We start from the raw sequence: 423,562 nt of genomic DNA on the forward strand, positions 1-423,562 counted from the left end.
TCCTGGCCTGCTGCCTGGCGCGCCTGCTGCTGATCACTGACCCCATGGCCTTGCCCGAGATCGGAGCGCCACGAGCGGCCTGGGAGATGTACCAGCGCACCTGGCGACCCGGGAAACCGCACCCTGATAGCTGGCCCGCGCTCTACCAGCAGGCCGTGGAGGCGGTGCAGTGACCGCTATGCAGGTTCGTCTGCTGGCGTTCGTGGTGGCCGGCGCTATAGCGGCCGCCGCCGGCGCGCTGGTGAACGGCTGGCGCTGGGAGGCGAAACTGGCCTCGGCCAACCAGGTGCACGCCGACGCCCTGGCCGAGATCGACCGCGCCACGGCGAGGAAGCTGCATGCGCAGCAGGAACAGCAGGCGGACCTGCAGCGCCGCCTGGAACTCACCGAGCAACAGCACTACCAGGAGCTGGCACATGCCCAGGAGAACACTGATCGGCTGCGCGCTGATCTCGCTGCTGATCGCCAGCGGCTGCTCGTCAAGGTCCGAAGTCCGGCCAGTTGCAGTGGAGTGCCCACCACCCCCGGCGCCGCCGGCGTGGATGATGGAGCCCGTTACGCCGAACTTCACCCCACGACTGCAGCAGATCTTGCCGCCCTCGCCGGAGATGCCGACCGCTGCGCCGTGAGGCTGAAGGGGCTGCAGGCGTGGGTGATCGAGTTGCGAAAAGAGGGAGAATAGTTGCCCAGAACGGGCGGGGATGGCTGTCTAATTCTAAGTACCGCTATCCCGATTTATGCGGTCTCTAGGAGGCCTATCTCTGGATTTTGAATTAGACAGCCGAACGCGGAAACGCAGATGAATAAAGGCTCTGAGCTCTCAGACCACCATACTGCTGCATCATCGGGGTGTGGTCGGAGAGGTCCTGGGTATCTTTGGCCATCTGTCAGCGCATCTGTCTTGAATGTGGGGCGGCAAGGCGCGTTCGGGAGGAGGAATCCATGCCCGGCCTTGCACGCAAAAGGCGCTAGTGTACGGTATCCCGCTGGCCCGCTTTAACCCCGGAGTGCACATGTCCGATATCGATTCACGGCTGACCGAGCTCGCTGCCCGCCTGGGCGATTCGTTGCGTGGGCTCGGCGCCCAGGCGACCACCGCCGAATCCTGCACCGGGGGAGGTATCGCCGAGGCGATCACTCGCATTCCCGGCAGCTCGGCCTGGTTCGAGGCCGGCTACGTCACTTATTCCAATCGTCAGAAGACTCGGCAACTGGGTGTGCCCGAGGAGCTGTTCGGCCGCGTAGGCGCCGTCAGCCGTGAAGTGGTCGAGGCGATGGCGCAGGGTGCCCGGCTCGCCAGTGGTGCGCGTTTCGCCGTGGCGGTCAGTGGCGTGGCGGGGCCTGATGGTGGCTCGGTGGAGAAGCCGGTGGGCACTGTCTGGCTGGCCTGGGCCGATGGCGATTCCTTGTCTTCGTGTCGTTGCCGCTTCGATGGTGATCGGCAGGCTGTTCGCCAGCAGACGGTCTCCAGGGCCCTGGATGGGCTTATCCGACTAGCTGCAGGAGAAAAAGCGTTCGAGGGGTAGGCGTGGGTCTTGCCCTATGGAATAATACTGGCTACTTATACAGTTGTTGGTGGCCTGTCAGGCCCTCTTGATTAGCGAGGACTTCAATGGACGAGAACAAGAAGCGTGCTTTGTCGGCTGCCCTGGGCCAGATCGAGAAGCAGTTCGGCAAGGGCGCGGTCATGCGCATGGGCGATCATGATCGCCAGGCCATTCCGGCTATTTCCACCGGCTCCCTCGGCCTGGATATCGCTCTCGGCATCGGCGGCCTGCCCAAGGGCCGTATCGTGGAAATCTACGGTCCGGAGTCTTCGGGCAAGACGACCCTCACCCTGTCCGTGATCGCCGAAGCCCAGAAGATGGGCGCCACCTGCGCCTTCGTCGACGCTGAACACGCACTCGACCCGGACTACGCCGGCAAGCTCGGTGTGAACGTCGACGACCTACTGGTTTCCCAGCCGGACACCGGCGAACAGGCCCTGGAAATCACCGACATGCTGGTGCGTTCCAATGCCGTTGACGTGATCATCGTCGACTCCGTCGCGGCCCTCGTGCCCAAGGCCGAGATCGAAGGCGAGATGGGCGACTCCCACGTTGGTCTGCAAGCCCGCCTCATGTCCCAGGCGCTGCGCAAGATCACCGGCAACATCAAGAACGCCAACTGCCTGGTCATCTTCATCAACCAGATCCGTATGAAGATCGGCGTGATGTTCGGTAGCCCGGAAACCACCACCGGTGGTAACGCCCTGAAGTTCTACGCCTCCGTCCGCCTCGACATCCGCCGCATCGGCGCGGTGAAGGAAGGCGAGGAAGTGGTGGGTAGCGAAACCCGCGTCAAGGTCGTGAAGAACAAGGTCGCTCCGCCTTTCCGTCAGGCCGAGTTCCAGATCCTCTACGGCAAGGGCATCTACCGCAACGGCGAGATCATCGATCTGGGCGTACAGCAGGGCATCCTGGAGAAATCCGGCGCCTGGTACAGCTACCAGGGCAACAAGATCGGCCAGGGCAAGGCCAATTCCGCCAAGTACCTGGAAGACAACCCTGAAGTGGGCAAGGCCGTCGAGAAGCTGATTCGCGAGCAACTGCTCAATCGCGATGCGGTCAAGCCTGATGCCGCTTCCGCCAAGGAAGTCGCTGAAACCGAAGCCGACTTCTAATCCCCATGCCCATCGTGCTCGACAGCCCCGCCGCAGTGCGGCGGGCTGCCATGGACCTCCTGGCACGACGCGAGCACGGGCGAGTCGAGTTGACGCGCAAGCTGCGTCAACGCGGCGCCCCTCCTGAGTTGATCGACAGCGCCCTTGACCGCCTTGCGGACGAGGGCCTGCTCGACGAGTCCCGTTACCTGGAAAGCTTCGTGGCCAGCCGAGCCCGTGCAGGCTATGGGCCGCAGCGTATCCGCGAAGATCTCGCCCAGCGTGGCCTGCCTAGGGATGCTATCGAATCCGCCCTGCGTGAGGCGGGCATCGATTGGGGCAGCCATCTGCGTGATGTCTGGCAGCGCAAGTTCGCGGGTGAGCGGCCAAGCGATGCGCGTGAGCGCGCCAAGCAAGGGCGTTACCTCGCCTACCGTGGCTATTCCATGGACATGATCGGCCGCCTGTTGCGCGGCGCTTCACTGGACGACTGAGTTCTCGCCGGCCCTGAGCCATGCGCTGATTGCGCATGGCTGCTGGCCGTTTGGGAGGAGGTAGTCGGATGTCCAGGTCAGCTGGCCCAGTGTTGGCGTTCGTTGATGAAATCGATCAGTTCACGTAGGCGCCCGTGGTCGCGGCCATTGAAGGTGAAGGCCAGGCGGACGAGGTCGCAGAACTCGGGCTCATCCTTTTCCGACTCGCAATACGGGCGCTGTTCGAAGGTGCCTTGCAGGCAGAGGTCGCCGAAGGTTTCGCGGACGGTCGTCAGGGCTGCCTCGTTCAAGCCATGGTTCATGCGAACCAGGAAGCTGCCCTTGAGCCAGCGGCTTGAATGGTAGTTGCCGTAGAAGCGGGCGATTTCGTCGGCGGCCTCTTCGGCACTGCTGACCAGGCGCATCAGCCTCAAGTCGGTGGGCAGGATGTAGCGGTTTTGCGCCAGCTGGCGGTCGAGGAAATCCAGCGCGTCCTTCCAGTAGCTACCGTTGGGCTCATCGAGCAAGACGATCGGCACCAGCGGACTCTTGCCGGTCTGCACCAGGGTGAGCACTTCGAGGGCTTCGTCGAGGGTGCCGAAGCCGCCCGGGCAGAGCACCAGTGCGTCTGCTTCCTTGACGAAGAACAGCTTGCGCACGAAGAAGAAATGGAAGGACAGCAGGTTGTCCGTGCCGTCTACCGTGGCGTTGGCGTGTTGTTCGAAGGGCAGGGTGATGTTCAGCCCCAGGCTGTTCTCCAGGCCCGCACCCTCGTGGGCCGCCGCCATGATGCCGCCACCAGCGCCGGTGATCACCATCAGGTCGAGCTTGGCCAACTCCGCGCCCAGATCCCGGGCCAGGGCGTAGATCGGATGTTCGGCCGGCGTCCGCGCCGAACCGAATACGGTGACCTTGCGGCGACGCTTGAACTGTTCGAGAACGCTGAAGGCATGCTCCATTTCGCGCAGCGTCTGCAGCATGATCTTGGCGTCCCAGCGGTTGCGGTCGGCCTGGGCCATGCGCACCACGGTGATCACCATTTCCCGGTACAGCGCGAGGTTGCGGCTGTCCCCCGGGACCGTAAGGCTGATCAGTTCATCGACCTTCTGGTTGAGGTCGATCCCACTGGTCTGGAAGTGTCTCGACAGGTAGTCGTCCGGTTCGTACGGCATAGTGTTCTCCTTGCTCATCAACTGCATCGCAGTGCGTCGAACATCGAGGCCGTCGCATCGCGCAGAGCGTCATCGATTGTCCGGGCCGCATCCACGCGGGCCGCTGAGCGCTCATTTACAGCTTGCTTCAGCCCCGGGATCTTTTCCAGTTGGCGCCCGCCGATACGCGGAGGATAGGAGGGGGATTGTTTCGTCGTGGCTATCGGTCGCGTTTGTCGGAATCTGTCGGCGCCTCCCTTCAGGGCAGTGGCACCGCTCCAGGCCTCACCTAACCTGCCACTGTAGACACACGAAGTTAAAGGGAGGCCCGGGCAAGCCCGGCTTGCGCGGACCGTGCAGGAATAGGCGGAGGAGGGGCAGGCATGCCAAAGCTGAGTCTGGAGATCGACCTCGAGCTTTATCACATGTTGCAGCAGGCCGCGCGCACCAACGGCCTGAGTCTGGAAGAGGAGTGCCAGCGCAGGCTGGACGGCGGCCTGCGCCGGTCACGTTATATGGAGGCGCTGCTGGCGGAGCTTCGCGCCGACGACGAGCAGCGGCGTGCCGCCAAGGATTGAGCGGCGGAGTTTCAGTTCGCAGGCTGGCTCTTGAGGCCGCAATCGCTGGCAATGAAGCGCTCGCTGCCCACCGGGCGATTGGTCTTGTATTCGCTGAACTCGTAGCGCAGCGCGGCACCGCGGGCCAGCAATTGGCGGTAGCCATTGTTGCGACACACGCTGTTGGCCAGTTGCGCTCGCATGGAGTCCGGGTTGGCGCGCATTTGCGCGGCATGCGCCTCGCGCACGCTCAGGTGGTTCACCAGTTCCGCTCCCGACACGGTGTAACCCTGGTCGAGGATGTCTTCGTTGATCGCCCGCGGCGTGCCGACACTGCTTTCTTCCGCCACCTTTTCCAGCATTTTGGTCAGCTCGAAGTCCTTCAGCGAGGCGGCCTGGGCGGTGAAGGGCAAAGCGAGTGCGAGTGCGAGTACGAGGTGGCGCGGCATGAAAATCTCCAACGGTTGGCAGCCTTTGACCCGAGGTTGGCGCAGGTGTTCAGCGTCACCTTGAAATCGCCCGGCCTCATCGTTGGCGCATCCTGAACAAGCGGGCGAGGCAGATCAAGAGGCAATCGGTCCTTCCCGCAATCTCCCGCCTATCAAGGCTTTCCTCCTGTGCGGCAGCGCGCGGACCTGTCTGCCGTGCCCCGCACGAAATCTCCCTTGAATCAAATTCCAGCGTACCGGTCTGTCGCTTCAGAGGCGGATGGCGATTGGCCAGTTCGCACGGGTTCTATTGCCGTTTTTCGTGAATTTCCCCATGGCGGCGAAATGCTGGCCGCGGCGGGCCTTCGTCGGGAGGTGGCTTCAGGCGGACGGGGCAATCGGTAACAGCGCCATGCGGAGAGGCCCCGGGCCGTTATCCGCCGTGACAGGCGGCGGCATGCCACCCCGCTGCGGATAAGCGAAGCGGCGGTTTTTCGTCGACCAGTCGGTCATCTGTCCTTGGGTGTTACCCCCGTCGCCGACCTTGCGGGTCACCACGACTAAAGGTTGGGGATAGTGCGGGAAACACGAACTGTCACAAAAAACGGACGTCCCCCGGCGTCCAGTGAGGTTGGCCGGCCAAACCCCAGAAACACGTGCGTGCGGGCCAAAGAGGAAAGCTGCGTCAACGGTGCTCCCGAGTGCCGTCTTAAAAAGTTGGGAGTCGAGAACAATGACAATAACTCGTCCTGCCGGCTGGCTTACCGCGTTTTGCGGCGGCAGCCTGGTGCTTACATTCACCCCCCCGGTCCTGGCGTCCGGGTACCACTTCGGTTCGCAATCCGTCTCTGCCCAGGGCACCGCCCATGCCAATGGCGCGGAAGCGGCGGACCCCTCCGTGATTTTCTACAACCCCGCCGGGCTGGCCCGCTTGAAGGGCACCCAGATGACCTCGGGAATGAGCATCCTGATCCCCAAGGGCGAATACGAAGACAAGGGTTCCACCGACCTGTTCGGCAACCCCACCGGCACGGGTGATGGCGATGCCGGTTCCTACCTGCCCGACGCCGCGGCGGCGCCGAACTTTTACTTCTCCAAGGAGATCAACGACAACGTCACCATCGGCATGGGCATCTTCGTGCCCTACGGCGCCAAGCTGGATTACGAGGAGGACTGGAGCGGCCGCTACGGCATCCAGTCGGCGAGCCTGGAGACGGTCAACTTCAACCCCAGCATCGCTTACCGCTTCAACGAGCATCACAGCATCGGCTTCGGCGTCTCGGCCCAGTACATCAAGTCGATCCAGCGTGGCGCGGCGGATGTGAAAGGCGCGTCGAGGCAATTGGCCGGGCAGTTCGTCGCGGCCAACCAGGATGTCACCGAACTGGCGGCGTCGCCTCTCGGGCAGTTCGCGATCCCGCTGCTCTATGGCGTCAACGTGCCCACCGAAATCAGTAGCTGTGACGGGCAGACCGGTGACTCCTTCGTGGACTGTGTGGCGTCCAATTTCTCGGACAACGTCCAGGGCGATGGCTACTTCCGCGCCAAGGGCGATGACTGGGGCTTCGGTTGGAACATCGGCTACCTGTGGGAGCCCACCGAGTTCACTCGCTTCGGTGTCTCCTACCGCTCTCATATCAAGCATACGCTGGAAGGCGAATCGAAATGGAGCTTCGCCGGTGTCCAGGGGGCCGTTCCTTCCCCCACGACAGACCTGAGCGGCGGTATCGATCTCGGGATCATCACCTTGCCGCCGCAGGATGCGCTGGAGCAGGTGCTCGATCCATCCAACTGGATCAACCCCGGCGACTTCGCCGCCAGCCGCCTCCACCCCAACTCCAACGCCAGCACCTCGATCGACACCCCCGAGTCGCTGTCCATCAACGCCTTCCACCAGCTCAACGACAAGGTCGCGCTGATGGCCGACGTCACCTGGACCCGCCACTCGCGGCTGGGCACCATCGGCGTGGGGCTCGACCAGGTCGCCGGCTATCCCTACTTCAACGGCGTCACCGAGGGCGACCTTAACGTCAAGCAGGACTGGAACGACACCTACAAGATCTCCCTGGGGATGAACTACCAGTACAGCGACGACCTGCTGCTGCGTACCGGCGTCGCCTACGACAAGAGCCCGGTCAGCGGCTCCACCACCCGCCACCCGGGCTTCCCCGATGCGGATCGCTACTGGCTGTCCTTCGGCGCCAACTACAAGCTGTTCAAGGACACCTCGGTGGACCTCGCCTACAGCTTCGTGCAGTTCGACACCGGCAAGATGGACTACACCGACAACTGCTCCCCGGCCGGCTGGGTTCCCGGCAGCGGTGGCCCCTATGTCGACAGCGGCGTGCGCTGCACCGGCAACGGCGGCAACTACAAGGGCGAGTACAAGACCCAGATCCACTTCATCGGCCTGGCGCTCAACCACACCTTCTGAGTGCGGGCGCGGACAGAAGGGCGGCTGCGGCCGCCCTTTTCCGTGGAGGCGCAGGTAAACTGCGCGGCATTCCCCCGCCCTTCAGGAGCCCGCCATGCCAGGCCCGGAAACCGCCCTGCCGCTTGCCCAGCAACGCCGCCCCATGCGTGTCGCCACCGTGCAGTGGGCGCTCGGCCAGAGCAGTGAGCTGCCGGCCCTGCTGGATGCCCTGGAACACACAGTGGCGACCCTCGCCGGCTACGGTGTTGACCTGGCGGTGTTCCCCGAGTTCTTCCACGTCAACCTGCTCAAGGGCGCACGTTTCGCCCAGGGCCCTGCGCAGATGCGCAAGCTCGCCGAGTACACCGAGCCGCTGCTGGCCGCGTTCTCACGCCTGGCCCAGCGTTACCGGGTCAATCTGTGCCCGGGCAGCCTGCCGCTGGAAGAGGGTGGGCGCATGCTCAACATGAGCTGGTTGTGCCACCGCGATGGCAGCCGGGATCGCCAGCCCAAGCTGCACATCACCCCCAACGAGCGTGAAGCCTGGTGCCTGGAAGGTGGCAACAGCCTGCAGGTGTTCGACAGCGATGTCGGCCGGGTCGGCATCCTCGTCTGCTACGACGTGGAGTTCCCCGAGCTGCCGCGGCTGCTGCGCGAGCAGGGGCTGGAGATCCTGCTGGTGCCGTTCTGGACCGACACCCGCCACGGCTACCTGCGCGTGCGGCTCTGCGCCCAGGCCCGCGCGGTGGAGAACGAGTGCTACGTCGCCATCGCCGGCGGCGTCGGCCTGCTGCGTGGCGTGGACAACGTCGACACCCAGTACAGCCAGTCGGCGATCTTCAGCCCGGCCGATCTGTCATTCCCGCCCGACGCCGTGCTGGCCCAGGCGGACGCCAATATCGAATCCTTCGCGATCGCCGACCTGGACCTCGCCCGCCTTGCGCAACTGCGCCAGCAGGGTGCCGTGCGCAACGGCCAGGACAGGCGCCACGACCTCTATCAGTTGCACTGGACCGTTACCCGATGAGTCACGCCGTTTCCCGCCTGCGCGCCGAGTGCCTGGCGCGCAGTACCCGCCCCTTCGTCGCCCGTGGCGCCCGTTCGCCACGCTGCCCGGGTTGCCGGGTGATCGCCGAATACTGCTTCTGCGCGCTGCGCCCCCAGGTGGATGTGCGTTCGGGCGTGTGCCTGTTCATGTACTGCTCGGAGCCGATGAAGCCGAGCAACACCGGCTGGCTGATCGCCGACATCGTGGCCGATACGGCCGCATTCGGCTGGTCCCGCACCGAGGTCGACCCGGCGATCATCGCCCTGCTCGACGACCCGCAATGGCAGCCCTACCTGGTGTTCCCGGGTGAGTATGTCGAGCCGCAATCACGGGTGGTCAGCGACGTGCAGGTGGAGGAGGGCAAGCGCCCGCTGTTCATCCTGCTGGACGCCACCTGGAGCGAAGCCCGCAAGATGTTCCGCAAGAGCCCCTACCTGGATCGCTTCCCGGTGCTCAGCCTGCAGCCGGAGCAGATTTCCCGCTATCGCCTGCGCCGCTCCAATCGCGAGGAGCACCTGTGCACCGCCGAAGTGGCGGCGTTGTGCCTGGAACTGGCCGGGGATGAGCGTGCAGCAGGGGCGCTGAACGCCTACCTGGATGTATTCACCGAGCACTACATCGGTGCCAAGCGCGCCCTGCCGCTGGACCTGGCCAGCCCGGCCCACCAGGCACTCAGCCCCTATCTCTGAGAGGCCGCCTCTGGGCTTGCGGCCGCAGCCTGGCGTTGCGGCCACAGCTGCGCGATCAGCATGCCGACGAACATCAGGCCGCAGCCCAGGTAGCCACGGGCATGCAGTGATTCGTCCAGCAACAGGGCACCGGCGATGGCGGCGAACACCGCTTCCAGGGACAGGATGATCGCCGCGTGCGAGGCGATGGCATGTTTTTGCGCCACCACCTGCAGGGTGTAGCCGATGGCTACGGCGATGACGCCACCATAGAGGATCGCCGGGCCGGCCGCGAGGATGGCGTCGAGGCGGATCTCTTCCAGCACCACGGCCAGCACCATGCTGATCACCGCGCAGGTGACGAACTGCAGGATGGCCAGGCGGATCGGGTCATAGCGGCTGGCGAAGAAGCCCACCAGCAACACATGCACGCCCCAGACGAAGGCGCCGCACAGCTGCAGCCAGTCGCCCGAGGCGACCTGGAAGTTCTCACCGACGCTGAGCAGGAACATGCCCGCAACGGCCAGGCCCGCGCCCAGCCAGGTGCCCATGCCGGTGCGGTGGCCCAGCAGCAACCCCAGCAGCGGCACGATGATCACGTATAGCCCGGTGATGAAGCCCGAGTTGGTCACGCTGGTGAACAGCAGGCCCACCTGCTGCAGGTTGATGCCCAGCGACAGGGCCAGGCCCATCAGTACGCCGCCCAGCAGCATGCCCCGGTTCAGTGGCGCTTTCGGTGCCGGGCGTGGCAGCAGGAGTAGCAGCGGTAGCAGCACCAGCGCGCCGAGGGTGAAGCGCAGGCCGGTATAGAGGAAGGGGCCGATGGCATCCATGCCCAGGCGCTGAGCGACGAATGCGGCACCCCAGATGGCGGCGGTGATCAGCATCAGGATATCGGCGCGCAGGGCATGGCTTCGCATGGTGATTCTCGGCGGGCAAAGGCGCAGACTTTGCCGTAAAGATGCCTGCTTGACCACCCCGTTGCGGGTCGGCATGCTGAGCGCCGCTTTACGGCCAACCCGTAAGCAGTTCAGGGCTTGGCAGAGGCGGCACCTCCCCCGTGCCGGGTGTTTCCGACAAGATCGGCAGCATCTCTGGGCCCACAAGAAAAAGGACACGCCCATGGCCGCATACGAAATCCTCATCGCCGACGATCACCCCCTGTTCCGCAGCGCCCTGCACCAGGCGCTGACCCTCGGGCTCGGCCCGGACGTGCGCCTGGTCGAAGCGGCGAGCATCGCCGAGCTCGAATCGCGCCTGGCCGAAAAGGCCGACTGGGACCTGGTCCTGCTGGACCTGAACATGCCCGGCGCTTACGGCTTTTCCGGCCTGGTGCTGCTGCGTGGCCAGTACCCGCAGATTCCGGTGGTGATGATCTCCGCCCAGGAAGAGGCGGCGGTCGTGGTCCGCTCCCGTGAGTTCGGTGCCAGCGGCTTCATCCCCAAATCCAGCCCCCTGGAAGTGATTCAAAGCGCCGTGCGCGCGGTGCTCGATGGCGATGCCTGGTGGCCGCCGCAGGTCGAGGAGAATGTCGCGGTGTCGGCCGAGGCCAAGGCTGCCAGCGCCGGCCTCGCCAGCCTGACGCCGCAGCAGTTCCGCGTGCTGACCATGGTCTGCGAAGGACTGCTGAACAAGCAGATCGCCTTCGAGCTCAGCGTTTCCGAGGCGACGGTCAAGGCCCACGTCACGGCGATCTTCCGCAAGCTCGGCGTGCGCACCCGCACCCAGGCGGCGCTGCTGTTGCAACAGATGGAATCGATTCCGTCGGCCTGAGCCGGCGGTTTTCACGCAAATTTGATTCGTCGCGGGTTAGCCTGCGGCCTCCTTCCCTAGCAGTCCCTCAATCTATGTCATCGCCATTCAAGGGCCAGACCGGCCTCAAGCGTATCCTCAATGCCGCCGGCTACTCCCTGGACGGCATGCGTGCCGCCTTCACCGGTGAAGCCGCGTTCCGCCAGCTGGTGCTGCTCAACGTGGTGTTGATCCCCATCGCCTTCTTCCTCGACGTCAGCCGTGGCGAGCGTGCGCTGATGATCGCCGCCTGCTTGCTGGCGCTGATCGTCGAGTTGCTCAATTCGGCGGTGGAGGCGGCCATCGACCGCATCTCCCTGGATCGCCACCCGCTGTCGAAGAACGCCAAGGACATGGGCAGCGCGGCCCAGTTCGTCGCCCTGAGCCTGATCACCGCCGTCTGGGCCACCATCCTCCTGGGTTGATCAGGCGATCGGTGGCAGCACGATCTCGTCGCTGCGCCGTACGCCCGCCGTCAGCTCGCGGCACTGGTCGAGGAACTCGCGCATCGCTGCCGTCTGGTACTTCTGCTTGTGCCAGATGAAGTAGAACTGCCGGCGCAGGTCGATGCCCGGCGTCTCCAGCGCCACCAGGCTGCCGCGGCGGAAGGCGTCGCGCAGCGCCAGGCGCGAGATGCAGCTGATGCCCAGCCCCGACTCCACGGCCCGCTTGATGGCTTCGGTGTGCTCCAGCTCCAGGCGGATGTTCAGCGGCGTAGGGTGGTGGCGCATGGCCTGGTCGAAGGTCAGGCGCGTGCCCGAACCCTGCTCGCGGAGAATCCACGCCTCGCGGCTGAGCTCGTCCAGCGAGGCCTGGCCGCGAACCGCCAGCGGATGCCCGGGCGCACAGAACACCACCAGTTCGTCTTCCACCCAGGGCAACACTTCGATATCCGGGTGCTGGCAATCGCCTTCGATTAGACCCAGATCAAGTTCGTAGTGGGCGATCTGCTGGACGATATTCATCGTGTTCTGCACATGCAGGCTCACCTGGCACTCGGGGTGGCGCTGCATGAAGCTGCCGATCAGCAGGGTCGCCAGGTAGTTGCCCACGGTGAGCGTGGCGCCGACGGACAGGGAGCCGAAGCCGCTCTTGCCGTTGAGCAGGTCTTCGATCTCCCGCGCCTGGTCCAGCAGCCCCACCGCCTGGGGCAGCAACTGGTGGCCCAGGGCGTTGAGGCTGAGGCGCTTGCCGACGCGGTCGAACAGCTGGCAGCCGGATTGGCGCTCCAGCTCGGTCAGCGAGGTGCTGGCGGCAGACTGTGACAGCGACAGTGATTCGGCGGCCCGGGAGACGCTGCCTTGCTGGGCGACGCTGACGAATACCTGCAATTGACGGAGAGTGAATCGCATATCGATATAACCGATAACCTATATCTTGATAATCCAGTTAACAGATATTGTGGCTATCAATACAATGTCGCGCAATTGCGCCCCGCGTGGCGCTGGCGACATCCCAATTTTCGGAGCCCCCGTAAATGAGCAACATGAACTCCGAGCGCGTCCTCAGCGTTCACCACTGGAACGACACGCTGTTCAGCTTCAAGTGCACCCGTGACCCGGGCCTGCGCTTCGAGAACGGCCAGTTCGTCATGATCGGTCTGCAGCAGCCCAACGGCCGCCCGCTGATGCGCGCCTATTCCATTGCCAGCCCGAACTGGGAAGAGCACCTGGAGTTCTTCAGCATCAAGGTGCCGGACGGTCCGCTGACCTCCCAGCTGCAGCACCTGAAGGAAGGCGACGAGATCATCATCAGCAAGAAGCCCACCGGCACGCTGGTACTCGATGACCTCAACCCCGGCAAGCACCTGTACCTGCTCAGCACCGGCACCGGTCTCGCGCCCTTCATGAGCGTGATCCAGGACCCGGAAACCTACGAGCGCTTCGAGAAGGTCATCCTGGTCCACGGCGTGCGCTACGTGAACGAAGTCGCCTACCGCGAGTTCATCACCGAGCACCTGCCGCAGAACGAGTTCTTCGGCGAGGCGCTGCGTGACAAGCTGATCTACTACCCCACCGTCACCCGCGAGCCCTTCGAGAACCAGGGCCGCCTGACCGACCTGATGCGCAGCGGCAAGCTGTTCGCTGACATCGGCCTGCCGCCGATCAACCCGCAGGACGACCGCGCGATGATCTGTGGCAGCCCGAGCATGCTCGACGAGACCAGCCAGGTGCTCGACAGCTTCGGCCTGAAGATCTCCGCGCGCATGCGTGAGCCGGGCGATTACCTGATCGAGCGTGCATTCGTCGAGAAGTAAGCGTTCCCCGCGCCATGAGAAAGCCCGCTGATCAGCGGGCTTTTTCGTTTCTGTGTTTCGTCGATGGCAGGCGACAGGGGCTCAGATCGGCGAGCCGAAGCGCTGGCCCGAAATCGCCGGGTGGTAGATCGGCTGGATCTTGTTCCCCGCCGGGTCCAGCACGTGGAAGCTGTGGGCGCCGTCGCCATGGGCGAAGGGGCGGTCGAGCAGGGTCACGCCGCTGGCCTTGAGGTAGTCGTACCAGGCCCGCAGCTCGTCCAGGCTGTCCACCACGAAGCCGTAGTGATCCACCGCCTGCATGCCGCTGCTGGGCACGTCGGAACGGCCCAGGGAGAGGTTGTCGTTACCGCAGGTGAGGTAGACCAGGTCTTCGTTGGCGCGGTTGAGCACTTGCATGCCGAGGATGTCCACGTAGAAACGTTCGCACTCCTCCAGGTTGGGCACCACGATCGCCAGGTGGCGAAGACCGTTGAGGCGGCTCGGACGGACAGGCATGAGCGGGATTCCTTTTTTGTATACAATTTTCACTGAATATAAAACAAAAGGACTCCAACGTGTATTGCCTTCTGCTCAAGACCCAGCTCAAGCCCGGCAGCCTCGATGCCTTCATGGACGCCATGCGCGTCAACGCCGCCGCTTCCGTGCGCGACGAGCCCGGTTGCCTGGTGTTCGACGTATTGCGTGATCGCCGCGACCCCGACCTGGTGTGGCTCTACGAGGTCTACACCGACGAAGCGGCCTTCGAGGCGCACATGGAAACGCCGCATTTCCTCGCCAGCCGCCCGCTGGTGAGCCCGCTGATCGTCCAGCAGGACGTCATCGAGGCGGATGTGCTGGCGCTCAACGCGGCGCGTTAGTTGATCGAGGGGAGGGTGGCCATTCAGGCCGAAGGGCTGATTTCCAGTACGCGGATCAGCCCCGGGCGCGGGTAGTGCCAGCGTACGTCCAGGTCCCAGAGGCGCGCACCGTAGCGGCGCTCCGGCTCCGGCTGCTGGTAGGCCGGGCGCGGGTCCTGGGCCAGGCACTGCTCGACCAGTTCCACCAGCGGCTCGCCCAGGCGCAGGGCGTGCTCGCGGGCCTGGGCCAGCGCTGCCTCTTCCCACTCCACCGGAATCGGCTCCGGCGCCGCCTCGGCGATGCGGTTGGTGGCGCCGTCCTGGCGGTCGACATAGGGCACGTAGGGCTTGATATCGAGCACCGGGGTGCCGTCCAGCAGGTCGATGCCGGAGAGCCAGAGTCGCCCGTGCTCGACCTTGTCCAGCTTCACCACCGACTGGCCGATGCCGTTGGGCCTGTGGGTCGAGCGCGTGGCGAACACCCCGAGCGAACGATTGCCGCCGAGGCGAGGCGGGCGCACCTTCAGACGCGGCTTGTCTTCCAGTGCCTGGTGGAAGAGGAACAGCAACCAGACGTGGCTGACTTCCTCCAGCCCCTGCACCGCATCGCCGCTGTCGAAGGGCGGCAGCAGTTCCAGCACGCCACGGGCGGCGGGCGCCAGGTGCGGCTGGCGGGGGATGGCGAATTTTTCCTTGAAGCAGGAATGGACGATGCCCACGGGCGAGACGGAGTACTGCATGACGGGTGGGCTCAGCGGCTGCGAATCGGGGCGTCGAGGGGCACACGGCAGCCCGCGTCGCGATAGGGGCCGCTGTGGCGCAGCCAGCCTTCGCCGGGTTGTACCTGGGCGCAGCTGTAGTGGCCGTCCAGCTTGCTCTGCCAGAGGTAGAACGGGGCCGGCGCGGCGAAGGCCGGGGCGGCGAGGGCGAGCGAAAGGAGCAGGGACAGCAGGCGCATGGTGCGGAAATCCGGGGCGGTGGCGCGGCTACCCTAGCGCCCCGGCCCGGCCTTGCGCAAGCCGCCGTTGCCCGGCGGCCCGCACAGTGTCATCAGAGGTGGAAGCCACCGTCGATGGGGATGATGTTGCCGGTCATGTAGGCGCCGGCGGTGCTGGCCAGGCTCAGGGCCAGGGCGGACATTTCTTCCTCTCGGCCCCAGCGCTTCATGGGAATGTGCGCCACGTCGGTGGCCAGGGCCTCGCTGTCGTTGGCGATGAACTGGGTCATCTTGCTGGGGAAGCGGCCGGGGGCGATCACGTTGACGTTGATGTGGTCGGCCACCAGCTCCTTGGCCAGCATGCGCGAGAGCTGGTGCAGTGCCGCCTTGCTCGGGCCGTATGCGTAGGCTTGCTCGCCGAGGGAGCTGATACCCGCCACCGAGCCGATGTTGATCACCCGCGCCGGGCTCTCGGCATTGCCGGCCTTGCGCAGCAGCGGCAGCAGTTGCTGGATGCAGCTGAATACCGAGGTGACGTTGAGCTGCATGACCTTTTCCCAGCCTTTCACCGGGTAGCTTTCCAGGGGCGCGCCCCAGGTGGTGCCAGCGTTGTTGACCAGGATGTCGAGGTGCTCGATGCGCCCGGCCAGCTCGTTGGCCAGGGCCTTGGCGCCTTCTTCGCTGGAGAGGTCGGCCGCCAGGCCGATGCACTCGCCGTAGGTGGACAGCTCGGCGGCGGTCTCGGCGCAGGCGTCGGCATTGCGGGCACAGATGAACACGCGGGCGCCGGCTTCGAGGAAGCCCTGGGCGATCATCCTGCCGATGCCGCGGGTGCCGCCGGTCACCAGGGCGGTGCGGCCCTGGAGGCTGAAGTAGTGGTGCATGGAAACCTCGTCGCTGATCGGGTGAGGTCCATACCCTAGCCCGGCGCCACCGGTCGCGGCGGCATTATCGAGGCGCGGAATGCGCCGCCATTCCGCCGCTGCGCTTCAGCCGGCTTCCTGCGCTGCGGCCAGCTCCGCGTCCTTGGCCCTGGCCTTCTGCACGGCGGGGCGGGCGAGGAAGCGATCGACGTAGGCGCGGAACACGGGCCGCTCGGGGATCAGGCCGTAGGCCATGGTCCAGTTCAGTGCAGTACCCCAGAGCACGTCGGCGGCGCTGAAGTCATCCCCCAGGACCCAGGTGCGCCCTTGCAGGTGGTTGGCAAAGGTATCGAGCACGGTGGCGAAATCGCCGTAGGGCGAGCGGGAGGGTTCTACGGGCGCGCGTTGCAGCGCGTGGTCCACCACCGCCGGTTCGAAGCAGGTACCGGAGAACACCATCCAGCGCAGGAAGGTGCCGCGTTGCGGGCTTTCCAGCGAGGGCGTGAGCCCGGCGTCGGCATAGAGGTCGGCGAGGTAGAGGTACACCGCGACCTGCTCGGTGACGATGGTTTCGCCGTGGCGAATGGCCGGGACCTTGCCCATGGGGTTGATGGCCAGGTACGCGGGCTGGCGCTGCTCGCCCTTGTGCATGTTCATCAGGTGCAGGTCGTAGTCGGCACCCAGTTCCTCCAGCAGGGTGAGGATGCCGGAGGAGCGGGTGTGCGGGCAGTGGAACAGGGTGATGTGGCGGTTCATCTCTACTCCTACTCGAGCGATCAATAGAGGTGGGCGTAGCCGTACTGCGGGCCGATGCCCAGGCTCGGCTTCATGCCCAGTTCGATGATATGCACCTGCACGTCGGTGAAGGTCTGCTTGAAGGCGTTGATGCTATGGGGCACGCAGGTACCGCAGCAGTCGATCTCGCTGACCAGGGTGACGTCGGTGAGGTGGCCGATGAAGCCCGGGCGGCCGTGGATGTAGTTGATCAGCCGAGGCTCGGTATGGAACTGGCCCATGCCGCCGCAGGCGAAGGTACGGATATTGGTCGCCACGTCGGGCACGAACTCCACGCCCCATTCGTGCACCAGCTTGTTCAGGGCCGTCTTGCTGAAGGAGCTCATGGCCGAGAAGGAGAACAGGTTCAGCGGCGGGGCGTTGTTGAAGGTGCAGTGGGCGATGCACAGGTTGTGCGCTTCGGGGTTGAAGTTCGAGAGCTTCTGGTTCTTCTCGAAGGACTCGTTGACGGCGTAGCGCAGGGTGGCGATTAGCTCGTGGGCGTCCTGGTGGTTCATGGCGGGCATGGAGGGGTCTTCCTTGGTCGAGAGCTTCCTGTATAGGCGAGTCTCGCCGCGGCGCAAGGTCGAACCGACAACGGGTGCCGGCCAATGCCAACCGCATCCCACCCTAGCCCGGGATTCAGCTCCGGGGCTGATCGGCACCCATAAAAAAGCCCCGCATCGGCGGGGCTTCTTCATGGCTCAGGGCGTACTTAGACGCGCTCGGCCCAGAGGTCGTACTCGTCGGCATCGACCACGCGCACCATCACCTTGTCGCCCGGCTTCAGGTCGGTGCTGTCGATGAACACGCTGCCGTCGATCTCCGGGGCGTCGGCGAAGGAGCGGCCAACCGCGCCTTGCTCGTCCACTTCGTCGATCAGCACTTCGATTTCCTTGCCGATCTTCAGCTGCAGGCGCTCGGCGGAGATCGCCTGCTGGTGCGCCATGAAGCGATCCCAGCGGTCTTGCTTGACGTCGTCCGGCACCGGCTCCAGGTTCATGTCGTTGGCCGGGGCGCCGTCCACCGGGGAGTACTGGAAGCAGCCGACGCGGTCCAGCTGGGCTTCGCTCAGCCAGTCCAGCAGGTACTGGAAGTCTTCCTCGGTCTCGCCGGGGAAGCCGACGATGAAGGTGGAGCGGATGGTCAGCTCGGGGCAGATCTCGCGCCACTTCTTGATGCGGGCCAGGGTCTTGTCCTCGAAGGCCGGGCGCTTCATGGCCTTGAGCACTTTCGGGCTGGCGTGCTGGAAGGGGATGTCCAGGTAGGGCAGCAGCTTGCCGGCGGCCATCAGCGGGATCACGTCATCGACGTTCGGGTAGGGGTACACGTAGTGCAGGCGCACCCACACGCCCATGCTCGACAGCGCCTGGCACAGCTCCAGCATGCGGGTCTTCACCGGCTGGCCATTCCAGAAGTCGGTCTTGTACTTCATATCGACGCCATACGCGCTGGTGTCCTGGGAGATCACCAGCAGCTCCTTCACGCCGGCTTTTACCAGGCGCTCGGCTTCGCTCAGCACATCACCCACCGGGCGGCTGACCAGCTTGCCGCGCATGGAGGGAATGATGCAGAAGCTGCAGGTGTGGTTGCAGCCCTCGGAAATCTTCAGGTACGCGTAGTGGCGCGGGGTCAGCTTGATGCCCTGCGGCGGCACCAGGTCGATCAGCGGGTTGTGCTCGGTCTTCGGCGGGATCACCTCGTGCACCGCGTTGACCACCTGCTCGTACTGCTGCGGGCCGGTAACGGCCAGCACGCTGGGGTGCACGTCGCGGATGCTGTCTTCGGCCACGCCCATGCAGCCGGTGACGATGACCTTGCCGTTCTCGGCGATGGCTTCACCGATCACGTCCAGGGATTCGGCCTTGGCGCTGTCGATGAAGCCGCAGGTGTTGACCACCACGACGTCGGCATCCTGGTAGGTCGGGACGATTTCGTACCCTTCCATGCGCAGCTGGGTGAGGATGCGTTCGGAATCGACCGTGGCTTTGGGGCAACCAAGGGAGACGAAACCGACTTTGGGCGTTGCGGTGGACATTGGCGGCTAACCTCGAAGGGCACCTCGTTGGGTGCCTCTGATCAAAAAGTGCGCAATTCTAGCGGCAGCCCGCGCGCTTGACCAGCCTCTTCGGGACAAGCTGTCACAGGGCGTGGCAAGGCGCGTGAAGCCCGGTAATTGTAGGCGGCAGGCTCTATAGTCAGTCAGTGCGAACTTGTCCGACGCTTGCGTCGACGAATGGGTCGGAGCAGGATGCGCGGAATTTTTCTGAGGAATCTTGTTACATGTCCGATGCAAGCGCTGGCGCCGTTGAGCATGAACAGCCCCATTCCAGCTCCGCGATCGGCCTGATGGTCGGCGCCGTGGGTGTCTGCTACGGCGATATCGGTACCAGCCCGCTGTACACCCTGAAGGAAGTCTTCATCGGCGGTTATGGCGTGCAGGCCAACCACGACGGCGTGCTCGGCGTGCTCTCGCTGATCTTCTGGTCGCTGATCTGGGTGGTGTCGATCAAGTACGTGATCTTCGTCCTGCGTGCCGACAACCAGGGCGAGGGCGGGGTCATGGCCTTGTCCGCGCTGGCCCGCCGCGCCGCTGCCGGGCGTCAACGCCTGCAGGCGATGGTGGTGATCGCCGGCCTGATCGGCGCCGCGCTGTTCTACGGCGACAGCATGATCACCCCGGCCATTTCGGTGCTTTCCGCCATCGAGGGCCTGGAGATCGCCTTCGATGGGCTGGAGCACTGGGTGGTACCCCTGTCGCTGATCGTGCTCGTTGGCCTGTTCCTGATCCAGAAGCACGGCACCACACGCATCGGCATCCTCTTCGGGCCGGTGATGGTTGCCTGGTTCCTCGCCCTCGCGGCCCTAGGCATCTACGGCGTGTCGCAAGAGCCGGAAGTGCTCAAGGCGATGAGCCCGATCTGGGCGATCAACTTCTTCATCTCCCACCCGGGCATCGGCGTCGCCATCCTCGGTGCCACCGTGCTGGCGCTGACCGGCGCCGAGGCGCTGTACGCTGACATGGGCCACTTCGGCCGCAAGCCCATTGCCCGTGCCTGGTTCGCCCTGGTGCTGCCGGCGCTGGTGCTGAACTACTTCGGCCAGGGCGCGACCATCCTGGTCAACCCCGAGGCTGCGCGTAACCCCTTCTACCTGACGGCCCCGGGCTGGGCGTTGCTGCCGATGGTGGCGCTGTCCACCGCCGCCACCGTGATCGCCTCCCAGGCGGTGATCTCCGGCGCCTTCTCCCTGACCCGCCAGGCCATCCAGCTCGGTTATGTGCCGCGCATGTTCATCCAGCACACCTCCAGCCACGAGCAGGGGCAGATCTACATCCCGGCGGTGAACTGGGCGCTGATGGTCGGCGTGGTGCTGCTGGTGCTGGGCTTCGAATCCTCCGCCGCCCTGGCCTCGGCCTACGGCGTGGCGGTGACCGGCACTATGTTGATGACCACCCTGCTGATGGGCGTGGTGATCTGGTTACTGTGGAAATGGCCGCTGTGGCTGGCCATCCCCTTCTTCCTGCTGATGCTGCTGGTGGATATCCTGTTCTTCGCCGCCAACCTGCCCAAGGTCATCCAGGGCGGTGCCTTCCCGGTGATCGCCGGTATCGCCCTGTTCATCCTCATGACCACCTGGAAGCGTGGCCGCCAGTTGCTGGTGGATCGCCTCGATGAAGGCTCGCTACCGCTGCCGTTGTTCATCGCCAGCATCCGCTCGCAGCCGCCGCACCGCGTGCAGGGGACTGCCGTGTTCCTCACCGCGCGTTCCGACGCCGTGCCCCACGCGTTGTTGCACAACCTGCTGCACAACCAGGTGCTGCACGAGCAGGTGGTGTTGCTCACCGTGGTCAACGAAGACAGCCCGCGCGTGGCGCCGGAGCGGCGCTTCGAGGTGGACGCCTATGGCGAGGGCTTCTTCCGCGTGGTGCTGCACTTCGGCTTCATCGAAGACCCGGACATCCCCCAGGCGCTGAAGCTGTGCCACCTCAACGAGCTGGACTTCAGCCCGATGCGCACCACCTACTTCCTCAGCCGCGAGACGGTGATCCCCTCCAAGCTGATCGGCATGGCGATCTGGCGCGAGGCGTTGTTCGCCTTCCTGCTGAAGAACGCCAACGGCAACCTGCGCTACTTCAACCTGCCGCTCAACCGCGTGATCGAACTCGGTACGCAGGTGGAGATCTAGTCGGCGACGGGGTTCGCCATAACGAAAAAGCCCGGGCATGGCCCGGGCTTTTTCATGGGGTGTCGATCAGTCGCGGCCGGGCAGCATGCGCCGCACGGTGTCGTCCTTGCTGATGAAGTGGTGGAACAGCGCGGCCACCGCGTGCAGGCCGATCAGCCAGTAACCGAGGACGGCCACGGTCTCGTGCACTTCCTTGATCTGGCCGGCGAGGTCGGGGTTCTTGTCGATCAGCGGCGGCAGCTCCAGGCCGAAGAAGGGGATCGGCTTGCCGGCGGCGCTGAGGATCAGCCAGCCAGCGAACGGCAGGCCCAGCATCAGGCCGTACAGCGCCAGGTGCGCCAGCTTCGCCAAAGCGTTCTGCCAGGCCGGCGGGTTCGGGGTGATCGGCGGAGTGGGGGAGAGAAAGCGTGCGGCGATGCGCACGAATACCAGTGCAAATACCGAAAGGCCCAGCATGAAGTGCCATTGCTTGAGCAGTTCGCGGGTCTCGCTGCCTTTGGGGAAGTTGCCCTTCAGCTCGATGGTGGCGTAGACGGCGGCGATCAGCAGCAGCATCAGCCAGTGCAGGGCGATGGAAAGTTTCCCGTAGCGGGAGGTCTGGGTGGTCATCACGGCTCCTTGTTGTCCCGCATCGTGGCGGCGGGCTTGTCCTCAGTTTAGCGGCCGTGGCTTAAGTGAAAATGAAGCAGATCAAACGTCGCGCCACACGCCACACGCCACCTGGCGGGTGGCGTGCAGGTGGCGTCATGGGGCAGGCTGGCGCTTGGCGATGGCGGCGACCAGGCGTTCCGCCAGCGCTGGGTAGTTCTCGTCGTAGTGGTGGCCGCCGGGCAGCGCCAGCACTTCACCTGGGGCGCCGGGCTGGGTACAGCCGCTCTCGCTGGCCTCTTCCTTGCCATAGACGCAAAGCACCTTCTCGGCCGGCAGCTTGATCAGTTCCGGGCCGGTGGGCGCTTCCTGGCCGGCCTTGCCGAGCCAGCCCTGCACCTCGATCTCGAAGCTGCCGCTGCGCGCCAGGGCCAGCAGGAGGATGGCGTCCACCTGCTGCTGGTCGGCCTTGGGCAGGCGGTTGTAGAAGGCCGGCAATACATCGGCGCCGAAGGAGTAGCCGGCCAGTACGAAGCGCTGGGCGCCCCATTTCTCGCGGTACTGCTTCATCAGCCGGCTGAGGTCGGCGGCGCCCTGTTCGGGGCTTTTGTGCTGCCAGAAGTAGCGCAGCGCATCGATGCCGACCACCGAGTGGTCGCGCTTGGCCATTTCCTCGGCCACGGCGCGGTCCAGGTCACGCCAGCCGCCGTCGCCCGAATAGAACAGGGTGACGGTGGAGGAGGGCTTGGCGGCGGGCACCTCGACCACCGGCATCGGTGTGCCTTCGCCTTGAAGCAGGGCGCGCAACTGCTCGTTGAGCAGCTGGGGCAGGGTGGTGTCGTAGTCGCTGATGCTGGTGTCGGCGTTGGCCTGGTCCCGGGCGAAGGCGGCACTGGGATCGTCCGGGTTGTCGTTCCAGGCGATGCTCCAGTGGCCGTGGGGGGCGGTCTTGGGCAGCGGGGTCGGGCAGTCGGCGTGTTCCAGGCTGAAGTCGATGGACAGGGCGCGTGCCTCGTCCTTGTCCTGACCGGCCAGCCAACGCCAGGCGAAGGCGGCGCCCGGGCCTATGCCCGCCACCAGGGTGGGCTCGCCCTGGAGCAGGTCACGGGCCTGCTGCAGCAGGTGCTGCTGGGCGTCGCAATCATTGGCCGGCAGAGCCAGTTGCACGATGCGGGCGGCGCTGTCGTGAGCCAGGGCCAAGAGCTCGGCTTCCTTCAGTTGCTGCTCGGCATCCACCAGCACCAGCACCCGCGCCTTGGCATCCGCTGGTGGGGTCGCCAGGGTGGCGGGGCTGCCGTCCGCCAGCTGCTTCTGTTCGACCCGTGCCTGGGGCGCGGGGCGGCTCCAGAGCGCCAGGCCGACGCCGATGGCGAGAAGGATGACGACCAGCAGGATGCGCTGCCATTTATGTTTGAGCATGGTTCCCTCAGCGTTTGACCAGTCCGGTGAAGCCGCCGGCGATAAGCGCGGCGGTATCGGCCAGCGCCACTAGCGGGTCGAGGCCGGCGGGCACTGCCATGTAGCGTGGCTCCCACTCGGGCTGGAACTTGTCCTTGAAGCGGCGAAGGCCCTGGAAGTTGTAGAACTGCTCGCCACGGCGGAACACCAGGGCGCCCAGGCGCTGGGTCAGCGGCGCACCACGGCGCGGCTGCAGGCCGGCCAGGGGCACCATGCCCAGACTGAAGCGTTCATGCCCGCGCTCCTTGAAGTGCAGCAGCAGGTTGAGCATGAGGAATTCCATGGTCAGCTTGGGTGCTTCGGGGTGCACGCGCATCAGGTCCAGGCTGGCCAGGTCGCTGCTGCTGGTCTCCAGCAGGTTGGCGAAGGCCATGGCCTTGCCTTCGAAGGAAACCACCGCAATGCGGAAGTGCTTGAGGTAGTCCGGGTCGAAGCGGCCCAGGGAGAAGCCCTTCTCGCGCACCTGCTTGCCCTGCATCCAGGCTTCGGAGATGGCTTGCAGCGTCTCCAGGGGCGCCAGCCCGGCGTCGAATATCTCCATCGACAGGCCGTCACGCTGGCCCCGGCTGAGGGTGTAGCGCAGATCCTTCATGGCCTTGTTCTTGGCTTCCAGGTCGAAGCGGCGCAAGTCGACCCGCGCCTCTTCGCCGAGCTTCAGGGCGCTGAGGCCGATATCCATGTAGTAGGGCAGGTTCTCCGCACGCACCTGGTAGAACACCGGGCGCGCGTGGTGCACGTCGCAGAGGTCGCGGAACTGCCAGATCAGCTCGGCGCGGTGGTTGGCCTTGCCGATGGGGTCGAACAGCGCCACCAGGCTGCGGCCGCGACGGGCGAACATCAGGAAGGCGTCTTCCTCGGGGTGGAACAGCAGCGCCTTGTCGCCGGTCAGCACCAGGCCGCCGTCGGGCTGGCCGGATGCCTTGACGATCTCGCTGGCCTTGAGCAGTTCTTCCTCGGTGGGCTCGTGGATCACCAGGGGGATCGGTCGCAGCAGCCAGATCAGTGCCAGGCCGGCCAGCAACAGGCCGCTGCCCAGGGTCGCGCGCAGGGTGCGCGGGGCGTCGGCGTCCACGGCGAACTGCCAGAACAACTCATGGCTATAGGGCACGTCCTGGTAGGCGAAGAACATCAGCCACAGCGACGCCGCCAGCACGCAGGCGCTGGCGCCCAGGTTGACCGGCGAGAAGGGCATCTCCAGCAGGCGGCTGGGGCGGTAGAAGGCGTTGCGGAACATCGCCAGGAGGATGGCGGTGAGCACCAGCAGGCTGGCCTCTTCCCAATCGAAGCCCTTGAGCATCGACAGGCCGGCACCGGCCAGTAGCAGGATCACCGTCAACGCCCAGGCCGCCGACAGGCGCCGGCGCAGGCCGTGGGCCAGCAGCAGGCAGAGTACGCCCACCAGGCTGGCGGCCAGGTGCGAGGCGTCGATCAGGCGATGGGGGATCAGGAAGCTCAGGTGCTCCAGGCGGGTGTCGATGGCCGGGGTGGCGCCGGAGAACAGCAGCACCACGCCGGAGAGGAACACCATCAACGACAGCACCGGCGCGGCCAGGCCGGAGGCGGCGCGTACCGCCTGGCGCCCGGCGGGCAGGAAGCGCTGCGCCTCGTTGGCCAGCAGCAGCAGGCAGGCGAGGATCAGCGGCAGGCCCACATAGATGAGGCGGTAGAGCAGCAGCGCGGCGGCCAGGGGCGCGGCACCGAGCTGGCCGGCAAAGGCTGCCAGCAGTACGGCCTCGAACACACCGACGCCGCCCGGCACGTGGCTGAGCACGCCGGCGGCCAGGGCCAGCAGGTAGACCAGCAGGAAGGCACCCAGGGGCGGTGCTTCCGGCAGCAGTACATAGAGCACGGCGGCGGCAGCGCAGACATCGATCAGGGTGATCAACAACTGCAACGCCGACAGCTGCAGGCCCGGCAGGCGCAGGGTGCGATGGCCGATGCGGATGTTCACGCAGCCCGGGGTCGGTGCCACCGGCTCGCGCAGGCGCGACAGCCAGAGCACGGCGATGACGGTGGCCGCGATCACCGCGCTGGCGATGATCGCCACCAGGGTGGTGGAAATGCGCAGGGCCTGGGCGGCGGCCGGCAGGTCGCTCAGCGCGGCCACGGCGGCCAGGGGCGGCAGGGCGCTGCCCAGGGCCAGGCTGGCGAACAGGGTGATGCGGGCGATATCCCCAGTGCCGACGTTGTCGCGGCTATACAGGCGGTAGCGCACCGAGCCGCCGGTGATCACCGACAGGCCGATGGCGTTGCCGATGCCGGTGGCGCAGAAGCTGCCCAGGGCCATGCGCGGGAAGGGCAGCTTGACCCCGGCGAAGCGGCAGCCGGACCACTCGTAGCCCATCAGCGCGACGAAGCCGATCGCGGTGGCGCCGATGGCCATCAGCAGGCTGGTGCCGGGAACGTCCCGCACCGCCGTACGCAGCGCATCGGGGTCGAGCTCGCGCAGCAGGTGCCAGCAGGCGACCAGGCCGATGGTGAACAGCAGAAGGGTAAAGGCCAGCCCGATGGGCTGTCGGTAGGCGCTTATGCGGTCGAGCCAGCGCAGTTGCGCAGGTTCGTCCTGCAGGGTGGGATCTTCGGGGAGCGGGTTTTCAGCGGTGGAGTTGGCGCGCATCGAGCACCTCATGCAATGTGCGCCACAGGATGTGGGCAGCGCGGGCAAGTTCCAAGCCCCGTCATGCAATATTTTCCATGGCTCATGGCCTGACCGAGGGAGGAGCGGCTATAGCCTAAGAAAAGACGCCCAAACGAAAAAGGCCACTCTTTCGAGTGGCCTTTCCGTATTTGGTTGCGGGAGCTGGATTTGAACCAACGACCTTCGGGTTATGAGCCCGACGAGCTACCAGACTGCTCCATCCCGCGTCTGTGGGTCGGCATTCTAGCGATTTAATTCACCCTGTCAACGCCTGACTCAGAAAAAAATGTTTTTTCTTCAGATGCTTAGCGTGGACCGCGCGGTCAGGTACCCGTGCAGCCTTAGTGGCGTGCAGTTTTACAGGGCTTTTACAGGGGGATTACAGGTAAAGGAGAGCAGTTGGGGGAAACCTCGGGGCCGGAACGGGGAACCAGCCCCGAGGGCGACAGGAATTCCCTTTCCTGGTCGCCGGTCGAGAGTACCGGGCGGTGCCTGTAGGAAACTTCCAGCCACCGGTAGGCTCAGGCTGATTCCGGTTCGAGGGCGTTGTAGCGGGCAGGGTGCTGGCGATACTGCCCCGGCTTTCGGGGCGCACCCTTCGGCGCGCCGGCCTTATACCTGCCGCCCTGCTTCATCGGGCGCTTAGTTGTGGAGTTCCCATGACCCTCGATTTCCTTCGCCGCCTCGTCCTCGAGCCGGCCCTGTCCCTGCTGCCCGATGAGATGAATAGCCCCGAGGCGCAGGTGATGCTGCTCGCTATTGCCTTGCAGGAGAGCGGCCTGGACAAGCGTTCCCTGGCCGAAGGCGGGCCCCACAGTTATTGGCAGTCGGGTTCGCCCGACGAGATGGTCCACTTTGTTCTGCGTTGCCCGGTGACCCGCGACCTGGCCGTGGCGGTGTGCGATGCCCGCCAGGTGCCGCCGGTGGATGAGCGGGTGCGCGCCGCGCTGGAGCATGACGACGTGCTCGCTGCCGCCTTCGCTCGCCTGCTGTTGTGGACCGACCCGGCGCGCCTGCCTCCTATCGATGAGGTGGACGCCGCCCATGACCTCTATATGAGGACCTGGCGCACGCCCGACCCCCGCCCGGAACTCTGGTGTGAGCACCACGCTCGAGCCCTGAAGTCCTGGCTGTCCGCCCCCTGAAACCCGCCGGACAAATCAGCTAGAATTCGTCGCCTCCCGTTCGCGGAGGCCCCCGGCGGCATTCGCCCGCCCGAGCGTGCTTCCTTCGCTCCATCGGTATCAGGCGTTCATGAGTCAAAGGAAGATCATCCATATAGATTGCGACTGCTTCTATGCAGCCATCGAGATGCGTGACGACCCGTCGCTGGCTGGCCGGCCCCTGGCGGTCGGCGGCTCGGCGGATCGGCGCGGGGTGATCGCTACCTGCAACTACGAGGCGCGCGCCTATGGCGTGCGTTCGGCCATGTCGTCGCATCACGCTCTGAAGCTGTGCCCGGACTTGCTGATCGTGCGCCCGCGCTTCGACGCCTACCGTGAGGCTTCGCGGGAGATCCACGCCATCCTTCGTGATTTCACCGAGATCATCGAGCCGTTGTCCCTCGATGAGGCTTACCTCGACGTTTCCGAGAGCCCACACTTCAGTGGCAGCGCCACACGCATCGCCCAGGAGATCCGCAAGCGGGTCTGGCAGGAGCTGCGCATCACCGTCTCGGCCGGGGTAGCGCCGAACAAGTTCCTGGCCAAGATCGCCAGCGACTGGCGCAAGCCCAATGGGTTGTTCGTGATCACGCCCGACCAGGTGGATGACTTCGTCGCCGAGCTGCCGGTGAGCAAGCTGCATGGGGTGGGCAAGGTCACGGCGGACAAGCTCGGCCGCCTCGGCGTCATCAACTGCGTGGACCTGCGCGAGTGGAGCCGCGTGGCCCTGGCTCGCGAGTTCGGCAGTTTCGGCGAGCGCCTGTATGGGCTGGCGCGGGGCGTCGATGAGCGCGCGGTGCAGGTGGACAGTCGCCGCCAGTCATTGAGCGTGGAGAACACCTTCGATCAGGACCTGCCCGACCTGGGCGCGTGCCTGGAGCGCCTGCCGGAGCTCTACGAGGAGTTGCAGCGGCGCCTGCAGCGGCTGGATTCCAGCTACAAACCGGGCAAGCCGTTCGTGAAGCTGAAGTTCCACGACTTCTCCCAGACCACCCTGGAGCAGGCGGGCGCGGGGCGTGACCTGGACAGCTACAAGTTGCTGCTGGGGGCGGCCTTCGCCCGGGGCGATAAGCCGGTGCGGCTGATCGGCGTCGGCGTGCGCCTGCAGGACCTGCAAGGCGTCGCCGAGCAACTCAATCTCTTCTGAAATTCAGCGTTCCGGCCACAGGCGCAGCGGCTTGCCTTCGGCGGGCCACAAGCGCAGCTGTTCGATCGCCGAGAAGTCCCAGCGCTGCACGCCCGGCAGGGCGTCGAGGAAGCGCTGTTCCTGCTCCATCAGCGCCGGTGCACACATCTTGCGGGTGCTGCCGACCGGGCCGAAGCTGATCCTGTCGTCCTTCAGCTCGTAGGAGGCAAACCAGTGGTTGCAGCCGCCGTTGCCATAGGCACGGCCGTCGCGGCCCAGGGTGATGGTCAGGTGGCTGTTGTCGATCAGCGGGCGTTCGCCGATCCACTCCACCTGGTAGGTGCGTTCGGTCTCGATGCTCGGGCCATCGCTGGCGCAGCCCGCCAGGGTCGCGGCGGCGAGGCCGAGGATCAGCGCATTGTGGTTCATGGGGTCTCCTTGCGGCATTGCGGGCAGAGGTGCTTGCCGTCCCTGTTCACCCAGCCCAGCTCGGTGATGCGCGCTTCGGCGGCGGGGGCCTGCGCGGCCTTGCCCAGGCTGGAGTCGACGGCGAACTCGAAGTCCAGGCGCTTGGCGCAGGCGTCGCAGTCGACGTGCCAGTTGAGGATGGACAGCTCCTTGAAGACCGGGCCCTTGGCCACGGCCAGCCATTGGCCGGGCGGGTTGATCAGGTGGCGGACCTTCTCCACTTCCAGGCGCATGGCCAGGTCACGGCTGCCCTTGAGGGTGACGACCAGGGTGTCGCCGTTCTGGATCGAGCCACCGGTGCCGGTGACCTGATAGCGGCCCGGCGCGAGCGCGCGGCATTCGCTGAGGGTGTGAGCGGGGTTGAGCAGGTTGTAACGGAAATCGTGTTCGGCCATAGGTCCTCCAGAAGCGCCGCGCATCCTAACACGGCCTAGGTGTCGACCTGGTTGCACGGCCGCCCGGCGGCCCAGGCGGCGATGTTGTCGAGGGTGGTGCGGGCGATGGCCGCCAGCGCCTCGCGGGTGAGGAAGGCCTGGTGCGCGGTGACGATGACGTTGGGAAAGGTCAGCAACCGCGCCAGCACATCATCCTGCAGCGGCAGGTCGGAACGGTCCTCGAAGAACAGGTTCGCTTCCTCTTCATACACATCCAGGCCCAGGTAGCCGAGCTGGCCGCTTTTCAGCGCCTCGATCAACGCCGGGGTCTCCACCAGGGCGCCGCGTCCGGTGTTGATCAGCATCGCGCCGGGTTTCATCTGCTGCAGGCTGGCGGCGTTGATCAGGTAGCGGGTGGCGTCGTTGAGCGGGCAGTGCAGGCTGATGATGTCGCTCTCGGCAAGCAGCTCATCCAGGGGCAGGTAGCGCGCGCCCAGGGCTTCCACCGCCGGGTTGGGGAAGGGGTCGTAGGCCAGCAGCTGGCAGCCGAAGCCGGCCATGATGCGGGCGAAGGTTTCGCCGATCTGCCCGGTGCCGACCACGCCCACGCGCTTGTTCACCAGGTCGAAGCCGGTTAGGCCGTGCAGGCTGAAGTCGCCTTCGCGGGTGCGGTTGTAGGCGCGGTGCAGGCGTCGGTTGAGGGCGAGGATCAGCGCCACCGCATGCTCGGCGACGGCGTGGGGCGAGTAGGCCGGCACCCGCACCACGGTGAGGCCGAGCTCGCGGGCGGCCTTGAGGTCGACATGGTTGTAGCCGGCCGAGCGCAGGGCGATCAGGCGCGTGCCACCGGCCACCAGGTGCTCCAGCACCGGCGCGGATAGATCGTCGTTGATAAAGGCGCAGACCACGTCGAAGCCGTTGGCCAGGGCCGTGGTGTCGAGGGTCAGCCGGGCCGGCTGGAAGTGCAGTTCGATACCGGCGGCGACGCCGAGGAAGCTGTCGCGGTCGTAGTTCTGGCTGCTGAAAAGGATGGTACGCATCGGCTCTCCTTGCGTTGCCCGGCCGCCAGGGTGGCCAGGCAACATGCGCCTTGCATCAGGTCGGTTCAGGCATTGACCCGGGTTTCACCGGCCAGGCGGACGATGGCCACGTCCAGGTCGTCCAGGGCCTGGCGATAGGCCGGGTCGTTTTTCTTCAGCAGGGTTTCGCTGCGCTGGCAGGCCGCGCGCAATTGCGGTACGCCGCAGTAACGGGTAGCGCCATGCAGGCGGTGCACGCGCTCCAGCAGCGTGGCGTGGTCGTCGCTGTCCAGCGCCTGGCGGATGGCCTGGCGGTCGGCGGCCAGGGAGGCCAGCAGCATCGCCAGCATGTCGGCGGCGAGATCGGCCTTGCCGGCTGCCAGGCGCAGGCCTTCTTCCGGGTCCAGCACGCTGGGCTCGTCGTCGTTGGCCGGGTGTTCGGTGCTGCGGTCGGGGCTGGGGCTGTGCAGACTCAGGCCGGTCCACTTGAGCACCACCTGGGCCAGCTGGCGCTCGCCGATGGGCTTGGTCAGGTAGTCGTCCATGCCGCCTTGCAGCAGGGCGCGTTTCTCGTTGGCCAGGGCGTGGGCGGTGAGGGCGACGATGGGCACCGGGCTCAATTCGCTGCCGGCTTCCAGGCGGCGGATTTCCTCGGTGGCTTGGCGCCCGTCCATGCCGGGCATCTGCACGTCCATGAGAACCAGGTCGAAGTTGTGCTGTTGCGCGGCCTCGACGGCGGCATAACCGCTGTCCACCGCCGTCACCAGTGCGCCCATGTCGCCGAGCAGGGTTTCTACCAGCAGCAGGTTGGCCGGGTTGTCGTCCACACAGAGGATCTTCGGCGCGCGGGTGCTCTGTGGCTGCGGCGCTTCCAGGCGGGGTTGCTGGCGCGGGCTGACCAGGCCGGTGAGGGCGCGGTGCAGCTTGCGCGTGCAGGCCGGCTTGGCTTGCAGCTGGTTGTGCGAGTCGGGCAGCACCTGGTGATAGAGCGCCTGTTCGGTGGTGGGGCAGAGCACCAGGCTCTTGCAGCCCAGCTGCTCCAGGTCCCAGATGTACTGGCTGAGGCGATCGGGCGGCAGTTCGCGGGCGGTAACGCCCATGACGGCGAAGGCCACGGCCCGGGGGCCATTGCGCTGGGTTTCCACCGCCTCCAGCAGGGCATCAAGGCTGGGATGGTCCTGCACCTCCAGGCCGCAATCCTCCAGTTGGTGGTGCAGGGCCTGGCGGGCCAGCTCCTGGGGTTCGAACACGGCGGCGTAACGTCCGGCCAGCAGGGCCTTGGGCAGGTCGTCGGCGTCATCGCGGGCCTTGGGCAGGCTGACGCTGATCCAGAACTCCGAGCCTTCGCTCGGGGTGCTGGCCACGCCGATCTCGCCGCCCATCTGCTCGATCAGGCGCTTGGAGATGACCAGCCCCAGCCCGGTGCCGCCCGCCTGGCGCGACAGCGAGTTGTCGGCCTGGCTGAAGGCCTGGAACAGCGCGCGCAGGTCTTCGTCGGAGAGGCCGATGCCGGTGTCCTGCACGCTGATGCGCAGCTGCACCAGGTCGGCATCGCTGTCGTCCTCGAGCATGGCACGCACGGCGATGGTGCCTTCGCGGGTGAATTTGATGGCGTTGCTCACCAGGTTGGTCAGCACCTGTTTGAGGCGCAGCGGGTCGCCCACCAGCTGCAGCGGGGTGTCGCGGTAGACCAGGCTGACCAGCTCCAGGCGCTTCTCGTGGGCGGCGGGGGCGAGGATGGTCAGGGTGTCCTGGATCAGGTCGCGCAGGTTGAAGGGGATGTTCTCCAGCACCAGCTTGCCGGCCTCGATCTTCGAGAAGTCGAGGATCTCGTTGATGATGCCCAGCAGGTTGTCGGCGGATTTCTCGATGGTCGACAGGTAGTCCTGCTGGCGCGGCGACAGCTCGCTCTTCTGCAGCAGGTTGGTGAAGCCGAGGATGCCGTTGAGCGGGGTGCGGATCTCGTGGCTCATGTTGGCGAGGAACTCGGACTTGATCCGGCTCGCCTCCAGGGCCTCCTTGCGCGCCAGGTCCAGCTCGATGTTCTGGATCTCGATGGTTTCCAGGTTCTGGCGGACGTCTTCGGTGGCCTGGTCGATGTTGTGCTGCAGTTCTTCCTGGGCGCTTTGCAGGGCCTCGGCCATGCGATTGATGCCGCCGGCCAGCTCGTCCATCTCGTGGTTGCCCAGTTGCGGCAGGCGGGTTTCCAGGCGGCCTTCCTTAAGCAGCGCCACGCCTTGCTTGATGCGCCGCAGCGGTTCGTTGATCTGGTGGCTCATGCGCAGGGCGAGCAGGGCCGTGACGGCGAGGCCGGCGGTGATCAGCAGCAGGCTGGCGAACAGGCTGCGATAGCCCTTGAGCAGGGTGCCGTGGTGGGACATCTCCAGCTCCACCCAGCCCAGCAACTGGTCGTTGCCGAGTTTCGCAGTGTCGCCGGAAAGCACCCGGTGGCGCTCGAACACCGGCTGCATGAAGCGCGTGGCGTCGGTGTTGCTGGTGAGGCTGAGGTGGCTGCCGTCGTTGTCCGGGCTGCTGTTGAGCATGCTCGGGCCAGCGTGGGCGAGGCGCGCGCGCTCGAGGCTGAGGAAGCTCACCGCACGCACATCGGGTTGATCCAGCGCGTGGTCGGCGATGCGCTCCAGCAGCACCGCATCACCCCGCACCAGGGCGGGGGCGGCCAGCGGTGCGAGCTGTTCGGCGATCATCTGCCCGCGTTGCAGCAGTTGCGCCTGCATGTCGGAAAGCTGCGCCCAGATGAAGTAGCCACCCAGCACCATGGCCAGCAGGCTGGTGGGCAGGAGGGTGAGCAGCAGAACGCGGCCCTTGATGCCTAGATCCTTGTACACGCTCATTCCTTGCGAAGGTGAATGCCGGGAGTGTAGCGACTCGGGCGGTCGGAATCCTCTCGCTTATAGATGGGAATCCCGCTTGCAATTTGCCAAAATGCGATTCTATTAGCTAATTATTCGCATTTGCTGGTGGTTCCCATGAACGGCAGTACCCCTCAGAGCGCCCGCATCCTCGCCATCGAGGACGATCCCGTACTGGCTGCTCACCTCTGTGATCATCTCGGCCGTCGCGGCTTTGACGTGACCTTGCGGCAGAACGGCGACGAGGGACTGGGCCTGGCCTGCGCCGAGGATTTCGACCTGATCCTCATGGACATCCTGCTGCCCGGCCGCAGTGGCCTGGAAGTGCTCGCCGAGCTGCGCCGTCGCCGTGGCGTGCCGGTGATCCTGATGTCGGCGCTGGGCGCCGAGCAGGATCGCATCGCCGGTTTCAGCCAGGGCGCCGACGACTACCTGCCCAAGCCCTTCAGCATGGTGGAGATGCAGGTGCGGGTGGATGCGGTGCTGCGTCGCGTGGCCTATGAGCGCCGCGAACCCGAGCAGCCCAGCGAAGAGCTTGAGCTGAAGTTCGACGAAGCGCGCTCGGACGTGGTCTACAAAGGCCAGTGGGCTGATCTGACGCCTACCGAATTCCGCCTGTTGGTGACCTTCTCGCGGCACATGGAAGAGGCGCTGAGCAAGGCCTTCCTCTATCAGCATGTGCTGCATCGCGCCTATTCGCAGCACGACCGCAGCCTGGACATGCACGTCAGCCACATCCGCCGCAAGCTGGCGCGGCTCGACTATGCCGATTGGCGGCTCGAGACCGTCTGGGGCAAGGGCTATGTGCTGACCAACGGGAAAAGCTGATGCCTGGCCGCCATTCGCTGTTCTGGAAGCTGGCGATCATCCTCGTCGGCTTCTGCCTGGTGATGATCGCCCTGACGCTGTCGTTCGGCCAGATGATCGGCCAGCGCACCTCCTTCCTCTCCGATGATGCCCGCAAGGTGCTGCGGGGCTATGCACAGGAGGCCGAGCTGGCCTGGAAGCAGGGCGGTGCCGCGGGTGTCGACGCCTTCCAGGCAAGCCTGGAGCAGCGCGAAGGCAGCTGGGCGTTGCTGCTCGATTCGCACCTGTTCCCTCTCGGCAGCCGCGCCATCACCGATGACCAGCGCCAGCGCCTGAGTTTCATGCGTCGTCTGGAGTGGCCGATGGGGCGCCAGTCGGCTGAGCCGCGCACCCTGAGCATCCCCTTCGACGAGGGGCGTGCGCAGCTGGTGATGCTGCTGCCCGAGCGCTTCAGCCCCTGGGGGCCGCGACCGGTGCTGTTCTTCCTTGCGCAGAAGGTGGTTCCCGGTTTGCTGGCGCTGCTGCTGTGCCTGCTGCTCTACCGCCTGCTGATCTCGCCGTTGCGCCATCTGCGCGAACAGGCCAACGCGCTGCGTGGCGACCAGTTGTCCACCCGCGTGGCGCCCAGCGTCAGCCGCCGTCGCGACGAGCTGGGCGAGCTGGCCCGCGCCTTCGATCACATGGCCGGGCGCCTGGAGAACACCGTGTCCTTCCAGCGCCAGCTGCTGCGCGACCTGTCCCACGAACTGCGCACCCCCCTCAGCCGCCTGCGCGTGGCGGGGGAGAGCGAGCTGGACGTGGAAGGCCTGCGCCAACGCCTGGAGCGCGAGGTGCAGTGCATGCAGCAACTGGTGGACGACACCCTGGAACTGGTCTGGCTGGACACCGAGCGCCCACAGCTGCCCCTGGAGGAGATCGAGGTGCGCTCGCTGTGGGGTGTGATCTGCGAGAACGCCTGCTACGAGAGCGGCTGGCCGGCCCGGCAGCTGGTGTGCGACCTGGGGCCGGAGTGCCGGGTGCTGGGCAATCTCAATGGTTTCGCCCAGGCGTTGGAGAACATCCTGCGCAACGCCATCCGCCATTCACCGCCGGGCGGGGTGATCCGCCTCGGTGGGCAACTGCAGGACGGTTACTGGGAGCTGTGGCTGGAGGACCAGGGCGGCGGCGTCGGCGACGGCCAGCTGGAAACCATCTTCCGCCCCTTCACGCGACTCTGCGCGGCGCGCCCGGGCGGCGAGGGATTCGGCCTCGGCCTAGCCATCGCGCGGGGCGCCATGCGCTCCCAAGGCGGCGACCTATGGGCGGAGAATACTGGCGAAGGGCTGCGCCTGAACCTGCGGTTGGCAACTGTATAGATTGTAAATGAGCTTTACTCTCAAATAGGAATAAATACCATTTGCGCCGACCCGCGCGGACTGCGTGGCATGCCGAATGGTTCCAGGCTCCATGGCCCACCCGCCACGAGCCGTTCGTCCCGCCTGCTGTCCTGCGCTCGCCCTTGCAACAGGAGTGCTCGACATGCAACCCCGATTCAAGCTCAACCACCTGACCCTGGCCGTGCTGGCCGCTTCGGCCCCGATGCCGGCGCTGGCCGACACCGTTGAACTGGATAGCGATGAGCAGGCTGTGGCGACCAGCGACCAGCCGGTGGAACACGGCCAGGCCCTGGAGCTCGGCGAAACCCACGTGCTGGGTACCGCCGAGGAAGAGCTGAAGCAGGCACCGGGCGTGTCGATCATCACCGCCGAGGACATCAAGAAGCGCCCGCCGGCCAACGACCTGTCCGATATCATCCGCCGCGAGCCGGGGGTCAACCTCACCGGTAACAGCACCAGCGGCAACCGTGGCAACAACCGCCAGATCGACCTGCGCGGCATGGGCCCGGAAAATACCCTGATCCTCATCGATGGCAAGCCTTCGACCTCGCGCAACGCCGTGCGCTACGGCTGGAACGGCGACCGCGACACCCGTGGCGAAACCAACTGGGTGCCGGCCGAAGAGGTGGAACGCATCGAGATCCTCCGGGGCCCGGCGGCGGCTCGCTACGGCTCCGGGGCCATGGGGGGCGTGGTGAACATCATCACCAAGCGCCCGACCGAAGAGCTGCGCGGCTCCATGACCGTCTACACCATCCTCCCCGAGGACGATGCCGAGGGGGCCGGCCGCCGCACCAACTTCAACCTCAGCGGCCCGCTGACCGATTCCCTGGCCTTCCGCCTCTACGGCGGTGCCAGCAAGACCGACGCCGACGACGCCGACATCAACGCCAGCCACCAGAGCGACCCCACCTCCCTGGTGGCCGGCCGCGAAGGGGTGCGCAACAAGGACATCAACGGCCTGCTCAGCTGGCAGTTGAACCCGGAACAGACTCTTGACCTGGAGGCCAGCTACAGCCGCCAGGGCAACATCTTCGCCGGCGACACCATGCTCAACAATGGCGCGGCCTTCGTCAGCAGCCTGGTGGGCTCCGAGACCAACGTGATGCAGCGCAGCGCCTACGCGCTGACCCACCGCGGTGACTTCGAGTGGGGCACCTCCGAGGCCAGCCTGGCCTACGACTACACCCGCAACTGGCGCCTCAACGAAGGCCTGGCCGGCAGCTCCGAAGGCGCCCCTTCCGATGGCGCTGGCGCCTTCACCTCCCGGCTGCGCAACACCCGCGCCAGCGGCGAGGTGAACCTGCCCTTGAGCCTTGGTTTCGAGCAGGTGCTGACCCTGGGCGGCGAGTACCTCTACGAGACCCTCAACGACCCGGGCTCCCTGCGCACCCAGAGCTTCGACCCCGGCAGCTCGGGCCTGCCGGCCCTGGCGGGCTTCGCCCGGGGCAACACCAAGACCGACGCCCGCAGCTTCGCGCTGTTCGCCGAGGACAACATCGAAGTGGGCAGCCGCACCATCGTCACCCCGGGGCTGCGCTACGACGAGCACGAGGAGTTCGGCGGCAACTGGAGCCCCAGCCTCAACGCCTCCCACAAGCTGACCGACGTGCTGACCCTCAAGGGCGGTATCGCACGGGCCTACAAGACGCCCAACCTCTACCAGTCCAACCCCAACTACCTGCTCTACAGCATGGGTAACGGCTGCAACGCCGGCCAGACCAACACCGGTGGCTGCTACCTGGTGGGCAACCCGGACCTGAAGCCGGAAACCAGCATCAACAAGGAAATCGGCCTCGCCCTGGACATGGGCCAGTGGCGCGCCAGCGCGACCTACTTCCGCAACGACTACAAGAACAAGATCATCGGCAGCAACGACTTCCTCTACCGCCTGAGCAACGGCCGCCGGGTGCAGGAGTGGGAGAACGCCGGCAAGGCGGTGGTCGAGGGCGTCGAGGGCAACTTCTTCATCGCCCTGACTCCGAGCCTGGACTGGAACACCAACTTCACCTACATGATCGAGTCCGAGGATCGCGACACCGGCGAGCCGCTGAGCATCATCCCCGAGTACACCCTCAACAGCACCCTGGACTGGTACGCCACCGAGCAGCTGTCCCTGCAGCTCAACGGCACCTACTACGGCAAGCAGGAGGCCCCCGCGCTCAACCAGCGCACCAACCAGGCCTATGCCACCGCCGCGCAGAAGGACGTCGACCCCTACGGCCTGATGGGCGTCAGCGCCGGCTACGAGTTCAGCGAGAACTACAGCGTGCGGGTGGGTATCAACAACCTCTTCGACAAGCGCATCTACCGTGAGGGCAACGCCGCTGACGCCGGTGCCAACACCTACAACGAACCAGGCCGCGCTTATTTCGCATCGGTCACCGCCTCGTTCTGAACCGCGCTCCTTGCCCACCCCCGTGGTGGGCGTTCGGCTCTGCCAGGCCTTGCCTGGCGGAGTTTTTTCATCAGGGCTCGAACATGAAGTTATGGAATGACGGCTACCTGGCCGACTTCCCCTACCCGCACCAGGTGCACCCGGAGCTGTCTCCCACCTGGCTGGCGGCAGTGCTCACCGCCCTGGGCCAGCGTGTGCCCGAACCGGGAGCGTGTTTCAGCTACTGCGAGCTGGGTTGCGGCCAGGGCCTGAACAGCCTGCTGCTGGCGGCGGCCAACCCCGCCGGGCGCTTCCTGGCGGTGGATTTCAACGCCCGTCACATCGACCACGGGCAACGCCTGGCGCTGGCCGCGGGGCTCGACAACCTGGTCTTCTGCCAGGCTGGCTTCGTCGAGCTGGCGGACGAGGAGGGTGGTGAGGCCTTCGATTTCATCGCCCTGCATGGGGTGTTCTCCTGGGTGTCGCCGGCCAGCCGCGCGGCCATCCTGCGTTTCGTCGAGCGCCGCCTTAAACCGGGTGGCGTGCTCTACCTCGCCTACATGAGCCACCCCGGGCTGTCGGCTTTCGTCAGCGCCCAGCGCTTCATCTGGCAGGCCGCGCAGCGCGCCGAGGGTGACCCGGTACAGCGCCTGCGCATCGCCCTCGACGCCCTGCAACGCTGGCAGGTGGCGGGCGCCGGGTACTTCATCGAGCACCCCGACGTGGCGCGGCGCCTGGCGTCCGGCCGCGGGCAGGACCTGGCCTTCCTCGCCCACGAACTGCTGTGTGAGCACTGGGCGCCCCTGCATTCGGCCGAGGTGATCGAATCCCTCGCGGCCGTTGGCTGCACCTTCGTCGGCAGCGCCACGCCACTGGAAAACATCGACGAACTCGCCGTGCCCGGCCATTGCCTGCCGCTGCTGGCCGAGCTCGACGATGTGGCGCAGCGGGAGTCGGCACGGGACATGGCCTGCAACCAGTCGCTACGCCGCGACCTCTATGTGCGTGCCCCGCGCGCACTGAGCGCGGACGAACACCGCCAGGCGCTGCTGGATGGCTGCTGGGCCGGCATGCCCGATGCGCCGGATCAGGGCGCGCTGCGCTTCGATACCCGTATCGGCCCGGTGGAGGGCGAGGCGACGCTGTTCTCGCCGCTGCTCCAGGCCCTAGCCGAAGGGCCGCAGCGCTTCACCGAACTGGCAAGTCGCCCGGCCCTGGCCAGCCAGCTGTCCGGCCTCAACCGTGCCTTGCAGATGCTCGCCTGGGCCGGCCACGCCCACCCCATGTTGACCGGCGCGGTGGCCGCCGAGCGCTGTCAGGGCCTCAACCGTTTGCTGGCCGAGGGTGCACTGCTTGGCGAGGGCTATGGCCACCTGGCGGCGCCCAGCCTGGGTGCCCCCGTAGCGGCCAGCCCCCTGGAAATGGCCTGCGCCCGGGTGCTGCTGGAGCACCCGCAGCTGCGCGGCAGCCTGTTGCGGGAAACCGCCCTGGCGCTGTTGCGCCGCCACGGCTGGCAGGTGGAAGACGCCGCCGGGCATTGGCAGCGCTTTGAAGCCCGCACGCTGCCAGCCTGGCTGCAACTGGGCGTGGTGGCCGGAGATGCCCGCCCGCCGGAGAACCAACGATGAGGAACGCACCATGACCCTGCCCACCTGGTTGCCCGTCACCTCCCGCGTGCTGGCCGCGCTGGTGGGTGGCTACGCCTTCACCTATGCGCTGACCGCCGCCCTGGGCCGCCTGCTGCCGCTGCACCCGATGGACGCCATGGTGGTCGCCACCCTGCCGAGCTTCGCCCTGTACACCCTGGCCATTCTCTGGGCCTTCGCCGCCCGTGATGCCTGGCGGGCCTGGGCCGGCGCCGCGCTGGCGCTGCCCCTGGCGGGCATCGGCTTCTGGCCGCAACTGCTGGAGCGCCTGGGATGAAACGCACCCTGACCCACTCCATGTCCTGGCTGCACACCTGGAGCGGCCTGGTCTTCGGTTGGCTGCTGTTCGCCATCTTCCTCACCGGCACCCTGGCCGTGTTCGACAAGGAGATCGATACCTGGCTGCGCCCGGAGATACCGGCGGTCGAGGTGAGCCAGGTGGATGCGGCGCGTACCGCCCTGGCCTGGTTCGCCGCGCATCACCCGCAGGCCGAGGTCTGGAACATCGCCCTGCCCACCGAGCGTGCGCCGGGCCTCGGCGTGGCCGTCGGCGAGCAGCGCCGTGGCGGCGGCCTCCAGCTCCACCCGCGCAGCGGCGAGCCCATCGAGGCCCGGGATACGGCGGGTGGGCTGTTCTTCTTTCGCTTCCACTTCACCCTCGACCTGCCGCGCGACATCGGCATCTGGCTGGTGGGCCTGGCGGCGATGGCGATGCTGGCGCTACTGGTGAGCGGGATCGTCATCCACAAGAAATTCTTCAAGGAGTTCTTCACCTTCCGTCCGGGCAAGGGGCAGCGCTCCTGGCTGGATGCGCACAACGCGGCGGGTGTACTGGTGCTGCCCTTCCACCTGATGATCACCTACACGGGGCTGGTGATCTTCTACCTGATCTACATGCCTGCAGCGCTGGATGCGCTGTTCGACGGCAACCGCGAGGCGGCCTTCGGGCGCGGGCCACAGGGTGGCGAGCAGCACCAGGGGCGCGGGCCGCAAGGGCAGGGCGACGGGACAGGGCACGAGGTTGTCGCGCGCGCCGAGCTGGCCGACCTCGGCCCATTGCTGGAGGAGGCGACCCGGGTGCTCGGGCCGGTCGCCGGTCTGTCCATCCGCAACCCGGGGCGGGCGGATGCGCGCATCGAGGCGCGACCGGTGCTGGGCAACCGCATCGAGTTGACCAAGGGCCAGAGCATGCTGTTCGACGGGGTAAGCGGCAAGGTGCTGCGCATGCCCAGCGAGAGCCGGCCGGCGCCGCTCACCCAGCGGGTGATGGCAGGGCTGCATTTCGCCCAGTTCGGCGGTTACCCGATGCGCTGGCTGTACTTCGTCTGTGGCCTGGTGAGCAGCGCGATGATCGCCACCGGGCTGGTGCTGTTCACCGTCAAGCGCAGTCGCCGCCCCGATGCCGAGGGCGCGCTGGCGGCTGCGTTCTACCGGGTGGCCGAGCCGGTGAACGTGGCCGTGGTGGCGGGCCTGACCCTGGCCTGCATCGGGCTGTTCTGGGCCAACCGTCTGCTGCCGGTGGAGCTGGCCCAGCGCGGTCACTGGGAAACCCGGGTGTTCTTCGCCATCTGGACCCTGAGCCTGGGGCATGCCTGGCTGCGTCCGAGCCTGGCGGCCTGGCGTGAGCAACTGGGGTTGGCCGCGCTGCTCTGCCTGGGCCTGCCCCTGGCCAGCGCCATGACCCTAGAGACGCCCTGGGTCGAGCAGACTCGGCTGTTGCTGGAACTCACCGCTTGTGGCTGCGGCCTGCTGCTGGCCTGGACCGCGCTGAAGGTGCACAGGAAAGCCGGGCAACCGGTGGCAACGCGGGCGGCACACAAGCTGGCGCAGGTGAACTGAGATGGCGACTGTTCTCTTCGCCGGCCTCTGGCTGGCCTACGGCGGGATGCTGGCGCTGTGCATGGGCATGGAGCGGCACTTCAAGCAGGTCTGGCAGCGGTTGCCTGCCCCCCTGCTGCGTCGCGGCCTGCGCGTTGGCGGTTGGCTGGCGCTGGGCTTGAGCTTGGTCGCCAGCGTTGCCGCCTGGGGTTGGGCGATGGGCCCGGTGGGCTGGTTCGGGATGCTGTCCGTGGCAGGGTTCGGACTGGTGCTGCTGCTGCCGTACCGGCCACGCCTGGCGGTCTGGCTGCCCCTGGCCAGCGCTCCGCTGCTGGCGCTGGCCTGGTTGCTGACCTGAACGTTACCGGGTAGTAGCCAGGGCTTCAGCCCGGGAGGGGCGTTGCAACGGCCGTGCTCGGTGCCTGGTAATCCCGCAGTGCCTGCCCGTCATGTTCGTCACCCAGCTCCGCCGCGCGCTGGTGATAGGCCAGGGCCAGCTCGCGCAGCTCGGCCTGTCGCGCGTTGGCCAGGCTGGTGCGAGCGACCCGAAGGAAATTGAGGTTGCCGCCGACCAGGGCTTCGCGCAGCCAATGCAGGGCTTCGTTCAGCTCACCGGCTTCGGCCAGTACCGCGGCATGGCTGAACTGACCGCGGAAATCACCCGCCAGCGCCGAGCGGCGGTACCAGTCGCGCGCCTGCTGGGCGTCCACCGGCACGCTGATGCCTTCTTCGAAGTAGCGCCCCACCAGGTTCATCGACTTGGCGTGCCCGGCTTCGGCTGCCTGCAGGTAGAGGGCGAAGGCGGCGGCCTGGTCACGCTCGACGCCACGCCCGGTGGCCAGCAGCCCGGCGTAGTTGTAGGCGGCCCAATCGAGGCCTTGCTGCATCGCCAGGCGGTAGTGGCGGGCGGCGCCGGGCAGGTCCTGGTCACCCCCCCAGCCGTGCTCCAGGCAGCGGCCGAGCATGTTGCGCGCCATGGCGTGGCCTTGTTCGGCGGCGATGCCGAACCAGGTGCGCGCCAATGCCGGGTCGCGCTCTATGCCCTGGCCGTCGAGGAGGATCTGCCCCAGCAGCGCCTGGGCTTCCGGCGCCCCCTGGCGGGCGGCGGCGAGCAGGCTGCGGGCGACGTCACGGGGTTCGCCGGCCAGGCGCTCGCGCAGGGCCTGGGCGTCCAGGGTCTCCTGGCGGCGCAGGACGAAGGCCATGCTCAGAGCTCCGCCCAGCGGCGCAGCAGGTTGTGGTAGTTACCGGTCAGCTGCACCAGTGCGGGGTGGTCCGGTACGTCGCGGGTCAGGCTCTGGATGGCCTGGTCCATCTCGTAGAGCAGGGTGCGCTGGCCGTCGTCGCGGACCATGCTCTGGGTCCAGAAGAACGAGGCGATGCGCGCGCCACGGGTCACCGGCTCGACCTTGTGCAGGCTGTGGGATGGGTAGATGACCAGGTCGCCGGCGGCGAACTTCACCCGTTGGGTGCCGTAGGTGTCCTGGATCACCAGTTCGCCGCCGTCGTAGCTGTCCGGCTCGCTGAAGAACAGCGTCGCTGAGACGTCGGTGCGCACCTGCTCCGGGCTGCCCTGGATGCGGCGGATGGCGTTGTCGATGTGGTAGTCGAAGGTGCCACCACCCGAATAGCGGTTGAACAGCGGCGGGTAGACCTTCAGCGGCAGCACGGCGGAGACGAACAGCGGGTGGCTCCACAGGCGTTGCAGCATCGCGGCGCTGATTTCCTTCGCCAGGGGGTGGCCTTCCACCAGTTGCTCGTTGTGCTTGGCCCTCGCCGACTGATGCCCGGCGGTGATGCGGCCGTCCATCCAATCAGCCTGTTCCAGCGCCTCGCGGATGCGGGCGGCCTCGTCGGGGGTGAATACGCCGGGTATGCGCAGGAGCATGGTCATCGGCCTCCGGATGGGAAAATGGCGCGGATAGTAGTGATTTTCATTTGATACTTACAAGCGGATTCGCGAGGGCTGCCGACGACCCGTCATGACAAGTGTAAATATTGTAAAAAAGACGCAAATGAGAATTCTTGGCAATTGCTACTGTAAATATTTTGAAATAGATTCCGCGACCTCTGAAATCCCTGGGGAGGGAAAACGATGTCGCGTCAGCTGCTCGAGTCCACTGTTTCTGCCCAGCGCCTGCTGGCTTCCGCCATCGGCGTCGCCCTGTCGGCCGCCTCCATGGCGCCGGTCGTCCATGCCGCACAGCCGGAAAAGAAGGACGGCGAGAAGGATGGCGTGATTTCCCTCGATGCCACCTCGGTGGTGGGCGAGCAGATCGAGAGCGAGGACTACCAGGTCCAGCGTTCCGCCTCGCAGAAATACACCGCGCCGCTGGTGGACACCCCGCGCTCGGTCACCGTGATTCCGCAGCAGGTGATCAAGAACACCGGCGCGCTGTCCCTGCAGGATGCCCTGCGCACCGTTCCCGGCATCACCATGGGCGCGGGCGAGGGGGGCAACCCCCAGGGCGACCGCCCCTTCATCCGGGGCTTCGATGCCCAGTCCGATACCTATCTGGACGGCGTGCGTGACACCGGCGCACAGACCCGCGAGATCTTCGCCATCGAGTCAGTGGAAGTGAGCAAGGGCCCGAACTCTTCCTTCGGCGGCCGCGGCTCGGCCGGCGGCAGCCTCAACCTGGTGACCAAGAAGGCGCACCTGGGCGACTCCATCGACGGCGGCTTCACCTGGGGCTCCGACCAGACCCAGCGCTACACCGCCGACATCAACCAGCAGTTCCTCGACACTGCGGCGTTCCGCCTCAACCTGATGAGCCACGAAAGCAACGTCGCCGGCCGTGACAAGGTCAACTACGACCGTTGGGGCGTCGCGCCCTCGCTGGCCTTCGGCCTGGGCACCGACACCCGGCTGAACCTCGATTTCTACCACATGGAAAGCAACGACCTGCCGGACTCGGGTATTCCCTATGGCTACTCGGTGGGTACCACCCACACTGCGGCCAGCCCCGACAAGCCGGTCGACGGCGGCGACAGCAGCAACTTCTATGGCCTGACCAACCGTGACTTCCGCAAGACCCGGGCGGACATCGCCACCATCGCCATCGAGCACGACCTGACCGACTCGCTGACCATCAAGAACACCCTGCGCCATGGCAACAGCATGCAGGACTACATCCTGACCCAGCCGGACGACAGCAAAGGCAACGTGCGCAATGGCAACGTATGGCGCCGCGCCAACACCCGTGTGGGCAACACCGCCACCACCACCAACCAGACCGACCTGTTCGGTGACTTCCAACTGGCGGGCTTCAAGAACAGCTTCTCCACGGGCATCGAACTGTCCCGCGAGGAGTCCGATCGTTCCACCTACACAGTGGCCAACTCGGTAGGCACCGGTAACCTCAACTGCCCGACCACTGGCGCGAGCACCGGTTACAACTGCACCTCCCTGGGCAACCCCAATCCGGATGACCCCTGGGCCGGAAGCGTGGCGCGCGACTATTCAGGAACCGTCACAACGGGTGACACCCGCGCGATCTACGCGTTCGACAGCATCGAGCTGGACCCGCAGTGGATCCTCAACCTGGGCCTGCGCTACGACAGCTTCGAGACCGATGCCAAGACCAAGGCGGCCTCGGGTGCCACTACCTTCAAGGCGTCCGACAAGTCCGAGTTCGTCAACTACCAGGTGGGCCTGGTGTGGAAGCCGGCCAGCAACGGCAGCATCTACGCCTCCTACGCCACCTCCGCGACCCCGCCGGGCGCCATGCTCGGCGAGGGCACCGAGGGCAACGGCCTGCCGACGTCCGTGGGCACTCCGACCAGCATCGTCAGCGACCTGGAGCCGGAAGAGACCGTCAACTACGAGCTGGGCACCAAGTGGGACCTGCTGGATGAGCGCCTGTCGCTGACCGCTGCGATCTTCCGTACGGAGAAAGAGAACACCCGCATCCTGGTGAGCAACTACACCTACGAGAACGCCGGCAAGACCCGTGTCGACGGCTTCGAGCTGAGCGCCAGCGGCAAGCTGACCGACAAGTGGCAGGTGTTCGCCGGCTACAGCTACCTGGACAGCGAACTGGTCGACCCGGGCGCGGTGGGCAACCGTACCGGTGTGGTCACCAGCATCACCAACGCCGCCAAGGGCAACGAGATGCCCAACACGCCGAAGAACAGCTTCAGCCTGTGGACCACTTACCAGGTCCTGCCGCAGCTGACCGTCGGCGGTGGCGCCTTCTATGTGGACGACGTGTTCGGCGACAACAACAACTCCGTGTACGCCCCGTCCTACTGGCGCTACGACGCGATGGTCGCCTACAAGCTGACGAAGAACGTCGACCTGCAGCTGAACGTGCAGAACCTCACCGACGAGACCTACTACGACAAGGCCTACTCCAGCCACTTCGCCAACCAGGCGGCGAGTCGCACGGCACTGCTGAGCACCAACTTCCACTTCTGACCGGTGCGGCCCTGGCCGCTCCTTCAGCCAACGAAGCCCCGGCCGCACCCGCTGCCGGGGCTTCGTCGTTCAGCGGCCTCTATATAGAAGAGGGCAAGCGATGCGTCGGCCATAGCCGCTGGTTCCATGCTTATAGCCTCATGGCATAACGCGATACGTTCCTGCGATATGGCCTCCGCCGGTTTGCCGGTATCATGTGCACCCCCTGCGTCTGGATTGCGAACCTCGCCATGACCCTGCAGTACCCAACCATCGCCGACTGCATCGGCAACACTCCGCTGGTGCGCCTGCAGCGCCTGGGCGGAGATACCAGCAATACCCTCCTGGTCAAGCTCGAAGGCAACAACCCCGCGGGTTCCGTGAAGGACCGCCCGGCCCTGTCGATGATCACCCGCGCCGAACTGCGCGGCGCCATCCAGCCCGGCGACACCCTGATCGAGGCGACCTCGGGCAACACCGGCATCGCGCTGGCCATGGCAGCGGCGATTAAGGGCTACAAGATGGTCCTGATCATGCCGGACAACATGAGTGCCGAGCGCAAGGCCGCCATGACCGCCTACGGCGCCGAGCTGATCATCGTCACCAAGGAAGAGGGCATGGAAGGCGCCCGCGACCTGGCCGAGCGCATGCAGGCCGAAGGCCGCGGCAAGGTCCTGGACCAGTTCGCCAACGGCGACAACCCCGAGGCCCATTACGTGGGCACCGGCCCCGAGATCTGGCGCCAGACCCAGGGCAGCATCACCCACTTCATCAGTTCCATGGGCACCACCGGCACCATCATGGGCACCTCGCGCTACCTCAAGGAGCAGAACCCCGAGATCCAGATCGTCGGCCTGCAACCCCAGGAAGGCTCGGCCATTCCCGGCATCCGCCGCTGGCCCGAGGAATACCTGCCGAAGATCTACCAGGCCGATCGCGTCGACCGCGTCGTCGACATGGCCCAGGTCGAAGCGGAGCAGACCATGCGCCGCCTGGCCCGCGAGGAAGGCATCTTCTGCGGCGTCTCCTCCGGCGGTTCGGTGGCGGCCATGCTGCGCCTGTCCCGCGAAGTGGAGAACGCGGTGATGGTGGCGATCATCTGCGATCGCGGCGACCGCTACCTGTCCACCGGCGTGTACGACCCGATCCCGTGAAACTCGTCATTCCCCGTCCCGATGGCTGCGCAGGCCGTTACTCGCTGCGCGCCTATCGCATTCACCTGCACCCCGTGAGCGGCAATGGCCGGGGCATCGCCCTGGGCGCCGCTCCGGCCGTTTCCCGTTATGCGCCGTCGGTTTTGCTGCAGCGCCCCTGGTTCCTGCCCAAGAGTGTGAAAGATGGCCAAGCGTAGTGGTGGCCTGCGGTTCCAGCCCAGTGGCGGCTCGCGCCCGGCGCAGCAGGTGCCCACCGGCAAGAAGCAGCGCCTGGCCATCGAGCGCCTGGCCAACGATGGCCGCGGCATCGCCTTTGTCGACGGACGCACCTGGTTCGTTTCCGGCGCGCTGCCGGGCGAAGAGGTGGAGAGCCGTGTGCTCGGTGCCCGCGCCCAGATAGTCGAAGCCCGTGCGGAGAAGGTGCTGGTCGCCAGCCCGCTGCGCCGCGTCGAGCCTTGTGCCCACGCCGGCCAGTGCGGCGGTTGCACCCTGCAGCACCTGCCCCATGCCGAGCAGCTTGCCCTGAAACAGCGCACGTTGGCCGAACAGCTGGCGCGCTTCGCCGGGCTCGAGCCCGAAGCCTGGGCCGCGCCGCTGGTGGGGCCCGAGTTGGGCTACCGCCGCCGCGCGCGCATTGCTGTGCGCTGGGACGCCAAGGCCGCGCGCCTGGATGTGGGCTTCCGCGCCGCCGCCAGCCAGTCGATCGTCGGCATCGACGATTGCGCCGTGCTGGTACAGCCCTTGCAGTCCATCGTCCGTGCGTTACCGCAACTGCTGCGCAGCCTGGAAAGGCCGCAAGCCCTCGGTCATGTCGAGCTCTTTCACGGCAATGCCTCGTCGCTGCTGCTGCGCCATACCCAGCCCCTGGGTGAGGCGGACCTGCAGCGTCTGCGTCATTTCTGCGCCGAACACCAGGCCCAGCTGTGGCTCCACGGTGCGGGCGAACCGCAGCCGGACGATGCCGCCGCGCGCCTGGGTTACCGTTTGGAACAATGGGGTCTGGAGCTGGAATACCGACCGGGGGATTTCGTCCAGGTCAACGCCGCGGTCAACGAAGCGATGGTCGCCCAGGCGCTAGACTGGTTGGCACCACAGGCTTCCGAGCGGGTGCTGGACCTGTTCTGCGGGCTCGGCAATTTCGCCCTGCCACTGGCGCGCCAGGCGCGCGAAGTGGTGGCGGTGGAAGGTGTGGACGTCATGGTCCAACGCGCCCGCGGCAATGCTGTAACCAATGGTTTGGAGAATGCGCACTTTTTCCAGGCCGACTTGTCGAAGCCGCTGGCCGAGGCCCGTTGGGCTGCCCAGGGCTTCGATGCGGTACTGCTGGACCCGCCGCGCGATGGCGCGTTTGAGATCGCCCGTCACCTTGGCGAGCTCGGCGCGAAACGCGTGGTGTATGTGTCTTGCAACCCGGCGACGCTGGCACGTGACAGTGCCGAGCTGGTCCGACAGGGTTATCGGCTCAGGAGAGCCGGCATCCTCGACATGTTTCCGCAGACGGCCCATGTCGAGGCCATGGCGTTATTCGAGGCGGGCTAGGATGCTCGCGTAATCCGACTGGCCCAGAGAGGCTGGCGAACATTCGGCGTGACGGGCGTACGTCGTAGGGAAGGTAAGGCAAGATGGTACAGGTCAGAGCGCAACAGCCGGTCAATACCGACGGCAGTATCAACCTCGAGGCGTGGCTGGACCATGTCCTCAGTCTCGATCCGGTGCTGGACCGCGAGGTGCTGAAAAAGGCCTGCGAATTCGCCCGGGACTCCGAGCAGCAGGCCAATGCCGCACAGAACCTCTGGGCCGAAGGCACCTCGAGTTTCCAGACCGGCCTGGAGATCGCCGAGATCCTCGCTGATCTCAAGCTGGACCAGGAATCCCTGGTGGCTGCGGTCATCTACCGTGGCGTGCGCGAGGGCAAGATCCCGCTCCCCGAGGTCAACCAGCGCTTCGGCCCGGTGGTGGCCAAGCTGATCGAGGGCGTGCTGCGCATGGCCGCCATCAGCGCCAGCCTCAGCCCGCGCCAGTCCCTGGTGCTGGGCACCCAGGCCCAGGTGGAGAACCTGCGCAAAATGCTGGTGGCCATGGTCGACGACGTGCGCGTTGCCCTGATCAAGCTGGCCGAGCGGACCTGCGCCATCCGCGAGGTGAAGAACGCCGACGACGAGAAGCGCCACCGCGTCGCCCGCGAAGTCTTCGACATCTACGCGCCCCTGGCCCATCGGCTGGGCATCGGCCATATCAAGTGGGAGCTGGAAGACCTGTCCTTCCGCTACCTGGAGCCGGACCAGTACAAGCAGATCGCCAAGCTGCTGCATGAGCGCCGCCTGGATCGCGAGCAGTACATCGCCGATGTGATGAACCAGCTGCGCGAGGAGCTGGCCGCGACCGGCATCCGCTCCGATATCAGCGGGCGTGCCAAGCACATCTATTCCATCTGGCGGAAGATGCAGCGCAAGGGCCTGCAGTTCAGCCAGATCTACGACGTGCGTGCCGTGCGCGTGCTGGTGCCGGAGGTGCGTGATTGCTACACCGCGCTCGGCATCGTGCACACCCTGTGGCGCCACATTCCCAAGGAATTCGACGACTACATCGCCAACCCCAAGGAGAACGGCTACCGCTCCCTACACACGGCGGTGATCGGCCCGGACGGCAAGGTGCTGGAGGTGCAGATCCGCACCCACGCCATGCACGAGGAAGCCGAGCTCGGGGTCTGCGCCCACTGGCGCTACAAGGGCACCGACGTCAAATCCAGCTCCAACCATTACGAAGAGAAGATTTCCTGGCTGCGCCAGGTGCTGGAATGGCACGAGGAACTGGGTGATATCGGCGGCCTGGCCGAGCAGCTGCGGGTGGACATCGAGCCCGACCGGGTCTACGTCTTCACCCCCGACGGCCATGCCATCGACCTGCCCAAGGGCGCGACACCGCTGGACTTCGCCTACCGCGTGCACACCGAGATCGGCCACAACTGCCGGGGCGCGAAGATCAACGGCCGCATCGTGCCGCTGAACTACAGCCTGCAGACCGGCGAGCAGGTGGAGATCATCACCGGCAAGCAGGGTTCGCCCAGCCGTGACTGGCTCAACCCCAACCTCGGCTACATCACCACCTCCCGCGCGCGGGCGAAGATCGTCCACTGGTTCAAGCTGCAGGCCCGCGACCAGAACGTCGCCGCCGGCAAGGCCATGCTCGAACGCGAGTTGGCCCGCCTGGCCCTGCCGCCTGTGGACTTCGAGAAGCTCGCCGAGAAGTGCAACCTGCGCACCGCCGAAGACATGCATGCGGCGCTGGGTGCCGGCGACCTGCGCCTGGCCCATGTGGTCAATTGCGCGCAGCAGCTGGTGGAGCCGGAACGTGGCGCCAGCGAGCAGTTGGAGCTGATTCCCCGCCGCGCGACCGGCCAGTACAAGCCGGGCAAGCGTGGCGACATCCAGATCCAGGGCGTGGGCAACCTGATGACCCAGATGGCGGGCTGCTGCCAGCCGCTGCCGGGCGACCCCATCGTCGGCTACATCACCCTCGGGCGTGGCGTCAGCATCCACCGCCAGGATTGCGCCTCGGCCTTGCAACTGGCCGGCCGCGAGCCGGAGCGGATGATCCAGGTCAGCTGGGGGCCGGTGCCGGTGCAGACCTACCCGGTGGACATCGTCATCCGTGCCTATGACCGTTCCGGCCTGCTGCGCGACGTCTCCCAGGTGCTGCTCAACGAGCGCATCAACGTGCTGGCGGTGAACACCCGCTCGAACAAGGAAGACAACACCGCGTCCATGCTGCTGACCATCGAGATTCCCGGGCTGGATGCGCTGGGGCGCCTGCTGGCCAGGATCTCGCAGCTGCCCAATATTATCGAAGCCCGCCGTAACCGCGCTGCCTGAACTACTGCGCTCGGTCTGGCGTTGTTGGAACGGGGTCAGAAAATGCTCATTGGCAATAGCCAACTCCGCTTTTCTGGCCCCATTCCGCCTAGCCAGTCCTTCGCTCGTCACGCTCAGAGCACCTTGGGCATTCACAGGATTCCGCCATGTACCGACTCGACGACCTGCTGCACCTGATGGCCCGGCTGCGTGACCCGCAGTACGGTTGCCCCTGGGACCTGAAGCAGGACTACGCGACCATCGTCCCGCACACCATCGAGGAAGCCTACGAGGTGGCCGATGCCATCGAGCGCAGCGACTTCGAGCAGTTGCCGGGCGAGCTGGGTGACCTGCTGTTCCAGGTCGTCTACTACAGCCAGCTGGCGCGGGAGGAGGGCCGTTTCGAGTTCGCCACCGTGGTCGACGCCATCACCCGCAAGCTGGTGCGCCGCCATCCCCATGTGTTCCCCGATGGCGACCTGTACGGCGCGCCGGACATGGCGCGCCTGGAAGAGGCCGCCATCAAGCAGCGCTGGGAGGAGATCAAGGCCGAGGAGCGCGCCGAGAAGGCCGCCGCGCCGGAGCAACTGTCCCTGCTGGACGATGTGCCCGCCGTGCTGCCGGCCCTGAGCCGCGCGGCCAAGCTGCAGAAGCGTGCGGCCCAGGTCGGCTTCGACTGGCCCGAGGCGCTGCCGGTGGTGGACAAGGTGCGCGAGGAGCTGGACGAGGTGCTGGAGGCGATGGCCGACAACGACCCCGCCGCCGTCGCCGATGAGATCGGCGACCTGCTGTTCGTGGTGGTGAACCTGGCGCGCCATCTCAAGGTGGACCCGGAAACCGCCTTGCGTGGAGCCAACGGTAAATTCGAGCGGCGCTTCCGATTCATCGAACAGGCATTGCGTGAAGCGGGTCGTCCCATTGAAGATTGCACCCTGGACGAACTGGATGCCCTGTGGGGCGAAGCCAAGAAACAGGAAAAAGCCGCCCTTGGCTGCTAAGCAGAGAGACTGAATTACCCATGAGCCTTTCCCTCCGTGACCAACTGCTGAAAGCCGGGCTGGTCAATGAAAAGCAGGTCAAGCAGGCCGGCAAGCAACAGCAGAAGCAACAGCGCCTGGAGAAGAAGAACCAGGTCGAGAAGGATGACAGCCAGCGCCAGGCCGCTCTTCAGGCACAGGCCGAGAAGGTCGCCCGTGACCAGGAACTGAACCGCCAGCAGCAGGAAAAGGCCGAGCAGAAGGCCCGCTCGGCGCAGATCAAGCAGCTCATCGACAGCTCGCGCCTGCCCAAGCTGACCACCGAGGACTACTACAACTTCGTCGACGACAAGAAGGTCAAGCGCATCGCCGTCAACGACATGGTCCGCGACAAGCTGAGCCGTGGCTCCCTGGCCATCGTCCAGCATGGCGGCGGCTACGAGATCATCCCCCGCGATGCTGCGCTGCGTATCCAGGAGCGCGACCCGCGCCGCATCCTGCTGCTCAACACCCCCACCGAAGAAGCCGATGCGGACGATCCCTACGCCGCGTACAAGGTGCCGGACGACCTGATGTGGTGAGTGCGGTGCAGGCATGAAGAGAGCCGGGCGATGCCCGGCTTTTTCATGGGCGTTTGGCGGTGACGGTAGGGCGGGTGAAACCCGCGTAACCCGGTGCCCGCTGCTTGTCGGGTTGCACCCGACCTACAAGGAGTTGGGGCGGTGCAGCCTGTAGCCCGGGCTTCAGCCCGGGGCGTGGAGGCGTCAGCAGATCTGGTTGCCCAGCAGCACCCGGCCGAAGCTGGCGCCTTCGGTCAGCGGGGTGATGGCGGTGATGTGGTCCAGGCGCAGGCGCTCGGGGCCGGCCTCGCCCTGGACGAGGAAGAACTCTTCCTTCGCCGGTGTGGTCTCGGTGTTCACCGCGCGGGCTTCCAGGCTGGCGCCGTCGTCCAGCTCGATCAGCAACTGGTAGCGGTGCAGGCAGGCGATCTCGATGAAGTCATAGAGTTCGCAGGACAGGGGCAGGTAGTGGCTCATCTCGGTCTCCTCGGGCGGGAGTCTCGATCCAGGGTTGCCGATCATCCTATACCCGTGGAGGCGTGCTGCCAGCCCACCTTTGTAAGGGCATGAAAAAGCCGGGCAATGGCCCGGCTTCTCGGCAACGCTGGCGCCTTACTGGGCGCCTTACTGGGCGCCTTCGACCTTGCGGCCGTCGACCGTGCCGTCCTTGAGCATGATCTGGTATTCCTTGCCGTCCTTCTCCACCTGGTTCAGGCGCACCAGCAGGTAGCCCCAGTCCTTGGCGAACCAGAGGGTGGTCTTGCGGTTGCTCTGGGTGGGGTCGCGCACGCGCTCGACCTTGATGGCATCGACCGTACCGGCCTTGGTCTCGACCTTCTCCTCGCCGAGGACGCGGAAGTCATAGGTCTCGACCTCGTCGCCGTCGATCACCTGGTAGCTCATGCTCTTCTTGCCGGCGGCGACATCGTGCTGCAGCACCAACTGGTAGGTGGACTTGTCCACCAGGCCACGGTTCAGGGGCACGCGCACCTGGTCGCCGCGATCGCTGCCGATCACCTGCTTCTGGCTCCAGTCGAAGTCCAGTTCGATCTGCTTGCTCTTGCCCAGGCCGCTGCGGTTGAAGCGGTAGGTCTGGGGCAGGAAGGCGTTGTTTTCCAGGCGGAATACGCTGGTTTCAGTCAGGCTGGCCACCAGCATGGAGGCCTCGAAATCCAGCTGCCAGCGGCCGTCGTCCAGCTTCTTCAGGCTGCGGCCGGCGGTGCCGCTGATGGGCATCGTCTTCCAGTCGGCGGTGTAGCTGGCCTCGAAGGGTTTCAGCTCGGCCGCGGTGACCGGCAAGGTGAACAGGGCGAGGAGCAACAACAGGGCACGACGCATCGGCAAAATCTCCTAGTTACGCAGTTGCTGCCCGCAGGGGGGCAGCGCTTGGCCATCCAGTAGCGCGCCTTGCTCGCCCAGGCTCAGGCGACCTTCGGCGAACCAGCGCATGGCCAGCGGGTAGATACGGTGTTCCTGCACATGCACCCGTCTGGCCAGGCTTTCCGGTGTGTCATCAGACTCTACCGGGATTACCGCCTGTACGACCAGAGGGCCCCCATCGAGTTCCTCGGTGACGAAGTGCACGCTGCAGCCATGCTCGGCATCACCGGCTTCCAGCGCGCGCTGGTGGGTGTGCAGGCCCTTGTGCAGGGGCAGCAGGGACGGGTGGATATTGAGCAGGCGGCCCTGGTAGTGACGTACGAAACCAGGGGTGAGGATGCGCATGAAGCCGGCCAGCAGCACCAGGCGCGGGGAATAAGCGTCGATGGCTGCGACCAGTGCCGCATCGAAGGCCTCGCGGCCTTCGTACTGCTTGTGGTCGAGCACCTGGGTGGCGATCCCCGCCTGGCGGGCGCGCTCCAGCCCGTAGGCATCGGCGCGGTTGGAAATCACCGCGCGGATGCGTGCCGGGCTGTCGGCTGTGGAGCTGCTGTCGATCAGGGCCTGGAGGTTGCTGCCGGAACCGGAGATCAGCACCACCACATCACAGCGGTCGGACATCAGTGGCTTTTCAGGTTGTTCAGGACGACGCGTTCGCTGCCTTCGACGCCAGCGGCGATCTGGCCGATGACCCAGGGTTGCTCGCCAGCGGCGCGCAGGGTTTCCAGGGCCACGTCGACCTGCTCGGGGGCGATGCAGATGACCATGCCGACGCCGCAGTTGAGTACTCGGTGCATCTCGTGCTCATCGACGTTGCCTTTTTCCTGCAGCCAGTCGAACACGGCCGGACGCTGCCAGCTGGCGACGTCGATCACCGCCTGGGCGCCTTCGGGCAGCACGCGCGGGATGTTCTCGGTGAGGCCACCGCCGGTGATGTGGGCCATGGCCTTCACCGCGCCGGTGTCCTTGATCAGCTTGAGCAGCGGCTTGACGTAGATGCGGGTCGGCGCCATCAGCAGGTCGGCCAGTGGCTTGCCGTCGAGTTGCACGCTCTCGATGTCGGCGCCGCTGACTTCGATGATCTTGCGGATCAGCGAGTAGCCGTTGGAGTGCGGGCCGGAGGAGGGCAGGGCGATCAGGGTGTCACCGGTGGCGACCTTGGAGCCGTCGATGATTTCGGCCTTTTCCACGACGCCGACGCAGAAGCCGGCCAGGTCGTAGTCTTCGCCTTCGTACATGCCGGGCATCTCGGCGGTCTCGCCGCCTACCAGGGAGCAGCCGGCCAGTTCGCAACCGGCACCGATGCCGGTGACCACGGTGGCAGCCACGTCGACGTTGAGCTTGCCGGTGGCGTAGTAGTCGAGGAAGAACAGCGGCTCGGCGCCGCAGACCACCAGGTCGTTCACGCACATGGCGACCAGGTCCTGGCCGATGCTGTCGTGCTTGTTCAGGTTCAGCGCCAGGCGCAGCTTGGTGCCGACGCCGTCGGTGCCGGAGACCAGCACGGGCTGCTTGTAGCCAGCCGGGATTTCGCAGAGGGCGCCGAAGCCACCCAGGCCGCCCATCACTTCAGGGCGCGCGGTGCGCTTGGCCACGCCTTTGATGCGTTCGACCAGGGCTTCGCCTGCGTCGATGTCCACACCGGCGTCCTTGTAGCTCAGGGAGGGTTGCTTGCTCATAAATCCAGGCCTATAGGGGAAATTCGAGGATCAACCGGCAAGTCTGGCTGCCGGTTTGCGAAGGCGCGCGATTTTATCAGGCTTGGCCCATAGCAGCCATCGGCAGCGGTCGGCGTTGGCGAAAAGCGTTCAAATAAGTGCTCGCCCGGCCCCCGGCCCGTTGCCCGTGAGGTTGGGCCTGTTTAAGGTATAGCCCTTCACTCGCGGCCAGCCGCCGCCCAACAGAATGTCGAGAGTCTTCAATGCGCCTGATCGCCCGCCTGCTCATGGTCTGCCTGCCGTTGTCCAGCCTGCCGGCCTTCGCCGAAACGGTCAGCGGCCTCTACCAGGTGCGCGAGCCCGTGGCTTCGCAGCAGCCGGCGGACCGTGACCAGGCCCTGAACCGCGCGCTGGAGACCCTGGTGATCCGCCTGGCCGGCGATGCCAAGGCGTTGGACAACCCGGCCCTGGCCGAGGCGCGCAAGAACCCGCAGCAATTGATCAGCCAGTTCGGCTACGAAGGCCAGTCCCTGCTGGTGGATTTCGACCCCGTGACCACCGAGCGCACCCTGCGTCAGGCCGGCGTACCGCTGTGGGGCGCCAACCGCCCAGCGATCCTTGGCTGGTGGCTGAACCAGAGCAGCGAAGGGGCCAGCCTGGTGGGCGATGCCCAGGAAGCCGCCAAGCCGCTGCGTGATGCCGCCCAACACCGCGGCCTGCCCCTGCGCCTGCCGCTGGCCGACCTCAGCGAGCAACTGGTGGCCACCCCGGAAGCCCTGGTGGCGACCGACCCCGAGGCACTGCGCCCGGCCTCCGAACGTTATTCCGCCGATGCCTTGCTCGCCGTGCTGGCCAGCGAAGCCGATGGCAAGTGGAAGGCGCAATGGCACCTGTGGCTGGGTGACAACCGCGACCAGGGCACCCTGGAAGCTGCTAACCAGGGCGCCCTGGCCGACGCCGTGCTGCTCGCCGTGAGCCAGCGCCTGGCGCCGCGTTTCGTGGTGGCGGCGGGTGTCGGCCAGAGCCAGATCCTGGAAGTGAAGGGCGCTGACCTTGCGCGCTACGCCGAACTGTCCCGCGCGCTGGAGCCGTTCGGCGCCCGCCTGGTGCAGGTCGAAGGCGATCTGTTGCGCTACCAGGTCAACGCCAGCAGCGAACAACTGCGTGCCCAACTGGCACTGAACGGTTTGCAGGAGTCGCCCGCCGAGGCCGCTCCGGTGGATGCCGGCCAGGCTCCGGCCACCCCGGGCGCTGCCCCTGCGCCGCAGGTGCAGCCGCGTGACCCGGTATTGCGATTCCACTGGTGAGGGCCCGGACGGCCACTCCCGTAACTCAAGGCTGAGGATTTCCCATGACCGATTCGCGTCGCTGGCTCTGGCTGGGGGGCGTCCTGCTTCTTTGCTGGCTGCTGTATCAGCTGCACCCCATTCTTTCCCCGTTCCTGGTGGGCATGCTGCTGGCCTACCTGGGCGACCCGCTGGTGGACCGGCTGGAGCGCCTGGGCCTGTCGCGCACCTGGGGCGTGGTGGCGGTATTCACCCTGTTCAGCCTGATCCTCCTGGCGTTGCTGCTGGTCCTCGTGCCCATGCTGGGTCGCCAGTTGGTGCGCCTCTATGAGCTGGCGCCGCAGATGCTCGACTGGCTGCAGAACAGCGCGCTGCCCTGGGTCCAGGCCAAGCTGGGGCTGCCCCAGGGCTTCTGGCGTTTCGACAAGCTCAAGGAAGTGATCAGCGGCCACCTAGGCCAGACCACCGATGTGGTCGGCGTGCTACTGGCCAGCGCCACCGCATCCGGGCTGGCGCTGGTGGGCTGGATCGGCAACCTGCTGCTGATCCCGGTGGTCGGCTTCTACCTGCTGCGTGACTGGGACCTGATGATGGCCAAGCTGCGCGGCCTGTTGCCACGCAACCGCGAGGGGTTGGTGCTGAAGCTGACGGGCGAATGCCATGAAGTGCTGGGTGCCTTCATTCGCGGCCAGCTGCTGGTGATGCTGGCGCTGGGCGTCATCTACTCCGTCGGGCTCATGGCCATCGGGCTGGACCTCGGCCTGCTGATCGGCCTGCTCGCCGGGCTGGCCAGCATCGTTCCCTACATGGGCTTCGTGGTCGGTTTCGGCTCTGCCGTGGCGGCCGCGCTGTTCCAGTTCGGCGGCTTCGATCTGTACCCGCTGATCGGCGTCGCGGTGGTGTTCGGCATCGGCCAATTGCTCGAAGGCATGCTGCTGACGCCGCTGCTGGTGGGCGATCGCATCGGCCTACATCCGGTGGCGGTGATCTTCGCCATACTCGCTGGTGGCCAGTTGTTTGGCTTCACCGGCGTGCTGCTGGCGCTGCCTGTTGCAGCGGTGATCATGGTTTTGCTGCGTCATGCTCATGATTTATATAAACTTTCCCAACTTTACGGAGAGACCGGCAGCGGTTCCGACGAACCCAGCGATTCGGCATGAAACCCATTCAGCTTCCCCTCGGCATTCGCCTGCGTGACGACGCGACCTTTGCCAACTACTACCCCGGCGCCAACGCCGCGGCGCTCGGCTATGTCGAGCGCCTCTGCGAGGCCGATGCCGGCTGGACCGAAAGCCTGATCTACCTGTGGGGCGGGGAGGGTGTTGGGCGCAGCCACTTGCAGCAGGCGGCGTGCCTGCGCTTCGAGCAGCGTGGCGAGCAGGCGGTCTATCTGCCCCTGGCGGAGCTGGCGCAATACGGGACGGCGATCCTCGACAACCTTGAGCAGTGCGAGCTGGTCTGCCTCGATGACCTCGACGCGGTCGTCGGTCGCGCGGATTGGGAAGAGGCGCTGTTCCACCTGTTCAACCGCCTGCGCGATTCCGGCCGCAAGCTGCTGCTGGCGGCCAATACCGCGCCGCGCGGGTTGCCGGTGAAGCTGCCGGATTTGAAATCACGCCTGACCCTGGCGCTGATCTTCCAGCTGCAGTCGCTGTCCGACGAGGACAAGCTGCGCGCCCTGCAACTGCGCGCCTCGCGCCGTGGCCTGCACCTGACCGACGAGGTCGGGCGTTTCATCCTCACCCGCGGGTCACGCAGCATGAGCGCCCTGTTCGAATTGCTCGAACGTCTCGATCAGGCCTCCCTGCAGGCCCAGCGCAAGCTCACCATTCCCTTCCTCAAGGAAACCCTGGGCTGGTGAGCCCGGCGCGGCTCACGGCCGCGCCGTTTTGCATTTCCCTTCAGCTTTCCCCGGCCAGCTTGCGGTTGTACTGGAAGCGCCAGCGCGTGTAGAGCAGCGCGGCGCAGAACAGCAGCAGGCTGAGCCCGCCCATCAGCCAGCCGAACAGTGCGCGGTTCGGGTCGGTGGCCGCCAGCACGCCCTGGATGAAGTACAGGTTGATCACGAAGCAGGCCCAGGCATGGGCGCGGGCGTTGCCGAGGACCATGCCCGGCGCCAGCAGCGCCAGCGGCAGCAGCTCGATGCTCAGCACCACCCAGGGGCGGGCGCCGTTGAGTTCGGCGTAGACCAGGGTCCAGACCACCAGCAGCAGGGCCAGGCCGAAGAAGGCGAACAGGCTCAGGGCGCGGCTGATGGCCAGGCGCGGGGCAAGCCAGCTCAGTTCGGGGAGGATCTTGGGTTGCTTAGCCACGGGGGTTCTCCAGGCGGATCGCAGTCGTCGCCAGGCGTTGGCCCAGGGCGCGGCAAAGGGTGATTTCCTGTTCGTCGAGGGCGCGCTTGCCGTCGGCTCCGGCGTAGTGGCTGGGGCCGTAGGGCGTGCCGCCACCGCTGGTGGAAAGCAGGGCAGGCTCACTGTAGGGCAGGCCGGTGATCAGCATGCCGTGGTGCAGCAGCGGCAGCAGCATGGACAGCAGGGTGCTTTCCTGGCCGCCGTGCAGGCTGGCGGTGGAGGTGAAGACGCCAGCGGGTTTGCCCACCAGTTCACCGCTGAGCCAGAGGCTGCTGGTGCCGTCGAGGAAGTATTTGAGCGCGGCGGCCATGTTGCCGAAGCGGGTCGGGCTGCCGAGGGCCAGGCCGGCGCAGTTCTTCAGGTCGTCGAGGCTGGCGTAGAGCGGGCCGTCGGCGGGAATGTCGCTGGCGACCGCCTCGCATTCGGTGGAGACGGCGGGCACGGTACGCAGGCGCGCCTCCATGCCACCCAGTTCCACGCCCCGGGCGATCTGTCGGGCCATCTGCTCGGTGGCGCCATGGCGGCTGTAGTAGAGAACCAGGATGTAGGGCGCGCTCAAGGCAGGATCTCCAGGATCTTCTCCGGCGGGCGACCGATCACGGCCTTGTCGCCCACCACCAGGATGGGGCGCTCGATCAGCTTGGGGTGAGCGCTCATGGCGGCGACCAGTGCGGCGTCATCGAGGCCGGCGTCGTCCAGGCCGAGGCTCTTGTATTCGTCCTCGCCGGTGCGCAGCAGTTGGCGCGCGCCGATGCCGAGGCGGCTGAGCAGGGTTTCGATTTCGGCGACGCTGGGTGGGGTTTCCAGGTAGCGCACGACATGCGGTACGAGGCCGCGTGCTTCGAGCAGTTCCAGGGCGCCGCGTGATTTCGAGCAGCGGGGATTGTGATACAGCGTCATTTCGGTCATGGCGGGGGTCGCAAGGCCTTGTGGGAGGCGGCTATTCTAACCGCGTCCGGGCGCAGGTCTGAACCTTGCGTGTCGAGTCGGCCAGCGGACAGGGCACCCAGCAACTAAGGAGATGGAATGCGCCAACGCATCAAAGACGTGGAAGAGTTCTGGCGCTTCCTGTTGCATCGCTTTCTCAGTGACCACGGCATGAACAGCGCAGCCGCGCTGACCTATACCAGCCTGTTTGCGGTGGTGCCGATCATGACCGTGACCTTCACCATGCTCTCGGCGATTCCGGCCTTCCAGGGCATGGGCGAGCAGATCCAGCGCTTCATTTTTCATAACTTCGTGCCCTCAAGTGGCGAGGCGGTGCAGGAGTACCTGCAAGGCTTCACCCTGCAGGCCCGGCACCTGACCTGGGTGGGCGTGGCGCTGCTGGCGGTGACCGCCTTCACCATGCTGGTGACCATCGAGAAGGCGTTCAACACCATCTGGCGGGTGCGCCAGCCGCGCCGGGGCGTTTCCAGCTTCCTGCTGTACTGGGCGATCCTCAGCCTGGGGCCGCTGCTGCTGGGCACGGGCTTCGCGGTGAGCACCTACATCACCTCGCTGTCGCTGCTTTCCAGCCTCAACGAGATTGCCGGTACCCGCATCCTGCTGGGCTTCACGCCGCTGCTGTTCAACGTCGCGGCCTTCACCTTGCTGTATGCGGCGGTGCCCAATGCCCGGGTGCCGATCCGCCATGCGCTGATCGGTGGCGCCTTCACGGCCCTGCTGTTCGAGTCCGCCAAGGCGCTGTTCGGGCTCTATGTGAGCTTTTTCCCGGGGTACCAGTTGATCTACGGCGCCTTCGCTACCGTGCCGTTGTTCCTGCTGTGGGTCTATGTGTCCTGGGTGATCGTGCTCTTCGGTGCGGAACTGGTGTGCAACCTGGCCGGTTCGCGCCATTGGCGACGTCGGCAGATGCCGCGCCTGCTGTCCCTGATGGGCATCCTGCGGGTGATGCATGACCGCCAGATCCGCGGCCTGCCGGCACGGCACCTGGATGTGCAGCGTGCCGGTTGGCTGCTGCCGGAGGACGAGTGGCTGGAGTTCATGGAGCTGCTCGAAGGCCAGCACCTGGTCTGTCGGGTGGGCGGGGGCTCCTGGGTGCTTTCCCGTGACCTGAACAGCTACAGCCTGCATCAGTTGCTCAGCCACTGTCCCTGGCCGTTGCCGCGCCCGGCGCAACTGCCGGAGCACCTCGACGAAGCCTGGTACCCGCCGCTGAAGGCTGCCCTGGAGGCCTTGCAGCAGGAGCAGCAGGCGCTGTTCGACGGCAGCCTGGCGGGCTGGTTGCGGCCTGCATCGGAGTGACAAAAAAGGGCAGTTTGCGGCATATTGCCAGCTGTCATTTCCGTCTCTACCTGGCGCCAGAGCCAGAAAGCGCGGGGAGGTGGAAAATGGCACGTTTCTGGCAATCTCAGGGAGAGTTTGCTGTCACTCTGCCATTAGGCAGGGATAAGCCAAGGAAAGAAGTGTTCTATGAGTAAGGCCAAGGGCAAAGTTGTCCATCTCCATGAGCGTGATCCGCAGGAGGCGCTCGAGCGCCTGAACCGGATCACCGGCCTGCAGTTCTCGCAATGGCCCGAATCCCTGGTTCCCCCCGCGCCCGTACCCGAAGCCCGTCGGGAAGAGGACCAGGAGCCGCCAACCCCCAGCAATGGCGCTGCTCGCGCCTGAGTGAAAATGAAAAACCCCGCGACAGGCGCGGGGTTTTCGTATTCAGCCCTTGTGGCCGATCAGGCGAGCGCCTGGCGGCTGTCCGCTCCGGCCTGCTCGACGGCCTGGACGAAGAGTTCTTCCACCAGCAGGCCTTGCACGGTGACCGCCGATTTGAGGCGCACCTGCATGTCTTCGATCTTGTGCTTCACGGGCATGCGGGCGATGCCTGAGAGCAGGATCTTGCCGTGGGCGTTGACCTTGCCGTGGTCCACCGCGACTTCGCGACGGATTTCGCCATCGCGGTAGCTGACCAGCAGCGATACCGGCAGGGTGGCTAGGCCAGGCAACTGCAGCCAGGCGGCAATATTGAATTCGGCGACCCGGCCCTCGTAGGGGGTCACGATCGGGCGTGCCGCCTCGACGATGCGGGACGGCACGGGGCCGATCAGCTTGTCTTGATTCTGGGACATTAGGGGGGTTTCCAGGCTGATAGCGGAACGTTCGTACGGTTAGTGCGGGGAATTATAGGGAGGGTGCCCGGATGAAACTGTGCGCTTCGCCGATGAGCGGCGTGACCCGTCTCGCACTTTCGCCGATCAGGCCATTTTCAGCGGATAGCGCGCGACCATGGCGGTGCTGAGGTTGGGCTCGGGCAGCGGCAGGATGGCCTGGTTGTGCACGCTGGCGAGCTGCAGCCATAGGTGTTCGCCCCCCACGAACTGATCCTTGGGCAGCCACAGGCCGTGATGCCAGCCATTTCCAGGGGCCGGGGTGCTTTGCAGCACGCCGGGGTGGGTCTGCGAGTTGGGGGCCCGGCGCAGCCAGACCGGCCGTGGCAGGCCCTTGAGGTAGCGCAGGCCGAGATGCAGGCCTTCCTGGTTGGTGTGCCGCCAGCGCACCAGTGCCAGGGTCGGCGTGCCACTGTTGAGCAGCAGGGTCAGTTGGCCTACCGGCAGTTGCGCGCCCTGGTCGGCGTGGCACAGCAGCCGGGCGCCACCGGCGCTGGAGTCGAGCATCTGCGCATCCAGGCTGGCCGGGCGTTGCGCCAGCAATTGGGCGTGGATGGCGGGCAGGCCCACCACCATGCTGCAGGAGCCTTCGTATTCGGTACGCGGATGACGTCGCTGCTGGCGGCCCAGCCAGTTCTGCCGCACACGCTCGAGCAGTTCGTGCTCGGCGCTGCTTTGCAGGGGCGCGGGTTCATGCAGGGCGATCAGCAGGGGGCCCAGTTCCAGGCGACGCAGGTAGGGGCCGGCGATGATGCTGTCGAGGCGGTCCTGGGGCACATAGGGTTGCGCCTCGGTGAGGTCGATCGTTGCACCGTCGCTATCGTCTTCCTGATCCCAGGGCAGCAGGTGCGCCAGGCCGGCCAGGGGCGCAAGGGCGCCGAACAGCAGCGTGCATTCGCCTTCGGTGAGGTGGAAGGGGTTGCTCAGGGCTAGCAGCAGCACCTGCTGGTAGAGGCCGCGCAGGGTGCTGGCGGGCACCGGGCGGAAGGCTGCGGCGACCGGCTCGTCCAGGCATTCCTGGTGCTCGCCGATCCAGAACAGCAGATGGCTGTCGCGCCACAGCGAGCCGGGCGGCTCCTGGTAGTGCTGGTAGTGGCGCATCAGCGTCTGCGCGATGAAATGCTGGGCCATGTACAGGCACCATGCCAGGTGCGGTCGGGAAGGCTGTCGACCCTGGAGTATCTGCAGCAGCAGGCGCTTGAAGCCGGCGGCCAGTTCGCTGCACAGGCGCAGGAACAGCATCGGCGGCAGGGCGCCCTGTTCATAGGCCGTGGCGTAGTGGCGGTATTCCTCGCTGAAGCTTTGCAGCGCCCGTTGCCTTTCGAGTAAGGTCACCGCACTCCGGTTCAGTCGGAACAATCGCCCGAGCACCTCCTGCAGCGCGCCATCCTGGGGCTGCAGGCGCGCTTCGGCGAGGAACTGGTTCAGGCCCGCCAGGATAGGGGTGTCCTCTTCGAGGATGTCCGGCACTTCCAGGCACAGGGCATCCAGCGTCATATCAACCCTGCGTACACGAGGATCGATTGCATGGGATCACGACTCCAGGCTGTTTTCGGGGCGCTCATTCTCATGGGTGCCGGGCTGTTGCTGGGAGGTTGTTCGGATGACGTCGGCCTCGATCAGCATGGACAGAAGGTAGCGACTGACGGCCTCGAAAACCAGTGGTTGGTGATTAATTACTGGGCGGAGTGGTGCGGGCCCTGTCGTACCGAGATTCCCGAGCTCAACGCCCTGGCCGGGCAGCTCAAGGGTGGCAGTGCGCGGGTGCTGGGCGTCAACTTCGACGGCCTGCAGGGGGCCGAGCTGGAAAAAGCTGCCCAGCAGATGGGCATCGACTTCACCGTGCTCGCCCAGGACCCGGCCGAGCGCTACAAATTGCCGCGCAGCGAGGCGCTGCCGGTGACCTATATCATTGACCCCCAGGGCCAGGTGCGTGAGCGCCTGATGGGCGAACAGACCGCTGCCGGGCTTTCCGGGCACTTGACCAGACTGAAGGAAGGAAAGTAAGCATGGCGCGCATCTGCCTGCACGGTTATGTCAGCGGCAAGGTCCAGGGCGTGTGTTTCCGCCAGTCGACCCAGGAGGAGGCGGACCGCCTCGATCTGGACGGTTGGGTGCGTAACCTTGCGGATGGTCGCGTCGAGGTGCTGTTCGAAGGCGAGGAGGGCGCGGTTCGCGAGCTGGCCGCCTGGCTCGAGCAAGGCCCGAGCGGGGCGAAGGTCGATGCGGTGGAACTGACGGAGCAACCCTTGCAGGGTATCGCCGGGTTCATCGTGCGGCGCTAGGTCAGGGGCGCACGTACCAGATGTCCTGCCAGAGCCCGACCACCTTGGCCGGGTACCAGTTCTCGCCGAGGCTGCCGTTGTAGCGGGCCAGAGCCCGGTTGATATCGCCCCGTTCCTTCTTCAGGTAGTAGCTGAGAATGGTGCAGCCGTAGCGCAGGTTGGTGGCGTTGTCGGTGAGGTTGTCCTGGGGGCGGCCCAGTTCGGCTTTCCAGAAGGGCATCACCTGCATCATTCCCTGCGCGCCTACGGATGAGATGGCGAAGCGATCGAAGCGGCTTTCAGCATGGATCAGCGCCAGTACCAGGTCAGGCCTGAGCCCGGCCTTGCTGGCTTCGTGGTGCACCAGCCTGAGCAGGTCGAGGCGCTGCGCCGGGTCGGGCACGTAGCGTTTCAGGCGGGTGGACATGTCGAGCAGCCAGACTTCGGCGTCGAAACGGTCGCCGAAGCTATCGGCCTCGGCCACCGTGTGTTGCAGCAGTTCCCGCAGCTCGGGTTCCGGCGCCTGGCGCAGATTGCCGGAGGCGGGCAGGGCCAGCGCCAGCAGGCCGCTCAGGAGCAGGGTTCGCCAGGGCGCGGGCACGGGGTGGCTCAGTCGCTTTCGCCAGGATCGGCTGCCAGGCGGCCGGCGTCCTTCATCAGCGCCTTGAGGAATTCCTGCTGCAGCTCGGGGTCATTGCGGGTCAGTTCGATCAGGCTTTGTTCGAGCTCGCTGGCTTCCTCTTCCAGGCCCAGCTCGGACAGGCGTTTGACCCGGTGCACCCATTGCGGCACCTCGTCGTCTTCGAGGTCTTCGAAGATCAGCGCATGGGCTTCCTGCAGTTTGCTGCGCAGGCTGCGGCTGACCATCAGCGTGGCTTCGGCGCGAGTGGTGTCCAGCGGGTCTTCGACGCTGAGCAGGAGCTTGCCGATGCGGCTGGTGTCCTGTTCGGCGAAGGGGCCATCGAGCAGGTTCAGGCGCAGCACGCCGTGGCGGTCGGTGAGCAGTTCATTGCTCTGCTTGCCGGCGGTCACCAGTACCGGGCGTTCGGCCCAGGGCAGGCTGGAGTATTCGACGCGCTTGTCGCGCTGCTGCTCGTCGAGGCTGGCCAGGTTCTGCTCGGAGCGGCCATTGGACTCGACGTTCATGAAGGGGTTGAGCCCGGCGAAGCCGTAGCTGATCCAGTCCTTGGTGGCGGTATCGGGCAGGCTGCCGAGAAGCACCACGTTGAGTACGTTGGCGCCGACGCCTGCCACTACCGCTACTGCGCCCAGCGGTACTTCATAGAGTTCGCGCCAGGGTTGGTAGGGCGTGTAGCGGTCGTAGCGGCGGGTGACCTCGAACTCGGTCACCTCGAAGGTCTTCTGCTCGTTCACGCGCACGCGGCGCTGCGGCAGTTCCAGCACGCGGGGCTCGCCGACGTCGATCTGCAGCTCATGGTTGAGCAGCTTGCGCTCGACGCGCTCCTCGTGTTCCGCCCGCTGGGGCAGGTGGTTGGCGCAGCCGCTGAGGAAGAGGGCGCCGCCAAGGGCGGCGCCGGTGAGGCGGATGGAACTACGCTTGAACATTTCTTCTCGATCAGCGACGGACGCGGGCTGTGATATAGGACAGAACCTCGTCGACGGCGACAGCCTGGCTGTCGGTCTCGCGGCGGTTCTTGTATTCCAGGTTGCCTTCGGCCAGGCCGCGCTCGCTCACCACGATGCGGTGGGGGATGCCGATCAGTTCCATGTCGGCGAACTTCACGCCGGGGCTGGTCTTCTTGTCACGGTCGTCCAGCAGCACCTCGATGCCAGCGGCAGTGAGCTCGGCATAGAGCTTGTCGGTGGCTTCCTTGACGGCGGGCGTTTCGTACTTGAGCGGTACCAGGGCAACCTGGAAGGGCGCCAGGGCGTCCGGCCAGAGGATGCCGCGTTCGTCGTAGCTCTGTTCGATGGCGGCGGCGACCACGCGGGATACGCCGATGCCGTAGCAGCCCATGATCAGGGTGACGGGTTTGCCGTTCTCGCCCAGTACGCTGAGGTTCATCGCTTCGCTGTACTTGGTGCCGAGCTGGAAGATATGACCCACTTCGATGCCGCGCTTGATCACCAGGGTGCCCTTGCCGTCGGGGCTCGGGTCGCCGGCGACGACGTTGCGCAGGTCGGCGATTTCCGGAACGGCCAGGTCGCGTTCCCAGTTCACGCCGAAGTAGTGCTTGTCATCGATGTTGGCGCCGATGGCGAAGTCGCTCATCAGGGCCACGGAGCGGTCGATGATGCAGGGCATGGGCAGGTTCAGCGGGCCCAGGGAGCCGGCGCCGGCGCCGATGGCGGCACGCAGTTCCTCTTCGCTGGCGAAAACCAGGGGGCTGGCGACCAGGGCCTGGTTGGCAGCCTTGATTTCGTTCAGCTCGTGGTCGCCGCGGACGATCAGGGCGACCAGGGTGCCTTCTTCGGCGCCGTGCACGACCAGGGTCTTGATGGTCTTCTCGATGGCCAGGCCGAAGTTCTCGACCAAGGCAGCGATAGTCTTGGTGTCGGGGGTGTCCACCAGGCGCAGTTCCTCGGTGGCGGCGCCACGGGAGGTTTCGCGCGGTACGGCTTCGGCCTTCTCGATGTTGGCCGCGTAGTCGGAGCTGTCGCTGAAGACGATGTCGTCCTCGCCCGAGTCGGCGAGCACGTGGAATTCATGGGAGCCGCTGCCACCGATGGAGCCGTTGTCGGCCTGCACGGGGCGGAAGTTCAGGCCCAGGCGGGTGAACACCTTGCAGTAGGCGCCGTACATGACGTCGTAGGTGTCCTGCAGGGATTCCTGGGAGGCGTGGAAGGAGTAAGCGTCCTTCATGATGAATTCGCGGCCGCGCATCAGGCCGAAGCGCGGACGGATCTCGTCACGGAACTTGGTCTGCACCTGGTACATGTTGATGGGCAGCTGGCGGTAGCTGTTCAGCTCGTTGCGCGCGAGGTCGGTGATGACTTCCTCGTGGGTCGGGCCGACGCAGAACTCGCGACCATGGCGGTCCTTCAGGCGCAGCAGCTCGGGGCCGTACTGTTCCCAGCGGCCGGATTCCTGCCAGAGTTCGGCGGGCTGGATGGCCGGCATCAGCACTTCGAGGGCGCCTGCGGCGTTCATTTCCTCGCGCACCACGGCTTCGGCCTTGCGCAGCGCGCGCAGCCCCATCGGCAACCAGGTGTAGAGACCGGAGGCCAGCTTGCGGATCATGCCCGCGCGCAGCAGCAGCTGATGACTGATCACCACCGCGTCGGTGGGGGTTTCCTTCAGGGTGGAGAGCAGGTACTGACTGGTACGCATGTTTGGCCGTTTCGTCGGTTGCGATGGGTTTTATAGGCTCGGCATTGTACGGCGCTCGTTGGGGCGCGTACAGGTTGCGGCCCGGTAATCGGCAAGGGGAGAGGTGATGGGCGGTTTGAGTGCAAAACAGGTGGAGGCGCTGATCCGCCAGGGCGTGCCCATGGCCGAGGACATCGATCTGCGCATCGAGCGCCTCGACGAAGCGGGTGCACTGGCGCGGGTCCCCTTCCAGCCCAAATTGGTGCGGCCGGGCGGCACCCTGTCCGGCCCGACCATCATGGCGCTGGCTGATGCGGCGATGTATGCAGTGGTGCTCGGCAGGTTGGGGCGGGTGGAGATGGCGGTGACCAGCAACCTCAACATCAACTTCCTGGCGCGGCCGCAGGCTGTGGATCTGCTCGCTGATGCGCGGATACTCAGGTTGAGCAGAAGGCAGGCGGTGTGCGAAGTGTCGTTGTATTCACAAGGCGGGGAAGATGAGCTGGTGGCACATGTAACGGGGACTTATGCATTGCCAATCTGACTGAGGCGACAACTTTTATTTGGTAATAACAATCAACTCCGTATGTATAGGCATCTATATAAAGAAAGAGCCCGGCATAAGCCGGGCTCTTTTGTATCGAAGTAACAGCTGGGCCTGTGTTACAGGATGTCCAGCGGGTACTCGGTGATGACGCGAACTTCGTCCACAGCGCTGCTGCCGCTAGAGTAGAAGCCGCCCATGTCGTTGTTGGCGCGCCAGGTGGAGTGACGGATGCGGACAGAAAGGTCCTTGGCCGGGCCGTCCTGGACTACGTACTTGGCTTCCAGGTTGCGTTCCCACTCTTTGCCGTCTTCACCGAACGCACCAGCGTAGGCGCCATTCGGATCGGCTTTGGTGCCGTCTGCATCGGAACCGGTGATGTAGCGAGCCATGAAGCTCAGGCCCGGAACGCCAAGGGTGGCCATGTTCAGGTCATAGCGCAGTTGCCAGGACTTCTCGCCCGGGGCGTTGAAGTCGGAGTACTGCACGGAGTTGGCCAGGAAGATGGAGTCGCCAGAGTTGCCGCCATCCATGCCGATGTAATCGAACGGTTCGTCGCCATTAACGCGCTGGTGAGCAAGGGTCAGCTTGTGAGCACCGATCGAGTAAGAGGCTGCGAGGGAGAATGCAGTGTTCTCGATCTCGCCAGCTTTCGACTGGCCTTCGTCGAGGGTGCGGTAGATGTTGAAGTCGAAGCCCAGAGCCTGGTCATCAGACAGGGGGATGCTGTAGTTGGCGTTGGCGTAGTACTGGCGATAGATATCTTCCAGCTCTGCACCGTAAAGGCTAACGGACAGCTGATCAGAGATTGCGTAAGTGCCACCTACGTAATCCGCGCTCTTAGCGTCGATTGCGCCGCCATAAGCCAGGGTGATGTCGCCGTCTTTGTTGGTAGACAGGCTGCCGTCACGAATCGAGGTGAAGTGGCCGGCGTCGAGGGTCAGGCCTTCGAGCTCGCTGCTGAGGATCTGGAAGCCTTCAGCGGAGCCGGGGAACAGGCGAGCCGTGCCAGTAGCAAAAACTGGAGCAGTCGGAATCAGGTTGCCGTATTTCAGTTCGGTGTTGGATACGCGAACTTTTACAGCACCGCCAGCGTAGGAGTAATCGTCTTGAGCCTTGCCGTCGCTGCCGATCGGCATCAGGCCGGTACCGGAGGTGCCACCACCGCTGTTGAGCTTGATGCCCAGCGCGCCGTGAGCATCGACGCCGAAGCCGACGGTACCTTGGGTATAACCCGACTGGTAGTTGGCGAGGATGCCGTGGGCCCACTCGTTACGGTAGTTCTGATTGGTAGCACTGCCGCCGTTGTTTACGCCATTGTTGCGGAAGTCGCGGTAGAAGGCGTAGTTCTTGTTCAGAACGGACAGCTTGCTGTCTTCAACGAAGCCCTTGGATTCGTCCTGGGCGCTGGCGAATGCCAGTTGGGTGGTACCGGCGGTCACGGCCAGGGCCAGTGCGCTCCACTTCATCACTTGCATTGTGATTGCTCCTTTGGTTTTTGAAGATTCTCGCCGCTTTCTTATATGTTGAAGGCGGTTCTTTCTTTTTGTGTCGGCGCTAACTTATAGCACGACGTCTATGTTGGCGATAGTTCAACTCTATTCCTTACGAATTCTTCACGGCCATGTCGCAAATTCAGTGTGAGCATGTCGCATATTCGTAGTTTTCGCCTTGCAATCCCTTCGTTTCGTATTTTTATGCGGTCTGGGCGGGCACTTAGCACAACTAAGCCTGCACTTCCGTCCTACATTCACTGCACGCTGCTGATGGCTGTTTGACAGCCTGTTGCCGGCACTTCGAAGGCGGGGTACGGGCAATTGCAGGTGCCTGCTACGACCTTGTTCCCTCTAAAGCAACAAGCGTGCTCAAAGTGGGTCCTTTGCCTGGAAATTTTGCCGCAGTGTGGCGGATGGCTCGTTCGGGGCGGGCCGGTGTTGCCCGGCGGCTCTGCCGTGCAGCCTGTCAGCCTGGGGGATGGCGGGTGTTCTCATGCTTTCCGGGGGTTGCGGTGTGGCGTTGGCTTCGCTAGGGCCATGCCCCGTGATGGGGCGAGTGTGGCGTGGGGTAACGGTCTTTGACTCTGTGTGCGATTTTGGTGCGTTGCGGTAACCGCTGCGCACTTTCAGGACGCAGGGCGCCAGCATGCGTGCGCCTCCTTATATAGAAGGGCTTACGGTTCCGCCGGAATCTTTCCTTGGGTATCCTGCGCGCCGTTTCCTGTCTCGCGCTGTTTTGTCTGTCGCCGGGGCGGGATTAAGCTTGGGTTACACCCGGAAGAACAGGAGAGGTCGTTATGTTCGCCCTGGATCAGAGACTGCAGCAGGATTGCCTGCAGGTCGGAGATTTCCCGCTGTGCCGTCTGCTACTGATGAATGACGTGCACTACCCCTGGTTCATTCTCGTGCCCCGTCGTGAGGACGTCAGCGAGCTGTTCCAGCTCGATGCTGATGACCAACTGCGCCTGTGGAGCGAAACCACTCGCCTGGCGGAGGTGCTCAAGGACAGCTTCGGCGCCGACAAGATGAACGTCGCCACCTTGGGCAACGTGGTCAGCCAACTGCATATGCATGTGATCGCGCGTCGTCGTGAAGATGCCGCCTGGCCCGCTCCGGTGTGGGGGCGGCATCCAGCGCAGCCCTATACGGCGGAGCAGGTCGACGAGGTGATGGCCAAGCTGCGCCTGGTGCTTACCGATGATTTCCGTTTCGCTGAGGTTCAGCCATGAGTCTGGAGGAGCGCATCAACGAACTGGAAACCCGCCTGGCGTTCCAGGACGACACCATCCAGGCGCTCAACGATGTGCTGGTCATGCAGCAGCGGGTCGTGGAGCGTTTGCAGCTGCAACTGGCTGCCTTGGCCAAGCGCCAGGAGGAACTGATCGGGCAGTTTGGTGGCGGTGGTGATGACGACGTGCCGCCCCCCCACTATTGAATCGAGTGCATGAAAAAGCCCGCCATCTGGCGGGCTTTTCTTTGGTGGCTGACTTAGCGGCGGCCAGGCAGTGCGGCGATAACGTCTTCGGCTTGCAGGCCCTTGTCGCGTTGCATGACGGAGAACTCGACGCGCTGTCCTTCGATCAGGACGCGGTGGCCTTCGCCGCGGATGGCGCGGAAGTGCACGAAGATGTCATCGCCCGAGTCGCGGGAGATGAAGCCGAAGCCCTTGGAGGTGTTGAACCACTTGACCGTGCCGGTCTCGCGGTTGGACATGTCCTGGGGCAGGGGGGCGGCCTGGGTGACCTTGCGCAGGTTGATCGCCAGGTGCAGCAGCACGGCGGCGATGGCGGTCAGCAGGCTGAGGAGAATGGCCGGCTGGTTGCCGATGGTGGACAGCGGTGCGAGCAGGTTCAGGGTCTGCAGGACCACGGCCAGGACCAGCAGGGCGGATACGACGCCTTGCAATTGGTTGCGCAGGCCCTTGGCCCAGGCCGGTACGACGGGCGCGAGCAGCAGGTTGAGCAGGCCGAGCAGTGCCAGATAAAGGGCATCGGGTTGTTGCAGGTAGGGCAGGGCGTCGGTGCGCAGGCTAGGGACGAAGGACAACAGGAGCGCAGCAGCGCCCGTCAGCAGATGGACGATCTTCAACATATTCAATGGACTCACCTTGATAACGCTCGCGTCGGAAGGACCATCCGGGTAGCGGTTCCGGTTTACGGAAGGCTGATCTGGGGGTCGTTTCCGGGCCTCGGCAACTTGAGGCCGGGAGCACCGGGCCGTATTTAACAGCAAAGAGGAGGGCTACTCAAATCAAGCGGTTAGCGCCGCTTCCGGGGCTTGGGGGTGGACCTGATTGCGGCCGTTGCGCTTGGCCTGGTAGAGGGCGTCGTCCGCCCGGGTGAGCAGGCTTTCCAGGTTGTCGCCGGGCTCTGCCAGGGCCAGGCCGAAGCTGGCGGTGATGGTGTCGAGGACCTGGTCGGTACGGCGCACCTTGACCCGCAGCGACTGGAACTTCAGGCGCAGGTTTTCGGCGAATTGGTGAGCGGTGGCCAGATCGTAGCAGTCCCGCAGTACTACGCAGAACTCTTCGCCGCCATAGCGGGCCGCCATGGCACGGGGGGGGAGCAGTTCGCGGAGCAACTGGCCGACGTGCTGCAGCACCCGGTCACCCAGGGGGTGGCCGAAGTGATCGTTGAACTGCTTGAAGTGGTCGATATCCAGCATCACCAGGGCCAGCCCGTCGTGGCTGTTGGCCAGTGCCTGTTCCAGCAGGCGGGTGAAGGCGTGGCGGTTGAACACCTGGGTGAGGCTGTCCAGGGTGGCGGCCATCTGGGCTTTTTCCAGTTGGTTGCGCAGGTTCTGGATCTCCGATTGGGCGGCGCGCAGTCGATAGAGGAACTGTTCCTGCTGCTCTTGCATCAATTGGGTGCTCTGTTGCAGCTCGCCAAGGACACCGGGCAGGTCGTCGATGATCGGGTCATGCAGGGCGGCGAGGCCGAGGGTCAGGCTGTGCTGGTAGGCGGTGCTGCCGACAACGCTGCGGGTAACGCCGGATTCGATGTCATCCACCAGTTCGATGACCTGCTGTTGCCCGGCGCGGGCGGCGTCCAGCTCGCCACGGATGATGTAGTCGCGGTACAGCTTGATCGCGGATTCCGGGGGGAAGCTGTCGAAGTCCTTGACGATCTTGTCGAGGCGCCGGTTGAGGTCGGGCTCCAGGCCTTTGCTGTAGGTGTACCAGAGGGCGTAGTGCACCGGATTCGGCGGAATGTCGTGGCGCACCATGAGGGGTACCGCCTGCTTGAGCAACTCGGCTGCTTCGCGGGTTTCTTCAGGGAACAGCTCGATGAGCAGGGGTGGTTTCGGCGGCTGACTCATTCGCGTCACTGTGTCGGGAGCGGATTGCCAGAGCATAGTTCAGGCAGGCTTTTGCGCATAGCGAAAGGCCCGGAGAACCGGGCCTTTGCTGGAGATTTTCCGTGATCAGCTGGCGAGCAGGCTACGCAGCATCCAGGCGGTCTTTTCATGGACCTGCATGCGCTGGGTCAGCAGGTCGGCGGTCGGCTCGTCGCTGACCTTGTCCAGCAGTGGGAAGATGCCGCGGGCGGTGCGTACAACGGCTTCCTGGCCCTGCACCAGTTGGCGGATCATGTCTTCGGAAGCGGGTACGCCTTCTTCTTCCTTGATCGACGACAGGCGCGCATAAGAGGCGTAGGTGCCTGGTGCCGGGAAGCCCAGGGCGCGAATGCGCTCGGCGATGGAGTCCACGGCCAGTGCCAGTTCGGTGTACTGCCCTTCGAACATCAGGTGCAGGGTGTTGAACATCGGCCCGGTGACGTTCCAGTGGAAGTTGTGGGTCTTGAGGTAGAGGGTGTAGGTGTCCGCCAGCAAGCGGGACAGGCCCTCGGCGATAGCTGCGCGATCCTGTTCGGCGATTCCGATATTGATTTCCATGCCTTTACTCCTCTCAGTGGCCAGGGCCTGGCTAGGGCCCGTGATGCGGCAGAGCCTAGCATAGAGCGCCCCATGGTCTGCCTTGGCTTATATCAATCGTTGCGATGCGTTGAGGCTATCGGCCGTCGATAACGTCAGCGACGGCCGAGCAGTTTCGCCAGGATTCGCGGGTAGCTGGCCGGCAGCAGCCGCTGGATGCGGTCGAGCAGGCGGGCGTCGGCGCCGATCAGGATGCGCGGGTGCTGCCGACGAATGCCGTCGAGTATCACCCGGGCGGCTTCGTCGGGTGTGGTGCGGGCCACCTTGTCGAACTGCGCTGCTGCACGGGCGGCGTCCTGGCGGCCGTCGGGCCCCTGGTAGAAGCGTGCGGCCTTGGCGATATTGGTGCGGATGCCGCCGGGGTGCACGCAGGCGGCTTTCACTCCCGTGTGCGCCAGCTCCTGGCGCAGGGCCTCGGTGAAGCCGCGGACGGCGAACTTGCTGGCGTTGTAGGCGCCCTGGGTGGGCAGGCTGATGATGCCGAAAATGCTGGAGACGTTGACGATCTGCCCTTCGTTGTTCTTCAGCAGGTGCGGCAGGAAGGCCTTGGTGCCGTGTACCACGCCCCAGAAGTTGATGTTCATGATCCATTCGAAGTCGTCGTAGCGCAGCTCCGCGATCGTTTGCGAAAGGGCGACGCCGGCATTGTTGATCACCAGTTGCACGCTGCCGTGGGCGGCCAGCACCTCGTCGGCGAAGGCGTAGACAGCCGCGCGTTCGGCGACATCCAGCAGGTGGGTGGTGATCTTCAGCCCGTCGCGCTGCAGTTCACTGGCCACCTGGCTGAGGTTTTCCCGGTCAAGGTCGGCCAGCGCCAAGTGGCAGCCTTCGGCGGCCAGTTGGTGAGCCAGTGCGCGGCCGATGCCTGATCCTGCTCCCGTCACCACTGCGACTTTCCCTGCTAGCGCCTGCATCTGGACTCCTTGTTGGTTCTGCCCCGTCACGGGTGGCCGGGCTGCGTGGGCAGCTTAGTCAGGGGGCGAGGGGGCGACAACCGAATCAAAGGTGGGCGAGGGCGGGGTCTTCCTGCAGGCAGAGGTTGAACATATTGACCCAGTAGGCGCTGAACTGGCTGCCGCCTAGGCCGTTGATCTCCAGGATGGCGCGCAGCAGTGGGCGTTTGCTCAGTGTCTGGTGGGCACGCTCATGGGTGCGGGCGTCGAAGGTGTCGACGATGTCGAGGATCAGTGCGCCGGGGCTGATCTCCGTTTCATGCAGGCCCTTGGGGTAGCCGCTGCCGTCGGCGTGCTCCTGGTGCTGCAGGATGATCTCGGCGGCGTCTTCCCATTGCGGCATGCGCTTGAGTAGTTCCGCCCCCATGCGCGGGTGGGATTGCATGCGCCGGCGCTCGTCATGGTTGAGTGGCTCCTGCTTGTGCAGCAGCTCCAGCGGTAGCAGCGCCATGCCCAGGTCGTGCAGGCACACGGCTGCGGCCAACTGGCGGGGCGATACGGGGCGCCCGGCGCGCTCGTTCATCGCCAGGGCGAGTTCCAGCTGGCGCTGGCCACGGCCCAGCCAGAAGCGCGAGCGGTTCTCCGCCGCCAGCATCAGCTCGGCGAAGAACCGCAGGTCGGGTTCGTCTTCCAGGCCGTGGCGGGCCAGGGGGCCAGTGTTCTTCGCTTCGGGTTCGGGGGGCAGCAGGCGCGTGCTCGGGTCCAGGCGATGCAGCAGCGCGCTGCGCAGTTCCGCCTGGCGCTGTTCGGGGGCATTGGCCAGTGCCTTGAGGGCTTTGCTCAGTGGGCGGATGTCCTCCGGCTCGCGGTTGTCGCCCTTCAGCGCCTGTTCGATCTGCAGGCGCAGGCGGTCCTGCAGCAGGAGCAGGATGTCGCCCAGCAGGCTGTCGAACACCAGGGTGCCTTCGCGCAATTGGGCGAGCACATCCTCCAGGGCCTGGGGCAGGGTGTTCAGCCGGTCCAGCCCGACGTAGCCGAGGTTGCCCTTGAGCGTGTGCACCAGGCGGAACAGCTCGCGCAGGCGCTCGTCGTCGTCGGGATGGCGCTCGAGTTCGATCAGCAGGTGCTCGCAGCGGGAGAACTGCTCGCGTGTCTCCTGGCGGAAGTCGTCCAGCAGGTCCGTGGTGATGTCGACGGGGCGAGGCGTGGCCATGGATGGTCCTCCACCGGCTTGGGCCCTTCAGTATAGAGAGGCTTCCGGCGGGCGGCTGCGCGGTGTCGATTAACCATATATAATCCGCCCCTTTGCCACCGGTCCCCGGCCAGCGGCAGTGTGGTCCCGATGCCCGGCGGCGATTCGCAGCCCGTTCGCGGTCATCGACGGCACGCACACTGGCGGCCCGACGAATTCAAGACTCAAGAGAAGCGAAACACGACCATGATGCGCAGCCACTATTGCGGCCAACTGAACGAGAGCCTGGACGGCCAGGAAATCACCCTTTGCGGCTGGGTCCACCGTCGCCGTGACCATGGCGGGGTCATCTTCCTCGACATCCGTGATCGTGAAGGCCTGGCCCAGGTGGTGTTCGACCCGGACCGCGCCGAGACCTTCGCCAAGGCTGACCGCGTGCGCAGCGAATACGTCGTCAAGATCACCGGCAAGGTGCGTCCGCGCCCGGCCGGTGCGGTCAACGCCAACATGGCGTCCGGCGGTATCGAGGTGCTGGGCTATGAGCTCGAAGTCCTCAACCAGGCCGAGACCCCGCCCTTCCCGCTGGACGAATACTCCGACGTGGGCGAAGAGACCCGCCTGCGCTACCGCTTCATCGACCTGCGTCGCCCGGAAATGGCCGCCAAGCTGAAGCTGCGCGCGCGCATCACCAGCAGCATCCGCCGCTACCTGGACGAGAACGGCTTCCTCGACGTCGAGACGCCGATCCTCGGTCGCCCGACCCCGGAAGGTGCGCGTGACTACCTGGTGCCGAGCCGCACCTACCCGGGCAATTTCTTCGCCCTGCCGCAATCGCCCCAGCTGTTCAAGCAGCTGCTGATGGTTGCCGGCTTCGATCGCTACTATCAGATCGCCAAGTGCTTCCGCGACGAAGACCTGCGTGCCGACCGTCAGCCGGAATTCACCCAGATCGACATCGAAACCAGCTTCCTCGACGAGAGCGACATCATCGCCATCACCGAGAAGATGGTTCGCCAGCTGTTCAAGGAAGTCCTCGACGTCGAGTTCGACGAGTTCCCGCACATGCCCTTCGAAGAAGCCATGCGCCGCTACGGCTCGGACAAGCCCGACCTGCGCATCCCGCTGGAACTGGTGGACGTTGCCGACCAGCTGAAAGACGTTGAATTCAAGGTCTTCTCCGGCCCGGCCAACGACCCGAAAGGCCGTGTCGCCGCACTGCGCGTTCCGGGCGGGGCGAGCATGCCGCGCAAGCAGATCGATGACTACACCAAGTTCGTAGGCATCTACGGTGCCAAGGGCCTGGCCTACATCAAGGTCAACGAGCGCGCCAACGGCATCGACGGCCTGCAGTCGCCGATCGTCAAGAACATTGCCGAGCCGAACCTCAACGTGATCCTCGATCGCGTCGGTGCGGTCGATGGTGACATCGTGTTCTTCGGCGCCGACAAGGCCAAGGTCGTCTGCGACGCCCTGGGTGCCCTGCGCATCAAGGTCGGCCATGACCTCAACCTGCTCACCAAGGAGTGGGCGCCGATGTGGGTCGTCGACTTCCCGATGTTCGAAGAGAACGACGACGGCAGCCTGACCTCGCTGCACCACCCGTTCACCGCACCCAAGTGCAGCCCGGAAGAGCTGGAGGCCAACCCGGCCGGCAAGCTGTCCCGTGCCTATGACATGGTACTCAACGGCACCGAACTGGGTGGCGGTTCGATCCGTATCCACGACAAGGCCATGCAGCAGGCCGTATTCCGCGTATTGGGCATCGACGATGCCGAGCAGGAAGAGAAGTTCGGCTTCCTCCTCGATGCGCTGAAGTACGGTGCCCCGCCGCACGGTGGTCTGGCCTTCGGCCTGGATCGCCTGGTCATGCTGATGACCGGTGCTGCGTCGATTCGCGAAGTGATCGCCTTCCCGAAAACCCAGAGCGCCGGCGACGTCATGACCCAGGCTCCGGGCAGCGTGGATGGCAAGGCACTGCGCGAACTGCACATCCGCCTGCGCGAACAGCCCAAGGCCGAGTAAACCGTTCCATCCCGACGGTGGCGCCCGGTGCGCCGCCGCCACCTAGCAAGCACGGAGTCAGATATGGCTGGTCATTCCAAATGGGCCAACATCAAGCACCGCAAGGAGCGCCAGGACGCCAAGCGCGGCAAGATCTTCACCAAGCTCATCCGTGAGCTGACCGTTGCCGCCAAGCATGGCGGTGGCAACCCGGCGGACAACCCGCGTCTGCGCCTGGCTGTGGACAAGGCGCTCACCGCCAACATGACCCGCGACACCATCGATCGCGCGATCGCCCGTGGCGCTGGCTCCAACGAAGCCGACAACATGGTCGAGCTGAGCTACGAGGGTTATGCGCCGAGCGGCGTGGCGATCATCGTCGAAGCCATGACCGACAACCGCAACCGCACCGCCGCTGAAGTGCGTCACGCCTTCAGCAAGTGTGGCGGCAACCTCGGCACCGATGGTTCGGTGGCCTATATGTTCGATCGCAAGGGCCAGATCAGCTACGCCCCTGGCGTGAACGAAGACGCCCTGATGGAAGCCGCGCTGGAAGCGGGTGCCGATGACGTGGTCGCCGCTGAAGACGGCTCGGTCGAGGTGTACACCTCCTTCGCCGACTTCCTCAGCGTCAACGAAGCGCTCACCGCCGCTGGTTTCAAGGGCGACGAGGCGGAAGTGGCGATGATCCCCTCGATCAGCGCACCGATCACCGATGTGGAAACCGCACAGAAGGTGTTGAAGCTCATCGACATGCTCGAAGACCTCGACGACGTGCAGAACGTCTACAGCAACGTGGACATCCCCGACGATGTGATGGCCCAGCTGGGCTGACACGAAAAAGCCGGAGCCGACGCTTCGGCTTTTTTACTTGGGCACCTGATATAGAGCGCCAATGACCCTGATCCTCGGTATCGACCCTGGTTCGCGCATCACCGGTTACGGCGTGGTTCGCGATACCGGGCGCGGCTGTGAATACATCGCTTCCGGCTGCATCCGCACCGGCAGCGGCGAGCTGCAGGAGCGCCTGCTGATCGTCTTCCGTGGCGTGCGCGAGGTCATCCAGACCTACGGGCCGGTGACCATGGGCATCGAAAAGGTGTTCATGGCGCGCAACGCCGACTCCGCCCTCAAGCTGGGCCAGGCTCGCGGTGCCGCCATAGTCGCGGCCAGCGAGGAAGGGCTGGAGGTTGCCGAGTACAGCGCCAGCCAGGTCAAGCAGGCCATTGCCGGCACCGGCGGCGCTGACAAGCAACAGGTGCAGATGATGGTCATGCACCTGCTCAAGCTGGTGCAGAAGCCGCAGATCGACGCCTCCGACGCCCTGGCCATCGCCCTGTGCCATGCGCATCACCGGCAGAGCCTGATTCCCCACGGCCTGGCCACCGCCAAGCGCCGTGGCGGGCGGCTCCGTTTGTAACCCCATATAAGGACGCACTTCGTGATTGGACGTTTGCGTGGCACCCTGGCGGAAAAACAGCCGCCGCACCTGATTCTCGATGTCAACGGCGTCGGCTACGAGCTGGAAGTGCCCATGACCACCCTCTACCGCCTGCCCTCGACCGGTGAGCCCGTGACCCTGCACACCCATCTGGTGGTGCGTGAGGATGCGCACCTGCTCTACGGCTTCTTCGAGAAGCGCGAGCGTGAGCTGTTCCGTGAGCTGATCCGTCTCAACGGCGTTGGCCCGAAGCTGGCCCTGGCGCTGATGTCCGGGCTGGAAGTGGATGAGCTGGTGCGTTGCGTGCAGGCCCAGGACACCTCGACCCTGGTGAAGATCCCCGGTGTGGGCAAGAAGACCGCCGAGCGCCTGCTGGTGGAGCTGAAGGACCGTTTCAAGGCCTGGGAAACCATGCCGAGCATTTCCACCCTGGTGGTGGAGCCGCTCAAGGCTGCCGCCTCCAGCGCCGAAAACGATGCGCTCAGCGCCCTGATCTCCCTGGGCTTCAAGCCCCAGGAAGCCAGCCGTGCCGTTGCAGCCATCAAGGAAGAAGGGCTTTCCAGCGAAGAACTGATCCGCCGTGCCCTGAAAGGAATGGTGTAACACCGCATGATCGAAGCAGACCGCCTGATAACCGCCAGCAGCCGCGACCGCGACGAGCAGCTGGACCGGGCCATCCGCCCGCTGAGCCTCGCCGACTATGTCGGCCAGCCGACCGTGCGTGAGCAGATGGAACTGTTCATCCAGGCGGCCCGCGGGCGCAGCGAGGCGCTCGATCACACGCTGATCTTCGGCCCGCCGGGCCTGGGCAAGACCACCCTGGCCAACATCATCGCCCAGGAAATGGGCGTCTCGATCAAGAGCACGTCCGGCCCCGTGCTGGAGCGCCCGGGTGACCTGGCGGCGCTGCTGACCAACCTCGAGTCCGGCGATGTGCTCTTCGTCGACGAAATCCACCGCCTGTCGCCCATCGTCGAAGAAGTGCTGTACCCGGCGATGGAGGACTTCCAGCTCGACATCATGATCGGCGAGGGGCCGGCGGCCCGCTCGATCAAGCTCGACCTGCCGCCCTTCACCCTGGTCGGCGCCACTACCCGCGCCGGCATGCTGACCAACCCGCTGCGCGACCGCTTCGGCATCGTCCAGCGCCTGGAGTTCTACAGCACTGCGGACCTGACCAGCATCGTCACCCGCTCTGCCGGCATCCTCGGCTTGCACATCGAGCCGGAGGGCGCCTTCGAGATCGCCCGCCGCGCCCGTGGTACGCCGCGTATCGCCAACCGCCTATTGCGACGGGTGCGCGATTTCGCCGAAGTCCGTGGCCAGGGGCAGATCACCCGGGTCATTGCCGACCAGGCGCTCAACCTGCTGGACGTCGACGAACGTGGCTTCGACCACCAGGACCGGCGTCTGCTATTGGCGATGATCGACAAGTTCGACGGTGGCCCGGTAGGCGTCGACAACCTGGCGGCGGCGATCAGTGAGGAACGTCACACCATCGAGGATGTTCTCGAGCCCTATCTGATCCAGCAGGGCTACATCATGCGCACGCCGCGTGGGCGTGTGGTCACCCGTCATGCCTACCTGCATTTCGGGTTGAACCTGCCCAAGCGCATGGTCGAGCCGCCCGCTGATGATTTCTCCGGGGCGGGGGACGAATAAGGGAAATCGCTGTCGAAGCGAGCGGCGGGGGCCGGGATGAAAAAAAACAGTTACCCGGCCCGATTGGCAACCTTTGGAGTAAGCACTAGAGTATGCGCGCGCAAAATGGGGCCCAGCCTTTCGTGCATCGGAGCCGCGTCTATTACGAAGACACCGATGCCGGTGGCATCGTCTATTACGTCAACTACCTCAAGTTCATGGAACGGGCTCGAACCGAATGCCTGCGGAGCCTGGGCTTTGCCCAGTCCGAGCTGGTCGGGGAGAACCTGTTGTTCGTCGTGCACTCGGCCGAGGCGCGTTATCACGCCCCCGCCAGGCTCGACGACGAGCTGACCATCAGCGCCGAAGTGATCGAATTGAACCGTGCCAGCCTGCGCTTTCGTCAACAGGTGAGGCGGGCTACGGATGATGCGCTGCTCTGTGAAGGGCAGTTCCTGGTGGCCTGTGTGCGCGCCGACAGTTTGAAACCCCGGGCGATCCCCGAAGCGCTGCGTTCAGCCTTCGCCGCCGTACCGGGCCAATCCCCTGCAGGAGACTAAGCGTGGAAGCCAACGTCGTCGACCATACCTCCATGTGGAGCCTGATCAGCAACGCCAGCATCGTGGTGCAACTGGTCATGCTCACTCTGGTGGCCGCCTCGGTCACCTCGTGGATCATGATTTTCCAACGCAGCAATCTGCTGCGCGCGGCCAAGAAGTCCCTCGTGTCCTTCGAGGAGCGTTTCTGGTCGGGCATCGACCTGTCCAAGCTGTATCGCCAGGCCGGTAGCAACCCGGACCCGGATTCCGGCGTCGAGCAGATCTTCCGTGCCGGCTTCAAGGAGTTCTCCCGCCTGCGCCAGCAGCCTGGCGTAGACCCGGATGCGGTGATGGAAGGCGTGGCCCGCGCCATGCGTGTGGCCATCTCCCGTGAGGAAGAGAAGCTCGAGCAGAGCCTGCCGTTCCTCGCCACCGTCGGCTCCACCAGCCCCTACATCGGCCTGTTCGGCACCGTCTGGGGGATCATGAATTCCTTCCGCGGCCTGGCTCAGGTGCAGCAGGCGACCCTGGCCACCGTGGCCCCCGGCATTGCCGAGGCGCTGATCGCTACAGCCATCGGCCTGTTCGCGGCGATCCCGGCGGTCATCGCGTACAACCGCTTCGCCGCGCGTGGTGAGACCCTGATCAGTCGCTACTACACCTTCGCCGACGAGTTCCAGGCCATCCTGCACCGCAAAGTGCACACCAGCGACGAATAAGACGCAGGTTCAATAGAGGACAGGTTTCACGCCATGGCCAGAATTCGCCACAAACGCAAGCCGGTTGCCGAGATGAACGTGGTGCCCTACATCGACGTGATGTTGGTGCTGCTGGTCATCTTCATGGTGACTGCGCCCATGCTCAACCAGGGCGTCAAGGTCGACTTGCCGAAGGTCTCCAGCGAGGCGCTGCCCCAGGACAACGATTCCCGGGTGCTGACCATCTCCATCAAGGCCGACAAAAGCTACTACTGGAACATGGGCGAGGAAGTGGACCCGGACCAGGGCAAGGCCAGCGAGACGTCCAGCACATTGCCGCAGCTGGTCCAGGCGGTCACGGCGATCATGAGCCAGAACACCAGCCAGGGTAAGAAGGTCCAGGTCTTCGTGCGTGGCGACAAGGCCGTCGACTACGGCTCCGTGATGGCCGTCATGGGCGGCCTGCAGCAGGCCGGCGTGGGTAATGTCGGGCTGATCACCGAGGCGCCCTGATGCAGCAGCAGAGCGAACGCTCCCCATCGGAAAGCTACTTCTGGCCCGCGGTCTGGGCCATAGGCTTGCACGTGCTGATCTTCGGCACGCTGTTCGTCAGTTTCGCCTTCACTCCTGAACTGCCGCCGGCGCGCCCCATCGTGCAGGCTACGCTGTATCAGCTGAAATCGCAGAGCCAGGCGACCACCCAGACCAACCAGAAGATCGCCGGCGAAGCCAAGAAAGCCGCTGCTCCGCAGTACGAAACCGAGCAGATGGAGCAGAAGAAGGCCGAGCAGCAGAAGCTGGAGCAGCAGAAGGTCGCTGCCGCCAAGGCTGCGGAACAAAAGAAAGCCGACGAAGCTCGAAAAGCGGAAGAGGCGGCCGAAGCCAAGAAGGCCGACGACGCCAAGAAAGCTGAGGAGGCCAAGAAGCAGCAGGCCGACATCGCCAAGAAGAAGTCCGAAGAGGAAGCCAAGAAAAAGGCTGCCGAAGAGGCCAAGAAGAAAGCCGCTGAAGAGGCGAAGAAGAAAGCTGCAGCCGAGGCCGCCAAGAAGAAGGCTGCCGAGGATGCGAAGAAGAAGGCCGCCGCCGAAGCCGCGAAGAAAAAGGCAGCGGAGGAGGCCAAGCGCAAATCGACCGAAGACAAGAAGGCTGCGGCGCTCGCCGACCTGCTGTCCGACACCGTGGAGCGTGAGCAGACCCTGGCCGATGAAGTGGGCGACCAGGTTGCCGGCAGCCTCGATGACCTGATCATCAAGCTGATCAGCGAGAACTGGCAGAAGCCGCTGTCGACCCGTCCGGGCATGAGTGTCGAGCTGCTGATTCAGATGCTGCCGGATGGCACCGTCACCAACGCCAGCGTCACCCGTTCAAGTGGCGATGGGCCCTTCGACAGCTCCGCGGTGGCCGCGGTACGCAGCGTCGGGCGCATCCCTGAAATGCAACAATTGGATCGCGCTACCTTTGACAGGATGTACAGGCAGCGTCGCGTCGTCTTCAAACCGGAGGATTTAGGTCTGTGAACACTCTGATACGTATCGTCCTGCTCGGCCTGACCATGCTGGTCGGTACCGTGCAGGCCGCTGATCCGCTCGTGATTACTGGCGGTCGGGACAGTGCAACACCCATCGCCGTCGTGCCCTTCGGCTGGCAAGGCGGTAACGTCCTGCCCGAGGACATGTCCGAGATCATCGGCAATGACCTGCGCAACTCCGGCTTCTTCGAGCCCATCCCGCGGCAGAACATGATCAGCCTGCCGACCCAGGCCAGCGAAGTGATCTACCGCGACTGGAAAGCCCTTGGCGCCCAATACGTGCTAGTGGGCAACATCGCTCCGGCTGGCGGCCGCCTGCAAGTGCAGTTCGCCCTGTTCAACGTCGCCACCGAGCAGCAGGTGTTCGCCGGCAGCGTCAGCGGCTCCACCGACCAGCTGCGCGACATGGCGCACTACGTGGCCGACCAGTCCTTCGAGAAGCTCACCGGCGTGAAGGGTGCGTTCTCCACCCGCATGCTCTACGTGACCGCAGAGCGTTTCTCGGTGAACAATACCCGCTACACCCTGCAACGCTCGGACTATGACGGCCAGCGCGCCGTGACCCTGCTGCAGTCGCGTGAGCCGATCCTCTCGCCGCGCTACGCGCCGGATGGCCGCCGCATCGCCTATGTCTCCTTCGAGCAGAAGCGTCCGCGCATCTTCATCCAGCACGTCGACACCGGCCGTCGCGAGCAGATCACCAACTTCGAAGGCCTGAACGGTGCGCCGGCCTGGTCGCCGGAGGGCAATCGCCTGGCGTTCGTGCTGTCCAAGGACGGCAACCCGGAGATCTACGTGATGGACCTGGGCAGCCGTCAGCTGCGCCGCGTCACCAATCACATGGCGATCGACACCGAGCCGTTCTGGGGCGCCGATGGCCAGACCATCTATTTCACCTCGGATCGCGCCGGCAAGCCGCAGATCTACAAGACCAACATCAACGGCGGCGAGCCGCAGCGCGTGACCTTCGTGGGCAACTACAACGCCAACCCGAAGCTCTCAGCTGATGAAAAGACCCTGGTGATGATCCACCGCCAGGACGGCTTCACCAACTTCAAGGTGGCGGCCATGGACCTGGTGCGTGGCGGTGCTCCGCGCATCCTTTCCGGCACCACTCTGGATGACTCGCCCACTGTTGCGCCAAACGGCACCATGCTAATCTACGCCACCCGCCAGCAGGGCCGGGGAGTCCTGATGCTCGTGTCCACAAACGGGCGCGTGCGACTCCCGATTCCAACCGTTCAAGGCGATATCCGCGAACCGTCCTGGTCGCCGTACCTGAACTGACGCGGTATCCACTATTGTTTTGCTAAACACACTGGGGCTCATTAGGAGTTACATGATGGAAATGATTAAATTCGGTAAGTTCGCTGCTCTGGCTCTGGCCATGGCTGTTGCAGTTGGTTGCTCCTCCAAGGGCGGCGACGATTCCGGCCAGGGCGCTGTAGACCCGAACGCTGGCTACAACAGCGGCAACAGCGGTGTTGACGGCAGCCTGAGCGAAGAAGCTGCTCTGCGCGCCATCACCACCTTCTACTTCGAGTACGACAGCTCCGACCTGAAGCCGGAAGCCATGCGCGCTCTGGACGTACACGCCAAGGACCTGAAAGGCAACGGCGCTCGCGTCGTTCTGGAAGGCCACACCGACGAGCGCGGCACCCGCGAGTACAACATGGCTCTGGGCGAGCGTCGTGCCAAGGCCGTTCAGCGCTACCTGGTTCTGCAGGGCGTTTCCCCGGCTCAGCTGGAACTGGTTTCCTACGGTGAAGAGCGTCCGGTTGCCACTGGCAACGACGAGCAGTCCTGGGCTCAGAACCGTCGCGTCGAACTGCGTAAGTAATTCGATATGCGTAAGTGCCGTCATGCTTTGACTGTATTGGCCCTCAGCAGCCTGCCCCTGGCCGCCTTTGCTGAGGTTCCCGTGGTGGACGGAAACGATGCCGGTTACGGCAACAGTTACCCGCCCGCTGGTTATGGCACGACTGGCGCCTATGCCGGATCCGGGGCTTCGGCCCCGGTGTCCGCGCAAGGCGAGCTGTTCATGCAGCTGCAACAGATGCAGGAAGAGACTGCCCGCCTGCGCGGGATGGTCGAAGAACAGCAGAACGAGATCCAGCAGCTCAAGCGTGAATCGCTGGAGCGATACCAGGATCTGGATAGCCGCTTGAATGCGGGCGCAGCGGGCGCACCAGCCGCACAACAGAATCCCCCTGCCGATGGCGCGATCAACGCCGCCGGCACCCCCTCGGCTCCGGCACAACAGCCGGCGGCCAGCACCGAACCGGGCGATCCGGCGAAGGAAAAGCTGTACTACGACGCCGCCTTCGACCTGATCAAAGCCAAGGATTTCGACAAGGCCAGCCAGGCCTTCGGCGCGTTCCTGCGCAAGTACCCCAACAGCCAGTACGCCGGCAACGCGCAGTACTGGCTGGGTGAGGTGAACCTCGCCAAGGGCGACCTGCAGGGCGCCGGCCAGGCCTTCGCCAAGGTCAGCCAGGTTTATCCGCAGCACGCCAAGGTGCCGGATTCCCTCTACAAGCTCGCCGACGTCGAGCAGCGCCTGGGCAACACCGACAAGGCCAAGGGCATCCTCAAGCAGGTCGTCGCCCAGTACCCGGGCAGCTCCGCCGCCCAGCTGGCGCAGCGGGACCTTCAGCGCCTGCCCTGATCCACGCCCCGAGCATCGATTAACCCGCGCCTGTCGCGGGTTTTTTCGTTTAGAATCGCCGCCCTCATATTTTCTTCCAGCAACGGAGGCGGATGGCCTGTTTAGCCGTCACGCCCGTGGCCCTTATGCAACAGACCCTGCGACTGACCGAGATCTTCTACTCGCTGCAGGGGGAGACGCGTACCGCCGGCTTGCCGACGGTATTCGTGCGCCTGACCGGCTGTCCCCTGCGCTGCCAGTACTGCGACACCGCCTACGCCTTCAATGGCGGCCAGATCCACACCCTGGACGACATCCTCGCCCAGGTGGCCGCCTACAAGCCCCGCTACGTCTGTGTGACGGGTGGTGAGCCGCTGGCGCAACCCAACTGCATCCCGCTCCTGCAACGGCTCTGCGATGCCGGCTACGAGGTTTCCCTGGAGACCAGCGGAGCCCTGGATATCGCCCCCGTGGACACCCGCGTCAGCCGTGTCGTCGACCTGAAGACGCCGGGCTCCGCCGAAGTCGGGCGCAACCGCTACGAGAACATGGCCCAGCTGACCCGCAACGACCAGGTGAAGTTCGTCATCTGCTCCCGCGAGGACTACGACTGGGCCGTGTCCAAGCTGATCGAGTACCGCCTGGAGCAACGCGCGGGTGAAGTGCTGTTCTCGCCCAGCCACCAGCAGGTGAGCGCGCGGAACCTGGCGGACTGGATAGTGGCCGACAACCTGCCGGTGCGCCTGCAGCTGCAATTGCACAAGATCCTCTGGAATGACGAGCCGGGACATTGATATGAGCGACAAGAAAGCGGTAATCCTCCTTTCCGGCGGCCTGGACTCCGCCACCGTAGTGGCCATGGCCCGCGCCGAAGGCTACGCCTGCTACACCATGAGCTTCGACTACGGCCAGCGTCACCGTGCCGAGCTGCAGGCGGCCGAACGCGTGGCCCGCCAGTTGGGTGTGGTCGAACACAAGGTGATTGGCCTCAATCTCGATGGCATCGGTGGCTCTGCCCTGACCGACAGCAGCATCGATGTGCCGGAAGCCCCTACCGAAGGCATCCCGGTCACCTACGTGCCGGCACGCAACACCGTGTTCCTGTCCCTCGCCCTGGGGTGGGCCGAAGTACTCGGCGCGCGGGATATCTTCATCGGCGTCAATGCCGTGGACTATTCCGGTTACCCGGATTGTCGCCCCGAGTTCGTCGAGGCCTTCCAGCGCATGGCCAACCTGGCGACCAAGGCCGGGGTGGAAGGGGATGGTTTCCGCATCCAGGCGCCGCTGCAGAACCTCAGCAAGGCGGATATCGTCCAGGCGGGCATGAAGCTTGGCGTCGACTACGCTTTGACGGTGTCCTGCTACCAGGCTGATGACGAAGGCCGCGCCTGCCGCAAATGCGACAGCTGCCGCCTGCGTGCAGCCGGCTTCGAAGCGGCTGGGGTGCAGGATCCTACGAGATATTTCTGAAATATTTTCGGTGGGGTGTTGAATTCCTGAATAAAATCAGTATTATGCGCTCCGCGTCGGGTCGTTAGCTCAGTCGGTAGAGCAGTTGGCTTTTAACCAATTGGTCGTAGGTTCGAATCCTACACGACCCACCATACAAGGCTCCGCGAGGAGCAATGGAAGCGGGAAGATCGAAAGGTCTTCCCGCTTTTCGTTTGTCCGCCGAAAAGTATGGTCCCCCCTCATCGGGGGACGGATGGCCTCTCCCGCAGCCATGCCCATTGGCGTTAATCTGCGTTATCATCCGCGCCCCGAACCGCATGGCCCCTGGCTTGGCGGGGCGGTGACCCAACAGGCTTTCGCGCAGTGCGCTCGCAGGTCCCGCAGACATGTCTCATCTCTCCGAACGTTTTCTCGTCCAGGCCCATCTCGCCGCCAAGCAGCCCCGGCAGCTTTCGGCCGATGAAGAGGCGCAGCTGCGTGCAGACATCGCCGCCGAGCTGAAGGCGCAGGATGCAGTGCTCGTTGCCCACTACTACTGCGACCCGGTGATCCAGGCCCTGGCCGAGGAAACCGGTGGTTGCGTGTCCGACTCGCTGGAGATGGCCCGCTTCGGCAACCAGCATTCGGCGAAGACGGTGCTGGTGGCAGGCGTGCGCTTCATGGGCGAGACGGCGAAGATCCTCAACCCGGAAAAGCGCGTGCTGATGCCGACCCTGGAAGCGACCTGCTCCCTGGACCTGGGTTGCCCGGTGGACGAGTTCTCGGCGTTCTGCGACCAGCATCCGGAGCGCACCGTGGTCGTCTACGCCAACACCTCCGCGGCGGTGAAGGCCCGGGCCGACTGGGTGGTGACCTCCAGCTGTGCGCTGGAGATCGTCGAGAGCCTGATGGACAACGGCGAGAAGATCATCTGGGCGCCGGACCAGCACCTGGGCCGTTACATCCAGCGCGAGACCGGTGCCGACATGCTGCTCTGGGACGGTGCCTGCATCGTCCACGAGGAGTTCAAGGCCAAGCAGCTCGAAGACATGAAGGCGCTGTACCCGGAGGCGGCCATCCTGGTCCACCCGGAATCGCCCGAGGCGGTCATTGAACTGGCCGATGCGGTGGGTTCCACCAGCCAGCTGATCAAGGCCGCGCAAACCCTGCCGAACAAAATGTTCATCGTCGCCACCGATCGCGGCATCTTCTACAAGATGCAGCAGCTGTGCCCGGACAAGCAGTTCATCGAAGCGCCTACCGCCGGCAATGGCGCTGCCTGCCGCAGTTGCGCGCACTGCCCCTGGATGGCCATGAACACCCTGGAGCGCACCCTGCAGTGCCTGCGCGAAGGCAGCAACGAAATCTTCGTCGATGCCGCGCTGGTGCCCCGGGCGATCAAGCCGCTCAAGCGCATGCTCGACTTCACTCAGGCCGCACGGTTGAAGCTCGCCGGCAACGCCTGATCGGCACGCACAAAAAAGCCCGGACCTGTCCGGGCTTTTTCGTGTGCGCTTGCTGTCAGCGCATCATCTGCTTGATGGTCTTCTGCTGCTCGATCATCTCCTGCTGGCGTGCATCGATGCGCGAGGCGAGCGGGAAGTTGTTGGTGGCGCGGCGCTTGGCGAAATCCAGCTGTTCGATGGCCTGGTCGTAGTCGCCGACCAGGGCGAAGAACTCTGCGCGCGCCTGGTGCAGGCCGATGGTGTTGCCGGCCAGCCCGCGTACTTCGGCCACCTGGTACCAGACGTCCGGGTCGTTGGGCCGGGACTTCACCAGGCCGTCGAGGATCTTCTCCGCTTCCTGGGGTTTGTTGAGCTTGAGCATCAGGTCGCTGCGCGCCTGCTTCAGCGGGTAGTTGTTGGGGTACAGGCCCAGCAGTCGGTCGACCCGTTTCTGCGCGTCCGGCAGGCGGTTGGCGGTGATGTCCAGGTCCACCTGGGCGAGGTTGTAGACGATCTCGTTGGGCGACTTGGCCAGCAATTGCGCCAGGCCTTCACGCGCCTCGTTGAGCTGGCCGTTCTTGATCTGCGCAATGGCCAGGCCGTAACGCGCGGCATCCAGCTTGGGGTCGGCGTCGAGCATGGCGCGGAAGCGCTTGGCGGAAATCCCCGGGGTTTCCTCGAACATCAGTTGCACGCGGGCGCGCATCAACTGGTAGCGCAGGCTGTTCTCCACGCCGCCCGGCGGCGCCTGTTCGGCACGGTTGCGGGTGTCGGCGATACGCGACTCGGTCACCGGGTGGGTGAGGAGGAATTCCGGCGGCTTGGAGTCGTAGCGGTACTGGCGCATCAGGCGCTCGAACATGTTGGGCATGGCGCGGGGGTCGTAACCGGCCTTTTCCAGGTTGAGCAGACCGATGCGGTCGGCTTCCTGTTCGTTCTGCCGGGAGAAGCGGCGCTGCTCCTGGATCGCGGCGGCCTGGGTCGACATGATCGCCGCCATGCCTGCGTCACCGGCGCCTGCAGCGGCGGCGACGATACCGGCCAGCATGGCCGCCATCACCGGGATCTGCATGCGTTGCTGGGCTTCGATGCCGCGTGCGAAGTGGCGTTGCGACAGGTGAGCCAGTTCGTGGGCGAGAACCGAGGCGTACTCGGCTTCGTTCGGTGCATAGAGGAACAGGCCGCCGTTGACGCCGACGATGCCGCCCGGCGCGGCGAAGGCGTTGAGCTGCGGGCTCTTGAGCAGCACGAATTCCAGGCGACGGTCCTGCAGCTGGCTGGTTTCGGCCAGGCGGTAGACGCTGGTTTCGACATAGTCCTTGAGCTGTGGGTCCGGGAGTTGTTCCACCTGGCCGCGCAGCAGGCTGAGCCAGGCGCGGCCCAGCTGGTGTTCCTGTTCCGGGGAGACGATGGCCGAACTGGAGTCGCCGAGGGACGGCAGGTCATCGGCCATCACGGGCGATGCGAGGAGGCAGGCAAGCGTCAGCAGAGTGGGGCGCAGCGGATTCATGCACAGGGCTCTTGTCGGCAAAGCGCTAACTGTAGCCTCCCGCCCGGTCGGCTGGCCAGGGTTGCGCGGGCTTCTGTATCCTAGGCGCCCTCCTGGAGAACACCCATGACAGACGCCACCGGCGCTCCCGATACCTTCGACGCCGAACTCGACGCCAGCGGGCTCAACTGCCCCTTGCCGCTGCTCAAGGCCAAGCTGGAACTCAACCGTCTGGCGAGTGGCGCAGTGCTCAAGGTCACCGCCACCGATGCCGGTTCGCAACGCGACTTCCGCGCCTTCGCCCGCCTCGCCGGCCACTTGCTGCTGCACGAGGAAGAGCAGGGCGGAACCTATCGCTACTGGCTGCGCAAGGCCTGAATTTCTCCGCTTACCAAGGAACTCCGATGTTCAAGGTGCTTCGCGATTGGGTGCAGCGCTACTTCTCCGATGAAGAAGCGGTGGTACTGGCGGTCTTCCTGGTCCTGGGCTTCACCCTCGTCCTCACCCTCGGCAACATGTTGGCGCCGGTCCTGGCGGGTCTGGTGCTGGCCTTCCTGATGCAGGGGGTGGTGAATTTCCTCGAGCGCCTGCGCATGCCCGAGACGCTGGCCGTGTGGCTGGTGTTCGCGCTGTTCATCGGTGCCCTGGCGCTGTTCCTGGTGGTGCTCATGCCGCTGCTCTGGCAGCAGCTCAGCACCCTGTTCAACGAGCTGCCGCGCATGCTCGGCGAGTGGCAGTCGCTGCTCCTGCTGCTGCCCGAGCGCTACCCGCACCTGGTCACCGACGAGCAGGTGCTCAATGCCATCGAGGTGACCCGCAGCGAGATCGGCAAGTTCGGCCAGTGGGCGTTGACCTTCTCGCTCTCCAGCCTGCCGCTGGTGGTCAACCTGATGATCTACCTGGTGCTGGTGCCGATCCTGGTGTTCTTCTTCCTCAAGGACCGCGAGCTGATCCAGCGCTGGATGAGCGGCTACCTGCCGCGCGAGCGGGCGCTGATGACCCAGGTCTGGCGGGAAATGCACCAGCAGATCGCCAACTACATCCGCGGCAAGGTGATCGAGATCGTCATCTGCGGCGGCGTGACCTACGTCGCCTTCGTCTCTCTCGGGCTCAACTATGCGGCGTTGCTGGCCCTGCTGGTCGGCCTTTCGGTGGTGGTGCCCTACATAGGCGCGGTGGTGGTGACCGTGCCGGTGGCCCTGATCGCGCTGTTCCAGTGGGGCTGGGGCGACCAGTTCATCTACCTGATGGTGGTTTACGGGGTGATCCAGGCGCTGGATGGCAACATCCTGGTGCCGTTGCTGTTCTCCGAAGCGGTGAACATGCACCCGGTGGCGATCATCTGCGCGGTGCTGCTGTTTGGCGGGCTCTGGGGCTTTTGGGGGATCTTCTTCGCCATCCCCCTGGCGACCCTGTTCAAGGCGGTGCTGGATGCCTGGCCGCGCAGCGGACCCCTGCGGGAAGGGCCATCACCGCTGATGTGAGTGCACATGAAAAAGGCCGCGATCGCGGCCTTCTTTCATTGCGTCTGCATTACGCCTGGACTCAGCCCTTGTTCAGCGCCTGCGCGGCGGCGAGCACGGCATCCACATGGCCGGGGACCTTCACGCCACGCCACTCCTGGCGCAGCACGCCGTCCTTGTCGATGAGGAAGGTGCTGCGGTCGACGCCCATGTATTCCTTGCCATAGAGCTTCTTCAGCTTGATCACGTCGAACAGCTGGCAGACCGCCTCGTCCTTGTCGGAGATCAGCTCGAAGGGGAACTCCTGCTTGCACTTGAAGTTCTCGTGGGACTTCAGGCCATCGCGGGAGACGCCGAAGATCACCGTGTTGGCTGCTGCGAAGGCGCCATGCTGGTCACGGAAACCCTGGCCTTCGGTGGTGCAGCCCGGGGTGCTGTCCTTCGGGTAGAAATAGATCACTACCTGCTTGCCCTTGAGGGCGGAGAGGGTCACCTGCTGGCCGCTGGTGGCGGGGGCGGTGAAGTCGGCGACCGGTTGGTCGATGGCTACGGCCATGTCTTGCTCCTTACGGGTGCTGCGGGCGCCAGGGCTCGATCAGCGCGTCGAGGTTCAGCGCGTCGGCGAAGTCGAGGAACTGATCGCGCAGCCAGCTGATCTGGGTGCCGGCGGGCAGCGTCACGGTGATGGTGGCGTTGAGCATGGTGCTCATGGTCTGCGGCGCCTGGTAGGTGTCGCAGGTGAGGCTCTCCAGTTCGACACGGTGATCGATGAAGAACTGGCACAGCTCGTTGAGGATATCCGGGCGGTACGCGGCGCTGACGTAGGCGACGTAGGGCAGCGACTGCGGGCGGGGCTCCAGCGCGGCGCTGCGGGTTACCTGGGTGGTGAACTCATGGCGCTTGGCCAGGGCGGGCAGGCCGGCTTCGAGGCGGGCCAGGGCATCCCAGCTGCCGGATACCTGCAGCACCAGGGCGCAGTACTCGCCGTGGCGGGTCAGGCGGCTGCTGACCACTGCGCAGCGGTTTTCCTGGCTGGCTCGGCACAGCACGTTGGTCAGCTCCATCGGGTTGACGCCAAGGGCACTGATCACAAGGAATTGTTCGCGGAGCGGGGTGGTGGACATGCAGCATTCCTAAAGCGAGAGGAGGGCGGGCAAAGCCGCGCCGATCAAAGCGGGAAGGTTAGCGAAAAGCGCCGCCGAGGGGAATGCTTGAGGCACCCTCGTCAGCTTGTGCTGGGCAATGGGCACCAGTACCATTACGGCTCTCTTTTTCCGGCAGGAGCGGTTGCATGATTGCGGGCAGTATGGTGGCACTGGTCACGCCCATGGATGCACAAGGTCAACTGGACTGGGCGAGTCTGACCAAGCTGGTGGATTTCCACCTGCAGGAAGGCACCAACGCCATAGTCGCAGTCGGCACCACGGGTGAATCCGCGACGCTGGACGTGAACGAACACATCGAAGTCATCCGCCGCGTGGTGGATCAGGTCAATGGCCGCATCCCGGTCATCGCCGGCACCGGGGGCAACTCCACCCGTGAGTCGGTCGACCTCACTGCCGCCGCCAAAGGCGTTGGCGCCGATGCCTGCCTGTTGGTGACCCCGTACTACAACAAGCCGACCCAGGAAGGCCTGTACCAGCATTTCCGCCACATCGCCGAATCCGTCGCGATTCCGCAGATCCTCTACAACGTCCCCGGCCGCACCGTCTGCGACATGCTGCCTGAGACCGTCGAGCGCCTGGCGAAGATCTCCAACATCATCGGCATCAAGGAAGCCACCGGCGACCTCAAGCGCGGCCAGGAAGTACTGGATCGCGTGAGCAAGGACTTCCTCGTCTATTCCGGTGACGACGCCACCGCCGTCGAGCTGATGCTCATGGGCGGCAAGGGCAACATCTCCGTGACCGCCAACGTCGCCCCCCGCGAGATGGCCGAACTCTGCGCCGCCGCCATGCGTGGCGATGCTGAAACCGCCCGTGCCATCAACGACAAGCTGATGCCGTTGCACAAGGCGCTGTTCATCGAATCGAACCCGATCCCGGTGAAATGGGCCCTGCACGAGATGGGCCTGATGCCCGACGGCATCCGTCTGCCGCTGACCTGGCTCAGCCCGCGTTGCCACGAACCGCTGCGTCAGGCGCTCCGCCAGTCCGGTGTATTGGTTTAATCCGAGGAATTACTACGCATGAAGCGACTGGCCGGACTTTCCGCTCTCGCCCTGATGATCTCCAGCACCAGCGGCTGCGGCTGGCTTTGGGGCGAAGATGGCTATTTCCGCGACCGCGGCAACGACTACCTGGAAGCGCGCCAGACCGCGCCCATGCAGCTGCCTCCGGATGCCCAATCCAAACGTCTTGATCCGTTGCTGCCGGTGCCGGTGAACGTCGCCGACAGCCGCAACGATGCCGACTACGAAGTCCCGCGCCCGCAGCCCCTGCAGGTCAAGGGCGAGGTCAGCGACTACAGCCTGCAGAAGAGCGGCGACTCCCGCTGGGTGGTTGCCCAGCGCGTCCCGGCCGAAGTGTGGCCGGTCGCGCGTCAGTTCTTCGAAGACGGCGGCTTCAAGGTCGTCGACGAGCGCCCGCAGACCGGTGAGTTCAGCACCGGCTGGCAGCGCCTGGACCAGCTCTCCGCTCCCCTGGCACGTCGCCTCGGCAGCCGTGTGAGCGGTGTCGAGCCCGACAGCGAAGTGCGTGCCCGCGTGCGCATCGAGCCGGGTGTGCAGCGCAACACCAGCGAGATCTTCGTCCTCACCACCACCCGTCCGGCAGGCAGCACCGCCGACACCGGTTGGCCGAGCCGTTCCGACAGCCCGAGCCTCGAGGCCGCGCTGATGGACGAAATGCTCGCCACCATGGCGCGTAGCGCCGAGCAGGGTGGTTCCGTGTCCCTGCTGGCAGCCCGTGACTTCGATGCGCCGAGCCGCGTGACCCTGTCCGAAGACGGCAGCGGTAACCCGATCCTCAACCTGGGCGCCGACTTCGACCGTTCCTGGTCGAGCGTGGGCCGTGCCCTGGAAGTGGCCGACGTACGCGTCGACGACATCAACCGCAGCCTGGGCGTGTACTACATCAACCTCGCCGAAGGCGCGGAGAAGGACCAGGAACCCGGTTTCTTCAGCCGCCTGTGGGGCAGCGCGCCCAGCAAGGAAGAGATCGAAGCCCGCGCCGACCGCTATCAGGTCCGCCTGACCCGCGTCGGCGACAGCGTGCAGGTCACCGTGGAGAAGGACATCAACACCGTGGCACCCGCCGATGTGGCGCGTCGCGTGCTGGGCCTGATCCAGGAAAACCTCGGCTGAGGCCGGACCGACCGGGTGGCGGGCAACCTCCACCCGGGCTCCAGTCGACGTGCCCCAGGGCGCGGCGGCAAGACAATAGGCGAAACCCCGCAGGTTTCGCCTGTTTCGTTTAACAGAGGCGGAAAATCCACATGACCACTCCCAGCACCCTGAGCCTGAAGAAGATCTACTCCGGTAAAGTCCGCGACCTCTATGAGATCGATGCCAAGCGCATGCTCATGGTCGCTACCGACCGGCTCTCGGCCTTCGACGTCATCCTCGAACAGCCGATCCCGGACAAGGGCAAGATCCTTACCGCCATCTCCAACTTCTGGTTCGACAAGCTCGCCGACGTGGTGCCCAACCACTTCACCGGCGACAAGGTCGAGGACGTGGTCCCCGCTGCCGAGCTGCCGCTGGTGGAAGGCCGCGCCGTGGTCGCCAAGCGCCTCAAGCCCGTTGCCGTCGAAGCCATCGTGCGCGGCTACATCGTCGGTTCCGGCTGGAAGGAGTATCAGAAGAGCGGCACCGTCTGCGGCATCCAGTTGCCCGCCGGCCTCAAGGAAGCCTCCAAGCTGCCCCAGCCGATCTTCACCCCCTCGACCAAGGCCGCCGTAGGCGACCATGACGAGAACATCTCCTTCGAGCAGTGCGAAGCCATCATCGGCAAGGAGCTGGCCGCCAAGGTCCGCGACACCGCCATCGCCCTCTACAGCACCGCCGTCGAATACGCGGCCACCCGCGGCATCATCATCGCCGACACCAAATTCGAGTTCGGTATCGACGAAGACGGCACCCTGACCCTGATGGACGAAGTGCTGACCCCCGATTCCAGCCGCTTCTGGCCGGTGGAGAGCTACGTCGAAGGCAGCAACCCGCCCAGCTTCGACAAGCAGTTCGTCCGTGACTGGCTCGAATCCACCGGCTGGAACAAGGAGCCGCCGGCTCCCGCTGTGCCCGCCGACGTCGCGCAGAAGACCGCCGACAAGTACCGCGAAGCCCTGACCAAGCTCACCGCCTGATCCCAGCGGCAGGTCCGCCAGCCCGGGCAATACGCAAGCATCTGAATGCACGCGAAAAAATTGCCTCGGCGGGCTTCGCCAAACGCCTTTCAGCTGGTATCATGCGCGCCGTTCGGGAAGATGCCGGAGTGGCCGAACGGGACGGATTCGAAATCCGTTGTGTCAGCAATGGCACCTAGGGTTCAAATCCCTATCTTCCCGCCATATACAGCAAAGCCCCTGGTTCGCGAGAGCCAGGGGCTTTGTGCTTTCAGGCATGCCCGTGCGCGCCTTGCGCTAGCAGGGTGCGCTGTACCAGCACCTTCATCCGGCGGATGTCTGACCAGAACAGCTCATCCGGGAACGGCCCCGGCGCCAGCGCGTTCTTCACCAGGAAGTAGCCCTCCTCGCAAATACCCTCCACCGGCACCACCACGCCCACGATGTGGTAGCAGCAGAACAGAGGGGGCGGCACCTCTTCCCAGTGCAGCTCCATTACTACCGTCTGTCCCAGGTTTGCCAGGGCCCTGGCGGTATTCAAGGGCTGGTTGTTCATGTTTCTTCCCCTTCGGAATCCCAAGCGCCGACTAGACCCGTGCACTTTCCGTGGATGGGCAGGGGAGCCGTAAAGAAGTCTTTCGGGTGCATGAGTCGACTCCGAGTGCTCTTGATAGGATCACGGTGGTTTATTTTGTTGGGTGGGACCACGGTGGTTCTATTGCTGTCAATACCACGGTGGTACATCCTCCCGCGGATGAGCAGAGAAGACCCCCAATTCAAACTGAGAATGCCTATCGAGTTGCGCGCCCAAGTGGAGCTGGCAGCAAAGAATTCAGGCCGATCACTGAACGCCGAGCTAATTGCTCGCATCGAAGCCAGCTTTCTTGGAGAGTTCGCCACCGAGAAGCTGATGCCAGCTGCCAGAGCAAGGGAGTTGGCGCTGATGGCGAGAGCGGGATTGCCGGACGAGATTCGTAGAAGAGCGATTGAAGCCATCTCGCACGCCGTCAGGCTTGGTCATGACGGTGCGAAGGTTGATGTCGAAGACCTGGGATTGAACTTCGGGCTTCCGGAGGCTCACCTGTCTCTCCTCATGAGCGGTGTCCTGCAAGAGCTGTCTGAAGCGGGCTACAAGGCGAGCTGGAAAGACGCAGCCTCTATTAGTATTGAGTTTTGAGACGGTAACGTTAAAGACGTTTTATGCAGACAGCGGGCGATAGAGCACGAGCGTTGATCAAGCGGCTGGGGCCGAAAAAGGCCAGTGAACTGGGTGGAGGCAACCACGACCGTTGGCGAAGCGTCAGCAAAGGTGCGGTGAGAGTCAGCACGGAAGAGATCGACGTGCTTGTGAAGGCCTATCCCCAGTACGCGTTCTGGCTGGCTTGCGGCCAGATTGCACCCGAGATCGGGCAGACAAGCCCGGCCTATGACGACACCCATCCAGATTTATCGCCATCCAGCGCTGAGTGACCACGGGCTGTGACCCGCAGCTTTCCGCCCAGCGCTGTATCGCTTCTGCCTAAGCGCCTGGCTTCTCCAGTCGTGCTCCCGGCAGCTGAGACCGGACGAACGCTAGCGCATCCACTGAATAGTGGATGCCATGCTTCGCCAAGTTCATGGGCAAGGGAATGCCCGACAAGCAGAGCTGCTCATCGCCTAACCTCGTATTCCATCGGATAGTCGCAAGGCTCCCGCTCAGCCTGTTCCGGCCACAACCACTGCGCATCCACACAACCCTGACGCTGGTAGAACCGCACCGTCTCCCTCGCCGAGTGGGACGAGACATACAGGCGCTGGATGCCCTTGTGGCGGGCCTCTTCGAGACAGCGGGCAAACAGCAGGCGCCCGACGCCCCTGCCACGCTCGGTGGCCTCGACATGGAACTCCTTCAATGGCCGGTAGCGCCCGGTGGGTTCTATAGGCGCGCCGTCCACACAGACGAAGCCGACGACCCGCCCCAGGCGGGTCGCCAGGCAGACCAAGCCGCCGTTGGCCAGAGCGGCCCGCAGCGTGTCCTTCACTTCCTGGCGGTCGGCCGGGGACCAGTCGTCGATGAAGGGGTCGGCGCTTTCCACCGCGTGGCTCGCCTGCAAGCGAATGACCCGGTCCACTACCTGCCGCCGCTCGAAGGTGAACACGAAGTCGAGGTCCGAATCGGCTACCGGTGCGGTGTGAAGGGTGATGTCCGGGGTGCTGCTCATGGGCTTCCTGCAGTTGATCCAGGGTGTGGGGCCGGGATGGTAGCGCGCCCGGCTGAAAACCGAGCAGGAAGCCAACGAGATCGAGGTACTGCCGCTGTACAAGGCCTCTGATCCGGCTTACGCCTACGGGGACGACACCGTCGTGCCGAGCAGGAGCTCAAGGGCCACAGATTGGTACCTGGTCAAGCAAGGCCCCTGAATCCTTCTTCGGTGCTCCGTGATCCTTCGGAGCCGTTGCCGCGTCGGTCACCTTGCACCGCTCCCGAAATGATGGCCAAAAGACATTTTATTGATATCAAAATGAGTTCATTTTCCGAAACGTTCGTCGCAGCTTGCGCCTTTTTGTATCGAAAAAGCGACAAAGCGCACGTTTTCCCCGTCACGCGCGAAGAACCCCGGCTACACCCTCCAGTCTAGGTTTTAGGTCGTCCGAAGGATGAAGTACCGGACAGTGGCGCAATGCCATTTCAGGCCTGCCTACAACCACTTCAAAAGGATTGGAGTCAGCATGAAAAATAATTTCAGACGTGTTGTCGGTTCCCTCGCTTTCGCCGTTTCCACCGCTTCCTTCGCCAGCCCCGCCGCAGACGCCGAATTCAAGGAATTCTGGAGTCCCGGCAAACCCAACCCTTCCATCTGCAACTCGCCCTTGCTGGTCGGCACGCCGCTCGGCCTGCCGCGCTGCCTGCAGGCGAGCAACATCTTCACCCGGCTCCAGGCGCTACAGGACGTCGCCAGCCTCAATGGCGGCAACCGCGCCGCTGGGCAGCCTGGCTACCAGGCGTCCATCGACTATGTGAAGAAGACCCTGCAGAAGGCCGGCTACAAGGTGACGGTGCAGCCGTTCCCCTTCACCGCCTACTACCCGAAAGGGCCGGGCACCCTGAACGCAGTCACACCAACCCCTGGCAACTACGTCTGGGATACGGACTTCACTTACCTCTCGCAAACCGAAGCCGGTGACGTGAGCGCCAAGGTGGTGCCCGTGGACGTGGCCCTGGGAGCGGGCAACAACTCCTCCAGTGGCTGCGAGGCGGAAGATTTCGCCAACTTCCCCAGCGGTTCCATTGCGCTGATCCAGCGGGGCACCTGCAACTTCGAAATGAAGGCCGAGAACGCCGCCGCCGCCGGTGCCGCCGGGGTGATCATCTTCAACCAGGGCAACACCGACGACCGCAAGGGCCTGGAGAACGTCACCCTGGGTGATGGCTACGAAGGCGGCATCCCGGTGATCTTCGCCACCTACGACAACGGCGCCGCCTGGGCCGGTACTGAAGGCCTGCAGCTGCGCATGGTGGTCGATGTGGTGCGCTCCAAGACCCAGACCTACAACCTGGTGGCCGAGACCCGCTACGGCAACCCGAACAACGTGGTGATGGTCGGTTCGCACTTGGACTCCGTGTTCGAGGGCGCAGGCATCAACGACAACGGTTCCGGCAGCGCCGCGCTGCTGGAGATGGCCGTGCTGCTGCGCAAGGCCTACCCGCTGAACAAGGTGCGTTTCGCCTGGTGGGGCGCCGAGGAATCCGGTCTGGTGGGCTCGACCTACTACGTCAACAATCTCACCCCCGAGGAGAAGAAGAAGATCAAGGCATACCTGAACTTCGACATGATCGGCTCGCCGAACTACGCGAACTTCATCTATGACGGCGACGGTTCTTCCTTCGGCCTGAAGGGGCCGGCCGGTTCGGCGGCGATCGAGCATCTGTTCGAGGCCTACTTCAAGCTGCGCCGTGCGCAGTTCGAAGGCACCGAGATCGACTTCCGCTCAGACTATGCGCAGTTCTTCGAGGATGGCATCGCCTTCGGTGGCCTGTTCACCGGCGCCGAGGACATCAAGACCGAAGAGCAGGCGCAGAAATATGGCGGCGCAGCCGGCCAGCCGTTCGACCCCTGCTACCACAGTGCCTGTGACAGCACGGCGAACATTGATCTCGATGCACTGGAGATCAATGGTGACGCCATGGCGTTCGCCACCAGCTGGTTGTCGATTTCCACCAAGATCATCGACGACGAAATCGCAGCGGCGAAGAAAGCTCAGGGCGCGACCCTGCGCAAGGCGGCGGTACGCGATATCGAGCGTTGGGGTGATGCCTACATCAAGTAACGCCTGATCGAACTTGCGCCGGGTATCCCGGCGCAAGCTCCCCATTGACGAAGCCCGGGTGCGCAAATACTGTATGTATGAACAGTATATGGAGGCTCCGCCATGGGTAACGTCCGCATCATCGGCCGCTTGGGGCCGTCATTCGCCAAACTTCCGCTTTACACCCTCGCCATCGATGAAAACGCCAAAGGGCCGGTGCGCTTGCGCCTGGAAGGCTGCGTCAGCCTGGACGAGCTCCTGGGCATCGATATTCCGCAAACCTTCACCGTGCGCCTGGAAGACGACAGCATGGATGGCATGGGCCTGGTCGCCGGTGACCTGCTGCTGGCGGATCGCTCCCGCGTAGCCGTCGACGGCAGCCTGGTGGTGGCGGTCATCGATGGGGATTTCTACATACGCCGATTGCGCCACGAGGACGGGCGCCGCGTGCTGCTGGCGGAGAACGCCCGTTACCCCGCGCTGAACCTCTCGCCCGAGCAGGATTGGATGATCCGCGGCGTGGTCACCCACAGCTTCCGTCGACCGGAGCGCTGGCAGCCATTGGCGTGAGGGGGGGAGGCCGTACCTCAGTGATGGGGTACGGTCGCTTGCCGGGGTTTGCGCCCGCTGGCCGGGTGTTCGACCTGCTCACGTGGCGCTCGGGTGGTGGGGTGATGGTGGTGGTGGGTGATTCTGAGCATGGCCCAGAGCATCGCAACGGCTACCAGCAGCCAACCCAGGATCAACAACACGATAAAGGCTTCAGGACTCATCGCTAACCGCCTCGGTGCCCGCAGATGGGCACACATCTGGAGTTTAGTCCGGCATCCGTGACGCTTCCCTGACAGGCCCCGCCTTCGGTCGGCTGGCCGGTTCCTTTGGGCGAAATGCGCCGGTGCTTGAAAACTTCGGCAGCAGGGGCGCAATAAAGTGCGGGTCGAACGACGTGCGGCGGGGTGCCTCAGTTGCAGAAGCGCTCCATGTTCTGCCGGGCTTTCTCATTGGGGGCGTTGCGCTGCTGGGCGGTCCAGAACTGGCACTTGGGGCTGGCCAGGCGTTCCGCCTCTTCGATACGGGCGTTGTCGCGCTGCTGGGCGGCACCCTGGTTCTGCTGGTAGCGCTCGAACATCTGCGCGTTGCTTTGTGGGGCGGGTGCAGGTGTGGGGGCAGGCCCCACCGGCGAACCCAAGGGTGCGGTGGCGCTCTGGCCCACTTGCTCCCAGGCGGCACTCACCAGGTGGCGATAGCCGAACCAGGCGGTGCCGGCAACGGCGACGAAACCGAGCCAGATGCCCAGGGCGATGCACAGCACCAGTTTCACCGGGTTGAAGCTGACGTGGAGTGTGCGGCTACGAGTGGGCATGGGACCTCCTGTGTGGCCAATGGACCGATCCGGGCGTGCCAGGTTCGATCTCAATGGGCTGCTATCACCTCATAGCATTGCCGAGTGCCGCCGATCACCAGGGTGATCTCCGCGCCGGCGCCCTTGCCCAGCAAGGCCTGCCCCAGCGGGGAGCGCGGGGTGATCACGGTGACTTCTCCGTCTTCGCCCTGCACTTTCAGCCCGGCAGCTTCCGGGCCGAGGAAGAGTAGCTGGCCGCTTCCGTTCTCGGCCTCCAGGTGCACCAGTGCGCTGAGCTGGATGCCGAGGGCCGGGTCGTGTTCACGCAGCACCAGGTTCTGGAACAGCCCGATCGCCTGCTTGATCTCGGCCGCGCGGCGGGCTTGCCCGGTAGCCAGGTAGGAGGCTTCCAGGCCCAGGGTGTCGTACTTGTTCTCGGCGACGTTCTCTTCATGGGTCGCTGCTTCATAAGCCGTCTGTGCGGCACGTTGCAGCAGCTCCAGATCGTGCGTGAGCGTGTCGATGATCAAGTGCTGGATACGGGCTTTGTCCATGGCGGAGATTCCTGCGGCGAAGGGTGCATTCTACGGCTGCCAATCGGTGAAGAGGAGGGGATTGTATTTTGTGTGTTTGCAGCATATTTGCTTTATATTGATGCAAACGCACGGAGGAATCCCATGAGCGCCCTCAGCCGCCCCACCCTCGATCCCGATGCCGTACTGGCCAAGGCCCTGCTCAATACCCGTGAGCAACTGGGGCTGACCCAACAGCAACTGGCCGATATCGTCGGGGTGCACCGCACTGCTATCACCCGTTGGGCGGACAGCGGCGGCATCCGCCCGCAGAGCAAGACCGGCGAGCTGGCGCTGCTGTTGATCCGCGCCTACCGCGCCCTGTTCGCCCTGTTCGGCGGCAACCTCGATGACATGCGCCACTTCCTGCGCACCGAGAACCGCCATCTGGGTGCCGTGCCCCTCGAACTGATGGCCCAGGTGCAGGGTCTGGTAAGGGTGGTGGAGTACCTGGACGCCATCCGCGGCAAGATCTGAACGTCCCCCGATAACAACAACGAAGGAAGGCTGGACATGGATATCTGGACGACCTGCCAAGGCCCGGAACGGATCAGGCCCTTGCGTGGCCGCCTGGTGCGCCTGGTGGAGAGCCAGGAGCAGGTGGCCACCCTGCAACTGGTGGACAACCTCGCCGAGCAGGCGCTGCTGGAAGAGCTGATCGAGACCAGCAAGCCGCCACTGCCCCGTAGCGCCGAACCGCTGCACTACTTGCTGAAGACTCCGTTCCGCTACCCGCCGCTGCGCTGGGGTTCGCGCTTCGGCACCGTTCACGAGCCCAGCCTGTTCTATGCTGCCTCGCGCCTGGAAACCGCCATGGCCGAAGGCGCCTTCTACCGCTTCGTGCTGTGGAGCGGCATGGCGGTGCCGCCGCCCAGCGGGCGCATCCTGTCCGAGCATTCGTCCTTCGAGGCGCGCTTCCAGGTCGAGCGCGGTGTGCAACTGCAATTGCCGCCTTTCGATGCCCACGACGAAGCACTCGCCGACCCGGTGGACTACCGCACCAGCCAGGCGCTGGGTGCCGCCATGCGCGCTGCGGGGGTCGAGGCCTTCGAGTACCGCTCCGCGCGTTGCCCGTTGCAGGGCACCAATATCGCGCTGTTCACCCCTGAAGCCTTCACCGACCGGCGGCCGCGCAATCTCACGCCCTGGCTCTGCGAAACCACGGCCGAATACGTCGCCTTCAAGCATGCCCAGGCACCGGACACACCGCGTCTGTTCCGCATGACCCAGTTCCTCGTCGACGGTCGCCTGCCGCAGCCGGCATGAGCCCCCGCCCGATGAGCGAATCCTGGCCACAACAGCTGCTGTCCCTGGTCGGTTCCCCCGCCGGCATCGCTGCGAGCTACGTGGAGTCGCTGCTGCCTGCAGCGGCAGAGCGCGGCCTGGATGTCAGCGAGCTGCTGCGGGTTGTGGATATCCCGGCGGAGCAGCTGGCGTTGCCGGGCTATCGCTTGCCGCTGTTCAAGGCCTTTGCCCTGCTGTTGCAGGCCGAGCGCCTGGGGGGCGACCCGCTGATCGGCCTGCGCCTGGGCCTGGCCGTGCGCCCGCGTTCGTTCCAGGTGCTCGGTTATTCGGCCATGAGCTGCGCCACGCTGGGTGAGGCCATCCAGCGTCTGCAGCGTTTCGAGCAACTGGTCTGGGACATCGGCGAAACCCGGCTGGAGGAGGAGGGCGAGCAGGTTGCCCTGACCTGGCGGCCACGCTTGTTGCCCTGGGTGCCCCGTCAGGTGGTGGAAATGGCCCTGGCCGGCTGGCTGGCCTTCGGTCGCTGGCTGAGTGACGGGCGCGCGCAGCCCTTGCAGGTGGAGTTCCGCCATCGCCTCGACACGGCTGCCGACGTCTATGCCGAGGTGCTTGGCTGCCCGGTCCAGGGTGGTTGCACGCGCAATGCGGTGATTTTCCACAGGGCGCTGCTGCAGACGCCGTTGCGAGAGGCCGACCCCCACCTGCGCAGCCTGATGGACGCCCAGGGCGAAGCCTGCCTGGCGGCCTATCGCCTCGACGCCAACCTGGCCAACGAGGTGCGTGCGGCGCTTTGTACCGGCCTGGCGCAGGGGCAGATCGGCCTCGATGACGTGGCCGGGCATCTGGGGCTCACTGCACGCATCCTGCGTCGCCGCCTGGGGGAAGCCGGTTTGGCCTTGCCCGGTCTGCTCGATGAAGTGCGCAAGGATCTGGCGCAGCTTTACCTGCAGCACACCGACTTCGCCCTGCTGGAAATCGCCTACGTGCTGGGCTTTGCCGAACAAAGCTCATTCTCCCGAGCCTTCCGTCGCTGGACGGGCTTGCCGCCGACGGCTTTTCGCCGGGAAAAGCGGCCGAAGCGCCCTGAAACGGGGCGCTGCAGGGGTTGACAGGAATGAGTTGTGCACAATGGCGAGGCAGCTTGTCATTTCGCAGTCACATTCGCGCGTAACCGCTTGATTCTTCGTGGCGCTCTATTAAAGCAATGAAAAATAAAGGGTTTTCAGGTTGGTGAAAAAATCGTCAATTTGACGGGAGCGCCCGTTTCATCGGGTTTGAAGGGGATTTCTCGCTGTTTTCCCACAGAGTTATCCACAGCTTCTGTGGATTGTCCCGAGCGCTTGCTCTAGAACGCCGCTCCCAGGCTTGGCAAGACTTTACCTGCGGCGAAAAAGGAGTAGAGTGCGCGACCTTCCCGGCCGCCACACCCCTTTACATGAAGTCCAGAGCACTCGTCGAAACCGCCCAGCAGAACCAACGCTTGCCCCTGCGCATGGCCCTCTGGTTGCTCGACAACCCTCGCCTCGGCCAGGCCGCCAGCGTCAAGCGGCTTGCCGGCAAACTGCTCAAGCAACCGGCCCGTCAGGGCGTGGTGGCTGCTCAGAGCCGCCTCGGCCAGATGCTCTGCCGCGACTGTGGCAACACCCGTGATCGCCGTATCGGCTTCGACATGCTGCGCCAGGCCGCGCGTGCCGGTGATCGCCGCGCCCAGCTCGAACTGGGCCGCCTTTATGCACAGCCCCGCACCCAGGAATTGCAGCAGGCCCGCCACTGGCTGGAGCAGGCAGCCGCCCAGGGTTCCCACGAGGCCAAGCGCCTGCTGAGCCGTCTGCCCAGCGCCTGACCGCCGCCTGGGCGCTGGGTATACTGCCCGGCATCCTTCCGCGGAGCCCCCCATGCCCTTCGACCTGCCCAATCTGCTAATCGGCCTCGCGCTCGCCGCTGTTCCCCTGTTGGGCCTGGCCTGGCATCAGCAACGCCGCATTGCCGCCGGCGAACTCGAACGGCTGTTGCTCGACGAGCGCCTCGCCACCGCTCAGATGGCCCAGGACGGGCTCGGTGCCCAGCTCGACGACAGCCGCGTGGAAATCCGCGAACTCACCCAGAACAACGCCGCCCAACAGGCCGAACTGGCAGCGTTGCGCCGCGAGGCCGAGCTGCTCGGCGTCGAGCGCAAGGCCGCTCGCGAAGCCCAGGCGGCCTGGAGCGAGGAGCGCGAGCGCAAGGAGGGCGAGCTGCGTCGCCTGGATAGCGAGCGTGCCGCCCTGGCCGCGGAGCTGCGCGAGCAGCAGGATTCCCACGCCCAGCGCCTGGCCGACCTGCAGGCCGCTCGCGATGATTTGCGCGCCCAGTTCGCCGATCTGGCCGGGAAGATCTTCGATGAGCGCGAGCAGCGTTTCGCCGAGACCAGCCAGCAGCGCCTGGGGCAGCTGCTCGACCCGTTGAAGGAGCGCATCCAGGCCTTCGAGAAGCGTGTCGAGGAGAGTTATCAACAGGAGGCGCGCGAACGCTTCTCCCTGGGCAAGGAGCTGGAGCGCCTGCAGCAGCTCAACCAGCGCCTGGGGGATGAGGCCACCAACCTCACCCGCGCGCTCAAGGGCCAGAAGACCCAGGGCAATTGGGGCGAGCTGGTGCTGGAACGGGTGCTGGAGCATGCCGGCCTGGAGAAGGGCCGCGAGTACCAGACCCAGGTCAGCCTGAACAGCGCCGATGGCCAGCGCTTCCAGCCCGACGTGCTGATCCAGCTGCCCGGCGACAAGCAGGTGGTGGTGGACGCCAAGGTCAGCCTTACCGCCTACCAGGCGCTGATCGCTGCTGAAGACGAGGCCGTCCGTGCCCAGGCGCTGAAACAGCACGTGCTGTCCTTGCGTAATCACCTCAAGGGGCTGTCGGTGAAGGATTACCAGCGCCTGGAGGGCCTGCACAGCCTGGACTTCGTGCTGCTCTTCGTGCCCATCGAGGCCGCGTTCGCTGCCGCCTTGCAGGCCGATCCGGGGTTGTTCCAGGAGGCTTACGACCAGCACATCGTCATCGTCAGCCCGACCACCCTGCTGGCCACCCTGAGGGTCATCGACAGCCTGTGGCGCCAGGAGCGGCAGAGCCAGAACGCCCGGGAGATCGCCGAGCGCGCCGGGGCCCTTTACGACAAGTTCGTCGCCTTCGTGCAGGACCTGGACGAGATGGGCAGCCGCCTGCAGCAGCTGGACAAGGCCTACGCCGCCGCCCGCAACAAGCTGGTGGACGGGCGCGGCAACCTCGTCAGCCGGGTCGAGAACATCAAGCTGCTAGGGGCCCGCGCCAGCAAGAGCCTACCCACCGACCTGCTCGAGCGCGCGGCAGGGCTGCCGCTGCTGGATGAGCTGGAGGAGTGATGCCTTCGTTCTGGGCCCAGCTGGTGGGCCTCATTCCTCGGTGCCGGCCGGCGGGTCAGGCGCCCGCTTCCGCCGCGGCACGCTGCGCTGCCGGCGAGCGCTCCAGGTAACTCAGCGCCACTGACAGATCGCCTTCGGTACGCGGGTGGAAACCCGGCTCGTAATAGCGCAGCACCGCGCGGCCTATGCTGGCGGGCGTGGGCAGCGTGTCGCGGGCGCCCAGGCGACGCCAGTGGCGGAGGAAGCCGGCACGCTTGCGCGTAGCCGGGTCCTGGCGCATCAGGCTGGCGGAGCCGACGCTGAACAGGGTGATCAGCGCGATGCACGCCACCACCATGTAGAACCCCCGCGCCAGCAGGCTGCCGCCCAGGTGCACATGCAGGTCATGGGCGACGCAGCGGTGCTCCACTTCCTCGGCACCGTGCCAGCGCAGCAGGTCGAGCATCACCGGGTCGGCTTGGTCGAGGCTGCGGGTGGTGATGATCCAGTTGCCCAGCACGCAGGTGAAATGTTCCACGGCGGCGATCAGGCCGACGCGCTGGCGCAGCCACCAGGGTTGCAGCCAGCGGCTCAGGCGGTGTTCGCCCAGCGGGTGGTCGCAGAGCACCTTGTCGAACAGGCGGTAGATGCCGGCGGTGACCGGCGCTGGGTCCAGCCCGTGGCGTTCCAGGTAGGGTTTCAATGCGCTGTCGTGGGCGCGGGCGTGTTGCGCCTCCTGGCGCACGAAGCCGCGCACGTCCTCGGCCAGCAGCGGGTCGGTCACCTGGGGCAGGGCCTTGTTGTAGACCCGGCAGAACCAGAACTCCCCGGCCGGCAGGATCAGGTGCAGGCTGTTCATGATGTGCGAAGCCTCGGGTTCGCCCGGTACCCAGTGCAGCGGCGTGTCGGCGAAGTCGAAGCGCACCTTGCGCTGTTCGAGGCGGTGGTGCTCGGTGCTCATGAGGCTCTCCTGGCCGGTTCCTCGCGGTCGACGAATTCACGCAGCCAACCGGCCAGCCGCTGCGGCTCGGCCAGCAGTTGCCAGTGGCCGGCGCGCACTTCGCGGCGCCACAGGGTCGGCGCCCAGCGGGTCAGCTCGTCGAACAGCTGCGGACGCACGAAGCGGTCGCGGGTGGGGATGACCAGGTGCACGGGCAGGTCGGTGTGACGTTCACGGGGGCGGAACAGGCTGCTGATGAAATTGGCGCGGTAGAGCCTCACCCCACGCTGGCCGTCGGTGAGCTGGGTGCTGCTGACGTGTGGCTTGGCGATGCCTTCGACGCGGCGCAGCAGGCCTGGCCAGGCGCGGGCAAGTCCCAGTTTCCAGGTGAGCTCCGGCAGCAGCGGGGTGTGGAAAAAGGCGATGTACCAGGAGCTGAGCAGTTGCCCGATCATCTGCAGGTAGGCGCCGACGCGCTTTTCCCGCAGGCGGCTGCGCATCCAGTGGCCGACGTGGTCCAGGCAGGGGCCGGAGATGCTGGTGTAGGACGCCAGCAGGGGTTGGATACGCGGCTCGGTCACCGCTTCCCAGCTCTGGATCGAGCCCCAGTCGTGGGCCACCAGGTGCACGCGGCGATCCGGGCTGAGGGCACGCAGCACCGCTTCCAGGTCATTGGCCAGGCGCGGCAGGCGGTAGTCGCGGATGCGCGGCGGCACCCCCGATGCGCCGGCGCCACGCACGTCGTAGGCGATGATGCGGTAGTCCGCCGCCAGTTCGCGCACCAGCGGCAGCCACACCTCGTGGCTGTCCGGGTAGCCGTGCACCAGCAGCAGGGTCGGCCCCTTGGCATTGCCCCACTGGTAGGTGGCCAGGCGCACGCCGTCGCCTTGCACCGTCACGCGCTGGGGTTCGAGGGTGAGGGGCGCGTTCATCGGCTCGCCTCCCGGTGCGGGCGAAGGGTGGCGGGGTGCGTGGCGGGCATGGCGGATCTCCTGCGGGCCTGAATCGTTACATCATTCGATGTCATCGATTGTCGGCCAGGGATGCGGTGCTGGCCAGATGCAGGGGCGCTTTCGCCGGTGCGCCTGTTACCGCGTTACCGCTGCCCGCAAAGTGCCGTGGCAGGGGGCTTGCGTGGTGTTATCCGGGTTTTGGCGGGCCCTCTGTGCCGGCAGTTCCAGCCATAGGTTGGGCCTCCGGCGGCGCTGTTGTTGGCCGTCGGGGCGCGGAGATATGATCCGCCCATGAAGAATTCCCCCAGTTTCCTGCAGCGCCTGCTCGCCCAGGCGCCGCACATCCCCGAGCCCGTTCCGGGCGAGGAATACAGCGTCGACGAGCTGGCCCGCGAGGCCGGTACCACCGTGCGCAACCTGCGTGCCTACCAGGATCGCGGGCTCTTGCCGCCGCCCGAGCGCCGGGGGCGTGTGGGTATCTACAGCGGCGAGCACCTGGCGCGCCTGCGCCTGATCGGCCAGTTACTGGAGCGCGGCTACAGCATCGCCAGTATCCGCGAGCTGTTCGAGGCCTGGGAACAGGGCCGCGACCTGGCCCATGTGCTTGGCCTGGAGCAGGCCATAGTCGGCGACTGGACCCAGCTTGAGCCCACGCCCCTGGGCTTCGACGAGGTGCAGGCGCTGTTCGGCGACGAGCTCACCGATGAAGCCATGGACATCGCCCAGGCGCTGGGGCTGATCGAGTTCGCCGGGGACCACCTGCGCGTGCTCAACCCGCGCATCTTCAATGCCGGGGTGCAGCTGCACCGTTCAGGGATTCCGCTGCTGGTGCTGCTGGAGCAGTTCGCCACGATCCGCCAGCAGGTGGAGCCGGTGGCGGAGGGCATCGTGCGGATGATCGTCGATCACCTGGTCAACCCGCTGCTCAGCACCAGCCTGCCCCATGTCGCCGAACTGGAAGGCCTCAACCGTCAGTTGCTGGCGCTGCGCCCGCTGGTGGAACAGGTGGTGGACAGCGAGCTGGCGCGCGGGCTGCAGCTCTCGGCCAACCAGGAGCTGGGTGGCCGTGTGGGCGAGCTGCTCAGGGGCTTTCTCAAGGGCTGAAGCCCGCGCCTTCAGTGCACGGGGGCGAGGAGGGTGGACTGCCCGCGAAAGGCTTCCACCCGGTTGCGCCCGGCGTGCTTGGCCGCGTAGAGGGCCACGTCGGCGTTACCCACCAGGGCCTCCTCACTGATCGCCGTGCCCTGCTCGGTGGAGGCCACGCCAATGCTCACGGTGAGGTGGCCGCGCTCGGCACCGGCATGGGGCTGGTCCAGGTCCTCCACGGCCGCGCGAATGCGTTCGGCGATGGCGCGGGCGGTTTCCAAGTCGGCCCCGGGCATGACCACGGTGAACTCCTCGCCGCCGAAGCGCGCGACGAAATCGCAGTGCTCGCGGATGCTCGCGCGCATCGCCTCGGCGACCTGGCGGATGCAAATGTCGCCGGCGAGGTGGCCGTAGCTGTCGTTGTAGAGCTTGAAGTGGTCGATATCCAGCATCAGCACGCCCAGGTGCTCGTGGTTGCGCGCGCAGCGGTGCCATTCACGCTTCAGGGTTTCGTCGAGGTGGCGCTTGTTGGCGATGCGGGTGAGGTCGTCGGTGCGGCTGAGGATGGCCAGCTCCTGGTTGGCCAGCGCGTACTTGTGCGCCAGCACCTGGTGTTCCCAGGCCAGCTTCAAAGCCTCGTTGAAGCGGATCTGCAGGCGCCGGCCCATCTCGGCGATGAAGGGGCAGACCACCCAGGCGGAGACGGCGAGGAACATCGCCTGGGGCTCCGGGTCACGGCCGTAGGCGATGCCGAGGAAGAAGAACATGGGCACATGGAAGGCCAGGTGTGCCGGCCAGTAGGAGACGTTGCTCATGGCGACCATCACCGAGGCCAGGGCGATGCAGCCGAAGATCACGTCCTCGTAGGGCGTGCCATAGCCCATCAGCCAGATTGCGCCGACACCCCAGGCCACGCCCACGGCGCCGCACTGGCACATGGTCATGCGCGCCCAGGTCAGCGGCGGGAAGCGTTGCGGATCACGACGCCAGGCGCGCACCAGGGACAGGCGCACCACCATCAGCACCACCAGGATGGCCAGCCAGATGCACAGCCCGCGCAGTGGCGCGCTGGCGTGGTAGACCCCGAACACCATGGAGCCGGAGAAGACGTTGCCGACTGCCGTCGAAGGGCTGGTGGAGAAGAGCGTGGCGACCCGTTCGGCGAGGTAGTCCTCGGCCGGGCGCTCGGGAAGGTGGGTCGGCACCGGGCCCGACCCACTGGAAAGATTCATTGCGAAGACTCCTGTCTCTACGGCGTGGCGGCAGGTGCGCCAGGCACTTCTTATACCGGGCCGCGCCGTCGAGGTGAACAGCGGCCTCTCGACGGCTGCGCGGATGGCGGAAGTCTAGACGCTGGCCGTTGACGGATTCGCCATCGGCGCCGAGCGATGGATCAGGCAGGGAGGCGGGCGCGAGATGACTGCCGGGTTGCGCCCGGGGTTGCCAGAGCGGGGGGCGAACCGCTCAGCGCAACACCAGGTGTCGGCTGAGCAGGGCACGCAGGGCGGCGGGCTTGACCGGCTTGGCCAGGTAGTCGAGGCCGGCGGCGTGGACTTCGGCGATCAGTTCGGCGCGGGCGTCGGCACTGATCACCACGCCCGGCACCGGTGCGCCGAGGCGGGTGCGCAGCCAGGCCATCAGCTCGGTGCCGGTCTCGCCTTCATCCAGGTGGTAGTCCACCAGTGCCAGTTGCGGGCGCACGTCCTCGGCCAGCAGGTGTTCGCACTCCAGGCGGTTGCGCGCCGTCCACACCTGGCAGCCCCAGCGCGAGAGCAGGCTGTGCATGCCGGTGAGGATGCTGTCTTCGTTGTCGATGCACAGCACCTGGGTGCCATCCAGGGCGTGGCCGTTGGCTTCCTTCTGCGGCACGACGGGGGCCGGTGCTGGGGTGCGCGCCAGGGGCACGCTGACGCTGAAGACACTGCCCTTGCCCGGCCAGGAGCGGACTTCCAGGTGGTGGCCGAGCACGCGGCAGAGCCCGTCGGCGATGGCCAGGCCCAGGCCCAGGCCTTTCTCGGCGCGGGTCTGGTGGCTGTCCAGGCGCTTGAACTCTTCGAATATCACCTTGCGCTTGTCTTCGGGGATGCCCGGGCCACGGTCCCAGACTTCCAGGCGCAGCAGGCCGCCTTCGCGGCGCACGCCCAGCAGCACATGGCCCTTGGCGTAGCGGAAGGCGTTGGTGAGGAAGTTCTGCAGCACCCGGCGCAGCAGCTTCATGTCGCTCTCGATGCGCAGTTTGCTGCCGCTGACGCGGAAGTCCACGCCCTGCTCCTGGGCCAGGGCCTTGAACTCGGCGCCGAGGGCGTCGTACAGCGCGGCCAGGGGGAAGGCGGCGCGGTCGGGGGTGATGCGCCCGCTTTCCAGGCGCGAGATGTCCAGCAGGTCGGTGATCAGGTCTTCCGCCGAGCGCAGGGAGCTGTCGAGGTGGCCCACCAGCTCGCGGGACTCCGGCGGCAGCGCGTCCTGCTGGTGGGCGAGGGCGGCGGAGAACAGCCGCGCGGCGTTGAGCGGCTGCATCAGGTCATGGCTGACGGCGGCAAGGAAACGGGTCTTCGATTGGTTGGCCGCTTCGGCGGTGCCCTTGGCCTCGATCAGCGCCTGGTTGAGCTGGGACAGTTCGAGGGTGCGCTCGGTGACCCGTTGCTCCAGCCCCTCGTTGGCGTCCTTGAGGGCCTTTTCCCCTTCGCGGAACGCGGTGATGTCGGTGAAGCTCATGACGAAGCCACCGCCCGGCATCGGGTTGCCGATCAGCTCGATGACCCGGCCATTGGGGAACAGACGCTCGGAGGTATGGGCGTTGCCCTGGCGCATCCAGAACAGCCGGCGCGAGACGTGGGCCTCGGCGTCGCCCGGCCCGCACAGGCCGCGCTCGGCGTTGTAGCGGATGATGTCGGCGATGGGCCGGCCGACGCTGATCAGCCCGTCGGGGTAGTCGAAGAGTTCCAGGTAGCGGCGGTTCCAGGCCACCAGGCGCAGGGACTGGTCGACCACGCTGATGCCCTGGGTGATGTTCTCGATGGCCCCTTGCAGCAGGGCGCGGTTGAACTGCAGCACCTCGGAGGCTTCGTCGACGATGCGCACGACGTCCTCCACCTGCATCTCGCGGCCCTCGATGGCGGCCTTCACCACCGCGCGGGCGGACGAGGCGCCGAGCACGCCGGCGAGCAGGCGTTCGGTGTGGGTGATCCAGTCCTGGTTGGCGTTCTGCACCGGGTTGAAGCTGGTGCCCTGGCGGTAGGCGAAGCGCACGAAGCTCTGCCGCGCACGTTCCTCGCCGACGAAGCGCGCCGCCAGCATCAGCAGGTCTTCCACCTGCACCGCCAGCAGCGAACGGTTGCTCGGCCGCGCCGAAACGATCTGGCCGATGAAGCGGCTGGCCTGCCAGTGCTCGGACACCCGGGTGCGGGAGAACACCGAGACCCAGGCGAACAGCAGCCAGTTGCCGGCCAGGGACAGCACCACGCCCTGGGTCTGCGGGTCGATGGGCAGGTTCAGCGGGTTGGCCATCAGCCCGGCGAGACCGGGGAAGGCCTCCAGCGGCCAGCCGAGCCCCCGGGCCACTTGCGGCAGCACCAGGGTGTAGGCCCAGAGCAGGGCGCCGGTGGCCAATCCAGCGAACACGCCGCGCCGGTTGGCCTGTTTCCAGTAGAGGGCGCCGGCCATGGCCGGGCCGAGCTGGGCGATAGCGGCGAAGGCGATCTGGCCGATGGTGGCGAGACTCGCGGTGGAGCCCAGCAGGCGGTAGCTGACGTAGCCGAGGAGGATGATCACCACGATGCTGACCCGGCGCACCGAGAGCATCCAGTGGCGGAACACCTCGAAGGGGCGCTCGGCGCTCTGCCGGCGCAGCAGCCAGGGCAGCAGCATGTCGTTGGAGACCATGGTCGAGAGCGCCACGGCTTCGACGATGACCATGCCGGTGGCGGCCGAGGCGCCGCCGATGAAGGCCAGCAGGGCGAGGGAGGGATGGGCCTCGGCCAGGGGCAGGCTGATGACGAAGGAGTCGGGCATCACGCCGGCGGGCAGTAGCATCTTGCCGGCCAGGGCGATGGGCACCACGAACAGCGCCGCCAGCCCCAGATAGAGCGGGAACACCCAGCGCGCGGTGCGCAGGTCACGGGGTTCGATGTTTTCCACCACCGCGACATGGAACTGCCGGGGCAGGCAGACGAACGCCACCATCGCCACGCCGGTCTGCACGATCAGGGTCGGCCAGTCCACCGGCTGCAGCCAGAAGCTCTCCAGGTGGGTGGCCTGCATGGCGCGCAGGGTCAGGTCGTCGAAGCCATCGAACAGGCTGAAGCTGACGAAGATGCCGACGGCGAGGAAGGCCAGCAGCTTGATCAGCGACTCGAACGAGATGGCCAGCACCATGCCGCGGTGATGCTCGGTGGCGTCGAGGTTGCGGGTGCCGAAAAGGATGGTGAACAGCGCCAGCACCAGGGACACGATCAGCGCGGTGTCCTGGGCGCGGGTGCCGGTGGATTCGGCGCCGGAGCCGATCAGCAGGTTGACGCCCAGGACGATGCCCTTGAGCTGCAGGGCGATGTAGGGCAGCACGCTGACCAGGCAGATCAGCGCCACCACCACCGCCAGGGCCTGGGATTTGCCATAGCGTGCGGCGATGAAGTCGGCGATGGAGGTGATGTTCTCCTGCTTGCTGATCAGCACCATCTTCTGCAGCACCCAGGGGGCGAAGACCATCAGCAGGATGGGGCCGAGGTAGATCGGCAAAAAGGCCCAGAGCTGGCCGGCGGCCTGGCCCACGGCGCCGAAGAAGGTCCAGCTGGTGCAGTACACCGCCAGCGACAGGCTGTAGACCAGGGCACGGCCCTTCGGCGGCATGGGCGCGCGACGGCGGTCGCCATAGAAGGCGATGGCGAACAGCACGGCCATATAGAGAAGGGCGACCGCGGCGATCAGCCCGCTGGACAACGACATGCAGACTCCGAAGTGAAAGCGGCGGACGGATGCGCCCACCTGTGTCTCGATGCGGCAGTTTCGCACCAAAGCCGGTTGTCCGTCAGGCAGCTGCGACCAAGGTCGCAGGCGGGGTTGAGCGCTGCTGGCGGGGCTGCTAGCGTGGCAACCTTGCCGGCGGACTCCACTCGTCCAGGCCGGCGCCCTGCAGGGCACTTCCGGGTGCCCGGACGCTCTGATCAGCAGGGGTCTTTCGCCTGAGGAGGCGCAGATGTTCAATCCGCAACCGGTCATCCTGCAGCGTGGCGCCTTGCGCCTGGAACCGCTGACTGAGGCCGACATCACCGAGCTCTCGGCCCTCGCTGAAGCCAACCGCGACGAGCTGGTCTACATGAGCGGCCCGCTGCGCCCGGACTGGTACCGCCAGGGCCTGGCCCAGCAGCGCGAAGGCCTGGCCGTGGTGTTCGCCATCCGCCTGGGCGACCGCCTGGTGGGCACCAGCCGTTTCGCGGATTTCATGTCTGCCCTGCCGGCGGTGGAGATCGGCTGGACCTGGCTGGCCCGCAGCGAGCACGCCAGCGGCCTCAATGCTTCGATCAAATACCTGATGCTGCGCCACGCCTTCGAGGAGTGGCAGGTGGTGCGTGTGCAACTGAAGACTGCGGGCAGCAACCTGCGCTCGCAGAAGGCCATCGAAAAGCTCGGTGCACAGCGCGAAGGCGTGCTGCGCAACAACCGCCGCCTGGCCGATGGGCGCCTCGACGACAGCGTGCTCTACAGCATCACCGACCGTGAATGGCCAGCGGTGAAGCAGGCCCTGGAAGCCTCCTTCGGCAACTGAACATGAGTGGCATCGGCGGCGAACAGACGCATTTCTGGCAGGCCAGCGAGCTCGGCGGTGTCGAGTTGCTGCATGCGCGCTATATCGAGCAGCGCTTCGCGCCCCATGTGCACGAGGGCTATGTCTTTACCGTGATCGAGTCCGGCGCCCAGCGTTTCCGTCATCGTGGCAGCGACCACCTGGCGGAGCAGGGCAGCATGGTGCTGATCAACCCCGACGAGCTCCACACCGGCTCCAAGGCCCACGACGAAGGCTGGCGCTATCGCGGTTTCTACCCCGATCTGCAGCGGGTGACCGAGGTGCTGGAGGAGCTGGATATCTCCACGGGCGGCCTGCCCACCTTCGCTGACAGCGTGCTGCATGACCCCGAGGTGACCAATCGCTTCCTCGCCCTGCACCGTTTGCTGGAGCAGGGCGCCACGGCGCTGGAGCAGCAGATGGCCTGGCGCGAAGCGGTGCTGCTGCTGTTTCAACGCTACGCACGCATCGGCACGCCCCGTGCCGCCGGGCATGAGCCCCAGGCGGTGACCCTTGCCCGCGAGCTGTTGGCTTCGCGCCTGGCCGAACCGCCGTCCCTGGAGGAGCTCGCCGCAGCGGTGGGGCTCTCGCCCTTCCACTTCGCCCGGGTGTTCCGCCGGGCCACCGGGTTGCCGCCGCATTCCTGGCTCAAGCAGCGTCGCCTGGAGCAGGCGCGGGCATTGCTGCGCGAGGGCTGCGCGCCGCTGTCGGTGGCCATGCAACTGGGCTTCGCCGACCAGAGCCATTTGAGCCGGCAGTTCAAGCAGGCCTATGGTGTGGCGCCGGGTGAATACCGCAGCGCCTGCGCAAGATCGTTCAAGACTCACTGAAACGCCTCTTCTAAGCTGCGCGGACAAGGAGAACCCATGTCCCGCTCAACCGAATTCCTCCGCGCCTGGCGCGATATGGTGCCGATGCTCATCGGCGCCGTGCCTTTCGGCATCATCTTCGGCACCCTCGCCGCCGGCGCCGGGCTCAGTGCCTGGCAGACCCTCGGCATGTCGTTGCTGGTGTTCGCCGGCTCCGCCCAGTTCATCGCCATCACCCTGCTCGGTGGTGGCGCGGGCATCGCGGTGGTGCTGCTCACCACCCTTGTGGTCAACCTGCGCCACGCCCTGTACAGCGCCAGCCTGCAGCCCTTCGTCAGCCACCTGCCCAAGCGTTGGCGCATGCCCCTGGCCTTCTGGCTCACCGACGAGGCCTTCGCCGTGGTGCAGCACCGCTACGCGGAGACGGACGCCTCGCCGCACAAGCACTGGTACTTCCTCGGCGCGGCGCTGGCCATGTACCTCAACTGGCAGCTGTGCACCCTGGTCGGCGTGGTGTTCGGCCAGGCCGTGCCCAATCTCGCCGCCTGGGGGCTGGATTTCGCCATGCTGGCGACCTTCATCGGCATCGTCGTGCCCATGCTGCGCAACCGTCCGCAGGTGGCGGCGGCGCTGGTGGCCGGCGCGGTGGCGCTGCTGTGCCACGGGTTGCCCTACAAGCTGGGGCTGATGGCGGCGGCCCTGAGCGGCATCGTCATCGGCATCGTGCTGGAGCGTCGCTATCGGCTCGGCCAACTGGAAGAGGTGCTCTGATGGAAACCTGGCTGCTGATCCTCGGCATGACCGCGATCACCTTCTCGATCCGCTACAGCCTGTTCGCCTGGCCCGACCTGCGCTTCCCGCCCGTGGTGCGCCAGGGCCTGCACTACGTGCCCACGGCGGTGCTCACCGCCATCGTGGTGCCGGGCATGGTGATGCCCGATGGCGTCCACGCCGCGCTGGCACTGGATAACGCCTACCTGCTGGGGGGCCTGGGCTGCATCCTTATCGCCGCCGTCACCCGCCACCTGCTGGCGACCATCCTCGGCGGCCTGCTGCTGTTCTTCGCCCTGCGCTGGGGGCTGGGGCAGTTGCCCATCTGAGGGAAGAGGGCGCCGCGAAAGGCGCCCTTTTTATGTGGGGATTCGGCATTTTTCGTCTCAAGGTGTGGCCTGGAGCTGGCCAGTTGCTGTCAAATCAGCGACGTGCTTCGTGCACCGGCTTTACCCCAGCCATTACCCAGGTACCAAGGAAGATGAGCCAACATTCGCAATTCGCCCTGCTGGGCAAGCGACGTTTCCTGCCGTTCTTCGTGACCCAGCTGCTCGGCGCTTTCAACGACAACATCTTCAAGCAGTCGCTGATCCTCGCCATCCTCTACAAGCTGGCGATCTCTGGTGACAAGACGGTCTACGTCAACCTGTGCGCCCTGCTGTTCATCCTGCCGTTCTTCCTCTTCTCCGCCCTCGGCGGGCAGTTCGGCGAGAAGTTCGCCAAGGACTCGCTGATCCGCGCGATCAAGGCGGCCGAGGTGGGCATCATGGCGGTGGGCGCCCTGGGCTTCTACCTCGACAACCTCTGGTTGCTGCTGGCGGCGCTGTTCGCCATGGGCACCCATTCGGCACTGTTCGGCCCGGTGAAGTACTCGATCCTGCCCCAGGCGTTGCGCGAGAACGAGCTGGTGGGCGGCAACGCCCTGGTGGAGATGGGCACCTTCCTGGCCATCCTCGCCGGCACCATCGGCGCCGGGATCATGATGTCCGCCGAGCGCTACGAGCCCATAGTCGCCGCAGCCATCCTGATCACCGCCTCCCTCGGCTACCTGGCCAGCCGCGGCATCCCCCGCGCTGCGGCGGCGATGCCGGAGCTGAAGCTCGACTGGAACATCTTCAGCCAGTCCTGGCGCATCCTGCAGTTGGGCCTTGGCCAGCGTCCCTCGGTGTCGCGCTCGCTGGTGGGCAACTCCTGGTTCTGGTTCCTCGGTGCGGTGTACCTGACGCAGATTCCCGCTTATTCGAAGGACCTGCTGTTCGGTGACGAGAGCGTGGTGACCCTGATCCTCACCGTGTTCTCGGTGGGCATCGCCATGGGTTCGATGCTTTGCGAGCGCCTTTCCGGCGGCAAGGTGGAAGTGGGGCTGGTGCCCTTCGGCTCCATCGGCCTGACCGTCTTCGGCATCCTGCTCTGGTGGCACTCGGGCGGCTTCCCCCAAGGCACTACGCCCCATGACTGGCTGGCGGTGATCAGCGTGCCCCAGGCCTGGCTGATCCTCGCCGACATCTTCGGCATCGGCCTGTTCGGCGGCTTCTACATCGTGCCGCTGTATGCGCTGATCCAGTCGCGCACCGCGGAGAACGAGCGGGCACGAGTGATCGCTGCCAACAACATCCTCAACGCACTGTTCATGGTGGTTTCGGCCATCGCCTCGATCCTGTTCCTCAGCGTCGCCGGGTTGTCGATTCCGCAGCTGTTCCTGGTGGTGTCGCTGATGAACATCGCGGTGAACAGCTACATCTTCAAGATCGTCCCCGAATTCAGCATGCGCTTTCTCATCTGGCTGCTGGGGCACTCGATGTACCGCGTCGAGCACAAGGGCCTGGAGGCGATTCCGGACGAGGGCGCCGCGCTGCTGGTGTGCAACCACGTGTCCTTCGTCGATGCCCTGCTGATCGGCGGTGCGGTACGGCGGCCGGTGCGTTTCGTCATGTACTACAAGATCTACAACCTGCCGGTGCTCAACTTCATCTTCCGCACGGCGGGCACGGTGCCCATCGCCGGGCGCAACGAGGACCTGCTGGTCTACGACCGCGCCTTCAAGAAGATCTCCGAGTACCTGCGCGCAGGGGAGGTGGTGTGCATCTTCCCGGAAGGCAAGCTGACCACCGATGGCGAGATGAACGAGTTCAAAAACGGTGTCGAGCGCATCCTCGAGGAGAACCCGGTCCAGGTGATTCCGATGGCGCTGCAGGGGCTGTGGGGCAGCTTCTTCAGCCGCGACCCGGGCAAGGGCCTGTTCAAGCGTTTCTGGTCGCGGATCAACCTGGTGGCCGGCCAGCCGCTGGCGCCGGAAGGTGTCGACCGCCTGAGCCTGCAGGCCTCGGTGGCGGCCTTGCGCGGTGACCAGCGCTAGGTGCCGCAGGCATGAAAAAGCCCGCCATATCGGCGGGCTTTTTTGTGGGCGGCGGCTTCGTCAGGGCACTCAGGTGCTCAGCTTCAGCCCGATCAGCCCGCAGAGGATCAGCGCCACGCTGGCCAGGCGCATCAGCGCCACGGATTCGCCGAAGAGGATGACGCCGGCGATCACTGTGCCGATGGCGCCGATGCCGGTCCAGATCGCGTAGGCGGTACCCAGCGGCAGGTGCTTCATGGCCAGGCCCAGCAGGCCGAGGCTGATGGCCATGGCCAATACGGTGAGCGCGGTGGGAATGGGCCGGGTGAAGCCCTCGGTGTATTTCAGGCCGACGGCCCAACCGACTTCGAACAGGCCGGCGAAGAACAGGATGATCCAGGACATGGTGACCTCCAAAGGTACGACTGATTGGATCGGGGCCGTCCCCGGAATGGTCACTCGGTGAGTGGCAGGGCCGTCCCTGCACTGCGCAGTATTTTGCACATCCTGGCCGCCCGGACAAGTTGCATGGGACGGGCGGCCTGACAGATGTCAGACGGCAGGCTTGTCGGACTCATCCTTCATGCGCCGGAACAGCGCAGCGAGCAGGGAGCCCGAGAGGTTGTGCCAGACACTGAACAGGGCGCTTGGCACGGCCGCCAGGGGCGAGAAGTGGGCACTGGCCAGGGCGGCGCCGAGGCCGGAGTTCTGCATGCCCACCTCGATGGCGAGTGTCTTGCGTTGGGCCAGCGGCAGGCCGAAGACCTTGCCGGCGAGGTAACCCAGGGCCAGACCGAGGCCGTTGTGCAGCACCACCACGGCCATGATCAGCAGGCCGGATTCGGCAATCTTCGCCTGGCTGGCGGCAACCACCGCCGCGACGATGACGACGATGCTCACCACCGAAACCAGGGGCAGGACCTCGACCAGGTGACGCACACGCACGCCGAGCAGGCGCTGGGCGATCAAACCGAGGGCGATGGGCAGCAGCACGACCTGAAGGATCGACGTGAACAGTGCGCCGAACTGCACCGGCAGCCAGGCAGAGGCCAATAACCAGATCAGCGCCGGAGTCACCAGGGGAGCGAGCAGGGTGGTGACGGCGGTGATGGCCACGGAGAGCGCCAGGTCGCCACGGGCGAACCAGGTCATCACGTTGGACGCGGTCCCCCCGGGGCAGCAGCCCACCAGGATCACACCGACGGCCACTTCCGGCGGAAGGCGCAGTACCTGGCACAGCAGCCAGGCGAGCCCGGGCATGATCAGGAACTGGGCGAGCACGCCAATCAGCACGCGCAAGGGGCGGCGTGCGACTTCGCGGAAGTCTTCGGTCTTCAGGGTCAGGCCCATGCCGAACATGATCAGGCCGAGCAGCGGCACTATCCATTTCACCAGCGGCAGGAACCAGGCGGGTTGGTAGAACGCCAGCACGGCGAACAACAGGATCCAGAGGGCGAAGGTGTTGCCGACGAAGCGGCTCAGGGCGGCCAGTGCGCGCATGCTCGTTCCTTAGGGAGGGGCGCCCGGCATCTGCCGGGCGCGGGGGCGTCAGATACCTTGCGGGATCTCTTCGCCGCCGAGGGCGTCGATCAACTGGGGCAGGAACTCCACCAGGGTTAGCATCATCAGGGTGAAGCTGGCGTCGAGCTGGCTCAGGGCGTCTTCGCCGCCGTCCTGCTCGGCCTTGTCCTGCAGCAGGTCTTCGAAGCGCAGGCGCTTGACCACCAGCTTGTCGTCGAGGATGAAGGACAGCTTGTCCTGCCACGCCAGGGACAGCTGGGTGACCAGCTTGCCGGAGGACAGGTGCAGCTGGATTTCGTCGCTGGTCAGGTCCTGGCGCTTGCAGCGCACCACGCCGCCGTCTTCGTCGGTGTCGCGCAGTTCGCACTCATCGAGCACGTAGAAGTCCTTGGCGGCTTCCTGGGTCTTGACCCACTCGGTGAGGGTGGCGGTGGGGGCGATCTTCACCGAGACCGGGCGCACGGGCAGGGAGCCGATGGCCTCGCGCAGGGTGGAGAGCAGGTCTTCGGCGCGCTTCGGGCTGGAAGCATCGACCAGGATCAGGCCCTGGGCCGGAGCGATGGCGGCGAAGGTGGCGGACTTGCGGATGAAGGCGCGGGGCAGGAAGGTCTGGACGATCTCGTCCTTGAGCTGGTCGCGCTCCTTCTTGTAGACCTTGCGCATCTGCTCGGCTTCGATCTCGTCGACCTTCTCCTTCAGGGCGTCACGCACCACGCTGCCGGGGAGGATGCGTTCTTCCTTGCGCGCGGCCACCAGCAGGAAGCCTTCGCTGGAGTGGACCAGGGGCGCGTCGGGGCCTTTGCCGAAGGGCGCGATGAAGCCGTAGGTGGTCAGTTCCTGGCTGGCGCAGGAGCGGGCCGGCTTGGTGGCCAGGGCGGCTTCCAGGGCCTCGACGTCGAAGGGCACATCCTGGGTGAGGCGGTAGACGAGCAGGTTACGGAACCACATGGGGGAATTCTCTCCGGACACAAAGCGCGCATTATTCTCCCCCGGAGCACTCAGGCCAACCCTGAGCTAAGCCTTTGGAACGGCTAGCAAAATTTTTTTAAAAAGGGGCTTGCCAGGGTCGGGATACCACTCTAGAATGCGCCCCACTTCGAGAGTGAAGGGTGATTAGCTCAGCCGGGAGAGCATCTGCCTTACAAGCAGAGGGTCGGCGGTTCGATCCCGTCATCACCCACCAATCTTGCAGTAACGCGCAGCGGTAGTTCAGTCGGTTAGAATACCGGCCTGTCACGCCGGGGGTCGCGGGTTCGAGTCCCGTCCGCTGCGCCATACTATAGAAAGCCCTCAGGTAGCGATACCTGGGGGCTTTTTCTTTGCCTGCGAAAAAGCCCCCTGACGTCCTGCCCCGCCTCTGCGAAAAAATGCTGGCAATTCATGCGTTTCTCGCCGCCCAGCGCTGAACTATTTGCCTGTTCTCCGATCCTATATGCCCATAGCCACTGGTCGCAGGGGCCTGCTAAGCTCGCGACTTCATAGAACATGCCATCACGGCGGACAGACAAGGAATCAGCATGAAACAACATCGGTTGGCAGCGGCTGTGGCTCTGGTGGGCCTGGTGCTCGCGGGCTGCGATTCGCAGACCAGCGTCGAGCTCAAGACTCCGGCACAGAAGGCCTCCTATGGCATCGGCCTGAACATGGGCAAGAGCCTGGCCCAGGAAGGCATGGACGATCTGGATTCCAAAGCTGTCGCCCAGGGCATCGAAGATGCCATCGGCAAGAAGGAACAGCGCCTGAAGGACGACGAGCTGGTTGAGGCCTTTGCCTTCCTGCAGAAGCGTGCCGAAGAGCGCATGACCAAGCTCAACGAGGAATCCGCCAAGGCGGGCAAGAAGTTCCTCGAAGAGAACGGCAAGCGTGAAGGTGTGACCACCACCGCCTCCGGCCTGCAGTATGAAATCGTCCAGGCTGCCAAAGGCGCTCAGCCCAAGGCCACCGACGTGGTGACCGTTCACTACGAAGGCAAGCTGACCGATGGCACCGTCTTCGACAGCTCCATCCAGCGTGGCAGCCCGATCGACCTGCCGGTCAACGGCGTGATCCCGGGTTGGGTCGAAGGCCTGCAACTGATGCACGTTGGCGAGAAGGTCAAACTGTATATCCCGAGCGAGCTGGCCTACGGCGAGCAGAGCCCGAGCCCGGCGATCCCGGCGAACTCCGTACTGGTGTTCGACTTGGAGCTGATCGGCATCAAGGACCCGGCTGCCGCTCCCCAGCAGTAAGCCGTTGTCTTTCGAGGCGCCCCGCATTGCGGGGCGTTTTCGTTTCTGCGGCCGGGGCCACTCTTTCGGATAGCCGCGCTGCGTTTCGGTAACCGGTATTGCCGATGCGGTCACGGAGCGAACCTGGTGCTGACTGCCGGGTCTGAACGAAGGTGTTCCGGCATCCTGGTGTTACGGTTATGCACATGACCGAGTAACCACGGGACTTGTCACTGCGGTTTGCTGTCGCAGGCGCTGGTCGATTTTCAACCAGTTGATTTTGTTGGTGTTTTTAGCTTGGCCAAAAAATCGCCGATCTGTAGCGAAGCCGCGTGGCGCGGGCTTTTGCAGGTTGTCGGGATAAACTGCTAACAAGGTTATCCACAGCTTCTGTGGGTAACCGCCCATAGGCCCGTTCCCATGCGGTTTGCCGAGGAGCGACCATGAAAATACCCCCGAATCTCGAGCGTTACCTGCCCATTGCACGGCGTTTCCTGGCGCGCGGAAGATTGCCTGCGCTGTTGCTGGCGGTGACCCGCAAAAGCACGAAACAGAGCGGCCGCCTGGGTGCGGTGAAGGACGACCTGCAGGTGTTACTGGCCCTTTGCGTGGCACGCCTGCGTGGCCAGTACCGTGACATCAGCCCCAAGGCGTTGCTCTCCATCGTCGCCGGCCTGGTGTATTTCCTCACCCCGGTGGATGCCATCCCTGATTGGGTGCTCGGTGTCGGCCTGATCGATGACCTCGGCGTGCTCGCCTGGGTGCTCAAGACCTGGAGCGCCGAGATCGACGCCTTCCGCCATTGGCGCGAGGCGCAGACGCCGGAAGTGAGCGCTTCCCTGGAGCGCATACCGGCTCGTGAAGAGGTGATCGACGAGGTGCTCTGAGACCGGCGAAGTGCAGGCGCACACGGGTTCACAGCTTATTCACTGATGGCCCCCGGAGGCTGATTCGCCCTGTTAATATGGCGATCTGCAAGGAAAGTGCTGAAGCTGTCGGCACTGCTGTCCACGGGAGTTTCAATGAACGTGCAAGTGATCATGCGTGACGGTGAAGCAGAGTACGCAGTGTTGCCCTGGGCTGATTACCAGGCACTGCTACAGGCTGCCGGACAAGCCACCCAGGCGCCCAGCAGCGCCGCCACCACCCCTGCTTTCTCGCAGCTCCAGGCATTGCGCGAGGCGCAGGGGCAGAGCCAGGAACAATTGGCCCGCGCCGTTGGCATCAGCCCGGTTTACCTGGCCCTGATCGAGAGCGGCGAGCGCGAGCCGGATACGGCGATCAAGCGCTCGCTGGCCCATATTCTGGGTGTCGCCGGTTGGGAGTCCGAATCTTGAGCGTGCGCATCAGCCGCCAGCACTGGCAGGCCTTGCTCGGTGAGCTCGAAGATGCGCGCCGCCAGCGCCACCTGCTGACCTATCGCGCGCTGGTGGAGCGGCTGCAACTCCCCACCCCCGCGATGCAGACCCTTACCGCTGCGCTGGAGCACCTGGCTGCACTGGATGCCCGGGCCGAACGCCCGCTGCGCAGCTCGCTGGTGATCAGCCAGGGCGCCAGCCGCCTGCCGCGCACCGGCTTCTTCGAATGCGTGATACGCCTGGGGCGTTTCCCCGGTCCTCCGGATGGCATCGCCGCGGCGTCCTGGCATGCCGCAGAAGTGGTCCGGGTATTCGAGTTCACTTACCCCGAGGAAGTCTGATGTTGCTGTGGAAGCTGCGAGCCCATGTCGGTTACCGGGTCGCCCGCTGGTTGCTGCGCTGGCCTTCGCTGGTCCGTCAGCCCCGTGCCTGGAACTGGATGCAGGGCCAGTACGCGCGCATGGCGAACCTCGGCGATGTGGCCGCGCAGAGCTTCTACGGTCATCTCCTGCTGCACCGTGGCCAGGGCTTCGGTGCTCGGGAGGAGGGCATCCGCATGCTGCGCCTGGCGGCCCGCGCCGGTGACGGGAAATCCGCCTACCAGCTTGGTGTGGTGGCCTTGGCGGGTGATACCCGTAACCCGCCGGACGCCGGTGAAGCCGCGTCCTGGTGGGTGATTGCCGAGGCCGCCGGGCACCCGTTGGCGGCCAAGCGCCTGGCCGACCTGTACCGTGATGGCGGGCCTGGCCTGGCACCCGACCCCGCCGCTGCCGAGCGTATGGCTGCCAGCGCCGTGCAACGGGGCTTCTGACCCACCGCCGATCGCCTTCTCTCGGATCAGACCGCGTCGATGATGTGCAGGCTATAGCCGGGCACTTCCTTGGCGTGGCGCTTGGCTTCCGAGGCGAGGGCGGCGAGCTGACTGGCGTCCAGGTGGGCGCAGGCTTCGGCCCTTAGATTGACCACGCCGATGGACAGGGACAGAAGCGGGAATTCCTCGCGCTCGCCCCGGCGGTTGTGGGCGATGAAGCAGCCCGCTTGCAGGTGGTCGTTGCGGTAGAAGCGCCGGCACTGGCCCTGGAAATCCTCCAGCAGGTAGTTGAGCTTGGCGCGCCAGTCTTCCGAACCCAGCACCAGCATGAAGTCGTCGCCGCCGATATGGCCGACGAAGTCCCGCGCGGGGTCGACCCGTTCGTTCAGGCATTGCGCCAGGCACAGCAGTACTTCATCGCCCTTGGCATAGCCGTAGAGGTCGTTGAAGGGCTTGAAGCTGTCGATGTCCACATAGCAGACCATCGCCGGGCGGCCTTGCTGCAGCAGGCGCGCCAGGCACTGCTGGATGGGCACGTTGCCAGGCAGCAGGGTCAGCGGGTTGGCGTGGCGGGCCTGCTGGATCTTCATCTCGGTGATCAGCTTGAGCACATCGATCACCCGCCCCAGGCCCAGGTAGCGGCCTTCGGAAACGATGATGAAGTCTTCCTCGATACGCTGGCGCGCGCGACTGGTGAGCAGGCGGCTGACCCGCTGCAAGGACTGGCTCAGCTCCACTGCAAGGAAGTCGTCGCTCATCAGCCGGCTGATGGGCTTGCGGGCGAACAGGTCAGTGGCAAAGGGCTTGAGCAGGGCATCGGAAAGCAGGTGGCGATGGACGATGCCCACCGGTTGCTGCTGGGCGTCGATCACCGCCAGGGAGTTGAGGTTGGCCTGGGCGCGGAAGGCTTCCAGGACCACGGCGATGGGGGTGTTCTGGTCCACCGCTGCCTGTTCGTTGAGCAGGGCTTGCAGATCGGAGCCATCGTCGGCGATGGGGCTGGTGCTTTCCAGTTGCGGCAGCAGCGGTCGGGCATCCCGAGGTGGCTGCTCCTGGGGGCGGCAGAGCAGGTAGCCCTGGACCAGGTCCAGGCCCATTTCGGCGAGTACTGCGAGTTCTTCAGGCAGTTCGATGCCTTCGGCGATCACCTGCGCTCGCGAGGCCTTGGCCATCTTGAGGATAGAACCGACGAATTCGCGCTTCACCGCGTCCTGGTGGATGCCGTCGATGAAGTGGCGGTCGATCTTCACGTAATCGGGGCGCAGCTCCGACCACAGGCGCAGGCTGGAGTAGCCGGCGCCCAGGTCATCTAGGGCGATGGAGAAGCCCATGGCGCGATAGTGGTGCAGGGCAGTGTCCAGCAGGCCGAAGTCCTCGGTGGGGGCGTGCTCGGTCAGCTCGATTACCACTTGGCTGGGCGGGATACCGAAGGACTGCAGCAGTTGCAGGGTACGACCGGGCTGGTGAGCCGGGTCGAGCAGGGATTCGGGGGACACGTTGAGGAACAGCTTGCCGTCGAGCTTCAGCTCATGGAAGCGCGTGCACGCGCGTTTGCGGCAGGCCATTTCCAGCTCGCTGAGGCGCCCCGCATGGCGGGCGACGGCGAACAGGGTGACGGGGGAGTGCAGGGGGCTGTTGGAGGGGCCTCGGGTGAGGGCCTCGTACCCCAGGATGCGGCGTTCGGAAAGCGAGATGATCGGCTGGAAAAGGCTGTTCAGGTCGCCGTGAGCGAGGATCTGGCCCAAGGCGCTCAACTGCTCGGTGACTGTCATGTTGGCTCTCGTGAATGCGGCTCAAAAGCAAAGGGGCCGCATCAGCGGCCCCTGCATTTCACGACAGTTTCGTGACGTTCTGATGACGTTCGATCAGTGCTTGGCGACCGTCGAATTCAGACCCAGGTAGTCGAGCAGGATCTGCCCGGTCTCGGTCAGGTAGGCGTCGTCTTCCGGCTTGGTCTTGTCATCGTCCAGCGGCAGCGCGTCCTCGTCTTCCTTCTTCAGTTCCTTCAGCGGCTCCTCACCCTTGCCCTTGCGACGGGTGTTTTCCATCGCCAGTTGCTTGGCTTCGATATCGGCCTGCTGGGCGCGACGCTTGGCCTCGTTGAGGGTGATGGTGGTTTCCTTCATCAGCTTCTGGGCCAGGGCCAGGCGCTCGCGGCTGTAGACGAAGTCGGGATTGTGCGCGGTGCGCGAATCGTGACGGGCCTTGAGCTCGGAGAGGAAGGGCTTGAAGGGGTCGACCTCGGGCTTGATTGCCGGGCGGATGCTGTCCCAGGGCATGGCCTCGGGCAGCGCGCTTTCGCCGATTTCCTTGGTGTCGACCACCGAGGGGTACTCGATGTCCGGGATCACGCCCTGGTGCTGGGTGCTCTGGCCGGAGACGCGGTAGAACTTGGCCAGGGTCAGCTTCAGCTCGCCATGGTTGAGCGGCTGGATGGTCTGCACGGTGCCCTTGCCGAAGGTCTGGCCACCGATGATCAGCGCACGGTGATAGTCCTGCATGGCGCCGGCGAAGATCTCCGAAGCCGAGGCGGACAGGCGGTTGACCAGCACGGCCATCGGGCCCTTGTAGAAGATGCCGGTGTTCTCGTCGGCCAGCACGTCGACACGGCCGTCGCTGTTGCGTACCAGTACGGTCGGGCCCTGGTCGATGAACAGGCCGGTCAGCTCGGTGGCTTCCTGCAGGGAGCCGCCGCCGTTGTTGCGCAGGTCGATGACCACGCCGTCGACCTTCTCCTTCTGCAACTCGCCGAGCAGCTTCTTCACGTCGCGGGTGGTGCTCTTGTACTCGGGATCACCGGCGCGGAACGCCTTGAAATCGAGGTAGAAGGCCGGTACTTCGATCACGCCGAGCTTGAAGGTGTGGCCTTCATGTTCGAGGTTGAGCACGGACTTCTTCGCGGCCTGCTCTTCGAGCTTCACCGCTTCGCGGGTGATGGAGACGATCTTGCTGCTCTGGTCGTTGGGCGCGTTGTTAGCGGGGACCACTTCCAGGCGTACGACCGAGCCTTTCGGGCCACGGATCAGCTTGACCACTTCGTCCAGGCGCCAGCCGATCACATCGACCATCTCGCCAGTGCCCTGGGCGACGCCGACGATCTTGTCGGCCGGGGCGATCTGCTTGCTCTTCTCGGCAGGGCCGGCAGGCACCAGGCGCACCACCTTGACGTGCTCGTTGTCGCTCTGCAGCACCGCACCGATGCCTTCCAGCGACAGGCTCATGTTGATGTCGAAGTTCTCCGCGTTATCCGGGGAGAGGTACTGGGTGTGCGGGTCGTAGGTCTGTGCGAAGGCGTTGATATAGGCCTGGAACACGTCCTCGCCACGGGTCTGCTCGAGGCGCGAAAGCTGGTTTTTGTAGCGTTTGACCAGCAGTTCCTGGATCGCCTTCGGCTCTTTATTGGCGATCTTCAGGCGCAGTACCTCGTCCTTCACGCGCTTGCGCCACAGGTCGTCGAGGGCGGCGCTGTCCTTGGCCCAGGTGGCCTTCTCGCGGTCGGTCTCGAGGCTTTCGTCGGCGCTGAAGTCGATCTTGTCCACGCCCTTGTCGAGCATCGCCAGGGCGAAGTCCAGGCGTTCCTTGAGACGGTCGAGATGACGCTTGTAGATGGTGAAGCCCGGGTCCAGGTCGCCGCTTTTGAGAAAGTCGTCGAACTGGGTTTTCCACTGGTTGAATTCGGCGATGTCGCCGGCGGTGAAATACATCTTCGCCGGGTCGAGAAGCTTGAGATAGCCCTCGTAGATCTTCACCGAGCGCTCATCGTTGAGTGGCGGCTTGTTGTAGTGATGGCGCTTGAGCAGCTCCACCACATTGAGGCTGGCTATCACCTGCTCACGGTCGGGCTGGATGGAGTCCCAGCTGTCGCTTGCCGAGGTGGTGGACGCATGCAGCGGCAGAACGCTGATGCTGAATACAAACGCAAGGGCGGAGCAGATCAGTGAACGCTTCATGCTTATTCGACGTCGGGGGAGGTGATAACGCATATTAGGCCGTATTTGAGGGCGCCGGGTTCCATCGGCGCAAAGCAAAAGCCCGGCGGTCAGCCGCCGGGCGAGTCCTGGGTCACTATGGAGGCAGCGTGAAAGCATTGCAAGGCGTGGAAGGGCGCGTGGAATGGGCTGAATACCCCATTCCTGACTGTGATGTGGGGCAGGTCCGCATTCGTGTGGCGGCCGCGGGATTGAACCGCGCCGATCTGTTGCAGGCGGCGGGGCATTACCCTCCGCCTCCCGGTGCGAGCGACATTATCGGCCTTGAATGTTCGGGCGTGATTACCGAAGTGGGGGCGGGTGCGGCGTGGCAGGTGGGCGATCGTGTCTGCGCGCTGCTGGCTGGTGGCGGCATGGCCGAAGAGGTGGTGGTGGATGCCGGTCACGTGCTGCCGGTGCCCGAAGGCCTCAGCCTGGCGGAGGGGGCTGCGCTGCCGGAGGTGTACGCCACCGCCTGGCTCAACCTGTTCCAGCTGGCCGGCCTGAAGCCCGGTGAGAAGGTGCTGTTGCACGCAGGGGCCAGCGGCGTCGGCTCCGCCGCCATCCAGCTGTGCAAGGCCTTTGGCAGCCCGGTCTGGGTCAGCGTCGGTTCCGCTGAACGCCTGGCCTATTGCGAGGGCCTCGGCGCCCAGGGCGGCGCACTGCGCGGCGAAACGCTGGAGAGCCTGCGTGACTTCGGCCCGTTCGACGTGATCCTCGACCCGGTCGGTGGTAACTACGCCGCGCTCAACCTCGACTTGCTGGCCCGTGATGGCCGCTGGGTGAATATCGGCCTCATGGGCGGCCGCAAGGCCGAGCTGGATATGGCCCTGGTGCTGGGCAAGCGCATCCAGCTGATCGGCTCGACCCTGCGCAACCGCGACGACGCCTTCAAGGCCGACCTGCTGCGTGATCTTGGCCAGCATGCCTGGCCGCTGTTCGCCGAAGGCCGCCTGAAGCCGCAACTGGAACAAAGCTTCGCGGCCAAGGACGTGGAAGCCGCCTTCGCCGCTCTGAACAGTAACCAGGTGTCGGGTAAAGTGGTTGTCGTACTGGACGAATCCCTCGTCTAGTTTCCTTTCGATACCTTGCGTGACAGGCTGGAAGGCCCGTGGCTACTGGGCTTCAGAGCGATATAGGAAATCAATGAGGTCGATTCCTTCAATCAATAAGCTCTTTACAGCGCAACCACCTAGTATTCGTCTGGTAAATTTCTCAACCCACACTTCCAACTCATAAGAGGTCCACTCGATGTCTCTGATCAACACCGCAGTTCAACCTTTCAAGGTCAACGCTTTCCACAACGGCAAGTTCATCGAAGTCACCGAAGAATCCCTCAAGGGCAAGTGGTCGGTCCTGATCTTCATGCCGGCAGCCTTCACCTTCAACTGCCCCACCGAGATCGAAGACGCCGCCAACAACTACGGCGAGTTCCAGAAGGCCGGTACCGAGGTCTACATCGTGACCACCGATACCCACTTCTCCCACAAGGTTTGGCACGAAACTTCCCCGGCAGTGGGCAAGGCTCAGTTCCCGCTGATCGGTGACCCGACCCACCAACTGACCAACGCCTTCGGCGTGCACATCCCGGAAGAAGGCCTGGCCCTGCGCGGCACCTTCGTGATCAACCCGGAAGGCATCATCAAGACCGTTGAGATCCACTCCAACGAAATCGCTCGTGACGTCGGCGAGACCCTGCGCAAGCTGAAAGCTGCCCAGTACACCGCTGCCCACCCGGGCGAAGTCTGCCCGGCCAAGTGGAAGGAAGGCGAGAAGACCCTCGCTCCGTCCCTGGACCTGGTTGGCAAGATCTAAGCTACAAAACGCAGTACCTCCCCCCGGTGGTCGGCCTCATGCCGACCACCCTGCAAAAAGCCCGAATCCGAGCGAGCAGGGCGGACGCGCATGCGTCCGCCGCGGGGTCCCCTTTGCCCGAAACAAGCAGGAGCCGAATCATGTTGGACGCCAATCTTAAAACCCAGTTGAAGGCCTATCTGGAAAAGGTCACCCAGCCGTTCGAGATCGTCGCGTCCCTCGATGACAGCGACAAATCCAAGGAGCTGCGCGACCTGCTGCACGACATCGTCGGCCTGACCGACAAGATCACCCTGCGCGAAGACGGTGGCGATGCCCGCACGCCTTCCTTCTCGCTGGAACGCCCCGGTGCGGATATCAGCCTGCGTTTCGCCGGCATCCCCATGGGCCACGAATTCACCTCCCTGGTGCTGGCACTGCTGCAGGTCGGCGGCCACCCCTCCAAGCTCGAAGCCGATGTGATCGAGCAGGTGAAGGGCATCCAGGGCGAGTTCAACTTCGAAACCTATTTCTCGCTGTCCTGCCAGAACTGCCCGGACGTGGTCCAGGCGCTGAACCTGATGGCCGTGCTCAACCCCAACATCCGTCACGTCGCCATCGATGGCGCGCTGTTCCAGGATGAAGTCGAGCAGCGCCAGATCATGTCGGTGCCGAGCATCTACCTGAACGGCGAGCTGTTCAGCCAGGGCCGCATGGGCGTGGAGGAAATCCTCGCCAAGATCGACACCGGCGCATCCGCCCGTGATGCCGAGAAGCTCAATGCCAAGGATGCCTTCGACGTCCTGGTGATCGGCGGTGGCCCGGCCGGTGCCTCGGCTGCCATCTACGCCGCCCGCAAGGGCATCCGTACTGGCGTCGCGGCCGAGCGTTTCGGCGGCCAGGTGCTGGACACCATGGCCATCGAGAACTTCATCTCCGTGCAGGAGACCGAAGGTCCGAAACTGGCCCGCGCGCTGGAAGAGCACGTCAAGCAATACGACGTCGACATCATGAACCTGCAGCGTGCCAGCCAGCTGATCCCGGCCAAGGCCGAAGGCGAGCTGCATGAAGTGAAGTTCGAGAGCGGTGCCAGCCTCAAGGCCAAGACCGTGATCCTCTCCACCGGTGCCCGCTGGCGCGAAATGAACGTACCCGGCGAGCAGGAATACCGCGGCCGTGGCGTTGCCTACTGCCCGCACTGCGACGGCCCACTGTTCAAGGGCAAGCGCGTGGCGGTGATCGGTGGCGGTAACTCCGGTGTGGAAGCAGCCATCGACCTGGCCGGCATCGTCGCCCATGTCACCCTGATCGAGTTCGACAGCCAGCTGCGTGCCGACGCAGTGCTGCAGAAGAAACTGCGCAGCCTCGGCAACGTCGACATCATCACCAGCGCGCTGACCAGCGAAGTGAAGGGCGATGGCCAGAAGGTCACCGGCCTCACCTACAAGGACCGCAACTCCGACGAGTTCAAGGCCCTGGAACTGGAAGGCATCTTCGTGCAGATCGGCCTGCTGCCCAACAGCGATTGGCTCAAAGGCACCGTCGAGCTGAGCCAGCGTGGCGAGATCATCGTCGATGCCCGTGGCGAGACCTCGCTGCCCGGTGTGTTCGCTGCCGGTGACGTGACCACCGTGCCTTACAAGCAGATCGTGATTGCGGTGGGTGAGGGTGCCAAGGCCTCCCTGAGCGCCTTCGACCACCTGATCCGCACCACCTGATTCACCCTGCTCCAACAACAAAGGCAGCCCTCGGGCTGCCTTTTTTCATGGTTGTTCTGACCTCGTAGCCCGGGCTTCAGCCCGGGGCGGTGATGTCCGTCGCTCACCCCTCCCGCTTGAGGTAATCCACCGGTACCCGCGCGGTCAGCCACACGCCGTTTTCCGCCTGGTGGAATTCGAAGCCGTCCTCGTGCATGGCGCTGGCCGCGATCTCGAGGATCACCGGCTCGCCATAGCGTTCGCCCACCTGGGTGGCGGTTTCGCGGTCTTCGGAGAGGTGCACGTGGTGACGCGAGCCGGCGATCAGGCCCTTCTGCAGGATGCTGTCGACAAAGCGGCTGGCGGTGCCGTGGAACAGCCGCTGCGGCGGCACCACGGCGTCGTACTGGCGCTGCACCGAGGCGGTCGAATGGCCTTGTACCGCGCGAATGCGCCGGCCGTCTTCGGAAATGGCGAAGCGCTTCTTGTCGTTGTTCGCCACCACGCGACGGATCGCCAGCTCATCGAGTTCCTTGCCCGTGCGTGCGGCACCGGTGATCAATGCCTCGATATCGGCCCAGCCTTCGCTGTCCAGCTGCAGGCCGATGGCCTCGGGTTTGTGCCTCAGTACAAAGCTGAGGAAGCGGCTTATCTCGACATCCGGTCCATTGCTCATGGTGAGCTCCTGCATCCTGCGTGATTGAGGGGCAGATTCTGCCACGACGGCACGACCGACCAAATACCTCGAACCTTCATCGGCCAGCTCCCTCACAACTCCTGACGACCACGAAACCACGAGGTGGAACATGCCCGTCAAACATGACCCGAGCCAGGGCATCGGCCTCTCTGAAGTACGGCACCTGAGGGAGGACGCGCCATGATCGACAGCGACCCGAGCGTTACCGAGGACGGCGAGCTGCCCGAGATCACCCCCGACGAGGAAGCGGAGAACCAGGCCGAGGTGGAGCGCCTGCAGAAACCGCGCGACCCTGAGCCCGACCTGCGACCACGCCATCACCAGCCGGAGCTGCCCGGCGAGGGCGACAATAGGGTGCCTTGAGCGTCACTCGGGCCGGTGGCAGCAGACGCACAGCTTGTTGCCATCCGGGTCGCGGAAATAGGCGCCGTAGTAGTCGGGGTGATAGTGCGGCCGCAAGCTTGGTGCCCCTTCGCACTGGCCGCCATTGGCCAGTGCCAGGGCGTGGCAGCGGTCGACGCTGGCGCGGTCCGGCGCCAGCAGGGCGACCATCTGGCCATTGCCCACGGTTGCCGCCTCGCCATCGAACGGCGCGCCCAGCACCAGCAACGGGCGCGGTGCATCCGCCGGCATCCAGCCCGCCCAAGGGCGGGACGGGTCGCAGAATTTCTGCGGCAGCCCCAGTGCCCCCATCAGCGGCGTGTAGAAGGCCAGGGCCCGGGGGAAATCGTTGGTACCGATGCAGACGTGGGACAGCATGAGCGACTCTCCTAGGCGGCTACGAACGGCGATTATGCTCGGCCCTCTTTCTTGCCGGCCAGCCGGCGCCTAGCATGTCCGCCTTCGCGCCTCGGCGCCAACACCCCCTGAAAGGAATTCCCGTGAGCCTGCATATCCGCGATGCCGTACGCAGCGATGCCCGCCAGATTCTCGCCTTCATCACCGAACTGGCCATCTACGAGAAGGCCGAACACGAAGTCATCGCCACCGTTGCCGACATCGAGCAGAGCCTGTTCGAGGGCGACACCCCGGCCCGTGCGCTGATCTGCGAGCTGAACGGCGCGCCCATCGGTTTCGCCGTGTATTTCTACAGCTACTCCACCTGGCTGGGCCGCAAGGGGATGTACCTGGAAGACCTCTACGTTTCTCCCCAGCAACGTGGCGTCGGTGCCGGCAAGGCGCTGTTGCGCCATCTTGCGCGCCTGGCCTGCGACAGCGGCTGTGGCCGCCTGGAATGGAGCGTGCTGGACTGGAACGAACCCGCCATCCAGTTCTACCAATCCATCGGCGCCAGCCCCCAGGACGAGTGGGTGCGCTACCGCATGGCCGGTGACGAGCTCAAAGCCTTCGCCCACGGCGATAGCTGAGTCCTCGGCAAACCAGGCACGCGGGTTTCACCCGCCCTACGTCATACGCAGGGCGGGGTGACTCAACGCCAGTCGAGGATCGGCCAGCCGGCCTGTTCGGCGTGTTCGCGCAACGCTGGGTCGGGGTTGACCACGCGGGGGTTGCTGACCAGCTTGAGCAGCGGCAGGTCGTTGCGCGAGTCGGAGTAGAAGTAGGCGCCGTCGAGGCTTTCACCTTCGGCCTCGAGCCAAGCGTGCAGGCGGGTGACCTTGCCCTCGCGGTAGGTGAGCACGCCGCGCGTGTTGCCGCTGTAGTGCCCGTGTTGCTCTTCCAGGTCGATGGCCAGTACTTCGTCGATCTTCAGGCGCTCTGCGATGGCGCTGACCAGGAAGTGCGCGGAGGCGGAGATCACCAGGATGCGGTCGCCGGCTTCGCGGTGGCTGGCCAGGCAGCGGGTGGCATCGCTGTGGAAGATGGGTTCGATCACGTCCTCGACGAAGGGCTCGACGACGAAGGCCACTTCCTCCGGCGTGCGGCCCACCAGGGGCGAGAGGCTGAAGGCCATGTAGTCCTCCATCGCCAGCTCGCCTTCGGCATAGAGCGCCATGAGTTCGTGGTCCTTCTTGATGAAGGATTCACCGTCCACCCAGCCGATGGCGGCCATGTGTTCGCTCCACAGGCTGGCGCAGTCGCCGTCGATGAGGGTGTCGTCGAGATCGAAGATCGCCAGGGTCATCACGCCACCTCCCGGATCGCGTTGTCGTCGATGGACAGGCCGATGCGTTGGCCCTTGCCATGCAGGTCGTCGGCGCTGCGGTTGAGCACGTCCACCACCAGTTCCACACCCCGAGCTTCCACACGGTAGCGGATGACGTTGCCCAGCAGGCTGTGGCTGCGTACTTCCGCTTCGATGGCGCCGTCACGGCTCAGCGAGATGGCTTCCGGGCGGATGGCGATGCGGCTGGCCACCGGGCGCGCCAGCAGGCGTGCGGCGTCTTCGGCTTCGAGCAGGTTGTAGTTGCCGATGAAGCCGGCGGCGAAGGCGTCCACCGGGGCGGTGTAGAGGGTCTCGGCGTCGCCGCTCTGGACGATGCGCCCGGCGTTCATCAGGAAGATGCGGTCGGACATGGTCAGCGCCTCCTCCTGGTCGTGGGTGACGAAGATGGTGGTTAGCCCCAGTTCCTGCTGGATGCTGCGGATCTGCTCGCGCAGGTGCTTGCGGATGCGCGCATCGAGGGCCGAGAGCGGCTCGTCGAGCAGCAGCAGGCGCGGGCGGGTGACCAGGGAGCGGGCCAGGGCCACGCGCTGGCACTGGCCACCGGAGAGCTGGTGCGGGTAGCGGTCGGCGTACGTGTCCAGCTCGACCATGGCCAGGGCTTCCTGCACGCGGCGGGCGCTTTCTTCCTTGCTGGCCTTCTGCATGCGCAGGCCGAAGGCGACGTTCTGCGCGGCGGTCATGTTGGGGAACAGCGCATAGCTCTGGAACACCATGCCGATGCCGCGCTTCTGCGGTGCCAGCGGCACCAGGTCCTGGCCGTCGAGGACGATCTTGCCGCCATTGACCTCGGTGAGCCCGGCGATGCAGCGCAGCAGGGTGGATTTGCCGCAGCCGGAAGGGCCGAGGAGGGTGACGAATTCACCCTGGCCGATCTCGCAGTTGATGTCGCTGAAGATCGAGGTGGCGGCATAGCTTTTGTGCAGCCCCTGAATGCTCAGAAAACTCATGATTTGTCCTTGTTCAGGCGGTTGGCTGCCCAGGTGAACAGCAGCACGAAGAAGAAGTAGGAGATCACCAGGGCGCTGTTGAAGTGGCCGCTGCTGTTCTTCATGTTGTTCAGGTAGACCTGCAGGGTTTCGTAGCGCGTGCCCACCAGCAGGTTGGCGAAGACGAACTCGCCGAAGAGGAAGGAGAACGACAGGAATAGCGAAACCATCAGGCCCTTGCGCAGGTTGGGCAGCACCACCAGCAGAGCGGCCTTCCAGGTGCTGGCGCCGAGCAGGTGGGCGGCGTCCATCAGGTCACGCAGGTTGATCGCCTGCAGGTTGTTGGTGATGGCCCGGTACATGAACGGCAGCGCCACGGTGAAGTAGCAGCCGATCAGGATCCACGGCGTACCGACCATGGCCAGCGGGCCGGAGCCATAGAGCTGCAGCAGGCCCACCGAAGACACCACCGGCGGCACCGCGAAGGGCAGCAGGATGAGGATGTTCATCAGCGCGTCCAGCTTGGGGAAGTGGTAGTGCACCACGAACAGCAGCGGCAGGATCAGCACCACCGACAGCGCCAGGGCGCCGAAGCACACCAGCAGCGATTGGCCGAAGGCGTTGAGGAAGCGGGCATCGCTCCACAGCGCCAGGTACCACTTGAAGGTCAGGCCATCGGGGAGGATGGACGCCGACCAACTGGTGGACAGCGAATAGAGCAGGGTGCCGGCCAGGGGCAGCAGCAGGATCAGGAACAGCAGCCAGACCACGATGCGGTGGTAGAGGCTGGCGACCGGGGCTTCAGCGCGCGACATGGTAGCTCCTCTTCAGCAGCCACTGGTGGACCACGGTGATCAGCGCCATCAGGCCCACCAGCACCATGGCCAGGGCGCTGGCTAGGTTGGGATTGAGGGCGATGTCGCCGGCGACCATGGCGGCGATGCGGATCGGCAGCACGTTGAAGTTGCCGGTGGTCAGGGCGTAGACGGTGGCGTAGGCGCCCAGGGCGTTGGCCAGCAGGATGATGAAGGTGCCCAGCAGCGCGGGGGTCAGCACCGGCAGGCCGATGTGCCGCCAGAAGTCCCAGGTGCTGGCGCCGAGCAGCGAGGCGGATTCGCGCCAGTCCGCGCGCAGGGCGTCGAAGGCGGGGTAGAGCAGCAGCACGCCGAGGGGGATCTGGAAGTAGGTGTAGAGCACGATCAGGCCGGTCTTGGAGTAGAGGTTGAAGTCCTCGATCAGCCCGCTCTGTTTGAGCAGCAGGGTCAGTGCACCGTTGAAGCCCAGGAGGATGACGAAGGCGAAGGCCAGGGGCACGCCGGCGAAGTTGCTGGTCATGTTGGAGAAGGCCATGACGAAGTCGCGCAGGCGGCTGTCCACCTGGCGCAGCGAGTAGCTGCCGAGGATGGCGATGAAGATGCCGATCAGGCTCGACCAGAAGGCGATCTGCAGGCTGTGCTTGATCGCCTGCAGGTAGAACTTGGAGGCGAACACCTTGGCGTAGTTGCCCAGGCCCCAGCCTTCGGGGCTGTTCAGGCTATTGATCGCCACCCAGGCCAGCGGCGCGATCTGGAAGGCGATGAAGAAAATGGCGAATGGCAGCAGGCACAGCAGCGCCAGCCATTTGCCGCGGTTGGCTGAATTCACTTCAACAGCTCCCGGCATACAGGTTTGTCGTGGGGCACGCCCAGCAGTTCGCAAAGGGTGCCGCAGAGGTCGGTCTGCTTCGGTTGCGCATAGCCGTCGAGGCTGAAGGCGTCGCCGAGGACGAACAGTGGTACTTCGCGCTCTTCGGTGAGCAGGCCGTTGTGCGAACGGTCGTTGTTCATGCCGTGGTCGGCGGTCACCAGCACCTGGTAGCCGGCATCGAGCCAGCGCTGCAGATACTCGGCGAGGATGATGTCGGCGATCCGCGCGCTGTTGCGGTATTGCGGCGTGTCGAGGCCGTGCTTGTGGCCGGCGTCGTCGATGTTCATCGGGTGCACCAGGAGGAAGTCCGGCGCGTGGCGCAGGCGCAGGCTCTCGGCATCGGCGAACAGGTGCGCGTCCGGGTAGTGGTCGGCCCAGTAGAAGTGGCCATGCTGGATGGGCAGTTCGGGCGCCTCGGTGTGGCGGTCGCGGGCGGCGTCGAAGGGCGAGCGGTTATACAGCTCGCTGAACCAGTGGTAGGCCGCAGCGGCGGTGGTCAGCCCGGCATCGCGGGCGTGGTGGAACACGCTGCGCTGGTTGGACAGGCGCGAGACGTCGTTGTGCACGATGCCGCTGTCGATCGGCGGCACCCCGCTGAGAATGCATTCGTAGAGGGGGCGGGACAGCGCCGGTAGCTCGCACTCCAGTTTGTACAGCGCAGCACGGCCGGCAGCGCAATAAGCCTGGAGGTGGCCCATGGCGTGTTGTGCGACGCCGTAGTTGAGGCCGTCCAGCAGGACCAGGATTGCTTTGTGCTTCATGAGCTGGCACCCAGATGTGACGAGGCGCCGGCCAAGGCCGGCGCCCGTGTGTCACTTATTCCATGTTGATGATGACGTTTTCCTGCCACAGGCTCGGCAGTGCCTTGGAGGTTTCTTCCCAGGCCTTGGCGTCCTTGATCGGCTGCACCTTGGCGTACTGCTCGTTGGGCAGCAGCTTGGCCTGCACTTCGGCCGGCAGGGTCAGGTGCTCGGCGCGGATCGGGCGGGCGTTGCCCTTGGCCAGGTTGATCTGGCCGGCGTCGCTGAAAATGTACTCGCGAGCCAGCTTGGCGGCGTTCGGGTTCTTGGCGTACTTGTTGATGATGGTGGTGTAGCCGGAGATCACCGAACCGTCGGAGGGGATCAGCACCTCGAAGCGGCTGGGGTCGATCTGGTCGCGGTAGGACAGGCCGTTGAAGTCCCAGACGATGCCGACTTCGACTTCGCCTTTCTCCAGGGTCTGGATGGTCGGGTTGGACAGGGACAAGCGGCCCTGTTCGGCGATCTTGGCGAAGAGGTCCAGGCCCGGCTGGATGTTCTTCTCGTCACCGCCCTTGGCGATGGCGGCGGCCAGCACGCCGTTTACGGCCTGGGCGGCGGCGCTGACGTCACCGATGGCGACCTTGTACTTGCCTTTCTCCAGGTCGGCCCAGGATTTCGGCGGCTCTTTCACCAGTTGCTTGTTGATGATGAAGGCGATGGAGCCGGTGTAGGCGAGGGCCCAGTGGCCGTCCTGGTCCTTGGCCCACGCGGGGACCTGGTCCCAGGTGCTGGGCTTGTAGGCCTGGGTGACGCCCTGCTGGGTGGCGATGGGGCCGAAGGCCGCGCCGACGTCGCCGATGTCGGCGGTGGCGTTGTCCTTCTCGGCGGCGAACTTGGCGATTTCCTGCGCCGAGCTCATGTCGGTGTCCATGTGCTTGAGGCCGAACTTCTTCTCCAGGTCGACCCAGGTGTCCTTCCAGTTCGCCCAGCTGTCGGGCATGCCCACGCTGTTTACCGCGCCTTCCTTGCGGGCAGCGTCTTCCAGGGCCTTCAGTGCAGCGTCATCCGCCATGGCCTGGGTGCTCAGGGCCAGGGTGGTTCCAATCAGTGAAGCCAGCAGCAGGCGTTTCATATGAAGCTCCTTAGCAGGGTTGAGTATTGGTCTAGATCAGCAAGACCCAGGCCAATCTAAAGGCCATAGATGACGGTTTCATTGCACCGCGTGGCTCTGCGGGCCCCGTTCTTCCGGCGTCAGCAAGCGTAGACCATGGCTGCACGTCCCATGGCGCTTGGCGCGGAACCCTGTCGCTGGCACGCACCCTGCAGGTCGCAGGTGCTGTCACGGGACAGTCATCTAGGCTGCATAGGATGGTCACACCACCATCGGCATCGCACTTTTATGGTGCTGGTCTATTCCAGATTGGAGTTTTTCGATGCGCGAAGAGGCGCCCCGTACCGTTACCGCCATCTGCCGCGCCCTGCAGGAGCAGATCGAGCATGGCCTGTTGCCTCTGGGCGGCAAGCTGCCGGCCGAGCGCAAGCTCAGCGAACTGTTCGACACCACCCGCATCACCCTGCGTGAGGCGCTGGGCCAGCTGGAGGCGCAGGGGCTGATCTACCGTGAAGAGCGTCGCGGCTGGTTCGTCTCGCCGCCACGGGTGGCCTACAACCCCCTGGTGCGCAGCCACTTCCACGCCATGGTTGGCGAGCAGGGCCGGGTGCCGGCCACCGAAGTGCTCAGCGCACGGCTGATGCCGGCGACCGTGGAAGTCTGCGAATTGCTGGAGCTGCCGGCACTGTCCAGCGTCTACCAGATCCGCCGGGCGCGGCGCATCGACGGGCGCCTGGTGCTCTACGTCGAGCACTACCTCAACCCGCAATACTTCGCCGGCATCCTCGATTTCGACCTCACCCGCTCGCTGACCGACCTCTACGGCAGCGAATACGGCATCCGCTACGGCCGCGTGCGCTTCGACATGGTGCCCACGGCGCTGCACCCCGAAGCCGCCTCGACCCTGAAGGTCGCCCCCGGCAGCCCGGCGCTGCGCATCACCCGGGTCAACCGTGACCAGCACGGCCGGCTGATCGACTGCGACCTGGAGTTCTGGCGGCACGATGCGATCCACGTCAGCGTGGAGGTGCCGGAATAAGGGCAGCTGGAAGCCAGAAGTTAGAAGCTGGAAGTGAAGGGCAGAGCGGGGGCTGTAGGTTGGGCTGAGGTACGAAGCCCAACATGGCGAGGGTGAAGTGTGCGTCGTTGGGCCTCGCTGCGCTCGGCGCCAACCTACCAATGCGTTCTGAGGCGGGCTGAGTTGAACAGGAAGCTGGGCCTGGCACGCTGACTGGCTTCCAGCTTCCAGCTTCCAGCTTCCAGCTTCCAGCTTCCAGCTTCTTTAAGCGTAGTTTTCAGGCGCGAGCTTGCGTTCCACCAGCTCGATGAGGATGTGCACCACCTTGATGTGCAGCTCCTGCACGCGGTCGGCGAAGTCGCCGCCGGGGGCGCAGATGCACACGTCGGCGAGGCCTTCGAGCAGCGAGCCGGGCTTGCCGGTGAGGGCGACGACCTTCACCCCCAGCGCCTTGGCGGCTTCGGCGGCCTTGATCACGTTGGGGCTCTTGCCGCTGGTGCTGAAGGCCAGCAGCACGTCGCCTTCGCGACCGTGGGACTCGATGTAGCGCGAGAAGATGTGGTCGTAGCCGAAGTCGTTGGCCACGCAGCTGATGTGGCTGGCGTCGCTGATGGAGATGGCGGCGATGCCCGGGCGGTTCTTGCGGTAGCGCCCGGTCAGTTCCTCGGCGAAGTGCATGGCGTCGCACATGGAGCCGCCATTGCCGCAGGAGAAGGCCTTGCCCTTGTTCTCGAAGCTTTCCACCAGCAGTTCCGCCGCGCGCTCGATGCTGCGCAGGGCCTGCTCGTTGGCGATGAAGTTGTCCAGCGCCGTCCGGGCTTCCTCGAGGCTGTTGCGGATGTGGCTGAGCATGCGGCTGTCTCCGTTCAGGGCAGGTCGTGGCTGGAGTAGAAGGCGGCCAGCACCTTCACCAGGTGGGCGAGGTCATGGCTGCCGGCCAGTTCGCGGATGGAGTGCATGGCGAAGGTCGGCAGGCCGATGTCCACGGTGCGCACGCCCAGCTGGCTGGCGGTGATGGGGCCGATGGTGGAGCCGCACCCCATGTCGCTGCGGGTGACGAAGCTCTGCACCGGCACTTCGTTTTCCAGGCACAGGTGGCGGAAGAAACCGGCGGTTTCGCTGTTGGTGGCGTAGCGCTGGTTGCTGTTGATCTTGATCACCGGGCCGGCGTTGAGCTTGGGCCCGTGGTTGCCGTCGTGCTTGTCGGCGTAGTTGGGGTGCACGCCGTGGGCGTTGTCGGCGGAGACCAGCAGCGAGCGCTGGATGGTGCGGGCGAACGCATCGCCCTCGGGCATCAGGCGGCGCAGCACCTGCTCCAGGAAGGGGCCGTCGGCGCCACAGGCGGAGCAGGAGCCCACTTCCTCGTGGTCGGTGCACACCAGCACGCAGCTCTCGTCGCCTTCGGCAGCGAGCAGGGCCTGCAGGCCGGCGTAGCAGGAGAGCAGGTTATCCAGGCGCGCACCGGCGATGAAGTCGCCGCCGAGGCCGATCACGGCGGCGCTCTGGGTGTCGTAGAAGCTCAGTTCGTAGTCCAGCACCGCATCGGCGCTGACGCCGTGCTCCAGGGTCAGTTGCTCGGCCAGCAGATCACGGAACTCGCGGGTCTCGCCGGTGGCCAACTGGGCCAGGATCGGCGGCAGCTCGGTCTGGGCGTTGATGGCCCAGCCCTGGTTGGCTTCACGGTTGAGGTGGATGGCCAGGTTGGGGATCACGGCGATGGGCGCCTGGAAGTCCACCAGTTGGCTTTCCACCTTGCCGGCGGCGCGGTAGGTGACACGGCCGGCCAGGGACAGGTCGCGGTCGAACCAGGGCGCCAGCAGGGTGCCGCCGTAGACTTCGACGCCCAGTTGCCAGAAGCCCTGGCGGTGCAGTTCCGGGTTGGGCTTGACTCGCAGGCAAGGGCTGTCGGTGTGGGCGCCGACCAGGCGCAGGCCGCCGTCGAGCATGGGGCGCTTGCCCAGTTTGATGGCGATCAGCGAGGAGTCGTTGCGGGTCACGTAGTAGCGCCCACCGGCCTCGGCGCGCCAGGCATCACGCTCGTCGAGGTGCACGTAGCCCGCTGCCTCCAGGCGCTGGGCCAGGCTGCGGGTGGCATGGAAGGGGGTGGGGGAGGCCTTGAGGAAATCGATAAGGCCCTGGTTCAACTCTTCGCGCATAACGGACTCCAGACAGCGATGGGCCGGAGTTTATCGCATCGGGCTTGGTGATTAGGAGGCGCAGGCCGGTGAATTTTCACCATGGCGGCGATAGCCCGGTTCTTGTGCCGGCCGTCATGGATTCAGCGGTGCCGCGCGACCACTGAAAACAGGTGCCAGCGCTTGGTGCGGCCACGGGCGGTGCTGCCTTCGCGGTCGATCACCTCGAAGTGCAGCAGCTCCCAGTCGGCGAACAGCTGCCGTACCTGGTCCTCGCTGAAGATGCTCAGCTCGGGGCCGGCCCAGTCGTCACGCTCGCCGAACAGGTTGCCGCAGAAGATACCGCCGCCTGCCAGGGCATCGTCGATGCGTTGCCACAGGGCGGGGAAGTCCGCCGGGGCGCAGAAGGGCAGGGCGAAGGCGCTGTTGACGATGTCGGCGGGCGGCAGCTCGCAGTCCTCGAAGCGGGCGCAGAGCGGTTGCAGGCGCGGCAGTTGATCGGGCGTTACCTGGCCGAGCAGGCGTTCGATGGCTTCGGGCTCGCGGTCGATGGCCAGCACCTCCCAGCCACGGCGGAGCATTTCCAGGCTGTCGCGGCCGACGCCACAGCCGAGGTCGATGCCAAGGGTGCCGGGGCGGCCGAGGGCCTCGATGGCCATCAGCAGGGCCGGCCAGGGCGGGGCGCCCTGGGTAGCGTTGTAGTAGGTGGTCTTGGGCAAGGTCATGGCTCCTGTGTCGGCGATGCACTGACTGAGGGCGCGATGGTGCCACGGCTGGGCGGGGGAAGGGCGCTGCCGGAGCGCAACGCCCTGTAGGCGGTATCGTTCGGCTCAGAACGGAGCGGGGCACTCGAAGCGCAAGCGCTCGCCGGTCACCGGGTGACTGAAGGCGAGCATGCTGGCGTGCAGGCACAGGCGCTCGTGGGCGGCCAGGGCTTCGTCGTGGGCGTAGAGGCGGTCGCCCAGCAGTGGGTGGCCGATGGAGAGCATGTGCACGCGCAACTGATGGGAGCGACCGGTGATGGGGGTCAGCTCGACGCGGCAGTGGTTGCCGCAACGCTCCAGCACGCGCCAGAAGGTCAGGGCGTGGCGGCCCTGCTCGTGGTCGACCACATGGCGCGGCTTGGTCGGCGGGTCGTAGCGCAGGGGCAGTTCGATGCGCCCGCTGTCCTGTTCCGGCTGGCCCCAGCAGAGGGCGGTGTAGGCCTTCTCGGTCTCGCGGTCGTGGAACTGGCGGGACAGCTCGCGGTGGCTGTCGGGGTCACGGGCCAGGAGGATGATGCCCGAGGTCTCCCAGTCCAGGCGGTGGACGATCAGCGCTTCCGGGTAGCCGTTCTCCTGCAGTCGGGTGATCAGGCAGTCCTTGTTGTCATCGGCGCGGCCCGGCACGGAAAGCAGCAGGGTCGGCTTGTTGATGACCAGGAAGGCCGGATCCTGGTGGAGTATTTCGATCTGCGAGAGAGGCATGGTTCTATATCCGGAAATGAAGACGGCGGCCGCAGCCGCCGTCCAGCACACCAGCCCTGATCAGCGATCGGGCAGGGTGATGTTCAACTCGAGGATGGAGCAGTTGCCCTGGTCCTCGAGCAGGACCTGGACCTGATCCTGGTCGATGTTGACGTACTTACGGATCACCTCAACCAGTTCCTTCTGCAGCGCCGGGAGGTAGTCCGGCTGGCTGCGCTGGCCGCGCTCGTGGGCGACGATGATCTGGAGTCGTTCTTTAGCGATCGAAGCGCTGTTCTGCTTCTTCCGCTCGCGAAAGAAGTCAAGAATATTCATTCACGGCCTCCAAAAAGGCGTTGCAAGAGTCCTTTCTTCTGCACGTCCAGGAACCGGTGGGGCAGTTCCTTGCCGAGCAGGCGATCGACGGCATCACTGTACGCCTGGCCGGCGTCGCTTTGCTCGTCGAGGATGACCGGAACACCCTGGTTGGATGCCTTGAGCACCGCCTGGGATTCCGGGATGACACCGAGCAGGTGGATGGCGAGGATTTCCTCGACGTCCTCGACACCGAGCATTTCGCCCTTGGTGACGCGCTCCGGGTTGTAGCGGGTGAGCAGCAGGCGCTCCTTGATCGGCTCCTCGCCCTTCTCGGCGCGGCGCGATTTGCTGGCCAGCAGGCCGAGCATGCGGTCGGAGTCGCGTACCGAGGAGACTTCCGGGTTGGTCACGACGATCGCCTCATCGGCGTAGTACATGGCCAGGTGGGCACCTTTCTCGATGCCGGCGGGGGAGTCGCAGACCACGTATTCGAAGTTCTGCGCCAGCTCTTCGATGACCTTGCCGACGCCTTCGAGGGTCAGCGCGTCCTTGTCGCGGGTCTGGCTGGCGGCCAGGACGTAGAGGTTCTCGAGTCGCTTGTCCTTGATCAGGGCCTGGGTCAGGGTCGCTTCGCCGTTGATGACGTTGACGAAGTCGTACACCACGCGGCGTTCGCAGCCCATGATGAGGTCGAGGTTACGCAGGCCGACGTCGAAGTCGACGATGACGGTTTTGTGCCCGCGCAGAGCGAGGCCGGTGCCGATGGCGGCGCTGGTGGTGGTTTTGCCCACGCCACCCTTGCCGGACGTGACAACGAGGATCTTGGCCAAGGTGATTCACCCCAAATAATAAGAAAAGCGGGAACTTGCAGGCCTTGGTCGGCCGTCCTGGCTCCCGTTCAGGTCCCTGAAAATTCGCGGCAGTATCCGTTAAAGGCGGGTGATGTTCAACACATCTCCCGACAGGCTGACCTGCACCGAATGCCCCCAGAGCGGCTCGCGCCGGAGGTCTTCGGCGACCTTGTATTGACCGGCTACCGACACCAGTTCGGCGGCCAGTTGCTGGCAGAAGATCCGGGCCTTGGTATCGCCCTTTATGCCTGCCAGTGCCCTGCCACGCATGGGACCGTACACATGGATGTTGCCATCGGCGAGAAGTTCCGCACCCGGGCTCACCGGGGCGACCACCACCAGGTCGCCGCCGGGAGCGTAGATCTGCTGGCCGCCGCGTACCGGGGTAGTCACCACCTTGGTCGGGCGGGTCACGGGCTCGGCGGGTTTCTCCGGGACTTTCGCCGCCTTCTTGGCTCCGGGCTCCACCGGGTCGATGACCCGCTCGCGAGCGCCCGAGGGCGGCAGCACGGGGATGTCGAGGGTATTGGCGGCGGCGATGTGCTGTTCGTTGCTGGCGCGGATGGCCAGGGTGCGCAGGCCATGGCGGCGGCAGACGTCGAGCAGCGCGGCGAGGTCCACTTCGCCTTCGCTGGCCGGCAGTTTGTCGAGGGCCATCACCAGCGGGGTGTTCTGGAAGAAGTTGGGGGCCTGGGCGACCTTGTCGGCCAGTTGCCGGTCGAGGCGTTCGAGGTCGTTGTGCGCCAGCTCCATCACGGTGATGGCGAGCATGCTGCCCTTGAGCTGGAACACGGGATCTTGGTCGAGAAGGTCAGCTTGGCTCATGGTCTTTCTGCTGGGTCTGATGGGCAGGACTTATAGCGAGAACGCCGGGCCGTCGCAAGACGCGCGGGGCGGGATGGGCGCCGGCCGGCAGCTATTTCTGTAGAATGCCGGCCTTTGCCCACGCAGCCCTACGGATCCACCGATGGAACGTCCCCGCTTCCGCGCCGCCTTCCTCCACCCGCGCTTCTGGCCCCTGTGGCTCGGCCTGGCGGTGCTGTGGCTGATTACCCTGTTGCCCTACCCGGTGTTGCTACGCCTGGGGCGCGCCCTGGGCTGGCTGATGCTGCGGGTCGCCGGTTCGCGTCGACACATCGTCCGGCGCAACCTGGAGCTGTGTTTCCCCGCGTTGTCCGTTGCCGAGCGCAAGCGCTTGCTCAGGGAGAACTTCGCCTCCACCGGCATCGCCTTCTTCGAGATGGCCATGAGCTGGTGGTGGCCGGCCTCGCGCCTGCGCAAACTCGCCCATATAGAAGGCCTGGAGCATCTGCGCCAGGCCCAGGCGGACGGCCAGGGCGTGATTCTCATGGCGCTGCACTTCACCACCCTGGAGATCGGCGCCGCGCTGCTCGGCCAGGTGCACACCATCGACGGCATGTACCGCGAGCACAAGAACCCGCTGTTCGACTTCGTCCAGCGCCAGGGGCGCGAGCGCCACAATCTCGACGCCACGGCCATCGAGCGTGAAGACGTACGCGCCATGCTTAAGGTGCTACGTGCCGGGCGTGCCATCTGGTACGCACCGGACCAGGACTACGGGCGCAAGCAGAGCCTGTTCGTGCCGCTGTTCGGCGTCACCGCCGCCACCGTCACCGCCACCACCAAGTTCGCCCGCCTGGGCCGCGCGCGGGTGCTGCCCTTCACCCAGGAACGCCTGGCCGACGGCTCCGGCTACCGCCTGGTGATCCACCCGCCGCTGGCCGACTTCCCGGGCGAGAGCGAGGAGGCGGATTGCCTGCGCATCAACCAGTGGATCGAACAGGCCGTAAGCCGCCTCCCCGAGCAGTACCTCTGGGCCCATCGCCGCTTCAAGACCCGGCCGGAAGGCGAGCCGAAGCTCTACTGAGCAGCGCCGGGCCCACGCGGGCCCTATACTCGCGGAAAAAAACGGAAGCCTTTCATGAGTGAACCCGCCGCAACCAAGCCCGTGACCGGACTCATCCTCTCGGGCGGCGGCGCGCGAGCGGCCTACCAGGTGGGCGTGCTGGCGGCGATCGCCGACCTGCTGCCCGACTCGATGCACAACCCCTTCCCGGTGATAGTCGGCACCTCGGCCGGCGCTATCAACGCCGTGGGCCTGGCCTGCGGTGCCCTGCATTTCAGCGAGGCGATCCGCCGCCTCACCGCCGTCTGGCAAGGCTTCCACACCTCCCAGGTGTACCGCAGCGACTGGCCCGGTGTATTGCGCCAGAGCGCGCGCTTCCTCGGTCACAGCCTGCTGGGGATGAACCGCCACGCGCCGGTGGCGCTGCTGGACAACGCCCCCCTGCGCGGCCTGCTGGAGCGCGAGCTGGACTTCACCGGCATCGCCGCCGCCGTACGCCTGCGCCAGTTGCGGGCCGTGGCGGTGACCGCCTTCGGCTACGAGTCCGGCCAGGCGGTGACCTTCTACCAGGGCCGCGCCACCATCGACCCCTGGTTCCGCCACCGCCGCGTCGGCGTGCCCACGCGCCTGGCGCTTGACCACCTGCTGGCCAGTGCGGCCATTCCGCTGATCTTCCCGCCGGTGCGAATCAACCGCGAATACTTCGGTGACGGCGCGGTGCGCCAGTCGGCGCCCATCAGCCCGGCGCTGCACCTGGGGGCCAATCGCATCCTGGTGGTGGGGGTGAGTGGCAACCCGCGGGTGGGCAACGTCAACGATGGTGTGGTGCGCGCCAGTACGGGCAACCCGCCGAGCCTGGCGCAGATCGGCGGGCACATGCTCAACAGCACCTTCATCGACAACCTGGAAAGCGACATCGAGCTGCTGGAGCGCATCAACCAGCTGAGCCAGGCGATCCCCGCCGGGCAGCGCCCGCGAAACCTGGGCCTGAAGCCTGTGGAGGTGCTGGTGATTTCGCCGAGCCAGCCGCTGGACACCATCGCCGCGCGTCACCGCCGCGAGATGCCGCGGGCGATCCGCACCTTCCTGCGTGGGCCGGGAGCGACCAAGGCCAGTGGTGCCGGAGTGATCAGTTACCTGCTGTTCGAACCCGGCTACTGCAATGAACTGATCGAGCTGGGCTACCAGGACGCCATGGCGCAGAAGGCCGACCTGCAAAGCTTCCTCGGCCTGGAGACGGCGTCGGTGCTGCCGACGCCGGTGGCCTACTAGCCCGCCAGGCGGCCGTCGCGGTAGTCGCGCAGGGCCTGTTCGATTTCCTCACGAGTGTTCATCACGAAGGGGCCGTACTGCACGATGGGCTCCCCCAAAGGGCGACCGGCGAGCAGCAACACACGGGCACCCTCGGTGCTGGCCAGTTCCAGCGCACCCTGCTCCGAGAGGCGCACCAGGCGACCCTTGGCCACCGGGTTGCCGTTGACGTGCACCTCGCCCTCGTAGACGTAGAGCAGCACCCGCAAGCCATCCGCCAGGCGCGGGGCCGCGTGGCTGCCGGCCTGCAGGTGCAGGTCGAACAGCTGCGGTTCGGTGTGCGGGCGCTGCACGGCGCCGTCCTGTTGCTGCTCGCCGTCATCGAAGTGCCCGGCGATCACCAGCGCGTCGACGCCGCCCGAGGTGCGCAGGCGCGGGATTTCATGTGGTGCGAAGTCGCGGTAGCCCGGGTCGCCCAGCTTGTCCTTGCCCGGCAGGTTGAGCCAGATCTGGAAGCCGCGCATCACGCCCTCCTGCTGCTCCGGCATCTCGCTGTGAATGATGCCGCGCGCGGCGGTCATCCACTGCACGCCGCCGTTCTCCAGCAGGCCGACGTTGCCCAGGTGGTCCTCGTGGCGCATGCGTCCCTCGATCATGTAGGTGATGGTCTCGAAGCCTCGATGGGGGTGGGGCGGGAAGCCGGCGACGTAGTCGTCCGGGTTGGCCGAGCCAAACTCGTCGAGCATCAGGAAGGGGTCGAAGCGCGGAATGCCCTGCTCGGCGAAGACGCGGGTCAGGTTGACCCCGGCGCCGTCGGATGCGGGCTGGCCGGGGCGTTGTTCGATGATCTGGCGATAGCGGTTCATAGGAGCCTCCCTGGAAAGAATGGGGCGATGCTAATCCAGGGAATCGAATCGATGGTGCGTGATTTTGCGTGGTTCCTATCGAGCCGTTGGATGGGTTCTAAGCCCCCGGCTGGCGCCATGGTCGGCGCCAGCCGGGGGCTGCATCACTCGGCGATCTGCAGCTTGCGCGACTCGGTGTACACGTAGCGGATCTTCTCGTACTCGAAGGGCGAGTTGAGCTGGCCGTAGCGGAAGCTGGTGGTGTAGCGCTTGTCCACCGCCCGCAGCAGGCTGATCTCCGGGTGGTCGCGGCTGACCTCGGGCACGTTGAGGAAGTTGATCTGGTTGTCTGCCACGAAGTCCACCACCAGGCCGCCGGTGTCGCGCAGGTTGGAGGGGCCGAGGATCGGCAGCATCAGGTAGGGCCCGGCACCGAGGCCGTAGAAGCCCAGGGTCTGGCCGAAGTCCTCGCTCTGCTTGGGCAGGCCCATCATCGTGGCCGGGTCCCAGAGCCCGGCCACGCCTAGGGTGGTGTTGAGCAGCAGGCGCCCGGTGACTTCCATCGAACGCTGGCCCTTGAACTGCAGCAGGCTGTTGAGCAGGTTGGGCACATCACCCAGGTTGCTGAAGAAGTTGCTCACGCCACTGCGCACGAAGCGCGGGGTGACGTAGGTGTAGCCGCGCACCACGGGCAGGAACACCCATTGGTCGAAGCGGTAGTTGAAGTGGTAGACGCGTCGGTTCCAGGACTCCAGCGGGTCGTAGACCTCCAGGGCGTCGAAGGTGGAGCGCTCGAATTCGCGCTGGTCGAGCCCGGGGTTGAACTGCAAGCGCTGGAGCGGCTCGGTGAAGCCATCCGGCTCCTGGCGCTCGTCGGCGAGAAGGGGGGCGCTGGCCAGCAGCAGGGCGAGGAGGAGAACGTGCTTAGCCACGGAAGAACTCCAGCATGGCGTCGCTGTTGACGCGGTAGTTGAGGTTGCCGCAGTGGCCGCCATGGGGGTAGACGGTCAGGCGGTCGCCGAAGGTGCGGCGCAGGAAGCCCAGGTCGCCCGGGCCGAGGATGACGTCGTCGGCGTTGTGCATCACGGCGATCTTCCCGCTCTGTTTCAGGTAATCCTCCAGGCCGTAGAGGCTCACCTGGTTGATCAGTTGGGTGAGGCTGCCACCGTCGAAGCGGGCGCGCCAGAAGGGAATCAGCTGCTCGGTGATGTAGCAGTCGAAGTCGCACTGCAGCGCGCGCTTGAAGAAGGGCGTGAGGCTGGTGCCTTCGGTGATCGGCAGTTTCACCGGGGTGATCAGGCCGCGACGGTTGATCAGGTCCGAGGTGAAGGCGATGTCCGAGGAGGAGAAGCGGAAGGAGGTGCCGATGAGCATCGCCATCTGCTCGTCCGAGAGCTTCTGCTTGGATTGCTGGAAATCGTAGAGCAGGGCGTCGTTGAGGTCGACGTAGCCGCGCTGCTGGAAGTAGCGGGTCAGCTTGCCCAGCACCACCTGGTAGAAGGTGGTGTTGTCGTCGATGCCCTTGACCCGGGTCTGCACCAGGCGGTCGAGGTTGGTGATGGAGGTGTAGAGGTTCACCGGCGGGTTGAGCAGCAGCACGCGCTTGAAGTTGAAGCTGCGGCGGGTCTCGTCGAGCTTGCTGACGAAGGCCGCCTCGAGGGCGCCGAGGCTGTAGCCGGTGAGGTGGTACTCGGTGACCGGCAGTTTCGGGTGCTGGGCGCGCACGGCCTGCATCACCCGGTAGAGGTCGTCGGCGTCTTCGTTGGAAAGCCCCGGCGTGGCGAAGCGCGAGGCGGCGGCCATGAAGTCGTAGCTGGTGGGCGAGGACAGCTGCACCACGTGGAAGCCGGCGCCGTAGAACAGCCGCTTCAGGTACTCGGCCTGGCTGCTGGAATAGTGGGCCCCGGTGCCAGCGATGATGAAAATCAGCGGCGCGGCGTGGTCCTGCTGGGCCAGGCGGTAACGCAGGGTCTTCACCGGCCAGAAGTTGTCCGGCAGCTTGAACTCGCGCTCGGGGCGCAGCTTGAGGTCGTAGTCGGCCTGGTCGATGTCCTCGTCCGCCGGCAGGTCGGGGCGCAGCTCCGGTGGCGTGGTGGCGATGGTCGCCTCGAACGGGTTGGTCAGCGGGAAGCCATAGCCGGCAGCATCTATATCGGCCGCCCACAGCGGGGCACTCAGAAGCAGGCTGCCGAGCAGGGCAGCGAGGCGGAGACGGAGCATGAGGTTCAAGTCCCTTTGCAGGAAGTCGGGCTGAGGGGATACCGATGCTATGACAAGTGCGGGCTCGCCAAAGTGCCATGAGGGAAGGCGAAATGCCTTCACGGGGCGCCGGACAGCATGCACCCGGCGCAACGGCGGGTCCAGGCCTCCTTGTTAGCGCTGTTTACAGACTTTGTCTTGCATACGGCGAGCGTGCGTTTATCCTTGGCGCCGCTTTCAATTCTTCGGAGAGAACCATGTCACGCCGTCTGCCCCTGATCATCCTGCTGGTGGTCCTGTCGCTCTGGCTGGCGGCCAGCTATGGCCTGCGCTACGGCCTGATGGAGGACGGCCAGTGGGTCGGCCTGTGCGTCGATAATGCCCAGCGCTGGGAATGCCAGGTGCGCGCCAACCTCGGCCTGCTCATCCACTTCCGCGTCATCGCCTGGAGCGCCCTGGTGCTGTCCCTGGTCGCCTTCTTCGTACCCGGCCGCGCCGGCTGGGGCCTGGGCGTGGCGGCCATGCTCTTCGCCCTGCCGGCCCTGGTGCTCTACAGCGCCAGCCTCGGCGTGTTCGCCATCGTCATCGCCGCCCTGCGCCTGGTGCGCGCACCGCGTGGCGGGCTGAGCATCGCCTGAAGACGCGGCGCGGAATGAAAAAGGACGCTTCGGCGTCCTTTTTTTCGCCTGTGGGTTGGGGCGGCATGGCCGGGTTCGGCTTCGTTGCGTCGGGCTGTGTAGGGTGGATGGCGCTCTTCTCATCCACCAGGCGGTGCTGCCGGGGAACACCCTGCAGTGGCAGCCCTGCGGCCTGCTTGGCGACTGAAGTCGCCCCTACATGGCGTGGGTGAGCCTGTAGGTCGGGTGCAACCCGTTGTTTGTGTGCGGGATGCCCTGGGGCGTTGTCGTGGGCGAATTCATTGGCTCTGTCTGCGTTAAGTGTTGCTAGAAGATTTGGACCCAGCTGATTGCCGAGTTTTGTTGGTGCTTCTGATTTCGCCCCCCCGGGCGAGTCCCTTTTAACAATCGTCGGAATGCCGAACCACTTAAAAGGAACCAAAAGGGCTTGCCCCATCATCCGGCCCCGGCTTCGCCGGGGTTCCCTCACTCCATCGTTGCTCTGGGGGCCGGCGCGATGGGCCATCCATGGCCTGGCGCGCCTCTCGCGGCATCCATGCCGCTCGTCCCCCTAACGGCGGCTTTCGTAGGATGGCGTAGAGCGAAGCGAAACCCATGCTGTGGCGGTGGCAGAAATCCTTTGGTGCCCGGAAAGCACCGTGCTTGAGCACTTGCATTAAAACCACAACAGCTAACGCCGACAGAGCCAATGAATTCGCCCCTACAGGGAAATCATTGCCCCCCGCACGCCGGCACGGCTTCACAACGGCCGCCGGCCTTGGCTGCGTCACCGAGGGGTGCGGCCATGCGCGTGTCGTCCGGGGCCAGCTGGCGGGCGCAGGCGCGGGCCTGTTCGGCCTGACCCGGGCAGCCGCGTTCGACCAGCAGCTCGGAGAGGTTGAACCAGCCCAGGGCATAGTCCGGCTTGCGGGTGATGCTCTGGCGCAGGGCCTTCTCCGCGCCCTCGCGGTCGCCCTCGGAGTAGCGCGCATTGGCCAGGGCGAACAACGGCAGCGGCTCGCGGTACCAGTGCCCGGAAGCCGTGAGGTAGGCCCGTTCGGCGCGTTCGCGCTGGCCGGTCTGTTCCAGGTCGCTGGCACCCTGCATCCAGGCTTCCAGGCGCGGCTCGGCCGGCAGTTGCTCGGGGGGCAGGGTCACCACCGCCCAGCGCTCGGCGCGCGCCCAGGTGCGATCGAAACTGCGCAGGTCGGTGATCCAGCGCCGTGTGGTGGCCGAACGCAGCACCAGCTCGTCCTTCGCACGGTCATAGCCGACCACCACCGCGAAGTGCCATTGCGGGTACCAGTCGAGGCCGAGGTTCTGCATCACCAGCACCGGGTTGCCCGCCGCCACCTGGGCCAGCAGGGCATCCAGGCTGGGTTGCAGCGGGTAGACCAGCATGCCGCTCTGCCGCGCCGCCGCCACCAGTTCCAGCTTGAGGCTGCCGCGCCGCTCGGGCAGGTAGACCTTGGGCACCAGCGCCTCCGGCGAGGTGGCCACGCCGCGGTGCACCAGCACCGTGGCCAGCGCCGCCGGGCCGCACTGGTAGTCCTCCTGCGGGTAGAAGGGCACGTCCACCAGCTCGATGCGCTCGGGCAGCCGCTCGCTCTGCGGGGGCAGCAGCGGGCCGCTGGCGCAACCGCCGAGCAGCACGGCCAGGGCGAGGAGCCCCGGCCGCAGCACACGCATCAACGGATGCACTTGATGAAGCTGAAGATATCCGTGGCGCAGAGCATGTCGGTGATGATGAAGATCACCAGGAACAGCACGATGATGCCGACCACGCCGGCACCGGCGGGCTCCTGCTGCAGCTGCTGGTTGAACTGCGCCAGCTCGGCCGGGGTGAGGCTGTTGATGCGCGCCTCCACCTGCTCGCGGGGCACCCCGTACTCCTGCAACTTCTTCTGCACGTCCTGGTTGTCGAGCATGCCGCGCAGCTGCGCGCGGTCGACCTGCTGCTGCTGTTCCTGCAGCGCCTGGGGCGTACCGATCATGGCGGCCTGGGCCAGCGGCACCTGGGCGAAGAAGGTGAGTTGGCTGGCGACCAGCACGGCGGCGAGTCGGCGGTTGATGGCGGGATTGAGCATGGTGGTTCTCCTGGATTCTGTTGTTGTGATCGATTGACCCGCGCCTCGCTTCCCGGGTTCCACCGTCCGATCGCCCGGTGTTCACCGCCGCATTGCGCAATGGCCACGGCACAAATAGAATGCGAAGCATTCCTATTTGATCCATTGCCGAATCCCCCTTCCGGAGCCCTCCTTGACCCACAGCCCGGCAGCCCCCGAGCAGGCGTTGCACAAGCTCTACAGCGACCACAACGGCTGGCTCCGCCACTGGCTGCAGCGCAAGCTCGGCTGCCCGCAGAGTGCTGCCGACCTGGCCCAAGACACCTTCCTCAAGGTGCTGCTGGGGCGCGAGGCGCACCGCATCCTCGAACCCCGGGCGTTCCTCACCACCCTCGCCAAGCGCGTGCTGGCCAACCACTACCGCCGCCAGGACATCGAGCGCGCCTACCTGCTGGCCCTCGCCGCGCTGCCGGAGGACGAGGCCCCCAGCGAGGAGGCCCGCGCCATCATCCTGGAGACCCTGGTGGAGCTGGACCGCCTGCTCGACGGCCTGCCGCCCCAAGCCAAGAAGGTCTTCCTGCTGGCCCAGGTGGACGGTTGCACCTACGCCGAGATCGCCGAACAGCTCGGCCTCTCCCTCTCCAGCGTCAAGCGCTACATGGCCAAGGCCGCCGAGCGCTGCTACTTCGCGGAGTGCCTCTGATGGCCCTGCGCAAGAGCGGCGAGCACCGCATCGCCCCCGCCGTCGCCGCCCAGGCCGTGCAGTGGCTGGTGGAGCTGCAGGACGGCACGCCGTCGCGCCAGCGCGAGGAGGACTGGCAACGCTGGCGCGCCGCCGACCCGGAGCACGAGCGCGCCTGGCAGCGTATCGAGTCGGTCAACCAGGGCCTGCGCGGGTTGAACACGCCCACTGCTCTTGCCGCCCTGGATGCCCCCACCTCGCGCGGCCGTCGCGACGCCCTGAAGCTGCTCACCCTGCTGGTGATCGCCGGTGGCGGCGCCCTGGCGGTGCGGGACAGCGAGCCGCTGCTGGCCCTGCGCGCCGACCAGAGCACCGCCGTGGGCGAGCGGCGGAACCTGACCCTGGACGATGGCTCGACCCTGTCACTGAACACCGACAGCGCGCTGGATATCCGCTTCGACGCCCGCCAGCGCCTGCTGCACCTGCACCAGGGCGAGATGCTGGTGGACGCGGTGGACGAGGCTCGCCCGCTGCGGGTGGAAACGCCCCAGGGGCTGGTCCTGCTCAACGGCGGTCGCCTCGCCGTGCGCCTGCAGGACAGCCGCAGCCAGGTCAGCCTGTTCGCCGGCGATGCCCAGGTGTTCAGCCATGGCCAGCGCCTGGCGTTGCACCCCGGCCAGCGCCTGGACCTCGACGCCCGTGGCAGCGGGGCGGCCCAGGCGGTGGACGAGAACAGCGTGGCCTGGATCAACGGCATGCTGGTGGCCAGTTCCATGCGCCTGGGCGACTTCCTCGCCGAACTCGGCCGCTACCGCCACGGGCGCATCGGCTGCGACCCGGCCATCGCCGACCTGCGCCTGTCCGGCACCTACCCGCTGGACCACACCGACCGCATCCTCGCCCTGCTGCCGCGCACCCTGCCGGTGGAGGTGCGCAGCGTCACCCGCTACTGGATCAGCGTGCATCCCAGGGCCGCCTCCTGAGCCGCGCATCGGCCCTGTGAAAAAAAATTCCACCGACCTGAACCTTTTTCCCGGCCTCGCGTGACAGGGAAGGCAGAACCCCCTTTCCCTCTCTCGACGAGTGCCGCCATGAACGCCGACCCGACCCTCCGCCGCTTCACCCGCACGCCCCTGGCCCGCGCCCTGCAACCACTGCTGCTGGGCCTGAGCCTGGCCGCCACCGGGCTGCCCACCGTCGCCAGCGCCCAGGAGGCGGTGATCGGAGCCGACCAGCGTCAGGCCTTCGACATCCCGGCTGGCGCCCTGGAGCCCGCGCTCAACCGCTTCGGCCGCGAAGCCGGCGTGCTGCTGGCCTTCAGCCCGGAGCTGACCCAGGGCCGCAGCACTCAGGGCCTGAAGGGCGAATTCGCCGTGGCCGAGGGCCTCGACCACCTGCTCGCCGGCAGCGGCCTGCGCGCCGAGGCCGGTGAAGGCGGCTTCAGCCTGCACATGGCCGCCGAAGGCGCGGCCCTGGAAATCGACCGCCAGGTGGTGATCGGCTCCCGTGCGCCGGTGAGCATCAGCGAGCTGCCAGGCACCGTGTGGGTGATCGACAGCCACCAGTTGCAGGAACAGACCAAGGCCGGCGTGCCCTTCAAGGAAGCCCTCGGTCAACTCATCCCGGGCATGGACATCGGCCCCCAGGGGCGCACCAACTACGGCCAGAACATGCGCGGCCGCAGCGCCCTGGTGATGATCGACGGCGTGTCGCTGAACAGTTCCCGGGGCATCAGCCGCCAGTTCGACTCCATCGACCCGTTCAACATCGAGCGCATCGAAGTGCTCTCCGGTGCCAGCGCCGTGTACGGCGGCGGCGCCACCGGCGGCATCATCAACATCGTCACCAAGCGCGCCGAAGCGGGTGATGTGCGCTTCAACAGCGAGGTCGGCGTGCGCACCGGCTTCGAAACCCATCAGGACCACGACTGGCGCGTGGCCCAGTCGGTGAGCGGCGGCAGCGAAGAGGTCAAGGGCCGTCTCTCGGTGGCCTACCAGAAGAACGGCGCCGCCTACGACGGCAACGGCGACCAGGTGATGCTCGACATCACCCAGACCGACCTGCAGTACAACCAGGCGGTGGACGTGATGGGCAGCCTGGACTTCGCCTTCGCCAACGGCCAGAGCCTCAACCTCGGCATGCAGTGGTACGACTCCGGCTACGACGGCGACAAGGGCGTGAACCTGGGTCGCAACTTCCAGGGCCTGCGCGGCCAGACGCCCTTCGAGGTGGAAGGTGGCGCCAGCTTCGACCGCGAACCGCACACCGAGCGCCAGCAGTTCAACGCCACCTGGCACGTGCCCGAAGTGCTCGGCCACGATTTCTACCTGCAGGCCTACTACCGCAGCGAGGAGATGGCCTTCCAGCCGTACCCCTCCATCACCTTCGCCAGCGGCGCCATCGACACCAACCGCTCCTACTATTCCGCCTCGCAGCAGGACACCGATTACTTCGGCCTCAAGTCCGTGCTGGTGAAGGAGTGGGACCGTGTCAGCCTGACCTATGGCGCCGACTTCGAGTGGGAGAGCTTCGACTCCGACCAGGCCATGTTCAACCTGACCACCGCAGCCGCCACCGGCGGGCTGGTGGCCGATGAGTACGCGCGCATCGGCCGCTACCCGGGCATCGACACCGACAGCAAATCGCTGTTCGCCCAGACCAGCTGGAAAGCCACCGACGACCTGACCCTGTCCGCCGGCATCCGCCACCAGCGCATCGGCAACGACGTGGGCTCTTTCGTCGCCGCGGCCCAGCAGGTGCAGATCAGCAAGGGCAACGGCACCAGCGCCGACGCCGTGCCGGGCGGCTCCAAGGATTACCAGGTGGACCTGTACAACGCCGGCGCCGTCTACAAGCTGAGCAAGGCGCAGCAGGTGTGGGCCAACTACTCCGAGGGCTTCGAACTGCCCGACCCGGCCAAGTACTACGGCCAGGGCAGCTACACCCTGGTGGGCAACCACTGGACCCTGGGCCGCCACGTCAACGTCAAGGACTCCGCCCTGGACGGCATCAAGACCAAGCAGATCGAACTCGGCTGGCGCCACTACGCCGACGGCCTGGACGCCCAGCTGGCGGCCTTCTACGCCTGGTCGGACAAGAGCATCACCTACAACCGCACCACCCTGCTGGTGGAGCAGCTGGACAACAAGAAGCGCAACTACGGCCTCGAAGGCCAGGCCAACTACTGGCTGAACGACAACTGGCAGATCGGCGCCAGCGCCCTGGCCATCCGTTCCCAGCAGAAGATCGCCAACCGCTGGCAGAAGCAGGACGTCACCGCCGCCAGCCCGTCCAAGCTCACCGCCTTCGCCGGCTGGCAGAACGGCGAAACCAGCCTGCGCCTGCAGGCCGTGCGCAGCTTCAACCTCAGCGACGACGGCAACGTCCTGGCCAGCGGCACCTTCGACGGCAACGACCACAAGATCGACGGCTACACCACCTTCGACCTCCTTGGCAGCCAGGTCCTGCCGGTGGGTACTCTCAACGTCGGCATCCAGAACCTGCTGGACAAGGACTACACCACCGTCTGGGGCCAGCGCGCCCAGGTGTTCTACGGCACCGCCGCCACCGCCGACCTGTTCGACTACCACGGCCGTGGCCGCACCTACAGCCTGAGCTACAGCGTCGAGTTCTGATGCTCCTTGCAGGCCCCGGGCTGAAGCCCGGGCTACGCGTGTAGGTTGGCCACACTTCGTGGGAGCGAATTCATTCGCGAAAAAGCCGGCACTTAGCCGGCTTTCAAAACAGCATGGGTTTCGCTGCGCTCTACCCATCCTACGGGCTGTATGTAGGTTGGTGCCCAGCGGGCCCGCCAGCGTCAGACCATCAGAGCAGCGCCATCACCCCACCGCCCAGCGGCAGTAGCGCCACCAGGGGCAGCACCCAGCGGCTTTGCCAGGCCAGCAGGGCCACCAGCAGCAGAGCGGCAAGCATCACCTGGCAGAGCCAGAGGATGGTGCCGATCTCGCCGCCCTGGTCACTCACCGCCAGGGCCAGGCCGATGGCAAAGGCACACACCGCGACGACACGCAGCAGGCGCACCCGCGCCTCGGGCAGCGGGCCCAGGAACAGCACCTTGTGGTGGCGGGACATGGCCAGGCTCAGCGCCGTCATGGCCAGGTAGCAGAACGCGAATCCGAGCAGCAGCATCAGGCGCCCTCCTCTGCCAGTTGGCGGCGCACGCGCGGGGCGGGCACGGCACGGGGTTGCGAGCGGCGCCAGGCCAGCGCTGCGCAGAGCAGGCCGCAGCCGAGCAGGCTCAGGTCGATGCCCGCCAGCGCCCAGTCGCCACGGGCGGCGCTGGCCAGCAGGCTGGCCTGGTCACCGGTGAAGGCATTGAGCAGCGGCAAGCCGAGAGCCAGCAGGGCGAAGACGGCGAGCAGGTCGCGCGCCACCTGGCCGCTGTTGCGCCGCAGCACCGCCCAGAGCGCCACCAGCAACCAGGCGCCGACGAAGACATAGGCCTCCGCGCTGGCGCGAGCGGCCAGGTCGGCGGGGAGCAGGCGGTTACCGCAGAGCAGCGCCAGGCTGGCGATGGGCAAGCCGCCGATCACCGCGCCATTCAGTGCACGCACCAGGCCGATACCCCGGCTGCCGCGCGCCTCACGCTTGGTCAGCCACACCTGTAGGCCGCCCACCACCATGGCGCAGCCCATCAGGCCCAGCAGCAGGTACAGGGCGCGGACGATCTGCCCGCCGAACTGGGCCATGTGCAGGTTGCTCAGCCAGACGAAGCTCTGGTAGCCGGCCAGGTAGGGTTTCTGCTCGTGCAGCAGCTCGCCACTGCCGGCGTCGTAGGAGAGGGTCCAGAGGAAGTCCACCACGCGGCTGCGCTCATAGCGGCGGATGTCCACCACCGCCGCTTCGTCGCCCGGGTGGTGGATGCTGATCCAGCCCGGCTCGCCACCGCCCCAACGCTGCTTGGCGTCCAGCACCAGGCCGTCGAGGGATACCGGCGGCGGTGCCGGGCGCTTCACATCCTCGCGGCTGTACTGGCCGATCACCTCGTTGAAGAAGGTGGTGGTGTCGCCCTTGTAGGCCACCTGCATGCCGGCGGGCATGTAGTAGATGACGAAGATGGCCAGCCCGGTGTAGGCGATCAGCAGGTGGAACGGCAGCCCCAGCACACCGAACAGGTTGTGGGCGTCGAGCCAGGCGCGCTGGCCGTTGGCCTTGGGCCGCAGGGTGAAGAAGTCCTTGAAGAAGCGCCGGTGGATGATGATGCCGCTGATCAGCGCCACCAGCATGAACATGCCGGCGAGGCCGACGATGTAGAGGCCGGCCATCCCGGCGTGAAGGTTGTAGTGCAGGACGAACCAGAAGCTGCCGCCGAGGGTTTCCGGCAGCACCTCGCCCGTGGCCGGGTCGAGGGCGAAGCGCTGGAACTCGCTCTCGTCCGCCGGCTCGTAGCCGGCCCACCAGAAGGGCTCGCGCTCGCTCGGCGGGCGCATCCACAGGGCGTGGGCATCGGGCGCCTTGGCCAGCAGCCAGTCACGCACCTGGTCGATGGACAGCGCGTGCTCGCCCCCCTCGTGCAGGGTCGGGCGCATCCAGCGTTCCAGCTCCTTGTCGAAGCAGGCGACGCTGCCGGCGAAGAGGATGACGAAGAGCAGCCAGGACGGCAGCAGCCCGCCCCAGGTGTGCAGGCCGGCCATGGATTGACGCAGGCTCATGGGCGCACCCCGTAGCCTTCCGGGACAAAGGCGGCGAGCGCCAGCACCAGGGTCAGGCCGCCGAGCACCAGCCAGGCACGCAGGGCCGAGCGGGCACCGAAGGCGTAGAGGATGGCCACCGCGTACACGGCGAAACAGCCCAGGCTGGCGAAGGTGACCCGGTCGGCACGGATCAGCGGCAGATAGACGGCGAGGAAGGCGGTGGCCGCGTAGGCCACCGCATATCCGCCGAGGATCGCCGCCAGCACGCGCGAGGCGACGGCCCAGGGCGCGGAGGGGTTGGCTTTGCTCACGTCGTTCCTTTCATCAGTGGTCAACCGGTTGGAGGTGGCGCCGGTTGTCGGAGGCTGGGCAGGCCTGGAGGCCGGGTGAGACCGGAGAGCCTGCAGAACTACCTGAGAATTATTTTCACCTGTTAAGGAAATGCAATTCCTTTCTGCAGGATTGCCGCAGATTCTTCGTCGATCACGTACGGAGGCGCCTGGATTCGGCAATGGCAATGGGGGAAGGCGGGATACACGCAACGGCAGGCGTACGACCCGGAGTTGGCCATTCACGACGCCGGTCAGGTGCCCGGCTTTCCGTTCGTCAACACGGATCGAACTTTGCAGAGCCACACCCAGTCAATCGCTCCATGCGTCAACAACTCAGGTAGCTCGCCATGTACAACCCCTTTCAGATTCTGACCGATGCCTTCCAGGCCGATTACCGGGTCAACCTCAGCCTGGAGCGCCTGGACGGCAACATCATGCTCACCCTCACGGACGAAAGCGGCGTGGTGGCGCGGCGCATGATCAGCCCCGCGCAGCGCAACGACCAGAAGCGCCTGGAGCGGGTGATCGAGAGCATCCGTTTCGGGATCGCGATCGAAAAAGGGCACAACGTCGGCGAAATGCTCAGCGCGATGACCAGCGGCAAAAGTATTCCGCCCATCGCCAACCGCCAGCCCGGGCGGGTCACCGGCCCCCTCGCCGTCGGCATCTGAGCGCCCGGACGGGCGCTCGGGCTCAGGCCTCTTCTTCGCCGCGCGTGACCTGCAGGCGGCGCCGCGGGTTGACGCTGTCGCTGGCTTCCGAGGGGAAGCGTGACGAGGCGAAGCGCACCACCAGGATCGACAGCGCCAGCAGCAGGATCGCACCGCAGACATACACGATGCTCTCGTCGGGGCGGTTATGGTGCGAAACGTCGGAGATCAGCAGGCGCGTCAGCGCGGTGATCGCCACGTAGATCAGGAAGCGCACCGGCATGTGGTTGGTCTTGAAGTAGATCCCCACCATCGCCCCCAGCTCCAGGTAGATGAACAGCAGCAGGATGTCATCGACCGTGATGTGCCCCTTCTCCACCATCCCCAGGAATGCCACCACCGCCGCCCAGGCGGTAATCCCCCCGATGGCGAACAGCGCCAGGTAGTGGAAGCTCTCCACCAGCAGGTTGCCCAGCGACTCGGCCAGCCCATGCACGTTGCCGCGCAACTCTTCAGCCCATTTGATTTTCACGATCCAGCTCCTCGGTACGTCTTGGTGGCGATGGTGAATCACCGGGATGACGATCAGACCTTGCAGGATGGAGGCCAGCGGTCCCGGCCCCATGAGATGCGCGGGTGCGGCCTAACGCCACGGGACAGGTTGTCGCAGGGGGCGACGAGGAGCAGGACAGCGGCGCTGGCATGGCCTATGAATGAGAGCTGTTGACGGAGAAATCCGACCCATATACTGTACGCACATCCAGTATCTTACAGACCGATTTCAAAGGTGAGAGGTGATGAATGGCCGTCGAAGTGGTGTACCGCAGCAGCCGCGACCCGGAGCGCTTGTTCATGGATAAAGCCGAAGCCGACCGTTACGACAAGATGCTCGAACTGGCCGAATCCCTGGCCACCGTTCTGAACAAGGCCGTGCCCTCGCTGAGCGAGCAGCAGGTCGAAGAGCTGGGCATCTTCATGGCCCGCAACCGCGATATCTTCGCCCGTGCCTTCAAGAACCAACCCGATGCCCTCGCCGAGCTGGACGCCCCTCCCGCCGACGAGTGACCCGAACACCCCTCATTGCAGGCATGCCCGTCCTGCACCGAGCCCGCTGCCCCAGCGGGCTTTTTTTATGCCCGGCAAAAGCCCGCGCCGGCACCTTGCGCCGTTTGTTCAAGCCCCTGGCCACCGCCCGATCGCATGCTGCAAGCCCCTTGTGAAGGAGCTTCGCCATGCGCCGTCTGTTCGCCTGCCTCTATGCCCCGGTCTTTCTCCTCGGCTTCCTCGCCCTGGCCCTGTGGATGACCGAGCACCTGCCCTTGCCCTGGTTGCTGCTGGTGCTGCTACCGGCCATCACCGTCTGCTTTCTCGCCGAAGCCTGGCTGCCCTATGAACGGGCCTGGAACCACAACCACGGCGACCGCCTGCGCGACTCGCTGCACGCGCTGGTCAACGAAGGGCTCAACTGCCTGGGCATCCTGGTCATCCCCCTGAGTGCGGCGCTGCTGCCCGACATCGGGTTCTGGCCCCACCACTGGCCCCTGGCGCTGCAACTGCTGGTCGCCATCCTCGCCGCCGACCTGGGCATCACCCTGATGCACTACGCCAGCCACCGCATCGGCTTCCTCTGGCGCCTGCACGCGGTGCACCACAGCGTGAAACGCATGTACGGTTTCAACGGTCTGATGAAGCACCCGCTGCACCTGGGCTGCGAGGCTCTGGCCGGCACCTTGCCGCTGTTGCTGCTGGGCATGCCGGAACAGGTCGCCGCCCTCCTCGCCCTGGCCATCACCCTGCAACTGCTGCTCCAGCACAGCAACGTCGACATGCGCATCGGCGCCCTGCGCCACCTGTTCGCCTGGGCATCGGTGCACCGCTTCCACCACATGAAATACGGTCGCGCGGGCGACGTGAACTTCGCCCTGTTCTTCAGTTTCTGGGACCGCCTGCTGGGCACCGCCTTCCACAGCGACTACCGCATGCACGGCGACGACCTCGGCATCGGCAGCCGCCCCGACTACCCCGACGCCTACCTCGCGCAACTGGCCGAACCCTTCCGTGAAAGCACGGGCGAACACCCCGCCCCGGAGATTCCCCAGGGGTTGGTGCGTTCGTAGGGCGGGTGAAACCCGCGAAACCATGCGTCGCAAATGTCGGGTTGCACCCGACCTACACGCCTGTCCGACGATCCTAAAAGCGGGCGAATGAATTGGCTATGTCTGCGTTAGCTGTTGCAGTGAATAGCTGCCGAGCGATTCCTTTATACAAATCAACGGGTTGAGATCATTTCCATAACGCTCAAGCAGGCGTCGCCAGCCCAGGTAGTTCTCCAGGTACTTGGTCGCRACACCGTTGAAGCGCTTCATCCAGAGCTTCARGCGGCCGTGATAGGCGTTGACGTTCTGGATRTGAAAGGCGCCRTCGGTGCGGCGYTTCTGGCGCAGRTTCACGCGATGGTGGGTAATGCCCTCTGCCTTGGCGAAGCTCTGGTAGATCGCGGCGCTGTCCGTGCACAGCACCGCGTCGGGATCGAGCAACGGCCGTAGCACTTCACCTATGTGCGCGGCATTGAGTTGTTTCAACTGGAAGTCGGCGTGCTGCCCACTCCGATCACGTACCACCAGGACCGGGATCTGCTCGGCCGTGAATCCTTTGCGCCGTGCTCTGCCCCCGCGCTTGCGGGCCTGACGTGACAGTTTKCGCTGACCTTTGAATGACTCCAGGAAGAAAGTCTCGTCGGCCTCGACAATCCCTGATTCATGCTGTGCTCGATGCTCGGCGATCAAGCGCAAGAAACGGTGCCTCCAGCGGAATGCGGTGTTCTTGTGAACCTCGCAATGTTCAGCGGCTTTGCGCACCGTCAGGCTTTTCACCATGGCTTCGGCATAGCGCCCCCAACACTCCCGATGACGCAGTCGAGCCAATGGCGTGCCCGTCAGCGCATTGCACGTGCGCCTGCAGGTTCGGCATCGGTAGCGGGCCAAGCCGTGACTGGAMCCCCATGGGCGTAAGGCYGTGGCTTGGCAGTGGGGGCAATGCTCGGGAGGCTCCAGCGCCTCCGCCAGCATGCCCTGGGGGCAGGACAGCTGCGTTTGAAGCTGATCCCGCTGGGTTTGRTTGAGCTGAGTCAGGCGAGATAGCCAGCTCCGAAACTCTGTCGCACGCATGGCAGACCTCCTGAAAGAGATGCCGTAACGACAAGTCTAGAAGCTAGCAACACTTAACGCAGACAGAGCCAATGAATTCGCCCCTACGGGTACGGCCTGCCGCAATGAATTCCGTCGGGTGGGCTTCAGCCCACCAGCAAGAGCACCGCGTGGGCTGAAGCCCACCCTACGGGCACGGCGYTTCCCGGTGAGTCCGTAGGGCGGGTGAAACCCGCGAAGCCATGCACCGCAAATGTCGGGTTGTACCCGACCTACACGCATGTCCCGTCGTCCCGAAAAGCGGGCGAATGAATTCGCCCCTACAGGTGCGACCTGCCGCAATGAGCTCCGCCGGGTGGGCTTCAGCCCACCAGCAAGAGCACCGCGTGGGCTGAACAGCGCTTCCCGGTGAGTCCGTAGGGCGGGTGAAACCCGCGAAACAATGCCTCGCAAGCACGGCCCGTAGGATGGCGTAGAGCGCAGCGAAACCCATCACTGGCAGCCCCAGGATGCTTCCGCTCAACCGATCAAACGCAGTTGCAGGTTGCCGAGGTTGCGGTCGGCGCGGATGCCGAAGGTGGTGCGCATGGTGCGGGAGAAGTGCGCGGCGTCGGCGAAGCCGGCGCCGTGGGCGGCCTGGGTGAGGGGTTGGCCTTCGAGGGCCAGGCGCAGGGCCAGACGCAGCCGGCGCCAAAGCACCAGGCGGCGGACGGAGAGGCCGACCTGCTCGCCGAACAGGCGCTCCAGCTGGCTGAGGGAGAGGCAGGCGCGGCTGGCCAGGGCCTGGGCGCTGACCTTGTCGGCCAGCAGCTCGTCCACCTCGCCTAGGGCCCGTTGCAGGCGAGCGTCCAGCATCGGGCGCGGCGCGGCGAGCAGGCGTTCGGCCAGGGTGTGCAGATCCGTACCGGCGTCGGCCAGCAACGCCAGCAAGGCCTGCGGAGCGAACGCCAGGGGTTCGGCATAGATGGCCACCAGCGCCTGCCCGGGCAGGGTCAGCGCGTGCTCGCGCATGGACTCCACCAGCACTGCCTGGCCGCTCACCGGCTCGCCTTCCACCAGCAGTTGCAGGGGCAACTGGCGCGCCAGCAGCACCTGGTGGGCGTAGTGGGCGTGGGGCCGGGCATCACCGCTGGCGCCGTCGATCAGGCAGAAATCGCGGGCCAGCCAGAGTGCGCCTTGCCAGGGGGATTCGGTCATCACGGCGTCCTGCCGGTTGCGGGGCGGACAGCATTGGGGGCGGAGGCCGATAGGGCAAGAGGAAGCTGCCGAGCCCAAGCCCATTGCAGTTCGAAGGTCGTCTGCCTAGGGTGCTGTCCTTGTCGATTTGCCTGGCGTTATGGCGGGTCGCGTGAGGAGACCTTCGGGTCTGCCGGTTCGCTAACCTCACGCGCTCCGCCTCCTTTCATCGCCATCTTCTGACATGCAAACGGGACGATCTCCCCAGCAGTCCGATTGTTCGAGTGGCCCCCCCTTCCTATCCTCCGGCGGTCGCGGTCAATCCCGCGACCGGGCGTTGACGGCCCGAAGAGATGGCGCATCGTGCCCACTGGCACATGTGGAAGGCGGCGTATGCCTGTTGTGCCTGCAAACCTCCACATCGCTCAATGGCGGACTGCGCGGGGAGACCCTCAGGTCTGCCGGTCTACATCTCACCGGTTCGTCAACCCCGCGTGGTCCGCCACCCTTACCTTGACGAAACAGAGTGGCGGCTCCTGTACCCGGAGGTGGAGCTTCACCATGCACGATGCATTTATCCCCCTCACCTTCTACCGCCACAACCGCCCGCTGCGCGCCTTGATGCTGGATAACCAGCCCTGGTTCGTCGCGGAGGATTTCGCCCGCCTCCTGGGCATGCAACACCCGCAGCAGTTGCATCACCGACTTGGCAGCGGCCATGCCCGGCAGGTGCTGATCGAGTGCGCCAGCGGCCATGCGGAGCCGGTGGATGTGATCAGCGAGGCCGGCCTGTACAAGGCGCTGGTTCGCTTCGGCCACCCGGAGAATCCGCAGCTGGAGCGCTGGCTCAATCGCGAGGTGATCCCCACCCTGCGCGATGCCCATGAGCACGACGGCCAAGTGCCGCGCCGGGTGTTGCTGGCCTGGCAGGGTACGCGGGTGGTGATGCTTAACTGGCAGGGCGAACTCTGGGTGCCGCTGGGGGATATGCCGAGTCTGGTGCGGCTGGGCTAGAGGCAGGTCGCTTTTGGTGGAAGCGGTTTCAAGCGCAAAGTCCCGTGCCCCAGGCCTGATCGCGAATGAATTCGCTCCCACGGGGAAGGCTCGTACCGCTCGGTCTTTCCCCGGCTGAAGCCCGGACCACGGGCACGCCGCCTGCTGTGGGAGCAGTCTGGAGCCGCCTGGTCTAGTCGTCGTGGAAGCGCCGGGCGATGTCCTGGAACCGGGGGTGGATGCGGGCGAAGGCGTCGGTGATGTCCGGATCGAAGTGGTTGCCACGTCCCGCGAGGATGATCGGCACCACTTCGTCGTGGGGCATGGCGGCCTTGTAGCAGCGTTTGCTGATGAGCGCGTCGTATACGTCGGCCAGGGCCATGAGCCGAGCGGAAAGGGGGATCTCGTCACCGGCCAGCCCGGACGGGTAGCCGCTGCCGTCCCATTTCTCATGGTGGTAGCAGGCGATCTCCTTGGCTAGGCGCAGGAACTCCACTTCCACCCCCAGGGCCTCCTCCGCGTGGACGATGGCCTCCTTGCCCAGGATCGGGTGGTTCTTCATCTGGGCGAATTCCTCGGGCTCCAGCTTGCCCGGCTTGAGCAGGATCCGGTCCGGCACGCCGACCTTGCCGATATCGTGCAGGGGGGCGGATTTGAACAGCAGGTCGATGGTCTTGGGCGTGAGTTCGTCCTGGAAGCGCGGGTGGTCGCACAACTCCTCCGCCAGCAGCTTCACGTAGTGCTGGGTGCGCAGGATGTGGTTGCCGGTCTCGTTATCGCGGGTTTCGGCGAGGGATGCGAGGGAGTGGATGGTGATGTTCTGGATCAGCTCGTTCTCCCGGGTGCGCCGCTCCACCTCCTGTTCGAGGTAGGCGTTCTGGTTGTAGAGCAGGTCCCGCGCGGTCTTCAGCTCCAGGTGGTTGCGCACCCGGGCGAGGACGATGGCGGGGGTGATGGGCTTGTGGATGTAGTCCACGGCCCCGAGAGCCAATCCGTGGGCCTCGGCGCTCTCCTCCACCTGGGCGGTGAGGAAGATCACCGGCACGCCGCGCGCCTGGGGGATCTCCTGCAGCGCCTGCATCACCTGGTAGCCGTCCATGTGGGGCATCACCACGTCGAGGAGGATGAGGTCCACCCGGGTGCCCGAGGTGAGGATGTCCAGGGCCCGCTGGCCATTGATGGCGACCTTGACCCGGTAGTGGGGCCCCAACAGCGCGCTGAGCAGCGAGAGATTCTCCGGCGTGTCGTCGACCACCAGCAGGGTAGGTTTGCTGTCGGGATCCATCAGGTTGAGCATCGAGGGTGACCTCACTCCATATTGAACAGATCGGGCCGTGCGGTCCGGAGTTCGTGTAGATACGCCAGGGCATCGGTGAATCGGAACTGCGTCATGGCCTCCGCCATCGGCGGCGCAGCGCCGCCCAGCGCCTCGGCCAGCGGCTGCCGATGCTGCTGGAACAGGGCCAGGGCATCGGCGTCGTCATCGGCCAGCAGGGCCATCAGCCGGGCCAGCAGGCCGGGCATGTCGGGGGCTTTCTGTCCGGACGGGGCGGCGTCCTCCGCCGGCAGGAGCGCTCGCAAGCCCTCGGCCAGACGCTGCTGCAACTGCGCGCCCTCCTCGGCCAGCGCCAGCAGGCCGTCGAGGTCATCCTGCCCGGCCAGGGCGCCTTCGAGCCGGGCCGAGAGTTCCCGCAGCGATTCGGCCCCCAGGGTGGCGGCGATGCCCTTGAGGGTGTGGGCGTGACGGTGCGCCTCCTCCCGCTGGCCAGCCCGCAGGGCGGCGACCAGGTTCTGCATGGGCTGGCTGCCCTGGCGGGCGAAGCTGCGCAGCAGGTCCTCGTACCACTGCCAGTTGTGCATCAGGCGCTGCAGCGCCGCCTCGGCGCTCAGGCCCAGTGCATGCAGCGGTTCCAGCCAATGCTCCGGCGAGGCCGGTTCCGGGAGCGGCGGCTCATTCGGCGCCTCGGCCTGGAGGGCGAAGGCGGGTAGCCAGCGCAGCAGGGCGGCATAGAGTTTCTCGGGGTCGATGGGCTTGGCGATGTGGTCGTCCATGCCGGCCTCCAGGCAGCGCTCGCGGTCACCGGCCATGGCATTGGCCGTCATCGCCAGGATCGGAATGCGCGCCCCGCCCTGCTCACGCTCGCGCAGGCAACGGGTCGCAACCAGCCCGTCCATCACCGGCATCTGCATATCCATGAGGATCAGGTCGACGGGCACCTGGGCGGCCATTTCCACCGCAATGGCTCCGTTCTCGGCTACCACGACCTCGGCGCCGACCAGTCGCAGCAGCCCCTTGGCGACCTGCTGGTTCAGCTCGTTGTCCTCGGCCAGGAGAATCCTCGCGCCGTCGAAACGCTGGGGCACGGACGGGGCGGCGGTGCGCGGGGGCAGTGAGGTCACCTGCTGGCCGAACAGGCCGATGAGGGTGTCGAACAGCACGGAGGCGCACACCGGCTTGACCAGCACCCGGTCGAACCCGGCGCCTTCGGCCTCGCGGAGCACCTGTTCGCGGCCGTAGCCGGTGACCATGATGCGACGGGGCCGGCTGGTCATGCCGCGCGCGATCAGCCGGCGCCCGGTCTCGATGCCATCGAGCCCCGGCATGTGCCAGTCCAGCAGTACCACGTCGTAGGGGCGCCCGTCCTGCTCGGCGTCGGCGATCATCTGCAACGCCTGCTGGCCCGATTCGGCCGTGTCCACGGCAAAGGTCATGCTGGCGAGCAGGGTGGCGAGGATGTTGCGCGCGCTGGGGCTGTCGTCAACCACCAGCATGCGCCGGCCGCGCAGGTCCAGGCTGGGCAGGTAGCGGGCGCGGCGCCGCCCCCGGCCCAGCCTCGCGGTGAACCAGAAGGTGCTGCCCTGGCCCGGCTCGCTGTGCACGCCCACCTCGCCCCCCATCAGTTCCGCCAGGCGGCGCGAGATGGCCAGGCCCAGCCCGGTGCCGCCGTATTTGCGAGTAGTGGAGGTGTCGGCCTGCTGGAAGGACTGGAACAGCCGCTGCTGCTGCTCCGGGCTCATGCCGATTCCGCTGTCCTGCACGGAGACGTGCAGCAGGACCTCCTCCGGCCAGGTCTCCAGGCAGCTGACCTTGACCAGAATCTCGCCCTGCTCGGTGAACTTGACCGCGTTGTTGGCGTAGTTGATCAGGATCTGGCCCAGGCGCAGCGGATCGCCGAGCAGCAGCGTGTCCAGCCGGTGGTCGATTTCGAACAGCAGTTCGATGCCTTTGGCTTCGGCCTTCTCCCCCACCAGGGTGGCGAGGTTCTCCAGCACGTGGTCGAGGTCGAACTCGATCCGCTCCAGGTCCAGCTTGCCGGCCTCGATCTTCGAGAAGTCGAGGATGTCGTTGATGATCCCCAGCAGGTGCTGGGCCGAGCGCTGGATCTTGCTGAGGTAGTCGAACTGCTGCGGGTCGAGGGGGCCCTGCAGGGCGAGGTGGGCCATGCCGAGGATGGCGTTCATCGGCGTGCGGATCTCGTGGCTCATGTTGGCGAGGAAATCGCTCTTGGCCCGGGTGGCGCTTTCCGCCAGGACATAGGCCTGTTCCAGCTCCTGATTCTTGGCCTGCATCAGGGCGAAGAGTTCGTCACGGGAAGGCTCGGCGAACTGCTGGCGCATGCGCTGCTGCAACTCGGTATCGGGCCAGCGCGGCAACAGGCAGGACAGGACGAGGCTCCCCTCCGCCAGGACGAGCAGGCGAACGCCGCCCTGCAAGGCCCTGGACAGCCTGTGCTGCAGCGGCTGGTCCGCCGACAGGCAAAGCCCCACCTCCTGGGTCCTGTCGTCCAGCCAAAGCTGCAGGTGCAGGGCGGGCACGGTGGCCGCCAACTGGCGCACCAGTTCGGAGGTGGTGCTCGCCAGCGGCGCCATGAAGGCGGGGGACGGGTCGATGCAGGCGAGCACCTGCGCGACCTTGCGCCGGGCCGCCAACGCGGCGCTCGGGCCGTTGAGGGTGATGTCGCCGACCACGTGCCGCATCTAAACGCCCTCGCCTGCCAGCACGCGCAGCACGATGCAACTCGCATCGTCGGTGCTGCGCCCGCTGTGGGTGATCACCTGGCGAGCCAGGACTGCGGGATCGGCGGCCAGGTCGAGCAGCCCGTCGCGCAGGTTCAGCGTCTCGCTGATCCCGTCGGAATACAGCATCACGACATCCCCGGAATCAATTGGCTGGCGTTGCAGCAAGGGCGTGGGATAGCGCTCGCCGAGCACGCCGTCGCGGGAGACACCACGCCAGGCCTCGCGACCGCGCAGGCAGATGCGGGTGTTGCCGATGCCGGCATAGCTCAGCTCGCCGCGCTCGCCGTTGACCAACGCCACGCCGGCCGCCGCCCCCCGGGTGCCGATGCAGTGATGGTGCAATACCTGCAGCAGGCGGGTGGGTTCCTGCTCCGGGGTCTGCTGCAGGACCGCCTCGAGGGCTCGGGCCAGTTGGTGGGCCGAGGCGCCATGGCCGCTGACGTCGATCAGCACCAGCGACACCCCGTCCGGCCCTGCCCGCGTAAAGGCCAGGTCACCGGAAACGCGCTCCGGGTGGCAGGGGCGGTTCTCGCTGGCCCATTCCAGGTGCAGGCGCGCCCGCCCCGCTCCCGGCAGCGGCAGGGAGAGGCGTGCGGTATTCGGGGCCGGCCCCAGCCACTTGCGCGCCAGTACATGCGTGCCGCCCTCCGGCGGCAGGGTGATGGACAGTTCGGACATCATCCGGCGCACGCCGGGCAGCCCCAGCCCCAGGGTGCCCGAGGTGCTGTAGTGGTCCTGCACGGCCTGCTCCACATCGGCGATGCCCGGGCCCTGGTCACGGGCGACGATGTCGATGCAGGGACGCCCCTCGGCCTGGTTGAGGGCTAGCGTCACCTCGCCCTTCACCGCGTACTTGAGGATGTTGCTGCCCAGCTCGGATACCACGGTGGAGAGCATCGCGCGGTCCACCTCGGACAGGCCGGCTAGGAAGGGCAGCCGGCGCACCGACATCACTGCCAGGTGCAGGTCCACGTCATGGCGCAACGGGTACCGAACCTCCCTGGCGACCCGTTCCCCGGCCATGGCCTAGGCCGCTCCCTTGCAGTGGCGCACGTGGGCCAGGGCGTCGTCCATGTCGATGAAGCAGCGCAACGGGCCGGGGTCGGCATCGGCCAGTGCGAGGAAGGCAGCGATCCCTGGATTCAGGCCGACCAGCAGGCAGTTCGCGCCAAGCAGGCGGCATACGTCCGCCACCTTGCGCACTTCCTTGAACTCGTGATGGTCGAGCAGCGTGACCGCAGAGAAATCCAGCAGCACGGCATGCGGGCGCCCCGAGAGCAGGCGTTGCGACAGCACCTGCATGAAGCGCTGCATGCCCTCGTCGCCCAGGTCCGGGCGCATGCTGACGACGATGCAATCGGCGACGTCGGCGATGCCCAGGTCGTTGCTTTCCAGCTCCATGACCGCCTCCTAGAGCGCGGACCCGACTCGCTTGAGGGCGATCTCGAAGGCGTCGCGCAGGGTGGCGGTAGTGCGGATGTCGCCCACCGAGACGCCCAGCTCCACCATGGTCCGGGCGATGGCCGGGGACACCCCGGAGATGATTGCCTCGCAGCCCATGAACTGGGTGGCCTTGGTGATCTTGATCAGCTGGTTGGCGACGCCGGTGTCCACCGTGGCGACCCCGGCGATGTCCAGCACGAAGACCCGGGCGCGGGTCTCGGCGATCTTGGTCAGCGACTTGTTCATCACGTCGGCGGTGCGCATGGAGTCGATGATGCCCACCAGCGGCAGCAAGAGGATGCCGTCCCAGATGGGGGTGACCGGAGTGGACATCTCCTGCAGCGACTGGTGCAGCTCCTCGCGTACCCGGGCGGCTTCCTCGGCCTCCTCCATCGCCTGCTTGAGGCGGCGGTTCTGCTCGACCTGGGCGGTGATGTCGGTGGCGAACTTGACGATCTTGCAGGGCTTGCGGTCCAGGTCCAGCACCGGGTTGTAGGAGCCCTGGATCCAGACCTCGTGCCCATCCTTGGCCACCCGGCAGAACTCGCCGGCCAGGTATTCGCCGCGCCGCAGGGTGTCCCAGAAGGCGCGATAGTCCGCCGACTGGGCGTAGTCCGGGTCCACCAGGAGGCGGTGGTGCTGGCCCTTCAGCTCCTCCAGCTGGTAGCCGACGGTCTCCAGGAAGCGCGGGTTGGCGTCGAGGATGGTGCCGTCCAGGGCGAACTCGACCTTGCCCATCACACGGCTCAGGGCATCGATCTGGCCTTCGAAGTTGGCGGTGGCCTGCTTCTTCTCGGTCAGGTCGATGGCGTACTCGAGGATGCGCTGGGTGCGACCCTCAGCGTCGCGCAACGGGCAACAGCCGCCACGCAGCCAGACGTCGCGCCCCTGGCTGTCGCGGTAGTGAAGCTCCCCTTCCCAGGCCTGGCCGTTGCGCAGGTTTTCCCAGAGCGCCTCGTAGGCCGGGGAGTGGCTCTCGTCAGGAGGAAGCAGGATGCGATGGGACTGACCGCGGAGGTCGGCCAGGTCGTACCCCGTGATACGGAGGAAGTGTGGATTGGCGTCCAGTATCCGACCGTCAGGGGAGACCTCCAACCGGGTCATCACCTGATCGACGGCGCCCAACTGGGCCTGAGCAAAGGCAAAAGCAGAAGCAGAGTCGAACTGATCAGAGGAAGCTTGAACGTCCATGGTCTCTCCGACAGGAAGAGGTGTTGACTCAGGGCTACAGGAGTTATAGCCCAGCGGCGCGGATTGCGAGGGGGCAGTGCCCAACGATCGACAAGCGCTTCGCCGGGGGCGACGGAACGGGCCCCGAACCGGGGGCATGCGGTGCTCGGGCGCCCCATCCCTGGGGCGCGATGGGTCAGGGTTGCTCCAGCGCCACCACCAGGGCCTTGAGGAAGCGCGCGGCTTCGCCGCCGGTGACGGCACGGTGGTCGAAGGTGAGCGACAGCGGCAGGATCGGGTGCACTGCGGGCTTGCCGTCCCAGGCCACCACTTCGTCGCGGATGCCGCCGGCGCCGATGATCGCCACCTGGGGCGGCACCACCACCGGGTTGGCGTAGCGGCCGAACAGGGTGCCGAAGTTGGACAGGGTGAGGGTCGCGCCCATCATTTCCTGCGGCGGAATCGAGCGCGCCTGCACGTCGGCGCGCAGCCGCGCCATGCCTTGCTTGAGGTCTTCGGCGCTACGCCCGCCGACATTCCGCAGCACCGGGACGAAGAGCCCGTCCGGCGTGTCGACGGCGATGCCGAGATCGAGTTTGTCGTGCCGGCGGATGGAGAGCACGCGGCCATCGAACCAGCTGTTGAGGATGGGCTCCACCTCGCAGGCGGCGGCGATGGCCTTGCCGAGGCGGATCAGCGGGTCACGCGCCCGTTCCCAGCGGTGCAGGTCGGCGTCGCCGTAGATCGTTACCGGCACCACTTCGGCGTGGGAGCGGGCCATGTTGATCGCCATGCTGCGGCGCACCCCGCGCAGGCGTTCGCCGCCGAAGCGGTCGCGGGCACTCTGCGCCGCCGCCTCGACATCGGCGCGGGTCACCAGGCCTTCGGCACCGCTGCCCTGCAGGCCGGCCAGTTCGACGCCGAGCCGCTGGGCCAGCTGGCGCACCGCCGGGGTGGCGCGGGGGGCGAGGTGCTCACGGGTGGAGGGAGCGGCGCCGACGAAGAAGGCATCGGCGCGGGCATCACCACCGCCTTCCAGGCGCCCGACCACGGTGCCGGCGTCGCTGTCTTCGCCGTCGTAGGCCAGCAGCGGTTCGCCGACATGGAGGATGTCGCCTTCGCGGCCGAACAGCTTGGCCACCAGGCCGTCGTAGGGGGCGGGGATGTCCACCAGGGCCTTGGCGGTTTCCACCGAGACCACGATCTGGTCGGCGTGCACGGTGTCGCCGGCCTTGATGTGCCACTCGACGATTTCGGCCTCCTGCAGGCCTTCGCCAAGGTCGGGCAGTTTGAAGTGTTTCATGGTCGTCTCCTCGGCTCGTCAGGCGTAGTCCAGCACCAGTTCGCAGGCCGCGAGGATGTCCTCGGGGCTGGGGATGTAGAGCTGCTCCAGGCGGTACAGGGGCGGCGGGATGTCCGGCGCGGTGACGCGCTGGATGGGCGCCTGCAGGTCGAGCAGCGCGCGCTCGTAGAGGCTGGCGGCGATCTCAGCCCCCACCCCGCAGGAGCGCGGCGCCTCGTGGACGATGACGCAGCGCCCGGTCTTGCGCACCGAGGCTTCGAGGGTGTCGAGGTCCAGCGGCTTGATGCAGGCGACGTCGATCACCTCGGCGCTGATGCCCTGCTCTTCCAGGCGCTGGGCGGCCTGCAGGGTTTCGTGGACGCTGGCGCCCCAGCTGACCAGGGTGATGTCGGCGCCCTCGCGCAGGGTGAAGCAGCTGTCCAGGGGCAGGCGCTGGCCGTCGTCCACCAGGGGTTGCGGGTTCATCCGGTAGAGCCGCGTGGGTTCGAGGAAGACCACCGGGTCCGGGTCGTCGATGGCCGCCAGCAGCAGGCCGTAGGCGCGGGCCGGCGATGAGGGGATGACCACCCGCACACCGGGTATCTGGGCGAAGATCGCCTCGGTGCTTTCGCTGTGGTGCTCCGGCGCGCGGATGCCGGCGCCCATGGGGCTGCGCAGCACCATGGAGCAGCCGAGGCGCCCACGGGTGCGGTTGCGCATGCGGCTGGCGTGGGACACCAGGTGCTCCATGGCGGCGTAGATGAAGCCGAGGAACTGGATTTCCATCACCGGCTTGAGGCCCTGGGCGGCCATGCCGACGCAGAGCCCGGCGATCATGGTTTCCGCCAGCGGCGTGTCGATCACCCGCTTGAAGCCGAAGGCCTCGCGCAAACCGAGGGTGGCGCGGAACACGCCGCCGTTGACGCCGACGTCCTCGCCCAGCACCACGACGTTGTGGTCTTCCTCCATGGCGCGGTGCAGGGCCAGGTTGACCGCTTCGAGCAGGGCGCGCTTCTCGATCACTTCGGGCTTATTCATGGCGGTTCACCTCGCGACGGGCGGCGCGCTCGAGGAGCATTTCGCGTTGCTCGGCCAGGGCCGCCGGCCAGCGGGCGTAGACCTGGTCGATGATGGATTCCACCGGCTGGGTGCCGGCCGACTCGAAGCGCTCCACTGCGGCCTGGACCTCCTTCTGGCACTCGGCGATGAGCGCCTGCTCGCGGCCCTCGTCCCATACCGCGTTGGCGGCGAGGTAGGCCTGCAGGCGCTTGATGGGTTCCTCCTGCCAGGCCTTCTTCACCTCGTCGGCGCTGCGGTAGCGTGTGGCGTCGTCGGCGGTGGTGTGGTCGCCCAGGCGGTAACTGATGCACTCCAGCAGCACCGGGCCCTTGCCGTGGCGGGCACGGTCCAGGGCCGCCCGCATGCGGTCGTAGACGGCGAGCATGTCGTTGCCGTCCACCTGCTCGCCGGGGAAGCCGGCGCCGATGGCCTTCTGCGCCAGGGTGGCGGCGCCGCACTGGATGCTGCGCGGCACCGAGATGGCCCATTGGTTGTTGTTGACCACGAAGACCATGGGCAGCTGCCAGGCGCCGGCGACGTTGAGCGCTTCGAGGAAGTCGCCCTTGCTGGTGGCGCCATCGCCGCAGGTGGTGACGGCGACGCGGTGTTCGCCACGGATCTTGAACGCGGTGGCCACCCCGCAGGCATGCAGGGCCTGGGTGGCGATGGGCACGCAGAGGGGAAAGTCCTGCGCCACGGCCGGATCGGCGTAGGCGCTGCCGCGTTCATCGCCGCCCCAGTAAAGGAGGATTTCCTCCATGCGTACGCCACGCATGAGCTGCACGGCGGTGTCGCGGTAATAGGGCACCAGCACGTCTTCGGCGCCCATGAGGCTGCCGATGGCGACGCCGATCGCCTCCTGCCCGAGGGTGGGCGCATAGGTGCCGATGCGGCCGGTGCGTTGCAGGGCCACGGCCTTCTGGTCGAACAGGCGGGTCAGGACCATCTGCCGGTAGAGCCGGGTCAGCAGGTTGAAGTCGTCGGCCCAGGCGGGCAGCTCGCCGAGCAGGCGCCCTTCGGGGTCCAGGTGGCGCGTGTAGGGGATGTCGATCCTGGGGTTGTGCATGTCACTCCTCCTCACCTCGTGGGTGCTTCAAGGGTGGCGGCGTTCGTGGCGCCGCATGGTGGGACGGTGGGCCGGATCACGGCCCTGGTCCCGGCTCCCGCGACAGGCGCGGGAGGCCCTGCTCAACGGTAGAGCAGGCGCTCCGCCAGGGCATCGGCAACGCGCGCGGGTGAGCGCTTGTCGGCCTGGGCGTGGGCGTAGATTTCGGTCAGGCGCTGACCAATGCGCGACAGGTGCGCGGTGATGGCGGGCAGCTCGTCGCCCTTGTGCTTGAGGGCGACATAGATCAGCCCGCCGGAGTTGATCACGTAGTCGGGGGCATAGAGGATGCCGCGGGCCTCCAACCCGTCGGCGCTGTCGGCGCTGGCCAGCTGGTTGTTCGCGGCACCGGCCACCGCCGCGCAACGCAGCTGGGGGATGGTCTGCGGGTTGAGCACGCCGCCGAGGCCGCAGGGCGCGAGGATGTCGCAAGGCGTGGTGAGCAGTGCTTCGCTGGCCACCGGCTGGGCGCCGAGCTGCTCCACGGCGAGCTGCACGCGGCCGGGGTCGAGGTCGCTGACCAGCAGTTCGGCGCCGGCCGCCACCAGTTGCTCGGCCAGGGCGTAGCCGACATTGCCGAGGCCCTGGATGGCCACACGCAAGCCTTCGAGGTCATCGCTGCCGAGGCGCGCCTGGGCGCTGGCGCGGATGCCGGCGAACACGCCCATGGCGGTGTGCGGCGAGGGGTCGCCGGCGGAGCTCGTGCTGGTGACATGGCGGGTGTGCTGGGCGATGCAATCCATGTCGGCGCTGGAGGTGCCGCTGTCGACGGCGGTGACGTAACGCCCACCGAGGGACTCGATCATGCGGCCGAAGGCCTCGAACAGCGCGGCGCGGTTATCCACATGGGCAGGGCGCATGATCACCGCCTTGCCGCCCCCCTGTTCGAGGCCGGCGAGCGCGGCCTTGTAGCTCATGCCCTGGGCCAGGCGCACGGCATCGCGGATGGCGCTTTCTTCATTGGGGTAGGCGAGGTAGCGGCAGCCGCCGAGGGCCGGGCCGAACCGGGTGTCGTGGATCGCGATCACGGCCTTGAGCCCGGTGACCGGGTCCTGGGCGAGATGCAGCGCTTCGAGCCGCGCGGTCTCCATCATGTTGAACATGGCGAGCCCCTTGGTGAGGTTAGGAGCCAGTATAGGCGGCGGGCGCGGCACCGGGTCGCCGCCCGCCCACTGGACGAAAATCCGGCCGCCAGCTACAACCGTGGGGCGAACCGGAGATGCGCCATGAACCCTCGCCAACGTTGCCTCGCCTGCCTCGAAACCGACCCGCCCGCCCCCCTGGAAGCGGCGCTATGGGTTGCCGCCGAGCATGACCCGACGGTGAACCCGGCAACGGTGCTGCGGGATGTGGCGAGCCTCACCCAGCAGGTGGCGGCGGGCTTGCCGCAATTGCCGGCCATCGAGCTGGCACAACCGCTGTTGCGCCGCCTGAGCGAGCTGGACTTCAACGAGGACGACGACCAACCGCTGCGCCCCCGTGCCGCGCTGCTGGACCAGGTGCTGCTGCGCCGCCGCGGGCAGCCGTTGTCCCTCGCGCTGCTGGCCTTGGAGCTGGCCGCACGCCTGGATATTCCACTGGTGGGGGTGAACTTCCCCGGGCACTTCCTGCTGCGCGTACCCGGTGCCGATCACCTGCTGGACCCTTGCGGCGGTCGCCGCCTCTATACCCGCGACTGCCGCGACCTGCTGCTGCGCACCCTCGGCCCCAAGGCCGAGCTGCAGGCTTCGCACCTGCGCCAGTGCGACGCCCGCGAGCAGTTGCAGCGGCTGTCACGCAACCTGCGCCAGCTGCACCTGCAGGCGGAAAAGCCGCTGGAAGCCTTGAAGGACGCCGAGCGGGTGCTGGAACTGGGCGTTGCCAACCTGGTGGACCACCTGGCCCGCGCCGATATCTACAAGCAGCTGGAATGCCCCCAGGCCGAACGCTTCGACCTGCAGCGCGCCCTGCTGCTCTGCGAAGACACGGCCCAGCGCCTGCTGCTGACCCAGCGCCTGGAACAGCTCGGCCACGAGGCGACGCCGGCGTTGCATTGAGTGGGCCTGTCGCTCCGTGGTGATGGGTTTCGCTTCGCTCTACACCATCCTACGAACTGCAGGAACGACCCCGAACCGCCGAGTGAACGCGACCGCTGCGTAGGATGGGTAGAGCCCCACGAAACCCATCGTTACACGGCAAGGCATTTCACTCCCCCACCCAACGACCACGCGTTCCCGGCCTACATCAGGCCCAGCGCCTTGGCGTGGGCGACGGCCTGGGTGCGGCGCTTGACGCCGAGCTTGCCGTTGATGCGCCGGGCGTGGGTCTTGACCGTGTGCAGGGAGATGAACAGGCGCTCGGCGATTTCCTGGTTGGAGCTGCCCTGGGCGATGAGCCCGAGCACTTCCAGTTCGCGCTGGCTCAGCGGGCCACCGACGATGCCGTCTTCGGGCTCCTCGCCCGGGTCCATGTCCAGCGCCTTGAGCATGGCCGGCTGGCGCAGCTGCAGTTCGCGCAGGGGCTGGTGCAGGTTGAACTGCTCGGCCAGGGTGAGGCCGTCGCGCAGGGTGGTGGCAGCCTGCTCCAGGTCGCCGCCTAGGTACTCCGCCTCGGCCAGGGCCAGGTGGATTTCCACTTCCAGGGCGTGCATGCCGTTTTCCCGGGCCTTGTGCAGCTGGCCCAGCAGGCGCTGGCGGGCGTTGAAGGCTTCGCCCTCGTAGAGCTCGGCCAGGGCCAGTTGCCATTCGATGCGCGGGATCAGGTCGAGGGTCGCCGGGGGCGCCTGCACCGCGTGCTCGCCCCGGAAGTGCCGCAGCACCCGCAACAGGGCATGGCGCGCCTGGCCGGCGCGGCCCTGCATGAGCAGCAGGCTGCTGCTGACCTGCAGGAGCACGGCGCGGTAGACCCGCTCGGGGATATGGCGCATCTGCATCAGCCGTTCGGCTTCACGCAGGCGATCGAAGGCGCGGTCGAATTCGCGGCGGTTGGCGTCAAGCGTGGCCAGGCCGAGGTAGCCGAACAGGGCGCGGTAGTCGCCACAGTTGCGCGCTTCCTGCAGCCCGTACTGGTAGTGCTTGCGGGCTTCCTCGTCCCGCCCCTGACGCAGGGCCAGGCGGCCACGGCGCAGGGCCAGCCGGCCCAGCAGCGGGCTGGCGTTGCGGCCCTGCCCCATGAGGAACTCCTGGGCGCGCTCCAGCACCGCATCGGCCCGCAACAGGGCGCCGCGATGCTCCAGCAGTTGCGCGTGATCGAGCTCGAGGAAGGCTTCCAGCAGCAGGCTGCCGTGGCTGCGCGCCAGTTGCAGGGCCTCGCGGCTCAGCTCCTGGGCGGCGTCGAGATCACCGGCCAGCAGCGCCTGCTGGGTGAGGCCGGAGTAGCAGATCAGCTTCTGTTCCCAGGCGTCGTCGGCCAGGGTCGCCAGGGCCTCGCCCAAGTGCAGGCGGGCACCGGGGCCGTCGCCCTGGAGGTGGGCGAGCAGGCCGTACTGGGCCTGCCAGTAGGACACCAGGTCACGCTGGCGCTCGGCATCGGGCTGGGGCAGGAAGCGGCCCTGCTCGGCGATGCAGCGCGCGGCCTCATCGAGCTTGCCGGAGAACAGCAGCGCACCGGCGAGCAGGCGCAGGGAATGCGGGGAGACCAGCAGCAGGCTTTCTTCCACTTCCTGATGCAGGCGCAGCAACAGGGCGACGTTGCGCCCCTGGAACAGGTGCTGCACGCCGAAGTGCTGCAACAGGCTCACGGCCGCTTCGGGCTGCTCGGCTTCCAGGGCGTGTTCGGCGGCGGCCTGCCAGTCGCCTTCGGCGGCGAACCATTGGCAGGCGCGCAGGTGCCAGCCACGCCCGGAGTGGGCATCGCGGTGGCGCATCTGCACCGCCAGCGGCGCGAAGACGCGGAACCAGCCGGGGGCATCCCCCAGGGGCTCGATGAAGCTGCCCAGGGCATCCAGCTCGCGCAGCAGCCGGGCGCCTTCGCCGGGGCCGAACAGGTATTCGCAAAGCGCCGCGTTGAAGCGCGGCAGGTGCGCCAGGGCGAGCCAGGCTTCGGCCTGCTCGGGGCCGAGGCCGGCGAAGAGTTCGTGATCGAGGTAGGCCGCCAGGGTGGCGGAGTGGCCGCCGCGCTGCAGCGGGTCGGCGAAGCCCCAGTCCACCGGTTCCAGCAGCGCCATGCGCACGCCGGCGCACCAGCCACCGGTGCTTTCCAGCAGGCGCGAGGGGGCATCGTGGGGCCAGCCGTGGCGCGACAGCTCGAGCAGGCGGGCGAGCTCGTCGGTTTCAAGGGTGAGCTGGGCGGCGTCCATCTCCAGCAGTTCGCCGTCGATTAGCAGCCGGGGCAGGTTGCAAGCCGGGCGCCGTCGGCCGCTGATCCACCACTGCAGCGCGGGGCTGCTGGTGGACAGCAGGCGGTCGAGGCAGGCGTCCAGCTCGGGGTTGGGCTGCCGGCAGTAGTCGTCGAGGATGATCCAGCCGGGCATCGCCCATTGCGCCAAGGCGCGCTGCACGCTGGCCTCGTCGGCCTCCTCCAGCCCCATCACCGCGGCCAGGCCCGCACAGAAGCCGGCGGGCGAGAGGGTGACGCCACCCAGGGGCAGCCAGTGCACCGAGTAGTCGGCGGGGCAACGCTGCACGCACTCCATCAGCAGCACGCTCTTGCCGCTGCCAGCGGGCGCGCAGAGCAAGCGCAGGCGCGCCGTGGAGCTGACCAGGGGGCCGCTCAGGCGGGGGCGCTCCACATGCAGCGCGGGCAGGCGCGGCAGGTAGGCGTGGGAATCGAAACGGGTCATGGCGGACATGCGGCACGCCTCATTGTTCTTGTTCGGCTGCTCAGGGCGCCAGCCTAGGTCTCTGGCCCGGGCCTCTTGAAGGATCATTCAGGGCAATGATCCAAGCCCATAAAAAAGGCGGCCAATGGCCGCCTCGAATGTGGGAGCGTCGCAATCACAAGATGGGGGCGCGCACGTCCCTGTGCGCGCGGGACATCAACGGACGCCGGCGTTACGCAGCGCGGCGGGGGTGTAGTCCGCAGCCTTGCCGACGAAGCCGAACTCGAAGCTGTGCTTCTCTTCGTTCTTCATGCCCAGGGCCAGGTAGCGGCCGGCGATGATGTCGTACAGGGCTTCCAGGGTGTAGGCCGGAACCTGCTGGTTGTAATAGAACTGGGCGTGGCCCTCGGCGACGCGCCACAGTTGGCCGCGACCGTCGTAATGGTCCACCAGGGCTACCTGCCAGCTGTCTTCGTCGATGTACATGTGGCGCTTGGCGTAGATGTGGCGCTCGCCGCTCTTCACGGTGGCGACCACTTCCCAGACGCGGTGCAGCTCGTAACGGGTCAGGTCCTGGTTGATGTGGCCGGCCTTGATCACGTCGTCGTACTTGAGCGAGGGCGAGTCCAGCTTGTAGCTGTTGTAGGGGATGTACATCTCCTTCTTGCCCACCAGCTTCCAGTCGTAACGATCCGGGGCGCCGGAGAACATGTCGAAGTTGTCGGAGGTACGCAGGCCGTCGGAGGCGGTACCCGGGCCGTCATAGGCGACCTGGGGCGCACGGCGCACGCGGCGCTGGCCGGCGTTGTAGATCCACGCCAGGCGCGGCTCCTTCACCTGGTCCAGGGTTTCGTGCACCAGCAGGACGTTACCGGCCAGGCGCGAGGGCGCGGTCACCTGCTGCTTGAAGAACAGCAGCACGTTTTCACCCTTGCCCGCCGGCAGGTCCGGCATCTCCTGGGGCACGGCCACTTCTTCCTCGAAGCGGATCGGCGTGTAGGAGCCGTTCACCTGGGGGGTGGCCTGGGTGATGATCCGGCGCAGGTTGCCGCCACGGTAGCGGGTGACGTGGTTCCAGATCACTTCCACGCCGTTCTTCGGAATCGGGAAGGCGTAGTAGCGGCTGTCGGCGAAGTTGGCCAGGCCGTTGCCGTCGTTGATCGGCTGTACGGTGACGGCGCTTTTCTTCGCTGCCTCGTTGACCGCGGCAGGCACGGCGACGGTGCGGTGGGTCGGGTACACCGGGATCTTGTAGGTCTCGGGGTAGCGTTTGAACATCGCCACCTGACCGTCGGACAGCTTGTCCTTGTACTGGTCGACGTTGGCCGCGGTGATGGTGAACAGCGGTTTCTCGCTGGCGAAGGGGTCGGCGAGGAAGCCCTTGGCGTCCACCGCGCCGGCGTCCTTGCCGATGCCGCCGGTCCACTCGGGAATGCTGCCGTCGGCGTTGCCGGCCTTCTCCGCACCCAGCGGGGTGAGGCTGGTGCCGAGCTTGGCGGCTTCATCAGCGGACACGGCAGCCATCACGTTGGCGGCGAGCAGGCTGAGAACCAGGGCGGTGCTGTGCAGGATCGTCTTACGCATAGTCATGTTCTCTGTTCACTCAGAAGTTCATGCCGAAGCTGACGGCAAGGAAATCGCGGTCGACCAGGGTGTTGTACTTGCCACCGAAGAAGTCCGTGTAGCTGAGGCTGGCGGTGTAGGTGTTCTGGTAGTCGGCATCGACACCGATGCTGAGCGCCTTGGCACCCTCGTTGAACAGACCGTTGGGGCCGTAGCCGTCGACGTCATGGGACCAGGCCACGTTCGGCTTCAGGTTGATGCCGGCGATGACGTTGCTGTAGTCGAGGATGGCGCGGGTGCGGTAGCCCCAGGAGGTGCTGGTGACGAAGCCATGGGTGTCGCCGCCGAAGCCGTAGGCGCCATACACCGAGTCGCGGCCGTAGCGCAGCTCGCGGGCGTTCTCCAGGCCACCGACGTGCACCACGCCGACTTCGCCCACCAGGGTCAGGCGCTCGGCGCCCAGTACCTGGTCGATGAAGTGGGTCAGGGTGGTCTGTACCTGGGTGATTTCCTTGCGCTTGTAGCCGGTGTTGTCGGCGCCCGGCGCAGTGGCGATCGGCGAGGCGGTGCCGCCGGCGATCGGGTTGACCAGGGCCAGGGTCACGTCATTGGTGTTGAGCTGGACCGGGGCGTTCGGGCGGTAGCTGATCTCGCCGCTCCAGGCCGTGCCGGTGGGCAGGGTGGTGGAGAAGCTCAGGCCGTAGAGCTGGATGTCCTCGGGGTATTCCAGGTAGTACTGGCCATTGCCGAGCATGGTGCTCTGCGCCAGGCCTGCTCCGGAGCCAGGGACGATACCGTTGGCGGTGGAAATGATGCTGGGCAGTGCGGCGAGGGTCGCGGCGCTGGCCGTCTTGGTGCCCACGAACGGGGTGCGGCTGTGGTAGTTCATGAAGTAGGCGGCGTATTCGGTTTCGTCGCCCAGCCAGCGCAGGGCTGTGCCGAATTGGCCGCTGTCACGGGCGTCACGGTCGCCGCCACGGGGCAGGATCACACCCTCGGAGGTGACCTCGAAGCCCTGGCCGAAGGCAGCCGCCACAGGCTGCAGCGGCGCGATGGCCGGGGAGCCCACGGTGTAGCCGGTTTCGCAGCCATCGGAGGCCACGTCACCACCGAAGAAGGTGCCGCAGTTGTCCAGGACCGTCTGGTCCCATTCCAGCTGGTAGAAGGCCTCGACGCTGAGCTGGTCGGTCAGGGTCTGGGAGACGTAGAACATGTTGACCGGGATGAGGCCTTCCTTGATCTCCGCGCCGGGGCGGCGGAAGGCGGAGACGTCGACCGGGTTGATCGAGTTGATGCTGTTGCCGATGAAGGTGCTTTCGCCCCAGCTCACCACCTGCTTGCCCACGCGCACGTTACCCGGCAGGTCGGCGATGCTGTAGTTGTGGTAGACGAAGGCGTCCAGCAGTTGCGCGCCGGAGGACTTGGAGCCTTCCTTGCGGTTGTGGTCGCTGATGTCCTTGAATTGGCGGTTCTCGTCCTTCAGTTCGAAGTCGTGCCAGTACTTGCCACGGACGAACACGCCGGTGTCGCCGTACTTGAGTTCGAGGTCGTGGATGCCCTTGAAGATCTTCGAGAAGGTTTCGCCCTTCTTGAAGTTGAGGCGGCCATCGTCACCGGTGGACGACTGGCCCTTGCCGCCATTAACGGTGCTGACCAGATCCGGGTCGGCGCCGCGCATGGACCAGCTGGCACCCACCGACAGCGAGGAGTCGAACTGCCCTTCGATCTCGCCGATGTTGAAGTTGACGGCGTGGGCCTGGGTGGCAAATCCCAAGGCTACGGCGGCGGCCAGCGCGTGCGGCCGGAAAACTGCGCGCATTGTTGTTTTTGTCATGCGGCTTTCCTGGTTGGTGAAGGAGGAGCACACCCTAACCAGTCACCCGCACAGGCGATAAGCGCACCAAGGAGGGATTCATCCTGTAGCTCGAAAGAGTGAATCCATGCTCTGGAACACTCCTTGCCGGGCCATTATCCGGCAGCGCTATGGCGCACCATCGAGAGCATGGATGGAACCTTCGCCTCCCCCTACCCTCAGGGCCATGGCTTTGGCATCCTGAGCCACTTGCCGACTATCGAACGACCATGACCGAGCCCGACCACGACACCGCCGCCACCCGCGAAGTGGTGATGCGTTACCACCTGAGCTGGAAGGCCCGCGATATCGACGCGGTGCTGGCGCTCTACCACCCGGACGTGGAATACAACGACTACTTCCAGAACCGCTGCCTGCACCGTGCGGAGCTCGGCGACTACGTGCGCACCACCATGCCCAGCGGGCCGGACGAGTACCTGGAGCACAGCGACCGCATCCGCGTGGACGGCGATACCGCGTTCATCCAGTACAGCCTGCGCCTGGGCCACAGCGGTACCTTTCGTACCAGCGAGGCCATTACCGTCCGTGACGGCCTGATCTGGCGCATCAACGAATACGCCCTGCTGATCCAGGGCAAGCGCGAGGCCGGCGACCGCCTGCAACGCCCCGCCGCCAGCCGCCTGGGGCTTTCGGCCCGGCAGTTGAGCCTGCTGGCGCGGGACCTGGAAGACTACTTCCAGCACAGCCAGCCCTACCTCGATCCGGCGCTGGACCTGCACCAGGTCGCCGCAGCCACCGGTTACACCCGTAACCAGATTTCCTACCTGCTCAACCAGATGCTCGGCCAGAGCTTCTACCAGTACGTCAACCAGGCCCGCCTGGACCACCTGCTGGCGCAGCTGGAGCAAGGGCCGGCATCGCCGCGCATCGACGAACTCGCCTTCGCCGCCGGCTTCAATTCCCTCTCGGCCTTCTATCGCTGCTTCCGCCAGCACACGGGGTTGTCGCCGAAGGCTTACCTGAAGCAGCTAAAAGCCTCTCTCTGAGCGGCACGCCGAGTCCCGGCGTGCACGCACACACGACAGCGCCCGCGCCAGCTTCTAGTCTTGCCGCCATCCGAACCTTTCCAACTGGGAGCCCCGCTATGCCGGCCTGGCAATCGATCAGCCTGTGGATGGACCAGCTCGACGAGCCGCTCACCCCGCGCCCCGCCCTGGGCGGCAGCCTGGAGGTGGATGTCGCCATCATCGGCGCCGGCTACACCGGCCTGTGGACCGCCTACTACCTCAAGCGCCAGGCACCACAACTGCGCATCGCCATCCTCGAAGCCGAGATCGCCGGCTTCGGCGCCAGCGGGCGCAACGGCGGCTGGCTGATGGGCAACCTGCTGGGCGAAGACCGCGCCCTGGCGAAGCTTTCCCGCGACGAACGCCGCGCCTCCCTGGACCTGCTCCACGGCATTCCCGACGAAGTGGCCGAGGTGCTGCAACGCGAAGGCATCGACTGCGACTACCGCAAGGGCGGCGTGCTCTATTGCGCGGCCCGCTACCCCGAGCAGGAAGTGCGCCTGCGCCAGCAACTGCGCGACCTGCACGCCGAGGGCCTGGGCGAGGACGACTACCGCTGGCTGACCCCGCCGGAGCTGGGCCGGCAGATCCGCGTCGCCGGCGCCCTGGGCGGAATCTTCACGCCGCACTGCGCCACCATCCAGCCGGCGCGCCTGGTGCGCGGCCTGGCCCGCGCCGTCGAGCGCATGGGCGTGCAGCTGTTCGAACAGAGCCGCGTCACCGATTGGCAGCCCGGCCGCATCACCACCCTGCAGGGCGAGGTGAAGGCCCACTGGGTGGTGCCCGCCATCGAAGGCTACGCCGCCGCCCTGCCCCCGCTCGGCCGCTACCAGCTGCCGGTGCAGAGCCTGCTGGTGGCCAGCGAGCCGCTGCCGGAGTCCACCTGGGCCGAGATCGGCCTGGAACGGGGCCAGGCCTTCAGCGAGAACAGCCGCCAGGTCACCTATGGCCAGCGCACCACCGACAACCGCCTGGTGTTCGGCGCCCGGGGCGGCTACCGTTTCGGCGGCAAGCTGCGGGAGAACTTCCAGCTCGACGACGACGAGATCGCCCTGCGCCGCTACCTGTTCGGCGAGCTGTTCCCGATGCTGCGCAACGTGCGCCTGACCCACAGCTGGGGCGGCAACCTGGGCATGGCGCGGCGCTTCCAGCCGCACATGCTGGTGGATCGCGCCAGCGGCATCGCCCTCTCCGGCGGTTACGGCGGTGAAGGCGTGGGCGCCACCAACCTCGGTGGCCGCACCCTGGCCGACCTGATCCTCGGCCGCGAGACCCTGCTCACCCGCCAGCCCTGGGTGCTGGGCGACGGGCCGCTGAACCGACTCTCCGCCTGGGAGCCGGAGCCCTGCCGCTGGCTCGGCTACAACGCCATCATCCGCAGCTTCGTCCACGAGGACCGGGTGCTGGCCAACCCTCAGAGCGCCCCCTGGCGCCGCGCCCTGGCCAGCCGCCTGGCCGGGTTCATGGAAAGCCTGATGCGCTGAGCCGGGCGACGCCCGCTCACGCGCCCCCAAACCAAAACCCGACTGGAAGCCCTTGCATGAAAGCCACCCTGCTGAAGAACACCCACGACCTGCCACTCTCCGAACCGGCCCCGGTACCCGTGCCCGTGGGCGAGCCCGTGCCGCACACCCGCGTGCACTCGGTGGAGCGCACCGACGGCGTGGAAACCGGTGTCTGGGAATGCAGCCCCGGCAAGTTCCGCCGGCAGATCGTCGAGCAGGAGTTCTGCCACTTCACCCACGGTAGCTGCACCTTCACCCCGGACGGCGGCGAGCCCATCGAGATCAAGGCCGGCGACGCCCTACTGCTCCCCGCCAACAGCCTGGGCATCTGGGATGTGAAGGAAACCCTGCGCAAGACCTACGTGATCATCAGCCGCTGATCCTGGCGGTACGGCCTGGGAGCGCGGCGCGCTCCTGGGCGAATGAGCCCCATGCCGTAGGTCGGGTGCAACCCGATGCACCCAGCCTACCCATTCGCGAATGAGTTGGCTCTGTCTGCATTAAGTGTTGCTAGAGGATTTGAGTCCAGCTGATTGCCGAGCTCTGATGATGTTTCTGGTTTCGCCCCCCCGGGCGAGTCCCTTTTCCAATCGTTGAAAAGGAACCAAAAAACTTGCCCCATCATCCGGCCCCGGCTTCGCCGGGGTTCCCTCACTCCATCGCCGCTCTGGGGGCCGGCGCGATGGGCCATCCGCCGCTCGTCCCCCGGCGCAACGACTGCGTTCGGCCTCCTGGAGGGGCGTTGGCGGCTGCCCCACCTTTCTTCGTCCAGCGCATCGCGCACGTGGTGCGCACGGGCTTTCGTAGGATGGTGTAGAGCGAAGCGAAACCCATGCGGTGGGGGGGAACGAACCCTTGGGTGCCCGAAAATAGCCGTGCTTGAGCGCTTGCATTAAAACCACAACAGCTAACGCCGACAGAGCCAATGAATTCGCTCCCACAGGGCGGCGCTGTGCGCCGCTTGGCGACTGAAGTCGCCCCTACAAAAAACGCCGCCCGCCCCAGGGTACGCAGCGCCCAAAGAAAAACCCGCAGCGGCCAGGCCGTTGCGGGTTTTCTCATTGCGGCGTCCGTGGAGCGGATCAGCGCACCGCTTCGAACAGCCCGGTGGCGCCCATGCCGCCGCCCACGCACATGGTGACGATGCCGTAGCGCTTGCCCTGGCGCTGCAGCTCGCGCACCAGGTGGCCGACCTGGCGCGAGCCGGTCATGCCGAAGGGGTGGCCGATGGAGATGGAGCCGCCGTTGACGTTGTACTTCTCGTTGTCGATGCCCAGGTGGTCACGGGCATACAGGCACTGCGAGGCGAAGGCTTCGTTCAGCTCCCACAGGTCGATGTCGTCCACCGACAGGCCACGGGCCTTGAGCAGCTTGGGCACCGAGTAGATCGGGCCGATGCCCATTTCGTCCGGCTCGCAACCGGCCACGGCGAAGCCACGGAAGAAGGCGCGGGGCTTGAGGCCCAGCTCGATGGCCTTGTCCAGGCTCATCAGCAGGGTCATGGAGGCGCCGTCGGACAGCTGCGAGGAGTTGCCGGCGGTGACCGAGCCGTCCTCGGAGAACACCGGCTTCAGCGAAGCCAGGCCTTCCAGGGTGGTGTCGGCGCGGTTGCAGTCGTCGCGGTCGACCACGCCGTCGAGGATCTTCTTCTCGCCGGTGGCCTTGTCCTCGACCCCGTACTTGACGTTCATCGGCACGATTTCATCGTCGAACAGGCCGGCGGCCTGGGCACGGGCGGTGCGCTGCTGGCTCTGCAGGGCGTACAGGTCCTGAGCCTCGCGGGAGACGTTGTAGCGACGCGCGACGATCTCGGCGGTCTGCCCCATCGGGTAGTAGATGCCGGGGTGTTCCAGCTTCAGGCGCGGGTTGACGAAGTTGTCCTGGTTGATGCTTTTCAGCGTCAGGGTGATGGACTCGACGCCGCCGGCGACCATCACGTCGCTGCAGCCGGAAGCGATCTGGTTGGCGGCGATGGCGATGGCCTGCAGGCCCGAGGAGCAGTAGCGGTTCAGGGTCATGCCGGCGACGCCGATGCCCAGACCCGAGAGCACGGCGACGTTACGGCCGATGTTGTGGCCCTGGGCGCCTTCGTTGGAACCGGCGCCGACCACGCAGTCGTCCACCAGCGTCGGGTCCAGGTCATTGCGCGCCAGAAGGGCGTTCACGCAGTGGGCGGCCATTTCGTCCGGCCGGGTCATGTTGAACTTGCCGCGGAAGGACTTGGCCAGGCCGGTCCGAACGCTGTCGACTATCACCACTTCACGCATGACGCACCTCTTTCTTGTGGGTTTGAGGACGGGTGTCCATTGACGATGGCCGGAGCATAAATCCACCCAATGTCGCAGGGCGACGATCATTCACCCTGCGTATGCGCGGCCATCGCCCGCCGGCTCAGCCCTTCTTGAAGGCCCGCTCCAGCGCCTCGTTGATGGTGCGCAGCACCTTCACCCGGGCATAGCGCTTGTCGTTCGCCTCGATCAGGGTCCAGGGCGCCAGCTCGGTGCTGGTGCGATCCACCATGTCGCCCACGGCGTCGACGTAGAGGTCCCACTTGTCGCGATTGCGCCAGTCCTCGTCGGTGATCTTGTAGCGCTTGAAGGAAGTCTCCTCGCGCTCCTTGAAGCGGCGCATCTGCTCGTCCTTGTCGATGGACAGCCAGAACTTCACGACTACGATGCCGTGGTCGTGGAGCTGCTCCTCGTAGTCGTTGATCTCGCTGTAGGCGCGCAACCAGTCGGCCTCCGAGCAGAAGCCCTCGACCCGCTCCACCAGCACGCGGCCGTACCAGGAGCGGTCGAAGATGGTGAACTGCCGGCGCGGCGGCACATGGCGCCAGAAGCGCCACAGGTAGGGTTGTGCGCGCTCTTCCTCGGTGGGCGCGGCGATGGGCACGGTGCGGTACTGGCGCGGGTCCAGGGCCCCGGTCACCCGGCGGATGGCCCCTCCCTTGCCGGCCGCGTCGTTGCCCTCGAACACCGCCATCAGCGCGTGCTCGCGGAAGCGCTTGTCGCGCATCAGCCCGGCCAGCCGCGCCTGCTCGGCGTCCAATTGCTCTCGGTAATCGTCCTTGCTCAGTTTCAGGCTCAGGTCGAGGCTGCTGAGCAGCCCGCGGTTGTCCAGGCTGGAAACCAGCGGCGCCGCGTGGGGCTGCAGCACCGGGCGGTCCTTGCGCTTGAGCGCGGCCTGCAGCCCCTCGAGGATGATGCGGCCGACGCTGAGGCTGCGGTAGTTCTCGTCGACGCCCTCGACCACGTACCAGGGCGCGTAGTCGCGGCTGGTGCGGCGCAGCATGCGCTCGCCGAAGCGCACGAAGCGGTCGTAGGTCTCGCTCTGCTTCCAGTCCAGCGGGTTGAGCTTCCAGCTGCGCTGCGGGTCTTTCTCCAGGTCCTTGAGGCGCTGCTTGAGCTGCCTCTTGGACAGGTGGAACCAGAACTTGAAGATCAGCGCACCCTCGTCGCAGAGCATGCGCTCGAAGCGCTCGGCGAAATCGATGGCCTGGTCGAAACGGCCGTCCTTGATGTCGCCCTCGACCCGCGCATGGAGCATCTGGCTGTACCAGTTGCCGAAGAAGATGCCGGTCTGCCCCTTGGCCGGCAACTTGCGCCAGAAGCGCCATTGAGGCGGCCGCGACAGCTCCTCGTCGGTGGGCAGCAGGAAACTCTCGACATGGATCAGGCGCGGGTCCATCCACTCGTTGAGCAGCTTCACCGTCTCGCCCTTGCCCGCGCCCTCGATGCCGTTGATCAGGATGATCACCGGGAAGCGTGCCTGCTGTTTCAGCTCGAACTGCGCCTCCAGCAATGCCTCGCGCAGCTCCAGCACCGCTTTCTCGTAGGTTTCCTTGTCGATGGAATGACCGATTTCCGCAGATTCGAACATGCGACTCTCCCAGGTTGGTGGAGAAAAAATAGCGGAAGACGGCTCCGCACGGGGTGAAAGATTCGACGAAGTCACAGGTTTCCCCAAGCCGACGCACTCTCTTTCCTCTAGGAGCGAGCCCTGCTCGCGAAGCGCCCGACGCCGCAACGCAGCGCCCCAAGCGTCCCCCTGTCGCACGCTCCTGCCCGGCTTGATCGGCTACTATTCGCGCTTCGTTCCGCCGGGGTCCTCCATGTCCGATTTCCATCACGCGCTGCTCGCCTGGGACGAGCAGGGCCAGCCGTTGTCACGCGAATTCGACGACGTCTATTTCTCCCCCGTCTCGGGGCTCGACGAGACGCGCCACACCTTCCTCGATGGCAACGAACTGCCCCGGCGCTTCGCCGAACTGGCCGCCGGCGAGCGCCTGGTGGTGGGCGAGACCGGCTTCGGCACCGGCCTGAATTTCCTCAGCACCTGGCAGCTGTTCGACGAGCTGGCGCCGCCCGGTGCCCGCCTGCACTTCGTCAGCGTCGAGAAGTACCCGCTGGCCCGTGAAGACCTCGCCCGCGTCCTGGCGCTGTGGCCGCAACTGGCGCCCTTCTCCGGCGCCCTGCTGGACCAGTACCGCGCGGTGAACCCCGGCTTCCAGCGCCTGCTGTTCGCCGCAGGGCGGGTGACGCTGACGCTGCTGCTGGGCGATGCGCTGGACTGCCTGCCCGAGCTGGATGCCCGCATCGATGCCTGGTTCCTCGACGGCTTCGCCCCGGCGAAAAACCCGCAGATGTGGTCCCCGGAACTCTTCGCCCAGCTGGCGCGGCTGAGTGCACCGGGCGCCACCCTGGCCACCTTCACCAGCGCCGGTTTCGTACGCCGCGCACTCAAGGAGGCCGGCTTCCAGATCCGCCGTGCCCAGGGCTTCGGCAGCAAGTGGCACATGAGCAAGGGCCGCTTCCTGGGCGAGCCCGCCAGCGCCGGCAAACCCTGGTTCGCCCGCCCCGCGCCCTTCGCAGGCGAGCGCCAGGTGCTGGTGATAGGCGCCGGCCTGGCCGGCTGCGCCAGCGCCGCCAGCCTCGCCGCCCGTGGCTGGCAGGTGACCCTGCTGGAGCGCCACGCCGGCGTTGCCGAGGAGGCTTCCGGCAATCCCCAGGGGGTGCTCTACCTCAAGCTTTCCGCCCACGGCACCGCACTGTCGCGCCTGATCGTCAGCGGCTTCGGCCATACCCGCCGGCTGCTCCAGCACCTGCAGCCGAACCAGGACTGGCAAGGCTGCGGCGTGCTGCAACTGGCCTTCGAAGCCAAGGAAGCCGAGCGCCAGGTGAGCCTGGCCGCCGCCTTCCCCGCCGGCCTGCTGCGCCGGCTCGACCGTGAAGAGGCCGAAGCCATCGCCGGCGTCGCCCTGCCCGCCGGTGGGCTGTTCTACCCCGAAGCCGGCTGGGTGCACCCGCCCGCCCTGTGCCGCTGGCTGGCCGGGCAGCCCGGCATCCGCCTGCTGCCCCACAGCGAAGCCTTGCAGCTGCGCCGCGAGAATGGCCGCTGGCAGGCGCTGGACGGTGAGCAGGTGCTGGCCGAAGCACCGATCGCGGTGCTGGCCGGCGCCGCCGAAATCCTCCGTTTCCCCCAGGCCAACGGGATGCTGCTCAAGCGCATCCGTGGGCAGATCAGCCGCCTGCCGGCCACCGCCAGCAGCCGCGCGCTGGCCACCGTGGTCTGCGCCGAAGGCTATGTCGCACCGGTGCGCAACGGCGAACACACCCTGGGCGCCAGCTTCGACTTCCACAGCCAGGACCTGGCGCCGACCACCGCCGAGCACGCCGGCAACCTCGAGCTGCTGCGGGAAATCTCCCCGGACCTCGCCGAACGCCTGCAGGCCGAACAGCTCGACCCGGCGCTGCTGGAAGGCCGCGCGGCCTTCCGCTGCACCACGCCGGACTACCTGCCGCTGGTAGGCCCGCTGTGCGATGCCGCCGCCTTCGCCGAAACCTATGCCGTGCTGGGCCGCGATGCGCGCCAGGTGCCGGATGCACCGGTGCCCTGGCTCGACGGCCTCTACGTCAACAGCGGCCATGGCTCACGGGGCCTGATCACCGCGCCGCTGGCCGCCGAGCTGCTGGCCGCCTGGCTGGACGACGAACCCCTGCCGGTGCCCCGCGATGTCGCCGAAGCCTGCCACCCGAACCGTTTCCCGCTGCGCCAGCTGATTCGCGGCAAGAACGCCAGCCGTACCTGACAGGTACGGCAGGGCTTCGCCGCCTCGGCCAGCGGAAAGCACCAGCAAGGGTGAGCGCCGCATTCCTAAATCTCTATAACTTCATATAAATCATGTAGTTATAGAGCATATCCACACCACCTCGCGCGCCCCCGTCCTGCTGCGATTCGCCGTGGACCGCCGCACAATCCGCCGGCTGGAGCCTGTGCTCCCGCCGCCCCGCCCGGGGCGACCGCCCCCGAGGATGCGAGGAACCGCGGATGCCCCTCTCCCAGAACCAGGAGCCGATACGGCTGCCACTCGACCCCAGCCCCAGCCTCTATAACGACGACCTCGCCCCCAACAGCCCTGAAGCCCGGCATTGGGGCAGCTACAGCCTGTTCGCGCTGTGGACCAACGACGTGCACAACGTCGCCAACTACAGCTTCGCCATCGGCCTCTTCGCACTCGGCATGAGTGGCGGCCAGATCGTCGCCGCCATGGGCCTCGGCGCGCTGCTGATCTACGGGTTGATGAACCTTTCCGGCTATATCGGCCAACGCACCGGCCTGCCCTTCCCGGTGATCTGCCGGGTCGCCTTCGGCATCCGTGGCGCGCAGTTTCCGGCGTTGATCCGCGCGGTGATCGCCGTCGCCTGGTTCGGCATCCAGACCTACCTCGCCTCCCTGGTGCTCGGCGTCCTGCTGCTGACCCTGGCACCGGGGCTGGCCGCCTGGAGCGGCGGCGATGTGCTCGGCCTGTCGCCCTTCGGCTGGGCCTGCTTCATCGGGGTGTGGCTGCTGCAACTGGCAATCATGGCCTACGGCATGGAAATGATCCGCCGCTACGAAGCCTTCGCCGGCCCGGTGATCCTGCTCACCCTCGCGGTACTCGCCGCCTGGATGTACTGGAAGGCCGGCCTGCGCATCGCCTGGGCCAGCAGCGAACCCGCCAGCGGCGCCGCCGGCTGGTTCCGCGTCTGCTCCGGCGCGGCCCTGTGGATCAGCCTCTACGGCACCATGCTGCTGAACTTCAGCGACTTCTCGCGCCACTGCCCCGATGCGCGCACCATCCGCCGTGGCAACTTCTGGGGGTTGCCGGTGAACATGCTGCTGTTCGGCTGCATCGCCGCGGTGCTCGCCGGCAGCCAGTTCGCCATCGACGGCCAGGTCATCACCAGCCCCACCGACATAGTCGCCGCCATTCCCTCCAAGCCCTTCCTGGTGCTCGGCTGCCTGGCGCTGCTGATCGTCACCGTGGCGGTGAACATCATGGCCAACTTCGTCGCCCCGGCCCTGGTGCTCTGCAACCTGGCGCCACGGCAGCTGAACTTCCACCGCGCCGGGTTGCTGGCCGCCGCCCTCGGCGCGCTCATCCTGCCGTGGCACCTGTACAACAGCCCGGAGGTGATCCTGTACTTCCTCGGTGCCCTGGGGGCACTGCTGGGGCCGCTGTACGGGGTGATCATGGTGGACTACTGGCTGGTGCGCCGGGGCCGGCTGGATATCCCCGCGCTCTACAGCGCCGCGCCCGACGCCGCCTACCACTACCGCCACGGCGTCAACCCGCGCGCCCTGGCCGCCCTGCTGCCGGCCGCCATCATCGCCATCGCCCTGGTGCTGCTGCCCAGCCTGGAGGCCCTCTCCAGCTTCAGCTGGTTCATCGGTGCCGGCCTGGCGGCGGTGTTCTACCTGCTGGTGGGCAACCGTCGCTACCGCTTCGATGTCTGGAAGGAAGCCTTCAAGCGCCACTGACGACGCCAGCCGGGCACTCATCCGCCCGGCGGCAACGCGTCGCAGCTGACAGCCCTACAAGGCGAATCTATACTCCCCCCGGTATAAACCCCAGGGAGTATTCGCCATGCCCTTCAGCCTTTCTCCAAGCCCCCGCGCCCGTGGCCAGGCCGCCAGCGGAGCGCGCGAGCCTTTCCCCTTCGCGCGCCCGGCCGTGGCGCCGGTGACGCCATGAGCGGCCCCACGCCGGAGCGCCAGGACGCCATGCTCAAGCGCCTGGCCCGGGTCGAGGGGCAGGTGCGCGGCATCCAGGCGATGATCCGCCGCGGCGAGTCTTGCGAGGCCATCGCCCAGCAGTTCTCCGCCGCCCGCAAGGCGCTCGACAAGGCCTACCAGGAGATGCTCGCCTGCCTGGTCGAGGAAACCGTTCTCGACCCGGATCGTGACGATGCCGAGACCCTGGCGCGGGTGCGCGCGATCTTCACCAAGTACACCTGACCCATACTCCACGGGAGTACCCGACATGAACGACACCATCCGCCTGATCGACGCACCGCGCTTCGCCGAACTGCACCAGCGGGGAGCGGCCCGCTTCCTCATCGACGTGCGCAGCCCGGCGGAATACCGCGCCGGGCACATCGCCGGCGCCCACAACGAACCGCTGGGCAACCTGGACCCCGTGCGCCTGGCCGAGCGCCTGCGCGGTGAGGGCCTGAACAGCGGCGACGAGCTTTACCTGATCTGCCAGAAGGGCCAGCGCGCGCGCCAGGCGGCCGAGCGTTTGAGCGCCCTGCTGCCGGGCGTGCAGGTGATCGAGGGCGGCACCGACGCCTGCCTGGCCTGCGGCATGCCCCGCGAAGGCAGCGGCGGCGGCCTGGAGCTGCAGCGCCAGGTGCAGATCAGCGCCGGCAGCCTGGTGCTGCTGGGCGTGGTCCTCGGCACCTGGGTGCACCCCGGCTGGTACCTGCTGAGCGGCTTCGTCGGCGCCGGCCTGACCTTCGCCGGGCTGAGCGGCACCTGTGGCCTGGCCCTGGTGCTCGCCCGCATGCCCTGGAACCGCTGATGCTTCTCGAAGCCCTCGCCATCGGCACCCTGCTCGGCCTGCTGCTCGGGCTGACCGGCGCAGGCGGCTCGCTGGTGGCCCTGCCCTTGCTGCTCAGCCTGCACCTGCCCCTGCGCGACGCGGTGGGCGTGAGCCTCGGCGCGGTGGCCCTCACCGCCCTGGTCGGCACCCTGCTGCGCCTGCGCCAGGGCCTGGTGGCCTGGCCGCCGGTGCTGCTGCTCGCCGCCAGCGGCCTGCCCGGCAACGCCCTGGGCCAGTGGCTCGGGCACTGGGTGCCGGAGGGCCTGCTGATCACCGGCTTCTGCCTGCTGGTGCTGTGGTCCGCCTGGCGCCTATGGCGCGGCGCCCAACAGTCACGCGCCGGCACGGGCCCACTGCGTTACCTGCCGTTGCTGGCCATCGGTCTGGGCGTGGGCGTGCTCTCGGGGCTGATGGGCGTCGGCGGCGGCTTCCTGGTGGTTCCGGCGCTACTCTGGTTCACGCCGCTCTCGGTGATGGCCGCCACCGCCACCTCCCTGGCGGTGGTCGTGGTGGTGTCCGGTGGCGGCTTCTTGCTCTACCTGGGGCAGGCCCAGCCCCCCGCGCTGCTGCTCGGCGCCCTAGCCTTCGGCGGCGCGCTCGGCATGCTGGTCGGCAACCGCCTGGCGTACCGCCTGGGCGGCCCGGCGCTGCAACGCCTGTTCGCGGTGCTGCTGGTGATCACCAGCCTGTCGGTGGCCCTGCAGAAACTGATCTGAGGAGATTGCACCATGCTGCTGCGCCAGCTCTTCGATGCCGAAAGCTCCACCTACACCTACCTGCTCGCCGACGCCGGCGAGGCGGTACTGATCGACCCGGTGAAGGAACAACTCGACGCCTACCGGCGCCTGCTCGACGAACTCGGGCTGCGCCTGGTGCTGGCCCTCGATACCCATACCCACGCCGACCACATCACCGCCCTGGGCGACCTGCGCGAGGCCACCGGCTGCCAGAGTGGATTCGGCGCCGAAAGCGGCAGCACCTGCGCCAGCTTCACCTTCACCGACGGCACGCGCCTGCGCTTCGGCGCCCGCGAACTGATCGCCTGGTACACCCCTGGGCACACCGCGGACTCCTACTGCTTCCTGCTGCCCGCCAGCCCCGCCGATGGCACTCCGGCGCGGGTGTTCACCGGCGACACCCTGCTGATCCGTGGCACCGGGCGCACCGACTTCCAGAACGGCGACGCCCGCGCCCAGTGGGCCAGCCTGGGGCGCCTGCTGGCACTGGCGGACGACACCGAGGTGTGCCCCGGCCACGACTATCGCGGCTGGACCCGTTCGAGCATCGCCGAGGAACGCGCCCACAACCCGCGCCTGCAGGTGGCCAACGCCGAGGCCTATGCGGCGCTGATGGCCAGCCTGCGCCTGCCGAACCCACGCCTGATGGACATCGCCGTGCCCGCCAACCGCGCCTGCGGCCGCCCCTGAGGTGAGTTCCCGGTGCCACAAAGCGGCTCTTTGGCTAATAACTATTTGATCTAAACCATCCGCAAAAATACCGGTCGGACTCTTACTGCCTGCATAAAGCGGGCGGTATCCCCAACGGCAGAACCGGTAAGGACTTATGTGCGGCATTTCTGGAGAGTTACGCTTCGACAAACGACCCGCCGACCTGGCTGCGGTCGAACGCATCACCCATCACCTCGCCCCTCGCGGCCCCGACGCCTGGGGCTTCCATAGCCAGGGCCCCATCGCCCTGGGCCACCGCCGGCTGAAGATCATGGACCTGTCCGACGGCTCGGCGCAGCCGATGGTCGAGCCCGACCTGGGCCTGGCGATGAGCTTCAACGGCGCCATCTACAACTTCCCCGAACTGCGCGAAGAGCTGCAGGGCCTCGGCTACCGCTTCCGCTCCGGCGGCGACACCGAGGTGCTGGCCAAGGCCTGGCACGCCTGGGGCAAGGACATGCTGCCCAAGCTCAACGGCATGTTCGCCCTGGGCATCTGGGAGCCGGGCAGCCAGCGCCTGTTCCTGGCCCGCGACCGCCTCGGCATCAAGCCGCTGTACCTGTCGCGCACGGCCAGCCGCCTGCGCTTCGCCTCCAGCCTGCCGGCGCTGCTCAAGGGTGGCGACATCGACGGCACCCTGGACGCGGAGGCGCTCAACCACTACCTCAACTTCCACGCCGTGGTGCCGGCACCGCGCACCCTGGTCAAGGGCATCGAGAAGCTGCCGCCGGCCAGCTGGATGATGGTCGACGCCGACGGCAACATCGACCAGGGCACCTGGTGGAACCTCGACTACGGCCACCACGCCGACGAGGCCGGGCTGCAACTGGCCGACTGGCGCGACCTGCTACTGGGCAGCCTGCGCGATGCTGTCGCCGTGCGTCAGCGCGCGGCCCGCGAAGTGGGCGTGCTGCTTTCCGGCGGCGTCGACTCCAGCCTGCTGGTGGGCCTGCTGGCCGAGGCCGGCGTCGAGGACCTGCTGACCTTCTCCATCGGTTTCCAGGATGCCGGCGGCGAGCGCGGCGACGAGTTCGAGTACTCCGACCTCATCGCCCGCCGCTACGGCACCCGCCACCACCAATTGCGGGTCGGCGAGCACGAGATCATCGAGCAGTTGCCCGCGGCCTTCCGCGCCATGAGCGAGCCGATGGTCAGCCATGACTGCATCGCCTTCTACCTGCTCTCCCGCGAAGTCTCCAAGCACTGCAAGGTGGTGCAGAGCGGCCAGGGTGCCGACGAGCTATTCGCGGGCTACCACTGGTACCCGCCGCTGGCCGACACGGCCGACCCCTTCGCCACCTACCGCGCGGCCTTCTTCGACCGCAGCCACGCCGACTACCGCGACACCGTGCAGCCGGCCTGGCTCACCGGGGACGTGGCCGGCGACTTCGTCCGCGAGCACTTCGCCCGCCCCGGCGCCGAAGACCCGGTGGACAAGGCCCTGCGCCTGGACAGCACCATCATGCTGGTGGACGACCCGGTCAAACGCGTCGACAACATGACCATGGCCTGGGGCCTGGAGGCCCGCGTGCCCTTCCTCGACTACCGCGTGGTCGAGCTCTCCGCGCGCATCCCCTCGCGCTTCAAGCTGGGCGATGGCGGCAAGCAGGTGCTCAAGGAAGTCGCCCGCCAGGTCATCCCCCACGAGGTGATCGACCGGCCCAAGGGCTACTTCCCCGTGCCCGGGCTCAAGCACCTGCAAGGCAAGACTCGCGACTGGGTGCGCGAGCTGCTGCTGGACCCGAGCCAGGATCGCGGCCTGTTCAACGCCGCCACCCTCGAACGCCTGCTGGCCAACCCCGCTGAAGACCTGACCCCGCTGCGCGGCTCCAAGCTATGGCAGATGGCGGCGCTCAACCTCTGGCTCAACGAGCAGGGGCTCTAAGGAGAGATTCGCGATGAAATTCTTTACCAGCCAGCAGTACGTGCAGAGCCAGCGTCTGCTGCGCGGCCAGGCGCCCTCCTACGAGCGCCTGCAGGCACGCCTGGCGGAAGAGCACAAGGATGAACAGCCGGAGCAGGTCCAGGTGTTGCACTGCGGCTGGGGCCGCCTGCTGCTGGGCCACACCTACCCAGACCCGGCCAGCCTGGCCCGCGAGCTGCTGGCCGAGAGCCCCGGCGAGCGGGACATCGCCCTGTACGTCGCGGCGCCCCAGCAGGTGCTGGCCCAGGCACCGCAGCAGCTGTTCCTCGACCCCTCCGACACCCTGCGCCTGTGGTTCACCGACTACCGCCCGGCACGCCGGGCCTTCCGTGGCTTCCGCATCCGCCGTGCCCACAGCGAGGACGACTGGCAGGCCATCAGCCAGCTGTACCGCAGTCGCGGCATGCTGCCGGTGGATCACGACGCCATCACCCCGCGCCACCAGGGCGGCCCGGTGTACTGGCTGGCCGAGGATTCGGCCAGCAACCAGGTAGTGGGCAGCGTGATGGGCCTCAACCACCGCAAGGCCTTCCACGACCCGGAAGGCGGCTCCAGCCTCTGGTGCCTGGCAGTGGACCCGCAATGCAACCGCCCCGGCGTCGGCGAGGCGCTGGTGCGCCACCTCATCGAGCACTTCATGAGCCGTGGCCTGGCCTACCTCGACCTGTCGGTGCTGCACGACAACCGCCAGGCCAAGGCGCTGTATTCCAAGCTCGGCTTCCGTGACCTGCCGACCTTCGCCATCAAGCGCAAGAACGGTATCAACCAGACCCTGTTCCTCGGCCCCGGCCCGGAAGAGGACCTCAACCCCTATGCGCGGATCATCGTCGACGAGGCCCACCGCCGCGGCATCGAGGTGCGCGTCGACGACGCCCGCGCCGGGCTCTTCAGCCTCAGCCAGGGCGGGCGCAGCGTGCGCTGCCGCGAATCGCTATCGGACATGACCAGCGCCGTCAGCATGACCCTGTGCCAGGACAAGACCCTCACCCACAGCACCCTGGCCCGCGCCGGCCTCAGCCTGCCGGCCCAGCGCCTGGCCGGTACACCGGAGGAGAACGCCGCCTTCCTCGCCGAGCACGGCGCCCTGGTGGTCAAGCCGGTGGACGGCGAGCAGGGCAATGGCGTGGCCGTGGACCTGCGCAGCGCCGCCGAGGTGGAAGCGGCCATCGACAACGCCCGGCGCTTCGACAGCCGCGTGCTGCTGGAGAGCTTCCACCAGGGCCACGACCTGCGCATCGTGGTGATCGGCTACGACGTGGTCGCGGCGGCGATCCGTCGCCCGGCCGAGATCGTCGGCGACGGCCAGCGCAGCATCCGCTCGCTGATCGAGGCGCAGAGCCGCCGACGCCAGGCCGCCACCGGTGGCGAAAGCCGCATCCCCTTCGACGACGAGACCGAACGCACCCTCAGGGACGCCGGCTACGGCTACGACGATGTGCTGCCCGAGGGCACCCACCTCGCCGTGCGCCGCACCGCCAACCTGCACACCGGCGGCACCCTGGAAGACGTCACCGGCATCCTCCACCCGCGCCTGGGCGAGGCGGCCGTCCGCGCCGCCCGCGCCCTCGGCATCCCGGTGGTGGGCCTGGACCTGCTGGTGCCCGCCGCCGACCAGCCCGACTACGTGTTCATCGAAGCCAACGAGCGGGTCGGCCTGGCCAACCACCAGCCGCAGCCCACCGCCGAGCGTTTCATCGACCTGCTGTTCCCCCTCAGCCAGCCGCTGTCCTGAGCCCCGGGCCTGCGGGCCCGGCACCTCGCCAAGGAGACGCCATGACTGCCAGAAAACTCCCCGAACCCGATATCAACTACCTGCGCCAGGTGCTCCTGGAGATGCTCGCCATCCCCAGCCCCACCGGCTTCACCGACACCATCGTGCGCTACGTCGCCGAGCGCCTGGAGGAGATGGGCATCCCCTTCGAGCTGACCCGTCGCGGCACCATCCGCGCCACCCTGCTGGGCCGGCAGAAGAGCCCCGACCGCGCGGTGGCGGCGCACCTGGACACCATTGGCGGCATCGTCCGCCAGATCAAGGACAACGGCCGCCTGGCCCTGGCCCCGGTGGGCTGCTGGTCCAGCCGCTTCGCCGAAGGCAGTCGCGTCAGCGTGTTCACCGACACCGGGGTGATCCGTGGCAGCGTGCTGCCGCTGCTGGCCTCCGGCCACGCCTTCAACACCGAAGTGGACAGCATGCCCATCAGTTGGGACCACATCGAACTGCGCCTGGACGCCTACAGCTCGACCCGCGCCGACTGCGAATCCCTCGGCGTGTGCATCGGTGACTTCGTCGCCTTCGACCCGCTGCCCGAGTTCACCGAAAGCGGCCACATCAGCGCCCGCCACCTGGACGACAAGGCCGGCGTCGCCGCCCTGCTCACCGCGCTCAAGGGCATCACCGAAGCCAAGCTGGTGCCGCCCATCGACTGCCACCCGCTGTTCACCATCACCGAGGAGATCGGCTCCGGTTCCGCCGGTGCGCTGCCCTGGGACGTCAGCGAATTCGTCGGCATCGACATCGCCCCGGTCGCCCCTGGCCAGCACTCCAGCGAGCACGCCGTCAGCGTCGCCCTGCAGGACTCGGCAGGCCCCTACGACTACCACCTCTCGCGGCACCTGCTGAAGCTGGCGGAGAAGAACGTCATCCCCGTTCGTCGCGACCTGTTCCGCTACTACCACAGCGATGCCCAGTCGGCGATCGCCGCCGGCCACGACACCCGCGCCGCCCTGCTGGCCTTCGGCTGCGACGCCACCCACGGCTACGAGCGCACCCACATCGATAGCCTGGAGGCCATGACCCGACTGCTGGGCGCCTACATGATGAGCCCGCCGGTATTCGCCAGCGACGCCGACAATGCGCAGAACTCCCTGGAGCCATTCAGCCACCAGCTGGAACACACCGCGCAGATGGAAAACGACACGCGCGTACCGACTGTCGGAAGTCTCGTAGGCAAGGGCGAAAGCGACGCTTGAAGGCCACCTCACATAAAGGCAAAGTGCCAGGCCACAGGTCATAAAAACCACGGGGTGAAAGGATGCCTCGCCTCTGTCTGGCGCTCCTGTTGTTCTGCCTTGCCGGCCAGGCCTGGGCGCTTCCGAGCGCCCCCCTCGACCGTGACGACCTGCGCCTGTCCCTGAGCCCCTTCCTGGGTTACCTCGAGGATCGGGACGGCACGCTGCAGGTCGGCGACCTGCGCAAGCTGCCCGACGAAGCCTTCACCCCGGTCCACAGCGAGCACGCCAACCTGGGCAAGAACAGCTCGGTCTGGTGGTTCAAGGTGCGCCTGGTCAACAGCCGCCAGCACCCGCTTTCGGGCTACCTGGAGGCCAACTACCCGCTGCTGGACCACATCAAGGTCTTCCTCTTCGACCCCGACGGCCACCTGCAGGAGCAGGAAAGCGGCGACAGCTTCGCCTTCGCCCAGCGCCCGGTGCAGGTGCGCAACTTCTGGTTCCCCCTCGACCTGCAACCCGGCAGCAACACCCTGCTGCTGCGGGTGGAAAGCACCAGCACCCTCTTCGTGCCGCTGTTCTTCAGCACCTATGGCGCCAGCGCCGCGGCCCAGGAAAACCTCATGGGGTTCAACGGCGCCTTCTACGGCGTGCTGTTCGCCATGTTCTTCTACAACCTGTTCCTCTACATCTCGCTGCGCGAGTCGGCCTACCTCTGGTACCTGGCCTACAACCTCAACGTCGGCCTGCTGGCCGCCTGCTTCGACGGCATGCTGTTCAAGCTGCTGCCCGAGCACGTGGCCTTCCAGTCGGTGAGCATCTACATCCTCATGTACCTGCACTGCCTCACCGCCGTGCAGTTCAGCCGCCACTTCCTCCACGCCAAGCAGTACTTCCCGCGCCTCGATACGGCGCTGCGGGTGGCGATGCTGGTGACGATGGCGATCTTCCTCTCGGCGCCGCTGATCGGCCTGCAGGCCTGGAACATCCTCGCCAGCCTCACCGTCTCCGCCGTCTCGCTGCTGCTCCTGCTGGCCGGCATCTACGTCTGGCGCCGCGGCGTGCGCTACGGCTCCTACTACACGCTGGCCTGGGGCATCTTGCTGTTCGCCTTCATCCAGGCCACCACCGGCTCGCTGGGCGTGGAGGTGCTGGGCATCTTCGGTGCCACGGTGGTGAAGATCGGCGTGACCATCGAGCTGATCACCCTGTCCATCGGCCTCGCCGACCGCATCAATACCCTCAAGGAAGAAGGCTTCCGCTCGCGCCAGGCGGCCGAGCAGGCCCATGTCGAAAGCCGCGCCAAGAGCCGCTTCCTGGCCAAGATGAGCCACGAGATCCGCACGCCCCTCAACGGCGTGCTGGGCATGCTGCAATTGCTCAAGGAAACCCCGCTGGACCGCAGCCAGCGCTTCTACGTCGACACCATCTCCAGCTCCGGCAGCGCGCTGATGGCGGTGATCAACGACATCCTCGACTACGCCCGCATCGAGTCCGGCAAGCTGACCCTGGAACACATCGAATTCGACCTGGAGCAGTTGCTCTCCGACACCCTCAGCCTGTTCACCGCCCAGGCCCTGGACAAGCGCCTGCGCCTCTACATCAGCCTGGAAAGCGGCGTGCCCCGGCGCATCAAGGGTGACCCCACGCGCCTCAAGCAGGTGCTGATGAACCTGCTGAGCAACGCCCTCAAGTTCACCGCCGAAGGCCATGTGGCGGTGAACGTCTGCCGCCGCTCCAACTCCCTCGGCGACCCGCACCTGATCTTCGCCATCAGCGACAGCGGCATCGGCATCCGCAACGAGGCGCTGTCCCAGCTCTTCGATTCCTTCGCCCAGGGCGACTCCAGCACCACCCGCCGCTACGGCGGCAGCGGCCTGGGCCTGGCCATCAGCAAGGAGCTGGTGGAAATGATGGGCGGCCGCATCGAGGTGCAGAGCACGCCCGGCCAGGGCACGCGCTTCGCCTTCGACATGCCGCTGCAGGAAGGCACCGAGGAAGACGACGAGCTGCTGCGCCTGCTCAAGGGCAAGACCGCCCTGCTCACCTCCCTCGACGGCCTCGGCCTCGACGCCCTGAGCCGCCTGCTGGGCCGCTGGGGCATGCGCACCGAGCGCTGCCAGACGCCCGAGCGCCTGAACGAATACCTCGACGACTTCGCGGTGCCGCCGCTGCTGGTGCTGGTGGCGCCCTGGCCGGGCAGCGCCGCGCACTGGCTCGACTCCCTGCGCCCGCGCCTGGAACCGGGGCAGCGCATCCTCCTGCTGTGCCCGCCCGAGCAATGCCAGAACCTGCCCCAGAGCAGCGGCCTGCGCCTGATCGCCATGGCCCAGCCCCTGGCCGTGGTGCCCCTGCGCGAAGCCCTCGGCGACCTCTATCAGGAGCGCCGCCAGGAGCCGCGCCCAATCCTCAGCGAGGCCTTCAGCGACTCCAGCTCCGCCCCCTGCATCCTGGTGGCCGAGGACAACGCGGTGAACCAGTTGGTGGTGCAGGGCTTCCTGCGCAAGCGCGGCTACCGGGTGCGCACCGTGGCCAACGGCGTGGCCGCAGTGAACGAATATGAGCGCGACCCGGCGGGCGTGCAACTGATCCTGATGGATTGCGAGATGCCGGAAATGGACGGTTTCGAGGCGACCAAGCGCATCCGCCAGTTCGAACGCAACCGCCAGTTGGTGGCCGTGCCCATCGTCGCGCTGACCGCGCACATCCTCGACGAACACCGCGATGCCGGGTCCGAGGCGGGCATGGACGACTTCCTCGGCAAACCCCTGGACAGCGCCCTGCTCTTCGCCACCCTCGACCGCTTGCTGATGCGCCAGGACCTGCGCGAGGACTCCGCCTGAGCCGACGCCTGCGCATGGCGTCGCGGCGGTCATCGCGCTAGGATCGCCGCCTGCCCCTGAGGTCCGCCATGCTGATTCCCCACCACCTGCTCGAAGCCGACACCCTCACCCGCCTGATCGAAGACTTCGTCACCCGCGACGGCACCGACAACGGCGACGAAACCCCGCTGGAAACCCGGGTCGCCCGGGTGCGCCGTGCCCTGGAGAAAAAGCAGGCGGTGATCGTCTTCGACCCCGACAGCCAGCAATGCCAGCTGATGCTGCGCAGCGAAGTGCCGAAGGAACTGCTCGAGTCCGCCGAGGACGAGTGACCCTCCTCGCGCACCCTTTCACAACCGGAAAGCACCCGGGATGAACGGGCGCCGCCCCTGTGGAGCGGCGCCACGCATCGGCTTTCGCGGCTTACTGGTCCTTCTCGCAGTTGACCATCCACGGCACCCCGAAGCGGTCTTCGAGCATGCCGAAGCGCGCGGCCCAGAAGGTCGCCTCCAGCGGCATCTGCACCTTGCCGCCGGCGGAGAGCGCGGCGAACACGCGCTCGGCTTCCTTGATGGAGTCGACGTTGAGCGACACCGAGCAGCCACGGATGCCGTCATAGGGGTGTTCCGGCGTGGTGTCGGACGCCATCAGCGACTGGTCGCCGATGGTCAGGCAGGCATGCATGGCGCGGTCGTGGAACTGCGCGGGCACATGCTCGGCGGCCGGTGATGCACCGAAGGTCATCACCTGCAGCTCGCCGCCCAGGGTCTGGTTGTAGAACTCGAAGGCCTCGCGGCAGTTGCCGGCGAAGATCAGGTAGGCATTGATACGCATGGTCAGCTCCTTATTGTTGTTTGTCGGCGGCCATCTGGGTGCGCTGACGCTCTTCCAGCTCACGCAGTTCCGGGGTGAATTCGGCACCGAAGTCTTCCATCGTGAAGATCTGGCGGATCTCGATGTCCGACTCGCCACTCATCGGGTTGGGGCAGCGCTTGACCCACTCGATGGCCTTCTCCAGGGATTCCACTTCCCAGATCCAGTAGCCGGCCACCAGCTCGCGGGTTTCCGCGAAGGGGCCGTCGGTCACCGTGCGGCTGCTGCCGGAGAAGGTCACCCGCGCCCCACGGGAACTGGGGTGCAGCCCCTCGCCCGCCAGCATGATGCCGGCGTCGATCAGCTCCTGGTTGTAGGCGCCCATCGCCGTGAGCAGCGCCTCGCTGGGCATCTCGCCGGCTTCCGATTCCTTCGTTGCCTTGACCATCACCATGAATCGCATCGTGTCGCTCCTTCTTGTTCGGGGTTCATGCCCGCCAGGCTGGCGGTTCTGTCCATTAGTCGAACGGGCTGCGCGGGTTTCGACAGCCCTTCGAAAAAAATTTCACGCGCATCGACTCCAGGGAGGAAATGCGCGCGGGCACGGAGGCGAATCACAGCTTAGTGGGTCTTCGAAATCACGCCGGTGACAGGAGGGACGGAACGCCGAACGGCGTTCCCTGGATGCGAATCTGCAGCCTCCTGCCACCTCGCGAACATCCGCCGCCAGGAAGGAAGCCGGATGAGCGGGGAAAACCCGCCAACCCTCAATGCAGGGGCAGGCGGATGCGGAACTCGGCGCCGCCGAGGCTGGAGTCATCCAGGGCCAGCTCGCCGTCGAAGCTTTCGACGATGTCGCGGACCACGGCGGTGCCGATGCCCTGGCCGGGGTGCTGGGCATCGAGGCGCTCGCCGCGCTTGAGGATGCGCGCGCGTTGGTCCACCGGTACGCCGGGGCCGTCGTCCTCCACCCGCAGCTCGCAGAAATCGGCACCCTGCAGGGCGCTGACGCGGATGCGGCCGAGGCACAGGCGGTAGGCGTTTTCCAGCAGATTGCCGAGCAGCTCCAGCAAGGCGCCCTGTTCGACGGGCACGTCGAGGGCGGGGTCGAAGGCGCGTTCGACCCGTACCTGCTTGTCGCGGTAGACCTTGTCCAGCGCCTCGCAGAGCAGGTCGAGCAGCGGCGACAGGCGCACGCGGTGGCGCACCAGGCCGCTCTTGCGCAGGGTGGCGCGCTGCAGCTGGTAGTCCACCTGCTGGCTCATGCGCTCGATCTGGCTGCGCAGCACATGGGCCTGCTCGGGGTTGGCGGATTTGTTGATGGTCTCGCTGACGCCCTGCAACACCGAGAGCGGGGTCTTCAGGCTGTGGGCCAGGTCATCGAGGGAGTTGCGGTAGCGCTCGCGCTGCAGGCGCTCGCTCTCCAGCAGGCGGTTGAGGGAACCGGTGAGGCGCAGCAGCTCGCGCGGGTGTTCCTCGCTGAGGGAGTCACGGGCGCCGGCTTCCACCTGGTCCAGCTCTTCGCTGAGCCGGCGCAGGCTGCGGAAGCCCCAGGTGAGGCCGAACCAGAGCAGCGTCAGCAGCAGCAACAGTGCAGCACCGAGCCACAGGTACAGCTGATGGACGAAGCCGTCGTGCATCACCTGGTAGTCGCTCATCGGCTGCATGGTGACCACGCTGAAGGCCGCGGCCTGGCCGCGTAGCAGGTCGATCTCCACGTCGTAGACGAAGAACTCGCGGCCACGCACGTCGTGCACTCGGGTGAACTCGTGGCCACGGCCGTCATAGCGGGGCTCGTAGTGCACGGATTCGTCGGTGGAGGAACGCGACTGCCAGACCAGCTTGCCGTCGCTGTCGTAGATGTAGCCGAGCTGGGTGGCGTCGAGGTTGTCGAATTCCTCGTCGGGCAGCTTGTCCGGCATGTCCAGGCGGCCGTCGACGATGCGCGCGGCGGCGATCAGCGCGCTGGCGTCGGCGGCCAGGCGCTTCTCGATGGCCTGGTCCAGGGCGTAGTCGAAGGCACTGCGCAGCAGGGGCAGCAGCACCAGCATGAACAGCACCGCGAGCGCCGTAGCGCCCAGCATCAGGCGCAGGCGCAGGGAAAACCCGGCGCGACGGCGGGTGCTGGCGGCGTGGCTCAACGGCAGCGCTCGGTGAACAGGTAGCCCTGGCCGCGCACCGTCTCGATGGGCTTGAAGCCGTGCTCGCCCTCCAGCTTGCGGCGGATGCGCCCGACCAGCACTTCGATGACGTTGAGGTCGCGCTCCTCGTCGCCGGGGTAGAGCTGCTCCATCAGCCGCTCCTTGGCCACCACCTGCTGGTGATGGCGCATGAGGTACTCGAGAATGCGGTACTCGTAAGCGGTCAGCGCCATGGGGGCACCGTCGATCTGTGCCTGCTTGCGGTTGAGGTCGAGCAGCAAGGGGCCGGCCTCGATGGTGGACTGGACGAAGCCCGAGGAACGCCGCAACAGGGCGTTGAGGCGCGCCTCCAGCTCTTCGAACTGAAACGGCTTGACCACGTAATCGTCGGCACCGGCGGCCAGGCCTTCGACCTTGTCCTGCCAGTTGCCGCGCGCGGTGAGGATGAGAATGGGGAATGCCTTGCCGGCACTGCGCAGCTGGCGGATGAGGTCGAGGCCGCTCATGCCGGGCAATCCGAGGTCGATCACCGCGAGGTCGTGGTGGTATTCCTCGGCGCGGTACAGCGCCTCCTCGGCATCCGGCACCGCGTCGACTACGTGGCCCTGCTCGCCGAGGCGCGTATGGAGGTGATGGCGCAGCAGTGCCTCGTCTTCCACAACCAGCAATTTCATTGGCATTTCCTCAAGCAAAAAGCCGGGCACTTGGCCCGGCCGTGCATGGCACTGGTCAGAACTTGTAGCTGGCGCCCAGGTAGGCCTGCGAGCTGCTGTGCAGGTCCAGCGAGCCGAGCTTGTCACCGCCGTGGGGCGCGACTTCGGTGCTGGCATTGGTGCGCAGGTAACGATAGCCGGCCTCGATGGAGGTGTTCTTGTTCAGTTGCTGGAGAATACCGGCCTGCAGGCCCGCTGCGTAGCCGATGTCGCTGTCGCGGCGCATGCCGGTGCCGTCCTGTTCCAGCTTCACCAGGCCGAGGGTGGCACCACCGAACAGCTTGGTGTTGTTGTCACCCAGGGGCAGGAAGACGTCGTAGCTGCCGAGCAGGTTCTGCTGGCGCAGCTTGTTGCCACGGTCAGTGTCCGAGAAGTTTTCGTAGGTGGCGTAGTAGCGGCTGCTGTCATCCATCATGCCGGCCCGTACACCCCAGGTACCGGTCTTGTGGATCACCTTGTCCAGGCTCGGGTCACCGAGGTTGGCATTCAGCGCCGAGGAGTTCTGGATGTTGTTGTTGGTCTGGCCCCAGGTCAGGCTGACGAAGGGATCGGCTGCCTGGGCGGAAGTGGCGGCGAAGGCCAGGCCGGCGGCGAGAGCGATGGGAGTCAGGATGCTTTTCATGAGGAGTTCCTCCGATGGATTTCAATTCGTGCTTGAACACGGAAGCCATCCTGCCTGGCGGGCACTGAACCGCCCCTGAACCCTCACTGAACCTCGGCTGAACGATCGGGAACGGGCATCGGAACACCGTCCTGAGACGGGCAGCCATGGCCACGACACGAAAAAAAACGGGAGCCCCAGAAGGGCTCCCGTTCTCGATTCAGAGAAAACGCCCGGAGTCGACCAGTGGCCAGGACTCCAAGCTACAACCTCACCTGCGTTCCAGAAGAAACGCAGCGCTAGTCTGGCAAATAGCCCGCCAGGCATCCGTTTAGCTTTGGTAACCCGATTGCAAACATATGTAACCGGCGCAGAGGCTGGCTCCCATCGGGCCGGCACGGCAGAATGCGCCCATGACGCCCGCCCTCCCCGCCTTCTGTACCCCTCTGGAATCCGCCTGGCCCTTCGCCACGCCGCTGCCCGGCATCGCCCTGCGCGGTTGCCGCTTCGACCCGGCGCAGCTGGCCGAGCAGGACTTCGCCCGCTGCGCCATTGTCGCGCCCGCCACTATCCAGCGCTCGGTGGCCAAGCGCCGTGGCGAGTACCTGGCGGGCCGCCTCTGTGCCCGGGCGGCGTTGCTGGCCCTTACCGGGCGGGGCGAGGTGCCGGCAACCGGCGAGGATCGCGCACCGATCTGGCCGGCGGGCGTCAGCGGCTCCATCACCCACGGCGCCGGCTGGGCGATGGCCCTGGTGGCACGCAAGGGGGACTGGCGAGGCCTGGGCCTGGACATGGAACAGCGCCTGGAACCTGAACGCGCCCTGCGCCTGGCCGAAGAGATCCTCACCCCCGCCGAACTGCAACGCCTCGCCCTGCTCCCCGCCGAAGCACAAGCCGAGCGCGTGACCCTGACCTTCTCCCTCAAGGAAAGCCTGTTCAAGGCGCTCTACCCGCTGGTGGGCAAGCGCTTCTACTTCCACGATGCCGAGCTGCTCTCTGTGGATAACAGCGCGCAGACGGCACGCCTCGCGCTGCTGATCGACTTGGCTGGCGAGTGGGTGACGGGCACTGAGCTGGGGGGGCATTTCCAGCTGTATGACGACCGGCTGCTGAGCCTGGTGGCAGTGCGCTGAGCCGTCTGGGTCAGGTCTCGACGTAGGATGGGTCGGGCGGCGTTCCGCGAGGTACGAAACCCATCGCTTCGAGGTGATGGGTTTCGCGGAGCTCTACCCATCCTACGTATTGAACAGCCATAGGTTGGCGCCGAGCGCAGCGAGGCCCAACCTACGTGGGAATTCATTCGCGATCGGCTTCTTTCGCGGCTGAAGCCGCTCCCACGAAAGCCTGCGCAGCGTCTATCCAACCTAAGGAGCCAAATCCCCATCGCCCTGGCGGCGGGGCCAGACCAGGCTGAAACGCGCGCCGCCAAGGCCATCGCTGCGGCCGATCTGCGCGCGGCCGGCGTGCCAGTAGATGATCCGCCGCACGATGGACAGTCCCAGGCCGTGGCCGCCGGAGGCGCGGGTGCGGCTGTCGTCGAGGCGCAGGAAGGGGGTGAAGATGCGCTCCCAATGACTTTCCGGCACACCGGGGCCATCGTCCTCGACATCGATGCGGCAGCGCTTGTGGCCGATCTGGTAGCTCAGCCGCACCCGCGATTCGGCGTGGCGCATGGCATTGCTCACCAGGTTCTGCAGGGCACGGTGCAGGTAGCGCGGCTCGGCTTCGACCCAGGCGCCTTCGCCGCTGGCGGTCAGGCACTGGCCACGCTCGACACGCACGGCGACACGCAGCGGCGCCAGTTCGGCGATCACCTGGTCGAACAGCGCATCCAGGTCCACGCGCTGGAAGTTCAGCGCCGGGGTGCCCTGCTCCAGGCGGGCGTAGGTCAGCATCTCGTCCACCAGCTTGTCCAGCTCCTGGATATCGCCGTCCATGCCCTCCATGTACTTGCGCCGGGCGGTTTCGGTCTCGGCGTCGGCGATCATCTCCAGGCCGAAGCGCAGGCGCGCCACCGGTGTGCGCAGCTCATGGGAAACCGCCCGCACCAGCTCGCGCTGCACCGAGAGCAATTGCTGCAGTTGCTCGGCCATGCCGTTGAAGGCCGCAGCCAGGCGCCCCACCGAGTCGGCGCCCTTGGCCGGCACGCGGGCATCCAGCTTGCCGTGGGCGATACGCGAGGCGGCGCTTTCCAGGCCCAGCAGGCGGCGCTCCAACTGGCGCACCAGCAGGTAGATGGTCAGGCCGATGAAGCTCAGGCCGAGCAGGCCGATCAGCACCAGCAGCTCCGGCGGGTAGGGGTTCATCAGGTACAGCGGGCCGATTTCCAGCACCCAGGGCGTGTCGACGATGCCGGCGAAGATGCGCACCGAATCGCCGCCCTTGCCCAGGGCCATCACCGTGTCGCCCTCGTCCACGCGGCGACGCTGGTCTTCATCGAGGTCGGCGTCCTTGAGGGTGATCAGGTGCAGGTCGAAGCCGAACTCCTTGCCCTCCTTCAATGCCGCCAGGCGCTGGGGCTGCTCGCGCACCGGGAAGCGCACCAGCTCGTCGATCAGCAGGTAGACGGTGGCGCGCGCCAGCTGCTCGCTGATCTGCTGCACCTCGCCGGTGAGCACCAGGTGCTCCTGCTCGCTCACCAGGCTGTAGACCTTGGCCGCGTGGGGGCCGGTCTGTTCCACCAGCACCTGCTTGCGCAACACCCGGTTGCGCACGCCGCTGTCGAGGCGGTCTTCGTCCAGGTCCTGCAGCGCCAGGGGAATGCCCATCAGCCGGCTCCACAGCACCAGGGCGCGGCGCCGCTCGATGGCGGTCATGGGTTCGAGGTTGTCGGACATCAGGCGGAAGGTGCCGCGCGCCAGGCTCTCGCGGTACTGGTCGGCACGCACCTCGTTGACCTGGTGGAAGGTGAGCACGCCCAGCAGCGCCACCAGCACCAGCGTCACCAGCAGGCCGCCGTAGATGCGCAGGAAGATCGAGTTCACCGTGCCTCCCCCGCCAGCAGGCCGAAGCAATCGAGGCTGAGGTAGCGGCCATCCTTGTACTCGCACTCGCGGCGCACACCCTCATGGGCGAAGCCGAGCCGGCGCAACAGGCCGCTGCTGGCCGGGTTCTCCAGGTCCACCACCGCTTCGATGCGGTGCAGGCGCATGGCGGCGAAGGCATGGGCGATCACCGCCTCCAGGCATTCACGCATCACCCCGCCGCCCCAGTACTCGGGCAGCAGCCAGTAGCCCAGCTCGGCGCAACGGTGGCCATGGTCCCATTCGTGGTAGCCGCAGGCGCCTATCAGGTGCGCGGGATTATCGGGCGTGCAGATGCCCCACCAGATGCCGGTGCGCTCGCGCAGCAGCGAGCGGTACCAGTCCATCTGCACCCGGGTGGCCTCCAGCGTGGCGTAGGACACGCCGTAGTAACGGATCACCTGCGGGTGGGACAGCCCGGCGAAGATGGCGCGGGTGTCGGCCAGGGTGATTTCCCGCAGGCGGAAGCGTGGGGTTTCGAGGGTGGGGAACATGCGGCTCTCGGGTTGGCGGTGCGGCGACCGGTTCGTTGCGGGCGGCGCCTCCTTATATAAGGCTCAAAGCAGGCCTTCGGCCGCCTCCCTGACAAAAAGATAGCCCTTGCTGCGCACCGTCTTGATCAGGCGCGGGTGCATGGGGTCGTCGCCGATCTTCGGGCGGATGCGCGAGATGCGCACATCGATGGAGCGGTCCTGGCCGTCGTACTCGATGCCGCGCAGGGCGTTGAAGATCTCCTCGCGGGAGAGGATGCGCCCGGCATTGGCCGCCAGCAGCCAGAGCAGGTCGAACTCAGCGCTGGTCAGCTCGATGCTGCGCTCGTTGAGCCAGGCCTCGCGCATGGCGTTGTCGATCACCAGCGGGCCGAACTCCAGGCGCCGCACGTTCTCTTCCACCGCCTCCGACAGGCCGCCCTCGCTGCGCCGCAGCAACGCACGGATGCGCGCCAGCAGCACGCGCGGGCGCACCGGCTTGCACACGTAATCGTCCGCGCCCATCTCCAGGCCGAGCACCTGGTCCATGTCATCGGTCCGCGCGGTGAGCATGAGGATGGGGCCGTCGTAGCGCCCACGCACCTTGCGGCAGATGGACAGGCCATCCTCGCCAGGCAGCATCAGGTCGAGCACCACCAGGTCGGGCTGCTCCTTGAGGATGCGCGCCACCGCCTGGCCGCCGTCGGACTCGATGGCCACCTTCAGGCCATTGCCCTCCAGGTACTCCCGGGTCAGCTCGGCCAGTCGTTGGTCGTCCTCGACGATGAGGATGCGCCAGGATTCTTGCTCCACCACGTACTCCTAATGAACTGCATCAAGGCCGTGAAACCGGCCGGCATTGTAGCAACGCCGGCCGTTCTGCACAGTGCATGCCAAAAACCCCACAAAACACTAGATATTGTGTTAGCTTGCGCACGGCCCGACATCCTCGAAACAGCCCGTTCCAGAGTGTCGCAGCCGCGACGAACGGTGTATCCCAGGTCCCACAAGGGCTGCCGCAATCCCTCCCCGCCTCACCCACAAATCACCCACAAGTTATCCACAGCTTGTTCAATGCCCATCGCCTTGCAATACCCCCAATAGCGCATTATCTTGTACCCCCATCACGCGAGACCCCTACATATTGGGTTTTGCTAGATCACGGGACACAATCAGAATCAAGCACGAAATGCCTTTTTCATAGGCTTCGAACCCCGTGATCCTTTAGGAGTCCAACCCGCTGCCCGGCCCCAACCGGCAGTGTCGACCCAGGACACGAACGAAGTGACTGGAATCGGTAGAACGGTGTATCGCCCCAAGGGCCCGCACCACTAGGTATTGTGTTTGTCGCTGAGGCTTAACACAGCGACCTTAGACTTGTAGTGCCAGGGAGGCTTCAGTGTCCCTTGCCCTTCCTGCCTTGTAGTAAGCGCCAGCAGCCCGGCCCCGGCCGAGCCACTGGCGTTTGAAAACGGAATGACGGGTGCTCACGCACCCGACTCAACAAATAGAGAACATGGAGACCCCCATGCAGACCGAAACCACTCGCGAGAACCCGCAGGCCAACGCGCCTCAGGCAGCCGATTCCAACCAGGATCTGGCCGCCACTGCGCCTGGCCAGCTGCGCGTGATCAAACGCAACGGTACCGTCGTCGCCTACACCGATGACAAGATCACCGTTGCCATCACCAAGGCGTTCCTCGCCGTGGAAGGCGGTACTGCCGCTGCCTCTTCGCGTATCCATGAAACCGTCGCGCGCCTGACCGAACAGGTCACCGCCACCTTCAAGCGTCGCATGCCCTCGGGCGGCACCATCCACATCGAAGAAATCCAGGACCAGGTCGAACTGAGCCTGATGCGCGCCGGCGAGCAGAAAGTCGCCCGTGACTACGTCCTGTACCGCGAATCCCGCGCCCAGGCCCGCAAGAGCGGCGCCGCCGACATCGCCCAGCCGCACCCGAGCATCCGCGTGACCCGCGCCGACGGCAGCGTCGTTCCGCTCGACCTGGGCCGCCTCAACACCATCATCAGCGAAGCCTGCGAAGGCCTGGCCGAAGTCGATGGCGACCTGATCCAGCGCGAAACCCTGAAGAACCTCTACGACGGCGTAGCCGAGAAAGACGTCAACACCGCCCTGGTGATGACCGCCCGCACCCTGGTAGAGCGCGAGCCGAACTACTCCTACGTCACCGCCCGCCTGCTGATGGACACCCTGCGTGCCGAAGGCCTGGGCTTCCTCGGCGTGGCCGAGAGCGCCACCCACCACGAGATGGCCGAGCTCTACGCCAAGGCCCTGCCGGCCTACGTCGAGAAAGGTGCCGAGTTCGAGCTGCTCGACCCGCAACTGAAAACCTACGACCTGGAGAAACTGGGCCGCGCGCTGAACCACGAGCGCGACCAGCAGTTCACCTACCTGGGCCTGCAGACCCTGTACGACCGCTACTTCATCCACAAGGACGGCATCCGCTTCGAACTGCCGCAGATCTTCTTCATGCGCGTGGCCATGGGCCTGGCCATCGAAGAGAAGAAGGACCGTGAAGACCGCGCCATCGAGTTCTACAACCTGCTGTCGTCCTTCGACTACATGAGCTCGACCCCGACCCTGTTCAACGCCGGTACCCTGCGTCCGCAGCTCTCCAGCTGCTACCTGACCACCGTGCCGGATGACCTCTCGGGCATCTACAGCGCCATCCACGACAACGCCATGCTGTCCAAATTCGCGGGCGGCCTCGGCAACGACTGGACCCCGGTCCGCGCGCTGGGCTCCTACATCAAGGGCACCAACGGCAAATCCCAGGGCGTCGTGCCCTTCCTGAAAGTGGTCAACGACACCGCCGTTGCCGTGAACCAGGGTGGCAAGCGCAAGGGCGCCGTCTGCGCGTACCTCGAAACCTGGCACATGGACATCGAAGAGTTCATCGAGCTGCGCAAGAACACCGGTGACGACCGCCGCCGCACCCACGACATGAACACCGCGAACTGGATTCCGGACCTGTTCATGAAGCGCGTGTTCGACGACGGCCCCTGGACCCTGTTCTCCCCGTCCGACGTGCCCGACCTGCACGACCTGACCGGCAAGGCCTTCGAAGAGCGCTACGAGTACTACGAAGCCATGGCCGGCTACGGCAAGATCAAGCTGCACAAGACCATCGCCGCCAAGGACCTCTGGCGCAAGATGCTCTCCATGCTCTTCGAGACCGGCCACCCGTGGCTGACCTTCAAGGACCCGTGCAACCTGCGCAGCCCGCAGCAGCACGTGGGCGTGGTCCACAGCTCCAACCTGTGCACCGAGATCACCCTCAACACCAACAAAGACGAAATCGCCGTGTGCAACCTGGGTTCCGTGAACCTGGTGAACCACATCGTCGACGGCAAGCTGGACACCGCCAAGCTCGCCAAGACCGTCAAGACCGCCGTACGCATGCTCGATAACGTTATCGACATCAACTACTACTCGGTCCCGCAGGCTCGCAACTCCAACCTCAAGCACCGCCCGGTTGGCCTCGGCATCATGGGCTTCCAGGACGCGCTGTACCTGCAGCACATCCCCTACGGTTCCGACGCCGCCATCGACTTCGCCGACAAGTCCATGGAAGCCATCAGCTACTACGCCATCCAGGCGTCGTGCGACCTGGCCGACGAGCGCGGTTCCTACGAGACCTTCGACGGCTCGCTGTGGAGCAAGGGCATCCTGCCGCTGGACTCCCAGCAGATCCTCATCGAGGCCCGTGGCCAGAAGTACATCGACGTCGACCTGACCGAGTCCCTGGACTGGGCCCCGGTACGTGCTCGCGTACAGAAAGGCATCCGCAACTCCAACATCATGGCCATCGCACCGACCGCCACCATCGCCAACATCACTGGCGTGTCGCAGTCGATCGAACCGACCTACCAGAACCTGTACGTGAAATCGAACCTCTCCGGCGAATTCACCGTGATCAACCCCTACCTGGTTCGCGACCTCAAGGCCCGCGGCCTGTGGGACCCGGTCATGGTCAACGACCTGAAGTACTACGACGGCTCCGTGCAGCAGATCGAACGCATCCCGCAGGACCTCAAGGACCTGTACGCCACCGCGTTCGAAGTGGAAACCAAGTGGATCGTCGACGCCGCCAGCCGCCGCCAGAAGTGGATCGACCAGGCCCAGTCCCTGAACCTCTACATCGCCGGCGCCTCGGGCAAGAAGCTGGACGTCACCTACCGCATGGCTTGGTACCGTGGCCTGAAAACCACCTACTACCTCCGTGCCCTGGCCGCCACCAGCACCGAGAAGTCCACCATCAACACCGGCAAGCTCAACGCGGTTTCCTCCGGTAGCGATGAAGGCTTCAGCGCAGCGCCCGCCGCCGCGCCGGTACCGGCTCCGGTGCCGCAAGCGTGCTCGATCGACAACCCCGACTGCGAAGCCTGTCAGTGACAGGTGACGCGCGAATCTGAGCGGCGCCCGCGTTGTTGCCGGGCCGCTCCGGCTCCTCACGTACGGTCGTACGCTCCGGGGCCAGAGCAACCCGGCGCCTAGCGCTCACTCGCTCAGCTTCGCGCTCGATTGCAGTGGCCCTCTCCCCCTCCGGGAGAGGAGTCAGGGAAGCAGTAACAGCACCACCGAATTTCTTGGCCGCTCCCTTATAGAGAGAAGCCACACGCGCAGGCCCAGGCCGCGCAGCAAGACCGAACACCGTCAACCGCGAACGCGGCATCCATCGGGCAGCTGACACAGACGCCCGTGACCAGGCCCCGGCGGACAAGCAGTTCGGCAGTAAAAGCTTCAGCGTGCACCCACCCACGCACCATTTACCCAGGCCGGCAGAGAACGGCCGAACCAACCAGGAGAGAGGACAGATGCTCAGCTGGGACGAATTCGACAAAGAAGACGCCGCCGCACCCGCCGCCGCCCAACCCAAAGCCGCGACCCACGCCGCAGCCGCTGCCGGCGCCGACAAGCTCGATGACGAGGCCGCCGGCTCCGTACAGGACGCCCGCGCCGTATCCGCCGCTGACTCCGACGCCGTCGCCCGCGCCAAGAAGGCCCTCGACGCCCTCGACATCCAGGAAGGCCTGGACGACCTCGAAGGCGCCTCCGCGCGCGTACAGGTCGGCGACAAGCAGATGATCAACGCCCGCGCCGACCTCAACCAGCTCGTACCCTTCAAGTACGACTGGGCCTGGCAAAAGTATCTGGATGGTTGCGCCAACCACTGGATGCCGCAGGAAGTGAACATGAACGCCGACATCGCTCTGTGGAAGAGCAAGGACGGCCTCAGCGAAGACGAGCGCCGCATCGTCATGCGCAACCTCGGCTTCTTCTCCACCGCCGACTCCCTGGTCGCCAACAACCTGGTGCTGGCCGTCTACCGCCTCATCACCAACCCCGAATGCCGCCAGTACATCCTGCGCCAGGCCTTCGAAGAAGCGATCCACACCCACGCCTACCAGTACTGCATCGAGTCGCTGGGCATGGACGAGGGCGAGATCTTCAACATGTACCACGAGATCCCGAGCGTCGCTAAGAAGGCGTCCTGGGGCCTCAAGTACACCCGCTCCATCTCCGACCCCGAGTTCAAGACCGGCACCCCGGAGACCGACCGCCAGTTCCTGCGCAACCTCATCGCCTACTACTGCGTACTGGAAGGCATCTTCTTCTACTGCGGCTTCACCCAGATCCTCTCCATGGGCCGCCGCAACAAGATGACCGGCACCGCCGAGCAGTTCCAATACATCCTGCGCGACGAATCCATGCACCTGAACTTCGGCATCGACGTGATCAACCAGATCAAGATCGAAAACCCGCACCTGTGGGATGCCGCCATGAAGGACGAAGCCACCCAGATGATCCTCCAGGGCACCCAACTGGAAATCGAATACGCACGCGACACCATGCCGCGCGGCGTACTGGGCATGAACGCCGCGATGATGGAGGACTACCTCAAATTCATCGCCAACCGCCGCCTCACCCAGATCGGCCTGAAAGAGGAATACCCGGGCACCACCAACCCGTTCCCCTGGATGAGCGAGATCATGGACCTGAAGAAAGAGAAGAACTTCTTCGAAACTCGCGTCATCGAGTACCAGACCGGCGGTGCGCTGAGCTGGGATTGATTCCGGGTCGAACCATTAGGAACACATAAAACGCTTCAACCTGATACGGATTTTCGGGGTAGCGAAGAAAGACAAAACCCCGCCTTTGTGCGGGGTTCTCACAGGCATACCACTATATATACATCCAGTATTGATGGCTTTATGCCACCCTAGTAAAGTCTCAACTATGCCCGTCAAGGATGAAGGGGAATAGAGAAGCCTTAAACCCCGTCTAGCACGGGGTTTTTTATTAGGGAAAACAATGTCAAAAGAAGAAGGTTTTGAAATTCCATTCCTTAATTGGTTTGACGAGCCGATCAAGAACTCCATTAATTCTGTTTTCAAAGGTCTTAACGCTTCAGTTGAGTCTTTAGATCTATTTAGAAGATACCATACGGCACACTCAGACACCCTCAGACAAGAAGTTCAGAATATAAAACTGCTTGGCATGTCTATGCCCGTAAAACTAACAGACATATACAATCCCGCACGAATATCAACAACAATCCAAAGAAGGCTTTACACTGAAGAATGGATAGAAGCGTCAAGCGCTCCCTTACAGGGAAATAAAGCCAAAGAGAAAGATCTGATAGACGGTGACGTTTTCATTGAAAACAATCTGCGGACGGTTGTTCTTGGCGGCCCCGGAGCAGGGAAAACAACATTCTTAAAATATCTATCCCTATGCTATATAGATAAGAAAACATTTGAAAAAAGCAATCTCAAAAAGACCAAGCTGCCGTTCTTCGTTTATCTACCAGATCTATCGAAGACTGAAGACTCGCTCTTTAATTTTCTAGCAAATCCTATAGAACGCAAAACAGACGAACACTCAAGAAACTTTCTTGATCGCCTTTTTAAAAAAGGCGAGTGCGTGATACTTCTTGACTCTCTGGATGAGACCAAGAAAACCGCCAGATCAGAAGCACTTCAGAAAGTAAGAGATTTTTGCAACAATTACCCACATGTTAAAATAGTAATATCCTGCAGAACTGCTGACTACACGGAAAATCTAGAGTCTTTCCACGAAGTGGAGATATCAAAACTCAATAAGTCATCCGTCCACAAAATTGTTAAAGCTTGGTTTACCGGAGAACCACAAAAATCTAGAGACCTCTGCAACATAATTGACCATGACAAAGCCATTTCCTCTCTAACCGAAACCCCTCTCCTGCTTAGTCTCCTGTGTATACAGTTCAAACACGACCTTTCTCTTCCAAAGCGTAAAGTTGAGCTTTTTAAGCGTTGCTCTGAGGCACTACTACGAGACTGGGATACGACTAGAGGATTTCGTAGAGATTCCACATACGAATTGTTGACCGACCAGTCAAAAGAACGCTTATTTGAAACGATCGCATATTGTTTCACTGTAGATAACTTATCTTTCACATTCCCTAAACCTCGCGTCTTGCTTCTTGTATCCGATTTTTGCGCGAAACTGGGATTAAATGAAAACGATGCACTACCGATAATTACTGAAATTGATCAGCACCATGGAATTCTTGAGCAATTTTCTCAGGACCACTATTGCTTTAGCCACACATCATTTCAAGAATACTTTGCTGCCAGATCTATCACATCTAAAGGTCTGGGTCTAAAAATAGTCCAACAGAAATTCGACTCTGAAGAATGGTATCCAATCATTGAATTCATAGTTGCGATGGCAGAAGACCCATCTGAAATGATTCAATTTCTTACTCAGAAAAGCAATCTCGCCGGACTGTCGAATTATCCGCCAATGGCCAAAAGAACAACCTGGCTGTACCTTCTATATCGTTGCATGATCTCAGGCCCCTTCCTCCCAAAGAATACCCGTGAAAACGCTATCAACCATCTCATCCATTCACAGATCGAAATAGCCCGTATCTATGGCGAGGGCGGCGTCTATCCAATGTCACAACTTATGGAGGACGGAATTCGTCACCCATTTTATTGGACCAACAAGCGTCCTAGTCTTTCTAACGCACTCAAGCCTTTCCGTCAGCTTACAAACGAGATACTAAAAACGGTACTTCCGGGATACCCCGAAGCAGTACTAAGAATAATTCCAAATCTTGACAGCGAGCTTAAAACCACAAACCAACTACTCAAGGATGCTCTTCTAATAAACCTAATAACTCCACTTGCAAGAACTCACCCACAAGAAGTTTGCGACATACTTCGTAATCATGCAAAAGAAAGAAGCGCAAACCTTATAAACCGAATCATTGAGCAAACAACGACATTTATAGAAAATTCAAAATAAACTCAGCCTATTTTTCATGGTGGATGTCTTCTCATCCACCAGATATCTATTTATTAGCGCGTAGGATGGATGACGCTCTTCTCATCCACCAGCTCTTCCACCCGCAACACCAATGGCTCAAGGAGGGGTCATGTCCAACTACCGTCGCGCCCGGATGCGCGGGGGCACCTACTTCTTCACCGTCAACCTGCGTAACCGGCACAGCGACCTGCTGGTCCGCGAAATCCACCTGCTGCGATCCGTGGTACAGGCGGTCAAACACCGCCGCCCCTTCCATATCGATGCCTGGGTCGTGCTCCCCGAACACATGCACTGCCTCTGGACCCTGCCCCCGGGCGACGACGACTTCGCCATGCGCTGGCGCTCGATCAAATTCGCCTTTTCCAAACGCCTGGCCGACACCGAATCCCGCACCGAGGCTCAACGCACCCGGGGCGAACGCGGCATCTGGCAACGCCGCTATTGGGAACACCTGATCCGTGACGACCTCGATTACCAACGGCACTTCGATTACATCCACATCAACCCGGTGAAACACGGCCATGTGCGGCGGGTGTGCGATTGGCCGTATTCGAGTTTTCACCGGGCGGTTCGGGATGGCATCTACCCGGCGGATTGGGCCGGCGATGGCGTGGTGGACGACGCGATTCGCTGGGGAGAATGAGGGTGGGATGGGCCTCGCCTGGTGGATGAAAAGGGCGTCATCCACCCGACGCCTGCATCAACATCGACCCGATGGACTGGGCCGGGGATGGCTTGGCGGGCGACGCTATTCGCTGGGGAGAATGAGGCTGGGGCGGGCCTCGTCTGGTGGATGAAAAGAGCGTCATCCACCCTACGCGTGCATCAACATCGACCCGATGGGCTGGGCCGGAGATGGCGTGGCGGACGATGCTATTCGCTGGGGAGAATGAGGCTGGGGCGGGCCTCGCCTGGTGGATGAAAAGAGCGTCATCCACCCTACGCCGCCTTCACGTTTCAGCCTGGCCGATCAGCCATTTCCCACGCGGTAACTGCATTGCCACTTTCCGGGTGCGCCCATAGCCTCCGTACCCGGCGCCTAAGAAACGCTCTCCCACGTAGCGGCCTGACCGCTCCCGATAGCTAAGCGGTTTTTTTGTACTCGCGGCATACTCGCGCACGCAAAAACCTCTGCTCTGTCGGGAGTGGGCTAATACAAGACCCGAAAGGGGAATATGCCCGGCCTTCTACGTGGGGTTTCTTAACTCCCGACGCCAACAGCCCTGAGAAAGCTGCTCACGTAGAGGTGCTTAAATGCCTGACTCCCTCAACCCCCAACCCGATCAAGAAATCCTTATCCCCACCCTCTTCACCCGCCACAAGCGCCTGTTGCGCGCCGTGCTGCTGGAAGACCAACCCTGGTTCGCCGTCACCGACCTGGCCCGGCTGATGAACCACCCGCCCTTGGCAGATCGCCTGCCGCACAACCTGGATGACGACCAGATGCAGATCGCCTGGATGCGCAACGGCCACGGTGACTTCAAGTGCGAATGGCTGGTGAGCGAGTCCGGTGCCTATGCCGCGCTGATCCACTACTACCACCCGGAAAACCGCTGCATCCGCCAATGGCTCACCCAGCAGGTGATCCCCTGCCTGCGCGCCGAACAGCCTCAGGTCGGCCACTGGCCCGTCCGTTCGGTGGCGCAATGGATGGGGCAGGAGTTGCAGGTGCTGCACTGGCAAGACGTGGTCTGGCTGCCCTTTGAGGACTGCCCGCGCCTGTTGCCCAGGCCGCCCCACGTGATCGGCTAGCACGACCGAGGGCTGGAGGTTCCAGCCCTCATCCACCGCCCCTCAGAGCGTGATAGCGGTGGCCGGATAGAACAGCACGTTGAGCCCGAAGAGGATCATCCAGAAGCCGATCTCCAGCGTCTCGGTGATCGGCTGGATGCGCCGGATCGCGCCATACACATGCACCCCGAACATCAGCGTGAACACCAGGAACAGCAGGTCGAAGGCATAGCTGTAGCCGGTGCCCGTGGTGACGGCACGCAGCATGGCCAGCTCGATGATCAGGATGAACGCCCCCAGGCATCGGCCGAAGTAGATCGCCAGGTGCTGGTGCTCCGGAATTCTCCAGCGCATCAGCCGGGCCCAGGCGATGGGGGCCACGAATATGGGCAGTGCAAAGAACAGCGTCGTCACGGTCATCAGCGTGGCGAGGTATTCCCGGCTGTATGGCGCGTAGTAACCAAGCATCACAGAACTCCTTGTTCCGTTGCCGCAGTGGGCATCGTTATTGTTTTAAGGCGCGTCTTGCCGGCGGAAGAATCGGGATGCGGGGAGCGGCGGGTCAAGGAGTTCGCGGGATGGCAGTACCAAGGAAGGTGGCACGGGCAAGAGGGATGACGACCTAAGTCGCAACGTGCCCAAGGCACCTTCGCCCCTGCCCAGCGCCCCGGCTGATGAAGTGCCCATCGCCGCTTCGTACTATCCCGCTCCCCGATTCATCGCCAAGGAATGCATGTGGAAAACAGGACCCGGCGTTGGCCGAAGACACTCGCGCTCAGCCTGGTGACCGCCACGCTTCTGGCTGCCTGGCTCACCACCGGCGTCTACCAGACGCGCTTCGCCGAGGACAACCGCCTGGTCTTCTTCATCAAGCAGCAGCCCTCCTTCCGGGTGGCATTCGTGTACCCCTTCGCCACCGATGCCGACAGCAAGCCCCTCAGCCGGTTGAGCGCGCAGGAGCGGCAGGAGGTGATCGACTACTGCCGGTATCGCCTGGGGATCGCCACGGAATTGAAGACGCAGGACGAGCTCGACAACTGCGAAGGGGCATCGCCGTAATCGACCGGGCTCACCGCCCTCTACCGGCTGCAGGCCAGGCACACCGCCTGGCCGGCAGACGCCCCGCTCGAAACTTACGGAATTTCCCCACAGGGCAACGACCTTGTCCGCCGCAGCCCCCCGCCAATACCGTTCAGCCAGCCCGGTGCGCCCACGGGCTGTGCGGACGGCCGCCGTGACCGGCCATGTCCTACCCCCAACAAGACGGCACAGTGCGACTCGCTCGAAGGTCCCGCGACCTGCGAGCGAGGCCAGTGCCGAGCAGGAGGAAACATGGAACTCGCCTTCGATCGCTACCCCCAGCAACCCCACGGTGGAACCCTGGTCAACCAGGTGGTGCCCGCCGACCGGGTACGGGCAGAAATAGCGCGGGCACGCGCCTTGCCGTCGATCCGCATCGACCTGGAGGCGGTGATCACCATCGAGATGATCACCACCGGCGTGCTCTCGCCCAACAAGGGCTTCATGAACCAGGCCGACTACCTGTCGGTGCTGGGCAGTGGCCGGCTGGCCAACGGTGTGGTGTGGCCGGTGCCGCTGAGCTTCGCGCCGGTGGGCGAGCGCAACCGCGAGGTGATCGCCGCCCTGGCGGTGGGCGATGAAGTGGCCCTGATCGACGAGCGCAACGAGCCGGTGGCCATCCTCGCCATCGACGACATCTTCGATTACGACAAGGAGGAGCGCGCCCGGCAGCTGTTCGGCACCACCGACCGCAACCACCCCGGCGTGGACGCCATCCACCGGCGCATGGGCGACGTGGCCCTGGGCGGCCCGCTGCAGTTGCTGCAACGGGTCGACTGGGGCCCCTTCGAATCATTGCGCCTGGAGCCCCGGGACACCTGGAAGCGCTTCTACGAAGAACGCGGCTTCCGCTCCGTGGCCGGCTTCATCACCGGCGCCAACCCGCTGCACCGCGGCCACGAATACATCCACCGCAACGCCCTGGAAGGCATCGACGGCCTGCTGCTGCAACCGCTGGTGGAGATGGCCAAGCGTGAATACGTGCGCCACGAGTACCGCATGCAGGCCTACCGCAACGTGCTGGAAACCTACTACCCGAAGGACCGCGCCATGCTCTCGCCGCTGCGGGTCACCTACATCTTCGCCGGCCCCCGGGAGACGGTGCTGCACGCCCTGATCATGAAGAACTACGGCTGCACCCACGCGCTGATCGGCCGCGACCACGCGGGGATCGGCAGCTTCTACGACAAGTACGCCAGCCACAGCATCTTCGACCAGTTCACCCCGGACGAGCTGGGCATCGAGGTGCGCCTGTTCCACGAGGTGTTCTACTGCGTGCGCTGCGCCAGCCACGCCACGACCGAAACCTGCCCCCACGACGAGCGCTACCGGCTGAACATTTCCGGCACCGGCATCCGCGAGATGCTGCGCCACGGCCTGGTTCCACCCAAGGAGGTGGTGCGCCCGGAGTCGGCCCTGGCGGCCATGCAGGGCATCCAGCCCAAGGGCCTGGGGGACGACGGCGAAGGCACCCTGCCGGTGGCCAAGGTGATCCAGAGCCTGTTCCCCTTCTACACCCGCTTCACCCGTCTGGGCGGCGCACCGCGCCAGCAGCCCCTGGAAGCGGACGCCCTCACGGTGCGCGACCTGGAACTGGCTTGCCACGAGGCGCGCGCCCACACAGGCGATGTCTACGACGGCGTCTACCGCGAATACACCGCCCTGCTGGACCACAACCGCAGCCTGCAGCCGGCCTGGGTGGAGGACGCGCGCGACGCCCTGCACCGGCAGCAGCGGCGCCTGCTCGATGACCTGGACGAGAAATTCAGCCAGGCGCCGGAGCTCGCGTCCGATGAGTTCATGTACCAGGGCCAGGCGGAAGTGCAGCAGGAACTGAGCGCCGCCCGTGCGCTGCTCGACGATATCCCGGCGGCCATGGATGCCAATCGCCTGGCCAACCGCACCTGGAACAGCCTGCCCTACCCCCGCTATCGCGGCGCCGACGACGCCTGAACCCACACCCCACGGCAGCGCTGCCCATGGCTGCCGTGGGGGACTTGGGCCAACGCCCCCTCCGTTCGAAAAAAAAAGTCGAGCCCTGCATCCATAACGATTCCTGGCGGGTAGTACAGATGGGCAGCCCGAATCTGCCTCTTCGATTACCTATCAGGAGATCGCCCCATGAACGTAAAACCTGCCAGTGGCCTGCTCAGCGGCCTCGTCCTGTGCCTCGCCCTGCAAAGCCTCAATGCCCAGGCGGCCGTGCCCGACGCCGTGAAGGTGCCCGATGGCCACAAGGTCGTGCTCGAAACCGTCGGCGTGGGCGAAATCACCTACGAATGCCGCGACAAGGCGGGTGCGCCAGGCCAAACCGAGTGGTTTTTCGTCGGCCCCAAGGCCGTGCTCAATGACCGTGCCGGAAAGCCGGTAGGGGACTACTTCGGGCCGCCGGCCACCTGGCAGGCCCGTGACGGGTCGAAGATCACCGGCACGCAGGTGGCCGTCGCGCCGGCCGGCACGGGCGATATCCCGTACCAGTTGGTCAAGGCCAACCCCGCCGAGGGCAAGGGCGCCATGAGCGGCGTCAGCTTCGTGCAGCGCCTGGCGACCCGGGGTGGCGTCGCGCCCAGCGATACCTGCGCCGCCGAGAACAAGGGGCAGCGGCAGGTCGTCAAGTACCAGGCCGACTACCTATTCTGGGGGGCCAACTGAGCTCGCCCGGGCAGGCGCGAGGCGAGCCGTCGGCTACGCTCAACGACACACCCCGGCCAGACGGGCCGGGGCACCCTCGAGCGCAGAAAGTGGATCAACCTGCCAGCACCTTCGATTACCAGAGCCACCTCGACGCCTGCGCCCGAGGTGAGCGGCCGGCCTTGCGGGCGCTCTACGATCAGGAAGGTGCGCGGCTGCTCGGCGTGGCTCGCCGCATCGTGCGGGACGACGCCCTGGCCGAAGACATCGTGCACGATGCCTTCATCCGTATCTGGACGCGCGCTGCCAGCTTCGACCCGGCGCGTGGCTCCGCGCGCGGCTGGATCTACAGCATCACGCGGAACCTGGCGCTGAACCATATCCGCGATGGTGCCCGGGAGGCGCCCCTGGATGATGCAGGTGCGGCGGTGCTGCACGCGCAGGTGGCGGAGGTGGACGACAGCCTGGCGGCGCACGGTTCAGCCAGAATTCATCAATGCCTGGAGCAGCTGGAGCCGGCGCGGCGGCGCTGCATCCTGCATGCCTACGTCGACGGCTGCACGCATGCCGAAATCGCCGCCCTGCTCGGCGCGCCCTTGGGCACGGTCAAGGCGTGGATCAAGCGCAGCCTGGCGTCACTGCGGGAGTGCATGGGATGAACACCGAGCACAACGGCACCGGCCCCGAAGACCTGGACACCCTCGCCGGCGAATATGTACTGGGCAGCCTGCCGGCCAGCCAGTGGCATGCCGTGCACGAGCGCCTCAAGCACGACGCCGACCTGCGTTCAGCCGTGGCTGACTGGGAAAACCGTCTGCTGGAGCTGACCGCGATCGTCGAGCCGAAAACCCCCAGCCCACGCCTGTGGAGCCGGGTATCCCGCACCCTGGACGCGCAGCTCGATGGCGACGCAACGGCACCGCGGCAGGTGGCCGTACCCTGGCTCCGGCGCTTGGGCGTATGGCGGGGCCTGGCGGGCGCCGGGCTGGCCGCAAGCCTGGTGCTGGCGACGATGCTGCTGACCACCAGCGCACCGCGCATCACCTACATGGTGGTGCTGGTGGCCCCCACCGACCAGACCCCCGGCTGGGTGGTGCAGGCCAGCGACAGCCGCAGGGTCCAGCTGATCCCCCTCGGGCATGGCGAGGTTCCGGGCGACAAAGTGCTGCAGTTCTGGACCAAGGCGGAGGGCTGGCAAGCGCCGGTATCCCTTGGCTTGGTCAAGCCTGGCGCGCAACTCAGCGTCCCCCTCGATCAGCTGCCGCCGCTGGAGCCGAGCCAGTTGTTCGAGCTGACCCTGGAAAACCCGGGGGGCTCCACCACGGGCCGGCCAATGGGGCCCGTTCAGTTCATTGGTCGGGCGGTGAAGGTCATCTAGCAGATTCAACCCTCTGTAAAATGAGCAGCTCACGACCCGGGCGGCACTCGTGAACTCCTTCGCCACCGATGCCGACAGCGAGAGATGCGTTGTCTTCCAGCTGCTCCGACGCGCCCTAGCCGCGTGAATCGCCCCTACTTTCTCGCCAGGAACACCGCCAGCGCCGCAAAACGCCTGCGTGCCTCCCAGGCAAACAGGCGGTTGGCCAATGGGTCGAGCAGCACGCCCAGCCAACGCGGCCGCAGCGTCAGGCTGAAGCTGTAGATGAGCTCGGAGCGCCCCGCTTCGATATCGCGGTGGCGCATCGACGCCGCCCACGACTCGAACAGCCCCGTCGGCTCCACCAGCATGGCCGCCGCCACCTTGCCCGGCTGATAGTTCACGAAGCGGGTACGCATCGCTAGCAGGCGCTTCCAGCCCTTGCCCCGGTTGAAGGAAACCGCGCCGATGGAAGGATGACTATCGCCCGTTTCCATATGCGCGACGGCCAGCAACGTGTCCCACTGCAACCGCACGCGATGGTTATGGAAAGCTTCGAAGGTGGCGTCGGCGGAGGCCGGCATGACCAGGGTGAAACGGTGGGTGCTCATGAAACTTGCGCCAGGAGAAATCTAGCGGCGAAGAGTAGTTCAAGGGACCTTCACAATGAACTGCATCTGCCAAACGAAGCGACGCCCTCAGTTCAGGACTGATAGGCGTCGCTTCCGTGGGCAGTCAGGAAGCAAGTGCTTTCAAAGAGGCAGCGACATCGCTGTCCACACAGAGGACCGTCGTTCCCTTCTCCTGTATGCAGGCCTTCCGCTCGCCCGTGGTCAGGAAGAAAACCTTGCGTCCTTCAAGCCTGAACCAACCCGCGCGAAAGCCATAAGTCGCGATGCCATTCAATCGGACGCTGCGATCCATTGCCTCCCTGTCTATTGTCTGAACCTTGAGTCCCTCAATTGGCCACGAAGCGCTGTAGAACCCTGACCGCACATGAAGTACCCCCTTATTCACATACACCTTGCCCCCAGCCTGGAAGACCAGATAGCCCTGCAGCAACGCGTAGAGAACGCCCCCAACCAACACACTTTTCAAGCTGAGGCTCTTGCTTATCAACAGGTCTGCGCCGAGCATCACCGCGACTGGCAATACTGCGATCAGGAGGCTGTTCAACAGCATTGATTTGAAACCGAGAGAAACAGTCACCATGTCCATTCAAATACCTGCCATTAGATAGGTAATGCCGCATAAAAGATCTAGAGCTTGTTTTCTCCCGGCTCTCGGCAAACTGATTACTCCAAGTTCATGTGCTGCATAGGCGCAGGCGATCACCTCTTTCCTGACCTGCCTGCGCAGCCCTTGAGATAACAACCGGCTATTGCCACTTGCCTGTGCAAGCCGCACGGCAGCTGTTTCCGCATCAAGCATCTGGCCCGGCTGGGTCCCATGGCAGCCTCCGCAGTTGCTACCACTGCCTCCGCCAGTACGGACAGCGACATTCACAACAACACTGAGTTGAACAGCAAGGTTCACCCCGACCGCGACGTTGACTGCCGCTACTACATATGTCGCGACACCAACTGCGACCACAGCAATGGCAACAGCTCCCACAGCAGCAAGAGCCACAGGGGCGTTAGAGGATCGCTGCTGCAAGGAGCTACTCCCACTATCAGGGGTAAGGATCGCCTTCAATTTGTGAAGATCGTTGGCATATTCGCTCTCCATTCCCTGCTCTGGCACCGATCGGGTCAGGAGCCGTCTGAAGTCTTCAGGGTCAGACTTCAGCAGGTCGTTCACTCGCTGACGAATCTTGGAGGACGCCGCAAAAATCCCCATGTCATTGAGCCTGCCGAGGTAGCGGGGATAGTCCCCTTCCTTACTGGCTGCACGAATAATTGGATCCTGGCTGGCCAGCAGCAACTGCTCCTCAACCGAGCGAGGGGCAATCAGATGCTCCGATATGCCCATTCGTTCAAGGAGCGCACTTCGGTTCGAATAGAATTCGCTGGCCAGCTCAGCATCCTTGCTCACTGCGGACCAGAGACGGGTGAAATCCACTACATCCTCCCAGACACCGAGAGGCACTTCCGCTCTGGACATAAGCAATCGCAATCTATTGTCGCCGCCCGAATCTCTAGCGATGATCGAACCTGGAGTACCATACAAACGATTACTGGCTTTAACTTCTGGAAGTGTGAGTGCAACACTTCCCAATGCTGCACCTTTCATGAAATCTCTACGACGCATTAGCTGTCACCTCCCTGTGGCTGTCGCAATGAATCAAGCTCTGAGAATAAAAAGCTCGAAGCACGCGCCCCATGTGGTTTCTATACTCAGATTTTATGGCCTCCCGTAAACGCTCATTCTGATGAAGCAGCGCACAGGCCTGACAGGGGTGAACGATGTGTTCCAAAGAACCAATACCTGCCGACGCGCCGAGTATTTTTAATATACGATAAGGGCCATCGACCTTTATCCATATTTTCAAGAAGTCCTGTACTTGAGAAAAGTACCCTACCTCAAGTGTGTGTTTGCTGAAGCTCCCCAGTTTCATTTCGGGAATATGCTCAAACGTAAGCCCGCAACAACCTGAAACCTCCTTATTAGGAGTTATTACGCAGTTCTCTAATACCTGATCACAGCCCTGAAGAAGCATCTCCTCTCGATTTGAGAATATTTTTCTCGTAGCGCTATCAGCGTGAAATGGCATCCAGCTATTTACCTGCAACTTCACAAGTCCCGCCTCTATAAGTAGCTTCAGCTCCATGTCGGCCTTTACTTGACTAACCACTTCGCTACTGTCTGAGTCTTGTTCAATGGTAATTACGCAAAATATCCCGTTCTCCGCCACGGCCTTGGCGGCATTGATAACCGAGGCTACGGGGACCCACTCGGCATGATCGACACCTGTACTCAGGTTGATCTCATTCAGCCCCGAGGCAGACAGTCTTCTTGCCACTCTCGTTGCCGAAGAGTGAGTCTTCCCCCAATACCCATTTGTTACGCAGCGACTAAGCAGCCCCAATCGCTGAACGTGATCCACGGAGGCAAACAAATCCTCTCCCAGCAAAAGTGGCTCCCCGCCACTGAACACAACGAGACGCAACCCCGGAAACACCTGCCACGCTTGATCAATGAAACTGGCTATTTCTTCGAAAGATAATTTTGCAGATAGGGTCGGACTGCATTCGAAGCAGCAATCCCGACATTGAGCATTGCACTTGTATGTCGTTATCACCGTCAGCGTATGCGGAACAACATCCCAGTAGCCTTCCGGAACCCATGGCTGATCCATATCGAGCCTCCTAACAAACAATGAATGACAATCATTGTCATCTCTGGAGCCGATGTCGATTCAAGGAGAAAGGCAGTTAAATAGCACTTGAAAAAGCAAGAACAAGTCTGGAATGCAGCTTACCTAACGTAAAGTCCGCAACAAAGGAAACAGCCTACAGTTTAAAATGAACCATTCATAGACCATAAGAAACCATTCATCATCCGCTTAGAGTGGTTACTGACTACTTTTTTCTTCTGATCTATAAATCGCGCAAGATGGCGTCGAAAACTCCATTGATTGGTCTAAGTAATGCGTAGGATTATCAACTTTCATATCTACGAAATTTCTCAAAACCAATCCCTGTATTCAAAGTGACAGACGAATGCTGAACCTGGAGAAAATCATCGGAAGAGGTACCTGGCGATACGTGGGCCAACGCGTGCAGGGCCTGCAAATCCAGGCCATCCCCATCGCCGGCAAGTCCATTGAATGCATCGCGAAGGCACTGGACGGTACCGCCTACCAGATAGGGCGTATCCACACCCGAAACGCCTTCGTGGTGCGGAAAGGGGTCCTGTCACTGCTGTACGTGAGGCCGGACTACAGGGGATACCGCAGGGCAGCCGGCCTGGTTTTCGCCCCCTGCCCCTGGAAGGTCGACTACGACCATGCGCTGAGCAGGAACCTCGCTGGCCAACTGGGTTACGCCTACGTGCTGATGCTGCGGGTTGTGCCGAGAATCAACCGCTCGCACGGCCACCTCGAACGAAACCTGAAGGAGAGTGAGGACGTACCGGACATCTGCTTCGCCGATGAACGAATCCGAGGTAAATGGATAGGTCGCTCCGCGAGCAGGCTGCTGACGCCTCCTGGCGCCTTCTCGGCAAACCAGACGACCCCATACGGGCTGACGTTGCGGCAAGCCGGCCAATGGGGCTTCGCGATGGGGGTGGAGGATGACGATAGGGACATTCCCGGCCTCAGGCCGATTACCGACCTAGGCCCCCGCACGTGACGTAACGGCGCGGCTTAGTGAGAGCCGCGAATACAGCCCCGCTGCCGCAACCCGATGCAATTACCCCAAGGGTCACGCACCTGGCAGATGCGGTCGCCCTCCTCCAGTGCCAATGGCCCTCGGTACAACGACGCGCCCAGTTGGCCCAAGCGCAGCACTTCCGCATCCAGATCCTCCACCGCCCAATAGACGACGGTGCCCGCCGCGCCGCTGGCGACCTTGTCGTCGGCGTTGACGATCTCCAGCACCACGCCGCCCATCTCCAGGTGCCCGTAGTCATCCGTCGGTGACAGCACACGCTTCGCCTCGGGAAAGGCGCGCTGGTACCAGTCGGTAGCGGCGCGCCAGTCGCCCGTATGCAGGAGGATGGACAGGATGCGGGGCTCGGGCATGGCGCCTGACCAGACAGATAAGAGATGCGAGAGGATTCAAGTCAGGCAGAGGCGAGCTTTGCCCTGACCACGTCCTTGAAGCCTTTCAGGTAGAAGGCATCGCCCTCCACTCGCTCCACGGAAATCTTCCGCATGTCCTTCATCGTTACCGCGAACAACGCGAATAGGAGCGAGCCGAATATCAGACCCGAGAGCGGCAAATTGAATTGCCCTGTAGTCGCGCTTATTCGCAGGACAAGTGCCAGCACGAAGACCATCAGGGTCGCTCTCAACACCCAGGTCCAGAACGTTTTCTTCTTCAAGCAGCTCGTGCACTGGCTGTACGAAATATCCAGCCGCTTCCGGGATATGAAATAGGCCGCAATCAGCGCCAGGGGGCTGAGCAGCAGCCACAGGAACGTCAAAGGGCTCACGTAGTTGATCCGGGTCGAAACCGCTTCGAGTCCCGTGTCCGCCGCACAGCTGATGCACACGCAGGGCAGTGCGGCGTTGTTGTTCACTTTCAGGAGTTTTCCAACCCACATGCCCCTGTTCTGCTGAGCGAGGGATGACTGGGGCGGCGAGTATGGCGACTGCGGGTTCATCACGACTCCTTTTTCATGACGCTGAATGATCGGATCAGGCCCTGACCACAAGGGTCCTCGCCGCATGGTCGCCAAGGCGCTGGCGGCGCTGCCCGAAGATGAAGATCACATCGAGGATGCCGAGCAGGCTCACCAGCCCCCGCAGGCAGGATTTGTGCAGTTCGCAGGGGGCACCGGTCTCGCTGTCGACGACGCGGATCTTCAGCAGGCGCTTGCCGATTCCCTGCCCGTTGAACCCGTCCTTGAACAGCAGGTAGGCGAACAGCAGCAGCATGCAGACCTTGCCGAAAATGTCCGGGCTGGTGGCCGGCCGGAAGAACACGAAATCGATGATGAAGCTGATCAGGCCCAGCACCAGGAGCGCGCCCCAGAAGTCGATCTGCGAGGCCACGAACCGTGCCCAGAGCGGGGCAAGTTGCTGGTCGAGCTGCTCGCGCCGAGCCGCTGCGGGAACACGGGGCGGTTGCGGCGCCACGCGCTCGCCCGGGCTCGCCTCGCGCTCGATGAGCACACCGCGGATGACCCGCTCGGCCACCTCGGTCAACCCACCCTGCTCAAGCAGATCGACCAGGACCTCCGTGCGTCTTCCGCTGTAGGTTTCTCGCAAGCGCGCTTCGGTTGCATCCATTTCAGACTTCCTTGTGATCGACAGGGTGGTGGATTCTGTGTCGCCGCCACTTCAGTCGTCAATCGCCGCAAAAAGACCGGATATCGCTGCAAACGACCTTGCCAAACACGCCCCATTACCACTCACCCTTGCACTCTCCATCGGTCTCGATAAAGTAGCGCAGCGGCGAAATGACATCACCGCAAGAACCTTCACTCAGGAACGAGTAATCCATGACCAAGATCATGATGTGCACGGCGGCGCTGGCAGTTGCGCTGCTCTCCGGATGCGCTTCGGTACCGATGGAATCCCCCGAAAAAGACGCAGCCCTCAAGGCCTTCCCGAACCCGCCGCAGGACCAGTCTGCGGTCTACATCTTCCGCGACACGTCCCTGGGCGCTGCGCTGAAGAAGACCGTGAAGATCGATGACAAGGTGATCGGGGAAACCGCACCCAACACCTATTTCTACCGCCTGATCACCCCGGGCGCGCATGTGTTGTCGACCGAGTCCGAGTTCGGTGACAACACCCTCAACCTCAGTGCCCAGCCCGGCAAGAACCACTACGTACGCCAGTCCATCCGGATCGGTGTGTTCGCCGGCGGCGCCACTCTGAGCGAAGTCTCCGAGTCCGAAGGCAAGAAGGCCGTGGCCGACACCAAGCTGGCCCGCTGAAAACCCCGTGGATGGGGTCGGCAATCGACTCCATCCACAGCCTGCTTGCTAACCCCCCTCCCTCATCGTTGCCCCCCTTTCTCCAAGCTGCTAAAAGCCCTCATCCCCATTCGAAAGATGAATACCGCCATGGACCACAGTGACCGTTCGAATAGTCGCGTGTTCGAGCTCGACCTGCTCCGCGCCCTGGTCGCGGTGGCCGATTGCGGCAGCTTCACCACGGCGGCCAGCCGGCTGAACTCCACCCAGTCAACCGTCAGCCAGAAGATCCGCCGGCTGGAAGAGATGGCCGGGCACCGCCTGCTGGAACGCGGCAACCGCGACGTGCTGCCCACCGACGCCGGCGAGACGCTGCTCGGCTACGCGCGGCGCATGCTGGCGCTGAACGACGAGCTGCAGGAGGCGCTGTCCGGGGCCACGGTGGCGCTGACGGTGCGCATCGGCGTGCCGGACGACTTCGCCACCGGGCGCACCACCGAGCAGCTGGCGGCGTTCAACCGCCATTACCCCCAGGTGAAGCTGGAGGTGACCAGCGGGCTGAGCCGCGACCTCTCCGCCAGCTACGACCGTGGCGAGCTGGACCTGGTGCTGCTCAAGCAGCGGCAGAACGCCCGCGAGGCGGTGGCCTGCTGGCCGGAGAAGACGCGCTGGGTGGACAGCGCGAAGAACCCCTGCATCGACCTCGACCCGCTGCCCATCGTCACCTTCCCGCCGCGCGGGGTGTACCGCGACGAGATGATCGCGGCGCTGGAGGCGGTGGGCCGGCGCTGGCACATCAGCTTCACCAGTTCGAGCCTGTCGGGCATCCAGTCGGCCATCGCCGACGGCATGGGCATCGGCCTGCTGCCGCAACGGGCGGTGACGGCGGACCACGCCGTGCTGGCCAGGAAAGCTGGGCTACCCTCGGTGGATGCCTTCGAGGTGGCGCTGCTACACCGCCCGGCGGCGGACCCGATGGTGAAGGAGCTGGCGCGTGTGCTGTCACGGGTGCTGGCGCAGGATACGAAAGGCTGACAGAGACCCGCCCACATTCGAAAACCGAATACAGCGGATTCCAACATTTAATTTGTGCATGGATAGATCGCTGGATATCGTGCTCTCCAGCGACGGCCAGCGCCCCACGGCGCGCCGCTCCGCACCATTGCTCACCACGGCGCCGCACGCGCCGGGCAGCAAGACAACAATGAGGAAATACCCCATGGCCAAATCCACCTATTACGCGCCGCACGGCGGGCACCCGGCACAGACCGAGCTGCTCACCGACCGCGCCATGTTCACCGAAGCCTATGCCGTGATCCCCAAGGGCGTGATGCGTGACATCGTCACCAGCCACCTGCCCTTCTGGGACAACATGCGCATGTGGGTCATCGCCCGCCCGCTGTCCGGCTTCGCCGAGACCTTCTCCCAGTACATCGTCGAACTGGCTCCCCAGGGCGGCAGCGACAAGCCCGAGCAGGACCCCAACGCCGAAGCGGTGCTGTTCATCGTCGAAGGCGAGCTGACCCTGACCCTGCAAGGCCAGGTGCACAGCATGCAACCGGGCGGCTATGCCTTCATTCCGCCGGGCGCCGACTACAAGGTGCGCAACACCAGTGGCCAGCACACCCGCTTCCACTGGATCCGCAAGCACTACCAGAAGGTCGACGGCGTACCGCTGCCGGACGCCTTCGTCACCAACGAGCAGGACATCGAGCCGCGCGTGATGCCGGACACCGAAGGCCGCTGGAGCACCACCCGCTTCGTCGACATGGCCGACATGCGCCATGACATGCACGTGAACATCGTCAACTTCGAGCCGGGCGGCGTGATCCCCTTCGCCGAAACCCACGTGATGGAACACGGCCTGTACGTGCTGGAAGGCAAGGCCGTCTACCGCCTGAACCAGGACTGGGTCGAGGTGGAAGCCGGTGACTTCATGTGGCTGCGCGCCTTCTGCCCGCAAGCCTGCTACTCCGGTGGCCCGGGTCGCTTCCGCTACCTGCTGTACAAGGATGTGAACCGCCACATGCGCCTGACCCTCAACCAGGCCCATTGATCCAAACGACGGGAGCCCAGCGCTCCCGTCGTCGTTTCTGCTGAGTCGCGAAGGGCTTCGTAGCCTTGGCTTCAGCCCAGGGATGCTGGATCGACGCCCTGAAGACTCGACAGGATGAACCCGCGCCGTAGCACCTCCGCACGGTGCTTCCGGCGAGCCCTGTGGGAGCGAATTCATTCGCGAAGGGCCGGCATGGCCTCTACCATTGCCGCCGATCCAGCCTCGCCCCACCTGCCCTACCGCTTCACATGCGCCGCGAACCCGGCCTCCCCCGGCGCCACCTCGGGCTTGAGGGTCAACGCGGGAATCTCGTAATCCCCTGCATTCTGCTGGCGATAGGCGATGGGCTCGGTGCTCCACAGCCTGTCCAGGCGCTGCCCCAGCTCCTGCTGGATGCTGGCGAAGCGGGCCGCGTCGACCCGGCTGGTGCGGTGCACCACGAAGGGCGGCAGCACGTCGAAGCCGGGGTAATGCAGGATGCCGTGCTGGATGGGGAACAGCAGGTCGTCCATCGGGCCGTTGATGCCGCGCTCGCTGTAGTGGGAATCCCAGCCGCCGGTGGTCACCAGCAACATCGCCCGCTTACCCGCCATCGACCCCTCGCCGTAGCGGTTGCCCCAGCGCACATCCGAATGCTCGCCCACGCCATAGGCGAAGCCGTAGGCATACACGCGGTCGACCCAGCCCTTGAGGATCGCCGGCATCGAGAACCACCAGAGCGGGAACTGCAGGATCAGCGCATCCGCCCAGCGCAGCTTGTCCTGCTCGGCGGCGATGTCCGCGCTCTGCCGGCCGCTGGCGAAGGCGCGCCTGGAATCCTGCGAGGCATCGAAACGCGCCTCGGGGTCGCGGTCCAGGCTGTCGCCGGCATCGATGGGCGACTTCCAGCCCATCGCATACAGGTCGGACACCTGCACGGCATGGCCGGCGGCCTGCAGGCGCTGCACGGTGAAATCCTTCAGCGCGCCGTTCAGCGAGCGGGGTTCGGGGTGGGCGAAGACGATCAGAACATTCATGGCAAACCTCCATAACGGGATGAGCGCAGGATGGTGTTGCGCCAGGTATATTGGAAATGAATAACCCATATTCCAGGTATGTGAATGAATAATCTCAGGCGTCTGGACCTCAACCTGCTGGTGACCCTCGACGTGCTGCTCGCCGAGCACAACGTCACCCGTGCCGCCGAGCGCCTGAATTTCTCCCAGCCCTCGGTGAGCGTGCACCTGGCCAAGCTGCGGGAGATCTTCGACGACCCGCTGCTGCTGCCCGGCCCGCGCGGCATGCGCCCCACCGCCCGCGCCGAGGAGCTGCGCGAGCCGCTGCGCCAGGCCCTGGAAGCCCTGGAGCGCGCCGTGGCCCCGGCCAGCCCCTTCGACCCGGCCCAGGCGCGGGACACCTGGCGCGTCGCCGCCACCGACTACGGCGAATCGGCCATCCTCCTGCCCGCCCTCGCCGGCCTGCGCGCCGCCGCACCGGGCACCCGCATCGCCGTGGTCGAGATGATGCCCTCGCGCATCGCCAAGCAGGCGGAGCTGGGCGATATCGACCTGGCCTTCCACACCGCCGAAGGCTCACCCCTCAACCTGCGCCGCCGCACCCTGTTCGCCGAGCGCTACGTACTCGCCGGCCGCGCCGGCCACCCGCGCCTGAAGCGACGCCCGACGCTGAAGCAGTTCTGCACCCTCGACCAGGTGATCGTCTCCCCCGATGGCGGCGGCTTCTCCGGCGTTACCGACGCGGCCCTCGCCGAGCACGGCCTGGAGCGCCGCGTGGTGCTCTCGGTGCCGCACTTCCTGTTCCTGCGCTCGGTGCTGGAAAGCACCGACCTGGTGGCCATGCTCCCCGAACGCCTGGTGGGCAACAGTGGCACCCTGCAGGTGGTCGACGCCCCGCTGGAAGTCCCCGGCTACGAGTTGGCCATGCTCTGGCACGAACGCTCCCACCGCGACCCTGCGCACCAGTGGCTGCGGGAGCAGATCGTCAAGGCGGTTTGAGCAAAGGGTGCCGGGAGGAATTCATTGGCCCGCTGGAGCTCTTTTCGCGAATGAATTCGCTCCTACAAGGGTGGCTCCCGAGGGGCATGTAGGTCGGGTGCAAGCCGACACCTGCGGTGCATGGCCTCGCGGGTTTCACCCGCGCTACGGATTGCGGCCTTGGGCGAAGCGCGCCCCTCCCCGTGGGAGCGAATTCATTCGCGATCGACGTATCCGGCTGAACAGAACCCTGTCACGCCCGCTAACAGAACAGTCGCCCTTGCTGTTCAGCCACCCTGGCCAGTCGCGTTATTCTTCCGCGCTTGTCCGTCCGCTACCCTTCGCCCCGATGCCCGCACCCCAGCTCGCCACGCCCGATCACCTTCCGCCCGTTCTCGCCGGCCCCATGCTGCGGCGGCTGGAGGCGCAGCGCGTGGTGCTGTGGCTGGTGGCCAGCCGCGAGCTGGCGCTGAGTCTGCGGCTGAGCATCGAGGGTGAAACCCGCGATCACCGCCTCGATGGCGAGGCCTGCCAGGTGGTGCAGCTGGGGCGGCATGCCTTCCTGCACCTGATCGACCTGCGCCTGGACGCGCCCCTGCCCTGCGACCGGCAGATCGACTACGACCTGCGTTTCGACGACCAGGGCATCGCCCAGTGGGCGCCGCACCTGCTCTATGGCAAGGCGCAACAGCCGGGCTTCGTGCTGCGCTCGCGCATCGACCAGTTGCTCCATGGCTCCTGCCGCAAGCCCCATCACCCGGCGGCGGAGGGCCTGCTCTGCGCGGACCGCCTGCTGGCCGCGCAACCCGCGCCGGAACAGCGCCCGGCGCTGCTGATGCTCAGTGGCGACCAGGTCTACGCCGACGATGTGGCCGGGCCGATGCTGCGCGCCATCCACCAGTTGATCGCCCGCCTCGGGCTGTTCGACGAGCGCCTGGACGGTGCCGTGGTCGACGACAGCCAGGCCCTGTACCGGCACCCGGCCAGCTACTACCGGCGCGCCGACCTGCTGCCGGCGCTGGAGAGCAACGAAACGCTGCGCGAGCGCTTCTTCGGTGGTGCGAAGAAACCCATCTTCACCAGCAGCAACGCCGACAACCACCTGGTGACCCTGGCCGAGGTGCTGGCCATGTACCTGCTGGTGTGGTCGCCGCTGCCCTGGACGCTGCTGGAAACCGAGATGCCGTCGCTGCCGGCGGACAAGGTCGAGCGCTACCAGCTGGAACGCCAGCGCCTGGAGGCCTTCCGCGAGAGCCTGCCGGGCGCGGCGCGGGTGTTCGCCCACCTGCCGACGCTGATGATCTTCGACGACCACGACATCACCGACGACTGGAACCTCTCCGCCCAGTGGGAGCAGACCGCCTACGGCCACCCCTTCTCCAAGCGCATCATCGGCAACGCCCTGCTCGCCTACCTGCTCTGCCAGGGCTGGGGCAACGACCCGGATGCCTTCACCACGCTGCTGGAGAAGATCCAGGCACTCACCGCCAGCGCGCAGGCGGACAGCCACTTCGACAGCCCGGCGCTGGATGACCTGATCGACGAGCTGCTGGCCTTCAACCACTGGCAGTACACGCTGCCCACCACGCCCGCCCTGCTGGTGCTGGACACCCGCACCCGCCGCTGGCGCAGCGAGGTGAACCTCAAGCGCCCCTCCGGCCTGCTGGACTGGGAAGCCCTGAGCGAGCTGCAGCACGAGCTGCTCGACCACCCCTCGGCCATCATCGTCTCGCCCGCGCCGGTGTTCGGCGTGAAGCTGATCGAGGCGGTGCAGAAGGTCTTCAGCTGGTTCGGCCACCCCTTGCTGGTGGACGCGGAGAACTGGATGGCCCATCGCGGCGCGGCCCAGGTGATCCTCAACATCTTCCGCCACTCGCGCACGCCGGGCAGCTACGTGATCCTCTCGGGGGACGTGCACTACTCCTTCGTCTACGAGGTGCTGATCCGCCATCGCAAGCAGGGCCCGCGCATCTGGCAGATCACCAGCAGCGGCGTGAAGAACGAATTCCCCCGGCGCCTGCTGGACGTTTTCGACCGCCTCAACCGCTGGCTCTACTCGCCCCACTCGCCGCTCAACTGGTTCACCAAGCGCCGGCGCATGCAGGTGGTGCCACGCACCCCGGCCCACAGCAAGGCGGGCGAGCGCCTGTGGAATTCCGCCGGCCTCGGCCAGGTGTTCTTCGACGAACAGGGGCGCCCGGCGCGCATCTTCCAGCTCAACGCCGACGGCAGCGAGGCCACCGAGTTTCTCGACGAGCCGGACCGATCCTGACCGCGCTCTAGGCTCTATACGAAAAGTCGTCGCGCGACGGTCAGGCGAGGCGCAACGACCAACGGGAGTAACAGCCGGAGGCTGGCCCGAAGGGCGCGCGCCAGTGCGTAAAAACGGGTGAGGAAGCGGAGTTTACGAGCTGTAAATGAGCATTCCGACCCCGTTTTTAACGAAGCATCACCGAGCGCAGGCACGTTTCAGAACGGCATGTTCACCCGCAGTGACGCCGCCTGATCGTCGTAGTCACCGCGCGCCTGGGCGCTGTAGTCCAGGGACAGCTCGGCGCCATTGTCGAACTGCCGGGCGATGCCGAAGCCGCTGCGCAGCAGCCAGGGGCTAGGCGCCTCGCCCGTGGTGGTGAAGCGCTGGCCCGGTGCACCGGCGAAGGCCGCGGTGAGGGCGCCGTCCTCGTTGATCAGGTCGTAGCCCACGCCCAGGCTGGCCTTGAGCCGCAGGTTGGGGGCGATGGCATGTTCCAGCTTGCCGTCGAAGCCGGCGATCAGCTGGTCGGTGTCCCGCGCATCCACCTCCAGCAACAACGGCGCCAGGCTGCCGGGGCCGCGCTCGCGGTAGGCATCCTCGTGGATGTGGTTGTAGTCCAGGCGCAGCGAGGGCAGCAGCCGCGAGTCCTCGCCGAGCTGGAAGGCCTTGCCGAGGCTGGTGCCGACCGTGGTCACCAGGCTGTCGTAGTCGGCCTTGGCGGTGCCGCGCAGCCCGGAGATGGCCATGCCGCGCTCACCCTCCACGCGGTTCTGCCCGGCGCCGGCGTAGAGCATCAGCTCGGTGTCCGGGGCCAGGGTGTGGCTGCTGTAGCCGAGGAACTGCCACATGCCCAGGCGGTTGCTCTGCTGGCCGCCCTGCTCGCTGCGGCCGGTGCCGCCATCGGCATAGGCGAAGGCCACGCCCGCCCGCGAGCTGGCCGAGGTGCGGGTGTCGAAACCGAACACCGTGCCGCTGGCGGCATCGAGGGCGCTGCCGTCGGCGCGGCCGGTGCAGTAGCTGAAGGGTTGGCTCCAGACCGAATCGCCGGGTGCGGCCAGCCCGTCCACCGCCAGCTGCCCGGTGGCGGACTGCAGGCGCCCCTGCACCGCGTCACCGATGGCGGCCAGGGCGAACTGACTGCTGCGCAGGGCGTCGCTGTTCATCGGCAGGCTCTGTGCCAGGCTGCTGGCCACCTCGGCCGTGCTGGTGGCGCTGAGGAAGTAGGGGGTGAAGGCGCTGGCGCTGCCCTGGGCGAGCTGCTGGTCGATCACCTGGGCCGCGCCGCCCGCATCCAGCCCGGCGCTGCGAGCGGCCGTGGCGACGCCATCGGCGGACTTGGCGGCGAGGGTCAGGTCGACGGTGTTGCCGTCCTTCACCGCGCCGAAGTCGAACAGCGCCGAGTTGCTGGTGACGTTGAAGGTGCCGTCGGACTGCAGGGTGCCAGCGCTGAGCACGTCCTGCAGGCGGTCGACGTCGAAGGCCTGGCCGGGGTTGGCCACGTCCACGTCGAAGCGCGCCTGGCTCGGCAGCGTGGCGGTGCCGGTGACCACCAGTTGCCCGTAGTGGGTGGAGTCCTGCACCTGGGGGCGTAGCACGGCGCCCGCCGCCTGGCGGTAGTCGCCATCGATGGTGGCCTTGGCCGAGGCGCCGGCAGCGTTGGCGGCGGCTACCGAGAGCACGCCGCGGTTGACGAACTCATCGACCGTGAACAGATTGCCGTCCTGCAGGGTGTAGCCGGCGTCGCTGAACAGCGTCACCCGGGTACGCGGCGCGAACACTTCGCCGATGAACTGGGCGCTGTTCGCCCCGGCGATGTAGAGGTCGTCGAGGGTCGCTTCGTCGCCCACCCGCAGCGCGTAGTCGTCGCCCTGGAGCACGCCGCTGTTGGTCAGCCCGCCGCCGATCACGGTGTTGCCGTCAAGCACCAGGCCCGTGGCGCCTTCGATGCGCCCGCGGTTGTAGAAGCCGCCGTCCAGTTGCACGTCGTCGAAGTTCACCGCTGTGGTCGCCGCCTTGACCGTGCCGCTGTTGACCACCTTGCCGTGGACGGTGGTGCCGGTGGAGTTCCAGCCGAAGCCGCCGCCATCCGGGTTGAAGCGGCCCTCGATGGTGCCGCTGTTGCGGATGTCGCCGCCGAGGGTGACGAAGTTGACGCTCATGCCGTTGTTGCCGGCGATGCGCTCGCGGTTGTTCAGGTCGTGGCCGATGCTGCCGCGCAGCATCACCAGGCCGGTGCCGAGGGAGCCGGTGTCGATGTCGCCGGCGTTGATCAGGTAGCCGGCGATATCGGTGTCGGCCAGGCGCACGCCACCGAAGGGAAGGAGCCCGCACCGATGCTGCCGGTGTTCACCACATCGAGGCCGATGCGCGTATCGGTGACGTACAGGCCCCAGCCGTCGGTGCCCTCAAGGGTGCCGAAATTGCGGATGCTGCCGAGGATGTCGCTGCCGGCGATGTCCATGCCGTTGGCCTGGCCGGTGATGGTGCCACTGTTGCGGATATCGCCACCGAGGCTGCTGTCGACCAGGCTCACCCCGGTGGAACCGAGAATGGTCCCGCTGTTGCGCAGCGCGCCGTCGACCCGGCTGCCGCTGAGGTAGAGGCCGTCGGCCGGGTCCTGCCCGTCGATCAGCCCGGAATTGACGATGGCGCCATGCAGGGTGCTGTCGTCCAGGCGCAGGGCGGCGTCGCCACCGTTCACCGTGAGCCCTTCGAAGCGGATCACCCCGCTGGCGTTGTTGAGCAGGCTGCCGGTCACCTCGGTGCCTTGCAGGCGCACGGTCGCGCCGTCGCCATCCAGGCCGCCGACGGCCGAGAGCGTGCCGTTGTTGCGCAGGGTGCTGGCGCCGTCATCGGCGTGGTCGATGAGCACCGCCGGCCCCTCCGTCACCTCGATGGCCCCGCTGGCGGTGACCTGCAGGTCGCTGCCGGCCGCCACCGTGCAGGTGCTTTCCAGGCGCCCGCTGAGCCGCGTCGGGCAGTCATCGGCGAAGGCCTCGGGGGCCACCAGCCCGCCAAGGGCCAGGGTGACCGCGCAAGCCAGCCGCGCACGGGGAAAGGCGCCTGCCTTGAGGCAGACCGGTTTCGGGGAAGGGGTCATCGGTGCTTCCTTACCAGGATTCCATGGGAAGGTTCTGGGTATAGGAAGCGAGGCATGGCCTGTCAAAGAATCGACACGGAAACCGACGAAGGGCGGAGATGCCCGCCGCTTCGCTTGTTTTCATGGAACTTAATGGAATTTACTGCTGTCGCGGGGTGAAACATCACAGGTAGCCTGGGCTTCAGCCCGGGGATATCGATGGGTTTCGCCAGGCTCTACCCATCCTACGGACCGGCCCTCGTAGGATGGGAAGAGCGCAGCGAATCCCATCAAGCGGAGCCCCAAACCAACCTCGTCACTGCGTCCCGAACATCGCCGTCCAATAGATGCCCGCATCGCTCTTGGGGTCCACCGCGTAGCCGGCGCCCAGCTCGCGGTAGTGCGGGTTCATCAGGTTGGCGCAATGGCCCGGGCTGGCGAGCCAGCCGTCGAGCACCTTGCGCGCGCTGTCCTGGCCGGCGGCGATGTTCTCGCCGATCTGCTGGCCGACGTAGCCCGCCAGCTCGGCGCGGTCACCGGGGGTGCGGCCGTCGCGGCCCTTGTGGTCGAAGTAGTTCTGGTTGGCCATGGAGCGCGCATGGCCTTCGGCGGCGGTGCCCAGGGTGGCGTTCCAGGCCAGCGGCGTGGTGGCGGCGAAGGCTTGCCCGCCGCATTGGCGGGGCTGGGCGCGCACGGCGTTGATCTGCTCCAGCAGCGTCTGCCCTTCCTTCTCCCATTTGCCCAGGGCGGCGGCCAACAGCGGCCGGGCGAGGACGATGCGCCAGTCGCGGTCCTCGCGGCTCACGCCGACATCGACGAACTGTGGGTCCAGCAGCACATGGCAGAAGCTTTCCTGCAGCGCGCCCATGGCGGACTTGGCGTCACGGGGGCCGGACAGGCTGATGGCCTGCACGTTGACCATGGGGTAGGACGACTGCGCCAGCGCCTGCTGCAGGTCGCCGATGCTGCTGGCCGAGAGCACCAGGCGCGGGTCCGCGGCCAGCGGCGGCAGCTCCAGGGACGCCTCGCCGGCGCAGCTCTGCACCGAGCTGCGGTACAGGTTGATCGACTCGACCAGCTGCGATTCCTCGCTGGCCATGGCTCCAGCCGCCAGTGCCATTCCCAGCGTCAACGCCGCAAGCCGCGACACGCGATGCATACCCCCCATGGAAACCTCCCTTAGCTGATAGCGCTCATGATGCGCGATTCCAATCCGTCCAGCGCAATGCGATATCACCCCTGGCGCGGCCCAGCCTGCTTGATCCACAGGCACGGGCGCAAGGCCCGGCGGGCCCGATCATGGGATTTGGACAGCCGAAGCGGGAAAATGTGCAGCACGGGGCAATCAGGCGCTGGTCGGCCCTACGCAAGCGCGCCAGGCTGCCGCTATGATCGATGCATGACGGCCACCCTCCCCCTGCGCAACCCCTGCCCGCCCGGCACCTGCATCTGCGAGCGCGACCAGTTGCTGGACGCGCCCGGCGCCGACTTGCGCATCCTGCGCCTGACGCGCCAGGAAGAGCTGCGCCTGCTCGACCGGCTGGAGAATATCAGCAGCCTCGACGACCTCGGGCGCATGCAACAGAAGATGTTCGAGCAGCTCGGCATCCGCCTGGCCATCGCCCCCGGCTTCAACGAGGTGCGCAGCGGGCGCGGCATCGAGATCGACATCGCCGAGCAGGCCGGCCTCTGCCGCAAGACCCGCCAGTCCATCCCCAGCGCCATCCGCCGTGGCCTGGAGAAACACCCGGAAATCCTCTACGCCCTGCTCAACGCCCACGACCTGCTGCGGGATGCCTGAGGCGCATTGCGAGCGCTGATCGGCCCTGCCAAGATTGCCCGCCGCTTTTTGCGCAAACAGGGCGACGGACGCCCCGACCCGACAAGGATGTGAAGTGCGCTACCCGCTGACGCCCTACGTACTGAGCTTTGCCGCCTGCGCCTGTGCCCTGATCCTGCTGGGCATGGCCGGCGTGATAGGCATCGCCCGCAGAAACCCGCAATACAAGGCCCTGTGGCTGTCCCTGTTCAGCGTCGGTGCCGCCTATCTGGTGGCCATCGCGCTACTGGTGGCCAGCGGCCTGCTGCTGGAGGACATGGACCCGCGACTGGACCATCCCTTCGCATTCGCCTGCGCCACGCTCACCACCGTATTCGCGGCCGGTACGCTGCGCTGGCAAATCAGCCCACTCAAGGCCCTGCTGCACCTGTTGCCGAGCCTGTTGTCCTTCGCCATCGCTTACGTGCCGGCGCTGTTCATCTACGGCTGCGCCACCACGCCCGTCTGCCTCTAAATCAAAAGGATGTGAAATGCGCTACCCATTATCGATGGACCTGCAGGTAACGGCTGCCGTGATGTGCGTCATCATTTTCCTGGCACTGATTTTCATGGTGTGGCAGTCACGCCGAGAACCGCAGCAGAAGGCAGTCTGGCTGTCCCTCTTCAGCATCGGCGTCGCCTACATAACGGCTCTCATACTAATGGTTATCAGCGGTCGCCTGATGGATGAGATGCCCGCCCAATGGGACCACCCCTACAAAATCTCCTGCGCCGTCCTGGCGCTGGTGTTCACGGTCGGGGCCCTTTTTCTGCGGGTGAAGCCGCTCAAGGCGCTGCTGCACCTGCTGCCCAGCCTGATGGCATTCACCTTTGCCTACTTTCTGGCACTGCTCCCCTACAGCTGCGACACCATGCACATGTGCCTGTGAATCACGCCGGCACGAACGGCTCCACCGAAACCACCTGGTAGTCGTAGCGCTCGCCGCGTTCGTTGCGGATCAGCGCTTCGCCGGGGACGATGCGGCGCCCGTAGAGGTCGATCAGGGTGCGGGTGTCGTCCAGGGCGCCCCAGTCCATCAGTGCTTCGGTGTCGGAGTACTCCTCCAGTACGAAGGGGTAGCGCACGTATAGGCGGTCTTCGTCGTCGTAGTCCTTCACGTAGCCGAAGGCTTCCACGGTTTTCTCGATGCTCATGTCGTCGGCCTGCAGGGCGACGATCACCAGGGTTTGTCTTTCGTCTTCAGCCCATTGGGCGACGATGCGTACGGGTTTCATGGGGACCTCGATAGGGACTTGGCCGGGGCCGGCCCGGCAAGTATGGATGGCGGAGGATGACGGGCAAGCGTCAGCCGTGGCGGTTGCGGCTGGCCTGCACCACCCGCTCGGCGGGGATGCGCAGCTGGGCCAGCAGGTAGCCGGCGAATTCGCTGGAGTAGCCCTGCAGCGCAATCGCCCGCTCCATGCACAGCAGCCAGGCGGCGCTGCGGGCTTCGTCGATCGGCCATTGGGCGTGGAAGGCGGGAATGGCGATGGAGCCGTATTTCTCGCTGAACAGGCGCGGGCCGCCGAGCCAGCCGCTGAGGAAGCTGGCGAGCTTGTCCCGCGACAGCTCCAGGCTCTCCGGGTGCATGCCACGCAGGTCGCGGGCCTCCGGCAGCTCGTCCATCAGGCGGTAGAAGTCGTCGACCAGACGGCGCAGGCCGTCGATCCCGCCAGCGGCCTGGTAGGAGGCATCGCCGACGCCAAAGGATGGGGTGCTCAAGGCCCTAACTCCTCGAAAAAGGCGGCATTGTAGCGACCGCCCCCGCCACTGCCGAGCCCCGCCCCACGCGCCGCAAGGTCGCAGGCAAAGGCTGGGCGGGAGGGCGTGGGGTGGGCGTAGGGTGGGCTTCAGCCCACCGTTTTCATCCCCGCATCAAACCGCCATTGAACGACTCGCGACCAGCCATTACCGTCATCCCTCTCTCACCCACAGGGACGCCCACCATGCACATCGGCGAACTCGCCAGCCGCACCGGCGCCAGCGCCAAGGCCATCCGCCTGTATGAAGAGCAGGGACTGCTCGGCCCGGTGCCGCGCCAGGGCGTCTATCGCGTTTATGGCGAGCGCCACCTGCAGCAGGTGCTGCTGATCCGCCAGGCGCAATCGGTGGGTTTCCGCCTGGCCGAACTGCATCCCCTGCTGGCCGGTGGCGAAGAGCCCGACTGGCCCGAGCTGTACCAGCGCCTGCAGGACAAACGTGCCGCCCTGCGTGCGGAGATCCGCCGGCTGCAACGCCTGGACGCACAGCTGGGCCGCATAGGCGAGGAAATCCATGCCTGCATCGGCGGCCAGCCCCAGGCCGACCAGGCCCTTTGCGCCACCGAACCCGCCCAGCGCGGCGCCCTGCTGCACGAGGCTTGACTCTGCCCCTAGGGGCAGACGCCAGACTGCCGCCTTTCCTTCAATGGGCAGGTGGCACATGGCAACGAAACGCGTCCTGGTGGTACTCGGGCATCCCTCCGGCGAGAGCTACTGCGCGGCACTGGCGCAAGGTTATGCACAGGCGGCTCGGGCGGCGGGCCACGAGGTGCGCACGCTGTACCTGCACCAGCTGGATTTCGACCCCATCCTTCACGAGGGCTACCGGCGCATCCAGCCACTGGAGCCGGACCTGCTCCATGCCCAGGAGCTGATCACCTGGGCCGAGCACCTGTGCTTCGTCTACCCCATCTGGTGGGGCGGTGTGCCGGCGCTGTTCAAGGGCTTTCTCGACCGCATCCTGCTGCCGGGCTTCGCCTTCGCCTACCGCAAGGGCAACCCCTTCCCGGCGCGGCTGCTCAAGGGCCGCTCGGCTCACCAGTTGGTCCCCCTCGATACGCCGCCCTGGTACTTCCGCTGGGTCTACCGCGCTCCGGGGCTGAACCAGATGGAGCGCACCACCCTGAAATTCTGCGGCATCACCCCGGTGCGCACGCTGCCGCTGGGGCCGATACGCGGCGCCAGCGAGGCACGCCTGGCCGGCTGGCTGGAGGATGCGCGCCAACTGGCGGGGCGGATCTGACCGGCAGCAGTACCCGGCGCACACCCTGATTCTCCCGGGCTGAAGCCCGGGCTACGGCGCGGGGCGAATAAAGCGTCTATACCCAATCTCCGGTATCGCTCCCCACCCCCCCGGAGGAAACATGAACTTCAACCTGACCCACAAACGCGCCCTGGTCTCGGGCTCCACCAAGGGCATCGGCTTCGCCATCGCCGCCGGCCTGGCCCGCGAGGGTGCACGGGTGATCCTCAACGGCCGCAGCCAGGGTTCGGTGGACGAGGCCCTCGCCCGCCTGCGCGCTCAGCAGCCCGATGCAAAAGTCGAAGGCTTCGCGGGCGACCTCACCCAGCCCGAAGAGATCGCCCGGCTGGTGCAGCACCACCCGGAAGTGGACGTGCTGGTGAACAACCTGGGCATCTTCGATCCCAAGCCCTTCGACGACATCCCCGACGAGGACTGGCAACGCTTCTTCGACACCAACGTCATGTCCGGCGTGCGCCTGACCCGCGCCTACCTGGCCGGCATGAAGGCGCGCAACTGGGGCCGCGTGGTGTTCATCAGCAGCGAGAGCGGCGTGCAGATCCCGACGGAGATGATCCACTACGGCGTCACCAAGACCGCGCAGCTGGGCCTCTCCCGAGGGCTGGCGGAAACCTGCGCCGGTACCGGGGTCACGGTCAACGCCGTGCTGCCCGGCCCGACCCATTCCGAAGGCGTAGGCGAGTTCGTCGACAAGCTCTCCGGCGGCCAGAGCTTCGAGTCCTTCGAGAAGGAGTTCTTCACCAGCGCCCGCCCCACCTCGCTGCTCAAGCGCTTCGCCCGCCCGGAGGAAGTGGCCAACCTGGTGGTCTATGTCTGCTCCGAGGCTTCCTCCGCCACCAATGGCGCCGCTCTTCGCGTAGACGGCGGCGTCGTGCGCTCGGCCTTCTAAGCCCAGGTCTGGGCTCAGCGGTTGCGGCACCGGGGGTGCGACCCCACCGACCGGCGCCGCAACTGGCAGGCGCCCCCGCCTGCCCGGTAGAATCGCCCACCTGTCATGAGCGGGCAGCGCCCCGCTCCCCGTGCAACCTGCGAGAGAAACGCCATGGGCGCCCAGTGGAAAGCCAAACCTAAAGAAGCCGCCGCCAACGCCCGAGGGAAGATCTTCGGCAAGCTGGTGAAGGAAATCATGATCGCCGCCCGTAACGGCGCCGACCCGGACATGAACCCAAAGCTGCGCCTTGCCGTGCACCAGGCCAAGAAGGCCTCGATGCCCAAGGACACCCTGGAGCGCGCCATCAAGAAAGGCGCCGGCCTCACCGGTGAAGTGGTCAACTACGAGCGCACCCTCTACGAAGGCTTCGCCCCGCACCGCGTGCCGGTGATAGTCGAGTGCCTGACCGACAACCTCAACCGCACCGTCGCCGAGATCCGCGTGCTGTTCCGCAAGGGCCAGCTGGGCACCTCCGGCTCGGTGTCCTGGGACTTCGACCACCTGGGCATGATCGAGGCCGAACCGGCCAGCACCGATGCCGACCCGGAACTGGCCGCCATCGAAGCCGGCGCCCAGGATTTCGAAGCCGGTGACGAAGGCGCCACCTTCTACTCCGACCCCACCGACCTGGACGCCGTGTGCAAGGCGCTGCCGGAGTTCGGCTTCACCGTGGCCTCGGCCAACCTGGGCTACAAAGCGAAGAACCCGGTCGCGCTGTCCGGTGCCGAGCTGGAAGAGGTCGAGGCCTTCCTCGACGCCCTCGACAACCACGACGACGTGCAGAACATCTACGTCGGCCTGCAGGCCAACTGAGCCCATGGGCCGCGAACGCTTCCACCAGGACAACGCCGAGCGCGCCCTCGCCGACGCGCTGCGCCTGCTGGACCAGCGCGCGGCCCTTGGCCCGCGCTGGCTGGCCTGGGTCGCCACCGAGCTGTACCAGCTCAAGCCGCCGGAATACGCCGCCATGGTCCGCCGCGAGCTGGAACGCCTGAGCACCGCCCAGCGGCTGTTCGAAGAGCAGGCGCAGAGCGTTCACTGAGCCCTCGGGTTGGCGCCCGGGCACAAGCCCAGCGTCGCCCCTCCCCCAAACGCCAAGGGTCGCCAGCATGCACACCGCCCCGTAGGGCGGGTGCAACCCGCGAGTGCAGGCTGCCGAACCCGTCGGGTTTCACCCGGCCTACGCGCAACCGATCCGGTTTTTTGCCCATGAAAAAAGGGGCCGAAGCCCCTTTTTCCCATCGAACCGCGAGGGTTACTTCGCGGTGCCGATATCCCCGTTCTCCCAACGCGATTCGCTGTTGGCCAAGGCCCCGGCGATGGTGGAGAGGTTGGCGTCCGGCAGTGCGTCCGGCAGCGGGTCGACACCGGCGCTGATGAACAGCTGGCTGTAGGCGTTGCGCAGGTCGGCATAGGACAGGTCACGCTTGAGCTGCGCCTGCAGGGTGTTCAGCTCGCCCTGGATCAGCTCCAGCTCGCCGATGCTCTGGGTGCTGTAGCGGTTGCGCAATTGCTCGGCGATCTGCCCGTCCAGGTCGGCCAGTTGCTGGCTGGTCTGGAACTGGCGCTGGGCCTCGTGGAAGTTGGCGTTGGCCACGTACAGCTGGGCCAGCACCGCCATGGACATCGCCTGGCGACGCGCATCGGCGACTTTCTGCCCGGCCTTGGCAACATCGATGGCCGCCGGTGCCGAGAGCACGTTGAACAGGTTCCAGGTGACCTTCACGCCGTAGTCGGCCCAGCTCTGGTTCACCAGGAAGCTGTTGCTGTCGTAGTGGCCGCCGGCGGAGAACTCCAGGCCGGGCAGCAGGCGCAACATGGCCTTGCGGGTTTCGGCGGCGCTGATGCGCGCCTGGTAGTCCTGCTCGCGCAGCTCGGGGCGGCTGGCCAGGGCCTGCTGCTCCAGGCTGGTGAAGTCGACCTTCAGCTCGGGCACGCTGTAGCCCTCGGTGGAGGCCAGCTGGTAGCTGGTGCTCAGCGGCAGGTTGATCAGCGCGGCCAGTTCGGTCTTGGCCAGGGTCAGGGCGCGGCGCTGGTCTTCCAGCTGGCGCGTGGCTTCGATCAGCGCGCGCTGGTAAGCCAGCACCTGCACGGCATCGCCGATGCGCTGGTTGCTCATGTGGCGGCTGTTCTCGCGAGCCTGCTCCACGCGGCCCATGAGGCTGTCGATCTGCTTGAGCAGGCGCTCGGCCGCCACGGCGCGCCAGTAGGCGGAGCGCACGTCCTGGGTAATGGTGTGGATGACCTTGCGGCGGCGTTCTTCAACGATCAGGCGCTGGTCGGCCTGCTGCTTGGCGCTGACATAGGCGACGCCGAAGTCGAGCACGTTCCACACCATGGTCAGGTCCGCCACGCCGCGGTCGCGGTCTTGCGAGGTGGACGGTTCCAGGGACTGGGTGCCGGTCTCGATGCTCTGGCTGCTGGAGGCGCTGACGTTGTTGCGCCCGGCGTAGCCGGCGGACAGTGCCATGCGCGGCAGCATGTCGAAGCTGGCGAGGTCGAGCTGGCGCTCGGCCATGGCCTGCTCCATCACCTTCAGGCGCGCTTCGAGGTTGTACTTCACCGCACGGGCCATGGCCTGGTGCAGGGTCAGCGGGCCGGAGAGCGGCTCCTGGCCCTGGAACATGGTCTGCAGGTCGGTGCGTGCACGTTCCTCGCTCACGCTCTTGTCGATAGGCTGGCTGGTTACGGCGCAGCCACTGATTGCCAAGGCCAGCAAACTGGCCGCAAACGCTTTGTAATTGTTGGTCATCCTTGTGCCGCCCCCTGGTACGGCTGGTGATTGGATTGCCCCATTTCGTTTCATGCTCGGGCGGCCGTCCCCGCGGCCTGGCCCAGGGCCTGTGCCAGCTGACGCACCTGGCGCTGCTCGGCTTCCTTCATCTCATGCAGCTGCTGGCCCAGGGTCGGCGCGCCGAAGCTGCGCCCGCCCTGCCCGTTGCTACGTTGCTTGTCGAAGATCTTCTCGTTGCTCTCCTGGGGCTTGTCCTTGCTGAACAGGCCGGAGAAGGTGCTGGCGCCGAACACGCCGCCATCCCCGCCACCGAAACCGAGGAAGCCTGCGCCGCCACCGTCGCTACTGCTGTCGCTGCTGGCGAACACCTGAGCGATGAAGCTGGGCGCCAGGGCACCGTTGTTGATGAAGATGTTGCCCACGGTGGGAATACCGCTGCCCAGGGTCGGCTGTTCGAACAGCGGCGGCGGGATCAGCGGCGAGGTGGTGGTCGAGGGCGGCGGCGCGCTGGGCACGGTGGGCTGCAGCGGCGCCGGAGCCTCGATCGGCGTGGTCACCGGCGGGTTGGCACGGAATTCCGGGTCGCCGTTGTCCAGGGAGCCGATCTGGTAGCCAATGGTGGAGTAGGAATCCACCATAGCGTTGCCCTGACCGTCGGCGACACCGCTGGCGATGGCCGGCAGCGACAGGCCCAGGCTGCCCTGGCCGGTGATGCCGCTGACGGTGACACGCCAGGTGTTGCCGGTCAGTTGCACGAGGGACTGCAGGGTGCCGCTGACGCTGCCACCAGTGAGCAGGTTGAAGTCGGCCAGGTCGAGCCCGGTGACGTCCTCGCTGAAGGTGACGGTGAAGCTCACCGAGCTGTTGGTGGTGGGCGAGGTGCCGTCCAGGGCGATATCGGTAACCCGGGGAGCCACTGCATCCACCAGCACGGCGCTGGTATCACCGACGCTGTTGAGCGTGGTCACTGCGTCGTTGCCGGCGGTATCGCGCAGGGTGCCGCCGTTGGCCTGGAGGGCGCCGCCGACGCTGATGCCGTTGGCATCGGCCTGGCCGCTGGTGACCACCAGGCGGAACACCAGTGCGGTGGTGCCGCTGCCGCTCAGGTACTCGGCGTAGGCGGTGCCGCCGGTGTCCAGGGTGATGACCAGGCGCGGCATGCCACCGAGGGTATCGACGGTGACGGCCTCGCCGAAGTTGACGGTGAAGTCGAGGTTCTGGCCAGGACCATAGGTACCGTTGGCCGGGACCGTGACCGAGGTCACCGCCGGCGCCATGCTGTCGATGGCGTAGTTGTTGGAGTCGGTGCTGCCGAGGCCGGCGTTGCCTGCCAGGTCGGTGTAGCCGGCGTTGTTCAGGGTGATGACGTTGGTGCTGTCGGTGACGTTGGCCCCCGGCGTCAGGGTCGCCGTCCAGGTAATGCCGCCGTCGCTGCTGCTGAGGTTGCTCAGCGCGCCGTTGGCCACGCTGAAGTCCGCCGTGGTCAGCCCGGTCACCGCTTCGCTGAAGGTGATGGTGACGGTGGTGGTCTGCCCGGCCTTCAGGGCGGTATCGGCGACCACGATGGTGGCGGTGGGCAGCTGGGTATCGATGCCGTAGTTGTTGGAATCGGTGCTGCCGCTGCCGGCGTTGCCCGCCAGGTCCTGCACCCCGGTGTTGTCCAGGGTGATCAGGTTGCTGGTGTCGGTGATGGTGGCGCTGGGCGTCAGGGTCGCCGTCCAGGTGATGCCGCCGTCGTTGGAGCTGAGCCCGCTGAGGGTGCCGTTGTCGACCAGGAAGTCGCCAATGCCCAGCCCGGTCACCGCCTCGTTGAAGGTGATGGTGACGGTGGTGGTCTGCCCGGCCTTGAGCACGCTGTCGGTGACCACGATGGTGGCGGTTGGGCGCTGGGTGTCGATGGCGTAGTTGCCCGAGTCGGTGCTGCCGCTGCCGATGTTACCCGCCAGGTCCATCACACCAGTGTTGTTCAGGGTGATGACGTTGGTGCCACTGGTGAGGTTGCTGGTCGGGGTGAAGGTGGTGGTCCAGGTGATGCCCCCATCGGCGCTGCTCAGGGCCCCGATGGTGCCGCCGGCCACGGTGAGGTCGCCCGCATCCAGCCCCGTCACCGCCTCGGCGAAGGTGATGGTGACGGTAGCGGTCTCGCCGATCCGCAGGTTGGTGTCGCTGAGGGTGATGCTGGTGGCCGCCGGGCGCACGCCGTCCACCACCAGGGCCTTGTTGGCGCCCAGGGAGCCTGCCGCACCGGGGGTGGCCAGGGTGAGGATGGCGTTCTGGTTGGCGCCGTCCTTGATGGTGCCGCCATTGAGGCTCAGGGCCGAGGTGGAGGCGTAGTCGAGGTCGGCGGAGCTGTCGCCGGCCTGCACGGTGTAGGTGAAGCTCAGGGTGTCGCTGCCCGAGCCGGACAGGTAGTCGAGCACCCGGTCGGTGGCGCCGGTCTCCAGGGTCAGGGTCGGGGTGCCGGTGACGTTGACCGCCGAATCGAAGCGCACGGTGACGGTGATGACATCGCCGATCTTGTAGGTGCCGTTGGCGGTGCTGGACGAGACGCTGGTAACGGTCGGGGCGATGGGCGCGGTCAGGGACAGGTCGTTGCCGCTGCCGCCGATGTAGCTGGTGGTCAGCTGGGTGCCGTTGCCGGCGGCGTTGAACGTGCCACCCTCGCTGACGCCACTGAAGGTGCCGGTGACGGCATCGGCGGCATCGTTGACGATCACCGTGTAGCTGTCGCCACTGCCGGCCGCGTAGCCATGGGTGACCGCCAGGGCGGCGCCGGAGACGTCGACGGTGCCGTTGACCACCACCCGGTCGTAGCCGGTGCCGGCGGTGGTGCCGTTGATGTCCAGGGCCAGGGTGCTGCCCGAGGCCAGCGTCAGGTTGCCGTTGACGGTCAGGATGGCGACGCCCGCGCCGCCCGGGGACAGGGTGCCGCCGCTCTGCACGACGACGTCGCCGCCCAGGGTGCCGCTGCCGGCCAGGGTCGCCCCGTTGGCCACGGTGGTGGCGCTGGCGGTGCTGCCGTCGACCACCAGGGTGCCGGCGGAGACGGTGGTGGTGCCGGTGTTGGTGTTGCTGCCGGACAGGGTCAGGTTGCTGGCGCCGGCCTTGATCAGGTTGCCGGTACCGCTGATGGTCCCGGACAGGGTGGCCGCAGCGCCGGCATTGACGGTCACCAGGCCGGTCAGCGCCAGGGCGTTGTCGAGGGTGGTGTTGCCGGTGATCTGCAGGGTGGTGCCGTTGGCCAGGTTGAGTGCCCCGGCGCCGAGGTTGGCGTCGCTGGCGATGCTCAGGGTCCCGGTGTTGACGCTGGTGCTGCCGCTGTAGGTGTTGTTGCCGGTCAGGGTCAGGGTGCCGGCGCCGGTCTTGGTCAGGTTGTTACTGCCACTAATCACCCCGGACAGGGTGGTATTGGCCCCGGTGTTCACCGCGGCGCTGCCGCTCAGGGCGATGGCATTGTCGAGGGTGGTGGCGCTGGTCACCGCCAGGGTGGTGCCGGCGCCCAGGGTCAGCGTGCCGCTGCCGAGGTTGCCGTCGCTGGCCACGCTGAGGGTACCGGCACTGACGGTGGTGGTGCCGTAGCTGTTGCTGCCGGACAGGGTCAGGGTGCTGGCGCCGGTCTTGGTCAGGGTGAAGGCGCCGCTGATCACACCCGACAGGGTCGCGGCGGCCGAGGCGCTCACCGAGGCATCGCCGCCGAGCACGATGGCGTTGTCGATGGTATTGGCGCCGGTGAGCGCCAGGGTGGTGCCGGCGGCCAGGTTCACCGCGCCCGAACCCAGGTTGCCGTCGTTTGTGATCGACAGGGTGCCGGCGCTCACATAGGTGGCGCCGTAGCTGTTGCTGCCGGACAGGCTCAGGGTGCCGCTGCCGGTTTTCGTCAGGTCGAAGGCACCGCTGATCACGCCGCTGAGGGCGACGGCGCTGCTGTTGCCGATGCTGCTATTGCCGGCAAGGACGATGGCGTTGTCGATGGTGGTAGCGCCCGTGACATCGAGCACGGTGCCTCCCGCCAGGGTGACGGCCCCGCTGCCCAGGTTGCCGTCGCCGGCGATCGACAGGGTGCCGGCGGAGACGGTGGTGGTGCCACCGTAGGTATTGCTGCCGGACAGGGTCAGGGTGCCGCTGCCCTGCTTGACCAGCGAGCCGGTGCCGGAAATCACCCCGAGCACCGCGGTGCTGGTGTTGTCGCCCCCGGCGGTCAGGGTGTAGCTGCCCAGTTGGATGCTGGCGTTGGCGTTGTTGCTCGCCAGGCTGCCGACGGTCTGGTCCGAGAGCAGCGTCAGGACACTGTTGCCATTGACCCGCACGGCGTTGGTGTCAGCCATGGAGGCGTCGCCGTTGAGCTTCAGCCAGCCGTAGTTGGCGAGCACGGTGGCGCCGGTGTAGGTGTTGGTGCCGGAAAGCGTGGTCGAGTAGGTGGCGGCCCCGGTCTGGTTGAAGGTCACCCCACCGGTGCCGCTGATGCCGCCGGAGAAGGTGGTGTCCGCCGTCTGGTTGCTGGTGAGGTTGAAGCTGCCCAGGGTCACCGAGCCGGCACCGGAGAGGTTGCCCAGCGCCTCGTTGCCGGCCAGGGCCAGGGTGGCACCGGCTGCGACCGACACGCTGGTGTTGGAAGCGAGCGCATCGCCGCCACTGACCGTCAGGGTGCCCGCGCTGATGGTGGTGGCGCCGCTGAAGGTGTTGCCGGAGCCGGAGAGGGTCAGGTTGCCCGCCCCGGCCTTGGTCAGGGCGCCGCTGCCGGCGATGACGCTGCTGATGGTGGCGGTATCGCCGGCGCCATGGGTGAAGGTCTGGGTGGTGCCGCCCCCCAGGGTGAGGGTGCCGCCGGTGAGGATCAGGCCGCTGGCCTGGTCCATGTCGAAGGTCAGGCTCTCGTTGATCGACCCGGCATTGAGGTTGAGCGTCTGGCCCGCCAGGTTGCTGGCGAAGACGATGGTCTGGCTGCCGGTGCTGTCGGCCGCGGCGATGGCGACGGCCTCGCTGAAGCTCGTGCCGTTGCTGGCATCGATGGTGGCGGTGTCGCTGCTGTTGGTGACGTAGATGAAGTCCGTGGCCACCGTGACGTTGGCGGTGGCGCTGGCGCCGGCACCGTCGTTGAGGGTGACCTTGACGTTGGCATCGCCAGCCGGGGTGTCGCTGCGGTAGGTGATGCGCTGCGCCACATCGTTCACCAGGGCCGTGGTTGCTGTCGTCCCGCTGCTGGTGAAGGTGATGGTCAGTACGCCGCCGGTATTGGTGAAGGTGGCGAAGGTCTGCCCACCCGATTGCAGGTTGCTGCCGCTGATGGTGAACAGCCCGCCGGTGGTGTCGAAACCCAGCACGTCGCTGCTCACTGCCGTGCCGTTGCGCTGGATCACCAGGCTGGCGCCGGACCAGTTGCCGTTGCCGCCGTTCAGCGCGCCCAACTCGGCATCGGCCAGGCTGGCGTTGCTGCCCACATCGAGGCGCACGGTATTGCCCACACCGGCCCAGGCGACGCTGTCGCCGTTGAGGTTGCCTAGGGTCGGCGCGGCGTTGGAGGTCCAGGTCGAGTCGGTCACGCCACCGCTGCCGGTGACGATGGACTCGTTGCCGCTGTTCGAACCGGCTCCGGTACTGCCTGGAGACTGGGAGTTCTGTCCTGCCCCGCCAGCGCCCCCACGGCCATAGTTGCTGGTGCTGGTGACGGTTCCGCTTTCGTAATACAGCGTGCCCCGGTTGTAGATCCCGCCTACCCCCTGGCCGCCATTGGCGCCAGGGACGTTGTCGCTGCTGCCGCTGCCGCCACCGCCGGCGCCAAGGTTGTTGGTGATACTGGTGGACGCCAGGTAGACCGTGGCCCCCGAGGCGATGTACATGCCCCCGGCAGCATTGCCGCCGCGACCGCCCCCACTGCCGGCAGAGGCACCGGTCCCTGCGCCGCCACCACCGATGTAGCCCGTGCCGGCGCTGCCGGCCGTACCGCCGTTGCCCCCCGCAGCCAGGCCCGGCACACCTGTGCCGCCCGCGCCACCGGAGGTACTGCCGCCCTTGCCGGCCTGAGCGGGCGAACCACCGTTGCCCCCGGTACCGCCGATCCCGCTACCCCCGGTTCCTCCGTTGATGCCGCCGTTGTAGCTGCCGCCCCTGCCGCCACCGACCGAAGCAAATCCGCCGCCGCCACCGCCGCCATAGCCATAGCCGGCGCCACCGCCGTTACCGCCGCCGCCGGCGGCCTTGTTGGCGGTGATGCTGGAGTTCTTCATGGTGAGGACACCCCCACCCACGTAGATGCCGCCCCCCAGGGCGTCCTTGCCGTTGAGGCTGTTGTAGTCGCCGCCGGCGCCGGAAACCAGGCCCTTGGTGATCACCAGGCCGTCCAGTGTCACGGTGCCGCCGGACATGTTGATGACCCGGCTGCTGTGGTTGGCATCGAGGATCACGTCGGCCACGCCGTCGTTGTTCAGGTCGCCGTCGATGATCAGGTTCTTGCTGATGGTCAGTTCGCCGCTGCTCAGCGAGACCGTCATGTTCGACTGGAAGGTGATGGTGTCGCCTGACAGCGCAGCATTGATGGCGTTCCTAAGCGTGCCCGCTCCCGAATCGCCGCCGCTGGTGACGGTGATGGTCGCCAGGTCATGGCCATAGGCGGCCGTGCTGGCGCTGCTGAGCGCCGAGGTGGCCTCGATCGCCCCGGTGGTGATTTCCAAGGTCCAGTCGCCGCGGCTGCCCGTGCGGTCATCAGAGGCCGCCACATCACGCCCGGTGAGGGACGCCAGGGAGTCGACGAACGCACGCCCGGTATCGCCGCCTGCGGTGTTGCAGGCGTAGATGAGGATGTCGCCGCCGGCCTTGATGCCCGAGCCCACCTGGGCCAGGGACTGGCTGTAGTTCGCCAGGGTGTTCTGGTTGAGGTAGCTGGTGCCCAGCCACATATCGCCCTGGTTGCCGTGGGCGATGATCTGGATCGAGTCCTGGCCACCGTGCTGGCTGAGGTAGTCGGCCATCTGCTTGACGCCGTCCTTGGTCGCATCGAGGTAGACGACCTTGGCATCCGGGCTCACGCCCTGCAGCAGCTTGTCCGCATCCGACACCCGCGAATCGACAAACACCACCGTGCTCCCGTGCTCGCTGGTGGTGGGCGCGGCGGCGATGGCCGGCGCATTGTCATGGGGCTGCGCGGTGTCCGTGGGCGCGGCATGGCTCTCGGCGGTGGCGGCGGCCTCCTGGGTGGTGGCCGCTACCGCGCCGTCGAACATCATCCGCTGTTCCAACGCCATCGCCAGGGCAGGCGGGTATGCACCAGTGGCCAGGTTTTTCAACGGCAGCTCACGGGATTCCGGCTTGCCGTTCTTGTTCGATTTAGTCCACCACATGGCGAATACCTCTGGGTACTGATTTCACTGGATTGCAGCGGGTTGTTGGAGTGGGGAGCCGTGCGCGACGGCATCTCCCCGGAGATTGCGGATGACGTTGGCGCGGCTGTTGCGCCCGTCTTCCCAGAAACTCAGGCTGGCGTACTGCTCGAACAGGTCCGGCGGCAGGATGCTCGGGCGGTCCTCGATCTTCACGCTGGGCCGCACCTTGTGCAGCCCGGCCAGCCCCAGGGCCTGGTCGAACGCCGGGGCGTCGTACTCGACGCGCTCGAAGTCATGCTCGAACCAGGGCTCGCCGAGGAACTCGTAGACCAGGCGCAGGATCTTCTCCGGCGCCCGCGCCAGCAGGTCGTAGTCGACGATCAGCATCGAGTCGGCCTGCTCGCCGTAGTACGCCTCCTTCAACGCCGCCCAGGCGAAGCCCACCAGGCGATTGCGCTGGGCCAGGGTCTCGACCCGGCTGTAGACGGTGTTGCGCTCGGCATCGTCGTTGAACAGCTTGGTGTTCTCGTAGGGGTTGGCACGGTACAGGCGCTCGATGCTGTCCATCACCCAGGCCACGTTGCGCACGCAGGCGATGACCTTCGCCTGGGGGAACAGGTCGCGGATGGCTGGCAGCTTGGAAGTCCACAGGCGGTTGGTGTCGAAGATCACCTGCTTGTCCGCCTGGTCGGCGTAGTAACTGTCGAACAGCCCGTGCAGAAGGCGCCGACGCTGGGCCTGATTGACGACCGGACCGAACTCGCTGCCCGCACTGAATTCGTTGAGCATGCCGGCGAACAGCGCGCCGACCGGGCTGGTCATGCCGGCGTGGAAGCGCGGGTTCTGCCGCAGCAATGCGGCCAGCAACGTGGAGCCGGAGCGCGGCAGGCCGGAGATGAAGTGGAACCTGTTTGCAGCAGTGACCATGTCTGTACTCGTTCAACTGCGGGGCGTCGTACAGCGCGCCTCGACTCACGGGTTTGACGCAAAAGCCCGGTGCACGCACCGGGCCTATCACGAACCTCAGTTGCGTGACGGGAACTCGCCCACCAGCGCGATCACGAAGTTCATTCCCAGGTAGGGGTTGCGGATGCTGAACGGCAGGCTGTTACCAGCAGCGCCTACGGTCACGCCCACGCCCACGTTCAGGTTGACCGTCGGCGGGTTGCCGATCGTCTGCGGCGTACTCAACGCGTCGGACCAGATGGTTGCCGACCCCTGCCCCGTCCCCGACGCGGCCAGGAACTTGTTGGTGGCCGAGGGGATTGCAACCGGGTTGCTGGCAACCGTCCCGACCGCCTGCTCCGCAGTGGCCGTCGCCGTAACGGTCGCCGTGGCCGGGTGGTTGTGCATCGGCATGTTGGTGCTGAGCAAGGTGACGTTCTCGACCCCCGACAGCTCGCCCAGATCGATAGCACTCAGGCCCGGTCCCGTCCCGGTGCCCACGGGCGAACGGCCACGCAAATCAGGCAACCCGAAGGTGGACACGCCATTGCCGCCATACACCGTACCCAGCAATGCGAAGAGCGCACTGTTCTGCGCAATGCTCATCTGCTGTCCCAAGCAATACGCCCAGCCACGGGGGGCATAGGTGAATGCGACCATGCGGATTTCGCCGATAAAGGGATCACTCATCGATACAACTCCTTGTAGACGCCGGCAGGACCTGCCCAGCGGGTTGCGCGAGCATCGCGCGGGACACATTCACGGCGTCGGGACAGGCGTTCGAACATGGAATACCGCCTGCAGCAAGTGGCGGTCGCCTTCTTCCTCCGGGCCTATGGGGGAAAGCAGCACATCCGTCAGTTGCTCTCCACTGGGTGTCTTCAGGGTGTAGCTGTGCTGGGGCAACTGGTAGCCCGCCGGCTGGGCGAACACCAGGTCGAAGCAGGTGTAGCGCGCATTCATCGGCACCCCGGTGTTCACCTCAACCAGGGTGACGGGCACACCGCCGCCCTCCCAGTCGAGCTGCCAGGGCTGGTCGAGGTACTGGAGGAAATACGCCTGGTCCGCGCCTGCGCTCATGCCGATAGCTCCTGGGCAACGGGGCACAGGGCCTCGCGGGTCATCTGCAGGTACACCTGGTGGCGCCCGGTTTCGCGGAAGCCCAGGCGCTCGTACAGGCGTCGCGCCGGGTTGGTCGGCTCGACGAACAGGCGGATCGACCGTCCCTGGGCATCCGCTTCTGCCAGGACCTGGCCCAGCAGGTGGCGGCCGATGCCGCGCCCGCGCCAGTCGGCGAGCAGGGCGATGTCGATGAGGTTGTAGGTGGCCGGGCCACGGAACAGATAGAGGCGGCCGATGGGCTGCCCGCCGTCGAGCACCAGGCTGAAATCGGCACCCTGGTAGTGCGCCTGGTAGTAGCGATGCTGGGCATCGAACTGCTGGTCGAGAAACGCATCCTTGGCAGCAAGGTCCCAGGGCACGTTGCGCAGCTCGTCTTCACGGGTGTTGGCATACAGCGCTCGCAGAAAGCCTGTGTCGGCTTCTGTGATCGGACGCAGTGTGAGGTTATGAACAGACATCAGTTAGGCATCCCTGCTGGCCCCGGGAACAGAGCCTACAACTGTGGTTACAGTTTCCTGCTCGCAGCATAGACGAGGATTTCAGTTGGCCACCATCGAAAAATCACCGTTCGGCGGTTTGGGCAATGAATGTGAAAGCGCATTCACAACTGCCGGGGTGGAAGGGCCTCCAGCGCCTGATAGGGCGCCCTCGCCCAGCGCTCCACAGCCGCCCGTGTGGCCTCGTCCGCCTCGTTGCGCTTGGCCTCGCCATCGGCACTGAAGGCTTGTCCGGGGCGCTTGGCATCCCGACCGGCCACGGCCTGCAGGTGCGGCACGGCGGCCGGGTCGATGCCCAGGAGCGGCCCCAGGTGGCCCCAGAGGGCGTCGGGCAGTTCGCGGTAGTTCAGGGCCACCGCTTCGCCGGCCGCGCACAGGCCGAACCCGGCCTGCAGCAGGTGGCCGACCATCCAGGCGAGGTAATCGCCGGGCGCCAGCGCCTCCCGCCCCGGCAGGCCATCCAGCCCGGACGGGCCCAACAATCCGGGGACCGCGTGCAGCCCGGGCTGGCGCCGCTGGGACACCACCACCTCCAGCGGGTCGCGGTAGAGGAACAGGCACGGCACCTCGGGGTAGAGCCGGCGCAGCAGCTGCGCCTCGAAGAGGTTCCAGGCGTCCAGCTTGACCACCAGCCGGGTCTCGTCGCCGCAGCGCCGCTGGCCATAGGCCGAGCACAACGCGCGCACCGCATCCGCCTGCCAGGCCGAGGCGCCGGGGTCGCGGTAGTGCGCCCGCAGCAGGGCATCCAGCGGCGGCGGCTCGGACAGCACCACATGCCCGGGCAGCGCTCGCAGCAACTGCGCCAGCAGCGTGGAGCCGCAGCGGGAGGTGTGGAACACCAGCAACGAGGGTTCCAGCCCGGGGCTGCGGGCACCCCAGTCGAACAACGCGTCCAGGCCGGTCTGGCGGCGCAGGGCCAGGTTGAACGGCAGCCGCAGCGCCTCGTCCACGTCGTCGCTGAAGAAGGGTCGGGCCAGGGGCGCGGTGCCGAACCAGGCCCAATCCAATTGCCAGGTGCCGGCCTCCTCGAAGGCACGGATCGGCAGCCACTCGGTGAAATCCAACGGGGTCATCGCACACTCCATTGCCGGCTCCAGGCCTGTCGTCCCTGGCGCATGACCATGCGCACATCCGCCTCGCCGAACACCAGCCCGAGGGCCTGGCCGGCGGCTACCGCCTCACGGCAGAAGTCGGTGGGGTCGGTGATCCATTGCAGCGCACGGGCCAGTTCCGGGCGCTGTTGCACCTGCTCGTTGAACGCGGCGAAGGCCCGTACGCCCCGGCTCGGTTGCAGCGCCGGCGTCGTCGCCAGACCCTCGGCGATGGCCTGGCGCAGGCGCGGGTGGGCCAGGCAGTCCAGGACCAGGTGGATGCGTGGTCCCGGCCCCGGGTTGTCCACCCGATGGGGGCGGGACAGGTCGATGAACCAGCATTCCCCCGGCGCCATCGGCACCTGCCGCCCATCCACGAGGAACTCCACACCGGGCGGGCTGAGCAGCGGCACGTGCAGGCGCAGCGGCCCTTCCGGGCTGCCCAGGTCGGGGTCGCAATGCTCGCGGATGCTGGCGCCAGCGCCCAGGCGTAGCAGGCGGGCACTGCGCAGGCCCTCGCCGAACCACTCGATGGCAGCCTGCCAGGCCGGCTCGGCCTGGCAGTGGGCGGTACGGGCCACCGGGCCGAAGCCCGGCGCCAGGGGAATCGGCGCGTCCACGGCCGCCACCAGGTCGATCCCGCTCCAGTCGCCCTGGTAGTAGGCGGTGTTGAAATGTGCCACCCAGGCCGTCGAGTCGATCCGCTCCAGGGCCGCCAGCAGCGGCTCCAGGTCGAAGCGCCAGGGCAGGCGGGAACAGATCGGCAGGGTTACATCCATGGAACCTTCCTTGGCAGATGGGCTAGAAACCGCTTTCCCTGACACCCAACGCCGCCATGCGGCGCCAGGCGAAGCCGAGCAGCGACTGCCGGCTGCCCTCCAACACCACCACGCCACGCAGTGGCTGGGCGGGGGGCGGCAGGTCCTGCAGCAGGCTGAGGCGCACGCCGTACTGGGCCTGCACCGGCTCGGCGCGTTGCTGAGCGTTGCGTCGCACGGCCACCTGGCCGTGGTGGTCGGAGGTCAGCGCCTCCAGTTCGAGGTAGGCGACGCCGGTGGTGTCCACTTCGTCCAGGCGCACCGCGAAGGCAGGCCGCGCCGGGTCGTCGGCGATGAAGCGGCCCTCGGCCCCCGGCGCCACGCGCCAGAGGTTTTCCTCGGCCAGGTAGCCGCGCAGGCGCAGCCCGGGGGCGATCACCCGCGCCAGGGTCTCGCCGCTGTGCAGCCAGCGGCCCACCACCAGGTCCGGTGGCAGGTCACGCACCACGCCGGCCAGGGGCGCGCGCAGCTGCAGGCGCTCGCGCTGGGCGGCCAGGCCGCGATACTCGGCCACGGCCTCGGCCAGTTGCTGCTCGATCACCCCGGTCTCGGCGGCGGTCTCGCTGCGCCCGGCCTGGCGCCGCAGCTGCAACTGGAGGATGTCGATCTCGCGGCGGACGATGCCCTGGCGCGCGTCCAGATCCGGGGATTCCAGCTCCACCAGCAGGGCGCCCTGCTCCACCGTGTCGCCATCCTTCACCCGTACCGCCTTGACCCGCGCACCGATGGGCGCGTGCAGGGTGCCGGTGCGCGCGGCCTCCAGCATGGCCGGCACATCCACGGCGTTGCGCCAGGGCACCAGCAGCACCAGCAGCACCAACCCCAGGGCCGAGCCTGTGAGCAGCACCTTGCGCGGGTCGGCCTGGTCGCGGCGCTGCCACCACTCGCCGAACTCCTTCCAGATCGGCAGGCCGATGAACCACACCAGCTCCACCAGCATCAGGAAGATGCCCAGCACCTTGAAGAACAGGTGGTAGACCGTCAGCGCGATGCCGAAGAACAGCGCCGCGCGCCAGATCCACGAGCCGTAGCTCCACAGCAGCAGGCGCCGCTGCATGGCGGGCGACCAGGGCTCCGGGGCCGGTTCGCCGTAGCCGAACAGCGCCTCGCGCAGGCGCCAGCGCCCCAGGGCGAAGGCGCGGTTCTGCAGGTTGTCGACGCCCCACAGGTCGCTCAGCAGGAAGTAGCCGTCAAAGCGCATGAAGGGGTTGAGGTTGATCGCCAGGGTGGTGATCCAGGTGGCGCTGGCCAGCATGAAGGCGGCGGTACGTGCCGGGCCGTCCGGCAGCAGCGACCAGGCCAGCAGCGCCAGCACCGCCAGCACCAGCTCAGCGAGCACGCCGCCGGCGCCGATAAGTAATCGCGAGCGCCGGTCCTGCACCCGCCAGGCGTCGCTGACGTCGGTGTAGAACATCGGCAGCATCACCATGAAGGCCAGGCCCATGCTCTGTACCCGGCACCCCGCGCGCTTGGCCATGAAGGCATGGCCGAACTCGTGGCAGAGCTTGGCGAAGGTCAGCGCGATGCCGAAGGCCAGCGCACCACCGAAGCTGAACAGGTGCGGGAAGGTGGCGAGGAAGCGCTCCCAGTCCCGGGCCACCAGGAACAGCCCGAGCAGCAGAATTACCGGCAGGCCGCGTCGCAGCAGCCAGGGGCCATTGCGTTCCAGCACCGGCCAGGCACGGTTGAGGAAACGGTCCGGCCGCCACAGCGGGATGCGGAAGAACAGGTACTGGTGCAGCACCTGCTGCCACAGGCTATGGCGCGTGCTGGCGACCTTGAGGGCATAGCTGGCCCGCTGTTCCGGGTCGAGGGCGGCGATCAGGTCGTGCCCGCGCAAAAAGCGCAGCATCTGCTCCAGCTCGCCGGCGCCCAGGGGCGCGCCCGGCTCGGCGTTGGCGGCCTCCAGCACCTGCTGGGGCTCACCCCGCGACCAGTGGCGCAGCAGGCGAACGGCGGCGGCACCGAGCTTGAAATAGCGGCCACGCAGGGGATCTGCCAGGGTCCATTGCGGCGCACCGTCGCGGTCCGGCGCGGCGGGCGAGAGCTGCAGGTCGGGGCGCAGGGCGGGCAGCATCAGAACCCCAGGCCCTGGCGCAGCGCCGCCAGAGGGCGGCGCAACAGGTAGTAGGCCAGCGGCGCGCGGTCACCAAACAGCTTGGCGGTACCGCGCAGGCCGATGCGTGGCGGGGCATCGGCGAAGGCGGCGTCGAGGCGATAGGCCAGTTGCCCGGCGGCGGTGGCCTGGGCCTCGTAGGCGGTGCGTTCCAGGCGCGCGTCGTGGCGGTTGAGCGGGTCGCTGTCGAGGAACAGCGCCACCTCGGCGCCGGGTTGCAGGGCGATGGCGTCGCCCACGGGCAGCTCGATGCGCAGCTCGGCCTGGGCCGGGTCGGCGATCTGCATCAGCCGCTCGCCGGTCTGCACCGGCTTGCCGGTGAGACGCTCGGCATCGGCGAACACGGCGATGCCGGCGCGCTCGGCGCGGACTTCACTGCGCGCCAGCAATTGCCGGGCGTAGTCGCGCTCGGCGCGCTTCTGCTCGACGCGGGCGGCCAGCAGGTCGATACGGGCGCTGGATTCGGCGTCGGCGAAGGCGCGCTGGCTGCTGGCTTTCAGCTCCGCCTCGGCCACCCCCAGGGCGCGCTCGGCCACGTCGGCCTGGGCCTTGAGGGTGGTGGCGTCGAAGCGCACCAGCAGGTCACCGGCGGCAACGCTCTGGTTGGGCTTGACGAGGAATTCGGCGATCACCCCATCCAGCGGCGCAGCCACCACGCGGCCGCCCTGGGGCACCACTTCGGCCGGCGCCAGCACCGACTGGCGCACCGGCACCAGCAGCACCAGGGCCAGCGCGCCAGCCAGGGCCAGGAGCTTCTTCTTCGGCCAGCGCAGGCGCCAGGGCTTGCGCGGCTGCAGGGCCAGCCAGGCGTGCCCGTAGGTGTCGCCGAGCTGCACCAGCAGGGCCTGTTCGGCCTCGCTCCAGGGGGTGTCGCGGGCGATCCACAGGCCACCGAAGACCTCGCCCTGGCGATCCTTCAGCGGCAACCAGAACGCCTGGGCGGCGGACAGCGCCTGCCAGTCCTCGCGACTGCCCTCGTCCAGGCTGCCCGGCTCGACGACGCCGGGCTCGCCCAGCTGGCCCGCAGCCAGGCGCTGGGCCGCCGCACGCTCGACGAAGGCGACGAAGGGGGCGTTGGGCTCCACCACGCTGATGCCAGTGAGCGCGCGGACCTTGCCGGTGATCAGCAGCGCGGCATGGCGATAGCCGAATACGCCCTGGCCGTCGTTGACCATGGCGAAGGCCAGTTGCGAAGACGTCCCGGCCTTGCGGGCCTGGGCCTGCAGGCCGAGGAAGACCGCGAAGACCCGCTCGGCGAAACCGGGCAGCGGCGCGTTCATCGGCTCTCCGGGAAGCGTGCGCTGCCGCTCATGCCGGCCAGCAGGCCGGGCGCGTCCTCGGGCAGGGCGCCGATCAGCAGCAGGGTCTGGCTGCCTTCGTCGATGCGCGCACCGAGGCGCTTGACCGTGGCCTTGAGCGGCTTGCCGGTCTCGTCGGGCACGAATTCGAAGGGTTCACCGGGCTTGAGTCCGCCAAGCCAGCGCGACGGCACGAGCAGGTGGATTTCCAGGGTGCGGTTGTCCACCACCTCCAGCAGCGGCGCGCCGCTGGGCACGCTTTCATGGGGCTGCACGCGGCGGCTGACCACCTGGCCATCGAAGGGCGCCTTGACCTGGCAGCGCTGCACCTGCACCTGGTAGACCTGGGCTTCCGCCTGGGATTGCGCCTGGCGCGCCTCGGCCAGGGCCACTTCGAAGCGGCCGACGGAGTTGAGCGCGGCCAGTTGCTGCTTGTTCTTCAGCTCTTCACGGGCGGCGCGGGTGGCGGCATTGGCGGCGTTGAGCTGGGCCTGGTAGGCGCTGCAGTCGAAGCGCACCAGCACCTCGCCCTTCTTGAACGCCTGGCCTTCGGCATAGGGCATCTCGGTGATGCGCCCGGCCAGCTCGCTGGCGAGCACGGCCTGGTCCTGCGCCCGCAGCACGCCACGGGCACCGCTGCCAGCGGTCGCGGCCGACGCGGCGGGGGCGTCGAGCAGCGGGTCCGGCGTCGCGGTGTCCTGCGCCCAGGCCCCCATGGTCAGCCCCGACAGGCCCAACAGCGTCCACAGCATGCGTTTCATGGAAATCCTTCCTTGGGTATCTGAGCCGCGAGTCTATGGGAGCTGTAGGACAATAGGAATCTGGTCGACAGATGCTTCTTCGGATATTGGCCGGATAGGACCGGGAGATCGCTCCAGGGTGATGGGTTTCGCTCCGCTCGCGGAACGCTGCCCGGCCCACCCTCCGGGCTCGGTGATCAGCCAAGCCTTGAGCCGGCCGACGAAAAACGGTGGGCTGAAGCCCACCCTACGCCCACCCCACGCCCCCCCTACACAGCTGCGCTCGGCGCCCACCTAGGGTGCGAAGCGGGTCAGACCATATCCAGGCGCTGCTTGCGGGTCGGCGCCGGGTAGGCGCGGTCGATCAGCGCCAGGTCGTCGGCACTCAGGCGCAACTCGCCGGCGCCGGCGTTCTGCTTGATGTGCACGGGGTCGACGGCCTTGGGGATGACGATCACACCGTCCTGGCGCAGGGCCCAGGCCAGGGCGACTTGCGCCGGGGTGGCGTCGTGCCGGCGGGCGACTTCGACGAGTGCCGCATCACGCAGCAAGCTGCCACCCTGCCCCACCGGGCAGTAGGCAATGAGCGGCAGGCGCTGGCGCTGCTGCCAGGGCAGCAGGTCGAACTCGATGCCGCGGGATTCGGGGTTGTACAGCACCTGGTTGGCGGCGCAGCCCGCCGGCAGGTCGCGCAGGTCGGCCTGGTCGAAGTTGGAGACGCCCCAGCGCAGGATCTTGCCCTGCTCGCGCAGGCGCTCAAAGCCTTCCACCGTTTCCTCCAGCGGGTGCTCGCCCGGCCAATGCAGCAGGTAGAGGTCGAGGCGGTCGGTGCCCAGGCGCTTGAGGCTGCGTTCGCAGGCTTGCTCGACGCCCTGGCGGCTGGCGTTCCACGGGTACACCTTGCTGACCAGGAATACCGCGTCGCGATGCCCGGCGATGGCCTCGCCCACCACCTGCTCGGCGCCGCCCTCGGCGTACATCTCGGCGGTGTCGATCAGGTTCATGCCCAGCTCCAGGCCCAGGCGCAAGGCGGCGACCTCGCGGGCGCGCTGGTCGGGGCGTTCGCCCATGTGCCAGGTGCCCTGGCCGATGGCGGGCACGGCGGTGCCGTCGGGAAAGGTGATGCGGCCCATGGTGTCTCTCCTCAGAAGTGAATCTCTTCGGCCTGCTGCAGGCGCATGGGGTTCCGTGGCTGGATGAATTCGCTCCAGACCCAGTTGTGGTGGGCGACTATCGCCTCGGCGCGCTGGTGCGGCCGGTCACGGGTGGTGTGCGCGTCGCTGGCCAGGATGACGTTGAAGCCTTCGCTGGCGGCGCGGCGGATGGAGGTGTCGACGCAGAATTCGGTGGCGTAGCCGGTCACCACCAGGTCGGTGACATGGAGCTTCTCCAGGGTGGCCTTGAGCTCGGTCTCGAAGAAGGCGTCGCAGGCGGTCTTGCGCACCACCCAGTCGTTCCCGGTGCGTTCCAGGCCCGGGTGCAGCTGCCAGCCGATGCAGCCGGGCTCCAGCTCGCTGCCCGGCTCGCCGTCGTGCTGCACGTAGATCACCGGCACGCCGGCGCGCCGTGCGCGGTCGGCGAGGCGGTTGATGCGCTCGAGGATATCCCCGGCGCGCCAGGGTTCCGGGGTGGTGAGGAACAGCCCCGCCTGCATGTCCACGACCAACAGCGCCTTGCTCATCTTCTCTCCTTGAATGCACGCATCGAAACGCGCGGATAGTGCGGCTTCCCGCTGCAGTGGTAAAGCCACGCGTCGGGCCATGCACGACCGTTGGTCTTGCATGGGGAAACTCGCCACGGGTGCACAGTCAGAACTTCAGGACCCATCGTTCGCCCAGCCGGGCGAGAGACTTGCCGCGAGTATGCCGCCATGCAGACAGGACGCGACCTCCGTATCGACTTCTTCCGTGGGCTGGCCCTGGTGTTCATCTTCTGGGACCACATTCCGCACAACCCGCTGGGCCAGGTGACGCCGCGCAATTTCGGCTTCAGCGACGCGGCGGAGATCTTCGTCTTCCTCGCCGGCTACGCCGCCGTGCTCGCCTACGGCAAGCTGCTGCTGCGCGACGGCTACGCGGTGGCCTGCCTGCGGGTACTGCGCCGGGTCTGGGTGCTGTACGTGGCCCACATCTTCCTGCTGGCGGTGCTGATGGGGGTGGTGTTCTACACCAACAACCATGTGGACAGCCGCAACTTCATCAACGAGATGGGCCTGGACTACTTCCTGGCCAACCCGCAGCAGGCGCTGATCGACGAGCTGCTGCTGCGCTTCAAACCCAACCTGATGGACCCGCTGCCGCTGTACGTGGTGCTGCTGGCCGGGCTGCCGCTGATCCTGCCGCTGTTGATGCGCTGGAGCTTCGCCGCCCTGGCGTTGTCTGGCGCGCTGTACCTGTGCGCGCCCGGGTGGAACCTCAGCTCGCACCCCGGCGGCGAGTGGTTCTTCAATCCGCTGGCCTGGCAGTTCCTCTTCGTCCTCGGCGGCGTGGCCGCGCGCCATGCGCAGACGCGGCCGGCCGATGCGCCGCCGGCCACCTGGAAGTCGCCATTGTTCTTCGCCGCTGCCGGCTACCTGGTGTTCAGCGCGGTGGTCGCCCTGAGCTGGAAGGTGCCCGGCCTGCACGACGCCTGGATGCCCATGGTGGTGCGCGATGTGCTCTACCCGCTGGACAAGACCGACCTCTCGCCCATGCGCCTGCTGCACTTCCTCGCCCTCGCCTATTGCGTGGCCGTGCTGCTGCCGCGCAGCGACTGGCTGACCCGCTGGCCGGCCCGCGAAGTGTGCCGCATGGGCATGCACTCGCTGGAAGTGTTCTGCCTCAGCGTGCTTCTGGCCCCCCTGGCGGACGCCGTCGCCACCCTCTATGGGCTCAACGCCGTGGGCCAGGTGGCGCTGGCCTGCGCTGGGGTGCTGCTGATGTCGGCCCTGGCGGCCTGGCTGGACCTGAGCAACCGCCTCAACCAGCGCAAGCCGCCGCAGGCCACGCCCACGCCCGTGCGCCTGGCCAACCCCGGCTACGGGGTGACCCGCACCCTCTACCGCATTCAGCCCTGAGGGCGAGCGATGAGCAGCAGCGACAGCGGTACCCCGCTGTCGGGATGACGGGGTTCGTGCAGCGCCTCCAGCACGAGGCCGCTGCGCCCCAGCAGGGCCAGCCAGGATTCCAGGGTGCGGAAGTACCAGGGCATGGGCTCGGCGAAGGCCCCGCCGAAGGCGGCGAAGGTCTCCAGGCGCCAGCCATCGCGGTAGCCCTCCTCGCCCGCCGCCGTCCAGGGGTGGACGGTCTGCAACAGCAGTGCGCCGCCCGGCGCCAAAGCCAGGCCAATCGCCGTGAGCAGGGGCTGCAGGTCCTCTTCCAGCAAGGCGAAGTTGCAGGCCACGGCATCGAAGCGGCCGAAGCCCAGGGGCTGCTCGATAAAGCCCTGGTAGTCGCAGCACTCGAACGCTCCCCCTGCGGCCCGCGCCAGCTCAACCAGCCCCGGGGACGCATCCACGCCCAGGGTGGCAATGCCCCGCTCGGCCAGGGCACGGCACAGCCAGCCCTCGCCACACCCCAGGTCCAGCACCCGCTGCGGTGCCCGCGCCACCAGCGCATCGAGCATGGCGCCGTCGGTGGCCAGGCGACGGCTTTCGATGCGTCGCCCGCGCACGGCGTCGGTCCAGGCGCCGGCATTGGCGCGCCAACTGCGGTCTATTTGCTGCCGGTTATCGTCTGACATGGCCTATCGCCTTGTTTTATGTCGTTTCGGGGCGCGCTGCGGTTCTCAGCAACTACGCTTTGTACAAGAGCGGTAACGCGCCAGCCAGGCCATCGACCATGGGCGTTTTATGGCAAACCGACGCATCGTCCACCGAGATACCGAAAGGTAGCCTCAACGAGGTCACCTTGCGGCCCGGCCGCTCCCGCCGCAAGAAACACCGCCTGGCGTTCTGGACCCTGATGCTGCTGGCCGGTGTCGCCATTGCCCTCGCCGCCCGCGAGGAGATGCGCAGTTCCTGGCTGCAATCCCGCGAAATCACCCGCTATGCCGCAACCCTGAACTACAGCCTCGAAGAAGGCCCCAGCGACGCCATCCTCTACCCCCACGACGGTCCCTTCGACAAGCGCCTGGGCTACGTCTACCTGCCGCCGATGCTGCAGCGCCTGGACCAGCGCGGCTATGCCATCCGCCAGCAGGTGCGCTTCTCCCCGGAGCTGATGGAGTACAGCCGCCACGGGCTGTTTCCGCCGTACCGGGAGAAGGTCCAGGCGGGCATCGACATCAGCGATTGCCGGGGCGAGCCGCTGTACCGCTTCAGCTACCCGCAGCAGCTCTACCCGGGCTTCTCCGCCATCCCGCCGCTGCTCACCAGCAGCCTGCTGTTCATCGAGAACCGCTCCCTGCTGGCCGACGAGCCCCTGGCCAACCCGGCGGTGGACTGGCCGCGCTTCGTCAAGGCGGCGCTGAGCCAGGCCGGCAAGGTGCTCGACATGCCCGGGCAGAGCGCCGGCGGCAGCACCCTGGCGACCCAGCTGGAGAAGTACCGCCACTCGCCCTCCGGCCTCACCCTCTCGGCCGGCGAGAAGATCCGCCAGATGGCTTCGGCCAGCGTGCGCGCCTACCGGGGCGGCCCGGAAACCCTGGCCGCCCGCCAGCACGTGGTGCTCGACTACCTCAACAGCGTGCCGCTCTCCGCCGTGCCGGGCCATGGCGAGGTGCACGGCCTGGCCGATGGCTTGCGGGTCTGGTACGGCGCCGACTTCGAGCAGGTGAACCGCTTGCTGGCCGAGCACCAGGACGAGCCCGAACACCTGCAGGCACGGGGCCTGGCGCTGCGCCAGGTGGTGTCGCTGATGATCGCCCAGCGTCGCCCCTCCTATTACCTGTCACGCGGACGCGAGGAGCTGGAGGCGCTGACCGACAGTCACCTGCGCCTGCTGGGCAACGCCGGCGTGCTGCGCCCGGCCCTGGGCCAGGCGGCCCTGGAGACGCGCCTGGGCTTCCGCGACCTGCAGCAGGAGCCGGCGCTGTCGCGCATCGAAGGCAACAAGGGCATCAGCCTGGCGCGGGCGCGCCTGTCGAGCATGCTGCAGATGCCGCTCTACGACCTCGACCGCCTCGACCTGGCCGCCAGCAGCAGCCTGCAGGGCGAGCTGCAGCAGGCCGTCACCACCTACCTGCACGACCTCGCCGAGCCGGCCTACGCCGAGCAGGCCGGGCTGTTCGGCGAGCGCCTGCTGTCGCCGGAAAAGACCCGCGAGGTGCGCTACAGCTTCACCCTCTTCGAGCGCACGCCCTCGGGCAACCAGGTGCGGGTGCAGACCGACAACACCAACCAGCCCTTCGACATCAACGAGGGCAGCAAGCTGGAGCTGGGCTCCACCGCCAAGCTGCGGGTGCTGGCCACCTACCTGGACTCCATCACCGCGCTGCACACCCACTACGGCGAGATGCCGGCGGCGGAGCTGCGCAAGGTGCAGGTCGACCCGCTGGACGCCCTGAGCCGCTGGGCCCTCGACTACCTGGCCACCACTAACGACCGCAGCCTGGCGCCGATGCTGGCGGCGGCGCTGGATCGCACCTACTCGGCCAGCCCCTTCGAGAGCTTCTTCACCGGCGGCGGGCTGCACACCTTCAGCAACTTCCGCAAGGAGGACAACGGCCGCAACCCGAGCCTACGCGACGCCCTCCGCGAGTCGATCAACCTGCCCTTCGTGCGCCTGCTGCGCGACATCGTGCGCCACAACATCTACCGGCCCGACGGCGGCAAGGTGGCGCTGCTCTCCGACGACAGGGACCCACGCCGCCAGGGCTACCTGGACCTGTTCGTCTCCCGCGAGAGCCAGACCTACCTGCTGCGTTTCTGGAACAAGTACAAGGGCAAGGACGCCGACGAGCGCATGGCCACCTTCCTCGATGGCTTGCGCCCCTGGGCCTCGCGCCTCGCGGCCATCCACCGCTACCTGCAGCCCCAGGCCGACCGCGCGACCTTCGCCGCCTTCATGCGCGAGCGCCTGCCCAACGAGGCCCTGGGCGAGAAGCGCATCAACCAGTTGTACGACCGTTACGGCCCCGGCGCCTTCAACCTCAACGACCAGGGTTACGTGGCGCGGGTGCACCCGCTGGAGCTGTGGCTGCTGGCCTACCTGCAGGGCCACCCGCAGGCCACCTACCGCGAGGCGGTGGAAGCCAGCGGCGGGCCGCGCAGCGAGGTGTACGGCTGGCTGTTCAAATCACAGCGCAAGAACGCCCGGGACAAGCGCATCCGCATCATGCTGGAGGTGGAAGCCTTCCTCGACATCCACCAGCAGTGGCGCCAGCTGGGCTATCCCTTCGACCACCTGGTGCCCTCCCTGGCCACCGCGCTGGGCAGCTCGGGCGACCGCCCGGCGGCGCTGGCGGAGCTGATGGGGATCATCGTCAACGACGGCGTGCGCCTGCCCACGGTGCGCATCGACCGCCTGCATTTCGCCGCCGACACGCCCTACGAAACCCTGCTCAGCCACGCGGCGGCGCCGGGCAAACGGGTGATGGCTTCGGAAGTGGCGACGGCGCTGCGCGAGGCGCTCTCGCAAGTGGTGGATGCCGGTACCGCGCGGCGCCTGCAAGGCACCTTCACCCAGCCCGACGGCAAGCCGCTGGTGATGGGCGGCAAGACCGGTACAGGGGATAACCGCCTGCAGACGGTGGGGCGCAGCGGCCAGGTGATCAGCTCCAAGGCACTGAACCGCACTGCCACCTTCGTCTTCTACCTGGGGCCGCGGCACTTCGGCACCCTCACCGCCTACGTGGCAGGCAGCCAGGCCTCGAACTTCCGCTTCACCTCGGCGCTGCCGGTGCAGGTGATGAAGGGCATGGCGCCGATCCTCCAGCCCTACCTGGAGCCGGGCCGCGCCACCCTGTGCCAGATGCCGGAGGCCTCGGTGCGGGCCAGCCGGCTCTGAGGGCTCACTCCTGGCGGCGGCGCACGTCGATGAACAGCGACTCGACCTTCTCCCGCGCCCAGGGCGTCTTGCGCAGGAAGGTGAGGCTCGACTTGATGCTCGGGTCGCTCTTGAAGCAGCGGATATCGATGCGCTTGGCCAGCCCGTCCCAACCGTACTTGGCGACCAGCTCCTCGAGGATCTTCGCCAGGGTCATGCCGTGCAGGGGGTCTTGGGAGCTCACGTAAACGCCTCGATGGGGGGAAAGCGTGGCAGCTTAGGGCAATGGCCGTGCCTTGCGAAGCGTCGAGACACAGAATCACCCTGTAGGGGCGACTTCAGTCGCCCAGCGGCGCGCAGCGCCGCCCTTGTGTGAGCGAATTCATTGGCTCTGTCTGCGTTAAGTGTTGCTAGAGGATTTGAGCCCAGCTGATTGCCGAGCTCTGGTGATGTTTCTGGTTTCGCCCACCCGGGCGAGTCCCTTTTCCAATCGTTGAAAAGGAACCAAAAAACTTGCCCCATCATCCGGCCCCGGCTTCGCCGGGGTTCCCTCACTCCATCGCCGCTCTGGGGGCCGGCGCGCATGGCCTGGCGCGCCTCTCGCGGCATCCATGCCGCTCGTCCCCCGGCGCAACGACTGCGTTCGGCCTCCTGGAGGGGCGTTGGCGGCTGCTCCAACTTTCTTCGTCCAACGCATCACCACGTGGTGCGCACAGGCTTTCGTAGGATGGGTAGAGCGGAGCGAAACCCATCGATGCGGCGCATCAGGCATAAGAACGTGCCACGCTCAGCGCCGTCTGGTGGAGGTAAAAAGCGACCTCCACCCACCGGTGGAGCCCTTCCGCCGCCCCTAGGCTTCTGGTGTCACTTCAACCCCGCCACCCCGGCGATGATCAGCGCCACCGACAGCAGCTTCATCGGGGTGATGGATTCGCCCAGCAGCGCCACGCCGAGGATGACGGTGCCGAGGGTGCCGATGGCGGTCCAGATCGGGTAGGCGACGCTCACCGGCAGCACGCGCATGGCCAGGGTGAGGAAGTAGATGCCGGCGGTGGCCGCCAGCACCACCAGGGCGCTGGGCAGCGGTTGGGTGAAGCCGTTGGCGTACTTCATGCTCATGGCGAAGAGCACCTCGAAGAACGCCGCGATCAGCAGGAACAACCAGGCCATGGCGACCTCCTCAGAAGACCTCGGCCAGCTCCACCAGGGCGCGCTCCGCGCGCTGGTAGGACTGCTGGAAGGCGTCGCCGCCGAACTCGTCGTTCTCCACCGCCACCACCGTCACGTCGGTGATGCCGATGTAGCCCAGCACGGTGCGCAGGTAAGCGTCAGCGTGGTTCATGTGGGCGTTGACGCCGCCGGGGCCGTAGCCGTGGTCGCCACGGGTGGTGATGATCAGCGCCTTGCGCCCCAGCACCAGCGGTGTGTAGGGGTTGCCGGGACGGTCGGGGTGGAAGTCGAAGGTGCGGCGGATGCGTACGATCTGGTCGACCCAGGCCTTGACTCCGCTGGGTACGCCGAAGTTGTACATGGGCGCCGAGATCACCAGGCGGTCGGCGGCGAAGACTTCGTCCACCAGCAGGTCGCTCAGGGCCAGGTCGGCCTTCATCACCTCGGTGCGGTTCTCCGGCTCGGGGTGGAAGGCGGCGGCGATCCAGCCTTCGGTAACCGGCGCGATGGGTGAGCGCCCGACTTCACGGTGCACCACCTGGCGGGCGGCATCCTGGCCCTGCCAGGCAGCGAGGAAGGCGTCCTGCAGGCGGCGCGAGTGGGAACGTTCGCCACGGGGGCTGCCTTGGATCGAGAGAATGAGATTCATCTGTTACTCCTGGGTCCTGGTCATTTCTTCGCGGCCGGTGACCGGCCTGAACACAGGCACTAAGCTAGGACCAGCCGTTTTCCCGGACAAATGACCCTTAGTTCACCAGGATGAATCCATTTCATCCGCGGAGCCCAGATGTTCGCCAACCTGCCCCTGACCGCCCTGCGCACCTTCGAGTCCGCCGCCCGCCTGCTGAGCTTCAAGGCCGCCGCCGAGGAGCTGGCGGTGACGCCGACGGCGGTGTCCCACCAGATCCGCAGCCTGGAAGGCTGGCTCGGTGTGCCGCTGTTCGAGCGCCTGCCCCGCAACGTGCGCCTGACCGACTGCGGCCAGCAGCTGTTCGGCAGCCTGCACGGGGCGCTGCTGGAGGTGACCCAGACCCTCGACCAGTTGCGCCCGCAACGCAGCGGCGGCCAGTTGACGCTCTCCACCACACCGGCCTTCGCCGCGCTCTGGCTGATTCCCCGGCTGGGGCGCTTCTACGCCGACCACCCGGCCATCAGCCTGCGCCTGGACACCCGCAACACCCTGGTGGACCTGCACCAGGACGCCAGTGTCGACCTGGTGATCCGCTACGGCACCACGCACTACCCCAGCCTGCACAGCCAGTGCCTGCTCGACGAGTGCTTCGGCGTCTACGGCGCCCCGGCCCTGGTCGCCAGCCTGGGCCGGGCGGTGCCGACGCTGATCACCATCCGCTGGCACAACGCGCAGCTCTATGAACTGGGCTGGAAGGCCTGGTGCCAGGCCGCCGGTGAGGAGCGCCTGCTGGAAACCGCGGCGCAACGCGAATACGAGGAGGAGCACTACGCCCTGCAAGCCGCCATCGCCGGCCAGGGGCTGGTGCTGGCGAGCTCCATCCTGGTCTCCGAGAGCGTCGCCAACGGCCTGCTGGTGCCCTACCGGCCGGAGATCAGCGTGGAGGGCGCGGGCTATTCCACCCTCTGCGTGCCGGGCCGCGAGCGGCACCCGCCGGTGAAGGCGTTCTTCGACTGGTTGAGCCGGGAGGTGGTGGGCACCCCCTCGTAGGTCGGGTGCAACCCGACGGTCCACCCCACACACGCATCGCGAATGAATTCGCTCCCACGAAAAGCAAGGATCGTCGCCGTGCAGCAGGCGTTTTCCCGGGCATAAAAAAACGGCCCGGGTCCGAGGACGAGGGCCGTTGAAGCACTATCAAATTGTTTACCGCGCGGGCTCTGCGGCCCGGGCGGCTAGATCATCAGGCGCTGGCGTCCTGGTATTCCTTCTCGGCTTCGTCGAAGCGCTTGACCATGGCCGCGGACGGGCCGTTGCCGATGTGGCTGAAGATCAGGATGCCGAGGGTGGCGAGGATGAAGCCGGGGACGATTTCATACAGGCCGGTCCAGCCGAGGAGCTGCTTCCACAGCACCACGGTGACGGCACCGAAGATCATGCCGGCCAGGGCGCCATTACGGGTCATGCCCTTCCACAGCAGGGAGAGGATGACCACGGGGCCGAAGGCGGCACCGAAGCCGGCCCAGGCGTAGGACACCAGGCCCAGGACCTTGCTCTCGGGGTTGGCGGCGATGAGGATGGCGATCACCGCGACCAGCAGCACCATGGCGCGGCCGACCCAGACCAGTTCGACCTGGCTGGCGTTCTTGCGGAAGAAGGCCTTGTAGAAGTCTTCGGTCAGGGCGCTGGAGCACACCAGCAGCTGGCAGCTGAGGGTGGACATCACCGCGGCGAGGATGGCGGACAGCAGCACGCCGGCGACCCAGGGGTTGAACAGCAGCTTGGCCAGCTCGATGAACACGCGCTCGGGGTTCTCGGTGACGGCGCCGGCGACTTCCGGGTGGGCCGAGAAGTAGGCGATGCCGAAGAAGCCCACGGCCACGGCGCCGCCGAGGCAGAGCACCATCCAGGTCATGGAGATGCGGCGGGCAGCCGGGATCGACTTGACCGAATCGGCGGCCATGAAGCGCGCCAGGATGTGCGGTTGGCCGAAGTAGCCCAGGCCCCAGGCCAGCAGCGAGATCACGCCGATGAAGGACGCGCCCTTGAGCATGTCGAAGCTGGTGGCGTCCTTCAGCTCGATGGCGGCGAAGGTGGGGTCGATGCCGCCGGTGGCCAGCATCACCACGATGGGGGTGAGGATCAGGGCGAAGATCATCAACGAGGCTTGCACGGTGTCGGTCCAGCTCACCGCCAGGAAGCCACCGACGAAGGTGTAGGCGATGGTGGCGGCGGCGCCGGCCCAGAGGGCGGTCTCGTAGGAGAGGCCGAAGGTGCTCTCGAACAGACGGGCACCGGCGACGATGCCGGATGCGCAGTAGATGGTGAAGAACACCAGGATCACCAGGGCCGAGAAGATGCGCAGGATGCGGCTGTGGTCTTCGAAGCGGTTGGTGAAGTAGTCGGGCAGGGTCAGGGCGTTGCCGTTGTGCTCGGTCTGCACGCGCAGACGGCCGGCAACCCACAGCCAGTTGAGATAAGCACCGACGATCAGGCCGATGGCGATCCAGCTTTCCGACAAGCCGGAGAGGTAGACGGCACCCGGAAGGCCCATCAGCAGCCAGCCGCTCATGTCGGAGGCGCCAGCGGACAGTGCGGTGACGAAGCTGCCGAGGCTGCGGCCACCGAGGATGTAGTCGGAAAGGTTGTTGGTGGCGCGGTAGGCCGCGAAGCCGATCAGCACCATGGCAGCGATATAGATCACGAAGGTGATCAGCATCGGGTTGCTCATACTCATTGGGGGTCTCCCCTGTCGTTTGTTGTTATGGAGGTGCGACGGGTATTTCGCATCTCTCTGGTTGGCATTTGGCAGTTGCTCGTGGCAATTACCGATTGGTTTGCGGGCCCGGCGCAACCCGTGGGGGTGCAACCTCTGCCCGTCATCGGTGCTCAGGCGTCATGCCTCGCCTCAGGACGAGACGCCAAGCCATCCGGACTGCACCTGGTCTTCCTGGTCCGGTCTGGCCATATCGATTCGCCGCCTGATCAAGTGTCGACCCGTACGCGCGAAAGGGACAGCGGAATGTAGAGAGCGGTGGCGCCCTTTTCTTTCGAAAAGCTCCGGAGTTATTGCGAAATCCTCCGACTGTCCGACAAGACGTGCAACCCGGTTGCACCATAAGGTGCAACCGCCGCTCTGCAATGCTACTTGTGGATGACCTGACCGCGCATCGGCGCGAGGCGTGCGAGCAGGCGATTCTGGGTGCGGCTGGAGATGCCTTCGGCGTCCATGGCGTCCTGCAGGTCTTCCACCAGGGCGTTGAAATCGCTTTCGGTGAGGCGCTGGCCCTTGTGGCTCTCCTCCATGCTGTCGCCGGTGTATTCGCAGGGGCCACCCGCCTCGACGCAGAACTGCTCCACCAGCTTGTCGCGCAGGCGTTCGATGTCGATCTTGCGGAAGTGTTCGACGATGCGCTCGTCCTTGGCGATGTTCAGCAGCATGCCTTCGACGATGCGGGTGATGCCGGGCGTGCCGCCCAGGTCCTGGTAGAGGCTGTCGTCCCTCGGTGGCTGCTGGGCGCAGGCGGCCAGGACCAGGGTGGCGACGAGGATCAGGCGGCGCATGTCAGAAGCTCCCCTGCACGGACAGGTAGACGCCGTCCTGGTTGTCGAGGGTGGCGATCTCGCCGAGGCGGGCATAGGCCAACACCACCGACAGGTGCTTGTTGGGGAAGTAGCCGACGAACAGGTCCGCCCAGTCGCTTTCGCCGGCGAAGTTGAGGTTGTCGGGCTTCTCCCGGTATTCGACCCCTATGGCCCAGTGGCGGTCGGGCAGCACGGCGATGGAGCCTTCCTTGAGCACCGAGCGTTCGTCGCGGCGGTCGCCGCCGAAGCCCAGCAGGCCCAGCTCGTTGGCCCGGCTGTAGCGCAGCCCGCCGTTGAGCAGCAGGTTGTAGCCGAAGGCGCCGCCGAGGATCAGGCGGCTGACGGCGATGTAGCCTTCGGTGTCCTCGTCACGCTGGGCGCCCACCAGGGAGGGGATGAGAAAGTCCTTCTGCCGCTTGTACTGGAGCCCCAGGGACACCTGCGGCAGCTGATCGTAGATGAGGTCGCCGAACAGCCGCACCTTGAGCCCCACCACATCCTGGCTGAGGGTGTTTTCCGGCAGCGACAGGTCGCGGGCCAGGGTGCCGAGATCAAAGCGCTGGCGGGCGTAGGAAAGCTCCAGGCGGTTGTCCCAGGAGGCGGCCACCCCGGCGGCGTCGAGGCGGTAGTCGCCGGTCTCGACCCGGGTGGCGAACGCGGTGGCGCCCCACTCGCCCTTCTCGCCGTAGCCGGCCAGCACCGCCCAGGGTGTAATCCCACCGCCGGCGGCGCCTTCGACGCTGGTGGCGCCGCCGGTGGCCAGCAGGCGGCCCTCATCGGCGAACGCAGCGGCGGGCAGGGACAGGGCGATGAGCAGGGCCAGGCATCGGTTCATGGTCAGTGCACCGCGGCGATGGGTGAGTGGAGTGGCTGGGCGATCCAGGCCTCGAAGGCGCTGGCCGATAGCGGCCGGCTGATCAGGTAGCCCTGGGCGGTGTCGCAGCGCCAGCGTTCGAGCAGGCGCAGGCTGTGGGCGTGCTCGACGCCCTCGGCGACCACCTTGAGCCCGAGGCTGTGGCTCATGTCGATGGTGGAGCGGACGATCACCGCGTCTTCGCTGGTCTCGTCCAGCTCGCGGATGAAGGACTGGTCGATCTTCAACTCCTGCACCGGCATGCTTTTCAACTGGGCGAGGGAGGAGTAGCCGGTGCCGAAATCGTCCACCGAGAGGCTGATGCCCAGGTCGCGCAGGCCGTTGAGCACCTTCAGCGCCTGGACCGGGTCCTGCATCACCGCGCTTTCGGTGATTTCGAAACTCAGTTGGTCGGGGTGCACACGGAAGCGTCGCAACAGGCCGCGCATGCGCTCCACCAGCTCGCGGCCCATCAGGTCGTCGGTGGAGATGTTCAGCGAGACCTGCAGGCGCAATCCACGCCCGGCCCATTCCTGGAGCTGGCGCAGCACCTCTTCGATGACCCAGGCGGTGAGCGACTGGATGCTGCCGGTGCGCTCGGCCAGGGGAATGAACTCCCCGGGCGAGACCAGGCCGAACTGCGGGTGCTGCCAGCGCAGCAGTGCCTCGGCCTGCAGCACCCGGCCCTCGGCGATGTCCAGCTTGGGCTGGTAGTGCAGCAGCAGTTCGCCCCGCGCGGCGGCATGGCGCAGGTCGCGGATCAGCAGCACCTGGCGCTGCTGGGCGGCGTCGCGGCCCTGCTGGTAGAGCTGCAGGTGGCCAGGCGCCTGGGCGGCATCCTGCATGGCGATGCCGGCGCGGCGCAGCAGCTCCTCCGGCGTGCTGCCATCGGCGGGGTAGCAGGCGATGCCGATGCGCGAATCGATGGCGATGTCGAGGCTGCCGATGCGCTGCGGCTTGAGCAGCAATTGCTGGAGCTTGTCCGCCGCGGCCACCGCACTGTCGCTGTCGGTGCCCTCCAGCAGCAGAAGGAATTCGTCGGCGATCAGCCGCGCCAGGCTGTCGCCGGGGCGCAGGGTGGCGTGCAGGCGCCGGCCGATCTGCTGCAGGACGAGGTCGCCGCCACCAGGGCCACAGGCTTCATTGACCGAGCGGAAGTTGCCGATGCCCAGGTACAGCAGCGCGGTGGGCCGTTCGGCGGTGATGGCGCTGCCCAGGCGCTCCAGCGCCAGGGTGCGGTTGGGCAGGCCGGTGAGTGTGTCGTGCAGGGCGTTATGGGCGAGCTGCCGCTCACGCTCGGCGATGTCGTCGCGCATGCGATTGATGGCGCCGGCCAGTTGCCCCAGTTCGTCGGAGCGGTCCAGCTCGAGGGGGCTCTGGTAGTCGCCTTCACCGATGCGCCGGGCGGCTGCGGCCAGGGCTCGCACCGGCTGCGACACGCTGCGGGCCAGCAACAGCGCACCGGCCAGGGAGCCGAGCAGCGCGCAGAGGGCGATCAGCAGGATGTCCCGGTCCAGCGGCGCGAAGGCCTCCTGGGCCTGCTCCAGGGATTTGTGCAGGAGCAGCAGCACCTGGTAGTCCGCCCCGCTGGACAGCACCAGGCGGCGATCCATGTAGCGCCGCTCGCCGATGCGCAGGATGTCGCCATCGTGGGTCTTGATCTCGCTCCTGAGCGCCTCCTCGAGGTCGCCAGGCAGGGTACTGAGCCAGATGTCCGGCTTACCCGCCTGGGTCGCCACCAGGCTCATGTCGAGGTGGGTGAGCTCACGCATCTCGCTGGCGAAGTCGGCATCCAGGCGGAAGCCCATGACCACGCGGGCGATGGGGATGGGCGCGGTGACGTTAGCCTCGACCAGGAGGTAGATGTCGTCGTCGATGGGTTGCAGCAGGCCCTGCCCGCCATTGCGCTGGTGCTCCTGCATCAGTTCGGCGAGGCGCGCCGAGGAGTCGCTGCCGACCCGCCCAGCGGTGGAGACCTGCAGCTTGCCGTCCATACCCAGGAGCATCACCGCACCGGCGTTGATGCGTGCACCGGAGTTGCCGAGGGCAGAGCGGATGGTTTCCTCGTCGCCGCTGGATACGGCCTCCTTGAAGCCGAAGTCGGCCGCCAGCACCTGCACAGCGTCATGCAACTGGCGGCTGCGCGACTCCAGCAGGCGCTCGAAGACGCGCCCGCCGATATCCAGCTCCTCGCGCGCCTGGGCCTGCACGGCGGCGCCTGTGGCGACCTTGACGGCGAAGTACAGCGCACTGACCACAACCAGCAGCAGGAGAATGAGGACGCAGGCGATGCGCGCCTGGAAGCTGTTACTGAGCCTCACCCGCCGCCCTCTTGAATGCGTCGCCGAAGCCTTTTTCCACCGGCGCGGACGGTTGTGCGGCCGGAGCGCCCTGCAGCGTCAGCGGGAAGCGCTGGACGAGGCCGGCGGCCGGAACCTCCACCTCGCCCGCAGCGACGGGCAGCATGTTGGGCACCTGGGGGTGCCAGAGGCTGGCGGTGTAGCGCCCGGGAGGCAGGTCGAGGCTGAGGTGGCCGGCGTCGTCACTGACGGCGAAGAAGGGGTCGTCGGTGATGTAGACGTAACCCAGCATCCAGTCGTGGATGTTGCAGCCGAGCACCACCACGCCGGGCTTGTCGAACACCACGGGTTCGGCAGGTGTGCCCTGATAGAGGCGCAGTTCGAAGCGCTTGGCCGGCGAGAAGGAGTAGACGTGATGGCGGATGTTGTCGCTGTTGGGGAAGCTCACGGCGGTGCCGGTATGCACCGCCAGCACGTAGGGGGCGAATTGCTTGTCGCGCTGGTCCATTACGCCCGTGTCGGGAGTGGCGGCGCTGCCCGAAGGGCCGTTCAGGCTGAGCACCGCATCACCCAGCGGCTGCCCATGGCCGTCGACCACCTCGCCCTGCAGGGTCGCCGCCGAGAGCGTGCCGCACAGGCACCACAAAAGACCGATCAGGCCCATTACGGGGGGCCATGGAGTGAAGCGCAGCATGTCGTCTTCCACCCTTTGAACGGCCGACGGGGGCGGCTCGTGCGCCATGCCCCTGGCCTGTGCGAACCAGTTGGATTGCAGATTAGCTGTCGATCGGCGGAACTTCACGCGGCCGGCGGAAGCAACTGGCCATCACCCTCGCCTCAGTGGCCGCTGCGCAGGCGCCGTGGGGTGAGGCCGAGGTAGCGGCGCATGGCGTTGGTCAGCGCGCTCTGGCTGGAGAAGCCGCATTCCTCGGCGATGCGCACCAGGGCCAGGTCGCTCTCGCGCAGCAGGCGGGCGGCGCGGTCGAGGCGGGTCTTGAGCAGGTATTGGTGGGGGCTGAGGCCGACGCTGTCCTTGAACAGGGCGTGGAAGTGGCTGGGGCTGAGGCAGGCGATCTGCGCCAGCTCGGCGACGCTGATGCGCCGCGACAGGTTCTGCAGGATGTGCGCGTCGAGGGGCTCCATGTCCAGGCCACCGGCCGAGCGCCGGGGCTGGTCGCCGAACAGGCGCAGGTGCAGGGCCCGCAGCAGTACGCCGCCCAGGGAGCGGGCGAGGATCTGGTCGCTGCCGTAGCGCGCCAGTTCGGCGCCGGCGTAGCTCAGGAGGTTCTGGAAATCGGCATCCAGCTCGGGGTAGCGCGGGGTTTCGAACAGGCGCGCGAGGAGCTCGCGGTCTTCGCTGCTGGTGCCCTGCTCGTCGAGGTCGAGGATCAGCATGCGGTTCTCGCCCATGCCGGCGAACTGATGCTCGGCATCCCCCGGCACCAGGCAGGCGCGCATGCGGCAGACCTCGCCGCCCCTGCCGCCCACTTCGAATTCCGCACGGCCGGACAGCGACATCACCAGTTGGTGATGATCGTGGGCATGGGCGTGGGCCTGTTCATCGAGGCGCAGAAGGCGGGCAACTAGCATGGCGGGTCGTGGTCAGAATTTGCACATTTTAGGCAAATGGCCAGCTGTTGCCCAGCACCGCCCGGCAGCGCAGCCCTGCCAGCCACGCTTGAAAAGCCCGTGGCACAGCCCCATCTGCCTCACATGCCCAACCTTCAGCCCCTACGAACCCAGCTACCAGGTGCCCAATGAGCGATCAGGACATCCACGCCGATCTCGTCGAAGAAGCGACCGGCCCGCACAGCACAGGCCTCGTCCTGCCCGGCCAGACCCTGCCGGACAAGGTGTACATCATCCCGATCCATAACCGCCCCTTCTTCCCGGCCCAGGTGCTGCCGGTGATCGTCAACGAGGAGCCCTGGGCCGAGACCCTGGAGCTGGTGTCCAAGACCGAGCACCACTGCCTGGCGCTGTTCTTCATGGAGAACCCGCCGGAAGACCCGCGCCATTTCGACCCCTCCACCCTGCCCGAACACGGCACCCTGGTGCGCGTGCACCATGCCAGCCGCGAGGGCGGCAAGCTGCAGTTCGTTGCCCAGGGCCTGTCGCGGGTGCGCATCCGTGGCTGGCTCAAGCGCCATCGCCCGCCCTACCTGGTGGAGGTGGACTACCCGCAGAACCCCAGCGACCAGCGCGATGAGGTGAAGGCCTACGGCATGGCGCTGATCAACGCGATCAAGGAGCTGCTGCCGCTCAACCCGCTGTACAGCGAGGAGCTGAAGAACTACCTCAACCGCTTCAGCCCCAATGACCCGTCGCCGCTCACCGACTTCGCCGCCGCCCTGACCAGTGCACCGGCCAAGGAGCTGCAGGAGGTGCTGGACACGGTGCCGGTACTCAAGCGCATGGAGAAGGTGCTGCCGCTGCTGCGCAAGGAAGTGGAGGTGGCACGCCTGCAGAGCGAGCTCTCCGCCGAGGTGAACCGCAAGATCGGCCAGCACCAGCGCGAGTTCTTCCTCAAGGAGCAGCTGAAGATCATCCAGCAGGAGCTGGGCATCACCAAGGATGACCGCAGCGCCGACGCCGAGCAGTTCACCCAGCGCCTGCAGGGCAAGGTACTGCCGGAGCAGGCGAAGAAGCGCATCGACGAAGAGCTGAACAAGCTGTCGATCCTGGAGACCGGCTCGCCGGAATACGCGGTGACCCGCAACTACCTGGACTGGGCCACCAGCGTGCCCTGGGGCGTGTACGGCAAGGACAAGCTCGACCTCGCCCATGCGCGCAAGGTGCTCGACAAGCACCACGCGGGGCTGGACGACATCAAGAACCGCATCCTCGAGTTCCTCGCGGTAGGCGCCTTCAAGGGCGAGATCGCCGGCTCCATCGTGCTGCTGGTGGGGCCGCCCGGCGTGGGCAAGACCAGCATCGGCAAGTCCATCGCCGAATCCCTGGGCCGCCCCTTCTACCGCTTCAGCGTCGGCGGCATGCGTGACGAGGCCGAGATCAAGGGCCACCGCCGCACCTACATCGGCGCCCTGCCCGGCAAGCTGGTGCAGGCACTGAAGGACGTGGAGGTGATGAACCCGGTGATCATGCTCGACGAGATCGACAAGCTCGGCGCCAGCTACCAGGGCGACCCGGCCTCGGCCTTGCTGGAGACGCTGGACCCGGAGCAGAACGTCGAATTCCTCGATCATTACCTGGACCTGCGCATGGACCTGTCCAAGGTGCTGTTCGTGTGCACGGCCAATACCCTGGATTCCATCCCCGGCCCGCTGCTGGACCGCATGGAGGTGATCCGCCTCTCCGGCTACATCACCGAGGAGAAGCACGCCATCGCCAAGCGCCACCTGTGGCCGCGCCTGCTGGAGCGCACCGGGGTGCCCAAGGAGCGCCTGTCGATCACCGACGGCGCGCTGACCTCGGTGATCGAGGGGTACGCCCGCGAAGCCGGGGTGCGCCAGTTGGAGAAGCAGCTGGGCAAGATCATCCGCAAGTCGGTGGTGAAGATGCTCGAAGACCCCACCGCGAAGATCAAGGTCGCGCAGAAGGACCTGGAGCCCTTCCTCGGCACCCCGCCGTTCCGCAAGGAGCAGCTCCTCTCCGGCACCGGCGTGATCACCGGCCTGGCCTGGACCAGCATGGGCGGCGCCACCCTGCCGATCGAGGCGACGCGCATCCATACGCTGAACCGCGGCTTCAAGCTCACCGGCCAGTTGGGTGACGTCATGAAGGAGTCGGCCGAGATCGCCTACAGCTACATCAGCTCGAATCTGAAGAAGTACGGCGGCGATGCCGGGTTCTTCGACCAGGCCTTCGTCCACCTCCACGTGCCGGAGGGCGCCACCCCCAAGGATGGCCCCAGCGCCGGCATCACCATGGCCAGCGCCCTGCTCTCCCTGGCCCGCGACCAGGCACCGAAGAAGGGTGTGGCCATGACCGGCGAGCTGACCCTCACCGGCCAGGTACTGCCCATTGGCGGGGTGCGCGAGAAGGTGATCGCCGCGCGCCGGCAGAAGATCTTCGAGCTGATCCTCCCGGAGGCCAACCGTGGCTCCTATGAGGAACTGCCGGATTACCTGCGCGACGGCATGACGGTGCATTTCGCCCGGCGCTTCTCCGATGTCGCCAAGGTGCTGTTCGCCTGACGCCTGCGGCGCCTACCCAGGGGCCGATGCAGCGGATATGCTGCACCGGCCCCTGAACGATGGAGCCGTCCATGAGTCCTGCCCGCCTTCCCCGCCTGCTGCTGCCCGCCGCCCTGATGCTGCTGGCCGCCTGCGCCCATGAATCCACCAGCCTGGTGGTGCAGAAACAGAGCAGTTGCCCGATCGAGCTGGACAAGGGCCAGTTGCTGGTCCTGACCCTGCCGAGCAATCCCACAACGGGGTTCCGCTGGGTGGTGAAGGACGCCGCGCCGGGCGTGCTGCGCAGCCTCGGCCCGGAGGTCTACGACACCCCCGAGGAAGCCGGCCTGGTGGGCGGCGCCGGTGAGTCCACCTGGCGCTTCAATGCCGCGCAGAGCGGCGAAGGCCGCCTGTTGCTGGTCTACCAGCGTCCCTGGGAAGCCGACGTGGCGCCGGAGCAGACCTTCGATTGCAAGGTCAGCGTGGACTGATACGGGGGCCCGCCCACTGGCGGGCCCTGCTGGCGAAACGTTTTACCTCCCTCATGAGGCCCATCGTTGGGCCTCGCTACGCTCGGCGCCAACCTACGGGGCCTGGGACTCGGCGGCGATGCTGTGCTGGCCGCGTATGCCCTGGTACAGGCACAGCTGGTTACGGCCGGCGCGCTTGGCCTGGTACAGCGCGCTGTCGGCGGCATGCAGCAACACATCGGCGCTCTCGCCATCGGCGGGGAAACAGGCCAGGCCCAGGGAGATGGCGATCGGGCCCAGGGGCTGGCCGCCGTAGCGGATCTGCAGCCGGGTGACCCCGAGGCGCAGGGCCTCGCAGCGCTCCATGGCATCCTCCAGGCTGATTTCCGGCATCACCAAGGCGAACTCTTCGCCCCCGTAGCGGCAGGCCAGGTCGCTGGAGCGCACATGCCGCTTCATTTCCAGGGCCAGGTGACGCAGCACCAGGTCCCCCGCCTCGTGGCCGAAGGTGTCGTTGAAGCGCTTGAAGTGGTCCACATCCAGCAGCACGACGATCACCGGTGACTGCTTGCGACTGGCGCGCAGCAGTTCGCGGCGCAGGGTTTCGTCGAGGAAGCGGCGGTTGTGCAGGCCGGTCAGGGCGTCCACCACCGATTGCTGGCGCAGGCTCTCGCGCAGGCTGAGGTTGGCCACCCCCAGGGATACCTGCTCGGCGAAGGCTTCCGCCAACTCCAGGTCGGCACTGCCGCCGCACAGGGTCATCACCCCCAGCGGCTCCCCCTGGGCCATGAGCGGCACGCAAAGCGTGCCATTGGCTGCCAACGGGCTTTCGTGCAGGTGCGGGCAGACCAGGTCCTTGTTCACGTCCAGCACCAGGTGGCTCTGGCCACGGCGGATCGCCCAGCAGTCGTCGGGCTCGAACAACTCGACGCTGCCCACCTGCCAGCCACCCCAGTGCCCGGCCTCCTCGAGCACGTCCCGCGAGGGGTGATAGAGAGAGAGGCAGCCATCGCTCTGGGGGAACAACTGGGCAGCGAAGCGGGTGATGATGCCGAAGCACTCCTCGAACTCGTTCACCGAGTGCAGGGCACCCGCCATACGGCTCAACAGTGAGATCTGGTGGTTGCGCAGTTCCACGCGCTGCATGCCCAGGCTCAGTTGCTCGCTGAGCAGGTCCTGGGCGAGACGGGCTTCGCGGCCCGCGCGCAGCATGCGGAAGGTGAAGTGGAAGAGCAGCGCGATCACCAGCAGGTCCAGCAGGGTGACCAGCCCCAGCATCGCCATCCCGACCCAGCCGCGCCACTCGATCTCCTGCTTGGCCAGCAGCACGCGCTGCTCGACCACGCCCTGCATCTCGCCGAGGTGCAGGCGGATGGCGTCCATGAGTTGCTTGCCCTTGCCGGTGCTGACCAGGTCGCCGGCGGCGGCCAGACCTTCGCTGCGGCGCAGCTCGATGACCCGGCCAAAGAAGGCGCGCTGCTCGGCGAGCAGCCCGACCAGCCGTTGCAGGTCATCGAACAGCTCATCGTTCGCCAGCGTCACCTTGAAACGCGCCATGTCCTTGTCGACATCGCCGTAGCCCTGGTAGAGCGGGGTCAGGTAGTCGTCGCGGCCGGTCAAGGCGAATCCTCGCTGGCCGGTTTCGCCATCCTTGAGGGAGGATAGGAGGTCGCTCAGCTCGCGCCCGGTGTGCTCGTGCAGCTCCAGCTGGCGCTCGGCGTTGCCGACCCAGCGGGTGGTGGCCAGGGGCAGCACGATATTGAGTACCAGCATGCCGATCGCCAGCAGGAATCCGGCCTGCAGACGAGTCGCCGTCTTCATCACATCGTTGTCCTCGTGGCGGGGTGCGTTTTCAGTCTAGCGGCGCAATCGGCGACTGCACCTGGCGTTTTGCGCCTGGAGCCCGATCGCGACGATGCGCAGAGTAGCCCAGGGCCGGGAGGCCCGCTGGCAGGCCGCCGCGCGGCCCGGATGGACAACGATGGAGAACCTTGCATGCAGTGGCTGTTGATCGGGCTGATCGGTGCTGTCGCCTACCTCTACGGCGACGCCGCCGACCTGGATACGCTGTGTTTCTGGACCAAGCCGGTGCCCATCCTCGCCCTGCTCGCCTGGCTGCTGCAAAGCGCCCCGCCCGGCCGCTATCGACGCTGGGTGGCGCTGGGGCTGCTGCTGTGCCTGGCCGGCGATGTGCTGCTGCAATGGTCGCCGGACTTCTTCGTCTTCGGCCTGGGCGCCTTCCTCCTCGGCCACCTGGCCTATATCGGCGCCTACCTGGCGGATACCCGGCGCCTGGCGCCCCTGGCATTGCTGGCGGCGGCCCTGTTCGGCATCGGCATGTTCGCCGTGCTGGCCAGCGGCGGCCTTGGTGGCCTGCTGGTGCCGGTGGCGCTCTATGCGCTGACCATCAGCACCATGCTCTGGCGCGCCCTCGCCCGCCTCGGTGCCAGCGAACCGGGCCGGCGCTCGGTGCAGGTCGCGGCCGCCGGTGCGCTGTGCTTCGTGGTGTCCGACAGCCTGCTGGGGGTCAACCGCTTCGTGGCGCCCTTCGAGGCGGCGGGGCTGGCCATCATGCTCACCTACTGGCTCGGGCAACTGGGCATAGTCGCCTCGGCGGTGCTGCACGGGCGACGCTGATTTTCGACCGATCGGCACGCCGGGATTCTGGCCGGGCGCGGTCTTGGCTAGAATGCCGGCCTTTCCAACAGCTGGTACCGGCCCGTGAAGCACAACCCCGACCGCATCTATGCCACGCCCCAGGCTCAAGTCTCCGACTTCGCGTTCAACGAAGACGTGGTCAAGGTGTTCCCGGACATGATCAAGCGCTCGGTGCCGGGCTACCCGACCATCGTCGAGAACATCGGCGTACTGGCCGCCCGCTTCGCCCAGCCCAACACCCATCTGTACGACCTGGGCGCCTCCCTCGGCGCGGTGACCCAGGCCCTGCGCCGCCATGTGCGCACCGATGGCTGCCGGGTGCTGGCTGTGGATAACTCCGCCGCCATGGTGGATCGCTGCCGCGAGTACCTGCACGCCCAGGACTCCATGTACCAGGAGCTGCTGCCGGTGGAGGTGCTGGAGGCAGATATCCTCGCCCTGGAATTCCAGCCGACCTCGCTGGTGGCGATGAACTTCACCCTGCAGTTCGTCGCCCGCGAGGAACGCCAGCCCCTGCTGGCGCGCATCCACCAGGCGTTGCTGCCGGGTGGTGCATTGATTCTTTCGGAGAAGCTGCGCTTCACCGATGCCGCGGAGCATGAGCTGCTCACCGACCTGCACATCGACTTCAAGCGCGCCAACGGCTACAGCGAGCTGGAGATCGCCCAGAAACGCAGCGCCCTGGAGAACGTGATGCGCCCCGACAGCCTGGAGGAACACCGCGAGCGCCTGCTGGCGGCCGGCTTCTCCCGCGTGGTGCCCTGGTTCCAGTGCCTCAACTTCGCCTCGCTGATCGCCCTGCCATGATCCATACCCTCGATCTCGACGCCCTGCAGCAAAGGCTCATGGGCACCCCGCTGCAGGAGTGGGCCGCCGACCTGCCCGGCCAACTCGACGCCAAGCTGGCCATCGGTCACGGCGACCTGCAGCGCTGGGGCGCGGCGGTGGACGCCCTGCCGCCGATCACGCCAACCCGCGTGGAACTGGCACAACGCTTCGCCCTCGACGGTGATTGCGATGAAGCCACCCGCACTGCGCTCAAGGATGCGCTGATGGGGCTGATCCCCTGGCGCAAGGGGCCCTTCGAGCTGTTCGGCGTGCATGTCGACACCGAGTGGCGCTCCGATTGGAAATGGTCCCGGGTCTCGCCGCACCTCGACCTGCGCGGCAAGCGCGTGCTGGATGTCGGCTGCGGCAACGGCTACTACCAGTGGCGCATGCTGGGCGCCGGTGCCGACAGCGTGGTGGGCATCGACCCGAACTGGCTGTTCTTCTGCCAATTCCTGGCCATGAAGCGCTACCTGCCAGAGCTCCCCGCCTGGCACCTGCCCCTGGCCCTGGAAGAGCTGCCGGCGAAGCTGGAAGGCTTCGACACGGTGTTTTCCATGGGCGTGCTCTACCACCGCCGCTCGCCCATCGACCACCTGTTCGACCTCAAGGACTGCCTGCTGCGCGGCGGTGAGCTGGTGCTGGAAACCCTGGTAGTGGAAGGCGACGCCCAGCAGGTGCTGGTGCCCGAAGACCGCTACGCGCAGATGCGCAACGTGTGGTTCCTGCCGTCGGTGCCGGCGCTGGAGTTGTGGCTGCGCCGCGCCGGTTTCGTCGACGTGCGCTGTGTGGACGTCAGCGTCACCAGCATCGAGGAGCAGCGCAGTACCGAGTGGATGCGCTACCAGTCCCTGCCCGAGTTCCTCGACCCTGCCGACCACAGCCGCACCATCGAAGGCCTCCCCGCCCCGGCCCGAGCGGTGATGGTGGCGCGCAAGCCGTAGCTGGAAGCTGGAAGCTGGAAGCTGGAAGCTGGAAGCTGGAAGCTGGAAGAGCCTGGGGGATCGGCGGGAGCTGTCAACCCCCGGGCTTATTTTTCGCACTCCGAACGTAGCCCGGGCTTCAGCCCGGGAAAGCCCGGCACCGGCTCGAGCAAATGGTGGACCACGCTTCACCGGTCCACCATTCGGAGTCATGTCGAACCCCGGCCCCGTGCCCCCACACACGACACTTCAAGCTTCAAGCTTCAAGCTTCAAGCTTCAAGCTTCAAGCTTCAAGTTCGTGACGCTTGCGCCCCCTGGATCAGCTGTTTCATCTCGATCACCGCCTGCTTGAAACCAACAAACAGCGCGTGGGCCACCAGGGCGTGACCGATATTCAGCTCATTGATGCCGGGGATGGCGGCTACCGGTTCGACGTTGTGGTAGTGCAGGCCGTGGCCGGCGTTGACCACCAGGCCTAGCTTCAAGCCCAGGGCGACGCCTTCGCGGATGCGCTGCAGCTCGTAGGCGGCTTCTTCCGGGGTGTGGGCGTCGGCGTAGCGGCCGGTGTGCAGTTCGATGGCGGGGGCGCCGACGCGGTGGGAGGCTTCGATCTGCGCCGGGTCGGCATCGATGAACAGGGAGACTTCGCTGCCCAGGCGCGCCAGGCGCTCGACCGCGGCCTTGATGCGGGCTTCCTGGCCGGCGACGTCGAGGCCGCCTTCGGTGGTCAGTTCCTGGCGGGTTTCCGGTACCAGGCAGACATGCTCGGGGCGAATCTCCTCGGCGAAGGCGAGCATCTCCTCGGTGACGCCCATCTCGAAGTTCATGCGCGTCTGCAGGACCTCCTTGAGCACGCGCACGTCACGCTCCTGGATGTGCCGGCGGTCCTCGCGCAGGTGCACGGTGATGCCGTCGGCGCCGGCTTCCTCGGCGTCCAGCGCGGCCTTGACCGGGTCCGGGTAGCGGGTGCCACGGGCCTGGCGCAGGGTGGCGACGTGGTCGATGTTGACGCCGAGCAGAACACGGTTGGCTTCAGTCACGGGAGGGTTCCTTGAGTGTCATGAAGAGTTCGCGGCTGGCCAGGGGCCTGCCGCCGAGATGGGGCGCCAGGGCCTGGCGCATCAGGCGCTTGGCCGCTGCAAGGGCACCGGGTGCGCTCCAGTCCGCCTCGGCCAGGGCCAGCAGTTCGGCGCCCTGGAACAGGCCGGGCTGCAGTTGGCCAACGGGCTCGAGGCCGGCATCGGGCAACAGGCGGTAGATGCCGCTGGCGGCGATGGGCGTGCCGTGGAGGTCGATGTCCAGGGCAAAACCATAGCCCAGCTCGTCCAGCAGGCGCCATTCGAAAGCGCGCAGCAGCGGCTCCAGCGGACGGCCGCCGGCCAGGGCCTGGAGGGTGGCGGCGTAATGCTCGAACAGCGCGGGGTGCGGCGCTTCGGCCGGCAACAGGCGGATGGTCAGTTCATTGAGGTAGAGGCCGCTGAACAGCGCCTCACCGGTGAGGAAGTGGGGGATGCCGGCGCTTTCCAGGCGCCCCACGTTCTTCAGCTCACCACGGCCGCGGAATTCGGCCTCCAGCGGCACGAAGGGCCGGACCAAAGTACCGGCCTTGCCCCGCGCACCCCGCATGACGGCGCGAAGCCGCCCTTCCGGGGTGAGGAAATCCACCAGCGCGCTGCTTTCGCGGTAGGCCCTGCTGTGCAGTACGAAGGCCGGTTGCGCACTGGTCTGCATCGGTTACTGGTCGTTGTAGCCCAGGGAGCGCAGGGCGCGCTCGTCGTCGGACCAGCCACCCTTCACCTTGACCCAGAGGTTGAGCATGACCTTGGAGTCGAACAGCACCTCCATGTCCTTGCGGGCTTCCTGGCCGATGCGCTTGATGCGCTCGCCACCGTCGCCAATGATGATTTTCTTCTGTCCGTCGCGCTCCACAAGGATCAGCGCGTGGATATGCAGAATGCGGCCTTCCTGCTTGAACTCCTCGATCTCGACGGTGATCTGGTAGGGAAGTTCGGCACCGAGTTGGCGCATGATCTTCTCGCGCACCAGCTCGGCGGCGAGGAAACGGCTGCTGCGGTCGGTGATCTGGTCTTCCGGGAAGAAGTGCTCGCCCTCGGGCAGGCGTTCGGCGACCAGGCGCTCCAGGGTGTCGAGGTTGTGCCCCTGCTGGGCGGAGATCGGCACCACTTCGGCCTTGGGCAGCTGCTCCTGGAGCCAGGCCAGGTGCGGCATCAGGTCGGCCTTGTCGTCCAGGCGGTCGGTCTTGTTGATGGCCAGGATCACCGGGCCCTGGACGTACTGGACGCGCTCGAGCACCAGTTGGTCCTCATCGGTCCAACGGTTGCGGTCGACCACGAAGATCACCACGTCGACGTCCTTGAGGGCGGCCGAGGCGGTCTTGTTCATGTAGCGGTTGAGCGCTTTCTCGTTGTTCTTGTGCAGGCCGGGGGTGTCGACATAGACGGCCTGGACATCACCCTCGGTCTTGATGCCGAGCATGTTGTGACGGGTGGTCTGCGGCTTGCGCGAGGTGATCGCCAGCTTCTGCCCGAGGATGTGGTTGAGCAGCGTCGACTTGCCCACGTTGGGGCGGCCGACGATGGCAACGTAGCCACAGCGCTGGGTATTGGTATCAGTCATGGCCGTTCTCCACGCCCAAGGCCACCAGTGCTGCTGCCGCCGCTACCTGTTCGGCAATGCGTCGGCTGGCACCCTGGCCACGGGTCTTGTCATTCAGCAGGGCGATCTCGCACTCGACGAAGAAGGTGCGGCAATGGGGTTCGCCCTGGATATCCACCACTTCATAGCGGGGCAGTTCGCAGGCCCGCGACTGGAGGAATTCCTGCAGGCGGGTTTTCGGGTCCTTGTTGGTATCGACCAGGGTCAGGCCTTCCAGCTCGTTGTGCAGCCAGGCGAGGACGCGTTCACGGGCGCGCTCCATGCCAGCATCGAGATAGATGGCACCGATCAGCGCTTCCAGCGCATCGGCCAGGATCGACTCGCGACGGAAACCGCCGCTTTTCAGCTCGCCGGAGCCCAGGCGCAGGTACTCGCCCAGCTCGAAACCACGGGCCAGCAGGGCCAGGGTCTCACCCTTGACCAGGCGGGCACGCAGGCGTGACAGCTGACCTTCGCGGGCCTGGGGAAAACGCTCGTAGAGCGCCTCGCCGGCAACGAAGTTGAGAATGGCATCACCGAGGAACTCCAGGCGCTCGTTGTTGCGCCCGGCGAAACTGCGGTGGGTCAGGGCCAGGGTCATCAGACCCTGGTCCTGGAAGGTGTGGCCGAGCTGACGCTCGAGACGGCTAAGGGATACGCTCACGGGACCCGCACACGGAATTCTTTGTCGAAGTGCACCACCAGATCGAGGTTCTCGATCAGCGGCTCGCGTTTTTCGTATTTCAGCGTGGCATAGAAGTCGTTGTTCTCGACCTTGACCTGCAGGGCCTTCTCCAGGTCGATATCACGGATACCGTTGACCATCATGCCTTTACGCACGTAATCCTGGAAATCTCGTGGAGTGGAGATGTTCTGGCCCTTCTCGTTCTCGACCGCCTTGATCATTTTCTCGATCGCGTAGTAATCCATGTAGTGCGGAACGATCTTGAAGGCCGTGCTGGCCAGGAACGCAACGATGGCCAGGACAACCAGCCAGCCCAGTATCGACAAGCCCCTCTGCGAGTGCGCAAACGTCATGATGACCTCAATGTCAGTGGTGTTGTGTGGGCCGGATGGCCCCCTGCAAGACTATATATAGCGGGCGGCGCTGCATTGAACAGCGCCGCAAAAGCGAAAGTCGGGGGCCGTCAGTGAATGAGGCCCACGCGGGAGAAGTTCGGCAGGTTGTTCATCTTCGGATCCGGCCAGCTCATCCATACGGCGAACGCCTTGCCGACGATGTTGCGATCCGGAACCATGCCGAGCAGGTCCTTGGGAATGTTCGGGTCGTTCCAGTAGCGACTGTCGTTCGAGTTGTCGCGGTTGTCGCCCATCATGAAGTAGTGCCCTTGCGGCACCACCCACTCCTTGCCCGGCTCCATGCGGTAGCGCTTCATTTCCTTGCGGATGAGGTGCTCGGCGGCGCCCAGCTTCTCCTCGTACAGGCGGGAGCTGCCCAGGGTGCCCGGCTCGTCGCCGATCAGCTTCTCCGCTACCTGCTCGCCGTTGACGGTCAGGCGCTTGTCGCTGCTGTAGGCGATACGATCACCCGGCAGGCCGATCACGCGCTTGATGTAGTTGATGTTCGGGTCGCTGGGATAGCGGAACACCATGACATCACCGCGCTGCGGGTCACCCACCTCGATCACCTTGCTGTCCACCACCGGCAGGCGAATGCCATAGGCGAACTTGTTGACCAGGATGAAATCGCCCACTTCCAGGGTCGGTTTCATCGAGCCGGAGGGAATCTGGAAGGGCTCGACCAGGAACGACCGCAGCACCAGCACGATGGCCAGCACCGGGAAGAAGGACTTGCCGTATTCCACCAGCAAGGGTTCCTTGTCGAGCTTTTCCACCACCTCGGGGTCGGGCTCGCCGACTTGCCCCTCGTAGGCGGCAATCGCAGAGCGCCGGCGCGGAGCCAGCAGAACCAGATCGATGAGCGCGAGTAGGCCGCAGACAGCCACGGCGATAACCAACAAGAGCGGGAAATTGATCGACATAGACCCTAGCTATCCACTTTGAGCACTGCGAGGAAGGCTTCCTGTGGAATTTCCACACTGCCGACCTGCTTCATCCTTTTCTTACCGGCCTTCTGCTTCTCCAGCAGCTTTTTCTTACGGCTGACGTCGCCGCCGTAGCATTTGGCCAGAACGTTCTTCCTGAGCGCCTTTACGGTAGTACGTGCAACGATCTGACCACCGATCGCCGCCTGGATCGCCACGTCGAACATCTGCCGTGGGATCAGTTCCTTCATCTTCTCGGTCAGCGCGCGGCCTTTGTAGTGGGCCTGGTCGCGGTGCACGATCAGCGCTAGCGCGTCGACCTTCTCGCCGTTGATCAACACGTCCAGCTTGACCAGGTTGGCCGACTGGAAGCGGTCGAAGCTGTAGTCCAGCGATGCGTAGCCGCGGCTCACGGACTTCAGGCGGTCGAAGAAGTCGAGCACCACTTCGTTCATCGGCAGGTCGTAGCAAACCTGAACCTGGCTGCTGAGGAATTGCATGTCGCGCTGTACGCCACGCTTCTCGATGCACAGGGTGATGACGTTGCCCAGGTGCTCCTGGGGCACGAGGATATTGGCGCGCACGATGGGTTCGCGCATTTCCTCGACGAGCGAGAGGTCGGGCAGCTTGGACGGGTTGTCGACGTAGATCGTCTCGCCGGTCTTCAGCACCACCTCGAAGATTACCGTCGGTGCGGTGGTGATCAGGTCCAGGTCGTATTCGCGCTCCAGGCGCTCCTGGATGATCTCCATGTGCAGCATGCCGAGGAAGCCGATGCGGAAGCCGAAGCCCAGGGCTTCGGAGCTTTCCGGCTCGTACTGCAGCGCGGCATCGTTCAGGGTCAGTTTCTGCAGCGCTTCGCGGAAGTCCTCGAAATCGTCGGAACTGACCGGGAACAGGCCGGCGTAGACCTGCGGCTTGATGCGCTGGAAGCCCGGCAGCACGTCGACGTCAGGGGTGTTGGAGAGGGTCAGGGTGTCACCCACCGGGGCACCGAGGATGTCCTTGATACCGGCGATGATGAAGCCCACTTCGCCGGCCTTGAGGTCGGCCATTTCGGTGTGCTTCGGGGTGAATACACCGACGCTGTCCACCTGGTGGAGCTTGCCGGTGGACTTGACCAGGATCTTGTCGCCCTTCTTCACCCGGCCGTGCTTGACCCGTACCAGGGAGACCACACCCAGGTAGTTGTCGAACCAGGAGTCGATGATCAGGGCCTGCAGCGGCGCCTCGATCTCGCCTTCGGGCGCGGGGATGACCTTGACCAGTTGCTCGAGCACGTCGATCACGCCCATGCCGCTCTTGGCGCTGCAGGGCACGGCGTCGGTGGCGTCGATGCCGATGATGTGCTCGATCTCTTCCTTGACCCGCTCCGGCTCGGCCTGGGGCAGGTCCATCTTGTTCAGCACGGGCATGACTTCCAGGCCCTGCTCGATGGCGGTGTAGCAGTTGGCGACCGATTGCGCCTCGACACCCTGGCCGGCATCCACCACCAGCAGCGCACCTTCGCAGGCGGCCAGCGAGCGGCTGACTTCATAGGTGAAGTCGACGTGGCCGGGGGTATCGATGAAGTTCAGCTGGTAGGTCTTACCGTCCTGCGACTTGTAGTGCAGGGTGACGCTATGGGCCTTGATGGTGATGCCGCGTTCACGCTCCAGGTCCATGGAGTCCAGGACCTGGGCCTCCATCTCGCGGTCGGACAGGCCGCCACACATCTGGATGAAGCGGTCGGCCAGAGTCGACTTGCCATGGTCGATGTGGGCGATGATCGAAAAATTGCGGATATGACTCAGGTCACTCACAGGGTCGACACTCGAAAAAAGCCGCAAGCCGGTTGCTTGCCGAAAAATAGCCGGGGAGTTTACCTGATAGGCGACTCAGGCGTCACGCCCGCATGGCGGAGCGCGGGCATGAAAAAGGGCGACCCTGGTCGCCCTTTTTCAGTGCATCGGATTATTCCGAAAGCTTGAAGGTGATGAAGCTGGCGCGTCCCTGGCGCAGCACGCGCATGGACACGGAACGATTCTTCGGCAGTTCCTTGGCCACCTTGGCGAAGGTCTGCACCGAATCGATGGACTGGTTGTTCAGGTGGCTGATCACATCGCCCGGACGCAGGCCCATGAGGGCTGCCGGGCCATCCTGGACTTCCTTGATCACCACACCGCCCTTGATGTCGAGGCTCTTCTTCTGCTCGTTGGACAGCTCGGCGACCAGCACGCCCAGGCGATTGCTGCTGCGCTCGGCACCCTGCGGAGCACCGGTGGCGGTGACTTCCTCACCGTCTTCCGGCAGCGAGCCGATGGTCAGCGACAGGTTCTTGCGCGAGCCTTCGCGAACGACATCGAGGTCGATCTTGCTGCCGGGCTTGAGGGCCCCAACCAGATGCGGCAGGTCAGCGGACATGACGATCGGCTGGCCGTTCATGCTGAGGATCACGTCACCGACCTGCAGGCCACCCTTGGCGGCGGGACCATCGTCCAGCACCTGGGCCACGAGGGCGCCAGCCGGCTTGTCGAGACCGAAGGATTCGGCCAGGTCCTTGTTCACTTCCTGGATCACCACGCCGAGCCAGCCGCGGCTGACCTTGCCTTCGGCCTTGAGCTGGTCGGCCACACTCATGGCGACGTCGATCGGGATGGCGAAGGACAGGCCCATGAAGCCGCCGGAGCGGGTGAAGATCTGCGAGTTGATGCCCACCACCTCGCCATCCAGGTTGAACAGCGGGCCGCCGGAGTTACCCGGGTTGATGGCCACGTCGGTCTGGATGAAGGGCACATAGTTCTCGTTCGGCAGGCTGCGCCCCTTGGCGCTGACGATGCCGGCGGTCACGGAGTGGTCGAAGCCGAAGGGCGAGCCGATGGCCAGCACCCAGCTGCCGACCTTCAGCGCGTCGGATTTGCCGAGCTTGACGATGGGCAGGTCCTTGCCTTCGACCTTGAGCAGGGCCACGTCGGTGCGCGCATCGGCACCGATCAGCTTGGCTTCCAGCTCGCTGCGGTCGGACAGGCGCACGATGATTTCATCGGCATCCGCCACCACATGGTTGTTGGTCAGGACGTAGCCATCCTTGGAGATGATGAAGCCCGAACCCAGGGACTGCGCTTCGCGCTGGCGACCGCCACCCGGACTGCGCGGGACCTGAGGCATGCTGCGCTCGAAGAACTCGCGGAGCATGGGCGGCAGGCCTTCCAGATCGGGCATTGCCTGGTTGCCGGCGACCGCACGCGAGGGCAGCTTCTGCCGGGTACTGATGTTGACGACCGCCGGGGAGGCCTCCTCCACCAGTGGCGTGAAGTCGGGCAATTCGGCATGCGCGACAAAGGTTTGACCGAGCAGCAGCACCGCCGCGAACGCGGACAGGCAGGATTTCATGCTTAGCATCGACATACAGCTCCCGTCATGAAACGAGGAATGTGGACCCGACGCGGGCCGACCGGCCTGGCGGGCAAACGCAATTCGGGCCGGGAGTCGCCCCCAGCCCGAGATAACACAATTGGAATTCTTTTGCAGGAACCGTCGCCGAGGAACGATCAGCCCACGACGCCCAGCGGGTCGCCGTGGTCATGGCCGCTCCGCCCACGGCATCGCTCAATTCACTGAGCTGCCTGGGGGGCTGCGGTTCCAGCCGTACGCATAGACAACGCGATACGCTCGGCAGTTCCCACGGGGATCTCACCGACTACCGTGACCATTACGTCACCGTCGCTGGTGCCGAGCCTGCGGGACACAGCCACTGTGGGACCGAGTTCGACGCGAACGTCCTCCACCGGCGCACCGTGCAGGGGCTCGAGGAAGACCGAGAAGCGCGCCAGGCCGTCTCCATAGAGCAGGCAGGCCACCGGATCGGACGATACGGGACTCTGCCGCTGGATGGCACTGGTGAGGGTGAAGCCCTCGGGCAGCCAGTCGGAACGCCAGTTGTTGGCCAGGGTCTTCGGCGCCTCGGCGAAGCGCACGGGCTTGCAATCCTGCCCAGCCTGAAGCACAGCATCACCCGGAACCTGGGATGTATCGATCTGGGTGAACTGGAAACGCTCCAGCAACATGCCCTTCTCATTGAGCAGCAGCGACTTGAGCGGCAGGCCGGTCTCCCGGTCCAGGTGCAACTCGAAGCCGTAACGGTGCTGATCACGAGGATTGAGCGACAGGACGATTGCCTGTCGCCCCGCAACCCGCGATTCGCCCACCACGCTCATGTCATAGGACTTGGCGATCTGGGCGGCATCGAGGTCGCGGGCCGGCCAGACCTGGCCATCGCCCATCTGGTCGGAAAGCGCGCCACTCACGCATTCGGTGCGTCCATCCACGCGGAGGATTTCCTGGGCGGGGCCATCGAGTTGCTGCAGCCGTTCACGCACCTTGCCGGAGGCATCGACGCGATGCCAGACCTGATGGGTGGAAAAGCTGCCACTTCGCTCGTAGACGAAAGTGCCCTGGAAATTCTGCCGCTGTTCGGCATCAGCGAGTCGCTTCAGCCAATCCTGCGCATCGGCGGCGTGGGCGGCCTGAGCCAGCCATCCGCCACCGAGCAGTACGAAGAGTGGAAATGCGCGCATGTTTCTCCTTAGCGGCTTTCCAGACTGGCAGCACGTGCGTACGGCAGCGCACTGTCGGTCCCACTCATGGCAGCCTGCTGCGCATGCTGACGCAGGTACGCCGGCAGACGCTGGTCATGCCAGCCGGACGTCGCTTGCGCGGCACCGGACAGCGGCGGACGCACGCCTTGCGAATCGGTGCTGTAGCCGGCCAGGACGGTGCCCTGGCTCGCCTGCGGTGCACTGATCACCGGCTGCGATGCGCCTTGCTGAGCCAGTTGCTGGGTGCCCACCTCGTCCTGGTTGTACATGCGCACACCTGCCAGCACGGCCAGGGTCACCGAAGCGGCGACGGCCAGGCGGCCAAGGTTGCGCCAAGGACCGCGAACGGGCTGAGCGGGCAACGCTTCATCGGCCAGCGCGGCGGAAACCGCAGCGGCGATGTCGAGGCGCGGCTCGATCAGTTCCTTGTGCATCACGGCACGGGCGATCTGGTAACGGGACCAGGTGGAACGCAGCTCCTCATCGCCGCTGGAAGCGAGCACACGCCGCAACTCCAGTTCATCCGCTTCGTTATCCATCACCGCGGACAGCGATTCCTGCAGGGCTTCACGACTCATGGCGATTCCTCTCTTAGCTGTCGCCGCTGTCTCAGGATTCCTGCAACAAAGGTTGCAGGGCTTTATCGATAGCTTCTCGCGCCCTGAAAATACGCGAGCGAACCGTACCAACCGGACATTGCATGACGCTGGCGATGTCCTCGTAACTCAGACCATCGAATTCACGTAAAGTCAGTGCAGTACGCAAATCTTCCGGCAATTGCTGAATGGTCCGATGGACGGTGCCTTCGATCTCATCCCGCAGCAATGCTCGTTCCGGTGATTCGTTGTCCTTGAGGGCATGATCGCCGTCGTAGAACTCCGCATCCTCGGCACTTACATCGCTATCCGGAGGGCGCCGACCGCGCGCCACCAGATGGTTCTTCGCCGTGTTGATGGCGATGCGGTACAGCCATGTATAGAAAGCGCTGTCACCGCGAAAATTACCAAGTGCGCGATAGGCCTTGATGAAGGCCTCCTGAGCAACATCCTGAGCTTCCTGGGCGTCGTGGACGAATCGCACGATCAGCCCCAGTATCTTGTGCTGATACTTCAGCACCAGAAGATCGAAAGCTCGTTTGTCGCCTCGCTGCACCCGTTCGACCAGTTGCTGATCCTGTTCCTGGGTTAGCATGGACACTCCTCGTTGGAGCTCGAGGGGCGTTGCGCCAGCCAGTGGATCGGCTTGCCAAAATAGACTCGGGCGTTGCGCAAAAGTTCTCCCCTCCAAGCAAGCTTCCTACAAGACTGTTTCCGTCTTGCACGGAATCGCGCAGCAAGGCACTGGCCACTGCTGCGCGGATAATTTTTCGCCTGATTTGCCGCTGCCTGGAGCGCAAGAAGCGCACCGCGGCACAACTCAGCAAGCATGTCATCTCATGTGCGACGGAAGTAAGAAACCATGAGGACTAAGAAAGTTCCCAGGATTCTCTACCGGACATAAGCCCGCTATTGTGCCGCCCACCCCCTCTATATACTAGTGGCCGCATTTTCGCGGGAACCCGACATGAGCCAACACTTTCAGCACGACGTCCTGGTGATCGGCAGCGGTGCGGCCGGCCTCACTTTGGCGCTGACGTTACCCGCGCACCTGCGCATCGCCGTCCTGAGTAAAGGTGACCTTTCCAACGGGTCAACCTATTGGGCCCAGGGCGGTGTCGCGGCGGTTCTGGATGACACCGATACGGTGGACTCCCATGTCGAGGACACTCTCGTCGCCGGCGCCGGACTCTGCCGCGAAGACGCCGTGCGCTTCACCGTGGAAAACAGCCGCCAGGCCATCCAGTGGCTGATCGACCAGGGCGTGCCCTTCACCCGCGATGACGAACATGACCGCGAGGACGGTGGCTTCGAATTCCACCTCACCCGCGAAGGCGGCCACAGCCACCGGCGAATCATCCATGCCGCCGACGCCACCGGCGCCGCCATCTTCAATACCCTGCTGGCCCAGGCCCGCCAACGCCCGAACATCGAGCTGCTGGAACAGCGCGTCGCCGTCGACCTGATCACCGAGCGCAAGCTCGGCCTGGATGGCCACCGTTGCCTCGGCGCCTACGTGCTCAACCGCGCCAGCGGCGAAGTCGACACCTACGGCGCGCGCTTCACCGCCCTCGCCTCCGGCGGCGCGGCCAAGGTCTACCTCTATACCAGCAACCCCGACGGCGCCTGTGGCGACGGCATCGCCATGGCCTGGCGCGCCGGCTGCCGGGTGGGCAACCTGGAGTTCAACCAGTTCCATCCCACCTGCCTCTACCACCCACAGGCCAAGAGCTTCCTCATCACCGAAGCCGTGCGTGGCGAAGGCGGCCTGCTCAAGCTGCCCAACGGCGAACGTTTCATGCAGCGCTTCGACCAGCGCGCCGAACTGGCCCCGCGCGACATCGTCGCCCGCGCCATCGACCACGAGATGAAGCGCCTGGGCATCGACTGCGTCTACCTGGACATCAGCCACAAGCCCGCCGAGTTCGTCAAAAACCACTTCCCCACCGTTTATGAGCGCTGCCTGGACTTCGGCATCGACATCACCCGCCAGCCCATCCCGGTGGTGCCGGCGGCGCACTACACCTGCGGTGGCGTGGTGGTGGACAAGGACGGCCATACCGACATCCCCGGCCTCTACGCCATCGGCGAAACCAGCTTCACCGGCCTGCACGGCGCCAACCGCATGGCCAGCAACTCGCTGCTGGAATGCTTCGTCTACGCCCGCGCCGCCGCCCAGGACATGCTCGCCCAGCTCGACGCCATTCCCCTGCCCGCCAGCCTGCCGGCCTGGGACGCCAGCCAGGTCACCGACTCGGACGAAGACGTGATCATTGCGCACAACTGGGACGAACTGCGGCGATTCATGTGGGACTACGTCGGCATCGTGCGCACCAACAAGCGCCTGCAGCGCGCCCAGCACCGGGTGCGCCTGCTGCTCAGCGAGATCGACGAGTTCTACAGCAACTACAAGGTCAGCCGCGACCTGATCGAGCTGCGCAACCTGGCCCAGGTCGCCGAGTTGATGATCGAATCGGCCATGCAGCGCCGCGAGAGCCGTGGCCTGCACTACACGCTCGACTACCCCGAGCAGTTGGCCGAGGCCCGCGACACTATCCTGGCGCCGTCCATCTATGGCGATTGAAACGCAGGTGCATGCGCAAGCGCCTGTGGCTCTCGCCATCCAGTGAATCGGCGGGGATGCACAATCCCCGCCCGATCAACGCCCCTTCGCAGCGATAGACCAGCAGCACCGCCATCGGCAGCGCCAGGCTGTCGGGGCTCAGGTGCACGGGAAACCATTCGCCATCGTGGCGCCGCAGCCGCCAGCCATCGGCGTCCAGACGCAGGCCTCGCACGGAAGAGGAGCGGGCCAGCAGCACCTGGCGCGGCAGCACCCAGCCGGCATGGGCCAGGCAGGCGAGAACGCCCAGCAACCGCGCCCATGCAGACAGATCAGCACAGGCCACGGCCACCAACGCCAGGGAAAACAGGGACAGGTAGAGCACCAGCAGGCGCCGCGACGGGCGCCAGTGGCATTCGAAGGTGCTACTTCGGCTGGACACGGTCCAGAATCATTTTCACGATGTAGCGCAGGTCAGCGTCTTCCGGCTCGCCGCGCTGCATGAACCAGCCGAACATGTCCTGGTCTTCGCATTCGAGCAGCTTGCGGAAGCGCGCCCGATCCTCCTCGCCGAGGCTCGGGTAGACCTCCCGGACGAAAGGTACCAGCAGCACATCGAGCTCCAGCATGCCACGGCGGCTGTGCCAGAAGAGTCGGTTCAGTTCAGTTGCGTCGGCCATCAGAGCGCCTCCAGGAATGAGGGCGGCAGTATAACGGCCCGAGCGGCATGCGGCACCCGCTGACAACGGGGATGCCGGGCTCTATCATGACGCTCCGGACCTCAATTCCTGCGATATCCAATGGCCGACTCAGCATTCTTCTGCCCGCTCACCCACGAAGGCCTGCTCGCCGTCCGTGGCGTGGACGCCGCCAAGTTCCTCCAGGGCCAGGTCACCTGCAACCTCGCCTACCTCGACGACAAGACCGCCAGCCTCGGCGCCCGCTGCACCCCCAAGGGCCGCATGGTCTCCAGCTTCCGCATCCTTTCCGAAGGCGACGGCTACCTGCTGGCGCTCGACGCCGCCCTGCTGGACGCGCAACTGGCCGACCTGAAAAAGTACGCCGTGTTCTCCAAGTCCACCCTCGGTGATGAAAGCAGCGACTGGGTGCGCTTCGGCCTCGCCGGTGGTGACGCCGTGCTGCAAGGCCTGGGCCTCGAACTGCCGCCGGAAGCCGGCAGCCTGGCCCGTGCCAATGGTCTGATCGCCCTGCGCCTGTCCGATGGCCGCAGCGAACTCTGGGCACCGCGCGGCCAGGCCGACGCCCTGCACGCCCGCCTCGCCGCCGATCTGCCCGAGGCGCCGCTGGACGCCTGGCTGCTCGGCCAGGTCCGCGCCGGCATCGGCCAGGTCTTCGCCGCCACCCGCGAGCTGTTCATCCCGCAGATGATCAACCTCCAGGCGGTCGGTGGCGTCAGCTTCAAGAAGGGCTGCTACACCGGGCAGGAAATCGTCGCCCGCATGCAGTACCTGGGCAAGCTCAAGCGCCGCCTGCAGCGCCTTGCCCTGCCCGCCGGGGAACGCCCGCAGCCGGGCGCCGAACTCTTCTCCCCGGTGCACCAGAGCAGCGTGGGCGAAGTGGTGCTGGCGGCCCCGGCAGAAAACGGATTCGAATTGCTCGCCGTGCTTCAGGAAGATGCGGTGAATGACGGACGGATCCACCTGGGCGCGGCCGATGGCCCCGCCCTGACTCTGCTGAACCTGCCTTACGTACTGGATGCCGACCGCGAGATTCAGCGGTAGACAGCACCGACCCGTCCCTTTTTTCCAAGAGAGCATCCATGAGCAAACTCGCAGAACGCGTCCAGCAAGAACTGATCAGCGCCATCGACAACGACGAGCTGGTCCTGCCGACCCTCCCCGAGGTCGCCCTCAAGGTGCGCGAAGCCGCCGAGGACCCGGACGTCAGCATCCCCGCCCTGTCGAAGGTGATCGGCAACGATGCCGCCCTCACCGCGCGCATCATCAAGGTGGTCAACAGCCCGCTGCTGCGCACCAACAAGGAGATCACCGACCTGCAGATGGCCATCAGCCGCCTGGGGATCAACTACACCTGCAACCTGGCCACCGGCCTGGCCATGGAGCAGATGTTCCAGGCCACCTCCGACGTGGTCGACCGCAAGATGCGCGAAGTGTGGAACAAAAGCACCGAGATCGCCGGCATCTGCCACGTGCTCTGCCGCCACTACACCCGCCTCGCCCCGGACCAGGCGACCCTGGCCGGCCTGGTGCACCAGATCGGCGTGCTGCCGATCCTCACCTACGCCGAGGAACACTACGAGCTGCTGGCCGACTCCATCAGCCTCAACCACGTGATCGAGCGCATCCACCCGATCATCGGCGACCGTATCCTGAGAGCCTGGGAATTCCCCGAGCCGATCGCCCAGGTGCCGAGCCAGTTCCTCGACTTCACCCGCAACTCGCCCAAGGTCGACTACGTCGACATCGTCCAGGTCGCCACCCTGCAGAGCTACCTGGGCAGCGAGCACCCCTACACCCAGCTGGACTGGAGCCAGATCCCGGCGTTCGCCAAGCTCGGCCTCGACCCGCAGGTGGACATGCAGGCCGACGAGGACCTCTCCGCCGCCATGGAAGCGGCCATGGGCATGCTGCAGTAATACGGCGGTAACGCGCATCCACGAAAACCTCACTAGACTCCGGGCATTCCGGAGTTCAAGGATGTAACGGATGCGCCCCCTCCTCCTGTTCCTCTCCCTCTGCCTGGGCGGCCTCTGCACCGCCCAGGAGCTGCGCCTCACCAACGGTGAATGGGCGCCTTATCTCGGCGAAAAGCTGCCCTACCAGGGCGTCGCCTCGCGCATCGTCGCCGAAGCCTTCGCCCTGGAAGGGATCGACGTGCGCTGGGAGTTCTACCCCTGGGCCCGGGCCCTGCGCCTGGCCGAGCGCGGCGAACGCGACGGTAGCGCGGTCTGGCTACGCAGCCCCGAGCGCGACCAGCACTTCTTCGTCAGCGAACCGGTGATCGAAAGCGGCTACTACCTGTTCCACCGCAAGGACCTGCCGCTCGACTGGCAACAGGTCGACGACCTCGCCCAGCTGCGCTTCGGCGCCACCCTCGGCTACGACTATGGCGAAGCCTTCCAGCGTGCCGAACGCGAGGGGCGCCTCAAGGTGCAGCGCCTGCCCAGCGAGGAACAGGGGCTGCGCATGCTGCTGGCCGGGCGCATCGACGTATTCCCGGTGGACAAGATCGTCGCCATCGCCATGCTCCAGGACGGTTTCACCAGCGCCGAGCGCGCCCGCGTCAGCTTCCATGCCCGTCCGCTGCGCAGCGACTCCCTGCACCTGCTGTTATCTCGTGCCGATCCGGCCAATGCCGAGCGCATGGCGCGTTTCAACCAGGGCCTGGCACGCCTGCGCGAGAGCGGCAAGGTCGCCCGCTACCTGCTCGAAGCCCAACAACCGCTGAGCATGCTGCCCTAGGCCGGCGGAAAGCTGACTCGCACCCGCAAGCCACCCGAGGCGCCGTCATGCAGGCTGATGTCCGCCAGGTGCGCCCGGCAGATTTCCCCGACTATCGCCAGGCCCAGCCCCGCGCCACTGACCTGCGGCGATCGCCGGTAGAAGCGCTCGAACACCTTGTCGCGGTCCTCGGCGGGGATGCCGCTGCCATCATCCTCCACCTCCAGCACCGCCGGCGCGAGCACCCGCAGGGTCACATTGCCGCCCTTCGGCGTGTGCGCCAGGGCGTTGTCCACCAAGTTGCTGAGCAGTTCGTTGAGCAGCGTCTGCTCGCCCATCACCCAGGCCATGTCCTCCGCCTCCAGGGCCAGGGCGATGCCCCGCGCATGGGCCAGCGGCGCCAGGGCCATGCCCAGCTCGCGGGCCAGGGCGCCCAGCTCGATGCGCTCGGCCCCTCCCTCGGCGATGGCGCGCGCGCCGCTCTCGATGCGCGCCAGGGACAACAGCTGGTTGGCCAGATGGGTCAGCCGGTCGGTGTTGGCGGCGGTGTCCTCCAGGGTGCGATACCACTGCGCGGGCTCCCGCTCGCGCAACCCCAGCTCCACCCGAGCCTTTAGCGCCGCCAGCGGCGTGCGCAATTCGTGGGAGGCATCGGCGATAAAGTCGGCCTGGCGCTGGAACAAGCCGCGCAGACGCTCGGTGAACTGGTTCAGTGCATCCACCAGTGGCTTCAGCTCGGTCTGCACCGCCACCACCGGCAACGGCCGCAGGTCGTCGGCCTGGCGCTCCTCCACGGCATTGCGCAGCTGGTTCAGCGGGCGCAGGGCGGCGCTCACCACCAGCCACACCAGGGCCAGGGCCGCCAGCGACATCACTGCCAGGCGCCACAGGCTGTCCACCAGCAGGCCGCGGGCCAGGCGCTCGCGGGCCTCCTCGGTCTCGGCCACGCGGATCTCCGCCATGCCGTTGATGCTCTCCTCGCTCACCGGCCGCAGCAGGCTCACCACGCGCACGTCCACGCCGTCGTAACGGGCATCGTAGAAACGCGCCAGGGCCGGGTAATCATCGGTACGTGGCGTGCCCTTCGGTGGGCCGGGCAGGTTCTCGTAGCCGGAAACCAGCTTCCCCTCGATATCGGTCACCTGGTAGAAAATGCGCCCCGCGCTGTCGTAGGCAAAGGTATCCAGCGCCACATAGGGCACATCGGCCTTGAGCCGGCCATCCGCCTCGTAGAGCCCGGCGGAAATGGCCCGCGCCGAGGCCAGCAGCGTGCGGTCATAGGCGGTGTCGGCGGCATCGCGGGCGCTCCAGTAGGCGCTCATGCTGACGATCACCAGCAGCACCGCCAGCAACGCCGCCAGGCGCCGCAGCAGTCGCCCCCGCAGGCTGCCGGCTTCACGCATCCTGATGTTCCAGCAGGTAGCCCAGGCCACGGAAGGTGACGATGCGCACCGCGCTGCCTTCGAGCTTCTTGCGCAGGCGGTGGATGTAGATCTCGATGGCGTCGGGGCTGGCGTCCTGGTCCAGGCCGAACACCTGGGAAGCCAGCTGCTCCTTGCTCATCACCCGACCGGGCCGGGCGATCAGCACCTCCAGCACCGCCTGCTCGCGGGAGGTCAGGGTCAGCACCTCGTCGTCCAGGCTGAAGCGCCGCGTCCCCAGGTCATAGAGCAGGGGCCCGCAGCGCTGCTGCTGTTCACCGCCGAGCACGCTGCGCCGCAACAGCGCCTTGACCCGCGCCTCCAGCTCGGTGAGTTCGAAGGGCTTGGCCAGGTAGTCGTCCGCCCCCAGGTTGAGGCCGTGCACCCGGTCCTTCACCTCGCCGCGCGCGGTCAGCATCAGCACCGGCAGGGTCTTGCCGCGCCCGCGCAGGCGCGCCAGCACCTCGAAACCGTCCAGGCGCGGCAGCCCCACGTCGAGCACCGCCAGGGCGTAATCCTCGCTGGCCAGGGCCAGGTCGGCCGCCACGCCGTCGTGCAGCACGTCCACCGTCCAGCCCACGGCCTTGAAGGCCTGGGCGATGCTCTCGGCCAGTTGGGGGTGGTCTTCGACCAGCAGGATTCGCAAGGCGGGGGTACTCCGGAGAACGGCGATCGGGCTGAAGTGTAACGGCCCGAAAGCCGCTGTGAATGGCACGCGGGATTTCTTTCACGCTGAAAGGCTGGCGAAAGTTTCACCCCCTAGCATCCGGCCAGGGTGGCAAGAACCACCCACAGACGCAGGCTCATGGTCGGGCCCGCGCTAACAAAAACAAGAATTGGAGACCAACGATGCTCACTGCCTCCCGGCAGGCGCTGCCGCCTGTTCGCACCCTCACCCTAGCCATCGCCGGCTGCACCCTGGCCCCCTTCGCCCAGGCTGACTTCATCAAGGACAGCACGGCGACCCTCGAAGCCCGCAACATCTACCTGAACCGCGACTTCCGCGATGGCGACGGCCAGTCCCGCCGCGACGAATGGGCCCAGGGCTTCATCCTCAACATCGAATCCGGCTACACCGAAGGCACCGTCGGCTTCGGCCTGGACGCCCTTGGCATGCTCGGCATCAAGCTCGACTCCGGTCGCGGCCAGAGCGGCACCGACCTGCTGCCGGTGCAGGACGACGGCGGCACCCCGGACGAATACGGCAAGCTCGGCCTCACCGCCAAGGTGCGTTTCTCCAAGAGCGAGCTGCGCCTGGGCAGCCACATCCCCGAGCTGCCGGTGGTCAAGGCCAGCGACAGCCGCATCCTGCCCCAGGTGTTCGAGGGCGGCCTGCTGACTTCCAAGGAACTCGACGGCCTGACCTTCAACGGTGGCCGCCTGCGCGAGGTCAAGGACCGCGCCTCGACCAACTCCGAAGACCTCGCCCTGAACAACAAGAACCGCCGCTTCGCCAGCGGTGCCAGCGGCTCGCACTTCGACCTGGCCGGCGCCGACTACGCCTTCAGCAAGCAGCTCACCGGGCGCTACTACTTCGCCGAGCTGGACGACGTCTACCGCCAGCACTTCTTCGGCCTGCTGGCCAGCCAGCCCCTGGGCAGCGGCACCCTCAGCGCCGACCTGCGCTACGCCATCAGCGACGACAGCGGCCGCGCCGACGCCGGCAAGGTGGACAACCGCGCCCTCAACGGCATGCTCAGCTACGGCCAGGGCAGCCACAAGGTCGGCCTCGGCTACCAGCGAATGAGCGGCGACACCGGCTTCGCCTACATCGATGGCACCGACCCCTTCCTGGTCAACTTCGTGCAGATCAACGACTTCGCCAACGCCGACCAGCGTTCCTGGCAGGCCCGCTACGACCTGGACTTCGCCGCCATGGGCGTGCCCGGCCTGAGCTTCATGACCCGCTACATCACCAGCGACAACGCCGAGGTCACCAACAGCGCCGAGGAAGGCCGCGAATGGGAGCGCGACGTCGAATTCAAGTACGTGGTGCAAAGCGGCACGCTCAAGGACCTCACCTTCCGCGCCCGCCACGCCGGCTTCCGTTCCAACTTCGCCCGTGACGCGGACGAGCTGCGCCTGATCGTCAGCTACGCCCTGCCGATCTGGTGATCCACAATAAGACTCCACAGGAGAACCCCCGATGAAGATCGCCCTCACCCGCCTCGCCCTCGCCGCATCCTGCCTGCTGCTCTCCAGCCAGCTGCTGGCCGAGCCCAAGCGCCCCGAGTGCATCGCCCCGGCCGCGCCCGGCGGCGGCTTCGACCTCACCTGCAAGCTGGCGCAAAGCGCCCTGATGGACGCCAAGCTGCTGAGCAAGCCGATGCGCGTCACCTACATGCCCGGCGGCGTCGGCGCGGTGGCCTACAACGCCGTGGTCGCCCAGCGCCCCGGTGACGCCGGCACCCTCACCGCCTGGTCCAGTGGCTCGCTGCTCAACCTCGCCCAGGGCAAGTTCGGCCGCTTCGACGAAAATGCCGTGCGCTGGCTGGCCGGCATCGGCACCAGCTACGGCGCCATCGCCGTGCGCAACGACTCGCCCTACAAGAACCTCGACGACCTGGTCAAAGCCCTCAAGGCCGATCCGGGCAAGGTGGTGATCGGCTCCTCCGGCACCGTCGGCAGCCAGGACTGGATGCAGACCGCGCTGCTGGCCAAGGCCGCCGGCATCGACCCGCGCAACCTGCGCTACGTGGCCCTGGAAGGCGGCGGCGAAATCGCCACCGCGCTGCTCGGCGGGCACATCCAGGTGGGCAGCACCGACATCTCCGACTCCATGCCGCACATCCTCGCCGGCAACATGCGCATCCTCGCCGTGCTCTCCGACGAGCGCCTGCCGGGGGACGACAAGTCCGGCATCCCCACCGCCAAGGAACAGGGCTACGACATCAGCTGGCCGGTGGTGCGCGGCTTCTACCTCGGGCCCAAGGTCAGCGACGAGGACTACGCCTGGTGGAAGGCCGCCTTCGACCAGCTGCTGGCCTCCGAGGACTTCGCCAAGCTGCGCGACCAGCGCGAGCTGTTCCCCTTCGCCATGACCGGCCCGGAACTGGACGCCTACGTGAAAACGCGCGTCGCCCAGTACAAGCAGATGGCCCAGGAATTCGGCCTGACCCAATAAGGCTCACCGCCGCAGCCGGCTGAGCGCCCCGCCAGCCGGCCCTCCGCGCCTTCGATCCGCGAGGAATTCACCATGCTTTTTCAACGCCTGTTCAGTCTGGGCTGGCTCGCTGCATGCCTGGTTTTTGCCGTGCTGGCCTGGGACTACCACGCCGCCTTCTCCTACGAGCCGGTCGGCCCGCGCGCCTTCCCCCTGCTGATGCTGGGGCTGATGGCCGCCGCGCTGCTCTGGCTGACGCTGCGCCCCACCCCGGTGGCGCACACGCACGACGAGCAGCCGCTGGACGCCGCCAGCCTGCGCAAGGTGGCCGCGTGCATCGCGCTGCTGCTGGTCTACGCCGGGCTCTTCGAGCCGCTGGGCTTCATCCTCTCCAGCAGCCTCGTCGGCGTCTTCATGGCGCGCCTCTACGGCGGCCGCTGGCTGCCCAGTGCCATCGCCGCGCTGCTGATCAGCGTCGGCCTCTACCTGCTGTTCGACAAGACCCTCGACGTGCCGCTGCCGCTGGGCGTCCTCGACTTCCTGGAGTGATGACATGGAAACCTTGAGCTACCTGGGCCAGGGCTTCGGCGTTGCCCTTTCCCCCTACAACCTGGTCACTGCGCTGGTGGGCACCCTGATCGGTACCATCGTCGGCCTGCTGCCGGGCCTCGGCCCGATCAACGGCGTGGCCCTGCTGATTCCGGTGGCCTTCGCCCTCGGCCTGCCGCCGGAGTCGGCGCTGATCCTCCTCGCCGCCGTCTACCTGGGCTGCGAATACGGTGGGCGCATCAGCTCCATCCTGCTCAACATCCCCGGTGAAGCCTCCACCGTGATGACCACCCTCGACGGCTACCCCATGGCCCGCCAGGGCCTGGCCGGTGTGGCCCTGTCGCTGTCGGCCTGGAGTTCCTTCATCGGCGCCTTCATCGCCACCTGCGGCATGGTGCTGTTCGCCCCGCTGCTGGCCAAGTGGGCTATCGCCTTCGGCCCGGCGGAGTACTTCGTGCTCATGGTCTTCGCCATCGTCGCCCTGGGCGGCATGGCCGGCGACCGGCCGATGAAGACCTTCATCGCCGCCCTGCTCGGCCTGTTCCTCTCCACCATCGGCATCGACGCCAACAGCGGCGTGTACCGCTTCACCTTCGACAGCATCCACGTCGCCGACGGCATCCAGTTCGTGGTGCTGGTGCTGGGCCTGTTCTCGGTGAGCGAGATCCTCCTGCTGCTGGAGAAGACCCACCATGGCCACGTTGCGGTGAAGGCCACCGGGCGCATGCTGTTCAACGTCAAGGAGGCCGCTTCGGTGGCCGTGGTCAACCTGCGCTGCGGGGTCATGGGCTTCATCCTCGGCGTGCTGCCGGGTGCTGGCGCCACCCTGGCCAGCGCCGTGGCCTACATGACCGAGAAGAAGCTGGCCGGCGACAGCGGCACGTTCGGCAAGGGCGACATGCGCGGCCTGGCGGCACCGGAAACGGCCATCGGCGCCTCCGCCTGCGGCGCCATGGTGCCGATGCTGACCCTCGGCGTTCCCGGCTCCGGCACCACCGCGGTGATGATCGGCGCGCTGACGCTCTACAACATCACCCCCGGCCCGATGCTGTTCCAGCAGCAACCGGACATCGTCTGGGGCCTGATCGCCTCGCTGTTCATCGCCAACCTCATGCTGGTGATCCTCAACATCCCGATGATCCGGCTGTTCACCCGCATCCTCAACGTGCCCAACTGGGTGCTGGTGCCGGTGATCGCCATCATCACCTCCATCGGCGTCTACGCCGTGCACGCCACCACCTTCGACCTGTTCCTGATGGTCGCCATCGGCATCTTCGGCTACATCCTGCGCAAGCTGGATTTCCCCCTCTCGCCGCTGCTGCTGGGCTTCATCCTCGGCGGGCTGATGGAGCAGAACCTGCGCCGTGCGCTGTCCATCTCCAACGGTGAACTGGGCATCCTCTGGTCCAGCCCCATCACCCTCGGCACCTGGGCCCTGGTGCTGGTGATGCTGGCCCTGCCGCTGGTGCGCATCTGGCGCCGCCGCAGTGCCCAGCGCAAGGCCCTGGCCGGTGCCTGAGGGCTGGCGCGCCTGGTGGGCCACCCCGCTGGTGGGCGCGGTGGGCGGGCTGCTGGCCAGCCTCGCCCACTGGCCGCTGCCCTGGATGATCGGCGCCCTGGTGGCGGTCATCCTGTTCCGCTGCACCACCCCCTGGCAGATCCGTGATCTGCCAGGAGGCCGCAAGACCGGGCAATGGATCATCGGCATCGGCATCGGCCTGCACTTCTCCCCCGCCGTGGTGGAGCAGGTGCTGGCGCACTTCTGGCTGATCCTCTTCGGCGCCCTGTTCACCACCCTCTCCAGCGCCGCCGCAGTCTGGCTGCTGCGGCGTACCGGGGAGGACCCGGCCACCGCCTTCTTCTCCAGCATGCCCGGCGGCTCCGGGGAAATGGTCAACCTCGGCCTGCGCAACGGCGCCTCCCCCAGCCGCGTGGCGGCCGGGCAGAGCCTGCGCGTGGTGGCCGTGGTGCTCTGCGTGCCGGCGGTGTTCAAGCTGCTGCTGGGCGACGGCCCGGCGCTGCACCCGGTCGCCCCGGTGGATTGGGCCTGGCTGGCCCTGCTGGTGCCGGCCGGTGGGCTGCTGGCGCTGCTCTGGCAACGCCTGCGCCAGCCCAACCCCTGGCTGTTCGGACCGCTGCTGGTCAGCGCCGTCGCCAGCATCCTCTACGACCTGCACCTGGGCCTGCCCCCCGGCGCCAGCCAGGTCGGCCAGTTGCTGATCGGCAGCGGCCTGGGCTGCCACTTCGACCGGGCCTTCTTCCGCCGCGCCCCCAGCTTCCTCGCCCGCACTTTGCTGGGCACCGCGCTGATGATCGGCGCCGCCACCCTCTGCGCCCTCGGCCTGGGCTGGCTCACCGCCCTGGACATCCGCTCGCTGACCCTAGGCATGATGCCCGGCGGCATCGCCGAGATGAGCCTCACCGCCGAGACCCTGCAGCTTTCCGTCCCCCTGGTCACCGCCCTGCAGGTCCTGCGCCTGCTGCTGGTGCTGTTTCTCGCCGAGCCCGTGTACCGCCGCTGGCGCCAGCGCGCCCGCCCATAGGTGGGTGCCGGGCGCAGCGAAGCCCGATCGCGAATGAATTCGCTCCCACGAGGAGCGGTCATTTGATTAACGGATATGTCCCCACGCTCCGCTTGGCGGGGGCCCTGTCCTATCCTCTTGCCCATGCCCTGCCGCCCACGGTGATCCCATGCCGCGTCCGCGCGCCCTCGCTCCCCTCCGCTGGCTGCCGCTCTTCGCGGCGCTGCTGCTTCTTGGCGCCTGCAGCCGCCTGGACCTCGCCTACCGCAACCTCGACTGGCTGATCCCCTGGTCCATCGACGACTACGTCAGCCTGAACAAGGCCCAGCGCGCCTGGCTGGAACCGCGCATCCAGGCGCACCTGCGCTGGCACTGCAGCACCCAGTTGCCGCGCTATGCCGCCTGGCTGCAGGAGGTGGAAACCCTGGGCCAGACCGAGCGGCTGGACGCCGGGCAACTGCTCGAGCACATGCAGGGCTTCAAGGAAGCGATCGACGCCGTCGCCGTGGAGATCACCCCCACCAGCGTTTCGCTGCTGCAGGGGCTCGACTCCAAACAGGTGGAGGAACTGAACGCCTCGCTGGACAAGAAGGAGCGCAAGCTGCGCAAGGAGCACCTGATCCCGCGTGACGAGCAGGTCGAGCAACGCCGCGAACGCATGGAGAAACGCCTCAAGCCCTGGTTCGGCACGCTCTCCACGCAGCAGCAGGCGAAGGTGGATGCCTGGGCCGAGGGCCTGGGCGACAGCAACCTGTTGTGGGTGGATAACCGCAAGCTCTGGCAGTCAGCCCTGCGCAGCGCCCTCGCCGAGCGCGACAGCCAGGATTTCGCACCGCGCATCGCGGCATTGCTGCAGGATCGCGAAGCCTTCTGGAGCGATGCCTACCGGGCGCACTTCGAACGTGGGCAGGTGGCCCTGTCGCAGTTGCTCGCCGACCTGTTCAATGCATCCAGCGCCAGCCAGCGCGAGCGCCTGCGCAGCCGCCTGCACGACCTGCAGCAGGACATCCGCCAGTTGCAGTGCCCGACGGCCTGAACCCGCCTCAGCCGCGCAGGCGCGCGCCGATCCAGGCCAGCACCGCCCCTGCCAGGCACAGGTGGAACAGGTCGACCCGGGGAATCCCGAGCCAGTCGCCCTGGGTGCCGATCACCAGCCCCGCCAGCAGAAAGGCCAGGGAGCCGGCCACCGCCAGCGGCCAGCGCCGGGAACGCCCCGGCCAGGCCAGCGCCACCAGGGCCAGCGCATTGCCCACCAGCGCCACAGGGGGCGGCACCAGCAGCATCGCCGCTGCCAGGGCCAGCAGCGCCAGATGACGCCGCGCGCCCTGCAGCCAGACGAACGCGATCAATGGCAAGCCGATGCGCGAGGAGACGAAGGCCAACTGGCGGTGCAGGTCGTCGACGGCGCTGAAGCCTGCATAGAGCACCGCCCCTGCCAGCGCCGCCAGGGCCATGGAGACGAAGCCCGCCGCCCGCCAGCCCTCGCGCTCACGGCCATGGAGCCAGGCAGCCAGGAGGCAGGCGCTGGCCAGCAGCAGCTCGCCGCCGACATGGAGGATCAGCATCGGGGTGGAAGCGGGCATGGGGCGTCCTGTCGTGAGTCGCTAGAGATGCACGGCAGGCTACAGCGCGGGGATAACCCGGCGCATGGCGGCTCGCGCCAAAGCGCGTGACGCCATGCGCCAGCGGCGTCAGAGCGGCGGCACGCTCCAATCGATGGGCGCCAGGCCGTGCTGTTCGAGGAACTTGTTGCAGCGGCTGAAGTGGCCGTTGCCGAGGAAGCCGCGGTAGGCCGACAGCGGCGAGGGGTGGGCGGAACGCAGCACCAGGTGCTTGGTGGAGTCGATCAGGCGCTGCTTGCTCTGCGCGTGGGCGCCCCAGAGCAGGAACACCAGGTTCGGCTGGTGCGCGCTGACGACCTCTATCACCCTGTCGGTGAAGGGCTGCCAGCCCTGGTTGGCGTGGGAACCGGCCCGGGCCTGCTCCACGGTCAGGGAGGTGTTGAGCAGCAGCACGCCCTGCTCGGCCCAGCTCTGCAAGTGGCCGTGGTCGGGCATGTCGATGTTCAGGTCGCGCTTGAGCTCCTTGTAGATGTTCAGCAGCGACGGCGGGATGGGCACGCCCGGCTGCACCGAGAAGCACAGGCCATGGGCCTGGCCGGGGCCGTGATAAGGGTCCTGGCCGATGATCACCACCTTCACCTCGTCCAGCGGCGTGGAGTTCAGCGCGTTGAAAATCATCGGGCCGGGCGGGAACACCACCTTGCCGGCGGCCTTCTCGGCGCGCAGGAACTCGCCCAGCGCCTTCATGTAGGGCTTGTCGAACTCGTCACGCAGGGCCTCTTTCCAACCCGCTTCGAGCTTTATCCGATCAACGGTCTCGGTCATCTCTCTTCCAGTTCTCTAGCGCCTTCCAGCGCGGATGAGGCGGGCGAAGGCCGCTCAATGGTCGGGCACCCTAAAAAATGCCCTCTACTCTTGTCAATCAAGGAGGACAAGGAGATCGCATCCGATGGACAACCGCCACGATGGCCTGAAGTTCTCGCTCTACAGCAGCTTCCTCAAGGGCAACGCCAAGGTGCCGCAGATGCCGGAAACCTCGCTGCGCCTGCGCAAGCTGCTGGCATCCGAGCACGCCTCGCTGGAACAGGTCACCCGCCTGCTGCACAGCAACCCGCCGCTTGCCGCCTACCTGCTGCAATTCGCCGAGACCCCGATGCTGCGCAACCTGCGCCAGGGCGTGAACCTGCAGGAGGTGATCGCGCGCCTGGGCATGCAGCGCCTCAACAACCTGGTGCTCAGCTTCGCCATCCAGCACCTGTTCACCAGCCAGGACCCGGCCCTGCAGAAGGTCTTCCGCACCCGCTGGAATGCCGCCCTGCTCTGCGCCGCCCACAGCGCCTGCCTGGCCCAGTTGCTCACGCGCCTGCCCCTGGAAGACGCCCTGCTCGCCGGCCTGGTGCAGGACATCGGCAGCCTGCCGTTGCTCGACGAGTTGGAGCGCTGGCCGGAGGTCCCCCGCGAAGAGAGCGAGCTGCAGCGTCTCTGCGACCAGCTCTCCGCCGACATCGGGGTGATCGTGCTCACCAGCTGGAAGCTGCCGCCGCTGCTCATCGACTGCGCGCGCAACCGCAGCGACTGGTGCCGCGCGCACAAGGGCTCGGCGGACCTGGTGGACGTGGTGCAGGTGGCCCGCCAGTTGGCCGCGCGGGAACTCGACGATGAGCAGCTGGTGCAGCTACCCGCCTGGCAGCGCCTGCTGGGGGAACGCCTCGACAGCCTGCCGCCTGAGGCGGTACGCGCGGAGCTCGCCAGCGAGGTGGGCTTCTGGTTCAAGCTGCTCGGCGGCAAGGGCCACGCCTGAATCGCATCAGCCCTGATGCAGCGCCCGGTAGTGGCTGGGCGCCATGCCCACCACCTTGCGGAACAGCCGCGAGAAGTAATAGACGTCCTCGTAGCCCAGTTGCTCGGCGATCTGGCGGATGCCCTGCTCGCCTTCGTCGAGCAGGCGACAAGCGTGGGCCATCTTCAACTGGATGAAATCCTGGATCGGCGCGTGCCCGGTCAGCGCGCGGTAGGTCTTGGCGAAGTGAAAGCGCGACAGCTTGAACTGCGCCGCCAGCTGGTCGAGGTTGAGGCTGTCGTGCAGGTGCGCGCGCATCACCGCCTGCACCGCGTCGATGTCCAGCACGCGCCCGGACTTCAGCACCCCGCGCGCCGGCAGCACGGCGAGCGAGGTCAGCAGCGTCTGCAACTGATGGGCGGCGTGGACGAAATGCAGCGGGTTGAGTCCATGGCGGCGCAGCCCCAGCAAGGCGTCGAAATCCGCCAGCAGGCGCGGCTGGGCACCGATGCGGCGCAGCCCGGCCGGCCCCAGGGGGCGCAGGAAGTCCTCCACCAACTCCCCTTCGAAATGCACCCAATAGATGCTCCAGGGCCGCTGCGGGTCGGCGCCGTAGGCGTGCATGCGCCCCTTGGGCAGCAGCAGCAGGTCGCCGCCGACCACGTCCAATCGTCCATCCCCGGTCTCCAGCCAGCCCTGGCCGGCACGGCAGTAGATGAGCAGGTGATCGTCCGGCGCCAGGCGCAGCATGCGGTGCCCACCAGCCTCCGGGTAGAAGCCCAGGGCCAGGGGGTAACAGCCCGCCGTCAGCGGGTTGCGCGCCAGCAGGCGGCGCAGGCGCGGTGGCGTGGTGAAGCGCACGCCATTGGCCGGCAGCGGCCAGTTGGAGGTTTCCACGGAGCGGCTCATGGTTGTTCTTGTCTGGGCCTGCAATCACAAGATCGTCCATCCAGGCGACAAGATCGTCAATCCACATCTGCCGTGCGCGCCGCTATAACGACAAGAAAACAACAAGACGCCCGGCACGGGTGGAGGACGAGATGACCAGGACGATTCCGCAACTCATCGACGGTGAATGGCGCGACAGCCGCTCCCGCGAACTGATCGAAGTCACCGATCCCGCGACCCAGGCCGTGCTGGCCCTGGCGCCCAAGGCAACGCCCGAGGAAATCGAGGCCGCCATCGCCAGCGCCAAGCAGGCCTTCACCAGTTGGCGCGAGGTGCCGGTGTCGGAACGGGCGCGGCTGATGCTGCGCTACCAGCACCTGCTCAAGGAGCACCACGACGAGCTGGCCGAAATCCTCGCCAGCGAGACCGGCAAGACCTTCGCCGATGCCAAGGGCGACGTCTGGCGCGGCATCGAGGTGGCCGAGCACGCCGCGAACATCGCCAGCCTGATGATGGGCGAGACGGTGGAGAACGTGGCCCGCGAGATCGACACCGCCAGCTGGGTCCAGCCCCTGGGCGTGTGCGTCGGCATCACCCCCTTCAACTTCCCGGCGATGATCCCGCTGTGGATGTTTCCCCTGGCCATCGCCTGCGGCAACACCTTCATCCTCAAGCCATCCGAGCAGGATCCGCTGACCCCCAACCGCCTCGCCGAGCTGTTCCTCGAAGCCGGCGCGCCCAAGGGCGTGCTGCAGGTGCTGCATGGTGGCCGCGAGCAGGTGGACGCCCTGCTCACCCACCCGGACATCCGCGCCATCTCCTTCGTCGGCTCGGTGCCGGTGGGCCAGCACATCTACCGCACCGGCACCGCGCACCTGAAGCGCGTGCAGGCCTTCGCCGGCGCCAAGAACCACATGGTGATCATGCCCGACGCCAACAAGGACCAGGTCCTCAGCAACCTGCTGGGCGCCAGTTGCGGCGCCGCCGGCCAGCGCTGCATGGCCATCAGCGTGGCGGTGTTCGTCGGCGCGGCGCGGGAGTGGATCCCCGAGCTGGCCGCGCAGATGGCCGAGCTCAAGCCCGGCCACTGGCAGGACGCCCACGCCGCCTACGGCCCGTTGATCAGCCAGCAGGCCAAGCAACGCGTGCAACGGCTGATCGCCGAGGGCAAGGCCGAAGGCGCCGACTGCCTGCTGGACGGCTCCCACTGCGAAGTGGCGGGCTTCCCCGACGGCAACTGGCTGGGCCCGACCCTGTTCCGTGGCGTGACCACGAAGATGGGCCTGTACCGCGAAGAGATCTTCGGCCCGGTGCTGGCCTGCATGGAGGTGGACGACCTCAACGCCGCCATCGAACTGGTCAACGCCAGCCCCTACGGCAACGGCACCAGCATCTTCACCCGTTCCGGCGGCGCCGCACGGCACTTCCAGCATGCGGTGGAAGTGGGCCAGGTGGGCATCAACGTGCCGATCCCGGTGCCGCTGCCATTCTTCTCCTTCACCGGCTGGAAGGGCTCCTTCTACGGCGACCTGCATGCCTACGGCAAGCAGGCGGTGCGCTTCTACACCGAGACCAAGACGGTCACCAGCCGCTGGTTCGACGACAGCCCCGTGAGCGGGCCGAACATGACCATTCAGTTGAAGTGAGAAGTGCGTCGGCCCTGTTAGACCAAAAGATGATCTCACCTTAAAAACGAGCGGCGTAAAAGGTTCCCTGCAGAACAACAACAAGGAGAACTGCAATGCGCCGATTGACTGCCACTCTGGCCCTCTGGGCCGGAATCACCGCCTGTGCGCAGGCTGCTGAGCCCATCACCCTGGGGCTCAACTACCCGCGCACCGGCTCATACAAGGAAGAGGGATTGGCACAGATGCGTGGAGCCCTGCTGGCCATCGACGAGCTCAACGCCACCGGCGGGGTGCTCGGCCGCCCCTTGCGCCTGTCCGGCAAGGATTCCGCCTCACGCCCGGAAAAAGCGGTGAAGAACGTCGACAAGCTGGCCGCCGAAGGCGCGGTGATGCTCTTCGGCGGGGCCTCCAGCGCGGTGGCCATCGCCGCCGGCGAACGTGCCCGTGACCATGGCCTGCTGTACTTCGGCACCCTCACCTACTCCAACGACACCACCGGCAAGAACGGCCACCGCTACATGTTCCGCGAGTGCAACAACGCCTGGATGAGCGCCAAGGTGCTCGGCCAGTACCTGAACAAGACCCTGCCCGACAAACGCTATTTCTATGTCACCGCCGACTACACCTGGGGCCACACCACCGAAGCCTCGCTACGCCAGGCCACCGCCAGCCAGGACCCCGCCCGTCACGCCGGCGTGCACGTGCCCTTCCCCGGCGCACGTCTCACCGACTACCAGGACGTCCTGACCCAGGCCGCCGCCAGCGACGCCCAGGTGCTGGCCCTGGTGCTGTTCGGCGAAGACCTGGTGCGCGCCATGCGCATCGCCAAGGACATGGGCCTGACCGAGCGCATGCAGATCGTCGCGCCGAACCTCACCCAGGGCATCATCGAGCAGGCCGGCCCTGACCTGATGCAAGGCGTGCTCGGTACCGAACCCTGGACCTGGCGCGTGCCGGCCCTGGAGAAATCCCAGCGCGGCATGGCCTTCGTCGAAGCCTTCAAGGCGCGCTACCAGATGTACCCCTCCAGCTCCGCCGCCTCGGCCTACAGCATCGTCCAGCAATGGGCCGATGCCGCCAAACGCAGCGGCAGCCTCAGCAGCGAGGCACTGATCAAGGCGCTGGAAGGCCATACATACAGCCTGCTGAAGGACGAGCAGCAGTGGCGCCCCTTCGATCACCAGAACCTGCAGACGGTCTATGCCGTGCGGGTGAAGACCCGTGAGGAGGTGCTCAAGGACCCGCTCAAGCAGGACTACTTCGAAATCGTCGACCGCCTCGACGCCAGCAGCGCCCTGCCCAGCCTCGCCGACTGGCAGGCCGAACGGCGTGCCGGCAACCAACCCCCAACCTTGCAATGAGACGCCATGGACTTCGAACTCAGTGATGAACAGCGCCTGCTGGTACACAGCGCCGCCGCCTTCACCCGCCACGAGCTGGCGCCGAACGCAGCGGACTGGGACCGTGACCACCACTTCCCGGTGGAGGTGATCCGCCGCGCCGCCGAGCAGGGCTACCTGGGCCTGTACATCGCCGAGGATGACGGCGGGCTGGGCCTCTCGCGCCTGTCCGCCTCGCTGATCTTCGAACAGCTGGCCGCCGGCTGCGTCGCCACCACCGCCTACCTGACCATCCACAACATGGCCGCCTGGATGCTCGCCTCCTTCGGCGACGCCGAACTCAAGGCGCGCTGGCTGCCGGGGCTGATCAGCGGCGAGCACCTGGCGTCCTATTGCCTCACCGAGCCGGATGCCGGCTCCGACGCCGCCCACCTGCGCACCCGTGCACGCCGCGACGGCGAGCACTACGTGCTGGACGGCAGCAAGTGCTTCATCTCCGGGGCCGGCAGCACCCAGGTGCTGATCGTCATGGCGCGCACCGGCGAAGACGGCGCCAAGGGCATCTCCTGTTTCCTGGTGCCGGCCGACGTCGAGGGCATCCGCTACGGCCGCAACGAAGACAAGATGGGCTGGCGCGCACAGCCCACCCGCACCATCACCTTCGAGGGCGTGCGCATCCCCGCCGGCAACCGCATCGGCCCGGAAGGCCAGGGCTTCGTCTACGCCATGAAGGGCCTGGACGGCGGCCGCCTGAACATCGCCAGCTGCTCCTTGGGCGCAGGCCAGGCGGCGCTGGAGCAGAGCCTGCGCTACGTCGAGGAGCGCAAGCAGTTCGGCAAGCCCCTGGCTGAGTTCCAGGCCCTGCAGTTCAAGCTCGCCGACATGCTCACCGCGCTCACCGCCAGCCGGCAGATGGTGCGCCTGGCGGCCCATCGGCTGGACCATCGCCACGCCGAGGCCAGCCTCTACTGCGCCATGGCCAAGCGCTTCGCCACCGACCAGTGCTTCGACATCTGCAACGATGCACTGCAACTCCATGGTGGCTATGGCTATCTGAATGACTACCCTCTGGAGCGCTGGGTGCGTGACACCCGTGTGCACCAGATACTCGAAGGCACCAACGAGATCATGCGCGTCATCGTGGCGCGCCGTTTACTGGAACAGGGCGGCAGCATCGACCGCCTGTTGTAAGGAGCACTCCATGAGCACTGCCGTAGAGCCGTACCAAGCCGGCGTTTTCGACCTGACCCACAAGCTCACCGTGGAAAAGCACGGGCACACCGCGCTGATCACCATCAACCATCCGCCGGCCAACACCTGGGACCGCGACTCGCTGATCGGCCTCAAGCAGGTGGTCGAGCACCTCAACCGCGACGACGACGTCTACGCCCTGGTGGTGACCGGCCAGGGGCCGAAGTTCTTCAGCGCCGGTGCCGACCTCAACCTCTTCGCCGATGGCGACAAGGCCCGCGCCCGCGAGATGGCCCGGCGCTTCGGCGAAGCCTTCGAAACCCTGCGCGACTTCCGTGGCGTGTCCATCGCCGCGATCAACGGCTACGCCATGGGTGGCGGCCTGGAATGCGCCCTGGCCTGCGACCTGCGCATCGCCGAACGGCAGTCGCTGATGGCCCTGCCCGAGGCGGCCGTGGGCCTGCTGCCCTGCGCCGGCGGCACCCAGGCGCTGTCCTGGCTGGTGGGCGAAGGCTGGGCCAAGCGCATGATCCTCTGCGGCGAGCGCGTGGACGCGGAAACCGCCCTGCGCATCGGCCTGGTGGAGCAGGTGGTGGACACCGGCGAGGCGCGCGGCGCCGCCCTGCTGCTGGCCGCCAAGGTGGCGCGGCAGAGCCCGGTGGCGGTGCGCACCATCAAGCCGCTGATCGAAGGCGCGCGCCAGCGCGGGCCGAACACCTGGTTGCCGGAGGAGCGCGAGCGCTTCGTCGACCTGTTCGACGCCGAGGACACCCGTGAAGGGGTCAACGCCTTCCTCGAGAAACGCGACCCGCAATGGCGCAACCGCTGAGCCGCCAGCCCGAAGACACCCGTTGGGAGAAGTGATGAATATCCAGTTCGAAGAACGCGTCGGCCTGCACGGCGCCCGCATCGGCATCGCCAGCCTCGATGCCGAAGCCAGCCTCAACGCCCTGAGCCTGCCGATGATCGAGGCCCTCGACGCGAGGCTGCAGGAATGGGAAAGCAACCCGGAGGTCGTCTGCGTGCTGCTGCGCGGCAACGGCCCGCGCGCCTTCTGCGCCGGCGGCGATGTGCGCAAGCTGGTGGAGGCCTGTCGCGAACACCCCGGCGAGGTGCCCCCGCTGGCGGCGCGCTTCTTCGCCGACGAGTACCGCCTCGACCACCGCATCCACACCTACTCCAAGCCGCTGATCTGCTGGGCCCACGGCCATGTGCTGGGCGGCGGCATGGGCCTGATGCAGGGCGCCGCCATCCGCATCGTCACCCCCTCCAGCCGTCTGGGCATGCCGGAAATCAACATCGGCCTGTACCCGGACGTCGGCGGCAGCTGGTTCCTCGCCCGCCTGCCCGGCCGCCTGGGGCTGTTCCTCGGCCTCACCGCCAGCGCCATCAACGCCCACGACGCCCTGGACCTGGGGCTCGCCGACCGCTTCCTGCTGGAAGACCAGCAAGCTGAGCTGCTCGACGGCCTGGTGCAGCTGAACTGGCGCGAGCAGGCCGGCGCGCAGCTCACCAGCCTGCTGCAGTCCCTGGAACACCAGGCCCGCGGCCAGTTGCCGGCGGCCCAGTGGCTGCCCCGCCGGGCGCGCATCGACACGCTGCTGGACGTGGCCGACCTGCCGACCGCCTGGAAGGCCATCACCGCGCTGCAGCACGACGATGACGCCCTCCTCGCCCGCGCCGCCAAGACCCTGGCGGGCGGCTGCCCGCTCACCGCGCACCTGGTCTGGGAGCAGATCCGCCGTGCCCGCTACCTGTCCCTGGGCGAGGTGTTCCGCATGGAATACGCCATGAGCCTGAACTGCTGCCGCCACCCGGAATTCTCCGAAGGCGTGCGGGCGCGCCTGATCGACAAGGACAACACGCCGCGCTGGCACTGGCCCGATGCCGCCGCCATCCCCCGCGCGGTGATCGAGGCGCACTTCGAGCCGGTGTGGGATGGCCCCCATCCGCTGGCAGCGCTCTAGCCCATCCACAACGGCCAAGGAGAACAACAATGAAAAAGATCGCCTTCATCGGCCTCGGCAACATGGGCCTGCCAATGGCCCGCAACCTGCTCAAGGCCGGCCATGAGCTCAAGGTCTTCGACCTGGTGCAAAGCGCGGTGGACGAACTGGTGGCCGAAGGTGCCAAGGCCGCCAACGATGCCCACGACGCCGTTTCCGGCGTCGAGATCGTGGTCAGCATGCTGCCCGCCAGCCGCCATGTGGAAGGCCTGTACCTGGGCGACGACGGCCTGCTCGCCTTCATCCGCGCCGGCACCCTGGTGCTGGAGTGCTCGACCATCGCCCCCGACTCGGCGCGCAAGGTGCACGCCCAGGCCAAGGCGCTGGGCATCGACCTGCTGGACGCACCGGTTTCCGGTGGCACCGCCGGGGCCGCCGGCGGCACCCTGACCTTCATGGTCGGCGGCGACGGCAACACCCTGGAAAAGGCCCGCCCGGTGCTGGCGGCCATGGGCAAGAACATCTTCCACGCCGGCCCGGAAGGCGCCGGCCAGGTGGCCAAGGTGTGCAACAACCAGGTGCTGGCGGTGCAGATGATCGCCACCGCCGAAGCCATGGCCCTGGGCGTGGCCAACGGCCTCGACCCCAGCGCCCTGGCGGAGATCATGCGCCAGAGCTCCGGCGGCAACTGGGTGCTGGAGCGCTACAACCCCTGGCCCGGCGTGATGGCTGCGGCACCGGCGAGTAACGGCTACCAGGGCGGCTTCATGGCCGAGCTGATGGCCAAGGACCTGGGCCTGGCCCAGGAGGCCGCGCAGCTCACCCAGAACAGCACCCCCATGGGCGCCCTGGCGCTGCAGCTCTACAAGATGCTGCTCAAGCAGGGCAAGGGCCGCCAGGACTTCTCCGTGGTGCAGCAGCTGTTCATCGAGCCCGAGGCCTGACCGCTCGCCCCATCCTGCGAACACTGTTTCTCCCAAACGCAAAAAGGGCCCCGAAGGGCCCTTTTTCATTCCACCGTCGCCTCAGACCAGGGTCAGGGTGACGTCGATGTTGCCGCGGGTGGCGTTGGAGTAGGGGCAGACGATGTGGGCTTTTTCCACCAGCTCACGCGCCTTGTCCTTGTCCATGCCCGGCAGGCTGATCTGCAGTTCCACCTCGATGCCGAAGCCGGTGGGGATGGCGCCGATGCCGACGATGCCTTCGATGGAGGCGTCCGCCGGAACGGCGTACTTGTCACGGGCACCGACGAACTTGATCGCCCCCAGGAAGCAGGCCGAATAACCGGCGGCGAACAGTTGCTCGGGGTTGGTGCCCTCGCCGCCCGCGCCACCCAGTTCACGCGGGGTGGTCAGGGAGACGTCGAGGACGCCGTCGGAGGAGATGGCGCGGCCTTCACGGCCACCGGTGGCTTCTGCATAGGCGCGGTACAGGACGTTTTCGATGCTCATGATGTATTCCTCTGGATAGCGATTGGGAGTTATTTGGTTCGCTGTAGATTTGTGCGCTAAGCGATTCCATGGAGCAAAGATTAGTTCGCATTTATTTTGCGCGCAATATTAATTTCAAGAAGAATTGGCAATAAGTGTTCGCTTGGATGGCATAAGCAGACGGGCTGCGGCCCGCAGCCCTGCAAAGCGACCGGATTCAGGGTTATTGGAGGGCCGGGCTGCACTCAGCCGAAGCTGCGCACCTTGTTGCGCCCGGAGTGCTTGGCGGCGTAGAGGGCCGTGTCCGCACTCTGGATGAGCATCTCGGGCAGGTCGCCGGGGCGGGGGATCATGCTGTGGATGCCGATGCTCACGGTCACCACGCCGGCCTGGGCCCCCAGGTGCTCTATGTGCTTCGTCTCGACGGCGGCGCGCACGCTCTCGGCGATCACCTGGGCGCCGGCCGGCGCGGTGTGCGGCAGGATGATGGCGAACTCTTCGCCGCCGTAGCGGGCAATGAGGTCGGTGGAGCGGATCTTGATCACCTTGAGCGCCTCGCTCACCGCCTTGAGGCACAGGTCGCCGGCACGGTGGCCGTAGGTGTCGTTGAACAGTTTGAAGTTATCCACATCGATCATCAGCAGCGAGATGGGCTGGCGGATGATCGCCGCGCGCTGGAATTCTTCGTTGAGGGTCTTGTCGAACTGCCGGCGGTTGGCGATGCCGGTCAGGCCGTCTATCGCCGCCAGCTGCGACAGCTCCTCGTTCTCCAGCTGGATGCTGCGGGCCGCCAGCAGGCGCTGGCGGGTACGCCGCACCAGCACCACGCCGATGCTCATCAGCGCCAACACCAGACCGGTGACCAGGGTCACCAGCACCACGGCCTTCTGCCGCCATTCGGTGAGCACTTCGCTCTTCTGCATCGCGGCCACCACCAGCAGCGGGTAGCCGTCCAGCACCCGGTAGGCGTAGACGCGCTCGCGGCCGTCCAGGCTGGAAAGGCCGGCGCCGGTGCCCACCGGCGAGTTCTTCAGGTCGTCCATGAACAGCGGGCTGTCCTTCAGGTTGCCGGTGCCGGGCTCCATCACCGGGCGCCGCACCACCAGGGTGCCGTCGTTCTCGGCCAGGAGGATGGCGCCGTTGCGGCCGATGTCGAAGTCCTTGTAGAAGGCGTTGAAGTAGCTGATGCGGATGGTCGCCAGCACCACCCCGGCGAACTCGCCATGGGTGCCGTTGAGGCGGCGCGAGATGGGCAGCACCCACTCGCCGGTGGAACGGCTCTGCATGGGCGAGCTGACCTCGATGTCGCGGCTCACCGAGTTGAGGTGGTGCTGGAAGTATTCCTGGTCGGCACTGCTGGTGGTGGGCGACGGCGGCGCGCTGGTGTAGTGGAGCCAACGCCCGCTGCTGTCGAACACGTAGATGCCGGACAGCTGCTGCGCGCGCAGCTTGTAGGCGGTGATCAGGCCCTTGATGCGCTGCTGGTCATGCAGGTCGGCGCTTTCCAGCAGGTAGACCAGGCCGCTGAGGATCAGGTCGGCTTCCTTGATGGTCTCCTCCGCGTGCTGGGAAACCGAGTAGGCCAGGTTGGCGTTGGATTTGTCCGCCTCGCTGAGGTAGTGAGTGCGGGAGTCGAACACCTGATAGAGGTTGACGCCGATGGCCACCACACCACCGAACAGGATCAGGAAGTAGGCCAGCCATAGAGCCAGGCGCGTGCGCAGGAACAGCGCCAGGCGTTTGGCTTCTACTTTCTCCATCCGTCGCTCCCCTGTGGGCCGGCTGCATGCAGCGGCTGATGTTGATGGTGGTTGAAGCCAGCTCTTCGCTTCAGACAAGAAGCTTAGCCAGCGGTGCCCGGAACGGGCCTGAAATGACGGCGGCAGGCGGAAGATTGCAAAATGCCATCACGCAGGCGGATGCTACGCGATTGTGCCCCTTGCGCGCACCCACGCTGTCGAGCCGGCGACAGGCATGACGCTGTGGGAACAGTGCATCGGCAGAATGGCCGCCGGGGTACCCGGCAGCCCGGAGAGCCTCAGAAGCCGGCGCGGGAAAGCGCCTGGGCCAGTGCCAGCGGGTCGTGGCCATGGCAGTGGAGCACGCCGTGCTCGTCCGCCACGCCAAGGCCGAAACCCTCGTCCGCCTCCTCGAAATAGAGGAGACCGCTGGGCAGCTCGGCGACGACCAGCACCGGCTCCAGCTCGCCGAGGCGCAGCCGGGTGTGGGCATAGAAGGGAACGCGACAGGCGGCGAACACCACCTGCTGGGCAGGGGAACAGTCGTGCAGTTGCTGATGGACCAGGTTCTTCAATTCGGCAGCGGAAATGCTCTGACAAGTATCCATGGCGGGTCCGTCCTGTTCTTGTTGGGTAACCGGGCCTGGCGAAAGGATGATCGAGACCGAGGACGAAAATCTAGCAGCCCGGGAGCGCCTTGCCACCCCCATCTGTATCAGGATTCGACGAAAGCACGGGTTGCCCTTCAGCTCTGGGAGAAGCGCGGGCCCAGCAGGATGACCAGCGCACCCGCGACGCAGAGCGCCGCGCCCAGCCAATCGCTGGCCAGCGGGCGGGTGCGCTCCACCAGGCCCAGCCAGAGCAGCGAGGTGATGATGTAAATGCCACCGTAGGCCGCATAGGCGCGACCGGCGTAGGCCGCTTCGACGCGGGTCAGCAGCAGGGCGAAGCACAGCAGGCTGAGCAGCCCGGGGGCGATCCACCAGGCGCTGCGATCCAGGCGCAGCCACATGAAGAAGGCATAGCAACCGGCGATCTCGAAGAGTGCGGCGAGGAAGAACCAGAGGTAGTTGAGCATGGGGGGATGTCCTCGTCTGGAGCCGATCAGGGCGCGGCTCACGCTGCCGCTCATTGCAATGCGCTGAAGGCAAGGAGCGCGCCAGGTGTGTTCAGCCGCGCAACGCGCCTTCGCGTTCCCAGGCGCAGCGTACGCGCAGGTTGGCTTCCTGGGGGCTGTGGAAACCCTGTTCGCTTTCCCAGCGGAAGGTGTGGGTGCCGTTGAGCTCGGTCTCCAGGTGCACCACCGCACTGCCCCAGTAGAGCTGCTTGAGCAGGGCCTCGAACTGTTGCACCCACAGGTTCCACTCGTACTCCACCGCCGCGTAGCTGGCACCGAAGTGGATCACCTGGGTCTGGTAGAGCCCCTGGCCGGGGTGGGCGCTGAAGGAGAACATCTCGCGCCCGAGGAAGGGCCAGATGTCGCCGGCAGGCAGGCTTTCGATCACGCGGCGGTTGGTCGCGCGGCGCAGTTGCCGCACCTCGCCGTCGTCCGACGGCCAGTCGCGGATGCAGCCATAGACGATGGATTCAGAGTCCACGCGAGCACTCCAGAAAAACAGTGGCAGCCTTCTATCACAGGGCTGCCAGGCAGGAAAGGAATTGCCGCTGATTTCCTCGACCAGGCCCCATCAGGCCCGGCGCCGGCCCAACATCCAGGCCAGCACGCACATGGTCACCGCCAGGCCGGTGAAGACCATGAAGGGCAACTGGTAGTTGCCGCCCAGGTCGCGACCGAGGCCGGCGAGCACCGGCGTCAGGCTGCCCAGGCTGTAGCCGGCGAAGAGCATCATCGCCGTCCAGCGGCTCACCGCCAGGGAGGTGTTCACCTCGTACAGCGGCAGCACCATGGACAGCGCGAAGGAGCCGGAAAGCCCCAGCCCCAGCAGCACCGCCCAGACCTCGGGGTAGAGGCCGGGGGCGAAGGTGATCATCCCCAGGCACAGCGAACTGGTGATGCCGCAACCGAGCAGCAGCTGGTAGCGGTTGTCGTAGCGCTGGGCCAGCCAGGGCAGGATGAAGGCGCTGGGCAGCCCCACCAGCATGAACAGGCTGAACAGGCTGTTGCTGCGCAGCACACTGAAGCCGGCCTCGTGGTAACGCGCCACCAGCCAGGTGGTGAGGGCGTAGAACAGCCCGGCCTGGATGGCGAAGAAGGCGGTGATCAGCCAGGCACGCGGCTCACGCCAGGGCAGCCCGCCGGAGCCCCCGGCCTCGCTGCTCGTCTCCGCACGGTTGGGCAGGAACAGCCAGAGGATCATCGCGGCCAGTGCCGGCAACGCCCAGAACGCCAGGCCCATCGACCACTCGTTGGCCAGCGCCTGGGTCACCGGCTCGGTGAGCACCGCACCGGAGGCGCCACCGATGGTCATGCTCAGGGAATACCAGGCGACCACGCGGCCAACCTGGTCATGGAAATGGCGCTTGATGAACCCGGACACCAGCGGTCCGGCGATGGCGATGCCGGCCCCCAACAGCACGGCGCTGCCGATCAGCACCGCACTGGCGTGCCCGGCCACGCGCACGCCGCACGCGATGACGATGAGCAGCAGGCACAGGGCGATCACCCGTTCCAGGCCAAAGCGCATGGCCAGGCGTGGTGCCAGGGGCGCCAGCAGGCCCATGCACAGCACCGGCAACGCGGTGGTGAGGCTGATCAGGCCACGGCTCAGGTCGAGCTCGCTGGCGATGCGTTCGATCAGGGGGGCAAGGGAAGTGATGCCAGGGCGCAGGTTGATCGCCGCCAGCACCAGAGCCAGCATGAACAGGGCTCGGGAAGCAGGTTTCACAGGGAGTCCAGAAGGTCGTCGGCATGCACGCCGGGGGAGCAACCCTACTCCGCGAAAGCGCAGCCGGGCAAGCCACCGGCATGGATAAACTGACCGACCGGACAGAAAAACCAGCCACTAAACGCAGCTGGTAGGCCTGGCCCCACCTGCGTGGAGCCGGGCCGAAAGGGCTCACGCCTGCTGGCGGCCCTTGGCGCGCATCTTGTCCGACATGTTGGACATCTCGTCGTAGAGCATCTGCGGGTTCTTCTGCTTCACCGCCCAGGCCATGCGGCCCTGCTCGTGGGGCAGGATCATGAAGGTGCCGGCGGCCACTTCATTGAAGATGTAGTCGGCGATATCGGCGGCGCTGATCGGCGAGCTTTCCAGCAGCTTGCCCACCTGCTGCTTCATGGCCGGGGTCGGGCCACGGAAGGAGTCCAGCAGGTTGGTCTGGAAGAACGACGGACAGACCACGTGCACGCCGACACCTTCCTGCTTGAGTTCGATCAGCAGGCTTTCCGAGAGCGCCACCACGCCGGCCTTGGCCACGTTGTAGTTGCTCATCGCCGGGCCCTGCATCAGCGCCGCCATGGAGGCGATGTTGACGATGCGGCCCTTGCTGCGCTGCAGCAGCGGCAGGAAGGCCTTGCAGCCCTTGACCACGCCCATCAGGTTGATCGCGATCTGCCAGTCCCAGTCTTCCAGGGACAGCTCTTCGAAGAAGCCACCGGAGGCCACGCCCGCGTTGTTGACGATGATGTCGATGCCGCCGAGCTTCTGCTCGCAGGCCTGGGCGAAGGCGGTGAGCTGGCTGTAGTCGCGCACGTCGCAGCGTTGGGTGAAGCCGTCGCCGCCCGCTTCGCGGACCAGCGCGAGGGTTTCCGCCAGCCCGGGCTCGTTGACGTCGGAAAGGGCCAGCTTGCTGCCTTCACGGGCCCAGCGCAGGGCGATCTCACGGCCCAGACCGGAGCCAGCGCCGGTGATCATGATGCGGTTCTGCATGGTGAGGTTGCCTTCTTGGTATGTGCGTTGGTGCTCCGCAGTTTAGCGAGGCGTCACCCGCCAAAGCGCGAAATCAGGGCGCTGAATGACGGGGGCAAATCAACGCATCGGCGCCTTGCGCGCACCCTCGACAGGCGCTAGCGGGCGCGACGCAGCAGGCGCACCAGGAGAACACCGTAGACCAGCAGGTTGAGGCCGACGACGATGCCGCCGAGCCAGAGCTGGATGCCCGGCGTCAGGCCCGCCGGGTAGATCACCGGCAACACGTGGTGCTCGATGAAACCGCCTTCGTAGCCCTGCTCGCCGGCCGCGCGGCGCAGGCTGTTTTCCAGCGGTGTGAGCGGGCAGATCAGGTGCAGCCATTCGACGGTCACGCCCCAGCAGGCGGCGGGCAGGTGCAACAGCGCCAGCTTCGGCCAGCGCAGCACCAGCAGGCCACCCAGCAGCACGAAGAGGATGAAACCCAGGTGGAAAAGCACCACCGCGTCCGCTGCAATCCGATAAAGCATCCTGCTGTCCCCGTTCGTTTCCGTGGCTCGCCCCTAACTTCTGATAGTCGGCAAGCCCTTGTTTTCACTCGGCAAAAACGCCCGCGCAAGAATCTTTCATGAACCTTTGCAAAACAGGCGAAGTCGGAATTTACAGGAGCGGTCACTCACCTTGCATGCAGCGATGCATGAAGTGTGCGGCGGCTCCGGGAAGTCCAAGAACAAGGTTCATAGAAGGAGTTCCACCATGGGTATCAGTACCATTCTGCTCGTCATCCTGATTCTGCTGCTCATTGGCGGCCTGCCTGTATTCCCCCACTCCCGTGGCTGGGGTTACGGTCCCTCTGGCATCATCGGCACCCTGCTGATCATCCTGCTGGTTCTGATGATATTGGGCCGTATCTGACCACGCTCCCTCCCGGGCCACATTGGCGGATGTGGTTCGCGAGGCGAGCACCCCCTCCTCTCTCCTCATCCCACCTGCAGCAGCCCCTATGACGCACAGGGTGGGCGTAGGGTGGGCTTAAGCCCACCGCTTCTTCGAAGCTGATCCCACCCTCGTAATCCACCCTTACTGATCTTTCTGTTCTTCCCCCTGACGCACCCGCCCTCTCGGAACTGCACGTTGCCCCTCCTCTCCCCTGTTCAACCCCGCCCCAAACAAAAAGGGCAGCCCGAAGGCTGCCCAATGTCACGGAGTGGTGCGTGGATCAGTGGGCGACGGCGCCGCTGGCGCCCAGGCCGGTCTGCGAGCGGACGAACTGCGGGAAGAAGCGTGCGCGTTCCTCGTCTGCAGCGGCGGACTTGTCGGTGATGGAGAAGAACCAGATACCCACGAAGGCCACCAGGATCGAGAACAGCGCCGGGTACTCGTAGGGGTAGATGGCTTCGGCATGACCGAGGATCTGCACCCAGATGGTTGGGCCGAGGATCATCAGGCCGACCGCGGTGATCAGGCCCAGCCAGCCGCCGATCATGGCGCCACGGGTGGTCAGCTTCTTCCAGTACATGGAAAGGATCAGCACCGGGAAGTTGCAGCTGGCCGCGATGGAGAAGGCCAGGCCCACCATGAAGGCGATGTTCTGCTTCTCGAACAGGATGCCCAGGCCTATGGCCAGGACGCCGAGTGCAACGGTGGTGATCTTCGATACGCGCAGCTCATCCTTCTCGTTGGCCTTGCCCTTCTTGATGACCGAGGCGTACAGGTCGTGGGACACCGCCGAGGCACCGGCCAGGGTCAGGCCGGCGACCACTGCCAGGATGGTGGCGAAGGCCACGGCCGAGATGAAGCCGAGGAACAGGCTGCCGCCCACGGCGTTGGCCAGGTGCACCGCCGCCATGTTGTTGCCGCCCAGCAGCGCGCCGGTGGCGTCCTTGAACATCGGGTTGGTGCTGACCAGGAGGATGGCGCCGAAACCGATGATGAAGGTGAGGATGTAGAAGTAGCCGATGAAGCCGGTGGCGAAGAACACCGATTTACGGGCTTCCTTGGCATCGCTGACGGTGAAGAAGCGCATCAGGATGTGCGGCAGGCCGGCGGTACCGAACATCAGCGCCAGGCCGAGGGAGATCGCCGAGATCGGGTCCTTCACCAGGCCGCCGGGGCTCATGATGGCCTCGCCTTTCGGGTGGACCTTGATGGCCTCGCTGAACAGCATGCCGATGTCGAAGTTGACGTGCTTGAGCACCATGATCGCCATGAAGGAGGCGCCGGACAGCAACATCACCGCCTTGATGATCTGCACCCAGGTGGTGGCCAGCATGCCGCCGAACAGCACGTAGAGCACCATCAGCACGCCCACCAGGACCACGGCCACGTGGTAGTTCAGGCCGAACAGCAGTTCGATCAGCTTGCCGGCACCGACCATCTGCGCGATCAGGTAGAAGGCCACCACCACCAGAGAACCGCAGGCGGACAGGGTGCGGATTTCCTTCTGCTTGAGGCGGTAGGAGGCGACGTCGGCGAAGGTGTACTTGCCCAGGTTGCGCAGGCGCTCGGCGATCAGGAAGAGGATCACCGGCCAGCCGACGAGGAAGCCGATCGAATAGATCAGGCCGTCGTAGCCGGAGGTGTAGACCAGGGCGGAAATACCCAGGAAGGACGCCGCGGACATGTAGTCACCGGCGATCGCCAGGCCGTTCTGGAAACCGGTGATGCTGCCGCCGGCGGTATAGAAGTCGGCGGTCGACTTGCTGCGCTTGGACGCCCAGTAGGTGATGTAGAGGGTGAAGCCGACGAAGGCCACGAACATCACGATGGCGGAGACGTTCAGCGGCTGGCGCTGCACGTCGCCTTCGAGGGCGCCGGCGGCCCACAGGGCCGGGGCCACGGCCATCAGGCCGACAATGCCGCAGATGGAGAGAATGCGCGCGATCATTGCTGCGCCTCCTTGAGGACTTCGCGGTTCAGACGGTCGAACTCGCCATTGGCGCGGCGCACGTAGATGCCGGTGAGCACGAAGGCGGAGACGATCAGGCCGACGCCGATCGGGATGCCCCAGGTGATGGACGAGCCCGGGCTGAGCTTGGTGCCGAGCACCTGGGGCTCGAAGGCGATGAGCAGGATGAAGGCCAGGTACAGGCCGAGCATGATGGCGGAGAGAATCCAGGCGAAGCGTTCGCGCTTGGCGACCAACTCCTGGAATCGCGGATTCTCGTGAATCCGCTGGTAGATGCTGTCGTTCATTGTTGTTGTCCTCTACACAGCACGTTAGTGGTGAAAACAACTCTAGAACGCTCGTACACAGGCAACAGACGACCTTAGTCGTAGCGTCGGGGCTTTCTCGACCAAGGTCGTAGGCCATTCATATAGGCGCTCTATCAGCACCATTTCCCATGCATATTTCCTTACATGGAACAGGGCCTCTACTCTGCACGTAACTCGGAATCATTCCCATCTGCAGGGAGACCCATCATGCTCAAGACCGTCACCTTCACCGTCATGCACTTCGGCATCGCCTTCACCGTCGCCTACCTGCTCACCGGTAGCGTCGCCATCGGTGGCCTGGTGGCGATCGTCGAGCCGCTGGTCAACTCCGTGGGCTTCTACGTCCACGAGAAGGTCTGGAAGCGCTTCGAGAAGGCCAAGGCCGAAGGCCCGGAGGCGCCTCGGGGCAACTGGTTGCACCAGCACGCCTGAACGGGCCGGAAAACACCTCGGTAATGCGCTGAAACCAGTTAGCAGGTGGCCAGCGCATTCCTACCGAACAGCTGAATCCGCTAAGATGCGCGGCTTTGCCGCCACCACGCGCCCTTAGCCCATGAGCCAGACCCGTCACTTCCCCGTTCTGCCCTACCTGCTCGCCTCGATCGCCGCCCTGCTGCTGCTCGCCGCCCTCTGGTACGGCCAGGGCAAGCCGGTGATCCTGCCCGATGCGGCCACCCCGACGCACAAGCTGCAATGCGCCTCCTACAGCCCGTTCGACAAGGACCAGTCGCCGTTCGACCAGCCCTTCGTGCTGCGCCCCGAGCGCATGGACGCCGACCTCGAACTGCTCGCCACCCGCTTCCATTGCGTGCGCACCTACTCCATGACCGGCCTCGAAGCCATCCCGGAGCTGGCCCGCAAGCATGGCCTGAAGCTGATGCTCGGCGCCTGGGTCAACGGCAACCCGGTGGACACCGGCAAGGAGATCGACGCGCTGATCAAGGCCGCCAACGCCAACCCGGACGTGGTCGAGGCGGTGATCGTCGGTAACGAAACCCTGCTGCGCAAGGAAGTCACCGGCGCCCAGCTGGCCAAGCTGATCGGCCAGGTGAAGGCCCAGGTCAAGCAGCCGGTCACCTACGCGGACGTGTGGGAGTTCTGGCTCAAGCACCCCGAAGTCGCCCCGGCGGTGGACTTCCTCACCATTCACCTGCTGCCCTACTGGGAAGACGACCCCGCCGGCATCCACGAGGCCCTGGCCCACGTGAAGGACATCCGCGAGGAGTTCGGCACGCGCTTCGCACCCAAGGACATCGTGATCGGCGAAACCGGCTGGCCCAGCGAAGGCCGCCAGCGTGAAACCGCCCTGCCCAGCCGCGTCAACGAAGCCCTGTTCATCCGTGGCTTCGTGCACATGGCCGAAGAGAACGGCTGGCGCTACAACCTGATCGAAGCCTTCGACCAGCCCTGGAAGCGCGAAAGCGAAGGCGCTGTCGGCGGCTACTGGGGCCTTTTCAGTGCTGACCGCACCGAAAAGGGCGTGCTCGCCGGCCCGGTTTCCAACCTGCCGAACTGGCCGCTGTGGCTTTCCGTCAGCGGGCTGATCTTCGCCCTCACCCTGATCGTCGCCGGGCGCCCCGCCTCCAGCCGCGCCGCCCTGCTGCTGCCCCTGCTGGCCGCACTGGGTGCCGGCTGCATCGGCATGTGGGCCGAACTGGCACGCATCACCGCTCGCTTCGCCGGTGAATGGGCCTGGGCGGCCTTCATCGTCGGCCTCAACCTGGTGGTGCTGATGCACGGCGCCCTGGCGCTGTCGACCCGCGAAGGCGCCCGTGGCCGCCTGTTCGCCTGGCTCGACACCCGTGCCAGCTGGTGGCTGTCCGCCTCTGGCTTCGCCGGTGCCGTGCTGATGCTGGCCCTGGTCTTCGACGCCCGCTACCGCAGCTTCCCCAGCGCCGCACTGCTGCTGCCGGCGGTGGTCTACCTGTGCCGCCCGGTGAAAGCACCGCGCCGCGAGATCGCCCTGCTGGCTCTGTTCATCGGCCTGGGCATCATCCCGCAGCTCTATGAGGAGACCCTGGGCAATATCCAGGCGATCGGCTGGGCCGCCACCGCCCTGCTGCTGACCCTCGCCCTGGTACGCAGCCTGCGCCTCGGCCGCTGAGCCAGATGCAACGAAAAAGGGATGCCTCGGCATCCCTTTTTTATGGCCCGCGATAACCGGCTTGCTGGCGTGGGAGCGGTTTCAACCGCGATGCAGCGGGCAGGGCCTTTCGCGAATGAATTGGCTCTGTCTGCGTTAGCTGTTGTGGTTTTAAAGCAAGCGCTCAAGCATGGCCCTTTCCGGGCGTCCAAGAGTTCGTACCACCTCCACCGCATGGGTTTCGCTTCGCTCTACACCATCCTACGAAAGCCCGTGCGCACCACGTGGCGATGCGCTGGACGAAGAAAGGTGGGGCAGCCGCCAACGCCCCTCCAGGAGCCGGGGGACGAGCGGCATGGATGCCGCGAGAGGCGCGCCAGGCCATGGATGGCCCATCGCGCCGGCCCCCAGAGCAACGATGGAGTGAGGGAACCCGACGCAGTCGGGCCGGATGATGGGGCAAGCCCTTTTGGTTCCTTTTAAGTGGTTCGGCATTCCGACGATTGTTAAAAGAGACTCGCCCGGGTGGGCGAAACCAGAAACATCACCAGAACTCGGCAATCAGCTGGGCTCAATTCTTCTAGCAACACTTAACGCAGACAGAGCCAATTCATTCGCGATGCCTTTCGCGGATGAAATCGCCCCCGCCTGCCCTGTTCGCTGCAAAAACCGCGAAACTGACCTGAACCCTTCATATAGATATGAGATCAACATCATATCGATGCGCCAGGTGGCGATCGAAGCGCCATATCGTTACGAAGGAGTCGAACTTCGATGAATATTTCCCCTGAACTGGCCCTGTCCCAAGCCCGCGAACAGCTGCAGCACATGCGCAACGCCGCTGATGGACGCACCCTCGCCTACCGTTTCGGCGTGGCACAGGGTTATATCAACGCGCTGCGTGATTTCGCCGGGCTGGATGCGGAAACCTGGCGCCACCTGCTCGACGAGGCCGAAGCCGTGCGCCAGGAAACGGATGCCGCGCTGCATCCGCTGGTGCCCCAGGCCTTCATCCTCGCCCAGGCCGGCCCGGCCACCGAAGGCCAGCCCGCCCTGTCCTGATCGCTCCGCCTGCCCGGGCCCTCGCCGGCCCGGGTCAGCTGCGCGAGCGGTGCCACTCCTCCAGCTGCTCCGGTGACATCGGTCGGGCCACGTAGTAGCCCTGCACCTCGTCGCAGCCCCACCACTGCATCAGGCGGTACAGCTCCTCGGTCTCCACGCCCTCGGCCACCACGCGATAGCCCAATTGCCGCGCGAGCTGGATCACCGCGCCCACCACCCGCTGGTCGCGCAGCTCGGTCTGCACGTTGCGCATGAACGACTGGTCCAGCTTCACCGAACTGGCGGGCAGGTCGCGCAGGTAGGACCAGTTGCTGTAGCCGGTGCCGAAGTCGTCGATGGCCAGCTCGATGCCCTGGTCGCGCAGGCGGAACAGGTTGCGCCGCACCTCCTCCGGGTTCTTCATCAGCACGCTTTCGGTGAACTCCAGCTCCAGGCATGAGCCGTCGATCTGGTGGCTGCGCACCAGCTCGATGATGCGGTCGACAAAATCGGCATCGTCCATGTCGCTGGCCGAGACGTTGATCGACACCTTCCAGCCCCAGCCCTGCCGCTGCCATTCGCGGGCCTGCACGATGGCCCGCTCGGCCACCCACAGGCTCAACGGGCGGATCAGCGCGGTGCGCTCGGCAAGAGGGATGAATTCCGCCGGGCTGATGCCTCCCAGTTGCGGGTGGCGCCAGCGCAGCAGCCCCTCGACCCCGACCAGGCGACCGCTGACCAGGTCGACACGGGGCTGGTACTCCAGACGCAGCTGGTCCTCGGCGTGCACCGCCCTGGACAACGACGACAGGAGGATGAAGGCACGCTGCTGGGCATGGTCCAGTGCGGCCTCGTAGTAGCGCCAGCGCACCCCGGTTTCCCGGGCGTTGTCGGCGGAGCTGACCAGCAACCGCAGCCAGTCGCGATTGTCCGTCTGCGGATCGAGATCGAGAATGCCGGCGCCGAAGCGGATCTGCAGCGGGATGCCCTCGCACTCGATGGGCGCCGAGAAAACGTCGGCGAGGCGGTGGGAGAGCCTTTCCACGGCCTCGCGCCGGGCGCCGTGGATGATGAAGCCAAAGCGCGTGGGGCTGATCTTGTAGAGCAGGTGCCCCTCCGGCAGCGCCTGCTGCAGACGGGTCTTGATCAGCAGCATCAACGCCGCCGAGAAGGGGTAGCCGAGCACCTTGACGATGTCGTTGAGGAAGGCCGGCGCGATCATGTCCGCCGCGACCACGGTGATGCGCTGACCGGCGCGCAGCGCGCCCTCCACGTCCTCCTCCAGGCGCAAGCGGTTGTACAGGCCGGTTGGCTGGTCGATGAAGGTCGCCTCGCGAATGTTGCGCAGGCGCAGCATCGCCAGTTCCGCGAGGGACGCCAGCATGGCGGCATCGCGCGCCGACAGCGGCGGGCGCGGCTCGCTGTCGATGATGCAGAAGCTGCCCAGGGCCAGGCGCTCCTCGGTGAGCAGCGGCACGCTGGCGTAGAAGCGGATGCCGGGCTCGCCGGTGACCAGCGGGTTGTCGCAAAAGCGCTCGTCCAGGCGCGCATCGCCGACCTGGAACAACTGCTCCGACATCACCGCGTGGGCGCAGAACGCGTCACGCCGGGGAGTCTCGCTCACGGCGAGGCCCACCCTGGCGCAGAACCACTGGCGGTTGTCATCGATGATCGAGATCAGCGCGATGGGCACCTCGAAATACCGGGTGGCCATCTGCACCAGCTTCTCGAAGACCTCGTCCTGTCGATTTTCCAGCGGCCGCAGCGCGCGGACCCTGTTCTGGCGTTCGGTTTCATTGGTGGGGAGAGGGGTTACGTCCATATGTCCTCCCGACGATTGGACCCTTGGCTCTGACAGCCCTCGACGACCTTTGATTCAAGCAGCCCGATCGCCTCGGCGCCCCCCCCGTGTATTCACAACGCCATTCTCGGACTCGTCCGATGGGACAGGAACCTCCCCGGAGGCATCCTGAATCCGCTCCAGATAACGCCGCCAACCTGTCGCGGCGGGCCTGCTCGCAGCAGGCGGCGGTGTCGGAGCGCCCATTTTCGTCACCCTCTCAGAAAGGTACTTCGATGAGCATTTCCAAGCGCACCCTGCGCAAGCTGCCCCTGGCCCTCGCGGTCGGCATCGCCACCCTGGCATCCCAGCAAGCCTTTTCCCATGGCTACATCGAGAGCCCGAAATCCCGCTCGCTGATGTGCAGCATGGGCGGCGGCAACCTCAACGCCAATTGCGGCTCCATCCAGTGGGAACCGCAGAGCGTGGAATACCGCCCCGACGCGCAGAACCACTTCGGCGGCAAGTGGTGCGGCGGCACCTTCCGTGAATGCGGCCCGGCCGATGGCACCATCGCCGCCGGTGGCCACAACTCCTACAGCCCGCTGAACGAGCAGACCGCCACCCGCTGGCACAAGACCACCATCAAGTCGGGCATGCAGGAATTCCGCTGGAAGTACACCGCTGGCCACGCCACCGCCTACTGGCAGTTCTACATCACCAAGAAGGACTGGAACCCCAACCAGCCGCTGACCCGCGCCTCCTTCGAAGCCGCCCCGCTGCTGCACGAAGACTTCGCCACCAGCGGTCATGCCAAGCCGGTTTCCCAAGGCTCCAGCACCCACCGCCTGAACATTCCCGCTGACCGCAGTGGCTACCATGTGATCCTCGCCACCTGGCGCATCGGCGACACCGACGCCACCTTCTACCAGGCGGTCGACGTCAACATCGACAACGATGGCGCCGGCAACGGCGGCACCACCCCGCCGGCACCGGAATGGAACCAGATCGGCGCCGTGCAGCCCGAGCCCCTCAGCGTCGGCGACACCGTGACCCTGCGCGCCTTCGCCAAGACCGGGCAGCTCAACAGCATTTCGCTGAAGATCGAGAACGCCAACCAGGCCCAGGCCAACAACTGGCCCTTCCTGCTGGCACAGAAGGTCAACGCCGCCGACCTCGGCTACAAGCTGGGCGAGCTGAACACCACCGGCGACGTCGTGCCCAACTACGGCCGTAACGGCATCCACGTGAAGGCCGACAGCAAGGTCGTGCGCGTCGAGATGCAGAAGGACCAGCCGACCGTGCCGGGCTCGCTGAACCTCACCGGCCTGAAGGGCAGCTACGAGATCAAGAACGGCCAGGCCGATCTGCACTTCAACGCCATCGCCCAGGGTGGCGAATACCAGGTCAAGGCCACCGTGCTCAACGCCAAGGGTGAGACCGTCGCCCACCAGGAAGCCGCACCGGGCAACACTCCGCACTTCCACATCCCGCTGCTGAAGGCCGAAGCCGGCAAGCACGACCTGGTGGTCGTGGCCACGCCGAAGAAGGGCGAGCTGCTGCAGCAGACCCACAGCTTCAGCCTGATCGCCGAACCGGGTAACGGTGGCGAGAACCCGGGCGAAGGCGAAAACCCGGGCAACGCCAAGTACGACTTCGTCTTCCCGGACGGCCTGGCCGACTACAAGGCCGGCACCACCGTGCTGGCCAAGGACGGCAACGTCTACGAGTGCAAGCCCTTCCCCGCCAGCGGCTACTGCAAGCAGTGGACCCCGGGTTCGAACCAGTTCGAGCCGGGCAAGGGTTCCCACTCCGGCATGGCCTGGGATCGCAAGTAACCCGACCGTGGCCGGGCCATCGCCCGAGCCCCCACCCCGATGAACCGGAACGCCCGACGGCCAGGAGCCGCCGGGCCGTTCCCGTCCCCGACGGAACTGCCGCCATGACGCTCATCCCCACCCTGCCGCGCGCGCTGCCGCCCCAAGCCCTGCATGGCCTGGCTGCGCTGCTGTTGTGCGCCTGGCTGGCCTGGCTGGGCCTGGGCAGCGGCGACTACCACCAGGCCCTGCGGGCCCAAGCCGACGCACCGCCGACCCGACCGTCGCTGCCGACGGCCATGCCAGCGCCGAGCCTGGATGCCACCACCATCGCCCTGATGTTCGGCGCCATGCCGCCGCAGCAGGACGCCCACGAGGAAGACCCCGGCATGCTCCTGACGCTGCTCGCCAGCCTGCGTGCCGACCACCCTGAAGATTCCCGCGCGCTGATCGCCTCCCCCGGCGGCAGCGCCTTCCACCGCCCCGGCGAGCGCCTGCCCGGTGGCGCCCTGCTGCGCAGCGTGGAGGCCGACCACGTGCTCATCCTGCGCAATGGCCGCGAACAGCGCCTGGGCTTCGCCCGCGCCGCCGAAACCCTGCTGGTGCCCCTGGCCGCGCCAGCGCCCTCGCCCGAGACGACGCCATGAACCTCACCCGCACCACCCGCGCCCTGCTGATGCTCGGCACCCTGCTCTGCCCCCTCGCCGCATACGCTGCCAAGGACGAGCAGCGCCAGTGGACCCTCAACATGAAGGACGCCGACCTGCGCGACCTGGTCAGCGAAGTCGGTGCGATCACCGGCAAGACCATGGTCCTGGACCCACGCATGAGCGGCAAGGTCACCGTGCAATCGGCCGCCGCCATGGACCAGGCCGGCATCTATGCGCTGTTCCTCAGCGTGCTGCGCAGCCAGGGCTTCGCCGCGCTGGATCAGGGCAACCGCGTGCTCATCGTGCCGGTGGCCGACGCCAAGACCCGCGCCAGCGAACACGACGGCAGCGCCGGTGAAGCCGTGGTCACCCAGGTGCTGCCGCTGCACAACGCCAGCGCCGCCGAAGTGGCCGCCGTGGTGCGTCCGCTGGTGGCCACCGACGCCTATATCGCGCCCTCCACCACCGCCAACGCCCTGGTGGTGACCGACAGCGCCAGCAACGTCGAGCGCATCCGCCAGGTGGTCCGCGAACTGGACGACTCCGGCCAGCGTGCCTTCAGCACCCTGAGCCTGAAGCACGCCTGGGCCAGCGACCTGGCCAGCACCCTGAGCGAGAGCGTCAACCAGGCCAATGGCGGCGCACCGGGCGCCAAGGCGGTGGCCGATGCCCGCAGCAACCGCCTGATCCTCATCGGCCCGGAGCCGGCCCGCGCGCAGATGGCGCGCCTGGCCCGCGCCCTGGACACGCCCGGTGACGCCAGCGACGGCACCCGCGTGGTCCGCCTGCACCACAGCGACGCCAAGCGCCTGGCCGAGCTGCTCAGCGGCATCGGCAAGCGCCTGGAAGTGGGGCGTGGCGGCAAGGACGGCCAGGCCGGCTCCATTCTCATCAGTGCCGACGAGAGCCAGAACGCCCTGGTGCTGATGGCCGAGCCGGCGCAACTGGCGATGCTCGACGGCATCATCGCCCAGCTCGACCGCCCCCGCGCCCAGGTGCTGGTGGAGGCGGCGATCGTCGAAGTCAGCGGCGACATCAACGAAGCCCTCGGCGTGCAGTGGGCCGGTCGCGGCGGCGATATCGCCGGCGCCGTGCAGTTCGGCGGCAACGGCATCGCCATCGGCTCGGTGATCAACGCCCTGGAGGACGGCAAGCGCCCGACGCTGCCGGACGGCACCCTGATCGGCATCGGCAGCCGCAACTTCGGTGCGCTGATCAGCGCCCTGTCCAGCGACTCCAACAACAACCTGCTCTCCACCCCCAGCCTGCTGACCCTGGACAACGAGGCGGCGGAAATCCTCGTCGGCCAGAACGTGCCCTTCCAGACCGGCTCCTATACCACCGACAGCGCCGGCGCCTCCAACCCCTTCACCACGGTGGAGCGCCGCGACATCGGCATCACCCTCAAGGTCACCCCGCACATCAACGACGGCGACACCCTGCGACTCAAGGTCGAGCAGGAAAGCTCGGAGCTGGCGGCCGCGCCGGCGGGCATCTCCACCAGCGACGTGATCACCAACAAACGCGCGGTGAAGAGCACCATCCTCGCCGACGACGGGCAAATCATCGTCATCGGCGGGCTGATCAAGGACAACGTCAAGACCCAGGTCAGCAAGGTGCCGCTGCTGGGCGACATCCCGCTGCTGGGCGCGCTGTTCCGCTCCAGCAAGGACGTGGTGGAGAAGACCAACCTGATGGTGTTCCTGCGCCCCACCCTGTTGCGCAGCAGCGAAGCCGCCGAACGCCTCGGCCAGCGCAAGTACGAAGACCTGCGCCAGTTGCGCAGCAACGACCCGGCGGCCAACCGCCTGCTGCTGCCCAGCGCGCCGCGCCAGCTGTTCGACCCCACCGCCGAGCCGGCCATCGACCTGCGCGACGGGGCCCGCCGATGAGCGCCGTGGCCCGCCTGCCCTTCAGCTACGCCCGGCGCCACGGGGTGCTGCTGGACGACGGCGAACTGCTGTGCCGCGCCGACACGCACCTGGCCATCCTCACCGAGGTGCGCCGCCTGCACGGCGAGCCGGCGCGCTGCCGGGTGCTCGGCCAGGACGCCTTCGCCGAACGCCTGGCCCTGCACTATCGGGACGGCCAGGGCGACGCCCAGCAGGTGGCCGCCGGCCTGGGCGAGCAGATGGCCGGCGACGACGACCTCGCCAGCCTGGCCGAGCACCTGCCGCAGACCACCGACCTGATGGACCAGGAAGACGACGCGCCGATCATCCGCCTGATCAACGCCATCCTCGGCGAGGCGGTGAAGGCCCATGCCTCGGACATCCACCTGGAGACCTTCGAGCAGCACCTTTCGGTGCGCATGCGCGTGGACGGCCTGCTGCGTGAAATCCTCCGCCCACGGCGCGAGCTGGCCGGGCTGCTGGTGTCGCGGATCAAGGTCATGGCGCGGCTGGACATCGCCGAGAAGCGCATCCCCCAGGACGGCCGCATCGCCTTGCGCATCGCCGGCCACGAGGTGGATGTGCGCGTCTCCACCCTGCCCTCGGCCCACGGCGAGCGGGTGGTGATGCGCCTGCTGGACAAACAGGCCGGGCGCCTCGACCTTGCCCGCCTGGGTATGGACGCCGCCACCCGCACGCGCCTCGAAGGCGCCCTGGCGCGGCCCCACGGCATCCTCCTGGTCACCGGCCCCACCGGCTCGGGCAAGACCACCACGCTGTACGCCGGGCTTTCCAGCCTCAACAGCGAGTCGCGCAATATCCTCACCATCGAAGACCCGGTGGAATACCACCTGCCCGGCATCGGCCAGACCCAGGTCAACACCAAGGTCGACATGACCTTCGCCCGGGGCCTGCGCGCCATCCTCCGCCAGGACCCGGACGTGGTGATGGTGGGCGAGATCCGCGACCGCGAAACCGCCGAGATCGCCGTGCAGGCTTCCCTCACCGGGCACCTGGTGATCTCCACCCTGCACACCAACAGCGCCGTGGGTGCGGTCACCCGCCTGGTGGACATGGGCGTCGAACCCTTCCTGCTCTGCACCTCGCTGCTCGGCGTGCTGGCCCAGCGCCTGGTGCGCGTGCTCTGCCCCCATTGCAAGGTCGAAACCCGCGCCGACGCCGCTGCCTGCGCCCAGCTGGGCCTGGCCCCGGACGCCGCGCCCCGGCTGTGGCAGCCGAGCGGTTGCCCGGCCTGCCAGCACAGCGGCTACCGGGGCCGCCAGGGCCTCTACGAACTGGTGCTGCTGGACGAAACCTTGCGCCAGCTGATCCACCAGGGCAGCGGCGAGGCCGACCTGGCACGCCATGCCCGCCAGCACGGGCCGAGCCTGTTCGCCGACGGCCGGGACAAGGTCCTGGCCGGCGTCACCAGCCTCGAAGAGCTGCTGCGCGTGACTCGGGAGGATTGAGATGGCGGCCTACGAATACCTCGCCATGGATGCAGGCGGCGGCAAGCAGCGCGGCGTGCAGGAAGCCGACAGCGAACGCCAGGCCCGCCAGCTGCTGCGTGAACGCCAGCTGGTGCCGCTGCGCCTGCGCCTGGCCAAGGGCAGCCGCAGCGCCGGTGGCAAGCCGTCCGGGCGTGGCCTGGGCGCCGCCGAACTGGCCCTGCTGACCCGCCAGCTGGCCACCCTGGTGCAGGCCGCCCTGCCCCTGGAGGAAGTGCTCGCCGCCGTCGCCGCGCAGTCGGAAAAGCGCAGCCAGCAGGCCATGGTGCTGGCCATCCGCGCACGGGTGCTGGAAGGCCACGGCCTGGCCCAGGCGATGGCCGGCTTCCCCCGCGCCTTCCCGCCGCTGTACCGCGCCACCGTGGCAGCCGGCGAGCGCGCCGGGCACCTCGGCCAGGTGCTGCTGCAACTGGCCGACTACACCGAATCGCGCCAGGCTGCGCGCCAGCAGGTGCAACTGGCCCTGCTCTACCCGAGCATCCTGCTGCTGGCCGCCTTCGGCATCGTCGGCTTCCTGCTGGGTTTCGTGGTGCCGGACGTGGTCAAGGTGTTCATCGACAGCGGCCAGGAGCTGCCCGCGCTGACCCGCGGCCTGATCGCCGCCAGCGAACTGTTGCAACACCACGGCCTGGCCTTGCTGCTGACCAGCGCCGGGGGCATCTGCGCCTTGCGCCTAGCCCTGCGCAGGCCCGCCACGCGGCTCGCCTGGCACCGTTTGCTGCTGCGCCTGCCGCTGCTCGGGCGCCTGGTGCGGGCCAGCGACTGCACGCGCTTCACCAGCACCCTGGCGATCCTCGGGCGCAGCGGCGTGCCCCTGGTGGATGCCCTGGAGATCGCCGCCGAAGTGGTGGCCAACGGGCAGATTCGGACCGGTCTGAAAGACGTCGCCCGCGCCGTGCGCGAAGGTGGCCCGCTGACACGGGCCCTGGAACGCAGCGGCCACTTCCCGCCGATGATGCTTTACATGATCGCCAGCGGTGAACGCTCCGGCGAACTGGACGCCATGCTCGACCGCGCCGCGCGCCAGCAGGAAGCGCAACTGGCTACCCGCATCGCCATGCTGGTGGGCCTGTTCGAGCCGGCGATGCTCGTGTTCATGGGCGCCAGCGTGCTGGTGATCGTGCTGGCGATCCTCATGCCCATCCTCAGCCTCAACCAACTCATCGCCTGAACGGCAGGACTCCCCATGCACAGCAAACGCAGCCAAGCAGGCTTCACCCTTATCGAGATCATGGTAGTGGTCGTCATCCTCGGCGTGCTCGCCGCCCTGGTGGTGCCGCAGATCATGAGCCGCCCCGACCAAGCCAAGGTCACCGCCGCGCGCGCCGACATCAACGCCATCGCCATGGCCCTGGACATCTACAAGCTCGACAACCACGGCTACCCCGGCACCCAGCAAGGCCTCGACGCGCTGGTGAGCAAACCCAGCGGCAGCCCGCCGGCGCGCAACTGGAACCCCGACGGCTACCTCAAGCGCCTGCCCGTGGACCCCTGGGGCAACCCCTACCAGTTCATCACCCCCGGCAGCCAGGGCAACGCCTACGACCTGTTCTCCTTCGGCGCCGACGGCCGCGCCGGCGGCGATGGCCTCAACGCCGACATCGGCAACTGGGATCGCTGAAATGCCCCCGCGCAAAAACGCCCCTCGTAGGATGGGTAGAGCCCTGCGAAACCCATCACCTCGGCAGCATGGGTTTCGCTCCGCTCTACCCATCCTACGAAGAGAGGTGACTCCCTCGCGGAACTGTGGGAGCGAATTCATTCGCGATGCCGCCCACACCGGAGCCCACCCATGAACCGCGCGCGGGGCTTCACCCTGCTGGAGATCCTCGTGGTCATCCTGCTGATCGGCCTGGTGGCGGGATTGGCCGGCCTGGCCCAGGGCGACCACGGCGGCCAGCAGGCACGCCGCGAGGCCGAGCGCCTGCGCGTGCTGATCGCCCTGCTGCGCGAGGATGCGCTGCTCGCCCAGCGGCAGTTCGGCCTGCGCGTGGACGCCGACGGCTACGCCGTGCAGCGCCTGGAGCCCGACGGCCGCTGGGCGCCCGCTCCCGGTTACCGCCCGCAGCACCTGGCCGAGCCCCTGCGCTTGCGCATGGAAGCCGCCGAGGATGCCGCGCAGCTGGGCAATGCACCCGGGGGCACCGCGCCGCAGTTGCTGGTGCTCTCCAGCGATGAAATCTCGCCCTTCACCCTGTACCTGGAGCTGCGCGGCAAGCCGCTGCTGACCCTGGCCAGCGATGGCCTGGAAGAGGTGCGCATTGAAACGCTGTGAGGGCTTCACCCTGCTGGAGGTGATGGTCGCCCTGGCCATCTTCGCCACCCTCTCCGTGGCGCTGTACAGCGCCGCCGGGCATATCGCCGGCAACAACGCCGGGCTCACCGAGCGCAGCCTGGCCCAGTGGCTGGCGGACAACCGCCTCAACGAACTGCGCGCGGGCGTGCGCGAGCCACAACGCGGCTACCGCCAGGAGCGCATCGCCTTCGCCGGCCGCCAATGGCTGCTGGGCACCGAGATCAGCGCCGCCCCCGACCCGCGCCTGCTGGAGGTAAAGGTGGACGTGGCGGTGCCCAACGACCCACCGCTGACCCGCGCGCTGCTCAGCGGCTTCATCGAGGCGCCGCGATGAACGAGCGCGGCTTCACCCTCCTGGAAGTGCTGATCGCCATCGCCCTGTTCGCCCTGCTCGGCCTGGCCAGTTACCAGTTGCTGGAGCGGGTGCTGCACAGCGAGCGGCGCATCCAGCAGCACGAGCAGCAGCTGCGCCAGTTGCAGCGCGCGCTGGACATCTTCCAGCGCGACCTGTGGCAGGCCCTCCCCGCCGCCCTGCCCGATGACCCGAGCCGACGCCAGGCGCTGATCGGCCGCGACCACCAGCTGCGGCTGATGCGCGGCGGCTGGGCCAACCCTTTGCAGCAGCGCCGCAGCGAGGTGATGTGGGTCGAGCACCGCTGGGAACAGGGCCAGTGGCTGCGGGCCTACCGGGGCGACGACGGCGCGGAGCACAGCCAGCGCCTGCTGGAAGGCGTGGAACTGACCCGGCTGCGCTACATCGATGACCGCGGCCAGCCCACGGACGCCTGGCCGGCAGGCGGCGGCGCGCTGAACCTGCCCCGGGCGCTGGAGATCGAGCTGAACGCGCCGGGCTACCCGGGGCTGCGCCGGGTCATCCTGCTGCCGGGCCTGAAGGTGCCGGACCATGAGTGAACGGCACCGCCAACGCGGCGTGGCGCTGATCAGCGTGCTGCTGGTCACGGCGCTGGTCACCCTGATCATCAGCGACATGCTCGCCCGTCAGCGCCTGAGCCTGGCCAGCAGCGCCAACCAGTTGCAGCAGCAACAGCTCTGGCAACTGGCCCTGAGCGGCGAGGCCTGGGCCCGCCAGCAGCTGCACGATGACCTCGCCACGCGCGAGGAGCCGCTGCGGGTGCACCTGGGCCAGGGTTGGGCCCGGAACGGCAATCTGTTCGACATCGATGGCGGGCAGATCCACATCCGCATCGAAGACCTGGCCGGGCGTTTCGACCTCGACACCCAGCGCAGCGCCAGCCGCCTGGCCCGTGCACGCTACCAGCGCCTGCTGGCCAACCTCGGCCTGCCCCACCACGACCCGGCGCTGCTGCCGCAACGGCCCGGCGCCGACGGCAAGCCGCAGCCCTTCGCCGACAGCAGCGAACTGGCCCGCCTGGAGCAACTGGACGCAGCCGGCCTGCAACGCCTGCGGCCGCATGTCGCCACCCTCGGCGGCGTAGCGCTCAACCTCAACACCGCATCCGCCGAGGTGCTGGCCAGCCTCGAAGGCCTCGACCCGGCCATCGCTCGCACCCTGGTGCAGGCACGACCGCCCCAGGGCTATGCCAGCGTGCAGGCCTTCATGGAGCAGCCGCTGCTGCACGGCCGCGAGGTGAGCAGCCGGGAGCTGGGCGTCGACAGCCGGCATTTCCGCGCCCACCTGCAGGTGCGCCTGGGCGAGCGGCAGCTGTACCTCGCCAGTGACCTGCGCCTGGAGCGCGATGGCCGTATCAACGTCCTGCGCCGGCAACTGCTGGCGCCCGACCTTTCACACCCGGAGTAACCCCCGTGCACGCCTGGCTCCACCTCGCCACTCCCCATGACGACAGCCCCCTGACCTGGTGGCTGGACGCCCACGCCCCCGAACAGGGCGACCTCCACCAGGCGGCCACGGCGCTGGCCGGCCAGCGGCTGACCCTGCTGCTGCCCGCCGAAGCCGCCAGCACCCATGAAGTGGAGGTGCCGGCCCGCAGCGGCCGCTGGCTGCGCCAGGCGCTGCGCTCCGCCCTGGAGGAGCGCCTGCTGGATGACATCGACAACCTGCACCTGGCCCGGGGCCCCCTGCTGGACGGGCGACGCTGCCGGGTGATCGCACTGGACCGTGCCTGGCTGCAGGGGTGCCTGGCCCGGCTCGCCCAGCACGGCCTGGTGCCCAGCCGCATCCACCTCGATGCCGACTGCCTGCCAGCGGGCGAGCCCCATGCCCTGCACTGTGCGGGCCGCTGGTTGCTGGGCGGCGGAGCAGGCCAGTGTGCGGCGCTGCCCGACGCGCAATGGGACGCCCTCGCGGAGCTGCTGCCGGAAGGGCTCATACGCCGCGAGGAGTCCCCCTGGCCGCTGCTGGTGGAAGGCGCGCAACGGGCCATCGACCTGCGCCAAGGCGAATTCGCCCAACGGAACGGCAAGCGCGTGCCCGTCGGCGTCCTGGCGCTGGTCGCCGTTCTCGCCGGGGGGGGCCAGCTGGCCCAGGACCTGCTGCATCGCCACTGGCTGGAACAGGGCAGCGCTGTGCTGCAACAGGCCAACCTCGACGAGTGGCAGCGGCGTTTCCCGGAGGAGCGTCGGGTGGTCGACCTGGGCCGCCAGGTGCAGGCGCGGCTGGTTACGGCGCAGCGCCCAGCCCAGGGCCTGGCCAACAGCCTGGAAAGCCTGGCCAATAGCTGGAGTGCCGGTGGCGGCAGCCTGGCCCGGGTGCAGCGCCTCGATTACCAGGCTGGCGAAGGCTGGACCTTGCGCGTGGAAGCCGGCTCCTTCGCCGATATCGAACGCCTGCGCGAAGGCCTCGCCAGCCAGGGCCTGGAGGTGCAGGCCGACTCCAGCGTGCGCAGCGCCCAAGGCGTGAGCACGCGCCTGCGCATCGCCGAATGAACCCCGCAACCGGCACCCGCCAAACCAAGGAACCCCGCTGATGAACCCGCTCTCCTCCCTGCAAAACCGCTGGCGCCAGCTGCCCGCCCGTGAGCGTCGGGCGCTGCTCCTGCTGGGCCTGTTCCTCGGCCCGGTGCTGGCCTGGACGCTGCTGTTGCAGCCCCAGCGCCAGGCCCTGCACCAGGCTGAGCAGGACTACCAGCAGGCCCTGGCCCTGCAGGCCGACCTGGCCCGTCTGCCGGCTGCGCGCCCGCAAGCGACGCTGACCGCCGAGGCCCTCCCCGGCCTGCTGGCACGCACCAGCGCCGAGGCGCGGCTGAACATCGAGCGCATGGACCATGAAGGCGCCGGGCGCATCAACCTCGGCCTGGAGGGGGCGCTGGATGACCTGATCGGCTGGCTGCGGCAGTTGCAGCAAGCCGGCGCCCGGGTCGCCAGCCTGGGGCTGGAGGTCAGCCCCGACGGCCAGGCGCGGGCGCGGTTGCTGGTGGAGGCTGGGGCCTAGCGCGCCTCAGGCCTGGCGCCCCACCCAGATCGGCGGCCGGCGGTTGGCCCAGGGCAGTGCGCGTTCCAGTTGCCCGGCGAGGCGCAGCAGCAGGTCTTCGCGGCCGCAGTCGGCGCTGAACTGCAGGCCGATGGGCAGCCCGCTGGTCGCGTCCTGGGCCAGGGGCACGGACATGGAGGGGGCACCGGTGACGTTGGCCAGGGCGGTGAAGGGCGATTGCTGGAACACCCGCTGCATCCAGCCGCGGCCGTCCAGCGTCTCCTGGCCCCGGTTGTATTCGCCGATGGGCGGCGCCAGGTGCGGCAGGGTCGGGCTCAGCAGCAGGTCGAAGCGGGTGAAGAATTCGCCCATGCGCCGGGCCACGGTGTTGCGCATGTGCATGGCACCGAGCAGGTCGATAGCGCTGAGGCCCCGGCCCAGCTCATGGAGGGCCAGACTGGCCGGCTCCAGGGTGCTGGCGTCGATGGGCCGGCCGGTCTGCGCTGCCAGGGCGTCGATCCAGTCGGCGGTGTTGGCGGCCCAGAAGCGCGCATTGAGTTCGACGAAGGCCTCCCAGCTCAAACCGATATCCGGCTGCACCGCCTCGACCCGGTGCCCCATTTCCTGCAGCTGCCGGGCAAGCCCTTCCGTCGCCTGGACGATGGACGCCGCACTGCGTCCACCGTCGAGCGGGTGCAGCAGCAGGCCGATCTTCAGCGGGCCGGGTTCGCGTCCGGCTTCCTCCAGGTAGGGCCGCACGGGCGCGGGGATGCGATACGGGTCGCCCGTGGCGTGGCCCTGGATGGCGTCCAGCAGCGCCGCGCTGTCGCGCACCGAGCGGCTGAGCACGCCCTGCACCGCCAGCCCGCTCCACACCTCGTCCAGCGCCGGGCCGATGGACACGCGCCCGCGGCTGGGCTTGAGGCCGAACAGGCCGGTGACCGACGCCGGCACGCGGATCGAACCGCCGCCATCGGTGGCATGGGCCACCGGCACCAGGCCGGCCGCCACGGCAGCGGCGGCGCCACCGCTGGAGCCGCCGGCACCGTGCTGCGGGTTCCAGGGGTTGCGGGTGGGGCCGTTGGCCAGGGATTCGGTGGCGGTGCTGGCGGCCAGCTCCGGCACCGTGGTGCGGCCTAGGGTCACCAGGCCGGCCTGGCGGAAGCGCTGCATCAGGTTGGAATCAGCCGGGCTCACCAGCCCCTCGGCCAGGCGGCTGCCCAGCTCGTTGCGGCGCCCGGCCATGGCCACGCCCACGTCCTTGATCAGGAACGGCACGCCGTGCAGCGGCCCGGCAGCGGGTGCCGGCTCGTCGTCCCAGTGCTCGACCAGCGCGTTGATCGCGGGGTTGAGCGCCGCGAAAGCCGCCAACGCGGCGTCCCTGACCTCGGCGGCGGTCACCTCGCGGCGGGCGATGAGCGCGGCCAGGCCGAGTGCATCCTGAGCGGCGTATTCAGACAGATTCATGAGGCTCTCCAGGTTCACCTGCCAGCTGAAGCAGGTATGATTGATACCATTCAGTATCGAGCGATACTGCTCGGTATACAGTGATACTCATCAGTATCGCCCGTCAAGCGGAGAACGCCATGCGACCCGAGCGCGTCATGCGCCTGCCCCCTCGCGAACGCATCATCGATGCCGCGCAGGAGCTGTTTTTCAACGAGGGGATCACCCGCGTCACGGTGGACGCCATCGCGGCCAAGGCCGAGTCCACCAAGATGACCCTGTACCGTCACTTCGAATCCAAGGATGCCCTGGTGCTGGAGTGGATCCGCCTGCACATCGAGCAGTACCGCGACATCTTCGAGCGCCTGGCGCAGGCCCACCCCGGCGACGCCCGGGCGCAGCTGCTAGGCTTCGCCCAGTTCATCGCCGACGATCTGTCCACCTCTTCGTACCGGGGTTGCTCGTTCACCAACGTGATCGCCGAGATACCCGACGACCAGCACCCCGCCCGGGTGCTGATCGAGGCGCACAAGCAGGCGCAGTTCCGCCGCCTCGCCGCGCTCTGCGTCGAGGCCGGCCTGGCCGAGGCGCAAGACGTGGCCGAGGAATTGACCTACCTGATGGAGGGCGCGCAGATCGTCTCGCAGAACAAGGGCATCGAGCGGGTCGGCGAGAAGCTTCTGCGCATGGTGAGGAAGAAGATCGGCGCCTGAGGCGGTCCAACACAGCAATCCATGGCCCAGGAGCCACCCGATGACCGAAGCGGCCCCCACCACCATCAGCGTCATGCGGCGCTTCCGCCAGAGCGCCGAGCAGGTGTTCGACGCCTGGCTCGACCCGGCGATCGCCTCGCGCTTCCTGTTCGCCACGGCGGACGGCGAGATGCGCGTGGTGGACATCGACGCCCGGGTCGAAGGCCGCTACTGCATCATCGAGCGGCGCGGCGAGGAGGATGCCGAGCACCTGGGCGAGTACCTGGAGATCGAGCGGCCGACGCGCCTGGTGTTCACCTTCGGCATCGACCGCGACGACCCTTCACGCGACCGCATCAGCCTCAGCTTCACCCCCCTGGGCGAGGGCTGCGAACTGCTGCTGGAGCATGAGATGCGCCCGGCCTGGGCCCACTACGCCACCGCCACCCGCGACGGCTGGAACATGATCCTCGGCCATCTCACCCGCGCCCTCGACAACCCCTGAGCGCCGCCTCAGGCGCCGGGGTAAACCACCTCCTCGGCCTCGGTGGGCAGCGGCACTTCCCATTTGAACAGCATCCGCGCGATGTCCTGGTTGCGCAGGCTGCTGTCGCGCCGGGTGTTGCGCCGGCGGATCTCCGCTTCGCTGGCCTCCAGGTACACCAGTTGCACGCGGGCGTCGTAGGCGTAGAGCAGGTCGAGGGTCTTCTTGCGCATCTGCGCCGACAGGTGCGTGGCGTTCCACACGAAGGGCTGGCGCGAACGCAACAGTGCCTTGGCCTGGTCGATGGCGAAGTGCGCAGCGGCCCCCTCGTTCTGGCCATGGCGCAGGCCCAGTGCCTCGCGCGCGTCGTCGAAGGAGATCACCGGCAGCTCGGGCTGGTGCTTCGCCTGCCAAGAGTTCTTGCCGCTGGCCGGCAACCCGGACAGCACGATCACCTGGGAGCCCTCCACCTCGCGGTGCAGGGGATAGTCCGGCAGCACCCGCGCACCACGGAAGTAGCGCACCCGCGTGTAGTCGTCGACGAAGGCCTTGGGCCCGCGCAGGCAGCCCTCCTCCTCGGCCAGTTGCTCCACCAGCTCGATGTCGTCGAGCAGCGCCTGCTTGCCGTGGAAGTGACGGCCCTGCATATCGGCCCGCGCCACGGCGCAGAGCATCCACACCGGCAGCTCCCAGGACAGCTTGTGCAGGATGAATTCCGCCGAACGCCCGCTCTTGTCCCCCGCCAGGGCGAAGAACGGCAGCTGGTGCACGGCGATGATCCGGCAGATGCGCTCGCGCAAGGCGAAGGGCACGCCGGCGCGCCACAGCAGGATGCGCACGTCGATGGCGCCGCGCCGGGAATGGCCGGGCTGGCCGATCTTGCCGGTGACTTCGTCGATCACCGTGGTCGCCGGCTTGGCGATGTCGTGCAGCAGCGCGGCGATGAACAGCACGAAGCGCTCGTCGTCGTCCGCCGTGGCGTAGGCGCCCTGCCCCAGCAGCGCCTCGACCACCATTTTCGTGTGGGTCCAGACATCGCCTTCGGCGTGGTAGACCGGGTCCTGCGGGGTGCTGGCCAGCTCGCCCAGCGCCGGGATCAGCGCCAGGCAGGCGGCGAAGTCCGCTGCACCGCCGGGTGCGGGCACCAGGGCCCGCAAGTGTTCCATGTTCATACGTGTCGTCCTTGTGCAGCGGCCAGGTCGGCCCAGGTCACCACCGGCTCGGGGGCGTAGAGATCGACGCCCGGGGCCAACAGGTTGGGAATGAACGGCTGCTGTGAATGGTGGATGCCGGAGTCGAGGATGGCCTGGACGAAGTCCGGGCGTACCCACTTGACCCGGCCAAGGGTGTGTTCGGGGCTTTCGATCTTCAGGTACAGCCCTTCCATCAGCTCGGAGCTGTCGCCGTTGGCCCAGGCACGGACCAGGTCCAGCCCTTCGCGCCGCACGGTGTGCTCGAAGGCCTCGCGCCAGCCGGCGGAGCGCGCCAGGGACGGCCGCACCAGCTTGAGCAGATCCGCCAGCCGGGGCGGCGGAACGCCTTCGTGGAGCACCGGCACGGACAGCACCGGGCTGCCGGCCAGCAGCGCGTGCCGCGCCCGGGTGGAAAGGAAGGCCCGTTGCTGGCGGTCCCAGATGTCGAACTCGAGGAACAGGTGCGGCAGGCGGTCGTAGAACACCGAATGCAGCTTGCTGCACACCTCGCCGAACAGCACGTAGCGGTCCTCCAGCCGTTCCAGCAGCAGGTGCTCGTGGGCCCGGGCCCACTGCTTGAACTGGCTGAACTGGCGCTCGCGGCCACCACCGATCAGGTAGTGCCCACGGGACTGCAGCAGCAGCTCGCCACCGGCGGAAAAACTGATGGCGGCATTGGCGCCATCGAGCTTCTCTTCCACCACCAAGTGGCAGCCGGCGAGCTCGTGGTAGGCCAGTTGGTCGGCGTCGCTGTCACCGACCTGCAGGCGTGAGGATTCGAGGTGCGGGGTCCGCGGGTATTTGAACAGCTCGATATTTTGCGCAGGGGCGCAGGAATGATCCGTCATGGTCTTCTCCTGTGAAAAAGGGAAAACCGACGACGCGCTTCAGCGGGGAATCAGTGGAAGCCACCCAGGGGCGGCCAGCAACAGGGCTCGGTGAACCGTCGTCGGTATCAGGCGTGTTGGCTGGCGCGGGGCATTGGCTTCACCACTTGGATGGAGGGGTGGATCGGAAAGGCGCGCATTGAAAACCCGCAGCACACGCGCTGTCAACACGGTCGTGTGAAGTGCGTCGCAGAGCGCTTGCCCGGCATGGCGCCAGCTGGCAATCTGCCGCCACTCCACTTCCCAGGAAATGTCCATGGACCGGATCGAGGCCGCCCTCACCACCCTCAAGTCCCTGCTGCTCACCGACGAGACCGTCATCCAGAGTTCGCACCAGTTGCGCCTGAAGGCGCTGAAGCACCGGCGGGAGATCGTGGTCGCCACCAACATGCGCCTGATCGTATTCATCCGCCGCGTGTTCGGCGGCTACCGCATGCACGACATCCGCTGGCAGGACCTGCAGGACGCCGCCATCGACGAGAACCTGCTGCCGGGCCTGTTCGGCGCCGTGCTGAGCCTGCGCCTGTACAACGGCACCCTGGTGCGCATCGACGGCCTGGAGCCGGTGAGCGCCCGCGCCCTGTACGTGTACTGCCAGCGGCAGGAACAGGAGTGGCGCGAAAAGAACCGCGTCCGCGGCATGGAAGAGCGCTCGGGGTTCGGCTTTGCCAGCATGCCGGGTACCACCGGCGTTGCCGGAACCGCCGGAACGGCGGGCGCCCCCATGCCCAATATCCCCATGCCAGGAACCCCGGCCTTCGACGCGCTCTTTTCCGCCGCCTTCTCCGGTGCGACGCCTGGCACGGTCAGCCACACGACCGTCGGCTCACCGCGCACCACCAGCAGCACCACCGTCGAAAGCACCGTGGATGAAGGCGACTCCTTCTCCTTCCAGGGCAAGGGGGATTTCGGCGCCCTGGCCGGCATGGCCAAGCTGATGAACCCGGCGACCGCGTCCGCCAGCGCCGAGAAGCTGGCCAAGGGCATGGCCGAGGCGAAGAAGCAGTTCGACGCGGGCAAGCTGTCCGCCGCCGAGTACGAGAGCGCGAAAGCCAAGGTCCTCAGCAGCCTGTGACCGCCCGCCCCGCCACCGGCGCGCCCTGCGCCGGTCGGCAAACAACCTGAACTCCCCGCCAGACACCGCGCTCTCTTGATCAATGGCCAGGCCCACGGCCTGCAAGAACAAGATCAAGGGAGCCTGTGATGAACTCGACCACCCTGTCCGCCGATGCCGCCCGGGAGCGCGCGACCACGGGCGACGACCCGCACTGCTACGAGACCGACCTGCCGGCGCGCCTGGACCGCCTGCCCTGGGGCCGCTTCCATACGCTGCTGGTGATGGCACTGGGCATCACCTGGCTGCTGGACGGGCTGGAGGTGACCCTGGCGGGCTCGGTGGCCGGCGCGCTGAAGGACAGCCCCGTGCTGCACCTGACCAACGCCGAAGTGGGCCTGGCCGGCGGCATGTACATCGCCGGAGCGGTGCTGGGGGCGCTGTTCTTCGGCTGGCTCACCGACCGCATCGGCCGGCGCAAGATGTTCTTCCTCACCCTGGCCGTGTACATCAGCGCCACCGCCGCCACCGCCTTCGCCTGGAACATGTGGAGCTTCATGCTGTTCCGCTTCCTCACCGGCGCCGGCATCGGCGGCGAGTATTCGGCCATTAACTCGACCATCCAGGAGTTCACCCCGGCGCGCTTCCGTGGCTGGGTGGACCTGGGCATCAACGGCACCTTCTGGGTCGGCGCGGCCCTGGGCGCGATGGGTTCGGTGATCCTGCTGGACCCGGACATCCTCGGTGGCGACATGGGCTGGCGCCTGTGCTTCGGCATCGGTGCGGCGCTGGGCCTGGTGATCCTGCTGATGCGCCTGTGGCTGCCGGAAAGCCCGCGCTGGCTGATGATCCACAACCGGCCCAAGGAGGCCCTGGCGATCATCGACGACATCGAGGCGCGCTTCCGCCGCGAGGGCCATGAGCTCTCCAGCGTCGAGCACCTGCCGAAGATGCGCCTGCGCGGCCGCGACCACACGCCGCTGAACGAGGTGTTCCATACCCTGTTCAACGTGCACCGGCGTCGCGCCATCGTCGGCCTGAGCCTGCTCACCAGCCAGGCGTTCTTCTACAACGCCATCTTCTTCACCTATGCCCTGGTGCTGACCGACTTCTACGACGTGCCCAGCGAGAACGTGGGCTGGTACATCCTGCCCTTCGCCCTGGGCAACTTCTGCGGGCCGCTGCTGCTCGGCCGGCTGTTCGACCATGTGGGGCGACGGGTGATGATCAGCGGCACCTACATCATTTCCGGCGTGCTGCTGACCCTGAGCGGCTACCTGTTCCAGCAGGAGATGCTCGACGCCACCCAGCAGACCATCGCCTGGATGGTGATCTTCTTCTTCGCCTCGGCAGCCGCCAGCTCGGCCTACCTGACGGTGGCGGAGACCTTCCCGCTGGAGATCCGCGCCCTGGCCATCGCCGTGTTCTACGCCTTCGGCACCGGCCTCGGCGGCATCGTCGGCCCGCTGCTGTTCGGCCAGTTGATCGAGAGCGCCGAGCGCAGCAACGTGTTCATCGGTTACCTGATCGGCGCCGCGCTGATGGTCGGCTCCGGCCTGGTGCAGGCCTTCTGGGGCGTGGCGGCAGAGCGCCAGCCGCTGGAAAGCGTGGCGGCGCCGCTGTCGCAGGTGGACGAGGTGCCGCGCACGGCCTGATCAGCCCTCCAGGCCCAGGCGCTGGTGCCACTGGGCGATGGACTCCTGCGGGTAGAGGTCGAAACGCTGGTCCTTGGTGCCGGCCTCCACCTCCACCCATTCGGCTTTCGAGCCGAGCATCAGGTGGGTGTGCTCCGGCGGCACCGGCAGGGGCGTGTCGATGGCCGAGGCGAACGGGTGGATCAGCTCCGGCCATTCCGGGCTGAACAGCCACAGCCCGCTGCCGCACAGCGAGCAGAAATGCCGCTCGGCGGTGCTGGCGTGGGCGCGCTTGTTGCCCTCCTCCTTGAGCCGCGCGTGGTAGACGCTAATGTGCTTGCGCCCGGTGACCTTCAGGCTCTGCGCATCCCCGGAGAGGTTGATGGCATAGCCACCGCCGCCCTGGGTCTTGCGGCAGATGGAGCAGTAGCAGCGCTGGTAGGGATAGGGGTGGGTGCTGTCCAGGCTGAAGGACACGGCTTGGCAATGGCAGGAGCCTTCCAGGTGCATGCTGACCTCCCGGGGTCGAATGGATTGCAGGGTATCTGGACAGGAGGAACGCCGGGTTTGCACGGGGTCGTTCGTCGGGCGAACCGTAGGGCGGGTGAAACCCGCGTGTATGCAGGCACAGGGCCGTCGGGTTGCACCCGATGTAGGGGCGCCTTCAGTCGCCAAGGAGCGCGCAGCGCTCCCGGCCAGGCACCCTCCCCGACCGTAGGAGCGAATTCATTCGCGAAATGGGTGGAGCGCAGCGAGACCCACCCTCACAGCCCGGACGGACCGCCAGTGGTGGATGAAAAGAGCGCCATCCACCCTACGCACCGGTTGGCGCCGTGGCCCGGGATTGGGCACATGTGTGGACCACGCCTCACCGGTCCACCTTGCGTGCCTCCCGGCAACACCGATTAGTGGATGAAAAGAACGTCCCAGGCACCGCATGGTAGGGCGGGTGAAACCCGCGTGTATGCAGGCACAGGGCCGCCAGGTTGCACCCGATGTAGGGGCGACTTCAGTCGCCAAGGAGCGCGCAGCGCTCCCGGCCAGGCGCCCTCCCCGACCGTAGGAGCGAATTCATTCGCGAAATGGGTGGAGCGTAGCGAGACCCAGCCTCATCGCCCGGACGAGCCGCCATTGGTGGATGAAAAGAGCGTCATCCACCCTACGCACCGGTTGGCGCCGCGGCCCGGGATTGGGCACATGTGTAGGGTGGACCACGCCTCACCGGTCCACCTTGCGTGCCTCCCGGCAACACCGATTAGTGGATGAAAAGAACGTCCCAGGCACCGCATCGTAGGGCGGGTGAAACCCGCGTGTATGCAGGCACAGAGCCGTCAGGTTGCACCCGATGTAGGGGCGACTTCAGTCGCCAAGGAGCGCGCAGCGCTCCCGGCCAGGCTCCCTCCTCGACCGTGGGCGAATTCATTCGCGAAATGGATGGAGCGCAGCGAGGCCCAGCCTCATCGCCCGGACGAGCCGCCATTGGTGGATGAAAAGAGCGTCATCCACCCTACACGCGGCATGACTCCGTGCATGGGTCGTCGGGTTGCACCCGACCTACAGTTGCCCCGTCGCCCAGAGAATGACGAGCACGACGATCACCAGGCCCAGGCAGCCGGTGAGGATGGACTCCGTGTTGTCCTTCGGCCCACGGTGCGGGTAGCGGCCCAGGCTGAGCAGGCGCATGAAGGGCCAACCGATCCAATAGAGCAGCCAACAGAAGATATCGATGATGATGCTCTCAAGAACCCATCCCAACACCCGCAACACCCCGCCAAAGATCTCATCCATCCCTTACTCGCACGCCCCGCGCTGGAAGAAGAAGTAGCCCATGTAGTGCAGCACCATCTCCTGCTTGCCGATGGAGACGATTTTGTAGTTGCCCATGCCTTCGGTGCTGATGGTGTCGCCTTCGACGCGGTAGGCGCCGCTTTGGGTGAAGCCGCCCATGCTGTAGTCGAGGGTGCCTGCGCGGGTGAAGTCGTAGGTGGAGTTGTCGGGTTCGCGCTCGCCGTCCTGGGTCGGGGACATGCCCTTGAGGCACCAGGGGCCGTAGAGGTCGTCGAGCCTGTAGTCGGCCGCGCCCGCGCGGGTGGCGAGCAGCAGCGTGGCGAGGGTCAAGGCGAGCGAGGCGGGTTTCATGGTCGATCCTTCGGCGGGAAAAGAAGGGAGGACTAGGTGATCTGCATGAACACCGGAAGCAGCATGGGCCAGGCGAGCTTGACCAGCTGCGGGACCAGCAATATGACCAGGGCCAGGCCGGCGAGCAGGCGCAGGCCCTGGCAATCGGCGTCGCGGTAGAAGGTCCAGGCCACGCGCGCCAGGTAATGCAGGGCGACCAGTATCGGCCCGTAGACCATCGCCAGCAGGCCCAGCATGCGCAAGTCGAAGTCTTGCTCCAGGCCACCCTGGCGCAGGGTTTCCGGGTCTTGGTCAACCAGCAGCCCGAACAACATGGCCCGTATGCCGATCATCAGCAGCGCGCTGGTGATCAGGTTGCCCAACAGCGAGGCCTGGGCCGGCTCGACCACCAACGCACGCACCAGGCCCGCGGTACCCGCCCAGGCGCCCAGCAGCAGAAGCGCCGAGAACAGATGAGTGCTCCAGGGCAACAGCAGGGAGAGCAGCGCCAGCGGCAGGGCGGCGAGCACGCCGAACAGCAGGTAGCAGAGCAGGCGCAGCGTCACCCCGAGGGAGCGGAGCTGAGCGCTCATGGCCGGCACCGGCGGGCCTGGAGGGAGGTGGATGGCATGCGTACGTCCCTGTACCGGGCGGCGTTATTCGCCGATGTCTTCGTTCCAGAGTTCCGGGCGGGCTTCGATGAAGTCTTCCATCAGGGCGATGCAGGTGGCGTCCTGCAGCACCTCGACCTCGACGCCGCGGGAGCGCAGCAGTTCTTCCTCACCGAGGAAGGTGCGGTTCTCGCCGACGATGATGCGCGGGATGCCGTAGAGGAGGATCGCGCCGCTGCACATGGAGCACGGCGACAGCGTGGTGTAGAGCACCGCTTCGCGGTAGACGCTGGCGGGCTGGCGGCCGGCGTTTTCGAAGGCGTCCATTTCACCGTGGCGGATGGCACTGCCTTCCTGCACCCGGCGGTTGTGGCCACGGCCGATGATGCGGCCCTTGTGGACGATGACCGAGCCGATGGGAATGCCACCTTCGGCCAGGCCCTGGCGGGCTTCGTCGATGGCGGCCTGCATGAATGCGTCCATGGTGGTGCTCCTTGCGCGGTTGCGGCGATGGAGCGAACGCTACGAGATGGCCGGCGGGCTGTCCACTGGTGCGTGAAGGCGATGTGACGAAGCGATGAACGCCGTGCCGGGGGCGGCACGGCGTGAAGCAATCAACGCTCGCGCAGGGCTTCGGCGCGGGCGCGGATGATGGGCTTGAGCAGGTAGCTGAGGATGCTCTTCTTGCCGGTCATGATGTCCACCGAGGCGACCATGCCGGGGATGATCAGCAGCGGCTTCTCATCGGTGCCCAGGTGGCTTTTGCGGGTACGCAGCTTGATCAGGTAGAAGCTGTTGCCCTCTTCGTCGGTGATGGTGTCGGCGCCGATCTGCTCCAGCTCGGCCTGCAGGCCGCCGTAGATGGTGTAGTCGTAGGCGGTGAACTTCACCATGGCCTTCTGCCCGGGGTGGAGGAAGGCGATGTCCTGGGGACGGATGCGCGCCTCCACCAGCAGGGTGTCATCCAGCGGGACGATTTCCACCAGGTCGCTGCCCGGCTGGATCACGCCGCCGATGGTGTTGATCAGCAGTTGCTTGACGATGCCACGCACCGGTGAGGTGACCAGGGTGCGGTTGACCCGGTCTTCCAGCGCCTTGCCGGTGGCCTCGGCCTTGTTCAGGTCGGTACGCGCCTCGTTGAGCTGGGTGAGCGCCTCGCTGCGGAAGCGCGAGCGGGTTTCGGCGATCTTCTGTTCCACTTCCTTGATCGCCGATTCGGCGCGGGGAATGGCCAGGTTGGTGGCCTCGAGCTGGCCACGGTTCTCCACTTCGGCGCGGCGCAGGCGCAGCACTTCCACCTTGGAGATGGCGCCGTCGGCCACCAGGGGCTCGGAGATGGCGATCTCCTGGCGCAGCAGCTCCAGGCTGTTGCGGTACTGGCCCTGCTTGGAGGCGAATTCGCGCAGTTCCTGCTGTTTCTGCACCAGTTGCTCTTCGAGGCCGGCGACTTCGTCGTGCAACTGCTGCTGGCGGCTGCCGAACAGCGCTTCCTCGCTCTGCGCCTGGCCGGGTGCCTTGGCGCGCAGCTCTTCGCTGATGGCCAGCTCGCGGCCCTCCACCTCGGCGCTCAGGCGCTCGACGCGCAGGGCCATGGCGACGCGGTCGGCATCGGTTTCGCCGACGTTGGACTGGAAGCGCGTGGCATCCAGGCGCAACAACGGGTCGCCGATTTCGACCACCTGGCCTTCGTGGACGAACATCTCGGAGATGATGCCGCCTTCGAGGTTGGAGATCTTCTGCAGCTTGGACGAGGGGATCGCCTTGCCATCGCCACGGGTGACTTCGTCGATCTCGGCGAAATGCGCCCAGAAGCCGAGGAACAGGGTGAAGCCGATCAGCGTCCAGATGGTCAGGCGCACCACGCGGGGGGCGTCCTCGACCAGTGCCTTGCTGACTTCCGGCAGGGGCTGGCCGGAGAGGTCTTCGCGGCCTTTGAAATAGCTCAGCAACGATTGGCCCAGAGACTTACGCGACACTGATCTGCCCCTTTTTCAGCGCTTCCATCACGGCGTCCTTCGGACCGTCGGCGATGATCTGCCCTTTGTCGACGATCAGCAGGCGGTCCACCAGCGAGAGCATGGAGGCGCGGTGGGTGACCAGCAGCACGGTCTTGTTGGTGATCACCGCGTTGAGGCGCTGCTTGAGGCGTTCCTCGCCGGTGTTGTCCATGGAGCTGGTGGGCTCGTCGAGCAGCAGGATGGGCGGGTCGAGCAGCAGCGCGCGCGCCAGGGCGACGTTCTGCCGCTGGCCTCCGGAGAGGTTCTGCCCGCGCTCGCCCACTTGCAGCTCGTAGCCTTGCGGGTGCAGGCGGACGAATTCGTGGACGCCGGACAGCTCGGCAGCCTGCAGCACCAGCTCGTCCTCGACGTAGCGGGCACCGGACACCAGGTTGTCGCGCAGGGTGCCGGCCAGCAGCTGGATGTCCTGGGGCACGTAGCCGATGTTGTGGCGCAGGTCGCTGACGTCCAGCTGGCGCACATCGACGCCGTCGATCAGCAGGCTGCCGGAGTCGGCCTGGTAGAGGCCGACGATGAGCTTGGCCAGGGAGCTCTTGCCCGAGCCGCTGCGGCCGACGATGCCGATCTTCTCGCCGGGGCGGACGATCAGGTTGATGTTGTTCAGCGCCGGGGTCTGCTGGTTCGGGTAGGTGAAGTTCAGCTGGCGCATTTCGACGGCGCCCTGCAGGGTCTGGCGCGTCAGCGGGCGTTCGTCCTCGTGGCGTTCCTGGGGCAGCTCCATCATGTGGTTAACCGAGTGCATGGTCAGGCGCGCCTGCTGGTAGCGAGTGATCAGGCCCGAGAGCTGGGTCATCGGGCCGAGGGCGCGGCCGTTGAGCATGTAGCAGGCGATCAGGCCGCCCATGCTGAGCTCACCGGCGATGATCAGGTAGACGCCGGCGACGATCATCACCACGCCGGCCAACTGCTGGATGAGCAGCGTGAGGTTGAGCGAGAGGCTGGAGAGCATCTTCACCCGCAGCTCGAGGCGGCCGAGGGTGCCGATGGTCTGCTCCCAGAGGTACTGGCGCTCGCTTTCGGCGTTGTTGACCTTGACCGCATCGAGGCCGGCCAGGGTTTCGATCAGGCTGGACTGGCGCTCGGCGGACAGCGCCATGGTGCGGTCCATGGTTTCCACCAGGGGCTTCTGCAGCAGCCAGCCGATGGTCATCGCGAGGACGAAGGCGACCACGGGGATCCACACCAGGTGGCCGCCGAGGATGCCGATCACCAGGAGGATCAGCAGGGTGAACGGCAGGTCGATCACGCTGGTCATGGTCAGCGAGGCGAGGAAGTCCCGCAGCGACTGGAATTCGTGGATGTTCTGGGCAAAGCTGCCGACCCGCGCCGGGCGGTTCTTCATGGCCATGCCGACAATGCGCTCGAACAGCGTGGCCGAGATGATCATGTCGGTCTTCTTGCCGGCAAGGTCGAGGCACAGCCCGCGCATGGTCTTGAGCAGCAGGTCGAACAGGTAGGCGCCGGAGATGCCGATGGCCAGCACCCAGAGGGTGGCGGCGGCCTGGTTGGGCACCACGCGGTCGTAGACGTTCATCACGAACAACGGCGCGCCGAGGCCGATCAAGTTGATCAGCAGGCTGGCGGCCACTGCATCTATATAGAGCCAGCGGGAGCGCTTGAGGGTGTCGCGGAACCAGTGGCTGACCCGGGGGATGAGGCTGCCGTGGTTGAGGTCGAACTTGTGCTGCGGCTGGGCGAAGAACGACTGGCCGCTGTAGTCATCGGCCAGCAGTTCGCGCTTGACCCGCACCTCGCCGCCATCGCTTTCGCTGAGCAGCAGGCGCGCATCGCCGTTTTCTTCCCAGGACAGCAACAGGGCACAGCGCCCCTCCTTGAGCAGCAGCAGGGCCGGCAAGGCGATCGCCGGGATCTGCTCCAGCTTGCGTTGCAGCACCCTCCCCTGCAGGCCCGCACGGGCTGCGGCACGGGGCAGCAGCTCGGGGGTCAGGCGCTGGCCGGGCAGCGGCAGGCCGGCGGTGAGCATGGCTCGGCTGGCCGGGCGCTGATGCTGCAGGCAAAGGGAGAGCAGGCTATCCAGGAGTGGATCATCAAGCTGTCCGCGTGGATCGTGACTGAAGGGTACTCGGCTGACTTCTGGATCCACGCTTGGACACTCTTTCTCTAGGACGGGTGAAGGCTCAGTTCAGGCCCGGCAGGGTCGCCTCGGGCTTGAGTTCGGACTGGACGACGGAGGCCATCGGCGCAACCACGCCCTGGCTCTTGAGCAGCTCGCCAATGGTCGCCTTGATCCGGTACTGAGTAAACAGTTCGACGTAGCGAATTTCCACCAGGCGGCGGGACGCGGTGAACAGTTCGTTCTCGCTGTCCAGCAGGTCCAGCAGGGTGCGCTCACCGATGCTGAACTGCTTCTGGTAGGACTCGCGTACCCGGGTACTGTAGTCGACATATTGCTGGGCGATCGGGATTTGTTCGCGGGCGTTGGCCAGGGCGTTCATGGACAGACCCAGGTCTTCGTTGAGCACGCGCAGGGCGTTGTTGCGGATGTCCAGCGCCTGGTTGATCTGGTAGGCCTTGGATTCCAGGTCGGCCTTGTTGCTGCCGCCGGCGAACAGGTTGTAGCGCATGCGCAGCATGGCCTGCCATTCGTTGACGTGGCCGTTCTGGCCGTCCAGGTCGTTGTCGGCGCCACGGCTCAGCTCGGCGTCGAAGCGCGGGTAGAAGAAGGACTTGGCCGCGTCGTACTGCTTCTCGGCAGCGGCGACGTCCGACTCGGCGGAACGCAGGATCGGGCTGTTGGCCAACAGGGTCTGGCGGGCTTCGGCGATGTCGGTGGGCAGTTGGCCCGCCAGGCCGGCCGGCTCGCTCAGGTCCACCGGGTCGATGCCGACTACGCTATAGAAGTTGGTGCGGGCGTCAGCCAGGTTGGTCTGCTCGGTGATCAGGTTGTTGCGGGCCTGGGCCAGGCGCGCTTCGGCCTGGTCCTGGTCGGCCAGGCGACCGACGCCACGGCTGCTGCGCAGGCTGATCTGGTCATAGATGCGCTGGTGGCTCTTCAGGTTGTTTTCCGCCAGGCGGACCATCTCCTGGCGTTGGATCACGTCGATGTAGACCTGGGCTGCGTCCAGGGCCGTTCTTTCCGACGTACCGAGCAGCGAGTAGGCACGGGAATTGACTGTGGCTTGCTGGCGGGCCACTTCGCTGGAGGTGGCGAAGCCGTCGAACACCATCTGTTGCAGGCGCAGCGACGATTCGCCACGGGTCATGGTCTTCCAGTGGTCGCCCTGGCCACGGGTGGTGGTGTTGTCGGAACCCTCGCGGCCGTAGCCGGCGAGCAGGTCGACTTTCGGCAGGTAACCGCCCTTGGCGGCCTTCAGTTGGTAGTCGGCGGACATCCGGCTATTGATGCCGGCCTGGACTTCGGGGTGTACATCCAGTGCGCGCTGCATGGCTTCGGAAAGAGTCTGGGCATGGAGCGGAAGACTCGCAGCAAGAGCGAAAGGCACGACACAAGCAAAACGCAGACGCATGGATTGGCATCCTTATCAGAGTGTTGGAGACAGTAGTTTGAAGGCCGAAATCACCGTCATGAAATTGGCATCAACCTCGCTCTCGCGGAGCAGAAAACCGTGATCCAAGTCTCATTGAAAAATTCCGGACGGCCATCGAATATCAAAGTGACATTACGAAAACGATTGTTTAGGATGGATGCCAATTGGTCAATACATTGGCATAAACTTAATAGCAAAACGCGATAAGCCAATAAATTGACGACAAAAAAATACCACCATTAAACAAGGGAATGCCTGCATCGAAACGGCTCTTCGCAAGAGCACCGAAGCAGCACGCCGAAGCTAGAGCCAAACCAGGAGAGTCACCCTCATGAGCAGTGTCGTTGCAATCGTCAAGAGCGTTGTCGGCCAAGTAGTTGCAGTCTCTCCGGAGGGTGTGCAGCGCCAGCTCATAGAAGGTGATCGCATCTTCCAGGGCGATCAGCTGATCACCGGCGCTGCGGGCATGGTGACCCTTGAACTGCCCAACGGCAAAATGCTCGACCTCGGCCGCGACACCCAGTGGAGCAGCGCCGAGATCGCCCCCCAGGCCGCTGACGACAAGCCGGCCACCCAGGCACCCAGCGCCGATGAGCTGCAGAAAGCCATCGCCGCCGGCGTCGACCCGACTCAAGCCTTCGAAGCCACCGCGGCCGGCGGCGCCCCTGCTGCGGGCGGTGCTGGCGGTACTGGCACGGCCGGCGGCAGCCACAGCTTCGTGCTGCTGGACGCCACGGGCGAGCGCGTCGACCCCACCGTCGGTTTCAACACCGAAGGCCTGGCCTTCCAGGCGGCCGGCGATGACGACACCCAAGACCCGCTGCAGAACGTCGCCCCCGAGTTCACCGACGGCTCCGGCAACCCCATCACCACCTTCAACCTGACCACCGACGAAGACGTGCCGCTGAGCGGCACCTTCACCAGCCGTGACGCCAACGGCGACCTTGTGACATTTTCCGTCACCCGCGTACCGGCCAACGGCACCCTCGCCCTGAACCCGGACGGCACCTGGACCTACACCCCGGGCCAGGACTACAACGGTAGCGACAGCTTCGAAGTAACCGTGAGCGACAGCCGCGGCGCCTCCACCCCGCTGACCGTCAACGTCGGCATCAACCCGGTGAACGACGCCCCGGTCGCCAGCGGCACCTATGAAGCCAATGTCGATGACACCGCCGCCGCCGACACCTTCGCCGACATCAAGGGCCAGCTCACCGCCACCGACGTCGACGACACCGTTCTGACCTGGAGCGGCAGCGCCAAGGGCGCCTACGGCGAGCTCACCGTCAACGCCGATGGCAGCTACACCTATGTCGTCAATGCCGATGCCGTGAACGGCCTGGGCCTGGGCGAGAACGCCAGCGAGAACTTCACCGTCACCGTGAAGGACCCCTCCGGCGCTAGCGATACCCGCGTCATCACCATCAACTTCACCGGCACCAACGACACCCCGGTCGCCACCGCTACCACTGCGGCCGTCACCGAAGACCAGAGCATCACCGGCAACCTGGTGGCCACCGACGCCGACAAGGGCGCGGTCCTCTCCTATGCGGTGGATGGCAAGGCCCCGGCCGGCTTCACCCTGAATGCCGATGGCTCCTGGGCCTTCAACGCCGGCGACGCCGCCTACCAGTCCCTGGCTGAAGGCGAGACCACCACCGTCACCATCCAGTACATCGTCACCGACGAGCACGGCGCCCAGGCCACCAACACCCTGACCGTCACCGTCACCGGCGTGAACGACCCGGCCATCCTCGGCAGCGCCAACGTGCAGCTGACCGAAACCAACGCCCCGCTGAGCACCGCCGGCACCCTGTCCATCAGCGATGTCGACAGCCCGAACACCTTCGTTGCCCAGAGCAACGTTGCCGGCACCTACGGCACCTTCAACATCGACGCCAACGGCAGCTGGAGCTTCGTCGCCAACTCGGCCTTCAACGAGCTGAACGTCGGCCAGTCCTACAGCGAATCCTTCAAGGTCGTCTCCGCCGACGGCACCGAAACCAGCGTCACCGTCACCATCAATGGCACCAACGACGCGGCCGTCCTCAGCAGCGCCAACGTGCAGCTGACCGAGACCAACGCCCCGGTGACCGCCAACGGCACCCTGACCATCAGCGACGTCGACAGCCCGAACACCTTCGTGGCGCAGAACAACGTCGCCGGCAACTACGGCACCTTCAGCATCGGCACCGACGGCAAGTGGACCTTCGTCGCCAACTCGGCCTTCAACGAGCTGAACGTCGGTGACACGCGCACCGAAAGCTTCGAGGTCTCCGCTGCCGACGGCACCAAGACCAGCGTCACCATCACCATCAACGGCACCAACGATGCCCCGGTGGGCGTGGCCGACAAGATCACCCTGGACGAAGACACCACTGCCACCGGCAACGTGCTGGCCAACGACACCGACGTCGACAGCAGCAGCCTGACCGTCACCAAGTTCAGCCTGACCAACCTGCCCTTCGTCAGCTTCAAGGCCGGCGAGACCGCCGACCTGGTCATCGGCAAGCTAACCATCAAGGCCAACGGCGAATTCACCTTCGTGCCGGCCAAGGACTACAACGGCCCGGTGCCGTCCATCACCTACACCCTGAGCGACGGCAGCGCCACCAGCACCGCCACCCTCACCTTCGACATCACCCCGGTCAACGACGCCCCGGTCAACACCGTGCCCGGCGCCCAGACCCTGAACGAAGACAGCAGCAAGAGCTTCAGCCTGCTGACCGGCAACAGCATCGCGGTCCGCGACATCGACGGCGACCAGCTGACCACCACCCTCTCCGTCGAACACGGCGCGCTGACCCTCGGCCCGCTGAGCGGCGGCGTGTCCTTCAGCGGCAACGGCACCGGCAGCATCACCCTGGTGGGCAGCCAGGCGGCCATCAACGCCGCCCTGCAAGGCCTGAAGTACGTTCCGGCCAAGGACTACAACGGCCAGGACACCCTGACCATCAACACCACCGACGGCAAGCTGAGCGACAGTGACAGCGTCACCCTCACCATCAAGCCGGTGAACGACGCGCCGGTGGCCACCCCGACCACCGATGCCACCACCGAAGACGCCCCGGCCATCGGCGGCAAGCTGGCCGCCACCGACGTCGACGGCGACACCCTGACCTACAGCGCCAAAGGCACCCTGCCCGGCGGCTTCACCCTGAATACCGATGGCACCTGGACCCTGGACCCGAGCCACGCCGACTACCAGCACCTGGCCGAAGGCGCGTCCACCACCCTGACCATCAACTTCACCGCCACCGACGGCAAGCTGTCCAGCAGCAGCACCCTGACCATCACCGTCACCGGCGTGAACGACAAGCCGACCATCACCGCCGCCACCGCTGCTGCCAGCGAAGGCGACGGCCAGATCAACGGCCAGATCGCCGCCAATGACGTCGACGACGGCGCGGTCCTCGCCTTCAGCACCACCGCCAATGTCGCCGGCCTGACCCTGGGCAGCGACGGCAAGTGGACCTTTGACGCCAGCAACGCCGCCTACGACTACCTCAAGGGCGGCGAGCAGCTGGTCATCAAGGTGCCGGTCACCGTCACCGACGAGCACGGTGCCAGCGCCGACAGCACCCTGACCATCACCCTCACCGGCACCAACGACGCACCGGTGGCCAATGCCGTCAGCGCCTCGGGCAACGAAGACCAGGCCGCACGCATCCCGGTGAACCTGTCCGGCAGCGATGTCGACGGCACCGTCACCGGCTTCACCATCGACTCCGTGCCCGCCAACGGCACCCTCTACGCCGGCGCCAACGGCGGTACCGCCCTGAAGGCCGGCGACAGCGTCACCGGCCCGGTGTACTTCGTCCCGGCCAAGGACTGGAACGGCACCACCACCTTCGAATACAGCGCCGTCGACAACAACGGCGCCGTCTCCACCAGCAAGGCCACCGCGACCATCACCGTCGCCCCGGTCAACGATGCCCCGGTCGGCGTCAACGACAGCGTCACCCTGAACGAAGACACCACCGCCACCGGCAACGTCCTGGCCAACGACAAGGACGTGGACGGCGACGCCCTGGTCGTGACCAAGTTCAGCATCACCGCCCTCCCCTTCGTCAGTGTCAATGCGGGCGGGACCCTCGACCTGCTGGGCACCGGCAAGCTGACCATCAAGGCCAACGGCGACTTCACCTTCGAACCGGCCAAGGACTACAACGGCCCGGTCCCGAGCGTCACCTACACCCTGAGCGACGGCAGCCTCACCAGCACCGCCACCCTCAAGTTCGACATCACCCCGGTCAACGACGCCCCGGTCAACGCCACCCCCGGCGCCCAGACCCTGGCCGAGGACGGCAGCAAGGTCTTCAGCCTCTTCGGCAACAACAGCGTCAGCGTGAGCGACGTGGACGGCGACAAGCTGACCACCACCCTCAGCGTCGACCACGGCGTGCTGAGCCTCGGCCCGATCCTCGCCAACGGCCTGACCTTCAGCGGCAACGGCACCGGCAGCATCACCCTGTCCGGCAGCCAGGCGGCCATCAACGCCGCCCTGCAGGGCCTGAAGTACGTCCCCGCCGCCAACTACAACGGCCAGGACACCCTGACCATCAGCACCAGCGACGGCAAGCTGAGCGACACCGACAGCATCACCCTGAACATCACCCCGGTGAACGACGCCCCGGTGGCCAGCGCCAGCAGCGCCACCACGGTCGAAGACGCCCCGGCCATCGGCGGCAAGCTCGATGCCACCGACGTCGACGGCGACACCCTGACCTTCACCCTGAACAACCCCGCTCCGGCCGGCTTCAGCCTGAACGCCGACGGCACCTGGACCTTCGACCCGAGCAACGCCGCCTATCAGGCCCTGGGCCAGGGCGAGCAGTTGATCATCCAGATTCCCTTCACCGCCACCGACGGCTCGCTGCCCAGCAGCAACACCCTGACCATCACCATCACCGGCGTGAACGATGTGCCGGTCGTCAGCGGCGCCATCACCTACGGCACCAACGAAGACGCCGCCGGCCACGTGATCGACCTGCTGGCCAAGGCCAGCGATGCCGACGCCAAGGACGTGCTCAGCGCCGTCAACGTCAGGGAAACCAGCGGCAACGACGCCGCCGGCGTCACCGTCCAGGGCAACACCCTGGTGGTCGACCCGTCCCGGTACAACTACCTGGCCAAGGGCGAGAGCGTCGTCCTGACCTACGAATACCAGGTCAGCGACGGCAAGGGCGGCCTGGTCACCACCAGCGCCACCGTCACCATCGACGGCGTCAACGACGCGCCGGTGGTCAGCAGCGCCATCGCCGTGGACAGCAACGAAGACGCCGCCTCCTTCAGCGTCGACCTGCTGGCCAACGCCAGCGACGTCGACCTCAGCGACGTGCTGGGCATCAGCAACTTCAAGCAGGTCGGCACCCAGGACGCCTCGGGCGTGACCCTCAGCGGCAACGGCCTGCAGGTGAACCCGAACGCCTACAACTACCTCGCCGCCGGCGAGAAGCTGGTGCTCACCTACAGCTACGACGTGGTCGACAACAACGGCGGCGTCACCCCCACCACCGCCACCCTCACCATCGAGGGCCGCAACGACGCCCCCGTACTGGAAAGCACCGTACAGAGCGGCAGCATCACCGAACGCGCCGACGGCGTGCCCGGCGAGAACGCCGGCAGCCTGACCGCCAGCGGCGACTTCGGCTTCGGCGACGCCGACCTGAGCAACACCCACACCGTGGGCACCGAGCTGGTCAGCGCGAAGGACGGCAACGGCCAGAGCGTCAACGTGCTGGGCAACCTCAGCGCCAGCATCAGCGATGCCGCCCAGGGCGACGGCCAGGGCTCCGTGCACTGGAGCTACAGCGTCGCCGCCGGCGCGCTGGACTACCTGGGCGCCGGCGAGACCGTCACCCTGGTCTACCGCGTCACCGTCACCGACAGCAGCGGCGCCCCGGTCTCCCGTGACGTCACCATCACCCTCACCGGCAGCAACGACGCCCCGGTGGTGAGCGGTGTCGCCACCACCCTGACCCACGAAGACGCGTCCGCCTACAGCCTCGACCTGCTGCAGCACGCCTCCGACGAAGATGCCAACGACGTCCTCAGCGTCGGCAACGTCCAGCAGGTGGGCAGCGGCGATGCGTCCGGCGTCAGCTTCGACGCCGCCAGCAACAGCCTGAAGATCGACCCGTCCAAGTACGACTACCTGGCCGTGGGCGAGAAGGTCGTCCTCACCTACAGCTACGAAGTCAGCGACGGCCACGGCGGCGTCACCAGCGCCAACGCCTCGGTCACCATCGAGGGCCGCAACGACGCCCCGGTGGTCACCGACACCAGCGTCACCGTCGACGAGGAAAGCACCGGCACTCCGCTGAACATCGCCGCCCCGACCGACGTCGACACCAGCAACGTCCTGACCATCACCGTCAGCGGCCTGCCCACCGTCGGCACCGTGACCCTGGCCAATGGCACCCCGGTGACCAACGGCCAGACCCTGACCAGCGCCGAGCTGCAGGGCCTGAAGTACAACGGCCCGGCCGACTACAAGGCCGGCGACCCGGTTGGCGACTTCAAGTACAGCGTCAACGACGGCACCACCACCGTCGAAGGCAAGGTCACCCTGGGCGTCAACCCGATCAACGACGCGCCCGATGCCAACGACGACTTCGGTGTCATCGCCGGCCTCAAGGGCAACTACTACGCCTACCGTGAAGGCACCGACGGCGGCAACCTGGAGAACCTCGCCGGCGTCACCGCCTTCATCGCCGGCCGCACCCCCAGCGCCACCTTCACCGCCACCGAGCTGAACTACGGCAACGGCGTGTCCAGCAACCTGGGCGGCGACCAGCAGCTGCAGAAATTCCTCGGCGCCGATGCCGGCTCCCTGAACACCGACCCGGCGAACAGCTCGGACGCCATCATCCAGCTCACCGGCCAGATCAGCCTCGCCGCCGGCACCTACCAGTTCAAGGTCACCGCCGACGACGGCTTCAGCATCGTCATCGACGGCAAGGTGGTCGCCGAATACAACGGCAACCAGGGCCCGACCGCGCGCGAATCGGCCACCTTCACCCTTGCCGAAAGCGGCGCCCACAATATCCAGATCGTCTACTGGGACCAGGGCGGCCAGGCCCAGCTGAAGGTCGAACTGCGTCCGGAAGGCGGCACCTACACCGTGGTCGGCGGCAGCCAGCTGACCCAGGCCGGCAACGACGTACTGACCACCAACGAAGACCAGCCGCTGACCATCGAGCCCGCCACCCTGCTGGGCAACGACACCGACGTCGATGGCGACAGCCTCACGATCATCAGCGTCCAGGGCGCCAAGAACGGCACCGTGGAACTGGTCAACGGCAAGGTGGTGTTCACCCCTGCGCCCAACTTCAACGGCACCGGTTCCTTCACCTACACCGTGAGCGACGGCCATGGCGGCACCGATACCGCCACCGTCACCGTGGGCGTCAAGCCGGTGAACGATGCACCGGTGGTCGACAGCACCTCCCTCACCGTGGCGGAGGAAAGCGTCGGCACCAACCTGGGCCTGAAAGCCCCGACCGACGTGGACGGCAACCCGCTGACCATCAAGGTCACCGGCCTGCCGACCCTGGGCACCGTGACCCTGGCCGACGGCACCACCGTGACCAACGGCCAGAGCCTGACCAGCGCCCAGCTGCAAGGCCTGAAGTACAACGCCCCGGCCGACTACACCGCCGGCCAGGCCGTTGGCAACTTCACCTACAGCGTCAACGACGGCACCGCCACCGTGAACGGCCAGGTCACCCTGGGCGTCACCCCGGTGAACGACCTGCCGGTCGTCGACAGCACCAGCCTGACCGTCAACGAGGAAAGCGTCGGCACCGACCTGGGCCTCAAGGCACCGACCGATGTCGATGGCGACAGCCTCACCATCACCGTCACCGGCCTGCCCACCGTGGGCACCGTGACCCTGGCCGACGGCACCGCCGTGACCAATGGCCAGAACCTGACCAGCGCCCAGCTGCAAGGCCTGAAGTACAACGCGCCGGCCGACTACAGCGCCGGCCAGCCCGTGGGCAGCTTCACCTACAGCGTCAACGACGGCACCGCCACCGTCAGTGGCCAGGTCGCCCTGGGCGTGAATCCGGTGAACGACCTGCCGGTCGTCGACAGCACCAGCCTCACCGTCAACGAAGAAAGCGTCGGCACCGACCTGGGCCTCAAGGCCCCGACCGATGCCGATGGCGACAGCCTCACCATCACCGTCACCGGCCTGCCGACCCTGGGCAGCGTGACCCTGGCCGACGGTACCGCCCTCACCAATGGCCAGACCCTCACTAGCGCCCAGCTGCAAGGCCTGAAGTACAACGCTCCGGCCGACTACACCGCCGGCCAGCCCGTGGGCAGCTTCACCTACAGCGTCAACGATGGCACCGCCACCGTCAGCGGCCAGGTCGCCCTGGGCGTGAACCCGGTGAACGACCTGCCGGTGATGAACAACGCATTCGTCAACGTGGACGAAGACAGCAGCCTCACCAGCCAGCTGAACGCCACCGACGCCGATGGCGACACCCTGACCTACAGCCTCAAGTCCGGCACCAGCAACGGTACGCTGGTACTGGATACCGCCACCGGCGAGTACACCTACAAGCCCAACGCCAACTACAACGGCCCGGATTCCTTCACCGTCACCGTCAACGATGGCAAGGGCGGCGTGATCGACGCCGTGGTGCAGATCACCGTCAACCCGATCAACGACGCACCGACCGCCAACCCGGCCAACCTGAGCGTTGCCGAAGACACCCCGGTGAGCGGCAAGGTGGATGCCCGCGACATCGACGGCGACACCCTCACCTACCGTATCGCCAGCGGCAACGGCCCGCAGAACGGCACCCTCACCCTCTACACCGACGGCAGCTACACCTACCGGCCGAACAAGGACTACAACGGGCCCGATGCCTTCACCGTCACCATCAGCGATGGCAAGGGCGGCACCACCACCAGCCTCATCAGCATCGACGTGACCCCGGTCAACGATGCACCGGTCACCGCTGACCAGGCCAAGGAAACCGACGAAGACCAGAGCGTCAGCGGCAAGATCGTCGCCACCGACGTGGAAGGCGACAAGCTGACCTACGTCATCCAGGCCGGCGTCGACCACGGTTCCCTGCTGCTCAACACCGTTACCGGCGAGTACACCTACACGCCGAACAAGGACTACAACGGCAACGACACCTTCACCATCCGCGTCTATGACGCCAAAGGCGCCTACGCCGACTCCGTGGTGAGCGTGAAGGTCAACCCGGTCAACGACGCACCGGTGAGCAGCCCGTCCAGCATCAGCACCAACGAAGACACCCCGATCGACGGCCGGATCGTCGCCCGCGATGCCGATGGCGACGCCCTCACCTACAGCATCGCCAACGGCAACGGCCCGCAGCATGGCACCGTCACGCTCAACGCCGACGGCACCTATACCTATCAGCCGGGCAAGGACTTCAACGGCAGCGACGCCTTTACCGTCACCATCGACGATGGCAACGGCGGCACCACCACCAGCGTGGTCAGCGTCACCGTCAAGCCGGTCAACGACGCCCCGGTCACCGCCGACCAGGCCAAGGAAACCGATGAAGACCAGAGCGTCAGCGGCAAGATCGTCGCCAGCGACGTGGACGGCGACAAGCTGACCTACGTCATCCAGGCCGGCGTCGACCACGGCTCGCTGCTGCTCAACACCGTCACCGGCGAGTACACCTACACGCCGAACAAGGACTTCAACGGCACCGACACCTTCACCATCCGGGTCTACGATCCGAAGCTCGGCTATGCCGACTCCGTGGTGTCCATCAAGGTCAACCCGGTCAACGATGCACCGACCAGCAGCCCGTCCAGCGTCAGCACCGACGAGGACACCCCGGTCGAAGGCAAGGTCATCGCCCGTGATGTCGACGGCGACACCCTCACCTACAGCATCGCCAACGGCAACGGCCCGCAGCACGGCACCGTCACCCTCAACGCCGACGGCACCTACACCTACCAGCCGGCCAAGGACTTCAACGGCAGCGATGCCTTCACCGTCACCATCAGCGACGGCCACGGCGGCACCACCACCAGCCTGGTCAGCGTCACCGTCAAGCCGGTCAACGACGCCCCGGTAGCGCCCAACAGCACCGCCAGCGTGGACGAGGACGGCACCCTGATCAGCCGCATCACGGCCACCGATGCGGACGGCGACAGCCTCACCTACACCCTGAAGACCGGCACCGCCAACGGCACCCTGACCCTCAACCCGAGCACCGGCGAGTACACCTACAAGCCCAACGGCGACTACAACGGGCCGGACAGCTTCGTGGTCACCGTCAGCGACGGCAAGGGCGGCGTGGTCGACAGCGTGGTCAACATCACCGTCAACCCGGTCAACGATGCCCCGACCGCGGCCAACGACACCGCCAGCACCCTGGAAGACACCGCCGTCACCATCGACGTGCTGGCCAACGACCGCGACGTCGACGGCGACAGCCTGACCCTGACCGGCGCCAACGCGCAGCACGGCAGCGTCAGCATCGTCGACGGCAAGCTGGTCTACACCCCCACCGGCAACTACAGCGGTGCGGACACCATCACCTACACCGTCACCGATGGTAAGGGCGGCAACAGCACCGCCACCGTGCAGGTCGGCATCCAGGCCGTGGCCGATGCCCCGAACCTCGGCGCCCAGGCCCCAAGCGGCAACCCCGCGACCACCGGTCTGCTGCAACAGAGCTGGAACAACCTGCCCCTGGGCAGCGGCGGCAACGGTGCCAACCCGGCCACCCTGAAGAGCACCATCGACGCCGCCGGCACCCCCGCCAGCAGCGGCAACCTGGCCGATGCCCACATCGACAGCGTCAACGCCGGCGTGGCCAACAAGCTCAGCGGCCTGATCTACCTCGAAGCCGGTCAGACCTACACCTTCAGCGGCTCGGGTGACGACAGCGTGCTCGTCTCCGTGGGCGGCACCACCGTGGCCAACGCCACCTGGGGCGGCTCCACCGGCCAGTTCAGCGGCAGCTACACCGCCCAGCAGAGCGGCTACTACACCCTGGACATCTACCAGCACAACCAGAGCGGCCCGGGCACCCTGGACGTCAACGTCAAGGTCGGCAACGGCCCGGTGCAGGACCTGTCCAGCGCCAACGTGCAGCTCTACACCAAGCCCAGCGACCTGGCCGGCAACGGCCTGCACCTGTCGGAACTGCATGGCAGCGACGGCAAGGGCTACTACCAGCTCTACAACGTCAACGAAGGTGACGAGGACAGCAGCATCCCGCTGTCGCGCCTGACCGCCTCGCTGAAGGACACCGACGGCTCGGAAAGCCTCTCCGTGGGCATCTCGCAGATCCCCGAGGGCGCCACCCTGACCGACGGTGTGAACAGCTTCACCGCCACCAGCGGCAGCACCAGCACGGACATCAGCAGCTGGAACCTGGGCAACCTGAGCATCACCCCGCCAGCCAACTACAACGGCACCTTCGACCTGAAGGTCACCGCGACCGCTACCGAAGGGGCCAACGGCGACAAGGCCAGCACCAACCTGACCCTGCCGGTGACCGTGCACGCCGTGAATGACGCGCCCACCAGCGCCGACAACACCGTCAACACCAACGAAGACACCCCGCGCAGCTTCACCAGCGGCGACTTCGCCTTCAACGATGTCGATACCGGCGATAGCCTCAAGGGCATCCGCATCAACAGCCTGCCGGCCAGCGGCAGCCTCAGCCTGGGCAACGAAGCCGTCACCGTCGGCATGATCATCACCGCGGCGCAGATCGCCTCCCTGGTCTACACCCCGGCAGCCAATGCCAACGGCAACAGCAGCTTCAGCTTCTCGGTGCAGGACCAGAGCGGCGCCTTCTCCACGCCCAACACCATGACCATCCAGGTCGCGGCGTTGGACAGTGCCCCAGGCCTGGCCAACAGCACCGTGAGCTTCGCCGAAAACATCGCCTCCGGCAGCACCATCGCCGACCTCAGCGACCGCTTCACCGGCACCGACCAGGACCGTGATGGCGAGCCGCTGTTCTACAGCATCACCGGTGGCAACGACGCTGGCCTGTTCAGCATCAACTCCAGCACCGGCGTGATCACCCTCGCCAACGGCAAGACCCTGGACTACGAGACCGCCACCCAGCACCAGCTGCAGGTCAGCGCCACCGACGGCAAGACCCCGGTCACCGCCACCGTCACCATCGACGTCACCAACGTCAACGACAACGGCGTGGTCATCAGCGACAGCAACGCCGCCGCCAACACCGTTGCCGAGAATGCCGCCAACGGCAGCACCGTCGGCCTCACCGTACTGGGCACCGACGGCGACGCCGGCGCGACCATCACCAAGTACGAGCTGACCGACAACGCCGGTGGCCGCTTCGCGATCAACGCCACCACCGGTGTGGTCACCGTGGCCGATGGCACCAAGCTCGATTACGAAGCCGCCACCAGCCACAACATCACCGTCAAGGTGACCAGCTCCGACGGCAGCACCAACACCCAGGTGTTCACCATCAACCTCACCAACGTCAACGACAACGGCGTGGTCATCACCGACAGCAACGCGGCAGCCAACACCGTTGCCGAGAACGCTGCCAACGGTTCCACCGTGGGCCTGACCGTACTGGGTGTGGACGGCGATGCCGGCACCACCATTACCAAGTACGAGCTGACCGACAATGCCGGCGGCCGCTTCGCCATCAACGCCACCACTGGCGTGGTGACCGTGGCCGATGGCACCAAGCTCGATTACGAGTCCGCCACCAGCCACAACGTCACCGTCAAGGTCACCAGCTCCGATGGCAGCACCAATACCCAGGTGTTCACCATCAACCTGAGCAACGTGAACGACAACGGCGTGGTCATCACCGACAGCAACGCGGCAGCCAACACCGTTGCCGAAAACGCTGCCAACGGCTCCACCGTCGGCCTGACCGTACTGGGCACCGACGGCGACGCCGGCGCCACCATCACCCAGTACGAGCTGACCGACAACGCCGGTGGCCGCTTCGCCATCAACGCCACCACCGGTGTCGTCACCGTGGCCGATGGCACCAAGCTCGATTACGAGTCCGCCACCAGCCACAACGTCACCGTAAAGGTCACCAGCTCCGATGGCAGCACCAATACCCAGGTGTTCACCATCAACCTGAGCAACGTGAACGACAATGGCGTGGTCATCACCGACAGCAACGCGGCAGCCAACACCGTCGCCGAGAATGCCGCCAACGGCTCCACCGTCGGCCTCACCGTACTGGGCACCGACGGCGACGCCGGCGCGACCATCACCAAGTACGAGCTGACCGACAATGCCGGCGGCCGCTTCGCGATCAACGCCACCACCGGTGTGGTCACCGTCGCCGACGGCAGCAAGCTCGACTATGAGGCCGCCACCAGCCACAACATCACCGTCAAGGTCACCAGCTCCGATGGCAGCACCAACACCCAGGTGTTCACCATCAACCTGAGCAATGTGAACGACAACGGCGTGACCCTCAGCGACTCCGACAGCGCCACCAATACCGTGGCCGAGAACGCCGCCACCGGCACCCGCGTGGGCGTCACCGCCCTGGGTGTGGACGGCGATGCCGGCACCAGCGTGACCTACGCGCTGACCGACAACGCCGGCGGCCGCTTCGCCATCAACGCCACCACAGGTGTCGTCACCGTGGCCGATGGCAGCAAGCTCGACTACGAGACCGCCACCAGCCACAGCATCACCGTGCTGGCCACCAGCTCCGACGGCAGCACCCAGTCGGCGACCTACTCCATCGCCGTGACCAACGTCAACGAAGCCCCCGTGGTGGTCGCTGGCGCTGCGGTCACCGGCAACGAAGACGCCAACTACGTCTTCAGCTGGAGCGACTTCAAGGTCAGCGACGTGGACGCCAACAGCAGCCTGTCGATCAAGGTCGAGAGCCTGCCGGGCGAAGGCAAGCTGCAGGTCAAGGTGGGCAACACCTGGACCGACGTCAGCGCCAACGCCACCGTCACCAAGTCGGTGATCGATGGCGGCGGCCTGCGCTTCGTACCGGATACCAACGAATCCGGCCACGACAGCTTCAGCAGCACCGGTGTCGGCCTGAACAAGCAGACCTACGCCGAGTTCAAGTACAGCGGCAGTGACGGCACCCTCAGCACCGCCAGCAGCACCATGAGCATCGACATCGCGCCGGTGGCCGACGTCCCGACGCTCACCGTGAAATCGGCGGCAGCGGCCAACCTGTTCACCACCACCTGGGAGTCCGCGCCGAACAGCGACAGCACCTCCCAGGACGTCACCAGTGCCACCTTCGAGAACTGGAACCTGGTCACCACCGGCGATGTACGCAGTGGCGGCAACAACGTGTTCGAAGTCTGGGCCAACGGCGACAGCATGCAGAACCAGGCCGGCAACATGGTCACCGTCAAGCTGCAGGGCAGCGGCAACAACGACGCCCTGGAGCTCAACGACGCCGGCGGCAGCATGTCGCAGACCCTGGGCGTGACCCGCAACGTCACCACCGAGGTCGGCAAGGTCTACGAGCTGAACATGGACTACGCCGGCCGCCTGGGCTTCGACACCAGCTTCACCAAGATCGCCGTCTACCTCGGCAATACCCTGGTGGGCGAATACGCCTCCACCAGCAGCCAGACCAGCCTGAACTGGGAGAACATCCACTTCAGCTTCGTCGGCACCGGCAATACCGAGGCCCTGACCATCAAGCTGGCCGGCACCTCCACAGACTCCAGTGGTCGTGGCGCGCTGATCGACAACATCACCCTCACCTCGTCCCAGGGCGTGGTGGCCGGCGATGGCGGCGTCAGCGGCAAGACCAGCATCGCCCTGGCCAACTACATCGGCGGCGCACTGACCGACACCGACGGTTCCGAAAGCCTGAGCTACCAGCTGAGCAACCTGTCCAACGGTTCGAGCATCGTCGTCGGCGGCACCACCCTCAGCGCGGTCAACGGCGTGTACACCCTCACCGCGGCCCAGCTGGCCACCGCCAAGCTGCAGGTTTCCGGTGACGTGCGCGGCGACATCGGCCTGGACGTCAAGGCGGTCAGCACCGAACCCAACGGCAGCACTGCCAGCACGGCGTCCCAGCACCTGACGCTGAACATCGTCGATGGCGGCGTGGAGCACACCAGCTACACCACCAACACCATCACCATGGCCGACACCACCGGCACCACCAGCCTGGGTGGCGGCCTGACCGGCGAGTACTGGGGCTACAGCGAGAACGGCACCAGCCGGCCGAACCTCACCACCCTGAGCCAGGTCGAGAACTACATCGAGGGCCGTTCCGGCAACAACAGCAGCCTGGTGGGTTCCAACACCAACGCGGCGAATGGCTCGGTCAATGCCACCTTCATCGCCAATGCCATCGACTACGGCCTGAAGAACGGCAGCCCGGTGTTCAGCGACGACCTGGGTGACAACCGCAACGTCAGCAACGGCACCACCATCGGCACATCCAACAACAGCCAGAACAACCTGTACGACTTCCTCACGGCAGCCAGTACCGGCAACGTCTCCAGCCTCAAGGCCGGCGGGTCGAACCTGGGTGACACCAGCGACGCCATCATCCGCGCCCACGGCTTCATCGACGTCGGCAACGGCGGAACCTACGACATCCGCATCACCGCGGACGACGGGTACCGCCTGCTGATCGACGGCCAGGACGTCGCCAACGCCGACAAGATCCAGTCCACCACCACCGACACCTACAAGAACGTCAGCCTCACCGGCGGCTTGCAGGCGCTGGAACTGCTGTACTGGGACCAGGGCGGCTCCGCCACCCTGAAGATCGAGCTCAAGCCCAGCGGCAGTGATGACTCGGCGTACAAGACCCTCGGTACCGGCGATTACCAGCTGTTCCAGGCCACCACCCTGTCCAGCGGCCAGGAATTCGTGGAGACCAGCACCGGCTGGGCGGTCCACACCATCCAGACCACCAACGGCACCGAAGCCAGCGACCTGATCAACGGCAGCAAGTACTCCGACATCATCAACGGCGGCAACGGCCACGACGTGCTCTACGGCAACGCTGGCAATGACCTGCTCAACGGTGGTGACGGCAACGACCTGCTGATCGGCGGTATCGGCAACGACACCCTCACCGGTGGTGCAGGCGCGGACGTCTTCATGTGGAAGGCGGGCGATGTCGGCAACGACGTGATCAAGGACTTCAATGCCGCCCAGGGCGACCGCATCGACCTCAGCGACCTGCTGCCCGATGCCGCGCACTCCGGCAACCTCCTCGATTACCTCAAGGTCGACACCGCCACCAGCACCCTGCAGGTGAGCACCACCGGCAACGTCAACAGCGGCGCCGATGTGACCATCAAGCTCGAGGGCGTGGACCTGACCCAGTACGGTTCCACCTCCTCGCAGATCGTCAGCTCCCTGGTGGCCGGCTCCGACCCGCTGGTGAAGACCGAGCACCACTGATCCACCGACACCGCCCCTCCCCGTCGCCGTGCACCGGCGGCGGGGAGGCGGCCGGTTCGCTTTCCCCATGTTCCCCACTGGCCTGCGCGTGTAGATTGGCGCAGGTCTTTTCATGTCCTCAGAAAGGGGGTACCCCATGCTTTACGTTCAGCAAGACGACCAGGGTCAACTGGTGCGCGTGGAAGCGGCAGAGTTCGAAGGCTTCACCGGCATGCTCCCCGCCGATGACCAGCTCGTACTCGCCTGGTATTCCAACCAGACCGTCGAAGCCAGCCTGATGCAGCTCAAGCAGAGCGACCAGGAAATGATCCGGGTACTGGAAGACCTCATCGGCCTGCTGATGACCAAGGGCGTGATCCGCATCACCGACCTGCCCCAGGCCGCGCAATCCAAGCTGCTCAGCCGTAACCAGGCACGCGAGGCCCTCGGCGGCCTGAACCGCCTGATCAACGACGAGGAGTCAGGCGTCATCTGACCCGGCCCCTGCCTCCCCCTTTGCCGCCGCTGCGCCGGGCCCTACACCGGCAACGGCACATCCGCGCCCACCAGCCCCTCTTCCCGTAGCGCCAGCCAGAACGCCCGAGGCACCTCGGCCTGCAGTTGCGCCATGTACTGCGCCGGGCGTACCGGTGTCGCGGTGCCGGGAATCACCGACAGGGTGGCGTCGATCTGTTCTTCGGTGAGTGCATGGGCCTCCTGACGCCGTGTTCTGGCGTACTTCAGGGGACCGGGCAAAGCGCGGGATGGTTCAAGGCAGCGGCCGGAAGGCGGGGCCGTGGCGCCCGCCTCCGCCCGGGATCAACGCCAGGGAGCGGGAGCGCCGAACAGCTGGCCCTGGGCACCCTGGATGCCCATTTCCTGCAGCACCCGCAGCTCGCCCTCGGTCTCGACGCGCTCGGCGATCAGCGGCAGGTCGATGCTGTGGGCCGCGCGCTGCATGGCCTCGATGAACAGGCGCTTGTCGTTCTCGGTGTCGATGGCGCGGATGTGGCTGCCATCCACCTTCAGGTAGGCCAGGCCCAGGCGCGCCAGGTTGCCGATCATGCTGAAGCGACCGCCGAAGTGCTGCAGGCTGAGGGCGAAACCCAGCTCGCGCAGGCGCCGGGTCAGGCTCTCCAGCACCGCCTGCTCGGGCAACTGGTCTTCCTCCAGTTCCAGGGTCAGGCGCGGGCCCAGTTGCGGATGCTGACGCAGCAGGTCGAGGGCACGGTTCAGCGCCGTCTCGTCACGCAGCAGCGCGCCGGACAGGTTCAGCGCCAGGGGCTGGTCGTGGCCGGCCATCTGCGCCAGCACCAGTTCCAGCATCACCAGGTCGAGGCGCGTGGACCAGCCGAAGCGCTCCAGCCAGGGCAGGAAACGCCCGGCGGGGATGCTCTCGCCCTGCTCGTCCGGCAGGCGCGACAGCACCTTGTAATGCAACACCCGCGTGGGGTCGCGACTGGCCACCACCGGCTGGAAGAACAGCTGGAAGCGCCCCTGGGCCAGGGCCTTGTCCAGCAGCGCGTGCCAGGCATGACGGTCATCGCCGACGTTGCCGGCGCGGGTCTGCTCGATGCACGCCCAGGCGCGGTCGGCCTGGCGCTCGGCCTGGGCCAGGGCCTCGTCGGCGAGCATCATCAGGTCCTGCTGCGACTCGCCCGGGGCGAAGGGCACCAGGCCGATATGGGCCACGGGATGGGTGTCGGTGGCACCGGTGCTGGCCAGGCTGCCGAGAGCGCCATCGAGACGGGTGGCCAGTTGCTCGGCCTCCTCGCGCACCAGGCCCGGCGCCAGCAGGATGAACTCGCCACCGCGGCTACGCGCCAGCAACTGGCCGGCGCCCTGCCCCGCGCTGTTGCGCGCGAGCTGCTCGGCCACGGCCTTGAGCAACTGGTCGGTGCGCTGGCCACCCAGGCGCTGGTTGAGGCCGGCCAGGTCGTTGACCCGCAACAGCAGCAGGTAGCCGCTGCTGGCCTGGTCCTCGGCACTCAGGCGGGCGCTGAGCTGCATCTCGAAATAACGGCGGTTGCCCAGGCCGGTGAGGCTGTCCTGGTAGGCCTCGTCACGCAGGCGCTCGCTACGCTCGGCCTGCTCCTGGAACAGCGCCTTGAGCTTCTCCACCATCTGGTTCATCGCCTGCACCACGCGGCGCAGCTCGGGGGTGCGCGGCAACTGCGGCAGGCTGAGGAATTCGCGACGGGCGATGGCGTGGGACTGCTCCACCATGTAGTCCAGCGGGCGCAGCTGGCGGCGCAGCAGCACGGCGCCGAGGCCGGCGCTGACCAGGCCGCACAGGGCCAGCCAGCCGAGGCTGCCGAGGGCGCTCTGCCACAGCTTGGCGATGGCGAACATCGGGTGGCTCTGCACCTCGACCCGCGCGGCCTGGGTCCAGCCACGGCTGACGATGGCATCGCCGCCGGCCGACTCCAGGCCGATCAGCGACACGAACCACTGCGGCACCTGGGCCGCCACCGCGTCGGGCACGCCGGTGCGCTCCACGATCACCTTGCCGGTGGCCATGTCGATCACACGGATGCGCTCGAAGTAGCCGCTGTCGAAGATCGAACTGACCATCAGCTCGACCATCGCCGCATCGTCGATGTGCGGCGTCAGCGACAGGCCCAGGGCCGTCGCCGCGTCCTGGGCATGGGAACGCAACTGGTTGACGTACTGCTCGCGCGAGCTTTCCAGGCTGACCATGAAGCTGCCGCTGAAGGCGACGACCAGGAACAGGCAGATGGCGATCAACAGCTGTTTGAACAGGGACATCTCGACTCCGCTATTCGCTCGTGGGAAAGCCTTCGGCTTTCATCTTTTTCAACAGGTCCTGCCAGCGGGACAGACGCTTGGCGTCGCCCACCTTCTTGCCGCCGCCCTGGCTGGTCAGCCACAGGCCCTCACCGTTGAAGGCGTAGACCGGCAACAGGTCACTGCGCTGGGACGCCGGCAGGATGCTGCCGATCAGGTTGTCCAGCACCAGGGGTACCGCGTCGGGTTTCTCGTAATAGGTCAGCACCATGTGCGCCTGGTTCAGGCGCAGTGCCTTGACGTAGGTGATGCGCAGCTTCTCCGCCGGCACCCCCAGGTGACGCAGGCTGATGTACTTGGCGATGGCGTAGTCCTCGCAATCGCCCGCCCCGCGGCGCAACGCCTCCACCGGTGTCGCCCAGTAATCCACCTGGTTCCATAGGGCGAGGTCATCGGTGAAACGCAGCTTGGCGTTGAAGAAGCGATTGACCTCCTTCAACTGCTCCGCCTCGCTGGCGCCCGCCTGGCTGGCCAGCAGGCGCTGCCAATCATCGATGCGCTGCTTGCCATCGCCCAGGGGGCCATAGAGGGATTCGGCGCGACGGCTGATCAGGGTGAAATCCCAATCCGCCTGCAGGGCACCGGCCAGCAAGGCGAACAGCAACAGCAGCGCCGGGCCTATAACCCCCGGCCTACCCATGCTTCGCCATTTGCCGATACTGCTGAGCAAAATCCGATTTCCTGCCAATGGAACCGCCGGGCGGCCCCGATAACGAGGCGCGAATGGTGCGGGCTGGCAGCAGAAAAAACAATGGCACAGTGCCCCTATCCGACCTGCGCCGTGGGCAAGGCCATGCGGGTTTCAGTGCCATCGAGAAACACGGCGCCCCCGTAGGTTGGGCTGAGGCACGAAGCCCAACGCAGCAAGGCCGAGCATCGCACCGTTGGGCCTCGCTGCGCTCGGCGCCAACCTACGGCGCCATGCCCAACCCAATCACCGTGCCGGTGTAGGTCGGGTGCAACCCGACAGGGGTTTCGCACAACACCATCGCGGGTTTCACCCGCCCTACCGCCGCACTCCACCGACGGTGGCGGCGGGAGCACCCAGGCGTAGCCCGGGCTTCAGCCCGGGAACGGTGAAGGCAGGGTCAACGCAGCCCGCGCAGATGGAGGAAGCCGAACAGCAGCACCTGGGTGCGCTCCAGCCAGGGGAAGGGACGGGCCTTGAGCTTGCGGTTGAACAGCGCGGCCTCGGCCACGTGGACCAGCAGCATCACACCGGCCACCAGCAGCAGGGGGCGGTGCAGGGGCTCGCCGAAGGGGTAGACGATGTTGAGGATCGCCACCAGCCAGAACATGGCCAGGGCGCCCTTGGCGAACGACAGGACGTGCATAGGGGTTCTCCATTGCAAGGTTGAGCCTTGCAGTGTGCCGTCTCCGGCCGCGCGCGCCTTCCGCACTTTCGTTTGGCCGGCGCGCGCGACGGTGGGTCAGCCCGCCTGCGCGCTCGGGGTGGGTCAGCGCACCGTCAGGGCGATGGGGGCGTCCTCGAAGTCGAAGCAACCGAGGAAGGTCTTGATGTCCAGCAGGTTGCCGTCCACCTTCACGTCGCCCAGCAGCGCGCCCTTGAGCAGGCCGTTCTCGCCGCTGATCACGGTGTCGAGGTAGGTCTTGTCGAAGGTCAGCTTCAACGTGGTGCCCTCGGGGATGCCCGGGTGCATCTCCACCACGCCGCGGCGTATCTCCAGCGCCCACTGCTCGTTGATATCGGGGAAGACGAAGCCCAGGGTGAGGTTCACGTCGGCGCTCTTCTCCGGGTCGATGCGGGTCACCCAGTTCTGCAGGAAGATCCGCGCCGGCAGGTTCTTCAGCATGTCCGGCGAGAGGAAGGCGTTGCGCAGCCCCTGGGACAGCTGCAGCGCGGCATCGCCCTCGAGCTTGCCTTCCAGCTCCATGGCGCTCATCAGGTACCAGTTGCGCCAGTTGATGTTCATGCTGGCGTAGCCCAGGCGGCGGAAGCTGCGGGCCTTGATGTCGCGAGCCAACTTGTCGTCGTGGTCGACGCGGATGGCGTAGCTGGCCAGCTCGGCCGCCCATTGCCAGTCCCCCTTGAGGTAGGCGTCGCCGGCGGCCAGCAGCAGCTTGTCACGCCCACCCATGAGGGCGATCAGGCGCTTGGCCTTCTCCGCCGGCGGCGTCGGGTCGAGGTCCACCGGGTCGCCCTGGAACCAGCCCAGGTAGCCCTGGTAGATCTGCCGCACGCTGTGCTTCACGGTGCCGTAGTACTCGCGCAGGTAGGGCGTGTAACCGGCCAGGTGCGGCGGCAGCTTGACCTTCTCCACCAACTCGTCGGGGGTCAGGCCCTTGTTCATCCAGCGCACGGTCTGATCGTGGATGTAGGCGATGGCGTCGCGGGTCATGCGCAGCACCTCTTCCACCTTGTCGCGGCCGGACACCGGCTGGCCGTGCAGCGGCACCATGTAGTCGGCCTTGAAGGCACGCAGCTTGTCGAGGCTCTGCACCCACACCACCGGGTCGCGGAACTTGGTGCCGCGCAGGGTGTGGACGTTGGGCAGGGTCGGCCCCTGGGTCACCTCGGCGCTGATCAGCACGCGGTTGTCCGGCAGGTAGAGGACGATCTCGTCCGGCGCCTCGCTGGGCACATGGAGGAACTGCACCTTCAGCCCGGCGATGGTGGTATCCAGGGCTTCCTTGAAGGTGACGGTCGGCGCGATGAAGGTGGAGGCGCCGGGATGGGCCAGCGGGCCGAGGCCGGCGTTCATGTCGCGCTTGTCGCTGTCCGGCAGGGCCGCGCCGAAGCTGTAGCCCGAGCGCATGCCGAGGATCGGACCCACCAGCGCGCCCTGGGTCACCACGTTGTCCAGCAGGGTTTCCTGGGCGTAGATCTGCACCTCGCCACGCTTCACCTGCTCTTCGCTGACGAAGCCCTTCACGCCGTTGATGTGGTCCGGGTGGAAGTGGGTGTAGACGATGGCCTTGATCGGCTTGGCGCTGATCTTGCGGAACTCCGCCAGCACCTTGCGCGACTGCTCGGCGGACTCGCCCGTGTCGACGATGATCAGGCCTTCCGGCGCCTCGATCATCACGCTGTTGGCCAGGTTCCAGCCCACCGCCGACCAGACGTTGTCGGCGATCTTGTAGACCTTCTCGTCAAAGTGCCGGGTGTGCTCGGCAAGCTCGGCGTTGATGCTCGGCTCCAAAGTCTCGTCGGGCAGCGTCGCGTCGGCGCCGAATGGCAGGGCGGCGGCCAGCAGCAGGCCGCCGAAGCGGGTGGTGATGCGCATGATGTCGGCTCGTTGTTGTTATGGGAGCAGACAGGCTGGCAGGCGCCGATCAATAATTCCAATGCATTCCTCTGCCGAAATCGATGCGGGATACGCATGAACGACCTACGCCAGCTCCGCCACTTCGTCGCCCTCGCACAACACGGCCACTTCGCCCGTGCGGCGGAGGCCGTCAACCTCAGCCAGCCGGCCCTCAGCCGCAGCATCCAGGCCCTGGAGGCCAGCCTCGGCTGCAGCCTGCTGGACCGCGGCCCCCGGCAGATCGCCCTCACCGCCCACGGCCGATTGGTGCTGGAGCACGCCCAGCGCCTGCTGGACGGCCGCCGCGCCCTGCACAGCGCCGTGGCCCAACTGGAGAACCTCGACAGCGGCGAACTGCGCCTGGGTGCCGGCCCCTACCCCGCCGCGCGCCTGGTGCCCCGCACGCTGGGCCGCTTCGCCGGGGCCCACCCGGGCGTGCAGGTGCAGTTGCGCATCGAGGATTGGCACAGCCTGCGCAGCCAATTGCTGGGGGACGCCATCGAGCTGTTCGTGGCGGACGTACGCGAGTTCGAAGGCGACCCGCTGCTGCACATCACGCCCCTGCGCCGCCACGCCGGCACCCTCTTCTGCCGCCCCAGCCACCCGCTGCTGCAACGACCCCGCCTGCGGGTCGAGGACCTGGCCGTCTACCCGCTGGCCGGCACCCAGCTGCCCGTCGAGGTGGCGCGCACCCTCGGCGCGTTGAACAACAAGGCGCAACCGCTGGGCATCGAGTGCGACAACTTCATGGTGCTCAAGGCCCTGGTGGCCGACAGCGAGGTGATCAGCATGGCGCCCTGGGACGTACTGGCCGAAGACGTCGCGGCCGGCCGCCTGGCGGTGCTGCTGCCGGTGGACAACCTCGACGCCCGCTCGGCCTATGGCATCGTCAGCCACGCCGGGCGCAGCCTGTCACCGGCTGCGCGGGCGATGGTGGAGTACTTGCTGGAAGAAGACGCCCAACCCATTACCGGCTATTAGCGTTGCCAACAGATTTGAGCTCAGCTCTTTACCGAGCTTGGGTGATGTTTCCTGTTTCGCCCACCCGGGCGAGTCCCTTTTCCAGTCGTTGAAAAGGAACCAAAAAACTTGCCCCATCATCCGGCCCGACTGCGTCGGGTTCCCTCACTCCATCGCCGCTCTGGGGGCCGGCGCGATGGGCCATCCATGGCCTGGCGCGCCTCTCGCGGCATCCATGCCGCTCGTCCCCCGGCGCAACGACTGCGTTCGGCCTCCTGGAGGGGCGTTGGTCGCCGCTCCAACTCTCTAGCCAGGTTTCAGATCTCAGTGCGCTTGAGCTGACCGAAACACCGGAATCGAAGCGCTCGCCTTAGGCCACGGCCCTCGCATGGGTCTACGAAAGCTTGTCAGCGACGGTTCTGCTGCGACCAGTCACTGCGGTGCGGGCGGATGGGGTTTTCGTGGGGGCGCACCTGGTAGGCCGGCGGCACAGCGTAGCTGGGGCGACCGCCGCCCTGGTTCCAGCCCTGTTGCGGCGGGCGGTTGCCGCCCCAGTTCTGCAGGCGCGGGGTGTAGTCGTGGCGACGCTCGTTCCAGTCCGGGCGCGGCGGGTTGCGGTTGTCCCAGCGCCGCGAGTCGTGCCGGTTGTCATGGCGATCGTCGTGGCGGTCGTAGCGATGGTCGTTGCGCCCGTCGTAGCGGCGGTCATGGCGCGGCGGCTGGTAGGGCTGCGGGCGCACCTGGTAGTAGCGCTGCGGCTGGTAGATGCGCTCGGTCCGGTAGTAATAGGTCGGGGAACCCTGGTAATAGGCCGGCTGCTGCACGACATAGCCACCGCCGCCATAGCTGCGCGGGTAGCCACGGTAATCGTCGTCATAGTCGTAGACGGCACAACCACCCAGGGACAGGCCCAGTACTGCGATCAACATCGTTCGATAGGACATGGCGGCCTCCTTCGACCGCTGGGACGGCGCCAACGAATGTCGGCACCCGGGATTTCTCCCACAATCTTCGACACCGTTTCACACGGCCGGTGTGCATCCCTCCGTCGGCAAAATCCATTTCCAGTTATTACCGCGCACCAGCATGAAGCGCCCCGCCCCAGAGACGGGCACGCCCCGCCCCTTTACAGCGCTGGCATTCACTCCGCCCTGCCCCACAACGCCCGCCGCCAGCGGCTCGCGCCGGGTTGGCACGGCCTTCGCTAAGGATCAGGCGTGCAGGAGCAACCCGGTGGAAGCCGGGGTCCGCGGCACCACAATTTGCAATGGCTGGCTAGGGTTCCGGCTCGCGAAAGCGGGTGGCTGGTCCGAGAGCCGGCGACCTCCTCCGAGGTTACACGGCGGGACAAAAGCCCGGGAGAACGCGCCCCTGCATGCAGGGAAGTGCCGCGCCGCTCCCGCTGTCCCTAACCGAACTGGAGGTCATCCATGCGCAAGCCCCGTCTGTTCGCCGTACTCGCTGCCGGCCTAGCCGCCGCCATCAGCTTCAACTCCAACGCAGCGCAGAAGGACAGCTTCAACGTCTGCTGGACCATCTATGCCGGCTGGATGCCATGGGAATACGGTGCCAACCAGGGCATCGTCGACAAATGGGCGAAGAAGTACGGGATCGACATCCAGGTCACCCAGCTCAACGACTACGTCGAGTCGATCAACCAGTACACCGCCGGCCAGTTCGACGGCTGCACCATGACCAACATGGACGCCCTGACCATCCCCGCTGCCGGCGGCGTGGACAGCACCGCGCTGATCGTCAGCGACTTCTCCAATGGCAACGACGGCATCGTGCTCAAGGGTGAAGGCAAGACCCTCGGCGACCTCAAGGGCCTGCCGGTGAACCTGGTGGAGCTGTCCGTCTCCCACTACCTGCTGGCCCGCGCCCTGGAGCGCGCCCACCTGGCCGAGAAGGACGTGCAGGTGGTGAACACCTCCGATGCCGATATCGCCGCCGCCTTCGACACCGACGAAGTGCAGGCGGTAACCACCTGGAACCCGATGCTCGCCGAGATCAAGGCCAAGCCCGGCACCAGCCTGGTGTTCGACTCCAGCAAGGTGCCCGGCGAGATCATGGACATGATGGTGGTGAACACCGAGACCCTGAAGGACAACCCGGCCCTGGGCAAGGCGCTGACCGGTGCCTGGTTCGAGATCGTCGCGCTGATGAAGGCCGGCAGCGCCGAGAGCACCGCCGCACTGATGCACATGGCCAAGGCCTCGGGCACCGACCTGGCCGGTTACCAGGCCCAGCTGGACGCCACCCGCCTGTTCGCCACACCGGCCGAGGCCCTGGAGTTCGTCACCAGCCCGAAGCTGCCGGCGACCATGGACAAGGTGGCCACCTTCTCCTTCGCCCACGGCCTGCTGGGTGAAGGCGCCAAGGATGCCCACGCGGTGGGCATGAGCTTCGCCAAGGGCGTGGTCACCGGCGACAAGGCCAACGTCAAGCTGCGCTTCGACCCGACCTACGTGCAGATGGCCGCGGAAGGGAAGCTCTGACCGCCGACACGGTTCCGTAGGTTGGTGCCAAGCGCAGCGCGGCCCAACGTTGGGCCTCGTTCCTCGGCACCAACCTACCCGCCCCCTATCACCGAGACCTCGTCATGCGCCTGATCAACCGCCACCCGGACCGTGCAGGAAGGCTGCTGCTGATCCTGCTGCCCTTCGCCCTGCTGCTGTTCGCCTACTTCACCGGGTCGGCGGCGCGGCTCACGGAAAACCCCAACGACAAGCTGCTGCCCAGCGCCACGCAGATGGTCGATGCGGTGCAGCGCCTGGCCCTCACCGAAGACAAGCGCTCCGGTCAGTACCTGTTCTGGCAGGACAGCGCCTCCAGCCTCAAGCGCCTGGCCGTCGGCCTCGGCATCGCTGCCCTGCTGGGCCTGTGCCTGGGCATCGCCGCCGGCACCCTGCCGCTGTTCAGCGCGCCGCTGTCGCCGCTGCTCACGGTGCTGTCGATGGTGCCGCCGCTGGCGATCCTGCCGATCCTGTTCATCGTCTTCGGCCTCGGCGAGCTGTCCAAGGTGATGCTCATCGTCATCGGCATCACCCCGGTGCTCGCCCGCGACCTGGAGCAGCGCGCCCGGGAGATCCCCCGCGAGCTGTTGATCAAGGCGCAGACCCTGGGCGCCAACACCTGGACCCTGATCCTGCGCGTGGTGCTGCCGCAGCTGCTGCCGCGCCTGCTCATCTCCCTGCGCCTGGTGCTGGGCTCGGCCTGGCTGTTCCTCATCGCCGCCGAGGCCATCGCCTCCACCGACGGCCTCGGCTACCGCATCTTCCTGGTCCGCCGCTACCTGGCCATGGACGTGATCCTGCCCTACGTGGTGTGGATCACCCTGCTCGCCTGGCTGATGGACCTGGGCCTGCGCCAGCTCACCCGCCTGGCCTTCCCCTGGTACGAAGGAGCCAGAGCATGAGCGCCTTCATCGAAGTGAAAAACCTGTGGCAGGAATACGGCGACCAGGTGGTGCTGGAGAACCTCAGCCTGAGCGTCGCCGAAGGCGAGTTCTGCACCCTGGTCGGTGCCTCGGGCTGCGGCAAGTCCACCTTCCTGCGCATGCTGCTGGGCCAGGAAACGCCCAGCCGCGGCCAGCTGCTGCTGGACGGCCAGCCCCTGGTGGCCGAACCCGATGCCAGCCGCGGCGTGGTGTTCCAGCGCTACTCGGTGTTCCCCCACCTGACGGTGCTGGACAACGTTGCCCTCGGCCTGGAGCTGCCCCGCGCGCCGCTGTTCGGCCGCCTGTTCGGCGGTGCCCGTCGCGCCGCCCGTGAACAGGCCGCCGTGATGCTGGAGAAGGTCGGCCTCGACCACGCCCTCGGCAAGTACCCCGCGCAGCTCTCCGGCGGCATGCAGCAGCGCCTGGCCATCGCCCAGGCCCTGGTGATGAAGCCCCGCGTGCTGCTGCTGGACGAACCCTTCGGCGCCCTCGACCCGGGCATCCGCAAGGACATGCACGAGCTGCTGCTGGGCCTGTGGCAGGAAACCCGGCTGACCGTGTTCATGGTCACCCACGACCTGGCCGAAGGCTTCACCCTCGGCACCCGGCTGATGGTCTTCGACAAGGTCCGCCACGACCCGCAGGCGCCCGGCGCCTATGGCGCGCGCATCACCTACGACATCCCCCTGAACAGCGACCGCCGCGCCGCGCGCGCCGCCGTCGAAGCCCTGCCGGAGCGCGTCACCCGTGCCCTGCAGCCCGCCCCGGCCCATTGAAAGGAGCCTGCCCATGACCGCATCCCTGGCCCTGCGCCCCACCCTTTATGAAGAAACCGTCCCCGGCGGCGGCCACACCTCCTTTGTCCTCAAGCGCGGCCAGCTGCTGCGCATCAGCGACATCGAGGGCGGCGCCAACGTCAGCCTGCTGCTGTTCAACGCCGCCGAGAAAAGCGAGCGCCTGAACCTGCCGGACAGCCTCAAGTGCCAGCACACCGCCAAGCTCACCGCCGGCCACTGCCTGTACTCGGACATGGGCCGCGTGCTCGCCGCCATCACCGCCGACAGCTGCGGCTGGCACGACAGCTTCGGCGGCGTACTCAGCGCCAATGAAGTGCAGGAGAAATACGGCGCCGGCCGCTACCAGGAACTGCGCAACGGCTTCTTCCGCAACGGCGTCGACAACCTGCTGGTGGAGATGGGCAAGTGGGACCTGAACCTGCAGGACCTGCTCATGTGCCTGAACCTGTTCAGCAAGGTCACGGTGGACGCCGACGGCTGCTTCCACTTCCAGCCCGGCCACTCGAAAGCCGGCGACTACGTCGAGCTCTACGCGCCGATGGACAGCCTGGTGGTGCTCACCGCCCTGCAGCACCCCATGGACCCCGACCCCGTCTACGCCCCGAAGCCGGTGAACCTGAGCTGGCACAAGGTCGAGAGCGACGGCATCAGCGTGCTCTGCCGCACCTCGCGCCCGGAAAACGGCCGCGGCTTCCACAACACCGAACGTCTGTACATCTGAGGGCTGCCCGATGAACCCCACTCCCAGCGACAAGCACCCCGAAGCCGCCGTCTACACCGCCGTGATCGCCGCCGGCGAACCCTTCATGACCGAAGTGAAGGCCGGCCAGACCCTGCGCCTGCTCGACCTCGAAGGCAACCAGGCGGTGGACACCCTCTTCTTCAGTGCGCAGAACCCCCGCGAGCGCTATGACGTGCAGCGCACCCTGCGCAAGCAGAACCGCGTCTACCTCAGCGCCGGCAGCGTGCTCTGGTCCAACCTCGGCAACCCCATGCTGAGCATCGTCGCCGACACCTGCGGCCGCCACGACACCCTCGGCGGCGCCTGCGCCCAGGAAAGCAACACCGTGCGCTACGCCCTGGACACCCGCTACATGCACAGCTGCCGCGACAACTTCCTGCGCGCCAGCCTGCACGACGGCCGCCTGGCCAAGCGCGACATCAGCGCCAACATCAACTTCTTCATGAACGTGCCGGTCACCCCCGAAGGCGGCCTCACCTTCGAAGACGGCATCTCCGCCCCCGGCAAGTACGTCGAGCTGGTCGCGCACATGGACATCATCGTCCTCATCTCCAACTGCCCACAGCTGAACAACCCCTGCAACGGCTACAACCCCACCCCGGCGCAGGTGTTGGTATGGGAGTGAAAGAGCAGCTGGAAGCGGGAAGCCGGAAGCAGGAAGCCTTTCGGCGCTGGCTGTTCCGCCTGTGCCAGAGCCGCTCAGGGCAATGCCTGCAAACACCGCCGAAAAAATCGGAGCCGACGCTCTAGCTTCTGGCTTCTGGCTTCTGGCTTCCAGCTTCCAACTGATGCTCCGCGGACGACCGTGGCGCAGACCCAATTCCGGCGGGACGGCCCGCCACCCATGAGGCCGACCTCATGTTCGAGAAATTGCTGATCGCCAACCGCGGCGCCATCGCCTGCCGCATCCTCCGCACCCTGCGCCAGCTCGACGTGCGCGGCGTCGCCGTGTACTCCGAAGCGGATATCGCCAGCCTGCACATCCAGCAGGCCGACGAGGCCCATAGCCTGGGCGAAGGCCCGGCTGCGAACACCTACCTGGTGGTGGAGAAGATCCTCGCCGTGGCCCGCGACAGCGGCGCCCAGGCGATCCACCCCGGCTATGGCTTCCTCTCCGAGAACGCCGCCTTCGCCGAAGCCTGCGAGGCGGCCGGCATCGCCTTCGTCGGGCCGACGCCGCAGCAGCTGCGGGTGTTCGGCCTCAAGCACACCGCCCGCGCCCTGGCCAAGGCCCAGGGCGTGCCCATGCTGGAAGGCACCGAGCTGCTGGAAAGCCTCGACGCGGCGCTGGTGGCCGGTGAACAGGTGGGCTACCCGGTGATGCTGAAGAGCACCGCCGGCGGCGGCGGCATCGGCATGCGCGTGTGCCGCTCGGCCAGCGAGCTGAGCGAGGCCTTCGACGCGGTGAAGCGCCTGGGGCAGAACAACTTCAGCGACGCCGGGGTGTTCATCGAGAAGTACATCCAGCGCGCCCGCCACCTGGAAGTGCAGGTGTTCGGCGACGGCCGGGGCGAGGTGATCGCCCTCGGCGTGCGCGACTGCTCGGTGCAGCGGCGCAACCAGAAGGTGCTGGAGGAAACCCCCGCGCCCAACCTGCCCGCCGGCATGGCCGAGGACCTTTGCGCCGCCGCCATCCAGCTGGCCAAGGCGGTCAGCTACCGCAGCGCCGGCACCGTGGAGTTCGTCTACGACAGCGAGGCCGAGCGCTTCTACTTCCTCGAAGTGAACACCCGCCTGCAGGTGGAACACGGCGTCACCGAACAGGTCTGGGGCGTCGACCTGGTGCGCTGGATGGTCGAGCTGGCCGCCGGCACCCTGCCCCCGCTCGCCGAGCTGGCCCGCGGCCTTGCGCCCAGCGGCCACGCCATCCAGGCGCGCCTCTACGCCGAGGACCCGGGCCGCGACTTCCAGCCCAGCCCCGGCCTGCTCACCGCCGTGCGCTTCCCCGAGGCAGACGGCCGCGCCCTGCGCATCGACACCTGGGTGGAAGCCGGCTGCGAGATCCCGCCCTACTTCGACCCGATGATCGCCAAGCTCATCACCTGGGCGCCGACCCGCGATGAGGCCAGCGCCGCCCTCGATCGCGCCCTGGCCGGCTCGCTGCTCTACGGCGTGGAAAGCAACCGCGACTACCTGCGGCAGATCCTGATCGACGCGCCCTTCGCCAGCGGCCAGCCCTGGACCCGCTGCCTGGAGAACCTCGCCTACCGCGCCCACACCTTCGAGGTGCTCGGCGCCGGCACCCAGACCACGGTGCAGGACTACCCCGGCCGCCTCGGCTACTGGGCCGTGGGCGTGCCGCCGTCCGGCCCCATGGACAGCCGCGCCCTGCGCCTGGGCAACCGCCTGCTGGGTAACGAGGAAGGCGCCGCCGCACTGGAAATCACAATGAGCGGCCCCAGCCTGCGCTTCAACACCGACGCGGTGGTGGCCGTCACCGGCGCACCCGTCCCGCTCAGCCTCGACGGCCAGCCGCAGCCATTGGACACCGCCCTGCTGGTGCCCGCTGGTTCCACCCTCGCCCTCGGCACCATCGCCGGCGCCGGTGCGCGCAGCTACCTGTGCCTGCGCGGCGGCCTGCAGCTACCGGACTACCTGGGCAGCAAGAGCACCTTCACCCTCGGCCAGTTCGGCGGCCATGGCGGTCGTGCCCTGCGCGCTGGCGACGTGCTGCACCTGCTGCCCCTGGTCGATCACGCAGCCGGCGCCAGCCTGCCCGCCGAGCTGTGCCCGCCGCTGCCGGCGCTGCGCCGCCTCCGCGTGATCTATGGCCCCCACGGCGCGCCGGAATACTTCACCCCGGCCTCTATCGAGACCTTCTTCGCCACCGCCTGGGAAGTGCACTTCAACTCCAGCCGCACCGGCGTGCGCCTGATCGGCCCGAAGCCGGAGTGGGTGCGCGAGAGCGGCGGCGAGGCCGGCCTGCACCCCTCCAACATCCACGACAACCCCTACGCCATAGGCGCGGTGGACTTCACCGGCGACATGCCGGTGATTCTTGGTCCGGACGGCCCCAGCCTCGGCGGCTTCGTCTGCCCGGTGACGGTGATCGAGGCCGACCTCTGGCAGCTCGGCCAGCTCAAGGCCGGCGACAAGGTGCGCTTCGAGCCGGTGGATATCGCCACGGCGCGGGAGCTGGCCAAGGCAGGTGACCGCGAATGCACCACCCTCCGTGGGAGCGAATTCATTCGCGACACAGGCGGCCGTGAAATCGCGGATGAATCTGCGCCTAGAGGTGCGACCGAGCTGTCGAGCCCCATCGTCCTCGACCTCGGCCAGGACGCCACACGCCTGGTGGCCCGCCTCTCCGGTGATACCCACCTGCTGCTGGAGATCGGCGCGGCGGAGCTGGACCTGGTGCTGCGCTTCCGGGGCCACGCGCTGATGCAGGCGCTGGAGGCCGAGGCGCTGCAAGGCGTCATCGACCTCACCCCCGGCATCCGCTCGCTGCAGGTGCACTACCAGCCGGAAACCCTGCCCATGGAACGCCTGCTGCAAGTGGTCGCGGGGCTCTGGGACGGCGTCTGCGCCGCTGGCGATCTCACCGTGCCGTCGCGCATCGTCCACCTGCCGCTGTCCTGGGACGACCCGGCCTGCCAGCTGGCCATCGAGAAGTACATGACCACCGTGCGCAAGGACGCGCCCTGGTGCCCGAGCAACCTGGAGTTCATCCGCCGCATCAACGACCTGCCCAACCTCGACGAGGTGCAGCGCACCGTGTTCGACGCCCGCTACCTGGTGATGGGCCTGGGCGACGTCTACCTCGGCGCGCCGGTGGCCACCCCGCTGGACCCGCGCCACCGGCTGGTGACCACCAAGTACAACCCGGCACGCACCTGGACGGCGGAGAATTCCGTGGGCATCGGCGGCGCCTACATGTGCGTCTACGGCATGGAAGGCCCCGGCGGCTACCAGTTCGTCGGCCGCACCCTGCAGATGTGGAACCGCTACCGCGAGGTGGCCGCCTTCGACGGCAAGCCCTGGCTGCTGCGCTTCTTCGACCAGATCCGCTTCTACCCGGTGAGTGCCGAGGAGCTGCTGCGCATCCGCCGCGACTTCCCCCTGGGCCGCTTCCCGCTGCGCATCGAGCACAGCGAGCTGCGTCTGGTGGACTACCAGGCCTTCCTCGCCACCGAGGCCGAGGGCATCGCCGCCTTCCGCGCCCAGCAGCAGGCGGCGTTCAATGCCGAGCGCGAGCGCTGGATCGCCTCCGGCCAGGCGCATTTCGACAGCGAGGACCCGGCGCCGGAGCTGGGCGAGGACGCCCCGCTGGACGCCGGCCAGCACGCCATCGAAAGCCATATCGCCGGCAACCTCTGGCAGGTGCAGGTGGAGGCCGGCGCCAGCGTGAAGGCGGGCGACGTGCTGGTGATCCTGGAGTCGATGAAGATGGAAATCCCCCTCACCGCCCCCCGCGACGGCGTGGTCCGCGAAGTCCGCGTGCAACCCGGTTCCCCGGTGCGCGCCGGGCAGCGGGTGGTGGTGATGGAAGAGGCGTAGGGGCCACACACGGCACGCCCCTCTCCATTTTGTGGAAGCGAATTCATTCGCGATGGATCATCCGGCCGCTCGCAGCACGGTGCCGGCGGCGGGTCTTTCGCGGCTGAAGCCGCTCCTACAAGGCTGTGCCCGGTGCCATAAAGCGACCTGCATCGCGCGCCCGCACGCTGCGCATTGCCCATCCCCCGCGACGGTTCTAGAGTGCGAGGCGGCAACGCACGCAAAAGGACCCGCCATGCAGCCGCAAAACCGCGACCAGGCGCAGCAACGCGCTGACGACATCCAGGCCTTCCAGCGTGAAGCGGAACGCCTGCGCCAGGAGCAGGCACTGCCCCTGGACGACGCGCAGATGGCGCGCCTGGGCGAGCACCATCGCCGGGTACTGGCCGACTTCCACGACCGCTTCGATATCGACTCCGACAAGCAGACCCGCCGCCTGTCCCTGAGCATGCGCATCGCCTCGCTGCTGGGCGCACTGGCCCTGGGCGCCAGCCTGCTGTTCTTCTTCTACCAGTTCTGGGGCCTGCTGCCGGAAAGCGCGCAGGTGCTGATCCTGGGCGGCGCGCCGCTGCTCGGCCTGGCGCTGACCTGGCAGGTGCGCCGCCGCGACCCGTCCGGCTATTTCAGCAAGCTGGCGGCGATGCTCACCTTCGTCGCCTTCGTGCTGAACCTGGTGATGCTCGGGCAGATCTTCAACATCACCCCCTCCGACCGTGCCTTCCTCGCCTGGGGTGCCTTCGCCCTGCTGCTGGCCTATGGCTGTGACGCACGCCTGCTGCTGGTGGCCGGGCTGATCTGCCTGATGGGCTTCGTCTCGGCACGAGTCGGCAGCTGGGGCGGCTGCTACTGGCTGCAGGTGGGCGAGCGCCCGGAAAACTTCATCCCGGCCGCGCTGGGGGTGTTCCTGATCCCGCAGTTCATCTCCCAGGCGGGCTACGCCGGCTTCGCCGCCACCTACCGCCTGGTGGGGCTGATCACCCTGTTCCTCACCCTGCTGATCCTCGCCAACTGGGGCAGCGGCAGCTACCTGCCCGGCAGCCACGACCTGATCGAGGGCGGCTACCAGCTGGCCGGCTTCGTGCTCGCGGCCCTGGGCATCTGGCTGGGCACCCGCCGCGACTGGCCCGAAGTGGCCAACGGCGCCCTGACCTTCTTCATCATCTTCCTCTACACCAAGCTCTTCGACTGGTGGTGGGAGCTGATGCCCAAATACCTGTTCTTCCTGCTGCTCGGCCTGATCGCCGTGCTCATCCTGCTGGTGCTGGGCCGCCTGCGCCGCAGCTGGCTCAATGGGGAGGAACGCCCATGAAGCTCTTCGACCGCACCTACGCCCTGCCCGCCGCCCTGGCCCTGGTGCTGGCCACCAATGCCGTGGTGTTCGGCGGCGCCTGGTACAACCGCTCCGGCGAGCCGGACAGCAGCCTGCGCCTGAGCGAACGGGAAGTGCACCGCGACTACACCAGCTTCGGCTGGGGCAGCGATGAAAACAGCGCCCTGGCCCTGAGGCTGGACTGGCGCGTACTGCCGCTCAACGACGAGGACGAGCCATACCGGGGTGAATGGCTGGAGAACGACCGCCTGGTGGAGCTCGGCTTCCCGCCCTATGACCCGGCCGCCAATGAAATCGACCTGAACACCCATGAAGCCTTCCTGGTGCTGGAACTGGACGGCCCGGCCCGGCAGCAGGCGCTGCAGCGCGCCGAACAGCGGCTGCGAAAGGCCACCGAGGCCCTGGCCCGCGACCCGGGCGACAGTGAACGCAAGGAGCGCGAGTCGGACGCCCGCAAGGCGCTGGAGCAGGAACGTGATACCGCCAGCCGCCTGTTCGTGGTCGACGTCGGCCTGGACGCCGAAGCCCTGCGTGCACGCCACCCCGACCGCCAGCGACAGGCGGTGGTGCGTGGCGAAGTCTATGTCTGGCTGCGCACCGACGACGGCAAGACGCGCATGGTGGGCGAGATTTCGCGGCTCGCGGTGCCGGCCGTGCAGGTGCCCCTCCACTGGCGTGAGGCGCTGGACAGCCAGTTGCGCGACAGCGCCTACATGCCGCCCAACGGGCCGCTGGAACTGCAACTGAATTACGGCAAGCGCCTGGAGCCCTGGATCAGCGAGGTGGTGGTGCCCAAAGGCTGAAATGCCGGGCATATCCCCCGTGACGCCGCCCTGACGAGTGGCTAGCATAGTGCCACTTGACCAGGGACCTCCTCGCCCGATGCCTTCCAGCCCACGCTCCAGAAAGACCCAGCACCTGCTGGTGGTGTTGCTCGTGCTGCTGCTTGCCAGCGGCTTTCTCGTCACTTCGCTGGTGAGCTACTACGCCTCTCTGGAGTCGATCCGCGACAGCATCGTCAACACCGAGCTGCCGCTGACCTCGGACAACGTCTATTCCGAGATCCAGAAGGACCTGGTGCGGCCGATCCTCATCTCCTCGATGATGAGCCGCGACACCTTCCTGCGCGACTGGGCCATGCAGGGCGAGCAGGACCCGGGGCAGATGACCCGCTACCTGCGCGAAGTGCAGGAGCACTACGGCGCCTTCACCAGCTTCTACATCTCCGAGCGCACCCAGACCTACTACCAGGCCAAGGGCGTGCTGAAGAAGGTGAGCGAGGACGAGCAGCGCGACGTCTGGTACTACCGTGTGCGCGACATGAAGGAGCCCTACGAGATCAATGTCGACGTCGACATGGCCAACCAGGACCGCATGACCATCTTCATCAACTACAAGGTGCTGGACTACGACGGCCGCTTCATCGGCGCCACCGGCGTGGGCCTGACGGTGGATGCGGTGGTCAAGCTGATCGACGCCTACCAGGAGCGCTACGAGCGTTCCATCTACTTCGTCGACACCACCGGCAAGCTGGTGCTGACCAGCGCCCAGGGCGGGCCGATGGGGGCCACGGTCGGGCAGAACCTGGCGGATATCGACGGCATGCGCGACCTGGTGGCCAAGCTGCCGCGCCCCCAGGGCGGCGACTTCACCTGGAATGAACAGGGCGACAGCCACTACCTGAACGTGCGCTTCATCCCCGAGCTGGACTGGTACCTGTTCGTCGACAAGGCCGAGGACGGCGCCCTCTCGCACATCCGCAACACGCTCTACCTCAACCTGTTCATCTGCCTGGTGGTCACTGCCGTGGTGCTCACCCTGCTCAACCTGCTGGTGCGCCGCTACCAGGTGCGCATCGCCGCGCTGGCCACCACCGACGTGCTGACCGACCTGCCCAACCGCCGCGGCTTCGACATCCTCGCCGGCCAGGCGCTGCAGGAAGCCCGCCGCGAACAGCGCCCGCTGACGGCGCTGCTGCTGGACCTCGACCACTTCAAGGTGCTCAACGACACCTATGGCCACCTGGCCGGCGACCATGTGCTGCATGGCTTCGCGCAGAACCTCAAGGCCGGCCTGCGCCAGTCGGACATCATCTGCCGCTGGGGTGGCGAGGAGTTCATCCTGCTGCTCAAGGACAGCGGCAGCGCCACGGCCTTCCTCCTGGCGGAGAAGATCCGCGAGCAGGTGCAGGCGCAGCACTACCCGTTCGAAGGCAAGGAATTGCAGGTGACGGTGAGCATCGGCCTGGCCGAGATGCACCCGGACGACACCCTGCACAGCCTGATCGCCCGCGCCGATCGCGCCCTTTATCGGGCCAAGCAGTCAGGGCGCAACCGTGTGTGCAGCGAGCCGGGTAACGGCGACTGAGGAAAGCGGACGGATCGGGGACGCCGAGAGCAGCGGCTCAGGCCATTACGTCGATGGTGTTGCCGAGGTTCGGCGGGTTGCTGGAAACCGGCGATGGCACCGCCTCCAGCAGCGCCAAGGCGCTCTGGGATTGAATGTCCATCGACTGCTTGAGCACGGCGACCTGCACCTTCATGGCGAGTTGGGCGGAGCTGGCGTCGGAGATGGAGGCGGCGGAAACTTCCACGCGTTTCGATTCCCGGAGAGGTGGGTTCGGTATGGATTCTGAGGCCCATCGCCGCCCCTGAAAAGCACCGTCAGTCGCCTGAAACCCGCGCCGTTGCGCTTGCGGCAGCCTACGACCCTCCCCAGGGCACAGAACCGTAGGATGGGTAGAGCCCGGCGAAACCCATCATGGGCCGCGCCGATCCGCATGGGTTTCGCTCCGCTCTACGCCATCCTACGGAAGCCCGTGCGCACCACGTGGCGGTGCGCTGGGCGAAGAAAGTTGGAGCAGAGTTCCGCTTCGCTCACCAACAGGGCCGCTCCGTTGCCCATGGGCGAATGAATTCGCCCCTACGTCCCCTGCCCCATCAGAAGTCGCGCTTGTAGAACAGGTCCAGGGAGCTGGCGAGGCCGCTGGCGGCTTCGATGTAGAGGCGTTTGGTGAGTTCGTAGCGCAGGGCGACGACGCTGGTGGGTTCGAGCACGCCGAGGCCGTAGCGGATGCTGAGGCGGTCGGTGAGCACGCCGGTAGCGCCGTCGTCACCGATCTGGAAGTCCTTGAGGCCGAGCTTCTGCGCCAGTTCGCTGGTCAGCGGCGCGCTGCCGGACAGGCCCAGCGCCAACGCGGCCTGGCCCAGGGCGTTGCCGTCGCTGCCGCGCTCCAGCGGGCGGCCCAGCACCAGGTAGGACAGCGCCTGTTCCTGGCTCATGGCCGGGGTGGAGAAGACCTGGGTGGTGGGTTCGTCGGCACGGCCGTTGAGGCGGATGCCGGCGGTGACGTCGCCGATCTTGCGGATCGCCTCCACGTCCAGGTAGGGCTGGTCCAGCGGCCCGGCGAAGAGCAGGCGCGCACGGCGCAGGTCGAGGCGCTGCCCATAGGCGCGGTAGCGGCCGTTCTTCAGGTTGAGCTCGCCGCGCCCAGCCAGGTTGTCACCCACCTTGAGGTGGCCGGCCAGGTCGGCGGTGAGGCCGAAGCCGTTGAACGACAGGCGCTCCTGGCCCACCTCGACGTCGATGTCCATGGCCAGCTGCAGCGGTGCCTGCTCCTCCTCCCGCTCGCCCACCAGGTGCGCGTCCGGCGACACCTTGACCGCCTGGGGCGGCAGCTCGCGGATCTTGATCTGGCCACGGGGCACCCGCACCTTGCCGGTGAGTGCCAGGCGCTGGTCGGCCATGCGCACCCGCAGGTCAGGGTCCACTTCCAGGTTGGCGTAGGGCTCCACCACCACCGGCAGCGAACTGCCGCGGACCGCCAGGTCCATGTCCAGGCCCTGGCTCCAGGCCAGGGTGCCGGAGAGGTTGCCGTTGCCTTTCTCGCCGCTGCGCCAGGCGCCGCTGAGTTCCAGGCTCTCGCCGGCGATGCGGGCATCCAGGTTCAGGTCTTCGATGCGGGTGGGCAGGTCGCCGCCGGCCAGCTTGCCGCCGTGCAGGCGCACCTGGCCCAGCACATTGGGCGCCAGAAGGGTGCCGCCGAGGGTGCCGGCACCGTCCAGCTGCCCTTCCAGCTCCTCGACACCGGCGACGAAGGGGCGCAGCACGGCGAGGTCCAGCCCTTCAAGGCGGAAGTCACCGGACAGCGGCTTGCGCAGCGGGCGCGGATCGAGCCGGGCGTCGACCTGCAAGCGGCCGAGGCGCTCGCCCTGGAACAGCAGGCGACTGTCGATGCTCTGCGGGCGCAGGGTGCTTTCCAGGCGCATGGCCTGGTAGGGGAAGTCGACCCATTTGCCGTCCTTGCCCTCCTCGCGCAGGCGCAGCACGCCGTTGCTGGCATCCAGCTGCACGCGGCCGCTGGGGCCGCGCGCGGGCAGTTCGAGCTGCACATCGCCGTCGAGCGTGCCGTGCCAGGCGAAATCGTCCGGCAGCCATTCGGCCAGGCTATCGAGGGGGAAGTCGCGCAGGCGGTAGTCGAGCTTCGGTTCGGGCAGCAGGCGCTGGTCGCCGCCACAGAGGCTGGCGGGGCCGGAGCGCCAGCAATGGGCGCCCAGTTCCAGGCGACCGTCGGCCAGACGTTGCAGCTTCGCGGGTTGCTCCAGGCGCCAGTCCTGGCCGCCGCTTTGCAGTTCGCCACGGCTCAGGCGACCGCGCCAGTCGCCTTTGTCCAGCAGGCCGTCGAGGGCCAGCTGCAGGTCGAGCAAGGGGCCTTGCAGGCGCGTTTCCAGCTGCTGCCGCTGCTTGTCGCCCGAGGCCTTGAGGCTGAGGTCGCCCAGGGCCTTGTCGCCGGCCTGGAGCTGGCTGGCGTCCAGCTGCAGGGTGCCGTTCTGCCGTGCATCCAGCCGCGCCTGCAGGGTCAGCTGGCGCAGGCGCTGGTCGCCCATGCCCAGGCGATCGCCCTTGAGGTCCAGCTGCCCCTGGGGTGCGTCGGCGCTGCCGGCCACCACCAGCTTGCCGGTGAGCCCGCCAAACAGGCCGGGCCAGAGCTGGCCCAGGCGGCCCAAGGCGATGTCCAGCTGGCCGTCCAGGCGCTGGTCGAGGCGGCCTTTGCCATCGATGCGGTTGTCGCCCAGGCGGACCTGCAGCTGATCCAGGTCCCAGCGCTGCCCGGCGCCCTCGGCCACGGCCTTGAGCAGCGCCGGCTGGCCGCGCAGCTGGCCCTTGAGATCGAGATCGGCCTTGAGTTCGAGCTGCTGGCGGAAGCTGCCCTTGCTCGCCAGGGTGCCGGCCAGGCGGCCCGGCAATTCGGCCAGCCAGTAGGCCGGGTCGAGGTCGCTCAGGGTCAGTTCACTGTCCCAGTCGACACCGTCGGCGAAGCCCAGCTGCAGGCGGCCACGGGCCTTGCCCTGCCCGGCCGTTACCTGCAGGTCGGGCAGCTCGACGCGGGCCAGGTCGCCCTGCAGCGGGCTGGCCAGGCTGAAGTCGCCTTCCGGCCCCTTGAGCGCGGCGTCGAAGCGGCCCTGGTAGCGGCCCTCGCTGAAATGCACCTCGCCGTCCAGGCGTTGCAGCGCCACGGGCGGCTCCTGCTCCTGGGGGTAGAGGCGCTGCCAGGGGAAGTCGCGCCAGGCGAGCTGGGCGTCGATGGCCAGGGCCTGCTGCCAGTCGATGCGCCCCTGTAGCTGCACGCTCTGTTCGGCGGCGGCGCTGAGCAGCAGGCGCTGGATCTCGGCCCCGGCGGCGGTGACCTTGCCGGCCAGGTCGAGAGCGACGTCACCGCCCTGCCCCGGCAGGTTGGCGCGGCCCTGCACGGCATAGCCCTGTTGCAGATCGCCTTTGGCGTCCAGCTCCACGCGTTGCAGGGTGAGGGTGTCCGGCAGCCCGGCCTGGGCTTTGAAGGCGGCGGCGCGGATGCGCGCGCTGGCGGGCAGGTGCGGCGCCAGGGGCTGCAACTGGCCGTCGAGGGTGGCGGCCAGGTAGCCGCTGCTGGTCGCACGCGCCACGAGGGTGCCTTGCAGGTCGCCTTTCGCCTCCAGGGCCAGGGACCAGGGCTGGCCCTCGACGGCGGGCAATTGCAGGCTGCCACTGGCCTTGAGCGGCCAGCCGTCACGGGGTTGCAGGGTGCCCTGGAGTGCCAGGGCCAGGTCGCCGTGGCGCAGGCTGGCTTCGTCTATATGCAGGCCGTCGCCCAGCCATTGGGCGCGCAGGTGCAGGCCGCTGAGCTGTTCGCTGCCGTCCAGCTCGAAGCGCTGCACGCGCACCTCGCCCAGGCGGATCGCCAGGGGCAGCTCGAGGGCCGGCAGTTGCAGCGGCTCATCAGAGGTCTCACCGCCCGGGGCCAGGCTCAGGGCAACGTCGTCGGCCGTCAGCGTGTCGATGCACAGGGTCAGCTGCAGCAGGCAGCCTGGCGACCATTCCAGCACCGGCGCGGTGATCGACAGGCTGTCGCCGTCCTGCTGCCAGGCCAGGCGCTCGGCACTCCAGCGCCCACCGAGCGTGCCGCTGAAACCTTCCACGGTGAGGCCCGGCACCCGCGCCAGCAGCCAGCGCCCGCCGGCTTCGCTGAACAGCAGCGCACCGACACCCGCCAGCACCAGGACCAGCACGCCGGCCACCGCGAACAGGCCGAGCCGGAGCCCGCGCCTCACAGTTCGGGGCCCATGGAGAAGTGGATGCGGAAGCCGCCGGGGTCGTCCAGCGCCTTGGCCAAGTCGAGGCGGATCGGCCCCACCGGCGACACCCAGCGCACGCCGATGCCGGCGCCTGTCTTCATCGCCGCATTGAGCGAGTCCATGGCGTTGCCGCGGTCGACGAAGGCGGCGATGCGCCAGCGCTCGGCCACCGGGTACTGGTATTCGGCGCTGCCCACCACCAGGTAGCGGCCGCCGACCTTGTTGCCCTGGCGGTCCTCGGGGGACAGGGTCTGGTAGTCATAGCCGCGCACGCTCTGGTCGCCACCGGCGAAGAAGCGCAGCGACGGCGGGATGGCGCTGAAGTCGGTGGTGGCGATGCCGCCGACCTGGGCCCGGGCCAGCACCCGGTGCCCGCCGGGCAGGGTGTAGAGCCCCTTGGCCAGGGCGCTGGCGTAGGTCATGTCGGCGTCGGAGAGGATGCCCTCCTTGGCCGCGCGCAGGTCCACCTGCAGGTGGTAGCCCTGGCTGGGGTCGAGACGGTTGTCGCTGCGGGTGACGCTGTAGCCGATGCCGGGGATGAGGAAGCTGCTGCGCCCGTCCGGGCTGCCGTCGCCGAAGTCATAGCTCTCCTGCTCCCAGCGCAGGGAGACGACCCGCTGCCAGTCGTCCGGCAGCTTCGATTGCCACTGGGTGCCGAGGGTGAAGCGGCGGCTCTCGACGTCCACCAGCTGTTCGCGCTGGAAGCCGCTGGTAAAACGCAGGCTGTCGGTCAGCGGCGGGTCGAGGGGAATCTCGTACCAGGCGCCGACGTTCTGCCGCGACGCGGAGACTTCGGTCTCGGCGCCCAGGCGATGGCCCTGGGGGTTGACCCAGTGGCGCGTCCAGTTGGCCCGCGCGCGCGGCCCGACGTCGGTGGAGAAGCCGACGCCCAGCCCCATGGTGCGCGGCTTCACCGCGCTGAGCTGGACCTTGACCGGTATCCGCCGGCCCTCCCCCGGGTCGGGCAGGGCATCCACCCGCACCTCGTCGAAGTAGCCGCTGGCCTGGAGGTTCTGGTTGAGCTTGGCCACCAGGTCGGCGTCGTAGGGGGTGTTGGCGGCGAAGGGCACCAGGCGCGCGAGCAGCGCCTCGTCGAAAGGGGTATCGCCCTGGAAGCTGACCCGACCCAGGTCGTAGCGCGGGCCGCTGGCGTACACCAGGTCGATGTCGGCGATGCCGGCGCGGGGGTCGATGTCGAGGCGCTGGGAGAGGAACTTGCCATCGAAGAAGCCGTAGCGCAGGGCCTGATTCTGGATGAGCTTCTTGGCGTCTTCATAGGCGCCGTGGTTGAGCGGCTGGCCGGGCTGCAGCGCCTTGCTCTGGGGCACGCGGAACGCCTTGAGGACGCCCGCTTCGCCTTCGATGCGCACCTGCACGTTGCGCAGGCGCACGGGTTCCCCGGGCACGACCTCCAGCTGCAGCTTGGGGTCGTTGCCGGGAAGTACACGGCTGTCGATCTCCGCCTGGTAGTAGCCGAGGGCCTGGGCAGCTTGCTGCGCCTGGTCCTCCGCGGCACGGCGATAACGCCGCAGGGCGGTTTCATCACGGTCGCCAAGGCTGCCGATGAAGGCCTCGATATTGGCCTTCAGGGCAGCATTGGCGGGGGTCACCTTGACGTCCAGCGAGGCCTTGGCCAGCGCGGTCGAACAGAGACACGACAATCCGAGCGCGAGTAGCCCACGCAATCCTTGGCACCAATTCATTCGCGGGATGCTAGCACGTGTTGCCTACAGTCTCGTCCTACGCGTTCGCTTGCAGCGCCGGCGTCGGATTGGGATGGAAGAACACGTGTTCCAGCACCGGCCCCAGCGCGACCTCGCCGATCTCCTCGTAGCCCTGGCGCTTGTAGAAATCCAGGTAGCGGGCGTTGCCGGTATCCAGCACCACGCCCTGGGAGCCGGCGTCCTCGGCGCACCAGTCGTGCAGGGCCTGCAGCAGCTTCTCGCCCAGGTGCTTGCCCTGGAACTCCGGGTGGATCCCCAGCAGCGGCAATACGTGGTAAGGCCCCGGCGGCAGGCAGGCGAGCACCGCGTCGTGGTACTCCAGGTAGCGCTTGGTGCAGCGGAAACCGGTGGTCATCAGCATGCGCAGGCGCCAGCCCCAGCTTTCGGTGATGTCCAGCCGGCGTTGCGGCGGCGCGATCAGGGCGATGCCCACCAGGCGGTCCTCGATGAGCAGGCCGATGGCCGGCAGGTCTTCGAGGAAATGCTGCTGCACCAGCTCGCGTACCGTGGCACGCACGCGCTGGTCGTAGCCGGCACGCTCGGCCTCGAAGAGGTAGGCGAAGGTGGGTTCGTGGCGGTAGGCGTGGTAGAGCAGCGAACGCGCCTCGCGGGCATAGCCGCCGTCGAGCATGCGGACTTCAACCGGCGCGGTGGGGACGTATCCAGGCATTCACGGTGACCTCGTTTGTTATGTGGTTATCAGGCCCACAGGCAAGGTAGCACCGCCCCCAAGGCCTCGCCACACGGGTGGCAGGGCGTGCCGACGATGGGCTAGGATCGGCGTTTTTCCAGGATGGCTCCGTCATGAAGATCGTTTCTTTCAATATCAACGGCCTGCGTGCCCGTCCTCACCAGCTCGAAGCGCTGATCGCCAAGCACCAGCCGGACGTCATCGGCCTGCAGGAAACCAAGGTCGCCGACGAGCAGTTCCCCGAGGCGGATATCCGCAAGCTCGGCTACCACGTGCACTACCACGGGCAGAAGGGCCACTACGGCGTCGCCCTGCTCTCGCGCCAGGAGCCGCTGGCCCTGCACAAGGGCTTCCCCAACGACGACGAGGAGTCCCAGCGCCGCTTCATCTACGGCACCTTCGCCGATGAACAGGGCAACCCGGTGACGGTGATGAACGGCTACTTCCCCCAGGGCGAGAGCCGCGACCACCCGACCAAGTTCCCGGCCAAGCAACGCTTCTACGCCGACCTGCAGGAGCTGCTGCTGGGCAACTTCAAGCCGGATCAGCCGCTGGTAGTGATGGGCGACATCAACATCTCGCCGGAAGACTGCGACATCGGCATCGGCGAGGAGAACCGCAAGCGCTGGCTGAAGACCGGCAAGTGCAGCTTCCTTCCGGAAGAGCGCGAGTGGCTGGCGACCCTGAAGAGCTGGGGCCTGGTGGACAGCTTCCGCCACCTCAACCCCGAGGTGAACGACCGCTTCAGCTGGTTCGACTACCGCAGCCGCGGCTTCGAGGACGACCCCAAGCGCGGCCTGCGCATCGATGTGATCCTCGCCACCAGCCCGCTGCAGGCACGGATCAAAGACGCCGGCATCGACTACGACCTGCGCGGCATGGAGAAACCCTCCGACCACGCGCCGATCTGGCTGGAACTGAGCTGATCGCGCTGGGTTTCCTGGCAATCAGGCACAAAAAAGCCCATCTCGCGATGGGCTTTTTGCTATCCGCCGGGCTTAGGCCAGCTCGACCTTGGGCGTGGTGCCGAGGGTCATGATCCTTTCGATGGCGGCGTCGAGGGTCGGCTCCGAATCGTAGAGGTGGCTTTCGAGGATCACCTCGCGACCGGCCTTGAGGCGGAAGTAGTTCTTGCCACCCGTGGCCATGCGGCGCTCATAGCGCTCCTCATTGGCGCAGTGGTTGCGGAACAGCGCGATGGCACTTTCGGCGCTGTCCCGGCAGGGGTAGCGGCCGCTTTGCAGCACGACCTGCGCCTCCCGGGTCTTCAGGCGGAAGCGATATTCACCGTTGCCGTACTTCTTCAGCTCGAACCAGCCAGCCATTTCCAACTCCTTAGTCACAGATGGATGCCCCAAAAAGCGGGGCTTGGTGCCTGGCACGGGCGGACGAGGGACGCTTGAGCTTCCTTGCCTGCCGCCCGGCCAGACAAAGTTGCGAACCATACCGATGGCCGCGCGAGCGGTATGTCGGGGTGCCCGGGCAGCCGTCGTAGGCCCTGGTCCATACACGGGGCGGGAAAGGTCCCGAGGCCCATTGCAGAGCGCTTTGTAATATCTCCGTCACCTCGCTGACTTAATCTCGCGGCACTTCCCAGTCACCCCTAGCGATAAGGCCCGCCGCATGATGCGCGACCTCAGTGAACGAGATATCTGGAGCCGGACCCTCAGCATGCTGCTGCTCGGTTTCGTCTGCTACGCCCTGCCCTGGTCGGTGTTCGCCGCCCTGCCCCTGCCCGCCGACAAGAGCCCGGCATTGCGCATCCAGGGTTCCAACACCATCGGCGCCAAGCTCGGCCCGGCGCTGGTGCGCGGCCTGATGGAAGAGGAAGGCCTGGGCGGCATCCGCCAGGAGCCCGGCACCCAGGAAAACGAAGTGCAGTTGGTGGGCCGTGCGCCCAACGGCCGCGACGTGCGCATCACCGTGGCCGCCCACGGCTCGGGCACCGGCTTCGTCGCGATCAAGGACGGCAGCGCCGACCTGGCCGCCGCCTCGCGCCCGATCAAGGACGCCGAAGCCAGTGACCTCTCGGTGTTCGGCGACCTCAAGAGCCGCTACGGCGAGCATGTGATCGCCATCGACGGCCTGGCCATCATCGTCAACCCGGGCAACACCCTGGCCAGCCTGGGCACCGAGCAGCTGGCACGCATCTTCGCCGGCGAGGTGAAGACCTGGGAGGAGATCGGCGGCAAGGGCGGTGCCATCCACCTGTACGCCCGCGACGACAAGTCCGGCACCTTCGACACCTTCAAGGAACTGGTGCTGGCCGCCCACGGCAAGAGCCTCGCCGCCAGCGCCAAGCGCTTCGAATCCAACGACAAGCTCTCCGAAGCCGTCAGCGCCGACGCCGCCGGCATCGGCTTCGTCGGCCTCGCCTCGGTGGGCAAGTCCCGCGCCGCCTCCATCGCCGATGGCGAGTCCCAGGCCATGGCGCCGTCGGTGACGCAGATCGCCACCGAGGACTACCCGCTGTCGCGCCGCCTGTTCTTCTATATGAAGCCCGGCGAGAAGAACCCCTGGGCCCAGGCCCTGGTGCGCTTCGCCCAAGGCCCGCGCGGCCAGGCCATCGTCGCCCAGACCGGCTTCGTCGCGCAGACGGTGCAGGCGGTGAAGGTCGCCGCCCAGCCCGACATGCCCAAGGACTACCAGCAACTGGCCCGCGACGCCCAGCGCCTGTCGGTGAACTTCCGCTTCCAGGAAGGCAGCGCCAACCTCGACAACAAGGCCCTGCGCGACGTGGAGCGCGTGCTGGACTACCTCAAGGAGAGCGGCAAGCTGTCCAACCAGGTGACCCTGGTGGGCTTCGGCGACCCCAAGGCCGACCCGGGCCGTGCCGCCCTCCTCTCTAAGCTGCGCGCCATGGCCGTGCGCCGCGAACTGGCCAAGGCCGGCGTGTCCTTCCGCGAGATCACCGGCCTCGGTGACGAGCTGCCGGTGGCCGCCAACAGCGAGGAAGGACGCATCAAGAACCGTCGTGTGGAAGTCTGGGTCTACTGACCGATCCGACCTTCCGCGTCATGGTCGCCCCTGTCCGAGTCGCTCCGTACAGGGGCGATTTCTTTTGGCTCAAGGTGTGGGAACGGTTTCAACCGCGATGCCCGGGACGGGCCGCTTTTCGCGAATGAATTCGCTCCCACGGGGATGGCGGCGTTGCGCGCCGCTTGACGACTGAAGTCGCCCCTACAATCGCCCTTACGAATGCCCCACGCCGGACATGACCGATGTGTAGGGTGGAGGTCGCTTTTTACCTCCACCAGACGGAGTCCTGCGCGGCACGTCACCGTGCCTGGAACGCCGCATCGATGAACCTCGTGGAAGGCCGGGCACCTCGTCCCGGAAAGCACGGCTGAACATTCCCTTCGCACTCCCCGCCCCTTCCGCAGTCGATAACCTTGACCGCGCGCAATGAAATGAAACGTTGCCGGTTTTACCGGCGACGCCGCTGCGCTAGCCTTCCCTTATGTGACGCCGGGCCCCTCTGACGGTTTGCACCCGCCATGTCGGAGTCACTGTTGAGCATTCAACACGACAAGCAAGGAGGGGCTCATGTCAGCTCTGCACACGTTCCTGTTCGCCGACTTCCTCGGCACCGCCACCTGGCTGTGGCTGGTGTTCCTGGCCATCGTCTTCGGCCTGCTGGTGTTCGACCTCGGCGTCCTGCACCGCGACCAGCATGAAATCGAGATGCGCGAGAGCCTGCTGCTCTACAGCGGCTACTTCTGCGTGGGCGTCGCCTTCGGCGGCTGGGTCTGGTACGAGCTGGGTTCCCAGGCCGCGCTGGAGTTCTACACCGGCTTCCTGGTGGAGCAGTCGCTGTCCATGGACAACGTCTTCGTCATGGCGATGATCTTCGGCTTTTTCGCCATCCCCCGCCGCTACCAGCACCGGGTGCTGTTCTGGGGCATCCTCGGGGTGATCGTGCTGCGCGCGCTGATGATCGGCCTGGGCACCGCGCTGGTGAAAGAGTTCGACTGGATCCTCTACATCTTCGGCGCCTTCCTGCTGTTCACCGGGGTGAAGATGCTGTTCGCCCGCGAGGACGCCGAGCGCGACCTCTCGCAGAACCCCGTGCTGAAGTTCGTGCGCAAGCACATGCGGGTCACCGATGACCTGCACGGCGCGCACTTCTTCGTGCGCCTGCAGAACGCCTCCGGGCACCACCTGCTCTGGGCCACCCCGCTGTTCCTCACCCTGGTGCTGATCGAGCTGGCCGACCTGGTGTTCGCCGTGGACAGCGTGCCGGCGATCTTCTCCATCACCCAGGACCCTTTCATCGTCTACACCTCGAACATCTTCGCCATCCTCGGCCTGCGCTCGCTGTACTTCGCCCTGGCCGCGCTGATGCACCGCTTCGTCTACCTGAAGTACGCCCTGGCGCTGGTGCTGATCTTCATCGGCGGCAAGATCTTCCTGCACGGTTTCATCGGCAAGATTCCCGCGCTGATCTCTCTTGGCGTAACCTTTGGCCTGCTTGCCGGTGGCGTGCTGCTGTCGCTGTTCAAGACCCGCGACCGCCCCCAGGCTTCATCAGCCGGAGACTGAGAATCGATGCGAGACGTGCAGATCGTAGTGCTCGAACAACGGGGTCGAGTGATCTGGCAGGTAAAGATGGGACAACGCGGGGTGAGCTTCCACGAGGAGCTCGCCGCGCGTACCTTCGCCGCCCAGCTGCACATGCGCCTGGAGTGGCTGCGCCAGCAGCGCGACGCCGCGCCGCCCCTTTCTCACGAACCCTCCCTGCCTCACCAGGATTGAATCAGGATTGATTCCAGCCCTCGCTTGACCCTCACGCAACGTCAGGCCCGAGGATGCCGCCAGGCACGCGAGGAGACACAAGGACATGTCATTGAAAGTCGGTGAACTGGCCAAGCGCTGCGGGCTGACCGTCCGCACCCTGCACCACTACGACCAGATCGGCCTGCTCCGCCCTTCCGCGCGCTCGGGTTCCGGTTATCGCCTCTATGGCCGCTCGGACATCGCCCGTCTCCACCAGATCCAGGTCCTGCGCAAGCTCGGCCTGTCCCTGGCGGAGATCGGCGGGTGGCTGGACGAGGCGCCGGTATCGCTCTCCCCCCTCATCGAGCAGCAGATTCACCAGCTCGACCGGGAGATCGCCCACCGGCAGCTTCTGCGCGAACGCCTGGCCACCCTCGGTGGCCAGCTGAAGAGCGGCCAGGAGCCGGAGCTCTCCGAATGGCTCACCACTCTGGAGTTGATGAATATGTACGACAGCTATTTCTCCCCGGAAGAACTGCAGCAACTGCGCCTGTATGCGGACGAGGCGCGGCGGCGCGAATGGGCCGGGCTGGTGGCCCGGGTCCAGGCACTGATCGCCCAAGGCGTACCACCGCAAGCCGAGGAGGCGCAGGCGTTGTCGCGCACCTGGATGACCATGCTGGAGGCGGACACCGGCGGCAACCCGGTGCTGTTCGCCAAGCTCAATGCCATGCACGAGGCGGAGCCGGCGCTGCGCGAGGAAACGGGCATCACCCCGCAGACCATGGCCTATGTGGTCCAGGCCTTCAGCGAAACCAAGATGGCGATCTACCAGCGCCACCTGACGCCCGAGGAGTTCGCCTACCTCAAGGCCAACTACGGCAAGCGCATGCACGAATGGCCACCGCTGATCGCCGAGGTGCAGCAGCAGATGGAGTCCGGCGCACCAGCCGATGCCCCGGCGACCCTGGCCCTCGCCCGGCGCTGGCTGGAGCTGTTCCGCTCCTACGCCGGTGACGACCCGCGCACCCAGCAGAAGATCCGCCAGGCGCTGGTGAGCGAGCCGGAACTGCGCCATGGCTCCTGGGCCAGCGATGCACTGCTGGACTACCTGCGCCAGGCCATGGGCCACCTGATGGCCGCACGCGGCTGAGGCCTTCCACCGCCTGAAACGAAAGAGGCCCGCACGGTTTCCCGTGCGGGCCTCTTTATTACTGCTCGGCGATCAGTGACCGCCGCGCAGCATCTCTTTCGGTACGTACTTGCCGATCTCGAACTTGCCGATGGCCGCGCGGTGCACTTCGTCCGGGCCGTCGGCCAGGCGCAGGGTGCGCTGCATGGCGTACATGTAGGCCAGCGGGAAATCGTTGGAGACACCGGCACCGCCGTGGATCTGGATGGCGCGGTCGATCACCCGCAGGGCCACGTTGGGCGCCACGACCTTGATCTGGGCGATCTCGCTCTTGGCCACCTTGTTGCCCACGGTGTCCATCATGTAGGCCGCCTTCAGGGTCAGCAGGCGGGCCATGTCGATCTCCATCCGCGAATCGGCGATCTTGTCGATGTTGCCACCCAGGCGGGCCAGCGGCTTGCCGAAGGCGGTGCGGCTGACGGCGCGCTTGCACATCAGTTCCAGTGCGCGCTCGGCCATGCCGATGGAGCGCATGCAGTGGTGGATGCGGCCTGGGCCAAGGCGGCCCTGGGCGATCTCGAAGCCGCGGCCTTCGCCGAGCAGCACGTTCTCGTAGGGCACGCGCACGTCTTCGAACAGCACTTCGGCGTGGCCGTGGGGTGCGTCGTCGTAACCGAACACCGGCAGCGGGCGGAGGATCTTCACCCCGGGGGTGTCCACCGGGACCAGGATCATCGAGTGCTGCTGGTGGCGCGGCGCGTCCGGGTTGGACAGGCCCATGAACACGAGGATCTTGCAGCGCGGGTCGCAGGCGCCGGAGGTCCACCACTTGCGGCCGTTGATCACCCACTCGTCACCCTGGCGCACGGCGCGGGCTTCCATGTTGGTGGCGTCGGAGGAGGCCACGCCCGGCTCGGTCATGGCGAAGGCAGAGCGGATCTCGCCGCGCAGCAGCGGCTCCAGCCATTGCTTCTTCTGTTCTTCGTTGGCGTAGCGCACCAGCACTTCCATGTTGCCGGTATCCGGCGCGGAGCAGTTGAACGGCTCCGGGCCCAGCAACGAGCGGCCCATGATCTCGGCCAGCGGTGCGTATTCCATGTTGGTCAGGCCGGCACCGAGTTCGGACTCGGGCAGGAACAGGTTCCACAGGCCTTCGGCCTTGGCCTTGGCCTTGAGCTCTTCCATGATCGCGGTGGGCTGCCAGCGATCACCCTCTGCGACCTGTTGCTCGAATACCGGCTCGGCCGGGTAGACGTAGGTGTCCATGAACGCCGTTACGCGTTCACGCAGTTCCTGGACCTTGGGGGAGTAGGCGAAATCCATGCGGAGCTACCTTCTGACGGATGTTTTCTGGGTACGGGTGAGGTGTGGAAATGATGCTAGAACAGCGATTAAGATTTATCTAACCTATTTTCACCGTGTATAAACATTCATCACCGATATATGATCCGCCCATAAAAACAGCCTACGGAGTGCACTCGGACATGAACCTGAACAAGGTCGACCTCAACCTCTTCATCGTCTTCGATGCCATCTATACCGAGGCCAACCTGACCCGCGCCGGGCAGATCGTAGGCATTACCCAGCCCGCCGTTTCCAACGCCCTCGCCCGCCTGCGCGAGACCTTCAACGACCCGCTCTTCGTGCGCACCGCCCAGGGCATGGTGCCCACGCCCATGGCGCAGAACATCATCGGCCCGGTGCGCAACGCCCTGCAGCAACTGCGCATCTCGGTGCAGGAGAGCCGCACCTTCAACCCGAGCCAGGCCAACAAGACCTACCGCATCAGCATGACCGACCTCACCGAGACGGTGATCCTCCCGCCGCTGTTCCAGCGCCTGCGCCGGCTCGCCCCCAACGTGCAGATCGAGAGCTTCCTGGCCAAGCGCCGTGAAACCACCAAGGAGCTGGCCGCCGGGCGCCTGGACTTCGCCGTGGACGCCCCGCTGAACACCGACCCGCAGGTGCGCCACGTCAAGCTGATGGAAGACCGCTACGTCTGCGCCATGCGCCGTGGCCACCCGCTGGCGAAGGAGAAGATCAGCCTCGACGAATACCTGTCGCTGACCCATATCCATATCTCCAGCCGCCGCAGCGGCCTCGGCTATATCGACCTGTCCCTCGGCAAGATGGGCATCCAGCGCAAGATCGCCCTGCGCTCCCAGCACTACCTGATGGCTTCCACCGTGATGCAGAACACCGACATGGCGATGACCGTGCCCGAGCGCTTCGCCCGCCGCCACGAGCTGCACTACGTCGAGCTGCCGGTGAACGACGTGCCCTCCCTGGAAACCCACCTCTACTGGCACGAAAGCACCGACCAGGACCCGGCCAACCGCTGGATGCGCGAGCAGATGATCGAGATCTGCCAGCAGGTCACCGCCCAGGAGCAACGCGCGGAAAAAGCCGAGAAAGCCTGACCCGCCACGCAAGGACGCCCCATGCCGACCTACCGTTCTGCCTGGGCGCTGTCCCTGGCGCTCACCCCGCTGGCCCAGGCCGAAACGCTGCAGGTCGAACCGCTGGTGATCACCGGCAGCCGCTACCCGGCCAGCGGCTTCGAGCTGCCGTTCTCCGTCGACCGCATCGAGCGCGAACAGGCCAGCCTCGGCCAGCCCGGGGTCAACCTCTCCGAAGCGCTCAACGCCGTGCCCGGCCTGGTGGTGCAGAACCGCCAGAACCAGGCCCAGGACCTGCAGGTGTCCTCGCGCGGCTTCGGCGCCCGCTCGGCCTTCGGCATCCGCGGCATCAAGCTGATCGCCGACGGCATCCCCGCCTCCAACCCGGACGGCCAGGGCCAGGCGGCCACCTTCGACCTCGACACCCTCGACCACATCGAGGTGCTGCGCGGCCCCTTCGCCAGCATCTATGGCAGCAACGCGGGTGGGGTGATCCAGGTGTTCTCCCGCGACGGCCAGGGCGCGCCCAAGATCTCCAGCGAAACCTCCCAGGGCGCCTGGGGCACCTCCCGCACCCGCATCACCGCCGAGGGCGGCAACGACCGGGGCGGCTTCCTGGTCAACCAGTCCCATTACGAAAGCGACGGCTACCGCAAGCACAGCTCCGCGACCCTGGACAAGAGCTTCGCCAAGCTGACCCTGTACCCGGACGACGACAGCAAGCTGGCGCTGACCTTCAGCCAGCTGAACCAGAACGGCACCCAGGACCCGCTCGGCCTGACCTGGGCCGGCTACCAGGCCGATCCGCGCGGCGTCGCCGATGCGGCGCTGAACTACGACACGCGCAAGACCATCGACCACCGCCAGGCCGGCCTCAACTACGAGCGCGCCTTCGCCGCCGGCACCTGGCAGGCCACCCTCTATGGCGGCACGCGACGGGTGATCCAGTACCAGGCGATCCCCTCGTCCGCCCAGGTCAGCCCGCGCAGCTCCGGCGGCGTGATCGATTTCGAGCGCAGCTTCCACGGTGCCAGCACCCGCTGGCTGCAGGACTTCGACCCCGGCCTGGGCAACCTCACCCTCACCACGGGGGTGGACTACGACCAGTCCAGCGACGACCGCCAGGGCTACGAGAACTTCGTCGGCAGCCAGCTGGGCGTGCGCGGCAACCTGCGCCGGGACGAGCGCGACGAAGTCAGCAGCATCGCCCCCTACCTGCAGCTCGGCTGGCGCCTGGGGGATTTCAACCTGCAGGGCGGCCTGCGCTACAACGAAGTGGCCTTCGACGTGGACGACCACTACATCCGCCCCGGCAACGGCGACGACAGCGGCTCGGTCACCTACCGCGACCTGACCCCAACCCTGGGCGCCAGCTACGCGCTGACCCCGGAACTGAACCTCTACGCCAGCTGGGGCAAGGGCTTCGAGACGCCAACGCTCAACGAGCTGTCCTACTCCGGGCCCGGCGACAGCTTTGGCTTCGACCTGAGCGCGGCCACCAGCCGGCAATACGAAGTGGGCCTCAAGAGCTTGGTCGGCGAAGCCACCCGCCTCAACCTGGCACTGTTCCGCATCGACACCGAGGACGAACTGGTGGTGGATGCCGCCAGCGGTGGCCGCACCCGTTACCAGAACGCCGCCCGCACCCGGCGCCACGGGCTGGAGCTGTCCGTGGACAGCGCGCTGAGCGAAACCCTGCACACCCGCCTCGCCTACACCCGCCTCAGCGCCACCTACGACCAGGGCTTCACCAGCGGCGGTCGTAACATTCCCGCCGGCCGCCACCTGCCCGGCGTCCCCGCCACCAGCCTCTGGGGCGAACTGGAATGGCGCCCGCGCGCGGGCATCAGCACCGCGCTGGAGGGCCTCTACCGCAGCAAGCTTTATGTGGAAGACAGCAACAGCGCCCGCCCGGCCCCCGGCTACGCCCTGCTCAACTGGCGCGCCCGCTTCGAGCAGAAGCTCGAGCGCCTGACCTTCAGCCAGACCCTGCGCCTGGACAACCTGCTGGACCGCCGCTACATCGGCTCGGTCATCGTCGGCGACGGCAACCAGCGCTACTACGAGCCCGGCCCGGCACGGGCCTGGTATGTCGCGGCGGGTGTGGAATATGCGTTCGATTGAAGGGTCCGCAATCCGTCGGGTTGCACCCGACCTACGTCCTCCTCCGTAGGAGCGAGCTCTGCTCGCGAACACCATGCCCCGTAGCCCGGACTTCAGCCTGGGGCGCTCCCCCTCGGCTACGGCTCAGGGCATAAGCGCGTGCTGATCCCGACTCCGCTTGGTGGAGGTAAAAAGCGACCTCCACCCTTGTATCTCGACTAACTACCCCTTCAGGGGTAATAGTTCCCGACTGATCATCGGGGGAGGGGCTGGAAGTCGTGTCCACCCTTAGGCCCTGAGCCTGCGACGTARAAAGCGACCTCCACCCTTGTATCTCGACTAACTACCCCTTCAGGGGTAATAGTTCCCGACTGATCATCGGGGGAGGGGCTGGAAGTCGTGTCCACCCTTAGGCCCTGAGCCTGCGACGTAGATAGTGCTCCGCCCCTCCACACTCAC

Annotated in this window: 392 protein-coding genes, 5 tRNA genes, 1 pseudogene and 1 riboswitch; of the genes and pseudogenes, 204 read left to right on the top strand and 194 right to left on the bottom strand. The window is 66.3% G+C overall.

The window, feature by feature from the left end; genetic code table 11:
* Positions 1 to 178 precede the first annotated feature (178 nt).
* The 4 genes from RTW82_RS16030 to recX all read left to right on the top strand — a co-directional run bounded on the left by RTW82_RS16030 (position 179) and on the right by recX (position 3,135).
* Positions 179 to 682, top strand: coding sequence for a lysis system i-spanin subunit Rz (locus RTW82_RS16030; RefSeq protein WP_316925702.1), 504 nt, complete (start codon positions 179 to 181; stop codon positions 680 to 682).
* A 331-nt stretch (positions 683 to 1,013) separates the two neighbouring features.
* A complete protein-coding gene (locus tag RTW82_RS16035) occupies positions 1,014 to 1,526 on the top strand; it encodes a CinA family protein (protein ID WP_316925703.1) in 513 nt (170 codons plus the stop codon).
* 86 nt (positions 1,527 to 1,612) lie between these two features.
* Complete coding sequence (recA, locus tag RTW82_RS16040; RefSeq protein ID WP_021222513.1) at positions 1,613 to 2,662, top strand: recombinase RecA; 1,050 nt, start codon at positions 1,613 to 1,615, stop codon at positions 2,660 to 2,662.
* Between the two features lie 5 nt (positions 2,663 to 2,667).
* Positions 2,668 to 3,135: a recombination regulator RecX gene (gene recX / locus RTW82_RS16045; RefSeq protein WP_043243629.1), complete on the top strand. Its 468-nt coding sequence runs from the start codon at positions 2,668 to 2,670 to the stop codon at positions 3,133 to 3,135.
* Positions 3,136 to 3,212: 77 nt separating this feature from the next.
* Here the strand turns inward: recX and RTW82_RS16050 are convergent, their stop codons facing one another.
* Complete coding sequence (locus tag RTW82_RS16050; protein WP_043243627.1) at positions 3,213 to 4,286, bottom strand: TIGR00730 family Rossman fold protein; 1,074 nt, start codon at positions 4,284 to 4,286, stop codon at positions 3,213 to 3,215.
* A 362-nt stretch (positions 4,287 to 4,648) separates the two neighbouring features.
* Between RTW82_RS16050 and RTW82_RS16055 the strand changes: the two genes are divergently transcribed.
* Positions 4,649 to 4,843 (top strand): hypothetical protein, encoded by a 195-nt coding sequence (locus RTW82_RS16055; RefSeq protein WP_316925704.1) that lies wholly within the window; start codon positions 4,649 to 4,651, stop codon positions 4,841 to 4,843.
* A gap of 11 nt (positions 4,844 to 4,854) precedes the next feature.
* On the opposite strand, the gene RTW82_RS16060 is transcribed toward RTW82_RS16055, so the two are convergent.
* On the bottom strand, positions 4,855 to 5,271 hold the full coding sequence (locus RTW82_RS16060) for a quorum-sensing-regulated virulence factor family protein (protein ID WP_021222517.1): 417 nt from the start codon (positions 5,269 to 5,271) through the stop codon (positions 4,855 to 4,857).
* A 712-nt stretch (positions 5,272 to 5,983) separates the two neighbouring features.
* Here RTW82_RS16060 and RTW82_RS16065 point away from each other — a divergent pair.
* From RTW82_RS16065 to RTW82_RS16075, 3 genes are all read left to right on the top strand, one after another.
* Complete coding sequence (locus RTW82_RS16065; RefSeq protein WP_316925705.1) at positions 5,984 to 7,684, top strand: OmpP1/FadL family transporter; 1,701 nt, start codon at positions 5,984 to 5,986, stop codon at positions 7,682 to 7,684.
* A gap of 94 nt (positions 7,685 to 7,778) precedes the next feature.
* Positions 7,779 to 8,690, top strand: coding sequence for a carbon-nitrogen hydrolase family protein (locus RTW82_RS16070; RefSeq protein ID WP_316925706.1), 912 nt, complete (start codon positions 7,779 to 7,781; stop codon positions 8,688 to 8,690).
* Positions 8,687 to 9,400: a tRNA-uridine aminocarboxypropyltransferase gene (locus RTW82_RS16075; RefSeq protein ID WP_021222520.1), complete on the top strand. Its 714-nt coding sequence runs from the start codon at positions 8,687 to 8,689 to the stop codon at positions 9,398 to 9,400. The genes RTW82_RS16070 and RTW82_RS16075 overlap by 4 nt, the downstream gene beginning before the upstream one ends.
* Here RTW82_RS16075 and RTW82_RS16080 read toward each other — a convergent pair.
* The gene (locus RTW82_RS16080) at positions 9,391 to 10,374 is read right to left on the bottom strand and encodes a DMT family transporter (protein ID WP_410478811.1); all 984 of its coding nucleotides are present in this window, start codon (positions 10,372 to 10,374) and stop codon (positions 9,391 to 9,393) included. The genes RTW82_RS16075 and RTW82_RS16080 overlap by 10 nt on opposite strands.
* Before the next feature lie 127 nt (positions 10,375 to 10,501).
* Here RTW82_RS16080 and erdR point away from each other — a divergent pair, with 127 nt between their 5' ends.
* On the top strand, positions 10,502 to 11,152 hold the full coding sequence (erdR, locus tag RTW82_RS16085) for a response regulator transcription factor ErdR (protein WP_021222522.1): 651 nt from the start codon (positions 10,502 to 10,504) through the stop codon (positions 11,150 to 11,152).
* Between the two features lie 74 nt (positions 11,153 to 11,226).
* Positions 11,227 to 11,595, top strand: coding sequence for a diacylglycerol kinase (locus RTW82_RS16090; protein ID WP_021222523.1), 369 nt, complete (start codon positions 11,227 to 11,229; stop codon positions 11,593 to 11,595).
* Here the strand turns inward: RTW82_RS16090 and RTW82_RS16095 are convergent, their stop codons facing one another.
* On the bottom strand, positions 11,596 to 12,522 hold the full coding sequence (locus tag RTW82_RS16095) for a LysR family transcriptional regulator (RefSeq protein WP_043243618.1): 927 nt from the start codon (positions 12,520 to 12,522) through the stop codon (positions 11,596 to 11,598). It lies immediately after the preceding gene.
* Positions 12,523 to 12,647: 125 nt separating this feature from the next.
* Here RTW82_RS16095 and fpr point away from each other — a divergent pair, with 125 nt between their 5' ends.
* Positions 12,648 to 13,427 (top strand): ferredoxin-NADP reductase, encoded by a 780-nt coding sequence (gene fpr / locus RTW82_RS16100; RefSeq protein WP_021222525.1) that lies wholly within the window; start codon positions 12,648 to 12,650, stop codon positions 13,425 to 13,427.
* A gap of 81 nt (positions 13,428 to 13,508) precedes the next feature.
* Here the strand turns inward: fpr and RTW82_RS16105 are convergent, their stop codons facing one another.
* Complete coding sequence (locus RTW82_RS16105; RefSeq protein ID WP_021222526.1) at positions 13,509 to 13,922, bottom strand: VOC family protein; 414 nt, start codon at positions 13,920 to 13,922, stop codon at positions 13,509 to 13,511.
* A gap of 59 nt (positions 13,923 to 13,981) precedes the next feature.
* On the opposite strand from RTW82_RS16105, the gene RTW82_RS16110 reads away from it, so the two are divergent.
* Entirely contained in the window at positions 13,982 to 14,284 is a 303-nt protein-coding gene (locus RTW82_RS16110; RefSeq protein ID WP_316925708.1) for a putative quinol monooxygenase, read from the top strand.
* Between the two features lie 23 nt (positions 14,285 to 14,307).
* Here RTW82_RS16110 and tsaA read toward each other — a convergent pair whose 3' ends face one another.
* The 6 genes from tsaA to rimO all read right to left on the bottom strand — a co-directional run bounded on the left by tsaA (position 14,308) and on the right by rimO (position 18,875).
* Complete coding sequence (gene tsaA / locus RTW82_RS16115) at positions 14,308 to 15,003, bottom strand: tRNA (N6-threonylcarbamoyladenosine(37)-N6)-methyltransferase TrmO (RefSeq protein WP_316925709.1); 696 nt, start codon at positions 15,001 to 15,003, stop codon at positions 14,308 to 14,310.
* Positions 15,004 to 15,014: 11 nt separating this feature from the next.
* The gene (locus RTW82_RS16120) at positions 15,015 to 15,221 is read right to left on the bottom strand and encodes a hypothetical protein (protein WP_021222529.1); all 207 of its coding nucleotides are present in this window, start codon (positions 15,219 to 15,221) and stop codon (positions 15,015 to 15,017) included.
* A 92-nt stretch (positions 15,222 to 15,313) separates the two neighbouring features.
* Positions 15,314 to 16,084: a RhlG family 3-oxoacyl-ACP reductase gene (locus tag RTW82_RS16125; RefSeq protein WP_316925710.1), complete on the bottom strand. Its 771-nt coding sequence runs from the start codon at positions 16,082 to 16,084 to the stop codon at positions 15,314 to 15,316.
* A gap of 105 nt (positions 16,085 to 16,189) precedes the next feature.
* The gene (locus tag RTW82_RS16130) at positions 16,190 to 16,819 is read right to left on the bottom strand and encodes a glutathione S-transferase family protein (protein ID WP_043243615.1); all 630 of its coding nucleotides are present in this window, start codon (positions 16,817 to 16,819) and stop codon (positions 16,190 to 16,192) included.
* A gap of 20 nt (positions 16,820 to 16,839) precedes the next feature.
* Positions 16,840 to 17,364 (bottom strand): hypothetical protein, encoded by a 525-nt coding sequence (locus RTW82_RS16135; RefSeq protein WP_021222532.1) that lies wholly within the window; start codon positions 17,362 to 17,364, stop codon positions 16,840 to 16,842.
* Between the two features lie 188 nt (positions 17,365 to 17,552).
* Positions 17,553 to 18,875 (bottom strand): 30S ribosomal protein S12 methylthiotransferase RimO, encoded by a 1,323-nt coding sequence (gene rimO, locus RTW82_RS16140; RefSeq protein ID WP_184487700.1) that lies wholly within the window; start codon positions 18,873 to 18,875, stop codon positions 17,553 to 17,555.
* Positions 18,876 to 19,120: 245 nt separating this feature from the next.
* On the opposite strand from rimO, the gene RTW82_RS16145 reads away from it, so the two are divergent.
* On the top strand, positions 19,121 to 21,025 hold the full coding sequence (locus RTW82_RS16145; RefSeq protein WP_316925711.1) for a potassium transporter Kup: 1,905 nt from the start codon (positions 19,121 to 19,123) through the stop codon (positions 21,023 to 21,025).
* 66 nt (positions 21,026 to 21,091) lie between these two features.
* Here RTW82_RS16145 and RTW82_RS16150 read toward each other — a convergent pair whose 3' ends face one another.
* From RTW82_RS16150 to RTW82_RS16165, 4 genes are all read right to left on the bottom strand, one after another.
* A complete protein-coding gene (locus RTW82_RS16150) occupies positions 21,092 to 21,634 on the bottom strand; it encodes a cytochrome b (RefSeq protein ID WP_184487702.1) in 543 nt (180 codons plus the stop codon).
* Positions 21,635 to 21,769: 135 nt separating this feature from the next.
* Positions 21,770 to 23,032 (bottom strand): virulence factor family protein, encoded by a 1,263-nt coding sequence (locus tag RTW82_RS16155; protein WP_316925712.1) that lies wholly within the window; start codon positions 23,030 to 23,032, stop codon positions 21,770 to 21,772.
* A 7-nt stretch (positions 23,033 to 23,039) separates the two neighbouring features.
* Positions 23,040 to 25,688, bottom strand: coding sequence for a bifunctional lysylphosphatidylglycerol flippase/synthetase MprF (gene mprF, locus RTW82_RS16160; protein WP_316925713.1), 2,649 nt, complete (start codon positions 25,686 to 25,688; stop codon positions 23,040 to 23,042).
* 171 nt (positions 25,689 to 25,859) lie between these two features.
* Positions 25,860 to 25,936 (bottom strand) — tRNA-Met (locus RTW82_RS16165).
* A 432-nt stretch (positions 25,937 to 26,368) separates the two neighbouring features.
* Between RTW82_RS16165 and RTW82_RS16170 the strand changes: the two genes are divergently transcribed.
* Both RTW82_RS16170 and dinB read left to right on the top strand, forming a co-directional pair.
* Positions 26,369 to 26,854 (top strand): hypothetical protein, encoded by a 486-nt coding sequence (locus RTW82_RS16170; protein WP_316925714.1) that lies wholly within the window; start codon positions 26,369 to 26,371, stop codon positions 26,852 to 26,854.
* A 109-nt stretch (positions 26,855 to 26,963) separates the two neighbouring features.
* Positions 26,964 to 28,019, top strand: a complete 1,056-nt coding sequence (dinB, locus tag RTW82_RS16175) for a DNA polymerase IV (protein ID WP_031288475.1) — start codon at positions 26,964 to 26,966, stop codon at positions 28,017 to 28,019.
* Between the two features lie 3 nt (positions 28,020 to 28,022).
* On the opposite strand, the gene RTW82_RS16180 is transcribed toward dinB, so the two are convergent.
* The 4 genes from RTW82_RS16180 to RTW82_RS16195 form a co-directional block, all read right to left on the bottom strand.
* Positions 28,023 to 28,427 (bottom strand): META domain-containing protein, encoded by a 405-nt coding sequence (locus RTW82_RS16180; protein ID WP_021221475.1) that lies wholly within the window; start codon positions 28,425 to 28,427, stop codon positions 28,023 to 28,025.
* Positions 28,424 to 28,861 (bottom strand): hypothetical protein, encoded by a 438-nt coding sequence (locus RTW82_RS16185; RefSeq protein WP_021221474.1) that lies wholly within the window; start codon positions 28,859 to 28,861, stop codon positions 28,424 to 28,426. The genes RTW82_RS16180 and RTW82_RS16185 overlap by 4 nt, the downstream gene beginning before the upstream one ends.
* 35 nt (positions 28,862 to 28,896) lie before the next feature.
* Positions 28,897 to 29,880: a 2-hydroxyacid dehydrogenase gene (locus RTW82_RS16190; protein WP_316925715.1), complete on the bottom strand. Its 984-nt coding sequence runs from the start codon at positions 29,878 to 29,880 to the stop codon at positions 28,897 to 28,899.
* A gap of 65 nt (positions 29,881 to 29,945) precedes the next feature.
* Positions 29,946 to 32,705, bottom strand: a complete 2,760-nt coding sequence (locus RTW82_RS16195; RefSeq protein WP_316925716.1) for a response regulator — start codon at positions 32,703 to 32,705, stop codon at positions 29,946 to 29,948.
* Positions 32,706 to 32,846: 141 nt separating this feature from the next.
* Between RTW82_RS16195 and RTW82_RS16200 the strand changes: the two genes are divergently transcribed.
* From RTW82_RS16200 to RTW82_RS16230, 7 genes are all read left to right on the top strand, one after another.
* On the top strand, positions 32,847 to 33,557 hold the full coding sequence (locus tag RTW82_RS16200; protein WP_021221471.1) for a response regulator transcription factor: 711 nt from the start codon (positions 32,847 to 32,849) through the stop codon (positions 33,555 to 33,557).
* Positions 33,557 to 34,891 carry a histidine kinase sensor domain-containing protein gene (locus RTW82_RS16205; RefSeq protein WP_316925717.1) on the top strand — a complete coding sequence of 445 codons (1,335 nt, stop codon included), beginning with the start codon at positions 33,557 to 33,559 and terminating at the stop codon, positions 34,889 to 34,891. Before RTW82_RS16200 ends, RTW82_RS16205 begins: the two co-directional genes overlap by 1 nt.
* Positions 34,892 to 35,054: 163 nt before the next feature.
* A complete protein-coding gene (locus RTW82_RS16210) occupies positions 35,055 to 37,310 on the top strand; it encodes a TonB-dependent siderophore receptor (protein WP_043243131.1) in 2,256 nt (751 codons plus the stop codon).
* A gap of 83 nt (positions 37,311 to 37,393) precedes the next feature.
* The gene (locus tag RTW82_RS16215) at positions 37,394 to 38,917 is read left to right on the top strand and encodes a class I SAM-dependent methyltransferase (protein WP_316925718.1); all 1,524 of its coding nucleotides are present in this window, start codon (positions 37,394 to 37,396) and stop codon (positions 38,915 to 38,917) included.
* A 10-nt stretch (positions 38,918 to 38,927) separates the two neighbouring features.
* A complete protein-coding gene (locus RTW82_RS16220) occupies positions 38,928 to 39,212 on the top strand; it encodes a hypothetical protein (protein WP_021221467.1) in 285 nt (94 codons plus the stop codon).
* A complete protein-coding gene (locus RTW82_RS16225) occupies positions 39,209 to 40,774 on the top strand; it encodes a PepSY-associated TM helix domain-containing protein (protein WP_316925719.1) in 1,566 nt (521 codons plus the stop codon). Before RTW82_RS16220 ends, RTW82_RS16225 begins: the two co-directional genes overlap by 4 nt.
* Before the next feature lies 1 nt (position 40,775).
* Positions 40,776 to 41,111, top strand: a complete 336-nt coding sequence (locus RTW82_RS16230; RefSeq protein ID WP_043243126.1) for a DUF3325 domain-containing protein — start codon at positions 40,776 to 40,778, stop codon at positions 41,109 to 41,111.
* Positions 41,112 to 41,136: 25 nt separating this feature from the next.
* On the opposite strand, the gene RTW82_RS16235 is transcribed toward RTW82_RS16230, so the two are convergent.
* Together RTW82_RS16235 and RTW82_RS16240 are read right to left on the bottom strand one after the other, a co-directional pair.
* A complete protein-coding gene (locus RTW82_RS16235; protein WP_316925720.1) occupies positions 41,137 to 41,958 on the bottom strand; it encodes a tetratricopeptide repeat protein in 822 nt (273 codons plus the stop codon).
* Between the two features lie 2 nt (positions 41,959 to 41,960).
* On the bottom strand, positions 41,961 to 42,641 hold the full coding sequence (locus RTW82_RS16240) for a Fe2+-dependent dioxygenase (protein ID WP_184488101.1): 681 nt from the start codon (positions 42,639 to 42,641) through the stop codon (positions 41,961 to 41,963).
* Between the two features lie 207 nt (positions 42,642 to 42,848).
* Between RTW82_RS16240 and RTW82_RS16245 the strand changes: the two genes are divergently transcribed.
* The 7 genes from RTW82_RS16245 to RTW82_RS16275 all read left to right on the top strand — a co-directional run bounded on the left by RTW82_RS16245 (position 42,849) and on the right by RTW82_RS16275 (position 51,715).
* On the top strand, positions 42,849 to 45,173 hold the full coding sequence (locus RTW82_RS16245) for a TonB-dependent siderophore receptor (protein WP_316925721.1): 2,325 nt from the start codon (positions 42,849 to 42,851) through the stop codon (positions 45,171 to 45,173).
* A gap of 230 nt (positions 45,174 to 45,403) precedes the next feature.
* A complete protein-coding gene (gene cysM, locus RTW82_RS16250) occupies positions 45,404 to 46,306 on the top strand; it encodes a cysteine synthase CysM (protein WP_021221461.1) in 903 nt (300 codons plus the stop codon).
* Positions 46,303 to 46,503 (top strand): hypothetical protein, encoded by a 201-nt coding sequence (locus RTW82_RS16255; RefSeq protein ID WP_148304259.1) that lies wholly within the window; start codon positions 46,303 to 46,305, stop codon positions 46,501 to 46,503. The genes cysM and RTW82_RS16255 overlap by 4 nt, the downstream gene beginning before the upstream one ends.
* Positions 46,490 to 47,845 (top strand): 23S rRNA (uracil(1939)-C(5))-methyltransferase RlmD, encoded by a 1,356-nt coding sequence (gene rlmD, locus RTW82_RS16260; protein WP_316925722.1) that lies wholly within the window; start codon positions 46,490 to 46,492, stop codon positions 47,843 to 47,845. The genes RTW82_RS16255 and rlmD overlap by 14 nt, the downstream gene beginning before the upstream one ends.
* Before the next feature lie 83 nt (positions 47,846 to 47,928).
* On the top strand, positions 47,929 to 50,178 hold the full coding sequence (gene relA, locus RTW82_RS16265; RefSeq protein ID WP_021221459.1) for a GTP diphosphokinase: 2,250 nt from the start codon (positions 47,929 to 47,931) through the stop codon (positions 50,176 to 50,178).
* Positions 50,179 to 50,324: 146 nt separating this feature from the next.
* The gene (mazG, locus tag RTW82_RS16270; protein ID WP_316925723.1) at positions 50,325 to 51,155 is read left to right on the top strand and encodes a nucleoside triphosphate pyrophosphohydrolase; all 831 of its coding nucleotides are present in this window, start codon (positions 50,325 to 50,327) and stop codon (positions 51,153 to 51,155) included.
* 20 nt (positions 51,156 to 51,175) lie between these two features.
* On the top strand, positions 51,176 to 51,715 hold the full coding sequence (locus RTW82_RS16275) for a DUF2058 domain-containing protein (protein WP_021221457.1): 540 nt from the start codon (positions 51,176 to 51,178) through the stop codon (positions 51,713 to 51,715).
* A gap of 183 nt (positions 51,716 to 51,898) precedes the next feature.
* Here RTW82_RS16275 and RTW82_RS16280 read toward each other — a convergent pair whose 3' ends face one another.
* From RTW82_RS16280 to purM, 4 genes are all read right to left on the bottom strand, one after another.
* On the bottom strand, positions 51,899 to 52,171 hold the full coding sequence (locus tag RTW82_RS16280) for a Rho-binding antiterminator (RefSeq protein WP_021221456.1): 273 nt from the start codon (positions 52,169 to 52,171) through the stop codon (positions 51,899 to 51,901).
* Between the two features lie 147 nt (positions 52,172 to 52,318).
* A complete protein-coding gene (locus RTW82_RS16285; RefSeq protein ID WP_043243121.1) occupies positions 52,319 to 53,032 on the bottom strand; it encodes a DUF3108 domain-containing protein in 714 nt (237 codons plus the stop codon).
* Positions 53,033 to 53,044: 12 nt separating this feature from the next.
* The gene (purN, locus tag RTW82_RS16290; protein WP_316925724.1) at positions 53,045 to 53,695 is read right to left on the bottom strand and encodes a phosphoribosylglycinamide formyltransferase; all 651 of its coding nucleotides are present in this window, start codon (positions 53,693 to 53,695) and stop codon (positions 53,045 to 53,047) included.
* Complete coding sequence (purM, locus tag RTW82_RS16295) at positions 53,695 to 54,753, bottom strand: phosphoribosylformylglycinamidine cyclo-ligase (RefSeq protein ID WP_021221453.1); 1,059 nt, start codon at positions 54,751 to 54,753, stop codon at positions 53,695 to 53,697. The genes purN and purM overlap by 1 nt, the downstream gene beginning before the upstream one ends.
* A 242-nt stretch (positions 54,754 to 54,995) precedes the next feature.
* On the opposite strand from purM, the gene RTW82_RS16300 reads away from it, so the two are divergent.
* From RTW82_RS16300 to hda, 3 genes are read left to right on the top strand one after another with little or no spacing between them, the layout of a single operon-like run.
* Positions 54,996 to 56,039, top strand: a complete 1,044-nt coding sequence (locus RTW82_RS16300) for a DUF2066 domain-containing protein (RefSeq protein ID WP_316925725.1) — start codon at positions 54,996 to 54,998, stop codon at positions 56,037 to 56,039.
* 44 nt (positions 56,040 to 56,083) lie between these two features.
* The gene (locus tag RTW82_RS16305) at positions 56,084 to 57,178 is read left to right on the top strand and encodes an AI-2E family transporter (RefSeq protein WP_316925726.1); all 1,095 of its coding nucleotides are present in this window, start codon (positions 56,084 to 56,086) and stop codon (positions 57,176 to 57,178) included.
* Positions 57,175 to 57,879 (top strand): DnaA regulatory inactivator Hda, encoded by a 705-nt coding sequence (hda, locus tag RTW82_RS16310; RefSeq protein ID WP_021221450.1) that lies wholly within the window; start codon positions 57,175 to 57,177, stop codon positions 57,877 to 57,879. The genes RTW82_RS16305 and hda overlap by 4 nt, the downstream gene beginning before the upstream one ends.
* A 40-nt stretch (positions 57,880 to 57,919) precedes the next feature.
* On the opposite strand, the gene RTW82_RS16315 is transcribed toward hda, so the two are convergent.
* The 3 genes from RTW82_RS16315 to arsC are packed head-to-tail and all read right to left on the bottom strand — an operon-like array spanning position 57,920 to position 59,278.
* The gene (locus tag RTW82_RS16315; RefSeq protein ID WP_021221449.1) at positions 57,920 to 58,330 is read right to left on the bottom strand and encodes a DUF2069 domain-containing protein; all 411 of its coding nucleotides are present in this window, start codon (positions 58,328 to 58,330) and stop codon (positions 57,920 to 57,922) included.
* The gene (gene wrbA, locus RTW82_RS16320) at positions 58,323 to 58,928 is read right to left on the bottom strand and encodes an NAD(P)H:quinone oxidoreductase (protein WP_316925727.1); all 606 of its coding nucleotides are present in this window, start codon (positions 58,926 to 58,928) and stop codon (positions 58,323 to 58,325) included. Before wrbA ends, RTW82_RS16315 begins: the two co-directional genes overlap by 8 nt.
* Entirely contained in the window at positions 58,925 to 59,278 is a 354-nt protein-coding gene (gene arsC, locus RTW82_RS16325) for an arsenate reductase (glutaredoxin) (RefSeq protein WP_021221447.1), read from the bottom strand. The genes wrbA and arsC overlap by 4 nt, the downstream gene beginning before the upstream one ends.
* A gap of 117 nt (positions 59,279 to 59,395) precedes the next feature.
* Here arsC and RTW82_RS16330 point away from each other — a divergent pair, with 117 nt between their 5' ends.
* Positions 59,396 to 60,616 (top strand): YihY family inner membrane protein, encoded by a 1,221-nt coding sequence (locus RTW82_RS16330; RefSeq protein ID WP_316925728.1) that lies wholly within the window; start codon positions 59,396 to 59,398, stop codon positions 60,614 to 60,616.
* A gap of 168 nt (positions 60,617 to 60,784) precedes the next feature.
* Positions 60,785 to 60,982: a hypothetical protein gene (locus tag RTW82_RS16335; protein ID WP_021221445.1), complete on the top strand. Its 198-nt coding sequence runs from the start codon at positions 60,785 to 60,787 to the stop codon at positions 60,980 to 60,982.
* Between the two features lie 59 nt (positions 60,983 to 61,041).
* On the opposite strand, the gene RTW82_RS16340 is transcribed toward RTW82_RS16335, so the two are convergent.
* Both RTW82_RS16340 and RTW82_RS16345 read right to left on the bottom strand, forming a co-directional pair.
* Positions 61,042 to 61,434, bottom strand: a complete 393-nt coding sequence (locus tag RTW82_RS16340) for a hypothetical protein (protein ID WP_021221444.1) — start codon at positions 61,432 to 61,434, stop codon at positions 61,042 to 61,044.
* A 126-nt stretch (positions 61,435 to 61,560) separates the two neighbouring features.
* Positions 61,561 to 62,970, bottom strand: a complete 1,410-nt coding sequence (locus tag RTW82_RS16345; protein WP_316925729.1) for a PilZ domain-containing protein — start codon at positions 62,968 to 62,970, stop codon at positions 61,561 to 61,563.
* Between the two features lie 30 nt (positions 62,971 to 63,000).
* On the opposite strand from RTW82_RS16345, the gene RTW82_RS16350 reads away from it, so the two are divergent.
* Positions 63,001 to 63,480, top strand: coding sequence for a TlpA disulfide reductase family protein (locus tag RTW82_RS16350; RefSeq protein ID WP_043243114.1), 480 nt, complete (start codon positions 63,001 to 63,003; stop codon positions 63,478 to 63,480).
* 2 nt (positions 63,481 to 63,482) lie between these two features.
* Positions 63,483 to 63,758, top strand: a complete 276-nt coding sequence (locus RTW82_RS16355) for an acylphosphatase (RefSeq protein ID WP_316925730.1) — start codon at positions 63,483 to 63,485, stop codon at positions 63,756 to 63,758.
* Position 63,759: 1 nt separating this feature from the next.
* Here RTW82_RS16355 and RTW82_RS16360 read toward each other — a convergent pair whose 3' ends face one another.
* The 3 genes from RTW82_RS16360 to RTW82_RS16370 are packed head-to-tail and all read right to left on the bottom strand — an operon-like array spanning position 63,760 to position 67,029.
* On the bottom strand, positions 63,760 to 64,338 hold the full coding sequence (locus RTW82_RS16360) for a lytic transglycosylase domain-containing protein (RefSeq protein WP_021221440.1): 579 nt from the start codon (positions 64,336 to 64,338) through the stop codon (positions 63,760 to 63,762).
* 8 nt (positions 64,339 to 64,346) lie between these two features.
* Positions 64,347 to 65,303 (bottom strand): hypothetical protein, encoded by a 957-nt coding sequence (locus tag RTW82_RS16365; RefSeq protein ID WP_316925731.1) that lies wholly within the window; start codon positions 65,301 to 65,303, stop codon positions 64,347 to 64,349.
* A gap of 10 nt (positions 65,304 to 65,313) precedes the next feature.
* The gene (locus RTW82_RS16370; RefSeq protein ID WP_021221438.1) at positions 65,314 to 67,029 is read right to left on the bottom strand and encodes a proline--tRNA ligase; all 1,716 of its coding nucleotides are present in this window, start codon (positions 67,027 to 67,029) and stop codon (positions 65,314 to 65,316) included.
* Between the two features lie 115 nt (positions 67,030 to 67,144).
* On the opposite strand from RTW82_RS16370, the gene RTW82_RS16375 reads away from it, so the two are divergent.
* Positions 67,145 to 67,552 carry a PaaI family thioesterase gene (locus RTW82_RS16375; RefSeq protein ID WP_184488102.1) on the top strand — a complete coding sequence of 136 codons (408 nt, stop codon included), beginning with the start codon at positions 67,145 to 67,147 and terminating at the stop codon, positions 67,550 to 67,552.
* Positions 67,553 to 67,671: 119 nt separating this feature from the next.
* Here RTW82_RS16375 and RTW82_RS16380 read toward each other — a convergent pair whose 3' ends face one another.
* Positions 67,672 to 69,030 (bottom strand): OprD family porin, encoded by a 1,359-nt coding sequence (locus RTW82_RS16380; RefSeq protein WP_043243107.1) that lies wholly within the window; start codon positions 69,028 to 69,030, stop codon positions 67,672 to 67,674.
* An 815-nt stretch (positions 69,031 to 69,845) separates the two neighbouring features.
* On the opposite strand from RTW82_RS16380, the gene RTW82_RS16385 reads away from it, so the two are divergent.
* Both RTW82_RS16385 and RTW82_RS16390 read left to right on the top strand, forming a co-directional pair.
* Positions 69,846 to 70,277 (top strand): HIT family protein, encoded by a 432-nt coding sequence (locus RTW82_RS16385; protein WP_021221435.1) that lies wholly within the window; start codon positions 69,846 to 69,848, stop codon positions 70,275 to 70,277.
* The gene (locus RTW82_RS16390; protein WP_021221434.1) at positions 70,274 to 70,483 is read left to right on the top strand and encodes a SlyX family protein; all 210 of its coding nucleotides are present in this window, start codon (positions 70,274 to 70,276) and stop codon (positions 70,481 to 70,483) included. The genes RTW82_RS16385 and RTW82_RS16390 overlap by 4 nt, the downstream gene beginning before the upstream one ends.
* Positions 70,484 to 70,536: 53 nt before the next feature.
* Here the strand turns inward: RTW82_RS16390 and RTW82_RS16395 are convergent, their stop codons facing one another.
* The 6 genes and pseudogenes from RTW82_RS16395 to RTW82_RS16420 all read right to left on the bottom strand — a co-directional run bounded on the left by RTW82_RS16395 (position 70,537) and on the right by RTW82_RS16420 (position 75,087).
* Positions 70,537 to 70,761: a cold shock domain-containing protein gene (locus RTW82_RS16395; RefSeq protein ID WP_164488216.1), complete on the bottom strand. Its 225-nt coding sequence runs from the start codon at positions 70,759 to 70,761 to the stop codon at positions 70,537 to 70,539.
* Between the two features lie 54 nt (positions 70,762 to 70,815).
* Positions 70,816 to 71,139, bottom strand: a pseudogene (locus tag RTW82_RS16400) (cold shock domain-containing protein membrane protein); the annotation flags it as partial.
* Positions 71,140 to 71,298: 159 nt separating this feature from the next.
* Positions 71,299 to 72,366 carry a GGDEF domain-containing protein gene (locus RTW82_RS16405; protein WP_316925732.1) on the bottom strand — a complete coding sequence of 356 codons (1,068 nt, stop codon included), beginning with the start codon at positions 72,364 to 72,366 and terminating at the stop codon, positions 71,299 to 71,301.
* A gap of 105 nt (positions 72,367 to 72,471) precedes the next feature.
* Entirely contained in the window at positions 72,472 to 72,942 is a 471-nt protein-coding gene (locus tag RTW82_RS16410) for a Dps family protein (RefSeq protein ID WP_021221431.1), read from the bottom strand.
* Between the two features lie 134 nt (positions 72,943 to 73,076).
* A complete protein-coding gene (locus tag RTW82_RS16415) occupies positions 73,077 to 73,895 on the bottom strand; it encodes an SDR family oxidoreductase (protein ID WP_316925733.1) in 819 nt (272 codons plus the stop codon).
* Positions 73,896 to 73,980: 85 nt separating this feature from the next.
* Positions 73,981 to 75,087 (bottom strand): HD domain-containing phosphohydrolase, encoded by a 1,107-nt coding sequence (locus RTW82_RS16420; RefSeq protein WP_316925734.1) that lies wholly within the window; start codon positions 75,085 to 75,087, stop codon positions 73,981 to 73,983.
* A 225-nt stretch (positions 75,088 to 75,312) separates the two neighbouring features.
* On the opposite strand from RTW82_RS16420, the gene aspS reads away from it, so the two are divergent.
* The 16 genes from aspS (at position 75,313) to nadA (ending at position 88,458) form a co-directional block, all read left to right on the top strand.
* The gene (gene aspS / locus RTW82_RS16425) at positions 75,313 to 77,088 is read left to right on the top strand and encodes an aspartate--tRNA ligase (protein ID WP_263399930.1); all 1,776 of its coding nucleotides are present in this window, start codon (positions 75,313 to 75,315) and stop codon (positions 77,086 to 77,088) included.
* 63 nt (positions 77,089 to 77,151) lie between these two features.
* The gene (locus tag RTW82_RS16430) at positions 77,152 to 77,901 is read left to right on the top strand and encodes a YebC/PmpR family DNA-binding transcriptional regulator (protein WP_021221427.1); all 750 of its coding nucleotides are present in this window, start codon (positions 77,152 to 77,154) and stop codon (positions 77,899 to 77,901) included.
* Positions 77,902 to 77,962: 61 nt separating this feature from the next.
* The gene (gene ruvC, locus RTW82_RS16435; RefSeq protein ID WP_021221426.1) at positions 77,963 to 78,487 is read left to right on the top strand and encodes a crossover junction endodeoxyribonuclease RuvC; all 525 of its coding nucleotides are present in this window, start codon (positions 77,963 to 77,965) and stop codon (positions 78,485 to 78,487) included.
* A gap of 21 nt (positions 78,488 to 78,508) precedes the next feature.
* A complete protein-coding gene (ruvA, locus tag RTW82_RS16440; RefSeq protein WP_031288464.1) occupies positions 78,509 to 79,111 on the top strand; it encodes a Holliday junction branch migration protein RuvA in 603 nt (200 codons plus the stop codon).
* Between the two features lie 6 nt (positions 79,112 to 79,117).
* Positions 79,118 to 80,170 carry a Holliday junction branch migration DNA helicase RuvB gene (gene ruvB / locus RTW82_RS16445; RefSeq protein ID WP_184487739.1) on the top strand — a complete coding sequence of 351 codons (1,053 nt, stop codon included), beginning with the start codon at positions 79,118 to 79,120 and terminating at the stop codon, positions 80,168 to 80,170.
* Positions 80,171 to 80,262: 92 nt separating this feature from the next.
* Positions 80,263 to 80,709 (top strand): tol-pal system-associated acyl-CoA thioesterase, encoded by a 447-nt coding sequence (gene ybgC, locus RTW82_RS16450; RefSeq protein WP_021221423.1) that lies wholly within the window; start codon positions 80,263 to 80,265, stop codon positions 80,707 to 80,709.
* Positions 80,710 to 80,711: 2 nt separating this feature from the next.
* The gene (gene tolQ, locus RTW82_RS16455) at positions 80,712 to 81,407 is read left to right on the top strand and encodes a protein TolQ (RefSeq protein ID WP_021221422.1); all 696 of its coding nucleotides are present in this window, start codon (positions 80,712 to 80,714) and stop codon (positions 81,405 to 81,407) included.
* Between the two features lie 33 nt (positions 81,408 to 81,440).
* Positions 81,441 to 81,899 (top strand): protein TolR, encoded by a 459-nt coding sequence (gene tolR, locus RTW82_RS16460; RefSeq protein WP_021221421.1) that lies wholly within the window; start codon positions 81,441 to 81,443, stop codon positions 81,897 to 81,899.
* The gene (tolA, locus tag RTW82_RS16465) at positions 81,899 to 82,903 is read left to right on the top strand and encodes a cell envelope integrity protein TolA (protein WP_316925735.1); all 1,005 of its coding nucleotides are present in this window, start codon (positions 81,899 to 81,901) and stop codon (positions 82,901 to 82,903) included. Before tolR ends, tolA begins: the two co-directional genes overlap by 1 nt.
* Positions 82,900 to 84,201 (top strand): Tol-Pal system beta propeller repeat protein TolB, encoded by a 1,302-nt coding sequence (gene tolB, locus RTW82_RS16470; RefSeq protein ID WP_316925736.1) that lies wholly within the window; start codon positions 82,900 to 82,902, stop codon positions 84,199 to 84,201. Before tolA ends, tolB begins: the two co-directional genes overlap by 4 nt.
* A gap of 55 nt (positions 84,202 to 84,256) precedes the next feature.
* On the top strand, positions 84,257 to 84,754 hold the full coding sequence (gene pal, locus RTW82_RS16475; protein ID WP_111263836.1) for a peptidoglycan-associated lipoprotein Pal: 498 nt from the start codon (positions 84,257 to 84,259) through the stop codon (positions 84,752 to 84,754).
* A gap of 6 nt (positions 84,755 to 84,760) precedes the next feature.
* Complete coding sequence (ybgF, locus tag RTW82_RS16480) at positions 84,761 to 85,582, top strand: tol-pal system protein YbgF (RefSeq protein WP_271658695.1); 822 nt, start codon at positions 84,761 to 84,763, stop codon at positions 85,580 to 85,582.
* A gap of 125 nt (positions 85,583 to 85,707) precedes the next feature.
* Entirely contained in the window at positions 85,708 to 86,355 is a 648-nt protein-coding gene (gene queE, locus RTW82_RS16485; RefSeq protein WP_316925737.1) for a 7-carboxy-7-deazaguanine synthase QueE, read from the top strand.
* A 1-nt stretch (position 86,356) separates the two neighbouring features.
* The gene (queC, locus tag RTW82_RS16490; RefSeq protein WP_021221415.1) at positions 86,357 to 87,031 is read left to right on the top strand and encodes a 7-cyano-7-deazaguanine synthase QueC; all 675 of its coding nucleotides are present in this window, start codon (positions 86,357 to 86,359) and stop codon (positions 87,029 to 87,031) included.
* Positions 87,032 to 87,089: 58 nt separating this feature from the next.
* Positions 87,090 to 87,165: transfer RNA gene (locus tag RTW82_RS16495), tRNA-Lys, on the top strand.
* 234 nt (positions 87,166 to 87,399) lie between these two features.
* A complete protein-coding gene (nadA, locus tag RTW82_RS16500) occupies positions 87,400 to 88,458 on the top strand; it encodes a quinolinate synthase NadA (protein WP_043243095.1) in 1,059 nt (352 codons plus the stop codon).
* Between the two features lie 55 nt (positions 88,459 to 88,513).
* Here nadA and RTW82_RS16505 read toward each other — a convergent pair whose 3' ends face one another.
* Positions 88,514 to 89,947, bottom strand: a complete 1,434-nt coding sequence (locus RTW82_RS16505) for a M48 family metalloprotease (protein ID WP_021221413.1) — start codon at positions 89,945 to 89,947, stop codon at positions 88,514 to 88,516.
* Positions 89,948 to 90,052: 105 nt separating this feature from the next.
* Between RTW82_RS16505 and RTW82_RS16510 the strand changes: the two genes are divergently transcribed.
* Positions 90,053 to 90,304 (top strand): sulfurtransferase TusA family protein, encoded by a 252-nt coding sequence (locus tag RTW82_RS16510; RefSeq protein WP_316925738.1) that lies wholly within the window; start codon positions 90,053 to 90,055, stop codon positions 90,302 to 90,304.
* 26 nt (positions 90,305 to 90,330) lie between these two features.
* The gene (locus RTW82_RS16515) at positions 90,331 to 91,410 is read left to right on the top strand and encodes an AI-2E family transporter (RefSeq protein ID WP_021221411.1); all 1,080 of its coding nucleotides are present in this window, start codon (positions 90,331 to 90,333) and stop codon (positions 91,408 to 91,410) included.
* Positions 91,411 to 91,471: 61 nt separating this feature from the next.
* Here RTW82_RS16515 and RTW82_RS16520 read toward each other — a convergent pair whose 3' ends face one another.
* Both RTW82_RS16520 and RTW82_RS16525 read right to left on the bottom strand, forming a co-directional pair.
* The gene (locus RTW82_RS16520; RefSeq protein WP_263399918.1) at positions 91,472 to 91,945 is read right to left on the bottom strand and encodes a peroxiredoxin; all 474 of its coding nucleotides are present in this window, start codon (positions 91,943 to 91,945) and stop codon (positions 91,472 to 91,474) included.
* Positions 91,946 to 91,955: 10 nt separating this feature from the next.
* Positions 91,956 to 92,513 (bottom strand): glycine cleavage system protein R, encoded by a 558-nt coding sequence (locus RTW82_RS16525; protein WP_316925739.1) that lies wholly within the window; start codon positions 92,511 to 92,513, stop codon positions 91,956 to 91,958.
* Positions 92,514 to 92,680: 167 nt separating this feature from the next.
* On the opposite strand from RTW82_RS16525, the gene dapA reads away from it, so the two are divergent.
* The 4 genes from dapA (at position 92,681) to RTW82_RS16545 (ending at position 95,898) form a co-directional block, all read left to right on the top strand.
* Entirely contained in the window at positions 92,681 to 93,559 is an 879-nt protein-coding gene (gene dapA, locus RTW82_RS16530) for a 4-hydroxy-tetrahydrodipicolinate synthase (RefSeq protein WP_021221407.1), read from the top strand.
* Between the two features lie 18 nt (positions 93,560 to 93,577).
* Positions 93,578 to 94,693, top strand: coding sequence for an outer membrane protein assembly factor BamC (bamC, locus tag RTW82_RS16535; RefSeq protein ID WP_021221406.1), 1,116 nt, complete (start codon positions 93,578 to 93,580; stop codon positions 94,691 to 94,693).
* A gap of 131 nt (positions 94,694 to 94,824) precedes the next feature.
* On the top strand, positions 94,825 to 95,694 hold the full coding sequence (locus RTW82_RS16540) for a phosphoribosylaminoimidazolesuccinocarboxamide synthase (RefSeq protein WP_021221405.1): 870 nt from the start codon (positions 94,825 to 94,827) through the stop codon (positions 95,692 to 95,694).
* Between the two features lie 114 nt (positions 95,695 to 95,808).
* Positions 95,809 to 95,898, top strand: a tRNA-Ser gene (locus RTW82_RS16545).
* Between the two features lie 46 nt (positions 95,899 to 95,944).
* Here the strand turns inward: RTW82_RS16545 and RTW82_RS16550 are convergent.
* Complete coding sequence (locus tag RTW82_RS16550) at positions 95,945 to 96,229, bottom strand: hypothetical protein (protein WP_316925740.1); 285 nt, start codon at positions 96,227 to 96,229, stop codon at positions 95,945 to 95,947.
* 198 nt (positions 96,230 to 96,427) lie between these two features.
* Here RTW82_RS16550 and RTW82_RS16555 point away from each other — a divergent pair, with 198 nt between their 5' ends.
* Both RTW82_RS16555 and RTW82_RS16560 read left to right on the top strand, forming a co-directional pair.
* Positions 96,428 to 96,850, top strand: coding sequence for an Arc family DNA-binding protein (locus tag RTW82_RS16555; RefSeq protein WP_184487751.1), 423 nt, complete (start codon positions 96,428 to 96,430; stop codon positions 96,848 to 96,850).
* A 53-nt stretch (positions 96,851 to 96,903) separates the two neighbouring features.
* Positions 96,904 to 97,143 carry a DNA-binding protein gene (locus tag RTW82_RS16560; protein ID WP_081672337.1) on the top strand — a complete coding sequence of 80 codons (240 nt, stop codon included), beginning with the start codon at positions 96,904 to 96,906 and terminating at the stop codon, positions 97,141 to 97,143.
* Positions 97,144 to 97,322: 179 nt separating this feature from the next.
* On the opposite strand, the gene RTW82_RS16565 is transcribed toward RTW82_RS16560, so the two are convergent.
* Entirely contained in the window at positions 97,323 to 97,874 is a 552-nt protein-coding gene (locus RTW82_RS16565) for a GNAT family N-acetyltransferase (RefSeq protein ID WP_316925741.1), read from the bottom strand.
* A gap of 508 nt (positions 97,875 to 98,382) precedes the next feature.
* Between RTW82_RS16565 and RTW82_RS16570 the strand changes: the two genes are divergently transcribed.
* Together RTW82_RS16570 and RTW82_RS16575 are read left to right on the top strand one after the other, a co-directional pair.
* A complete protein-coding gene (locus RTW82_RS16570; protein ID WP_316925742.1) occupies positions 98,383 to 99,981 on the top strand; it encodes a M28 family metallopeptidase in 1,599 nt (532 codons plus the stop codon).
* Between the two features lie 102 nt (positions 99,982 to 100,083).
* A complete protein-coding gene (locus tag RTW82_RS16575) occupies positions 100,084 to 100,530 on the top strand; it encodes a S24 family peptidase (protein ID WP_316925743.1) in 447 nt (148 codons plus the stop codon).
* 391 nt (positions 100,531 to 100,921) lie between these two features.
* Here the strand turns inward: RTW82_RS16575 and RTW82_RS16585 are convergent, their stop codons facing one another.
* Both RTW82_RS16585 and RTW82_RS16590 read right to left on the bottom strand, forming a co-directional pair.
* A complete protein-coding gene (locus RTW82_RS16585) occupies positions 100,922 to 101,323 on the bottom strand; it encodes a hypothetical protein (RefSeq protein ID WP_316925745.1) in 402 nt (133 codons plus the stop codon).
* Between the two features lie 50 nt (positions 101,324 to 101,373).
* A complete protein-coding gene (locus RTW82_RS16590) occupies positions 101,374 to 101,856 on the bottom strand; it encodes a transcription elongation factor GreAB (protein ID WP_271658683.1) in 483 nt (160 codons plus the stop codon).
* Between the two features lie 123 nt (positions 101,857 to 101,979).
* Between RTW82_RS16590 and RTW82_RS16595 the strand changes: the two genes are divergently transcribed.
* The 5 genes from RTW82_RS16595 (at position 101,980) to rmuC (ending at position 106,490) form a co-directional block, all read left to right on the top strand.
* Positions 101,980 to 102,351, top strand: coding sequence for an antitoxin Xre/MbcA/ParS toxin-binding domain-containing protein (locus RTW82_RS16595; protein WP_021221398.1), 372 nt, complete (start codon positions 101,980 to 101,982; stop codon positions 102,349 to 102,351).
* A 36-nt stretch (positions 102,352 to 102,387) separates the two neighbouring features.
* A complete protein-coding gene (locus RTW82_RS16600; RefSeq protein WP_316925746.1) occupies positions 102,388 to 103,140 on the top strand; it encodes an RES family NAD+ phosphorylase in 753 nt (250 codons plus the stop codon).
* Positions 103,141 to 103,151: 11 nt separating this feature from the next.
* Positions 103,152 to 104,228, top strand: a complete 1,077-nt coding sequence (locus tag RTW82_RS16605) for an AraC family transcriptional regulator (protein WP_316925747.1) — start codon at positions 103,152 to 103,154, stop codon at positions 104,226 to 104,228.
* 326 nt (positions 104,229 to 104,554) lie between these two features.
* Positions 104,555 to 104,962 (top strand): tetratricopeptide repeat protein, encoded by a 408-nt coding sequence (locus RTW82_RS16610; RefSeq protein ID WP_021221395.1) that lies wholly within the window; start codon positions 104,555 to 104,557, stop codon positions 104,960 to 104,962.
* Positions 104,963 to 105,128: 166 nt separating this feature from the next.
* Complete coding sequence (gene rmuC, locus RTW82_RS16615) at positions 105,129 to 106,490, top strand: DNA recombination protein RmuC (protein ID WP_316925901.1); 1,362 nt, start codon at positions 105,129 to 105,131, stop codon at positions 106,488 to 106,490.
* A 55-nt stretch (positions 106,491 to 106,545) separates the two neighbouring features.
* Here rmuC and RTW82_RS16620 read toward each other — a convergent pair whose 3' ends face one another.
* Together RTW82_RS16620 and RTW82_RS16625 are read right to left on the bottom strand one after the other, a co-directional pair.
* Positions 106,546 to 107,430, bottom strand: a complete 885-nt coding sequence (locus RTW82_RS16620; RefSeq protein ID WP_043243092.1) for a metal-dependent hydrolase — start codon at positions 107,428 to 107,430, stop codon at positions 106,546 to 106,548.
* On the bottom strand, positions 107,427 to 108,341 hold the full coding sequence (locus RTW82_RS16625; RefSeq protein WP_021221392.1) for an alpha/beta fold hydrolase: 915 nt from the start codon (positions 108,339 to 108,341) through the stop codon (positions 107,427 to 107,429). The genes RTW82_RS16620 and RTW82_RS16625 overlap by 4 nt, the downstream gene beginning before the upstream one ends.
* Before the next feature lie 312 nt (positions 108,342 to 108,653).
* Between RTW82_RS16625 and RTW82_RS16630 the strand changes: the two genes are divergently transcribed.
* Positions 108,654 to 109,466 carry a MerR family transcriptional regulator gene (locus tag RTW82_RS16630; RefSeq protein ID WP_316925748.1) on the top strand — a complete coding sequence of 271 codons (813 nt, stop codon included), beginning with the start codon at positions 108,654 to 108,656 and terminating at the stop codon, positions 109,464 to 109,466.
* Positions 109,467 to 109,477: 11 nt separating this feature from the next.
* On the opposite strand, the gene RTW82_RS16635 is transcribed toward RTW82_RS16630, so the two are convergent.
* On the bottom strand, positions 109,478 to 110,680 hold the full coding sequence (locus tag RTW82_RS16635) for a sensor domain-containing diguanylate cyclase (protein WP_021221390.1): 1,203 nt from the start codon (positions 110,678 to 110,680) through the stop codon (positions 109,478 to 109,480).
* Positions 110,681 to 110,912: 232 nt separating this feature from the next.
* Complete coding sequence (locus RTW82_RS16640; protein WP_184487762.1) at positions 110,913 to 114,389, bottom strand: NahK/ErcS family hybrid sensor histidine kinase/response regulator; 3,477 nt, start codon at positions 114,387 to 114,389, stop codon at positions 110,913 to 110,915.
* Between the two features lie 250 nt (positions 114,390 to 114,639).
* Between RTW82_RS16640 and RTW82_RS16645 the strand changes: the two genes are divergently transcribed.
* The 5 genes from RTW82_RS16645 to RTW82_RS16665 all read left to right on the top strand — a co-directional run bounded on the left by RTW82_RS16645 (position 114,640) and on the right by RTW82_RS16665 (position 119,163).
* Positions 114,640 to 115,209: a GNAT family protein gene (locus RTW82_RS16645; protein WP_316925749.1), complete on the top strand. Its 570-nt coding sequence runs from the start codon at positions 114,640 to 114,642 to the stop codon at positions 115,207 to 115,209.
* Between the two features lie 2 nt (positions 115,210 to 115,211).
* Entirely contained in the window at positions 115,212 to 116,057 is an 846-nt protein-coding gene (locus RTW82_RS16650; RefSeq protein WP_316925750.1) for an AraC family transcriptional regulator, read from the top strand.
* A gap of 36 nt (positions 116,058 to 116,093) precedes the next feature.
* Entirely contained in the window at positions 116,094 to 116,807 is a 714-nt protein-coding gene (locus RTW82_RS16655) for an AzlC family ABC transporter permease (RefSeq protein WP_316925751.1), read from the top strand.
* Positions 116,807 to 117,136: an AzlD domain-containing protein gene (locus RTW82_RS16660; protein ID WP_021221385.1), complete on the top strand. Its 330-nt coding sequence runs from the start codon at positions 116,807 to 116,809 to the stop codon at positions 117,134 to 117,136. The genes RTW82_RS16655 and RTW82_RS16660 overlap by 1 nt, the downstream gene beginning before the upstream one ends.
* A 152-nt stretch (positions 117,137 to 117,288) precedes the next feature.
* Positions 117,289 to 119,163: an MFS transporter gene (locus tag RTW82_RS16665; protein ID WP_316925752.1), complete on the top strand. Its 1,875-nt coding sequence runs from the start codon at positions 117,289 to 117,291 to the stop codon at positions 119,161 to 119,163.
* A gap of 69 nt (positions 119,164 to 119,232) precedes the next feature.
* On the opposite strand, the gene sugE is transcribed toward RTW82_RS16665, so the two are convergent.
* The 3 genes from sugE to rdgC form a co-directional block, all read right to left on the bottom strand.
* Positions 119,233 to 119,547 (bottom strand): quaternary ammonium compound efflux SMR transporter SugE, encoded by a 315-nt coding sequence (gene sugE / locus RTW82_RS16670; RefSeq protein WP_021221383.1) that lies wholly within the window; start codon positions 119,545 to 119,547, stop codon positions 119,233 to 119,235.
* Between the two features lie 147 nt (positions 119,548 to 119,694).
* Complete coding sequence (locus RTW82_RS16675) at positions 119,695 to 120,642, bottom strand: bile acid:sodium symporter family protein (protein ID WP_316925753.1); 948 nt, start codon at positions 120,640 to 120,642, stop codon at positions 119,695 to 119,697.
* Between the two features lie 48 nt (positions 120,643 to 120,690).
* On the bottom strand, positions 120,691 to 121,611 hold the full coding sequence (gene rdgC, locus RTW82_RS16680; protein ID WP_021221381.1) for a recombination-associated protein RdgC: 921 nt from the start codon (positions 121,609 to 121,611) through the stop codon (positions 120,691 to 120,693).
* Between the two features lie 159 nt (positions 121,612 to 121,770).
* On the opposite strand from rdgC, the gene RTW82_RS16685 reads away from it, so the two are divergent.
* The 7 genes from RTW82_RS16685 (at position 121,771) to RTW82_RS16715 (ending at position 125,039) form a co-directional block, all read left to right on the top strand.
* A tRNA-Val gene (locus RTW82_RS16685) sits at positions 121,771 to 121,846 on the top strand.
* 15 nt (positions 121,847 to 121,861) lie between these two features.
* Positions 121,862 to 121,938, top strand: a tRNA-Asp gene (locus RTW82_RS16690).
* Between the two features lie 242 nt (positions 121,939 to 122,180).
* Complete coding sequence (locus RTW82_RS16695) at positions 122,181 to 122,891, top strand: FKBP-type peptidyl-prolyl cis-trans isomerase (RefSeq protein WP_031288412.1); 711 nt, start codon at positions 122,181 to 122,183, stop codon at positions 122,889 to 122,891.
* A 422-nt stretch (positions 122,892 to 123,313) separates the two neighbouring features.
* Positions 123,314 to 123,757 carry a YkvA family protein gene (locus tag RTW82_RS16700; RefSeq protein WP_316925754.1) on the top strand — a complete coding sequence of 148 codons (444 nt, stop codon included), beginning with the start codon at positions 123,314 to 123,316 and terminating at the stop codon, positions 123,755 to 123,757.
* Positions 123,758 to 123,892: 135 nt separating this feature from the next.
* Positions 123,893 to 124,207 carry a helix-turn-helix domain-containing protein gene (locus RTW82_RS16705; RefSeq protein ID WP_316925755.1) on the top strand — a complete coding sequence of 105 codons (315 nt, stop codon included), beginning with the start codon at positions 123,893 to 123,895 and terminating at the stop codon, positions 124,205 to 124,207.
* Positions 124,204 to 124,569, top strand: coding sequence for a hypothetical protein (locus RTW82_RS16710; RefSeq protein WP_021221314.1), 366 nt, complete (start codon positions 124,204 to 124,206; stop codon positions 124,567 to 124,569). The genes RTW82_RS16705 and RTW82_RS16710 overlap by 4 nt, the downstream gene beginning before the upstream one ends.
* A complete protein-coding gene (locus RTW82_RS16715; RefSeq protein ID WP_021221313.1) occupies positions 124,569 to 125,039 on the top strand; it encodes a hypothetical protein in 471 nt (156 codons plus the stop codon). Before RTW82_RS16710 ends, RTW82_RS16715 begins: the two co-directional genes overlap by 1 nt.
* A gap of 26 nt (positions 125,040 to 125,065) precedes the next feature.
* Here the strand turns inward: RTW82_RS16715 and RTW82_RS16720 are convergent, their stop codons facing one another.
* A complete protein-coding gene (locus RTW82_RS16720; RefSeq protein ID WP_316925756.1) occupies positions 125,066 to 126,811 on the bottom strand; it encodes a bifunctional diguanylate cyclase/phosphodiesterase in 1,746 nt (581 codons plus the stop codon).
* Positions 126,812 to 126,904: 93 nt separating this feature from the next.
* Entirely contained in the window at positions 126,905 to 128,989 is a 2,085-nt protein-coding gene (locus RTW82_RS16725; RefSeq protein ID WP_021221311.1) for a carboxy terminal-processing peptidase, read from the bottom strand.
* 128 nt (positions 128,990 to 129,117) lie between these two features.
* Here RTW82_RS16725 and RTW82_RS16730 point away from each other — a divergent pair, with 128 nt between their 5' ends.
* The 3 genes from RTW82_RS16730 to ahpF all read left to right on the top strand — a co-directional run bounded on the left by RTW82_RS16730 (position 129,118) and on the right by ahpF (position 132,519).
* Positions 129,118 to 130,080, top strand: a complete 963-nt coding sequence (locus RTW82_RS16730) for an NAD(P)H-quinone oxidoreductase (RefSeq protein WP_031288407.1) — start codon at positions 129,118 to 129,120, stop codon at positions 130,078 to 130,080.
* Between the two features lie 178 nt (positions 130,081 to 130,258).
* Positions 130,259 to 130,822 carry an alkyl hydroperoxide reductase subunit C gene (gene ahpC / locus RTW82_RS16735; RefSeq protein ID WP_021221309.1) on the top strand — a complete coding sequence of 188 codons (564 nt, stop codon included), beginning with the start codon at positions 130,259 to 130,261 and terminating at the stop codon, positions 130,820 to 130,822.
* A gap of 140 nt (positions 130,823 to 130,962) precedes the next feature.
* On the top strand, positions 130,963 to 132,519 hold the full coding sequence (gene ahpF / locus RTW82_RS16740; protein ID WP_021221308.1) for an alkyl hydroperoxide reductase subunit F: 1,557 nt from the start codon (positions 130,963 to 130,965) through the stop codon (positions 132,517 to 132,519).
* A gap of 103 nt (positions 132,520 to 132,622) precedes the next feature.
* Here the strand turns inward: ahpF and RTW82_RS16745 are convergent, their stop codons facing one another.
* Positions 132,623 to 133,174, bottom strand: coding sequence for an RNA 2'-phosphotransferase (locus tag RTW82_RS16745; RefSeq protein ID WP_043245481.1), 552 nt, complete (start codon positions 133,172 to 133,174; stop codon positions 132,623 to 132,625).
* A 201-nt stretch (positions 133,175 to 133,375) separates the two neighbouring features.
* Here RTW82_RS16745 and RTW82_RS16750 point away from each other — a divergent pair, with 201 nt between their 5' ends.
* Complete coding sequence (locus RTW82_RS16750) at positions 133,376 to 133,558, top strand: hypothetical protein (protein WP_316925757.1); 183 nt, start codon at positions 133,376 to 133,378, stop codon at positions 133,556 to 133,558.
* Positions 133,559 to 133,561: 3 nt separating this feature from the next.
* On the opposite strand, the gene RTW82_RS16755 is transcribed toward RTW82_RS16750, so the two are convergent.
* Positions 133,562 to 133,954, bottom strand: a complete 393-nt coding sequence (locus RTW82_RS16755; RefSeq protein WP_316925758.1) for a VOC family protein — start codon at positions 133,952 to 133,954, stop codon at positions 133,562 to 133,564.
* Positions 133,955 to 134,076: 122 nt separating this feature from the next.
* Here RTW82_RS16755 and RTW82_RS16760 point away from each other — a divergent pair, with 122 nt between their 5' ends.
* Positions 134,077 to 134,562, top strand: coding sequence for a GNAT family N-acetyltransferase (locus tag RTW82_RS16760; protein ID WP_316925759.1), 486 nt, complete (start codon positions 134,077 to 134,079; stop codon positions 134,560 to 134,562).
* Positions 134,563 to 134,624: 62 nt separating this feature from the next.
* Here RTW82_RS16760 and RTW82_RS16765 read toward each other — a convergent pair whose 3' ends face one another.
* Genes RTW82_RS16765 through RTW82_RS16790 form a run of 6 tightly spaced genes read right to left on the bottom strand, consistent with a single transcriptional unit; the run spans position 134,625 to position 139,807 of the window.
* Positions 134,625 to 135,278 (bottom strand): HAD family hydrolase, encoded by a 654-nt coding sequence (locus RTW82_RS16765; RefSeq protein WP_316925760.1) that lies wholly within the window; start codon positions 135,276 to 135,278, stop codon positions 134,625 to 134,627.
* Positions 135,278 to 136,267 (bottom strand): ABC transporter ATP-binding protein, encoded by a 990-nt coding sequence (locus tag RTW82_RS16770; RefSeq protein WP_271658676.1) that lies wholly within the window; start codon positions 136,265 to 136,267, stop codon positions 135,278 to 135,280. The genes RTW82_RS16765 and RTW82_RS16770 overlap by 1 nt, the downstream gene beginning before the upstream one ends.
* Positions 136,264 to 137,061: an ABC transporter permease gene (locus RTW82_RS16775; RefSeq protein WP_021221299.1), complete on the bottom strand. Its 798-nt coding sequence runs from the start codon at positions 137,059 to 137,061 to the stop codon at positions 136,264 to 136,266. Before RTW82_RS16775 ends, RTW82_RS16770 begins: the two co-directional genes overlap by 4 nt.
* Positions 137,048 to 137,908: an ABC transporter permease gene (locus tag RTW82_RS16780; protein ID WP_043245477.1), complete on the bottom strand. Its 861-nt coding sequence runs from the start codon at positions 137,906 to 137,908 to the stop codon at positions 137,048 to 137,050. Before RTW82_RS16780 ends, RTW82_RS16775 begins: the two co-directional genes overlap by 14 nt.
* Positions 137,887 to 138,693 (bottom strand): alkaline phosphatase family protein, encoded by an 807-nt coding sequence (locus tag RTW82_RS16785; RefSeq protein WP_316925761.1) that lies wholly within the window; start codon positions 138,691 to 138,693, stop codon positions 137,887 to 137,889. The genes RTW82_RS16780 and RTW82_RS16785 overlap by 22 nt, the downstream gene beginning before the upstream one ends.
* A gap of 55 nt (positions 138,694 to 138,748) precedes the next feature.
* The gene (locus RTW82_RS16790) at positions 138,749 to 139,807 is read right to left on the bottom strand and encodes an ABC transporter substrate-binding protein (RefSeq protein ID WP_021221296.1); all 1,059 of its coding nucleotides are present in this window, start codon (positions 139,805 to 139,807) and stop codon (positions 138,749 to 138,751) included.
* A 301-nt stretch (positions 139,808 to 140,108) separates the two neighbouring features.
* On the opposite strand from RTW82_RS16790, the gene RTW82_RS16795 reads away from it, so the two are divergent.
* The gene (locus RTW82_RS16795; RefSeq protein WP_021221295.1) at positions 140,109 to 140,825 is read left to right on the top strand and encodes a UTRA domain-containing protein; all 717 of its coding nucleotides are present in this window, start codon (positions 140,109 to 140,111) and stop codon (positions 140,823 to 140,825) included.
* A 243-nt stretch (positions 140,826 to 141,068) separates the two neighbouring features.
* Here the strand turns inward: RTW82_RS16795 and lpcA are convergent, their stop codons facing one another.
* The 7 genes from lpcA to minC all read right to left on the bottom strand — a co-directional run bounded on the left by lpcA (position 141,069) and on the right by minC (position 146,378).
* Positions 141,069 to 141,656, bottom strand: coding sequence for a D-sedoheptulose 7-phosphate isomerase (gene lpcA / locus RTW82_RS16800; protein ID WP_184487774.1), 588 nt, complete (start codon positions 141,654 to 141,656; stop codon positions 141,069 to 141,071).
* Between the two features lie 14 nt (positions 141,657 to 141,670).
* Positions 141,671 to 142,960 (bottom strand): M18 family aminopeptidase, encoded by a 1,290-nt coding sequence (locus RTW82_RS16805; RefSeq protein WP_316925762.1) that lies wholly within the window; start codon positions 142,958 to 142,960, stop codon positions 141,671 to 141,673.
* Between the two features lie 122 nt (positions 142,961 to 143,082).
* On the bottom strand, positions 143,083 to 143,664 hold the full coding sequence (locus RTW82_RS16810) for a class I SAM-dependent methyltransferase (RefSeq protein ID WP_316925763.1): 582 nt from the start codon (positions 143,662 to 143,664) through the stop codon (positions 143,083 to 143,085).
* A 105-nt stretch (positions 143,665 to 143,769) separates the two neighbouring features.
* On the bottom strand, positions 143,770 to 144,405 hold the full coding sequence (locus RTW82_RS16815; protein WP_021221291.1) for an RluA family pseudouridine synthase: 636 nt from the start codon (positions 144,403 to 144,405) through the stop codon (positions 143,770 to 143,772).
* Positions 144,406 to 144,465: 60 nt separating this feature from the next.
* Positions 144,466 to 144,720 (bottom strand): cell division topological specificity factor MinE, encoded by a 255-nt coding sequence (minE, locus tag RTW82_RS16820; protein ID WP_021221290.1) that lies wholly within the window; start codon positions 144,718 to 144,720, stop codon positions 144,466 to 144,468.
* On the bottom strand, positions 144,717 to 145,532 hold the full coding sequence (gene minD / locus RTW82_RS16825) for a septum site-determining protein MinD (RefSeq protein WP_263403635.1): 816 nt from the start codon (positions 145,530 to 145,532) through the stop codon (positions 144,717 to 144,719). Before minD ends, minE begins: the two co-directional genes overlap by 4 nt.
* 99 nt (positions 145,533 to 145,631) lie before the next feature.
* Positions 145,632 to 146,378 (bottom strand): septum site-determining protein MinC, encoded by a 747-nt coding sequence (minC, locus tag RTW82_RS16830; protein ID WP_316925764.1) that lies wholly within the window; start codon positions 146,376 to 146,378, stop codon positions 145,632 to 145,634.
* Positions 146,379 to 146,520: 142 nt separating this feature from the next.
* Here minC and RTW82_RS16835 point away from each other — a divergent pair, with 142 nt between their 5' ends.
* Both RTW82_RS16835 and RTW82_RS16840 read left to right on the top strand, forming a co-directional pair.
* Positions 146,521 to 147,441 (top strand): lipid A biosynthesis lauroyl acyltransferase, encoded by a 921-nt coding sequence (locus RTW82_RS16835; protein WP_184487777.1) that lies wholly within the window; start codon positions 146,521 to 146,523, stop codon positions 147,439 to 147,441.
* Positions 147,442 to 147,495: 54 nt separating this feature from the next.
* A complete protein-coding gene (locus RTW82_RS16840) occupies positions 147,496 to 148,692 on the top strand; it encodes a patatin-like phospholipase family protein (RefSeq protein ID WP_021221285.1) in 1,197 nt (398 codons plus the stop codon).
* Here the strand turns inward: RTW82_RS16840 and RTW82_RS16845 are convergent.
* From RTW82_RS16845 to RTW82_RS16855, 3 genes are all read right to left on the bottom strand, one after another.
* Positions 148,689 to 149,537 carry a pirin family protein gene (locus tag RTW82_RS16845; RefSeq protein WP_021221284.1) on the bottom strand — a complete coding sequence of 283 codons (849 nt, stop codon included), beginning with the start codon at positions 149,535 to 149,537 and terminating at the stop codon, positions 148,689 to 148,691. The genes RTW82_RS16840 and RTW82_RS16845 overlap by 4 nt on opposite strands.
* Positions 149,538 to 149,680: 143 nt before the next feature.
* Entirely contained in the window at positions 149,681 to 150,448 is a 768-nt protein-coding gene (locus RTW82_RS16850; RefSeq protein WP_021221283.1) for a VacJ family lipoprotein, read from the bottom strand.
* Entirely contained in the window at positions 150,441 to 151,736 is a 1,296-nt protein-coding gene (locus RTW82_RS16855) for a serine/threonine protein kinase (RefSeq protein WP_316925765.1), read from the bottom strand. The genes RTW82_RS16850 and RTW82_RS16855 overlap by 8 nt, the downstream gene beginning before the upstream one ends.
* A 236-nt stretch (positions 151,737 to 151,972) precedes the next feature.
* Here RTW82_RS16855 and RTW82_RS16860 point away from each other — a divergent pair, with 236 nt between their 5' ends.
* Positions 151,973 to 152,353, top strand: coding sequence for a hypothetical protein (locus RTW82_RS16860; protein ID WP_021221281.1), 381 nt, complete (start codon positions 151,973 to 151,975; stop codon positions 152,351 to 152,353).
* Positions 152,354 to 153,064: 711 nt separating this feature from the next.
* On the opposite strand, the gene RTW82_RS16865 is transcribed toward RTW82_RS16860, so the two are convergent.
* Positions 153,065 to 154,021: a PA2778 family cysteine peptidase gene (locus tag RTW82_RS16865; protein WP_316925766.1), complete on the bottom strand. Its 957-nt coding sequence runs from the start codon at positions 154,019 to 154,021 to the stop codon at positions 153,065 to 153,067.
* Positions 154,021 to 154,419, bottom strand: a complete 399-nt coding sequence (locus RTW82_RS16870; RefSeq protein WP_111260070.1) for a PA2779 family protein — start codon at positions 154,417 to 154,419, stop codon at positions 154,021 to 154,023. The genes RTW82_RS16865 and RTW82_RS16870 overlap by 1 nt, the downstream gene beginning before the upstream one ends.
* 172 nt (positions 154,420 to 154,591) lie before the next feature.
* Between RTW82_RS16870 and RTW82_RS16875 the strand changes: the two genes are divergently transcribed.
* The 3 genes from RTW82_RS16875 (at position 154,592) to RTW82_RS16885 (ending at position 158,715) form a co-directional block, all read left to right on the top strand.
* Complete coding sequence (locus RTW82_RS16875; RefSeq protein WP_165676810.1) at positions 154,592 to 155,101, top strand: sigma-70 family RNA polymerase sigma factor; 510 nt, start codon at positions 154,592 to 154,594, stop codon at positions 155,099 to 155,101.
* A complete protein-coding gene (locus RTW82_RS16880; RefSeq protein WP_316925767.1) occupies positions 155,101 to 156,063 on the top strand; it encodes a FecR domain-containing protein in 963 nt (320 codons plus the stop codon). The genes RTW82_RS16875 and RTW82_RS16880 overlap by 1 nt, the downstream gene beginning before the upstream one ends.
* 468 nt (positions 156,064 to 156,531) lie before the next feature.
* Entirely contained in the window at positions 156,532 to 158,715 is a 2,184-nt protein-coding gene (locus RTW82_RS16885) for a TonB-dependent receptor (RefSeq protein ID WP_316925902.1), read from the top strand.
* 190 nt (positions 158,716 to 158,905) lie between these two features.
* On the opposite strand, the gene RTW82_RS16890 is transcribed toward RTW82_RS16885, so the two are convergent.
* The 3 genes from RTW82_RS16890 to RTW82_RS16900 are packed head-to-tail and all read right to left on the bottom strand — an operon-like array spanning position 158,906 to position 161,045.
* Positions 158,906 to 159,229, bottom strand: coding sequence for a DUF3325 domain-containing protein (locus tag RTW82_RS16890; protein WP_316925768.1), 324 nt, complete (start codon positions 159,227 to 159,229; stop codon positions 158,906 to 158,908).
* The gene (locus RTW82_RS16895; protein WP_316925769.1) at positions 159,229 to 160,752 is read right to left on the bottom strand and encodes a PepSY-associated TM helix domain-containing protein; all 1,524 of its coding nucleotides are present in this window, start codon (positions 160,750 to 160,752) and stop codon (positions 159,229 to 159,231) included. The genes RTW82_RS16890 and RTW82_RS16895 overlap by 1 nt, the downstream gene beginning before the upstream one ends.
* Positions 160,749 to 161,045 (bottom strand): DUF3649 domain-containing protein, encoded by a 297-nt coding sequence (locus RTW82_RS16900; RefSeq protein WP_021222039.1) that lies wholly within the window; start codon positions 161,043 to 161,045, stop codon positions 160,749 to 160,751. The genes RTW82_RS16895 and RTW82_RS16900 overlap by 4 nt, the downstream gene beginning before the upstream one ends.
* A 368-nt stretch (positions 161,046 to 161,413) precedes the next feature.
* On the opposite strand from RTW82_RS16900, the gene RTW82_RS16905 reads away from it, so the two are divergent.
* A complete protein-coding gene (locus RTW82_RS16905) occupies positions 161,414 to 161,737 on the top strand; it encodes a DUF3509 domain-containing protein (RefSeq protein ID WP_021222038.1) in 324 nt (107 codons plus the stop codon).
* A gap of 22 nt (positions 161,738 to 161,759) precedes the next feature.
* Here RTW82_RS16905 and RTW82_RS16910 read toward each other — a convergent pair whose 3' ends face one another.
* Positions 161,760 to 162,248 carry a phosphate-starvation-inducible protein PsiE gene (locus tag RTW82_RS16910; protein ID WP_021222037.1) on the bottom strand — a complete coding sequence of 163 codons (489 nt, stop codon included), beginning with the start codon at positions 162,246 to 162,248 and terminating at the stop codon, positions 161,760 to 161,762.
* Positions 162,249 to 162,517: 269 nt separating this feature from the next.
* Between RTW82_RS16910 and RTW82_RS16915 the strand changes: the two genes are divergently transcribed.
* Positions 162,518 to 162,781, top strand: coding sequence for a YebG family protein (locus tag RTW82_RS16915; protein WP_316925770.1), 264 nt, complete (start codon positions 162,518 to 162,520; stop codon positions 162,779 to 162,781).
* A 167-nt stretch (positions 162,782 to 162,948) separates the two neighbouring features.
* Complete coding sequence (locus tag RTW82_RS16920) at positions 162,949 to 163,833, top strand: sterol desaturase family protein (protein ID WP_316925771.1); 885 nt, start codon at positions 162,949 to 162,951, stop codon at positions 163,831 to 163,833.
* Positions 163,834 to 163,929: 96 nt separating this feature from the next.
* On the opposite strand, the gene RTW82_RS16925 is transcribed toward RTW82_RS16920, so the two are convergent.
* Both RTW82_RS16925 and RTW82_RS16930 read right to left on the bottom strand, forming a co-directional pair.
* On the bottom strand, positions 163,930 to 164,883 hold the full coding sequence (locus tag RTW82_RS16925) for an IS1595 family transposase (protein ID WP_316925772.1): 954 nt from the start codon (positions 164,881 to 164,883) through the stop codon (positions 163,930 to 163,932).
* 498 nt (positions 164,884 to 165,381) lie between these two features.
* The gene (locus RTW82_RS16930; RefSeq protein ID WP_316925773.1) at positions 165,382 to 166,059 is read right to left on the bottom strand and encodes an AraC family transcriptional regulator; all 678 of its coding nucleotides are present in this window, start codon (positions 166,057 to 166,059) and stop codon (positions 165,382 to 165,384) included.
* A gap of 540 nt (positions 166,060 to 166,599) precedes the next feature.
* Between RTW82_RS16930 and RTW82_RS16935 the strand changes: the two genes are divergently transcribed.
* Positions 166,600 to 167,052 carry a Bro-N domain-containing protein gene (locus RTW82_RS16935; protein WP_316925774.1) on the top strand — a complete coding sequence of 151 codons (453 nt, stop codon included), beginning with the start codon at positions 166,600 to 166,602 and terminating at the stop codon, positions 167,050 to 167,052.
* 172 nt (positions 167,053 to 167,224) lie between these two features.
* On the opposite strand, the gene RTW82_RS16940 is transcribed toward RTW82_RS16935, so the two are convergent.
* From RTW82_RS16940 to RTW82_RS16980, 9 genes are all read right to left on the bottom strand, one after another.
* On the bottom strand, positions 167,225 to 168,328 hold the full coding sequence (locus RTW82_RS16940) for a two-component system response regulator (RefSeq protein ID WP_316925775.1): 1,104 nt from the start codon (positions 168,326 to 168,328) through the stop codon (positions 167,225 to 167,227).
* 11 nt (positions 168,329 to 168,339) lie between these two features.
* On the bottom strand, positions 168,340 to 171,009 hold the full coding sequence (locus RTW82_RS16945; protein ID WP_316925776.1) for a response regulator: 2,670 nt from the start codon (positions 171,007 to 171,009) through the stop codon (positions 168,340 to 168,342).
* Positions 171,010 to 172,035, bottom strand: coding sequence for an ATP-binding SpoIIE family protein phosphatase (locus tag RTW82_RS16950; protein WP_316925777.1), 1,026 nt, complete (start codon positions 172,033 to 172,035; stop codon positions 171,010 to 171,012).
* Positions 172,036 to 172,077: 42 nt separating this feature from the next.
* Positions 172,078 to 172,452, bottom strand: coding sequence for a hypothetical protein (locus tag RTW82_RS16955; protein WP_316925778.1), 375 nt, complete (start codon positions 172,450 to 172,452; stop codon positions 172,078 to 172,080).
* Positions 172,453 to 172,461: 9 nt separating this feature from the next.
* Positions 172,462 to 173,685: a PAS domain-containing protein gene (locus RTW82_RS16960; RefSeq protein ID WP_271658958.1), complete on the bottom strand. Its 1,224-nt coding sequence runs from the start codon at positions 173,683 to 173,685 to the stop codon at positions 172,462 to 172,464.
* A 175-nt stretch (positions 173,686 to 173,860) separates the two neighbouring features.
* On the bottom strand, positions 173,861 to 174,967 hold the full coding sequence (locus RTW82_RS16965; protein WP_316925779.1) for a dihydrolipoamide acetyltransferase family protein: 1,107 nt from the start codon (positions 174,965 to 174,967) through the stop codon (positions 173,861 to 173,863).
* A gap of 18 nt (positions 174,968 to 174,985) precedes the next feature.
* Positions 174,986 to 175,984: an alpha-ketoacid dehydrogenase subunit beta gene (locus RTW82_RS16970; RefSeq protein ID WP_021222025.1), complete on the bottom strand. Its 999-nt coding sequence runs from the start codon at positions 175,982 to 175,984 to the stop codon at positions 174,986 to 174,988.
* Positions 175,977 to 177,071: a pyruvate dehydrogenase (acetyl-transferring) E1 component subunit alpha gene (pdhA, locus tag RTW82_RS16975; RefSeq protein ID WP_021222024.1), complete on the bottom strand. Its 1,095-nt coding sequence runs from the start codon at positions 177,069 to 177,071 to the stop codon at positions 175,977 to 175,979. Before pdhA ends, RTW82_RS16970 begins: the two co-directional genes overlap by 8 nt.
* A 122-nt stretch (positions 177,072 to 177,193) precedes the next feature.
* Complete coding sequence (locus tag RTW82_RS16980; protein ID WP_043239942.1) at positions 177,194 to 178,213, bottom strand: Glu/Leu/Phe/Val dehydrogenase family protein; 1,020 nt, start codon at positions 178,211 to 178,213, stop codon at positions 177,194 to 177,196.
* A 123-nt stretch (positions 178,214 to 178,336) separates the two neighbouring features.
* On the opposite strand from RTW82_RS16980, the gene RTW82_RS16985 reads away from it, so the two are divergent.
* Complete coding sequence (locus RTW82_RS16985) at positions 178,337 to 179,146, top strand: SirB1 family protein (RefSeq protein WP_316925780.1); 810 nt, start codon at positions 178,337 to 178,339, stop codon at positions 179,144 to 179,146.
* Between the two features lie 182 nt (positions 179,147 to 179,328).
* Here RTW82_RS16985 and RTW82_RS16990 read toward each other — a convergent pair whose 3' ends face one another.
* The 3 genes from RTW82_RS16990 to RTW82_RS17000 all read right to left on the bottom strand — a co-directional run bounded on the left by RTW82_RS16990 (position 179,329) and on the right by RTW82_RS17000 (position 185,245).
* Positions 179,329 to 181,878 (bottom strand): LuxR C-terminal-related transcriptional regulator, encoded by a 2,550-nt coding sequence (locus RTW82_RS16990; RefSeq protein ID WP_316925781.1) that lies wholly within the window; start codon positions 181,876 to 181,878, stop codon positions 179,329 to 179,331.
* Between the two features lie 186 nt (positions 181,879 to 182,064).
* Positions 182,065 to 183,432 (bottom strand): DUF1329 domain-containing protein, encoded by a 1,368-nt coding sequence (locus RTW82_RS16995; protein ID WP_184487434.1) that lies wholly within the window; start codon positions 183,430 to 183,432, stop codon positions 182,065 to 182,067.
* Between the two features lie 19 nt (positions 183,433 to 183,451).
* Complete coding sequence (locus RTW82_RS17000) at positions 183,452 to 185,245, bottom strand: DUF1302 domain-containing protein (protein WP_316925782.1); 1,794 nt, start codon at positions 185,243 to 185,245, stop codon at positions 183,452 to 183,454.
* Between the two features lie 293 nt (positions 185,246 to 185,538).
* Here RTW82_RS17000 and RTW82_RS17005 point away from each other — a divergent pair, with 293 nt between their 5' ends.
* The 3 genes from RTW82_RS17005 (at position 185,539) to RTW82_RS17015 (ending at position 188,176) form a co-directional block, all read left to right on the top strand.
* Positions 185,539 to 186,270, top strand: coding sequence for a nuclear transport factor 2 family protein (locus RTW82_RS17005; protein ID WP_316925903.1), 732 nt, complete (start codon positions 185,539 to 185,541; stop codon positions 186,268 to 186,270).
* Positions 186,271 to 186,368: 98 nt separating this feature from the next.
* Positions 186,369 to 187,775: an FAD-dependent oxidoreductase gene (locus RTW82_RS17010; RefSeq protein ID WP_316925783.1), complete on the top strand. Its 1,407-nt coding sequence runs from the start codon at positions 186,369 to 186,371 to the stop codon at positions 187,773 to 187,775.
* A 56-nt stretch (positions 187,776 to 187,831) separates the two neighbouring features.
* Positions 187,832 to 188,176 carry a cupin domain-containing protein gene (locus tag RTW82_RS17015; RefSeq protein WP_021222016.1) on the top strand — a complete coding sequence of 115 codons (345 nt, stop codon included), beginning with the start codon at positions 187,832 to 187,834 and terminating at the stop codon, positions 188,174 to 188,176.
* A 702-nt stretch (positions 188,177 to 188,878) separates the two neighbouring features.
* Here RTW82_RS17015 and RTW82_RS17020 read toward each other — a convergent pair.
* Both RTW82_RS17020 and pap read right to left on the bottom strand, forming a co-directional pair.
* The gene (locus tag RTW82_RS17020; RefSeq protein WP_184487873.1) at positions 188,879 to 190,063 is read right to left on the bottom strand and encodes a thiolase family protein; all 1,185 of its coding nucleotides are present in this window, start codon (positions 190,061 to 190,063) and stop codon (positions 188,879 to 188,881) included.
* A gap of 124 nt (positions 190,064 to 190,187) precedes the next feature.
* On the bottom strand, positions 190,188 to 191,675 hold the full coding sequence (gene pap, locus RTW82_RS17025; RefSeq protein WP_316925784.1) for a polyphosphate:AMP phosphotransferase: 1,488 nt from the start codon (positions 191,673 to 191,675) through the stop codon (positions 190,188 to 190,190).
* Positions 191,676 to 191,907: 232 nt separating this feature from the next.
* Here pap and mnmC point away from each other — a divergent pair, with 232 nt between their 5' ends.
* From mnmC to RTW82_RS17080, 11 genes are all read left to right on the top strand, one after another.
* Positions 191,908 to 193,884 (top strand): bifunctional tRNA (5-methylaminomethyl-2-thiouridine)(34)-methyltransferase MnmD/FAD-dependent 5-carboxymethylaminomethyl-2-thiouridine(34) oxidoreductase MnmC, encoded by a 1,977-nt coding sequence (mnmC, locus tag RTW82_RS17030; RefSeq protein WP_316925785.1) that lies wholly within the window; start codon positions 191,908 to 191,910, stop codon positions 193,882 to 193,884.
* Between the two features lie 239 nt (positions 193,885 to 194,123).
* Entirely contained in the window at positions 194,124 to 195,596 is a 1,473-nt protein-coding gene (locus RTW82_RS17035) for an NCS1 family nucleobase:cation symporter-1 (protein WP_316925786.1), read from the top strand.
* 210 nt (positions 195,597 to 195,806) lie between these two features.
* On the top strand, positions 195,807 to 196,073 hold the full coding sequence (locus RTW82_RS17040) for a metal-sensing transcriptional repressor (RefSeq protein WP_021218424.1): 267 nt from the start codon (positions 195,807 to 195,809) through the stop codon (positions 196,071 to 196,073).
* Between the two features lie 25 nt (positions 196,074 to 196,098).
* On the top strand, positions 196,099 to 196,638 hold the full coding sequence (locus tag RTW82_RS17045; RefSeq protein WP_271658590.1) for a rhodanese-like domain-containing protein: 540 nt from the start codon (positions 196,099 to 196,101) through the stop codon (positions 196,636 to 196,638).
* Complete coding sequence (locus tag RTW82_RS17050) at positions 196,638 to 197,375, top strand: sulfite exporter TauE/SafE family protein (protein ID WP_021218422.1); 738 nt, start codon at positions 196,638 to 196,640, stop codon at positions 197,373 to 197,375. Before RTW82_RS17045 ends, RTW82_RS17050 begins: the two co-directional genes overlap by 1 nt.
* 12 nt (positions 197,376 to 197,387) lie before the next feature.
* On the top strand, positions 197,388 to 198,086 hold the full coding sequence (locus RTW82_RS17055) for an MBL fold metallo-hydrolase (protein WP_021218421.1): 699 nt from the start codon (positions 197,388 to 197,390) through the stop codon (positions 198,084 to 198,086).
* A 136-nt stretch (positions 198,087 to 198,222) separates the two neighbouring features.
* Positions 198,223 to 199,992, top strand: a complete 1,770-nt coding sequence (locus RTW82_RS17060) for an N-acetylglutaminylglutamine amidotransferase (protein ID WP_316925787.1) — start codon at positions 198,223 to 198,225, stop codon at positions 199,990 to 199,992.
* A 13-nt stretch (positions 199,993 to 200,005) separates the two neighbouring features.
* On the top strand, positions 200,006 to 201,763 hold the full coding sequence (ngg, locus tag RTW82_RS17065) for an N-acetylglutaminylglutamine synthetase (RefSeq protein WP_316925788.1): 1,758 nt from the start codon (positions 200,006 to 200,008) through the stop codon (positions 201,761 to 201,763).
* A gap of 41 nt (positions 201,764 to 201,804) precedes the next feature.
* Positions 201,805 to 203,001 (top strand): osmoprotectant NAGGN system M42 family peptidase, encoded by a 1,197-nt coding sequence (locus tag RTW82_RS17070; RefSeq protein ID WP_316925789.1) that lies wholly within the window; start codon positions 201,805 to 201,807, stop codon positions 202,999 to 203,001.
* Positions 203,002 to 203,063: 62 nt separating this feature from the next.
* Positions 203,064 to 205,823: a hybrid sensor histidine kinase/response regulator gene (locus tag RTW82_RS17075; protein WP_316925790.1), complete on the top strand. Its 2,760-nt coding sequence runs from the start codon at positions 203,064 to 203,066 to the stop codon at positions 205,821 to 205,823.
* Between the two features lie 68 nt (positions 205,824 to 205,891).
* Entirely contained in the window at positions 205,892 to 206,134 is a 243-nt protein-coding gene (locus RTW82_RS17080; RefSeq protein WP_021218416.1) for a YheU family protein, read from the top strand.
* Positions 206,135 to 206,225: 91 nt separating this feature from the next.
* Here the strand turns inward: RTW82_RS17080 and RTW82_RS17085 are convergent, their stop codons facing one another.
* The 5 genes from RTW82_RS17085 to RTW82_RS17105 form a co-directional block, all read right to left on the bottom strand.
* Positions 206,226 to 206,636 carry a VOC family protein gene (locus tag RTW82_RS17085; RefSeq protein WP_184487864.1) on the bottom strand — a complete coding sequence of 137 codons (411 nt, stop codon included), beginning with the start codon at positions 206,634 to 206,636 and terminating at the stop codon, positions 206,226 to 206,228.
* A 10-nt stretch (positions 206,637 to 206,646) separates the two neighbouring features.
* The gene (locus tag RTW82_RS17090) at positions 206,647 to 207,078 is read right to left on the bottom strand and encodes a YciI family protein (RefSeq protein WP_316925791.1); all 432 of its coding nucleotides are present in this window, start codon (positions 207,076 to 207,078) and stop codon (positions 206,647 to 206,649) included.
* Positions 207,079 to 207,382: 304 nt separating this feature from the next.
* Positions 207,383 to 208,699 carry an ATP-binding protein gene (locus RTW82_RS17095; protein ID WP_316925904.1) on the bottom strand — a complete coding sequence of 439 codons (1,317 nt, stop codon included), beginning with the start codon at positions 208,697 to 208,699 and terminating at the stop codon, positions 207,383 to 207,385.
* Between the two features lie 53 nt (positions 208,700 to 208,752).
* Positions 208,753 to 209,430 carry a response regulator gene (locus RTW82_RS17100; protein WP_316925792.1) on the bottom strand — a complete coding sequence of 226 codons (678 nt, stop codon included), beginning with the start codon at positions 209,428 to 209,430 and terminating at the stop codon, positions 208,753 to 208,755.
* 55 nt (positions 209,431 to 209,485) lie between these two features.
* Complete coding sequence (locus RTW82_RS17105; RefSeq protein WP_021218411.1) at positions 209,486 to 210,091, bottom strand: outer membrane protein; 606 nt, start codon at positions 210,089 to 210,091, stop codon at positions 209,486 to 209,488.
* 392 nt (positions 210,092 to 210,483) lie between these two features.
* Here RTW82_RS17105 and RTW82_RS17110 point away from each other — a divergent pair, with 392 nt between their 5' ends.
* Complete coding sequence (locus RTW82_RS17110) at positions 210,484 to 211,203, top strand: 4'-phosphopantetheinyl transferase (protein WP_316925793.1); 720 nt, start codon at positions 210,484 to 210,486, stop codon at positions 211,201 to 211,203.
* A 231-nt stretch (positions 211,204 to 211,434) separates the two neighbouring features.
* On the opposite strand, the gene RTW82_RS17115 is transcribed toward RTW82_RS17110, so the two are convergent.
* The 3 genes from RTW82_RS17115 to RTW82_RS17125 form a co-directional block, all read right to left on the bottom strand.
* A complete protein-coding gene (locus RTW82_RS17115; RefSeq protein WP_316925794.1) occupies positions 211,435 to 213,054 on the bottom strand; it encodes an ATP-binding protein in 1,620 nt (539 codons plus the stop codon).
* Positions 213,051 to 213,587, bottom strand: coding sequence for a GNAT family protein (locus tag RTW82_RS17120; RefSeq protein ID WP_316925795.1), 537 nt, complete (start codon positions 213,585 to 213,587; stop codon positions 213,051 to 213,053). The genes RTW82_RS17115 and RTW82_RS17120 overlap by 4 nt, the downstream gene beginning before the upstream one ends.
* A gap of 63 nt (positions 213,588 to 213,650) precedes the next feature.
* A complete protein-coding gene (locus RTW82_RS17125) occupies positions 213,651 to 214,376 on the bottom strand; it encodes a response regulator (RefSeq protein ID WP_043245181.1) in 726 nt (241 codons plus the stop codon).
* 715 nt (positions 214,377 to 215,091) lie between these two features.
* Here RTW82_RS17125 and RTW82_RS17130 point away from each other — a divergent pair.
* From RTW82_RS17130 to RTW82_RS17150, 5 genes are all read left to right on the top strand, one after another.
* Positions 215,092 to 217,980 carry a ribonucleoside-diphosphate reductase subunit alpha gene (locus RTW82_RS17130; RefSeq protein ID WP_043245178.1) on the top strand — a complete coding sequence of 963 codons (2,889 nt, stop codon included), beginning with the start codon at positions 215,092 to 215,094 and terminating at the stop codon, positions 217,978 to 217,980.
* Between the two features lie 422 nt (positions 217,981 to 218,402).
* Positions 218,403 to 219,659: a ribonucleotide-diphosphate reductase subunit beta gene (locus tag RTW82_RS17135; protein WP_316925796.1), complete on the top strand. Its 1,257-nt coding sequence runs from the start codon at positions 218,403 to 218,405 to the stop codon at positions 219,657 to 219,659.
* Between the two features lie 241 nt (positions 219,660 to 219,900).
* A complete protein-coding gene (locus tag RTW82_RS17140) occupies positions 219,901 to 221,883 on the top strand; it encodes an NACHT domain-containing protein (protein WP_316925797.1) in 1,983 nt (660 codons plus the stop codon).
* 130 nt (positions 221,884 to 222,013) lie between these two features.
* On the top strand, positions 222,014 to 222,547 hold the full coding sequence (locus RTW82_RS17145) for an REP-associated tyrosine transposase (RefSeq protein WP_316925798.1): 534 nt from the start codon (positions 222,014 to 222,016) through the stop codon (positions 222,545 to 222,547).
* A 611-nt stretch (positions 222,548 to 223,158) separates the two neighbouring features.
* A complete protein-coding gene (locus RTW82_RS17150) occupies positions 223,159 to 223,656 on the top strand; it encodes a Bro-N domain-containing protein (protein ID WP_316925799.1) in 498 nt (165 codons plus the stop codon).
* A gap of 42 nt (positions 223,657 to 223,698) precedes the next feature.
* On the opposite strand, the gene RTW82_RS17155 is transcribed toward RTW82_RS17150, so the two are convergent.
* On the bottom strand, positions 223,699 to 224,103 hold the full coding sequence (locus RTW82_RS17155) for a hypothetical protein (RefSeq protein WP_021222052.1): 405 nt from the start codon (positions 224,101 to 224,103) through the stop codon (positions 223,699 to 223,701).
* Between the two features lie 267 nt (positions 224,104 to 224,370).
* On the opposite strand from RTW82_RS17155, the gene RTW82_RS17160 reads away from it, so the two are divergent.
* From RTW82_RS17160 to RTW82_RS17180, 5 genes are all read left to right on the top strand, one after another.
* Positions 224,371 to 224,694 (top strand): hypothetical protein, encoded by a 324-nt coding sequence (locus RTW82_RS17160; protein WP_316925800.1) that lies wholly within the window; start codon positions 224,371 to 224,373, stop codon positions 224,692 to 224,694.
* A 273-nt stretch (positions 224,695 to 224,967) separates the two neighbouring features.
* On the top strand, positions 224,968 to 226,668 hold the full coding sequence (locus RTW82_RS17165) for a sulfate adenylyltransferase (RefSeq protein ID WP_316925801.1): 1,701 nt from the start codon (positions 224,968 to 224,970) through the stop codon (positions 226,666 to 226,668).
* A 168-nt stretch (positions 226,669 to 226,836) separates the two neighbouring features.
* Positions 226,837 to 227,367, top strand: a complete 531-nt coding sequence (locus RTW82_RS17170) for a DUF3455 domain-containing protein (RefSeq protein ID WP_236233053.1) — start codon at positions 226,837 to 226,839, stop codon at positions 227,365 to 227,367.
* Positions 227,368 to 227,456: 89 nt separating this feature from the next.
* Positions 227,457 to 228,005 (top strand): sigma-70 family RNA polymerase sigma factor, encoded by a 549-nt coding sequence (locus RTW82_RS17175; protein WP_316925802.1) that lies wholly within the window; start codon positions 227,457 to 227,459, stop codon positions 228,003 to 228,005.
* On the top strand, positions 228,002 to 228,724 hold the full coding sequence (locus tag RTW82_RS17180; RefSeq protein WP_316925803.1) for an anti-sigma factor domain-containing protein: 723 nt from the start codon (positions 228,002 to 228,004) through the stop codon (positions 228,722 to 228,724). The genes RTW82_RS17175 and RTW82_RS17180 overlap by 4 nt, the downstream gene beginning before the upstream one ends.
* A gap of 134 nt (positions 228,725 to 228,858) precedes the next feature.
* Here the strand turns inward: RTW82_RS17180 and RTW82_RS17185 are convergent, their stop codons facing one another.
* From RTW82_RS17185 to RTW82_RS17200, 4 genes are all read right to left on the bottom strand, one after another.
* The gene (locus tag RTW82_RS17185; RefSeq protein WP_316925804.1) at positions 228,859 to 229,314 is read right to left on the bottom strand and encodes a hypothetical protein; all 456 of its coding nucleotides are present in this window, start codon (positions 229,312 to 229,314) and stop codon (positions 228,859 to 228,861) included.
* A gap of 124 nt (positions 229,315 to 229,438) precedes the next feature.
* Positions 229,439 to 229,921, bottom strand: a complete 483-nt coding sequence (locus RTW82_RS17190) for a hypothetical protein (RefSeq protein ID WP_316925805.1) — start codon at positions 229,919 to 229,921, stop codon at positions 229,439 to 229,441.
* The gene (locus RTW82_RS17195; RefSeq protein ID WP_316925806.1) at positions 229,922 to 230,953 is read right to left on the bottom strand and encodes a hypothetical protein; all 1,032 of its coding nucleotides are present in this window, start codon (positions 230,951 to 230,953) and stop codon (positions 229,922 to 229,924) included.
* The gene (locus RTW82_RS17200; RefSeq protein ID WP_316925807.1) at positions 230,943 to 232,001 is read right to left on the bottom strand and encodes a radical SAM protein; all 1,059 of its coding nucleotides are present in this window, start codon (positions 231,999 to 232,001) and stop codon (positions 230,943 to 230,945) included. Before RTW82_RS17200 ends, RTW82_RS17195 begins: the two co-directional genes overlap by 11 nt.
* Positions 232,002 to 232,365: 364 nt before the next feature.
* Here RTW82_RS17200 and RTW82_RS17205 point away from each other — a divergent pair, with 364 nt between their 5' ends.
* Positions 232,366 to 232,998 (top strand): hypothetical protein, encoded by a 633-nt coding sequence (locus RTW82_RS17205; protein ID WP_316925808.1) that lies wholly within the window; start codon positions 232,366 to 232,368, stop codon positions 232,996 to 232,998.
* A gap of 14 nt (positions 232,999 to 233,012) precedes the next feature.
* Here the strand turns inward: RTW82_RS17205 and RTW82_RS17210 are convergent, their stop codons facing one another.
* From RTW82_RS17210 to RTW82_RS17220, 3 genes are read right to left on the bottom strand one after another with little or no spacing between them, the layout of a single operon-like run.
* Positions 233,013 to 233,390 carry a glyoxalase/bleomycin resistance/dioxygenase family protein gene (locus RTW82_RS17210; RefSeq protein ID WP_316925809.1) on the bottom strand — a complete coding sequence of 126 codons (378 nt, stop codon included), beginning with the start codon at positions 233,388 to 233,390 and terminating at the stop codon, positions 233,013 to 233,015.
* Between the two features lie 41 nt (positions 233,391 to 233,431).
* Positions 233,432 to 233,974, bottom strand: coding sequence for a hypothetical protein (locus tag RTW82_RS17215; RefSeq protein WP_316925810.1), 543 nt, complete (start codon positions 233,972 to 233,974; stop codon positions 233,432 to 233,434).
* 34 nt (positions 233,975 to 234,008) lie between these two features.
* On the bottom strand, positions 234,009 to 234,602 hold the full coding sequence (locus RTW82_RS17220; protein ID WP_236204448.1) for an RDD family protein: 594 nt from the start codon (positions 234,600 to 234,602) through the stop codon (positions 234,009 to 234,011).
* Positions 234,603 to 234,814: 212 nt separating this feature from the next.
* Between RTW82_RS17220 and RTW82_RS17225 the strand changes: the two genes are divergently transcribed.
* From RTW82_RS17225 to RTW82_RS17235, 3 genes are all read left to right on the top strand, one after another.
* Complete coding sequence (locus tag RTW82_RS17225) at positions 234,815 to 235,255, top strand: DUF2846 domain-containing protein (protein ID WP_111264052.1); 441 nt, start codon at positions 234,815 to 234,817, stop codon at positions 235,253 to 235,255.
* A gap of 129 nt (positions 235,256 to 235,384) precedes the next feature.
* The gene (locus tag RTW82_RS17230) at positions 235,385 to 236,269 is read left to right on the top strand and encodes a LysR family transcriptional regulator (RefSeq protein WP_111264051.1); all 885 of its coding nucleotides are present in this window, start codon (positions 235,385 to 235,387) and stop codon (positions 236,267 to 236,269) included.
* A gap of 184 nt (positions 236,270 to 236,453) precedes the next feature.
* Positions 236,454 to 237,290, top strand: coding sequence for a bifunctional allantoicase/(S)-ureidoglycine aminohydrolase (locus tag RTW82_RS17235; protein ID WP_021222068.1), 837 nt, complete (start codon positions 236,454 to 236,456; stop codon positions 237,288 to 237,290).
* A 236-nt stretch (positions 237,291 to 237,526) separates the two neighbouring features.
* On the opposite strand, the gene RTW82_RS17240 is transcribed toward RTW82_RS17235, so the two are convergent.
* On the bottom strand, positions 237,527 to 238,306 hold the full coding sequence (locus tag RTW82_RS17240; RefSeq protein WP_316925811.1) for an NAD(P)H-dependent oxidoreductase: 780 nt from the start codon (positions 238,304 to 238,306) through the stop codon (positions 237,527 to 237,529).
* 84 nt (positions 238,307 to 238,390) lie between these two features.
* On the opposite strand from RTW82_RS17240, the gene RTW82_RS17245 reads away from it, so the two are divergent.
* Both RTW82_RS17245 and RTW82_RS17250 read left to right on the top strand, forming a co-directional pair.
* Entirely contained in the window at positions 238,391 to 239,284 is an 894-nt protein-coding gene (locus RTW82_RS17245) for a LysR family transcriptional regulator (protein WP_316925812.1), read from the top strand.
* 328 nt (positions 239,285 to 239,612) lie between these two features.
* On the top strand, positions 239,613 to 241,535 hold the full coding sequence (locus RTW82_RS17250) for an alkaline phosphatase D family protein (protein WP_316925813.1): 1,923 nt from the start codon (positions 239,613 to 239,615) through the stop codon (positions 241,533 to 241,535).
* 197 nt (positions 241,536 to 241,732) lie between these two features.
* Here the strand turns inward: RTW82_RS17250 and RTW82_RS17255 are convergent, their stop codons facing one another.
* From RTW82_RS17255 to RTW82_RS17265, 3 genes are all read right to left on the bottom strand, one after another.
* Positions 241,733 to 243,823 (bottom strand): autotransporter domain-containing protein, encoded by a 2,091-nt coding sequence (locus tag RTW82_RS17255; protein ID WP_316925814.1) that lies wholly within the window; start codon positions 243,821 to 243,823, stop codon positions 241,733 to 241,735.
* Entirely contained in the window at positions 243,787 to 244,617 is an 831-nt protein-coding gene (locus tag RTW82_RS17260; RefSeq protein WP_316925815.1) for a hypothetical protein, read from the bottom strand. The genes RTW82_RS17255 and RTW82_RS17260 overlap by 37 nt, the downstream gene beginning before the upstream one ends.
* 295 nt (positions 244,618 to 244,912) lie before the next feature.
* Positions 244,913 to 245,755, bottom strand: a complete 843-nt coding sequence (locus RTW82_RS17265) for a CAP domain-containing protein (RefSeq protein ID WP_169708491.1) — start codon at positions 245,753 to 245,755, stop codon at positions 244,913 to 244,915.
* Between the two features lie 240 nt (positions 245,756 to 245,995).
* On the opposite strand from RTW82_RS17265, the gene RTW82_RS17270 reads away from it, so the two are divergent.
* From RTW82_RS17270 to RTW82_RS17280, 3 genes are all read left to right on the top strand, one after another.
* On the top strand, positions 245,996 to 246,397 hold the full coding sequence (locus RTW82_RS17270) for a hypothetical protein (RefSeq protein WP_316925816.1): 402 nt from the start codon (positions 245,996 to 245,998) through the stop codon (positions 246,395 to 246,397).
* A 94-nt stretch (positions 246,398 to 246,491) separates the two neighbouring features.
* Positions 246,492 to 246,890, top strand: coding sequence for a hypothetical protein (locus RTW82_RS17275; RefSeq protein WP_316925817.1), 399 nt, complete (start codon positions 246,492 to 246,494; stop codon positions 246,888 to 246,890).
* A gap of 16 nt (positions 246,891 to 246,906) precedes the next feature.
* Positions 246,907 to 247,305, top strand: a complete 399-nt coding sequence (locus tag RTW82_RS17280; protein ID WP_043245125.1) for a hypothetical protein — start codon at positions 246,907 to 246,909, stop codon at positions 247,303 to 247,305.
* A gap of 1 nt (position 247,306) precedes the next feature.
* Here the strand turns inward: RTW82_RS17280 and RTW82_RS17285 are convergent, their stop codons facing one another.
* Both RTW82_RS17285 and RTW82_RS17290 read right to left on the bottom strand, forming a co-directional pair.
* Positions 247,307 to 247,651 (bottom strand): hypothetical protein, encoded by a 345-nt coding sequence (locus tag RTW82_RS17285; protein ID WP_316925818.1) that lies wholly within the window; start codon positions 247,649 to 247,651, stop codon positions 247,307 to 247,309.
* A 70-nt stretch (positions 247,652 to 247,721) separates the two neighbouring features.
* On the bottom strand, positions 247,722 to 248,138 hold the full coding sequence (locus tag RTW82_RS17290) for a group II truncated hemoglobin (protein WP_316925819.1): 417 nt from the start codon (positions 248,136 to 248,138) through the stop codon (positions 247,722 to 247,724).
* Positions 248,139 to 248,362: 224 nt separating this feature from the next.
* On the opposite strand from RTW82_RS17290, the gene RTW82_RS17295 reads away from it, so the two are divergent.
* From RTW82_RS17295 to RTW82_RS17315, 5 genes are all read left to right on the top strand, one after another.
* Entirely contained in the window at positions 248,363 to 248,779 is a 417-nt protein-coding gene (locus RTW82_RS17295; RefSeq protein ID WP_316925820.1) for a MerR family transcriptional regulator, read from the top strand.
* A 58-nt stretch (positions 248,780 to 248,837) separates the two neighbouring features.
* On the top strand, positions 248,838 to 249,419 hold the full coding sequence (locus tag RTW82_RS17300) for an NAD(P)H-dependent oxidoreductase (RefSeq protein WP_316925821.1): 582 nt from the start codon (positions 248,838 to 248,840) through the stop codon (positions 249,417 to 249,419).
* A gap of 121 nt (positions 249,420 to 249,540) precedes the next feature.
* Positions 249,541 to 250,329 (top strand): SDR family oxidoreductase, encoded by a 789-nt coding sequence (locus RTW82_RS17305; protein ID WP_316925822.1) that lies wholly within the window; start codon positions 249,541 to 249,543, stop codon positions 250,327 to 250,329.
* Positions 250,330 to 250,482: 153 nt separating this feature from the next.
* Positions 250,483 to 251,184, top strand: a complete 702-nt coding sequence (locus tag RTW82_RS17310; protein WP_316925823.1) for a YebC/PmpR family DNA-binding transcriptional regulator — start codon at positions 250,483 to 250,485, stop codon at positions 251,182 to 251,184.
* Positions 251,185 to 251,188: 4 nt separating this feature from the next.
* A complete protein-coding gene (locus RTW82_RS17315; RefSeq protein WP_021222081.1) occupies positions 251,189 to 251,413 on the top strand; it encodes a hypothetical protein in 225 nt (74 codons plus the stop codon).
* Between the two features lie 213 nt (positions 251,414 to 251,626).
* Here the strand turns inward: RTW82_RS17315 and RTW82_RS17320 are convergent, their stop codons facing one another.
* The 13 genes from RTW82_RS17320 to RTW82_RS17380 form a co-directional block, all read right to left on the bottom strand.
* Positions 251,627 to 253,123, bottom strand: coding sequence for a TolC family protein (locus RTW82_RS17320; protein ID WP_271658628.1), 1,497 nt, complete (start codon positions 253,121 to 253,123; stop codon positions 251,627 to 251,629).
* A 50-nt stretch (positions 253,124 to 253,173) separates the two neighbouring features.
* Positions 253,174 to 260,439 (bottom strand): Ig-like domain-containing protein, encoded by a 7,266-nt coding sequence (locus tag RTW82_RS17325; RefSeq protein WP_316925824.1) that lies wholly within the window; start codon positions 260,437 to 260,439, stop codon positions 253,174 to 253,176.
* 24 nt (positions 260,440 to 260,463) lie between these two features.
* Positions 260,464 to 261,348 carry a sulfotransferase gene (locus RTW82_RS17330; RefSeq protein ID WP_316925825.1) on the bottom strand — a complete coding sequence of 295 codons (885 nt, stop codon included), beginning with the start codon at positions 261,346 to 261,348 and terminating at the stop codon, positions 260,464 to 260,466.
* A gap of 96 nt (positions 261,349 to 261,444) precedes the next feature.
* Positions 261,445 to 262,056: a phage tail protein gene (locus RTW82_RS17335; RefSeq protein WP_316925826.1), complete on the bottom strand. Its 612-nt coding sequence runs from the start codon at positions 262,054 to 262,056 to the stop codon at positions 261,445 to 261,447.
* 69 nt (positions 262,057 to 262,125) lie between these two features.
* On the bottom strand, positions 262,126 to 262,446 hold the full coding sequence (locus RTW82_RS17340) for a DUF6916 family protein (protein WP_316925827.1): 321 nt from the start codon (positions 262,444 to 262,446) through the stop codon (positions 262,126 to 262,128).
* Complete coding sequence (locus tag RTW82_RS17345) at positions 262,443 to 262,946, bottom strand: N-acetyltransferase (protein WP_316925828.1); 504 nt, start codon at positions 262,944 to 262,946, stop codon at positions 262,443 to 262,445. Before RTW82_RS17345 ends, RTW82_RS17340 begins: the two co-directional genes overlap by 4 nt.
* Positions 262,947 to 263,089: 143 nt before the next feature.
* Positions 263,090 to 264,058 (bottom strand): sulfotransferase family protein, encoded by a 969-nt coding sequence (locus tag RTW82_RS17350; RefSeq protein ID WP_316925829.1) that lies wholly within the window; start codon positions 264,056 to 264,058, stop codon positions 263,090 to 263,092.
* Complete coding sequence (locus tag RTW82_RS17355; protein ID WP_316925830.1) at positions 264,055 to 264,855, bottom strand: aspartyl/asparaginyl beta-hydroxylase domain-containing protein; 801 nt, start codon at positions 264,853 to 264,855, stop codon at positions 264,055 to 264,057. Before RTW82_RS17355 ends, RTW82_RS17350 begins: the two co-directional genes overlap by 4 nt.
* A 22-nt stretch (positions 264,856 to 264,877) precedes the next feature.
* Positions 264,878 to 266,974 carry an HlyD family efflux transporter periplasmic adaptor subunit gene (locus tag RTW82_RS17360; protein ID WP_265170491.1) on the bottom strand — a complete coding sequence of 699 codons (2,097 nt, stop codon included), beginning with the start codon at positions 266,972 to 266,974 and terminating at the stop codon, positions 264,878 to 264,880.
* Positions 266,971 to 268,290: an efflux RND transporter periplasmic adaptor subunit gene (locus RTW82_RS17365; RefSeq protein WP_316925831.1), complete on the bottom strand. Its 1,320-nt coding sequence runs from the start codon at positions 268,288 to 268,290 to the stop codon at positions 266,971 to 266,973. The genes RTW82_RS17360 and RTW82_RS17365 overlap by 4 nt, the downstream gene beginning before the upstream one ends.
* Entirely contained in the window at positions 268,287 to 269,069 is a 783-nt protein-coding gene (locus tag RTW82_RS17370) for an efflux RND transporter periplasmic adaptor subunit (protein WP_021222091.1), read from the bottom strand. The genes RTW82_RS17365 and RTW82_RS17370 overlap by 4 nt, the downstream gene beginning before the upstream one ends.
* Before the next feature lie 290 nt (positions 269,070 to 269,359).
* Positions 269,360 to 270,181: an aldo/keto reductase gene (locus RTW82_RS17375; RefSeq protein WP_316925832.1), complete on the bottom strand. Its 822-nt coding sequence runs from the start codon at positions 270,179 to 270,181 to the stop codon at positions 269,360 to 269,362.
* An 11-nt stretch (positions 270,182 to 270,192) separates the two neighbouring features.
* Positions 270,193 to 270,729: a cysteine hydrolase family protein gene (locus RTW82_RS17380; protein ID WP_184487820.1), complete on the bottom strand. Its 537-nt coding sequence runs from the start codon at positions 270,727 to 270,729 to the stop codon at positions 270,193 to 270,195.
* 189 nt (positions 270,730 to 270,918) lie between these two features.
* On the opposite strand from RTW82_RS17380, the gene RTW82_RS17385 reads away from it, so the two are divergent.
* Positions 270,919 to 272,103 (top strand): OpgC family protein, encoded by a 1,185-nt coding sequence (locus tag RTW82_RS17385; RefSeq protein ID WP_021222094.1) that lies wholly within the window; start codon positions 270,919 to 270,921, stop codon positions 272,101 to 272,103.
* Here RTW82_RS17385 and RTW82_RS17390 read toward each other — a convergent pair.
* Complete coding sequence (locus tag RTW82_RS17390; RefSeq protein ID WP_316925833.1) at positions 272,094 to 272,768, bottom strand: class I SAM-dependent methyltransferase; 675 nt, start codon at positions 272,766 to 272,768, stop codon at positions 272,094 to 272,096. The genes RTW82_RS17385 and RTW82_RS17390 overlap by 10 nt on opposite strands.
* Before the next feature lie 98 nt (positions 272,769 to 272,866).
* Between RTW82_RS17390 and RTW82_RS17395 the strand changes: the two genes are divergently transcribed.
* Positions 272,867 to 275,974, top strand: a complete 3,108-nt coding sequence (locus RTW82_RS17395; RefSeq protein WP_410478812.1) for a transglycosylase domain-containing protein — start codon at positions 272,867 to 272,869, stop codon at positions 275,972 to 275,974.
* Positions 275,975 to 275,978: 4 nt separating this feature from the next.
* Here RTW82_RS17395 and RTW82_RS17400 read toward each other — a convergent pair whose 3' ends face one another.
* The 3 genes from RTW82_RS17400 to RTW82_RS17410 form a co-directional block, all read right to left on the bottom strand.
* Entirely contained in the window at positions 275,979 to 276,197 is a 219-nt protein-coding gene (locus RTW82_RS17400; RefSeq protein WP_021222097.1) for a VF530 family DNA-binding protein, read from the bottom strand.
* A 620-nt stretch (positions 276,198 to 276,817) separates the two neighbouring features.
* Positions 276,818 to 277,123, bottom strand: coding sequence for a DMT family transporter (locus RTW82_RS17405; protein ID WP_021222098.1), 306 nt, complete (start codon positions 277,121 to 277,123; stop codon positions 276,818 to 276,820).
* Between the two features lie 10 nt (positions 277,124 to 277,133).
* On the bottom strand, positions 277,134 to 277,772 hold the full coding sequence (locus tag RTW82_RS17410) for an FMN-dependent NADH-azoreductase (RefSeq protein ID WP_316925834.1): 639 nt from the start codon (positions 277,770 to 277,772) through the stop codon (positions 277,134 to 277,136).
* Between the two features lie 138 nt (positions 277,773 to 277,910).
* On the opposite strand from RTW82_RS17410, the gene RTW82_RS17415 reads away from it, so the two are divergent.
* The gene (locus tag RTW82_RS17415) at positions 277,911 to 278,804 is read left to right on the top strand and encodes a LysR substrate-binding domain-containing protein (protein ID WP_316925835.1); all 894 of its coding nucleotides are present in this window, start codon (positions 277,911 to 277,913) and stop codon (positions 278,802 to 278,804) included.
* A gap of 193 nt (positions 278,805 to 278,997) precedes the next feature.
* Here the strand turns inward: RTW82_RS17415 and putP are convergent, their stop codons facing one another.
* The 6 genes from putP to RTW82_RS17445 form a co-directional block, all read right to left on the bottom strand.
* Positions 278,998 to 280,491, bottom strand: a complete 1,494-nt coding sequence (gene putP, locus RTW82_RS17420; RefSeq protein ID WP_184487813.1) for a sodium/proline symporter PutP — start codon at positions 280,489 to 280,491, stop codon at positions 278,998 to 279,000.
* Positions 280,492 to 280,898: 407 nt separating this feature from the next.
* A complete protein-coding gene (locus RTW82_RS17425; protein WP_021222102.1) occupies positions 280,899 to 281,318 on the bottom strand; it encodes a group I truncated hemoglobin in 420 nt (139 codons plus the stop codon).
* Between the two features lies 1 nt (position 281,319).
* The gene (locus RTW82_RS17430; RefSeq protein WP_316925836.1) at positions 281,320 to 282,174 is read right to left on the bottom strand and encodes a DUF3034 family protein; all 855 of its coding nucleotides are present in this window, start codon (positions 282,172 to 282,174) and stop codon (positions 281,320 to 281,322) included.
* 2 nt (positions 282,175 to 282,176) lie between these two features.
* Positions 282,177 to 284,513 carry an EAL domain-containing protein gene (locus RTW82_RS17435; protein WP_316925837.1) on the bottom strand — a complete coding sequence of 779 codons (2,337 nt, stop codon included), beginning with the start codon at positions 284,511 to 284,513 and terminating at the stop codon, positions 282,177 to 282,179.
* Positions 284,500 to 285,186, bottom strand: coding sequence for a methylamine utilization protein (locus tag RTW82_RS17440; protein WP_410478813.1), 687 nt, complete (start codon positions 285,184 to 285,186; stop codon positions 284,500 to 284,502). The genes RTW82_RS17435 and RTW82_RS17440 overlap by 14 nt, the downstream gene beginning before the upstream one ends.
* A 143-nt stretch (positions 285,187 to 285,329) precedes the next feature.
* Positions 285,330 to 286,082 carry an AraC family transcriptional regulator gene (locus RTW82_RS17445; protein ID WP_021222106.1) on the bottom strand — a complete coding sequence of 251 codons (753 nt, stop codon included), beginning with the start codon at positions 286,080 to 286,082 and terminating at the stop codon, positions 285,330 to 285,332.
* A 167-nt stretch (positions 286,083 to 286,249) separates the two neighbouring features.
* On the opposite strand from RTW82_RS17445, the gene lon reads away from it, so the two are divergent.
* A complete protein-coding gene (gene lon / locus RTW82_RS17450; protein ID WP_021222107.1) occupies positions 286,250 to 288,649 on the top strand; it encodes an endopeptidase La in 2,400 nt (799 codons plus the stop codon).
* Between the two features lie 71 nt (positions 288,650 to 288,720).
* Positions 288,721 to 289,119, top strand: a complete 399-nt coding sequence (locus RTW82_RS17455; protein WP_021222108.1) for a protease inhibitor I42 family protein — start codon at positions 288,721 to 288,723, stop codon at positions 289,117 to 289,119.
* A gap of 93 nt (positions 289,120 to 289,212) precedes the next feature.
* Here the strand turns inward: RTW82_RS17455 and RTW82_RS17460 are convergent, their stop codons facing one another.
* Positions 289,213 to 290,919, bottom strand: a complete 1,707-nt coding sequence (locus tag RTW82_RS17460) for a diguanylate cyclase (RefSeq protein ID WP_316925838.1) — start codon at positions 290,917 to 290,919, stop codon at positions 289,213 to 289,215.
* Between the two features lie 174 nt (positions 290,920 to 291,093).
* Between RTW82_RS17460 and RTW82_RS17465 the strand changes: the two genes are divergently transcribed.
* The 3 genes from RTW82_RS17465 to cmoB all read left to right on the top strand — a co-directional run bounded on the left by RTW82_RS17465 (position 291,094) and on the right by cmoB (position 293,528).
* Positions 291,094 to 291,735, top strand: a complete 642-nt coding sequence (locus RTW82_RS17465) for a lysoplasmalogenase (protein ID WP_316925839.1) — start codon at positions 291,094 to 291,096, stop codon at positions 291,733 to 291,735.
* Between the two features lie 84 nt (positions 291,736 to 291,819).
* Complete coding sequence (gene cmoA / locus RTW82_RS17470) at positions 291,820 to 292,563, top strand: carboxy-S-adenosyl-L-methionine synthase CmoA (protein WP_316925840.1); 744 nt, start codon at positions 291,820 to 291,822, stop codon at positions 292,561 to 292,563.
* Complete coding sequence (cmoB, locus tag RTW82_RS17475) at positions 292,560 to 293,528, top strand: tRNA 5-methoxyuridine(34)/uridine 5-oxyacetic acid(34) synthase CmoB (RefSeq protein WP_316925841.1); 969 nt, start codon at positions 292,560 to 292,562, stop codon at positions 293,526 to 293,528. The genes cmoA and cmoB overlap by 4 nt, the downstream gene beginning before the upstream one ends.
* A gap of 270 nt (positions 293,529 to 293,798) precedes the next feature.
* On the opposite strand, the gene pdxJ is transcribed toward cmoB, so the two are convergent.
* From pdxJ to rpoE, 11 genes are all read right to left on the bottom strand, one after another.
* Complete coding sequence (gene pdxJ / locus RTW82_RS17480; RefSeq protein ID WP_316925842.1) at positions 293,799 to 294,548, bottom strand: pyridoxine 5'-phosphate synthase; 750 nt, start codon at positions 294,546 to 294,548, stop codon at positions 293,799 to 293,801.
* Positions 294,541 to 295,239 carry a DNA repair protein RecO gene (recO, locus tag RTW82_RS17485; protein WP_043245193.1) on the bottom strand — a complete coding sequence of 233 codons (699 nt, stop codon included), beginning with the start codon at positions 295,237 to 295,239 and terminating at the stop codon, positions 294,541 to 294,543. Before recO ends, pdxJ begins: the two co-directional genes overlap by 8 nt.
* Before the next feature lie 3 nt (positions 295,240 to 295,242).
* Positions 295,243 to 296,145, bottom strand: a complete 903-nt coding sequence (era, locus tag RTW82_RS17490; RefSeq protein ID WP_021221235.1) for a GTPase Era — start codon at positions 296,143 to 296,145, stop codon at positions 295,243 to 295,245.
* On the bottom strand, positions 296,138 to 296,827 hold the full coding sequence (rnc, locus tag RTW82_RS17495; protein ID WP_031288390.1) for a ribonuclease III: 690 nt from the start codon (positions 296,825 to 296,827) through the stop codon (positions 296,138 to 296,140). The genes era and rnc overlap by 8 nt, the downstream gene beginning before the upstream one ends.
* Entirely contained in the window at positions 296,824 to 297,201 is a 378-nt protein-coding gene (locus RTW82_RS17500; RefSeq protein ID WP_316925843.1) for a DUF4845 domain-containing protein, read from the bottom strand. The genes rnc and RTW82_RS17500 overlap by 4 nt, the downstream gene beginning before the upstream one ends.
* 110 nt (positions 297,202 to 297,311) lie before the next feature.
* Positions 297,312 to 298,166 carry a signal peptidase I gene (gene lepB / locus RTW82_RS17505; RefSeq protein WP_316925844.1) on the bottom strand — a complete coding sequence of 285 codons (855 nt, stop codon included), beginning with the start codon at positions 298,164 to 298,166 and terminating at the stop codon, positions 297,312 to 297,314.
* Between the two features lie 5 nt (positions 298,167 to 298,171).
* A complete protein-coding gene (gene lepA, locus RTW82_RS17510; protein WP_021221239.1) occupies positions 298,172 to 299,971 on the bottom strand; it encodes a translation elongation factor 4 in 1,800 nt (599 codons plus the stop codon).
* Between the two features lie 151 nt (positions 299,972 to 300,122).
* Positions 300,123 to 301,550, bottom strand: coding sequence for a DegQ family serine endoprotease (locus tag RTW82_RS17515; protein ID WP_316925906.1), 1,428 nt, complete (start codon positions 301,548 to 301,550; stop codon positions 300,123 to 300,125).
* 212 nt (positions 301,551 to 301,762) lie between these two features.
* Positions 301,763 to 302,725: a MucB/RseB C-terminal domain-containing protein gene (locus tag RTW82_RS17520; RefSeq protein ID WP_316925845.1), complete on the bottom strand. Its 963-nt coding sequence runs from the start codon at positions 302,723 to 302,725 to the stop codon at positions 301,763 to 301,765.
* 8 nt (positions 302,726 to 302,733) lie between these two features.
* The gene (locus RTW82_RS17525; RefSeq protein WP_021221242.1) at positions 302,734 to 303,324 is read right to left on the bottom strand and encodes a sigma-E factor negative regulatory protein; all 591 of its coding nucleotides are present in this window, start codon (positions 303,322 to 303,324) and stop codon (positions 302,734 to 302,736) included.
* Between the two features lie 31 nt (positions 303,325 to 303,355).
* The gene (gene rpoE / locus RTW82_RS17530; protein WP_021221243.1) at positions 303,356 to 303,937 is read right to left on the bottom strand and encodes an RNA polymerase sigma factor RpoE; all 582 of its coding nucleotides are present in this window, start codon (positions 303,935 to 303,937) and stop codon (positions 303,356 to 303,358) included.
* 372 nt (positions 303,938 to 304,309) lie between these two features.
* On the opposite strand from rpoE, the gene nadB reads away from it, so the two are divergent.
* Positions 304,310 to 305,926, top strand: coding sequence for an L-aspartate oxidase (gene nadB / locus RTW82_RS17535; protein ID WP_316925846.1), 1,617 nt, complete (start codon positions 304,310 to 304,312; stop codon positions 305,924 to 305,926).
* Here the strand turns inward: nadB and RTW82_RS17540 are convergent.
* Both RTW82_RS17540 and RTW82_RS17545 read right to left on the bottom strand, forming a co-directional pair.
* On the bottom strand, positions 305,895 to 306,347 hold the full coding sequence (locus RTW82_RS17540) for a protein YgfX (protein WP_316925847.1): 453 nt from the start codon (positions 306,345 to 306,347) through the stop codon (positions 305,895 to 305,897). The genes nadB and RTW82_RS17540 overlap by 32 nt on opposite strands.
* Positions 306,331 to 306,585, bottom strand: coding sequence for a succinate dehydrogenase assembly factor 2 (locus tag RTW82_RS17545; RefSeq protein ID WP_316925848.1), 255 nt, complete (start codon positions 306,583 to 306,585; stop codon positions 306,331 to 306,333). The genes RTW82_RS17540 and RTW82_RS17545 overlap by 17 nt, the downstream gene beginning before the upstream one ends.
* Positions 306,586 to 306,705: 120 nt before the next feature.
* On the opposite strand from RTW82_RS17545, the gene RTW82_RS17550 reads away from it, so the two are divergent.
* The 3 genes from RTW82_RS17550 (at position 306,706) to RTW82_RS17560 (ending at position 309,348) form a co-directional block, all read left to right on the top strand.
* The gene (locus tag RTW82_RS17550) at positions 306,706 to 307,647 is read left to right on the top strand and encodes a folate-binding protein (RefSeq protein WP_316925849.1); all 942 of its coding nucleotides are present in this window, start codon (positions 306,706 to 306,708) and stop codon (positions 307,645 to 307,647) included.
* A 38-nt stretch (positions 307,648 to 307,685) separates the two neighbouring features.
* The gene (locus RTW82_RS17555) at positions 307,686 to 308,522 is read left to right on the top strand and encodes an HDOD domain-containing protein (protein ID WP_316925850.1); all 837 of its coding nucleotides are present in this window, start codon (positions 307,686 to 307,688) and stop codon (positions 308,520 to 308,522) included.
* 70 nt (positions 308,523 to 308,592) lie between these two features.
* Positions 308,593 to 309,348: a substrate-binding periplasmic protein gene (locus RTW82_RS17560; RefSeq protein ID WP_316925851.1), complete on the top strand. Its 756-nt coding sequence runs from the start codon at positions 308,593 to 308,595 to the stop codon at positions 309,346 to 309,348.
* Here the strand turns inward: RTW82_RS17560 and RTW82_RS17565 are convergent.
* Both RTW82_RS17565 and RTW82_RS17570 read right to left on the bottom strand, forming a co-directional pair.
* On the bottom strand, positions 309,345 to 310,730 hold the full coding sequence (locus RTW82_RS17565; RefSeq protein ID WP_316925852.1) for a sensor histidine kinase: 1,386 nt from the start codon (positions 310,728 to 310,730) through the stop codon (positions 309,345 to 309,347). The genes RTW82_RS17560 and RTW82_RS17565 overlap by 4 nt on opposite strands.
* Positions 310,723 to 311,394: a response regulator gene (locus tag RTW82_RS17570; RefSeq protein WP_021221251.1), complete on the bottom strand. Its 672-nt coding sequence runs from the start codon at positions 311,392 to 311,394 to the stop codon at positions 310,723 to 310,725. The genes RTW82_RS17565 and RTW82_RS17570 overlap by 8 nt, the downstream gene beginning before the upstream one ends.
* Before the next feature lie 203 nt (positions 311,395 to 311,597).
* Here RTW82_RS17570 and RTW82_RS17575 point away from each other — a divergent pair, with 203 nt between their 5' ends.
* The 6 genes from RTW82_RS17575 (at position 311,598) to RTW82_RS17600 (ending at position 317,958) form a co-directional block, all read left to right on the top strand.
* Positions 311,598 to 312,863, top strand: a complete 1,266-nt coding sequence (locus tag RTW82_RS17575) for an OprD family porin (RefSeq protein WP_263403661.1) — start codon at positions 311,598 to 311,600, stop codon at positions 312,861 to 312,863.
* Positions 312,864 to 312,894: 31 nt separating this feature from the next.
* Positions 312,895 to 313,872 carry a Bug family tripartite tricarboxylate transporter substrate binding protein gene (locus tag RTW82_RS17580; protein ID WP_263403660.1) on the top strand — a complete coding sequence of 326 codons (978 nt, stop codon included), beginning with the start codon at positions 312,895 to 312,897 and terminating at the stop codon, positions 313,870 to 313,872.
* A 72-nt stretch (positions 313,873 to 313,944) separates the two neighbouring features.
* The gene (locus RTW82_RS17585; RefSeq protein ID WP_316925853.1) at positions 313,945 to 314,400 is read left to right on the top strand and encodes a tripartite tricarboxylate transporter TctB family protein; all 456 of its coding nucleotides are present in this window, start codon (positions 313,945 to 313,947) and stop codon (positions 314,398 to 314,400) included.
* A 4-nt stretch (positions 314,401 to 314,404) separates the two neighbouring features.
* A complete protein-coding gene (locus RTW82_RS17590) occupies positions 314,405 to 315,919 on the top strand; it encodes a tripartite tricarboxylate transporter permease (protein WP_021221255.1) in 1,515 nt (504 codons plus the stop codon).
* Complete coding sequence (locus tag RTW82_RS17595) at positions 315,912 to 316,943, top strand: AbrB family transcriptional regulator (RefSeq protein WP_316925854.1); 1,032 nt, start codon at positions 315,912 to 315,914, stop codon at positions 316,941 to 316,943. The genes RTW82_RS17590 and RTW82_RS17595 overlap by 8 nt, the downstream gene beginning before the upstream one ends.
* 148 nt (positions 316,944 to 317,091) lie before the next feature.
* Positions 317,092 to 317,958, top strand: a complete 867-nt coding sequence (locus RTW82_RS17600) for a DUF6279 family lipoprotein (RefSeq protein WP_316925855.1) — start codon at positions 317,092 to 317,094, stop codon at positions 317,956 to 317,958.
* Between the two features lie 7 nt (positions 317,959 to 317,965).
* On the opposite strand, the gene RTW82_RS17605 is transcribed toward RTW82_RS17600, so the two are convergent.
* Positions 317,966 to 318,505 carry a hypothetical protein gene (locus RTW82_RS17605; protein WP_316925856.1) on the bottom strand — a complete coding sequence of 180 codons (540 nt, stop codon included), beginning with the start codon at positions 318,503 to 318,505 and terminating at the stop codon, positions 317,966 to 317,968.
* A 108-nt stretch (positions 318,506 to 318,613) separates the two neighbouring features.
* Positions 318,614 to 319,309, bottom strand: a complete 696-nt coding sequence (gene ung / locus RTW82_RS17610) for a uracil-DNA glycosylase (protein ID WP_043245209.1) — start codon at positions 319,307 to 319,309, stop codon at positions 318,614 to 318,616.
* A gap of 124 nt (positions 319,310 to 319,433) precedes the next feature.
* Here ung and RTW82_RS17615 point away from each other — a divergent pair, with 124 nt between their 5' ends.
* Positions 319,434 to 320,285 (top strand): HDOD domain-containing protein, encoded by an 852-nt coding sequence (locus RTW82_RS17615; RefSeq protein ID WP_021221260.1) that lies wholly within the window; start codon positions 319,434 to 319,436, stop codon positions 320,283 to 320,285.
* Between the two features lie 6 nt (positions 320,286 to 320,291).
* On the opposite strand, the gene RTW82_RS17620 is transcribed toward RTW82_RS17615, so the two are convergent.
* Positions 320,292 to 321,173 (bottom strand): AraC family transcriptional regulator, encoded by an 882-nt coding sequence (locus RTW82_RS17620; protein ID WP_021221261.1) that lies wholly within the window; start codon positions 321,171 to 321,173, stop codon positions 320,292 to 320,294.
* Positions 321,174 to 321,304: 131 nt separating this feature from the next.
* Between RTW82_RS17620 and RTW82_RS17625 the strand changes: the two genes are divergently transcribed.
* From RTW82_RS17625 to mmsB, 6 genes are all read left to right on the top strand, one after another.
* Positions 321,305 to 322,798: a CoA-acylating methylmalonate-semialdehyde dehydrogenase gene (locus RTW82_RS17625; RefSeq protein ID WP_021221262.1), complete on the top strand. Its 1,494-nt coding sequence runs from the start codon at positions 321,305 to 321,307 to the stop codon at positions 322,796 to 322,798.
* A 95-nt stretch (positions 322,799 to 322,893) separates the two neighbouring features.
* The gene (locus RTW82_RS17630) at positions 322,894 to 324,141 is read left to right on the top strand and encodes an ABC transporter substrate-binding protein (RefSeq protein WP_316925857.1); all 1,248 of its coding nucleotides are present in this window, start codon (positions 322,894 to 322,896) and stop codon (positions 324,139 to 324,141) included.
* 6 nt (positions 324,142 to 324,147) lie between these two features.
* Positions 324,148 to 325,311, top strand: coding sequence for an isobutyryl-CoA dehydrogenase (locus tag RTW82_RS17635; RefSeq protein ID WP_316925858.1), 1,164 nt, complete (start codon positions 324,148 to 324,150; stop codon positions 325,309 to 325,311).
* A 10-nt stretch (positions 325,312 to 325,321) separates the two neighbouring features.
* Positions 325,322 to 326,140, top strand: a complete 819-nt coding sequence (locus RTW82_RS17640) for an enoyl-CoA hydratase (protein ID WP_184487789.1) — start codon at positions 325,322 to 325,324, stop codon at positions 326,138 to 326,140.
* Between the two features lie 34 nt (positions 326,141 to 326,174).
* Positions 326,175 to 327,278 (top strand): enoyl-CoA hydratase/isomerase family protein, encoded by a 1,104-nt coding sequence (locus tag RTW82_RS17645; RefSeq protein WP_316925859.1) that lies wholly within the window; start codon positions 326,175 to 326,177, stop codon positions 327,276 to 327,278.
* 29 nt (positions 327,279 to 327,307) lie between these two features.
* Positions 327,308 to 328,201 carry a 3-hydroxyisobutyrate dehydrogenase gene (mmsB, locus tag RTW82_RS17650; RefSeq protein WP_021221267.1) on the top strand — a complete coding sequence of 298 codons (894 nt, stop codon included), beginning with the start codon at positions 327,308 to 327,310 and terminating at the stop codon, positions 328,199 to 328,201.
* A gap of 81 nt (positions 328,202 to 328,282) precedes the next feature.
* On the opposite strand, the gene RTW82_RS17655 is transcribed toward mmsB, so the two are convergent.
* The 8 genes from RTW82_RS17655 to RTW82_RS17690 form a co-directional block, all read right to left on the bottom strand.
* Entirely contained in the window at positions 328,283 to 328,708 is a 426-nt protein-coding gene (locus RTW82_RS17655; RefSeq protein WP_021221268.1) for an organic hydroperoxide resistance protein, read from the bottom strand.
* Positions 328,709 to 328,932: 224 nt separating this feature from the next.
* Positions 328,933 to 330,447: a sensor domain-containing diguanylate cyclase gene (locus RTW82_RS17660; RefSeq protein ID WP_052351389.1), complete on the bottom strand. Its 1,515-nt coding sequence runs from the start codon at positions 330,445 to 330,447 to the stop codon at positions 328,933 to 328,935.
* Positions 330,448 to 330,725: 278 nt separating this feature from the next.
* On the bottom strand, positions 330,726 to 331,034 hold the full coding sequence (locus RTW82_RS17665; protein ID WP_021221270.1) for a hypothetical protein: 309 nt from the start codon (positions 331,032 to 331,034) through the stop codon (positions 330,726 to 330,728).
* 137 nt (positions 331,035 to 331,171) lie between these two features.
* Positions 331,172 to 331,504, bottom strand: coding sequence for a YnfA family protein (locus RTW82_RS17670; RefSeq protein WP_021221271.1), 333 nt, complete (start codon positions 331,502 to 331,504; stop codon positions 331,172 to 331,174).
* A gap of 91 nt (positions 331,505 to 331,595) precedes the next feature.
* The gene (locus RTW82_RS17675) at positions 331,596 to 332,024 is read right to left on the bottom strand and encodes a hypothetical protein (protein ID WP_021221272.1); all 429 of its coding nucleotides are present in this window, start codon (positions 332,022 to 332,024) and stop codon (positions 331,596 to 331,598) included.
* Positions 332,025 to 332,114: 90 nt separating this feature from the next.
* Positions 332,115 to 333,272 carry a CynX/NimT family MFS transporter gene (locus RTW82_RS17680; protein ID WP_184487784.1) on the bottom strand — a complete coding sequence of 386 codons (1,158 nt, stop codon included), beginning with the start codon at positions 333,270 to 333,272 and terminating at the stop codon, positions 332,115 to 332,117.
* A 171-nt stretch (positions 333,273 to 333,443) separates the two neighbouring features.
* A complete protein-coding gene (locus tag RTW82_RS17685; protein WP_316925860.1) occupies positions 333,444 to 334,256 on the bottom strand; it encodes an SDR family oxidoreductase in 813 nt (270 codons plus the stop codon).
* Positions 334,257 to 334,393: 137 nt separating this feature from the next.
* Positions 334,394 to 334,765, bottom strand: coding sequence for a DUF2784 domain-containing protein (locus RTW82_RS17690; protein ID WP_031288404.1), 372 nt, complete (start codon positions 334,763 to 334,765; stop codon positions 334,394 to 334,396).
* Positions 334,766 to 334,991: 226 nt separating this feature from the next.
* On the opposite strand from RTW82_RS17690, the gene RTW82_RS17695 reads away from it, so the two are divergent.
* On the top strand, positions 334,992 to 335,150 hold the full coding sequence (locus tag RTW82_RS17695) for a DUF3309 family protein (RefSeq protein WP_021221276.1): 159 nt from the start codon (positions 334,992 to 334,994) through the stop codon (positions 335,148 to 335,150).
* 304 nt (positions 335,151 to 335,454) lie between these two features.
* Here RTW82_RS17695 and RTW82_RS17700 read toward each other — a convergent pair whose 3' ends face one another.
* Positions 335,455 to 337,122, bottom strand: a complete 1,668-nt coding sequence (locus RTW82_RS17700) for a cation acetate symporter (protein WP_316925861.1) — start codon at positions 337,120 to 337,122, stop codon at positions 335,455 to 335,457.
* On the bottom strand, positions 337,119 to 337,430 hold the full coding sequence (locus tag RTW82_RS17705) for a DUF485 domain-containing protein (RefSeq protein ID WP_021221278.1): 312 nt from the start codon (positions 337,428 to 337,430) through the stop codon (positions 337,119 to 337,121). Before RTW82_RS17705 ends, RTW82_RS17700 begins: the two co-directional genes overlap by 4 nt.
* A gap of 228 nt (positions 337,431 to 337,658) precedes the next feature.
* Between RTW82_RS17705 and RTW82_RS17710 the strand changes: the two genes are divergently transcribed.
* The 4 genes from RTW82_RS17710 (at position 337,659) to RTW82_RS17725 (ending at position 340,596) form a co-directional block, all read left to right on the top strand.
* Complete coding sequence (locus RTW82_RS17710; RefSeq protein ID WP_316925862.1) at positions 337,659 to 337,883, top strand: DUF2061 domain-containing protein; 225 nt, start codon at positions 337,659 to 337,661, stop codon at positions 337,881 to 337,883.
* A 121-nt stretch (positions 337,884 to 338,004) separates the two neighbouring features.
* A complete protein-coding gene (locus RTW82_RS17715; RefSeq protein ID WP_316925863.1) occupies positions 338,005 to 339,555 on the top strand; it encodes a beta (1-6) glucans synthase in 1,551 nt (516 codons plus the stop codon).
* Between the two features lie 430 nt (positions 339,556 to 339,985).
* On the top strand, positions 339,986 to 340,312 hold the full coding sequence (locus RTW82_RS17720; RefSeq protein ID WP_316925864.1) for a hypothetical protein: 327 nt from the start codon (positions 339,986 to 339,988) through the stop codon (positions 340,310 to 340,312).
* Complete coding sequence (locus tag RTW82_RS17725) at positions 340,309 to 340,596, top strand: hypothetical protein (protein ID WP_316925865.1); 288 nt, start codon at positions 340,309 to 340,311, stop codon at positions 340,594 to 340,596. Before RTW82_RS17720 ends, RTW82_RS17725 begins: the two co-directional genes overlap by 4 nt.
* Before the next feature lie 34 nt (positions 340,597 to 340,630).
* Here RTW82_RS17725 and RTW82_RS17730 read toward each other — a convergent pair whose 3' ends face one another.
* Entirely contained in the window at positions 340,631 to 342,397 is a 1,767-nt protein-coding gene (locus tag RTW82_RS17730) for a GGDEF and EAL domain-containing protein (RefSeq protein WP_316925866.1), read from the bottom strand.
* Between the two features lie 254 nt (positions 342,398 to 342,651).
* Between RTW82_RS17730 and gbpA the strand changes: the two genes are divergently transcribed.
* The 12 genes from gbpA (at position 342,652) to gspM (ending at position 353,888) form a co-directional block, all read left to right on the top strand.
* The gene (gene gbpA / locus RTW82_RS17735; protein ID WP_316925867.1) at positions 342,652 to 344,193 is read left to right on the top strand and encodes an N-acetylglucosamine-binding protein GbpA; all 1,542 of its coding nucleotides are present in this window, start codon (positions 342,652 to 342,654) and stop codon (positions 344,191 to 344,193) included.
* A gap of 104 nt (positions 344,194 to 344,297) precedes the next feature.
* Positions 344,298 to 344,819, top strand: coding sequence for a type II secretion system protein N (locus RTW82_RS17740; RefSeq protein WP_316925868.1), 522 nt, complete (start codon positions 344,298 to 344,300; stop codon positions 344,817 to 344,819).
* Entirely contained in the window at positions 344,816 to 346,714 is a 1,899-nt protein-coding gene (gene gspD / locus RTW82_RS17745; RefSeq protein ID WP_316925869.1) for a type II secretion system secretin GspD, read from the top strand. Before RTW82_RS17740 ends, gspD begins: the two co-directional genes overlap by 4 nt.
* Positions 346,711 to 348,183, top strand: a complete 1,473-nt coding sequence (gene gspE, locus RTW82_RS17750; RefSeq protein ID WP_184491721.1) for a type II secretion system ATPase GspE — start codon at positions 346,711 to 346,713, stop codon at positions 348,181 to 348,183. The genes gspD and gspE overlap by 4 nt, the downstream gene beginning before the upstream one ends.
* Position 348,184: 1 nt before the next feature.
* Positions 348,185 to 349,393, top strand: a complete 1,209-nt coding sequence (gspF, locus tag RTW82_RS17755; protein ID WP_316925870.1) for a type II secretion system inner membrane protein GspF — start codon at positions 348,185 to 348,187, stop codon at positions 349,391 to 349,393.
* 15 nt (positions 349,394 to 349,408) lie between these two features.
* Positions 349,409 to 349,843 (top strand): type II secretion system major pseudopilin GspG, encoded by a 435-nt coding sequence (gspG, locus tag RTW82_RS17760; RefSeq protein ID WP_043247302.1) that lies wholly within the window; start codon positions 349,409 to 349,411, stop codon positions 349,841 to 349,843.
* A gap of 171 nt (positions 349,844 to 350,014) precedes the next feature.
* Positions 350,015 to 350,497, top strand: a complete 483-nt coding sequence (gene gspH / locus RTW82_RS17765) for a type II secretion system minor pseudopilin GspH (protein WP_184491727.1) — start codon at positions 350,015 to 350,017, stop codon at positions 350,495 to 350,497.
* Complete coding sequence (gspI, locus tag RTW82_RS17770) at positions 350,484 to 350,852, top strand: type II secretion system minor pseudopilin GspI (protein WP_410478814.1); 369 nt, start codon at positions 350,484 to 350,486, stop codon at positions 350,850 to 350,852. The genes gspH and gspI overlap by 14 nt, the downstream gene beginning before the upstream one ends.
* Positions 350,849 to 351,430 (top strand): type II secretion system minor pseudopilin GspJ, encoded by a 582-nt coding sequence (gene gspJ / locus RTW82_RS17775; protein ID WP_316925872.1) that lies wholly within the window; start codon positions 350,849 to 350,851, stop codon positions 351,428 to 351,430. Before gspI ends, gspJ begins: the two co-directional genes overlap by 4 nt.
* Positions 351,423 to 352,298, top strand: a complete 876-nt coding sequence (gene gspK, locus RTW82_RS17780) for a type II secretion system minor pseudopilin GspK (protein ID WP_316925873.1) — start codon at positions 351,423 to 351,425, stop codon at positions 352,296 to 352,298. Before gspJ ends, gspK begins: the two co-directional genes overlap by 8 nt.
* A gap of 5 nt (positions 352,299 to 352,303) precedes the next feature.
* Positions 352,304 to 353,383, top strand: a complete 1,080-nt coding sequence (gspL, locus tag RTW82_RS17785) for a type II secretion system protein GspL (RefSeq protein WP_316925874.1) — start codon at positions 352,304 to 352,306, stop codon at positions 353,381 to 353,383.
* Between the two features lie 40 nt (positions 353,384 to 353,423).
* A complete protein-coding gene (gene gspM, locus RTW82_RS17790) occupies positions 353,424 to 353,888 on the top strand; it encodes a type II secretion system protein GspM (RefSeq protein ID WP_316925875.1) in 465 nt (154 codons plus the stop codon).
* A 6-nt stretch (positions 353,889 to 353,894) separates the two neighbouring features.
* Here gspM and RTW82_RS17795 read toward each other — a convergent pair whose 3' ends face one another.
* On the bottom strand, positions 353,895 to 355,334 hold the full coding sequence (locus RTW82_RS17795) for an amidase (RefSeq protein ID WP_316925876.1): 1,440 nt from the start codon (positions 355,332 to 355,334) through the stop codon (positions 353,895 to 353,897).
* 119 nt (positions 355,335 to 355,453) lie between these two features.
* Here RTW82_RS17795 and RTW82_RS17800 point away from each other — a divergent pair, with 119 nt between their 5' ends.
* Complete coding sequence (locus RTW82_RS17800) at positions 355,454 to 356,026, top strand: TetR/AcrR family transcriptional regulator (RefSeq protein WP_316925877.1); 573 nt, start codon at positions 355,454 to 355,456, stop codon at positions 356,024 to 356,026.
* Between the two features lie 40 nt (positions 356,027 to 356,066).
* Complete coding sequence (locus RTW82_RS17805; protein ID WP_316925878.1) at positions 356,067 to 356,510, top strand: SRPBCC domain-containing protein; 444 nt, start codon at positions 356,067 to 356,069, stop codon at positions 356,508 to 356,510.
* An 8-nt stretch (positions 356,511 to 356,518) separates the two neighbouring features.
* On the opposite strand, the gene RTW82_RS17810 is transcribed toward RTW82_RS17805, so the two are convergent.
* Together RTW82_RS17810 and RTW82_RS17815 are read right to left on the bottom strand one after the other, a co-directional pair.
* Complete coding sequence (locus RTW82_RS17810) at positions 356,519 to 357,661, bottom strand: AAA family ATPase (protein WP_316925879.1); 1,143 nt, start codon at positions 357,659 to 357,661, stop codon at positions 356,519 to 356,521.
* Positions 357,658 to 358,530, bottom strand: a complete 873-nt coding sequence (locus RTW82_RS17815; RefSeq protein WP_316925880.1) for an RNA ligase family protein — start codon at positions 358,528 to 358,530, stop codon at positions 357,658 to 357,660. The genes RTW82_RS17810 and RTW82_RS17815 overlap by 4 nt, the downstream gene beginning before the upstream one ends.
* Before the next feature lie 295 nt (positions 358,531 to 358,825).
* On the opposite strand from RTW82_RS17815, the gene RTW82_RS17820 reads away from it, so the two are divergent.
* Both RTW82_RS17820 and RTW82_RS17825 read left to right on the top strand, forming a co-directional pair.
* Positions 358,826 to 359,644, top strand: coding sequence for a PH domain-containing protein (locus RTW82_RS17820; protein ID WP_265168986.1), 819 nt, complete (start codon positions 358,826 to 358,828; stop codon positions 359,642 to 359,644).
* Positions 359,645 to 359,772: 128 nt separating this feature from the next.
* Positions 359,773 to 361,278: an MFS transporter gene (locus tag RTW82_RS17825; RefSeq protein WP_316925881.1), complete on the top strand. Its 1,506-nt coding sequence runs from the start codon at positions 359,773 to 359,775 to the stop codon at positions 361,276 to 361,278.
* Here the strand turns inward: RTW82_RS17825 and RTW82_RS17830 are convergent, their stop codons facing one another.
* The 8 genes from RTW82_RS17830 to RTW82_RS17865 all read right to left on the bottom strand — a co-directional run bounded on the left by RTW82_RS17830 (position 361,279) and on the right by RTW82_RS17865 (position 369,492).
* Positions 361,279 to 361,767 carry a GFA family protein gene (locus RTW82_RS17830; protein ID WP_184491765.1) on the bottom strand — a complete coding sequence of 163 codons (489 nt, stop codon included), beginning with the start codon at positions 361,765 to 361,767 and terminating at the stop codon, positions 361,279 to 361,281. It lies immediately after the preceding gene.
* 1,044 nt (positions 361,768 to 362,811) lie between these two features.
* Positions 362,812 to 363,045, bottom strand: coding sequence for a hypothetical protein (locus RTW82_RS17835; RefSeq protein WP_316925882.1), 234 nt, complete (start codon positions 363,043 to 363,045; stop codon positions 362,812 to 362,814).
* A gap of 3 nt (positions 363,046 to 363,048) precedes the next feature.
* Positions 363,049 to 363,396: a hypothetical protein gene (locus tag RTW82_RS17840; protein WP_316925883.1), complete on the bottom strand. Its 348-nt coding sequence runs from the start codon at positions 363,394 to 363,396 to the stop codon at positions 363,049 to 363,051.
* 32 nt (positions 363,397 to 363,428) lie between these two features.
* The gene (locus tag RTW82_RS17845; RefSeq protein ID WP_316925884.1) at positions 363,429 to 363,968 is read right to left on the bottom strand and encodes a hypothetical protein; all 540 of its coding nucleotides are present in this window, start codon (positions 363,966 to 363,968) and stop codon (positions 363,429 to 363,431) included.
* A gap of 63 nt (positions 363,969 to 364,031) precedes the next feature.
* On the bottom strand, positions 364,032 to 364,469 hold the full coding sequence (locus tag RTW82_RS17850; protein WP_021221981.1) for a nucleoside deaminase: 438 nt from the start codon (positions 364,467 to 364,469) through the stop codon (positions 364,032 to 364,034).
* A gap of 131 nt (positions 364,470 to 364,600) precedes the next feature.
* The gene (locus RTW82_RS17855) at positions 364,601 to 365,962 is read right to left on the bottom strand and encodes an HlyD family type I secretion periplasmic adaptor subunit (RefSeq protein WP_037022326.1); all 1,362 of its coding nucleotides are present in this window, start codon (positions 365,960 to 365,962) and stop codon (positions 364,601 to 364,603) included.
* On the bottom strand, positions 365,952 to 368,108 hold the full coding sequence (locus RTW82_RS17860; RefSeq protein ID WP_316925885.1) for a type I secretion system permease/ATPase: 2,157 nt from the start codon (positions 368,106 to 368,108) through the stop codon (positions 365,952 to 365,954). Before RTW82_RS17860 ends, RTW82_RS17855 begins: the two co-directional genes overlap by 11 nt.
* A gap of 34 nt (positions 368,109 to 368,142) precedes the next feature.
* Positions 368,143 to 369,492, bottom strand: coding sequence for a TolC family outer membrane protein (locus tag RTW82_RS17865; protein ID WP_031288730.1), 1,350 nt, complete (start codon positions 369,490 to 369,492; stop codon positions 368,143 to 368,145).
* A gap of 352 nt (positions 369,493 to 369,844) precedes the next feature.
* Between RTW82_RS17865 and RTW82_RS17870 the strand changes: the two genes are divergently transcribed.
* Positions 369,845 to 385,906, top strand: coding sequence for a retention module-containing protein (locus RTW82_RS17870; RefSeq protein WP_316925886.1), 16,062 nt, complete (start codon positions 369,845 to 369,847; stop codon positions 385,904 to 385,906).
* A gap of 136 nt (positions 385,907 to 386,042) precedes the next feature.
* The gene (locus tag RTW82_RS17875) at positions 386,043 to 386,381 is read left to right on the top strand and encodes a hypothetical protein (RefSeq protein ID WP_021218070.1); all 339 of its coding nucleotides are present in this window, start codon (positions 386,043 to 386,045) and stop codon (positions 386,379 to 386,381) included.
* 41 nt (positions 386,382 to 386,422) lie between these two features.
* Here the strand turns inward: RTW82_RS17875 and RTW82_RS17880 are convergent, their stop codons facing one another.
* From RTW82_RS17880 to RTW82_RS17900, 5 genes are all read right to left on the bottom strand, one after another.
* Positions 386,423 to 386,641 (bottom strand): hypothetical protein, encoded by a 219-nt coding sequence (locus RTW82_RS17880; protein ID WP_316925887.1) that lies wholly within the window; start codon positions 386,639 to 386,641, stop codon positions 386,423 to 386,425.
* A gap of 63 nt (positions 386,642 to 386,704) precedes the next feature.
* Entirely contained in the window at positions 386,705 to 388,654 is a 1,950-nt protein-coding gene (gene lapD / locus RTW82_RS17885; protein ID WP_316925888.1) for a cyclic di-GMP receptor LapD, read from the bottom strand.
* Between the two features lie 10 nt (positions 388,655 to 388,664).
* Positions 388,665 to 389,333 (bottom strand): cysteine protease LapG, encoded by a 669-nt coding sequence (gene lapG / locus RTW82_RS17890; protein ID WP_316925907.1) that lies wholly within the window; start codon positions 389,331 to 389,333, stop codon positions 388,665 to 388,667.
* 448 nt (positions 389,334 to 389,781) lie between these two features.
* The gene (locus tag RTW82_RS17895; RefSeq protein ID WP_021218074.1) at positions 389,782 to 390,027 is read right to left on the bottom strand and encodes a DUF1145 domain-containing protein; all 246 of its coding nucleotides are present in this window, start codon (positions 390,025 to 390,027) and stop codon (positions 389,782 to 389,784) included.
* Positions 390,028 to 390,150: 123 nt separating this feature from the next.
* On the bottom strand, positions 390,151 to 391,938 hold the full coding sequence (locus RTW82_RS17900) for an alkyl/aryl-sulfatase (RefSeq protein ID WP_316925889.1): 1,788 nt from the start codon (positions 391,936 to 391,938) through the stop codon (positions 390,151 to 390,153).
* A gap of 96 nt (positions 391,939 to 392,034) precedes the next feature.
* On the opposite strand from RTW82_RS17900, the gene RTW82_RS17905 reads away from it, so the two are divergent.
* The gene (locus tag RTW82_RS17905) at positions 392,035 to 392,940 is read left to right on the top strand and encodes a LysR family transcriptional regulator (protein WP_021218076.1); all 906 of its coding nucleotides are present in this window, start codon (positions 392,035 to 392,037) and stop codon (positions 392,938 to 392,940) included.
* A 386-nt stretch (positions 392,941 to 393,326) separates the two neighbouring features.
* On the opposite strand, the gene RTW82_RS17910 is transcribed toward RTW82_RS17905, so the two are convergent.
* On the bottom strand, positions 393,327 to 393,863 hold the full coding sequence (locus RTW82_RS17910; protein ID WP_031287252.1) for a hypothetical protein: 537 nt from the start codon (positions 393,861 to 393,863) through the stop codon (positions 393,327 to 393,329).
* Positions 393,864 to 394,183: 320 nt separating this feature from the next.
* Positions 394,184 to 394,283, top strand: a riboswitch (guanidine-I (ykkC/yxkD leader).
* Between the two features lie 66 nt (positions 394,284 to 394,349).
* On the opposite strand from RTW82_RS17910, the gene RTW82_RS17915 reads away from it, so the two are divergent.
* The 9 genes from RTW82_RS17915 to RTW82_RS17955 all read left to right on the top strand — a co-directional run bounded on the left by RTW82_RS17915 (position 394,350) and on the right by RTW82_RS17955 (position 406,094).
* Positions 394,350 to 395,417 (top strand): putative urea ABC transporter substrate-binding protein, encoded by a 1,068-nt coding sequence (locus tag RTW82_RS17915; RefSeq protein WP_316925890.1) that lies wholly within the window; start codon positions 394,350 to 394,352, stop codon positions 395,415 to 395,417.
* Positions 395,418 to 395,521: 104 nt separating this feature from the next.
* Entirely contained in the window at positions 395,522 to 396,337 is an 816-nt protein-coding gene (locus tag RTW82_RS17920) for an ABC transporter permease (RefSeq protein ID WP_316925891.1), read from the top strand.
* Positions 396,334 to 397,134, top strand: coding sequence for an ABC transporter ATP-binding protein (locus tag RTW82_RS17925; protein ID WP_316925892.1), 801 nt, complete (start codon positions 396,334 to 396,336; stop codon positions 397,132 to 397,134). The genes RTW82_RS17920 and RTW82_RS17925 overlap by 4 nt, the downstream gene beginning before the upstream one ends.
* Before the next feature lie 13 nt (positions 397,135 to 397,147).
* A complete protein-coding gene (locus RTW82_RS17930; protein ID WP_263401916.1) occupies positions 397,148 to 397,876 on the top strand; it encodes an urea amidolyase associated protein UAAP1 in 729 nt (242 codons plus the stop codon).
* A 10-nt stretch (positions 397,877 to 397,886) separates the two neighbouring features.
* Positions 397,887 to 398,522, top strand: a complete 636-nt coding sequence (locus tag RTW82_RS17935) for an urea amidolyase associated protein UAAP2 (RefSeq protein ID WP_316925893.1) — start codon at positions 397,887 to 397,889, stop codon at positions 398,520 to 398,522.
* Positions 398,523 to 398,755: 233 nt separating this feature from the next.
* The gene (gene uca / locus RTW82_RS17940) at positions 398,756 to 402,397 is read left to right on the top strand and encodes an urea carboxylase (RefSeq protein WP_316925894.1); all 3,642 of its coding nucleotides are present in this window, start codon (positions 398,756 to 398,758) and stop codon (positions 402,395 to 402,397) included.
* 235 nt (positions 402,398 to 402,632) lie between these two features.
* Positions 402,633 to 403,706, top strand: a complete 1,074-nt coding sequence (locus RTW82_RS17945) for a DUF2157 domain-containing protein (RefSeq protein WP_316925895.1) — start codon at positions 402,633 to 402,635, stop codon at positions 403,704 to 403,706.
* A complete protein-coding gene (locus tag RTW82_RS17950; protein WP_021218085.1) occupies positions 403,703 to 404,530 on the top strand; it encodes a DUF4824 family protein in 828 nt (275 codons plus the stop codon). Before RTW82_RS17945 ends, RTW82_RS17950 begins: the two co-directional genes overlap by 4 nt.
* 79 nt (positions 404,531 to 404,609) lie before the next feature.
* The gene (locus RTW82_RS17955; RefSeq protein WP_021218086.1) at positions 404,610 to 406,094 is read left to right on the top strand and encodes a sensor domain-containing diguanylate cyclase; all 1,485 of its coding nucleotides are present in this window, start codon (positions 404,610 to 404,612) and stop codon (positions 406,092 to 406,094) included.
* Positions 406,095 to 406,131: 37 nt separating this feature from the next.
* On the opposite strand, the gene RTW82_RS17960 is transcribed toward RTW82_RS17955, so the two are convergent.
* The 4 genes from RTW82_RS17960 to RTW82_RS17975 form a co-directional block, all read right to left on the bottom strand.
* Positions 406,132 to 406,320 (bottom strand): YjfB family protein, encoded by a 189-nt coding sequence (locus RTW82_RS17960; RefSeq protein ID WP_021218087.1) that lies wholly within the window; start codon positions 406,318 to 406,320, stop codon positions 406,132 to 406,134.
* 346 nt (positions 406,321 to 406,666) lie between these two features.
* Positions 406,667 to 410,314, bottom strand: a complete 3,648-nt coding sequence (locus tag RTW82_RS17965; protein WP_316925896.1) for a translocation/assembly module TamB domain-containing protein — start codon at positions 410,312 to 410,314, stop codon at positions 406,667 to 406,669.
* Positions 410,311 to 412,041 carry an autotransporter assembly complex protein TamA gene (locus RTW82_RS17970; RefSeq protein ID WP_316925897.1) on the bottom strand — a complete coding sequence of 577 codons (1,731 nt, stop codon included), beginning with the start codon at positions 412,039 to 412,041 and terminating at the stop codon, positions 410,311 to 410,313. The genes RTW82_RS17965 and RTW82_RS17970 overlap by 4 nt, the downstream gene beginning before the upstream one ends.
* 37 nt (positions 412,042 to 412,078) lie before the next feature.
* Positions 412,079 to 412,732, bottom strand: coding sequence for a GNAT family N-acetyltransferase (locus RTW82_RS17975; RefSeq protein WP_031288386.1), 654 nt, complete (start codon positions 412,730 to 412,732; stop codon positions 412,079 to 412,081).
* 134 nt (positions 412,733 to 412,866) lie between these two features.
* Between RTW82_RS17975 and xthA the strand changes: the two genes are divergently transcribed.
* Positions 412,867 to 413,679, top strand: a complete 813-nt coding sequence (xthA, locus tag RTW82_RS17980) for an exodeoxyribonuclease III (protein ID WP_316925898.1) — start codon at positions 412,867 to 412,869, stop codon at positions 413,677 to 413,679.
* A 72-nt stretch (positions 413,680 to 413,751) separates the two neighbouring features.
* On the opposite strand, the gene RTW82_RS17985 is transcribed toward xthA, so the two are convergent.
* Entirely contained in the window at positions 413,752 to 414,078 is a 327-nt protein-coding gene (locus RTW82_RS17985; protein ID WP_021221228.1) for a YegP family protein, read from the bottom strand.
* A gap of 298 nt (positions 414,079 to 414,376) precedes the next feature.
* On the opposite strand from RTW82_RS17985, the gene RTW82_RS17990 reads away from it, so the two are divergent.
* From RTW82_RS17990 to RTW82_RS18005, 4 genes are all read left to right on the top strand, one after another.
* Positions 414,377 to 415,750: a substrate-binding domain-containing protein gene (locus RTW82_RS17990; RefSeq protein WP_043244822.1), complete on the top strand. Its 1,374-nt coding sequence runs from the start codon at positions 414,377 to 414,379 to the stop codon at positions 415,748 to 415,750.
* 549 nt (positions 415,751 to 416,299) lie between these two features.
* On the top strand, positions 416,300 to 417,295 hold the full coding sequence (locus RTW82_RS17995) for a TerC family protein (RefSeq protein ID WP_021221226.1): 996 nt from the start codon (positions 416,300 to 416,302) through the stop codon (positions 417,293 to 417,295).
* A 6-nt stretch (positions 417,296 to 417,301) separates the two neighbouring features.
* Positions 417,302 to 417,508 carry a hypothetical protein gene (locus tag RTW82_RS18000; RefSeq protein ID WP_021221225.1) on the top strand — a complete coding sequence of 69 codons (207 nt, stop codon included), beginning with the start codon at positions 417,302 to 417,304 and terminating at the stop codon, positions 417,506 to 417,508.
* A gap of 85 nt (positions 417,509 to 417,593) precedes the next feature.
* Positions 417,594 to 418,622, top strand: coding sequence for a MerR family transcriptional regulator (locus tag RTW82_RS18005; protein WP_184491806.1), 1,029 nt, complete (start codon positions 417,594 to 417,596; stop codon positions 418,620 to 418,622).
* A 72-nt stretch (positions 418,623 to 418,694) separates the two neighbouring features.
* Here the strand turns inward: RTW82_RS18005 and RTW82_RS18010 are convergent, their stop codons facing one another.
* On the bottom strand, positions 418,695 to 419,924 hold the full coding sequence (locus tag RTW82_RS18010; RefSeq protein ID WP_316925899.1) for an acyl-CoA dehydrogenase: 1,230 nt from the start codon (positions 419,922 to 419,924) through the stop codon (positions 418,695 to 418,697).
* 161 nt (positions 419,925 to 420,085) lie between these two features.
* Here RTW82_RS18010 and RTW82_RS18015 point away from each other — a divergent pair, with 161 nt between their 5' ends.
* Both RTW82_RS18015 and RTW82_RS18020 read left to right on the top strand, forming a co-directional pair.
* Positions 420,086 to 421,021 carry a LysR family transcriptional regulator gene (locus RTW82_RS18015; RefSeq protein ID WP_043244817.1) on the top strand — a complete coding sequence of 312 codons (936 nt, stop codon included), beginning with the start codon at positions 420,086 to 420,088 and terminating at the stop codon, positions 421,019 to 421,021.
* A 21-nt stretch (positions 421,022 to 421,042) separates the two neighbouring features.
* Entirely contained in the window at positions 421,043 to 423,124 is a 2,082-nt protein-coding gene (locus RTW82_RS18020; protein WP_316925900.1) for a TonB-dependent receptor, read from the top strand.
* Positions 423,125 to 423,562 lie beyond the last annotated feature (438 nt).

The sequence above is a fragment of the Pseudomonas sp. zfem005 genome (genome assembly GCF_032621735.1).
Taxonomy (GTDB): domain Bacteria; phylum Pseudomonadota; class Gammaproteobacteria; order Pseudomonadales; family Pseudomonadaceae; genus Metapseudomonas; species Metapseudomonas solani.

Bases quoted from the DNA above. Each gene is read 5' to 3' on its own strand.
- RTW82_RS17810 (WP_316925879.1), bottom strand. From the start codon at position 357,661: ATGAACATGGAACACTTGCGGGCCCTGGTGCCCGCACCCGGCGGTGCA.
- RTW82_RS17670 (WP_021221271.1), bottom strand. From the start codon at position 331,504: ATGCTCAACTACCTCTGGTTCTTCCTCGCCGCACTCTTCGAGATCGCC.
- RTW82_RS16060 (WP_021222517.1), bottom strand. From the start codon at position 5,271: ATGCCGCGCCACCTCGTACTCGCACTCGCACTCGCTTTGCCCTTCACC.
- RTW82_RS17850 (WP_021221981.1), bottom strand. From the start codon at position 364,469: ATGGACGCATTCATGCAGGCCGCCATCGACGAAGCCCGCCAGGGCCTG.
- RTW82_RS16515 (WP_021221411.1), top strand. From the start codon at position 90,331: ATGTTCAAGGTGCTTCGCGATTGGGTGCAGCGCTACTTCTCCGATGAA.
- RTW82_RS16565 (WP_316925741.1), bottom strand. From the start codon at position 97,874: ATGAGCAGCACCCCGGACATCACCCTTCACACCGCACCGGTAGCCGAT.
- RTW82_RS17695 (WP_021221276.1), top strand. From the start codon at position 334,992: ATGGGTATCAGTACCATTCTGCTCGTCATCCTGATTCTGCTGCTCATT.
- RTW82_RS17410 (WP_316925834.1), bottom strand. From the start codon at position 277,772: ATGAATCTCATTCTCTCGATCCAAGGCAGCCCCCGTGGCGAACGTTCC.
- RTW82_RS16505 (WP_021221413.1), bottom strand. From the start codon at position 89,947: ATGAATCCGCTGCGCCCCACTCTGCTGACGCTTGCCTGCCTCCTCGCA.
- RTW82_RS16655 (WP_316925751.1), top strand. From the start codon at position 116,094: ATGTCCCGCTCAACCGAATTCCTCCGCGCCTGGCGCGATATGGTGCCG.
- RTW82_RS17180 (WP_316925803.1), top strand. From the start codon at position 228,002: ATGAACACCGAGCACAACGGCACCGGCCCCGAAGACCTGGACACCCTC.
- RTW82_RS17630 (WP_316925857.1), top strand. From the start codon at position 322,894: ATGCGCCGATTGACTGCCACTCTGGCCCTCTGGGCCGGAATCACCGCC.
- RTW82_RS16135 (WP_021222532.1), bottom strand. From the start codon at position 17,364: ATGCCCGCCATGAACCACCAGGACGCCCACGAGCTAATCGCCACCCTG.
- RTW82_RS16665 (WP_316925752.1), top strand. From the start codon at position 117,289: ATGAGCCAACATTCGCAATTCGCCCTGCTGGGCAAGCGACGTTTCCTG.
- ahpC (WP_021221309.1), top strand. From the start codon at position 130,259: ATGTCTCTGATCAACACCGCAGTTCAACCTTTCAAGGTCAACGCTTTC.
- RTW82_RS16650 (WP_316925750.1), top strand. From the start codon at position 115,212: ATGAGTGGCATCGGCGGCGAACAGACGCATTTCTGGCAGGCCAGCGAG.
- RTW82_RS17945 (WP_316925895.1), top strand. From the start codon at position 402,633: ATGCAGCCGCAAAACCGCGACCAGGCGCAGCAACGCGCTGACGACATC.
- ung (WP_043245209.1), bottom strand. From the start codon at position 319,309: ATGACCGAGACCGTTGATCGGATAAAGCTCGAAGCGGGTTGGAAAGAG.
- RTW82_RS17875 (WP_021218070.1), top strand. From the start codon at position 386,043: ATGCTTTACGTTCAGCAAGACGACCAGGGTCAACTGGTGCGCGTGGAA.
- rlmD (WP_316925722.1), top strand. From the start codon at position 46,490: ATGGCCAAGCGTAGTGGTGGCCTGCGGTTCCAGCCCAGTGGCGGCTCG.
- RTW82_RS16765 (WP_316925760.1), bottom strand. From the start codon at position 135,278: ATGACCCTGGCGATCTTCGATCTCGACGACACCCTCATCGACGGCGAC.
- gbpA (WP_316925867.1), top strand. From the start codon at position 342,652: ATGAGCATTTCCAAGCGCACCCTGCGCAAGCTGCCCCTGGCCCTCGCG.
- RTW82_RS17920 (WP_316925891.1), top strand. From the start codon at position 395,522: ATGCGCCTGATCAACCGCCACCCGGACCGTGCAGGAAGGCTGCTGCTG.
- RTW82_RS16395 (WP_164488216.1), bottom strand. From the start codon at position 70,761: ATGTCCAACCGCGAGACCGGCACGGTCAAGTGGTTCAACACCTCCAAG.
- RTW82_RS16610 (WP_021221395.1), top strand. From the start codon at position 104,555: ATGAAGTCCAGAGCACTCGTCGAAACCGCCCAGCAGAACCAACGCTTG.
- RTW82_RS18005 (WP_184491806.1), top strand. From the start codon at position 417,594: ATGTCATTGAAAGTCGGTGAACTGGCCAAGCGCTGCGGGCTGACCGTC.
- RTW82_RS16935 (WP_316925774.1), top strand. From the start codon at position 166,600: ATGCACGATGCATTTATCCCCCTCACCTTCTACCGCCACAACCGCCCG.
- RTW82_RS17345 (WP_316925828.1), bottom strand. From the start codon at position 262,946: ATGTCTGTTCATAACCTCACACTGCGTCCGATCACAGAAGCCGACACA.
- RTW82_RS17585 (WP_316925853.1), top strand. From the start codon at position 313,945: ATGCTTTTTCAACGCCTGTTCAGTCTGGGCTGGCTCGCTGCATGCCTG.
- RTW82_RS17835 (WP_316925882.1), bottom strand. From the start codon at position 363,045: ATGGATGAGATCTTTGGCGGGGTGTTGCGGGTGTTGGGATGGGTTCTT.
- RTW82_RS17405 (WP_021222098.1), bottom strand. From the start codon at position 277,123: ATGGCCTGGTTGTTCCTGCTGATCGCGGCGTTCTTCGAGGTGCTCTTC.
- RTW82_RS17710 (WP_316925862.1), top strand. From the start codon at position 337,659: ATGCTCAAGACCGTCACCTTCACCGTCATGCACTTCGGCATCGCCTTC.
- RTW82_RS17975 (WP_031288386.1), bottom strand. From the start codon at position 412,732: ATGCCTGGATACGTCCCCACCGCGCCGGTTGAAGTCCGCATGCTCGAC.
- RTW82_RS16355 (WP_316925730.1), top strand. From the start codon at position 63,483: ATGGCGCGCATCTGCCTGCACGGTTATGTCAGCGGCAAGGTCCAGGGC.
- RTW82_RS17195 (WP_316925806.1), bottom strand. From the start codon at position 230,953: ATGCGTCGTAGAGATTTCATGAAAGGTGCAGCATTGGGAAGTGTTGCA.
- RTW82_RS18010 (WP_316925899.1), bottom strand. From the start codon at position 419,924: ATGGATTTCGCCTACTCCCCCAAGGTCCAGGAACTGCGTGAACGCGTA.
- cmoB (WP_316925841.1), top strand. From the start codon at position 292,560: ATGATCCATACCCTCGATCTCGACGCCCTGCAGCAAAGGCTCATGGGC.
- RTW82_RS16635 (WP_021221390.1), bottom strand. From the start codon at position 110,680: ATGAATCTTTCCAGTGGGTCGGGCCCGGTGCCGACCCACCTTCCCGAG.
- RTW82_RS16345 (WP_316925729.1), bottom strand. From the start codon at position 62,970: ATGACGCTGGATGCCCTGTGCCTGGAAGTGCCGGACATCCTCGAAGAG.
- RTW82_RS16695 (WP_031288412.1), top strand. From the start codon at position 122,181: ATGAAACAACATCGGTTGGCAGCGGCTGTGGCTCTGGTGGGCCTGGTG.
- RTW82_RS17320 (WP_271658628.1), bottom strand. From the start codon at position 253,123: ATGACCAACAATTACAAAGCGTTTGCGGCCAGTTTGCTGGCCTTGGCA.
- RTW82_RS17250 (WP_316925813.1), top strand. From the start codon at position 239,613: ATGCCCGCACCCCAGCTCGCCACGCCCGATCACCTTCCGCCCGTTCTC.
- RTW82_RS16330 (WP_316925728.1), top strand. From the start codon at position 59,396: ATGCGCCAACGCATCAAAGACGTGGAAGAGTTCTGGCGCTTCCTGTTG.
- RTW82_RS16130 (WP_043243615.1), bottom strand. From the start codon at position 16,819: ATGAACCGCCACATCACCCTGTTCCACTGCCCGCACACCCGCTCCTCC.
- RTW82_RS17550 (WP_316925849.1), top strand. From the start codon at position 306,706: ATGGCCGACTCAGCATTCTTCTGCCCGCTCACCCACGAAGGCCTGCTC.
- RTW82_RS16715 (WP_021221313.1), top strand. From the start codon at position 124,569: ATGTTGCTGTGGAAGCTGCGAGCCCATGTCGGTTACCGGGTCGCCCGC.
- RTW82_RS16380 (WP_043243107.1), bottom strand. From the start codon at position 69,030: ATGCAAGTGATGAAGTGGAGCGCACTGGCCCTGGCCGTGACCGCCGGT.
- RTW82_RS16755 (WP_316925758.1), bottom strand. From the start codon at position 133,954: ATGCTGTCCCACGTCTGCATCGGTACCAACGATTTCCCCCGGGCCCTG.
- RTW82_RS17660 (WP_052351389.1), bottom strand. From the start codon at position 330,447: ATGGAGAAAGTAGAAGCCAAACGCCTGGCGCTGTTCCTGCGCACGCGC.
- hda (WP_021221450.1), top strand. From the start codon at position 57,175: ATGAAACCCATTCAGCTTCCCCTCGGCATTCGCCTGCGTGACGACGCG.
- RTW82_RS17830 (WP_184491765.1), bottom strand. From the start codon at position 361,767: ATGCACCTGGAAGGCTCCTGCCATTGCCAAGCCGTGTCCTTCAGCCTG.
- RTW82_RS16945 (WP_316925776.1), bottom strand. From the start codon at position 171,009: ATGCGGCACGTGGTCGGCGACATCACCCTCAACGGCCCGAGCGCCGCG.
- RTW82_RS16915 (WP_316925770.1), top strand. From the start codon at position 162,518: ATGGCCGTCGAAGTGGTGTACCGCAGCAGCCGCGACCCGGAGCGCTTG.
- RTW82_RS16240 (WP_184488101.1), bottom strand. From the start codon at position 42,641: ATGCTCCTGCGCATACCCGGCGTATTCACCCCCGACGAGGCCGCCCGC.
- RTW82_RS17915 (WP_316925890.1), top strand. From the start codon at position 394,350: ATGCGCAAGCCCCGTCTGTTCGCCGTACTCGCTGCCGGCCTAGCCGCC.
- RTW82_RS16815 (WP_021221291.1), bottom strand. From the start codon at position 144,405: ATGCCTCTCTCGCAGATCGAAATACTCCACCAGGATCCGGCCTTCCTG.
- fpr (WP_021222525.1), top strand. From the start codon at position 12,648: ATGAGCAACATGAACTCCGAGCGCGTCCTCAGCGTTCACCACTGGAAC.
- ruvC (WP_021221426.1), top strand. From the start codon at position 77,963: ATGACCCTGATCCTCGGTATCGACCCTGGTTCGCGCATCACCGGTTAC.
- RTW82_RS16205 (WP_316925717.1), top strand. From the start codon at position 33,557: ATGCCTGGCCGCCATTCGCTGTTCTGGAAGCTGGCGATCATCCTCGTC.
- RTW82_RS17225 (WP_111264052.1), top strand. From the start codon at position 234,815: ATGACCAAGATCATGATGTGCACGGCGGCGCTGGCAGTTGCGCTGCTC.
- RTW82_RS17155 (WP_021222052.1), bottom strand. From the start codon at position 224,103: ATGCTTGGTTACTACGCGCCATACAGCCGGGAATACCTCGCCACGCTG.
- RTW82_RS16965 (WP_316925779.1), bottom strand. From the start codon at position 174,967: ATGAAACACTTCAAACTGCCCGACCTTGGCGAAGGCCTGCAGGAGGCC.
- RTW82_RS17840 (WP_316925883.1), bottom strand. From the start codon at position 363,396: ATGAAACCCGCCTCGCTCGCCTTGACCCTCGCCACGCTGCTGCTCGCC.
- lepB (WP_316925844.1), bottom strand. From the start codon at position 298,166: ATGTCGATCAATTTCCCGCTCTTGTTGGTTATCGCCGTGGCTGTCTGC.
- RTW82_RS17430 (WP_316925836.1), bottom strand. From the start codon at position 282,174: ATGAACCGATGCCTGGCCCTGCTCATCGCCCTGTCCCTGCCCGCCGCT.
- RTW82_RS17990 (WP_043244822.1), top strand. From the start codon at position 414,377: ATGATGCGCGACCTCAGTGAACGAGATATCTGGAGCCGGACCCTCAGC.
- RTW82_RS17295 (WP_316925820.1), top strand. From the start codon at position 248,363: ATGCACATCGGCGAACTCGCCAGCCGCACCGGCGCCAGCGCCAAGGCC.
- RTW82_RS17015 (WP_021222016.1), top strand. From the start codon at position 187,832: ATGAAAGCCACCCTGCTGAAGAACACCCACGACCTGCCACTCTCCGAA.
- RTW82_RS17500 (WP_316925843.1), bottom strand. From the start codon at position 297,201: ATGACGTTTGCGCACTCGCAGAGGGGCTTGTCGATACTGGGCTGGCTG.
- RTW82_RS17220 (WP_236204448.1), bottom strand. From the start codon at position 234,602: ATGGATGCAACCGAAGCGCGCTTGCGAGAAACCTACAGCGGAAGACGC.
- RTW82_RS17910 (WP_031287252.1), bottom strand. From the start codon at position 393,863: ATGTCCTATCGAACGATGTTGATCGCAGTACTGGGCCTGTCCCTGGGT.
- RTW82_RS16065 (WP_316925705.1), top strand. From the start codon at position 5,984: ATGACAATAACTCGTCCTGCCGGCTGGCTTACCGCGTTTTGCGGCGGC.
- RTW82_RS17245 (WP_316925812.1), top strand. From the start codon at position 238,391: ATGAATAATCTCAGGCGTCTGGACCTCAACCTGCTGGTGACCCTCGAC.
- RTW82_RS16810 (WP_316925763.1), bottom strand. From the start codon at position 143,664: ATGACCTTGCCCAAGACCACCTACTACAACGCTACCCAGGGCGCCCCG.
- RTW82_RS16220 (WP_021221467.1), top strand. From the start codon at position 38,928: ATGACCCTGCCCACCTGGTTGCCCGTCACCTCCCGCGTGCTGGCCGCG.
- RTW82_RS16285 (WP_043243121.1), bottom strand. From the start codon at position 53,032: ATGCGTCGTGCCCTGTTGTTGCTCCTCGCCCTGTTCACCTTGCCGGTC.
- RTW82_RS17300 (WP_316925821.1), top strand. From the start codon at position 248,838: ATGGCAACGAAACGCGTCCTGGTGGTACTCGGGCATCCCTCCGGCGAG.
- RTW82_RS16120 (WP_021222529.1), bottom strand. From the start codon at position 15,221: ATGCGCCTGCTGTCCCTGCTCCTTTCGCTCGCCCTCGCCGCCCCGGCC.
- lpcA (WP_184487774.1), bottom strand. From the start codon at position 141,656: ATGCTCAGCCACATCCGCAACAGCCTCGAGGAAGCCCGGACGGCGCTG.
- RTW82_RS16890 (WP_316925768.1), bottom strand. From the start codon at position 159,229: ATGCTGCTGCTCGGATTCGCGTTCTGCTACCTGGCCATGACGGCGCTG.
- RTW82_RS16180 (WP_021221475.1), bottom strand. From the start codon at position 28,427: ATGAACCACAATGCGCTGATCCTCGGCCTCGCCGCCGCGACCCTGGCG.
- RTW82_RS16390 (WP_021221434.1), top strand. From the start codon at position 70,274: ATGAGTCTGGAGGAGCGCATCAACGAACTGGAAACCCGCCTGGCGTTC.
- RTW82_RS17730 (WP_316925866.1), bottom strand. From the start codon at position 342,397: ATGGACGTAACCCCTCTCCCCACCAATGAAACCGAACGCCAGAACAGG.
- RTW82_RS16280 (WP_021221456.1), bottom strand. From the start codon at position 52,171: ATGAGCCACTACCTGCCCCTGTCCTGCGAACTCTATGACTTCATCGAG.
- RTW82_RS16405 (WP_316925732.1), bottom strand. From the start codon at position 72,366: ATGAGTCAGCCGCCGAAACCACCCCTGCTCATCGAGCTGTTCCCTGAA.
- lapG (WP_316925907.1), bottom strand. From the start codon at position 389,333: ATGGGTAGGCCGGGGGTTATAGGCCCGGCGCTGCTGTTGCTGTTCGCC.
- rdgC (WP_021221381.1), bottom strand. From the start codon at position 121,611: ATGTGGTTCCGTAACCTGCTCGTCTACCGCCTCACCCAGGATGTGCCC.
- RTW82_RS16575 (WP_316925743.1), top strand. From the start codon at position 100,084: ATGGGTAACGTCCGCATCATCGGCCGCTTGGGGCCGTCATTCGCCAAA.
- RTW82_RS16880 (WP_316925767.1), top strand. From the start codon at position 155,101: ATGGCCCTGCGCAAGAGCGGCGAGCACCGCATCGCCCCCGCCGTCGCC.
- RTW82_RS17800 (WP_316925877.1), top strand. From the start codon at position 355,454: ATGCGACCCGAGCGCGTCATGCGCCTGCCCCCTCGCGAACGCATCATC.
- RTW82_RS16525 (WP_316925739.1), bottom strand. From the start codon at position 92,513: ATGTCCACCACCCCGCTCCGCGAACAATTCCTTGTGATCAGTGCCCTT.
- RTW82_RS17170 (WP_236233053.1), top strand. From the start codon at position 226,837: ATGAACGTAAAACCTGCCAGTGGCCTGCTCAGCGGCCTCGTCCTGTGC.
- RTW82_RS17085 (WP_184487864.1), bottom strand. From the start codon at position 206,636: ATGCGTATCAATGCCTACCTGATCTTCGCCGGCAACTGCCGCGAGGCC.
- RTW82_RS17665 (WP_021221270.1), bottom strand. From the start codon at position 331,034: ATGGATACTTGTCAGAGCATTTCCGCTGCCGAATTGAAGAACCTGGTC.
- RTW82_RS17560 (WP_316925851.1), top strand. From the start codon at position 308,593: ATGCGCCCCCTCCTCCTGTTCCTCTCCCTCTGCCTGGGCGGCCTCTGC.
- RTW82_RS17685 (WP_316925860.1), bottom strand. From the start codon at position 334,256: ATGCAGAACCGCATCATGATCACCGGCGCTGGCTCCGGTCTGGGCCGT.
- pal (WP_111263836.1), top strand. From the start codon at position 84,257: ATGGAAATGATTAAATTCGGTAAGTTCGCTGCTCTGGCTCTGGCCATG.
- RTW82_RS17815 (WP_316925880.1), bottom strand. From the start codon at position 358,530: ATGACGGATCATTCCTGCGCCCCTGCGCAAAATATCGAGCTGTTCAAA.
- RTW82_RS16200 (WP_021221471.1), top strand. From the start codon at position 32,847: ATGAACGGCAGTACCCCTCAGAGCGCCCGCATCCTCGCCATCGAGGAC.
- RTW82_RS16210 (WP_043243131.1), top strand. From the start codon at position 35,055: ATGCAACCCCGATTCAAGCTCAACCACCTGACCCTGGCCGTGCTGGCC.
- RTW82_RS16430 (WP_021221427.1), top strand. From the start codon at position 77,152: ATGGCTGGTCATTCCAAATGGGCCAACATCAAGCACCGCAAGGAGCGC.
- RTW82_RS17935 (WP_316925893.1), top strand. From the start codon at position 397,887: ATGAACCCCACTCCCAGCGACAAGCACCCCGAAGCCGCCGTCTACACC.
- RTW82_RS16770 (WP_271658676.1), bottom strand. From the start codon at position 136,267: ATGAGTTTTCTGAGCATTCAGGGGCTGCACAAAAGCTATGCCGCCACC.
- RTW82_RS16275 (WP_021221457.1), top strand. From the start codon at position 51,176: ATGAGCCTTTCCCTCCGTGACCAACTGCTGAAAGCCGGGCTGGTCAAT.
- RTW82_RS17055 (WP_021218421.1), top strand. From the start codon at position 197,388: ATGCTGCTGCGCCAGCTCTTCGATGCCGAAAGCTCCACCTACACCTAC.
- RTW82_RS17260 (WP_316925815.1), bottom strand. From the start codon at position 244,617: ATGACCCCTTCCCCGAAACCGGTCTGCCTCAAGGCAGGCGCCTTTCCC.
- RTW82_RS17210 (WP_316925809.1), bottom strand. From the start codon at position 233,390: ATGCCCGAGCCCCGCATCCTGTCCATCCTCCTGCATACGGGCGACTGG.
- RTW82_RS18000 (WP_021221225.1), top strand. From the start codon at position 417,302: ATGCGAGACGTGCAGATCGTAGTGCTCGAACAACGGGGTCGAGTGATC.
- RTW82_RS17235 (WP_021222068.1), top strand. From the start codon at position 236,454: ATGGCCAAATCCACCTATTACGCGCCGCACGGCGGGCACCCGGCACAG.
- nadA (WP_043243095.1), top strand. From the start codon at position 87,400: ATGTCTCATCTCTCCGAACGTTTTCTCGTCCAGGCCCATCTCGCCGCC.
- RTW82_RS16630 (WP_316925748.1), top strand. From the start codon at position 108,654: ATGAAGAATTCCCCCAGTTTCCTGCAGCGCCTGCTCGCCCAGGCGCCG.
- RTW82_RS17655 (WP_021221268.1), bottom strand. From the start codon at position 328,708: ATGAGCATCGAAAACGTCCTGTACCGCGCCTATGCAGAAGCCACCGGT.
- queC (WP_021221415.1), top strand. From the start codon at position 86,357: ATGAGCGACAAGAAAGCGGTAATCCTCCTTTCCGGCGGCCTGGACTCC.
- RTW82_RS16520 (WP_263399918.1), bottom strand. From the start codon at position 91,945: ATGGCCGTAGCCATCGACCAACCGGTCGCCGACTTCACCGCCCCCGCC.
- RTW82_RS17600 (WP_316925855.1), top strand. From the start codon at position 317,092: ATGCCGCGTCCGCGCGCCCTCGCTCCCCTCCGCTGGCTGCCGCTCTTC.
- arsC (WP_021221447.1), bottom strand. From the start codon at position 59,278: ATGACCGAAATGACGCTGTATCACAATCCCCGCTGCTCGAAATCACGC.
- RTW82_RS16725 (WP_021221311.1), bottom strand. From the start codon at position 128,989: ATGAAGCGTTCACTGATCTGCTCCGCCCTTGCGTTTGTATTCAGCATC.
- RTW82_RS17460 (WP_316925838.1), bottom strand. From the start codon at position 290,919: ATGAAGACGGCGACTCGTCTGCAGGCCGGATTCCTGCTGGCGATCGGC.
- RTW82_RS16600 (WP_316925746.1), top strand. From the start codon at position 102,388: ATGGATATCTGGACGACCTGCCAAGGCCCGGAACGGATCAGGCCCTTG.
- RTW82_RS16980 (WP_043239942.1), bottom strand. From the start codon at position 178,213: ATGTTCAACATGATGGAGACCGCGCGGCTCGAAGCGCTGCATCTCGCC.
- RTW82_RS16090 (WP_021222523.1), top strand. From the start codon at position 11,227: ATGTCATCGCCATTCAAGGGCCAGACCGGCCTCAAGCGTATCCTCAAT.
- RTW82_RS17205 (WP_316925808.1), top strand. From the start codon at position 232,366: ATGCTGAACCTGGAGAAAATCATCGGAAGAGGTACCTGGCGATACGTG.
- RTW82_RS16410 (WP_021221431.1), bottom strand. From the start codon at position 72,942: ATGGAAATCAATATCGGAATCGCCGAACAGGATCGCGCAGCTATCGCC.
- RTW82_RS17515 (WP_316925906.1), bottom strand. From the start codon at position 301,550: ATGCTAAGCATGAAATCCTGCCTGTCCGCGTTCGCGGCGGTGCTGCTG.
- RTW82_RS16885 (WP_316925902.1), top strand. From the start codon at position 156,532: ATGGCCGCCGAAGGCGCGGCCCTGGAAATCGACCGCCAGGTGGTGATC.
- RTW82_RS17325 (WP_316925824.1), bottom strand. From the start codon at position 260,439: ATGTGGTGGACTAAATCGAACAAGAACGGCAAGCCGGAATCCCGTGAG.
- RTW82_RS17640 (WP_184487789.1), top strand. From the start codon at position 325,322: ATGAGCACTGCCGTAGAGCCGTACCAAGCCGGCGTTTTCGACCTGACC.
- RTW82_RS16055 (WP_316925704.1), top strand. From the start codon at position 4,649: ATGCCAAAGCTGAGTCTGGAGATCGACCTCGAGCTTTATCACATGTTG.
- RTW82_RS17285 (WP_316925818.1), bottom strand. From the start codon at position 247,651: ATGAAACCCGTACGCATCGTCGCCCAATGGGCTGAAGACGAAAGACAA.
- RTW82_RS16930 (WP_316925773.1), bottom strand. From the start codon at position 166,059: ATGACCGAATCCCCCTGGCAAGGCGCACTCTGGCTGGCCCGCGATTTC.
- lon (WP_021222107.1), top strand. From the start codon at position 286,250: ATGAGCGATCAGGACATCCACGCCGATCTCGTCGAAGAAGCGACCGGC.
- mprF (WP_316925713.1), bottom strand. From the start codon at position 25,688: ATGCGCGCCAACTCCACCGCTGAAAACCCGCTCCCCGAAGATCCCACC.
- RTW82_RS17545 (WP_316925848.1), bottom strand. From the start codon at position 306,585: ATGGCCGACGCAACTGAACTGAACCGACTCTTCTGGCACAGCCGCCGT.
- RTW82_RS17390 (WP_316925833.1), bottom strand. From the start codon at position 272,768: ATGTCAGACGATAACCGGCAGCAAATAGACCGCAGTTGGCGCGCCAAT.
- RTW82_RS17635 (WP_316925858.1), top strand. From the start codon at position 324,148: ATGGACTTCGAACTCAGTGATGAACAGCGCCTGCTGGTACACAGCGCC.
- era (WP_021221235.1), bottom strand. From the start codon at position 296,145: ATGACTGATACCAATACCCAGCGCTGTGGCTACGTTGCCATCGTCGGC.
- RTW82_RS16585 (WP_316925745.1), bottom strand. From the start codon at position 101,323: ATGCCCACTCGTAGCCGCACACTCCACGTCAGCTTCAACCCGGTGAAA.
- RTW82_RS17820 (WP_265168986.1), top strand. From the start codon at position 358,826: ATGGACCGGATCGAGGCCGCCCTCACCACCCTCAAGTCCCTGCTGCTC.
- RTW82_RS16370 (WP_021221438.1), bottom strand. From the start codon at position 67,029: ATGCGTACCAGTCAGTACCTGCTCTCCACCCTGAAGGAAACCCCCACC.
- RTW82_RS16555 (WP_184487751.1), top strand. From the start codon at position 96,428: ATGAGCAGAGAAGACCCCCAATTCAAACTGAGAATGCCTATCGAGTTG.
- RTW82_RS16420 (WP_316925734.1), bottom strand. From the start codon at position 75,087: ATGGCCACGCCTCGCCCCGTCGACATCACCACGGACCTGCTGGACGAC.
- RTW82_RS16960 (WP_271658958.1), bottom strand. From the start codon at position 173,685: ATGGACGTTCAAGCTTCCTCTGATCAGTTCGACTCTGCTTCTGCTTTT.
- aspS (WP_263399930.1), top strand. From the start codon at position 75,313: ATGATGCGCAGCCACTATTGCGGCCAACTGAACGAGAGCCTGGACGGC.
- nadB (WP_316925846.1), top strand. From the start codon at position 304,310: ATGAGCCAACACTTTCAGCACGACGTCCTGGTGATCGGCAGCGGTGCG.
- gspE (WP_184491721.1), top strand. From the start codon at position 346,711: ATGAGCGCCGTGGCCCGCCTGCCCTTCAGCTACGCCCGGCGCCACGGG.
- RTW82_RS16660 (WP_021221385.1), top strand. From the start codon at position 116,807: ATGGAAACCTGGCTGCTGATCCTCGGCATGACCGCGATCACCTTCTCG.
- RTW82_RS17010 (WP_316925783.1), top strand. From the start codon at position 186,369: ATGCCGGCCTGGCAATCGATCAGCCTGTGGATGGACCAGCTCGACGAG.
- RTW82_RS16995 (WP_184487434.1), bottom strand. From the start codon at position 183,432: ATGCGTAAGACGATCCTGCACAGCACCGCCCTGGTTCTCAGCCTGCTC.
- tolR (WP_021221421.1), top strand. From the start codon at position 81,441: ATGGCCAGAATTCGCCACAAACGCAAGCCGGTTGCCGAGATGAACGTG.
- RTW82_RS17100 (WP_316925792.1), bottom strand. From the start codon at position 209,430: ATGAAATTGCTGGTTGTGGAAGACGAGGCACTGCTGCGCCATCACCTC.
- RTW82_RS16125 (WP_316925710.1), bottom strand. From the start codon at position 16,084: ATGCACCACTACTTCAGCCTCCAGGGCCGCACCGCCCTGGTGACCGGC.
- gspD (WP_316925869.1), top strand. From the start codon at position 344,816: ATGAACCTCACCCGCACCACCCGCGCCCTGCTGATGCTCGGCACCCTG.
- RTW82_RS17190 (WP_316925805.1), bottom strand. From the start codon at position 229,921: ATGGACATGGTGACTGTTTCTCTCGGTTTCAAATCAATGCTGTTGAAC.
- RTW82_RS17035 (WP_316925786.1), top strand. From the start codon at position 194,124: ATGCCCCTCTCCCAGAACCAGGAGCCGATACGGCTGCCACTCGACCCC.
- RTW82_RS17555 (WP_316925850.1), top strand. From the start codon at position 307,686: ATGAGCAAACTCGCAGAACGCGTCCAGCAAGAACTGATCAGCGCCATC.
- RTW82_RS17355 (WP_316925830.1), bottom strand. From the start codon at position 264,855: ATGGATGTAACCCTGCCGATCTGTTCCCGCCTGCCCTGGCGCTTCGAC.
- RTW82_RS17985 (WP_021221228.1), bottom strand. From the start codon at position 414,078: ATGGCTGGCTGGTTCGAGCTGAAGAAGTACGGCAACGGTGAATATCGC.
- RTW82_RS17370 (WP_021222091.1), bottom strand. From the start codon at position 269,069: ATGAAACGCATGCTGTGGACGCTGTTGGGCCTGTCGGGGCTGACCATG.
- RTW82_RS16790 (WP_021221296.1), bottom strand. From the start codon at position 139,807: ATGAAACGCCTGCTGCTGGCTTCACTGATTGGAACCACCCTGGCCCTG.
- RTW82_RS17955 (WP_021218086.1), top strand. From the start codon at position 404,610: ATGCCTTCCAGCCCACGCTCCAGAAAGACCCAGCACCTGCTGGTGGTG.
- RTW82_RS17230 (WP_111264051.1), top strand. From the start codon at position 235,385: ATGGACCACAGTGACCGTTCGAATAGTCGCGTGTTCGAGCTCGACCTG.
- RTW82_RS16365 (WP_316925731.1), bottom strand. From the start codon at position 65,303: ATGTTCAAGCGTAGTTCCATCCGCCTCACCGGCGCCGCCCTTGGCGGC.
- RTW82_RS17060 (WP_316925787.1), top strand. From the start codon at position 198,223: ATGTGCGGCATTTCTGGAGAGTTACGCTTCGACAAACGACCCGCCGAC.
- RTW82_RS17970 (WP_316925897.1), bottom strand. From the start codon at position 412,041: ATGAATTGGTGCCAAGGATTGCGTGGGCTACTCGCGCTCGGATTGTCG.
- RTW82_RS16805 (WP_316925762.1), bottom strand. From the start codon at position 142,960: ATGCGCGAAGAGTTGAACCAGGGCCTTATCGATTTCCTCAAGGCCTCC.
- RTW82_RS16775 (WP_021221299.1), bottom strand. From the start codon at position 137,061: ATGTCGCGCGCTGAAGCCCCGGTCGCCAGCCTCTACCACCGCATCGTG.
- RTW82_RS17900 (WP_316925889.1), bottom strand. From the start codon at position 391,938: ATGCGCATCACCACCCGCTTCGGCGGCCTGCTGCTGGCCGCCGCCCTG.
- RTW82_RS16225 (WP_316925719.1), top strand. From the start codon at position 39,209: ATGAAACGCACCCTGACCCACTCCATGTCCTGGCTGCACACCTGGAGC.
- recA (WP_021222513.1), top strand. From the start codon at position 1,613: ATGGACGAGAACAAGAAGCGTGCTTTGTCGGCTGCCCTGGGCCAGATC.
- RTW82_RS16145 (WP_316925711.1), top strand. From the start codon at position 19,121: ATGTCCGATGCAAGCGCTGGCGCCGTTGAGCATGAACAGCCCCATTCC.
- gspF (WP_316925870.1), top strand. From the start codon at position 348,185: ATGGCGGCCTACGAATACCTCGCCATGGATGCAGGCGGCGGCAAGCAG.
- RTW82_RS17740 (WP_316925868.1), top strand. From the start codon at position 344,298: ATGACGCTCATCCCCACCCTGCCGCGCGCGCTGCCGCCCCAAGCCCTG.
- RTW82_RS17925 (WP_316925892.1), top strand. From the start codon at position 396,334: ATGAGCGCCTTCATCGAAGTGAAAAACCTGTGGCAGGAATACGGCGAC.
- RTW82_RS17690 (WP_031288404.1), bottom strand. From the start codon at position 334,765: ATGCTTTATCGGATTGCAGCGGACGCGGTGGTGCTTTTCCACCTGGGT.
- RTW82_RS17200 (WP_316925807.1), bottom strand. From the start codon at position 232,001: ATGGATCAGCCATGGGTTCCGGAAGGCTACTGGGATGTTGTTCCGCAT.
- bamC (WP_021221406.1), top strand. From the start codon at position 93,578: ATGAAGCGACTGGCCGGACTTTCCGCTCTCGCCCTGATGATCTCCAGC.
- RTW82_RS16075 (WP_021222520.1), top strand. From the start codon at position 8,687: ATGAGTCACGCCGTTTCCCGCCTGCGCGCCGAGTGCCTGGCGCGCAGT.
- RTW82_RS16970 (WP_021222025.1), bottom strand. From the start codon at position 175,984: ATGAATAAGCCCGAAGTGATCGAGAAGCGCGCCCTGCTCGAAGCGGTC.
- cysM (WP_021221461.1), top strand. From the start codon at position 45,404: ATGACCCTGCAGTACCCAACCATCGCCGACTGCATCGGCAACACTCCG.
- mazG (WP_316925723.1), top strand. From the start codon at position 50,325: ATGTACCGACTCGACGACCTGCTGCACCTGATGGCCCGGCTGCGTGAC.
- RTW82_RS16745 (WP_043245481.1), bottom strand. From the start codon at position 133,174: ATGAGCAATGGACCGGATGTCGAGATAAGCCGCTTCCTCAGCTTTGTA.
- RTW82_RS17870 (WP_316925886.1), top strand. From the start codon at position 369,845: ATGAGCAGTGTCGTTGCAATCGTCAAGAGCGTTGTCGGCCAAGTAGTT.
- RTW82_RS16170 (WP_316925714.1), top strand. From the start codon at position 26,369: ATGACCCTCGATTTCCTTCGCCGCCTCGTCCTCGAGCCGGCCCTGTCC.
- RTW82_RS17905 (WP_021218076.1), top strand. From the start codon at position 392,035: ATGAACGACCTACGCCAGCTCCGCCACTTCGTCGCCCTCGCACAACAC.
- RTW82_RS16385 (WP_021221435.1), top strand. From the start codon at position 69,846: ATGTTCGCCCTGGATCAGAGACTGCAGCAGGATTGCCTGCAGGTCGGA.
- RTW82_RS16030 (WP_316925702.1), top strand. From the start codon at position 179: ATGCAGGTTCGTCTGCTGGCGTTCGTGGTGGCCGGCGCTATAGCGGCC.
- RTW82_RS16705 (WP_316925755.1), top strand. From the start codon at position 123,893: ATGAACGTGCAAGTGATCATGCGTGACGGTGAAGCAGAGTACGCAGTG.
- dapA (WP_021221407.1), top strand. From the start codon at position 92,681: ATGATTGCGGGCAGTATGGTGGCACTGGTCACGCCCATGGATGCACAA.
- RTW82_RS17330 (WP_316925825.1), bottom strand. From the start codon at position 261,348: ATGGTCACTGCTGCAAACAGGTTCCACTTCATCTCCGGCCTGCCGCGC.
- tsaA (WP_316925709.1), bottom strand. From the start codon at position 15,003: ATGCAGTACTCCGTCTCGCCCGTGGGCATCGTCCATTCCTGCTTCAAG.
- RTW82_RS17040 (WP_021218424.1), top strand. From the start codon at position 195,807: ATGAGCGGCCCCACGCCGGAGCGCCAGGACGCCATGCTCAAGCGCCTG.
- RTW82_RS17265 (WP_169708491.1), bottom strand. From the start codon at position 245,755: ATGCATCGCGTGTCGCGGCTTGCGGCGTTGACGCTGGGAATGGCACTG.
- RTW82_RS17725 (WP_316925865.1), top strand. From the start codon at position 340,309: ATGAATATTTCCCCTGAACTGGCCCTGTCCCAAGCCCGCGAACAGCTG.
- RTW82_RS17240 (WP_316925811.1), bottom strand. From the start codon at position 238,306: ATGAATGTTCTGATCGTCTTCGCCCACCCCGAACCCCGCTCGCTGAAC.
- ybgF (WP_271658695.1), top strand. From the start codon at position 84,761: ATGCGTAAGTGCCGTCATGCTTTGACTGTATTGGCCCTCAGCAGCCTG.
- RTW82_RS17805 (WP_316925878.1), top strand. From the start codon at position 356,067: ATGACCGAAGCGGCCCCCACCACCATCAGCGTCATGCGGCGCTTCCGC.
- RTW82_RS16640 (WP_184487762.1), bottom strand. From the start codon at position 114,389: ATGTCGTTGTCCAGCGGGCTGATCGCCGCGGTCGCCCTTCTCTATATG.
- RTW82_RS16595 (WP_021221398.1), top strand. From the start codon at position 101,980: ATGAGCGCCCTCAGCCGCCCCACCCTCGATCCCGATGCCGTACTGGCC.
- RTW82_RS17305 (WP_316925822.1), top strand. From the start codon at position 249,541: ATGAACTTCAACCTGACCCACAAACGCGCCCTGGTCTCGGGCTCCACC.
- RTW82_RS17270 (WP_316925816.1), top strand. From the start codon at position 245,996: ATGACGGCCACCCTCCCCCTGCGCAACCCCTGCCCGCCCGGCACCTGC.
- RTW82_RS16305 (WP_316925726.1), top strand. From the start codon at position 56,084: ATGACCGATTCGCGTCGCTGGCTCTGGCTGGGGGGCGTCCTGCTTCTT.
- ruvB (WP_184487739.1), top strand. From the start codon at position 79,118: ATGATCGAAGCAGACCGCCTGATAACCGCCAGCAGCCGCGACCGCGAC.
- purN (WP_316925724.1), bottom strand. From the start codon at position 53,695: ATGTCCGACCGCTGTGATGTGGTGGTGCTGATCTCCGGTTCCGGCAGC.
- RTW82_RS16340 (WP_021221444.1), bottom strand. From the start codon at position 61,434: ATGTCCCAGAATCAAGACAAGCTGATCGGCCCCGTGCCGTCCCGCATC.
- RTW82_RS16150 (WP_184487702.1), bottom strand. From the start codon at position 21,634: ATGACCACCCAGACCTCCCGCTACGGGAAACTTTCCATCGCCCTGCAC.
- RTW82_RS16155 (WP_316925712.1), bottom strand. From the start codon at position 23,032: ATGCTCAAACATAAATGGCAGCGCATCCTGCTGGTCGTCATCCTTCTC.
- RTW82_RS17165 (WP_316925801.1), top strand. From the start codon at position 224,968: ATGGAACTCGCCTTCGATCGCTACCCCCAGCAACCCCACGGTGGAACC.
- RTW82_RS17700 (WP_316925861.1), bottom strand. From the start codon at position 337,122: ATGATCGCGCGCATTCTCTCCATCTGCGGCATTGTCGGCCTGATGGCC.
- gspH (WP_184491727.1), top strand. From the start codon at position 350,015: ATGAACCGCGCGCGGGGCTTCACCCTGCTGGAGATCCTCGTGGTCATC.
- RTW82_RS16785 (WP_316925761.1), bottom strand. From the start codon at position 138,693: ATGAAGCACAAAGCAATCCTGGTCCTGCTGGACGGCCTCAACTACGGC.
- RTW82_RS18015 (WP_043244817.1), top strand. From the start codon at position 420,086: ATGAACCTGAACAAGGTCGACCTCAACCTCTTCATCGTCTTCGATGCC.
- recO (WP_043245193.1), bottom strand. From the start codon at position 295,239: ATGCAGACCAGTGCGCAACCGGCCTTCGTACTGCACAGCAGGGCCTAC.
- RTW82_RS16895 (WP_316925769.1), bottom strand. From the start codon at position 160,752: ATGAGCCTGCGTCAATCCATGGCCGGCCTGCACACCTGGGGCGGGCTG.
- RTW82_RS17795 (WP_316925876.1), bottom strand. From the start codon at position 355,334: ATGAATCTGTCTGAATACGCCGCTCAGGATGCACTCGGCCTGGCCGCG.
- RTW82_RS16870 (WP_111260070.1), bottom strand. From the start codon at position 154,419: ATGCTCAATCCCGCCATCAACCGCCGACTCGCCGCCGTGCTGGTCGCC.
- RTW82_RS16335 (WP_021221445.1), top strand. From the start codon at position 60,785: ATGAGTAAGGCCAAGGGCAAAGTTGTCCATCTCCATGAGCGTGATCCG.
- RTW82_RS16920 (WP_316925771.1), top strand. From the start codon at position 162,949: ATGCGCCGTCTGTTCGCCTGCCTCTATGCCCCGGTCTTTCTCCTCGGC.
- RTW82_RS16860 (WP_021221281.1), top strand. From the start codon at position 151,973: ATGTCACGCCGTCTGCCCCTGATCATCCTGCTGGTGGTCCTGTCGCTC.
- RTW82_RS17315 (WP_021222081.1), top strand. From the start codon at position 251,189: ATGGGCCGCGAACGCTTCCACCAGGACAACGCCGAGCGCGCCCTCGCC.
- RTW82_RS16675 (WP_316925753.1), bottom strand. From the start codon at position 120,642: ATGCGCGCACTGGCCGCCCTGAGCCGCTTCGTCGGCAACACCTTCGCC.
- RTW82_RS17150 (WP_316925799.1), top strand. From the start codon at position 223,159: ATGCCTGACTCCCTCAACCCCCAACCCGATCAAGAAATCCTTATCCCC.
- RTW82_RS16720 (WP_316925756.1), bottom strand. From the start codon at position 126,811: ATGACAGTCACCGAGCAGTTGAGCGCCTTGGGCCAGATCCTCGCTCAC.
- RTW82_RS17340 (WP_316925827.1), bottom strand. From the start codon at position 262,446: ATGAGCGCAGGCGCGGACCAGGCGTATTTCCTCCAGTACCTCGACCAG.
- RTW82_RS17995 (WP_021221226.1), top strand. From the start codon at position 416,300: ATGTCAGCTCTGCACACGTTCCTGTTCGCCGACTTCCTCGGCACCGCC.
- ybgC (WP_021221423.1), top strand. From the start codon at position 80,263: ATGCGCGCGCAAAATGGGGCCCAGCCTTTCGTGCATCGGAGCCGCGTC.
- sugE (WP_021221383.1), bottom strand. From the start codon at position 119,547: ATGTCCTGGATCATCCTGTTCTTCGCCGGCCTGTTCGAAGTCGGTTGG.
- RTW82_RS16905 (WP_021222038.1), top strand. From the start codon at position 161,414: ATGTACAACCCCTTTCAGATTCTGACCGATGCCTTCCAGGCCGATTAC.
- RTW82_RS16550 (WP_316925740.1), bottom strand. From the start codon at position 96,229: ATGAACAACCAGCCCTTGAATACCGCCAGGGCCCTGGCAAACCTGGGA.
- RTW82_RS17350 (WP_316925829.1), bottom strand. From the start codon at position 264,058: ATGACCCCGTTGGATTTCACCGAGTGGCTGCCGATCCGTGCCTTCGAG.
- RTW82_RS16985 (WP_316925780.1), top strand. From the start codon at position 178,337: ATGAACCCTCGCCAACGTTGCCTCGCCTGCCTCGAAACCGACCCGCCC.
- RTW82_RS16350 (WP_043243114.1), top strand. From the start codon at position 63,001: ATGGGATCACGACTCCAGGCTGTTTTCGGGGCGCTCATTCTCATGGGT.
- RTW82_RS18020 (WP_316925900.1), top strand. From the start codon at position 421,043: ATGCCGACCTACCGTTCTGCCTGGGCGCTGTCCCTGGCGCTCACCCCG.
- RTW82_RS16940 (WP_316925775.1), bottom strand. From the start codon at position 168,328: ATGCTCAACCTGATGGATCCCGACAGCAAACCTACCCTGCTGGTGGTC.
- RTW82_RS16510 (WP_316925738.1), top strand. From the start codon at position 90,053: ATGACAGACGCCACCGGCGCTCCCGATACCTTCGACGCCGAACTCGAC.
- mmsB (WP_021221267.1), top strand. From the start codon at position 327,308: ATGAAAAAGATCGCCTTCATCGGCCTCGGCAACATGGGCCTGCCAATG.
- RTW82_RS17310 (WP_316925823.1), top strand. From the start codon at position 250,483: ATGGGCGCCCAGTGGAAAGCCAAACCTAAAGAAGCCGCCGCCAACGCC.
- RTW82_RS16620 (WP_043243092.1), bottom strand. From the start codon at position 107,430: ATGAGCACCGAGCACCACCGCCTCGAACAGCGCAAGGTGCGCTTCGAC.
- RTW82_RS16080 (WP_410478811.1), bottom strand. From the start codon at position 10,374: ATGCCGACCCGCAACGGGGTGGTCAAGCAGGCATCTTTACGGCAAAGT.
- erdR (WP_021222522.1), top strand. From the start codon at position 10,502: ATGGCCGCATACGAAATCCTCATCGCCGACGATCACCCCCTGTTCCGC.
- RTW82_RS17825 (WP_316925881.1), top strand. From the start codon at position 359,773: ATGAACTCGACCACCCTGTCCGCCGATGCCGCCCGGGAGCGCGCGACC.
- lapD (WP_316925888.1), bottom strand. From the start codon at position 388,654: ATGTCCCTGTTCAAACAGCTGTTGATCGCCATCTGCCTGTTCCTGGTC.
- RTW82_RS17135 (WP_316925796.1), top strand. From the start codon at position 218,403: ATGCTCAGCTGGGACGAATTCGACAAAGAAGACGCCGCCGCACCCGCC.
- putP (WP_184487813.1), bottom strand. From the start codon at position 280,491: ATGAGTATGAGCAACCCGATGCTGATCACCTTCGTGATCTATATCGCT.
- RTW82_RS17185 (WP_316925804.1), bottom strand. From the start codon at position 229,314: ATGAGCACCCACCGTTTCACCCTGGTCATGCCGGCCTCCGCCGACGCC.
- RTW82_RS17365 (WP_316925831.1), bottom strand. From the start codon at position 268,290: ATGAACGCGCCGCTGCCCGGTTTCGCCGAGCGGGTCTTCGCGGTCTTC.
- RTW82_RS16605 (WP_316925747.1), top strand. From the start codon at position 103,152: ATGAGCGAATCCTGGCCACAACAGCTGCTGTCCCTGGTCGGTTCCCCC.
- RTW82_RS17620 (WP_021221261.1), bottom strand. From the start codon at position 321,173: ATGAGCCGCTCCGTGGAAACCTCCAACTGGCCGCTGCCGGCCAATGGC.
- dinB (WP_031288475.1), top strand. From the start codon at position 26,964: ATGAGTCAAAGGAAGATCATCCATATAGATTGCGACTGCTTCTATGCA.
- RTW82_RS16070 (WP_316925706.1), top strand. From the start codon at position 7,779: ATGCCAGGCCCGGAAACCGCCCTGCCGCTTGCCCAGCAACGCCGCCCC.
- RTW82_RS16540 (WP_021221405.1), top strand. From the start codon at position 94,825: ATGACCACTCCCAGCACCCTGAGCCTGAAGAAGATCTACTCCGGTAAA.
- queE (WP_316925737.1), top strand. From the start codon at position 85,708: ATGCAACAGACCCTGCGACTGACCGAGATCTTCTACTCGCTGCAGGGG.
- RTW82_RS17335 (WP_316925826.1), bottom strand. From the start codon at position 262,056: ATGAGTGATCCCTTTATCGGCGAAATCCGCATGGTCGCATTCACCTAT.
- RTW82_RS17095 (WP_316925904.1), bottom strand. From the start codon at position 208,699: ATGCTGGGCGCTACGGCGCTCGCGGTGCTGTTCATGCTGGTGCTGCTG.
- RTW82_RS16780 (WP_043245477.1), bottom strand. From the start codon at position 137,908: ATGCCGGGAGCTGTTGAAGTGAATTCAGCCAACCGCGGCAAATGGCTG.
- RTW82_RS17375 (WP_316925832.1), bottom strand. From the start codon at position 270,181: ATGGGCCGCATCACCTTTCCCGACGGCACCGCCGTGCCCGCCATCGGC.
- minE (WP_021221290.1), bottom strand. From the start codon at position 144,720: ATGAATATTCTTGACTTCTTTCGCGAGCGGAAGAAGCAGAACAGCGCT.
- RTW82_RS16855 (WP_316925765.1), bottom strand. From the start codon at position 151,736: ATGCTCCGTCTCCGCCTCGCTGCCCTGCTCGGCAGCCTGCTTCTGAGT.
- RTW82_RS17465 (WP_316925839.1), top strand. From the start codon at position 291,094: ATGCAGTGGCTGTTGATCGGGCTGATCGGTGCTGTCGCCTACCTCTAC.
- RTW82_RS17605 (WP_316925856.1), bottom strand. From the start codon at position 318,505: ATGCCCGCTTCCACCCCGATGCTGATCCTCCATGTCGGCGGCGAGCTG.
- RTW82_RS16750 (WP_316925757.1), top strand. From the start codon at position 133,376: ATGATCGACAGCGACCCGAGCGTTACCGAGGACGGCGAGCTGCCCGAG.
- RTW82_RS17130 (WP_043245178.1), top strand. From the start codon at position 215,092: ATGCAGACCGAAACCACTCGCGAGAACCCGCAGGCCAACGCGCCTCAG.
- ngg (WP_316925788.1), top strand. From the start codon at position 200,006: ATGAAATTCTTTACCAGCCAGCAGTACGTGCAGAGCCAGCGTCTGCTG.
- minC (WP_316925764.1), bottom strand. From the start codon at position 146,378: ATGAGCCAAGCTGACCTTCTCGACCAAGATCCCGTGTTCCAGCTCAAG.
- gspJ (WP_316925872.1), top strand. From the start codon at position 350,849: ATGAACGAGCGCGGCTTCACCCTCCTGGAAGTGCTGATCGCCATCGCC.
- RTW82_RS17865 (WP_031288730.1), bottom strand. From the start codon at position 369,492: ATGCGTCTGCGTTTTGCTTGTGTCGTGCCTTTCGCTCTTGCTGCGAGT.
- RTW82_RS17145 (WP_316925798.1), top strand. From the start codon at position 222,014: ATGTCCAACTACCGTCGCGCCCGGATGCGCGGGGGCACCTACTTCTTC.
- RTW82_RS16050 (WP_043243627.1), bottom strand. From the start codon at position 4,286: ATGCCGTACGAACCGGACGACTACCTGTCGAGACACTTCCAGACCAGT.
- RTW82_RS17140 (WP_316925797.1), top strand. From the start codon at position 219,901: ATGTCAAAAGAAGAAGGTTTTGAAATTCCATTCCTTAATTGGTTTGAC.
- gspM (WP_316925875.1), top strand. From the start codon at position 353,424: ATGAACCCGCTCTCCTCCCTGCAAAACCGCTGGCGCCAGCTGCCCGCC.
- RTW82_RS17215 (WP_316925810.1), bottom strand. From the start codon at position 233,974: ATGAACCCGCAGTCGCCATACTCGCCGCCCCAGTCATCCCTCGCTCAG.
- RTW82_RS16845 (WP_021221284.1), bottom strand. From the start codon at position 149,537: ATGAACCGCTATCGCCAGATCATCGAACAACGCCCCGGCCAGCCCGCA.
- RTW82_RS16645 (WP_316925749.1), top strand. From the start codon at position 114,640: ATGTTCAATCCGCAACCGGTCATCCTGCAGCGTGGCGCCTTGCGCCTG.
- pap (WP_316925784.1), bottom strand. From the start codon at position 191,675: ATGTTCGAATCTGCGGAAATCGGTCATTCCATCGACAAGGAAACCTAC.
- RTW82_RS17385 (WP_021222094.1), top strand. From the start codon at position 270,919: ATGCAGACAGGACGCGACCTCCGTATCGACTTCTTCCGTGGGCTGGCC.
- RTW82_RS17615 (WP_021221260.1), top strand. From the start codon at position 319,434: ATGGACAACCGCCACGATGGCCTGAAGTTCTCGCTCTACAGCAGCTTC.
- RTW82_RS16625 (WP_021221392.1), bottom strand. From the start codon at position 108,341: ATGAACGCGCCCCTCACCCTCGAACCCCAGCGCGTGACGGTGCAAGGC.
- RTW82_RS16955 (WP_316925778.1), bottom strand. From the start codon at position 172,452: ATGGAGCTGGAAAGCAACGACCTGGGCATCGCCGACGTCGCCGATTGC.
- RTW82_RS16700 (WP_316925754.1), top strand. From the start codon at position 123,314: ATGAAAATACCCCCGAATCTCGAGCGTTACCTGCCCATTGCACGGCGT.
- RTW82_RS17425 (WP_021222102.1), bottom strand. From the start codon at position 281,318: ATGCGCCGCCTGATCCTCGTCGCCACCCTGGTCCTGGCCGCCTGCGCC.
- RTW82_RS17005 (WP_316925903.1), top strand. From the start codon at position 185,539: ATGCGTTACCACCTGAGCTGGAAGGCCCGCGATATCGACGCGGTGCTG.
- RTW82_RS17590 (WP_021221255.1), top strand. From the start codon at position 314,405: ATGGAAACCTTGAGCTACCTGGGCCAGGGCTTCGGCGTTGCCCTTTCC.
- rpoE (WP_021221243.1), bottom strand. From the start codon at position 303,937: ATGCTAACCCAGGAACAGGATCAGCAACTGGTCGAACGGGTGCAGCGA.
- RTW82_RS17105 (WP_021218411.1), bottom strand. From the start codon at position 210,091: ATGAAAAGCATCCTGACTCCCATCGCTCTCGCCGCCGGCCTGGCCTTC.
- purM (WP_021221453.1), bottom strand. From the start codon at position 54,753: ATGAGCAAGCAACCCTCCCTGAGCTACAAGGACGCCGGTGTGGACATC.
- RTW82_RS16840 (WP_021221285.1), top strand. From the start codon at position 147,496: ATGAGTGAACCCGCCGCAACCAAGCCCGTGACCGGACTCATCCTCTCG.
- RTW82_RS17715 (WP_316925863.1), top strand. From the start codon at position 338,005: ATGAGCCAGACCCGTCACTTCCCCGTTCTGCCCTACCTGCTCGCCTCG.
- RTW82_RS16105 (WP_021222526.1), bottom strand. From the start codon at position 13,922: ATGCCTGTCCGTCCGAGCCGCCTCAACGGTCTTCGCCACCTGGCGATC.
- RTW82_RS16215 (WP_316925718.1), top strand. From the start codon at position 37,394: ATGAAGTTATGGAATGACGGCTACCTGGCCGACTTCCCCTACCCGCAC.
- RTW82_RS17895 (WP_021218074.1), bottom strand. From the start codon at position 390,027: ATGCACGTCCTGTCGTTCGCCAAGGGCGCCCTGGCCATGTTCTGGCTG.
- RTW82_RS17440 (WP_410478813.1), bottom strand. From the start codon at position 285,186: ATGCTGCGCTTCACTCCATGGCCCCCCGTAATGGGCCTGATCGGTCTT.
- RTW82_RS16990 (WP_316925781.1), bottom strand. From the start codon at position 181,878: ATGTCCGCCATGACCCGTTTCGATTCCCACGCCTACCTGCCGCGCCTG.
- mnmC (WP_316925785.1), top strand. From the start codon at position 191,908: ATGTCCGATTTCCATCACGCGCTGCTCGCCTGGGACGAGCAGGGCCAG.
- RTW82_RS17575 (WP_263403661.1), top strand. From the start codon at position 311,598: ATGCTCACTGCCTCCCGGCAGGCGCTGCCGCCTGTTCGCACCCTCACC.
- rimO (WP_184487700.1), bottom strand. From the start codon at position 18,875: ATGTCCACCGCAACGCCCAAAGTCGGTTTCGTCTCCCTTGGTTGCCCC.
- recX (WP_043243629.1), top strand. From the start codon at position 2,668: ATGCCCATCGTGCTCGACAGCCCCGCCGCAGTGCGGCGGGCTGCCATG.
- RTW82_RS17565 (WP_316925852.1), bottom strand. From the start codon at position 310,730: ATGCGTGAAGCCGGCAGCCTGCGGGGGCGACTGCTGCGGCGCCTGGCG.
- RTW82_RS16590 (WP_271658683.1), bottom strand. From the start codon at position 101,856: ATGGACAAAGCCCGTATCCAGCACTTGATCATCGACACGCTCACGCAC.
- RTW82_RS17045 (WP_271658590.1), top strand. From the start codon at position 196,099: ATGAACGACACCATCCGCCTGATCGACGCACCGCGCTTCGCCGAACTG.
- RTW82_RS17455 (WP_021222108.1), top strand. From the start codon at position 288,721: ATGAGTCCTGCCCGCCTTCCCCGCCTGCTGCTGCCCGCCGCCCTGATG.
- RTW82_RS17845 (WP_316925884.1), bottom strand. From the start codon at position 363,968: ATGAGCGCTCAGCTCCGCTCCCTCGGGGTGACGCTGCGCCTGCTCTGC.
- RTW82_RS17415 (WP_316925835.1), top strand. From the start codon at position 277,911: ATGTTCGCCAACCTGCCCCTGACCGCCCTGCGCACCTTCGAGTCCGCC.
- RTW82_RS16185 (WP_021221474.1), bottom strand. From the start codon at position 28,861: ATGGCCGAACACGATTTCCGTTACAACCTGCTCAACCCCGCTCACACC.
- RTW82_RS17705 (WP_021221278.1), bottom strand. From the start codon at position 337,430: ATGAACGACAGCATCTACCAGCGGATTCACGAGAATCCGCGATTCCAG.
- gspG (WP_043247302.1), top strand. From the start codon at position 349,409: ATGCACAGCAAACGCAGCCAAGCAGGCTTCACCCTTATCGAGATCATG.
- RTW82_RS17525 (WP_021221242.1), bottom strand. From the start codon at position 303,324: ATGAGTCGTGAAGCCCTGCAGGAATCGCTGTCCGCGGTGATGGATAAC.
- RTW82_RS17395 (WP_410478812.1), top strand. From the start codon at position 272,867: ATGGGCGTTTTATGGCAAACCGACGCATCGTCCACCGAGATACCGAAA.
- RTW82_RS16190 (WP_316925715.1), bottom strand. From the start codon at position 29,880: ATGCGTACCATCCTTTTCAGCAGCCAGAACTACGACCGCGACAGCTTC.
- RTW82_RS16835 (WP_184487777.1), top strand. From the start codon at position 146,521: ATGGAACGTCCCCGCTTCCGCGCCGCCTTCCTCCACCCGCGCTTCTGG.
- RTW82_RS16795 (WP_021221295.1), top strand. From the start codon at position 140,109: ATGCGCGAAGAGGCGCCCCGTACCGTTACCGCCATCTGCCGCGCCCTG.
- RTW82_RS17075 (WP_316925790.1), top strand. From the start codon at position 203,064: ATGCCTCGCCTCTGTCTGGCGCTCCTGTTGTTCTGCCTTGCCGGCCAG.
- RTW82_RS16235 (WP_316925720.1), bottom strand. From the start codon at position 41,958: ATGGCCTTCGTCCTGCGCCGCCAGGAGACCCTGGACGCCCAGGCCCTG.
- RTW82_RS16035 (WP_316925703.1), top strand. From the start codon at position 1,014: ATGTCCGATATCGATTCACGGCTGACCGAGCTCGCTGCCCGCCTGGGC.
- xthA (WP_316925898.1), top strand. From the start codon at position 412,867: ATGAAGATCGTTTCTTTCAATATCAACGGCCTGCGTGCCCGTCCTCAC.
- RTW82_RS17050 (WP_021218422.1), top strand. From the start codon at position 196,638: ATGCTTCTCGAAGCCCTCGCCATCGGCACCCTGCTCGGCCTGCTGCTC.
- RTW82_RS17000 (WP_316925782.1), bottom strand. From the start codon at position 185,245: ATGACAAAAACAACAATGCGCGCAGTTTTCCGGCCGCACGCGCTGGCC.
- RTW82_RS16415 (WP_316925733.1), bottom strand. From the start codon at position 73,895: ATGCAGGCGCTAGCAGGGAAAGTCGCAGTGGTGACGGGAGCAGGATCA.
- pdhA (WP_021222024.1), bottom strand. From the start codon at position 177,071: ATGCACAACCCCAGGATCGACATCCCCTACACGCGCCACCTGGACCCC.
- RTW82_RS16865 (WP_316925766.1), bottom strand. From the start codon at position 154,021: ATGCGTGTGCTGCGGCCGGGGCTCCTCGCCCTGGCCGTGCTGCTCGGC.
- RTW82_RS17645 (WP_316925859.1), top strand. From the start codon at position 326,175: ATGAATATCCAGTTCGAAGAACGCGTCGGCCTGCACGGCGCCCGCATC.
- RTW82_RS17110 (WP_316925793.1), top strand. From the start codon at position 210,484: ATGACGCCCGCCCTCCCCGCCTTCTGTACCCCTCTGGAATCCGCCTGG.
- RTW82_RS17930 (WP_263401916.1), top strand. From the start codon at position 397,148: ATGACCGCATCCCTGGCCCTGCGCCCCACCCTTTATGAAGAAACCGTC.
- RTW82_RS17280 (WP_043245125.1), top strand. From the start codon at position 246,907: ATGCGCTACCCATTATCGATGGACCTGCAGGTAACGGCTGCCGTGATG.
- RTW82_RS17020 (WP_184487873.1), bottom strand. From the start codon at position 190,063: ATGCGTGAAGTGGTGATAGTCGACAGCGTTCGGACCGGCCTGGCCAAG.
- RTW82_RS17080 (WP_021218416.1), top strand. From the start codon at position 205,892: ATGCTGATTCCCCACCACCTGCTCGAAGCCGACACCCTCACCCGCCTG.
- RTW82_RS17120 (WP_316925795.1), bottom strand. From the start codon at position 213,587: ATGTTCCCCACCCTCGAAACCCCACGCTTCCGCCTGCGGGAAATCACC.
- RTW82_RS17445 (WP_021222106.1), bottom strand. From the start codon at position 286,082: ATGCTAGTTGCCCGCCTTCTGCGCCTCGATGAACAGGCCCACGCCCAT.
- RTW82_RS17380 (WP_184487820.1), bottom strand. From the start codon at position 270,729: ATGAGCAAGGCGCTGTTGGTCGTGGACATGCAGGCGGGGCTGTTCCTC.
- RTW82_RS16245 (WP_316925721.1), top strand. From the start codon at position 42,849: ATGTCGCGTCAGCTGCTCGAGTCCACTGTTTCTGCCCAGCGCCTGCTG.
- RTW82_RS16230 (WP_043243126.1), top strand. From the start codon at position 40,776: ATGGCGACTGTTCTCTTCGCCGGCCTCTGGCTGGCCTACGGCGGGATG.
- RTW82_RS17950 (WP_021218085.1), top strand. From the start codon at position 403,703: ATGAAGCTCTTCGACCGCACCTACGCCCTGCCCGCCGCCCTGGCCCTG.
- uca (WP_316925894.1), top strand. From the start codon at position 398,756: ATGTTCGAGAAATTGCTGATCGCCAACCGCGGCGCCATCGCCTGCCGC.
- RTW82_RS17520 (WP_316925845.1), bottom strand. From the start codon at position 302,725: ATGCGCGCATTTCCACTCTTCGTACTGCTCGGTGGCGGATGGCTGGCT.
- RTW82_RS17720 (WP_316925864.1), top strand. From the start codon at position 339,986: ATGATGGGGCAAGCCCTTTTGGTTCCTTTTAAGTGGTTCGGCATTCCG.
- RTW82_RS16570 (WP_316925742.1), top strand. From the start codon at position 98,383: ATGAAAAATAATTTCAGACGTGTTGTCGGTTCCCTCGCTTTCGCCGTT.
- ahpF (WP_021221308.1), top strand. From the start codon at position 130,963: ATGTTGGACGCCAATCTTAAAACCCAGTTGAAGGCCTATCTGGAAAAG.
- RTW82_RS16095 (WP_043243618.1), bottom strand. From the start codon at position 12,522: ATGCGATTCACTCTCCGTCAATTGCAGGTATTCGTCAGCGTCGCCCAG.
- RTW82_RS17090 (WP_316925791.1), bottom strand. From the start codon at position 207,078: ATGCGATTCATGGTGATGGTCAAGGCAACGAAGGAATCGGAAGCCGGC.
- tolA (WP_316925735.1), top strand. From the start codon at position 81,899: ATGCAGCAGCAGAGCGAACGCTCCCCATCGGAAAGCTACTTCTGGCCC.
- RTW82_RS17070 (WP_316925789.1), top strand. From the start codon at position 201,805: ATGACTGCCAGAAAACTCCCCGAACCCGATATCAACTACCTGCGCCAG.
- gspK (WP_316925873.1), top strand. From the start codon at position 351,423: ATGAGTGAACGGCACCGCCAACGCGGCGTGGCGCTGATCAGCGTGCTG.
- RTW82_RS17625 (WP_021221262.1), top strand. From the start codon at position 321,305: ATGACCAGGACGATTCCGCAACTCATCGACGGTGAATGGCGCGACAGC.
- RTW82_RS17580 (WP_263403660.1), top strand. From the start codon at position 312,895: ATGAAGATCGCCCTCACCCGCCTCGCCCTCGCCGCATCCTGCCTGCTG.
- RTW82_RS16300 (WP_316925725.1), top strand. From the start codon at position 54,996: ATGCGCCTGATCGCCCGCCTGCTCATGGTCTGCCTGCCGTTGTCCAGC.
- relA (WP_021221459.1), top strand. From the start codon at position 47,929: ATGGTACAGGTCAGAGCGCAACAGCCGGTCAATACCGACGGCAGTATC.